This window comes from Streptomyces sp. NBC_00667, from assembly GCF_036226825.1.
GTDB lineage: Bacteria > Actinomycetota > Actinomycetes > Streptomycetales > Streptomycetaceae > Streptomyces.
Genome location: NZ_CP109022.1, coordinates 6,597,389 through 7,055,744, shown reverse-complemented (window position 1 = coordinate 7,055,744; position 458,356 = coordinate 6,597,389). Strand labels below are relative to the sequence as shown.

Sequence of the window (458,356 nt, the reverse complement as noted above, 5' to 3'; positions counted from 1 at the left end):
CCTACACCGCCGACACCCACGAAATCCTCGGGGGCCTGGACTCCAAGTACATCTCCGCTGCCGGGACCGGGTACTTCCACGACGGCGACAAGACCCACATGGCGGTAAGCCAGAAGGACCTCGTGCAGTTCATGCGAGGCCTCTCCGAGGACCCGGAAGCCTACGGAACCCTCCACAAGGCGGAGTCCCGCTACATCGACCTCTCCCTCGAACAGATACCCAAGGGGGCGCACGGCTCCGAGCTCACCAACCCGATCAACAAGGCCGGCACCGCTCTGGGCGTCATGAGCTCCATCCGGGAAGACGTGATCAACGACGGCCGGATGGCCGGCTACAGCGAGGCCGACTGGAAGTCGAAGCTGGCCTATCACGTCATCGGAGGCGCGGTGACCCCCATGTACTTCACCACGGCCGGCGGTGTCTCCATCGCCTTCGGCGACTCCATCCAGCGCGGCGTCGACACCTGGGCATGGGAGTGGGGCAACCGGATGAAGGGTGAGATCGACGCCAAGGTCAACCCTCAGATCGCGGATGAGTACCTTTCGGTGAACACCCAGGCGCCGATCCTGATCCGCGAATGGGCCAACGACCGGGCGGACATCTCGGAGAGCGACATCCAGGACTACACCCGCGACGTCCTCGAAGGCCGGGTCCGCGGTACGGAGACAGCACACAAATACCTGACCGACACGACCAACTGATCGGGCAGCGAGAGAGCGAAGTGGGGACGTCGATGACGGGGAGCACGGGACGCCGAGCCGTTCCAGTCAAAGCGTGGGCCGGGGCGGGAATATGCCTGGCCCTGCTCGGCGCATTCGGGGCCTGGTTCATCCTCGGGCGCGAGACGTCCCCACCCTGCAACGGGCCGCCCGAGGACGGGCGTGTGCAGAAGTCCGTTGGGGCAGCTGTGCATCCCGGGATGAGCTGTGCCGCGCTCGGTCAGGCCCTCGTGAAGGCCACGGCCGCCGAGCAGGGCAGGCATTCACAGGAACAGGCGCAGGCCGTGAAGGACGTGCTGTTCTCCCCGGGACTCGACTACACCAAGAATCTCCGGATCGATGCCGCGCTGCGGGTGCCACTGGCAACGGTGCTCGCGGACTTCGCCGCCGATACGCATGAGCTGCTCGCGGGTCTCGATTCCCAGTACGTCATGAAGGGGGACCCGGACGACGTTCCCTGGGAGGCCTCCGGCACGCATCACCTTGCTGTAGACCCTCTCGTCTTCCGCAACGTCGTGCGCGCCATCTCCCAGGATCCCCAGGCATACGCGATCCTGCGCCTGGCAGAGACCCGGTACGCGGCGCAGCAGCTGGCCACCGTCCCCGGCGACGCGACGGGCACCGCCTTCTCCCTCCCGCCGACGAAGAACGCCCGCGCGCTCGGCATTCTGGACGGCCTTTCCGACACGTACACCCGTGACCGAGCATGGCGGACCGCCATGCGCGACCGCTTGCTGCGCGAGCCGGCCGCCCAGGACACCTACCAGGAGGACCCCGCCGCCTACTTCACCGTGACATGGCTTCAAGGCCTCAGGAACACGCCGGAGGCGGAACTGGTCAACCGCCTCCGCGCCCAAGGAGTCGAAATCGCCCGCACATGGACCCAGGCACGAAATACTGACGAGTCCACTCGGCAGGCTCTGATCGCCGAAGTGGACCGGAGCGCGCAGAATGCCTACCGCGAGGCCAAGTCATAACAAGTGGCGCCAGCGACAGGCTGCCGGGCAAGGGGCGATGGTCCGCCGCGGAGTAACCGGACCGGGTGCGGGAGGTTAGCAGTGTGACATCGCTGTCCGAGGGCGCCCCGAACGGAGAAGGACCATTTCTGCTGATGCTTCACCTTTGACGAGCGAGTGCCGCGTTCGCTTGTCCCTCATTGATACCGGCCTGCCACTGTCGTTGGATCATGCCCAGCGTGCGGCGGTGCAGGACAGTCACAATCGCTGGTATGTCGAGCAGCTGGTCCAGCATGGTCTGAACGACAAGGCGGCCCTGGTGCAGGGCGCCAGCCTGGCGGATCTCGCCTGCCGAGTCCTGCCCCGCACCTCTGTGGAACGACTGATCGAGGTCGCCGCCGAACCGAATACGGCGGCCTTCACCGGCTGGGCGTCGTCCAGCCCATCGCCTCACGGGAACCGATCGAGCGCGAGGTCTGCTCCCGGCCGGTCCGGGAACCGCGATGACTCGATGGTCGAGGCTGCCGGTGATCATCACCGCCAGCAGGCCGAGATATTCGCACTGCAGATCCTTGGTGAAACTTTCCCCCTCCGGCGCCGCCACCAATGCTTCGTGCCCCTCCGCCAGGAGAGCGCATGTGGCCTGTGCCGCCCGGATCACCGCCTCGAACCGCGGCGGGGCAAGACGGGCCCGCGCCATCTCCAGGTATATGCCCAGGACGTCCATCCCGTCACCGCCGTCGGGCCGCCTAAAGGACTCTCGATCATGACTCCCAGCCTTCCCGCGCCTGACCGTCCACGCCCACCCTACGCAGCCCAGCCAATGCCCGAGAGGCGATCACCCCTCTCCGCCACGCGCCGTGGCGCCGATGGGATTCGCGGTCGGAGGCCAAACTCTGCGATGACCAGTGCACGACCCCGGCCCTCGGCCGGGGGCATTGCCACCGCGTACAGCCGGGACCTCCGCGATGACGCCCACATCCTCCGGCTGTGTGTCGTTTTCCGACAGGCTTGCCAGTCGGTTTGGCCGAGACATACGGGTGGGCTGCTGCCGGGCACGCCAGGGGCCCGGTCCCCGGGCGAGCGAACCGGCCTTCATGGTGAAAGGGCCGGTGTGGCGTCGGCTACTGGTTACCGCCGCCGCTAGCCTGGCCGCCCTTGCGGCCTGCTTCCGAGGCCCGCTCGGGACCGTTGGCGAAGTTACCGGAGTTGTTGGACGCAGTCATGCCTTACTACTCCTTCACTTTCGTAGTCGGTGGTTCCTTGCGACACTTCGCGCGCCCGACTCGGTGGGAGACATTCACGCCCTTGTCGCCGATTTTCTTAACGACTCGTCAGCGCTTGAGCGGGCGGCCTGGAGTAAGCGGTGCCCGCCATGACACGCGCAGGGCAGGGGCTCGCCCCGGTCGGGCGGCCAGCGGCCACGGTGAAGATCGCCCGCGGGGTCCGGCCGGTTTGGGCTTGCTGTGCCTGTCGCGCGGGCGTGATGGGCGGAGGGCATCGGCTCACTTCGCTACCGACTGCAGGTCCGCCGCGGCGGCGTGCTTTCTGAAAACCGTCTGCCGGGCGCACGCATCAGTGTGAGAGTCCGGCGATGGTTTCGGCATCCTTGCGGTGGTTGCCGGGGCCGAGCCACTGGGTCAGGAGCACGGTGGCGTCGTCGGAGAGCCGGCCGCGGTGGTGTTCCAGGATGCCGTGGACCAGACGGCGCAGTGTTTCCGGGAGGGACAGGCCGTCGGCGTGGTGGCGGATGAGGAAGTCGGTGAATCCGTCCAGGCCGAACTCATGGCCGGCTTCGTTGCGGGCCTCGGTGATCCCGTCGGTGTACAGGACGAGGTGATCGCCGGGCTCCAGCTGCTCCCTGCACACGGTGATCTCCAGTCCCAGGTCGGTGCCCATCGGATGGGACGGCGGGCACCGCAGCTGGGTGATCCAGCGGCCGTCCCGGATGACCAGCGGGGGCACATGCCCGCGGTTGACCCAGGACAGCACGCCGGTCGTGACATCCAAGTCGGCCAGAATGCCGGTGACATAGCGGCCCCGACCGAACTCCTCCGTGAGCCTGTGCTCGATGGCCACGCTCGCCTCGACGAGGCCCGTCCCGTGGCGTCGCTCATTGCGGCAAGCAGCCACCGCCAGGTTGGCCGATACCCCGGCCGAGGTGTCGTGGCCCATGGAATCGAACACCGCCAGATGCAGGACGTCCCCGGCGCGCGCGTAGTCGAAGGCGTCCCCTCCGACCTGGTAGGCCGGCTCCAGCGCCGCACCGATGACCACCGAAGCGTCCGCGTACGCCATGGGCGGTGTCAGATGCCACTGCATCTCCGCGGCCACATTCATCCTCTCGGTCCGCACCAGACGGGCATGGGCGTCACTGGAGTCGCGTTTGCCGACCACCAGCATCGCCACCACCGACGCCAGCAGCTCCAAGTCCTCCCGCAGAAGGTCGTCCGCACGTGCGGTGGACACCCGCAGCACACCCAGCCGCTCGGTGCCGTCCAGCACCGGAACCCACCACACCCCACCGTCCCCGGCCACACCATGCTGCAACGTCTGGGTGTACTGGAAGGCACGCCCGGCCACCGTGCCCTCGATGTTCAGCTCCGCCAGACCCTCCGGCGCGCCCTCGCGGGCATCCATGCCCCGGCCGGTGACCAGCCGCAGCACATACTGCTGCAGGTCAGCCAGATAGATCAGCACCTCATCCAACCCCGCCCCCGCGGCCTGACGGCCCACCTCATCGGGAATCTCCGCAAACGAGATCAGGTGGCTGCCGCTCAGCAGAGCAGTCAGCATCCGCCGCATACCGGCACCGTGATCAGCCATGTCCACGTCCCCTCCTGCCATCCGGGCCCCGGCCCCACGAAACCGAAGGGAAGGGAAAGCCGCTATCCGTACTCGCAGCTGCCCACCAATCAACAGCATCACTCGACAATTACCGCCTGCCGACGGGCCCGCGGATTATGCGCGGGCGCGCCGTAGCCGTCTGGAGCAAGACTGAAAGACCGCCATGCAGGTCACAGTCATGACCTGGGCCAGTTGTGGTGGGCTTGCCAGTATCAACCGCCGGCCTGCGCGGGCGTCCAAGAGAGCGTGGAGGAAGGAGGAGTCCGCGAACCTCACGTCGAATTCACCCATCGGAACGATCAGCTAGATCCAGTCCCCGTGCCGTCGGCCGGTTCAACGCTCGGTCGTTCAGGACCGGCAGGAGCCGCCAGCCCGTCACCGCGATCATCAGCGCGAATGCCGACGCCTTCACCCGACGCCCATCAGAGGCGCTATGCGGGGGCCACACCCGGTCCTGGGTGGGGCCAGGGCAGGCCGGACGGCGGATCGGGGACGGCCCTGGCGGACGGTCGGGCGGGGTGGTCGGTGGTCGGCCGGCCGTCCGTCCGTGGGGGGCGAGCTGGACTCTGCACGGGTGGCGTCGCCCGTTCGCCCCGGCGAGAAGGACCGGGAGTGGTGGGGAGGCGTGGTGTGCTGCGTACAAGGCCACGAAGCCCCGACAAGACCGGCCCGGATTCCCCGGCCGGTCTCCCGGACGACACGGAGGACGTATGTCTCGTTCCCAGCACAGCCGACGAACCGCAGCCACCCTCGTGACTCTTCTGGGAGCAGTGCTCCTGTGCCAGTCGATACTGTTCCGCGCCGATGCCGCCGTCGCGGCGAAACCTCGCGTCGACTGGGATGCGATCGCCCGGTGCGAGTCCGGTGGCAACTGGCGGGCCAACACCGGCAACGGACACTACGGAGGTCTGCAGTTCACCCGGTCGAGCTGGAAGGCCGCAGGCGGCCACAGATACGCGGCCAGAGCAGACCTCGCGACGAAGCCGCAGCAGATCACCGTTGCCAAGAAACTGGCCCGGATGCAGGGCATGGACGCGTGGACGTGCGCCCGCCGTTACTGACTGCGGCTCCTCATCGGATGGGGCGGCCTGCCCCCCTGCGAAACGCCAGCGCCGGCAGACAGTGCGACTGCAGGGAGCCCACCTGTTCGAGCAGCAGCCCAAGCCGCCGGAGTTTGCGCGGCCGCGAAGCCGTCCCGACGCAGCGCTCAACGACCCGGACCGGGAGGCAGACCTTCGTCGACCAGGCGGCGATCGGCCGCAAGGCCCGGCGCGCGCTCCATCGGCGCCGGGGCCTGCGCGGGCACTACGCCCTTGCAGGCCACCGGCGAGATCGGCTCCGGGGGGCTGCAACGTTCCACGAACTCCCTGCCGACGCGGACGGTCCGCTCGGCAGACGACTCACCAGAATCTTGCCGTCCCGGTTGATCGGCCGATGCGTGCTCAGGGCGCCCGCTCGTTCGTTTCGCAGGAAGATGGCCAGGGCGCCTCCAGATCGAGCCTCGTCGCAGGAGCGGTGACCCGCGACGCCACGGCTCGTTCGTACGCCGAGACCCAACGCTCCGCCAGGTGCTCCTGGAGGCTGCGGGCGGTCAGGAAGACACGGGTCGGGCGGGTGGTGGGGGTCATGGTCCGAAGGGGCGCAGGGGTGCGTGGGGCAGGTCTTCGGGGGTGTGGCCGTTCCGGTCAGGGGCAGCATGTGCCGGGTTGGGCAGTAGCCGGGTTGTTGGTGGTCGATCTCAGTCCGGGTCGGCCGGGGTCACGGCCGAACTCGCGGCGTACAAGGGCCGAAGGCATGTTCGGCACCAGTAGAAGGATCGTCCCATCACGCCTGCCTGCACGAAGCGGGAAGGGATCGAAAGGGGGCAAGCGTAGGGGTGGTGATCTTGAACGGCGGCACCAAGGGAATGTCTCCTTGACATCGGCGGAAACGATTCAGCGCGGGCGCTCCCCAGACCTGCACCTCCACGGGGAAAGGTGTAGGTGTGGGCGCCGGTGTGCCTCAGGCCTGGGGGACGGCCGTGGGGCGGGGGCCGGTGAGCCGGTGGGCTGCGATCAACTGCTCTGCGGCGGTCAACGCCTGGTGGAGGTGGCGCCGGCCGAGCAGGACACACAGAGTGTAGGCGGCGTCGTCGTAACAGGCGCGCAGGGCCGGATCGTCCGGAGCGCTGAACGTGTGCCGTCGCAGGTCTCGAAATCGGGCCAGATGTTCGCGCAGTACCCGCGGGTTCGGCAGCAGTGGCGAGGACGTCGTGCCGGCGACGGTCAGGGAGCGGTCGATCGCAACCCGTACCGCCGACTCGACGACGGCGGTCGGTGGCTGGGGTGGAGTGTCACCGCGCAGGAGGGCGGCCGCGGCGCCGGCGATCTCCTCCACAGTGACGTCCAGCGTTGTGGCCGCGTCGGTCAGGATCCGGCGGGCGGTACGGCTGTCACACGGAACCAACGCCATCAGGACACCCAGAGCCCGGCCCACCCCCGCAGACTCGACGGTGCGCGCGACCGCGGGCCGGTCCTGCCGGTCGTCGGACGACGGCGTCGGTCCTGATCGGCTGGAATCCGAGCTGCTCACCACACACCTTCCGACGAAAGGCCCCCGGGTGGGGGCCGATCCAGGGGTGGAGACTGTGTAGCAGCCGCGCCCGACCAAAAGCCCCTCGACACGCCGTCTTCACGTCGCTGTGCTCGGGAACCCATGAGCTCCCGCACAGCGGGCGTACAAGGGGCCCGGTCAGACGCTGCCGCGCCAGGAACCCGTCTCGGTGCCACGTTCCTCGATGAAGTGCTTGAACCGCTTCAGGTCACCCTTGACCTGCCGGTCGACGAAGCCCATCTTGTCGGCGATGGCCTCCGCCATCCCGTCCGGGTCGAAGTCCATCATCAAGGTCACCTCGGTGTGGGCCGGGTCGATCGGCCGGAAGGTGACCAGCCCCGACTGTTCCGTCTCCCCACCCACCGTCACCCACGCGACCTTCTGATCCGGAACCTGCTCCGTGATCTCCGCATCGAACTCCCGCTCCACGCCACCAATCTTCGTCACCCAGTGCGTGAGCGTGTCCGTGCGCTGCTCAATCCGCTCCACGCCATCCATGAACTGCGGGAACGACTCGAACTGCGTCCACTGGTTGTAAGCCGTCGTCACCGGCACACCAACCTCGATCGATTCCCTCACCTGAGACATCGAAGACCAACCTCCACGACTCGGATCCCCGCCGACGGCCGCCGGCCGGGCACAGACATCCCTCCCCCACCGACACACCTGCTCCTCCACACCACGGCGATATACCACCCACCCGAGGGCCCACCCCTTGCGTGTTCCCGGCAACCGGCCCGCCAGGGGCAACGCTCTATTGACACCGCACGCAATCTCAGGCGACCGGATCCACCTGCGAGCCGCCGGCGGACGGCCGCACTACGGACCGGGAGGGGCTCGCGCCCGCACGGCCAGCGGGCGGCGCAGGGTCGCCCTCGTCGCGGGCAGTAGGCGACGGCACCTCGCAGCTGGCGGCCGGACGCCTGGTCCAGGCACGGCAGGGTCCCCGTGACCACAGCGAGCCGGTCGTGAATCTCGCGGACCTCGGCGGTCAGGATGTCGCCCTCGTCGTGGTCCGGCTGTGCAAAGCTCTGGCAGCGTCGGGGGTGTGCACACTCACGGGCCAGCGACGAGGGTATCCGTACCGGTCGTGGTAAACAGGCTCTTCACTTGCGTTGTACGCACCTTGCACACGCCGAAACAGATGCCGCGCTGGCGGGCGTCGGCGCGAGCGCGCAGCAGAACGGTCAGACCGGCGCAGTCACAGAACGTCACATGGCTGAAGTCGACGTCGATGCAGGGCACGCCTGCGGCCAGGGCCTCGTCGAGGGCGTCTTGCAGCCAGCGGCCCGGTGGCGATGTCGATTTCTCCGGAGACGGTGACGACCGCCCGTTCGCCGATGGTGCGGGTGACGGCCCGGAACTCGTCGGGTCTCACGGCTCGCGTCCACGCTCGTCGGCCCTGGCCAGCCGGCCTCGAACCGTCTCGTGCGACAGGCCGGCCGCATCTGCGATGCGGCGCAGACCCCAGCCCTCGGCCCGGGCTGCGGCCATCGAGCCGTCCAGGGCCTGACCGGTCAGAGATTCCAGGGCTCTCGCAGCTCGGCTGCCGCGTGGAGCCGTCCCTCGGGCGGGAGACTGTCCAGCCCAGCGCACACATGTGCCACGTCCGTCTTCAGCGAATCGATCCGCGCAGCGACTTCTTCCATATAGCCAATGTGCCCTGCGCCCGGGGACGAATGTCAAGAAAGTTGACATCCGGCGGCCTCGACCGTCACGGTGTGTGTCCGTTGCTGGAGATGGTCTGCAGTCGCGGGGGATGCTCCGTCGCGTTCAAATGCGTGCCCGACCTCAAGCGCGAGTTCAGAGGCTGGTCAGTACCTGCGGGCACAAGTTTTTGATCATGGTGTTGGTCCAGCGCATCTGCCGCAACGTCTGCGGGTGGCAGGACGAGGCAAGGGTGAGAAGCCGTTCGTCCTTGGTGGCCTGGGCCGTTTGGGCCAGCATTTCCCAGTGCAGGGAGTTTTCCGTCGCGGCGAGGTGCAGTTCGCGCAGGTCGCGCAGGAGGAGAAGTCCCGGTTCCGGACGGCGGCCGAGGGCCTCGGCTGTCTTCTCCCGAAGCGTTGAGAGTAGACCTGAGTGGGCGGGATCCGGCGCCTGGCTCAGGTCCATGTCGTAGTGGCGGCCTGTATCGGCCAGGCCCTGGACGTGCTCGCTGGACCAGCGGGCCAGGTCGGTGGCCACGTGGTAGATCTCGTGCTCGGCCCGATGCCGTTCGGCGACCGCGAGGAGTTCCTCGGCAAGGTGTCTTTCTCCGTGGTGGAGTGCGCGTAGGGCGAGGGTGATGCCGTTCACTGGCTGCTTTCCTTTCGGTCGGCCCACGCGTCGTCCTCGGAGTGAGAGGCATGGGCGGCGGGGCCGCCCGTTGTGGGTGGCACGCTGTCCTGCTGGATGGGGGCGGACGCTGTGGTGGTCGGCGCCGGCGCGGGCTGTCCGTCCCCGCGGGCGACGAGGGTGAGCGCCGCCGCGGCGGTTTTGAACAGCGGCTGTTTGGAGGCGGGATCCCAGTCGGTGATGGTCGTTTCGTTGGCTGCCCGTCCCGGGGTGGTCGCGTCTGGGCCGTGTCCGGCGGGGGTGTCCCAGTAGCCGTAGTGGAACGGCACGAACAGCAGACCCCGGCGGATGTCGGTGACCCGTACCCGCCCCTGCAGGGCGCCGCGCGGCGAGGAGACCTTCACCAGGTCTCCCTCGTTCAGCTCACGGTCAGCCGCATCGGCCGCGGACACCTCCACCCATACGTCGGGGGCGGCTGCGTTCAGCTGGGGGGCGCGGCCGGTCTTGGTGCGTGTGTGGAAGTGGTAGATGGTGCGCCCGGTGGTGAGCTGGAAGGGGTAGTCCTCGCTCGGCTCCTCGTGGGGCGGCTGGTAGGCGGCGGCTTTGATCATCGCCTTGCCGTCGGGGTTGAGTGAGCGGTATTCGACGACGCTGTCGGCGGCGCCGGTCTCCAGGTCCTTGCCGTACGTCTCACAGGTGTCGGGGTGGGCCCAGGCGATGCCGTCGGTGTAGAGGCGCTCGGTGCCCTCCGGGGCTTCCTCGTTGCAGGGCCACTGGATACCGCTCGCGCCGCGCAGCTTGTCGTAGGTGAGGCCGGTGTAGTCGCAGGGGCGGCCGGCGCTGCACTGCTTCCACGCCTCGAACGCCGACTGCGGGTCGTGCCAGTGGATCAGGGGGCCGCCGTCTTTGTCGCGGAAGTCCATGCGGTTGGCGTAGTCGAGGAAGATGTCCAGGTCAGGCTTGGCCTCGCCGGGTGGGTCGACGGCCTTGTCCGACAGGTGGACGGTGCGGTCTGCGTTGGTGAAGGTGCCTGTCTTCTCGCCCCAGGTCGCGGCGGGCAGTACGACGTCGGCCAGCTGGGCGGTCTCCGTGAGGAACAGGTCCTGGACGACGGTGAACAGGCGCTCCTGGGAGAGGATCGAGCGGACGCGAGAGAGCTCCGGAAGCGAGACGGCCGGGTTGGTGCCGCTGATCCACAGCATGCGGATGGAGCCCTGTTCGGCGTAGCGGAACATCTGCATGGCGTGGGTCGGCGGTGCGTAGTGCGGAATCTGCTGCGGTTCGACGTTCCACACCCGGGCCAGGTCGGCGACGTGCTGGTCGTTCTGCCAGTTCCTAAAGCCCGGCAGGTCTCCGTTGGCCCCGCACTCGCGGGTGTTCTGCGCGGTGGGCTGGCCGTTCATCTGCAGGACGCCGGCTCCCGGCCGGCCGAGCATGCCGCGGATCAGGTGCAGATTGTTGATCTGGACTGCGGCGGCGGTTGCCTGGTGGGACTGGTAGACGCCTTGGAGGACGGTGGAGAGCAGCCGGTCGGCTGTCCCGAGGACTTCTGCCGCTTCGCCGATGCGGGAGGCCGGGACATCGCAGATCTGCGCGACCCACTTTGGTGTGCAGTCCTTGACCTGTGCTTGTAGCTCTTCGAAGCCGACGGTGTGCGCTGCGATGTAGGCCTGGTCGGTGCGGTCGGTGCGGATGATCTCGTGCAGGAGCGCGTTCAGCAGCGCCACGTTGGTACCGCCACGCGGGGCCAGGTGCACCGCGGCCTTGCGCGCGACCTGTGTGGGGCGCGGATCGACGCAGACCAGACGGGGCGGATCGCCGCCTTCGAGCCGGTCCAGGATCCGCATCCACTGCACCGGCTGCGTCTCTGCGATGTTGTGCCCGAACAAGGCGATCACGTCGGCGTGGTCGATGTCGTCGTAACTTCCCGGCTGGCCGTCGCAGCCGAACGACTCCTTGAGTGCCTCCGCCGCGGTCGAGGTGCACAATCGGGTGTTGCCGTCCAGGTGGTTTGTCCCGATCCCGGCCCGGGCAAGGACGGCGAGCGTGTAGTACTCCTCCAGGAACAGCTGTCCGGTGGTGTAGAAGCCGATCGAGCCCGGCCCTCGCTCGTGGAGAAGTTCTTGGGAGCGGGCAACGATCCGGCCCATCGCGGTCGCCCAGTCGGTTTCCACGAGGCGTCCGCCCTCGCGCATCAGCGGACGGGTCAGCCGGTCGCCTGAGGAGTTGGCCTGCCAGCCGAACAGGTCCTTCGGCCCGAGCCGGCCGTGATTGACCCGGTCGCCCGCCCGCCCCCGTACCCCGACCATCCGGCCGTCGAGCACGGCGATATCCATGGCATCGCCGTCGGAGTGCAGGATCGAGGCCGCCTGGACCCACTGCTGCACCTCGTCTTCCGCGACGCCGTCGGCCAGGTAGGTGTCCACACGGGCCGGCCACGCTTCGTGGCGCCGATAGGGCGTACGGGAACCCCAGGGTTGTGCGATCCGGTCCACCGAAGCCTCCACGCCGTTCTCCCGACTGCGGTGGCGCCTATGCGCCGACCGCATATTCAACCGCTGTGTTCTAAATGTGGCGGGTACCCTTCATCGCGCCGCGCAGACACACCAGGAGCCCTGTTCAAACCGTTTTTCATCGTCTACTGCCTCACCGCGGGGCTGCTCAACGCCCACCTCCTCGCCCCGCTGGTCGCGCTCCGCGAAGCGGACCCGGCCGCCAACGGGGCTGCGGGGCCAAGCCGCGCGGGAGTGGCCTCCCTGCCAACGGCGGTGTTGGGACTTGGCCGGAGCGGGACAACTCCCCCGTCCCGCTTCGGCGCCCACTCCCCGCGGCGGGCCGTTCTGACCAGCCGGGATGGCGGACTGCTCTGCGTCGGGTGACAGTGGCCGCAGCGCCGGCGGGGCCTGCCGACGCTCCGCACCGCGCCCGCGAGGAGCCATCCGCTGTCCGAACGCAAGACCGCCCTGCGCAGCATGCACGATGGGGTCTGGCCGCCTGGTTCGGCGGCTCCCTGATGGGAGCGGTCGGCCTCAACAGCGCCGGGAAGGACCAGGGCGCAAGCAGGCAGGGGGCTCGGATCGCGAGTTCCGGCTGGGCGAAGTGGACGCCGGTCAACGCCGCGGTGATCGGCGTGCATCTGGTCGGCGCGAGCGGCATCCTCGCCGCCAACAGCGCCGTGTCACCAGCCAGCAGGGTGTCGCCGCCTCCACCCTGGCAAGACCGTCCTCACCGGCGCCGCCCTCGCCGCGACCGCGTACGCCCGCATGCTCGGCAAGAAGATCGAGTTCGCCTCTTCCGGCGACCCCCACGACGCGGAGAAAGCCGAGCGGCACGCCTTCGACACCAAGAAGGCCGAATACCACCTCGCCCGCGTCCAGTGGATCGTGCCCGCCCTCGCCGGCGGCCTGCTCATCCTCAACGCCCTCCATGGCGAGCAGCAGCGGCCCGCCGAGCAGGCCCACGGCATGTGGCAGCGCTACCGCACCCTGTCTCCCTACATGCCCTCGCCGGGCGACTGACACCTGTGCGCTGACGCTGCTTGTGGTTGCCTCACGTTTGGTCTCCGGCCGTCCATATCTCGCGGCGGATGCCACCCGCCGCTCGTTTGGCAGGCGTGAAGGGGGTAGAGGCCGGGGGATGGACGCGGCCTCTACGCGTGCTGTCAAAGCCCGGACCCGTGCCCGTCTTGATCTGCTTGTCGATCAAGGTGAGGGTCTTGGTGTGGGCGGCTTCCTGGTCGGCGACACCGCCGTCACGAACGCCGCCCACAAGGCACGCCCCACCGGCCTCACCTTCACGACAACACGCCTACAAGCTCAGTGATGGGGAGATTTGGACTTCCCCACCACCTGCTTGGGGCGGCCCCAGACCTGCTCAGTGGATCTCCCCAAGCAAGGCGCCCGACTTCGGTCGGCGCCAGCAGGATGGGCCGCCCGATAACCAGCCAGGTCGGGCTGCCGACGAGAGTCGCCTGGCCTGGGAGTTATCCGCGCCAAACAGGCCCCTCCCGTACCGGGTCCGACCGTGCACGGACGAGCCTTGGCTGGCTAAGGCAGTTGAAGGGTCGCGCAGGTGGGGCCACTTGATGAAAGGACATCACAGTCCACCTCGCCGCCCGCGGTGACTGCGGTGATCTGGATGCCCCAGGCGTTCTGCGAGACCGTGATGGGCACGCTGACGCGCTGGTCGACCTCGCCCTTGTCATTGGGGCGAAGGGTGCTCTCATAAAGGCTTTCCTCCGCGACGACAGGGTCTCCGCTCTTGTTAACGCCAGCCACGAACACGTTGATGGTGGCCCACCTGTCGACACCGTCTGCGTGGACGTCGAAGTTCAGCTTCAGCTCGGGTCGGTGCCCTTCGATGATCAACCGAGTAACGGTGGGGCGACCGTTGCCGCCTGCCGCCTCGGCGGCGCCGACGACGGCCACGCTCAATGCCGACATGTAGAAGATCACTCCCAGCACCAGGACCAGGGTCTTCGAGCCGTTGCCCCGGCGTGTGGGGTGGAGGAGCAGGGCCACAACGCTGCAAGCAACAGCCAGAATGGCGCACAGGGAGGCGACGTAGATGGGCCAGGACTCGTTGTTGAGGGCGACGAAGACCACATCGCTAGTAAGGCCGAGGGCGGTCATGATGCCCGCGACGGCGACCAGTGCACCGGCCAGGATCTTGGCGACGTCGTCCAGGCGCTTGCCGACCCTGGCCTGGACATCATCCGGTCCCGCCCTCAACGGCTGGTGGTCGCGGCCCGCGCCCGTCCTGGGGACCCAGCTCATGGCACCACCTACGCTCGCGCCGGGAGGCAGGCCGTTCGGACTAGCCCAAAGGGGCAGACCGGACGAGGAGCCTCAGTCCCGAAGATGACCGTTCCAACGCGGTAATCCCGGCGTCTACTGCTGCATCCCCACAAGAGCAGGGCCCCGGCCTGGCGGCCGCCTGCGCTCGCTCACTTCCCCAGTCCGTTGGCAACCCGAACAAAGTGGGGCGAGGGGTAGTTTCTTGATTTTACACCTGTGCGGCGGGGTCGTGCGGTCGTCGGCTCCGCCTTCCTGGACGCCGCAGTGCCCGTTGTGCGGGGTGTTGGGACGTCATGACGTGGAGTGGACCGCGTGTTCTTGCGTCCTGATGGACGTCCAGATCGTAGGCGGGTGGGTTTCGGTGCTTGGGCTGGGCAGGCGGTGTGGGGGCGGATGTGCCGAAAGTCGCGACCGACTCGAGCCGGAGTGAGGCGGTCGGACGAGGTGGGTTTCTCCCAGGGAAGATGTCTGTCGACCGCCAGTGGCCGGGCCAGTCGCAGTTACGCGTAGGCCGCGGGGATCAGCCATGTCCAGCGGTCCGCCGCCTGGGGTGTGCGGACCTGCGGGCAGGTCCAGCCGACAGTCTGTTTGACCAGGCGGAAGTGTGCTCGATGTCGAAACGCCGCAGGTAGGCCTGCCACGGACGGTCGGTGTCCGCCTCAGTGGCGGCGGTGCCCGACCGCCACAACCAGACCGGCTTCATGGTGGATGTCCAGGCGGATCACCGTTCCCTCGACGGTCGGGAGCATGCCGTCGGCCGCGGCCCAGGAAGAGCGGTGGGCGAGTTCGACGAGGAGGCCCGCGAGCTGTTCCTGTCCGTCAACGCCCGCAGGGTCTTCACCCCGTAGACATTGTGGAATTAATGGCGACCCATAGTCCGGGGTTGGTACCGGCGGGGAAATCTCCCCGGATCCGTCCCCGCCGGTCACGCGACGCTGTTCCTCTCCAGCTTCGTCATCTGCCGGTCCCTCGTACCGCACCTGCCCCACTGGCTGATGACCGGTGCCACCTTCACCGTCGCAGGACTGTGGACAGCCTGGGAACCTCCTGCTGAGCCCGCGCCTTGACGTCGCCGACGCGTCCAGGCGGGCGGTAATCGCACCGTGCATCCCCTGCATCTTCATCATCACCAGCTCGGTCAACTCGCTTGCGTCTCCTTCGACGTATGGGCCCACCAGTCCCACGACATCACCGTCCTGCTGGCAAGAGACAACCCGCCCAGCGGCATCGGCGGCACCTATGCCTTCATCGATCTACCTTCGCTGCTCCTGGCCCCCTGATACTGCGCCTGGAATCACCGCCCAGCCTCCGCAGGCTGGCGCGGCCGAGGAGGCCAACGGCGTGGAGGCGGGGGCGGTGGTCAGCAGGGGCGGGACGTCACGTCTTTTTCGTCGTCTACTTGAGCAGGCTGCCGAGACCGGCGACATACGCGGGCGCTGGCGACAGCCCCGTGACGGCGCCGGTGAGCTGACGCTTTGCGTCCCGCACGGTCGGTGTGAGGAAGCGGAGCGAGAGCAGGTAGTCGAGGCTGAGGGGGCCAGCCTGGGTGCTGGGGGTCGGGCGCGCTGCGGTAGGGGCGGCGGCTTGGGCGGTCGAGGCGCAGGCGATCCCGATGGCGCTCAGGGCTGCCGCGGACACGATGCTGGAAAGAGCGAGGCGAGCCATGACCGCTCCAACGCCGTCCCCGCCGCCCGGTTATGGGCCGAATCCTGGTGGGGCGGTGCTTTCGCCTGACTGGAGCCGCCGGTTGGGCAATTCGGGTTACGGCCGAGGCCGTCATGAGGAAGACGGATTCGTCAGGTGCCCACGTTGGCGCAGAAGGCCTGCGTCGTGACGTCCACGGGCTCTGTGCTGCCGTTGAAGACCGCTGCGACCCACCGAGTGTTGTCCTCACCGGGTTGTGCTACCGATTTCACGAGCGTGATGAGCGCGGCGGAAGATCGAGTGAGGGCAATGCAAGCGGCGGCCCGTGACAGCGACGACGGCCCGCGGGCGGCGTGGCCAGTCCTGACGCCTGGACGCCGTACACCGCCGCTCACGGTGCAACCGCCGGCCTGTTGAGGGGCGGATCATGCCAGGTGTCAGAAACAGAGGCGCGCCCGGGCCGGGAGCTCGGTGTACCCGGGGCGGGGGCCTGCATCACAGCCTCTGCAACGAGTCGCAGGTGAACCGGTTCGGCACCCATCCGGCCGTGCGTCGGGCCGGCGGACGTGCCCGGTGGGAAGGAAAGCCGTTAAAGCGGTATGAACCAATCCGACGACCTCACCGACCAGGAATGGGACGCGGTCCGCGCCCTTCTGCCCCGCCGCGCCCGGCGGGTCCGACTACCGGGCCATCGTCAACGGCATCCTGTGGCAACAAAGAGGCGGCCGCCGCTGGCCCACCCGCTACGGACCGCAGCCGCCCGTTCACGTCGCTATGGTCCTTCAACATAGAAAGGCCCGTTGGTCAGGCGACCCCCTGGCGCTCGGGCGCCTTCCGCGTCTTCACTCCGGCGACGATGAGCGCCAGCCCCACGACGACGATGCCGAGGTAAGCGGTAGACGGAAGGTCGGCGACCTTGTGCATCCAGCCCCACTCGGTGCCGAAGAAGGCCTGCGAAACGAAGCTGACAAGCCCCTGGGCCCCTACAACGTAGCCGATGCTTTCCATGGTGTATCCGATGGTTGTTCGCATGGAACAACCCTCTCACGGTGGTGCCGCAGGATCGTCCTCCTCAGGGCCGAACACACAGTAGGTGAAAGGATGCAGTCGCTGCGGAAGCACCAGCACAGCACCCCACCCGCAGCTCTGGCTGCATAAACCCCGCTGTCACCCGATCATGCAGCAGTCCCCTTTCGATGCCCATCGCCTCGGCCGTCGCCATCTCCGGAGCCATAGCGCTACCGGCGTCAGCGGCGATCAATTCTCCGCCCCCGTCATCGGTCAACATCGTCGCCGACGACGACAACCCTTCGTCCAGCATGGCGGCGGCGTCTTCTCGTCCATCGCCGCTCGCCGCCGTCCTGCTATCCGGCCGTCGGCCCGGCGGAGTCGTCGCGGGGCGGGGAGACGGCCCTGTCCTGGTCGACCACGTCGCGCTGGCCCTCGTTCTCGACGCGCTCCAGTTCCGAGATCTCGAAGTGGTGCAGGTCGAAGGCCGGTGATCAGTCCCCGGTTGACCGTTGCTCCATTACGCCACTGGCCGCGCCCCGGTCGGCTCACCTCGCAGGTTCGCTCAGCCCGGTAGGTCAAGCCGGTCCGTCCGTCGATGAACAGCAACGGATCTCTACGAGAACCGCCGACCGCAGGGGCGCTCATCTGGGGCCGCGGAGGGGATTAACACCTGCCCGTCAGGTAGCCGTCCAGTGAAAGACCATCACAAGCGCCGGCCTCGCGACGGAACGCTCCTGTCCCGGACGCTACGAGCCACTCTGATCGGAGGTGGATTCATTACCTGACGCTGTGGCCGTACGGGCTTCTGATCGAGCGTGACAGCGCAGCGAACCTACACGGCAGATCTTAGAGGAGAACGGCATGGCTGTGCACAGTCATCACCCCATTTCACGCCAGGGAGGCCGACAGCAGAGCCTCCTCAAGGGCCCAGCCCGACCAGATCGTCGGGCTGCTGATGCTCGTGGCGGCCTTGGTCCTGTGTATGGTCCCGATGACTCAGCAGGACGGCGCCAAAGACGCCCAGATCAATGAAGTCATCGTCGGAACCATCGTGCTGATCGCCGATCGTCGGCCTGTGCAGGGCATGGCTGATCGCTTCCCCCTTCCTGCTGGGCTTGCAAAAGACGTCCTTCTTTGACAGCAACCGTGTCTACGACGTCGTTCTCGGCAGCGTCCTGCTGGTGCTTGCCCTCGCGGGAGGGCTGCTGCTGTGGGTGGCCGGGCGCCATGAACGCAGCAGAGGCGCCGTCGGGACGCGCAGCGCACGGGGAAAGCTCACGACCGCGGCCGGCTCAGAGAACTCCGATTTGCGTGAACGCTGATCAGATGCCCTCTTAGGGCCATAAGCGTCCGCGGCGCCCGCATCCCGGGTCGGATCGGCTGGTAGTTTCTCGCCATGCCAGGGGGCATGGCGAGGCCGGTCCGACCTTCTGGGCGGCAACGGGCGATCACCGGCAGCCCAAGCTGCCGGTGATCTCGGTCGGCAAGGGTGACCATGAGGGAGACAGGCTTGCCCCACTACAGGCCGGAGGATCTTCAGTGCCCGATTCCTATAGCAACATGCTCACGGGCCTGCTCCGGGCGAGCCATGTCACCACGTTCGAGCAGTTGCCCGCCGTCGTGGCGGAGCACGCCTCGCGGGCCGGCTTCAGCCCGATCCGCGTCTACGTATGCGACCTGCGGGAAGACATGCTGCGCCAGGTGACCGGTGAGGGACTCGACGCCGGGCGCGGCGGTGAGCAGCTACGGGTCGACGCCACCTTGGCCGGGCGTGCCTTTCAGAGCATGCGGGTGGTGTCCGCGGAGTTGGAGGGGCACCGGTTCCACTGGCTGCCGCTTTTGGATGGTACCGAGCGTCTAGGCGTCATGGTCATCGCCACGGAGGGAGAGCCGGATGCCGAGGCGCGGCAGGCCATGGGGGATCTGGCGTCGTTGGTCGGGATGATGTTGGTGGCGGCGCGGGCGCACAGTGACTCCTACGCGCGTCTGATCCGGTTGGAGCCGATGTCGGTGTCGGCGGAGATGCAGTGGACGCTGATGCCACCGCGGACCTTCGCCGGGCCGCGGGTGACGATCGCGGCCGCGATGGAGCCGGCCTACGCCACGGCCGGGGACGCCTTCGACTATGCCCTGGCAGCGGATGTGGCCCATCTGGCTGTCTTCGACGCCATGGGCCACGACACGGCCGCCGGTCTGACCGCGAACCTCGCCATGGCCACCTGCCGCAACCAGCGCCGCCAAGGGGCGAGCCTCAATGAGGCGCGTGATGGCATCGAAGCGATGCTGATCGAGCAATTCACCCTGGACCGGTACGCCACCGCGATCCTCGCCGACCTCGATCTGGACAGCGGACTGCTGTCGTGGATCAACTGCGGCCACCCGCCGCCCATCCTCATCCGCGACGGCCGCTGGATCACCACCCTCGAACGCACTCCCACCCACCCACTGGGAACCGACCTCGGTCTGCCCGCCCACGTGCACCGCGAGCAGCTGGAGCCGGGCGACCGCCTCGTGCTGTACACCGACGGCATCACCGAAGCCCGTGATCACACGGGCCGGGAATTCGGTCTGGCCCACTTCGTCGACTTCATCATCCGGGCTCAGGCCGACGCCCTGCCCGTCCCCGAAACCCTGCGCCGTCTGGTCCACGCCGTCCTCCAACACCACGATGGGCAGCTCGGTGACGACGCCACCGTCCTGCTCTGCGAATGGCACGGCCACCAGCCACCCACGCCCACCGGGATTGCTGGTCCGTGACCTGCGCAGGCCGACGAGGCAACAGGACGTCCGCGGCCGCGCCGACCGGGCGGCGTGCACCGCCGTCGCCGGCGAACTGCGGCGTCTGGGCGTGCGGCCCCATGCGTCCTCACTGCATGGAAGCCGTCCGGGCCGCGTTCAACATCGGATGCGCCGCCTCGGCAGGTGTACGGCGGCCACGACGGGAGCATCAGCGCTCCGAAGCTGACGAGCCTGGCCCGGACCCGCCCATCGCACTGCGCCTCTCGGCAGAGGACGCGCCGCCGCGCCGGGCGCACATCTAGCGCCCGCGCCCGCTGACCGGCCTCCCCAGCCTGCCGCGCTACCGCGCCTACCTGCCCCCCATGGCGGGGCGGTGACCCGGCGCGGCGCAGCCCCGTACACCGGTTTTCACGGATAGCGGCCCGCCACGGGGGTAGCCGCCCGGCATGATGGAACGTGCGCTGTGGCAAGGCGTGGTGGCGGGCACGGCAGGCGGCATCGTCATGACGCTCGGTGAAAAGGTCGAGCAGGCGATGACGGGCCGGCCCGACTCGCACGTGCCCGCCAGGGTCCTGAAGCGGCTCACCCCGATGGCCGAGCAGCCGGGCCGGCAGACGCTGCGCGTGAACGTGCGCGGGCCGTTGGCGTCGGGACGCATCGATGTCCCGCGACGACGTGAGCGAGGCCGAGTCCGCCCAGGCGTCTGAGCCGCAGCCGGCGAAGGCGGTGGATGACCAGTTGATCGACGAGCTGGTGGGCCGGGCTCAGGCCCAGGGCCTGCAGCTGACCGGCGAGGGCGGGCTGTTGCAGCAGTTGACGAAGCGGCTGCTGGAGTCCGCCCTCGAGGTGAGATCACTGACCACCTCGGCTATGACCAGCACGATCCGGCCGGGAAGAACGGCGGCAACAGCCGCAACGGCGCCCGCGCCAAGACGGTCCTGGAATCCGGCGAGGAGCCGTTGGGACGGATCCGGCGTCCCGGCGGAGGACGCAAACGGGTCGCCGATCTGGATCCGCGGCTGCGGCCGGCACTGCTGGCTCTGGTCGAGCCTGATGAGAGGGGTGATCCGATGTCACCGCTGCGGTGGACTGTGAAATCGACCCGTACGCTCGCGGCGGAGCTGGCCCGCGTCGGGCACCGGATCAGCGCCGATACCGTGGGCGACCTGCTGCGGGAGGAAGGCTTCAGCCTGAGCGATCAGCGTGGACACCAAGAAGAAAGAAATCGTCGGCGACTTCAAAAACAGCGGCCGCCAGTGGCGTCCCGCCGGTGAGCCTGTCCCTGTCAGCGTCCACGACTTCGCCGACCCGCAGTTGGGCAAAGCCGTCCCCTACGGGATCTACGACCTGGCGGCGAACACCGGCTGGGTCAACGTCGGCGCCGATCACGACACCGCCGCGTTCGCGGTGGAATCGATCCGCCACTGGTGGCTCGGCCGGGGCCGGGCTGCCTACCCGGGGGCGACACGGCTGCTGATCACCGCTGACGCCGGCGGATCCAACGGCTACCGCACCCGGGCCGGTGATCTGGCGGTTCCGGTCCAGTGCCCAGCGACGGTAGATGCCTGCCGAGTCCGGTCCCTAAACCACCGTTTACAGACGCTTTCGCGTCTGGCGGGACGCCGGTGTCTTGTCCGCCCTGCTGGAAGGCCTGATCGCCGAGGTCGCCGGCACGAGGAGAACAGACTTGTCGCTGATCAGCCCGGACTCCACCACGGTCCGCGCCCACCACGACGCCGCAGGGATGCGCGTCAGCGAGCGCCTCATGAAAGCCCTGAAAGAAGCCGCACAGGAGCAGGAAACAGCCCGACAAAAGGGGGCGAGCCGGGGAACAGAACTGTCGGGCCGAGCGTCGGCGCATCCGGCGCAGGCGCAAACTCCGCCTGAAACAAGCCCGCTCGGCAGGTCCCGGGGCGGACTGACGAGCAAGATTCATTTCGTCGCGGACCGCAGGTGTCGGCCACTTACCGCCGGGCAGGCCGGGGCATGGCTCTGGCGACCGCGCTGGGCGCATCACCGCAGCCCGGATCGCGCTGGCCCAGCTCCCGCCCAGGTATCGGCGCGGGCGCCGGACTCTGATCCGCACCGCGGCGGCGGCACTCACGAGTTCGTGAACTGGCTTGCCGCCCGCGGCCGCCGGCTGTCGTACTCGGTCGGCATGACCATCACCGAGGCGGTCCACCAGGCCGTACTCCTGGTTCCGGCCTCGCCCTGGACCCGGCCGTCGAGCCCCGCGGCGAAGTTCGCGATGGCGCCTGGGTCGCAGAGCTCGCCGGTGACGCCTCAAGGGCTGGCCGAAGGGCATGCGGCTGATCATGCGCAAGGAAGCGGCCGCATCCAGGCGCGCAGTTGCGGCTCACCGACGCCGACGGGATGCGCCTGACCTGCTTCGCCACCAACACGGCCAACCCCGCCGATCGCCAGCTGGAGCTGCGGCACCGCCAGCGGGCCCGGGCAGAGGCCCGCATCCGCGCCGCCCGCGACACCGACCTGCGCAACCTCCCCCTGCACCGCGCGGCGCAGAACCGGATCTGGCTGGAGATCGTGCAGATCGCCTTGGACCTGCTCGGGCAGGAAGAATCATGCAATGTCGCTGGCGCAGGGAGGCAGATCGTTGATTCCGATGATGCTCAAAGAGATCTCATGGCTGGTCTCCGGGGCGCTCGAAGGAGTGCCGACCAGAGATGTGATGGTGATCGCCGCCGCTTCTGACAACCCACACAGCGTTGCCCCGGGCGGCTTGTTCGTCGTCGCCCCCGACTACAACACTGGAAAGTGCCAGGACGTGGGCGAAGCGATGCGCCGCGGTGCTGTCCCGGTGAGTGCACCTCGTCTGGCACCCGCACCGACCATGGTTGTCGACGACGTCGCCCTGGCGTCGACGACGTCGCCTTGGCGTTACGGTGGCGTCCGGGCCGCCACGGAACTCGGCGAGCGGCTAAAAGAGGTGCATACGGTCGAGTCGAGTTCAGCCAGTGCTTGCGCGTCGGCGCCGACGGAGGACGGCGGCCCCGCCCGCCAAGGCGAGCGCCGCGCTGGAACCGCTGGCAAGTAGCAGGGTGGAGGACGAGGCGTCGTCGGCCTTGCGCTGGGAGCTGTAGCCGCTGGAGTAGCCATTGGCGTCGTATTCCGAGCCGGGCAGCTTGTCGGCGTAGCGGGCCTTGACCAGTTTCTGGTAGTCGCTGAGCGACACCGACGCCTGGCCGCCGAGACCTTGTCGGGCTTCCTCATTGAGCGGTTCGACGGCGGTGAGCTTGAGCCGGTACCAGCCGCGGATCTGCGGCTCGGTGAAAACGAGTGTGCCCAGGGTGGCCTTGCCGGCGAATGTGGCGTCGCTGTCGCCGTCGCGGATAGCCGCCAGATGCCAGCCGCCGCCCTGAGTGGGGGCGAGCATGACGGTTACGTTGCGGCTGTTGACGGTGGTGCTCAGCGAGGCGACCAGCTGCGTCAGCTTGATCGCCTCGTTGGGCAGTGGCTTGGCGGTGCCTGCGACGAATCCGGGGGTGATCTCGTTCCGTGCCACCGGATCCTTGATGGTGAAGACCGGGAGGCCCTGGCACGGCTCGGCCGTTTCGGGGATCGTCATCACCTGCCCGCCGGCGCCGCCGACGGGCACCGGAGTGCGCAGGAAGCGGCAGACGGCGTTGCGGACGTCGGTGGACGCCACTGCGTCGAGGGCGGCTTGATAGGCGGGAATATCGGCCGGGAGAGGGTCTTTCGTCCGGGCGGCATGGGCCGGACCGACAGCGGTCAGCAGTGCGGACGCGCTGAGTGCGATGACGATGGGAAGCCGGGAGAGGCGAGTGTCCGCCCGCTTGCCGGACATCTTGGTGTCGCGCATGTCGCCTGCCTTAGCGGGAGATACCGATGCGGGAATGGGTCCACTTGGATGAGCTGTTGCTCACGTAGTCGTTGTAGTTCCACCAGGTGTACGTGGTGGTGTCAGGCCACGGGTCGGCCACGGCGATCGTGTTGTTCGACGTGTCGAAGCCGTAGACCACGTTCATGTGGCCGCCACCGGACGTCCACCCGATGCGGGCACCGATCGGCCGGGCCGCCTTGACATCGGCGTACACCTGGCTGAACGTGGCCGCGCTGCTCAGGCCCGAGCCGGTGTGGGCCATGCCCAGGCTGCTCCAGCCCCTGGCCATGTCGTCGAGCGTGGCGGGCTGGTTGTTGCAGCCGTAAGAGGGCTGAGCCCGGTTGCAGAAGTCCGCCTGTGTGGAGCCGAAGCCCTGGAACTTGGCGATGGTCAGCCCGGAGGCAACCCAGCACCACTGCGTCTTCTCCTGCTTCAGCATGCTGATGGTGTCCTGACCCGCTTCCGCGTGAGCCGTGCCTCCCGCGGCCGCGAGCAATCCCAAGGCGGCCAGCACGATGGTGGAGGCCGTTGTTCCGTACTTGCATTTGCCCATGTTCTGCCTTCCCCTGCTGGGTAGAACGAGATGAGCGGGGCAATCTGGCAAGAATATGACAGCGCAGCATGTCGAAGTCATAGGGACTGTGCATTGATTCCACCCGCACTGATTACTTGTCGTGTAATCGGGTCGTAAAGTCTGTTGCGTATGGGGCGGGCGTTGTCCCATGATGCGGGTTTGTAAGTCATCCCTGCGAACCTGTCGCGCGGCAGGCCGAGCACCACCTCCACCCGCGTGGTGATCTCCTGCGCGATCGAAGGGCGCCTCAGCAACCCGACTGCCTCCAGCACCTCAGGTACATGCCGCGCAAGTGTTGTCGGGGAACGTCGCGCCTCTGCGCGGTCGACTCCCGCAGGTTGGCGGTACGACGGCGAGCGAGGCACCGGTCACGGGCTCCTGGACCGGCTCGGGAACCGTTCGCCCGGATCCTGCGTGCATTCTTGATGGTGTAGCCGGCTGGTGGAGGGGATCTGATGACGCGGACGATGGTGAGCGCGGCGGTGTCGGCCTCCGTGGTGCTGGTGGCGTGCGCGTGCGGTCCGGAGAAAGCGAAGGAGGACGCGGACGCGAAGCCTTCGCAGCAGTCCGCGGCCGCTGGCACCGAGAAGCCGTCGACCGCCCCTACCAGCAACCAGCCCGCACCCATGACGAAAGAGCGGGCGATCCGACGGTACGAGCAGTACCTCCACGGCCTTGGGCGTGAGGACATCGACACGGTCTGCGAAGTGGCCGGGCCGGGCGCGAAGAAGGCACAGAACCAGGGATTCGGTCCGTGCACGTCGACGTACGTCGTCGTGTTCCAGATGATCTCACCCGAGCAGAAGAAGGCCCTGCAAACCGCGACGGTCGATCCGCAGCGCGTCGCCGTGCGCACCCTCGACAAGATCGAGATGCCGCTCGAAGCGGTCAGGTCATCCGCCACCTTCACCGAGAGCGACCTCGGCAGCTACAGCATGGAGTACCTCAAGAACGACTACTACATCACCGACGGACAGTGACCCGCCGTACGCGAGCCGCCTGACGGTCTTGCCCACGTCGAAGCGGGTGGCATAGGCCGCAAGCTGGCTGCCAGCACGTCGGTGGCCATCGTGCCGCGCGCCGGGTGCCCACTCCGCCCAGAGCCGAAGCACCCGACACGAACGACAAGCACGAAGTGGGCCCGGGAGCCAAGGCTCCCCGGGCCACGCCCATCCGACCCGCGCCTCGGGATGCCAGAGCACACGCCGCCAGAATGCACATCCCCCACGCCCCGACACTCCGCACGACCGCAGGGTTTAAGCCGCCTCATCGGACCGGCGCGGACCTTCGCTCCCCTGGTCAACAGCCCTGTAGAGACGCCGTCAGGAACGACACGGTCCTGACTTCGGTCGTCAACGGGGTGGAGGTGACCTGAGTCAGAGATTCGATGGCAGTACGCGGCGACTTTGTCGAGGATCTCGTTGGCGGTCTTTCTCCAGACGAAGGGCCTGGGCTGCTCGTTCCAGTGGGCGAGCCAGGTCCGGATGTCGCGTTCGAGGGCCTGGTCGGAGCGGTGGCCGATCCAGGGCACCTCCAGTTTCCATGCGCGCCTCCCGAGGCTTATCTGGCACGACGCGAGACAGCCGCCGCCAGCAAGATCATGCCGTACTGCCGACTCAGAACCTGATCATTGGCATGGCGTGAGCAGGAACGGAAACAGCCCGCCAAGCCATGTGGACACGGCCTGTGGCCTGGGGCTCTCCTGGAGGTGCCCACTTCCCGAGGGGCGCGAACGGCCGGGCCCGCACCATCGCTGCGCCCGGCATCACCTCGACCCAGAAGCGGGGTCTCCGCTACCGCCAATCGCTAATAAGAGCTCGTAACACGATCATGAGTCGGGTCGGTTGAGGCGTCGCCAGCAGATGAGGCTGCAGGCGAGGGAGACGAAGGCGTCGTGGAGTTCGATGCGGCGTTCCCAGCGGACGGCGAGTCGTTTGAAGTGGTGGAGGAGGGCGAAGGTCTGCTCGACGACGTAGCGGAGCTTGCCCATGCCCTTGATGTTCGGGAATCCCTTGCGCGAGATGACGGGCAGGCCGCCGTTTACGCAGTTCATGGCGGTTGGGGTTGGAGTCGTAGCCCTGACCGGCTGTGTCTGCAAGGCATCCTGAGCGGTGAAGAACCATGGTGGACGGTCCGCGGGTGATGAGCCGGCCTGGTTCGAGAAGCTGGCCGTGGAGGCTTCCGAAGTCACCCGTCCGTCCCGTTCCACGTCTTCTGCCTCGCCCTGATAGCCGCCTTCTTCACGGCCCAGCCGCCGGCCTGCCACTGACCTGGCAGCTCTTCATCGGCGACCTCATGACCGCCGTCGTCCTGCTGCTCCTGGCCTGCTCAAGAACAGCGAACGCCGCGCGGAACACGCCATCAAACGCAAACTCGGCGCGATCGCCACAGCCCTCCTCCAACAACAAGGCGGCAACAAGAGCAAAGCACACAAACAGCTGCGCCCGGTGATCGGCATGGAGGAAGATACCTGACCGGCAAACGAGGTGTCGGGGCACCGGGGCTGTCGAGGATCCTGGCGCGCAGGGCGGGCAGTACTGGGCTCCTGCTGATGCGAGTGGCTCCGTCGGCCAAGTCGTCGTCGAAGGTTCAATGATCTCCGCGATGGCTCGTCCAAGCCCTCGATGCAGCTCTGCAGGATGCGGCTGTCTTCAAGTCGAGAATGCCGCCGTTGTCCAGCCACGTAAGAACGCAAGCCGCTGCATCTCATGGCTCAGGTCGTTGGAATCCCGGGGCCGGCCTCAAGGTGCGCGGTGGCGGGCTTCCGCCCGGTCATCGAGGACCGGGCGCTTCCTGTATGGGACCTCGCGACTTTCCGGGCCGGGTGGCTGCCGCGCGTCTAGCGGCGCGGTGGCATCGCGTAGGGAGCGGCGTAGCAGCCGGGCGGGTGCGCGGTTCCCGGCGGTCGGGTACAGGCCGTCGACAAGATCCAGGAGGCGGCGCGGCTGAGGCTGCCAGTTGTAGGCGAAGAAGGCGATGCCCCGTCCGTCAAAGCGACGGACGAAGGCAGTCAGGTCTCGCAGGCCGACGACGTCGAGGAACGTCAGGTGCTGCATGTCGCAGGCCACTACGGCGGCGCCGTCGAGGCCGACCTGCACCTCGTCGAGGACGGACCTGCCCTCGAGGTCGAGCTCTCCGGCAAGAGTGAGGTGCACCGTCGAGCCGTACCGCCTCATCATCACGCGGAAGTCGTGATCCATGTCGGCTCACCTCGCCGCGATCGGCCGGCGTGATGCACACCAGCCGGTTTCCTGACCCGAACCGATCGTCACGCCGTTCGTTGCCGTCCGCAAGCTCCCACGCCTCCCACAGCCTCCCGGACCTGATCGCCGGCCAGCTCGCTGTGTCCGGAGCGCGATCATGAGAAGAGGCAGTGAGCTGGGTCAGGGGCAAGCGTGATGGTCGTGGTGGCCCCGTACGGGCTGGGAACCTGCCGTTTAGGCTGATCAGCCTGCCGGTCAGCTGTACACGGCCACGGACAGTCAAACGGCCCCTTTCCACCAGCTCCAGCTTGGCATCTCCGACCGCCAAGCGGCGCGTGAACGAGCGCACCGGCAAGGAGGTAGAGCTCGACGACATCGTCAAGGGCTACGACACCGGCGGCGAGTACGTCCTCCAGAAGGAACTCGACGAGATCGCCGCCGGCCGCTCACACTTCCTAAAGATCGCCGGGTTCGTCGACCTGGGCCAGGTGGAGTCCGTCTTCTTCGACAGATCTACACGAGTGCCTTGGCGCACGAAGGGTAAGGACGGCCTCCTGACCTTTCACTTCGCTGGACTGATGAGATCAGGAACTGTGCTCCTCGTCGCCTCCGTGACGCTCCTGGTCTGGGATTCGCGGCCGTGATCGAGGCGAAGCGGGCGGCGAAACGGTGGAGAAGGCCGAGCCAGCCGCCGAGCCCACCGGCGCGTCGAGCTCATGGAAGCCCTGCGTGCCGGCATCGAGCGGGCCCACACTGCCAAATGAGCACAAGAGAAGGCCACCCTGGCTGCAGTACCTCCCAGCCGAACAGGCCGGAGGCCATCGCCAGAGCCGGCCGGCGCGGACAAGGGTGAACGATGGCCCCTCGCCTCCCGCTCGCAGCGGCTCTTCCGTGGCCAAGCCTGAGAGGGACCCCTACCGTGGAATCGCACGTCTGATTCCGGGAAGCAGCAGAGAGCGGAAAAGGTAGCGGAAGGCAAGAACACGTAGTGATCCAAGGAAGGAGACCACCATGGCCGAGGTCAGCCCCATCGACGTGCAGAAGGCCCTCAAGGGCGCTCAGTACCCCGCCAGCGCTGACGACCTCGCCTCGCTGGCCAAGAGCAACGGAGCCGACGACGCCGTTGTCGAGAAGCTCCAAAGCTCCGGATCCAAGAGGTACGACGGTCCCGACGACGTTCAGAAAGCGGTCTTCGGCAGCGGCTCTTGACGGCGCCTGCCTGTCTGCTCGCAGCGGCGCCCAAAGAAAGGGGGCGTCCGGATACGTACAACCGCAGCAACCGCAGTATGCCCGATCCCCGGCGCATCGGCCGTCCACTCCTCGTGCCTCGTTCGTGGCGATGGTGGGTGCCTTACGCGCCATCTGCCAGAGACAGCCCCGGTGCACGGTGAGACTCAGCCTCCGGGTCGGGGGTGAGCCGGACGGCGGTCTTCAGGCGCCCAGGCCGGAGACCGCCGCTTCCCAGCTCAACCAGGAGTCGTCGTTTCCTCAAGTGTGCGCGAAGGACGGCGCGGTCCCGCGAGTACGCGTCCCGTGAGGTGGCGATGCCCGGCCCGGCCCTGGCGGGGAAGACAGCTCGTCGCCTTCGACGTCGTCCTCGCTGACCATTCGGCTGGCTGAGGGCGCTGCGACGGATACAGAAGGTACTGGTGCCCTTGGCCCGCTCTCTGCTGGGTGCTCGCTCGGGTGGTCCGGCTGCTGGTGGACGTCCTGTGTACCACCCATGACGGTGTCCCCTCATAACGGGAATCTGACCGGTCCCACGCTGGCGCGGGCGGATTCCTTCCGCATCACCTGATCACACCGTGCCACGCGGGTGAAGAGGAACACCGCCCCCGTCGTGTCCGAAAGACCGCCCTGAATGACAGACCGAGGATGAGCCGCAACGCCCTCCCCGCACCAGGAGCCCTCCCTCATGCTGGAACGCAAGCAGCTCAAGGACCACACCCAGGTCACCTTCGTCCTGCCCGCCGAGACCCCTCCCGGCCCGGTCAGCGTCGTCGGCGACTTCAACGACTGGCAGCCCGGCACCCACACCCTTGAGCTCCGCAAGGACGGCATGCGCACCGTCACCGTCGCTCTACCGGGCAAGAGCGTCCATTCCTTCCGCTACCTCGCCACAGGCGACGTCTGGTTCGACGAAGACCACGCGGATGGCCACGACGGCGTCAACAGCCGCCTGCACACCTGACCCACCAGACCGGGATCGATCCCGCCCGCATGCGGAACGACCGCCAGGGAACGCGACCCGCACGCACCCCAACAACGAAGGAGCACCGCCTGATGACCACAGCCCGCGAAATCATGACGGAAGGCGCCGAGTGCATCGGCGCGCAGGAGACGGTCCTGGAGGCCGCGAAGAAAATGACCCAGTTCGGAGTCGGTGCGCTGCCGATCTGCGGCGAGGACGACAAGCTCAAGGGCATGCTGACTGACCGCGACATCGTGGTGAAGGTCCTCGGAGCGGGTAAGGACCCCGCCCAGTGCAAGGCCGGCGAGCTGGCTCAGGGCGAGGCTGTCACCATCGGCGCCGACGATGACGCCGCCGAGATCCTGCGCACCATGAGCGAGCACCAGGTACGGCGCCTGCCAGTCATCGACGGCCACCGCCTGGTCGGCATCGTCGCCCAGGCCGATGTCGCCCGCGCCCTGCCCGACCCGCAAGTCGGCGACCTCCTCGAAGCACTCTCCGTCAACTGACCCGCCCACGGGGCTACGGGGCCAACGCGCCGGAGCGGCCTTTCTGCGGACGGCGGCGTCAGGGCCCGGCAGGAGCGGTGCGGTGCGCCTACGCTGGCCGGGCCGCTCCGTCACCTCCCCGTTGGCGGGCCGTTCGGGCCAGCAGGGATGGCGGACTACTCCGTGTCCCCAAGGGGTCGATATCCCGTAGCAGTCGATACGGGGAAGATCCCAGCACGAGGTGACGGACGTCGCTCTGGTCCAGCAGATGAGGCTGTGCGAGACGGGACGGGAACGAACCAGGAGCCCGGCCCACCGTTCTCTTCCTATGGCGGGGCAGCTTCGCGGCAAAATCCAAGGGAAGACAAGGCTCGTCACACCGATCGTGACGGTCTTCTTGCTGCCCGATGAAACGCTCCGTGCCGTCGTGAACAGACCGGGGCTGGATCCATCCGGGCCCTGCCGGTGAGCCGTGTCCCCTTGGTGGTCTCGAAGATTGCTGCTGCCGTCGGCGTGTGGTTACTGACCTTGAAGTCGTCGTGTCGTAGGGGCTGACGGTTCGTGATCGTCGCGGTATGCCGTAGGTATGAGGTATCCGCAGGGTGGGGGTCTGACCGCGGAGAGGCAAGCGTTCCGTGAGCGGGTCCGGATGGAAGCGGTCGGGATGTTCGCCGCAGGGCGGGGCAGTACGGAGATCGCGAAGGAGTTACGGGTCAGCGTCCGGTCGGTTCAGCGGTGGCGTCAGGCCTGGCGGGAGGCGGGTCAGGACGCGGTCCGTTCCCGTGGTCCGGCGTCCCGTCCGAAGCTGAACGATGTGCTGTTCGCCGTGCTCGAGGAGGAGCTGGCCAAGGGGCCGGCCGCTCACGGGTGGCCTGATCAGCGATGGACGCTGGCCAGGATCAAAACGCTGATCGGGCGGCGGTTCCACAAGAGCATGACGCTGTCGGGTATCTCCCAGATGCTGCGGCGGCACGGCTGGAGCCACCAAGTGCCGGCCCGTCGTGCCGTCGAGCGTGACGAGGCGGCGGTCGCCGGCTGGGTGAAGGACGTGTGGCCACACGTGGAACCACCGCGGCGGCGCTCGGGGCCTGGACCGTCTTCGAAGACGAGGCCGGGTTCTCGATGACGCCGCCGACCTCCCGCACCTGGAGCCGACGCGGAACTACTCCTGTCATCCGGGTCCGCGGCCGTTCCCAGCGCCGCTTCTCCATCGCAGCTTTGTGCTGCTACAAACCCGGCGAACGCCCCCGCCTGATCTACCGGCCCAAACGGCATACCGACCACAAGAGCGGCGGGCGCAAGAGTTTCGCCTGGACCGAGTACCGCGACCTCCTCATCGCCGCCCACCAGCAGCTCGGCGGCCCGATCCTCCTCATATGGGACAACCTCAACGTCCACAAAGACCGCCGCATGCGGGCCTTCATCGACGCACACGAGTGGATCACCGCCTACCACCTGCCGCCCTACGCACCCGACCTCAACCCCGTCGAAGGCATCTGGTCGGTTCTCCGCCGGACCAGCCAGGCCAACACCGACTTCACCGACCCCGACCACCTCATCCGCGGGCTACGACACGGCCTCCGCCAGATCCAGTACCGCAACGACATCATCGACGGATGCCTCACCGCAACCGGCCTCACCTTCACGACAACACGCCTACAAGCTCCTTACGTTGTTGACGGGTTGATTCCGGTCACTCGTAGGATCGGGAGACCCAGGGGCATTGGGTGTGGCTGACAACCTCATGCTGCGTATGTGGCTTCTACTGATTGGCCGCCCGGTGCCCCGCGACGACTCGGCCACTGATTGGGATGCGCGCGAAGAGATCGCTTGGTAAGGACACGCTGGCGAGGTCGTCTGCTGGGACAACTACAGGAACGATCTCGGAGGTGACCGTGCCCGAGCTGTGGGCCGGAACAGATGCGGGCAAGGCCGAGCACCACTGCACGGTGATCGACACCGACGGCAGGCGCAAACTCTCACGGCGGGTGGCCAATGACGAGACCGCCCTGCTCGAATTGATCACCGATGTCCTTGCACTGAGCGAGGGCGAGCCCGTGACCTGGGCGATCGATCTCAATGCCGGCGGAGCCGCTTTGATGATCGCGCTGCTGACCGACAACGGCCAGCACGTTCTCTACATCCCCGGCCGCACTGTTCACCACGCCTCCGGCTCCTACCGGGGCGACGGGAAGACCGACGCGAAGGACGCCTTCGTCATTGCGGACCAGGCCCGCATGCGTCGTGACCTCCAGCCGATGCACCGCGGCGACGACATTGCCGTGGACCTACGGATCCTCACCTCGCGCCGCCTTGACCTGGCGGCCGACCGCACGAGGGCGATCAACCGGCTGCGGGCCCAGATGCTGGGGTACTTCCCCGCCCTGGAACGGGCCTTCGACTACAGCACCTCGAAGGCGGCCCTGGTGCTACTCACCGGCTACCAGACCCCGGCCGCCCTGCGAAGGATCGGCAAAAACCGTCTCGCGGTCTGGCTGAAGAACCGCAAGGTCCGCAACTCCAACGTCGTCGCGGCCACCGCCCTCGAGGCCGCCGAGGCCCAGCACACCGCCGTTCCCGGGTAGAAATTGGCCGCCACCATGACGGCTAGGCTCGCGAGGGAGGTGATGGCCCTCGATGAGGAGATCGCCGAGACCGACCTGCTGATCGAGGGCCGGTTTCGCGACCACCCGCACGCCGCGAGCATCCTGAGCATGCCCGGCATCGGCCCCGTCCTGGGCGCCGAGTTCATCGCTCACACCGGCGGTGACATGAGCGTCTACGGCAGCTCCGACCGCCTCGCCGGCGTCGCGGGCCTGGCGCCTGTCCCCAAGGACTCCGGACGGGTCAGCGGGAACATGCGCCGACCGCGCCGCTACTGCCGCCGCCTGCTGCGGGTTTTCTACATGTCCGCGCAGGTCGCTGCCCGATGCTGCCCCGTTTCCAAGTCGTTCTACGAACGCAAGAGAGCCGAAGGCAAGACCCACAAACAAGCCGTCATCGCCCTCGCACGCCGCCGCCTGAACGTTCTCTGGGCACTCATACGCGACGGCCGAACCTTTGAGATCACCGCGCCGACCCCCAGCCCCACCCCACCGGGCTGACGCGCTCACAACGAGTCACCAGCCCACCTTGACAACTTCATTGGGAATCAGTAGACGGGATCGCTCGTGACGGCCCCTTCATCATCCTGAGTCAGGTACTCCGCCGTGACGTCCAACCGCAGAGCGGGACCTCCTTCGTGCCGATGGCAGGGCTCTGATGAGGCGGTAGGCGTATCGCCGACTTGCGGGCTTTGCGCTTTCACGCGGTGTGAGTCGCGCGTTTCTCGGGGTAGACGCAGGTCCGGTCGGCAGGGATAGACGGGAGGCAATGGATGGATGACGGATTGGTGCTTTTGGCGAGTTGGGGCCAGCTGGCCCTGCTTTTGGCAGTTGCCGCGTACTTTGTCCTGCGGGGCCGTTGATGTCCGGCCCCTTTTCGTCGCGCCTGGCCGCCGGACTTCTGTCGGTCGCCCTGTTCCTGTCGGCCTCCGGCTGCGCCAGTTCCTCGCGTACGGAGGCTGATTACCGGCTCAAGGCAGCGAACACCGCCGAAGCCGCTGCCTCGGCAGTCGCTACCGCGCGCCTCGCCGTAGGGGCTGCGGGGCACGGTATGGCCACCGGCCCGTACCTTTCGGTGGTGCTCGGCGAGGCCGAGAAGGATCTGAGCGGCGTCGAACAGGCATTCACCTCCCGTCAGCCGCCCGGCGAGGCCGCGGACCGGGTACGCGATCAGGTGGAGGAGGTTTTGGCTGACGCCGGCGATGCCTTGGCGAAGGCCCGGATCGCCGCACGCCGAGGTCAGATCACCGAGCTCGGCACGCAGGCGGGAGAGCTGACGAAGGTGAGGGAGCGGCTGGACCGATTGGAGGAGCAGCTGTCGTGAAGCGCTTTCTGGCCGTGACCCTAGGCATCCTGACCGCCATCGGTGGCTTCGTCGATATCGGTGATCTCGTCGCATCTTCCCTGGTGGGTGCCCGCTTCGGGTTCGCCCTGGTGTGGATGCTGCTACTGGGTGTCGTCGGGATCTGCGTGTACGCCGAGATGGCCGGGCGTGTCGCCGCGGTGTCCGGGCGCCCGACCTTCGACATCGTCCGTGAGCGGCTCGGGCCGCGCGTCGCGTTCGCCAACCTCACCGGCTCGTTCCTGGTCACCGCGCTCACCTTGGCCGCCGAGCTCGCCGGCGTGGCGCTGGCCCTGGAGCTGCTGACATCGGTGTCCTACCTGTTGTGGATCCCGGCGGTGACCTTCGCGGTGTGGATGGTGATCTGGCGGACCAAGTTCGAGAGGATGGAGCGGGTCTTCGGCCTGGCCGGTCTGGCGCTGGTCGTCTTCATCGTCGCGGTGCTCCACCTGGACCCGCGGTGGGGACACGTGTGGCAGCAGGTCAGCCACCCTCAGGTGCCGGCCGGTGAGGGCCTTCCGACGTACCTGTACTACGGCATCGCCCTGTTCGCCAGCGCCATGACCCCCTACGAGGTGTTCTTCTTCTCCTCTGGTGGTATCGAAGAGCATTGGAGCCGCAAAGACCTGGTCGTCTCACGCGTGAACGTCTTCATCGGCTTCCCGCTGGGAGGTCTGCTCGCGCTGTCCATCATGACCGCCGCCGCGCTGGTCCTGCACCCCGCGGGCATCGCAGTTGACCATCTCTCCCAAGTCACGCTTCCTGTGGTGCTGTCCCTGGGCAAGGTGGGTTTCGCCTTCGTCCTGCTGGGCGTGTTCGCCGCAACGTTCGGTGCGGCACTGGAGACGGCCCTGTCGTGCGGCTACACGGTCGCCCAGTACTTCGGCTGGACGTGGGGCAAGACGAAGGCTCCGAGGACCGCTTCCCGCTTCCACACGGTGGTCATCGTCTCGATGATCGTGGGCGCGATGCTCGTACTGACCGGCATCGACCCGATCAAGGTCACCGAGTACTCCCTCGTCTTTGCGGCCGTCGCACTGCCGTTGACGTACTTGCCGATCCTGGTCGTGGCCAACGACCAGGAATACATGGGCGCAGCGGTCAACGGCGGCCTGGCCAACACCCTCGGCGTGATCTACCTGCTGATCGTCCTGGTCGCCTCCCTCGCCGCCCTTCCCCTGATGTTCGCGACGAAAGCAGGCCTGTGATGCCCCAGCACCCACCGCCGCGTGCCGAGGACGAACGCGGTCCGGGCCGCGCCTACAGCGCCCGCTTCCACCTCCTGGACCGCCAGATCCTCAGCGAGGAGGGGGCCCCGCTCGCCAAAGTCGACGACCTGGAAGTGTCCGAGGACGACCATGGATACCTTTACGTGAGCGCGATCCTCATCGGGCCCACTGCCCTCGCCCCCCGCCTGTCCGGCCGGCCGGCCCGCCTTCTCGACGCCATAGCACGCCGACTCACGACCGGCGACGCACACGGCCACGCCCGCATCGACATGTCCCGCATCATCCGCATCGGCGCCGCCCTGACGGCAACCATCTCGACTGACGAAGAAGCCGTACACCCGCTGGAGGACTGGATCCGTGACCACGTCATCGCCCCCCTTCCCGGCTCCGGCCATGCGCCTGGCTGACCTCATGGGCGCGCGCGTCCTGGACGCCACCGGCAGCAACCTCGGTCACGTCAGCGACGTCCGCCTCATCGAATCGCCCGGCCCCAGCCCCGGCAACGATTCGACGCGGCTACGAATCGAAGGCGTCGTCATCGCACCCCGGCGCCGCAGCCGCATCCTGGCCTACGACCACCGGCCCGTCGCCGCCCCGTGGCCACTCACGTTGCTCGCCCGCCGAGCCACCCGCCACGCCCTGTGGGTCCCGTGGGAGAGCGTCGCGTCGAGCGAACGCCCCTCCGCCCTGGGCCGGCCGGGCACGGTCACCCTCACCCGGAACGCCACCGACCTCCCTCTGCTCCGCGACATGCACACACACTGGAACAGCCACCAAACGGCCTGACACCCCTGCCACGCAGACGCACAGCAGTACCCCAGCACCTCCCTGACCTCACAGACAGGGTTCGGGGTGTCGGAATGCGTGCAAGGCACCGCTTCAGCGACACCGGCGGCGCGCCCTCCACAGCCCGGACGGTCGACATATTCAAGGCCAGAGCAATACGGCTGCGCTCCTGCGGATGTGCTATGAGCGATGCCTTCATCACAAATCGGCGTGGCCCGGCCGGCCGCAGAGACCGGCCCGGTGAAGCGATGCGTGAGGAGCGGGAAGTGGCAATCGCTCAACAGAACTGGACCGTGAGCGAGAATCCGCTACACCCACCGGCGCCGCCTTGCTGCCGTGACTGCGCGTCATCGTCTAGCCGCGGGACGCCGAAGGCGGACGCCGCGTCCGCGGCGACGGTGAGGTCCTCGGCCGCGCCCTCGGCCCCGCCGACGTCCTCGAATTCCTGCCGCGGGCCGGCTTGGGCTCCGACGACGTCCGTCTGTCCGCCTGGACGGATCCGCTGCTGATCGAATGGCCCGGCGGCGGGCCAGCCGTCCGGAGCCTGGAAACTGACGAAGCCTGGCACTGCTTGCTGCGTCAACTGCCCATATCAAGCGACAGAATCAGATGCGCGTCCCACCAGGGCGAAGCGATGTCGGCAGGCCACACGCGAGTACTGGTCAGCCACAGATGCTGACGTCCTTCTTCTCGGCGGCCCGGTGGTTCTCCGCCGCCCGCCTCGAGCGCCTGCCAGCGACGACGCCGGAGCTCCAGGGCAGCGTAAGGCCGGCGGTGAGGGCAGGGAGGTCCCGTTCCAGCGACGCTGGTAGGCCACCCGGGGCGCGCCCATGACCTTGCTGATTGTTCCGCACGGAATCTCCTGGCGGCAGGAGTGATCGTTGTTGTCGACTTCGTCGCCAGTGCGTTCGTTGACCTCTTTGTAGCGGACGCGTCGCCGGTGCCGCGCTGGAGCTGCTGACGGACTTCTGCAGCATCGCCATCAGGTCCACCGCCGCCACCGAGGCCGGGATCGATGTCTCGACCGGCTCGGGGCGGGTGCCTGCGGCCTTGGCCTCGTTCGGCTTCTCCAGCGCTTCCAGCCCTCTCCGCCGCCCGTAACAGCCGGTCAGGCCCCCCGGTGAGTTACGCTCTGCCGCCCCGCAGGCACTACCCCGAGCCAAGCACGACACCGCGCCGACGGTTCGTGGTGGGAGAGGGGGCCGGCCCGCTACCATCTACCCGGCGAAGTGGGCGCCCGGGACGACGAGGTCGGCACCCCCGAGGAGGACCTTGACCACGATGCTGCCGATGAAGTTCAACGTGGGCAACGGAGGCGGGACGGAGCCCGACAAGGGCGCAGCGGTTGAAGCAGCGAAGGCAGGCGCCGCCAGGGCAGTGGTCGCTACCGCGGCAACGCCGGCAGCACTCAGGAACCGAGTCATTTTCATGATCGGCCCAACGATCGACAGGCGGAAAAGTGGCGCTGAACCAGCCGATTCCCACTCCTGGCTGCGCCCCCGGACCCGGAGCACCACAGGGCCATTGCCACATTTGCCCGTCACGGCCCCGGCCCGCGGCCGGGGAGCCACTTTGTTCACGGAAGGTCAGTACGTCCCAGCCATGCTGGTTTCACCGGCACTCCGTCCTCGTCGCGCTCCACCGCCAGTTCGGGCGGCACGGGAGCGGTGTCAAAGGCGCCGTCGCCGGGGTCGTGGCCGAGGGTTCCTCAGCAGCGGCCGGCTCATCCTTGACCTGTTGCGCTGGTGCAGGGCGGTCGGTGTCGTCCACGAGTTCGACAGCGGAGAAGCGAGTGGCGTGGGACTGCCACACGCCGTCGAGTCACCATCGAATGTGAGACAGGGCCGAACGATTCACAGTCCCGGTTGGAGACCTCATCATGCCCTCGCAATGTTGCGTTCGGCCATGCGCGCGTACAGCAGGCGGTGGCGCTCGGCGTCGGCCTCAAGCCGGTCGACGTGTCGACCGATACGGTCGCGGGCTTCTTCCCCCAATGGGCCGGTGCGGGTCATGACGTTCAGTGCGCGTAGCAGCGGGAGCAGGCAGATCACGTCGGCGAGCGCGGCTACGGCAGTGTCCGGCGCCAGTCCCAAAGCCTGGGCGTACAGGTCGCGGTAGAAGCACGTGCAGGTTCTCGTCGGCGGCGATGCGTGTGGTGAGCAGTTGTCCCAGGCGATCGCCACATGCTCTGCCGGTGTTGCGGTGTGCTTGGCGGGTGGCCATCTCCTGCAGGGTGACGTAGGCCAGGCCGTGCAGGAGAGAGGGCTGGTTGTTGCTGTAGCCGCTGCCCACGTGCAGCATACGGTCGCGTTCAAGCATGACGGGGTCGACGGCGCGGGAGGCATGCATTATGCGCGCAGTGCGTCGCCGTGGCGGCCTTCCTCGGCGGTCCAACGGTGGAGCCAGGTTCCCCATGCGCCGTCACGACCGACGCGTGTGGCGAGTTCGAAGTGGTAACTGGGGAGATTGTCCTCGGTGAGGAGATTGACGATCAGCGCGTCCCCGACGGGTTCGGGCAGTGTGGACTGCTCGGCTCGCCATGGCAGGCCGTCCAGAGGCCCGTCGTAGTCACTGGCCGAGCTGCACGGGACGTACATGTGGGGCATCCACTCGCGGGAGGCGGCGAGGTGCCGGTCGAGCAGTCGGGCAACGGTCGGCTGTAGCTCCGTCAACGTGATCGCATCGGTGTCATCGGCAGTTGTGGTCATGGAACCTGTCGTCTGGGCCGAGGGTTTGGGTGGGTGGGACGCCCGAGCCTCGGAAACTGTGAGGTCGAGTCCCTCCTGTCAAGGGTTTGGAGGCCGGGAGCCGACAGATGGGTGTACGGGCAACTGTGCCCGGGCTGCCGTCCGGGTCCTGTGACGGCAGGTGGTCGGGCGGCTCAGGCGGCGCGGAAAACAAGGGCGGCGTTTTGGCCGCCGAAGCCGAAGGAAGTACTGAGGGCGGCCGTCATGGTGACCTCGCGAGGCACCTTGGCGACGATGTCCAGGTCGATGTCGATGTCGGTGTCCTCGTGGTTGGCGGTGGGCGGGATGAGGCCGTGCTGCAAGCTCATGACGGTGACGGCCGCTTCGATGGCGCCGGCGGCGCCGATGGCGTGACCGATGGTTCCCTTGAGTGAGGTGGCCGCCGGGGGCTGGGAGAACACCGCGCGGAGTGCCTTGGCCTCCATGAGGTCGTTCAGTCGGGTTCCGGTGCCGTGGGTGTTGACGTGGTCGATGTCGCCGGGAAGCAGGCCGGCGTCGGTGATGGCGGCGGTGATGGCGGCGGTGGCCCCGTTCCCGTTGGGGTCGGGGGCGGCGAAGTGGTAGGCGTCGCAGGAAGCCCCGTAGCCGGCCAGGTAGGCGCGGGGGCGAGCGCCACGGGCCTGGGCGTGCTCGGGCCGTTCCAGGACGAGGACGGCCGCTCCTTCGGCCAGGACGAAGCCGTCGCGGGCCGAATCGAAGGGGCGGCAAGCGCGTTCAGGGTCGCCGGTGCGTTGAGACAGTGCGCCCATGCGGTGGAAACAAGCTGCCGGGACGGGGTTGCACACGGACTCCGCGCCGCCAGCCAGAACAATGTCGCAACTGCCTGCGCGCAGGAGGTCACGTGCGACGCCCAGGGCGGTGGTGCCGGAGGCGCAGGCGGTGGAGACGGCGAAGTTGGGTCCCGTGGCGGCCAGGTCGAGGGCGATCTCGGCGGCGGCCATGTTGGGCACGCTGCGGGTGATGGCCAGGGCGGAAATCTCCAGCGGACGCTGATCGGCGAGCTTGGCGAACTCGCCGAAGTAACGTTCCATGCTGGCGGTGCCGGTGCCGATGACCACACCGACGCGGGTGCGGTCCCAGTCCGCAGGGTTGAGGCGGGCGTCGGTGACGGCTTCCCGGGCGGCGAGGACGGCCATGGCGGCGAACCGGTCCAGGCGCCACGCGTGTTTGCGTCCCACCATGCGGGTATCGAAGTCGGGAACCCGGCAGGAGATGTCCACCGGCAGTCCCGCGAGCTGCGGGTCGCGCGTGGCGGTGGAGCGCCCGGCGAGCATGCCTTTCCACGTGGCGGATGCGCCGATACCGGCCGGGCTGACAACGCTCAAGCCGGTGATCGCGATGTCAGTTGACGGCTGGTGCATCAGGCGCTGCGGTCGACCGAGGCCACCACAGCCCCGCCGGCGCGGGCGGCATCGATGCGATCGGCCAGCTCGCCGATCGTCGTTTCGGGGGTGAGGTCGTCCAAGGGGATACCGGTCTGCTCCTGCAGCATGAGAGCCATTTCGACGCTGGCCAGCGAGTCCAGCTCCAGGTCCTGAAGAGTGCGATCCGGTGCGATGCCCTCCACTTCGTGGCCGAAGGTCTCGGTGAGGGCATTAGTGATCAGTTCCATGCTGCTTGTCATGTGGTCACTCCTAAGTGTTCGTGTGCGGATGGTGCTGTTTGAGCGCACCACGAACCGGTCGGTCGGGCTGTGGGCCAGTCGACCGGACCGTGATCCTGTTTGGGCGGGACAGGGGTCCGGGTGCATAGCCCACGGGCACCTCTGATGCCTCTGCCCGGAGAGGGCGCGCTGCGGTGGGGGTGCGCAGTCGGCTTGGCGGCGCCAGGGAGTGGGACGGTCGCCCAGTTCTACGGTTGTGCGCCGCATGTGCGTACGCGAAAAGCTGCGGTCGACACTCGCTGCACCGGTGCCGGAGGGTCTGCTGCGTTCCACGCCCTCCACTGTGGCTGACCCGGTCCGTGCATGGCGGATGTGAAGACACCCCCATCCGTGTGGTTACCGCGTTGACTCCTCGTCATTCTGTTATGGGGAGCGATGGCGATCACGGGGCGTGTCTTGTGCCAGGGGTATACACGTGCTGGCGGGAGACGATCTGATGAGGAGACCGGAAAGGCGGGACTGTGGCCGCAACGCTCTCGGCAGGTTGCAAGTTCGTGGCACTGGCACCTCGTCCCGCGGCGGCTTTACGGCTGTGTTGTCTGCCGCCGGCGGGAGCAGGTCCGGTGTTCTACCAGTCGTGGACGCGCTACTTGCCGGACACCGTCGAGTTGTGCTCGGTGGAGCTGCCTGGGCGCGGTACGCGGGCGGGGCGCCCGTCGTGCACCGACATGGGTGTGGTGGTTTCCGGGATCGCGGAGGCGGTGAGTGATCAATCCGATAGCCGCTCGATGGTCCTGTTCGGCCACAGTGTCGGCGCGCTGTTGGCGTACGAGGTGACGCGTGCCCTGCGGAGGGAGGGGCAGCGGCTGCCGAAAATGTTGGCTCTGTCAGGCATGCCGGCCGCTCACCTCGGTGCCTATCCGGCAGCGGTGTATCACGTCTTGGCAGCCGGCCGGGAGGGCCTGTCCGACCTCTTCGGGCCGGTGCCGAAGAGACTGATCCGATCTCCGCGTCTGGGCGCCGCTGCCATGGCACCACTTTTGGCCGACTGTCTGCTGGAAGTGCAGTACCGCCACCGTGAGGAGTCGCCGTTGGATGTACCGCTGGCTCTGTACGGTGGCGCCGATGACACGTTTGCGCCTACCGAGGCCGTGCGCGCTTGGAACGCGCTGGTGACCAGCCCTGCCGACCTCCGTCTGTTCCCAGGTGGCCACGCGTATCTGCGGGAGCGGCCGGGCGACCTCGTCGACCAGCTGGTGCGAGACATCGACGCGCTCGTCAGCCCATCGGCGGTTGCGCTGCCGAAGACGACACAGCAGCCGCAACCGCCCTCGGTGTAGAGAGGATTGTCCGGGCCGGAGGCCGGCGACGTCAGGAGGCCTCGTCCGCACCCGACGGCAACCAGCGCCACACGGCCAGCAGAGCGGCCACGACGACCACTCCCGCCACCCACGCCGCGCGGGACAAGCCCGTGACGAACGCGTCTTCCGCGATACCGAGGAGCCGGGACCGGATCTCAGGCGGAAGATTTCTGCTCGCTTGAGCCGCAGCGATGACGTTGTCGACGGCCGGTCCTAACAGGTCGGGCGTTCCAAGCCGGTTCACCTCCTCGGTCATGCGATGGGTGTAGGCCGTAGCGAGCACCGAACCCTGGATCGCCACTCCGAGCGTCGCTCCGACCTGACGCGTCGCGTCGTTGATGGCCGAGCCCAAACCGGCATGCTCCTCCGTCATCAGAGCCATGACGAATCCTGTCCCCGCTGCTGCGGTCAGCCCTGCTCCGATGCCGGCGATGACCTGGACGGCCACGAGATGCCCGTAACCCGAGCTGGTGCCGGTGGATGCGAGGACAATGAACGAGAAGGCGACCAGGGCGAGCCCCAACAGCATCACCGACTTCTGGCTCCACCGGACAGCGACGGCCGCGGCCAGTCCGGCGCCCGCGATCAGCGCACCGGGCAACGGCAGAGTCCGTACTCCCGCCTGCCATGGGTCACAGCCCATGACGCCCTGCAAGTACAGGGAGATGACAAAAAGAGCGCCGAACATACCGAAGGACATCATGGCCAGGGCGCCCGCGGCCACGGCGACCGGGCGACGCAGCGCCGTCCGTGCGATCATCCGCGTCGGCGCACGGCGCAGCCAGACGACGAACGCTGCGAGGAGCAGTCCTGCGGTGGCGAAGCCGGCCAAGACGGCAAGGCTGCCCCAGCCGCGGGTGGGTGCCTCAATGACCGACCACACCAGGACAAGCAGTCCAAGTGCTGAGCACACGGTACCCGGAAGGTCGATCCTGGAGGTGGTCTTCGCACGGCAGGCCGGGATCACAAGGACGGCGAGGGTGGTCACTGCGGCGGCGAAGGGAACGTTGAGCCAGAAGACGGCACGCCAGGAGTACTCGCTCACCAACCAGCCACCCAGGACCGGGCCGCACGCGCCACCCAAGCCTCCCACGGCCGCCCACAGTGCGATCGCCCGGTTCCGCAGCGCTTCTTCGGGGAACAGTGCGCAGATCAGGGACAACGTGGCAGGCATCAGCAGTGACGCGCCCGCACCCATGCCCGCGCGAGCGGCGATCACCTGCTGTGGCGTCGCGGACAACGCGCCGGCCAGCGAAGCCAAGCCACACACAGCCAAGCCGAGCGTGAAGGCGCGGCGGCGACCGATCCGGTCGGTCAGGCTCCCCGACGTCAGCACCGTGCCGCCCAGCACCAGGGCGTACGCGTCAACGATCCACTGTGTCTGGCCCATGGAAGAGCTCAGCGCATTGCGGAGATCCGGTACGGCGACGTTGAGAATGGTCAGGTCCATGCCCAGAAGGAACAGTCCCGAGCAGACGGTGGCCGCACTCACCCAACGTCGAGTCGGAGAGGAAGAACCGGCACGAACGAAATTCGGGGGCGTATCCATAACTTCGGCCATTCCCTCGTCCTACCAGAATTTCCACCGAAGCGCAGGAACCCCGGCGTCCCACCGAATGGCACCGGCGCCCGCTACCATCACCCATTCCGGTTCTTTCACTCGCCACCGCGGAACTTCTACTCCTGTCGCATGTGAGTCCGATATGACGAATCCCGGCAACACCGTCAGCAGCACCGGGTCCCTTGCCGACCTGCTGGTAACAGACCTGCCGTTCGACGCGAGCAGTGAGGCGTGCCTGCGCGACCCTTACTACTTTTACGAAAAAATCCGCACGCAAAGCGGCCCGATCCACCGAACACCGTCAGGAAGCGTATTGGTCCTGGGATATCACGAGGCCGCCTCGGTACTACGCGACGAACGATTCGGCCATGGTGCTCAAAAAGCCGGGGCATCCACCAACTACGGTGTCCCCGCACGCTCGTTCCTGCTGACCGATCCTCCCGGCCACAGCGTTCAGCGCGAACGCGCGCGCCACCCCTTCACCGCCCGGCATGTCGAGCGGCTGCGCGCCCGAATCGCTGCCACGGTCGACTCCCTGGTCGCCGACGCTGCCCGCTCCGGCCACGCCGATGTCATCGCCGACATCGCCCGCCCCCTGGCCTCGGAAGTCATGGCCGAACTGATCGGGGTGCCGGAACGACTGCGTCCCCGCTTCGAGCACAGCGCACAACTCCTGGTCCGCGGCATGGACCCCCCCGGCCTCATCGACGCCCCCACCCGCCAAGCCATCGCCCGCGCACGCTTCGCACTCGCCCAGGACATCGCAGGCATACTGCGCCACCACACTGGCCACACGCCCGACCTCCTGACCGTGCTGACGGAAGCCGGACCGGACAAAACATCCCGCGCCGAAACCATCGCCACCTGCGCCCAACTCATCGCCGCAGGGTATGAAACCAGTGTCGGCCTCATCGGCAACGGCCTGCACGCGCTTCTGTCACATCCACGCGAGCTCGACCAGCTTGCCGCTACCGGTCCTTCGGAGCAGGCAGTGGAGAAGGCAGTGGAGGAGTTGCTGCGCATCGATCCCCCTATTCAGGTGGCCCCCCGCAGCGCACTCGTCTCCGCCGACATCGGAGGTGTCCCGATCGAGCCCGGCACGATCGTCCTGGTCATGCTTGGGGCAGCCAACCGGGACCCGATGGTTTTCCCCGATCCCCACCGGCTTGATCTCACACGCCGACCGCGGCATCTCGCCTTCGGTCTCGGCGCACACTTCTGTCTCGGCGCGGCTCTCGCCCGCCTGGAAGCCACTCTCGCCCTGACTGCGGTCATCCGTCACCGCCCGCAGGCCCTCGACAAGGAGGTGACTTACAGCGCCAGCCGCATCGCGCGCACTGTCGAAAGTCTTCGCGTCAGCCTGCAGACCCCCCCTCCTCTGCAAAACGACGCCCACCTGGGTGCAGCTGTGAAAGGAGCGCCGTGACGACGTCGGAGATTCCGTTCACCGAGGACTGCCTCATGCAGATGCTGGTCGAGGAGTTCGACATCAGCCCGGACCGCCTCCGACCCGACGACACACTGGCGGAGATGGGCCTGGATTCCCTGGACTTGTTGGGCATCCTCGTCGCACTCGATGCCAGGACGGGCAAGGAGGTGTCCGGTGAAGAGCTTCCCATCACGCTCCGCACCTCTCTGGCCGAGGCTGCCCGTATCGTCTGTCGAGCCGTGGCGAAGGCACGTTCCATCGGCTGGGCCGACGCGGTCGAATGAATGCAGCGGTCCCTCGTCTTACGCAGCTTTCTTGATCGATTTCTGGATTATGCGGCTGCGGCATAGGTGCCTGAACACCCTCCCAGGCACAGTGCCCAGACGTCGGAAATAGCAGCCCGGCGCGCGCCGCGAGCGCGAGATACACCACGCCACCGCCATCACCCCGGCCGGGAGGAGGACAATCGACGCGCGGCTGCTGCCCGACAGCGAACCCAAGCTCCGCGAGGCGTTCACCAATCTGCAGGCCAAGCACGGGACCGTGCCCGTGGTCGTCGACCAGCCCGCATCCATCGGCGCCCTACTGCCGGCGGTGGCCCGTGACATGGGCAGCCCGGTCCCCTACCTGCCCCGGGGCTGACGAGCGCCGGCCTCTGCCCGGTGAGGCCCACACCGATGCCCACGAAGCCTTCTTCATCGCCGACGCGGTCCGCGTCATGCCGCACACACTCCGCTCGGTCCGCCTCGGAGACGAGGCCATCGTCGAACTGGAGATGATCGTCGGATTCGACGACGACCTGGCCGGCAAGGCCACCCGCATCAGCAACCACCCGCGCGGCCTCACGACGCAGACCCACCCTGGAACGAATCCTCGGCCCGCGCATCCAGCGCCCGGCCTTCCCAAGGTCCTGACGTCCATGCCGGGGATCGGCATCAGGACCGGAGCCAGGAGCCTCATCGAAGTCGGCGACGGCAGTTCGTTCCCATCCGCGGTCCACCCGGTCGCCTTCGCCGGTCCGGCCCCAACGATCCCGAGCTCGGGGATCGTCAATCCGCGGCGAACCAAGGCCAGGATGCAATCCGGCCCAGCGCACCGGCCGAAGTGGGCGGGCAGTCGATTCCCTCGAACGGGCAAGGTCGCGGCCGTGAGGCCGGGTATTCGCCCTTGCGGGGCAGTATCGGCGCGTCCTGTGGAGAAGCCGGGCATCGAAATGGCCTGATTGCGAAGACTTTCGGCATTCACCACTCTGACCGCACGGTGGCGCCTCGGGCGTTGCCCGATCGACGAGGAGATCCTGATGCTTACCCAGTTGAACCCGACCGTCGTACCGCTCGCGTCACTGGCCGAAGGGGCGGCGGTGGCCTCCCTGATCTCCGAGGGCGAGACGCCCCTCAGCGACGCACCACTGTTCACCCCAGCCTCGGCGACTTCCTTCCTCATCCTCCTCGGCCCCAAGGAGCCGAAGGAAAAGTAGGGCCGCTGAGGCCAGTGGTCCGAATTTTGCCCGTCATAGGAGACTTCACCAGCGATGCCAGTCACCCTTGACTCACTGCGCGACGAGTACGCCGCCGCAGCCGAGCAGATGGCGGGTCGTGCCCTCGACGTCCTTGCGGGCGGCGGGGGCACGGTCGCGTTCCCCGACCCTCTCTCCAGGGCCGAGCTCGCCGCCGTACGGGTGCTGGGCCCGGACCTCTTCGCCCCCGCACTCTTCGCCGTGCCGCCCTTGGGCGACGCAGCGCTCGGGCCCGGGCCGGCGCTCGCGGTGGCGCAGTCGTGGCAGGCGTTCCCACCGGAGGGCGGCGGTGACGTGGTGGCCGGCTGGCACGACTGGGCCACCGGGCAGCTGGCGGCCCGAGCCGGGATCGCCCTCACCTTGCCGATTCCGGAGGGCCCGCCGACCCTCGAGGCATGGAAGCAGTGGTCGCCGGCCATGGCCAGGCTCGCCCCGCTCGCGCTCCCCAGTCTCGACGGCTCCCTCCACGAGATGGTCCGACGGGAACCATTGTCCCTGGCCCGCGCCGCCGTGCGCGCCATGCTGCGCCGGGACTACCGCACGGCCGCCAAGCTTGCCCGCTGGCTGGCCTGGCTGCACGGCGCCGGGGTGCCGGTTCCCGTCGAGACGGGTTCCCTCCTGGTGCGTCTGCGGCAGGTCGGTGGCCCAGGTGCTCGTACCACCCTCGACCTGACGCTCGCCGAACGCCTGCTGGCGAGGGGGGAGCGATGACCGACACGGAGCTCCTCGCCGCCGTCCAGCAGTGGTCGTCGCGAGCCCTGCACTGGCTGCGTACGGCTCACCGGCAGGGACACGGCCGCCTGCCCGCGGACGTCACCGTGGATCTGAGCGATCCGAACAACGGCTACAAGCCGATCGCAGAGGCCGCTCTCGCCGCCTCCCTCGTCCTGCGCGACGGTGTCGCCGGCTCCTGCGAGAGCGCGACAGCCCGGGAGATGCTCGACTTCTGCTGGGCTCAGCTGCAGGAGGGCAATCTGCTCTACGAGCGGCAGCTGCGGCACATGATGCTCACGGACCCCGTGGAGACGTACGCGCCTTTCGCGCGTGCGGGATACCGTCACGCCCGCCTCGACGAACTGCTCGACTCCTTCACCGGCCTGCGTGCTCCGCACGCCGCCGAACTGGTCCCGAACCGCCGACTGGCGGTGGCCAACGCGCGCCGCGTGGTGCGCGTTGGCCCGGAGCCCGACTGGAGCGTGCTGGCCGCGGACACATGGCTCGGAGCCCTTCCCGAGCCGTGGGCGATCGACTGGAGTACCGGATACGCCGTCACGCACACCGTCTTCCATCTGACGGACTGGGGCGAGCGCCCCGAAGGTCTTCCCGCGCCGATGCGCGCCTACCTGCGTGACTGGCTGCCGGTATGGGTCGACATCTGGCTTGAGGTCGGCCAGTGGGACCTGGTGGGCGAACTACTGATCGTTGACTCCTGCATCGGCGAGCCGGTCTGCAGCACCGCACCGTGGGAGCGGCTCATCGCCGCCCAGCACCCCGACGGGCTGACACCGCGGGATGGCGACCCGGTCGACGAAGACCCGGCGCAGGCTTTCAAGGATCATGAGCACACCGCCGCTGTCGCCGTCGTCGCGGGCACCGTCACCCTCGGCCGGTTGCTCGGCGCGGCCCTCGGGCCCGCATGACCCCGCCTTACTTCGCCGAGGTGGTGCAGGCGGCGCCGGGCGCCACGGCGGTGACCCTCGCCGTCCTCCACAACGGGCAGCGGGAGGTGTGGTGCCACGGCGTGGAGTCGCGCGGAGGGCCGCCCACCACGCCGGAGACCGCCTACGAGATCGGCTCGGCGACCAAGACCTTCACCGCTCTGCTCCTCGCCGAAATGACGGCCCGCGGCGAGGCAGCTCTGCTCGACCCGATCTACGCCCACCTCCCCGGCAGACACCGACTACGCGGCCGCAACGCGTCGGCCGTCACGCTGCTGCACCTCGCCACGCACACCTCCGGATTGCCACGGCTGCCTCCCGGCCTGCTCGCTCAAGCGCTGCCCAGGTGGTTCAGCAACCCGTACGCGGCCTACGACGACGACAAGCTGCTCCACGCACTGCCCCGCACACGCGTCCGCGATCGCCCCGGCAGCCGGCTGCTTTACTCCAACTACGGGCTGGCGCTGCTCGGCCGGCTCCTCGCCCAGACCGCCGGAGCCGACTACCCGCAGGTGCTGGCCGAACGGGTGTGCCGACCACTCGGGCTCACGGGAACCGGCTGCGGCCCGCAACCGGTGGCCCAGGCCGTCGGCCACCGCCACGGACGGCCCCTGCCGCCGTGGCACATGCCCGGACTACCCGCCGCCGGTGCGCTGCGCTCCACCGGCAACGACCTCCTGCGCTACCTCGGCGCCCACCTGCAACCGGCCGGTGAACCACTGGCGGCGGCCTTGCGCGAGGTGCAAAAGCCACGCCTGCGCATACCCCGCTCGACCGACGAACTCTGCCTGATCTCGAACAGGAGACACCTCGACGACGGCCCGCTCCTCTTCCACTCCGGCGCCACCCGCGGCTTCACCTGTTTCACTGGCTTCGCGCCGCACGCCGGTGTCGCCGTGGCAGCCATGGCCAACACCGGCCCTGAGCCGAAAGGCCGGTTCGTGCACACCGCGTACGCGGTGCTGCGCCGGCTTACAGGCGAAACCCGCTCATGGGAGGGCGCGTAGCCCGCGCTCGTCAGCTGGCAGTGGGCCAGGAGCGCAGCAGCGTGGCGATCTTCGCGGCGGTGCAGGTCGGGTCCAGAAGGAGATCCCTCAGGGCGACGGCGTCGTCGCGGGTGGGCTTGACCGCGATTCCGGTGGCTTCGAGGTACATGACGCCGGTCGCGGCGGCGACGGCGAGGTTGGAGCGCTCCAGCCAGCGGCACCGCCCCAGGGTGTGTACCAAGGCGGCCGCCTTGGCGTACGGGCCGCTGTAGACCGGCTGCTCGAAGAGCTCCGTCCTGTGACGGGCGACTGCCGAGACGGGGACGCCGTAATCGTCGGGAGCGGGATCGTTCGCGCCGGCGGCCTGGGCGACCTCCAGGATCCAGGGAACATCGATGTGCGGTTCCATCAGGCGGCGCGTTCTCCCCGCCGGGTTTCTTGTGCGTCCTCGGCCTCGTCGAAGACGTCCTGGTGCTCCGAAAGGAACCGGGAGGCGGCGTCCACAGCGCGCGCTCGCAGACCGCTCGCGTCGTCTTGAACAAGGCGGGCGAGGTAGTCGCCGATACTCAGCCCCAGGTCTGCGGCACGCTTCTTGGCAAGCTCCGCGACATCCTGATCGACCCGTGCACCCAGTTGCGTTTTGACCATACACGCATGGTAACAGCTGTTACCGGCTTTCGGGCGGTCCCGCGACGGCGACCTGCCAGGCCTCGGACCCTGTCGGCCGGGGCCGCCTTCACGCGGGACAAGCCCTCCTCTTCCAGCGGCAACCGGCGATGACTGCGAGGTCGGCGACGATGGCGTGCAGGGGGTGCTGGGGGACGAACTGGGGCGAGTCATCAGGCTTGACGATGCTGCGGCGGCTCAGCATCCAGCGCTGCCGTGTGGGTTCGTCGCCGTCGAACTGCCATACCGCTGGCAACCGGCGGCGGCCCGGTCGTAGAGCCGTGGGCCCCTGACACCGTCGCCTCAGGCCTGGCGCGTCCAAGCCTGGGGCGGAAGGGCGGCGTCTTCCGGGAGGCGGTGGAAGCGGGAGTTGCGGCCGCAGGCGGAATCCGCGGTGACCGACCCAGGTGAAGAAGAGAGGGCCGGCCTGGCCCACAGGACCATGGTCCGGGCGATGACCTTCTTGGTTGTGAAAACCCGGTGGTCGCAGGTGGGGGCCGTTTTGCAGCCTTCGGCATCGTCGGCCGCCAGGACCACGACCGGCTGTCCGTCGCATTGGTTCGGATGGGTGACGTCCCGCTGATGCTGGATACAAAAGTGCCTTCTCGGGCAGTTCCTCCCGGAAGAGGACCGTTCCCAGGCGGGGTGGCAGCTGGTGGAATCGACTGAATCGGTGGCAGGCGACTGCCTTCTGCGTTATTGGTCCGTGGAAGATGTACATGCGCTCGACTTTGACCCGTTCCTGAGAACGTCGCTGCGGGGCAGGCCGGTCTCCCCGATCCGGTTGCCGCACGGCGAAGGCGATTGCTGGCTGGTGACCCGGTACGACGACGTCAGGCTGGTCACCTCAGACCCACGGTTCAGCCGGGACATCACTGGCCGCCCCATCCCGAAGATGACCAAGCACTTCATCCCGATGGACTGAGCGGTCAGCTTTGTGGACCCGCCCGGTCATGTCCGGGTACGCGCGGTGGTGGCCCCGGCGTTCACCCAGCGCAGCATGGATCGGCTGCGTGCCCGCACGCAGGCCATCCTCGACCCGCTGGTGCACCGATTGGTGGCGGCCGGGCCGCCGGCCGACCTCGTGCGGGATGTCACCTCACCGTTCCCCCTGACAGTGGTCAGCGAGCTGATCGGCGTGCCGCCTGCAGACCGGTCCCAGATGCGTGACTGGGCACAATCCCTGCTGACAAAGGCGTCCGACGATGTAGCGGCCAAGCGGGCCCGGCAGGTCAAGGAGGCCGCCGACGTCTACTTCTGTGAACTGGCCGCACAACGTCGGGCCGCGCCTCAGGACGATCTGATGAGCGTGATGGTGGCCGCCCTCGACAAGGGCCTCATCAGCCAGGAGGAGCTCCTGGCTCTCACCACGCTCATGCAGTTCAACGGCTGGCACGCGGTCTGCAACAACACGTCGAATATGGTGTACGCCTTGCTCTCACAGGACCGGTTGATGCACCGGCTGCGGTTGCAGCCCGGTCTGGTACCGAAGGCTGTGGAGGAGTTGCTGCCCTGGATCCCGCACAAACACGGCGTCGGCCAGCCCAGGATCGCCACCGAGGATGTGGAGGTCGGCGGGGTCATGATCCGTGTAGGCGAGTTCGTCTACGTCTCGTACGTTGCCGCCAACTGGGACCCGCAGGTTTATCCCGACCCTGGCCGGATCGACTTCGAGCGCCAGGGGCCGCCGCATCTGGCGTTCGGACACGGCCCGCATTACTGCGTGGGGCCGCAGCTGGCACGCATGGAATCGGAGGTTCTCCTATCCACTTTGATCAGCCGGTTTGCCGGGGCTACGGCTGGCCGTTCCAGCGGAGCAAGTGCAGTGGCAGACCGACGTCCTGATCCGGGGACCCGTCGCTCTGCCTGTGACCTACGATACCGCCCTCCGCGCCTGAGAGCCTGATCATGGCCTTCCAGCTGGGCCTGCTGCATGTTGTGGACTTGCGATCGTTCGCACGGATGCGGTCACCGGACCAGATCCAGGACTCTACCCAGGCGTCCAAGAGGAAAGAGCGATCTACGACCAGTTGACCGGAAGACACTATGATCTTCCCGCCCAGCCGACGGCCGAAGCGATACTCGCCGCGCTTCCCAAACTCGCTCCCCCCGCGTGCGACGCAGTCGTACTCACTGAGCAGGTGAGCGACTTCCCATTCCGTGAGGAGCTGCCTGCGGAACTCCGTCCGCGGCTCCCGACTGCCGTGACCCGAGGAAAGCCGGGGAAGGCCATGCTGCTGTGCGTGTACACGATGGCGTGGGTTTTCGTGTCGTTGGTCGCCTGCCGCGCGCCACCGTGGACGGACAGGCAGGCAGACGCCGTCCGGTGTACTGCCGAGCAACGCCTACTGCCCGGTGTCGACCCGCAAAACCGACAGCTTCCCCTCGCCCGGTAACACGGAAACGAGGGCAGCCGCGGCACGGCAAGTTGGTGATCAGCCCTCAGTTGTAGACGTACGCGGGCTTCAGGCGACCGTCCCTCGGCGGTCATGCCCGCACGGCCGGCCCGTTCTTTCACCCCGGAGACGAGTGGGCAGGGGTGAACCCGAACGGGCTCGGGTCTCTATGATGTTGGCGCCCTGCGGCCTGGAAGCGGCACGCTTGCGGACCAGCGGCCCGGACTTCACCTATGGCTGGGCAATGGTCACGTCCTGGATGGTGACCTTCTTCTTGGGCGCTCCATCGCCTTCGCCGTTGGCGTTGTCCGACCCGGCCTTCGCGACTTGCTCCAGTAGATCCATGCCGCTGGTGACCTTGCCGAAGACGGTGTAGCTGGGGGGCAGCTCGCTGTCGCCGTAGACCATGAAGAACTGACTTCCGTTGGTCCCCGCACCGGCGTTGGCCATGGCGAGCGTGCCCTTGGCGTACTCGGCGGTTTGCTTGCCGACAGCTGCCTTGGGGAGGTTCTCGTCTTGGTACTTGTAGGCCGGCCCGCCGGAGCCGCTGGCGGTCGGGTCGCCGCATTGCAGGACCTTCAGGTTCCCGGTGGTGAGGCGGTGGCAGTTGGTCTTGTCGAAGAAGTTCTTCCCGGCCAGGTAGGTGAAGGAGTTGACTGTGCATGGCGCCTTCTTGCCGTCCAGGGACATGGCGATGTCCCCCAGATTCGTCTTGAGCGTGGCGCGCACGGTCCTGCCGTAGGCGGGCTTGGTTGGCGGCGTGCCCACGTTCTTGGCCCCCTGTTCGGTGTGGGGCAGATACAGGCACTCCCCGCGGCTTGCCGTGCGTACCGGCGTGGACGATCGCTTGGAAGATGAGGTGACGAGCCCGGTAGCGGGTGTCGGCGTGGCGCCCCATGTGATGAGTCCGGCGGCGATCACGGTGCCGGCCGCGGCGCGCAGAACGGTCGAGAGCATGTTGGTTCCTTACGTCGGATACAGAGTTCTTGATCGCGATATCGGCATCCGCCGCGGCAATCTGGATGAATACCGGCGAAGTCCTCCTCACGAGGGACGTCGTCACCTCCGTGCCCGCCATCTCCATGTGCCCGGACGCAGGCCGCCGGCCCCGAACAACCCCTCAGTGCCGACCGGTCAAATCGTCCCCGCGCCCTCGGCATGATGTTGCCGGCGGCGGCGGTGGTCGGCGGGCAGCCTCCGTCAGGTGGCGCCCTGCCGGCCCTCGGCGGGAGTGGGCTGCCCCTTCTCGACTGAATGCGGCGCGAATGCTCCGCTCCTCCCCCGGCGCCCGCAGGGCGCTCTGTGGCCGCCCCTGCACTTCGCCCGCATCGGCTGCTACGGGCGTCCCAGGACTTGGATGCCGGCCGTCGTGTCGGTGCGGGCGGTGAAGTAGTCAGTGAATGCCTGGACGAACTCGTCTTCGGCGATGCGGCCGTCTCCATCGCGCTCGAGCTGGCGAAAGCCCGGAGCATGTCGAAGCGCGTGGAGAAGGCGGCCATGCCGGCGGCGACCGCCGGATCCGCGGTTTGCAGCACCAGGAGCCGCCAAGCGATCAATCCGATCCCCCACTCCCCCAGCGTGCGGCTCAGGAGCGAATCAGGACCGGGAAGATCAGCGGCGGCCAAGGGGCCTCTCCTCAAGCACGTGGCACAGGAATGAGCAAGAGATGTCCGAAGAACGATCACGGCTATCCGTCCAGCCCAACTCCCTACCGCTCTATGGGAGCGGCCAGACCGCCGATTCACCCCTACGGGGCACGCGGGCCGCAGAATCGGGTGAGCCCAGGTAGGGATTCTTGACTTCGGCAGAGGGGAAGTCTGGGGCGCGGTGGCAAGACCCGCAGTCGTCCGGGAGTGGCCCAGCACCCGAGAGGCACACCCAGGACCGGCCGTCAGGCTGGCCGGCCGTCCGGGAAGGAGCCCGACGCGCAGCGCCCGCCCCGGGAAGTGTCCTGGACGGGCGCAGCAGTACCGTACCGATGCCTAGTGACAACCTGTCAGCCGCCGCGTCTGTCGCGTCGGCTGAGCCGCAGCTGGTGAAGGGCTGCAAGCAGGGTACTGGTCTCCGAGGGCCACGCCGGCTCTCGGAAGGCGGCCGGCCCGGGGTCAGCAGGCAGCGCACGGGCCCGGGCGGCACCGGTGCGCGCAGCCGCAACGTCCGTGGACGGCGTCGGGGTTCCGGCTGTAGGGGCGGGTGTCGGCAGGAGGCAGTGGTCCTGGCCGCCTGCCGACCGGCTGGGCCCCTGGCGAAGATCGCTTCACGCCGGTTGTCCTGCTCGCCGGCTTTCGCAGTGGCTGCAGGCGGGGGTCGTGCGCTGTGCTCCCTTCAACCGCAGCGCCGCGAGGCTGTCAGTAGCAGGGGAATTCGCCGAGTGTCACGGAGGAGACCTCGTTGTCCAGTGTGTACAGGCCGAGGTCGTAGACGGAGGTGTGTGGCCTGACTTCCAGACAGGTTCCCGAGTCGGCCCAGCTGGGGTAGTGCCGGTGGAGGTGGATCGGAACGTCGAGGTTGTTGACGACGGAGCCCGCGCGGTCGCCCGCGCCCTGCGTACCGAGGTCGTTGACGGAGGATTTGAAGATCCAGATCTGGGCGTCGGAGTGGCGGATGTTGAATCCGCGGTTGTCGTAGAGGCAGTAGAAGTTTTCGGGGCACTCGTCGATGCCTGCTCCGGTTGACGCGGCCCGGACGGAGGATGTGCTGGTAGTGGAGGCGACGGCGGTCGGCGCGATACCCGTCAGAGCGAAAGCCGAGACGAGGCCGACAGCGGCGGTGGCAAGGTGACGCACAGGTCATCCCTTCCTTGTGAGCCCGGCAGGTCACCCTCTTGACTACCCTGAGAACAGGATCAAATCTGTAGAGTGACGGGTGTGCGGGGGCGTTCCGCCGTTGCGTACATCGCACAATGAGTGCTACTGCACCAGTACGCCTTCCAACGCGCCCCGGGCACCTCTTTGCGACGCGCTGGCCCCTGCACCAAGAAGGTCGTGGACGACTACCTGCTGGGCGGCGTCCTGCCGGCCCGGGGAACCGTCTGCCACGACAGGGCACCGGGCATCACCAGCGCCAACGCCAAACCGACCCGTTGAGCAGGTAAGGATGGCGGCGGCCCTGGCTCCAGGTTCGCATCACGGCCTCGACAAGCGTGCGCATGCCGGCGTCGGGGCGGCGCAGGCCGGAGTACAGCTGCGTGCCCTTGCACGGGCGACCTGATGTCTCTCACCGCCCGGCGTCGGATGCGGACGCACGCACTGCCTAACGTCCATGCCGTCCCCATGGCGAACCACCGGGAGGCGACGGGGAGCCGGCTGCGTCGCCGCTCGCGGTAGCGGGGCGGGGGCCGCCCGGCCGGGGCCCGTGCTCAGAGCATCTCGAAATCCTCGAAGTCGAAGCCCGGAGCGACGACGCACGACATCAGGACAGGCTCGTCGCAGGCCGGCTCGGCGGTCTGCCAGACGCCGGCCGGCACAAGGACCTGCGGTCGCTCCCCGAGCCGGACATCGGGTCCGAGGACCGATGCGGTCGTTTCCGCCGACGCGTTCCCGCTCCCGCCGAGCCGGATCGTCAGCGGTCCGCCGCAGTGCCACAGCCACAACTCGTCGGCACGCACCCGGTGCCAGCGTGAAACCTCGCCGGGGTGCAGGAGGAAGTAGATGCCGGCCGCGAACGGGCGCATATCGCCGTACCCGTCCGGTCTTCGGCGCGGTCCGTCGACGCGTGTGACCGTCGGGGAATCCTCGCAGGGCAGGGGGAAGCCGGCGGTCGCTTCCTTGCCAGAGGGGGTGAGGCGTGGGCATGGAGGCGTATGCGCGGGTGATTGATCTGAGCCACGGGCTCACTCGGTCGATGCTGCGGCGGGACTACCCCTCGGCTGAGCGCACCGTGCGGCCACGAGAGAGAAGTGGCCGCGCCCGCGGGAGGGCATGCCGTGAGCGCCCGGCGCCCAGCTCAGAGTTGTGCCGCTTCCGCCTCAAGGCGGCGGGCGGCGGCTTCGACGGCCGCAGGGAGCGGGCGACGTTCCCGCAGGGCTGCCGGGAGCCGCTTGAACAGTTCGCGCAACGCGGTGCGGGCCTCGGGATTCCGCCGGGCCTCCACGGCAAGCTTGCGCGTATGGCGGAGCGCGACGGGCAGCGGACGGCGCAGCCAAGCCGTCAGGGCGGCATTGCGGCGCTGCACGGCGGGCCGCCCCGCCCGGACCCCACCGGTCGGGCAGTGGACGGCGATGACGTCGGGGCAGTGGCACACTCCCCATCCTCGCGAGGCCAAGTCGTAGGCCAGCAGCGTCTCCTCGCCACCCACAAAGAGGATCGGATGGTATCCGCCCGCTTCGAGATAGGCGTCCCGCCGTGCCACGGCGGCACAGGCCAAGAACCCGAGCACTTGTGGCCCCGGGAGGTCGGCGGCGAGTCCGAGGGGGGATGCGGCGAGCCTGCCGTTCAGCGGGTCCGGCTCGCCCTCCGGGCCGACAAGGACGCTGGCCGCGAGCAGTCCGAGCCGGTCGTGCCGGTCCAGGAGGTCCGCCGCCCGGCGCAGTGAGCCCGGCGCCCACCAGGAGTCGTCGTCGCTGAAGGCCACGTACCGGGTCCGGGCCCGGCGTACGCCCAGGTTGCGGCCAGCCGCGGCGAGGTTGCGGCCGGGCGTGAGGACAGTCGCCTGCGGATGGCGCTCGGCCACTGCCCGCAGGGTGCCGTCGGTCGAGGCGTTGTCGACGACGATCACCGGTGGTGCCTCGGGAAGCGCGGCCAGCCGGTCAAGTGAGTGCAGCAGTTGTTCCCGGCGGTTGTGGGTGATCAGGACGACAGTGGTGCGCGGATCAGCACTCGCAGCTTCCACATCGCGCACGGCGGCTCCTTCAGCGAACCTCGGCAGCCTGCCCGAGGCGAGGCCGGCGGTCGGCGGTGGCCACGGCTTGGTTCCGACCGGTAGGTACGAGGCACCATCGTGGACCAGCGCGAGCAGCCCGTATTCCGGCACGCGCGCAGCCGGCGTGCTGTTCACCCGTACGAGCGCCGGACAACCGGGCGGGTACGTGCCGCGCCGGTGGGAGGGGCTGTCGGCCTGTACCGGCTGGTGACCCCCGCGCTCGCGCCCGGCGTGCCGGCGCACAAACGTGGGCATGACCCCGCCAAGTGACGGTCCGGAGGAAGTGCCGGTGCCGAGGAGAGGGGAACCACGTGGCGTGGCCGCCCAGTGTCATTGTCATCCTGACCGATCAGCAGCGCTGGGACACCACAAGGGTCCACGGCAATCCGGCGGACGTGACGCCCGAGTTCGACGGGATCGCCCGTGCCGGGACCCATTTCTCATTGGCGTTCACGCCCCAACCGGTGTGCGCCCCGGCTCGGGCGGCTCTGCAAACCGGGTGTTGGCCCACCATGACGGGGGTGTTCCGCAACGGGATCGCCCTGCCGGCCGGTGTGTCCACGCTGGCATCGGTGTTCAAGGAAGCCGGATATGTCACGGGGTACATCGGCAAGTGGCACCTCGGTGGGGTGGATGCCGCCGAGGCAGGACCGGTACCACCCGGCCGGCGGGGTGGATACCGGCGGTGGTTGGCGAGCGATCTGCTCGAATTCACGTCGGATGCCTACCGGACGGTGCTGTGGGACGAGTCAGGGCAACCCGTGCGGCTGATCGGTTACCGGTCCGACGCGCTGATGGACGCTGCGGTCCGGTTCGTCGCCGATCACTGCGACCACCGATTCCTCTTGTTCGTGTCACTCCTGGAGCAACATCACCGGAATGGCACCGACGACCGGCCCCCGCCGGATACCGGGAACGGTATGAGGGACGATGGCTGCCACCCGACCTCGCGGCTCTGTCCCCCGCCGCTCCGAACGGTGGGGCACACCGGTACCAGGGGGCTACCTCGGGCAGATCAAACGCGTAGACGAGGGGGTGGGGCGCTTGCGGGACGCGCTTCGCGGCCTGGGTACCGAGGATCGCACGGTGTTGGCCTGGACTGCCGACCACGGCTCACATTTCCGGACCCCGCAACCAGGAGTACAAACGGTCGGCGCACGACGCGTCCGTGCGAGTGCCCCTGGCCATGATCGGGCCCGGTTTCACGGGCGGTGGGCGGGTGCACCGGCCGGTGAGCACCGTGGACCTGGCACCCACCCTGATCGAGGCGGCGGGTCTGAGTGTGCCCGCGTCCATGCAGGGCCGGTCGCTACTGCCCCTGGTCGGGGGCGGCTCCGAGGCGGACCGCCCGGGCGAGGTGTTCTTCCAGATCAGCGAATCGCACGAGTTGGAGCACCTGGCCGGACTGGCGTCACACCGGGAGGTCGCCGACCGTCTTCGGGTCGCCCTCGCGCCCTGGAGGGACCGGGCGGGCGAGGAGAAGACAGTGATCGAGGCGGCGGCTGAACGTGTCCTGGACGGACGTTCGCCGCACTCCCCCGTCGCCGCTCTGCCGTGGGAGACGCTACCGTTCGCGCACCGCCAACCGGCGTCGGACCAAGAAGATCAGCTCCTGCGCCTGGCTGATCACGCCCTGGGACTGGCCACCCGTCCGACTCCGCCGTGCCTCGTCAGGGGGTGCGCCGCACCGGCCCCACTCGCATGGTGTTCCTCGGGCTCCGGACCGCCTGATCGATCACCTTCTTGTCGATTCGCGCGGCGGCTGTACCGCGCCCACCTACGGTCGTTGTCCGGGCCACGGTCGCACTCACTCCTGTGCAACAGCCAGGGACGGACATCCGAGCCGCATAGGGGCGGGACGACATCATCGAGGTCGGACAGAAAACAGAAAGTCCTCACTCACGCAAACCTCGCGGAACCCGTCGAACGCGTGGAGCCTACGTCGCCTGTCCTGCGCCGACGGCCGGCAAACAGCGACTGACCGAGGCGGCGGTAACCACGCGGTTCGGTCCCGGCGCTCGGCGTGCGGAAGGCCACATCGCAGGTGTGGAGCGCGTGCCCGGCGCCGACCACCAACCAAGATCCCGCCCCGCAGCATGAGCGGGACGGGATCGGAGCGTTCGGGCATCAACATGAGCGCACCATGGCGTCGTCCAGCGGCGCCCTTAGGTGTACGCGTGACGTACTACGGGTGGTCGGGCTGCTGCTCAGGCGGTACGGCGCCACCCGCGCCGCCACCCTTGGCTCCCTTGTCCGTGCCATGCGGGCGGGCACCCTTGGTTCCCTTCTTCGGCACTTGCGATGCCTTGAGTGATCCAGCGTTCTCGGGCGTCGAACCGCCCTTGCCGCTGCGCCGCATCTCCGGTTGCTGTGGGTTCGCCATCGTTTCCTCCTCCTACCGGTTTCGACGTAGGTCCGTGCGCTGCGCCTACCCCCACGCCGGCGTTCTCATCCGCGGCCCGGCCCGGCCCCCCACCGTCGGCGCCGCCGCTGCTGTGCCCGCCGTGGCCGGACGCCCACACCGGCGACGGGCGCCATGGGGGCGCGCTTCACCTCCCCACACCGGCGCCCGCCTTCCTGACTGCGACATCGGGTCAGGCGTCTTCCGATTGGCCCGGTGCCTGCGCCTCCTCACCCTGCGTTCCCTTCATCCCCCCGCCCGTGTGTCCGGAACTCCGACCGTGCCCGCCTTATGGCGTCCGACCGCTGCGCTCCTCCTCCGGAGTGACGTCTTTCTCACCGGTCACACGCTCCAGTGGTGACTCGCTGTTTGCTGTCATCCCTATGTCCGGTATCCCGCATGCCTCCGAAGCTCACTCTCGTTCGCGCACAGCCCGACCGGGGGCCGACGGCCTAGTAGTGCTTTGTCAGCTGGTCTTGTCACGGTCGGTGTTCGGTAGTTCGCTGGTTGTATGAGGGCTGGGGAACTTACAGCGTGTCGGGTCCGGTTGGAGGAGTTCGTCTCGGAGGTGTTCGCGCCGTTGGTGCGGCGGGATCAGCGGGTCAAGGGCGGCCTGTATCTGCGGGGCTTGTTGCTGGACGGCCGGCGGAAGTCGATGCAGCCGATGGCCGAGCGCCTCGGGATCGACCATCAGCAGTTGCAGCAGTTCATGACGTCCTCGACCTGGCCCGTTCGGGAGGTGCGGGCCCGGCTGGCGTGGCGGGCCGTGCGGGCGGTGCGGCCGCAGCTGTGGGTGGTGGACGACACCGGCTTCCCCAAGGACGGCAAGGCGTCCGCGGGGGTGACCCGGCAGTATTCCGGGACTGGGGAAGGTCGGCAACTGCCAGATCGGTGTCAGCGTCCACGCCGCCTCCGACACCGCCTCATGCCCGCTGGCCTGGCGTTTGTTCCTGCCCGCCGCCTGGGACGGGTCCGACGCCGAGGCCCGCCGACGGGCCTGCCGATCCCCGAGACCGAACACCACCGGCCGAAGTGGCAGCTCGCCCTGGACATGCTCGACGAACTCGCCGCAACCGGTAATCCCGCCGCACTAACGGCGCGAACACCTCCGAGACGAACTCCTCCCAACCGGACCCGCACCGCAGCAAGTTCCCCAGCCCTCATACAACCAGCGAACTACCGATCACAAGCCGTCACAAGACCAGCTAACAAGGCACTACCAGTACTGCAACGGTCGGGACTGTAAATCGTTCCGTGTAACTGCTGACCAAGGAAGATGCATCGATGACCCGTGACAACGTGACCGAGGCCGAATCCGCCCAGGCGTCTGAGCCGCAGCCGGCGAAGGCGGTGGATGACCAGCTGATCGACGAGTTGGGTGGGCCGGGCTCAGAAGCCGTATTCATACCGGTCATCGAGTGTGGGGATCGAACAGGGATCCTGATCGGATGATCTCGGAGGGGTCCAAGCATGAGGACAGGGCCTCGTGGCGATTCGGAAGGTGTTGAAGTCTCACCGAGCGCCAGGAGGCCCTGCTTGTCGCAGTTGTACGCGGTTGAGGTCCCGGAGTTCAACTCGTTCGTCGTGTCGTGCGATTGCCTCGCGCACAAGTTCGGGAACGCGGCGGACCAGCCGGAGCGGGTGCGGCGCTATCCGTCGGACATGACGGACCCGGAGTGGGCGGTGGTGCGGCCCCTGCTGCCGGTGCCGGCCTGGCTGGAGGGCAGGGGCGGCCGCCCGGAGGGCTACTGCCACCGCCAGATACTCGACGCAGTGCGCTACGTCGTCGACAACGGCGTCAAGTGGCGCTCGGTGCCTGCCGACTTCCCACCCTGGGACCGCGTCTACGCCTTCTTCCGCCGCTGGCGCCGCCAGGGCCTGGACGCGGAGTTCCACGACCGGCTGCGGGGAAATGTCCGCGTCAGCGAGGGGCGGGCGGCCGAGCCGACCGCCGGCATCATCGACTCGCAGTCGGTTCGGGCCGCCAGCTCGGTGCCGGCCGCCACGCGCGGTTACGACGGCGGGAAGAAGGTTCCGGGCCGCAAGCGGCACGTGATCACGGACTGTCTCGGCCTGCTGCTGGTCGTCGCGGTCACGGCGGCGAACGTGGGCGACCGCGAGGCCGCCGTGCCCCTCCTGGAAGGGGTCAGGGGCGCACATCGCTCGCTCCGTATGGTCTGGGCGGACGGCGGTTACACCGGCATGCTCGTCGACTGGGCCAGGGAGAAACTCCACCTCACCCTGGAGATCGTCAAGCGCAGTGACGAACCGCGATTCGTGGTGCTGCCCAGGCGGTGGGTGGTGGAGAGGACGCTGAGCTGGCTGATGCGCTCACGCCGTCTGGTCCGTGACTACGAGACGCTGCCCGCCACCAGCCAGTCCATGATCCTGTGGTCGATGACCATGCTCATGAGCCGCCGCCTCGCCCGCCGCACCCGCACACCGGGCACGGCGATGTCCCTGGCAGCCTGAACCACGCCGTCACGCCGTCACGCCGTCACGCCGTCACGCCGTCAGGATGCCGAACTCCCCGGACTGGTGCCGGGTGATCCACCCGCGCTCGGCCAGGCGTTTCGCCTGCGAACGCACTCCTTCGATCTTCGCCGGCACCACGTCCAGGCCCAATGCCACCGCGAGATCCTTGGCCCGCACCTTGTTCCGGCCCGCAGCCGCCTCGCTCTCCAGCACCGAGATGATCCGCTGATAGTCCGGCGCGAGGACCGCCCTGGCCAGCCGCCCACTTTGGTGGGGAACCGGCGATCCCGCCACCGCCGCGGCCACAGCGGCGCCCTCCACCGCGACCACGGCACGGCCGGCCGGCTCGGCCAGCACCTCCACCACCGCTTCCCGGGCGATGACCAACCGCTCCAGCACCCGCTCGGCCTCCTCCAGCACGGCCGCGGCCCGGACCGTTTCCTCCCGCGCCCGCTCAACCGCCTCCCGCGCGGCCGACTCCTTCGCCTCCAACAAACCGAGCACCGACGCCACCAGCCACCCCTACCGATCAAGAAGCAACCCGACGCCACAACACTCCCTCACCGCGCCCGAATCCACTCCTGACCAGCGGAAACTCAAAAGTCATGACCGGAAAGACAACGGCTTCTCAGGCCCAGGACCTACAGCTGACCGGCGAGGGCGGGCTGCTGCAGCAGTTGAGGACCACGATCACCGACAAGGTCATGGACGGGATGGCCGAATGGCAGAACCGGCCCCTCGATCCGGTGGTCTTCATCGATGCGATCCACGTGAAGATCCGCGACGGCGCGGTGGCGAACCGGCCCATCTACGTGGCCTTGGCCGTCCCTACGGAGGGCCGCCGCGACATCCTCGGGCTCTGGGCCGGCGACGGCAGCGAGGGTGCCAAGCACTGGAAGCAGATCCTCACCGAGATCAAGAACCGCGGCGTGAACGACGCCCTCATGCTGGTTTGTGACGGCCTCAAGGGCCTGCCCGACGCGGTCGAGACCGTCTGGCCCAGGACGATCGTCCAGACCTGCGTGGTTCACCTGCGGCGGAACTCCTTTCGCTATGCCGCCCGCCAGGACTGGGACAAGATCGCGAAGATTCTTAGAGCTCGTAACAGGATCTTGATGAGATGGGCTGGTCGGCCGTGACCGGTGTGACGATTCGGCCGTTCGTGAGTGTGTGAGTACTCGGCCGTGGATCGTGGACGACGACTTGTGGGCATTGATCGAGCGGCTGCTGCCGTCCTGGCTGGAGAGGTCACCAGGGCCGCGGCCGGTAGCTGACCGTCTGTGTCTGCAAGGCATCCTGTACGTGCTCTGTAACGACATCGCCTGGCAACTCCTGCCTCCCGAGCTCGGATTCGGATCAGGGCAGACCTGTTGGCGCAGACTGGAGCGGTGGCAGCAAGCCGGGGTCTTCGACCAGCTGCACCGCATCCTGCTCGCCGAGCTGAACGCGGCCGGCCGCCTCGACTGGTCCAGGGCCTGCGTGGACGGCTCCCACATCCGCGCGAAAAAGGGGGCGCCGACACCGGTCCGTCGCCGGTCGACCGGCGGAAGACGGGCAGCAAACACCACCTGATCTGCGACGGCCGTGGTACCCCGCCGAAGGTCATCACGACCGCGGCGAACGTCAACGACGTCACCCAGACCCTCGCCCTGGTCGACGGCATCCCTCCCGTGGCGGGCCGGCCAGGCCGTCCCCGTAGACGTCCCGAGGCCCTGCTCGGCGACAAGGGATACGACTCCAACCCCAACCGCGATGAACTGCGCAAACGCCGGATCCTGCCCGTCATCTCCCGCAAGGGATCCCCGAACAACAAAGGCATGGGCAAGCTCCGCTATGTCGTCGAGCAGACCTTCGCCCTGCTCCACCACTTCAAACGACTTGCCGTCCGCTGGGAACGCCGCACGGAACTGCACGACGCCTTCGTCTCCCTCGCCTGCAGCCTCATCTGCTGGCGACGCCTCAACAAGCGCGACTCATGATCGTGTTACGAGCTCTTAAGCCCGTCTACACCGCGGCGATCGAAGAGGCCGCCTTCGGGCGATTTGCCGAGTTTGCCGACGCCTGGGGCAAGAAATATCCGGCGATCGTCCGGTTCTGGGAGAATCTGCCATCTGTCGTCACTCACTGGACTCCCCTCGCTACCCGTCATGAATGATTTCTACCTAACAGCGCGGTATGCGCCTTTCCCGCCTTCACGGTCTTCAGCACACCGAAGTTCGAGCCCGATCACGGGCGAGGATCGGTGCGCTGCCATCGGGGGCGCGAGTCCGCCCCACGGCGTCCGGCGACCACCGCGCAACGGCGGCACAGCCGTCGAACCTGGTCAGCCGAGCCTCCGGATTCGGGGATCGCATCCGTCCAGGAGACGTGAGAGAAGCGAGTCAGCTGGGAGCGGCTGAGGGAAAGGCCGCACACCGTCTCGTTGCGGCCCGGCTCCCATGCGTGGACCTCGCCGGCGGGAAGCCTGCGTCGGCCTTGCCCTTCGTCCTCGATCCACTGGCCCGTGGCGGCGACCGTGTACCTCTTGCGCGTTGTTGCCATGCCGTGCGGCTACCACGCCGACGGCCGAGCATGCGGACGAGCGGCAGCGCAGCGGAAGTGATGAGGTTCATCGCCTCGGCAACTCAACGGAGGTGCTTGGACGGACGGATGTGCACCGCGGCCGGTGGCCCGGTGGCAGAGGCGGCGCCTCGGCTCGACGCGCTCACGGTCGCCATCGACGCACGGCCCGGCGCAGCTCCCACCTGGCCGCCGAGGTGCACCGTCCCCCCGCTGACTTCGGCAGGGCGCAACGCATCGCACGGGGCGCGGGCGAGGTGATGTTCGGCCTGCTCGGTGTGAAAGGGTGTCGCGGCGACAACCCGTCCCGCCGATCGGGCAGGGCTACCGCGGTCACGTAGCCCCGCCGCCGGTTCCTGGTCCACCAGGACGGGCTGCCCGATGCGGTGTCGTCCACTTTCACGCGTCGTCCTCGTGCACGCTCGCGGCATCCGTCCAGGCGTCGGTCTGCCGGGTCAGCCGTCGCAGCAGGGCGCGTACGGCTGCCAGGTCGCACTCCGTCAGACCCTCGCCCACCGCCTGGTGTGCGGTGGCTGCCCGGGCGGTGATGGCGTTCAGCACCCGCTGCCCGGCGCCTGTCAGGGCGAGCAAAGGTGAGGTGCGGTGATCCGGGTTGTCCCGGAACTGCGCGAGACCATCGCGGACGAGCTCGTTGGCGATGCGCTGCACGCCCTGGCGGGCGACCCCGAGACGGCGCGCGGCTCGCGCCACCGGCAGGGGTTCCTCGCTGACCACGCTCATCAACTGCCAGCGGGCCTGTGTCTGACCCTCTGTTCCCGCCAGGGCCTCCCCCGCTCGGCGCAGTGCACCTGCGGCCTCATAGACGTCGGCCACGAGGAGTGCGAGTTCCTCCGCCATGCCTTGGTTCCACCTCCCATCCGACAACGTGTTGTCAATTCAGCATCATGATGTCATATTCAGTGGGTCACCTCCAAGGAGTACGCACTCCTCACCGAAACCATCAGGGAGACACCATGACCAGCGATGCGATCAGCCGCCTGCACGCCGCCATGGAACGCGGGGCGGCCGCCCGCCCCAAGGTCGGCGGCTTTCCCTATCTCGCCGAAAGCCTGCGCCAGGCCGGCGTGACCCATTGCCGCATGGCCGTCCCGTCCAACGCCTTCCTGTACCTGACCCGGCACGGCGACATCGTGGTCCAGGGCGAGCCGCTGGTCACCGGCTTCACGCTCGCACCGCAGTTCGATGAGGCGGCCGTAATCGCAGCGCTGCGTGCGGATCAAGCCGGTGAGACGACGTTCCACGAGTTCGTCCGCGGCTGCTGGAATGCGGGGATCGTCTGGTATGACGTCGACACTGCTACCCGCACCTGCACCTACTACGGCGCCAACGGCGACTCGTACACCGAGGACTACCCCTCCGTCACCCTCCCCTGAGGCGCAGAAAGGGGGCGGGGAGCTGGAGAGCAAGGCTGCGGTGATCCGGCCACGAACGCCCGCACTGCGGGAACAGACCGCGAACAGCGACCCCGCCACGGTCGCGCACCCCCCGGACCGGCCGGGCGGGGCGGCCCGCGCAGAAAGCGGGAACGATGGGCACGCGCGTCGAGCGCCTGGACTGGACGCGCAACGACGCACTGGTTGCGGTGGGAGCGGCGGCCAGTGACCTCACCGGCTTCTCCCTCAGCGCCCAGGCGGACGCTACCCCCTTCACGGTCGTCACCGCACTCCCGCTGGTCCTCGCCGCGCTGACCCTGCTCTTCCGCCGCCGCCACCCGGTCCTGGTGCTCACCGCCGTGCTCGCCCTTGGCCTGGTGGCGAACGTGATCACCCCGGCCTCGCCGCACTTCGGCCTCGCCCTGACCGTCGCCCTCTACACCGTGGCCCGCCGCTGTCGGCCCGCCGTGGTCGCCGTCGCGTCCCTGGCCACCGTGCCGCTGGTCGCCGTGGGCCTGGGCGGCGTCCTGCTCCCCACTACCCGGAACCTGGCCGCCAACGCGGTCGCATGCGCCCTGGTCGTCGGCGCCGCGATCGTCATCAACCGCTGACAGCGCGAGGTGGACGCCAACCGGCTGCCACTGGCCGACCGGGCGGTGGCCCAGGAGCGGCGCCGGATAGCCCGAGAGCTCCACGACATCGTCGCCCACCACATCACCACCATGCAGCTGATGGCCGGCGGCGCCCGCGCCAACTTGGCGCACGACCCCGACGCGGCCCGCGAGGCCCTGGTCATCCTGGAGGACTCCGGCCGGATGGCCCTCGGCGGAATGCGCCAGCTCCTCGACGTCCTGCGGGCCGGCGAGGAGACGGAAACGGGGCCGCCCGCCCCGCAGCCCGGGACCGCCGACCTCCACCGGATCGTCACCGAGTCCCGGCTGGCCGGCATGGACACCGAGTTCACCGTGCACGGCGCCGCCCGCCCGCTCCCGCCCACCGTCGCGCTGACGGTGTTCCGGGTGGTGCAGGAGTCCCTGACCAACGCCCGCAAGCACGCCGGGAACGCCGGCGCCCGGGTCCGGCTGACGTACCTTCCGCAGGAGGTCGCCGTCGAGGTGTGCGACGACGGCCCCGGCGACGGGCCGCCGCGTCGCTCGACCGCATGGCACCCGGGTCGCGGCGGGTACGGTCTGATCGGGATGCGCGAACACGTCGCCCTGCATGGCGGCACCCTGGAAGCCGCCCCACGCAAGGGCGGCGGCTTCCGCGTCGCGGCCCGCCTCCCGGCCGCCGCCGGAGCCCCGGACGGGACACGAGGAGAGGACCATCACCGATGATCCGCGTACTGATCGCCGACGACCAGCCCCTGGTGCGGCGCGGCCTGAGCCTGATCCTGGCGCCCCACCCGGACATCGAGGTCGTCGGCGAGGCCGGCGACGGAGCCGAGGCGGTGACGCTGGCCCAGGAGCTCCACCCCGACGTGGTGGCCATGGACATCCGCATGCCGGTCATGGACGGGGTCCGCGCCACCGGTGAACTGGCTCTCGTCCGGCCCGGCTGCCGCGTCCTGGCGTTGAGCACCTTCGACATGGACGAATACGTGGTCGCCGCCCTGCGCGCCGGCGCCTACGGCTTCCTGTCCAAGGACGTCTCGCCCGAGGAGCTGATCGCCGCCGTCCGCACCGTCCACACCGCACCGGGGAGGCCGCCGTCGCCCCGAGGCTCCTGACCCGGCTGATCTCCACCTACGTACGGACCGCGGCGCGCGAACCCCGGCCCGCCCCCGCCGCCCCGCCGGACTCACCCCGCGCGAGCTGGAGATCTGGCGGCTGCTCGCCTCCGGACTCGACAACACCGAGATCGCCGCGGAACTGGACATCAGCGTCTCCACCGTCAAGAACCACATCACTGGCGTCTTCGGCAAGCTGCGCGTCCGCGACCGGGCGCAGGCGGTCATCGCGGCGTACGAGTCGGGTCTGGTCAACGCCGAACGCAGGAGCTGACCTGCCGGCGATCGTCGAGCGGCCCAGGGCGATCAGCATGTCGCCCGCGCCCGCCGCCGCCAGGCACACCACACCAGCCAACCGTTCCCGGACCAGCCCGCCGCGGCGATGGCCAGAACCCACGCGGCCGCCCCGAATACCAGCAGCAGCCCGTGCCGGCGCACCGCGACACCCAGCCACTGGTCAGCCCCAGCGCCCATTCGGCACCGAGCTCGTCCACGAGGAAGGCGAACAACAGGGTCTCTCAGGCGCTGCGAGGCCCTTTGGCGGCAGTCCCGACACCCTCTACAACCACATCCGAGGACTCCGCGCCGGCCGCATCCCGGGACAGCTCACCGCTATCTGACCGCTCCCGCTACTGGTCGTTCCGATCCTCCCCGGAGGCCTGGTGGGCGCATCATCGTGTTCCGCCCGAAGCGGAGGGCTGCGTGCAGCCGACGCCGAGGCTTGGGAAGCGCTGACAGAGCCATTCCACCACTTCCGACGTGCCACAGCCTCGTGGGGAACGATGCCCGCCCCGGACCGAGACACCGACAGCCTTTGCGACGGCTGGTTCGAGAAGAGCAGCAACGAGGGGTTCAAGGCCGACCTCATCGCGTTCGACGTCCCCGAAGGAGGGGCCCCGGTCCGGATCGGGCGTACTCGGACCGGCACCGTGGCCTCGATCATCGTGCCAGGCCAAATGGCCACGACCCCTCTGGCCTGAGCTTGGCGTTCAGTAGCCGTTGCCGCATTGTGAGGTTCGCTTGGCGGTCGAACGAGGGTTCCCGGTCCCGGGCACCGGTCGAACGAGGCATGGCACGACTGAAATCCTGGCAGATCTTCCGTAGATCCCGCATCAGCCCCAACCGCATGACCTCATCGCCAAAGCCGTACTCACCCTGGAGCGGCATCGCTGAAAACGCTCAATAAGGCCTCGCACCATGACCGACCCCTCCACCGCCCCAGGAGGGCCGGCCGGCGCACACCCGATGCCCTGTCACTCGCCCCGGCGTGACTGCCTGCCTCCGGTTGGCCACCCTGCGCGTCACAGTTGGCCACAGGGCAGTTTCGTTCTCTCGGCGGTCGTTCTGGCCCTGGTGCCGTGGCCGGATGCGGTGCCAGCGGGGACGGACCGATGATGGAGGGGTAGGCCGCGACACAATCACCGTCCTGGGGGGACATGGAGATGTGACATGCCGGTGCACAAGGTCCGCCCGGACATCAGCGTCCTGAACGACAGCATTGAAGTGCCGGGGATCGGGTACCTCCCGGTGAACGCCTTCGTACTGCTCGCCTCGCAGCCGGTCGTCATCGACACCGGACTCGGGCTGCCGGACCGGAATTTCTTGGAGGTGGTCGGTTCCGTGCTGGATCCGGCCGATGTGCGATGGATCTGGCTGACGCACCCGGATCGTGATCACACGGGTGGGATCTTCGACCTGCTGGCCGCGGCGCCCGAGGCGCGTGTCGTGACCACGTTCCTGTCTGCCGGGTTTCTGTCCTGTGAGCGGCCGCTGCCGCTCGATCGTCTGTATCTGCTCAATCCGGGCCAGACACTGGATGTCGGCGACCGTACCCTCACGGGGTTCAGGCCGCCACTGTTCGACAACCCGGCCACAGTCGGCCTCTTCGACGACCGGTCAGGGGTCTGCTTCAGCTCTGACTGCTTCGGTGGGCCGATGTCCAGTGTCGAACTGGCATACGCCGATGACGTCGGTGCGGTCGGCGTGGAGGAGTTGCGGGCCGCGCAGTTGCTGTGGGCCACGGTCGACAGTCCGTGGGTGCACAACGTGGATGTCCACAAGTTCCTCGCCACCTTCCGGTCGCTGCGGGACAGGGACCCTGAGCTCGTCCTTTCCGCACATCTACCGCCGGCCCCGGGGATCACCAGGTCGATGATCGACACGCTGGGCTCTGCAGCCGGGGAATCGGCGTTCGTGGGGCCGGACCAGGCGGCACTGGAGCAAATACTGGCGGGGTTCGATCCGACCGATGTCGGGCACCAGCCTGCGCCCGGTAGCCCGGGATGACTCCGGCATCGCCTGGCCCTCCGCGTGGGGTCTTGGCGGCGGCATGCGGGTCTGTTGAGCCCCGGCGCTATGGCCAGCTGTGACGCTCAGAATGACCCTGAGGTGCTATCGAACCCGGTGTGACTGAGCGCGATGCTGGCGGCGCACGACAACTGCAATGCTTCCCGGGCGTCAGCGGGAACTGCTGTGCGGGCGATGGCACGTGTGGGCTGTTACGCGGCGGTGTAGCCGCCGTCGACGGGGAGGGCGATGCCGGTGATGTAGCTGGCGCCGTCGCTGCACAGCCACAGGACGGCTTGGGCGATCTCGTCGGCGGTGCCCAGCCGGTCGATGGCCTGGCCGGCTTCGGCCTGGCTGCGGTCGGGTTCTCCGCCATCGACCATCGGGGTGGTGCCGGGGCAGACGGCGTTGAATCGGACGCCGCGGGAGCCGTATTCGAGGGCGGCGCTCTTGGTCAGACCGATGACGCCGTGCTTGGTGGCGTGGTAGGCGGCGCGGCCAGAATTGCCGACGAGGCCGCCGAGGCTGGAACACCGGTGCGGTTCCAGAGCGGACCCTGCGGGTCCAAACAGGCCGCATTTGCGCTTCTCCCCACAAAAGCTCTCAATCCAGCCTCGCACCCCCAGCGGCCTCTCCACCGCCCCAGGAGGGCCGGCCGGGCGCACACCGACATCCAACGCCGCCCCCTGCAGCCGGCCGCCCGCGCACGGCTGTGACGGCGAAGGCAGTGGGGCGTTGTTGTGGCATGGACGAAGACTTCGTCGATGGCGCGGGCGAGACCCGGCTCAAGCTGCTCACCGAGGACGAGGCCAGAGCGGTCATGATGCTCCTGGGTGCCACGGCCGCGTCCAGACGCAGGCGCACGTACCGGATCGGATGCCGGTAGACGCCGCCCCGCTCAACGGATGTGTACAACATGATCTCCGCGACGAGATCTGGCTGAACGCGGGTGGTGTCGAGGCGCGGGTGCCCCACGCCGAGGTGAACCTCGTGCCGGTCCAGGCATGGCCGGGGCCGGCCGGGGTCAGGTGCTCGGCGAGCTGGAGGGCGGCACCGGGCCGCAGCGGGACCGTGCGGCCGACGGGGCGGAGGCGGCCGGTCAGGTCGTGACGGGCCGAGGATGAGGAGTTGGGGGGTGGGTGAGGGTGCCGGTGATCGAGCCTTCTCACTGGCCGTGTGAGTGGCAGGCGGGGCCGGGGAGCCCGGGGAATGCCCTGGGCTCCCCTGGGGGTTGCGTCAGCCGAGGCGGAAGTGCTGGTTGGCTCCTTCGACGCAGTCCCACTGGACGAGCGCGGCGTCGTTCTGTGTGCTCACGCCGGCCACGGACAGGCATTTGCCGCTGTGCCGGGCCTCGATGGAGAAGTAGCCGCTGTCCTTCTGGACCAGCCGCCACTCCTGATTCGTGGCGTTCACGCAGTCCCACTGAACCACCGTGGCGTTGTTCTGGACGCTCGCGCCGCTGACCGACAGGCACTTGCCGCTGTTCACGGCGGCCACCGTGTAGTAGCCGGCAGTGGTAGCCACCAGCTTCCACTGCTGATTCGGAGCGTCCAGGCAGTCCCACTGCACCGCGGCCGCGCCATTGGCGGTGCCGGCACCCGCTACCGATACGCACTTCTGGCTGTTGCGGGCCACCAGCTGGGCGGTGAACGTGGCGCCGAACGCGGTGGGAGCCTGCACGAAGGCGAGCAGACCCGCAGCCACGAAGGTGGTCGTGGTCGCTGTCAGGCGGGGGAACTTCACGGTGCCTCCAGGAAGCAGAACGAACTGACAGTCACCAGTGGTAGCGACTCCGGCTACATAACGTAAGAAGTCAAGTCCATACGACACCTGAACGTATGAAATGCGGACGGAACCGGATTAGTCAGCCCGATCCCCCAGCCGTGGGCGAAGGATCGATCCTCCAGGACGTAGGCAGCTTCGATCCGGGCCGACCAGTCTCCGGTGAAAACGCGCCACCTTTGGTGCGACGGGACACTCACCGCAGGTGTGGTCGGGTAACCGGATCACAGGGCGCGGTTCAGGCGGGGTCTTTAGATGACCTGCACCTCCTCCGCCTGCATGCCCTTCTGCCCGCGGGTAGCGATGAAGGAGACCTGCTGGCCCTCCTTCAGGGACTTGAATCCGTCCGACTGGATGGCCTTGAAGTGCACGAAGAGGTCATCGCCACTCTGCGGCGTGATGAAGCCGAAGCCCTTCTCGTCGTTGAACCACTTCACGGTTCCGGTCTGCCGCTCGCTCATGTCCACCCCAGGGGAATCTTGACGGCCTCGTGCCGTCAGACTGATCTTGGTGCGCAAGCGTGGAGTGCAAACGCAGTTGTCGCTAAGAGCGAACATCGGCAGATCCCGCAGGACGATCGCCATATGGGTGAGAAGCAATCGGGCCGAGCACTGGCGGCCCAACTGAACTGCTCACAGCCATCGAGTCGAAGTTGGTACGAAGGCCGTCGCGGGTCCGGGCGGGCGGCGGGGCGTTCCAGAAGTGAGGCGGAGGCGCACGTACCGAATCGGATGCCGGTAGACGCCGCCGCGGTCGATGGAGGTGTCGGCGCTGATTTCCGCGACGAGGTCGGGCCGGACGAGGGTGGTGGTCGAGGACATCGCGGGTGCCCCATGCCGAGGAGTGCTTCGCACCGGTCCGTGGATGGCCGGGGCCGGCCGGGGTGGGGTGCTCAGCTCGCGCGCGGCGCGGCGCGGGGCGCAGCGGGATGGTGTGGCCGACGGGGCGGAGCCGGCCGTATGACTTCACCAGGGATGGGAGTTCCGTCGGGCGCTGAGGTGACGTGAGAGGTCCCGGGTCGTTGTGCAGTCATGATCAAAAATATGCTCGGAGCGGCTGTCCTCGTAAGCGCGGCCGCGGTGAGCGGTACTCAGGCCGTTCAGGCTCAACCCGTGGACGTCCACAGCGTGCAGCACACCAAGCGGTGGGAGCAGCCCGGACAGTGGGACTGGGTGGTGCCGCAGGGAGTCCGTGAGATCACTGTGTATTCCTGGGGCGCCGGCGGGGGCGGCGGCGGTGGCGGTGGAACAGGAGGTGCGGGCGGTGGCGGCGGAGGCGGGAACGGGGGAAGCTCGAACGCCGTGGGGACGGCCGGCGGTGGTGGCGGGGGCGGCGGCGGCAGTGCGGGTGGCGGCGGAGGCGCCGGCGCGAGCAGCGGCTCCTTCGTCCAGTGCCGGCTGTCTGTGTCGCCGGGGGAGAAGCTGCGGATCTTCGTCGGGGGCGGCGGGGCAAGCGGTGCGGGCGGATCCGGCGGGGCGGAGGGTACGTACGGAAAGGGTGGGAACAGCACGTTCGGCGGTGGAACCGACGGCACTGGTGGCACGGCAGGCGGCCCGGGACAGGCAGGAGGCCGCGCCTCGGGCTCGGGCATCGACGTCCGTGACGCGAGCAACAAGTTCCTGGAGTCGGTCGCGGGCGCGCCCGGAGGGATCGGCGGTGAGGCGGGGCGGCCCGGCAGCCCCGGCTCGGGCGGTGGGGGCGGCTACAACGGCACCGTCGCCGGCGGGGCCGGTGGCAAGGGTGGAGCCGGCGGCAAGGAAGGCGGCGCCGGCGGAACCGGCGTCGGAGGCAACCCACCCTCGGTAGAGCCCTGCGGCAAGTACGGCAAGAAGATCACAGCAGTCGACGGCAAGCCCGGGCAGCCCGGCGCCGCCGGCCTGCCCGGCAGCAGCGGGACCGACGGTGCCCACAACGAGAAGGGAGGCGTCAGCCGGCCCGGAAAGCACGGACAGGGCGGTCACTTCGGCGCCCTCGGCCCAGGCGGCGCCCCGGCCGAGGCAGGGGGCATGTCCTACGGCGCCGGCGGGAACGGCGGCGCAGGCGCGTACGGACACGAGGGCGGTGACGGCGGCCAGGGAGGCGAATGGGATCCCAACGTCGGCAACGCCAAGGGCGAGAAGTGGATCGGCCTGGACGGAAGGACCGGACTCACGGGCACCAAGGGCGGCGCAGGCGCCAAGGGCGGTGACGGAGCAGTCGTCATCACCTGGTGACACCCCCCGCGCCCGGGCTGGTCCTCACCAGCCCGGGCCCGGCCACCGAACTCCCGCAGCCCGCCAGAGGCGAGCGCCCGCCAAGGCCTGCGCCACGGTGAGATCCGCTCCAGTGAGGCGGCCGGGACGTTCCTGGAAGATGGCGAGAGTGCCGATGACGCGGCCGCGCAGGCGCAGGGGAAACACGTCCATGGCCGTTCGCCCTCCAACACGGTCAGGGCCCCTGCCTGGACTGCTACAGGAGCGGACAGGCCCGTACCGGCATCGACCTCACCGACCCGGTGATCATCGGGCCCTGGGGGCGATTCGCCTCCCTGGCCGTCCGGACGGGCTTCACGGCCGCCCACACCCGGACACCGGTCACTGGTGGCGTCGGCCCCAGGACTCGGTGTCGACCGTGCGGCCGCGGTCATCGCGCAGCGTGGCGGTGTCGCCGTGGTTGTCCCAGATGTAGTCGCGGCGGTTTTGGAACAGGTCGGTGCGGGTGTCGTGGCCGGTGCCGGTGTGGATATGGATGGTGGCGCGGCCGTTGATGCGGACGTTGTCGAAGCGGTAGCGGTTGCCGTCCTCATCGCGCAGGGTCCAGCCGCGGAGGTTGACGGCGTCGCGGGTGGTGTTGGTGATCTCCACCCACTCCGCGTTGAGGGACCGGTTGGAGCGGTCGTCGCGTCCGGGGCTGTCGGCCTGGACCCGGCTGATCTCCACCCGCGAATGCCGGCCGTGATCACGGTCCTGAGCGGTCGCCGGCAGCGCGGCAGCCCCCACCAAGGCCCCGGCGGCCAGAACGGTCGCGGCGATACGACGGACGGAGGAAGAAGCAGAAGACATGGGTGACGCTCCCTCAACGACAGTGCCCCACCTACCGAAGCAGGCGGCAGACACCGGTGCGGACTCCCGGCCCGGAGTGAGCCGGGAGCCACACTCGCGACCCCGCACCCGCCCAGGCGCAGCACGCCGTGAAGGCGGTTACCGGACACAGACAATCCCGTCACCTACTCCTACATACCCCATACACACCTGTTCAGCGTGGCCCTGACATGCGCTGCCCCCACGCTCACCCGCCCCACAAACGGCACCCAGCGACAACGCGCTCCGGCGTACCACCAGGCGCATCCCTGACCCCTCTCACCCACCCGGAGTAGTTGATCGGGTAACAACCGTTCTGCGCAGTTCTTCGCACGCCACCCATAGCTCGCATGTCACTTCGACCGCTCCACGGAAAGTGAGCCAGAACGTGAGACCTGGAAACGCCTGCCGGTGCGGCGGCCTCTGCAGTTGGGCGACAGAGGTTGCGACAGCTGTGACGCTACGTGGACGTCGGTCCTCGGTGTCCGGCTGTCGTCGCTGGGGTGGCGGCGCTGTTCAGGCAGTGGTCGAGGAGCGCGTGCATGCGGGGGACGGGCAGCGATGGGTTGGCGGCAGCGCCCTCCGCGGTGCGGGGGTCGGCGAGGAGGGTCCCCAGGGTCTCCGGTGCCAGGCTCGGGTTGGCGGCGGCTGCCCGGCACACCGACTCATCAGGGTCTTCCAACGGGGGTTCGGACAGGCCGGGGTCGGCTGCGGCCAGGGCGCGTACCTCGGGTTCCGGGTGGTCGATGAGGTGGGTCAGGCCGGTGCGGGGGAACGCGGACAGGGTCAGCAGGTGCGGTCGGTGGGCCGGGCGGGTAACGAAGACGTCCAGAAGGAGGTGTGGCGGAGCCAGGGGGTGGCGGCAGGCCAGCCGGATCCGTACCTCCTCGTCTTGTCCCGCGCGAGAGTTTCGACAAGTTCCGCGGGCAGGCTGGGCCAGCTCGCCGCAACCTGGCGGAGTACCGGTTCCTCGGACGCCGCGCAGGCGGCGAACCAGTCGGGCGACGGCTCGTCGGCCGGCTCGGTGATCGGGCAGGTGCAGTCCGGGCCGTGCCCGATGACCGCGTGGATGGCCCAGTACTCGGCCCAGGTGCGGGGGAAGGGGTGGAGGCGCGCGCGCATCCGCACGTCCTCGTCCGGGTCCTCCCTCAGCTCCGCCACCAGGTCCGGTCCCAGGTCGGGCCGGGCGGCGACCAACGCGCGGACCTCCGCCTCGGGGTGGCGGGCGAGCCGGGCGACGGCATAGGCCGGGGTGTGGCGGTTCCAGGCCAGGGGGTACGCCTTGTCCTCGGCGAAGCACTCCTCGACGAGCGCGGGGGACAGGGCGCACGTGCCGAGCACGAACGGCTTGCCGTGCGAGCCGATGGACGGCAGCGTGGCCTCCACCGCCTCCGGGTCCAGCTCCCAACGGCTCCCCTGCGCCGCTTCCCGTACCGCGGGATCCGGGTCGTCGAGCAGGGCCTTCCGCTGCTCGGGGGTGAGCGACTGCCAGCTCCAGGTGGCGCGTACGCGGAGCTCGGGGTGCTCGTGCCCGGCCATGGAGCGGTGGAATGACAGCGGGATCTGCCGGGAGGAGCTGAGCTCCTGGATGATTTCGTTCTCGGTGAGCATGCCGTCCTCGCCCCCGTCCTGGGCGGTCAGGAGGGTGACGAGGATGCCGTCCGGCAGTGGTCGGACCCGTCGGGGCCGGGGGCGGGGGCCGAGCCGACGGCGAGCCGATAGCGGACGATCCCGGACGGATCCGTGGCCAAGGGGGCGAGTCGCGCGGGGTCGACGTGCCGGTTGAGGGCGAGCGCGCCGCGGATCTTGCCGGCTGGGTGGCGGAGCGCTGCGTCGACAACGGCGTCGGGCAGGTCGCGGCCCTCGCACATCAGCGGGCCCACCTCACCGGCGGCTCGATCCATCAGGCGTATCAGTACGTCGGAGGGCGCCGCCGGGTTGAAGGCGACGCCGCGCAGCCACGGTTCACGGAGAGAGTCGGACACCGCGTCATCCTGCCACCTCGCCGCGCCCGGATCGGGCCACGTGGTGAGAACGTCGTCGGCGCCCCTTGGCGGGTTCGTCTGTGGGCTTCGGTCCAGGCGGCGAAGTCAAGCGATCGGGTGTTGCTGAAACTCGGCTACATCGTCTTCCTCGTGCCCGGGGGCGTTCTCGCCCCCGGGCAACAAACGCTCTCGCTACCGACCAACAAAGCCACGCCCTAGATCGAGGGCACTTTGCCCCTCCGTTTTCGATCTGGTCGCGCGCCTGCTGTTCACCTTCGATGAGACGGACCAGCGATGGGACGGACCAGCACCTGTCCATCTTCGGTGAATTAGCCGGCCCCCTTCGCACGGGTGACGCTCGGGGCGGCCGGCCCGCCCGCGAGGGCGGCCGGGATCAGGGGCCGGGGTAGTAGACACGCACTGCGCGTTCCGCGACGGCAACACGGCCGTTGTCCAGGATCATCGTGCGGGTGGCGCCGTAGCGGTAGCGCAGATCGGTGATCGCGACCAGACGACCACTGGTCAGGACCCGGTCCGCCAACCGTAGTTCGGTGGGCGGCATGTCCACCGGCACCCGCCCGGCACGCGTCCGCTATTCGGGTCCGGCCGGCCGGGCGTCGAGCTGCTCGCAGTCGACGGTGCGGGCGATCCACTGGAACCCGGAGGCGTCCACCAGCCGCACCTCCAGCGCAGAGGGGGCCAGCTCGAGCCGCCCGGGCGGAGGTGCGCCGGAGTTCAGAGTCAGACCGCCACGGCCGCCCGGCGGGGTGGCGGTGTTCAGCGCCGGGCTGCCACGGCTGCCGCGGTCGCGGCCAGGATGCGGTGCAGGACGGGGACCGGGATCGCCGGATTGGTGATCGCCTCGCATGCCGTGTCGCGGTCGTGCAGCAGTCCGGCAAGGACGCGGGCTGGCAGCCGCGGATTGCGCATCGCGGTCCCGCGGACGTGGGCTGCTGGGTCGTTCAGCAGCCGCACCGCGTCGGCCGGTGACAGCCGGGTGTCCTCGGCCGCGCGGCGGCGCACCTCGGCTTCTGGGTCGCGGGCGAGGCGTGCGACGTCCGCAGGCATGGACTCTGGATCGTCCAGGGCCAGGCGGCGCATCCGCCCATCGGGGTCGCCGGCAAAGCGCAGCAGCCCCGTACGGGGGAAGTTGGGGTGGCTGCGGGGGCGGTCGGGGTGAGTGAAGCTGCCGTCCCACCAGCGCCAGACCTCTAGCAGCATCTCGGCCGGGGCGTCATCGCAGGATTCGGCGAGGAACAGGCGGACCGTCCGGTCCTCGTCCCGGGCCAGACGCTCCACGACGTCCGGTGGAAGATGCCGGGCGCGGGCCACGCTTCGGCGGATGAGCGGATGGGACGACACGGCGAGGCGGCGCATCGCGTCGGCGTCACCGTGCAGGCCCTCGATCCAGGGCAGAGTGCGCGACATCGACGTCGGGTCGAAGTCGTAGCGCACCGCGGCACGCTGCTCCTCGTTGAGGTCGGGCCGCAGTGCCACCGCCGAGCGGATGTCGTCGTGTGGGTCCTCTGCCAGGACGGCGACGCGGTGGGCACTGAGCGCCGGGTTGGCGGCCAGTGCTCGGCGTACCTTCGGGTCCCCGTCCCGGACCAGCTCCGCCTCCAGCTCGGGCGAGAGACGGCACTGTTCGAGGGCGCGCCGGGGCTCGGGCAGCGTGGCAAAGACTTTGCGAGGCATGGGGACGCTGGTGTGGTGGGCGAGCAGCGCCGCCGTACGCACCGTGTCGTCGGTATCGGCCAGCAGTCGCGCCCGCAGCGGCGCTGCGAGGTCTTCCCACCGGGCGCAGGCAGTCGCCCGCACCCGGGGATCGGCGTCGGCCGCGAGGCTGGGGAGGTGGTGTGCGGGGAGCCCCGGGAGTTCGGCGGCCTGAGCGCGGGACGGGCCGGCGAGGAGGTCGTCGTACAGGTCGCCGGGGAGTTCGACGCCCCAGGCGCAGGCGTGCTCGGCCCAGAGCACTCGTCGGCTCGGCGACGGTTCGGCGCGGACCAGGCGTACCCACTGATCGGACGTGAGCTTGGGCCGGAAGGTGTCCGCGGGCCTCGAGCGCACCTGCGGATCGGGATGCGCCACGGCGGCGTCGAGTACGGCGGTCCGGTCGCAGCCGTGCAGGAAGCCCGCCTCCACATCCAGCAGCCGGATCAGCAGCTCGTCCGGCGCGGCCGGATTGGACCCGATCCCCTCGGCCCAGTGCAAAGGCCATGTGGGCTGGCCGGGCACCGCCGACCACACCTCGGCGCGCTCGACCTCCGTCTCTAGCCCGGCAGCTGCGGCGGCCTCCTCCAGCCGCTCCGGCAGTCGGTCGAGGGCCGTCACCCGAGGCCCGTCCGCGCCGGGCACCTCCGCCAGCAGCACCTGCCCGTCGAGGGAGAGCGCCACGAACCCGGGGTCGCCTGTCAGCCCCGGCACACCGCCGCCGGCGTAGCGGACCCGGGTCCACCAGGAGTCGTTGCCGCCGATCCGATGTCCGAGGACGGCCACCAGGAACTCCCCGTCGGCACCTGCAAGGCGGCGCCACCACTCGGTGTCGAGCGCTTCCCGGACCGTGCCGTCCGGCGCTGCGATTCCCCGCGCGATCCGCCAGCCGGCCTCCGGCGGGAACAGACTGCCTGGGCGCACGTCCTCGACAACCGTGAGTCCGGCGCATGGGAGCAGTTCGTTGAGTTCCTCTCGGTGTTGCACTTGGTCATGATCCCCGCCGGCTCGTGGTGGGACAAGGCTGTAGCCCAGGCGCAACCGTCCCTCACCCGCGTGCACGTCATTGGCTGCGATGCCGTTCGGCCCCGCCCGGGCGGCTCGTGGCTTCGTAGGTGAGTACGGAGAGCGAATGTTGATGGGGCCTGGCATCGGTTCTTGATCGAGATGTCCAGAAATGTTGACGAGAAGTGGCAGCACCGCAGAAGGCTCGGCTCTGGCGTGTCGGCACCGATGGCCATACTTCTGCTGTGAACCTGAGACCGGAGTTGACGCCCCCGTCCGTGAGTCGGCAGCGGTGGACGAGCTGTGCGGCGAGGTGGAGCGGATCGCTGACCTGCTGGATGCCCGCCCGGAGGCGGCGGGCGAGGCGATCACGGCCTTCAACACGACGACCGGTCACGACTACGACGCTCTCGACTTCGCGGAGTACGACGGCAGCAGGAGTCTGGCGCCGCCACTATGACGTCTGGATCCAAGGACAAGGGAGCAATACAGATGCTGCTACGTGATGTTGAGTACGGTGACGTCGACGCCTACGTCCGGATGCGATGCGACCCGGTCATGATGGCCGAGCTGGGCGGCCCGCTGCCTCGCGAAGGCATGGAGGCGAAGGTCCAACGTGATGTTCAACGAGTGGCAGCGGACACCGACTGGACAAAGATGATCGTGCCCGATGAGGCCGAGCTGGACGTGGTCGCGGGAACCGTGACCTTGTGGCCCCACGACGCAGACGGCGAGCGCATCTCCGAGATCGGCTGGATGGTGCTGCCGGAGTACCAGGGACAGGGACTCGGAAAGCAGGGCGTCCGCAAGCTGCTTGAGCTGGCCCGCGACGACGGCCGGTGGGGGTTGATACACGCATTCCCCGCAACAACCAACGCCCCGTCCAACGGCATCTGCCGCACGCTCGGCTTCCAATTCCTGGGCAAGCAAGACGTGCCCTTCGCCGGTCGAGTCCTGCAAACCAACCACTGGGCTATCGACCCTCGCACCGACCTGACCTGATACAGGACCGCAGCACGCCGGCGACCCGAGCGAAACTGCGGGGGCGGGAAACTGCGGGGGCGGGAGGCATTCATAGAGTTCCAATACCCGAGCACACCATTAGCGGTCTTCGCCGAAGACATCGTCCAGCACTACCAGCAGTTCCTGAACCACCGACGAAGCCAGCGCCCAGAGGGCGAATACTTCGATGTCACGCCGAAGGAATGGGCGCAGTTCGAGGAGCACTTCGACAAGCACAAGGTCGAACTCGGGAACTGCGGCGGGCCATACGGATCGCCCTGCCAGCACGAACACGCCTGCATCCGATGCCCCATGCTGCAGGTCAACCCGAAGAAGCTGCCCAGGCTCGCGGAAAGTCGGTTGCATATCGGCGATGGTGGTGGATCAAATGGCCGGCGTGAGCACCCGGGACGCGCCCGACCCGGCGAGACGTGACGAACGCGAACCGCCGGCCCCGACCGGCGCGCGATCCGGGCGGACCGTGACCGCATCGTCCCCAGGGAGACGCCAGCCGATGAATACGCCACCATCGCCGTCCGGAGCGGAGCACACAGACGGGTCCTCCGTCGGCCTGGGCGCTCTCGTACCGCTGACGCGGCCCGGCTGGGTCGAGGCGGGCCGACACCTGCTCGCAGGACTCGAGCTGGCCGCTCGTGAGGTCAACGATGCTGGCGGGATCGACGGCAGACCACTGGAGTTGGTGGTCCGGGATACCGCGGCGGATCCGGAGCGGGCCGCGGCGGCCGTGGAGGAATTGGCCGGCCTGGGCGTGGCCGCTGTGGCGGGCGAGTACCACAGCGTCGTCGCCCGCGCAGCCGCCGCCCGCGCCGACGCCCTCGGCGTGCCGTTCCTCTGCTCGTCCGCGGTGCTCGACGCGCTCACCGAGGAGCCGACGGAGTGGGTCGCGCGCCTGGCCCCGGCCCAGTCCCACGGCTGGGAGATCTACGCGGACTTCCTCCTCGGCGCGGGCCGGCGTCGGATCGCCGTGGCGACCCAGCCGAGCGTTTACTGGGCCTCAGGGACCCGCGTCCTGCGGGACCACCTCGTTGCGCGCGGCGGCACCGTCGTCGAGCTCGACACGACCGCGCTCACCCCCGAGGCCCTGTGCGATGTACTCGTCGGCCACGGCGCGACGGCGCTCCTTCTGCTGGTGGGCCATCCGGAACCGGCGGTGCCGATCGTCAGGGCCGTCCGGGGCGACCGGCGGCTCGCGGAGATCCTGATCGGCGCTCCGGCCGGACAACCGGAGTTCGCCGAATGGGCCGTGTTGCTGGGCGAGGACGGCGCCGGGATCCCGTTCCTGCGCTACCTGCCCGAGCGCCTCGGTCCGCTCGGGCAACGCGTCGGGAACGAGCTCCGCGAGCGCCTGGGCGAAGCGCCCTCCTTCGTCGCCTTCGAGGGCTGGGACACCGTCGCCGTCCTCGCCGAGGTGTTGCGTTCCCACGGCACGGACCGGGCGGCCATCGCCGCGTCGTGGCCGCGCGTGGTGGTCGAGGGTACCCGCGGGCCGGTCCGGTTCTCCCGCACGCCGGGCATCAGCGTGTGGCAATGGGCTTGGACACCAATCCAAGTCGTTGACCGGGACCCGGCGGAACCCGATCGTTTTCGTATCCTCCACGTCGGCTGAGAAAACATGGAAGACCGACTGCCCAGATCTGTCCGAACTTGAGGCTGTCTACGTGCCCACGCAGGCTCTCAGCTTCGCGGCCGGAGCCACGAACGCATCCTCGGACTATCGCGCGGCAATCGTCGTGAGGGCGTGTTCCAACCGTGCTGGTCACAGCCATTGATGGCCGCGACCAGCACGGTCGCCTCGTAGCGGACGGCGATGTTGATGCCCCTATGGATGTCAACAGAGGGATCCCGCGGCTCCGGTCTGGCCCGCCGGAGGGATTGCCGGGACGATCAGTCGGTAGATCTCTCGTGCGGCGTAGCGCTTGAGACAACTGATGATCTCCCGGCGTGTCTTGCCCTCGGCCAGACGTCGTTGCAGGTAGGCGCGGGTGCGATCGTCCCAGCGCAGGCGGCTGAGGGTGATTCGGTAGAGGGTGACGTTTGCCTGACTCTCGCCCCGCGGTTCAGCCGGCGGCGCTGTGTCTTCCGGGAAGACGCTTCGACCGGGCTGGTGCCGCATAGGGCCGCGAAGGAGGCCTAGCTGGCGAGTCGCTCAGGGTTGTCGCCGGCCGCGACGAGCAGGGCAGCGGCGCTGTCCGGGCCGACGCCGCGAACTTCCAGCAGACCTGGCGTACTGCTGTCGGCCTGCACCCGGCTGATCTCCACCCGCGAATGCCGGCCGTGGTCACTATCCTGTGCGGTTTCTCCGACATGGTGTTCGGCCTGCTCTCGATGCTCGGCCATGACTTCTCGCCCCCCTGCTGACCCTGTCCGACATCCTGTGGCGCGTGCAGCATCTGGCCCTGCACCGCGCTGGCGGTGGGCCGACCACCGACCTTGCCGCGGGCGGGTGGCGGTCGCGGGTGCCGATCAAGGTTGTTCCGGCGACGACGTGCAGGCGATGAGCCCCTTCGCGCCCCGCTTCGGCCGAACGCGAAGGGGCTTGACCCCTCACCGGCTACCACTCCGCCCGCACCGCCAGGCCCTGAGGGTCTGGATCCGGCCCTGTGTTGCCCTTCTTGGCGTGCGGGCGAATGGTCGGGTGGGGAGGGGGCGGTGCCCGGTCGGGGTGGCCGGTGGCGGCCATCTCCGGCTTCACCCCGCCGTCCAGGTTCAGCAGGGTGTCCAGGATGAACAGCGAGTCGCGCGGGGCACCCGGCACGACCATCTGCCCGATGCCCGCGAGCTGGCTATTTGCGGCATTTATCCATGTAATGCCCTTTTTGAAGTGGTAGTACTTCGTCGACGGGTTGGCGCTGATGGCCGCTTGGGGACCACGAACCGCAGCCCGTCCACCGATCGCCGCCGACGCCTGGGGGGTGTACTTCCGCGACGGCGGCCGCCTCGCCCGCGGCCTGAAGGTGGAGTTCACCGACGTCCAGGAGATCCGGATCGACCTCTGGCCGGCGGGCCCTCCTAGGGCGCCACCCAACTGTGCCTGAGGGGGGCGCAAGGGCCGCCCTTGGCCGTACGAGCGGCTCCCGGCCATCAGCCGTTCCTGGTGCCGCGTGCGGGGACGGAGCGAGGGCTGGCACATGTCCGCCAAGCGGGTCGTCTACCCGCCGGACATGCAGGCACGGTTACTCGCAATCGGTTTTCGTGACGTTGGGAGGCTGGTCTAGGCTGCCGAGGTCGTCGTCCACCGAGGCCGGCGCGGCCAGGAGAGACAGACGATGCCGCAAGCGGAACACGCGACCAGCCCGGCGGGCAAGCCGGACCGGCAGACGCTCAGCGCCGTGGAAGAAGCGGCCCGGATGGACGCGGTGCGCCGGTACGACATCCTCGACACCCCTCCGGACGGCGCGTTCGACCGCGTCGCGGCGATGGCGGCCCGGCTGTTCAAAGTGCCGGTGGCGAGCGTGACGATCGTGGACGAGGACCGGATCTGGTTCAAGGCCGCCCACGGCTTGGAAGGCGTCAGCGAGATCAGCCGGGAGCCGGGCCTGTGCGGCTCGGCGATCCTCGCCGACGACACACTGGTGATCCCGGACACACTCACCGACCCCGTCGCCTTCGACAACGGCCTGGTCACCGGGCCGATGGGCGTCCGCTTCTACGCCGCCGCGCCGATCATCACCGGCGACGGACACCGGCTGGGCACCGTCAACATCCTCGACACCAAGCCCCGCCTTATCACCGAGGACGACACCGCCACCCTCGCGGACCTGGCCGCGATCGTGCTCGACGAGCTGGAGATGCGCCTGGCGGCGCTGAACGCCCTGCGCGCCGAGCAGGAGCGGCGCATCGAGCAGGAGGAGGCCCGGCAGCGCGCGGACCAGGACAAGAACGCCATCCAGGCGTTCGCCTCCACCCTCCAGCGCACCCTGCTGCCGCCGGCACTGCCGGTGGTACCGGGCCTGGAGCTGGCCTGCCACTACGCCACCGCCTCCCCGCAGAACGTGGGCGGCGACTTCTACGACGTCTTCCCCCTCGGCGGGAAGAGGTGGGCGTTCTTCCTCGGAGACGTGTGCGGCAAGGGCCCAGAAGCCGCCGCCCTGACCTCCCTGACCCGCTACACCCTGCGCGCCGCAGCCCTGATCGACCCCGACCCCGATGTCGTCCTCACCTCGCTGAACACGGCGCTGCTCCTCGACCCGGCTGTCGGCACCCGGTTTTGCACCGCCGTCTTCGGCGTCCTCGAACCGCACGAGAGGGAAGGGTTCACGGTCACGGTGGCCACCGGTGGGCACCCCCCGGCCTACCACCTGCGCGCCTCCGGAGCGGTAGAAGCGGTGCAGCCCAAGGGAGGCATGCTCATCGGCGCGCTCGCTGGCGCGCACTTCGCCTCCCTCACCGTTCACCTCGCCCCGGGCGAAGGACTGCTCCTCTACACCGACGGGCTGACCGAGGCCCGCACCCTGGGGGGAGACATGGTCGGAGAAGAGGGGCTGACCCGTTTCCTCGCCGCGCGCACCGGGCCTGTCAGTGCGGCGGCGGTCATAGGGGACACCGTCGACCTCATCGACGCCATGCCCCATGGTGCCGGTGACGACGTCGCCCTGCTGGCCCTGTCCGTCCCCCTCGCCGACGCCGCGGACGGCCTCACCGCGACCGCTACCGCCCACACCGTCGCCCCTGCCGGCGAGACGTCGGAGAGCCGACCGTGACCGATTTCACCCTCACCGCACAGCACACCGAAGGCGACCTCGCCCTGGCCCACGTCGCCGGGGAACTCGACATGGCCACTGCCCCCCGCCTGCGCGCCCAGGCACTGGCTCTGATCGAACAAGGCCACCAGCACCTGATCCTGGACCTCGAAGCCGTCACCTTCTGCGACTCCTCCGGCTTCAACGCGCTGGTCGGCATCTATCGCTGCGCCAAGGCAGCCGAGGGCACCCTGGTTCTTGCCGCCGTCCCCGACCGCCTTGAGCGGCTACTGGACCTCACCGGCCTGAGCGCCTTGCTGCCCGCCCACCCCACCGCGGCCCACGCCCTTGTCGCGCACACCCGCAGCCAGGACACGTCCCCCGCGTAACCTCCCGCGGGCACCGTCCCGAGTGTGTGCCGCGTCGGATCAACGGCAGCGACCTGTTCGTCGCCAGCACCTTGTGGGCCTCGCGTTCCAGCCGTACGGGGCCTGCGGCACCAGCCGATCCCAGGCTCGTCGCCGCAGCCCTCGGCATGGACCCCGAAGGCGTCATGATCTACCTCGCCGACCATGTCGATGTAGGACGCCTCCCCGAGGCGTAATCTCCGCGACGGGTGGCTCTTCCGTGATCTACCGTTCAACCGATGCGCACCCACGACTCCGACCTCGACACGCCGACCGTCGTGACCGTCCGCTGCCGGAACAACCACTCCGTCAGCGTGAGGCTCCGCGACCCTTCCCGGCCTGACGGGGACCGCGTGCAATACGCCGTCGAGGCGTCCGCGCCAGGGCTGACCGCTCGCGTTGACCCGGTGGTCGCCTGGAACTGGGGCACCGACCTGGCGCCCTTCCTGGAGGGGCTGGCGGCCGACTTCCGCGGTTGGGACGGGCAGCGGGACTGGCAGACCAACGACCACGATCTCACCATCAGCGCGGTCTTCCGCTCCGGCGGTCACGTCAGGCTGACCTGGACTCTTCGCCCATGGAGAAGTGCAGCCGGCGGCTGGGAGGCATCCGTCACGACGTGGCTCGACGCTGGCGAGCAGATGTCTGCACTCGCGGTCGATGTCCGACGCTTCCTCACACAGCAGGACGGCAGCCGTCGCTGACCTTCAACTCGTCTGGACTCTCAAGGGACACGGGTGGGCCGACTGCAGCATCGATGACGGGCAAACCGACACCGAAGTCACAGCCTCGTACATCACCAGCGCCCCCGAGGACCTCCTGACGGCGATCGCCCGGCTGATTGGTGGTGAGGCCCAGACGCGTGCCCAGTTTGAGGCAGAGCCCACCGCTTTCCGGTGGATCTTCTACCGTGCGGGCAACGACGTGTGGATCCGCCTCCTTCAGCTACCGGACGGCGCCAAACACGACAACGCCGGGACCGAGATCTGGTCGACCCAGCAAAGCGTCGACGCTGTGGCGGGAGCAGTGATCCGCTGCTTCGACGAACTCGCCAAGAAGTACGGTGAGAGCGGATACCACGGCAAGTGGGGCGAACACTTCCCCCGCACCGAACTCGAAGCCCTGAGATCGTTCTGGCGCACACACCGGTCCGACCCGGCAGTCTGAACCCCCGAACCCGCGACCTGCACGTTCACTCCGTGGCGCCGGTGTTTGTGGGAGTAGTTGGCCCGGCCGTCGCCGACCCGGTCGCACTCGGCGAGGGTGCGTCGAGCAGGATGAAGTCGGGATCGCGCTCGCGCAGCGTCTTGAGCAGGCCCGGTGCTCGTTCGGCGAGCAGGTCGACGACCGCGCGGGTGTAGGCGTGGGCGGTGGACTCGCTGATCCCGAACCCGGCGGCGATCTTCGCCAGAGTGGTGTGGCTTCGCAGGTACACCAGTGCCACCATCGCCCGCTGGGACGGACGGAGCTTGCAGCGCCGGTCGCCCTCACGAGTGACAACCAGCATGGAACTGACCCACTCCACGAGCGCATGAGGCAGGTCAAGTGCGGCAGGATGGATGACCAACGAGGCTCCCGAGCAACGTGATTGAGACGTCAGACATCTCGATCAACAGCTCGGGGGCCTCGTTCGTTGCGCTTCACGACCACCACCCGATCGGTGGCCAACTCGAAGAAGCTCATTGCTCGCCGTCTTGGCCCTCTGGACGCTGGCCGCCACCGCCCTGGGTCTTCTGCTCGCCCGCCACATCCACCGCACGCCCGTAACCACGGACTGCGCGGAGGCAGGACATCACGGTGACGTAGCCACAAGCGTCACAGGAAGCCGATGAACTTCAGGCAGTCTGCTGTGAGCCTCTCCCTTCCTCAAGCGCGGTGTCCGGGCCTTCCACCGGCCGCGCGGCCTTCAGGAGAAGAGAAGAGCAGTCGCCGGCTGATCCGCGCAATCACCGCCGCCAGCGCGAACATCACCGGCGCGCTCCCGACCCTCTCATCACCGTTCTGGACACCGGCGTGCTGCCCGCCGAGCTGACCGAGATGGCCCTGTACTGCCGGGCCAAGGCCCGCAAGGACCTCAGCGAGAGCGCCACCGCCCGCGCCGGGATGCAGCAGGTCGCCGACGCAAACGGCCGCATCGCGCCCAAGGGCCGCCGTACCTGGCCAACCTGGCCCGGGCCGGCAACTTCCCCACCGCCTTGGCCGCCGTCCCCACCCTGGGCTGGAAGAACCGCTACCACCGCGCCCTCGGCGACATCCGCTGGTCCCACGCCGACACCACGGCCGCCGTCGCCGCCTTCGAAGCCTGCCGCGCGGAAGCCGAGCAGCACGGCGCTGCCGGCGAACGCGCCATCATGCAGGTCCGCCTCGCCCTCGCCGTCTCCTTCGCCGACCCCGACCGCGCCGACGACGAGCTCGCCCTCGCCCACCAGCTCCTAGACGGCCTAGACCAGCGCTCCAACACACTCCTTGCCCAGGTCGTCGCCCTGATCAAGGACGCCGGAACCAGCGACGTCACCGACCGCGCCCAGAGCCTGAACGCCGAGAGCGAGGCCGCAGGGCTTCCCTTCCTCCACCGGTTCGTGGAACTCGCCCTCGCCTTCCACAACGCCGTCCGCGGCAAGGACCAGCACCTCGCAGCCACCATCGACCGGCTGCGCGCTGACCGCCACCGGCGACTTCGCCTACTTCACCGACATCGCTCACTTCGTGGGCGCCCTGCCCCTGCCGGAGACGTGGACCACCTGCTGGACCAGGAGCGATGACGACGTCCGCTCTGAGTGCCGCGGCCTCGACCAGTCCCGGCAGAAACACCTGCGCGCCGGCAACTGACCCTGGACGAACGATGGCCCCGACCAACTAGGACCGCGAGCTGGTCGACACCGCCGCGCCCGACAGAAGCCACCGGCTTCACGTAGGTGAAGGCGAGCCGTTCACCTGGCCGAGATGACTTGGCCGTCGAACCTCACAGGTGCGTCCGGTCAGGACCGTTCCCGCCCCGGGCGCCGCCCGTCAGGGCCTTTACGAGTTGGTCGTGGGTCATGGTGGAGCGGCCGGGGACGTGCGCGGCCGCGCCTTCTTGTAAAGCTCTGCCTTCGTCAGGGACTGGAGGGACTCGGCGTTTGAGGTGACCCGCTTCTTCGCCGGCTCGGCCGTCTCCTTCTGGCGGCGGCTCGTGGTGGCCTTCTCGCGGGTGTCATTGGGGCTGCGGGCCCGTTCGACGCCGGCGCGCAGGGCTTCCATGAGGTCAACGGCGCCTGTGCCTTCGCCGGGGGGCTCGGACTTCTCGACGTTCTCACCGGTCTTCTTCGCGTCGATGAGGGCGGCGACCTTCTCCTGGAAGGTGTCGCTGAAGGAGTCGGGGTCCCCAGTCGATGGCCAGGGCGTTGATCAGTTGCTCGGCCATCTTCATCTCCTTCTCGGAAACCTTCACTGCGCCGGGCAGGTCCGGGATCTCTTGGCGGGGGTCTCGGATCTCGTCCGCCCAGTGAAGGATGTGGAGGGTCAGGATGCCGAGCGCCTCGTCCGCCTGGAGCTGCGACGAGGTACTCGTGGCCGCGCATGACGAAGGTGGCGACGCCAGCCCGGTTGGCTTCGGCGATGGCTGTCAGCAGCAGCGCGTAGACGTTGCCGGACTCTCTGCGCCGGGGCCGAGGTAGTACGTCTTGTCGAAGAAGATCGGATCGACCGCGGCCAGGTCGACGAGCCGTCCCGCCACGGCAGGGAGCGGCGGCTCAGGTCGTGGCCGCTGGATACGACCAGCACGTCGAGGTCCGCCTGAGGCCCGATTTCGATGCCGCCCGAGCCCTCGATGATCACCCCGGCGCCGATCGGGACGGTGGCGTCGTCGCGGGGCGGGCGGCCGTCGCAGGCGTCGGCGACCGCGTCGACCAGGGTGTGCGTACGACCTCCCGGGGTGCTCGGCGGCGGTCTTGCGCAGGAGGGCGGGCAGGTCGACCGCTTCGGCCTCGCGTTCCTGCACGTGATCAGGGGCGGCTGCCTTGCCGGGCCCCCTCGGCCACGAGTTGTTCGGGGTATTCCGCTTGTTGTGGGGTGATCCGGGCAGGTGGGGAGGGAACCACCGTGCGAGTGTCGCCGCCGGCCGTCGCCCTCCGGGCGGGAACATCCTCAGTGTGCGCGGCGCCGTACCGCTCTGGAGGTCTCGTATGTCCGTCTCCGCTGAATCCAGCCCGCTCTCCGACCTGTCCGCGGCCGGTGTATCGGTCTGGCTCGACGATCTGTCCCGGGAACTTCTCGCGGGCGGAGAACTGGAGAAGCTCATCGCGGACAAGCATGTCGTGGGAGTCACCACGAATCCCACGATCTTCGCTTCGGCCCTGTCGAAGGGGGACCGCTACAACGAGCAGTTGCGGCGCCTGGGCGAGGGGGGAAGCAGCGTCGACGACGCGGTCTTCGCCCTGACCACCGATGATGTGCGCCAGGCCTGTGACGTCCTGCGTCCCGTGTACGAGCGGAGCGCGGGGATCGACGGTCGCGTGTCCATCGAGGTCGACCCGCGGCTGGCGCAGGACGCGGGCTCCACCGCCGCGATGGCCCGCAAGCTCTGGCAGACGGTCGACCGACCGAACCTGTTCATCAAGATCCCGGCCACCCGGGCGGGGCTGGAAGCGATCACCGCTGTCACCGCCGAAGGCATCAGTGTCAACGTCACGCTCATCTTCTCCCGGGACCGCTACCGCGATGTGATGCACGCCTACCTGCGGGGGCTGGAACAGGCTCAGGCCGCGGGACACGACCTGGCGGGCATCCACTCGGTGGCCTCCTTCTTCGTCTCCCGCGTCGACGTCGAGGTCGACCGCCGCCTCGACGCCATCGGCACCGCGGAGGCCCTGGCACTCAAGGGCACGACCGCGATCGCCAACGCCCGCCTCGCCTTCCAGGCCTACGAACAACTACTCGTCGACCCGCGGTGGCAGCGACTCGCCGCGGCGGGAGCCCGCACGCAGCGCCCGCTGTGGGCCTCCACGGGCGTCAAGGACCCGAACCTTCCCGACACGATGTACGTCAGGGAGCTCGTGATCGCCGGCACGGTCAACACCATGCCCGGCGGCACGCTGGCCGCGTTCGCTGACCACGGCACCCTCCCCGCGCACGCGCCCACCGTGGACGACTTCACGGCAGCCAAGGCCCACTTCGCCGCGCTGGAACGGGTCGGCATCGACTTCACCGACGTCACCGACACGCTGGAGCGCGAGGGGCTGAGGAAGTTCGAGGACAGCTGGAGCGAGCTCGGGGAGTCGGTCGCCCGCGAAATGCACGCGAAGCCCGCCACAGCGGACGGCGACTCCGAGAGCGCCGAGCTCCTGGCGATCTACCTGGGCGACCACTACGCCGCCGCCACCGGCGGCCTGGAACTGTTCAGGCGGGCCGCGGACGCCCGCAAGGGCGAACAGGACGGCCACACGCTCGCCGAGCTCGCGGACCAGATCGACGAGGACCGCACCGCGCTGGCCCGGATCATGACGGACCTGGGCGTGTCGACCAGCCAGTCCAAGACGGCCGCGGGCTGGCTGGCGGAAAAGGCGGGGCGCCTCAAGACCAACGGACACCTGTTCTCCCGCTCCCCGCTCAGCGACGTCCTGGAGGCAGAAGCGATGCTGACGGGAGTCCAGGGCAAGGCAGCCTGCTGGCGCACCCTACGCGCCCTGGCCCAGACCGACAGCCGCCTCCACGCCGACGACCTCGACGTACTGCTGGAACGCGCCGCGCAGCAGAGCACCACGCTGGAGGAGGTGCGCTCCGCCGCGGCAGCCCGAACGCTGGGATCCCCGCCGCCGGCCGTCCGATGACGGCACCAAGGGCACCGCAGATGCCGGACAGCACGGCCGCGACAGCGCATCCACCGGCAGGCGGCCCGCTGGGCGGGCCGGTCCGCTTGACGAAAGGACAGCATGATGAGCGAGCAGCCCGGTGCAGCAAGGGGCGACAGGTCCGTGACGAGTCCGGTGGCCGAGCGTTGCGGCTGGGACGGAGTGGACGTACGCGCGGTGGATACCGTGCGGCTGCTGGCGGCCGACGCGGTCCAGAAGGTCGGCAACGGGCATCCCGGGACGGCGATGAGCCTGGCCCCGCTGGCGTACCTGCTGTTCCAGAACGTCATGAAGCATGACCCCGCCGACGACCGCTGGCTGGGCAGGGACCGGTTCGTCCTGTCCTGCGGGCACTCCAGCCTCACCCTCTACATCCAGCTGTACCTGGCCGGCTACGGCCTGGAGCTGCCGGATCTGGAGGCGTACCGGACCTGGGGCTCGGCGACCCCGGGCCATCCCGAGCACCGTCACACCCGTGGGGTGGAGATCACCACCGGGCCGCTGGGGCAGGGTTTGGCCAGTGCGGTCGGCATGGCCATGGCCGCGCGCCGCGAACGCGGTCTGCTGGACCCGGACGCGGAGCCGGGCAGCAGCCCCTTCGACCGCCACGTCTACGTCATCGCCTCAGACGGCGACCTGATGGAAGGAGTCACCGCGGAGGCCGCCTCCCTGGCCGGACACCAGGAACTGGGCGATCTGACCGTGTTCTACGACTCGAACCACATCTCGATCGAGGACGATACCGACATCTCCTTCAGTGAGGACGTGCCCGCCCGCTTCGCCTCCTACGGCTGGCACGTGCAGAGCGTCGACTGGACCGCCACGGGCGAGTACGTCGAGGACGTCGATGCCCTGCTCACCGCGATCCGAGCCGCCCGGGCCGAGACCGGGCGCCCCTCGCTGATCATGCTGCGGACCCTGATCGGCTGGCCCGCCCCGACCAAGCAGAACACCGGTAAGGCCCACGGCTCGGCACTGGGCGAGGACGAGATCGCCGCCACCAAGCAACTCCTCGGCTTCGACCCCACGGCGCACTTCGTCGTCGAGGATGAGGTCTTGGCCCGCACCCGCAGGGCGGCGGAGCGCGGCCGCAGGGCACACTCCGCATGGGATGAGGCGTTCGCGGCCTGGCGCACCGCGCATCCCGATCGTGCTGCGCTGCTGGACCGGCTCCAGGCCCAGCGGCTGCCGGACGGCTGGACCGACGCCCTGCCCGCCTTCCCCGCCGATGCCAAGGGGATGGCGACGCGCGCCGCCTCCGGTGAGGTGCTCACCGCGCTGGCCCCGGTACTGCCGGAGCTGTGGGGCGGCTCGGCCGACCTCGCCGGGAGCAACAACACCACCATGGACGGCGAACCGTCATTCGTCCCGGCCGACCGGCAGACCAAGGACTGGAAGGGCGGACCCTACGGACGCACCCTGCACTTCGGGATCCGCGAGCACGCCATGGGCGCCGTCCTCAACGGCATCGCCCTGCAAAGCCTCACCCGCCCCTACGGCGGCACCTTCCTCACCTTCTCCGACTACATGCGCCCCGCCGTCCGCCTCGCCGCCCTCATGCAACTACCCGCCACCTACATCTGGACCCACGACTCCATCGGCCTCGGCGAGGACGGCCCCACCCACCAACCCGTCGAACACCTCGCCGCACTGCGCGCCATCCCCGGCCTGGACGTCGTACGCCCCGCCGACGCGAACGAAACCACCGCCTGCTGGCAGACCATCCTCGAACACACCGACCGGCCCGCCGGCCTGATCCTCTCCCGCCAGAACCTGCCCGTCCTCGACCGCGGCACCTACGCCCCGGCCCGGGGAGCGGCCCGCGGCGCCTACGTCCTCGCCGACGCACACGACGGCACGGCGCCCGAGGTGATCCTGGTCGCCACCGGCTCGGAAGTGCACATCGCCCTGGACGCACGCGACCTGCTGACCGCCCAAGGCCTTGCGGTGCGGGTGGTATCGATGCCGTGCCGCGAATGGTTCGCCGCCCAACCCCAGCACTACCAGGACGAGGTCCTGCCACCGGCCGTGCGCGCCCGAGTCAGCGTCGAGGCCGCGGTCGGCCAAGGCTGGCGCGACATCGTCGGCGACGACGGACGCATCGTCAGCCTGGAACACTACGGCGCCTCCGCCGACTACCAGCGCCTCTACACCGAGTTCGGCATCACTCCCGAAGCGGTCGCCGCAGCCGCCCGCGACAGCCTCCACGACACCACCCAGACCCCCCGCCCCGGCGGGCACCAGCGCACCTCAGCCCCGACGGAGGGCGGCACCGGCGACCACCCCTGATCGAAGCGCGCACCGAGCCCCACCAGCCCGCACCACGGTGGCACGGCCTGTTGCAGCGCCCACGACGGCTGGATCAGCCGCCGACCGCGACGCTCAGCAGCACACGGGCGTATCCGTGGAGCCGGCAGCCGGCCGACGGCTGACGCCGTCGGCCGGCTCGGGCTGGTTCCAGGGGTTGGTGCTGCAGGGTGATCTACTCGGTGTGCAGCGCCGGGGCGATGGTCATCCGGGCCGCCGAACGGGCCGGACCAGGGCGCCGAGGACTGCGATCGCCATGCCCGCCAGGAGCATCGCGGCCAGCTGCGGCGCGTGGTCTTCCCAATTCCGAACTGGCGCGGGAACTGACGCTCAGTGAGGCGACGGTGAAGACCCACGTGGCCCGGATCTTCGCCAAGCTGACCCTGCGCGACCGAGCCCAAGCCGTCGTCCTCGCCTACGAGACAGGACTCGTCTCACCGGGCGAGGCCGCCAACACCTGCGACCCCTGCCGATAGGGGCCTCGCTGTGGCGGACGAGGAGTTCGCCATCGAGGACCAGGCCGGCTCGGCGACGCTCCGACGTCCTGTGCGAGTACGAGAAGAGCATCGCCGAAGTACGTGACACTGCCCGCCCGTACGAGCGCGTTCAGCCCTTGTGGCCGTTGGGATGCAGGACGACCTTTGTCCAGCCGTCGTCACGGGCGTCGAAGTGCTCGTAGGCGTCGGGGGCCTCGTCCAGGCTGAGCTCGTGGGAGACGAGGAAGCTCGGCTTTGCCTTCCCGCCGGCGATGAGGTCGCGCAGCGCCCGGTTGTACCCCTTTACGGGCGCCTGCCCGGTGCCCATGCGCTGGCCCTTGAACCACATCATGCCGAAGTCGATCGGCACCTTGCCCTGCGCCTCCAGCTTCCCCTGGGCCTTGGCGCCGCCGGGATCCTGGGGGAGGAACACGCCCACCACGCCGATGTCGCCCGTGAACCTGACCGAGTCGATCAGGCCGTTGAGCGTGAGGCTGGCGTCCTCGTGTCCCTGGGGTCGTGAGCCTGGTAGCCGACGCATTCACAGCCGTTGTCGGCGCCCAGACCGAGGGTGGCCTCCTTGACGACCTCCGCCGGGTTCTGTTCGGCGGTGTTGATCGGTACGGCACCGATTTCCTCCGCCATGCGCAGCCGGTCGGGCTGGTGGTCGGCCGTCCAGACGCGGTCGGCGCCCTTGAGGAGGGCGGAGTAGGTCGCCATCAGCCCGACCGGACCGGCCCCGAAGACAATGGTCTGATCACCCGGTTTGACGTGGGCCATCTCGGTGGCGTGGTACCCGGTGGGGAAGATGTCGGCGAGCATCACGTAGTCGGTCTGCCGCTCGGCGGCGTCCTCGCCCAGACGCAGCGCGTTGAAGTCGCCGTAGGGCACGCGCAGCAGTTCTGCCTGGCCGCCCTGGTAGGGGCCCATGTCGGCGAATCCGTAGGCGGCTCCCGCGAGGGCGGGTTCCGGCTGCATGGTCAGGCAGTAGTTGGTCAAGCCCTGCTCGCACTGCTTGCAGAAGCCGCAGGCGATGTTGAAGGGCAGGACCACGTAGTCGCCGACCTGGACCTTGCTGACGGCCGAGCCGACCTCCACGACCTGGCCCAGGTTCTCGTGGCCCAGGGTGCGGCCGGACTCGAACGAGGTGCGGCCCTCGTACATGTGCAGGTCCGAGCCGCAGATGTTGGTGGTCGTTATCTTGACGATGATGTCGCAGGGGTGTTCGATCTTCGCGTCCGGTACGTCCTTCACCGTGACCGTTCGCGGTCCTTCGTATACCGCTGCCTTCATGAGAAGTTCCTTCGGTTCCGCAACAGCGGCATGACCGCAGCACGGCGGTGAGGGGGACGGCGCACAGAGCCTGGCTCCGGGAAGTACTGCAACGGGGTCACTGACTCGGCACGCCCCTGTGGCCCGTTCACCCGGTCGGGCGCAACGGTGGTGCCGCCGGCCCGCCAGGCGGAGCCCTGCGTTCCGGCCGCTCTCGTCCGCGTACCCGACGGCCGGGACGCGAAACGCCACGCACGATCGATCATCGGGGTCCGCGCCAGCCCAGCAGCAGAAGAGGGCCAGGAGGCGGGACCGCCGGGCTGTTCTCGTGCGCTGTGGCCACACCGCCGCCGGGCCGCGCATGCGCTCGCGCCCGAGCCCGGCCACCAGGAGTCCGGCCTCGACGCCCGACGGCCTGGCGGAGCCCGGCATTCACGAGTGGCTGTTTACGAGCGGCAGACGTGAGCAAGAGAGCGGTCACGACCGAGCCGGTACGACAACGAGGAGGTCCCCATGTCGGGCACCGAGAAGACCAAGGCCAATGCCGAGCAGGCCAAGGGCAAGGCGAAGGAAGCCCTCGGCCGCATGACAGGCAACGAGCGGATGACCGCCGAAGGCCGCGCCGACCAGGCCAAGGGCGATGCCCGCCAGGCCAAGGAGAAGACCAAGGACGCCTTCCGCCACTGAGCGCGGACGCACGTCCTTCGCACGGTGCAGCCCCCGACCCACTCCCCCGGGCCGGGGGCCGGGCGCGCCGGCCGACCTAGCAAAGGCACCACCGTGGCCCCTTCGCCCTGAGCTACGACCGCAGGGCGAGCCACCCCTTACTGCCTGCCGGCGAAGGGCGCGGTGGCGTCCGCCTGTATGGAGATGGCGATGGGGCGGCCGGAGGTCATCGGGGTGTTGGCGGTGATCGTGGCGGTCGCGGACTTGCCGTCGGCGGCGATCGAGACCGCGCAGTTGGCACCGGAGCAGTCGATCGGGACGGCGGGACCTGGATCTGGATGCGGATCGGTAGTTGCGGGCGATGTTGTCCCCCCGGTTAGACGACGGTCCGGGCGGGGCCGGGCTTGGGCTGCGGGCCCGGGCGCTACGGTGATTCCGACGGGCGTCGATATCGATCGGGCGGCTCAGGAGAGTTCGTGCCTGGTGCCGTCGGCGACGGCGTGGAGCTTGTCGGGGTTGGCCACGTTGTGGATGGACGAGATGCGGCCCTCCGGGTCGAAGTCGAACGTCAGCGTCGCGATCACGCGGTCCGGGCCGCGGAAGACCACCCCTGGGCCGCCGTTGATCCAGGTCAGCTCCGCCCGCATCTGACCGGGCTCGACGCCCTGGTAGGCCACCGTGCCGAGCGCGGCGAACCAACGGGCCACCGTCTCCAGGCCGACGACCGGCTTGAGTGCCTGGCGGACCTTGCCACCGCCGTCGGTCCACAGCGTCACATCCGGGGAGAGCACCTCCATGAGGGTGTTGATGTCACCGCCCGTCGCCGCCGCGAAGAAACGCTCGCTGGCCGCGCGTTGGCTGGCGCGGTCCGCCGGGAAGCGGGGCCGACGGGCCCGTACGTGCTCACGGGCGCGGTGCGCGGCCTGCCGGGCCCCCTCCGAGCCGGTCCAGGAGGCGCTGAGGACCGTGCCCCGGCACCGCTTCGCCCCGGAAGTGGACCTCGCCGTACCGGGTGACGACGGCCCGGTCGCCGCCGTCGTCACCCGGTACGGTGGGACAGGAGCGCCGATCAGCTCGGTGTCCGTGGCCTGGCTCCAGACCGACGTGACCGAACGCCTGAACCTGGAGCCCGGCGCGGGCGCGCCGAGGCCTGAAGCTCCGCTTCGAGCAACGGCACCGCCGCCGCGACGGCGGTCCCGGAGGAGGCACTGCGCGGGCCACGGCACGAGCTCCATACGCGGGGCGGAACACCGCACGCAGCGCCGAGGACGCCCGCAACGCGCCCCCCGGATGACCGGGCAACTGGGGGAAGGCTCTGCCAGACTCACAGGTCGAGATACCGGGCCGCCCGGTTTTCGACCGATCCCGGACGCAGCGATGAGTTTTCCCGTCCCGGCAAGTCACACCACTGCTGTCGACAACACAGGAGGAGCAAGTGGCTCAGCTGCTGAGAGTCCAGAACTTCAACGTCTCGAGTGACGGGATCGGTGCCGGTGAGGACCAGACCCTCGAGAGGCCGTTCGGTCATGTCGATCCCGGGAGGCTGTTCTCCTGGGCCGGCGCCACGGCGAGCTGGCCCATGCGCACCGACCCCGGCGGGAGCCGCGGCCTGGACGACTACTTCACGCGGGACTACGCCCGCAACATCGGCGCCGAGATCATGGGCCGCAACAAGTTCGGGCCCCAGCGCGGGCCCTGGCTCAACCACGAGTGGCAGGGCTGGTGGGGCGACGAGCCCCCGTTCCACACCCCGGTGTTCGTCCTGACCCATCACAAGCGTCCTTCGTTCACGCTGTCCGACACCACGTTCCACTTCGTCGACGGCAGCCCCGCCACCGTCCTGGAGCAGGCCCGGGAGGCGGCGCAGGGCAAGGACGTGCGGCTCGGCGGCGGGGTTTCCACCATCCGGGAGTTCCTCGACGCCGACCTGGTCGACACCATGCACGTGGTGGTCTCGCCGATGAAGCTCGGGTCGGGACTACGGCTCTGGGAGTCCCCCGACGAGCTGCTCGACCGGTTCCACATGGAGGCCGTCCCCAGCCCGAGCGGAGTGACGCACCACCTGTTCTGGCGGAAGTAGCCGCCCCGTAGTGCCGGCCCCGGGCTGCTCTTGCTTCCGGGGACCAGCGCCGAGGACGAGCTCGAAGACCGACCGGCTTCCGCTTGCGCCTTGCAGAGCAGCGGGGGTCACCTGGCGGGCGGTGCCGTGATCAGGTCCATGACGTTCTCCTCCTCAGGGCGGATGGCGACGGTCCGCAAATCAGTCTTCGGGCGCTGTCGGCGGATGTGCTCCCACCCGCATGATCCGGACATGGACAAAGCTCAAGACCTCGACACGCTCGCCCTGGCGACCGCGGAGCGGCTCGCCCGAGGGCACGTCGGCGTCGCCGTCGCCGTCGTAGCCGACGGACAGGTCGCACACGCGGCGGCGGGAACCACCGGAAGGGTCGACGGCGGGACACCGGGCGCCGACACGCTCTTCGAGATCGGCTCGGTGACGAAGACCTTCACCACGCTGTGCCTGGCACGGATGGCGGTCGCCGGCACGGTGGAGCTCGACGAGCCGCTGGCCCGGCTCCTGCCCGAGGGCACGGCCGTACCCTCGCGGGACGGTCAGGAGATCACCCTGCGGCACCTGGCCACCCACACCTCCGGTCTGCCCCGGCTGCCCAAGGGCATGATGTTGCGGGCCCTGCTGCGCCCCCGCACCCCCGATCCGTACGCAGGCTGCACCGCGGACGTGCTGCTGTCCGGACTGGCCCGCACCCGCCTCGGCACCGCCCCGGGCGGACGGGGGCGCTACTCCAACCTCGGTGCCGGTCTCCTCGGACTGGCCCTCGCCCGCCGCGCGGGCAGCACCTATGGGCAACTGGTCACCACCCAGGTGTGCGCGCCGCTCGGCATGTCCGCGACCGGGGTGGCGGCTGACGCCACCCGGCCCGGCCGACTCGCCCAGGGCCACGACAGCAGGCGCCGCCCCACCCCGCCGTGGAACCTGGCCGATCTGGCCGGGGCGGGAGGCCTGCGGTCGTCCGCGACCGAGCTCGTGTCCTACGTACGGGCCCAGTTGGACTGCGGCGGCCCCACCGAGCTGGCGGAGGCGGTCCGCCTCACCCGGCAGGTCGAGCACCGCGACAACCGCTTCTCCTGGATGCACCTCGGCTGGCGGGCCCACCGCCTGCACCCCCGCCAGGGCGCCCACGTGCAGATCTGGCACAACGGCGGAACCGGAGGCTTCGCGTCCTTCGTCGGCTTCGATCCCGAGACCGGCACGGCCGCGATCGTCCTGAGCAACACCCAGCGCCCCGTCGACGCCCCGGGCTTCGACCTGCTGCGCACCCTCCAGGACCGGGCCGCCTCCCGCGGCGCCCGCCCGGGGGGCCGGTGAGGGCGGCTACCTCGGCCCGGACGAGGCGGAGGGCGCAGGGGCGTTGCCGGGTGCGGGCGATGGCGGAAGACACCGATCCGGACCGCGTCCGTGGCACGCTGAGGCCCAGTGTGCATACGTCTCTCCGATCGCCTGGGCTGCACTCCGGGGTTCTCCGGGGGAATTCGTAGGCGGTCATGGTCCACGGCTGCTTACGCTCCCGCCATGCCCAACTCAGAACTGCAGCGGATCAACTCCTTCCTGTCGGCCTTCGCCCGACGCCAGGCCGCGCGCATCGTCGAACTCCCCGGCGGGTTCGCCGTATACGACGACGCCTTCGCGCATTCCCGTGCGAATAACCAGATCATCATCGACGGCATCGTTGACTCCGAGGCGGTGCCCGCCATCGCGGAGGAGACACTGGGGCATCTGCCGCACCGAATGATCTCCTTCCTTGACGACGAAGTCGGAATGGCGTGCGCAGAGCCGCTGATCCGGGATGGATACACCCACTCCACCTATCTGGTCATGCTGCATACGGGCCCGGTGCCGGCCAGCGGGTCCGCGGAGGAGGCGGACCTCGACGCGATACGTATCCCACTCACCAGGCGCTGGCGGAGCCTTCTCCCGGACGTCGACGACGAGGTCATACGCCATCTCGTCGACCGACGCGAGGCTCGCCGCCGCGGGGCCGACATCGTGCACTTCCTCGGTGCCCGCACGGAGGAGGGCGAGGTCGCCTCATGGGCCGACCTCTATCTGGACCCGGCAACCGGCACAGCCCAGGTCGAGGACCTGATCACCTCGGAGGCCCACCTCAGGCGCGGTTACGCCGACGCCGTCCTGACCACCGCCCTGCGCCTGGCCGCCGACAAGGACTGCGGTACCCGGTTCCTCACCGCTGATGCGACGGACTGGCCACGACACTGGTACGAGCGCCGCGGCTTCTCCGTCATCGGCCACTCGCACTGCTTCGAACGGGGCGCCGCCGGACCGCACCGGTCCTGAGGGCATGGGGCGGGGCCCGGGCGTGCGGCTCAGGACCACACTTGAGCGCTGCGCAGGAGTGCCGTGGACCCGGGAGAGGCGGTGGTCGGCCCGCACGCCGGACAGGTCGCCGCCCGCGTCGGCATCAGCACCCGCACCGCCCACCGCCGCACAATTGTCCAGGATCATGGTGCGGGTGGCGCCGTGGCGGTAGCGCAGGTTGGTGATGGTTGACAGCTGGCGGTCAGGACCTGGTCCCCCATCCGAAGTTCCGTGCGGGGGCGCGTCCACTGGGACGCGCCCCGCCGGGGCCGGGACGGCCGTCGATCGTTGGAGGTGAGCAGGTTCCCTGCTGCGTCACGGCGACCGCCCCGGCCGTCCCCTCGGATACCCCCGTCGTCCCCTTTCACCCAACATCGGGTTCTGCCCCCCGGAGCGTCGGACATGACAGTGGCCTGCACCCTGTGAAGGGTGCAGGCCACAGCCGTGCGGTGTCAGCTCCGGGCTGGTCTCGTGGGCGGCTACCAGCGGTACCAGCGGCCGCTGCCACCCTTGGGACGGGCGACGAAACCGATCAGCCACAGGACCAGCACCGCGATGGCGACCCACCAGAGGATCTTCACCGCGAAACCGGCACCGAACAGAATCAGAGCGAGCAGAAGAACGAGAAGCAGGGGAACCATAGTTATCAACCTCCGAACCGCCTACTGCCCGGACCCCCTCCACCCATGCGTGCGAATTTTATGTGTTTCTTATCCCGTACGGCGGGCAAAAGGACACGCCCCGCATCCAGGACACCGAAATCCGCGTACGCCTCCCGCCGCTTCGCCGTCCACGAGGGCCGCCGAGGCAGCCTCCGCCACTCCCCCGGACGGCCTACAGGTAGTCGATCCGGTCCGCCGCGAAGGTGCCGCGGTGGGGGCCGTACAGCGGCATGTCCGTCAGCCGGAACCGCTCCGCGCGACCGCCGGGCTGCGGGACGGTGACGACGGTGCCCGGCTGCTCGGAGCTGGCGAACCGCTTCGCCCGGGCCTCCGTGGTGAGCGGGGTGTACCAGCGGGTGATGCGCTTCATCTCGTCAGAGCCACTGCGGTCCCTCTCCACCCCTTACGGCGGTCTCGCAGCAGGAAGCACAGCAGCAGCGCGAAGACCCGCCCCGTGGCACGTATGACCGTCACTGATAGTTGGCCGGGCCCCTGTCGGTCGTACCTGGTCACAGTGTCAGCCCTAGTTGGCCACGCGAAGGCCCTCTGACCCGGCCGGGTGCCAGGTCACCCCCGGGCCGGCACCCGAGCCTCATCCTCATCGCGGCGGGCGTCCCCTCCCAGTCAGCGCCGGGACGTCGCCGGGGGCCAGCAGCCCCATATCGAGGCCCTCCGAGCCGGGGCCGACCCAGTCGACGGGCGTCAGCAGGTCAATTGCCACGGCCGACAGCTGTTGTGGCCACTGTCGCAGGTGCGGCTGTGTGGGCGACGGCTGTGCCCGTTGAGCCGGGACACGATAGGTGGGACCTGGCCACGCATGTTGGAACCAGGGTTCTTGGCTTCGGGGGAGCTGGATTGCACTGGCGTCGGGTTGGATGAGCCCGTGGCTGTCTATGACGTGGCCCGCCGGTTTCCCGCCTTGACCGGAGGGCGGCGGGACTTGGGCGGCGGGCCGTGCGGCGGCTGGGCTGGACCGCTCCCTCGGCGGCGTGCGGGATGCCCCCGGCGGGGTCATGATGAGACGGCCCGGCCGCCGCGGGAGCGCCGGGCGGGAAGGAGCAGGCGATGGAGCTGTTTCCGCCGGCGCCGCTGCGGGAGTGGCGTGACACGAAGGAGACGCTGCACCGCTTCGAGCAGATTGTCGGCAAGACCCGCTTGGCCGCGAGCGCTCGGCGCAACCACTGGTGGAACGTCCCGTTCCATGTCACTGGGCGCGGCATCACCACCCGTCCGATGGGTCAGGTCGACGGGAATCCGATCTTCACGGTCGACTTCGACTTCGTCGACCACCGGCTCGCCGTCATGACGCTGGACGGCGAAGAGCGGTCCTTTCCGCTTCCGGGCCAGTCCGTCGCGTCCTTCTACGATCAGAGCCTGGCTGCTCTGGCCGCGCTGGGCGTCCGGGTGAACATCGCTGTTCCCAGGCCCTTCGATCTACCCGACGCCGACCGGCCGTTCGCCGAGGACACCGAGCACGCGACCTACGACCCGGTAGCCGCAAACCGCTACTGGCGGGTGCTGAGCCAGGTGGCGTCCGTGCTGGAGGAGTTCGCGGCGGGCTTCTCGGGAAAGGCCAGCCCGGTGCACCACTTCTGGCACACCTTCGACATCGCCCACAGCCGGTTCTCCGGGCGCCGGGTCGACCAGCCCAGGCAGGCCGACCCCGTCACCCGGGAGGCGTACTCCTCGGAAGTGATCAGCTCCGGCTTCTGGTTCGGCGACGACACTTTTGCCGAGCCCGCGTTCTACTCGTACACCGCCCCCGAGCCCGCCGGTCTGACCGAAGCGCCACTCAGCCCGGCGTCCGCGCAGTGGGTCGCGCGCGGCGACAGCCACCTGGCCGTGCTGCGCTACGAAGCGGCCCGCGCCGAGGCCGATCCACGTGCCGCCGTGCTCGCCTTCTACGAAAGCGCCTACCAGGCCGGGGCCCAACGCGCCGGATGGGACATCGCGGCGCTTGCGTGCCCCGGCGGAATCACGGACCCGGTCCGTCGCATCTGACGAATTCGGTCAGCAGTGCAGCGCGGTGCAGTGGTCAGGCTTCGGTATCAGTGCGCGCCAGCATGCCCTTGAGCAGGCCCGTGGACTGGCCGACCTCGATGAGGTAGCCATCCGGGTCGCGCATGTAGCAGCGCAGCTCCGCGCGCCGGTCGATGGGCGGGGTGAGGAACTCGGCTCCCTTGGCGCGGGCCGCCGCGTAGAAGCCGCGGATGTCCGCCACCCGTACGTTCAGGAAGCTGGAGGCGGTGTGGCGGTCCTCCGGTGGGCGCAGTGTGACGTCGGGTTTGTCCTCCGTGGGACCGCCGCCGGGGTTCATGATGATCCAGCTGTTGGCGACCTTGATGATGCAGGGGTTCTCCTCCAGCACCACCTGCCCGCCCAGCACATCGGCATAGAACGCCCGCGAGCGAGGCACGTCACCGACCGTGAGAAAGTGCGTCAGCAGCAGACCCTCGGCCGGTGCGGGCAGGTCGTCGGCCGAGGCGCCGGAGGCAATGAAATCGGACATACGGCCAGCGTAGGGCGGGAGCCCCCACCCGGCATTCCCATCCGGCAGAGCCCGACGCGCACGGCCCGCCGGCCGCCGCGGGGACCGCCGCCGCCAGCAGCACGCACAGCTGAACAGAACGCGCACCAGGGGGGTGCCTCGCCGCTCAGCCCGGCCGGGACCGCGTGGGCGCTCTGGCGGGCGTCGATCAGGTTCAAAGCTTTCCGACCGGCTCCCGCACCCCGGACTCGCTTGCCGCCCCTCTCGCGCGCGTGTACGCCCTCCGGGGGTGCACCCCAGGCCCTTGGACCAGGCGAACGCGGGGGGGAGGGCTCCGCCCAGTCTGTCGGGTCAAAAGGTCGGCCCCCGGTGGACACCCCTCTCCCTGCAGATGGCTCGACCGCCCACAAAGCCCCGGAATGTCGGAAAGCTCAGACGCCCCCGCCAGGACAGCCATCCGTACTACCGCCAAATACCCTCGACGGGACAAAGCGTCCTTTTAGCTTCACTCTGACCGCGGTCATCGTGCTCGTCGTCATCATCGCCTGCACAATCGCTTTCTGACGACCCGCGAGACGGCGTCCGGCCGCCTCATGCGGCCGGACCCGCCGAGTGGGCGAGCAAAGAGACGAGTTCCGTCAAGCGTCCATCGCTCCGGCTCCCGCCCCGCGGGCGGCGTGACGCTGCACGGCTCCTGTCATTCAGCTCGGGTCCGAGTCAGTCGGCCTCGGGTTCCAAGAAGTACTCGTAGGTCGCGAAAATCCGGCTCGGCCATTAGAGCTGGCTCTCTTCTTTGGGAATCCAGTGCCCTGCTCCAGAGCACGGCGAGGCCGGTGAGGCTGGTGTCGGACCCCGGTTCTAGAGTTCGGCACATGTCCCGTCACACACCCGACCGCCCGGTCGACGTGGAGAGCCTCTTCCCCGAGCTGCTTCCCTTCCGTCGTGAGTCCGTCCGCCTGCACCCGCGCCCCGGTTCTCCGACGTGCCAGGACAGCTCTGTCGGCGGCCCGCTGCTGTGGCCCGCCGACGAGCAATGGCCGGTGTGCGAAGCCGAGCACTACGACCCGGACACCACGAGCCGCCTCGAACCTGCCGCACCGATGGCCCCCATCGTGCAGATCCACCGCTCCGACGTACCCAGCCTGCCCTTTCCAGAGGGAACGGACCTCCTCCAGGTCCTGTGGTGTCCTTACGCGCACGGCACCTACTGTCACCCGCTGCCCCAGGTGTATTGGCGAGACTCCCTTGCCATCGGAGATGTGGGGGCGGCACCTGCACCGTCGGCGGCCGGGCTTCCCGACGGCTGGTACCCGGCGCCCTGCGTCGTTCACCCCGAGCAGGTGGCCGAGTACCCGAGGAATGACCGTCCCTGGGATCTGCGCGACGCACTCGAAGTCCGTGTCGAGGCGCTGCTGGCAGAGACCGGCCTGTGGTACTCGTCGCATCTTGCCGACGCACCGGGAATCAAGCTGGGTGGCTATCCGGGCTGGAGCCAGGAGCCCCGCTGGCCGGACTGCGAAACGTGCGGTGGCCGGATGGAGCACCTGCTGACCGTGGCCGAGAGGGAATTCGACAGTGAGTCCTGGCGCACCTGGCTTCCCGAGGAAGACCGGACGGCCGAGAACACCGAGACCCGCCGGCTATGGGAATCCGAAGCGTTCAACCCCACTCTTCTGGACACCTGCGGCGTCAACGTCTACGTATTCGAGTGCCGCACCTGTCCCCACCGCCCCGTCGGGCACTGGTCGGACCGATGACCGGCAGACAAAGCCGCCTGGCGCACTCCTCTCCCCCGGCGCTCTCGATAACCGGTTCTGAGGAGTGGTAGCGGAGCGTTACTGGAGCAGGATCATCTTGCGTAGGAGTGCGAACCCGGCTCGCCCGAAGAGCTGCCTCTTGATCTTCTTGATGCGGTTCACGACGCCTTCGATGCTGCCGAAGCTCCGGTGCAGAGTGAGTCCCACTGTCAATCGAGCCGTTCTCGGGGTTGAGCGAGTCGCAGTTCCGCAAGCTGGTCGGGCTGGGTCCGAAAGTCGTGGCGGTAACGTCCAGCTCGGCCGGCCGTAGCGGCTGTGCCTGGAGGACCGGGTGCTGCTGGTTGCCACGGGCCTGCAGAGCAGGCCGTTCGGGGTGGAGCGAAGCGGAACCCCGAACCGTCCGCCGCGGCCGCGTCCATCGCGGCGTCGAGTACGAGACAGGCGACGCGGCAGTGCTTGTTTCAACACCACCTGCATACGTTCTCGTTTGGGGGGCAAAGGGGAAGCGGTTGGCTCGATCAGTCAGGCGGGAACGGTGGACAGGCTTGTGGTGAGCGAGAACGCGGGGCCGTCGACTGCAGGCCGCTCCATAAGCACGACGGTTGCCTTCTGCGGGTCACAGCCGCTGGCCGAGGCCCGGGCAGCCGCCCGCGACTACTTGTCCCAGGTGCAAGGCGTCCACGGCATCCCCGTATCGGAGCGGGTGATGGACATGGTGCAGTTGGTCGTCAGCGAGCTGGTGACCAACAGCCGCAAATACGCCCCGGGGCCCTGCCTGCTGGAAATGGCGACGAACGAAGGCGCCGTGGTCGTCAGCGTGTGGGACACCGACCCGACGATGCCGGCAGCCAGGGAGACAGACCCCGGCAGGATCGGACAACACGGCCTGGAAATCGTGATGAGCGTCTGCCACAGCTTCGAAGTACGACGCCAGCCGGTCGGCAAACTCATCCGGGCCACCATCACCCTGGCCGACGACCCGAACGGACACCCCGCGGGATACCTGCTCTGACCCCAAGAAGGAGCCCCGGCCCCGTCGGAGGAAGCTGCCTTCGGGCAGGGCCTTACCGCGTCCTCGACGCTGGGGCGCACGTCGAAAACGGTGTCGGTTCCGGTGATCGCGAGGAGCCGCAGGAAGGACTCTTGAGGGGGCCATCGCCGGGACGGGTGCCCGCGGGGGTCGCGGAGTCCCGTGAGGCGGAGTACGGCGTCGTCTCCGATGTGCAGCAGCACCTGCCCACCGACCGCCGCCGAACTCGCCACCCGCGACACCATCAGCACCCGCACCACGCACCGCCGCATCACCGCCGCCCGACAACAACCCGACACCAAGCAGCAGCGCGGCGAGAAACAGAGCGACACCACACACGGCCCGCCGGTAGGCGCCGCCTGCATGAGCCGGCCAAAGGAGAGCGGGGCGCCGGCGACATCGGCCGGTTCGTATGGCGGGCAACGTCCCGTGGTGACCTGGGCGACCACCTGCCTGCTCAGGCCCCGTTCGGTTCCTGACCCGGACAAACACCGTTCGGTTCCTGACCCGGGCAAACACCGTTCGGTTCCTGACCCGGGCAAACACCGCCGGGGCCGTCTGCCTCGGCGATCAGCGCAAGAACCTCTTGGAGACGACGGACGGCATCCTCCGCCTCCCTGTACTCCTCAGGAGTCGCAAGCACGGTGACAGCTCACTCTAATAAATCGGGCAGCCCGCACGTGTTCGATTCCCGACCCGGCCAAATGCGTGCCCCGGGTTCAGACACAGGCACTCAGCCGGCCCGTGATCCGGCTGCGTGGGGGGCAGTCGGTTCGGGGCCGGTAGACGCGCACCGTGCGGTGTGCGACGGCGACCCGGCCGTTGTCCGGGATCATGGTGTGGGTGGCGTTGTGGCGGTAGCGCAGGTCGGTGAGGGCGGACAGACGGCCGCCGGTCAGGACCTGGTCACCCACCCGCAGTTCTGTGGGCGGGACGTCCACCGGGACGCGTCCCGCCGGGATGCGGGCACTCGGCTGCGCACCCGAGTTCCTCGCACGCGGTGGTGCGGGCGATCCGCTGGACCCCCGACGCGTCCACCAGGCGCAGCAACAGCGGGGAGGGGTAGACGGCGACGATGACGCGGTGCTCGACCACCGCCCAGCCCATCCGTCCCTGCGGGCCGGGCGCGGCGATCACCGGCAGATCGGTACGGCCGGTCATCGACACCGCGAGCAAAGCGAGGTACTCCCGCTGTAGGTCAGGGCCGGAATCGGTGCCGTCCGGTCCGGCCAGGACCGCCGGATGGCAACGTAACCCGCGCCGGCCCCGCAGCTTCTGAGACCTCAGGCACTCCCGCAGCCTCAAGACGTCGATCCGAGTCAGTAGGCGCCGTACGGGCTCCAGCCGCGGAGGAACGGCTTCAGATCGTCGGCGCGGGGTTCGGGGATCCGTGGGAGCCGAAGCTGCTGAAACCTCGGATGGGCGCGGGCCACGTGTTCCGTGGCCCACTGCATCCACTCCTCAGCCGCCGTTCGTTCCGGTCCAGGTGGCAACGTCGCCACGTGCGCGCGGGCGGCTTCCAGATACTCGCCCAGGCGTGTCGCGCGGCGCCAAGCAGCCTCTGGCAAGTCCAGCTGTCGGACACGGTAGTCCTCGGCGTACTGGTCGCGGACCTCGGCCATCGCGGCTTCCCAACGCAAGTGCTTCTGGAGTGCCTGCTCAAGATCGGCCAAGCGCTTACGCTCGGCCGCCTCACCACGCAATCCGATCTCGTGGACGATCTCTGAGAGCTGCTCCTCCAGGAGACGCTCGGAGTTGTCCGCCCACTCGGACCCATGGCGGGCATGGCCGCCTCGAAGGTCGAACCGCAGCCGATTGGAGGGTGTGTAGTCGTAACGGGGGATCATGACCCAGGAGTACCTCTTGGCTTCTTCGAGTTCCTCGTCCGTCGGAACGTGCTCGCTGCGGTCCTTCTCCTGGACCACTCGGAACTCGACCGTCTCCCCCTGGGCTTTGATCGTGAAGTGTGGATCATGCGGAAGGCGGCGGTTATGCCGCGGTCCCGCGCCCACAGTGCCGGCAGCACAGGTGTGGCCGTTGCGTTCGACCGCGGTGAGGAGCGCGTGCACGATCCGCAGAGCGCGTTGCTGGACTGGCCGTGTCAGCCCGAGCGGTTGCTTTGCCTTCCGCATCGCCTGGACGACGGCATGCGGACGGGTCAGCCGTACCGGCACCACTACCGGTTCCAGAACCGTCAGGCGCCACGCGGGAATGTCCACGAGCTTGATCTCGACACCCTCAGGGCACTTCCAGTACTGCAGCTCTTTGGTCTCCTGGATCCGTCCGGATCGGCTCGCCGACGCGGCACGGCTCAACCAGGCGTCGGCGTCGGGGCCCGACCTCAGGATCCTGCCGCCGGCTGCCTGCAGCTCCTCCAAGAGCTGATCGGTGAACGTCTTACGGGGCTGCTGCGGAACACCGGGTGGCGAAGATGGCGTGGTGACCTTGGGCAGCCGGGGGATGGGAAGCGCTCGCGTCGGGGATTTCGGTGCGGGGTAGGTGCCATGGGCCAGGTAATGGCGCCCAGCGTCGGTCAGGGCCGCCGTCCACACCCCACTACGCCTGGATACCTTGACCAGTCCACGGTTCTGCAGGGCCTGGCAGCTCGTCTTGTACGTGGTGGCGGTCCCTTCGGAACATCCCTTTCCGACCCACTCCAGCACCGCCAGTTGAGTGTCTGCTTCATCCCGTGCCTTCTACCGGTCGACAAGTTCGGCCCGGGACCCCGCCGTTCGGTGAGACCGGCCGGCAGCCGGTGAACTCGACAAGCCGCTCCAGGAGATCTGACCTCACCCACCGCGGAAGGTGATGACGCGGCACCCGCGCCGGCGAGGTGCTCGACCTCAGCGTCGGCGCCACCACCGGCGCGGCTCCTGCGGCCCGGCGGCCGGGGTGGGGAGGGAGGGTGGTGCGATCCGGTCCGCCTCCACGCCGAGCTTGTGGGGGTGAACGCACGCCGGGATGCCGTCGGCGGTGTACCGGTAGCCGTCGGCCGGGTCGAAGGGGCACTCCCGGGAGGGCCGGTCGTAGACGACGAACGCGGCACGCGGTAGCCGTAGCGCGGGGCAGGTCGCGCACGCGGGGTGGTCCGGGTCCGTCACGAACGGCGTCTGCATGCCGGGACGGTAGCGGCACCGGCATCCGGCCGGAACACATACGGAACACATGCGGAGAGGTCCCACCCGATCCGGGTGGGGCCGCTCCGCATGTGTGAAGGTCCATGGCACCACGGTGCGCCACCACACGGGACGCGGGTCAGACCGCGCTCCCGGACACCCGCACGACCCTGCGCATGACCGCGGGGGCGAGGGCGTAGCCGACGCCGAGCCAGACCAGGGCGTACAGCCAGCCGCCGAGGACGTCGCTGGGCCAGTGCACGCCGAGGTAGATCCGGCTGAGTCCGACGACGACGGCCCAGCAGGCCATGAGTGCGCAGCCGGTCCTGGCGAGGATGGGGCGGGTGCGCTGGAACAGGGCCCAGGCCAGTAGCCCGGCCATGAGCGCGGAAGTGCTGGTGTGACCGGAGGGGAAGGAGTAGCCGGAGGCCTGGGTGAGCCAGTCCACGGTGTCGGGGCGGGCCCGGTGGAGCAGGTGGAGCACGCCGTATCGGGCCGCCTGGGCGATGCCGAGGAAGAGCAGCGCGGCAGCTGCGGCCAGCAGCCGCCCGCGTGTGTCGCGGCCGACGAGGAGTCCGGCGGCGACAGCGCACAGGTAGGGGAAGGGCCCGGTCGCGGTCGCGGTGACGGTGCGCGCGAGCGTGACGACGGCGTCCGGCCGGTGGCGTGCGGACCAAAGGTGCATGCTCCGGTCCACCGGGTAGGGAACGCCGTGCCGGCTCGCGACGAGCGCGGCCAGCAGGACGAAGAGAGCGCCACACAGCGCCGCCACGCCCAGCGCCGCCCCGGTGCCGCGGCGGCCGCGGTCCGCCGGCGCGGCGTCCTGGTTCATCTCGGGGCCACCAGTGGGCGCAGCCGAGTATTGCGCGCCCGCTCGACGAGTGGGGCGCCGCGCCGGGCGGTGCGGGTCAGGAGCCAGCCCAGAGCGGCCCCGACGACCAGGCCGAGGGCGACGTCGTGCGGGTAGTGGGCGCCGACCCAGACGCGGGAGAAGGCCATCAGGAGCGCCGCGGCGGCGGCGACGGCGCCGAGGCGGCGGTCGGTGAGCCAGATGGCGATCGCGGCGGCCGCGGCGATGGCGGCGTGGTTGCTCGGAAAGGACCAGTCGCCCAGAGGGGGGCACGCCTCCAGCGTGACGGTGTGCAGGGTCTGGCAGGGCCGCTGCTCTCGGATCACCGACTTGAGCAGGGTGTCGGCGGTGAAGGCCAGCACCACGGTGAGCGGCGCGGCCAACGCCATGGCGATCCGCCCCGCGTCTGTCGGCCGGGCTCGCCACCAGGCCGCCAGCATGAGCAGTGCGAAGAGCGCCAAGCCGTACGTCGACCACGCCGACATCAGAGAGTCCAGCCAGCCCGGCGCGCGGTGGGCGAGATCGGTGACGCGGGTGTAGAGGGGGCCGTCGACGGACGGGCCGTCCAGGGCGGTCAGGCTCACTGCGAGCCTCCGTTCGACGTCTTGCGGGTGCGCGCGCGGAGCATCTCCAGGGCCAGCGGGGTGAGGGAGACGAGCACCACGAGGGCCACGATGGGCAGTAGGTAGCGGTCCACATTCGGCACGGAGGAACCGAGCCCGTATCCGGCGAAGACGAGGAGGACGGTCCAGAGGAGGCCGCCGACGATCTGCCAGAGGGTGAAGAGGGGTGCGGGCACGTTCAGCGCGCCGGCCAGCGGGTTGAGCACGGTGCGCACGATGGGGACGAAGCGGGCCAGCACGATGGCCTTGGCGTGCCCGTAGCGCTCCAGCAGCTCCTCGGCGCGCTCGGCGCCCTCGTGGAGCTTGCGGCTGTGGCTGCGGGACAGCAGCGCCCGGCCGCCGCGCCGGCCGATCAGGTAGCCGGCCTGGGCGCCCAGCAGGGCTCCGGCGACCGCGGCGGCCAGCACTTGCGGGAGGGAGAGGTGCACGGGTCCGTGGTTGCCGGGCACGCACAGCAGTCCGGCGGTGAAGAGCAGCGAATCGCCCGGCAGGAAGAAGCCGACCAGCAGGCCCGTCTCGGCGAACATCACCGCCGCGATGCCGAGGGCGCCGAACGCCGAGAGCAGCGAGCCCGCGTCGAGGAGGTTCACGGCCTGCGGCGCTGCCGTCAGGGCTGATAGGGCCATGATGTGCTGCTCCCATAATGTGAGTGGGCCAGGCCGGACCGGAACTCCGGCGTCTACAGTGAAGTAGACGGTCTACATTACTGTAGACGTAATTGTGTGGAGGGTCTTTCCATGGGTGATACGAACGGGGAGCGGAGGCCGTCGGGCGAGCTGGAGGCGAGCGTGCTCGCCGCCCTGTGGGCCGCCGATGGTCCGCAGACCCCGGCTCAGGTGCAGCGGCTGCTGGGTTCCTCGCTCGCGCGGACGACCGTGACGACGATCCTGTCCCGCCTGTACGAGAAGGGGACGGTCACCCGTTCCCGTTCGGGCCGCGGGTTCGCGTACGTCCCGACCGAGGACGCGTCGGGCCTGACCGCCCGGCGGATGCACTCGGAACTGGAGAAGACCGAGGACCGGGGCGCCGTGCTGTCCCGGTTCGTCTCGCAGCTCAACGACGAGGACGAGCGGCTCCTGCGGGCCCTCCTTGAAGGAGGCGCGACATGATCTACATGGTGTGGCTGCCGCTGCTCGTCCCCTTCCTGGCCGGCCCGGCCGGCCGGCGGCTGGTCGCCTGCCTGCCCCCGGCCCAGGCGGCGTGGCTGTTGACGATCACCGCAGCGGGCCTTGCCCTCGGCAGCACCACCGCGCTTGCGCTGCTCGTCATCCCCGGCGCCACCCGCCTGCACGCGGTGGCGACGCTGGGCAGGCTGCTCACCCCGCTCGCCACGGGCTCCCCCGACTCCGTCGTGGCCGTCGCCCTCGCAGCTTCGGGCCTGCTGGCGTGGTGCGCCTTCGTGCTGGTACGCGGGCTGTACCGGCGCCTGGTGCAGCTGCGCGAGGCGAGGCGGCTGGCCGCCCGGGCCGGCAGCGAGCTCGTCGTGCTAGCCGACGACTTTCCAGACGCCTACGCGCTGCCCGGCCGCCCGGGCCGAATCGTGGCGACCTCCGGCATGCTCCGGGCCCTGTCGCCCGCCGAGCGCGAGGCTCTGCTCGCCCACGAGCGTGCCCACCTCACGGGCCGGCACCACCGCTTCACCGCCGTGGTGGAGCTGGCCGCGCTGTGCCACCCCGCACTGCGGGCCCTGCGGGAACCGCTCGTATACGCCCTGGAGCGCAGCGCCGACGAGCACGCCGCCCACGCCGTCGGCGACCGGCGCCTCACGGCGCAGGCCATCGGCAAGGCCGCCCTGGCCGTCCGCGCGGCCCGCGCCGCCTGTCCGGCCGCCGCGCGACGACGGCCCGGCATCGCGCTGGCCGCGACGGCGGGCCCCGTGCCCCGCCGGGTCGCGGCCCTGCTCGACCAGCACTCCGGGACCGCGCGCACTCGGCGCGACACCCGGATCGCCATCGCCGCCGCCCTGCTGGCTTGTCTGGCGCTGTCGGCGACATCGGCCGTGGAGGCCGCCGACGATCTGCACACAAGCATCGAAGTCGCGCAGGGCGAACTCCCTCGGTAGATCAGCGGACCGTCCGGGTGAACCGCCACGACCGCCTGGAGCGCGTGGCCTCGTTCCCGCACACCCCCGCCCCCTCTCCCCCGGCGAGCGGCGCCGTCCGGCTGGCCGTCGCTGCCATCACCTGCGCCTTGACAAGGGCGTTGCGAGACCGAGTCCGGCTTCCCTGCCGGGCGCCGAGCACGGAGCCGCGTGCTGTCGTCCGAGCCCCATCGCCTCCGGGACGGCGGTCTCCACCACCCGCGCCCGCAACTGGGTACCGGTGTTCACTGGCGGGCGGATGGGGTGGCGTCCCTCATGACGCCACCTCCCTGCGTGGGGCATGCCGTGCTCGGTCCGGGTGGCGGGCGAGAACTCCGCAGGAGTGGGTGTCGGTCCATTCGCCGCGGATCAGATCGTCTTAGATGTCGTGTCCTTCGAGCCGGAATACCGCGCGTTCCAGGACTCGCTTGGAGCCGGGGCCGGTCCGGAACTCAGGGCGGGCTCGGCGCTGTTTTCGAGGCGGTGATCGACCCCCGCACCGAGCGTGGCCAGTCCGCCCGTGATGCGACGTGACCACCCTCGGGGAGGCTCTCTCGGGGGCGACCCACACCATTGCCGACTGCGTGGACGGCGGGGTACCCGCTATCCGATGACCTGATCGCACAAGCGCGGACCGCACTGCGCCACCTCGATGTCGCCAGGGAATCACTTCGCGCGCCGCGGGTGCTGGGCAAGCCACCCCAACACGGCCTCCCGCAACAACCTCGCCGCCGCATACCGGTCGGCGGGGGATCCGGGCCGGGCCAGCCCCCTGTACGAGCAGACCCTCACGGAGCTTCTACTGCACTCAGCGCACGAAGTTCGTCACTGTGCCGTGGTTGTGGGTCAGGCCCCAGAGGAACAGCCCCACGATGATCGCCAGCAGGACCAGCCCCGGCACGTTCTCGGACCCCCAACTGACGGGCTGCCAAACCGGTGCGCCGGGTGTGGCGTCGTCGTGTGCAGCGTCGGAGTCGGCGCGCTGCCGGGGCGCGACATCGGCCTCACCCCGGGCGATCCGAACGGCGACTTGGCGCACGTCGGCCGCGTGGTAGGTCGGCTCGCGGGTAAGGTCCGGGGAGGGCGCAGCCGAGGTACGTACGCTGTTGGCCAGCGCCACGGCCGTGATACTGATCGGCCTGATCTGCGGCCAGGCCTTTTGGACTTCGGCCTTCGTCAGCCAGCCTTCCCCCTCCTCAAGGTCGGGCTCGTCCGCTGCCCCCATTCGAAGTCCGCCCCCTCGCTCGCCGGTCACCCTTGGCTTGATACCCAAACCGCCGAAAGATCACCCGCCAGGCAGTCACACTCGAACTCACGCCCACCGCGATCGGTAGAGAAACGACTCCTCAGAGGCGTTTTCGTCTGGACTGCCACATTTCCCGCTTCTCGGGGTGCGGGATGGTGGCGCACGTGAGGTTGTGGAGGCGGTCGATGCCCGTGGGGCACGGGGGGCTGCGGATGGGGTAGAAGACGGCGCTGCCACCTGCGTCATCAGCACCGGCGAAAACGTTAGTGCTGCTGCGGCAAGCGGGCCCGCCATGACCGCGACAATTCGATTCGCGGGCATAGCTTTCGTCTCCTTCGAGAGGGAGCGGTAGCTACACCGCGATGCGGCGGGCACCATGCAGGCCGGTAGATTCCGGCTTGCACCGCTGCCGACAGCCTCGCCGAGGCGGTGGAGGAGGCCTTCCGCCAGCACCCGGACGCAGAGGTGCTGCTGAGCTTCACCGGTCTTGGTGTCCAGCTCGCCGCCCGTGTTCTGTCCCAGGTTGGGGACGACCGCACGCACTTCGCTGACGCCCGCGGTCTCAAGGCCTACGCCGGCTCCTCACCCGTCACCCGCGCCTCGGGCAAGAAGTCCGCCATCACCAGACGGTGGGTGACGAACGACAGACGCAACCACGCCGGCTACCTATGGGCCTTCTCCGCGCTTCGCCACTCGCCAGGTGCCGGAGCCCACTACCGACGCCGACGCGAACAAGGCGACTGGCACACCACCGTCGCCCTGCACACCACCATCGGCCGGGTCCGTATGCCGATGGAGATGAGCGCCATCGACCGCCTGCCACCACCCCGCACACTCACAGGAGAGGGCACCCCACAAGTGCCAAAAAGGTGACAGGCCGGCAGCTCGGTAGGGCTGTCCGTCGTACGTGGACCACTGCACGTGCCGAGGGCGACGGCCACCGGCCGGTTCAGCGACTCCCACGGACACCTACCGTGAGCCACTTGGGTGTGCGCAGTTGATTGTGTCCGGCCTTCGAGGGATCAGCATGTTAGAGATATAGAGACATCGTCGGAAAACAGGAGGTATCTAGTGATGCGTGCTCATCTTCTCCGCATGGCGGCTGTCGTCGGTGCCGCCGCTGTCATGACCCTCGGCGGCGCCGCCGTGGCAAGCGCCGACGGGGGTGTCGGCAATGCGGGTATCGGTAACTCCGGCGTAGGCAATGCGGGTATCGGCAACTGGGGTGTGGGCAATGCCGGCGAGGTGAACGGGGGGCTGGGCAATGCCGGCATCGCCAACTCCGGGATCGGTAGTGCTGGAATCGGCAACGCCGGAGTCGGCAGCGCGGGTATCGGCAACTAAGGCGACTCCTTGGGCGCTGTTCCGCAGGTAGGCGCCGGTTGGAGGACTACCGCGTCCGCGAGGGTTTGCGGCAGGCCTGCGTGGTGTGTCCCCGGGCCGCCGTCTCAAAGCGCGGACCGGGGCGCCCGTGCTCGTCCCGATTCCACAGGGGGCGCCGACCGGTGCCCCTACTGCCCTCTCTTCGGGTGTACCCGTCTCCCCGGGTTTCCGGCACCTCTCGCCCCAGGCGCAGTCGGCTATCCCGGCTCGGCGTCCGATGATGTCACTGCGGCGACGCCACACCCTCAGCACCTCCGCCAACGTGGCCGTCCTCGGCATCGCTGAACGCAACCGCCGACCCATCGCCTTACAGCAGTGCACCAAACGGCCTCATCGTCACCACCGTGACCACGACTCTCGCGGCCCTCTGCTTTTGGGTACGCTGCTTCGCCCTGGCAATTGGCCCCGACCGGAGCGGGTGACAGACCACGCTATGACGGGCCTCCCCTTTCCACAGTCCACACCGTCAAGACATCTGCCGCCAGCCCACTTCACCCACAACCAGGGGGAGGCCACCGCCTCAGCTCCCGTCCAGAAGCCTCAGGACCGGCCCCTCGACGCCGTCCATCGGCCGACGCCAGGGGAAAGAAGCACCCGGCGATCCTGCGGCTCTGGGAAAACGCCTGGGAAACAGTTCCCGCACTTGCATCAAACGGTGCGGACCCGCCGGCCCCGCACCCGTCCGGCCCGGGTGGTCGGCGAGAAGGACTACAGCTCGCACAAGATCCGCGCCTACCTCCGCAGACGCGGCATCGCCTGGACCATCCCCGAATGCGTCGACCAGATCAGCGGGCGCCGCGGCGCGGCGAGAGTCTGTGCCGTCTCCGAGCTGGCCCCCGAAGCCGGGGGCACCTGGCGCCGATAGGTCTCTGGTAGCCACTGGCGGTCACGCCCAGGCTTGACGCCGCGGAGCGGTACCTGAAACTGCTGCTACTTCGTAGGAAGGGAACTCAACGGAATCTGTATCAGTGCCCAGCGCGTAAAGGTGGGCAGAGCCTCGCCGGCGATGTCCTCAAGCCGGTCGAAGCCCTCTGGCAGCACGTCAAGCAGGGAGTGGCCTAAGAAGCCGTATTCATACCGGTCATCGAGTGTGGGGATCGAACAGGGATCCTGATCGGATGATCTCGGAGGGGTCCAAGCATGAGGACAGGGCCTCGTGGCGATTCGGAAGGTGTTGAAGTCTCACCGAGCGCCAGGAGGCCCTGCTTGTCGCAGTTGTACGCGGTTGAGGTCCCGGAGTTCAACTCGTTCGTCGTGTCGTGCGATTGCCTCGCGCACAAGTTCGGGAACGCGGCGGACCAGCCGGAGCGGGTGCGGCGCTATCCGTCGGACATGACGGACCCGGAGTGGGCGGTGGTGCGGCCCCTGCTGCCGGTGCCGGCCTGGCTGGAGGGCAGGGGCGGCCGCCCGGAGGGCTACTGCCACCGCCAGATACTCGACGCAGTGCGCTACGTCGTCGACAACGGCGTCAAGTGGCGCTCGGTGCCTGCCGACTTCCCACCCTGGGACCGCGTCTACGCCTTCTTCCGCCGCTGGCGCCGCCAGGGCCTGGACGCGGAGTTCCACGACCGGCTGCGGGGAAATGTCCGCGTCAGCGAGGGGCGGGCGGCCGAGCCGACCGCCGGCATCATCGACTCGCAGTCGGTTCGGGCCGCCAGCTCGGTGCCGGCCGCCACGCGCGGTTACGACGGCGGGAAGAAGGTTCCGGGCCGCAAGCGGCACGTGATCACGGACTGTCTCGGCCTGCTGCTGGTCGTCGCGGTCACGGCGGCGAACGTGGGCGACCGCGAGGCCGCCGTGCCCCTCCTGGAAGGGGTCAGGGGCGCACATCGCTCGCTCCGTATGGTCTGGGCGGACGGCGGTTACACCGGCATGCTCGTCGACTGGGCCAGGGAGAAACTCCACCTCACCCTGGAGATCGTCAAGCGCAGTGACGAACCGCGATTCGTGGTGCTGCCCAGGCGGTGGGTGGTGGAGAGGACGCTGAGCTGGCTGATGCGCTCACGCCGTCTGGTCCGTGACTACGAGACGCTGCCCGCCACCAGCCAGTCCATGATCCTGTGGTCGATGACCATGCTCATGAGCCGCCGCCTCGCCCGCCGCACCCGCACACCGGGCACGGCGATGTCCCTGGCAGCCTGAACCACGCCGTCACGCCGTCACGCCGTCACGCCGTCACGCCGTCAGGATGCCGAACTCCCCGGACTGGTGCCGGGTGATCCACCCGCGCTCGGCCAGGCGTTTCGCCTGCGAACGCACTCCTTCGATCTTCGCCGGCACCACGTCCAGGCCCAATGCCACCGCGAGATCCTTGGCCCGCACCTTGTTCCGGCCCGCAGCCGCCTCGCTCTCCAGCACCGAGATGATCCGCTGATAGTCCGGCGCGAGGACCGCCCTGGCCAGCCGCCCACTTTGGTGGGGAACCGGCGATCCCGCCACCGCCGCGGCCACAGCGGCGCCCTCCACCGCGACCACGGCACGGCCGGCCGGCTCGGCCAGCACCTCCACCACCGCTTCCCGGGCGATGACCAACCGCTCCAGCACCCGCTCGGCCTCCTCCAGCACGGCCGCGGCCCGGACCGTTTCCTCCCGCGCCCGCTCAACCGCCTCCCGCGCGGCCGACTCCTTCGCCTCCAACAAACCGAGCACCGACGCCACCAGCCACCCCTACCGATCAAGAAGCAACCCGACGCCACAACACTCCCTCACCGCGCCCGAATCCACTCCTGACCAGCGGAAACTCAAAAGTCATGACCGGAAAGACAACGGCTTCTAACTCCCGGTCGGCTCGCCAACGCGGGAGCAGTAACAGGGCTTGGGGGATCTTCAAGAAGGATCTTCGCTCGCAGAGACCCCCCGTCGCATCGTAGGCCAAGTGCTGATCAAGCCATCCAGGGGTGTGACCGAGATGCGCGCCAAAGGCGGGACGGGATGGGTTTGAAGCCCTGAGCGCCGGGCCCGTTCCGTATTTCAGAGGGACACCTACGCTGTTCTGCCCGCGGCAGAACACCGGCCGGACCAGGCTCGACGATCACTACAGTCCAGTCTCATGACGACGATTACGACGCGTACGGTCGAGTACCCGGCCGACGGTTTGACGATGGTCGGGCACCTCGCGCTCCCGGCCGGTGTCGACCGCCGGCCCGCGGTGCTGCTCGGACCAGAGGGCATGGGGCTCAGCGACGTCGAGCGCCGCCGGGCCGACGCTCTCGCCGAGCTGGGATATGTAGCTCTGGCCTTCGACCTTCACGGCGGGCGCTACTTGGGTGACCCCGAGGAGATGCTGGCCCGTTGCCTGCCACTGCTCGCTGATCCCGACCGGATGCGGCGCATCGGCCACGCGGCACTCGACGAGTTGCGCACCGAGCCCCGGACCGACCCCGACCGGATCGCCGCCATCGGCTACGGCACCGGGGGCGCCATCGCGCTGGAACTCGGGCGCGACGGCGTCGACCTGCGCGCGATCGGGACAGTCAACGCAACCACCACGGGCCGACCGGGCGAGGCAGCGCGCATCCGCTGCCCGGTGTGGGCCGGGGTCGGATCGGAAGACCCGATCATGCCGCCCGCCCAACGAAACGCGTTCACCGCTGAGATGCAGGCCGCGGACGTCGACTGGCGCCTCACGGTCTATGGCGGCGCCCTGCACGCCTTCCACCACCCATCGGTCGACCACCCCGTGGTCCCCGGTGTCGGCTACCACCCCCCGCACGCCCAGCGAGCCTGGCGCGACGTCGTCGATCTACTCGCCGAGTGCCTGCCGGTGACGGAGGACCTGGGGGCATGACCCAGGCAAACGTGCTGGCACCAGGACTGATCAGCGTCGCGCACTGACAGCCTCCTCCCCTCAAGCCCTCACAGCAGAACCACATTCAGGCAGTTGTGCAGGCCATCACCACCGCGAACCCTTGCGAGGGCTAACCAGGTAAGAGATGTGAAGCCGTCGTCCACGATCGCGCCGACGTTCCAGGGCTTGAACGCGGTGCGGACATAGCCTTCGAGGGACTCCGGTGGGGCGGGGTCCGGTCGGTGCACGGTCGTGGACGGTCGAAGAAGGCGTCAGCTGACCCGAAGACCGACCGCCAGCGTCAGTTCAAGGACCCGGTGCGGCGACCTGAGATCCGGATACAGCTCCCGCAGCTGCGACATCCGGTACCGGACGGTCTGGGGATGGACGAACAACGCCGTCGCCATCTCGTTCCGCCGGCCATGGTGCAGAAGCCACGCCCGCAACGTCTCCTCCAGCCGCCGCGAGGTCGCGACAGGCAAGGTCTGCAACGGTGCGAGGGCTCGGGCACGCAGGTCTGCGAAGGCGTCCACGTCGGCGCTCAGCACCAGCTCGGGCAGGTGGTCCTCGGTGTCGCGAATATCAGAGGAGAGGGAGCGCGCGCGGACGGCTCGTGCGTACGAGGCGGACGCACGAGTCCACGGGCGGGGCGGGCCGACCACGGCGGTGCGGTCGGTCAGTTGCCTCAAGAGATGTGATCGGTCGGCATCGGGGACGAGCAACACGCCGGAGGCGTCCGGCAGATCGTCGAGGACGAGGGTGCTCGGGTCGAGCGCGCGGTAGGCAGGCCGGGCCTGGGCGGCGGGCAGCAGGACCGCGGTCAGTGAAACCGGAGTCTGCCACCCGGCCCGTTGAGCAGCGGCAAGGAGCACGTCCGGGTTCGCGCCGGCGAGGAGGTCACGGACCAGTTGTTCCAGGTGGCGCTCATGAGCCCGGCCCTGGGCGGCCAGTTCGTCGGCGTGGCCTGCGGCGCTCGCGGCGGAGAGCTCGTCGATGTAGGCGAAGGTCAGCTCGGCGAACTTCGCGACGTCGGCGGCGGGCAGACCTGCCGGTACGGCACCCGCGGCCAGGCATCGCCAGGCCACGCGGGCGCCGACGCGGTAGGCGCTGAGCAGGGCGTCCATCGAACGGCCGTCGCGCACCTCGCCGCGACCCAGCTCGTAGGCTGCGTCACCGGCGTCGCCGCCCGTGGCGTTTCCGCTCGCGAGGTTCAGGTAGTGCCCCAGGGCGGTGCGGACGGCTCGGCGGATGGTGGCGCCCATGCGGCCCGAGAGGGCGTTGGCGTAGGGAGGGACCTCGTCGATGATCGCCTGGACGACCTCGTCGGCGGTGGTCTTCAGCGTGGCCCGCAGTGCGGTGACCGTCGTCTCGTCCAGGGCCAGCTCGGTGGCCCTCCGGGTTGCATGGCTCATCTTTTGTTCCCTGCGAACAATCCAGCCGATCAGTTTCACGTCCTGCGGACAGGACTTTACGCCCTGAGGCGCACCAAGCTGGAGTCATGACGAGTGCAGCCCTCCGCAGTAGGGCGTGGAAACTGCTGGAGATGGTCACGACGCCGCTGCTGCCGTCGGACTACCTGGACCTGGTCAGCCCGCTGCGTGCGGGCGCCGACCTGCGGGGGCGCATCGAGGCCGTGCACCCCGAGACGGATGACGCCGCGACCGTCGTGATCAGGCCGGGACGGGGCTGGCGCGGTCACACAGCCGGTCAGTACGTGCGGATCGGGGTCGACGTCGACGGGGTGCGCCTGTGGCGTGCCTACTCGCTCACCTCGCCGACGAACCGCCGGGACGGCCGCGTCACGATTACGGTGAAGGCGATTCCGGACGGCAAGGTCAGCAATTACCTGGTCCGCAGGGCTAAACCGGGAACGTTGGTCCAGCTCGACCAGGCGAGCGGTGATTTCGTGGTGCCGCAGGCCAAGCCAGCCAAGGTGCTCTACCTGACGGCCGGCAGCGGCATCACGCCAGTGATGGGCATGCTGCGCGACATCGAGCTCGACGACGTCGTCATGGTCCACTCCGCGCCACGGCCGCAGGACGTGATCTTCCGCAACGATCTGCACGACCTGGTCGCGGACGAGAAGCTGCGTCTCACCGAGCTGCACACCGACACGGACGGTCCGCTCGACATCGCCCGTCTCGACGAACTCGTCCCCGACTGGGCCGAGCGCGAGACCTGGGCTTGCGGGCCCGCGGGCCTGCTGGACGCCGCCGAGGACCACTGGACCGAGCACGGCGTCCGGGAGCGCCTGCACACCGAACGCTTCCGCCCCGGCATCGTCGTCACCGGCGACGGTGGCGAGGTCACGTTCAGCACCACCGGCAAGACCGTCGACGCGGACGGCGCCACGCCGTTGCTGGACGTCGGCGAGGAGGCCGGCGTGCTCATGCCGTCCGGGTGCCGCATGGGCATCTGCTTCGGCTGCGTCACGCCGCTCAAAGCCGGCGCCGTCCGCGACCTGCGCACCGGTGAGATCACCGAAGCCGAGCCGGGCGTCCTCATCCAGACCTGCGTGTCCGCCGCCGCGGGCGCCTGCGACATCGAACGGTAGGAGCACCTTGACCGCCATTGACCCCACCGCCCACTTGACCGCGGAGCAGATCGAGGAGCTCGGCCGTGAGCTGGACGCAATCCGCGACGAGGTGATCGCCAGCCGCGGCGAGAAGGACGCGGCCTACATCCGCAAGGTCATCGCGGCGCAGCGCAAGCTGGAGCTGGTCAGCAGGGGCGTGCTGCTGTTCTCGATCTTCCCGCCCGCGTGGCTGATCGGCACCGCCGGTCTGTCCGTGGCGAAGATCATGGACAACATGGAGATCGGCCACAACATCCTGCACGGCCAGTGGGACTGGATGCGGGACCCGAAGATCCACTCCACCACCTGGGACTGGGACCACGTCTCGCCGGCCGATCAGTGGAAGCACTCGCACAACGAGCTGCACCACACGTACACCAACGTGATCGGCAAGGACAACGACCTCGGCTACGGCATCATGCGCGTCGACGAGGACCAGAAGTGGCACCCGCTCCACCTCGGCCAGCCGCTGTGGAACTTCATCAACGCCTGCTTCTTCGAGTACGGCATCGCAGCGTACGACCTGGAGCTCGGCAAGAACCTGAACAAGCGCCGCCGCAAGAACCCGGAGTTCCGCGCGCGGGCCAAGGCCGTGGGCCGCAAGATCCGCAAACAAGTGCTCAAGGACTACGTGATCCACCCGCTGCTGTCGGGCCCGTCGTTCCTCCCCACACTCGCCGCCACGTCCACCGCCAACCTGGTCCGCAACATCTGGACCCACTCGGTGATCATGTGCGGGCACTTCCCCGAGGGCGTGCAGGTCTTCGAGCGCCGGTCGATCAAGGGCGAGACGCGCGGCCAGTGGTACCTCCGGCAGATGATGGGCTCGGCGAACATCAGCGGCAGCAAGGCCATGCACTTCATGACCGGCAACCTGTCGCACCAGATCGAGCACCACCTGTTCCCGGACCTGCCGAGCAACCGGTACGCCGAGGTCGCGGTGAAGGTGCGCGCGCTGTTCGAGAAGTACCAGCTGGAGTACGTCACCGGGCCGCTGCCCAAGCAGGTGTTCTCCGCCTGGCACAAGGTCTTCCGGCTCTCGCTGCCGAACAGGAAGCCCAAGGTCAAGACGCCGGTCCGCGAGCAGGAGCTCGTCGCGGCCTGATTCGCGGTATTGGTTCAGATCTTTCAGCCGTACCGGCGGCACCGCCGGTTTCGGTGAGATCCAGCGGCTCCCCCGCGCATACGCGGGCTGCGCCCGCACGAGGGGGCGCGCCCAGGCCATCCGTGCTCGGCAATGCACGTGAGACCTGGGCGTAGCCGTGCCGTCGGGCGGCCGAGGCCGCTGCGGGCCCGCGGGGCTGCTGTGATCTTCTGCAGCAGTTGGGGCCTCACTGGTCATGTCCGGTACACGGTGAGCTCCCCCAAGGTGTGTGGGGCACTGCGTCGCAGCCGGAGGGCGACACCAAGGGCTACCCATCCACGTTCACATGGCCTCCGTGGCGCGGTAGCACCGGCCCGTCCGGCCCGTGCACCTGGGCGACGACCGAGGGCCCCACCGTACGGCTCCGTCTCGCTTGCGTAGCAGCCTGGCGGCACGGTCGCCGGTGACGGGCCCGGCTCATCGGCGTGCCACCACGCGTAGGAGGGAACCTCGGGTACTTCGGGCAGCCGGGTGAGCGGCACCTTCAGGGGACGCCGCATGTAGCGCACACGAACACCACCGCGTCGGCCCCTGCGGCCCCGTCTGTGAGGTCAGCAGACAGTGCCGCCTGGGTGTTCCGACGTGCGGACGCCTTGATCCTCATCTCGCTGATCACGCATGTGCTGACCCTCGGCACGCTGCGAGGCGCGGAGTCCACTCCGGGCAGACCGGCACACGACAGCTGTCCGAATCAAGCGATCAGGTACTGCAGAAACCCAGCTGCCTAATCCTCGACAAAGTCGCCGCCTACTGCCACCGAATCTCTGACTCAGGTCACTAGACGGTACGCGCAAGATCCACAGGCCGGGAAGGCGAGACCGCTCCTTCTGAGGAACATTGAGGTAGCTCAGCAGCCGGTGCGGCAGGCCGCGTCGCGAGCAGTTCAGGTGAGGTCGGTCCACGGGATCGGCACCGCCTCGAGCAGCCGCGTCGAGCGGGTGGGCGCTGCGGGTGCACATGTCAGCTAGCGACCCACGCCAAAAACGATCGCCACGAGCGGCCGCCGGCCTCTGGGGTGCTCCGCGGGCGCCGGCTACGAGGAATCCGTGGCCGGCCCCGACCACGCACGCGCCCACTTCACCGGCCCCTGGGAGTGGCCCCTGGCCGAGGACCAAACCCGCCCTGCCTGGTTCGAACTCGGCTTCGTCGGCGACCGGCTGGCTCCCTCACCATGAGCGTGATTCCCTGGTCGGTCCGACTTCTCCACGAGGTGCCGACGACCCCAGTGCCGCGACCAACAGATAGGCGTACGCCGAGAGCACCGCCGTCGCCGCTCGGGCCACGACACGACCCCTGAGCGCATCGAGCAGCTCTCCGCCATGGGATGCGGTGGGCATAGCGGGGTACGGACAGCGGCCTCGGGTACTCCTGGCGACCCGCTGGTCAAAGACCGGCACGGTCACCCGCTGACAACCAACCGCCACATGGCCACCATCACGCCTTCGTGACGACAACCGCCAGTGAGAGGTCTGCCTCCAGGGGTTCATAAGGCGTATCGGATCCGGAGCCAAGGGGCGTGGGCGGTCACGAGCGTGCGCATCCGTTCGACGGCCTCCGCCTTCACTGCGTTGCGGTAGCGGACGTTCCAGCTGCCGTTCTCGGAACGCTTGGGCTGCTGGAGGTCCGGCCGCCACAGGACGTCCTCCGCACGCGGGTGCCAGCCGAGGTTGAGGTCGTGCAGGTCCTCGTTGTGCGTCAGCATGATCACCTCTGCGGCCGCCTGGTCCTTCACCGGACGGGGCAGGACATCGTCCATGTGCCGCAGCAGGAGGCACCAGTCGCGTTCCCAGCCCGGGCGCAGAACGACGGGTGAGAGGTTGAAGTGGACCTCGTACCCCGCTTCCAGGAAGTCCCCAGCGGCGGCGATGCGGCTCTCCACCGGGCTGGTACGGATGTCCAGCAGCTTGGAGTCCTCCTGCGGCATGACGGAGAACCGCACTCGGGTACGACCACGCGGATCCAGCAGGAGGAGGTCCGGGTTGACGAACTTGGTGGCGAAAGAGGCCTTGGCGGAAGGCCACCGGGAGAAGGAACGGACAAGGTCGGCGACGTTGTCACTGATCAGGGCATCGACGGAGCAGTCGCTGTTCTCTCCGATGTCGTAGACCCACGCAGTGGGGTCGCACTGGTTCGGCTCTGCCTTGGGGCCGAGGCGCGCGAGTTGCCGCGAGAGGTGGGCGATGATGCGCTCGATGTTGGTGAAGACGGTGATCGGGTTGGCGTAGCCCTTGCGGCGCGGGACGTAGCAGTAGGCGCAGGCCATGGCACAGCCATTGGCGGGGCCAGGGGCGATCCAGTCCGCGGAGCGGCCGTTGGGGCGGGTGGTGAGCGTCTTCTTCTCCCCCAGGACCAGAACTTCCCTCTTGATCCGGACCCAGCGGTCGATGTTCCCCTCGTTGCCGTGGAGGGCGGGGATCTTCCAGTGCGAGTCCACGGTAATGATGTCGGCGTCGGGAAAGCGGGCGATGATCTGCCGGCCGCGCGGGGAGGCCGCGGCCGCGGGTTCCGCGTGGATCGCCCGTACGGACAGCAGTCGACGTGCGGTCGGGGAGTCGCGGAACAGTGGGCCGACGACGGCCGGGAAGTGGTGCTTTTGCCCGGTGTCGATGTCCTCCATACCGAACAGGGCGTCCGTGGGGTCGTCCGGTCGGCCTGGGTGCGGCTGGTCGCCCATGTGCGTCTCCTGTATACGTCTCCTGTGTACGTCTCCTGTGTACGTCTCCTGCGACATTGCCCCACGTGGAACTTCCACTGTAGGCGAGCCAGAGGACGAACCCGTGCGTCGTCCGTGTGGAGGCTGGGACGCGGCGTGCCGCCGGACGGCGGTACGGGCGCCAGGACGGTGGGGAAAGGACATGGACGGCACGCCGACCTCGCGCCGCGCCGTCGACGCCTCCGACCGGCAGCCGCAGGAGGAGGGAGAGACGGCGGGGCGCGTCCGCCGTGCACAAGCCCATGTGAGCAGGAGGGCCTGGCGGCGGGCGTCGGTCAGAGGGGCTTGGGGCCGGTGTCGCGGTCGGAGGGGGGCCAGATGTACGGCAGGTCATCCGGGACGTCGGGGAAGTGTCGGCGGTAGAAGTCAGCATCCTTGCGTACCAGCGCCGACTGGTGGCTGCGGTGGAAATCCGGGTCTCCCAACCACGGCGGCAGGTTCCCCTGGGCAGCGAGTTGTTCCTGCGTCCTCGGCTGTCCGCCCGGCAGCCATGGCCGGAAGTCCTGTAGCAGGGTGACGGCGCATGTGTCTTCGCGCCCTTCGGCCGTCCAGACCGCACAGACGTCCAGTCCGTAGCGCACGAGGGCCTCCTCGTAACCCGACCACATCCGCACAGCGGGATGTCTGCGCCAGCCGTAACCGGGAACGATCAGTCCTCGCAGCACCTGCAGGGCCTCGACCCGTTGCTTTCCGAGCCGCCGCCCGTCAAGCACGGTGGCGGAAGCCTGGAAACACGCGAACGGAAGGAACGTCTGCACTGCCTCTCCTCACCTTCTGCAGCATGAGTCGCTGCCGAGGTCATGTCCCGTGAAGTCCGGCATCCCGAAACACGTAACCCGGTGGGGAACGATTCCGGCCCGCCTGGGTGAGGAGGTCCTCGACCCCCCTGCTCGTCGTCGTCGGCAGCGAGGCCGGATCGCTGTGGTTGTCCACCGAACTCCACCGCCGCGCCCGCACCCCCAAGAAGTTCCGCATCGTCGAGGGCGGCACGCACATGGACTTCTACGACGTCCCCAAGTACGTCGACCAGGCCATCGCCGCGGCCGTCCCGTTCTACAACGAGCACCTCGCGGCCAAGCCGGCCGACGAGGGCTGACATCCGCCCGTTACATGACGGCGGCGGCCGGGCATCCATGTCGGGCCGCCGCCGCGCGACACCTGGCCAGCCCGATTCGGCGGGCGCCCAGCCCGCCACCTTGGTTGAGGAGATTCCGACCATGAGCAGCGTGCCCGAGTCGTTGAGACTGCGGCGGGAAGTGTCTCCGTTGGAGCTGTTCTACGACCTCGTCTTCGTCTTCGCGGTCTCCCAGCTCTCCCACCACCTCCTGGAGCACCTGACCAGGCGCGGCTCCGCGGAGACGGCCGTCCTGCTGGTGGCGGTGGAGGACTGCCCCACCACAACCGTCGCCTACGAGCCCGCCCCCTGACCGGCATCCTGGCTCCGTCTGCGGCTATCCCTGCGGGTCGCAGACGGACCGGGCTCGCTCCCTCATGGGACGGCTGGTCGGGTGACCTGGGCCGTGGGTACCAGCTGTGCAGCACCTCTGCAGCCCCAGCCTGCCAGCATGCACGATGCCACGATGCCTGCCGGCCTGGACTGCGGAATCAACGCCACAATCACCGAAAGCGTGAATTGTCTGACGGAAGTGACGCGCTACACGGGCTGGAGGTGTCGCGCCGACGCTTGGCGGGCGAGACTGTCATCGACTGCACGAACCCGGTCGGCTACACGACCGGACGCACGGAGGAATGTGGCAAAGGGTCGTGGCCGCTCGTGCGGTTGCGGCTCACGTGCTCGTGGGCCGAAAGAGCCCAGGGCTCAGAGAGCGCTGACGTGGGCGGGCGCAAGAACGCCGCGTACCGCCTTCGTTGACCGGGAGAGAAATATGACCATCAAGGACATCGGGCCGGAACCTCAAAGCTTCGACCTCGAGAAGGCGACGCTCGAGAACACGAACTATCGTGCGGTCGCCTGGTCCGGTAAGTACCTCCAGTTGACTCTCATGTCTATCCCGGTGGGTGAGGACATCGGCTTGGAGGCCCACCCGGAAACTGACCAATTCCTACGACTCGACGCGGGCCGGGGCCGCGTCCAGATGGGCCGCACTAAGGATCGACTCGACTTCGACCGGGAGGTCGAAGATGGCTGGGCGATCTTCGTACCCGCCGGCACGTGGCATAACGTCACCAACATTGGTGACGAGACCCTGCAGCTCTATGCCGTATACGCGCCGGTCCACCACGCGTCGGGCAAGATCCATGCGACATCCGTCGACGCGGAGCGCGACGAGGACTCGGGCAACGACGCGCCACCACCCTGGTCGGTCCAGCCTGCCCAGCAGCCATCGGACAAACACGCCTGACCAGCAAAGGCTTGTCGCGATCGGCGAGGCCCAGAGGGTTGCGAGGACAGCCGGGGCTCCGTCCCGGAAGCAGGTGCGAGGGTGCGTCGGCGATTTGTCCCGGTGTGCCGGCGTACTCGGGTGGCGAGAAGGGCTCTTGTAGCAGCACCGCCTGGACCCACTACCAGGCGGTCAAGGCCTTCGGCCTCTCCCCGCAGGATCCGCCCGCCGCCTGGTCCCCGTCGTGGCCAAGGGCGCACGGGTCTATGGCCGCCGCCCCTTCCGCTGTGGTGGAGGGGGCGGCGGCCGGACGGGGCAGGCGAGGTGGCGGGCCACCACGCGGGCGATGGTTGCGTCCCGGCGTAGTGGCCGCGAAGAGCAGCAGGGATCCGTCGAAGACCCCGGCATCGCGGCTTCCGCGCAGGTTGGACATTGTGCGCGTCCGCTCTCCCTGCTTGCAGCCTGCTGGCCGCAGCGGCCCTTTCCGCCGCCACGCCTCCCTTTCGCCGACCACGACAGCAACGTCGGTAACGGGGCAAACGCAGCGAGCTACTGGAACTTCACCGCCGCTGAGGTGTGTCTCCAGGAACTCGCCGTAGTGGCCGCCCTGAGCGATTGGACTGACGACCGCAAGAACAACTGCTCCAACCGCAACGTCATCGACCACTCAAGTGCCGCGCTGCCACCCGACCACTGACGAAGCACGCAGCGGAGCCCCGCCCGGGGCCTCGGCTACCGGTGCAACCAGCGAGTTCCGCAACCGGGGCCCTCCACAACCACGGGCGGGGCCGCATCACGGAAAGTGCCATAGCCCGAGATGGCTCTGGCACAGCTTTTGTGGTGGGCCGCTTTCACCAGGGATACTTGCTCGTGGGCTCCGCGGTGTCGTGGATCAGCTCGGCGAGCTGGAGCAAAAGCCCGTACGTAGCCATTCGGCCGTGGATACGGAGGAAGTAGGACCTGCTGGAGCACTTGAAGATCTCTCGTCGGTTCACCTTCCAGAGCTTGTGCTCGTAGGTGTTCGCCGCCTCCAGCAGGGCCGATTCGGCTTCCTCCGTACTGCCGTCGAATTCTGCGAGCGTTCGTGCGTTTCGATCCGTCTCGCTGACACCGTCGACGGGTATGGCAAGCACAGTCCATCTGGACAAGCTGAGATCCGTTCTCTCCCGCACCGCCGGTCGCGGGGCGCACCGTCCGAGTGTGGCAGGCGCACCCTCACACCCATCCGGCACCACAGAAGCTGTGCCAGAGCCTGAGAAGCGACAGCACGGCGTTCGCCGATGATCGGAGCGCCGAACCAGGCGTGGGGGCGCCGCCCGCTACTGGATGCTCCAGCGGTGCGGATGGTCGGGTCGAAGGGGCAGGCGAAGACGTTCAGCTCACCGAATCGGCCCACGACTACTTCGGTGGGGTGTAGCGCCGGGGCCCGGCGCTACGCCTCGTAAGGGAAATGGGCGAGCGGGGCCTCGCGGGCGAAGAACGCTTTGGCCCGTTCCGCCGCCCGCTCGTCGGCGAGCACGTGTCCCGGCCGGGTACCGTTCCCGAGCAGCACCCCGCCGAACCGCATGCCCATGTACGCCGCCGTGTGGTGAAGGGTGAGCCGCAGCGGCTCCGCGACCACCTCCTGCTGGTGCGCCATGGCCGTCACGCCCCAAAGCGTCCTACCGGCCATCTTCGCCTTGAAGCCGGGGTCCGGTGTGGCGAGCCACTTGGACCAGTAGTCCAGGTAGCGCTTGGCGTATGAGGACACCGAATACCAGTAGAGCGGCGAGACGATGACGATGTCCGAGGCGTCGAGGGTGGCCCGGTGCAGCGCCGCCTCGACCTCGTCCCCATCCGTGGCCCCGCCCGGCGCATGCCGCTCGTCCACGTAGTCGGTCAGGGAAAGCTGCGTCAGGTCCAGCCACGTCTGCTCCGTGCCCGCTCCCAACTGTTGCGCCGCGGCCCGCGCCAGCAGCTCGGAATTACCATCCGGGCGGGCGCTAGCGAGGAGGAAGAGGAAAGAACGGGACACGGGCGCTCCAAGGTCGGTCCAGTGACGATCAGCGCTGCCAACCACCGCCCCCTGCAGGCTATTCCGCACCGTCGGCCGGCCCGGGATCGTCGCCAGCACGTGTGTGGCGACGCGGAACAGCGCCGTGTCCTGCGAGAACCCGCCATCAGTGCGCCACACCGTCACCGTGAAGCAGCCACCGCTGTCCGTCGCGTCCCGAGCCGGATCCCCGGGAAGGCGCCGTACGGCCGAGGCCGGCCCCCCGGGGAAACGACGGACCGGGTCAGCCCAGCTTCGTGAGCTGGATGTCCATGAGGTCGCCGGGGAACTTCGCGGCGGTGCCGAACGTGTAGAAGGTGGCCAGCGCGTTGCCCTTGCGTACGGCCACCAAGTGGCCGGTCGACTTCTCGCCGTCGCCCAGATCCATGACCACGGTGTAGTGCACCGCCTCGTCACGGGCCTGGACGGGGCCCGGGGTGACGCTGTCGAGCTTGGTCTTGTCACCCTGGTAGGTCACCGTGTACCCGCCGGAACACGCAGCGCCTGCGGCCTTGACGGACGCGAAGGCGTCCTCGGCGCCCTTGCCGTCGTACGAGGCGACGGTAATCAGGGTCTGGTCCCCGCCGAGCGCCAGCAGGCCGGCCTTGAGCTTGTCCTCGGCGGAGGCTCCCGCGGGGAGTTCCTGCGGCTTGGCCTTGGCCGAGGTGCGGCCGAAGCCGGTGGGCGCACCGACCTTCTGCGCCGTCTGCACCTGGGCGAGCGGCTTGCAGGCGGCGTTGTCGACCTCGGCCGGGACCGCGGCGGCGCCGGCCGCTCCCTCGGCCGACACGATCTGGTCCTTGACATCGGCCTGGGTGACGAGCAGCGCTGCCGTCTCCGCGTCCGACTTGCCCTTGGCGGCCGGGGCGGCGGACGTCGCGGCAGCGCTCGCGGACGGCTTGTCCCCGGCCTTGTCGTCGCTGCCACCGGAGCCGCAGGCGGAGGTGAGCAGGGCCAGCGACACGGCGGAGGCGGTCAGGACGGTACGACGGACGAGCGTGCTGCGCACGGTGTTTCCCCCAGGAGAAAGGAGCGATGGAACAGCGGCACGCCACGCGCCCCATCGGGCGGGCGGTCGGCGGCTGCGGTGATCCACACCGTACGGGACCCAGGGCCCCTGACCTGCGCTGAGCCGGTCTGCCGCACGCATCGTGATCCTGTCGAAACCGCACATGCCCGTAATCGAGACAACTGCCCGTACAACCAGCAGGCCCGGCCGCGTATCCGCCGCTCCGGAGGTCCGGAACGGGCCGGCCCGGGCCGGGGGAACGGCCATCACCGGATCGGGCGCCCGCCGGCAAGGCGCACCCGGAGGAGCTGCGAGGGCGCGGTACGCGCGACGAGCCGTTTCCTCCGCGTGCCACGCTTCGCCTCCGGCGTCCTGCCGTACGGCGGCGAGAATGTGCGGGTAGTCCGACGGCAGAGCCTTCGGCGTCAGTGCGGCCGCAGCCCGCTCCCCGGCGAGCCGCTCACTCGCGTCTCACTGGGACAAGCGGTCCCAGAATGAGCATCCGTGTGCGGAATAGGCGTCGGCGGGGTGGATCCCGCCCGGTCCCGGAGCCAGCGACTGCACCGGTGCCGCGTGAGCGAGCGAGACACGGAGGGCTGGCCAGAACGCGGCGGCGGTGTTCGGGTTACCGGTGCGCGCGAAGTTCGTCCAGTAGCCGACCATTTGGTCTGACAGGGCGCGCTGGCCGTCGTTCAGCGGTCGTTCGGTGGGGAGCGAGGTGAACAGGTAGGGCATCTCGAAGCCGTGCGCCGCACCGTAGGGAAAGCCCGGGTCCGCCGGCAGGCCGGCGAGCACGGGAGCGTTCTGATCGTTGAACTCGTAGCCGTAGAGGGGGACACCAGGGGCGTGCGCCGCGATGGCCCGGCCGGCTGCCAGCGTGGTGCACGTGAAGGACCGATCGGACAGCACCGCCGCCCAGGCCAGCGCCGGAGAGGGATGGTGTGCTGCCGGATAGCGCGCTTCGACGGCAGGGGCCGCGGCCCCGAAGGCCTCCGCCAGGCGGGCTCGGTAGTCGCCCTCGGTGCGGATCGGGAAGGCGGCGAGCGACAGGCCGACGAACATGCGCATCTCATCGTGGTTGGTGCCCAGGATGACCGGCACGCGGTGGAAGCGTCCCGATGCCAACGCCTGAGCAGGTGCCATGGGCAGCAGTCCGTTGCCGAAGGCGGGCCGGTTGAAGGACTGCATCAGTTGCGCGGTGGCGAGACGATCCGTGCTCTGCCCGCGCAGACACGCCAGAACTTCGTCCCCGCCGCCCTCTGTACAGCCCAGTTGCCGGGCGGCTTCCGCACCGGCCGACTGGACCTCGGCCTGTGAGGCGAACGGTTCGTACGCCGGTGTTCCCGGGGCGAGCGCGCCGCGCGGGAAGGAGGTGAGGCAGGAACCGCTTTGCAGGACGGCCCGTTGGAAGAGTCCGGCGGCCGTCGGCGAGGTGAGGTGGGCACAGATGCTGAGGGCGCCTGCGGACTCACCGAACAGCGTGACACTGCCCGGATCTCCGCCGAAACGCGCGGCGTTCGCCCGAACCCAACGGAGAGCGGCTTGCTGGTCCGCCAGGCCGAACGGCGGGGCGGCGTCCAAGCCGGAGTGGCCGAAGTATCCGAAGATCCCCAACCGGTAGTTGACCGTGACGACGATGGCGTCACCCTGGACCGCCAGCCGTTCAGCACTGTAGTCACTGCCAGAACCGCCCAGGAACGCACCGCCGTGCATCCACACCAGGACGGGCCGCCTCTTCGCTGTCGGCTTCGCCGCCGGTACCGTGACGTTGAGGTAGAGGCAGTCCTCCGAGCCGATGACCGCGCCCGCACCTGGTGCGGGCATCTGCACACAGCGCTGACCGGGCCTCGTTGCGTCCCGAACACCCTGCCACGCGGGGGCAGGCGCGGGGACGCGCCAGCGCAGCGGTCCGACCGGCGGCGCGGCGTAGGCGATGCCGTCGAATGCGGTGTACGAGTCGTGGGCCATGCCGCGTACCAGGCCCTGCTCTGTCCGTACGACGGTGCGGCCCTTCTGCTCGGAGTCCGGGGACCCGGGGCCTGCGCCGGCCGCGGGCACGGCAGTGACCGACAGCAGTACCACGGTGCACAGCGAGGTGAGGAGCGCCGCGCGGAGTCCGGCTTTCCCGTGCGGACGCGGTGCTGTCATGGTCGTGGGCATACGTACCACCGTTCTTGAATCGGGACGGCACAGCACGGGACTCGATGGCTCGATGGCTCGCGGTAGTAAGCGGCCGCCACCAGTCCGGGCCGTGCTGAACGAGCTCTGAGGTGTGGGAACGGCGCGAAACCGACCCGTCAGCGGTCAATACGCTAGGACCTCCCGTGCACTGGAGGTTCAAGGGACTGTGACGCACGACACGTGGAGCATCGGTGAACTCGCGGCCGGAACGGGCTTGCCCGTCAAGACACTCCGCTACTACTCCGACAGCGGTCTGCTGCCGGTGGCCTCTCGTAGCACCGGTGGTCATCGGCGCTACGGCCCCGAGGCGTGGGAGCGGATCCAGCTCATCAGACGTCTGCGGGCGCTGGACACCCCGATCGCGACGATCACGCAGGTCGTCACGGGGGAGCGCACGCTCGGGGAACTGGTGACGACCGAGCTCGAAGCGGTGCAGGAACGACTGACCGAACTGCGGTGGCGCGAGGCCACGCTGAGGTCACTGGACGACTGCCCCGGCGAGGAACGGCTCCGGCGTCTGGAGATACTCTCCCGCGTGCAGCGCCTCCCCGAGGCCCACCGCACGCTCACTGATCATTGGTACCGCCAGCTGTCGGCGACCATGCCCAAGCACCGGCTCGACATCATGGTCGCCATGCTGGCTCCCGCCCCACCGCACGATCCCGTCCCCGCCACGGCCCTGGCCTACGCCGAGCTGCACCTGCTCACTTCCACGCCCGGTTTCACCCGCTGGACCCAGGACCACGACGAGGAGATGCGGGACGGCCCGGCCTTCTACGCGGAGATCGACGAAGCCGCCGCGCTGACGGCTGCCGCTCTGGCCCAAGGCCTGCCGCCCGGTGGCGACGCGGTGAACGCGTTCGTCTCCGCCCATGCGCGAGCCCGACGAGAGTCGGACACCCCCGCCTTCCGCGCACACCTGCACCGGGTGGTGTCGCGGTCATCCGGCTTCGATCCCCGACTGCAGCGGTATTGGGCCCTGGTCAGCACCGCAACGGCCGGGCGCGTCCTGAACATGACCGTGGCACATCGATGGCTCACCGACGGGCTGTCGCTGTCGATCGCCCCAACGAAGACCTGACGGGTCGGTCCGAAGTCTTCGTCAGTGATCGCAGGCACTCAGTGCGCGGGCGGGGACAGGGGCGTTGCGACGGCGGCAGCTGCGACAGCGCCGCTTCATGATCTGATCTTGTGTTCGGTAAAGTTCCGCGTGCGTCGGGCAGGTACCGCCGCGCGGGCCGAAAACGACTGTGGGGGAATCGAGTTGGACACCGTCTTTCATCCGCTGGAGGGCGACGACCCGCGGTCCGTGGCCGGATACCGCATCGTGGCCAGGCTCGGCGCAGGCGGCATGGGCAAGGTGTACCTCTCGTACACTCCGGGCGGACGGCCCGTCGCGATCAAGGTGATCCGGCCGGAGTTCGGCGAAGACGCCGAGTTCCGCCGCCGCTTCCAGCAGGAGGTGCGGGCCGCCGAGCGCGTGCAGGGGCTGTACACCGCGCCCGTGATCGACTCCGACACCGAGGGCCGCCACCCCTGGCTTGCCACGGCCTACGTCCCCGGGCCCTCCCTGGCCGACGCCGTGCAGCGGCACGGCGGACTGCCCGTGCCCACCGTGCTGCTCCTGGTCGCGGGCGTCGCCGAGGCCCTGCAGGTCATCCATGGGGCCGGCATCGTCCACCGCGACCTCAAGCCGTCCAACGTGCTGCTCGCGGGCGACGGGCCCCGCGTCATCGACTTCGGCATCGCACGGGCCGCCGACGCGACCGCCCTCACCGGCAGCGGCGTCACCATCGGCACCCCGGCCTTCATGGCACCCGAACAGGCTGCGGGCGATGCGGTCACCCCGGCCACCGACATCTTCGCGCTCGGCCAGGTCGCAGCGTACGCGGCGACCGGCCTGCCCGCGTTCGGCGAGGGCACCTCGCACGGGGTGCTCTACCGCATCGTGCACGAGCAGCCCGACCTCACCCGACTCCCGCCCCAGCTCCAGGAGTTGGTGGCCCACTGCCTCGCCAAGGAGCCGGCGGCCAGGCCCTCGGTCGACGAGGTTCTCGCGCTGTGCCGGGCCGCCAACGGTGACGCGCCACTGCGCCGCCCCGAGGCCTGGCTGCCCGGCGCGGTCGCCGCCGACATCACGCTGCGCACGGCGGCGCCCGCACCGCCCGAGGTGACCCGGGTTCCCGCGGCCCCGGCACCGGCGCCGCCCGGCCACGAGCCGACGGTGACCGCCGCGCCCGCCGCGCCGCCCGCCGTCCAGGGCGCGTACGGACCGCCGACGCCTCCCCCTCCGGGCCCCTATGCCCAGCCTTCGATGCCACCGGGCTACCCGCCCCAGCCGTCCGCGCCGGGCCGCCCGACCCGGCGGCCGGGCATGGCGGTGGCGTTCGGGCTCGCCCTGGCGCTGCTCGCCGGCGGCGGCGTGTACCTCGTGAGCCGCAACTCCGGCACGGAAGAACAGGCCGCCGGGAAGGGGAAGGGGGCCTCGTCCACCCCGAACGCCTCGCAGTCGCCGGCCGGCGCGACCAAGGCGCCGGAGCCGGTCACCCGCACGGGCATCAACCTGCCGGAAAACTACACCCTGAGGTTCGGCGACGGTGAGCTGCGGCCGCAGGAGTCGGGCGGCTCCGCCGGCGACCTGGAGTTCGGCGGGCACTCGCTCCCGTACCGCGTGCTCACCCAGGCGGGCAACCACCTCGTGCTGCTCGACCCGGAGCAGGCCGGATCCCTGGAGACCTGCCGCGACGAGACGCGCTTCGCCGACTACATCCCCCTGGACAAGTTGTCCCCGGGCGCCCAGTTCTGCGTCCTCACCAAGGCGGGTCACATCGGTCTGATCACCTTCCGGGGGCAGACGGCCAACACCGACCCCGCCTTCCACGTCACCCTCGACGCCACCGTCTGGCGCCGGGCCGTCGCGCCCTCCTAGCCCGACTGACCCGCCCGCCGTAGCCCAGACAGATCCCCGTCGGGGGTACGGATTTCCTCCGCGACCGGCGACTCCACCACCGCGCGAAGGGCCAGGGTCGGCCTCTGCGGGGGCGGTAGACGCGCACCGTGCGCTCCGCGACGGCCAGGCGCCTGTTGGCCAGGGTCATGGTGCGGGGTGCCGCCATGGGGGTAGCGCAGATCGGTGATGGCGACCAGGCCGCCGCCGGTCAGGACCTGGCCCCGACGCGCAGTTCGGAGGACGGCACATCCGCCGGCATCCGCCCCGCCGGGACCCGCACCCCGACCCGGGCCTCGTCGGCGGCCGATGCGGCCGGTGGCAGTGCGGCCGGCTCGCAGACGACGGTGTGGGCGATCCACCGGAATCCGGCCGTATCCGCCAGGCGCGCCACGAGCGGTGACTGGTAGAGGCCGACGATGTGGCCGCCAGCCTGGCGGCCGCGGTCGAACACCCACTGGCCGATCCGCCTCCGGTTCGACCGTGCTGCGGCGCCGGATGATCGCTCCGTCTGCGCGCCTGTACACGCATCTGCACTGGGCGGCCCCCGCCGGTTGGCGGGCCGGCGGGGCCGAGCTGCGCCCGCGCCGCCCGCAGCCACGCCCCGGCAGCGGTGGAACGGGAGACGGCATGAACGAGCCCGAGCAGACCGGTATTCCACTCATGTGCGAGCTCCAGGTTTGACTGCGTGCATACGAACGAATCTCAATCGTCGGGGACCGTCGACAGACAGCGAGCCGTTCGTGGAATCCACGGCGGTCGTCCGTCATGTCGGGGGCTTCCCAGGGACGCTGTGAGCTCGCGCGCAGCACAGCCGCGAGCGGCGGCGCCGTTGTAGCTTCTTGAAACGGGGTGAACAGGAGCGCCGGTAGCCGTGGTTCTCCGGCCCACACCGGTCGCACCACGACCACCACAGCCTTTCCCTCGTGTCGGACTCCCAGCTCACCGCCTCAGGCCGGTGTGACCGGGCACGGTAGGTGGCCCGAATGGACAACTTCGATGCTCAGGACCAGCCCCGCTTGATGAGGCTGCGGTGGGCTGCCACTACCGGCGTATCGGGATCGAGCCCAGACGGGTGGTCGGGCCTGTCAGAGGGGTCTTTTAGTCTCAGTTCATGATCAGCAGGTGGTGTGTCCGCTTTGGGGAGGGGCTGGAGTGAGCTGGTTGCGCAGAAAGACGGAGGACCGTCCGCGGTGGGTGTTGGATCCGTTGGTGGGGGTGGGTCCGCTGCGGTTCGGGATGGACTCCGACGAGGTGAAGGCCGCCTTGGGCGGACCGCTTGCCGGCAACGGGCAGATCGCAGCCGACGGAATCTTCTGGCAGGACTATCAAAGGACGGGACTGACCTGCATCTTCGACCGCGGGAAGATCCTCGTCGCCGTGGCGGTCCATGCCCTGGAAGGCCCTCTGGTCAGGGTTGGCGAGGTGGAGCTGATCGGCCGGGTCCCCTCCGAGCTCCGCGCTGATATCCATGACCTTGCCCGGTCTCAGGACGCCGTGGTGCGGGTGAACTGGAGCGGTGACCCGGAGATACCTGCGTGGGGGTTGTCCCTGGGAACGGGGCAGGAACTGGGGCTGTCGGCCGAGGGCTGGCTGGAGCAGAAGGACACGATGGTGACCTCTGCCCTGCTCGTCGGCCCCGGCTTGGCCCACGACCCCTACGCGACCGCCCCCGTCACTCATTGGCGTAACGTCCGTGAACGGGCAAGGAACCCGGGGGCCTGGCCGGTGGTACCCGGCCATGAGCGCCCGCTCTGGGAGTGGGTACCGCTGGAGAGGGTCGGCCCGCTCCAGTTCGGGATGAGCCCGGGCGAGGTGCCGGCCGCCCTGGACGGCGAGACGCCGGCAGCCCGGCTCGGCCACTTTCCTCACTGGTCGCTCGGCCGGCCCGGGCAGTGGCATCTCAGTGAGGACCGGTTCGAAAAGGCTGGGGTGAGCGCACACTACTGGCGGCATCCTGATGGCGTTCCCCGCCTGGGCGCTGTGACTTCCTACGGCCGCACTGGACCCCAGGTCCTCCACGCCGGTATCCCGCTCGTCGGCGTGAGCCCCTCCGCCCTCGATGCGGCCATCATCCAGCACATCGAGGACCACGACCTGGGGCTGCGCTTCTGCCCCAGCGCAGCGGCCGTCTGGGACGGGCTCCAGCTGGTCCTGAACACGACGAGAGCCGGGGACGCCGCCGTTACTGAGGTTGTAGGCGTGATGTCGTGAGTGTGAGGCCGGTTGCGGCGAGGCAGCCGTCGATGACGTCGCTTCGATACTGGATCTGGCGGAGACCGAGTCGTAGTCGGCGGATGAGGTCGTCGGGGTCGGCGAAGGCGGTGTTGGCCTGGCTGGTCCGGCGGAGCACTGACCAGATGCCCTCAACCGGGTTGAGATCAGGTGCGTAGGGCGGCAGGTGGTAGGCCACGACCCAGTCGTGGGTGTCGATGAACTCGCGCATCCGCCGGTCCTTGTGGACGTTCAAATTGTCCCAGACGAGGACGATCGGCCCTCCGAGCTGCTGGTGGGCTGCGATGAGGAGGTCGCGGTACTCGGCCCACGCAAAGCTCTTGCGGCCCCCGTTCTTGTGATCGGTGTGCCGTTTGGGCCGGTAGATCAGGCGGGAGCGTTCACCGGGTTTGTAGCAGCACAGGGCTGCGATGGAGAAACGGCGCTGGGAACGCCCCCGGACCCGGATGACCGGGGTGGTCCCGCGTTTGCCCCAGGTGCGTGAGGTCGGCGGCGTCATCGAGAATCCTGCCTCATCCTCGAAGACGAGCCAGGCCCCGAGCGCCGCCGCGGTGGTTCCAGGTGCGGCCACACGTCCTTCACCCAGCCGGCCACGGCTGCCTCATCGCGCTCGAGGGCACGACGGGCCGGAACCTGATGGCTCCAGCCATGGCGCCGCAGCATCTGCGAGATCCCCGATAACGTCATGCTCTTGTGGAACCGCCTGCCGATCAGCGTTTTGATCCTGGACAACGTCCACCGCTGATCAGGCCAGCCGTGCGCGATCGGGCCCTTGGCCAGCTCCTCCTCGAGCACGGCGAACAGCATCACGCTCAGCTTCGGCCGGGACGCCGGGCCGAGGGAACGGATTCCGTCCCGGCCGGCCTCCCGCCAGGCCCGGCGCCATCGCTGCACGGATCGGACGCTGACCCGTAACTCCTTCGCGATCTCCGTGCTGCCCCGCCCCTCGGCGAACATCCCGACCGCTTCCATCCGGACCCGCTCACGGAACGCTTGCCTCTCCGCGGTCAGACCCCCACCCTGCGGATACCTCATACATCCGGCATACCGCGACGATCATCAAACGTCAGCCCCTACGACAAGACGACTTCAAGGTCAGTAGTCAGCCCACGTTCTGCACGGAGGGATGGGAAATTTAGGGGGCGTGGGCCAGGCAGCCCGCCAGGCTCAGCACGCGCACCGTTGATGTTCAGAACCGAGACACTGGGTGTCGCGGAGCTCGCCGGGACGCGGGGCCCGGGCTCAGGGTGCTGAGATTGGTGGCTACGCTCTGCGGCGTGACGAGATCAACAACAGCCATCGCCCAGTGCAGGGCCTCACTCGGAGAGGCACCGCGTAGCTTCTCCTGGTTCGACAAGTTCAGATACCTGCGCATACCCAGGTCCGACTGGGTGGAGCGCGAGGACCCGCTGGCGGAGATCTTGAAGGCCCAGGACCTGCTACTGGCCGAGGGCCGCCTGGTCTGGGGCGCCCTCGTGCAAGCGAACAGTGATCTGTTCGTACGCGGCTGGCACGACCTACCGGCTGCCGTGATCTACAGCCCAGACACCTCGGTGTTTGACGACAGCCCGGACCTGCTCCTCGACATCGCACGGAAGCTGTACCAGTTGAAGGGACCCGGCAGCGAGATCCGGATCTTGACGCGTTCTCGCGCATGCTTGCCAGCGAGATGGACCGGGAGATGCGGTTGGAGGTCCCGCGGCGGCTCACCGGCAGTGCCGCCGTCTACTGCACCGACATCATCGTCGCCCGCAGGCACCTTCCCGGCCGGGCGTTGAGTGAGTCGCTCTTCCCCTTGCTCATCGCTCCGGAGCACACCGCGATGACGATGATGCTGCCGAGCCGCTTCTGGCCAGTGTCGGCCGCAGAACGTTAAAGCTGACCATCTGGGCCCCACCCACCCACCGTGCTCAGTTGCGCAGTGGAGCGTGTCCGGAGGGAAGAAACAGCGACGGCACGACACCGCTGTATCTGGCATCTGTCCAGGGTGAGACCGAAATTAACCGCCTGCTCATGGAAGCCGGCGCTTCCCCTGACGCGGAAAGCGCCGGTCCCGGCCCGGAGGGCACACCACTGTGTGCAGCCGCGTGCTGGGGGCACACCGAAACGGTCCAGCAACTGTTGGCACATGGCGCCGATCCCCACCTCAGCGAAGACCTCGGCACAGGCAGGACCCCACTGGAATGCGCGGGTGACGGACCCCACCCCACCGCCGAAGTCCTCCGAGCAGCAGGAGCACAACAACCGACGCCATGAGCCAGTACGGCCCCAGCACCCACTTTCACAACAGGCCCTAGCTGTGCCCGCGGGCTCCCGGGCCGGCTGAGCGGTCCGGGAGCCGGGGGCGTCGAGCCGTCACCTGCCGGCACTTCCCCACACCCCGCAAGACGGGCCCCACCACGTCCCGGAGCAAGAAGTCGACCACCCCGCGACCCCGTCGCGGCGGTCAAAGAGCACGCCAGGGGCTGCCGCAGCCCCTCGGCCTGAACCCCGCCCTACCCCTTGGGGGGTGCGCCCGGGCCCCGGTCCGTGCGCACCCGCCCGTGCATGGCCTGGCCCGTGTCGCCCGACTACGCCGAGGCCCCTGCGCTGGGGGCGAACCCGCTCCCCTGCTCGGCGAACACCTTGATCGCGGCGCCCATGAACTCCACCATCGCGGGGTGGTAAGAATCGTGGAACGCCCTCATGGCCCCGTCCTCGGCGTAGAAGAGCGACATGCCGACGTAAGCGTCCCTGGAGGGGGTGTAGAACCGGCAGACGATGTCGAAGTGCCTGCGGACGAGCTCCTGGATCTGCTGGTCTGCGGGCAGGGCGCCGCCGTCCAGGAAAGCCGTGATCTCCCGGTACAGGACGTCCCAGTCCTGGTGGACCCGCTCCCTGTCCACATGTTCCCAGCCGTTGGTCGCGGCAAGGCTCTTCGCCTGCTCCTCGGCCAACGACCGGCGACACTCGTCCTCGTAACTGTTCCCCACGGCACCGGTTCCCATCGTTTCGTCACCTCTCCGGTGAATCCCCAAGAGGCCGCCGACATGTCGACATTGACCGGCCGTCGATGATCAACTGCCGGTCCCCGCCGAACGGTGACACACAGCCACCGGGTCGGCAAACCAATTCTTGGGCCCTCCGGCGCTCCGTTCCGGTCAGCCGGCGGCGGAAAGCCGCAGCTCGAACGGCGAACGAACAGGCTTTATCCCACCCGACGCAGTACTTCGACACCACCCGCCCCAACGCGAACCCTCCGCTGTCGACCACCGCATGGTCGGCGACGGCAAGACACACGGTCTCAGCAACGGCGGACGGTGGGGGCTGGACCGCGCCGGCGGCTGCACGGCAACCGCCCCGGCGAGCGTACGCGTCAGCCAGTTCGGCACGGCGTTCAACTCGTCGCTGTGGAGATCGAAGCGAACGGGGACGGCACCGTGAAGGTGTCCGATAGGTGCGCCCAGCCCTTGACCCTCACGGCCCCGACCATTGCCTACGGCGCGGTGACCGCCAAGCCCTTCAATCCGGCCGACGCCTCTCAGAAGTGGACCCTCACCCGGAAGAACGGCACCTTCCGGTTCATCAACCCACAGACCGGACTGGTATTCACCACCACTGGCATCGACAAGGACTCCCCTGTCCTCGCCCAGCCGAGCCATGCGAACGCCCAGGGCTGGATCCGCCTGTCCTGACCGCCCTGCCGCGCAGGAGCCGGGAACGGAGCCCATGCGGAAACTGAGCGACTGCGACGGCGCCCAGCGCACATGACTCCGAGCACCCGCAGCCCGCCCCCGGGTCCGTGGCATATCCGAAGGTGGGAGGAGCCGATCGGCCGGATCGCCGACCGGCTCACGGCCGCCTGGCGCGGCAAGGCAGTGGCACCTCACCAGGAGCCGGCGAAGCTGATCACGGAGGCATCCAGCACGACGACGCCGCAGCCGTGGTCGGTGGCGCGCTGACACAAGCACCCGGGTGGCCGCGCGCTGCCCGCCGCCAGGCCTACGGTCGGTGTCCTGAAGGCGCGGTCCCGGCCGCCTGCCCGCTCATGTTCTACGCAACACGGCCCCACGCCGGCTCGGGTGCTACGGCTCTCCTGGTGGGAGCCGCAGCGGCAGCCGGTGGCCGGGGTCAGCTGTGGTCGTGGCCGTAGTACTGGTCGAGCCGGCCGCGGTAAGCCGCGTCGCCGCGGTGCTTCTCCTTGTCGTATTCGGGCGAATTCTTGATCTGGTCCTTGGTGAGGTTGATGTGGACCTTCTCGTCGTTCATGTCGACGCGGACGATGGTGCCGGCAGGGATCAGGACGTGCTTGCCGAAGATCCACGGTCCGGTGTCCACGACGATGTACGACGCGTCGACGTCCTCGGTGTGCTCGTCGACCTTGCCGATGTGGCCGTCACTGGATTCGACCTTGAAACCGATCAGGCGGGTGCCCGGCGTGTAGTTCGACTCGGGGTTGTGGCTCCACATGTCTGCACTCACGGAATGCTCCATTTCGCTGCTGGGACCGGACGGGAAGAGCGCATCATCCCTGCCCGCTCGGGCAGCCCTGTGACGGGTCCTACGTCGGGCGCCGCACGGCTGTCACCCCAACGGCCCTGCGAGTGCCTTGTCGTGGCCGGACGCAGCCGCGCGCCTGCCGAGACACCGCGTCAGTCCTCGGCCGTGCGCCGGCCGATGGTGATCGAAAGAGCCCGGCTCCGATCGCGAGGAAGCGCACGGGAGGAGGAGCACCGCACGTAGGCCGGCCGCTTCTCGTCGCGCCGGCGGAGCGACGTCGGTTTCGGGGGGCTACGGCCTTTCCCGCGCCTCGCTGTTCCGCCAGACTGTCCCGCTCGTTGGCGGGGGGGCAGGGGATGAGTGACGGGCGCGGCGGGGGTCAGGTTCCCGCGAAGTCGGGCCGTCGGGCAACCGGCGGGAAGAGGCGCGGCAAACGGCGCACCGCCGGGATGTCCTCCCGGAGGGTGACGCGCCTCAGCATGACGGCCGCGATCGCCACGCCGTGCGCCCTGATCAGCCTGGCGATTGTCGCGAACAATCCGGACTACGGCGCGCTCGGCATGATCACGGGGTTCGTGGTGCTCGTCGCCGGTCTCGGCGTGGTGGCCGGGCTGCGGCCCACTTGGTGGCTGATCGGTCCGGCCCTCGTACTGGAGATCGGGCTGCTGGTGGCATCCAGGCCGGTGGTTGGGACCGGGGTGCTGGTCCTGCGCGGAGTGCGTACCCCGGTGGTCGTGACCGACGCCCACAGCTCCAGGGACAAGTCCGGGCGCGTGAGTTGGAAATGCGACCTGCGCCGCACGGACGGCCTGCCCCTGCCGCACGCCACGCTCGAAGGACATGCGGGCTGCTTCGGCCCCTCCGACGTTGGCCGGACCCAGGACCTCCTGGTAGATCCGTCCGGCTGGGTACCTCCGCGAACGCCGGACGTGGACCATGCAGGCCTGGCCGAGGGGATCGCCCTGATCGGTTCGGCAGCGGTGCTTTTCGCAGGACTGGCCATCGCCGCCGGCCGGCTCAACCTGAGCGCCGCCGGCCGGCGAGTTTAGGCGGGTCAGAAGACCTGCAGCGGCCTCGCGAGCGGCCGGGTCGCGGCAGTGCCCGTGGTGCGCGGCCAGGGCGTGGGCGAGCCAGGGGTCGACGTCGGCCTGGACGTACCCACCCGCGCGGAGCTCGTCGCGTACGGCTTCGTCCCCTTTCGGCCGCGGCCTGGTCCAAGCCGCCGAGGTCTCGCGGCACCTGGACGTGGTTGGCGCGGGCCGCGATCCGGACGGCTTCGCGCAGCTCGACCTCCAGGCGGCGGCCGCGGCGTCGGCGGCGAGCCCTGCTGTACCGGGGCGAAGGTCAACGAGCTGCTGCGCGGGGCCGCCAACCGCAAGAAGAAGGGCTCCGAGGCGGCCGGCCCGTCAGCCACGACGCCGACCTCTACTCAGAGAGGAACACCGTCGAGCGCCTGATCAACAAGCTCAAGGCCTGGCGAGGCGTCGCCGCCACGGTCCGACAAGACCCCCGAAAGCTACCTCGCCGGCCTCCACCTGCGTGCGTCGATGATCTGGATCAAAGATTTCTCCCGAAGCGCCGATCGATCACGACTCGATGCGCTCCCCGATAGTGGTTCAGGCGAAAAGCACCGTCAGGACTTCAGGAAGGCGAGGATGTCGGGGTTTAGGACGTCCGGGTGGACCTGCAGCATCCCATGCGGGTAGCCCTCGTAGCTCTTGAGGGTTCCGTTCTTGAGGAGTTTCGCGGTAAGCGGTCCGGAGTCCTCGTAGGGGACGATCTGATCTCCTGTGCCATGGCAGACCAGAACGGGGATGTCGATCTTCTTGAGGTCCTCGGTGAAGTCCGTCTCGGAGAAGGCTTTGATGCACTCGTAATGGGCGTTGGCCGCGCCCATCATGCCCTGGCGCCACCAGTTGTCGATCAGGCCCTGCGAGACCTCCGCGCCCGGCCTGTTGAAGCCGTAGAACGGGCCCGTAGGGACATCGATGTAGAACTGCGCCCGATTGGCGGTGAGTGCTGCGCGGAACCCGTCGAAGACGTCGATCGGCGTGCCGCCAGGATTCTTGTCAGACTTGACCATGATCGGCGGCACCGCGCCGACCAGCACCGCCTTGGCCACTCGTCCGGCCTTGGCGCGCGCTGCGTACCGTGCCACCTCGCCGCCGCCGGTCGAGTGGCCGATATGGAAGGCGTTTCGGAGGTCGAGAGCATCGGTCAGCGTGACGACATCGGCCGCATAGGTGTCCATGTCGTGGCCGGTCGAGGTCTGGGTGGAACGGCCGTGACCCCGGCGATCGTGCGCGATCACACGGTAGCCGTGCGACAGGAAGAACAGCATCTGGTTGTCCCAGTCATCCGCACTCAGCGGCCATCCGTGGTGGAAAACCACCGGCTGGCCGTCACGCGGCCCCCAGTCCTTGTAGAAGATCTCTGTGCCGTCGGCGGTGGTAATCGTGGTCATTGCTGAACCTTCCGCTCGAAAGGGTGAGTTATGGAAGCAGGACGACGGATGGCAAGAGCAGAAATGAGGGCAGCCTCAAGACTGAATACCGGCCTCTGTGCGATCTCCGGACAGCTTACGCACGGCCCGGGGACTCCATGTCCCAGCGCCATCAAGGGCGAGCGGGTTCGCCTTCATGGCGGACGTTTCTAAATCTGCCCCCGTCCGGACCAATGCGGGTGACCTGTTGGAATCTGTATCTACTGCCTCAAGCGGCGGTGCGTACGCTCCGCCAGGCCGCATGCACGCCTGACGAGTCACCGGATGCTGCGGGCCGAACGGAACCGAGGGCCCCAACCGGGCCTGCCCCTGTGGAGCACGGTGCGCCACACTTGCCGCGGACTGCTTTGGGCCCTACGAACTGCACCTCGACCCGGTCCGCACCTACGCGGTCACGCCTGAGAGCGCGGAGGGCTGACGCCTCAGCGGATTCGCAGCCGCGCCGCGGGCTCGCCCCAGCGGCCACCTCCACCGAGGTCGGGGGCCCTTGTTCGCGGCCTGGTGGTCGCTCTGGCCGAAGACGTGGTCCGCAAGGTTGTTACCGACAGCGAATCACGCGTCGGATGCGCGCCGGCGCAGGTAGGCATGGGCGGCCCGGTTGCTGTACGTCTTGTCGGCGCCCACGCTGTCGGGTGTGTGGGGCGGACGCCCCGCCCCGGTCCGGGGCCCCTTGCCCGTGTCTGGGAACAGGCCCGCGACCCCGCCACCCTCGCAATCGACCCGCACACCACCTGCTGCACCTTCTGCCGAGACACCATCGAGGGCCGGCAGCCCTGGACCGCGCCACTCTCGCTCTGCGCGCCGAGGGTCGCCCGATTGCAGCCTCGCCGGTCGGATCAGCAATGCCGTGCGAGCAGAGACACGGCTGAGCGCCGTGCTGCTGCTCGACGACCCCGACCGGTATCCGGAACTGCGTGAGCATCTGGAAGTCCGGCCTGCCGTAAACCACCGGCCTCGAACGCTGGCGGACAGCTGCCGCCCGCCATGCCACCGGCATCGCCAGCGTCATCGAATCCCTCGCCATCGGCGTAGCACTGTCGGTCTGAGGAGGAGGCTTCTACGAGCAGTCGGCGGTCGTCGTAGAGCGAGGTCGGGGAGGTAGGGGCTCGTGGAGTGGGGAGCCGGGTCTGGCTCGCATCACGCTCCGCGTTCGTGGACGGTGGCGAGGTCGGCGAGACCGGAGATCGTCAGTACGGGAATCAGCAGCGGGGTGGCGATGATTTCGATTCGGCCGGCATGAGTGAACAGGACGCTCACGCCGGCGCTGTCGAGGTATTCGACTTCGGTGAGGTCAACGAGCAGTTTGCCTGGAAGGGAATCGAGAGCTGAGGTGAGCGTGTCGGTGTTACTCATGTCGATTTCCCCGACGGCCTTGAGGACTGTCGTGTCATCCGGTCGGCGCGCGGTGGTGAGGGCGAGAGGGGTGGTCATCAGGTGATCCTCGTGTGCATGTCGACGGTGGTACCGGCTTGGTCGGATGTGATGTGGACGGTCTGCATCAAGGCGCGCATGAGGGTGACGCCGCGGCCCCGGTGGGGGTTGGCCTCGGGTTGTGGTGTTTTCCAGCGGCCGGTGTCTGTGACGGTGAGGTGGAGTGCGTCGGTGAGGGTTTCTGCTCGTAGGCGGACGGTGTCGCCGGGGGTGTGGCGGTGGCCGTGTTCGATGGCATTGGCACATGCTTCCCCGGCGGCGACCAAGGCGTTCTGGACGGTGTGCGGGGGCAGGGCGCACCGGTCGAGCCACCCGCGTAGGGCTTGGCGGACCGGGGCCAGCTGGGCGGATTCGGCGGGGAAGCTGATGTCCAGGGGGGCGGGGTATCGGTATAGCAGGAGTGCGACGTCGTCGTCGTAGCCGTCGGCTGGCGCCAGGCTGGTCATGACGTCGCCGGCGAGGTCGTCGATGGGGGTGTCGCGTCCTTCCTGGAGTGCTCGACCGGCTTGGTGGATGCCGTCGGTCAGTGGGCGGCGGCGGCGTTCGACCAGTCCGTCGGTGTAGAGCAGCAGGGTGTCGCGGGCGGCCATGGTGCATGTGCCTTCGGGGCGTGCCGCGCCCGGGGTGATGGCCAGGGGGGTGGAGCGGCCGTCTTCGAGGAGGCAGGTCGCGCCGTCGGGGCGGGCGAGGATGCCGGGCGGGTGTCCGGCGCTGGAGTAGATGAGGTGGCCGCTTTCCGGGTCGAGGATGCCGCAGAAGACTGTGGTGCACAGGGCTCCGGGGATGCCGGCGGCGAAGTGGTCCAGCGCCGTGAGGACCTGGGCGGGGCGGGGGTTCTGCAGGAGGAGTGCACGGCAGGCGCTGCGCAGTTGGCCCATGACAGCGGCTGCTTTCAGGCCTCGGCCGACGCAGTCGCCGACGACGATGCCGATGCGTCCGTCGGGCAGGGTGACGGTGTCGTACCAGTCCCCACCCACTTCGAGGGGCGGGGTGGCGGGCTCGTAGCGTACGGCGAAGCCTGCGGGTAGCTCGGAGGGGCCGAGGATGGCCCGCTGGAGGGCAAGGGCTGTTTCGCGCTGCTGGTCGTTGTGGTGGGCGCGGGCCAGTCCCTGTGTGAGGTGACCTGCCAGGAGTGACAGCAGGAGTTCGTCTTCGCCGGTGAACGGGCGGCTGTCGCCGAGGTCGATCCACAGCGCAAGGGGGCCGTCGGGGTGTTCGAGGGTGACGCCGGCTCCGCTGCCGCGCGCTGCTGCGGTGAGGGTGGATTGCCGGCGCTGGTCCGTCAGCAGGTGGCGGTGTTCGGGGGACAGTTGCTGCCAGTGGGTCGGTCCTGCGGTGGACGTCACGATCGGTTCGTTATGGCGTGGGAAAACGGCCGCCAGGACGTGTTCAGCCCGCCACAGGGCTTTGAGTTCGCTGAGGGCGCCGGTGAGTGCTTCGGTCAGGCTGCCGGCTTTGGACAGTCGAGTGCTGAGGGCTGCGAGCGCGGTTTCGCGCTGGATGGCGTAGTGCTCGGCGGTGATGTCGCGGAAGGTGCCGACGATGATGTTGCGGCCGGTGGCGGGGTCTTTGGCTTGGGCGAAGGTCGCACGGACCCACACCCGGTGTCCGTCCCGGTGGGTGACGGGGATGGAGTAGGAGCCCCTCTGGTGCCCCAGCAATTGGGCGAAGGCCTTCTCCACCTGCCGATGTGCGTCGGGGTCGATGCTTGCGTCCGGCCACCATGGGTGGATGGGTGTGTAGGGCAGGCCCTCGGTGCCGTACCCGAGGATGTCGGTGAAGGTGGAGTTGATTTCGGTGATGGCGCCGGTCTCGTCACAGACGAAGAACGCCTCTTGTAGGGAGTCCACCAGAGCGGTACGCCAGCGGGCGTGGTGGTTGCGCAGCCGCGCGAGTTCGACGTTCGCGCGGATTCGGGCGAGGAGTTCGGCGGCTGCGAAGGGTTTGACCAGGTAGTCGTCGGCGCCGGCCTGAAGGCCTTCGATGGAGGCTTCCTGCCCGGCCCTGGCCGATAGCAGCAGGACGGGTACGGCCGCGGTACGAGGGTCGGTGCGCAGCGCTGCGACGAGGGCGAGGCCGTCGAGACGGGGCATCATCACGTCGCTGACGACGAGGTCGGGCATGTGCGTGCGGATGGCGTCGAGGGCTTCCATCCCGTCGGTGACGCCCTGGACTTCGTAGCCGGCGCCGGTCAGCAGACGGGCGAGGTACTCGCGCATGTCGGCGTTGTCGTCGGCGATGAGTACGCGCGTGGGCACCGCCCCGGTGTCAGCGGCCGAAACCTCGTCTGTTTCGGTGGTCTCCTTCTGCGCCGGCGCGGTGCGGTCGCTGGGCAACCAGCGCAGCGCCTCTGCCGTGTAGGCGCTGGAAGCACGGGGGCCGGCCGCGGCGGTCGCGCCCTCGCGCACGGCTGAGTCAGGGGGCAGGTGCGCGGTGCCGAAGGGCAAGCGGATGGTGAAGGAGGTGCCGACTCCCTCGGTGCTGTCGGCTGTGATGGTGCCGCCGTGCAGGCCCACCAGTTCTTGGACGAGGGCCAAACCGATGCCACTGCCTTCGTTGGAGCGGGAGCGGGCGCTTTCGATGCGGTGGAAGCGCTCGAAGAGGCGCGGCATCTCTTCGGCGGCCACACCGATACCGGTGTCCGAGACGGTGACGACGACCTCGGTTGCCTCCTTTCTCACGCTGACGCCGATCGACCCGTCGAAGGTGAACTTCAGTGCGTTGCTGAGGAGGTTGAGGACGACCTTTTCCCACATCTGGCGGTCGATGTACACCTCTTGCCCCAGGGGCGGGCAGTCGACGTCGTACCTCAGACCGGCCTTGTCGATGGCTGATCGGAACACGCCTGCCAACTCGGCCGTGAACGTGGCGAGGTCCACGGGCTCACAACTTGCCTGCATGCGGCCGGCCTCGATACGGGAGAAGTCGAGGAGGGCGTTGACGAGCTTGCCGAGCCGTAGTCCGTTGCGGTGGATGATCTCCACATCTTCATAGGACTGGGGGTCGTCGATCAGACGGCTGCGGAGCTCTTCCAGGGGGCCCATGATCAGTGTGAGAGGGGTGCGGAACTCGTGGCTGATGTTGGAGAAGAACGTCGTTTTGGCGCGGTCCAATTCGGCGAGTTCCTCGGCCCGCTTCTGCTGGGCCTGGTAGCTGCGGGCGCTCGCGATACCGGCGGCGAGATGACCGGCAACCAGTTCCACAAAGCCACGGTAGCCGTCGTCCAAGGGCCGGTACCGGTTCACGCCGGCCACGAGGAAGCCATACGGGGCACTGCCTTTCCCGAGCAGCGGCACGACAAGCGCGCGCGTGGGAGGCTCGGGCCACGGACCACTCGGGAGATCGGTCGATGCCGCGTCCTGCAGTGTCGTCACCGTCGTCTCCCCCAAGGCTGCCGCCCGGAGCGGCCACCGCGCGGACGCGTCGTCGGCCGAGAGCACCAGCGGCGCCGCCGCGTGCCCGGCATCGATGCCGGTGGTCGCCGCCAACCGCGCCGTGTCCGCGTCCTCGAACAGATAGGTCAGCGTGAAAGGCAGATCACGGGCGTTGTGCCGCATCTGCCGGCCTGCGAAGGCGAGCATCTCCTGCTCGGTGAGTACCGCGCTGGGATCGGAGCCGAGGTCCCGCAACGTGGCCATCCGCCGCTCACCGATCACCCGCTCCGTCTCCTCGCTGACCACGCACAGCATCCCGACGATCGTGCCGTCGTCGTCGCGCAGCGGGCTGTACGAGAAGGTGTGGTACGTCTCCTCGGTGAAGCCGGAGCGTTCCAGAAACAACAGCAGCGCCTGGTCCCACGTGGCCTCGCCCCTGCTGAGGACGTTGTCGATGCGAGGACCGATGTCGTTCCAGATCTCGGCCCAGACCTCGCTTGCCCGCCTTCCCAACGCCCAAGGGTATTTGCGACCCAAAGTGTCGCGCCGGTAGGCCGCGTTGCAGAAGAACGTAAGGTGCGGTCCCCAGGCCATCCACATGGGAAACCGCGAAGAAAGCAGGATGCTCACCGCGGTACGCAGACTCTGCGGCCAGCCCCCCGGCTCGCCCAACGGGGTAGCAGCCCAGTTCACCGCGGCGAGGTCCCGGCCCACTTCCGCATCGCAGGCGAACACTTCGTCCAGAGCCGCCGACGCCGGACCGCGCTCAGTGCCTTCGCACCCCACCACTGCCACCCTTTCACCCGGGCTGCATCCGCAGGCCGGCGCCAACCGCGGCACGCCGCAGCTCCCCATGTGCACGTAGCCGCTCGTCCCCGTTCCTGCCGTTTCGAAACGGCAGCATCCCCGTGGGCGCGCTGTGTAGGATATGCAGACCACGTCTGCCTCCCGGCGCGCGGGCAGACGGATGGGCGGTGGCACGGCGAGTACCGCCGAAGCTCACAGCCGCACTGGTTGCATGGCAGGGGAGCGACTCGGGGTGGGCGACGCCGGCGTGTGCCCGACCCCGCCCGTCACCACTGCACGACAACCTCTGCATAGGAGAAACCGGTGACCGAAGGAACCCTTGCCGTCACCCGAAACACCCACTCTTCCGGCGCCACCGTGCTGACGGTGACCGGGGACCTCGATCACCACACCGCACCCCAGCTTTCCGGTCCCCTGGGTGCTATACGGCTCGCACCGGATGACCACCTGGTGATGGACCTGACCGGTTTGGAATATTGCGACTCCACCGGAGTGACCGTACTCATTACGGCCTACCAGCATGCGCAAAGCGCGAATTGTCCGCTCACCCTCGTAGGCGTGAACGACAACCTGCGACGCATCTTCCGCATCATCGGACTGGAGAGCATTTTCACCTTCCAGCCCACCATCGAGAATGCCGTACAAACGACATCTGCGTGAGTCTCCGCTGCGACAACGCCGGGCCCCGGCCCTCCTGCAGCGGTCGACGCCGCCCAGACCGCGAGCCATCCCCTGCGGTGGTTTTGTCCACGAGATTCGAGAGCACCAGCAAGGGACGGCCGGGGTGGGCACCGAGTCCTGACGTACGTTCGAACCTGTGACGCGCACCCTGAGATCCCGGCTCGTGGCCCAGTGAGCGACTGGTGGGCCTACCTGGAGGAACGGGCCTGCCGAGAGGTCGATGCCGACGTGCTGCGCGACCGCCGACTGCTGGCGGTCAAGTCCGTCTGTGAGGCGCTGCGACCGCTGGGGGTTGGCCTGCACGAAGCCGAGCAGGTGGTCCACGCGCGATACGAGGCTCTGTGCGACCGTGTGCAGCGCACGCCGCCTGCTCCACTGGACCTCCCCTCGCCCCCAGCCCGCGCCGCAGCTCTCCTCCAGTTGCGCGCCCGCGGCCTTCAACTCGGCGGCCGCCCCCCTGCCCCCCTCCCGGAGCCCGTCGAGCACCCCGACGACCTCCTCACCGACACCGAGGCGGGCGCCGTCCTCGGCGTCACCGCGGGCACGGTCCGCGCGCACGCCGCGACGGGGTACCTCTCCCCCGGCGTCGAGCTCTACGGCCTCCGCTGGTGGCCCCGCCAAGAGAACACCAGCCGCCGCCACGCCGGCGACCACCGCGCCGCCGCAACGGCCACCTCCATCCAAGCCCTGACCGATCGCCACCGGCACCCGCGTGCCGACCACCACCGAGCTCGCCGCCCGCGACAACATCAGCCCCTACACCGCAAACCGACGCATCGCCGCCGCCCGACAACAACTCGACACCGAGCAGCAGCGCGGCGAGTAACGGAGCGACACCACAAGCGGGGCGGTGGTATCGCTCTCAGGACCTGGGGAAGTGCTCCGCCTGGACCGGGGCCTGTGTTCGCGCGAACGGGAGGCACCTCCGCCGGCCTCTGCGGCCAGGCCCCGGGCTCGGCCCCGGGTCCCGCTCGCCCGGCAACAGCCGCATCCGGTGCTCCCCGGTCCCTTTTGGCGCCGGGAGTCGAAGTCGGCGCGGCTGACGCCGAGGCGGCGGGCGGCCTGGTCCGGCCCCGGGGCACGTGCCGGTCCAAAAGCGCGGCCAGGTCCCGGCGACGGGCCAGGATGGCCACCTGGTCCGGGTGCACATCGGGGAACTCCACCGCCCCGCCCAGGTACCAGCAGGGCAGCCCCACCAGCCCCGAGCCGACCGCCCACCACCAAGTCGCCACCGGCACCCGCCAGCGCCCCGCCGCCTGATAGCACGGAACCGGCGAGCGTGCCACGGCCGGCCCACAGGCTCGGCGCCGGCCGACTCGACGCACGCGGCCGGCGACCTGCTGCTTGGCGTGCGACGCGTCACTCGCCGGCCTGGGCGAGGTGCCAGTGGTCGGTCGTAGCTCGGGTGCCGAGAGGTAGCTCTCATGGGGGAGGCGGATCCTCCCTGCGGATGACGTACGGTCATCGCGGTGCGAACCATGATCGAGTCATGTCACTCATGCCTTCCCCGGACGACGCGATGCGTCCCCTCCCCCACCGGACAATTCGACTCCACCTGAGCAATTGGCCTGGCTACGCCGCTGCGGCATGGGGGATCTTGTTCGCGGTACCCAGTTTCGTCTGGGCGACGGGCAATGCCTTCGGCGCGCAGTCGACGGTGGCGCCGTCCTTGGTGAAGCTCGCTCGCGACGGCGTGCCGTGGTTCGTGGCCGTCCTGGTGGTAACCGGCTTCCTGAAGCTCTTCGGCGCGCTGGTCGGCCTCGGCCTGACGCGACCGCGGGGCTTGCGGATCAGCCGGCTCATCGTGTTCTGCGGTGGTGGCGCGGCGACCCTGCTCATGTGGCATGGCGGCCTCTTCGTCGTCCACGGTGTGCTGGTCAAGGCCGGGGCAGTCTCGGTTGCGCCAGATCTGGCTCCGCTGACCGATTGGTACCTCTACCTGTGGGGGCCGTGGTTCATCATCGGCGGGCTGGCCTTCGCCGGGGCCACCGCGCTGCATGCCCGCCAACGCGATGATCGGTACAAGCTGCGACTCTACGGCGCTGCGGGTGCACTCGGAGCCCTACTGCTGTCGCTGGCCTCGACGGCTACCGGGATCGGTTGAGAGTCGTCACGTAACCGCAGGCCGAGCGTGAGACGATCTCGCATGGCTGGGGTGCTCATTCCACTGCTTCGGGTTCCCCCTGCTCGAATGCGACGCGGCAGCGTTCTACCTGATCGGCCACGTGCTCCATGTACCAGCGCATCACCTCGTAGGGGACGACGCGACCGTCAGGGCTCCAGAAGCGGACAGTCGGTTGCAGGTTCGGATCCTCGTCCGGGACGTGTGTCACCAAGAAGGCAGGGCCGGGCAAGTGGGCCACCGCGGCGTCGGGGGTCGCGGCCCCCTCGGCCGATGCCGGCTTGGCTTCGCTCAGTTCCACGGACCAGGCGTCGTCGGGCAAGGCGTAGTGGAACAGGACGGCGTAGTGGCGACCTGCGTGTTCCTTGAGTTCCCATGGCATGTCGGCAGGCTGCCACAGATGTCCTGTTGCAGGCTCGCGGGCATCCCGGGGCTCGCCTGGGTGCAACCCGCCCAGCGTTTGCGGGACAGCCCTCAGGCCGATGGGCTGGTGGTAACGATCAGCCTAGGACCGCGGCGAGGTCCCGGGCGTGGGCCAGGTAGTCCTGGTAATCGGCGTTCTGCGGCTGCTTGTGCAAGTACAGCAGGTCTTGTCGGTGACCGGCGCCTGGACCAGACCGGTCAGCCCCGAATCGCCGGCGGCCAGACCGCCCCTGAAGGCGTCGGCGCCGGCCACGGCGCGCCTTCGGTCGTCCCGGTCTGCCGGTCGGCAGGGTGGGTCCACCGCACGTTCGCCCCGGGGCCGGAAAGTCGCGCCCACGTCCGGTCGTGGCCCCGGATGAACGACGGCTGAACGACCTCTGCCCGGGCGGGTCCCGAAGCGCTCCCCGGTCACGCGGGGACCCGCGGATCGGCGGCCCCGTCCGGGAAGCCGTGTTCAGCGGTGGAGGGCATCGAGTGCCTCGTTCAGAGTGGTCGCCGCCATGATGAGCGACAGGTGGGTGAAAGCCTGGGGGAAGTTGCCGAGTTGCTCGCCGCTGGGGCCGATCTCCTCCGCGAAGAGACCGACGTGGTTGGCGTACGTGTGCATCTTCTCGAAGGTGTAGCGGGCCTGCGGCAGCCGTCCGGCGCGGGCGAGGGCGTCGACGTAGAGGAACGTGCAGAGGCTGAAGGTCCCTTCCGAGCCGCGCAGACCGTCGGGAGAGGCCTGGGGGTCGTACCGGTAGACCAGGCTGTCGGAGACCAGGACGCGGTCCATGGCGTCGAGCGTGGACAGCCAGCTCGCGCTCCTCGGCGCGAGGAACCCGACCCGGGGAACCAGCAACAGCGAGGCGTCGAGGACGTGGCTGCCGTAATGCTGGACCAGGGACCGTTCCTTGTCGCTCCAGCCGCGTTCCATGACCTGTTCGAGGATGTCGTCGCGGGCCTTGGTCCACAGGGCGGTGTCCGCCGGCCTGCTGAAGTCGGCGGCGATCTTGATTCCGCGGTCGAAGGCGGCCCAGCACATCACGCGGCTGTAGGTGAAGTCCTTGCGGCCGCCCCGGGTCTCCCAGATGCCCTCGTCGGGCCGGTCCCAGGAGTCGGCGAGCCAGTCCAGGGTCCGGGCGAGCGCCTTCCAGCCCTGGTAGTCGGCTTGTCCGGCGACCTCGCGGCCCTGTGACAGGGCGTACAGCGCCTCGCCGTAGATGTCGAGTTGCAACTGGTCCATGGCCGCGTTTCCGGCCCGGACGGGGTACGAGCCCTGGTAGCCCTCGAAGTGTTCGAGGATCTCCTCGGTCAGGTGAGGGTCACCGTCGACCCGGTACATGATCTGGAGCGGCTCCCCGTCGCGACCCTCATGGGCGCTCAGGCGGTCGCCGAGCCAGTGGGTGAAGCGGGTCGCCTCCTCCACGAAGCCGAGGTCGAGCAGGGCACGCACGGACAGGGACCCGTCCCGTACCCAGGTGAAGCGGTAGTCCCAGTTGCGCTCGCCGCCGACCTGCTCGGGAAGGCCCATGGTGGCGGCCGCGACCGGCGCGCCCGAGGGGGCGTAGGTGAGGAGCTTGAGCGTGATGGCCGAGCGGTACACCATCTCCGCCCAGCGGCCGTGATAGCGCGAAGTGCGCACCCACTTCTGCCAGTAGTCGATCTGTTCCCAGATCTCCTCGGTGATCCGGTCGCCGTCCGGGGGCTGCGGCGCCGCTCCGTCCTCGGCGTCGGTGGTGAACACCGCCGCCGCCACCTCACCCGCGTGGAGCGTGATCGACGCCCGGACGTCCCGGCCGTCGCGTTCGAGCGGGAAGGTGCTCTGCAGGAACGCGGTGACCCCGGGGGCCCGGAAGGTCGCCGTGTTCCCCGCCACGTCGAGTCGGTGGGTCGCCCGCGCGTAGTCGAACCGGGGGCGGCATTCGAGGGTGAAGTTCACGGTGCCGCGTACCGTGCGGATCGCACGCACCAGGGTGTGCCGGTCGGACGCGGTGAGACCCCGGTGGACCGGCATGTAGTCGATGGTCTCCCCGACCCCGTCGGGTGACATGAAGCGGGTCACCACGACCGCCGTGTCCGGGTAGTAGAGCTGTTTCCACGTGCCGTCGCCCTGTTCCGGTGCGAGCAGGAAGTAGCCGCCCCCGTCGTGGTCGAGCAGCGAGGCGAAGATGCTGGGGGAATCGAATCGTGGTGCCGCGAACCAGTCGACGACTCCCTTGGACGACACCAGGGCGGCGGTCTGCAGATCCCCCACGAGTCCGTGCTCGGCGATGGGCGGGTAACGGTCCATGTCTCTCCTCCTCCGGACGCCTCAGTCGTGCCCGGCCGTCGCGGCTCGGCGGCGCCCGGTCATCGCAGTCGCTCCGCGAGGTGGTCCCCCACGCGCAGGGCGTTGGCGATCGCCGTCAGCGAGGGGTTGACCGCGCCGATGCTCGGGAAGAAGCTCGTGTCAACGACGTAGAGGTTGTCGAGGTCGTGGGCCTTGCAGTCGACGTCCAGGGCGGAGCTCTGCGGGTCGTGGCCGAAGCGGACGGTGCCGGCCTGATGGGCCGTGGCGCCGATGGGCATGCCCTTGTGCAGGTAGATGCTGTGTGACAACAGATGGTGTTCGTGCATGCCCAGATGACCGAGCATGTGCTGCAGTTTGCCCCGCAGCCGGTCCAGGCCGGCGATGTTGTTCTTCTCGTCGAGGGCGAGGTGGATGCCGCCGTCCCCGTCGAGGGTGACCCGGTTGTCCGGCGTCGGCAGGTCCTCACCGCACAGCCAGAAGTCGACGGCGTGGTGTGCGAGCACTTCGAAGGGCATGTCCGGGGTGACGGCGCCGGCCCAGCGGGGTGCCTCGCCGTGGATCTGCTCGGAGTCGGATTTGCCGAGCATCTGGATGCCGCCGAGGGGGTAGTCCCAGTCGTCGGATCCCAGGTACCAGTCGTGCAGCGCCAGGGTCTTCTGGAACCTGGTGGGGTTCGGTTCCTTGGAGACCGCCATCAGGGCCAGGTTGTTGTGCCGCATGTAGTGCCGACCGACCACGTCCGAGCTGTTGGCCAGGCCGCGAGGGTGCCGGTCGTCTGCCGAACGCAGCAGCAGGGCGGCGGAGTTGACCGCCCCACAGGCCACGACCACGATGTCGGCGGCGAACCGGACGGTCGAACCGTCCCCCAGTTCCGCGACGACCGTGGTGACGCTGCGCCCGTTGGCGTCCGTTTCGAGCCGCCGCACATCGGCGCGGGTGAGCAGTTCGACGTTGGCGTGTTCCAGGGCCGGGTCCACACAGATGACCTGGGCGTCCGACTTCGCTCCCATCAGGCAGGGGAAGCCGTCCACACGGTCGCAGCGGATGCAGGCGCTGCCGTGCGCCGCCCGCCCTTGCTCGTCCTGCAGCAGATTCACCCCGATCGGGAGATGAAAGGGGTGCAGGCCCCGCTTCTCCAGGTCGTCGCTCAACTGCTGGATGCGCGGCTCGTGTCGCACGGGCGGGTACGCGTACGGGGCACTGGCCGGCCCTTCGGTGGGGTCCTCGCCGTGCCTGCCGTGGACGAGGTAGAGGTGCTCGGCCTGCGTGTAGTACGGCTCCAGGTCGCCGTAGTCCAGTGGCCAGGCGGGCGAGATGCCGTCATGGTGGCGGATCTCGCCGAAGTCCTCGGGGCGCAGGCGGAACAGCGCGGCGCCGTAGAACTTGGTGTTGCCGCCGACGTAGTAGTTCACCTCGGGCGGGAACCGCTTTCCGTGCCGGTCGTACCAGAACTCCGGTGCGCGGTACTTCGCCTTGACGAAGACCTGGGTGGAGTCCCAGTTGTCCCGTTCGCGCGGCAGGTAGTCGCCGCGTTCGAGGAGGAGGATCCGTTTTCCGGTGGGTGCCAGGCGGTGGGCGAGCGTGCCGCCGCCGGCACCCGTCCCGATGATGATGACGTCGTACTGCCGCGCCTCGGTCATGCCGCCACCGTCTCCGGAGCACGGTGTGCTCCTGTCAGGTGAGTTGGGTCCGCTCGCATCCACTGCGCTCGCATCTACAACGTAGCCCCGCACGTGTGGCCCGGCGAGTCGGCTCGGCCGGGGCTCCGCTCCCCCGGGCCGGTCACAGGACCGCCAGCGGATTGACGGGGGAACCGGTCGCCGCCGGCAGTCGTAGCGGCGCGATCACGCAGAGGAACGACCAGCGCCCCTCGTCCGCGCAGAGGCGCGCCAGTTCCTCGAACCGCAGGTAGTCGAGCAGGTGCAGTCCCATGGCGTGGATGGCCAGTACGTGCACCGGGTACGCGACGCCCCGCACGGCGCTGGGGGCCGTGTCGTTGTTGCCGTCGCTGCCGAGGACGGCGACCCGGCGGTCGGCCGCATGACGCAGAGCCGTCGGATGGAGCCCGGCCCGCGCGGCGGTCGCGTCCCAGGCACCGAGTTCCTCGCGCCTGCGGCGGTGCCCGATGCGTACGAGGAGGATGTCGCCCGCGCCGACCCGTACTCCCTGTCGCGCCTCGGCGGCGGCGAGGTCCCCGGCGGTGACGTGCGATCCCGGCTCGAGCCACTCGGTGCCGTGCAGACGCGGGATGTCCAGGAGCACGCCCCGGCCCACGATCCCGTCGCGGGCCAGGTCGATGGTCAGGGCCCCCGATCCGTCCGGGGACAGGACGTCGGCCGCGGGCACGCGGCCGTGCAGGGTGCCGTCGTAGATGACGTGGCAGAGCGCGTCGATGTGGCTGTCGGCGTCGCCGTGGATGTTCAGGGCGACGCGGTCCCGGGCGAACTGGAGGCCGTGCGGGTCCGGGACGCCGCCGGCGGGGGCGGTGAGCCGGTGCACGGCCGGTTCGGGGTTGTCGGGTCCCTCGCGGGTGTCCAGGGGCGCGGCGAGCGAGACCGTACGGCCGGAGCGGACCTCGCGGACGGCTGCCAGGGTCCGTTCGGGGGTGAGGGTGACCAGGGCTCCCCGGGGCGCCCGGCCGCCGGGCGCCTTGTCGCGCAGTTCGCGATAGAGCGACCGGAATGCGGCCTCGCTCATCTGGTGGGGCGCACCCATGCCCCCACCATCGTGCACACCGGCGGTTCGCGCGCGCCGAACGGCGAACCGGCCGAACCCGAATTGCCGAGCCCCGGGGGCGCCGGGTTAATGGACGAGCGGCCCGCGTCCGGGCCCCGCGCACCCGTGCGCCTGCCTCTCACATGCGGAGATCCGCTTGGACATGCTGCAGGTTCGTTCCCGTCGCCGCCGGACACCGCCGTGCTGATGCCGGTCGGAACGGGGGCACGCGCCTGTCGGTGGGCCGGGCCGTGAGCGCCGCCTCCGCCCTTTCGGACGACCAGGTGCTCCTGGGACTCGGCCTGATCGTCGTGCTGGCCGTGGGCTCCCAGCTGCTGGCGAGCCGGCTGCGCGTCCCCGCGCTGATCATCCTGCTGCCCGTCGGGTTCACCGCCGGCGCGCTGACCGATGACGTGAACCCCGAGGAGCTGCTGGGTGCCGGCTTCTCCCAGTGGGTCTCGCTGGCCGTCGCGGTGATCCTCTACGACGCCGGGCTGGGCCTGGACCTGAAGCGGTTCAGAGCGCACACCCGCACGGTGGTGGTGCGGCTGATCTGGTGCGGCGGGCTGCTCACCGCGGTGTCGGCGGCCCTGCTCGCCCGGGCCCTGCTGGGGATGTCCGTCGGTGCGTCCGTGATGCTCGGGACCATCCTGATCGTGTCCGGACCCACGGTCGTCGGACCGTTGCTCCACTTCGTCCGTCCCACGGACCGGCTCCAGCACGTCCTCATCTGGGAGGGGACGCTCATCGACCCCGTGGGGGCCGTCTTGGGCGCCCTGGTCTTCCACGGTGTGGTGGCGGGAAAGCGCAAGGGCCTGGGGAGCGAGCTGGCGGAGTTCGCCGTCAGTGCCGCGGTGGGCCTGGCCGGCGGCGTCGTGGGGACCGCGGTGCTGGTGACGCTCCTGCGCAGGCTGCGCCCCGGGGCGGTGCTGGGTACCACCGTCCAGTTGGCCGCGGTGATCGGTGTGACGGCGGTCTGCGGTGTGATCCGGGACGACACGGGCCTGATCGCCGCCGTCCTGATGGGGCTGGCGGTGGCGAACCTGCCCGGCTCCGTTGTCGCCGCCCGGGATCCCTTCTTCGAGACCCTGGTCCATCTGATCATCGGCCTGCTGTTCATCTCCATCTCGGCCACCGTCAGCCCGCAGTCGCTGCGGCACGTGGTGCTGCCGACCCTCGGCCTCGTCGCGGTCCTGGTCCTGGTGGTCCGGCCGCTCGTGGCGGCCGTCGCGTCCCTCGGCACGGATCTGACCCGCGGGGAGCGGCGGTTCCTCGGGTGGATGGCGCCGCGCGGCATCGTGGCCGCGGCCACCGCCTCGACGTTCTCCGCCACCCTGGCCGACAAGGGCGTGGGCGGCGCCTCGAAGATCCTTCCCGCCACGTTCCTGGTCATCGTGACGACCGTCACGCTGTACGGGCTGACCGCCGCGCCGGTGGCGAAACGATGGGGGGTCGTACGCCCGTCGCGCTCCAGGCCGCTGCTCGTGGGCGATGATCCGTGGGTGGTCGATCTGGGAGTGGCCCTGCGGTCGGCCGGGCTGGAGGTCGTCATGTGGGCGGGGCACGACGCGCAGCGGGAGCGGATCGCCGCCGCCGGGCTGGAACTCGCCCCCGGGGAGCTGTTCGCCGCGGCCACCGGCTCGGGCGCCGAATTGGAGGGCCTCACCGGCGTCCTGCTCCTGACCGACGAGCCCGACTTCAACGCCCTGGCTTCCGTCAGCCTCCAGGGCGGTGTCGAGGGAGCCGTGTACCGCCTCGGGCCCGCCGCCGACACCCAGGGGGTCGTCGCCCCGTACACCGGTGGCCAGGTGCTCTTCGACGCCCCGCTGACCGGAGCCGAGCTGGCCCGCCGCTACGACCTGGGCGCCCGCCTCGTCACGCGTCGCCTCGACGGTCCGGTCCCCGCCGGACACCACCTGCTGTTCCTGGTGCGCCCGGACGGCACACTGCTGCCCGTGACCCGCTCCGGAGCTCCGACGCCGCGCTCGGGCGACATCGCCGTACTCCTGGGCGGCTGACCCCGGCCGGGAAGAACCGGTTCCTCACCGCTGCGGCCCCCCACCGAGGCGGGCGACGGCGCCGCGCGCCCGGGCCACGGTGTCCTCCAGGGCCGCCGTGGCGTCGACGGTCGCGCCGGGCTCGTCCGGTTCCAGCGGGTCGAGCGCCTCGAATTGGGAGTCGACCAGCAGGGCGGGCATGAAATGGCCTGGACGCCGGGAGACCCGCGCCCGGGCGGTCTCGCGGTCCAGCGCCAGGTAGAGGAACCAGACGTTCGGGGCGGCTCCGCGGAGTTCGTCGCGATACGCGCGCTTGAGCGCCGAGCAGGAGACCACCAGCCCCCGGCCCGCCCGGGAGGACTGCCGAATCCGCTCCCTGAGCACGCCGAGCCAGGGGGCGCGGTCCGTGTCGTCCAGGGAGCGGCCGGCGGCCATCTTGGCGATGTTCGCGCCGGGATGTACGTCGTCACCCTCCAGGAACGGCACCCCGAGGGCCTCTGCCAGGGCTTTGCCGACGGTGCTCTTCCCGGCGCCGGAGGCGCCCAGCACCACCACGATCACCGGTTCGCGCCCGGGCCCCGTCACGCGTCACCCGCTCTGTCCGCATCGGCCCCGACGGCTGTCCGCCGAGGCCCGGTCACGACGGTGGGGTGCCGGACCCACCCCGGTCGGCGGCCGTGCGCCGCAGGTCGTTCTCGGCGAGGGGTTGCAGGGCGCCCCCGGTGTCCAGCCGGTAGAGCAGGACCAGGGGCGGTCCGACGAGCACCACCGCGATGGCCGTGACGAGGAGCAGCCAGCGCAGTGTCGTCGACGCTCCGGCCGCCTGGTCCACGGTCAGCGAGGTGGGGATGAGATACGGCCGTTGGGCCAGCCCCCAGGCGACCACGACGAGGGCGACACTGCCGACCGCCGTCAGCCTCGCCCAGCCGGTCGCGGTGCGGTACAGCAGTCCGGCGGTGGCCACCGCGCTGACCGCGGCCGCGACCACCAGGGCCAGGCCGATGCCGCCGGTGAGGCCGTCGTAGACGTAGCGCGCATCGTGCCGGGTGACGGCGAGGCCGACCACGGCGAGAACGGCGATGACCGCGAGGCTGCACCAGGCCCGCAGCCGGAAGTAGCGGACGAGGTCGGGGGCGTCGAAGCGGCGGGCGTCGGCGGTCAGGAACACCGCGCCCAGGAAGGCCGTCGCCGCGACGGTGAGCAGCCCGGCGAGCACGGAGGTCCCGTTGGACCACGCGTCGGCGGAGGCCTTCGTTCCCGGAGCGACCCGGCCCGTGGCCAGGCCGCCGACCACTGCTCCGAGGAAGAAGGGCGTGAGCAGTGAGGAGACGGCGAAGGCGGCGCCGTAGATCCTGCGCCGCGAGAGGCGTGTCATGGGCTTGCGCAGGGCGAAGCCCGCACCGCGCAGGACGAGCCCGACGGCCGCGAGCGCCAGGGGCAGCCACATCGCCGTGAAGACGGTCTGGAACAGGACCGGAAACCCCGTCCACATGATCACCAGGACGAAGATGAGCCAGACGTTGTTCGTCTCCCAGACCGGCTCCATGGCGTGGTCGATCAACCACCGGGGACGCTTGCCCCGTTCGGGGCCGCCCGCGAACAGGTCCCAGAAGCCCGCGCCGTAGTCGGTCCCGCCGGCGCAGGCGTAGGCGGCCACCGCCGCCAGCAGCACCCATGCGACGACGTCCTCGATCATGGCCCTCCTCCGTCATCGTGCGCGGTGCCGTGGTCTTGTGCCGCCGCGGCGGCCGACCGGCGCGGACCGTAGGGCGTGTCGCCCTCCGGGGAGCCGTCGGGGTGGGAGCCGACCAGTTGTTCGTCGGCGGCCCGCCACCGGGTGCGCATCGTGAGCAGGACGGCCAGGAAGGTGCCGAGGATCAGTGTGTAGACCACGACGACGATCGCGAGCATCGCCCACAACGACGCGGCCCGGGTGTCCGTGACGGCTTCGGACACCCGCATGTTCTGGTAGACGATCCAGGGCTGGCGGCCGACTTCGGTGGTGATCCAGCCGCATTCCACCGTCACCAGGCAGGCCGCTCCGGCCACCGCGGCACACCGGAAGAACCAGGGTGAGCGCGGCAGTTCACGGCGGCGCAACCAGCACCAGCCGTACCAGAGCGCGAGCAGGACGAGCAGGCTCCCGATCGTCACCATGATGTCGAACGCCCAGTGGGCGATCGTGGCCTGGGTCGCCGTCGGGCGGTCGCTCGCGGGCACCGCCGTCAGTCCCGTCACCCGGGTGTCCGGGCTGAAACCGGCGAGGATCGAGTCCAGTTGCGGGATCTTGATCCCGCCGGAGATCGACCCGTCCGAATGCAGGCGGCCGAACATGTACTCCGGTACGTGGGTACCGGTCTCCCAGACGATCTCGGTGGCCGCGAACTTCACCGGCTGCTTGTGGAAGACGGAGCGGGCGATGGAGTCCCCGAGCACGAACTGAACGGGGGTGAGGATCGCGGCGACGGTGAACGGCACGGTGAAGCCGAGCCGGTGGTAGCGGTCTCGCCAGCCGCGCAGCCAGCCGACCGCGTACACCCCCGCGACGACGTACCCGGCCGTGAGGACGACCCCCGCCACGAAGTGCCAGTACTCGGGCCCGAACATCGGCGTGAAGATAGCCCTACGCACGTCGACGTCCACGGGGTTGCCGGCCGCGTCCAGCGTGAAGCCCCGCGGCGTGTTCATCCAGGAGTTCGCGGCGATGATGCCGAACGCCCCCATCAGCGCGGTCAGCGGCAGGGGCAGACCCAGCCAGAAGTGCGTCCACGGCTTGAGCCTGCGCCAGCCGTAGAGGTAGATCGCGATGAGGACGGCTTCCAGGAAGAAGGCCCACGCCTCGACCCCGAATCCGAGGCCGAAGACATCACCCCAGCGGCCCATCAGTCCCGGCCACAGCAGGCCGAACTCGAAGGAGAGCACGGTACCGGTGACGATGCCGATGGCGAACTGCACGGCCATGACCGCCGACCAGCGGCGGGCGAGCAGCAGGGCGACCGCGTCGCTCTTGCGCAGCCCGCGGTAGTGCATCAGGAGGGTGATGGCCGGCAGGGCCACGCCGAAGGGCACGAGCAGGATGTGGGAGGCCAGGGTGAAGGCCATGAGCTCACGGGCGGGGAGCAGCTGCGGCGGGGTGTCCGCCATGATCGCGATCGCGCTGTTCATGTGGGCCTTGGCGGTTTCGTGTCGGACGGCGGGCGGACTGCGGGCTCAGCCGCCGGTGGCGAAGCCGGGGAACAGCGTCATTCCCCCGTCCACGAAGATCGTCGTCCCCACGACGTAGTCGAGCAGGTCGGAGGCGAGGAGGGTCACCGCGTTCGCGATGTCCTCGGGGTCGCCCACGCGGCGGTACGGGATGAGCCGCAGCAGGTCGGCCTCGGCTTCGGGGGTGTCCCAGGCGCTGCGGTTGATGGGGGTGCGGATCGCGCCCGGAGCGACGGCGTTCACCCGGATCCGCTGCGGGGCGAGTTCCTGCGCGAGCGTCTCCATGAGCATCTGCACGCCGCCCTTGGACGAGGCGTAGTTCACGTGCCCGGCCCAGGGGATGACCTGGTGCACCGAACTCATGCAAATGATCTTCCCGGCGGAGCGGGACACTTCCGGGACGACGCCGCGGCGCAGGAACTCCTTGGTCGCCTCGCGGGCGCACAGGAACTGACCGGTGAGGTTGACCTCCAGCACCTTGCGCCACTGGTCCATGGTCATGTCGGTGAACGCGGCGTCCCTCTGGAGACCGGCGTTGGCCACCATGACGTCGATGGTCCCGAACTCCTCCACCATCCGGGCGACCATGTCGACGACCTGGTCCTCCTGCGACACGTCGGCCTCGTGCGCGTAGGCGCGGACCCCGAAGCCCTCGATCTCCCGGACCACCTCCTCGGCGGCGTCCTTCCCGGCGACGTAGTTCACGACCACGTCGGCGCCCGCCCGCCCGAGGCCGATCGCGGTGGCCTTGCCGATGCCGGAGTTCGCTCCCGTCACCAGCGCCTTCTGCCCCTTGAGGATCTGGGGAACAAGGAGCGTTGGACCGTCACTGCCGCTGGCTTCCACTGAATCTCTCCCTGAGTGCCGACGGGGACATGCAATCCGCGACACCACCAGAGCATCGCAGCTCTGCCCCGGCCCGGTGGCACGACTGCGTCTGCCCCTATGGAGTGCTCCCCCCAGCCGAACGGCTCAACGGCGGCTCGGGAGCCCCGCCGGCGAACGCGCCCACGGCGGGGCCGCCCCGGCCGGGGTGCGCCGCGATCCGGCCGGTGCTGCAATGGAACCACCCGGTGTGCGGGCTCCACGTGCTGTTGCCCCGCATCCCGACCGCCACCGGCGAGGACGGCGAAGATGCATCGGACGGGTGCCCAGTTCAGGCTGACCTGTGGTCCACAGACCGTCGTGGTCGTGGAGTTGGGCGGCGCCCTGCGCCATTACGCGGTCGCCGAGCGCCCGATCGTCGACGGCTTCGACGCCGACGACCCGATCGAGGGCGGACGCGGTCAACTCCTCATGCCGTGGCCCAACCGGATCGGGGACGGCCGGTACCGCTGGCGCGGGCGGGAACTCCAATTGCCCTTGAACGAGGTCGAGCACGCCAACGCCATCCACGGCCTGCTGCGCTGGACGTCGTGGCAGCCTGTGGAACAGACGGACGGCCGCGTGGTGCTGACGACCACGCTCTGGCCCCAACCGGGGTACCCGTTCCACCTGGTGGCCCGGGCGGAGTACGCCCTCGACCGCCAGGGCCTGACGGTCGCGCTGACCGCGCGGAACGTCGGCGACGCCCCCGCGCCGTACGGAGTGGGCCAGCACCCGTATCTCGCCGTGGGACCCGGCACGGTCGACGACACCCTGCTGACCGTTCCCGCCCGGACCTGGCTGCGCACCGACGACCGCGGCCTGCCCGTCGCGACCGAGGCGGTCTCGCAGACCTCCAACGACTTCGGCGCGCCCCGGCCCATCGGCCCGCAGCAGCTGGACACGGCCTTCACCGACCTGCGACGGTCCGCCGACGGGCGCGCCGTCGTACGTCTGTCCGAGCCGTCCGGTGCGTACGGTACCGATCTGTGGCTCGGCCAAGGTGCCGACTTCGTACAGGTGTACACCGGGGACACGCTGGCCGAGCCCCACCGGCGCCGGAGCGTCGCCGTGGAGCCGATGAGCTGCGGACCCGACGCCTTCCGCCGCGACCCGGCCCAGGTGCGCCTCGAACCGGGGGCCCGGCACACCCTGCGGTGGGGGCTCGTACCCTGGCGAGGGTAGGGAGTCGGGGGCGCCCACATGGGGCGGGCGGGAAGTGTTCGCCTTCGAGCAGCGCCGCAACCAGGTCATATTCGACATCTACCGGCACAACCGCAACCCGTTCATCGACCACCCGGAGGGGGTCGACTCCATCTGGTAGCAGCCCGGGGGCGCTCGGCGTGCTACTTGACGTAGATCTCGTCGAGGGTGTCGATGACCCCCGCCGCGTTCAGGTGGTAATGGAAGCGGGGCCCCTTGTCCGGGTGGGTGTCCAGCCACCCGGTCAGCTCGCTGGTGGAGATCGGCTTGCCCGTCACCGTGGAGGGCCCGAGGATCGGCGCCGTCGCGGTGATCTTTGCCGTCTCCGCGATCGGGAGGTACGTCCACGGGCCCGACGGTTCGAAGCGCCCGGGGCAGCCGTACGTGCCGTGCTGGACGATGAGACTGGTCATACCGCCCTCGGGCGTGTAGCGGTGCACGGCGATCGTGTCGGGCGAGACCGGCATCCTGTGGTCGGCGCCGCAGGTCGGCGCGGGGGGCGGGGCCGGGGCGGGTGGATTCTTCCCCGCCGGGGTGGCGGTCGCCGAGGGCTCGGGCGCCGCGCCGGTCATCGAGGGGGCCGGCACGGCGATTGCGGAGTGCGGACCTCCGCCCCGGCCCCGCGGACGCCCGTGACCGCCCACCGGTCGGGGGCAGGGGGCCAGGCGGCCGGCGAGGGCCTGGAACTGCGGCCAGGCGGCCTGCGGCGGGCAGGGGTCCCAGAGCTTCTGGGAGAGCGCGGCCAGCGGCACCCTGCGCTTATCGCACCCCGATGTCATACCCCAGGGATCAAGGTCCCCAGGACCTACGACAAGGCGAGTTCAACCCGAATAAGCGGACAGGGTCCATGGGGCCGCCGGCACCGGGACGCCGAGTTCCGCTGCCATCCCGGGAATTGCTCCGACGGGCCGACGAACCGTTGCCCGACACCGTCTCGGTGCACTATTCCTGGTCGGATGGACGAGACCGCGTTACAGCCCTCCGGCATACACAGCGTCGACGCCTTCATCGCAGCCCTGCGGGCGCTCAAAGCCCGTTCCGGCTTGACCCTGCGACAGTTGGAGAGCCGGGCCAAGGCCCAGGGGGACGTGCTGCCCCGCAGCACCGTCGCCGACCTGCTGCGCAGGAGTACCCTGCCCCGCCGTGAGACGGTCTCCGCCTTCGTCCGCGCATGCGGGGAAGAGGCCGGATCGGCGGAGTGGTTGCAGGCCTGGGAGCGCCTGGCGAGAGCGGACCCCGCCGCGGACGCCGGCGGCGACGGGGGCGGCGCCGAGGAGCAGACGCGGCCTGCGGGAGCCGGGATCCGGGGGAGAGCCGTGCTGGTGGTGGCCGCCGTGGGGCTGGCGGGAGCCGTCGCGGCGGGCGTTCTACTGAACCGGGATCAGGCCGCCCCTGGGCCGCCCGCGACGGGTGCCACTGGAAGCCGCCTTCCCGGGCTCCTCTCCGTACCCTCTGCCGGGAGCTGGGGCCGCATCCGCCCCGCGCGGACTCCGGAGCTGTGCCTCTCGGCGGGCAAGGAGCGCTCCGGGCGGTACGGATCCGAGATCGCGGTCCAGCGCCCCTGTGCGGAGCCCGGCCCGCGCACGTTCCTGCAGCCTGTCGGAGACGACCTGGCCTTCATCAAGTGGGAACATCCCACGAGCAAGGTGATGGGCTGCCTGACCATCCTCGACAGCGGTCCGGCCAAAGGGTTGGTGGAGCCGCAGGACGACTGCGGTGACGGCAGGGACGCGCAGCTCTTCCGGATCGAACGCTTCGGCGCAACGGCGGAGGGCTACCGGCTGAGGAGCGCCCGCACCGCACTGTGCCTGGGCGTCCTCGACAGTGAGACGGTCGCCGGAGCCGAGGTCGTCCCCCAGGCGTGCGGCGATCTGCCCGCCCAGCGCTTCCTGGTGGACCTCCTGTCCCTGACGTCGTGACAGCACCCGTTTGCTGTTGGAGCGTCAGGCCGGTGGCCCGCTGCCCTGGTAGGGCAGCGGGCCACCGGCGTGGGGTCAGCGGGCCACCGGGGTGACGTAACCGCTGATCTTCTGGGTGCCGTTGACCACGGTGCCCACCTTGTAGGACGGCCAGTGGTGGGCGCTCACACTGCCCGGCTTGCCCTGGTTGCCGCCCACCACGGTGATCTTCTGGCCGGAGATGGCCACCACGATGGCCACGTGGTCGTTCTCGAACCTGCCGTCGCCCAGGTTGTAGAGGATCGCGTCGCCGACCTTCGGGGTCCCGTGCAGGGAGCCGTAGTCGGTGAAGCTGGCGGCGCCGTCGGTGAGCTCGTTCATCCTGCCGCCGACGCCGTTCTTCCACCACACCCAGCCAACGAAGTCGGCGCACCAGGCGTGCGCTTCGGTGTGGTGGGGGCCGCAGCTGCCCGTCTGCTTGGTGCCCCGGCCCCAGTAGCTGCCCTTGTTGTTGAGGCCGCAGGGGCCGGCGCCTATCTGTCCCTTGGCGGTGGCGGCGATGTTCGCCCCCAGTGAGGCGGCCTGGGCGTTGCCGACGCCCTTGACCGATAACGCGGTTCCGGCGAGCAGGGTGACTACGGCGCCGTTGGCCGCGAGGGAGGTGAGCTTGCGCATGGCTGACTCCATGGTCGAGAGCCGTGGTTCGCACGGCAGTTCGCTGGGATGGCAGAACTCTCGACGGGGCAGCCGGCGCAGCCAAGAGAACCCGCTGTCCGGGACTGTCCGGCCCTGTCCGCGCCGCTGTCCGTGCAGGTCAGCTGGTGTGTACCGGACGTTCGTCAGCGGTGCGCCGGACGGCCGCCCGGTTGTGCGGTCGCTCTGCCGGCGGATTCCTCTCGTCCGATAGCCCGAGGAGGAACCGCTGATCGGCCGGCCCGTACAGGGGTGCCCTCAGCTGGGGCCGGGATACGCGTCGAAGGGGCACCTCACAGGCCCGGCCCCACGTCGAACACCTCCCGGACGGAACCGCCCACCGCACCGGGGTGTGGATCGTCAACCAGAAGCAGCGGCGCGAGCGGCGCGGCCAGGACCAACTCGCCGCCCGGGCCGCCCTCGGGGTGGAGTGGGCGGAGTCCAGCTAGATGTACTGGGGGGCTGCGACGCGACCCTGACCGGCGATGCCCCAGAGTTCAGCCGGGGGCTGACAGGGCAGCGGGCGGTGGGAGGATTGCCGTGTGACGGCAACAACCAGTGATATCGAGAAGGCGGCCGGCGTGCTGCGCGCCGGGGGCCTGGTGGCGCTGCCCACCGAGACCGTTTACGGTCTGGGCGCCAACGCCGAGGATCCCTCCGCCATCGCGCAGATCTTCCAGGTCAAAGGGCGTCCGCCCACGCATCCGCTGATCGTTCACATCGGCGGCGCGCAGCAGCTGGACGACTGGGTGGATGAGGTGCCCGCGACGGCGCGCCTGCTGGCCGAGCATTTCTGGCCCGGGCCGCTGACGCTGGTGCTGCGGCGTGGTCGCCGGGTGCCGCTGGAGGCGACGGGCGGGCTTGAAACGGTGGCGGTGCGCGTGCCCGACCATCCCGTGGCGCTCGCGCTGCTGGCGGCGTTCGGCGGCGGCGTCACGGCTCCGTCCGCCAACCGCTTCGGCTCCGTCAGCCCCACCACCGCCGGGCACGTCCGTGCCGAGCTCGGAGACGCGGTCGACTTCATCTTGGACGGCGGGTCCTGCGAAGTCGGCGTCGAGTCGACCATCATCGACGTCACGGCGGAGATTCCTGCGATCCTGCGGCCCGGCGGGGTCACCCGCGAGGACCTCCAGGCGGTACTGGGTATCCCGGTCCAGGTTCCCGCCTCCAGCGGCGTCCGGGTGCCGGGCCAGCACCCCTCCCACTACGCGCCGCACGCTCGGGTGGTCCTCGTCGAGCCGGAGCAGGTCGTCGCCGAAGCCGAGCTCGCCCAGGAGCAGGGGCACCGGGTCGGCGTCTTCCTACCGCCGTCTTCGTCCGGCAACAAGGTGAAGGCGCACGCCGTGGTGCCCCTGCCGGGCGCGGTGGACGTCTACGCCCAGGGGCTGTACGGGTACCTGCGCGAGCTCGACCAGCGGGGCTGCGACCTCATCGTCGCGTCCCTACCCGCAGAGGAAGGGCTTGGGCTCGCCATCGCCAACCGGCTCCGCCGCGCCGCCGGCCCACGCCCCGCCGTCGAATCGCCCCCCGGGGCCGTGTGAAGCGGCCCGGGCGCCGTGTGAGCCGGCCGTGGTGCCGGGACGCCGCCGGGGCGGTCAGGACGCGGCGAGGGCCTCGGCGTCCAGGCCGCGGGTGGTGACGAGCTGAGCGCTGCCGTCGGCCAGGCGGTAGGACATCCCCACGACGCCGAGGCGGCCGGCGGCGACGGCCTCGGCCAGGATCCGGGAACGTTCCAGCAGCAGGTCCACGGTGTGCTCGATGTGCTCGGCCAGGATCTCCTCGGCGCTCTCGCGTCCGGCGGCGCGGGCGGCCAGCACGCTCGGGGTCACCCGTTCGACCACGTCTCGGACGAAGCCGCCCGGCGTCTGGCCGTCCTGGAGGGCGGAGCAGGCCGCGGCGACCGCGCCGCACGAGTCGTGGCCCAGGACGACGACCAGTGGCGCGTTCAGAACACTCACGCCGAACTCGATGGACCCCAGGACCTCGGTACCGGCGACATGTCCGGCGGTGCGTACCACGAACAGGTCGCCCAGACCGCGGTCGAAGATGATCTCGGCGGCCAGGCGGGAGTCGGAGCAGCCGAACATCACAGCGAACGGCCGCTGGGACGGCGCGGTCTCCGTACGGCGCACGGCGTCCTGGTTCGGGTGCTGAGGTGTGCCCGCCACGAACCGTTGATTACCGGATATCAACAGGCCGAAGGCTTCACGGGGCGTCGGAGTCTTGATCTCGTTCATGGACGGCAGCCTACGAGCCGGCACCATCTCCCGCACCACCTGGTCCCACCCCCGCCCTGCGGGAAAACCACCCAGCGGCTCGGGCGGCACCCCAAGACGCCGGGACAGGTGCGAAGCAGTCGTGGTCAGGACTCCCTGCCGGCCAGCACCCGGTCGGCGAGATAGTGCGGACACGTCCTGTCGTGCCAGGTGACCGTCAGGCGCCCTCCCCAGACCGCGAGCGAACGGACCATGTCATCGGCAGGACCCGCCTCGCAGAAGGAACACACCACCGCCTGAGGCCGAAGACCATCCACCCGATCCGCTCCCTTCCGCACCTCTCGCGCACCCGATCGAGACCACCTCTACCAGAAGCTCCGGGGCCACGGACCCATACCCGCAAGTAGGGCGCTCACCTCAGAGGGCGGCCCGGCTCGCTGCCCGGCAGATGCACTGCTCCCCGGGCCGTCCTCAGCGGCAGCGCTGCACTGCACGGCTCCTGTCACCTATCGCATGGTCCGCGCCCAGATCGCCACTGGCTTTGTTCATGGGTTGTGAAGCCGTGCCTTCGGGAGGCACCCGCCAAGGCTGGATGTCGATGTTCACGAGAACGGGAGGCAGTGCTCCACACGGGGCCCGCGAGACGGCGGCGGAGCTGCACCACCGATCACCTGACTCCGTAGCCAGCGCCTTTGTCCCTGGCATCCCGGCTTCCGCGGCCGCATCCGTCGTCATCGGGCACAAAGTCCAGGGGGCTGTCAGGGCGTGGTCGGTAAGCAGGGCCTCCAGGCGGCGCTCCGCATACGGCAGGTGGAGCAGTTTCCTCGCCCTCCTGCTGCAAGTTCTGCCAGGAGGATTGGGAAGACCACGGCTGATCTGAAAGAGGCATCCCGCCTGGGACTTCGACGACGGTGACCAACGCACCCGGCGACTGCCCTGACAGGTTGCTCTGTACGATCACCGCATACTGGGCGCTGGTCAGCCTGTCCTGTGCGGAGATCAGCAAGTGGTGCCCTGTCCGGACAGTTGAAGGAGGCGGCGGGTGTCCGCTTTGGACTTCTACGCTCACGTCGCCGTTCGCGGTGAGGTTCTGGGAGTTGGCGTTGGCGCCGACCCGGAAGCCTGGGAAGCCGCTCTGGGGGCGACATGCCTCGATGTGCCCGGTGGTGGCCTACTGCGGCGGGACTACGGGCTCGTGGAAATCAACTTCTCGCCGGACCAGCCAGGGCGGCAAGGGCAGATGTCGTGCTTCGGCTTCGGCGTGAAGGTCCAACGACTGCTCTACGACCAGTCCCCGAGCACCGTGCCGTCCCCGCTCTCGCGGGAATACGGGGAATTCGCACCCAGAGTCCCCTTCGAGGAATTGCAGACCGCCATCCTGGCCCTGGGCCACACGATCGAACTCGACAAGCACCACACGTCGCGTGACGTGGACTGCTTCCGCGTATCCGCGTCCGCCGCCCGTATTCACGTCGTCGCTGACCCTGCCCCGTACGGGTCAGGCGACCCAGATCCAGACGGACATCAAAGGGGCGACGTCTGGTCCGTCGACGTGTGGTGACCAGCCGGCGGCCTCCCAGCAGCGTCCGCGATACTCCGCACGCTCCTGAGTGGCGTGGATCAGGGCTTGTTCAGGCCTAGATTCTGTGTGGTGGTGTTGGCAGCGCCGGGACTCTTGATGTTGTTGTTGGTGCTGATGTTGTTGAACGCCGTGAGGATGCCGCTGAGGTTGATGGGCAGGATTGACCCGGTGCCTCCGCCGTTGCCTCCCCCGTTGTTCCCGCCGGTCTGTTCGTAGGTGATGGTCACAGAGGCCGGTCCGGTGGCGGTTCCGGAGGTACCTCCCGCCGGGACGCGGTTGGACCCGCCACCGCCGCCACCGGGCCCATACGTCCCAGCGGAGATGGAGTCGCAGCCGCCGCCTCCGCCTCCGCCGAACCAGCCGGCACCGCCGCCTCCGCCGGAGAAAGGACCGCCGCCCTTGCCGCCGGTACCGCCGCTACCGGGGCTGCCCGGCGTGGCGGGTACGGGGCCGCCGGTGGCAGGGCATGCGGCCCCACCGGCGCCGGGGGTCGTCTGAGTTCCCCCTCCGCCTCCGCCGCCGCTGTTGGGCCTGCTGCCGCCGGTCTGACCGGTGACTCCGGCGTCTCCTCCGATGGCCTCGGGGTTCGGGTACGGGTCGAAGCCGGCTCCTCCGCCTCCGCCGCCGCCCGCGACGATCAGCCGGGGGTCGGTGGCGGTGTTGCCGGTGAGGAAGCAGCTGGCGCTGGTGGAGTCGCAGGTGCGCACATCGCTGGCCCCGCCGCCGGCGCCGCCCTCTTCGAACGAGCCGCCTGCGGCGCCTCCGCCTGTGTCGACGTTGACGTAGAGGGTGGTGGTGCCCGACGGCACGTTGACGGTGCCGGTGACGGTGGAGCCGTCACCGCCCACTCCTCCGTCGGTCCCGTTCTGCCCTGCGGCGCCGGTGGCGGTGATGGTCAGTTGGGTGATGCCAGACGGGACGGTGAAGGGCTGGTTGGCGCCGGGGGTGAAGGTGACACTCACGGGCGCCGCCGCGGCGGGTGTGGCCAGGGGCACCCCCAACGCCGCCGGCAGCGCCACCATGGCGAGCAGGAGGGCGCTGCGCCGGACCGGAGGCCGCAGCCGTTCGGCGCCACGTCGTGGGGATACTGCATTGTGCATGGTCAGTCTCACGCTCGGGACTCCTCGACCAGGGATGCCGATTGGGTTGGATGTTCCGGTGCTGCCTGGGACCGCCCGACGATCAAGCCACAACAGGCCGGTGCCGGAGATGCGGACACACCGTCACATCACGCCGCATGAATAGTCCTCGAGTCGGAGAAACCCGCTGCGTGGCTGGAGAATACGAGGGCATTGCGGGCACACCCTTGACAACGCAGCCGGCCTGGCCGGCGACGGGGGGCGCCCGGCCGGTCCGCGTCACCGTTTGCGGCGAGGCCGCGCCGGAGGCCGCCCGCCCGGCTTTGACGTCGAGGCATACAAGAGGCGCGACACATCGGCGACCCCGTCCACTGACACCCACCACCCACACGAGCACGCCGCCGGAGCCAAGCCCCGGCGGCGTACGCACATCCACCCCTCAACAACTCACCGGCACAACACCTGATCCACCAACCCCTCCAACTGCTGCGTCACCGCGTAATCCGCCGGATCCGTCGTCACCGCGATACTCACCGCACGACCCTCCGACGTCACCCCACCCCGCGTCTCGAACCCCGTGATGTCACCGCCGTGCCCCCAATACACCCCACCGCACGACAACGGCCGCCTCATCAGCCCCAACCCGTACCCCGCCCCCGAATCACCGATCGGCACGGTCGTCAACATTGCCTCCTGCTGCGCCGCCCGCAGCAGCCGCCCCTCCAGCAAGGCGGTGAAGAACCGGTTCATGTCCGAGTTCGTCGACACCATCTGACCCGCAGCCCATGCCGCCGACGGATCGATCTCCGTCACATCCCGCAGCCGGCCACCGGCCCCCTCCTGGTGATAAGCGCGCGGATGCGCCTCACGGATGGTGCGGTCACGCGGCGCCGGAAAATACGTGTGCCGCAACCCGAGCCGCTGCACCACCCGCCGGCCGATCTCCTCCGCCAACGGCCGCCGCGCCACCTTCTCGACGATCAGCCCGGCCAGCACGTAATTCGTATTGCTGTAGTGGAACGTCTTCCCGTCCCGGGACGTGGCCCCATGCTTGAACGCGATCTCCAGCAACTCCCGCGGCTCCATGTACCGCCCCTGCGTGATCGCCTCCTCCACCTCCGCCTCGTAGTCCGGAATCCCACTCGTGTGCTGGAGCAGCTGCCGCACCGTGACGGTCCGCCCGTCGAACCCGTCCCCCCGCACCACACCCGGCAGATACTCCTCCACCGTGTCATCCAGCCCCAGCCGCCCCTCACCCACCAACTGCAACACCACCACAGCGGTGAACACCTTCGTATTGCTCCCGATCCGCACCTGCCCATCCCGAGGCACCGCCGCCCCCGAAGCCAGATCACCGACCCCAGCGGTATACGTCCGCGTACGCCCCTCCCCATCCGACACGGACGCCAACGCCCCCGGCACCCCACCCTCCCGCACCAGCCCGTCCAGCCCCCGCTGCACCCCGTCGGGCCGACCAGCAGCAATCGCCACCGGCTGCCCGACCACCCCCAACGCCACCACCCCGACCGCCACCGCGGCCACCATCCGCCTCGCCACCACACCCATGGGCCAACCCCCAGCAATCGCAGGAACACCGTGCTCCACGCACCATCCCCCGCCCACGCCCACCCACGGCATCCCGCTACCCACCCACCCCAGGTGGGGCAAACCCCCCTAACTGGCCTGAGCGCCCTGTTGCTCGCCCACCCCATCGCGGCCCACGCCCTTGTCGCGCACACCCGCAGCCAGGACACGGCCCCGCGTAACCTCCCGCGGTGGCCGCCAGGCAAAGGTGGCCACCGCAGCTGCAAGGATGGCGCCGTCCCGAGTGTGTGCCGCGCCGGATCAACCGGCAGTGGCCTGTTCGTTGCCAGGGCCGACCCGTAAGGCGCATGGCGCCCGCTCAGGCGTCCACGCCGAACGGCTTCGTTTGGGCCGGTCTAGCGTTGGCGGCAGGCCGTCGATCAACGGCCCTTGCTCCAGCACACTGGCGCGCGTGCAGCCGCTTGGCAAGTAATCCGTTGCGCCATGGGACTTTGACAACGAATTTAGTGGCATGTCTGGTCATCTAGTTACCATTTCGCTAGTCTCTGGTCCGACCCTTCTCCAACGACTTGCTCAGGTACGGCTGTTGCCCGGCGTATGTCCCGCACCTGTTCCGTGCCCTCCTGCGCGGAGACCGGACCGCTCCGGGCCTGCCGGACGGGCCGCCGACCCCTGCGAAACGCCGCACGCGGCACTCCTGGCACTCGCGGCACAGCGATGAGCGGCCCTGACAGTCTCGACGGAAAGACCGATATGACCGAGCAGACGCCGAGCTCTGACCTGCAAGAGACGGAACGCACCCGCCATCGCCGCTTGCGAGAGCAGGGCAGTGTGAGCCGGGCCGATCTCGACGCCATCCTGAAGGCCGGCTTCCTGTGCCACCTCGGTGTGGTCGTCGACGGCACCCCCATGGTGGTTCCGACCGTGTACGGCGCTGACGAGAACACTCTGTACTTCCACGGCTCGGTCGCCAGCCGAAGCCTGATCGCATCGCCGCGGGCCACGATCTGCCTGACGGTGACCCACGTCGACGGCCTGGTCCTGTCCCGGTCGGTATTCGAACACGGAGTCAACTACCGCAGCGCCATGGTGTATGGAGTGCCCCGGACGGTCACCGATCCCGAGGAGAAACTCGAGGGCCTGCGGCTGCTCACCGAGCACACCGCGCCTGGTCAGTGGGACTATGCGCGCCGACCCAACCGCAAGGAGCTCGCCGCGACCGCGTTGCTCGCGCTGTCCCTGGACGAGGCATCGGTGAAGGTGCGTACCGGTCCGCCGGAGGACGGCGACGGGCCTGACGCCGAACTGGGAATCTGGGCAGGCGTCATCCCCCTGCACACCGTGTGGGGCGCCTTGGACCCCGACCCCTTGCTTGACGAGGGCATCACGGCACCGGCGCACCTCGTCGCGCGGGCCCACCAGCACCTCGGGTAACCCTCGCGTGAGCCTCCCGGTGGGTCCCTCGACCCGCTTGGCCCTCATGGGCCGCAATCGCATGGGCGCATCCTGCCGTCAGTGCGGCTCCAGGGCGCAAGGGAAGTGGCGGCCGGGACACGCTCCCGCGGCCGGAGACGCCGTGCCGCAACCCTCCGCCTCGCGCTCAGCGCCACTTTGACTGCTCGGCCCGACTCCCGTGGGCTGCCGAGCCGGTCCATAAGCGGCGCGTCGGGCGTGTCACCCCGCACGCCGTCCACCGCGTGCGGATCACCCGCCGCGATCTCCCACGCCAGACGCTCGGCCTGGAGCGCTACGCGGGCGATGGTTTTCAACGGGGCGCAGGTGGGCGGCCGGATCGTCGTAAGGGGGCAGGGACCGCTCCTCCACGAACAGGATGACGACCGGCCGCAAAATCCTCGGCCGTCGCGGAGGCCTTGCCGGTATGGCGTTCGGTCACCGCCGCGGCGGCGCCGGCCGGCCGGAAGATCCGTGAGCTGGAGGGACGGGTGATCGGCGGAGCCGCCAAAGACAGCAGAGCGCACCGCTGTGCCGGGACCACGGCTGAGCAGAGTCATCCCCACCGGCGCGGCGGCAAATCGCCGCACGGTGTCGAGGACGTCGTCGGTGAGCATGCGCTGCTCGTCGGTGAGGACGCTGACCAGCCCGATCCGGTGGCCCCAGCGCCGTCATTCGTCGTCGACTTCTGCCGAGCTCTGGGCATCATGCATCGAAGATCCCAGCCCGAGATGGGCAGCTCGGCTGTGATCCCGGACCTGCTGTCGCACTCATCGAGGCGGCCAGTGTCGTGGCCCTGCTGTTATTGGTCGAGCGACGCGGCTGCGATCGGCGTCAGCTCCGGCCCTTGGAGTTCGACCTGCCGGGCCACCCAGCCTTCGGCGTCAACCTCGAAGTAGAACCAGATGTCTTCCTCGTCCCAGTAGCAGCGCATCCATGTGGTCACTGGTCCAGCTGATCGCCCCCGCCCCGCTCGAGGAACTTCTGTTCCAGGGACCGCTGCTGGTGCTGTGGCTCCCAGCCGGTGCCCGGCCCGGTCAGGGCGGCGGGCTGGTCGAGCAGCGGGAGGGCCTGGCCGTAGGAGAGCCGTGACAGGTCCGTATCCGGACAGACATCCCGGGCAGTGAGCACCTTGCCGGGGGCCGGGCCTCGCCCGTGCCAGCCCCGCACTGTCGACGGTCGCGTAAATCCCCCGGGCAAACGTCATGCAATTCCCCAGGAGTCCGGGGGCAGTGGCCGATGGGCGCCGGGCCGTCCGGCGTGCTCGGAGCGGCACGACTCATTTCGCACGTCCCGACGTCCGACACCTCTAAGCGGATAGTTCATCCGATTGTGTGCTACCGTCCCGGCAAGCGGATGAACTATCCGAATATCTGGGTGGAGGGCACATGACGAAGACAGCTGTGGTCACAGGAGGGACGGCCGGCATCGGACTGGAGACGGCCATGGGACTGGCCGACGCCGGGTTCTCGGTCACCGTGGTGGGACGCAATGCCGACCGCGGTGCCCGGGCGGTCGACCGGATCAACGCAACGAACCCGGCGCATCCCGGACGTTTCCTGGCCGCCGACCTCGGCTCGCTCGGCCAGGTGCGCGCGCTCGCCGACCGGATCGCCGCTGAGCACACCGCCTCCGGCGACCCGCTGACCGTGCTGGTCAACAACGTCGGGGCGATGTTCCGGCAGCGACAGACCCTGGACGGCATCGAAGCGTCGTTCGTCGTCAACCACCTCTCGCCGTACCTGCTGACGGAACTGCTGCTGCCCACGCTGACAAGCGGGGCGCCGAGCAGGATCGTGAACGTGACCTCGGGCGCGGTCGGGCTCGCGAAGAGAACCTTCGACGCCGTCGAGCCGCCCGGCGGCTACTACGGCTTCCACTGGTACGGCCGCGCCAAGCTCGCCAACCTCGCCTATACGCTCGACCTGGCGAACCGGCTGAAGGGCACGGCCGCCTCCGTCTTCGCCGCCGACCCGGGAGGCGCCGCGACCGACATGACCAACGGCACCATGTCCGACCCGAGGATCGTCGCACCGGCCCTGCGACTGCTGTGGCCGTGGTGCACCGCAAGTTCGAACGCTCCACCTCGGGTCCGGCGTCCGTGGCCGCCCGGCCCTCGATCGTCGCCGCCACTGACGAAGCCCTCGCGGGCCGGACCGGCATCGTCATCGGGACCCAGGCACACCCGGTGACGCCACTGCGCGCAGCGACCGACCCCCGCATCGCCCAGGACGTGCGCCGGCTCAGTGAACGGTACGCACCACTCACCCTCACCTGACCCGCCAGGCGGTGCGGAGCTGTCGGCGGCGTCATCCGGATGGAGAATCCGGTTAGCATGTCCCCCATGACGATGCCCCTGCGCAAGGATGCGGCCCGCAACTGGGACCGGATCGTCGCGGTCGCCCGCGCGCTGGTCGACCAGGGCACACCCCTGCAGCTGAACGACGTCGCCAGCCGCGCCGGACTCGGAGTCGGCACCGTCTACCGGCACTTCGCCACCCCCGAAGCGCTACTGGAGACCGTCGCCACTCCCTGCCTGGAAGCCCTGGCCGGCCACGGCCAGCAGGCTCTGACCGGCACCGACCCCTGGCGCGCGCTCGAAGGCTTCCTGTTCCGCACCGTCGAAGCGCAGGTCACCGACGCGTCCCTCGCCCCGGTCACCGCGGCAGCCACCGACACCCTGCCGCGCACCACGGAACTCAAAGAGACGCTTCGAGCGGTCGGCACCGCACTCCTCGGCCGGGCTCGCGATGCCGGAGCGGTCCGACGGGACCTAGCCGCCGCCGACCTCCTCCCGCTCATGTGCGGCATCGCCCACGCCGTCAACGTCCACGGCGGCACACCCGCCGAACGGATCGACACCGCACATCGCTATCTGGCCACACTCCTCGAAGGACTGCACACCACGCCACAGCACCCGTGAGAACACCGCCCGCGTACCAACCGGGGCGATCCATACCTACCGCCACGACCTGTATGGCACACCGGTCTGCGATCACTGCCCCAGGGAATCGTGACCACGAGGGTGGGCAATTCCGTGACGCGGTAACGGTCGAAGATGGGGAATTCCGTGACCGCCGACACGCCCCATCAAACCTGCGCAGCGCAGGAGGGCATCGCCGCGCGCCACCTGCCGCGTGCGGGTCCCCAGCGCTAGTTCGGAAAACGACCAGGCCAAAACTGATCACACCTGGCCGAATGAGACGCATATGCGCTTCTCCTTGCAAAGGCTCTCAATCAGGCACCGCACCATCCGCGGCCCCTTCACCGCCGCACGAGCGACGGCCGGGCGCACACCGGTGCCCGGCCAGCGGCCCCGGCCGTGCCGAAGCGCGATAGTTGGCGCAGCGGCAGGATTGTTGTCATCCGGACTGCTGACAGGATCTACGGTGATGGGATGAGCGACGATCCCGTGAGATTACGTCCCGTGGTCGAGGACGACCTTTCGGTGCTCGAGCGGTTCCTGACAGATCCGGAGGCGACTGGGCCGTTCCAATGGCTGGGCTGGTCAGATCCGGGGCGCTGGCGACGCCGCTGGGCGCAGGATGGGCTGCTGGGCGATGACGACGGCCAGCTGATGGTGGTGACCGGCAACGACCGGCTCGGTTTCGTGGCATGGCGGAAGGTCGTGACCTCGCGCAGCTCGTACTGCTGGAATATCGGGGCCCAGTTGCTGCCGGACGGCCGCGGACGTGGTGTCGGCACGCAGGCGCAGCGGTTGCTGGTGCGTTATCTGTTCGCGCACACTCCTGTGGTCAGACTCGAGGCGGACACCGAGACGGAGAACATCGCCGAGCAGCGCGCACTGGAGAAATCCGGCTTCGCCCGTGAGGGCGTGCTGCGCAGCGTCGTGTTCCGGGACGGGCAGTGGCGGGACGTCGTGCGTTATAGCGTGCTCCGCGACGAGATCGCCTCGGATAAACCCCGCGGGCAACTGGCCTGAGGCGGCCGCGGGAGTCGATGCCCCCACGGTGACGGCCAGGCCCACAAGTGCGGTGATGGCCAAGTCTCCGACACGAGTTAGCAGCATCGATGTCCCACCGCGGTGTCTTCGCAGGTTGGAATACAACAGTTGTTGTCACGTCCATCGGGTCGTGATGCCGTCGAGAAGCGCCGCCCCGGCGGGTTCGCGGGCCCTGGTCTGACCTCTCAGCATCCCGGCAATGTCTGCCCTGTCCATCTTCGACTGTTTCACTGTCCGCTCAGTCCGACACAGGAGCCCTTGGACGCTCCCGGTCCCGCCCGGCAGTCACGGCCAGGCCTGCGGCCGGGACAGCGCATCGGCTCCTACTGCGGATACAACAAGTCCCCCACCTACAGCGACATCGGCGACCAAGGCCTCCGTGTCCAGGAGATCCGGCTTCGACATCGGTTCCTCCGGAATCGACGGGGATTTCGGCCTCCAGCCGCCGACCCCCATGCCAGCCCTGGAAGGGACGGAACACGTAGGCGTCAGGATCCCGGGCCCCCACCCTGGAAGCTCGGGGTGTCCAGGGCAATGTGTCCCAGCCGCTGCAACGAGCCGCAGCAGAACCGGAACCGCACCACCTGTCCACCGGCAGTCGCGTTGATCCAGCCAGGAACGTGCCCAGGAGACAGAAAAACCGTTAAAGCGGCATGAACGACGAATCTGACGACCTCAACGACCAGGAATGGGACGCCATCCGCAGCCTCCTGCCCCGCCGCATGCCTGGCAGCGCCGACTACCGGGCCATCGTCAACGGCATCCTGTGGCAGCAGACCGGAGGCCGCCGCTGGCACGACCTGCCCACCCGCTACGGACCCTGGCACCGCTGCGCCGAACGCCTGCGCCTGTGGACCACCGACGGCACCTGGCAGCAAGTCCTCACCCTCCTGGCCACCCACCGTCAGCTCGGTGACAGCCGCCCTCTCCCCCGTGACACCGGACACCCCCAGAACGCGGAAAACCGTAGCGCCGACGACTGGAACACCCCCTGGCTTCCCTGAACCCGTACGGCACCGGACCAGGCCGGCAACCCGGGCCCACGAACAGCGAACGGGACTCCGCTCACCTCGAAGAGGTGGCGCACGTCGCGCAGGACCCCATCCGCGTCCCAGCCGCTCCGGTTCATCAGCCGGTAAATCCGGTCCGGACACATCGGCACACAGGCACTTCCCTCGGATGGGCAGGCCGACTGGCCGGCGAATAATGGCGGACCGGCTTGGCTTCCAGGAACCCCTCGGGGGCATTGCAGCACCCGGTCGTCTTGATCAAGTTGGAAACGGGGGCACTGGCGCGCGAGTGTCGGCGCGAAGCCGGCCCGCCGCGTCGTAGCGGCCCAGCACGAGCAGTCCGGGACGGGTCAGGGTGCCGGTGACGGCGCCGGTGATCGCCTCGGTGGTGTCCCGTCTCCGGATCTGGGTCCTTCTCTGCATCAAGTCACACTGCCCAGGCCCCTGAGCAAGCGAGGTGACCAGCCGTTGCCCCTGACGAGGGGAATATGCGCCTATGCACCTGCGGAGGCTCCGCGGTCCCTAGAGTCTGTGATCTTGCCTCTTTTGACCAGAGGCAGGTTCGACCACCCGATGACGAGCGATTGGAAAGCCTTCCGTGGAGCACGAACTTCGAGCGGAATACGTCGACGGCACCGCGCCCCGAGATGCGGATGCCGAGGTCAAGACTTGGCACTTCGTGCGCGAGGACGACATGACAGGCATGTGCGGTCGGGAGCTGTTGCCGGAAGCGGCGACACGATCCGCTGACGACTTCGGAGCCGGCGGGGTGCCGGTCTGTCACAGCTGCGGAGCCCTGTTCCTGCGGGAAGCGTCTTGACCGACGGACAAACACGCAGCGGATGAAATCTGCCTGCCGCATCGCGGAAGCCCCGGCAGTTGCCGGGGCTCCCCAACGCCGAAGCGCGAAGACACCTACCGCTGCGACTCAGTGACGATCACCCGCGGTGTCGCAACGCCAACTGCCCATCTGCTGAACGCCCAGCGCAGCACCTCCCGATCAGGGCGGTCTCGGCCTGTCCGTTCAGTGGCCAGCTGCGCGAACTGCACGAGCAGCGCGAGGAGGCGTTGCGCGCGCCCTGGCCGGGACGGCCGGACCCGAGCACGCACCGGGGCGGACCGGGCACCCCGCATCGCCCCGCGCGCCGCAGCGGCACTGAGTTCGGCGGCGAACCGGCTGATGTTCCGGCGGATCCAGGACCCGACCCTGGCCGGGCGGCCGGACGACGAGATCGAGGCCCTGCCGAAGCCGTAGGCCGATCACGTGTACGGCCTGCTCACAGCGGCAGTCGGCGGCTTCCCGGGCGGCGTCCGCGCCCGGTAGCCCCGTACGACCGAAGCCGGACGCGCGCCCCCGACCGCCGGCCGCCGGCCGCCGGCCGCACGAACCCTACGGAACCAGCACGATCTTGCCCCGGACCCGCCCGGTCTCACTGAGCTCGTGCGCCTTCGCCGCCTCGGTGAGCGGGAGGGTCTCGGAGATGGTGGGCCGGATGCCGTGGCCGTCGATCAGCGCGGCGAAGTCGGTCAGTACGGCAGGGGTCGGCTCGAGGAAGAACTCCACGAATCGCACGTCCAGTTCGGCGGCGCGGGCGGTGACCTCGGTGCGGTCGACGCCGACCCCGACCACGTCCACCAGGATGCCGCCCGGCTTGAGCGTGCCGAGGGAGCGCGGCCCGTAGTCGTGGCTGATGGTGTCCAGTACGGCGTCGATGTCGCGGAGCGCGCCGAAGTCCGCCACCGTGTAGTCGATCAGCTCGTCGACGCCGAGGTCCCGCAGGTACGCGTGCTTGGCGGCGCTCGCCGTGCCGATGACGTACGCACCCCGGGCCTTGGCGATCTGGACGGCGAGGTGGCCGACGCCGCCGGCCGCACCGTGGATCAGCACCCGGTGGCCGGGCCCCACGTCCGCGAGGGTGATCAGGGCCTGGTAGGCGGTGAAGCCCGAGATGGGCAGGGCCGCGGCGCCGACGTGGTCGAGGGTGCGGGGCTTGGGGGCGATCCGGTCCTGGGGTACGACGACGTGGTCGGCGTGGCTGCCGTGCGGCGGCACGGTCCAGCCGTACACCTCCTCGCCCTCCGCGAAGCGGTCCACGCCCTCGCCGAGCCGTTCCACGGTGCCGCTGAACTCGTGGCCGAGGACGTAGGGCGGCGGCCCGAAGAAGTCCACCTTGCCGACCCGGACCTTCCAGTCGGCCGGGTTCATGCCGGTGGCCCGCACCCGGACCAACACCTCGCCCGGGCCGGGCACAGGGAGGGGTGTCTCGGCGAGTTCCAGCACGTCGGAGCCGCCGATGCCCCGCTGGGTGATCACACGCGTCGTCGTCATGAAGATCATCTTTGCATCGGGATGTTTAGTTGAACAGTAAATTTGACGACGGGATGCGGAAGCCCGAGTTCCGCCCCGGCCCCACCACCGCGGTGGACGGCACACCCGCCGGCAGGGTGCCGCCCTGTCCGAGCACCGCCCTGTCCGAGCACCAGCGCGACCTCGTCGGCTACGGCGCTCAGCCGCCGCCACTCCGCCCGGCACAGCGGCGCCTGGGTCACCGTGAGCCTCGTCGTCAACATGAGGAGGGCGGCGAACTGAACGTCCCGGAGGGCCACTCGGCCTCCGAGGGCTACCTCCACGAGATCGTCGGCGCCCCGCCGGTACCGCCCACGGCGAGGGCGCGTCACGAGGTGGTCGGTCAGGGCGGGAAGTCGACGTGCATCCGCAACCGCCATGTGGGTCTGCTGCACCTGGAGCACACCGACCTGTGGCTGGGACCCGCCGCGGGCCCGCGCCTGGTGACCTGCGTCCCGCTGGACGCGGAGACTCGCGAACGCCTCGAACGCCCCGAGTCCCTTTCGCTCGCCCGGTCTGACCGGTCCTCACCGCCCGCGGACGCCGAATGAGGGAGCGGACTCAGCGCCCCGCGAGCCCGGCCTTCGCCTGGACGTGGGCGACGTAGCGGGCGGTGAAGATCATCGGGATGGCGAACCCGGCGACCTGGATGACGGTGGCGGCGGTCGAGTGGGCGTTCCCGGCGTGGGCCACGAAGGCCAGGACCGAGGCGGTCAGCGCGAAGGCGGCGGTCCATACGGCGGTGATGACGACGTTCGTGCGGACGAAGGGCCGCAGGCCCCACACCTCGCGCGGAGTGGTGCGCTTGGCGATGCCCAGGGTGAAGGGCTTGCGGATGGCCAGCGAGACGCCGGCGATGACCGCGAGGGTGGCGGAGGAAAGTGCGGCCGAGTAGTCGTGGACACCGGAGCGGGGATCGGCGAAGGCGATCGCGGCCAGCACGGCGAAGAAGACGGCCGAGCCCAGTTCCATGATCAGCGCGTCGAATCCGGCGCCGGCCCGCACCTGCTGGGCGATGACCGTCACCGCGACCGCCAGGGCGGCCAGTGCCGCCCACTGCCAGCTCCCCGACGGCAGGACGGCGAAGACGATCCACGGCAGGAAGGTGCGCAGGTAGGTCATGATTCCCCGTTTTCGTGATGACGCTTGGTCCGTTCTGCTCTGACATGTCAAAAGTAGAAGGTCGGATGTGACCTGTCAACTGTGGAAGGTAGACTGGGTCCATGAGCCTCAAGCACGCCCTTCTGGGCCTTTTGTCGGAGCGTCCCGCCAGCGGCTACGACCTGCTGAAGCGGTTCGAGACCTCCTTGGCCGACGTCTGGCCGGCCACGCAGAGCCAGATCTACACGGAGCTGACCAAGCTGGCGGGCGTCGGCTGGATCGCGGTGGCGGCCGAGGGGCCCCGCGGTCGCAAGGAGTACACCCTCACCGACGAGGGGCTCGCCGAACTGCGGCACTGGCTGACCGGGACCAAGCCCCAGCGCAACACCCGCAGCGATGTCCTGCTGAGGGTGTTCTTCCTCGGGGTGCTGGAGCCGGCCGAGGCGCAGGCGTACCTGGCGGACCTGATCGAGATGTCGGAACAGGGCGGCGAGGAACTGCGCCGGCTGGCCGACAGCATCGAATGGGGCGATGACGACCTTTCGCTCTACGGCCGGATCGCCCTGGAGTACGGCCTGCGCTTCAACGCCATGCGCCGCGACTGGGCGCGGTGGGCGGCCGACCGGATCGAGGCGACCGCGAAACGCTGAGAGCGGCGGCGCCGCCCGGGCGGGGCGGCGAGACGCCGAAGGGGGCGGCGCCGCCGGCGCCGTACGGGCGTACCCCGGTCGCCGTCGTCAGCCCGCGGCCCAGCTGTTCGTGAGGGTCGCGATCGCTGCCGCCGTCCGGTCGAGTCCCTCGTCGTCCCCGCGGACCGTCCTGTTCAGCTCCAGGTGCAGGAACCGTACGTTCTCCCCGGCAGCGACCTGGCCCTGTTCGTTCTCCGTCCCCGAGAGCCGGCACCGGCCGGAGTACGCCGTACATACCTGGCGGCCGTCGCCCCGCAGGGCCGCGGTCAACCGGGCGGCGTCCGCCACGGCCTTGTCGCCGGCGCCCGTGGAGACCACCGCGTCGCGGCCGGGGAAGGACTCGTTGGCGAAGCCGTGCAACTGGATGCCCGGGAGTTCGCGGCGCATCAGCTCGTCGATCACACCGTGGAAGACGGAGTCCGTGCGGTGGGCCATGTCGGCCGACCCGTCCTTGGCCGCGTTGCGGTGGGCCCCGGCGATCACCATCACCCCGCCGGGCGCCCCGCGCAGCACGCGGGCGCCGAGGAGCTCGGTGCGGGCGTCGGCGATGGGGTGGGGGACCTGTACCGACCAGCGCGGTGGGTGGTCGAGGTCCACGTACACCCGGCCCCAGCCGCGGCTGCCGCGGCCCGATTCCCCCGCCCCGTCCGCGACCTCCGCGTACCGTCGGCCACTGACGCCGTCCGTCAGGGTGTGCAGGGTGAAGCCGACGGTCTCGAGCCGTGCCCGCGCGGCCTGCGGGTCACCGTCGAGCAGGAGGGCGACGCCCCGAGTGAGCGTCGATCGTTCCTCGCTCGTGGGGACGCGGTAACCCCCGCGCTCGCCGAAGCCCGCGGTGAAGAGGGCGATCCGCCGCACGAGGTCGTTGTCGGGGGAGGGCTGTGGCGCCGACGCGGCCTGCCGAGGGGGCGGCGTCGCGTCCGGCCGCACCAGGAAAAGCGTCAAACCGGTACATAGCAGAGCAAACGCTGCGCACAGTGCCGCAATTGTTACTCGCCTGGTCGACTGTGCGCTCATAGTCATATAAAAATAGCGGAGTGGCGTACTCCGTTTACCCGGCGGCACGACAACCCGAGCTTCTCCGGACCGCCCCGTAACCAGACCATGCAATCCCTCGGCCACACCGGCTCCAGGACAGAACGAAGAGGAGCCTCTGTTGGCCGCGTCGCGATCGAGGCGGCGGCGCCGGACCCGCCGTAGGGCGGACATGTCCCTGCTGGGTGGCATCCGCCCGCCCATCGCAGCCCTGTCCGCCTTGTTGCTGACCCTCGCCGCCCTCACCGCGTTCCAACTCGGCCACGTGGGCAAGGGCACAGTACCGCCTGCCGTCCTCACTTCCCAGCAGCATTTCGCCGAGGACGGCGCCATCGCCCTGCGCGCCTCGCTCGACGAGAGCGTCACCGACATCGGCCGGACCGCTTCGCTGTTCAGCGCGGGCGAGCCCGTCTCACCGGACTCGGTGCTCGACAAGCTCGGCAACGTCTACCAGAAGTGGCGCGGCACGGCCGTGATCGAGATCAAGTCGGGACGGCTCGAAGCGCAGCGCGGCGAGAACCTGCCCCTGACCGCCCTCGACCTGACGACCCTCAACGCCCCGAACGGCCTCGCCCCCCGCATGGTGCGGCTCGAAAACGGCGAGACCCGCCTCCTGACCCTGGCCCTGCTCTCCTGGCAGGGTCGCCCGCAACAGCTCCTGGTCGCCTCCAACAGCCTGCGGGTGCCGGGCGTCAGCCTGGGCAAGGGCCGCGCCATCGCCGTCCTCGACGCCTCCGGACAAGTCCTGGACAGCAGCGGCGTCGCCGACGCGGGACGCGAGCGCAAGCAGCTCGACGCGTTCGCGAAGACGACGGCGCAGAAGGCGAAGCAGCACCCGCTCCAGTCCAAGGAGCCGGGCTCCGGCGGCTTCCCCGGCGTCAGCGGCAGTCTGCTGGGAGACGCCGCGTCAGGTCACCGCTCCGTGGCCGGCTACGCCAAGCTCGCCGGACCGGCGCCCGGCGAGGGCACCGATGCCACCGCCCTCGGGCTCACCGTCGTCTCGTTCGTCGGCGTCACCGAACAGGGCTCCGCCGTCGGCGACTCCTTCTTCTGGCTCGCCGCCGCCGGCGCCCTGCTGGTCCTCGGCGCGATCGCCGTGGCCCTGCTCGTCGTCACCGTGCAGCGCCCGCTGCTCCAACTGTTCCTCGAAAGCCGCCGGATCGGCCGCGGTGACCTGAACCGGCCGGTCACCCTCCCCAAGTACGGCGAGGCGGCCCGTATCGGCGCCGCCCTCGACCGACTGCGCCGCCAGGCGCTCGGCGAGCCGGGCGCCTCCGCCGACGGCCCTCGCCCGGGCCGCCGCGGCCGGATCGGAACGCGCGCCCTGATCGCGGTGTGCGCCCTCCTCCTGCTGGCATGGTCCGCGCCGCTCCTGCTGACGCTCAACCGCGCGGGAACCTCCGTCAAGGTGCCCCAGACGATCGTCGACGACCAGCGCGAGCGCACCGACACCCTCGCCGACCGGGTGCGCCGCGCCCTCAACGAAGGCCACGCCGACCTTACCTCCGTGGCCTCCGTCCTCGGCGCCAAGACCACCCCCGCCGAGGTGACGGACCTACTGGAACGCACCCGCACCCAACACGCGCGCTATGCGTCGCTCTACGTGCTGAGGTCCGACGGCACCGTCATGGCCCGGGCCGGCGCCGCGCCCCACCACCTCGGCGGCAAGGGACCCTCCCGCGAACCGGTGACCGTGATCGACAGCGGCCACGAGCCGGTGATCACCGAGTACGCCGAGGCGCCCGCCCTGGGCGGCGCGGCGGTGGTCGGCGAGCTGCGCATCGACTTCATCAACGCACTGCTCAAGCGTCCGGGCCTGGGCGAGGTCCGCGTGGTCGACGGCAAGCACCGCGTGGTCGGCGGGAACAGCGGTTACCTCGCCTTCGCGCGACTGCCGAACGACCGGCTCGACGCGCTGGTGACGAGCGCGAACCAGAAGACGGGCAAGGGTCCCGGCGCCCGCGCCGGCGTCATCCGCGACGGAGGGACCTCCATCGCCGCCGCCGCACCGCTGACGGGCGGGGGCGTGGCCCAGCCGCTCGGATGGACGGTCGTCAGCCTGCAACAGGCCAAGGGCCTGGAGATCGCCCCCTACACCGCGCAGAACCGCACCGTGCTGGCCGGACTGCTCGGCCTCACCGGCGCGGCGGCCTGCCTCGGCTGGCTGCACATCATCGTGGTGCGACCGCTGCGCTCCCTCGCCGAGCGGGCGGAGGCCCTCGCCGACGGCGACCGCCGCACCGTCCTCTACCCCACACACCACGACGAGGTCGGAGCCGTCACCCGCAGCCTCGAAGTCATCCGTCAGCAGCTGCAGGAGCAGCGCAAGCGGGACGCCGGCGGCGGCGCCGGCCGGACCGGCGCCGCCCCGGCCGGAAGGAACTGATCCGCCGTGCTCTTCCTCTACTGCGTGCTGCTCGTCAGCTGCCTGGTCATGCTGGTCGCGGGCATCATCGAGCAGCGGCGGCACTACGCCAACCTCGACCGGATACCCCACCGGGTCCTCGTCAACGGCATCCGCGGCAAGAGTTCCATCACCCGGCTCTGCGCCGGGGCGCTGCGCGGCGGCGGGCTGCGCACGGTCGCCAAGACCACCGGCACCGCGGCCCGCTTCATCCACCCGGACGCCACCGAGGAGCCCGTCTACCGCAAGTTCGGCATCGCCAACGTCGTCGAACAGATCGGCATCGTCCGGCGCGCCGCCGCCTACCGGCCGGACGCGCTGGTCATGGAATGCATGGCGGTCATGCCGGCACTCCAGGAGATCAACCAGTCCAAGCTGATCCAGTCGACCATCGGCGTGCTGTGCAACGTCCGCGAGGACCACGTCGCCGAGATGGGCCCCACGCTCGACGACATCGGGCGCTCCCTGTCGCGGTCGATGCCGCACGGCGGGATCTGCGTCACCGCGGAGAAGGAGCGCTTCCACGTCCTCCAGGAGGAGGCGGACGCGCGTGACTGCAAGCTCGTCTACGCCGACCCCGACACCGTCAGCGACGAGGAGTTGCGCGGGTTCAGCTGGTTCACCTTCAAGGAGAACGTCGCCATCGCGCTGACCGTCGCCGAACTGCTCGGCGTCGACCGGGAGACCGCCCTCCAGGGGATGTACGACGCCCCGCCGGACCCGGGCGTGCTGTCCGTGGAACGGTACGTCGCGCCCGGCGGCAAGCGGGTGCGCTTCGCCAACGTCTTCGCCGCGAACGACCCCGAGTCCACGCTGATGAACATCAACCAGCTCCTCGACCTCGGGGCCGTCGACCGCCCGTTGAACGTGGTGATCAACTGCCGGCCGGACCGGGTCGAGCGCAACGGTCAGATGGGGCAGATCGTGCCCGACCTGATGCCCGAGAAGGTCTTCGTGATCGGGCACCCCGCCAAGAGCGCCATCGACGCGATCCCCGCCGAGTGGCGTTCGCGCGCCGTCGACCTCGGGGGCGACCAGCGCGACGGCGAGGAGTTCATGCACGAGCTGCTCGGCCACCTGGGCGAGCAGTCCTCGCTGGTCGCCATCGGCAACATCCACGGTCAGGGGGAGATCCTCCTGGAGCACCTCGCGGAACTCCCCGGCTTCGAGGACGAGCCCGCCCCCGAGCCGGTCCGACAGGCCCGAGCGCAACAGCCCCAGTACGCCCCGCACCTGGACCCGTACGCGGACCTCACCGCCGCTCAGGAGGCGCGGTACGCGCAACCGCCCGTGCCGAGGCAGTACGTCCGGCAGCAGCCCGACGGGGGCGCGGCGCAGTACCCGCAGCCGGCCCACCACCAGCCGCAGTACCCGCAGGCCGAGTACCACCAGACGCCGTACCCCGGGCCCGCCCGGCAGCAGCCGCCGCTCGAACAGCCGTGGCCCGGTCACCCGCAGCCGCACGACCCGCAGCCGTACCCACCACATTCACACGACCCGCAGTCGCAAGACCCGCAGTGGTACGACCCGCAGCAGCACTATCCAGGAGAGCCCCGTTGATCCCCGCAGTCCTCACCCCCGAGATCGCCGCGATCGGCATCGCACTGGGCCTGCTCTTCTCCCTGCTGTGCTACCTGACCACGAACCTCTCCCCCGGCGGCATGATCACCCCGGGATGGCTCGCCCTCACCCTCATCGAGGACCTGCAGCGGGCGGCCCTCGTCGTGGGCATCACCGTACTGACGTACGTGCTGACTCTCGTCACGCAGAAGTTCGTGATCCTCTACGGCAAGCGGCTGTTCGCCGCCGTCGTCCTCATCGGCGTGCTCCTGCAGGCCACGGTGGTCATCGTGCTGCAGATGAAGTTCCCCCTGCTGTACGCCAACCAGACCCTCGGTTTCATCGTCCCGGGACTCATCGCCTACCAGCTGGTCCGCCAGCCCAAGGGCGCCACGCTCCTCGCGACCGGGTCCGCGACCCTCATGACGTACGTGGTCCTGACGTCGGGCATCCTGCTGGGCTTCCTGCCGCACGCCTGACCGACGCCGCGCCCGACCACCCGCAACGCCGTCCGCCGTACCGCCCGGAGCAACGATGACCGTCAAACCCGCCCGTCGCGCCCGTCCCGTCCTGCACGCCTTCGTGGTGACGAGCCTGCTGGCCGCCAGCGCCTACCTCACCTACGAGTTGCGCAAGGAGGAGCAGGCCCAGGCGCCCGCCGCCGTGCGCGTGACCGACCAGGCGGCGAAGGGCGGCGCCAAGGGCGGACAGGACGGCACCCAGAAGTGGGAGCGGCTGCAGAACCCGCAGCGCTCGGTGCTGCGCAGCGGCGACGGTGCGGTCCTCGCGACGTTCACGGACGGAGCCCGGACCGCGACGCTGACCGGCAAGAGCCGCACCTTCACCGAGCCGGCCACCACACAGACCCGGGTCGTCACCGACACCTGGGTCCGCCTCCTGCCCGAACCCTGGCGGGCCGGCGCGGAACGCGAACAGTGGTTCCAGGACTGGTTCAAGAAGTACTACGGCAGCGAGGAGGACGACATCTTCGCGATCGCCTTCCAGTACGGCGACAAAGCCCCGGTGAAGAAGGACGCGGCGGGCGTCCAGTACGCGGGCGACGCGGCGTTCGGGCCGATCAACCCGAGCGGCTCCGAGGGAAACGACCTGCGCCTGGAGCAGTCCGACTTCTACGACTACCTCGGCATCCCGTACACCTTCCGCGACGGCACGACGGAGCAGCCCGAGAAGGCCAAGTTCCGGGACATGGACTGTTCCGGCTTCATGCGCACCGTCTTCGGCTACCGCAGCCGCTTCCCGCTGATGGCCACCGACTCGGGCGGCACCGGGCTGCCCCGTAGCGCCAACGGCATGGCCCGCTCGAAGATCGGCGTGGACGTGCTTCCGCTCAAGGGCGTCGCCGCGAAGGACCGGCCCGCCTCCATCGACGTCCTCCAGCCGGGCGACCTGGTGTTCTTCAAACTCGACGCGCGCACCGGCGAGCGGCTGGACCACACCGGCATGTACCTGGGCAACGACACCGACGGCCACAAGATCTTCATATCGAGCCGCGAGGAGGCCAACGGCCCCACCATCGGCGACAAGGGCGGCGCGTCGCGCCTCGACGGCAACGGCTACTACGCCGCCACCCTGCGCAGCGCCAAGCGCCTCTGACCCGGGCAACCGGGGAGGGGTCGGCCGACGGTCCTCCCCCGCGGGGGTGATGGTCGTGCGGAGGAACGCCGGGTGCGGCGGAGCTGGTGCTTCGCGGGCTCCTCGGCGCCGACGGGCGTGCCGGCGCTGGTTAACGTGACGACGCTGGTGGGCGGGGTGGTCCTGCTCCTCGGCGGCTGCGCCGCCTACTTCGTGCTGGTCGCAGGCACCGGGGTGCTGCTGCTGTCCCTGAGAATGCTGCTGGCCGTGGCCGCCGCCTGTCAGGCTGGCGGTGCCGGCCTGCGAACGGAACCGTTCAATCACCTGCGCCTCCCCCAGCACCGCCAATGGCAGCTTTCCCGGCGGCGCCGGCCGGCCCACCGACGCCCCGGACTCCCTGCGCGTCTGATCCCAGCCTTCCGGCACCGGCTGCCCCTGAAACAGGGTCCATTCCGAAGCTCTTCACGGCTGTCAGCGGCATCCTTCCGGCCAGATCTACCGGAGTGAACTTGACCCCTAGCGCTACGCCTCACCCGAACAGGGCAGCGAGATCAGGCGCCCCTCCGTCCTCCGTGCCAGGCTCGACGAGTCCCTCCCCCCACACGAGCGGAGCACCCTCATGGGCATCAAAGACGAGATGCAGGCGAAGGCTCAGCAGGCCAAGAAGAAGCTGCAAGGCGAGCAGGACGAAGCGAAGCAGAAGGGCCAGTCGGAGCAGGAGCGCCTGAGGCAGCGCACCGACCAGGCCCGGCAGCAGGGCCAGCGGAGTTTTGACGACGTTCAGGACGAAATGGACGACCGCACCTGACACCTCAACCGACAGGTCCGGGCCCACGCCCCCAGAGGCCGTGGGCCCGGACCTGTACAGGCGAGACGGGCGCCCAGTGCGGCCTGCGGCGGGGAATGCGGACGTGGCGGAGCTGTGCCGCGCGGCGCGGGGCGTGACAGTCGCGCCGTCACCGCGCTCTACCCCTGTCCTGCCGGTCACCGAACGTTGACCGATGTCAGGAGCTCTGAGTGGTCACGGTCGCGGCAGAACCGGCCCGGCTGCCAACCCGGAGCGGATCAGCAGCTGATCGGCACTTCCTGACCGAAGGCGTTGTCGGAGCCACTCGGCGGCTGGTATCACCCTTCGGCCGCGCCTTCGCCGCCTCGCACTCACCTGCCTCGCTCCCACCCATCGGGCAGACCATCAGCCTCAGCCCGAACGCCTTCGGCGCCACGCCGGCCGTGAACCTCCCACCACCGCTGCCCACACTGGACTTCATCGGCTCCATGCGCGTGAAGGTTCTGACCGGCGGTGCGGACTTCGTACGACCGCAGACACCCCATCTCACGAGGGAGGCGGCCCACCCGTGGTTCGGGAAGGTCACCCTGCGCCAGCCGCACATTGATGTCGGACCTTTCAGCATCCTCAGGATCGGCCCCGGTGGGATCATCGCGAGCTGGAACCAATCGATGGAGGCCACCTTCGAAGGGTCAGGGGACACCAAGAGCCCGTTCGCCTACGAGACCCTGGACCCGGCGAAGTGGGTCGCGCACCTCTCCCTATTGAAAGTGCCTGGTGAGGATGACGGAGAGCCCATTTGTGATCAAGAATGATTGGATGGTCATGCTTGAGACTCCCCGTTTGATCCTGCGTCGCTGGCGCGAGGAAGACGTTGCGCCCATGGCTGCCGTCAATGCCGACCCCGAGGTCATGCGGTGGATACGTGACGGCGGCGTCCTTGACGAACAGCAGACTCGCGGCCGGGTCCAGGCGTGGGAGAGCGAGTGGGAGTCGCAGGGCTTCGGCCTGTTCGCCGTGGAGATCCGGTCCACTGGCGAGCTGGCCGGGTTCACCGGCCTTTCGGTGCCCCATTACTTGCCGGAGGTACTGCCGGCGGTTGAGGTCGGCTGGCGGCTGGGACGTTCCCACTGGGGGCAGGGCTTGGCCACCGAGGCCGCTGCGGCCGCTGTACGGTTCGGGTTCGAAGAGCGAGAGCTGGAGCGGATCGTCAGCATCGCTCAAGTGGGCAACGACGCCTCCGAACGGATCATGACCAAACTGGGGATGCATCCGGTCCGTGAGACCGTTAATCCCGCCGGTGGTCGGCGAGTACGGGTGTTCGAGTTGTCGTGGGACCAGTACGTCACAACCACTCGTTGATGGCCGCTACGAGGACGGTCGCCTCGTAGCGGACCGCGAGTTTGTCGAAGCGGGTGGCCACAGCTCGGTGCCTTTTGAGTCGGTTGATTCCACACTCGACCGCATGCCGAGCCTCGTAGTCCTCGTAGTCCTCGTAGTCCTCGTAGTCCTCGTAGTCGAATCTGGGCGGCCGGCCACCGAGAGCGCCCAGCTTCTTGCGGTTACGTGCCTGGTCGGCCTTGTCTGGGATGGTGCAACGGAAGCCGCGTCGGCGCAGGTAGGCGCGGTTCCTGCGGGAGGCGTACGCCTTGTCAGCCCTCACGCGATTGGGGAGGACAGGTGGCCGGCCGGGTCCGATGCGGGGCACGCGGACCTTCTCCAGCACACGTTCGACTGCGGCGAGTCACCGCGCTGCCCAGCCGTGATCACGATCGACATGGGCCTCCGGCCTGTTCGACGGCCACGTGCAACTAAGTTGTGCACCCGCCGCGGGAGCGTCCCAGCCCATGATCTCCGGGCTCGGTGAAGACACCTCCCGGTGGTTCCTCTACAGGTCACCCCACTTGCGGGCAGCGGCCGCATGCTGGTGAGCGCGGCACACCGTGGAGTCGACGCTCAGGTCCCAAGTGATCGCACCCTTCGCGTCGGCCAGGGACCGGAGCCGGGTAAGGACCCGGTGCCAGCTGCCATCCCGCTGCCATCGGCGGAAGAGGTCGTAGATCCGGCCCCACGGCCCGTACTCGACTGGCACGTCCCGCCACGGCACGCCGGTACGGACCCGAAACCTTATGCCGCCGATCAGCTGCCGCCGGGGCCAGACGGGCGGCCGCCCCGCCTTCATCCCCTTCGGCGACAACGGCGCCAACGGCGCCAACAGCGCCAACTGTTCATCCGTGAGATCTCCCCGACGCATGAACCGTGATCATCCACAACCCAAGATCCACTTTCGATACACGGCCGAGGGGCCTGTCTCTTTGGTCGGCACTGAGGCGATCCGAACTACGGGCGAGACGGGGTCAATTGGTAGCGATGGCGAACCCTCCGGTGCGCTCGGCCAGGCCGCGAAGTGCTGAGGCGGAGATCCAGCGTTCGACAGTGTCCACCTGCACGACGGGGGTGTAGCGTCGCGATCATGAAACCGTTAAGCGGCAGCACCACTGACCAGGCGCCGGCTGATCCCGCCGCCACAGACGACATGTTGGCCAGCCAGCCCATCGGCTATTGGGCCGGCCTCGTCAACGAGGCTGTGACGCGGCGTTTGCGTGATGCCATGGCCAGGATCGATGTAACCCAGCCGCAGTACTGGGTACTCAACCGAGTAGTCGGCGGCCCCACGGCACCCAGCCGTGAAGAGGTGGTCGCCCAGCTGACCCCCCTTGCGGGCGGGCAGCACGAGATCCCTCGGGTCATCGACCAGCTGCTGCACCGTGGTTGGCTGAGCATCGACGCCGGACAGGACCTGCACCTCACCGATTCCGGTGAGGCTGCCAGGGTTCGGCTGCGTGAGCTGGCCACGGAGCTGCGTGCCGAGGTCCATAAGGGCATCAGTGACGAGGAGTACGTGTCCGCGCTCAAGGTGCTGCGCACGATGATTGCCAACGTCGAGGGAGATGGGAGCTCCTAGCTACTTCGTTGCCGTTGGTCAGCTGCGGTCCGGATGAGGATGGCGGCGAGGTGGAGTGCGGCCTGGAAGGCAATGGCAAGCTTGTCAGTTCGCATGGCCAGGCCGCGTCGCTGCTTGAAGCGGTTGATGCACCGCTCGACGGTGTTCCGCTGCTTGTAGGTCTCCGCGTCGAAGGCCGGCGGTCGGCCACCGCGCTGCCCGCGCCGCACGCGGTGACCGATCTGGTCAGCATGCTGCGGGATGACTGCCCGGATGCCGCGAAGGCGGAGATACCCGCGGATCGCGCGGGAGTAGCAGGCCCGGTCCGCGAGGACTGCCGTGGGTCGCGTTCTGGGCCTTCCGCGACAGACCGAGGGACCCGGATTCGGGCCAATGGCGGCTTCGAAGGCGGGTGCATCCCCGGCCTGGCCTGCTGTCACGAAGAGGGCGAGGGGCCGGGCTCGGTCGCCGCTGGCCAGGTGGACTTTCGTGCTCAGGCCGCCACGGGAGCGTCCGAGCGCGTCGTCTGCGGACTCGGCCCGGCCGGCCGCCCCTTTTTCCCCGCACCTCCTGCGTGCTGGTGAGCCAGGCACACAGTGGAGTCCACCGATACGGTCCAGCCGGTGTCGTCGCCGGCATCCGCCGCAGAGAGGACCGCTCTGAAGATCCGTTGCCACGTGCCGTCGACTGCCCACCGGAGCAGGCCTTTGTGGGCTGTCTGGAACGAACCCAGTTCTTCAGGGGAGGTCGCAAGAGGCAAACAGGTGCGGTACTTCCATGCGATGACCTCAAGAGTGCGGCGGTGGTCGGCCCACCGGCGTCCACGGGCCGGATCTGCCGGCATTAACGGCTCGGTCCGAGCCCACATCACACCGGTGATTGCTAACCGGACAGACACATCCGACTAACTGACGAATGGATCAAAGAGAGACGGCCTAAGCGTGGAGTCCTCGGGCTGGGCAGAACCAGCCTGAGATGTTTCCGAAGAATGCGCAGCCCCACCACACCAGGACAGCCGGACCGATGTAGTAAGACGGCCACAGCAACCAGGCCACACCGTAGCCGGAGCCCACGGTGACGAGCAGCGGTACGCCCACGTACCAGCCGAGGCGCGCGCGGCGCAGAAGCCGTACCGTGCCCCAGCCGGCGAAGAACGCGGAGAGCGCGAACAAGGTCAACACGACGAGGCCCATCAGCGATTCCATGCCCGCGACGCTACTCGCCGGTAGAGACGACGTAGGCGGGAGGGTTCCCACACCGGAAGGCCCCTATAGTGGCCAGTCCGACAACGGGGGGGCCATGGGTGGAGTGTGGGAGCGGCGGCCGGCTGCGCGGAAGCTGGTACTCGCGGGGTTCTGGCTGACGCTGCTCGCCCTGACAGGCTGGTTCATGAGCGACATGGTCTCTGCTCACTGGCCGCAACGGCCCGTGTGGGACCTCGGCAGCGCGGCCCCCTGGGTCGCCTTCTGCGCACGAGGGATCGGCATAGGGTCCTCGATGGCAGCCAGCAGCTGTATGTTCATCGCCGCCGTCACGTTGGCCTGGGATCTCCTGTGCCAGACCAGGCGCGCGGTACGCAGAGCCGCTCAGCAGCGATGACCGCTTCAAACCCGGCTCGTCCACACGGGTCCGGCCAGATGCGGTCCTGGCGGACCGCGCGTATTCATCCAGCGCGGTCCGGATGCATCTCCGCCGACGCGGGATCCGGGCTGTCGTACCCCGGCAATCCGGCCAGGTCGTTCACCGGCCGGGCGAGGCCGCGCCGGAGGCTGCCGACCGGCCTTTAACGCCGAGGCGTACAAACAGTGCAACACGGTCGAACGATGCATTAATAAGTCCAAACAGTGGCGCGGTTCTGGCCATGCGAACGAACAAGCTCAGTCCACCGCGGCTCGCTCGTCACGGAAACCCTTTGCTGGCGCAAGAACTTCCACCCGGCGCAGAAAGTGAAACCCGTCGTCCCGCACGGCCTCGAAGGAATTGAATTCCCGAACGAAATCACTGCAGCCATGGTCTACGACCGCCTACCGGTGATGGACCACTTCAAGAGGGTGACGACGAAACACTCATGGGAATCATGGGCGAGGCAATGACATCGTTCTCGACCGGCGACGCCACCTCTACTTCTCCGTGAAGCGGCGGTAGCGCGGCGATGATCACTGCTGATCCCTAGATGCTCGATCCAAGGGGCCGCCTGATGTGGCGAGGCGGGTCCATGTGCCTCGGGCATCGGCCGGTTACCCCGTGATGGGCCAGCCGATGACCTGGTCAAGCTGAAGGTCGCGGAGCACGGCGTTGTCCAGTTTGATGCCGGTCGCATTGGTCAGCCCCTGAGGCGGGTTGCCGGTGAGGACCTGACCCAATCGCGCGCCGGTCAGGTCGGCCGCCCGGAGATCAGCGCCGGTCAGATCACACCCCGCCCAGGAGACTCCTCGCAGGGAGGCGCCGCTCAGGTTAATCCGGCGAAGATCGCACAGCTTGAAGCGGCAGCCGTCCAGGGTGGCTTGCCGCAGATCAGCCCCGCGAAACGAGCACCGCGTGAACCACAACTGCTGCAAGTTCACCGATACGAGATCATCGCCGTCGAAGGACTCCCGATGGAGAGCCGCATACCGACGGCGGGATGCGAGGTCTTGCTTTGCCGTCACCGCTCTGGCCATGGCGGACATCGTGCCAGCCCTGGGAGACCGCCGTCGTCTGGTGCGCGCCGGCGGCGCCGGCCGGCCCAGAAGGCTGTACGGGAGCAGAACGCACGGCGCTCCAGTCCTCAGCTGTCCCCACTCCCCCGGTCGGGCGTAGGCCATGGCGTGGCGGACCACCCCGCCCGCCGGCCCTGACGCGGGGGCGCGCCCCGCAGACCGGCAGGCCGGGCCGGCGTCGCCCCCAGCCCGCCCGACACCGACCGGAACCGCTCGATCACCCGCACCTGGCCGAGCACCACCAACGGCGCCGTCCCCGGCGCGCTCAGCCGGCCCGCCGACTCCCCGGACTCCCCCTCCGTCAGGGCGACCAGCTCGTCGGCGTCCGCCTCGTTGGACCAACCGGACAACCGGTCCTCCAGCGAGTCGCTGTCGCCTTGCCTCGGGTGGTGACGGGTCAGCGGCGATTCTCTTTCGCGGCCGTGCATGCCTTCTGCGCAACGGCCTCGGAGAAGCCGTTGCCCTGCATCTCTTGCACGCACTCCTCCTGAGTGAAGCTCCCCTCTCCTGTGGCACCACAGATGATCAAGCCCTCACTCGCATCGCCGCTCTCACCGCTTGCCTCCAGCACCCGCAGGCAAGCAAGCTCATTGGCGTGGGCGGCAGGGGCGGTCAGAGCAACGCCACCCATGGCCAGAGCGACTGACGCGACAGCAGACAGAACACGAACACGGATGATCACGACTTGCTCCTTCGACCATCAGACAACGTTTGTCGACGTCGATCCTTCCCGGGCGCAGCGCACCAGCCAGTCGGCAGACCCCCTGATTCACCAAGACGGCCGGTAGGCGCTTCGCGCCCCGCCCGCTCCCGCCTCCGGCAATGCCAGCGCTTGTCGTTGATGCCGATCCCGAATCTTCCTCAGAGCTACTCTTCGCCCGTTCACGGAGTGAACCAACTGGGTAACGCGGGGAGCGAGAGAGGCCGGCGGCGTGGTTGCTCTTCGACGGGTGTCAGAGCCGTGGGGGATGATCGGGCCATGCTGCGAGCGAGAGACGAGCACGGTCATCAGGTGAGGAATCCGGGGCCCACGGCCTTGAGCCGGATGGTGGCGAACCTCAGGCGGGGCAACGCCTTCATGATGGTCGAGCGACTCGATGCTGAGGTGTCCGGCGATTGGTATGTGCAGGTGTGCCTGAGGGATGACAACACCTATCAGCTGGAGTTCCGTGAGGGGACGGCGGCAGAGCACTACCAGACGCGGACGATCTCCCAGGAAAAGGTGATCGTTGCCCTGAACGGCTGGGCCAAGGGGCGCCCGGACTGGAAGGACACCTTCATGTGGAACAACATCGGGGCCTCGCTCGAGAACGCTGACTGACCCTGTCCTCGCCTGCGGGCGCCAAGGCCAGTGACGTGTGGTCGCTCAGCTGCGACACATGGGGATGACGTCGGGACTTGCTGCGGGGATGGCGGGCCGCGCGGCCTCGGGGGTGGCGAGAAGCGCCACGATGGTGACGGTTTTGTCGCAGTGCAGGCAGTCGCGGGGAGCTGCGCACGGCGACGACCGGCGGTACCGGCCAACGGCCCAGCACCCGGAGCCAGCGCAGGCTGCCCTGGCTTGCCCGAGCTCACCGGCATTCGTCTGCGGATCGACGGTTCCACGGTGATGCGGAGGGGGCTGTGTGACGTGCGGCAGGCGTGCGGGGAGGCCGGCGCGCGCTCCGGCCTACGGGGAGCCGTCCCGTGGACGGGCTGCGGGCGGGAACGCCTGCCCCTCAACGACAGCCGGCAGGCGGTTGGTCAAGGACCAGCGCAACCTTTTCGACCTCGGCGGCGACCTCCGCCAGGGACCCGAACGGCACCTTCCGCCCGGACATGGACAAGCGCCTCGACCTGGGGCCGGCCGCCGCCGTGCCCCGCCCCCGCACCCCGGCGGACACTGTTGCGAAGGCAGCCGCAGCCGCGCGAGGGCGCTGAGCCCCTGCCCGAAGTGCTCCGCTATGGGGCGTCCCAGCCGTGCTCGAGGAGAGTGAACGCGGTGTCCACGGCGTACTCGGCGTTGTCGGTGCGATGGGCGAACGCCGAGGTTTCCAGGGCGAAGTGGGCGAGGGCGGCGCACCGGAAGTCGTTGGGGCTGCTGCCGGCGGCCTCGGCGATGGCGCGGGCGAGTGCGTCTTGGTGGCGCATCCACATGCGGTGCGCGTACTGACTCAGGGCGGGCGTGTCGGCCACGAGGCGGACGAAGGCGGCGAACCGTGTGTCGGGGTCGCCGGTACCGATGCGGACCTGCTTGATGTGCGCGCACAGCGCCTGGGGGATGCTGCGCCCTTCCGGCCGGTCGCGGACGGCGGCGACGAGGGCGGCCTCCTGCTCGGTGTCCTCGTCGAAGACCAGGGCTTCTTTGGTGGGGAAGTACTTGAGCAGCGTGGTGGTCGACACGTCCACGGCGTCCGCGATGTCGCGGATGGTGACGTCGTCGTAGCCGTGCTCGAGAAACAGGGTCAGGGCGGTGTCGGCCAGCGCCTGGCGGGTTGCGGCCTTCTTCCGTTCACGGCGTCCAACGGGTGCACTCATACCCGCATCATACAGAACCAGATACAACCAAGAAAGTTATGTCGTTGCACTTTTTGCATGAGTGTGTTTTTTTTAGTTCTGCAGACCGACGAGGCAACGCCCGGCCCTGACCCAAGGAGAACGACCATGAACGCTCCCGCCCCCCGCATCGCCATCATCGGAGCCGGCCCCGGCGGACTGACCTGCGCCCGCATCCTCCAGCAGCACGGCATCCCGGCCACCGTCCACGAACTCGACGCCTCCCGCACCGCACGCAACCAGGGCGGCACCCTCGACATGCACTCCGACACCGGCCAGCACGCCCTGCACAGGGCCGGACTGTGGGACGCCTTCACCGCGCTCTCGCGCCCAGAAGGCGAGCAGATGCGTCTGGTCAGCCGCAACGGTCAGACCGTCTTCGACGCCGCACCGCCCCAGGACGGCCAAGGCAATCCCGAGATCGACCGCGGACAGCTCCGCGACCTCCTCCTGGACTCCCTCACCCCCGGCACCGTGCGCTGGGGCCGCAAGCTCACCCATGCCGAGCCGCTCAGCGACGGCACCCACCGCCTGCACTTCGCCGACGGCTCCACCGTCGACACCGATCTCGTCGTGGGCGCAGACGGCGCCTGGTCCAGAACCCGCCGCCTGCTGTCCGACGCGACGCCCCACTACACCGGCGTCACCTTCGTCGAGACCGGCTTCGACGACGCCGACCGCCGCCACCCGGAGCTCGCCGCCCTCACCGGCAACGGCACCATGATGGCCCTCGACAACAACCAGGGCTTCGTCGCCCAGCGCAACAGCAGCGGCCACATCCGTACCTACGTCGGCCTGCGTACCGACGAGGACTGGCACCAGCGGCGCGGCCTCGACCTGGACGACGGCCATGCCGTCCGCGAAGCGTTGCTAAAGGAATTCGCCGGCTGGAGCGACGATCTGCTCGGCTTCATCACCGACACCGACACCGGCTACATCAACCGGCCCCTGTACGCCCTGCCCGTCCCGCACACCTGGACCCCCACCCCGGGCATAACCCTCGTCGGCGACGCCGCCCATCTGATGTCCCCGTTCTCCGGCATGGGCGCCAACCTCGCCATGCGCGACGGCGCCGACCTCGCCTCTGCCCTCATCGAGCACCCCACCATCGACGACGCGATCACCGCCTACGAGGACATCCTCCTGCCCCGGTCCATCGAAGCCGCCCAAGGAGCGGCCGAAGGCATCGACAGCGCCTTCGCCCCCGACAGCGCCAACCAGACCCTCGCCCACATGACCCAGAGCCGCTGACCAACACCGCCCAGAGCCGGAGCACCACCACGCGACGCCCCCTCTACCCGACCGAGGGTGTTTCATTGGTGGTCGCTCGTTCGACCATCTGGCAGTCCCTCGACGCACCACTCGACTCACTCGGCGTGGCCCGGGTCACCCGAGTCTTCTCGGAGAAGATCTCCACCCGCGCCACGAAGCGCCCCGGACTGGAGGCCGCCGTGAAGCGCGCCGACGAGATCCGCTCTTCCGGCGTCGCCGTCACCCTACGGACGCCGTCCTGGACCAAGATCCACCTATGGGTGCGACCTCTCCTCCTCCCCTGGTGCAGCACCTCGGACTGGAGCCGCACGCCGAGGGCGGCTGGTTCCGGCGGACCTGGCAGACCTGGCAGACCTGGCAGACCTGACCGTAAGCCAACCCGGGCAAGCGCGGCGGGCCACGCCCCTACGCGCCCGGCATCTCCTACCTCCTCCACCCCGGCATGTCCGTCGCCGACAGCGGGAGGTTGCGGCGGTCCCCTGCGCTGCCGCAGCCTCCCGCCTGTCAAGCGAACGTGGGTGTGGTCGTCAACGACGACTGCCATGCCCTCTGGAACATGAAGAATCCGCGCTGAACACCGCGCCCAGGAACCAACGAGTGCCGCGTCAGGAGTCTGCAGCCTCCTGACGAAGCTCGCACATCAGCTCAGGCGGGTGTCGGCGTAGGCGACCATCGCGTCGCGCTGGTAGGCGGCCAGGCCCTCGGCGATCTTGTCGAAGTTCTGGCGGAACTGCGGGTCGTCGACGTACGTCTGAGCCAGTCCCTTGTAAGCCGTCGCGTTCGGAGTCCAGAACCGGCACACGCCCTGGTAGTGGGCGTCGATCTCCGCCTGCACCGCGGGATCGGCCACCGGTGTTCCGGCCGCCATGAACTCCGCGATGCGGACCATCTGCGCCGTCACCTCACGCTGCCACTGCTCCATGTCCTCGGCGGTCAGCGTCTCGATGACCTGCCGGGACTGCTCCCACGCCTGCGGCCACCGCTCGCGCGCCTCGTCCGACTGGCGTGTGCCGTCGAAGCCTTCGAACAGGTTCTCCGGCCTGTTGATCTTCGTCATGCCGCTTTTGCTCCTTGTTTCCTCAAGCTCGGCGATGGTGCGGCCGACGGTGCGGACCAGTGTGTCCAAGCGGTCCCGTTCGACGATGAGCCGCAGGTGGTGCGCCCGCAGCGCCTCCACCCGGTCGACCTGCTCGGCCAGCACCGCCCCGATCTCCACCAGCCCCAGGCCCAGCTCCCGCATCACGAGGATCTGCTGCAACCGCAGCAACTCGCCTTCCTCGTAGTAGCGGTAGCCGTTGCTCCCCACCCATGCCGGAGGCAACAGGCCCACCTCGTCGTAATGGCGCAGCGTCCGCGACGTCACACCCGACATCCGGGCCACTTCCGCGATCGACCAGGCCATCACCGACTCCCATCCCGACCGGACCCTCCGGCCACACATGACCGTAGAAGTTGACGCAACGGCAAAGTCAACCTGCCCAACCGAGCAGGGGACATTGCCTCGACTTCTCCCACCGCAGGACGAAAGCTGCCTCGTCCAGGCACTTCACACTGTTCGCGGTGGAACGGCTCGAGAGGTGGCAGCGGGCCACGAGTCGTGGGCGTATGCGTTGGGGAGCCGTTCGTTCTCCTCGTTCAGCTTCCGGTTGGCGTCCCGCAGCCGGGTCACCACCAGGTCACACGAGGCGGCGGTGCGAGCCCGTTGTCACTGGGCGACGGTGAACGCCCCTTCGGTGAGGACGGGAACTGCGGTGCAGGCGTCCAGTTCGGTGGCGACAACGACGTCCTCGGCAAATCCCCCGCCGATGAGCTCCCGCCCGGATGAACTGGCGGCCACTGCGGCACTGATGTCCAGTGTCGCCCGGAAGCCGGCCGCTGCCAGCGCGGCTTCCGGTGAGAGCATGCCGCTGAGCTGTTCATCCAGTGTCGCGATGATGGCGCCCGCGCCGAGCAGGTCCTCCATGGCGGGCCGCAGAGTCCCGTCGGGCCACCGCTCGCCAGAGGCGATCACCGCGACGGGTCGGTCGGCGGTCCCGTAGCCCTGGCGGACGAGCCAGTGGCCCACAGCCGTCGCGTTGCGAAGAGCCCCGGCGACCACACGTGCCTCGCCGGCCGAGGCAGCGATGGCGGAGCCGTTGGGTGAGGGAAGGACCAAGCGGGGGGTGAAGGGGGCACGTCGTAGTGCCGCAGGAGACAGCGACCAGGGTGATGACGTGGTGGCCATCCGGCGTCCGACTGCCAGGGCCGCGTCTTTTTGGTCGGCGAACGCGGAAGCAGTCGCATCACGCCAGCGATAGGGGAATACGCGTGTCCCGGACTCCGCCGCTACCGTCACAGAGGTGGTGAATGACAGCACATCGACGACTACGATGCAGGCGGCATCTGCTGCCAGCCGGTCCGCGCCTGTGGGACCCCACTCAAATCGAACCCCATAGCCTGTCTGCAGATCCCAGTCGTCCATGACCGACGATCATGCCAGAGGCCCGGGTGCCGGGCTTCGGCATCACCTGCCTGCTTGATGCGGCAGACCGTCGTGTGCCGGTCTGCCGGGCGTGGACTCCGCGCCTGGCAGTGTGCCGCGTACGGTCAGCGAATGCGTGATCAGCGAAACCAAGATCAAGATGTCGGCACGCCAGAGCACCGGCAGGCCACGCTGCCCGCTGAGATCACCGACGCGGCCGCAGGGGCTGAAGCGGTGGTGTTCGTGTGCGCCACATGCAGCGTCCCCCTGACGGGGCCCCTCACACGGCTGCCCGAAGTGCCCGAGGCTCCCTACTACGCGTGGTGGGACGCCGATGAGCCGGGTCCGTCGCCGGCGACCGTGCCGTCAGGCTGCTACGCGGTCGAGACGGAGCCGTACGGTGGGCCCTTGGTGGTCGCTCAGGCGCCCGGGCCGGTGATGCCACGCCACGGAGGCCACTGGAACGTGGAGGGGAAACCCTTGGTGTCGCAGGGCCCACGAGGCAACATCGTCATCAACCCGGACGACGCCCGCGGCCTGGAGCTGCAGCATGCATCTCCCGCCTGCTGCGGAGCGACCCCAGACGGCGGAATGAACCAGCTGTGCGCCTGCGGAACCCTCGTCGCGACCCTCTGCTCCGACTGCTGCCTGCCGTACGAACTCCATCTCTCAGCCGAGCACGTCCGCGCGGTTCGCCCCTGAGTTTGGGCCCGGGCGGGTGCCGCGAGAGAGGCGAGGATGTCGTAGGCGAGTGCGAGGGCGAAGTCAGCCGCCCGAGGTGGGATGCACCGTGATGCGCCCGTCGTGCGGGGCGTGGGAGCCGGGTCTACGCGGACACGAACCACGTCGTGATGGGGGTCCGGACCACGGCGACCGGTGGCAGGATCGGACAGTGCCACTGGAAGGAAGCGGTGGGTGGTCGTGACCCGGCCCGCATGTGGGAGCCGCCCTGCTGACCTTGGGCGACCGGATGCCCGAGCTGCCGGCACTGCTGGCCTGGGTGGTCAAGCGGGCCGAACCGGCAGGCTGGGTACGGTCACCCCGCCCGAGCCGGCAGACCCAAGCGGTAGGCCCTCGACCTGTCCCCGTCAGAGGGCCAGGCTGACAACCCAGTAGTCGTACTCCTCGGCGGTGACGCCGCAGATGTGGCCGCCGGGCAAGGAGCGGGCGATGAATTCGATTCGCCCCTGGTCATCGAGGAGGCGGGATACGTCGGCCGTGCCGGTCAAGCGCACACGGACCCAGCCGACCGCGGCACTGCCGGTCACTACCGCCGTGAGGAGGAACGTCCCGTCTTCGCCGATGACACCGCCTGGACGGGCGTGGTCGAGCCACAACTGGTGGGCCCCTCCGAGCTCCCCATTCAAGGGAAGGGTTGCACTGGGCTCCACGCCGAAGCCTGCCATCGCGCGCCATGCGGTGTCGACCGATGGACCGGGATTGTTGCCCTGGACGGCGTCCACCTCGAGGCCACTGCTCCGAATGAGCTTGATGAGATTGTCCTCGTTTGCGGGCACTCATTTCTCCTCGTAAATGAAGTGGCGGTTCGGCTGACAGGTGGCGGGCGGTCTCGGGGGCGCAGTTCCGGAAGCAGTTGTAGGGCAGACCACCGCTACGAGCGCATGGCCGAACACGCCCTCGCCTTTGTCGGTAGAGCCGCAACGCTCGTCGACTACCGCCGATTGGCGACCCAACTCAAGGCCTGAGCCGATCCTGCTGCACGTCGAAGCACACCAGCCCCATGGAGTCAGCCACAGCCGCCGCGTAGGCCGACGCTTTCTCGGCCATGCTCCACCGCATGGGGAAGTAGATCAACGGACCTCTGGCTTCGCCGATCAGCGGGCCGGTCGACCAGGGCGACGTGTCCTCATCGTCCTCCGTGATGTCACACCACCGCTCAAGCAGCGCGGCGACGTAGGCAGCAATGCGTTCGGACGGGGGCTCGTCCAACTCAGCGTCGATGTAGAGGTCGTACAGCTCGTTGAAGATCCGGCCGGCGGTCATGTCATCCGCCGGTCTCTCACCTTCCCAGACAGCCAGGTCGTAACTCATGCCCGGAGACTTGCACACCCCGCTGACAACCCCTGCTGGGCGTGAGCCAAATGAAACGGTCTAAATCGGCTTGCCAGCTCCGCCATAGCACCACACCCCCACCGACCACCGCCTACGGCCAAGCCTCCGGGGAACTGACCAGCACCAACACATCCCACTGACAACCCGTCACCACCCACACCCGCTGACATCGAACCAGCGCATCGCGCCCGATAGAGACAGCTTGCACGCTCCACTGCGGGTGGCACGGCGACGGCCTGGCCCGCGTCCTCGTGCGCAGCACGGGGACGCGGCAAGCCGGGGCCGCGACCAGCGATCGTGGAGAAGGGCGGCGGCTTCGGCGAAATCGGCATGCGCGAGTTCGAAGGATCGTGCCGCGACGAGGAACATCGACCGGTCGATCAGGGCGCGGGCGAGGCGTGCGGGGTTGTCGGGCAGGCGGCGGGCGAGCGTCACACCGCCGTCGAAGTAAGGCGTGAACTTCTCTTCGAACAGGTAGGGGGTGGTCGCCTTCTCGGACTGCCGCGCGTATGGCGATCCGGCGTTGGACGTCGGCCAGCTCGGGCAGTAGGTCGGCCTCGCGCAGCCTCGCCGCCTCCGCTTCGAGGCCCGGCAGCATGCCGAGGAAACCGTCCCACACGCCGCGCGACCATCCGAGCTGCGTGCCGAACGGCGGCATCGGGGACTCGGGGCTCGCGGCGGGTTCGGCTGCCCGCCCGGACAGGACGAAGAGCGTCCTCCACCACTCGAGGATGCCACTCCAATTCATCGGCTCACCGTGGTCGCGAGCTCCTCCAGCACGCTCTGCGCCTCTCGCCGGGCGGCCGCAGCACCCGCCCGATCCCCGACGCTCTCCCGCATCCGGGAGAAGTGCACCAACTCCCAGGTGAGTATCGCCAGAGCAGTGCTCTGTTCGGCTACCTCCCGCCGGGTCTCCTCAAGGAGCTCACGGAAGACGGCCGATGCGGCGTCGTGCAGCCCGGCGCCCTCCAGGTTCGCCGCCCACCGCACTGCGGTCCAGAAGGAGCGCCCTGGGATCCCGTCCCGGGCGGCCTCCTCGTCGAGCTTCGCGGCCTCCCAGAAGCTTCCCTCCTCCGCCAGAACTCTCACCAGAGGCTCACGTTGACCGGCCTCGGCGAGCTCCTCACAGATCGCGCGTCCTTCCGCCCGGCGCCCGAGGACGAACAAGGAAGCCTGGTAGGCGTCCAAGGCCCGGCGCAACCGCTCCTCCCGCTTCGGGGTCCCGACCTCTACCCTGCGAGCGGCGCGGGAGGCCTCCGCGGTCAGCGCGACGTTCACTTTCGGATCCCGGCTCTCATAGCGCAGCGCGAGCAGGGCATCGACCAACTTCGGCAGGTAAGCCTTCGGACTCACTTCGGCCAGAACCCGGTACGCGCCGACCAGTTCGGCCCGACTCGGCCGGCCGGACCCCAGCAGCAGCACCCGGGCCCGAAGCACCGCGTCGTGATCGATCGTCACCATTCCCCCTGTCTCCGGACAACGCACGAAGGAGATTCTGAGAGACAGGTAACGGACCGGACAAGCCTCGCGAACTGTGCGTTCCGTCCTACGAAAAACGGCCCTGACCTGTCATGATGGACATGCATTCACCCTGGACCCCACGAGCGGCGAGCCGCACCGAACGCCTCCCTCACCCACGGCCACGACCACGGCCACCGCAAGATCCACCTGAGCCGTAACGGGACGAGGCTGGTGGGGACGGGGCAGCGGTACGGCGGAGCCGTCAGGCCGCTCGAACTGCCAGCACTCGGGCGCGGCGGTCGCGCTTGACCACCGGACAGCGCAGGATGCGTACACAAAGGGGTCCGCCGACGTGGGTCCGAAACCGGGCCAGATGTCGACGACGTCCTACTCCTCCACGGCCCGAACTTCACACCACGGTCGGGGCACCGCCGAGGTGATCGCGACCCCCTGCCGGCCGTCGGACGCCATCACCGTCGACGCGTACGCCGTTCGGCACATGGGCCGGGGGCCATGCGCTGCGCTGCACCGCACACGCCGTGAATCACTATCCGCTCCTCCCCATGCGCACCGAGAGGACGTGTGGGTCTGGTTCAGCTCGGCCGAACCATCACCCTTGCCGATCCAGCCCCAGCCGACGCCTCTTGCGACTGATCGATTCGCCGCGTGCCCGGGGAGGTGCCGGCTCACCTGCCCGGGCCCGCGGCGGCTCGTCAGGCGTGGACGTGGAAGTCGATGCTGAGGGGAAGCAGGAAATCTGCCTGCTCGTGGTCGGGGTAGCGGCGGATCATTTCGGCCGTGGCCTCTTCCCGGCCAGTGGCGGCTTCGGTGACATTGAGGAAGTCGCGCAGGTAGCGGCGGATCTCCTCGTAGCGGGCCGTGCCGCCTTGCGGGCCGTGGCCCGGGTGGACGATCACGTGGGTGCCGTAGCGCTCCAGTAGGGTGTCCAGCGCCGCCAGCCAGGACTGGATCTTGTCCCTGGTGACCTGGGGTCCCTCCCATGCGTGAACGCCCGAGTAGACCAGGTCGCTCGTGAATACCGCGTTGGCACTGGGGACGTGCACCACGGTGGTGTGGTCGGCTTCCGCAGCGGGCCAGTCGGTATCCAGACGTACGACCGCTCCCTGGGCGAGTGTCAGTTCCGTGCGGTCCGCGACCTGAATGATGCCGTAGTCGAAGCCGTCGGGATTGGCGGTGCTGCGCGCCTTCATGGTGGGTTCGGCGTCCAGCCAGCCGACGGACTCCATCCAGGCGGTGAAGCCGGTGATGTCGTCGGCGATCTCCCGGGACGCAACGAGTAGAGGCGTGTCCGGGAAGCGTTCGGCGAAGGTGCGGAGTCCGATGTAGTGGTCGGGGTGGCCGTGGGTGACGACCACCGCGAGGAGCTGCTTACCGGAGGCGGCCACCTCGTCGGCCAGCTCGGCGGCTTCCGCGCTGCTGCGCAGGACGTCGATGACGATGAGGCTGGTGTCATCGGCCACCAGCCAGCTGTTCACACTCGCTGTCGGCGCGGCGAACCTGGTCACGGACACGGACACGGGTTTCTCCTATAGGAGTAAAACGGGGCGAAAACGGCACAACGCATTGTGTCGTATCCGGGTGCGCGGCTTGGGGAGCCCTGGCGGCGCGGCAGGTCCGCCAGGTGAGCCGTAGTGGCTGTGCTCAAGACCCCCGTTGCCCCGGCGGCCAGCAGGTGACGGACACGCGGGCGCCTACCGTTGACTTCCCCGTAACCCGAAACGAGTGGCCCTGCCCCGCGCAGGACGGCGCCCTATCCCCTATCCGAAGACGCCCGAGGTGATGGGCCAGAATTACCCACCGTCGCCGGGAACCCGGACGCCTGGACCGCCTGCCTCCAGAGCGCCCGACTGACCGCCCTCACCCTTGAGCGGGCAAGGCGATCCTGCCGCGCTCCACCTCGATCGCCCGCGTGGTCACCGGACCGGAGAGCTGGACGACGAGGGACGCGGGGGCGGGCTGGGTTTCACATGGTGCGCGAGGGCGGCGCCGGACTCCCGCAGGAGGGGCCCGGTGGGTTCCAAACCCAGCTGGCCAGCGAGATCGCGGGCGCAGAGGCGAACGGTGGCCTCCAGCAGTGTGGCGTACGTGTCGGCTGCTACACGGGTACGGTGCCAGCCCGCAATGGCCAGAACGGCCGAGATGGCAGTGGCGGGCCACCACCACACGGCAAGGAGCAGGTACAGCAGGGACCATGCGGACAAGGTGCTCGCGCGGCTCAGTGCCTGACGGGCGTCTGAGATCTCCGTTCGGACCGTCTCGGGTGCGGTCAGCCACAAATGCGGCCACAGCGTTGCCAGATCAAGGTGGTAGTCACGCTGCACACGGACAGCAACGGCATGGACGCGGTCTCCGCTCCAGGTCGGACGGCGAGGGGGTTCCGGGGAGATACGGGTCATCGCCACCCGCGCGGCATGCCGGGCGGCGGGATCGACGCGGCCGGCGACGGCCTCATCCATGTGTCGGTGCCAGGCCTCGGCGAGTGGGATCCAGCGCTGATGTCGATGTTCGGTGATCCGCTGCACGAGGCGACGGATCGGGCGGGGCCAGGTGTGCCAGTCGGAGGCAAGGTGAAGGGTTTCGACCACTGAGCCGATCGCTTGCGCGACCAGTCCGACGGTTGCGGCGCCCGTCAGCACAGCGGCCAGGAGTACTACTTGGCCACCGGCGGTCCGGGCAGTCGGTGCGTCAGCCCATTCGGTGATTTGGCTGGTCAACCGGCTCAGGCCGAAAGGGTGCCTGTGACCGAGAGTGGTGGCGACCGTGGCAAGAGCCATGTACAGGGCCCCGGGGAGCACGAGCAGCGAGACCCAGCGTTCGGCCAGTTTCTTGCCGAGCTCCTCCAGCAAGCCACCCATCGGTTACCTCAGCTCCCGGCGCAAGGTTGCATCGCTGACGGCACAGTGGGGCACGGGAGCAGGCCCCTGGGGCCACCAATACCGTGTACACCGTGCGGTCGGACACAGATAGATCGGCTCGGGCGAGCACTCACGGTCGATGCCCACCGCACGGACGCCTCGATCTGCTGTACGCCCGTTGTCACCGTAGGCATAAAGGCCCTGGACGTCCCCGAGAGCCTGCAAGACTGCATGGAGCACGTCGACTGCGTCCGAGACGTCGTCGCCGCGGCGTGCCGCGGTCAGCAGATCCTGGACGACCGTGTCACTTCCGGCGCGGCTGTTGCGCAGCCGGGCACTGATGCCTTCGGCATTCGCACACACGATCGCCAGCCTGTGTGCAGCTTCGTCATGCTGAGTCATGAGCCCCCCCGGTCCGACAAGTCCCCGCACTCTTGCCCGTCCGAATACGAGGTTATACAACACGACCCCCTCACGTACGGGAATGTGTTAATAACTCAGTGTCACTCAGCATCGGGGGGTAAGGTGCGCGATGAACAGCTGGCTGCGCTGCGGGCGCGGCTGCGCCGGATCAACGGCCGACGTGATCTGGCCGTGGTGCTGGACCCCGAAGCGGTCCGCCAGGCGCGCAGCCTGGAGCCCTACGGCGAGCGGGGCGATCTGGAAGTCCTCCGCCTTCTCGGCTGGTTCCACCTGTACCGCGCACAGGCGCTACCGGACAGCGTCCACGGCATCTTCGCGATGAAGTCTGCACTCGACGCGTTCGGTGCGTGCTTTAGGGCTGCCGTCTCCGGTCTGCCCGAAGTATTGCTTCCCCTTCTCGCCGATGAGGCCGACCGCACCGCGACCGCCATGTTGGAGCACGCACTGGCCCACCCGGACTCCGGCAGGCTTGCGACCACGGTGGATCTGTGGCAGCGCATCCTGGGAGCTACTCCGGCCGAGCACCCCGAGCGGGCCAGTCGGTTGGCCCGACTGGGGACGGCGAAGGCTGTCCTGTTCGACCTGACCGGCAGTTTGGAAGACCTGAATGACGCCGTCACCGTGCTGCAGGAAGCGGTGGCCACCGCCCAACCGCACGACCCTCAGTACGCGGGGATACTGTCGCATCTCGGCCTGGGGCTGTTCCTGCGGTCCGAGCGAACCGGTGACCCGGACGACCTGAATTCTGCCATCGGCCACTTTCGGAAGGCGTTACGTGCCTTCCCCGCCGACTTCTCGGACCGCTCGGGAACCTTGTCCAATCTGGCGGGCGCGCTGGTGAGGAGATACGAACGGACCAGTGCGCCAAAAGATCTGAACGAAGCTATCGCCTTGGGCCATGAGGCGGTTGCCGCCAGCCAGCCCCGCCATGCCGACCGGGCAGGGCGGCTGTCGAACCTCGGGACAGCGTTGATGATCCGGTTCGCACGGACGGGCGCGCTGGAGGACCTGAACACTGCCATCGATCACTTCCACGAGGCGTACAGCATTCCGGTCGACGCTCCTTTCGATCACGCCGGCATGGTGCTTAACCTCGGTTGCGCACTCCTGCAGCGGTTTCACCGCAAGGGTGGGCCGGAGGACCTCAATACCGCCATCGATCACATCAAGGAAGCGGTGGAGACCGTACCTCCGGGCTATCGCCACCGGGCAGGATGGTTGTCCATCCTCGGCGGCGCTCTGGGTGACCGGTTCGAACTGACCGGTGCGCTCGAGGACCTGGACGACGCCATCGCATTTGGACGTCAGGCAGTGGCCGCGACCCCGGCCGACCACCCAGACCGTGCCTCGTGGTCGTCCAACCTGGCCGCGGCGCTGCGGCACCGGTTCGACCGGACCGGAGCCGAGGCCGACCTGGAGGCCGCCATCGACGCAGGTCAGCAGGCGGTGGACGGGCTACCCCTCCATAACGCGGCTCGGGGGAGGGCGCTGGCCAACCTCGGGGGTGCGCTGTTGAGGAGGTACGAGCGAAACGGATCTCTGAGGGACTTGGACCTCGTGATCGACCACTTCAGCAGAGCCGTGGACGAGACCCTGCACGACCATGACGACTACGCGAGGTGGCTGTCCAACCTGGGGACCGCACTACGAAGCCGATCCGAGCGGACTGGTGCCGAGGCGGACTTGGAAGCGGCCGTCGCGGTCGGCCGGAAGGCGGTGGCGACAGCACCACTCGATCACCCAGAACGCGGAAGGACGCTGTCCAACCTCGCACTCGCCCTGTTCAGTCGGTTCCGGCGAACCAAAGACCGGGCGGACCTGGATGCCGCCATTCTGGGCTTCCGCCAGGCGGTATCAGCCGTTCCCGACAGTCGGCCCGAGCGCGCGAGCTTTCTATGCAATCTCGCAGTCGCGCTCGGCGAGAGATTCATACGCGGGAGCGCTGCCGCGGATCTGGACGAGGCAGTGCGGTGCCAACTGGAGGCGGCGGCCGCAGAATCGGCAGCTCCTTCGGTCCGCGTCCGAGCAGCGTGGACGGCGGCTGCGCTGCTGTTTGAGTCCGGTGATGTGACGCGGGCTGCGGAGGCAGCGGAAGAAGCCGTGCTGTTGCTCTCGCAAGTGACCCCTCGTCGCCTCGAGCGCAGTGACCAGCAGTACGCGATCGGCGCCTTCGCCGGACTGGCGACCACGGCCGCCGCGTTGGCGCTTACCGCCCCGGGTGGAACCGCTTCCGGGCGGGCTGGGCGGGCTCTACGGTTGCTTGAGGCGGGCAGGGCGGTACTGATCGGCCAAGCGCTGGACACCAGGAGTGATCTCACCGATCTGCGCCAGCACCACCCGGAGCTGGCACGCCGGTTCACGCTGTTGCGCGAGCGGCTTGATGCTCCCACGGATTCCATGACTTTCGTCGAGGGGGGCGGTGGCCCTGCGGTCCAGCACGACCCTGAGGCACGGCACCGTCGTCGGCTCGTGGACGAGTTCGCCTCTCTCCTGGCTGAAATACGCAGTCTGAAGGGCTTCTCTTCCTTCGCGTCACCACCCACCATCGAAGAGCTCCTTTCCGAGGCCTCCCATGGTCCGGTGGTGATTTTCAACGTCAGTGCCTTCCGCAGTGACGCCCTGCTGCTCACCAGTGCGGGCATCACCAGTGTGGAACTACCGCTCCTCACTGAGGACAAGCTCTTCGATCAGATCACCGGCTTGCAGCGAACCCGGCAGGCAGCGTCGGCCGGGTCGGACCAGACGGAACGAGAGCAGGCTCAGGCACACCTCGTCGACATGCTCCAGTGGCTGTGGGATGTGGCCGCCGGGCCGGTGTTGGAAGCCTTGGGATATGCCGACTCCCCTTCAACAAGTCGTCGGCGGGAGGGCCAGGACGAGGAGTGGCCGCGGGTGTGGTGGATCCCCGGCGGCCTGTTGGGACAGCTGCCCCTCCACGCCGCCGGCTATCACACCGACCCTGCCGAGGGCGCACCAATGCGTACCGTCATGGACCGGGTCGTCTCCTCTTACACGCCGAGCGTGCGCACTCTGCGATACGCCCGTGAACGTGCGCACGCCCGTGCCGCCCAATCGGCACAGGCCACACGCAGCTTGATCGTGGCGATGCCGACCACGCCAGGTCTTCCGGACGAAGGGCGCCTTGATTTCGTCGCGAAGGAAGTGACCAAAGTCTGGCCTCACTTACCGCATCCTCTACTCCTGAAGGAGCCTGGGACCACCGAGGGAACCGCCGAGCCAACGCCGCTCATCCCCACCAGCGTCAACGTGCTTACGTGCCTTCCGGACTGTACGTTCGCTCATTTCGCATGCCATGGTGACAGCGACTCGGTCGACCCGTCGAAGAGCCTGCTCCTGCTCCACGACCACCGGGAAGCCCCGCTCACCGTGGCCACTCTGGCCGCAACCGTGCTCGATCGGGCCGGACTGGCCTACTTGTCCGCCTGCCGCACCGCGGCCGTCGACCACCTCCAGCTCCTCGATGAGGCCATCCATCTCACCTCCGCGTTCCAGCTCGCCGGCTTTCCCCATGTCATCGGAACGCTTTGGGAAATCGACGACCAGGTGGCTGTCACCATCGCTGATGACTTCTATACCAGCCTGCGGGTCGGTTCCGGACGCATGGACCCCGAACGCGCAGCGCGCGCCCTTCACGAGGCCGTACGCCGGGTACGCGACGGTCACGACCTGCCGCCGCCCTTCGACCGGAGAGGAGCGCCCCTGCTCTGGGCCGCCTATCTTCATGCGGGCGCGTGAACCCCGAGCCGCTCGCCGCTGTATCGGGCGACGCACCGCTTCCGGACAGGACGGCCAGGCCTCGGTCGGCCAGGGGGGAACCAGTGTCGCCCGCTCCGGGTTATCGCCGCGAACGCCTCGCCCACATCGCGGTTGCAGCCATGCGCTCTTTCGCGACTCGGTTCTGTCTTCTTGGTCAGCGCCGCGTCTGAGGATGCCCGCGAGGTGGAGTGCGGCCTAGTAAGCGGTCGCGAGCTTGTCGGTTCGTGTGGCCAGGCCGCGCCACTGTTTGAGGCGGTTGATGCGCGATCGACGGCGTTCCGCTGCTTGTAGGCCTCCGCGTCGAAGGCGGGGGCGGACGGCCGCCGAGCCGGCCTCGCCGCAGGCGGTGGCCGCCTTGGCCGGAGGGCTGCGGGATGACCGCACGGATGCCCCGACGGCGCAGGTGGTTGCGGATGGCGCGGGAAGAATACGCGCGGTCGGCCAGGACAGAGAGGGTCCGTGGCCTGCCCGGCCCGCTTCGAGGCACGCGAATGCGGGACATCACCGTCTCGAAGGCGGGTACATGACCTGCTTGGCCTGTGGTGACAGTGAAGGCCAGAGGACGTGCGCGGCCGTCTGCGCCAAGTTGGCCTTGGTGCTCAGCCCGCCGCCGGAGCATCCGAGCCCGCGATCGGCGGGCTCGCGGAAATGGACCGCCAGCTGCCCGGATGACCGCGGAGTCCACCGAGACCGTCCAGTCGATGTCGTCGTCGACGTCCGCCGCCAGGGCGAGCTGGTGCGGTACTTCCACGCGACGGCCTCAAGAGTGCGGCGGTGCTCGGCCCATCGCGCAGTCGGGCCCTGGTCAGATCGTGACCGGACCGTGGGCGGTGGCGAACTCGACCGAGACCAGGCCCGGCTCCTCATCCTCGACCCAGGTGACGTCGATCTGGTCGAGGGGGTGGTCGGCCGGTTCGCCGAGGAATTCGGCGATGGAGGCGGCGTCGCCGGCGATGGAGACCCCGTGGATGGTGGTGGAGGTGCGCGGGTCAGCGCTCGGGCGTTCCTCGACGGGGACCAACCATTGAAGGAAATAGGGCAGTTGCGGGTCCTCCAGCAGTTCCAGCAGGCCGATCTGCTTCCACCGCAGGTCGAAGCCGTCGGGGCGGACACGGTGTCCCTCGGCCGAGGTGCGGCCAAGGCGGGCCTCGACTGGGGCGATGTCGTCGACGGAGACCACCCAACCGAGCCAGCCGCCGCCCTCGGCGGCGCGGCGCGCGACCGCCCGGCCGAAGGGTGCGCGGTCGGCGGCGGGGTGGTCGAGTGTGGTGACGACCTCGACGTAGGTGCCGCCGCTCAGCGGGAGAATGAAATTGCGGGTGCCGAATCGCGGATGCACGCCCCCGTCGACGAACCCGGCGCCGAGGGCCGATCCGATCCACTGGACGGTCGAGACGAAGCTGTCGCGGGCCACCGCATAGGACACGTGATCAAGTCGCACTGCGGCATCATCACCCCACAACCCGCACAGATCCCGACGCCACGCCCGCCGCCCGGGCCACGTCCCCCGTGGATTCAGCCGTGGAGCGGATCGATCATCGTCATCCCGGCAGGGGGAGGCCCGGTTGAAGCCAGGCAGCAGCGCTGCTGCCGTACGATTCGATCCGCATGCAGCACCGTGCGCAGAGCACTTCCAAGAGCCAGGCTCTGGTTGCAAAAGCGGCTCGCGTGCCCCACCCTGCGGCCCTCTCCAGCGTCCCCGGACACCGAAGTCCCGCTCACGCGTAGGGCTCTCACACGTCACAGACCGGTCACAGTCACCTCACAGCCGCACACGCCCCGCGAGCATGACCGGATGCGCACACACCACGCCATCGCCCTGCTCACCGCGGCCGCAGCCCTCACCCTCACCGCATGCCAAGGCGACCTTCCCAGCATTGCCCCCACCTCGGCGGCGCCCACAGCGACCACGCCGGCTGCGTCAGCCCCGGCGGCCGCGCCCCCGGCGAAGGGCAAGACCGCCACCCTCCCCAACCTCGTCGGTAAGGGCCTCCAGACCGCACAAGACGAGGCGCAGGCCAGCGGGTTCTACGCCCTCAAATCCCACGACAGCCTCGGCCGGGACCGAATGCAGGTCCTCGACCGCGACTGGAAGGTGTGCAGCCAATCCCCGGCCGGTGGCGTGGCCATGGAGACCAGCACCACCATCGATCTGGGCGCCGTGAAGCTCGAAGAGACCTGTCCTGCCGGCGACGTCGCTGCGCCCAAGCCGGCCGGCAGCACGATGCCGAACTTCGTCGGGCAGGGCATGAAGGCCGTACGCGGGGCGCTCCCGTCGAACGCCTCCATCACCGTCAAGGACGCCTTGCAGGGCCGCATGGTGCTCCAGGAGTCGAACTGGAAGGTGTGCACACAGGCTCCGTCCGCCGGGACCGCGCTGTCCGGGCAGCCCGTCAGCTTCACCGTGGCCAAGACCGAAGAGACTTGTCCCTGACCCATGTACGAGGCGGTGAGCGGGAGGGGAGGAAACCAGCGCTCCCGCCCGTTCACAGCCGAGGACCGCGACACCCTTCGTGCACTGCACGCCGACGTGCCTCGGTAGCGGCGATCTCTTCCTCTGTCGCACCCATGGCACCGGGCAACCGCTCGCGCAGGGTCCGCTCCAACAGCTCCAGGTCCGCCGAGAGGTCCGGCGCCGTCCCGGGTGCCGGTCCGGGCAGGGGGCGCCGGGGCTCGGGTTCCACGCATCCGATCGTCCATGCGCAGACCGCATGCGGAGCAGGACCCGTCGGGCGGCTCAGCATCGGATCGCTCCGGAGTCCCGACGGCTCAGCGGTCCGGGTCGATGCCCGACGACACGGACTTCACGCGGGCGACCTGGACCACCGCTGCGTGCTCCACGTTGCTGCGCGCGATGTCGTCCGCGTGGATATGGACGAGGACGTCGGCGACGACGGTGCCGATGCGCATGACGACGTGGTTGACGTCGCCGTCCCGGAACGCTTCGGTCGCGTCGGCGCCGGAGTCCACCGTCAGCGGCTTCGCCGGTACGCCGTCCTCCGCGCTCGACTTCCGCCGCTGCTCCGCGAGGCCCTTCATCGCCGTACCCGCCTGCGCCTCCGTCTCGAAGGTGAAGAGGGTGAACTCATATCGCGTTTTGTCCGCGTTGCCCCGGGCCTCCATCTCCTTCTTACCGGCGGCCTGGACCCCGGCACACTGCGTCTTCGTCTCCTCGGAGCAGGCGCTGCGCGCTGCCCCGTCCTGGACCAGGACGGGATCACCGTCGACGAAGACGTCGCCGATGTTCCTCTCGGTCGGGAGCGCGTAGTACAGCCCCGTCGCATCCACCCAGACCGGGGGCATCCTCGGTGTGATGGGCTGCTGGGTCGCGGCGGGGGCGGAGGACCGCTCACCGCCCTCGGCGGGCGAGTCCGACGCCTTCTTCCCCGTGGTCGGGGCACCCGCGGTCGCGCTGCCCTTCGCCGCACCGCCAGACGCGGAACCGCCCGTAACGGCGCCGCTCGTTGCCGCCTTCCCCGTCTGGGCGCTCCCGCCCTCGCACGCCGTCAGCGACAGCGTCAGCGCCACCGCGACTGCGGTCCCCCGTGCAACAGCCTTCACAAGAACTCCTCCGCCGGTCGTCGCGACCGGGTCACAACCCAGAAATTTTCATGATCACCCAACATCATCAGCCGTTGATCACCAAACCCGTAGCCAGGGCCGTCCCCCGGAACGCCGGGCAACCGAGCACACGTTGCCCCCGTACGGGCAGCGGGGCGACAGCGGGGACGTCGGCGTGGGGTCAGGGCAGGAGGTGCCGGCAGGCGTGGTTCGACGGGCTCGACCAGCTGGAGCGGGGCCATCTCGCTGAGACCGGCCGGGCCGGCCTCGTAGGCCAGTGCCTCGCATCGACGGCCCTCAAGACCAACCCGGTCATCGACTCGGTCTCCGCGAACGGCGATGCCTTACGCCCAGACGCCGTGCGGACGCCGCTCGACGGGCCGAGGACGACCAGCTCCCACTGGTCACGACAACGCGCGACCTGCGCATCTCTCACCAGATGACAGTGGGCAGATGACGAGGCGGTGACGGGCGCAGACAGGCCGGATTGTTCACGAGTTTCCGGTTCCGGCACGGATCTTGGGGTGCGATTGCGGAGAGTCACGCGCCACCGCCACGTCCATGCCGCGCAAGGCGGGCAACGAGTCCATGTGCAGTCCAGGAGGAAGGCGAAGTGCTGGGATGGAAGCTGCCGCCAGGGCGGTTGAGGCGAGTTCAGCCCCGGCCGCCGAGGCTGGTCGGCATCCCGAAGGTGCGCCGGTACGGCCGCCGTTCGCTCGCCATGCCGGCACGGTACTGCGGGCTCACAGCCCGTACGGCGTGTCCGGCGTCACCGGGACGTACGCGCCCCCGGCCGTCCGGATAAAACGGATGGGCGCGGGCGATCCTGACGCGGCAGGATGCTCCACATGACCTTGCCCACCCCCGAGCTGCACACCGCCCGCCTGCGACTGCGGCCGTTCACCGACGCCGACGCGGCGCCGCTCTACGCGCTGCACAGCAGCGCCAACGTGCTGCGCTACTGGGACTCCCCACCGTGGACCGAACCGGCCCGCGCCCAGCGCTTCATCACGACCTGCCGGACGATCGAGGAGGAAGGCACGGGAGCGCGGGTGGCCGTCGACCGCGTCCGCGACGGCGCCTTTATCGGTTGGTGCGGCCTGACCAGCTGGAACCCGGACTTCCGCAGCGCGTCCCTGGGCTACGTCTTCGATGCCGCCGCCTGGGGCCACGGCTATGCCACGGAGACCGCGCACGCCGTCCTGCGGTGGGCGTTCGATACCCTCGACCTGAATCGCGTCCAAGCCGAGACCGACACCCGCAACCTGGCGTCCGCCCGGGTCCTGGAGAAGCTCGGCTTCGTCCACGAAGGCACCCTCCGCGAGGACTGCGTCGTCAACGGCGACGTCTCCGACTCCTGGGTCTTCGGCCTCCTCCGCCGCGAGTGGCACCCGACGGCCACGCCGATGGCCGGCCGCTGGGACCGCGTTGAGCGGTAAGGCGTGAACACCCCGTCCCGTCTTCCCGGGCGGCCCGCGCGTGACGGCCCTGAACTCGCCCGGACGCAGGGCCGTCTCCGCTTCCCCACCACCCGCACGCCGTGGCAGACGGCTTCAGAGCCTCGGTTCTCAGCCGGCCACAACGCCGGCTGCTTCGCCGACGCCGGCGCGGGGACGGCTTCGTCCGCGCCATGTCGCGCCCTGCATGGACGGCCATGGGGAGCCGCGTGAAAGCGGGCAGCCGGCGAACGGATGCGAGCGGATCGGTGACGAGTCGCAGCAAGCCGACCCGGTGGCGTGCGAAGCGGATGTGCGCCGCGAGTCCGGAGAGAGGGACGCCGGCATCCATCCGCGGTAGCGGTGGGCCAGTGAGAAAGCTGGGAGCGCTCGCGCCCGGAGGCCGCCGCCCGGGGGTCTGTGCCCGGACGGTGGGGCTCCCGCCGATACGGCCCGGTCCGAGCTCAGGCTCGGTGTGAGACTGCCGCCAGGGCCTCCTTGACCTCCCGCACCACGCGGGCCGCGTCCTCGGGGTTGTTCACCACGTCCGTGTGGTTCATGTCCACGACGAGGACGTCGCTGGCCGAGTAGTGCTTGTGCACCCAGTCGTCGTAGCCCGACCACAGCGTCCGGTAGTACTCGACGAGGCTCTCGTCCTGTTCGAAACCGCGGCCGCGCAGCCCGATGCGGTGCAGCACCGTCTCGAAATCCGCCTTGAGGTAGACCATGAGGTCGGGCGCCTTGCGGTACGGCAGACCGTCGATCTCGCGCATCATCTCGCCCAGCAGCCCCTCGTACACCTGCATCTCAAGGGAGCTGATCCGGCCCAGGTCGTGATTGACCTTGGCGAAGTACCAGTCCTCGTAGATGGACCGGTCCAGGACGTTGTCGCCCTGCTTGTACGCCTCCTTGATCGCGGCGAACCGCGTCTGCAGGAAGTAGAGCTGCAGCAGGAAGGGGTAGCGCTTGGCCTGGATCTCCTCCGGGCTCGCCGTGTAGAACAGCGGAAGGATCGGATTGTCGTCCACGCTCTCGTAGAAGACTTCGCTGCCCAGCTCCTTGGCGAGCAGCTCGGCCACACTCGTCTTGCCGATCCCGATCATGCCTCCGACGCAGATCACTGGCATACCTCACTTCTCCCTGGGGATCATCTGTTCCTGCATGGGTGGGCTGGGCACCCCACACCACTGAGTGGCCCGCCGGCGGTCACGCGATTCCCCGGGTTTCTTCATGATCAGCGTTATGTGGTCCTCACCCGGACCAAGGCCCCGACCCCGTCCGATCTCATCGATCGGCCGGCCTGAGCCGTGGCCCCGCGGCCGCCTTGAATCTTAAATGACCATTTGCGTCGTGCTGGCCAGAGCGCTGGTTGTCCCTCTCGCCTGCCCCCCGGCACCGTCATGGTGAGTCCTGTTCATCACATCCGGAGCGTGGGCCCCTGCCGGGAGTTCGGCAGGGGCCCACGGTTCAGACCGTTACGGAGGGCCGGGACCCTCCTCGGTGAGCGGCGAGCCGCCGAGATCAGTACCGCCTACTGCGGGCCTGACGGCCCGACCTCACCTCAGGTGCCGGGTGAAGAACCGGGCCGCGGCGTCCCCCGCGAACTGCGGGACGCCGGTGTGCCCGCCCATGTTGGCGTGCAGCGTCTTCTCCTTGGAACCGAAGGCGTCGAACAGGTCCAGGGCCGCCTGACGGTCGTTCCCTTCGTCGTCCCACTGCAGCAGGACGTGCAGCGGAATGGTGACCTGCCGGGCCTCCTCGAACATGACGCGCGGTACGAGACTCCCCGCGAACAGAACGGCGGCCTCGATGCGCGGCTCGACCACCGCGAGCCGGATGCCGATGGAGATCACGCCCCCCGAATACCCGACCGGACCGCCGATCTCCGGCAGCGAGAGGAAGGCGTCCAGCGCGTCCTGCCACTCCGGGACCGCCTTGTCGACCAGGGGCAGGACGAGGGCGTCGACCACCCCGTCGCTGACCGGCTCGCCGGCCCGCATCGCCCGGCGCAGATCGGCGCGGGCCTGATCGAGGGCGGGCCAAGCGGGCCGGTCGCCGCTTCCGGGGAGCTCGATGGTGGCCGCCGCGAAGCCATCCGCAGCTGCGTCTTGGGCCCGGGCGACCAGCCGGGGGTACATCTTGCGCAGCCCGAGCGGAGGGTGGCCGAGCAGGATCAGTGGCACTGGTGCGGAAGCGGATGCGGCTTCGGGCGTCCACAGGATGCCGGGGATCTCACCGAGGGTGAATTCGCGTTCGAGGACGCCGTCGTCGAGGCGTTGCTCGGAAGTGAAATGCATGGTCGTGCCTTTCGGGAGTGCACTGGAACGGCGCTCCCGGACGACCTGTCTATCGCCCGACCGTGACCCCGGAGGGGAGCACCCATGTCGATACTGCGTTCACGGGTACCACCTCCTCGTTCTCTCGCACGGCCTCCGGAAATGTAGCAGTGGCCGACCTTCGTCCGCCAAACGGTTTTTCCCTGACTCGGCCGGGCCGGCGACCGGGGTGTCCAGGCGAAGCCGCGTCTCCTGGAACCGCTGGTGGTAGCGGTGCGTCTCCGGCCGGTCTGCAACCAAGCAGTTCCCCGTGGGAGCCCGTCACCCCCTCCCGTACCGAGGGCAGGGCCGACCGCGGGGCTTCCGCCCCCACCGCCTCACCGTTACCTGGACGCCTTTCCTCCGGTTGTCGCTGCCGGCAGGCCATTCCATCCCCTACGAAGGCGACTGCATGACGACGAACAAGGTCACCGCACCCACGCTCACCCACGCACTGCTGACGGCAGCGCTGGCTGCGGTGTTCACCACCGGGGTCCAGCCGGCGATCGCGGCCGGGCCCGGTGACGGGGGCTGGAAGGGGGAGGGCGGGCTCACCCTGGACGCGGCCGACAACACCAAGGTCGACGCCTACCTCGACCGGGCGCGGGAAGCCGAGCGGACGATCAGTACGGATGTGCACACCGCCGCCCTGGCCACGGGAGCGGAACTCATCGGGTTCGACCACCGCCTGAAATCCCCCGACTCCCTCAAGCGCAAGGTCGCCACCTCCCTCAAGGAACAGCCCCAGCAAGACGTCGACGACGTCCTCGCCCGCTTGAGCGACGCCGTCCGCTACACCCTGCAATGGCCCGACGGCACCTACACCCAAGGGGTCACCACGGCCTCGACCCTCCTGTCCGCCTGGGGCAACAACTCCACCAAGTGGTCCAACACCTGGGGCCGCACCGCCGGCTACAAGGGCCTCAACACAGGTTGGCGCGCACCCGGCTCCGGCCAGCTCTTCGAGGTCCAGTTCCACACCCCCGCGAGCAAGCACGCCCAGGAAGTGACCCACCTGCTGTACGAGGAACAGCGCCTTCCCTCGACGAGCCCTGACCGCAAGAAGGAGCTCCAAGCGCAGCAGGACGCCGTCTTCGCCGCCGTCCCGGCCCCTTCCGGCGCGGACCGCCTGACCGCGCCCGTCAGCCCCGCCGCCCCGCTGCCCATCCCGGCAGTCCGCTGAGGTCCACGATGTCAGCCCTGCCGTCGGTCCGAGGCACGATCGTGTCGAGCGCGCGCCCCGGACCGACACTCGTGCGTGGCTGGGGACTTGGGCAGGTTTGCCGCACGACGGCTACGGCACGTTCTGCCGTAGCCACACGTACGGGTACCTGTGCGTGCAGACAGACCTTGACCCCCGATTCCCTCAAGGGCCCGTGCGGCCGGCGGGCGCACGATCTGGGCCCGGCGGTCACCGAGCCTTCACCTGTCGGGCCCGCTCCAGTCGAAGGTGATGTGCTTGCTGGACTGGCCTTCCCTGCTCCACTGGAATCCGTACGCGTCCGCGCGGTCCGCTGTCGAACGGCCCCAGGTCGCGACCTGGCCCGGTCCGGTCTCCGCGCCGGGCAGGTTGGTGGACTGGACGCGGGCGCCCTCCGGCGTGTTCGGTCCGGTGAGTGCTGCCGCGCTTGCCTCGACCCGGCCGGGGACGACGGCCCGCCAGCTCCCGAGGTCGTCGGCGACCTCGAACTCGATGGGGGCGAATTCCATGCCGCGCACTTCTGCGCCCATCATGTTCATCATCTCGGCGGGCCAACTGCCCGCCTGGCCACCGAAAATCATCTGGAGTGCTTCGCGCTGCGCGTCGTCGGCGCGCTCGTCCACGAAGACCGCCGCGAAGGCGTCGGAGTGCTCGGCCCAGAGGTTGCCGACGAACGAGCCCAGCATCAGCACATTGAGGCCGTCCAGCCGTGTGTCCCCGTATTGACCCTCGCGGATGTGCCACGCCAGGATGCCTTCGCAATCGCCGTCGGTGGGCAGCTGCGCGAAGGAGCAGGGGCAGGGCACGTTGCACTTGCAGGTGTCGAACCAGTCGCCTGCCGCGTGCCACTTCGGAACGGTCGCCGTGGTCTCGGACATCTCCCTGCCTCCTCGTGACCGCGTACCGGACGTCGGTCTCGGGCGGATGGCAGAACCCCCGGGATCCGTCGCCGGCCCACGCCCGGGTCGTACAGGGTCTCCCTCCAGAGTATCCTCCTCTGGCCGCCGAGAGGCCCCGGATCCGCACGGGCACGTACAGGTCCACTGTGATGTGCTGGAAGTGTGCGCTTCGACCGGAAGGCCATGGCACCACCCCTGCGTCCGGCAAACCTGCTGTCTGCCCGGCAGCTGGCACTCGCCTGGTCCCTGATGACCCTGATCGCCCTGCTCGCCTGGGTGCTGGTCGTCAGCCAGGCCCGTGACATGGGGGTCGAACCGGGGACCATGGGCATGGGCATCCCGCTGTTCCTGCTGTTCTGGCTGACGATGATGATCGCCATGATGTTCCCGTCCGTGGCCCCCGTCGCCATCACCTGGACCAGGGCCATCGGCCGGCAGTCCGCCGGAGCCGTCCGGGTGGCCCGTACCACCCAGTTCGTGGGCGGCTACCTCCTGGCCTGGACGGTCTTCGGCCTGATCGCATACGGGCTCCTCGCGGCGACCGGGGCCTTGGTGGACGAGCACCCCGCCGTGGGGCGCTGGATCGGCGCGGGCGCCTTCCTACTCGCCGGGCTGTACCAGTTCACCCCGCTCAAGAGCCTTTGCCTGCGCCACTGCCGCAGTCCCATGGGACAGCTCGTGCGCTACGCCGGCTTCCGGCCCGGGGCCCGCGACCTTCGGGTCGGGGCCCACCACGGGACGTACTGCGTCGGCTGCTGCTGGGGACTGATGATCGTTCTCGTCCCGCTGGGCGTGATGAACGTCCTGGCGATGGCGGCGGTGGCCGTGGTGATCTTCATCGAGAAGCTGTGGCGCCTGGGCCCGGCCTTCTCCGCCGCTGTCGGGTTGGCTTTCGTCGTCCTTGCCGTCGTGGCCCCCTTCCAGCCCTGGCTACTGCCGGGTCTGACGCCGCCGCAGTCACCGATGACGACGATGCTCCCGTCCTGAAAGGTGCGGCAGAAGGGTGGGTGCGGGCAGCGTCGCATGCTGGCTGACCTGCGGTTTCACCCGTCCGTGGCGAGGTCGTGCAGGGTGGCGACTGCGCGGACGGCGCGGTGGGCTGCCCACCCGGCGCGCCGTGATCGCCCTCGTCCGGGACGCGGCGCCGGCAAGGAGCCGACCGGGCAGTGGTGGCAGGCCGCCTCCGCCAGACAGGCGAAAGCGCCATTCGGTTGGGTGCCACCGGCCCCGAACCGGTTGCGGCCGTCCGCGTTTGGCTGGTTGCTGAGAGTGTCGTCAAGAACGGCGCGACTCCTGGGAGGCACCATGAGCTACCAGCAGGATCTGATAATTTGCCGCGAATTGGGCGAACGCCATGGCGAGAGCCGGGCGCTGAACAGCCTCGGCGTCGCCCTGCAGCAGGTGCAGCGGTTCGACGAGGCCATCGAGGCCCATCAGCAGGACCTCGTCACATGCCGCGAGCTGGGCGAACGCCATGCCGAAGGGCAGGCCCTGAACAATCTCGGCACGGCTCTGCAGCAGGTGCAGCGGTTCGACGAGGCCATCGACGCACACCAGCAGGCCGCCGCCCGGTTCACCGAGCTGGGCGACCACCACCGTGAGGGACAGGCCCTGAACAACCTGGGTACGGCTTCGCAGCAGGTACGGCGGTTCGAGGAAGCCATCGAGGCACACCAGCAGGCCGCCGCCCGGTTCACCGCACTCGGCGACCACCACCGCGAGGGGCAGGCCCTGAACAACCTGGGTACGGCCTCGCAGCAGGTACGGCGGTTCGACGAGGCCATCGACGCACACCAGCAGGCCGCCGCCCGGTTCGCCGAGCTGGGCGACCACGACGGTGAGGGCCGGGCCCTGAACAACCTGGGTACGGCTCTGCAGCAGGTGCGCCGGTTCGAGGAAGCCATCGACGCACACCAGCAGGCCGCCGCCCGGTTCGCCGAGCTGGGCGACCACGACGGTGAGGGCCGGGCCCTGAACAACCTGGGTACGGCTCTGCAGCAGGTGCGCCGGTTCGAGGAAGCCATCGACGCACACCAACAGGCCGCCGCCCGGTTCATGGAACTCGGCGACCACGAGGGCGAGGGCCGGGCCCTGAACAACCTGGGCATGGCTCTGCAGCAGGTGCGCCGGTTCGACGAGGCCATCGACGCACACCAGCAGGCCGCCGCCCGGTTCGCCGAGATGAGCGACGACGAGGGCAGGGTCCTGAACAACCTCGGCACCGCCCTCCAGTCCCGCGGGCTGTGGCGGGTACGCAAGGGCAAGAGCCAGAGCGAGGCCAAGGGCCAGAGCGACGGCAAGGGCGATGCCAGTAGCGACGTCAAGATTCGCGGCGAACGTCTGGTACCGCTCATCGTGGACATCCCCTCGGGATCCTCGGCCGTATCGGCGTCAACGACCACCGCTGCCTCCTCTTCCCCGGAGCCGGCCGCGAAGATGGAGGTCATCCCGCTCACTCCCTTGGACGAGTCGTCATCGGCGCAGGCCGACCTCCAGATGGGCAACAAGCGCTGGGGACGCCGCCGCAAGGCGCAAGACCCGGTGCTCTCCGACGACCGGTAGTAAGACGGGGGCGTGCGCGGTCAGCAGCCGCGGACGCCGAATCCACACACCGTCTCCGAGCGGTACACCGTGCCCGGCCGCAGTTCCTTACGGGGAACCGCGGCCGGTTGGGGTTCCGGCAAGTGCTCCTCGAAGAACGCCAGCGGGTACGCCTGCCCCGATGACGGCCGTGGCGGGATCTTCGAGAGGTGTCAGGTCGAACCACTCCCCCGCGCACCCGGTGCGTCAGCCGCCGCCCGACGATTCGGCCGCAGCTCCGGCGGGAGCTGAGGGAGCCGGACGACGCCGTTGCAGACGTCTCGCGCCTGCGTTCGACCGCCGCACTGGCGTCCCGGTCCCGCGCTCGGCCGACGCGTGGGCTCGCCGGAGCGGGCCGGTGACGGAGCGCGGGCGGTGTGTGGGGCGACCATGGACAGGTGCGAAACGTTCCAGGGCGTGACCAGGGGGCCGAGCAGCCCGAGCCCGCCGACCCCGCCGAGGGCGTCGAGGGGGCCGATCAGCGGGCGCTCGGCGCGGCCCTGCTCGAAGTCTGCGCGGCCACAGGGGCGTCCATCGGCATGCTCTACTTGCCCGATCCCACCCGGCGCGTCCTGCATCTGGCGATGACCCTCGGCCTGGCCCGAGAACTCGCGCTGCCCTGGTCCCGGGTCCCCATCGACGATGCCATCCCGGTGGCCGACGCAGTTCGCGACGGGCGGTTCGTCTGGCTGGGCGGCCGGGAGGAGACGGCCCGGCGCTACCCGCGCCTCGGCCTCGTCCTGCCGTACGACTTCGCCCTCGCCGCCGCCCCGCTCGTCCCCGACCCGGTGTCCGGGGCGGAGCCCACCGGGGCCGGTCTCGTACTCCTGTGGCCCGGCTCCCACGCGCCCTACCTGACCGACAAGGAACGCGTCGCCGTGGACTCGGCCTGCGGCCGTCTCGCGAACCACCTGCGCCGGGCCGCCGAAGCCGGACACCCCGTCCGTCCCCCGGCGCAGCCGGTCATGCTGCGACCGCCTCCCCCTCCCACGCCCGGACCGGCCGAGGCGGCCGCCGCCATGGCCTTCATCCGCCGGCTGCCCGGAGGCAACTGCGCACTCGATCTGAACGGCACGATCACCTTCATCACCGCCGAGGCGGCCGAGCTGCTGGGCGCACCCGTCTCCCGGCTCCGCGGAGCCCTACCGTGGGAAGCCTTGCCCTGGATGGACACCCCCGTCATCGAGGACCACTACCGGGCCGCAGTGATCAGCCGAGTGCCGCGCAGCTTCACCGCCGCTCCCCCGATCGGCCGCTATCTGCGCTTCGACCTCTACCCGGACAACACCGGGATCAGCGTCCGCATCACCCCGGTCACCGCCGACGAGCCCGTCCCGCCGCCCGCCGCGCCGACGGCCACTCCCGCGGAGCCCTCGCCCAGCCGGGCCACCGCCCTCTACCAGCTCATGCACCTGGCGGCCGCCCTCACGGAGGCCGTCCACGCCCGCGACGTCGTCGACCAGGCCGCCGACCTGCTCGTCCCCGCCCTCGGCGCCCAGGCCCTGGCCCTCTTGGTGGCCGAGGAGCAGCGTCTGCGCATCGTCGGCTTCCGTGGTTACACAGCCGAGCTCATGGCTCGCTACGACGGCATCCCTCTCGGCATCCATACAGCCAGCACCCATGGCCTGCGTACGGGCAAACCGCTGTTCTTCGCGAGCGCCGACGAGCTCGCGGCCGCCTTCCCGGCCGTCGTGATCGGAGACGGCATGGCGGCGTGGACCTTCCTGCCCCTGATCGCGTCCGGCCGGCCCATCGGCACCCTCATCCTGGCCTACGCGCGTCCCCATACGTTCGCGCCCGGTGAACGGGCGGTCCTGACCTCCCTCGCCGGACTCATCGCGCAGGCCCTCGACCGCGCCCGCCTCTATGACGCCACCCACCAGCTGGCCCACAGTCTGCAGACCGGCCTGCTGCCGCGCGCCCTGCCCCACGTCCCGCACCTCGAAGTGGCCGCCAGCTACCTGCCGGCGGCGCACGGGCTCGACATCGGTGGCGACTTCTACGACCTCATCCGGATCGACGACACCACCGCCGCGGCCGCCATCGGCGACGTCCAGGGCCACAACGTGAACGCCGCCGCCCTCATGGGCCAGGTCCGCACAGCCGTCCACGCGGGCGCCGGCGCACCCCCCGAAGAGGTCCTCGCCCGCACCAACCGGCTCCTGACCGACCTCGAACCCGGGCTGTTCACCAGCTGCGTGTACGCCCATATCGACCTCGCCGGCCACACCGTCCGCCTGGCCTCCGCCGGCCATCCGCCCCCGCTGCTGCGCCATGCCGGCGGCCCGGCGAAGATGCTGAACCTGCCGCCCGGGCTGCTCCTCGGCATCGACCCGGACGCCTCGTACACCGCCGTCGAGATCCCGTTCGAGCCGGGCACTCTGCTCACCCTGTACACCGACGGGCTGGTCGAGGTTCCCGGCGAGGACCTGGAGGACGGCATCGCGGCCGTCGCCGCCCGCATCACCGCGACCCACGAAGGCCACCCGGTGCGCACGCTGGCGGACGACCTCATCGGCCAAGCCCGCGGCGGCACTGCCCGTACCGACGACATCGCCCTGCTCCTGCTGCGCTTCGCCAGGGAGGGGCGGCACACCTGACGGGCCCGGAAGTCGTTGCCGTCGGCGTCGCGCACCACCACCGCGCACCCCTTCACTCTCGCCTCCAGGCTCAATTGCGCCTGTCCGGTCCACGCGGTCCCTGCTCCGCCTTCGGACCGCTTCAGGAGGAGGACCCGCTTCGCGGGCGGGGGCCTCGCGCGCCTGGTCGCCGCCGACGCTCCGCTCGGGCCCGAGCAGGCCGCCGCCCCGCTCCGGGTGCCCCGGGCCGACTCCGGTAGCACGCGCCTTGGTGGCCGCAGATACAGCCGGCACTCCGCCTCGGCAGCAGCCACCTCGTGGTCGGCGCGCGCCTACTCCCGCACCGTCCTGCTCCATGCCTCCAGCAGTTCCCGCTCGCGCTCGCCACTGAGACCGGCCCGGCGGGGCCGGTCCAGACCTTGCTCCCGCTCCCAGCGCAAGGTGTCCGCCAGCAGCTCCGCTCGGGGCCGGTGCCGAAGGCCCGCCGCGCCGGCCGCGGAACCGTTGCGGGCGCTGAAGCCGACCCAGTCCGGGTCGGCCATCCACATCGCGAGCGATTCCGGGCCCATGAACTGCCCCACCTCCTGCTCGAGCAGCCAGTCGGCACCGGCCTTCACCACCGGCCCGGTGTGCCCGCCGACCTCCCGGGACAGTGCGACCCACTCGCTGAACGGCACGATCGGCCCGACCGCGTCGTACGTTCCGGTCGTCCCCTTCTCCGCACAGTCGAGCAACCACGCCGCGAGGTCTCGCGCGTCCACCGCCTGCGTCGCGACGTCGGGCGATGCGGGTACCAGCAGTGGTGCCAGCGGCTCGCGCGCCGCGCGGCCCACCCAGTACCCGGTGCGGCCGCTGTGGTCACCGGGGCCGCCGATCAGTCCGGCCCGCGCGATGAGGAGCCGATCGCCCACCGCAGCCGTCGAAGCCTCCTCACACGCCGCCTTGGCCTCCCCGTACTCCTCACGGTCGGCCTCATCCCCCTTGGCCGCCGGGAGCAGGAACGCCGACTCGTCCGCGTCCACCTGCGCGTGCGAGGCGTACGCGCTGACCGACGACACGTACGCCCAGTGGGCCGCCCTCGCCCCGAGCGCCGCCAGCGCTCCGCGGACGAAACCCGGCTGCCAGGAGACCTCGACCACGGCGTCCCAGTCCCGGTCCGCCAGGCCTTCGTACGCCGACGGGTCACGCCTGTCCGCGGCGACCAGCACCGCACCCTCGGCCACGGCGCCACTCTCCCCGCGGGCCAGGCAAGTCACCTGATGCCCACGGTCCAGTGCCTGCCGCGAGACCTCGCGGCCAACCCATGCCGTTCCACCCAACACCAAGATGTTCATCGGCCCACTCAAACACGGCCCGTGAGCCTGCGCCCCCTGCTTCGCCCAGGGCATAGTGATCCGCCGGAGACACCGGACCGGCCCTGCCCGGCCGGCGGCTCCCGCGACGCTCAGGTCAGGCGGAGCGCCGCGGCGGCCAGGCGCGCCGGCCGTTGCAGAACCAGCCTGGCCGGATCCGGCCGAGGGAGAGGCCGGATCCCTCCGTCATCCCGTACGGACGCCGTTGTTGCGGAGCAGGGACTCCCGTTACCCGGTTTCGGGCCCTCCGCAGCCCCTCACTGGACCAGGTCGGTGTGCGGGTGGCCTCCGCTCGCCGGGCAGGCGTACAGCTGGAGGTGATTGGCGTCCAGCACCGTGATCCCGGGCGGATTGGACCAACTGTCGTGGGATGCGCCGGGGACCCGGTCCTCGTGAGGGATCCAACTCGTGCTGTTGGGTGCCATTCGGATGAGGCGATGGTCAGCAGCGGCGTCATCGCGGTACCGCAGGCCACACAGAACCGCGGCACGGGGTCGGTGAGTCCCCAGGAGGCCCAGCCGCCGATCTTCCAGCCGGGGGCGTGGGACAGCGCGTTGTCATAGAGCTCCCGCGAGTCGGCATCGTCGACCACGATGCCCGCCGCCCGCCAGGCCGCGGGGTCCGTGATCTGCTGCTTCAACTCCTCGGGGAGTTCCAGGGAATCGGGGTACTCGGTGACCTGCTCCGGCGCGAGCACGCACGGCTCGGGCACGTAGAGGTACTCGTCCGCGTCGAACGGTTCGGGCGGCGCGGCCAACACGTCGGTGACATCCGCGGCGGTCCGCCAGGACAACGCGATCGGAATGCTCGAGTCCGGTGCGTGCTCCGAAGGACACCACAGGACCTGCAGCAGGTCGCTCCGCCCGGGCGGCCGCAGCAGGGGTATGTCCCGCGCGTACAACTGGGCCACGGGCACCAGGGGATGGAGGCCTTCATGCTCGATGCGGCAGTACAGCCAGGGTTCCTGTGCGGGCCACAGCAGGGGCCCCCCGATCGAGCTGTCGTGCACCGTGGGAGAGCCGGGACGCGGGTGCAACCGGACTGCTTGGCGCGCCAGCGGAGCCAGCGCGGGGAAGACCGCGGCGACGTCGACCGGCCGCGGCGGGGTGGTACGTGTGCCATTCATGGCGACGATCTTGCCAACCCGCTCTGACAGCGGGCCGACCAACAGGACGAGCCGCTTCCTTCCTGCGTGCGACCCACACCCTGCCGGCTCCGATCGAAGTGCTGCGGGCGGTCGGAAGGATCGTGCAGCTGACTCGCGGTCCGAAAACCGGCCTACCTCACGGGGGCCTCGAAAGAAGTGGCCTCGGGGAGCAGCCAGAAAGTAGCTTGTCCCGGCCCTGCACATCGCCCACAAGGAGCTCTCATGTCCGCAAACGTCCAGGGCCTCGCACCGGAACGTTCTGCCCGGCTCGCCTCCCTGGTCGAGCAGTGCAAGCCGTTGCTGGAGCAGAACCAGGACATGGAACAAGTCCAGCGGCTGCTTCGAGACCTCGGAACCGGAGCCATGGACTCGATCCTTGTCACGCGGGAACTGCTCGGAGCCGGACCCGGGGCCTTCGGGGAAGCCAAGAGTGCCGTGCTGTCGAGCGCCGCGCGGATCACTGGGCTGCAGACACCTCAGCAACGCGTGGACATGATCGAAAGAGCGAAGGACGTAGCCGACGGCTTCCTTCGCTTGGCCCACGCCCCGGGGAGCACCAGGATCGTCGCCATCGACGGCCCCGGAGGGTCGGGCAAGACAACGTTGGCCGCCGCGGTGTCCGGACAACTCGACGATTCAGTCACCGTCCACGTCGACGACTTCTACCGCCCCCTACCCGACCAGGAGCGAGAGCGGCTCGACGCAGAACAGGGCTACCACCGCTACTTCGACTGGGAACGTCTCCGGGACCAGGTCCTGGTCCCGCTGCGGGCCAACCAGGCCGCCCGATACCAGATCTACGACTGGGCCACCGGACGACTCGGAGGCTGGCACGAGATCGCCCCCGGCACCGTGGTGATCGTCGAAGGGGTCTACTCCACCCGCCCGGAGCTTGCGCCCTATTACCACTTCACTGCCTACGTGGACGCTCCGCGAGACCTCTGCCTGCAACGAGTGCGAGCACGCGGCGAACATCCGGACGAATGGATCACGCGTTGGCGCGCCGCCGAGGACTACTACCTGCACACCACCTGGCCCCAGACCAGAGTCAAACTCCTCGTCCGCGGCTACTGAGGCAGGGAGAGCACCCGATCACCGAGGCAATCCGAACTGCATCGGCCTGACACCCCGTCACCCACGCGTATGGTCTCCGTCATTCCATATGGCTCAGCGATACAACACAGCCCCTCGTGATCGCGGCGAACGCCGGCAGGTAGACGTATCTCTGCGTGGGTGACCCAGCATCGAAGGACCCCAGTCGACGCTGGACTTCCGCGGCCACATTCCCATAAGCCCAGTGGCATGCAGTTCGGCTACCGGACTCGGGCACCGGCTGGAGAACCGGCACTCGGGAAAGGCGACGGACGACGACAACCTTTGCGCGACGCCAGCGACCTGACGGCCGAATCGGCGGCGGAGTGCACACCGGAGACGACGGTTTGCTCCCGCCTCGGCGCAAAGACCGGTAGCAGGGCCGACGGCCGGCACTGCCGACCGGAGTCGGTGAGCGGTGCGGGCCGCTGCGGCGCCCTCATCCAAGCGCGGACCGGCGCGTCAATCATGGCTATCGTGAAGCGTCCCGACGTTCTGCAGGTCGGACCCCGGTAAACGAAGCCCGGCTGCGGAGACTGGTACTTCGTGGAGGGCCAGGTAACCGTGCCGGGCCGCCTCGACTCCACTCGCCACGAGCACTTGCGATCACGTGGAGGCGGGCGTAGAGAGGAAATAGGGCACATTCCACTCGGTCCTTGAGTATTGGGGATGGTCCCCGTGCCTGACACAGGATGGGCTCTGCTGGGGTTGTTGATATTCCTCGGTGTGCTCGGCGCGGTGGGGGCGTGCTTCGCGTGGCGGATGGCTTCCAAAGAGACGGAGCGCGAACCGAAGATCGAAGTGCTCGTCGGCATCGGGGGCGCACTCATTACCGGCATTGCCGTGGGCGTGTCGGTCCTTTATCTGCAGCAGGCACTTGAGGAGAGCCAGAAGTACGCGGCGTGGCGCGCCAATGTCGAAATCGCCGCCTCCATCCCGGGGTTCAGTCCTGCAGGCCGCGACATCAAGGCGATCAATTTCAGCGGCAAGGCCCTGCACAATGCCGACCTCAAGGGAGCCGACCTGCGAAACGCCCAGCTCCGGGACACGGACCTGACAGGGGCCGACCTGACAGGAGCCAAGCTGCAAGGCGCGAACCTGATCGGGGCCAACCTCTACGAGACCAACCTGACGGGTGCTCACCTCGACGACGCCCTCCTCCAAAGCGCCAACCTGACCCACGCGGTGATCGACAGCGAGGGCACCACCTTCCACGGGGCGACCGTTGACGCGCGTACGTGCTGGCCGGAGAACGTGGTCCAGGAGAAGGTCGATTCGGTCAACGTCAACAACGAGGGCCACGACGGCTTCCGAGGCGGGGAGAAGGCTCCTGATTGCTCCCTGTGGAAGGCAGGGCACCGCGCCGGTTGAGCGCCGGGCCGGCCCGCTCCAGCCGTTGAAGGACGGCCATCTCTTCGCCCGCCGGACCCTGGACGAGGCCCCTACGAGACCCCGGTGGCCGAGCGCGGCCTTCCGGCTCTGTGCGCCGCGATCGCCGCGCACGCGCCGCAGCTGCTGGCCGACTTCGAGGCCAACTGGCGGGCGAGGATCGCCGACACCTGCGACATCGCTGGCCGCCGACTGCGCCCGATCAGACAAGGTCAAGGACCTCCTGGAAGAGGCCTCCCGGATCCACCAGCGAACGTCTTCGCTCGGACCTGGAGAGTGAGCGCAGAGTTCACCGGCCCCGCCCTGGGCCACGGACGGGACCAAGCTGGCCGCCGAATACCACGACGTTTTGACTACCCGCGTGCGAGAGCTGACCATCGGGCGCCGTCACGAACCCGAAGCCCGAACTCAACTATCCCGGCCACCCCTTGACCGTTGACGGGATCTTCGGCCCCGGGCTCGGGGCGTCTGAGGGCACGGACGGCATACCGCAGGGCACGTGAATGGCCTGGCCCTACCGAGGTTCGGGAGGGCCAGGCCCTGATTGCCCCTAGCGGAATGCCCCGCCTGTCACCAGGGGCTGCGGACCCTGATGCCCAGCGCCCGGACTCGGTCCTGGTCCTTCGGCGCAAGCCTCGCCAACTGGTTTTCGCCGACGACCCCAACGTGGCGCCAGATGGTGCAGAGGCTCTCCATTGCCGCTTCGGCGACCTCCGGCTCCTCGTCCGCCGCGGCGAGCACCAGGGCTTCCACGACCGGACTGGTCCGGAGTCCTGCGACCGCCCGTGCCGTCCGGGCCCGCAGCTCCGCAGGGACGGCCGGGTCGACGAGCGAGCCCAGGACGTTCGCCGTGTCACGTGCGTCCTCGCAGGGCAGTACCCAGACCACGTAGGCCAGCTGCGCGCCCAGCATGATCAGGTACTGGAGTGGGATGAGCATTCCCACCGGCAGCAACAGCAACAACGGCAGGATGACCATCCAACCGCCCCGGATCCGCTGGGCGCCACCGGTCGGCGGTTCGAACCGACGGCCGGCCAACAGGACGAGTACGAACATGGTCGCGACCGTCAGGAGGGGGACGCCCACGAGGCCGACCCGCACCTCGAGCGCGAACTCCTCGATGAAGGGCTCGTCACCGAGAGCGGGCAGCACCGAGGCCGCGGCCACCCAGGCAAGCACGATGGTCAGGACGTAGCGCCGCAGGGAGGTCCACAGCCACTTACCCGTACTCATGACAGCTTCCCCACTTGAGCAGCTCTTCGTGCAGCTTGGGCCATGGTGTCACGGGCGATCTACTGCGCTTCTGCCCCTTCTGGTACCGTTCCCGGCCGACGCCACGCTCGACCAGAGGTGAAGGGCCGGGCGAGCGCGGTCGGACGCAGCCGGCCAGGTGGTCCGGTTCGCGTCCGAACAGCGGGCCGCTCCGCTACTCGGACCTGCTGAGGCCACGCACCCTAGCGACCGATGCAATCCGCGCGGTCACCCCGCGTCCTCGGGTTCGGGTTCACGGACGAACCAGAGGTCGAGGTCATCCCGCGGGCATAGTGGTGGCAGGGCGGTGAACCTCCAGGATGACTGGGGTACCGGCCACGGATCGGTCCTCGTGCATGGTGATCAGCTGGCCGGGCTGGACGTGCTTCCACTGCGAGGGGGTGAAGGGCACCAGGCGAACCGTGGCTCGTCCGCCGGGCTCCAGAGAAGGCATGTCCTCTACCCAGAGCCGGGCAATGCTGACCGCTCGTTCACCGGCGGGTGAGAGATGTCCGATGTCCCACATGGGCCGCAGAACACCGTGAGCAGCGATTGGCATTGTGCGTCGCGCCTCGGCGGCAGGCCGGAGCGTCAGGTCAGCTCGGATCACGCCGTTGCGGATCTCGGAACACCGCCAATGGCACCAGGCCGAGCTCCGCTCAAGGCGGAGCTGTTCCGCCGCGTCGGCGAGCTCAACCCAGAATGCGAGAGGAGGGGGATGGCCGTTTCCCAGCTCCTCCAGCAGGCCCAGGGCGATCTCCCACTCGTCGTTGACGAGGTAGTCCCAGATGTCTCGCACCGTAATGTCGTTCTCGGTAGCGGCCACGCGCCTGTCGGGTGGTGGCGGGTGTGGGCGTGTACTGGAAACCTCGGCGGTTCCGAGGGCCTTCGAGTCGCCGTCTAGGGGGTGTGGTCGGGCCAGGGGACGTCAGTGGCGACTGGCACTGTGTAGTCGATGCCAGGCACGGAGAACCCGTAGAGGCGTCGGACCTCAGCGCGAAACCAGTCGAGATCGGCCAGGTCGGCGATGGTCGCCGTGGTGGCAGCCTCCCAGCGTTCCGCGACAGCCGCCTGGACAGCGTCGGTCAGTTCGAAGGTGTCCAGGCGGATACGCCCCTCGGCGTCCAGGGCGAGCGGGGCAGCGCCGGTGAGTTGGTCCCACAAGGCGGCGAGTTGGAGGATCGGTGGGACGAGGTCCTCGCCGAGGACGCCGCGCAACAGGCCGGTGTACAGGGCGATACCAGGAATCGCGGTGGAGGACTGGGTGACGGCGGCGCCGTTGACGGAGGTGACGGCCCGCCCGCCGACTGTCTTGTCGAGCCGCTCGTTCAGCGTGCGTGCCGTGGCCTCCAAATGGGCCTTGGCCGCGCCGATGGTGCCCTGCCGGTAGATCGCCGCCGTCAGCGGCGAGCCGATGTAGGACAACGCGGCGGTGGCGAACCTGTCGGCAAGCAGTCCGCGTGCGGCAAGGTGGTCGATCCAGCGTTCCCAGTCCGTTCCGCCCATCACGGCCACGGTGTGCTCCACGTCGTCGCCCTCGGCCGGTCCGGTCTCCACCTCGCGGACCTCCGGAACACCCTCGTCATCGAAAGCGAGGGTCTTGGTGCGGTTCGCCTGGCCGATCGGCTTGAGGACCGAGGCGTAGGCGGTACCGGTGTCGGGGTCGGTCCGCCGGGGCGCGGCCACCGAGTAGATCAGGTAGTCCAGCCGACCGCCGAAACGCTGCTCGACGAGGTCGGCGACCTGATTCTTCATCGAGTCGGAGAAGGCATCGCCGTTGAGGAAGACCACGTCCCGACCGGCGCTGCGGGCGATGTCGGCGGTGGCCGCGGTGCGATACCAGCCGGCCGTCGCCGTACGCCGCTCGGTGGGGGCTTTCTCGAAGGACACCGCGATGCCGCGGATACCAGCGCGCTTGAGTCCGGCAAGTGTGGCCGCGAGACCGTATCCGGCGGAGGAGCCGATGACCAGCGCGACCGGCCCGTTGCCTTCCGGCACGCCGACGGGGGCGGGGCACGCCTGCCACATGTCGGCCACCAGTTGCCGGCAGCCCGCCGGGTGGGAGTCGAGGAAGAGGAAGCCCCGGTTGCGGGGGGTGAGAACACGCTCGCTCACGATGACAGTCCTTGGGTCGGCCGGGACACGGACGCGGTGACCAGCCAGGCCGGCCACGCCCTGCAAGTCTGCGATAGCTTCCCCAGACGTGGTGGCCCCACCGGGAACAACGATCATGAGCCGGTCTTGGAGTGTTCCACCACTTCCAGCCGAGCAAGAGGCACCTACCTGCGCAGCTAGCTTGAGGGCGTAGAGGGGGCACTGTTCGCTGTCGAGGAAGCCGCCGCGCGCCGCCGTCCGCCGGCGGAGCCGTTCGCGTGGCCGGTCGAGGGTCAGATAGGCGCCGTCCGGCCTCCGGGCCGCGTCCACGTCGCGACGTGCCGCGACACCGGCAAACGCTGCGCCCCCGCCACCGCCGACCAGATCCGCAAACTGCTCGCCCAGGCGTGGCCGCCTGCGCTCCAGTGCCGCCCCGACACCGCACTCGTGTCGGCGTACGCATGAACGTGGTCGGACGCGTACCGATGTGCCGCCCCGTCGCGCTGGTGGCCAGGCACTCCTTGACCTGAAGCGAGATTGAGGTTTTAGCGTGTCGCCTACTTGATCATCTGATGACGGGAAGACACACCCATGATCCTCGTGACCGGAGCCACCGGAAACTCAGGCAGTGCCCTGCTGAAGGAGCTGCACGCGCGTGGTGTCGGCCCGCTGAGGGGGCTGACCCGTGATGCCTCACGGGCAGTCTTCCCCGATGGAGTCGGGGCCGTGGAGGGCGACTTCGTAGAGCCTGCGTCGTTGAAGCCCGCGCTTCGTGGGGTGCGTTCACTGTTTCTCGTATCGCGCCTGGGACCGGACGCCGACATAATCGAAGCCGCCCGGCACGCGGGCGTGGAGCATGTCGTGCTGGTGTCGTCCATCACCGTCCAGACCCACCCGCACCTCGGCCCCGCCGACGAGAACCTGGCGGTGGAGCGTCTACTCAAGGCAAGCGGCATGGCCTGGACGATCTTGCGGCCGACGCAGTTCGCCTCGAACGCCTTGATGTGGGCGGCTTCCATCCGTGGCCACGAGACCGTCCGCGCGCCGTACGTCGACACCGCGCTGCCGACCATCCATCCCGCGGACGTCGCGGCGGTGGCACGGGTGGCACTGACCGAGCCCGGCCACCACGGGCACACGTACGCCTTGACCGGTCCAGCGCCGGTGACCGCCCGACAACAGGTCGAAGCCCTTCGCGGCAGCACTGGGGCGGGAGGTTCCCTTCGCGGAGATCAGCCGCCGGCAGGCCCACGCACAGATGGCTGCGGTCTTCGGGGCGGAGGCCGCGGACGCGGTGCTCGACGTCACGGGCGGCGACGTGAACGATGAACTGCTGATGGTGCGCGACACGGTTGCAAGGATCACTGGAAGGCCCGCCCGCCCGTTCCAGCAGTGGGCTTCGGAGAACGTCAACGCCTTCCGTTGAACCGCGAGCACACATCCCGCCGCCGGGGTGTCGCGGTCACGGCCGTGGCCGTGGTGAGTCGAAGGGCGGTACGGAGCTCTGGTGCGGGCCACTGGCCCTCGAGCCCCGTGACCAGACGGGGGCGGCGTACAGGACCGGACGTCGCCACTCCCCCGTCCTGTCCTGGTACAGGAGGCCGGTTCTTTGCGCAGGCCAGGCACGTGTGGATGTGCCGGCAGTTGCCTTGGCCTGTCACATGCCGAGCACCCGTCTGGTCTCGACGGCGATCTGCTGCGTCTCGCCGGTTGCGACCACGAGGACCGGGACACCTCTCCCCGCCCGATCGATGCGCCGGAGGCCCTCCCGCATCAAGTCCCCCAGTTCGGGGACGAGCAGCCCGCCTCGTACACCGAGAACGGTCAGGGCCGAGCAGATCTCCTCGCGTACCTCCGGTTGGTCTTCGCCGATCTCCCCGGTGAAGACCAGCGCGTCCAGCCGGTCCAGCGAGGCGGCCATCGAGGCGATGCCCCTGCGGCAGCTGAGCGTGAACGTCGCCAGAGCCAGCGCGGCCGCGGCATCTCCCTCCGCGCGGGCGCGCACCAGGTCCCGGGTGTCTCCCGAAGTACCGGAGAGGCCGAGCAGACCGGAATGCCGGTGGAGCGTGTCATCCAATTCGTCCGTGCTCCGACCGTGCCGCCGCTGCAGCCACAGCAGCGCGCCGGGGTCGAGGCTGCCGCTGCGCCGGCTCATCACCAGGCCTTCCAGCGGAGTGAGGCCCATGGTGGTGTCCACGCTGCGTCCGTTGCGGACGGCGCAGGCCGAGCAGCCGCCGCCCAGGTGCACGAGCACGACCTGGAGGTCGTCGACGGGTCGGCCCAGGGCCTGCGCCGTCCTCTGCAGTGCCCACGAGTAGGAGAGCCCGTGGAAGCCGTACCGGCGCAGCCCGTAGTCGGCGCGCCATCGCTCCGGCACTGCGTACGTGCGCGCCTGTGCCGGCAGGTCCTTGTGAAAGACAGTGTCGAAGCAGGCGACGTGGGGAACGTCGGGCAGGAGTTCTCGTGCCGCATCGACCACAGGCAGGGCAGGGGTCACGTGCATCGGCGCGAGATCGGCGACGTCCGCCAGCAGAGCCCGTACGCGTGCGTCGATCAGCGTATGACCAGTCAGGTGCGGACCGCTGTGGACGATGCGGTGACCGACCGCCGCGGGAGCGGGTACCTCGCTGAGGAAGTTCCGCAGTTCCGCCGCCGCAGCGGGTCCCGGGGGCTCCGAGGCGTTCCGCTCTGCCACGCGTTCACCGTCCGCCGCGAACAGAGCGATGTGAAGGCTCGATGAGCCGGCATCGAGGACCAGTACGTGACCACCAAGGCTCTCGTCGGAGCGGTCGGCACTCATCACACACCTCCAGTGCTCTTGCGTCCCCGGCACGGTGCGCCCACCAGGCAGCAACGGGCCCCGTACATGTGGGTGGCGGCGCTCGACGCGGCAGGGAGACCACTTCCCGCTCCGGGAGGCGTTGCGTTCCCTGCGGCCGGCGCGCCGTCACCCATCCCGGTGCGCCGGCCCTGATCCGTCACCTTCCGCAGCCGCGGCCGCCCGCACCCGCTGCTCCTCGCGGGCGGAGCCGACGTCCCGTTCCAGGGGTGTGCGGCTCACGGCCGTCGCGAAATCCTCCAAGGCCCGCTTCTGTAGTTCCGCCTCGCGCCGCACCACCGGGTTCCGGTCCCCGGCGGCAGTGCCCTCCCATGCGTGGAGCGCCTCCTCCACGCGCCCCCACTCCGGATTCCTGTGCCCGCGCACGTCGACTGCCGCCTGCGCGGTATCCGCCTCCAGGGCCTCGGCGAGCCGCTCCGCCTCGGGGGCGAAACGGCTGTCGGCCCACGGGACATGGCTCTCCATGAGCATCGCCGCCCGGTCGAACCGCTTCAGCGCCTCCTGCGCCTCTTCCGCCTCGCGCGATGTCAGACCTCTGGGGCGGACCGGTTCCTGACGTGCCTGGTCGTAGGCATCCTGCCAGGCGGTACGTGCCTCCCTGCTCGCCAGCAGGGCCCTGCGCGTGTCGGCGCGGTGTTCCCGGGTCGGTTCGGCGTAGCTGCGGAGCACCGCGGCCGCGTAGCGGCCGTCGGCGGCGAGCCAGTCCGCAAGCCGGCCCGGCAGCCGGGGGGTCTCCCATGCGGGGAACACCACGTACGCCAGCATTGCCAGGGCCCCGCCGAGCAGGGTGAGCACCACCCGCTCCGGGACCGTCTGCTCCCACGCCTGGCCGCCCATGCCGAGCAGGAAGACGACGTACGCGGCAGTGAAGCACTGGGAGTAGGCGTAGCCGGTGCGGATCAGCGTGTACGACAGGGCCGCCGAGACCACCGTCAGCGCGCCGAACACGTGGGCGTCCGGGCCCAGCGCCCGCACCATCCCGGTGGCGAGCGCGACCCCCGCCAGGGTCCCGGCGAGACGGCCCACCGCACGCGCGTACGTCCGGTGGAAGTCGGGCCGCATCACCATCACCGAGGCGATGGGCGCCCAATAGCCGTGGCCCACGGGTAGCCGGGAGGCGATGAGATAGCCGAGCGTGGCCACCGCCGCCAGGCGGACGGCGTGCCGGAACACGGGCGAGTCCCGGCGGAGCTCACGGCGGACCGCCCGGACGACGACCGGGAGCAGCCGGAACATCGTCGGGCGCACCAGGAACTGGGCGCTCGCGGGGCCGGACGGCGTGGGTGCCTTGTCGCGCGCGCCGCCGCTCCCTGCGATCTCCAACGCTTCGGCGAGGAGTTCCACGAGCCGCTCGGCGGCCTGCCGGGCGGGCCCCTCCAGCACCTCGTGTTCTTCGTCGACCCGCAGGACGTCCGCGCTCCCGGGCGGCACCTCGGCGGGAGTGCCGCGGCGGATCGAACGGGCCGCCGCGTCCAGGACGTCGGCGGCCGCGTTGAGCAGCTCCCGTGCGCGGTCCCGCCCGGGTCCCTCCGCCGGGGCGCCGACGTCCGGGTCGGCGAGCGCGGCGGCGACCGGCAGAATGCGCTCGGCGAGGCCCCGGGGGCCGTGGAGGACGGGGGGACGGGTGCGGGCCTGCGACGGCGTCACGGCGGCCGCGTCCCGGGCCGTCATCAAAGGCACGGGGTCGAACGGGGCGGTCGGGTCGTGCCGCAGCCGGCGGGCGTAGTCCGCCACGGCGGCCAGGGCGTCGGCGAGCGCGTCGCGGTGCGCCCCCCAACGGCGGATCGGGAACAGCAAGATCAGCAGGGCCTGCGCCACGCCTCCGAGCGCGATGGCCCCGGCGTGTTCCAGGGCCCGCCCGACGCTGGTCGGCAGGGTGACGGTCACCAGCAGGGTGCCGACCGTCGTCGCTGCGACGATCCCGGCGGTCGACCCGAGGGCCCATGCCATTCCCGCGGCGAACGCCCATACGGCCAGCAGCGGGAGGAACGTCACGAGTCGCCCCGCCGCCAGGTAGCCCACGAAGGTGCTGAGCGCCAGCCCCGCGCCCGCGCCGAGCGCGATCACCTTGCGCGGACGCCAGGTGCGCTGGAAGGTGGCCCCACCCGCGGAGTAGGCACCGAGGGCGGCGGACGCGGCGTACTCAGGGGAAACCAGCCACAGCGCCGGCCCGATGACGATCGCCACCCCGGCAGCCGTGCGGAGCGCGAGCAAGGGCTCCAGCCGCGTCTCCTCGATCGTGAGCCCGGAGCGCACGACCTCCCCGAGGGCCCGTAGCCACCTCATGGGTGCGAGCCCAGCCGGAACGCTCTGCCTGCCGGGGCGCGTCGGCCGCCCCGCCGCCCTCCTGACGGCGCCGCGCTCGGACGGGCGCCCCGGACCGAGGTTCACCGGGCATCACCCGTCCCGTCATCGCCGCGGTCGCGGTCGTGGTCGTGGTCGTGGTCGTTCCGGAGCGTGAGACGTCGTTCCTGTTCGCGCTTGGAGTAGGCGGCTGCCCGGATCGCATCGTCGCTTTCCAAGCCCGACCCCAGCGCCCCGCCCACGGTGGCGACCGAAGCGACGAACCAGGACAGCGTCAGGTACTCCTGGGCGTGCAGTGGGGTGCGTGTCACGGAAGCGAACGCCTGGCCGTTGAGGATGAACAGCGCCCACACCCAGTTGACGACCATCAAACCCACGTAGCAGACGAGCACCCCGATACCCACGGTCACTACCGTCGAGGCGTTGTAGAGCCGCGTCCTCTGCCTCGCCTCCGGCGAGCTCGCTGCTGACCGGTGCCACAGCTCCGCGTCCACGATCAGCCAGCCGATCATGAGCGCGACAGATCCGACCGTGGCGATGACGAGGCGTGGCACGCTCAGGCTGACGGCCAGGTTCCAGACGGTGGAGTTCACGGTGGCGACTGCTCCCGTGGCGAGTGCGGCCGCCAGGGCCTTCGACAGGCCCGGCACCAACCGCCACGGCCGGTTGGCGCGGACCATTCCGACGAGTACCCGCAGGTAACCGCGCGGCCCGCTGACGACGTACCGGAGGTCGACGGTCTCTTGTTCACCGATCGGGCCAGGATGGATGGGCGCGAGACGACTGACGAAGGGCCCCATAGCGGGCTGACTTCGCGGAGCCCCTTCGGCCCCGGTGATCTGCGAACCCGCCAGGCCGAGTACGACTTCTTCCACCACGCGTTGGGTCCTCGTCTGCAGACGCAAGCCCCCCAGCGCGGGAAGGGACAGCAGCGCCAAGCCGTGTTCGTGGCTCAGATCCACAACGATCTTGCGTCCGTGTGAGTGCAGCGGAAGGTCGGTGAGGGCCACGACGACGTCCCAGTTCTCCGCTCTCCCGCGGTCCGTGATCCGGCGCATCAAAGTCGGCACGTCCTCCGTTTCCGCGGTGAAGGGTTCACTGACCACCTCGATCTCGAACCGTCGCCCCGGCCCTGACTTGTCTGCGAGCCGCGTGGGGAGCATCCAGGCCATGCGCTGTGCGATTTCCGTGGGCGCGTCCGGATCCGCCAGGAGAGCCACGACCGTAGTGTCCTGGGGCGACATCCGCATGACCGGGCCCGTCAGCTCCGGGACACGGGCCGGCCCGCCACCGGCCGAGGCCCCTCGGGTCCCGCGGTGCGGACGAGGTTGCCCGCCTTTTCCCGGTGCTCGTGTACGAGGCGGATCGCCATGGCACCCTCACCGGCCGCCGAGGCCACCCGTTTGACCGAGCCGCTCCTGACGTCGCCGGCGGCGAAGACTCCGGGAAGGGTGGTCTCCAGGAGCAACGGACCACGGCCGAGCGAGTCCCACCGGGTCGCGTCAGCCGCAGCCTGGGCGTCGGCGCCAGTGAGGACGAAGCCCTTCTCGTCCAGGGCCACCACGCCCTCGAGCCAATCGGTGCGCGGCCGGGCTCCGATGAACACGAACAGGGCCGCCGCCCGCAGCTCCCGGCGCTCACTGCTCGCGTTGTCCTCCACGATCAGCGACTCCAGCCTCTGCTCCCCGCTGACGCCCCTGACTTCGGTGCGGAGCAGCACCTCGATCTTCGGATGCCGTTCCACCTGGTCCACCAGGTAGCGCGACATGTCGGCGTTGAGGTCACCACCCCGCACCAGGAGGTGGACCCTGGACGCGTGGTTCGCGAGGAACAGCGCCGCCTGCCCGGCAGAGTTCCCGCCGCCGACCACGGCGACCGGATCCGCCTGGCAGAGACTGGCCTCGTGGACGGTCGCCGCGTAGTAGACGCTGATGCCCTCCAGACGGTCGATGCCGGGCACCTCCAGCCGGCGGTACCACACGCCCGAGGCGAGCACCACGGCGCCCGCCCGGGTCGTGGACCCGTCCGCGAAGGTGACGACGTACTCGTCGTCCTGCGGGGTGAGCCCGCTGACCTGGGCCGGCACCATGAGTCGGGCACCGAACTTGTGGGCCTGGAGCACCGCGCGTTCGATGAGTTCGCCCCCGGAGATGCCCGAGGGGAAGCCGAGGTAGTTCTCGATGCGGGACGAAGTACCGGCCTGGCCTCCGGTGGCCACGGCCTCGACGGTGATCGCGGTGAGGCCGTCGGAGGCACCGTACACGGCGGCGGCGAGCCCCGCGGGGCCCGCGCCCACCACCAGCACGTCGCATCGGCCGGCCTCCGGCGAGGGGGCGGGCAGCCCGATGAGCCGGGCGAGTTCGGCGTTGCTCGGATTGCGCAGCACCCGCTCGCCCTTCCAGATGACCACCGGAGTCTCCTCGGGACGGATGGCGAACCGACGCAGGAGCGCTTCCGCCTCCTTGTCCTGCTCCAGGTCCACCCAGCGGTGGGGCAGCCGGTTGCGGGCGGCGAACTCACGCAGCCGCAGGGTGTCCGGCGAGTAGCACGAGCCCAGGATCCGGAAGCCGGCGCCGAGACCGATGAGCAGGTACCTGCGCCCCAGGTAGGCGCGGAGGATCAGGTCGCCGAGGACGGGGTCGCGGCCGACCAGGGCGCGCTGCCGTTCCACCGGTACGGCGAGGATCTCGCCCGCCTCGCGCACCACGGCGGTGTCGAACGCCGCCTCGCCCTCCAGCAGCGCGAGCTCACCCAGGAACCTGCCGGGTCCGTGTACCGCTACCGTGCGCTCCTCGGGCCCGCCGTGGTCCTGGAGGATCTCGACGGTCCCGCTGAGGATCGCGAGGAACTCCCGGAACGGCTCGCCCTCGCGGTACAGCACCTCGCCCGGGGTGGTCTCGCGGCGCTCACCGTGCGCGGCCAGGTCCTGGAGCTGCGCCGGTGTCAGGCGGGGGAACGCCCCGTGCAGGTCCGGGGTCTCGTGGACCGCTCCCTGCACGTGCTCGGCGGCGCTCATCAGACCGGGGCCTCGTCGACGTAGCACCAGCGCCAGTCCTCTCCGGGCTGGAAGGACTGCACGATCGGGTGACCGACGCTGCCGGCGTGCCGCCTCGCGTGCTTGAGCGGCGAGGAGTCGCAGCAGCCGACGTGCCCACAGGTGAGGCAGAGCCGCAGGTGCACCCACGGGGAACCCACCCTCAGGCACTCCTCACAGCCCTGGGGGGTTCGCGGCGTCACCGGGCGGACCAGCGCCAGGTGCGGGTCAGGAATCGTTGCCATGAGAACTCTCCTTGCGTGCCGGGGACTGTTCGGCCGCAGCCCGCGCCGGTCCCCTCATCCGGCGGCGCAGCTGCGTCGGGGCCGGTTTCGTGGGTGAGCGGTGGTGGCCGGCCCATCGTGTTCAGCCTCCCGCAGCGGTTTGCCGGCCCGCCATCGCCTGCTCGACCCAGGAGCGCAGGACGTGCGCGGGCGCCGCGCCGGCCTGCCGGGCGACCGTCTCGCCGCGGTCCAGGACGAGCAGGGTCGGCACCGCCTGCACCTGGAACCGCCCGCTGAGCCGCGGGTTCTTGTCGACGTCGACCTTGACGAGTTTGATCCGTCCGGCCAGGTCGCGGGCGACTTGTTCGAGAGCGGGGCTGACCATGCGGCAGGGGCCGCACCAGGTGGCCCAGAGGTCGACGACGACGGGCTGGGTGGCGCGTTCGGCGATCTCGGCGAAGTCGTCGTCGCCCGCGTCGACGATCCAGGGCAGGGCCTGCTTGCAGTGGCCGCATCGGGGGCGTCCCTCGGCGGCCACAGGAATCCGGTTGCCGCGCCCGCAGTTCGGGCAGGTCACCGTCGTGGTCCGGGTGGTGTTCACGCCGCCCTCGCTTCCCGGGCGTCCTCCTGCTGGTCGTAGGCGACGACCAGCTCTCCGTGTTGGGCGTCGACGCGGACCGTCGCGCCGTCTTGGACGTCACCGCGCAGCAGGGCGCGCCCGACCATCGTCTCGACCTCGTGGGAGATGTAACGCCGCAGCGGCCGCGCCCCGTACACCGGGTCGTAGCCCTGATGCGCGATCAACTCCAAGGCCGAGGGCGTGAGCTCGACGCTGATGCGGCGTTCGGCGAGCCGCTGCCGCAGCTCGTCGAACTGCAGCTCCACGATGCGCTCGATCTGCCGCTCACCGAGCGGCTTGAACAGCACGATGTCGTCGACGCGGTTGAGGAACTCCGGCCGGAAGTGCCCGCGCAACTCGCCCATCACCAGCGCCCGGGCATCCGGCTTGATCTCCCCCTCGGCGGTGGCTCCGTCGAGGAGGTGCTCGGACCCGATGTTGGACGTCATGATGATCACGGTGTTGCGGAAGTCGACCGTGCGGCCCTGGGCATCGGTGATGCGGCCGTCGTCGAGGACCTGCAGCAGGGTGTTGAAGACATCCGTGTGCGCCTTCTCGACCTCGTCGAACAGCACGACCGAGTACGGCTTGCGGCGCACGGCCTCGGTGAGCTGGCCGCCCTCCTCATAGCCGACGTATCCGGGCGGTGCGCCCATGAGCCGGCTGACGGTGTGCCGCTCCTGGTACTCGCTCATGTCGAGGCGGACCATGTTCTCCTCGGAGTCGAACAGAGCCCGGGCAAGGGTCTTGGCCAGCTCGGTCTTCCCGACGCCGGTGGGGCCGAGGAAGATGAACGAGCCGATCGGGCGGCGAGGGTCGCGGATGCCGGAGCGGGCGCGGATGATGGCGTCGGCCACCAGCTTGACCGCCTCGTCCTGGCCGATGACGCGCTCGCGCAGGATGTCGTCGAGGCGCAGCAGCTTCTCGCGTTCGCCCTCCTGGAGGCGGGAGACGGGGATGCCGGTCCAGGCGGCGACGATCTCGGCGATCTCCTCCTCGGTGACGACTTCGCGCAGCAGCCGGTTCTGCCCTTGCTTGGAGGCCAGTTGCTCCTCCTCTGCGGCGAGCCGGCGCTCCAGGTCCCGGAGGCGGCCGTAGCGGAGTTCGGCGGCGCGGTTGAGGTCGTAGGCGCGTTCGGCCTCCTCCGCCTCGTGGCGGACCTGCTCCAGTTCCTGGCGCAGTTCCTGGACGCGGCGGATCGCCTGCCGTTCGGCCTCCCACTGGGCGTGTTTGGCGTCGGCCTCGCCGCGCAGGTCGGCCAGTTCCTTGCGCAGTTCCTCCAGGCGGGCTTTGCTGGCGGGGTCGGTCTCCTTGGACAGGGCGGCTTCCTCGATCTCCAGGCGGGTCACCCGGCGGGTGATCTCGTCGAGTTCGGCGGGCATCGAGTCGATCTCGGTTCGCAGCCGGGCGCAGGCTTCGTCGACGAGGTCGATGGCCTTGTCGGGCAGGAACCGGTCGGTGATGTAGCGGTGGCTGAGGGTGGCCGCGGAGACCAGCGAGGTGTCCTGGATCTTCACGCCGTGGAAGACCTCCAGGCGTTCGCGCAGTCCGCGCAGGATCGAGATGGTGTCCTCCACGCTCGGCTCGTCGACCAGGACCTGCTGGAAGCGGCGTTCGAGGGCGGCGTCCTTCTCGATGTGCTTGCGGTATTCGTCCAGGGTGGTGGCGCCGATCATGTGGAGTTCGCCGCGTGCCAGCATGGGCTTGAGCATGTTGCCCGCGTCCATGGCACCCTCGGCGGCGCCCGCCCCTACGACGGTGTGCAGCTCGTCGACGAAGAGCAGGATCCGCCCCTGGGCGGCCTTGACCTCGCTGAGCACGGCCTTGAGCCGTTCCTCGAACTCGCCGCGGTACTTCGCGCCGGCGACCAGGGAACCCATGTCGAGGGCGAACACGATCCTGTCACGCAGTCCTTCGGGCACGTCGCCGCGGACGATGCGCTGGGCGAGACCCTCGATGATGGCGGTCTTGCCGACGCCCGGGTCGCCGATCAGGACGGGGTTGTTCTTGGACTTGCGGCTGAGGATCTGGGTGACGCGGCGGATCTCGGCGTCCCGGCCGATGACGGGGTCGAGCCGACCGGCCTTGGCCTCGGCGACCAGGTCACGGCCGTACTTCTCCAGGGCCTCGTAGGCCACCTCGGGGTTGGCGGAGGTCACGCGCTGGTTGCCGCGGATGTGGGTGAGCGCGCCGAGGAAGGAGTCCCGGGTCACGCCGTGCTCCTTCAGCAGGCGCCCGGCGGCGGTCGCCGAGCCCTCCTCGGCCAGCGCCAGCAGCAGGTGTTCCACGGACACGTACTCGTCCTTGAGGCGTTTGGCCTCCCGCTCCGCCTCGTCCAGCAGCCTGGCCAGGCGCTGGGTGACGAAGACCTGGCCCGGCGCCGCGCCCGGGCCGGTCACCTTGGGCCGGCGGGAGATCTCCTTGCGTACGGCCGCGCGCAACTCCTCCGGGTCGGTGCCCGCCTGCTGCAGCAGCCGCGGGATCAGGCCCTCCTCCTGGTCGAGGAGGGCGAGCAGCAGATGTTCGCCGTCGACCTCGGTGTGGCCCAGGCGGCCGGCGGCGCTCTGGGCCTCCTGCAGGGCTTCCTGTGACTTCTGGGTCAGGCGGTTCATGTCCATGGTGGTAGATCACTCCTCATGCCTGCACGCCGCAGCGCGGCTTCGAGCAAGCTGATGCGGTCGAGCAGGTCGAGCACCAGCGCGAGGGAGGCGTAGTTCAGGCACAGCCCGGTGCGCAGCCGCTGAACGCGGGCGAGGGCGGCCGGGGCCGTGGGGGCGAACACCAGCCGTCCGGAGGCGTCACGGCCGGCGTCCACCAGTCCGAGGGCGACGAACCGACGGACCAGGTCGGGATGGAGGCCTGCGCGCCGGGCCACGGTCTCCAGGGAGAGCCCGGGCACGTGCACGATCGCGTACTGCACGCCCACCTCGGTCGTCCGTGCGTGGGACGGGCGGGCCTCGGGCGGTCGGTCGGTCATCAGGTCCTCCTGGGGTCGAAGGAGGAGACGGCGGCGAGTTCCTCCAGCAGCTCGCGCTCCCGGTCGTTCAGCCGGGGCGGCACCATGATCCGCAGCTCCGCATACAGGTCTCCGTTCGCGCCGCGCGGGCTCGGCATGCCCTCGCCGCGCAGCCGTAGGCGCCGTCCGCTGGAGGACCCGGCGGGCACGGTCACCTTCGCGGTGGCACCGCTCGGCGTGCGCACCGGCACGGTGGCGCCCAGCGCCGCCTCCCACGGTGTGACCGGAAGAATCACGTGGACGTTCCGGCCCTCGAGGCGGAACTCGGGGTGCGGCTCGATCCGCACCCTCAGGTACAGGTCCCCGGCGGGAGCACCGTCGCCGCTCCCGCGCCCGCCCTCGCCGGCCAGCCGGATGCGCTGCCCGTCGGTGGTGCCGGGCGGCACGTCGACCTGGTATCGCCGCTCCCCGGCCGGCCCGGCGAGGGTGACCGTACGGCGGCCGCCCCGGTATGCCTCCTCGACGGTGAGCGGCAGTTCGGCCTCCTGGTCGGCGCCGGGCACGCGTGTCCGCCCGCCGCCGCCGAACAGCGAGCCGAACAGATCCTCGACGTCGACCCCCTCACCCCCGAAGCCCGCCGTGGAGTACCGCACCCGGGGACCGCCGCCGGTGGTCCACCGGGGGCCACTGCCGGCGCCGGCGGCGACCCGCTCCTCCCAGTCCTCCGGGACCTTCCGGAAGTCCTCGCCGAAGCGGTCGTACCGGGCTCGCTGCTCCGGATCGGACAGCACGCTGAAGGCCTCGTTGATCTCCTTGAACCGTTCCTCCGCCTGTGGGTCCTTGTTGACGTCGGGGTGGTGCCTGCGGGCCAGGGTGCGGTAGGCCCGCTGGATCTCGTCCCGGTCGGCGGTGCGCGGAACGCCGAGCACCTCGTAGAAGTCGCGTGCCATGGACGGTCACTCCCGCTTGGCGACGGTCACGGCGGCAGGCCGCAGCTGCCGCTCGGCCTCCCCGTAACCGGGTCGCAGCACCTGGACCACGGTGTTCGGATCGGCGTCGGGATCCTGGACCACTGCGACCACCTCGTGCCGGGCCGGGTCGAACGCCACGCCCGTCTCCGCGTGGCGCGGGTAGCCCAGCCGCTCCAGGACGTTCACGGCCCGGTCACGCACGGCCCGGACACCTTCGACGATCGCACCGGGGTCGGCGGCCCCCGCGTGGCTCAGGGCAAGTTCCAGGTTGTCGATGACGGGCAGGAAGGCCGCTGCCGTACGGGCGCGTTCGGCCCCGGCCACCCGCTCCACCTCCCTGGCATGGCGTTTGCGCTGGTTGTCGAGGTCGGCCAGGGCGCGCCGCCAGCGGTCCTTCGCCTCTCGCAGCGCGGCCGCGTCTTCGTCATTGGGTGCGGCGGTGCCGGTTGAGGCGTCGGGCCCGGGCTCCGCCTCCTCGGTCGGCGGTCCAGGCTGCATGAGGTCCCCGCGCGACGGCTCTACGGCGCCTTCCGGCGGCGGGTCGGGCTCTGGGCCCCGGGGTGGGATGGGCATGGCGGGCACCTCAGCCCTTGTCGAACTCGGCGTCGATCACATCGTCGTCGCCCCCGGCGCCGCCCGGCGCGGCCCCGCCGGGACCGGATCCGTCCGGTGAGCCGGTGCCCGCCGGACCGCCTGCGGCGGCTCCCGCCTGGTGGGCCGCGAGCCCCGCGAAGACCTGCTGGAGTTCGGACGTCAGCGGCCGGACCTCGTCCACCCCGGCCTCGTTCTTGACGGCCTCGCGGGCCTGCGCCACCAGCATCTCGGCGCGGGCCTTCTCGTGTGCGGGCGCGGCGTCGCCGAGCTCGCCGAGGCGCTTTTCGACCTGGTAGGCGATGGCGTCCAGTTCGTTGCGCGCGTCGACCGCCTCGCGCAGGGCCTGGTCCTGGCCGCGGTTGCGTTCGGCCTCCTGGAGCATCCGCTCGACTTCGCTGCTGTCGAGGTTGGAGCTCTCGCTGATGGTGATGCCCTGTTCCTTTCCGGTGTCCTTGTCCCGCGCGGTGACGCTGAGGATGCCGTTGGCGTCGACGTCGAAGATGACTTCGATCTGCGGCTCGCCGCGCGGCGCGGGGCGGATGTCGGTGAGCTGGAAGCGGCCCAGGACCCGGTTGTCGGCAGCCAGCTCACGCTCGCCCTGCAGGACGACGACGTCGACGGCGGGCTGGTCGTCCACGGCGGTGGTGAAGGTCTCGGTGCGGCGCACCGGAATGGTGGTGTTCCGCTCGATGATCTTCGTCATCACGCCGCCGCGTGTCTCCACGCCCAGCGACAACGGGGTGACGTCGAGCAGCAGGACGTCCTTGACCTCGCCCTTGAGGACCCCGGCCTGGATCGCGGCGCCCTTCGCCACGACCTCGTCGGGGTTGACGCTCATGTTGGGGTCCTTGCCGCCGGTCAGCCTGCGCACCAGGGCCTGGACGGCGGGGATGCGGGTGGAGCCGCCGACGAGGATGACCTCGTCGATGTCGTTGTCACTGACCTTGGCGTCGTCCATCGCCTGCCGGACCGGGTCGAGGCAGCGCTCCACCAGGTCGCCGGTGATCTGTTCGAACGTGGATCGCATGATCGTCGTGGTCAGATGCTTGGGCCCGGAGGCGTCGGCCGTGATGAACGGCAGGCTGACCTGCGTCTGGGTCACCGAGCTGAGCTCGGTCTTGGCCTTTTCGGCAGCCTCGAACAGGCGTTGCAGCGCCTGGGGGTCCTGCCGCAGGTCGATCCCGTTCTCCTTCTGGAACCCGTCGGCGAGCTGGTCGACCAGCCGGCGGTCGAAGTCGTCGCCGCCCAGATGGCTGTCGCCCGCCGTGGACCGTACCTCCACCACGCCGTCGCCGACGTCGAGGATGCTGACGTCGAAGGTGCCGCCGCCCAGGTCGAAGACGAGCACCGTCTCGTGCTGCTTCTTGTCCATGCCGTAGGCGAGGGCGGCCGCGGTCGGCTCGTTGATGATCCGCAGTACTTCCAGGCCGGCGATCCGTCCGGCGTCCTTGGTGGCGGTGCGCTGGGCGTCGTTGAAGTAGGCCGGCACCGTGATGACCGCCTCCGTGACCCGCTCGCCGAGCTGCTTGGAGGCATCGTCGGCGAGCTTGCGCAGCACCTGCGCGCTGATCTCCTCGGGAGCGTAGAGCTTGTCGCGCACCTTGATGCGGGCGGCGCCGCCCTCTCCCTCGACCACGTCGTACGCGACGGCCTTGGCCTCTTCGGAGATCTCGTCGAAATGCCGGCCGATGAACCGCTTGGCCGAGTAGATGGTGCCCTTGGGGTTGAGGATCGCCTGGCGGCGGGCCAGCTGGCCCACCAGGCGCTCGCCGGTGTCGGTGAAGGCCACCACGGACGGCGTCGTGCGGTTGCCCTCGCTATTGGGTACGACCGCCGGCTCGCCGCCCTCCCAGACGGCGATCACCGAGTTGGTGGTGCCCAGGTCGATGCCTACTGCCTTGGCCATGAGGAACTCCTTCCGCGACGGGCGGCCCCGTTCGCCTCGGAGTCGCGCCCGGTCTTCCGCACTCGCTCAGGTGGCGGTGGGACCGCTCCGTGGGACGCTGCTCTTCGAAGCTCCGCTGCTCGTGCTGGTGCCGGTCCCGCTGGACAGCGCGGCCAGCAGCCGCACCGCCTCGTCGGCGACCGCTTCGTCGGCGACGACTTCGTACCGGCTGGGCTGCATGGAGCTCACCGAGGCGAAATCCCGGCGACCACGCTGGGCCGCGTGCACCAGCAGACCGAGCAGCGCACCGACGAGTGCTCCGAAAATCAGCCCGTACAAGGCGAGGAGCAGTCCCGACACGACCGGGTTCAGCCAGTTCAGCACCCCGAAGATCCACCCGATCAGTGCGCCGGGCAGGGCGCCGCTCGCCGCGCCGTGCAGCGCGGCCCCGCCATTGCCCATGCGGCCGGTCACCTGCTCGACCAGGCGCAGGTCCTGCCCGATGATGGCCACCCTTTCTACGGGAAAGCCCTGATCGGAAAGGTGATCGACGGCGCGTTCCGCCTCTTGGTAGGTCGCGTACGAGGCGATGGTCCTGCGGGCCTGCTCGTTCATCAGCCACTCCTTCCACGGCCACCGGTGCGCCCGGCGACCCTGACGCGCCCAGAGTGGCAAGAGAGCAGCGCGCTCCGCCTGCGCCCGGCAGGTCAGAAATCGCGGGAGTCGGTCGGCCTGAGAGAGCAAGACGCGCATTCGGACAAGCGGGACGGTTCGACCTAGGCTGGGTGCACACGGTTCGCCCAGACGTGGAGCCCGAGAATCGCCCGATCGCCCCCGCTGACCGGAGGAGAAACGGAGTGATCTATGGCCGGCCGTCCGTCACGGAGGCTGTCCCCCCACGTCTCCGACCAGGAGGTGACCCGCCGTCCGAGTGACACTGCGGGCACCGAACGGCCCGGCCCCCGTCCGCTCGCGGCGCTGGACCCGTACGGGCTGCTGGTGCTGTCCCACACCCTTTTCACCTGTGTGCAGCAGGGTGAGATCGTGCGGTTGGCCATGCAGCACGTCAGTGCCCTCGGCCCCTACCACGCCGAGGCCGGATACCTCGCGACGGTGGACGGCTTGTCCCGCGTCCCCGGCCACGACGCGGGAGCGCCAACGGTCGACGACGCGCTGATGAACGATTTCGGCGGGGCAGACGGCTCCGTATCCCTTCCGGAGCGGTCGTGGACCTGGGCGTTCGGCATGCGCGGGGCCGGTGGTCTGCTCGGCTACATCCTGGTCTCCTCCCATTCCGAGCCCGACGAGCAGGGGCACTTCCTCCTGTCGACCCTCGTGGGGCTCACATCGGCGGCCCTGTCACTGACGGCGACACGCACCGCGCAGCACGACAACGCCGGCGAACTGAGCCGCCTGCGCACCGAACGCGACGACGCACTGCAGCAGCTGGACACCGCGCGCTCCGAGCTGCACCTCCAGAAGACCGTGCACGAGACCCTCGCCCGTGTCACTGCCCGGGGCGGCGGTGAGGACGCCCTCACCCAAGCGCTGTACGAGCTCACCGGGCTGTCGGCGCTCATCGAGGACCGGTTCGGAAACCTGAGGTCCTGGGCCGGTCCCGACCGGCCCGACCCCTATCCGGTGCGGTCCTCGACCGACCAGGAAGAGATGTTGCGGCAGGTCGGGCGCGAGGCGGGTCCGGTCAAAGTCAAGGGCCGGCTGATCGCCCTGGCCCGGCCCCGCGGCGACCTCCTCGGCGTGCTCACCCTCGAGGACCCCGAAGCGACGGCCGACGAGTACACAGTGTTCGCGTTGGACCACGCTCAGCGGTCGCTCGCCCAGGAACTGATGCACATGCGCGAACTCAGCGAGGTCGAACTGCGGCTGCACCGTCAGCTGATGGACGATCTGCTGGAGGGCACGGACGAGACGAACGCCTACGCCCGAGCCGAGGCCATCGGCCATGATCTGCAAAGTACCCATTACGTAGTCGTGGTGCACTGGCCGGGCAACGCCGCGAACGGTTCCTTCACCCGTGCCGTCGAGCAGGCGACGGCCACCTCGGCGATCCGTCCGCTGATCACCCGTCGCGGCGACCGGGTGGTCCTGCTGACCGAAGCGAGGCCCGACGACGATGCCGTGTACGCGGCGCTGGCCCATGAGCTGGGAACGCCCGACGGAGCGATCGGGGTGAGCACCCGCTGCGACTCCCCGGAGGGCATTCCCCGCTGTTATCAGGAGGCACTGCGGGCCCTGGAGGTGCGGCAGAACTCCCGCCAGCGCAGCGGGACGACGTTCTTCGACGACCTCGGGCTGTACCGGATCCTGGGGCCCGGAAACGATCTCCGGGAGCTCGAGGACTTCGTGCGAGAGTGGCTCGGCCGGCTGATCGACTACGACGCACGGCACGACACGGAGTTGGTCGAGACGCTCTCGCACTACTTCGACTGCGGAGGCAACTACGACGATGCGGCCGCCGCACTGACAGTCCACCGCAGCACCCTGCGCTACCGGCTGCAGCGCATCCGTGAGATCAGCGACCGCGACCTGGCGGATGTGGACACCCGGCTCAATCTCCAGGTGGCAACGCGCGTCTGGAAGATCATCCTGGGCGGCCGGCGCTGACCGTGGACGCCCGGTGGGCCGACCTGCCGGGTCAACCCGGCACTCGACCGGGTCGCCTGCGAGTCAAAGTCGACGTTGCGGCCTGATCGTCTGCCCCCCACCCTTCCAACCTGCGGAAACCGTCCGTACATGAGGTGCGCCGGCGCCCCCCCACGGGACGCATCAGCACGGACGTGGGTGGTGAGGCCCGGCGTGCAGTCGCACGTCGGGCCTCACCGTTTTTCGCGAAGATATTCGAACATGTGTTGCAATAGAAGGGTGAGGCCACCGTTCCGTTTCCCCGATGACCTGCTCGCCCTCCAGGAGGCCTGGCTGCGTACTTACACCGATCTCGCCGAGGCCCCGCCCGCCTCCGGTTCGACCGTGCTGCGGCGCCGGCTGATCGCCCTGTCCGGGCTCCTGCACACCCACCCCTACTGGACGACCCCCGCCGGGTGGCCGGCAGGTGGCGTCGAGCTGCGCCGCGCAGCCCGCGGCCACACCCCCGCACCGGTGGAACGGGAGACGACGACATGAACGAGCCCGCTGTGGATGCTGCGGCGGGCGCAGTACGGAGGGTGAGCGGTGTCCGTCCCGCCGCCTGATCTGCCACGTCTGCGGACGTTCGTCACCTACCTGCGCGGAGAGCTGGGGCGCAGTGCGGGCACCGAACGCGGCCGCGGAAGCCGAGGAGGCCGACGCGCGCCGCCGTCCGCCGGCGCAGCTGCCCGGGTGGCTGGTCGAGGATGGTGTCCCGCCGGGTGGTGGAGGCCGTGAGGATCTGCGCAGTGGATCTGGCATGGATGAGCACCGTGCGGTTCGACATAACTGATCGACACTGTGGTCTTGATCGGGTTGGCTGTGTGGCATGCCAGAGCTGCGAACCGATCGTCTTCTGCTCCGCCGGTGGCGGGAGTCCGACCTCGAACCGTGGGCGGCTATGAACGCCGATCCTGATGTCCGGGAACACCTGGGGGAACTGCTGACGCGGGAGCAAAGCGATGCCGCGGTGGCGGTCATGCAGGCCGAGTTTGACGAGCGAGGTTTTGGGTGGTGGGCGCTCGAATCACGGGAGACTGGCGAGTTCATCGGCCGTGCAGGCTTGGACGAGGTGGGCGGGGATATGCCGTTCGCGGGAGTGGATATCGGTTGGCGCTTGATGCGTTCGGCATGGGGTCGCGGTTACGCCACCGAGGCCGCCCTGGCCGCCCTGGCTTTCGGCTTCGAGGCCCTCGGGCTGCCGGAAGTGGTGGCGTCGACGACCGTCCACAACCTTCGTTCCCAGGCAGTGATGCGCCGCATCGGCATGACCCGGGATCTGGCCGACGACTTCGAGGATCCGAGCGTGCCCGAGGGGCCGCTTCGCCAGTGTGTGCTGTACCGGATCCGATCGTGCCCCCGCGAAGTGGGGTAGTCACTGGCCGAGCTGCTTCGGTTTTGGCGGGGGAAGACCTGCACGACGTCTGCCCTGCGTTTGATCTCCCGGTTCAGCCGCTCCAGCGGATTGGTCGACCAGATCTTCTTCCAGTGGACGCCTGCGGCCTGCACCATGGCGGCGGCGACCTCCGCCCCTTCGGCGTCCGACCGCGACCGTGGGCGCCTCTCCCGCCTCATCGCGGCCGTCCCGCATCCACCCGCGCCACCGCCTCTGCCCCGACGGTGGCGGCCGCTTCCGCAAGGCCGGGTCCGAGGCGGTGGGCGAGCGGAGCGCGGGGACGGTATCCCGCAGGGAATCTCTACAGTTCGACGGCGGCGGTGGGCGTCTTGCCGTCCAGCGCCTGCTGCGCCCGGGTGGCCACAGTCCGGGTGAAAGCATTGAGCGCATCGAGGTCGACCGTGCTGCCATCGTCGTCGGAGACGATGACCCGCACCACGAGGCTCCCGCAGCGGGCTACCGCAAGTCCCTCCGATAGGTGCGAGCCGCTGCCCGGCACGGTGCCCATCATGGTGACAGCCGACGACTCGTCACCGTAGGACGGCAGCGCGACTTGCGTCACCTGCTTCGCCTCGTTGCTGTCAGCGTTTTCCGCCTCCACTCCCACGTAGCCCTCGGCTGCCGCGGCCACCGACGGGTACGCGAGAACCTCGACGTACACCTTGTTGTAGCTGACCTCGGGCCCCGGGACATATCCCGACTGCAGGTCGAGAACCGGTCCCGTCTTGCAGACGTAGTGGGACTCCCTGTCCTTCGAGATGCCGACTCGGCCACGGCGACACTGTTCCGTCGTCGGCGAACCGCTTGCGACGGCCCAGCCCTGTGGCAGGCTCGCTGCGTCCGGGAGGATCTGCGCGGCCCTCGCCTCGTCACGCACCACCGGACCAGGAGCGTCCGACGCAGCGGGGGCAGACTTGGATGGCGTAGCCGTGGGGGCCTTCGGGCCGGACGACTCGCCGGCCGCCCGGCCGGAGGAACCGTCGCCGATGATCAGCTGCACTCCCCGATAGAGGCCCAGGGCCAGTAATGCGACCAGCAGTGCCGCGATCCCGGCGAGGGAAGCGCGGCCGGCCCGGGTGTTGTTGATGGTCAGCGGCCCCAGCGAGATCTGGCTGCTCCGTACCTTGCTGCCGCTTCCGATGATGATGCTGCCGGTGTACTGGGGACTGACGGTCTGTGCGGGCGGCGCGGCCGGCGGCGGCCCGGCAAGCGCCACAGCCATACGGGCGCGGAAATCGGGATCGGCAGCCAGCGCCTCCCTGATCGCCTCCTGCAAATCCTGGACCGCCGACGGATCCGCCGGGTCGGCGCTGACCCCGTCCAGAGCGGCGCGACCGTCCTCGGTAGTACCCAGCCGCGCCCGCACCAGCTCACCCACCGCCCGCCCGGCCTCGCTCCCCACCGCCGTAGCCACCCCTGTCGCCAGGCCGGTCAGTATCTGCACGGCGGATAACGCCATGCTCCCTGCCACATCCATGTGCCCCCCTAGCCGATCGGACCCTGAGACAACCACAGGCCCGGCCGCAACGCCAGAACGCCCACGACTCCCCCCGCAGCCCTGGTGGGGACCCGAATCGCCTCAGGACGCGCCGAGTTCGAGGTGTGAGCTGATCAACCCACCACCAGCTGAGGTCCACGATCGCCGAGCCTCGCCGACCTGAGGGTCGACTAGACCCCGCGCGTGCTCGTGAGGCGAAGAGCGACAGCGGCCGTTTCCCATGCTGGGACCGTGCTTTCCGTTCTGGCTACGGCAACTGACGGAGCGTGTGGCGTCGGACGAGCCCTCGCACGTGCTACTTTGTGAGCGATCGTTCAACTACGAGGAGCGCCGGTGGGTCGTAAACAGGTCTGGGACCAGGAAGAGGTACTGGCCTCCGCCATGGGGCTGTTCCGTCGTCGCGGATACCTCGGCGCATCGCTGCGCGACCTCGAGGAAGCAACCGGAATGCACCCGGGCAGCCTGTACCGGGCGTTCCACAGCAAGGAGCGCCTGTTCAGCGCGGCACTGGACGCCTATAACGAGCTGGTGGTCGACAGCAGGGTCCGCGTCCACCTACGCGAGACGCAGGACCCGGTGGCCGGCATCCGTGCGTTCTTCACCTCGGCGTTCGACGCGAACCCCGGCCCGGAACCCGATCCCGGGTGCCTGCTCACCAACACCGCGGTGGAGTCGTTCACCGTTCCGCAGGCCACAGCCGGCGTTCGCCGGGGGCTGGAGACGATCGAGTCGGGCTTCGCCGACGCACTGACACGCGCCCGCGCCCAGCAGCTGTTGCCCTCGGACATCGACGTCGAGATGTCGGCCACACAGCTCCTGACCCTCTACCAAGGCCTCCTGGTCCTCGTCCGATCCGGTACGGCCGCCACGAAACTGCACGCCATCACCGACGGAGCCATGGCCTCGATCGGGGCCAGGCAAGCCGAAACCTTCAAGCAAGCCAAGAATGAGGAACAGCGATGAGTGACCAACAGCAGCTCTGGAACGACTATGCCGCGTGCTGGTCGGCCGACCCCGCCATACGACTCGCCGCACTCGGCTCGGTCGCGGTGGACGACGTTTCCTACCGGGACCCGGGAACCGAGGTGGCCGGTCTGGCTGCACTGGACGCATACATGGACGGGTTCGCCGGAGCGTTCCCCGGGCACCGCTTCCGTATCGAGGAGGTCTACGACCACCACGGCCGGTCGCTGGCCCGATGGACCCAGGTCGGCCCGGACGGCAAGGCCTTCATGACGGGTGTGAGCAGCGCGGTGCACCGCGACGGCCTCCTCGCCGACGTGACCGGCTTCTTCCTCACCGCCTGAGCGCTTCAGACGGCCTAGCCGAGCACGCCCGTCAGGTCACGCAGGCCAGACGGGCGTGCTCCTCGCCCCGACGTGGCCGGCGCGCAACTCTCGTTCGCTGCCGCGTGTCGTGGCCGCCCTCGTCTCGTCACCGCTCATGAGCATCGGCAAGAACGTCGCCGTGGTTCTTAGGACAACAGTTCTGGCCGCCACTGGCGTTGTCAGCTTCCGCGGCAATCGCTGCAGCAAGCAGCAACGGTACGGTCCCACCGGCCAGACGCTCACGGAGCGCCGGGGCGAACGGCTGCCGCAGCGGCTCCGCAAGCGCGTCCTGCACTACTGATAGGGCATTGCCTTCCGAGCACACCGGGGGCGGACCGGACTCACGCCGTCATGAAGCGGCCCAATTCGCGCGACTTGTCCTGGAGGGCGGTTGTCCACGCCTTCTCAGCGGCAATCGGGGCCGTCGGCACCTGAACATCCTTGTGGCCGCCGCCCTCGCCGGAACCCGTCGGCAGCCAGTTCACCTCGACGCCTGCCCTCTCCGCCAAGACCAACACCGTGGCGACGAAGCCCTCGGACAGGGCAGTCATGACGGCGTGACTCGTTCGCCGGTGCCACGTGATCAGGGCATCGACGAACGTCTTGAACACGATGGGGTCGATCTGACACTCGTCAGCCTGCATGGGACCGATGCCGGACGGCAGACCCAGCTCGGCTTGGTAGACACTCACCTGGCTCATGAACAGCCGCGAGGCTCCGTTGGACGGGTTCCACAGGGTCTGGTCGCCCATGTCGTAGTACTGGCTCAACGCAGCCCCTTCCTGCTGGCCGTACCAGCCAGCGTCGCAAGCACATGACATCACAGCCAGTGCGCCCTCCACGGAATGTGAGCCAGAGCTAATAGAGCAGGCCCTCACGGGCGTCACGCCCCTTGCCTGCGAAACGACGTGCTCCTGCACCATACGGACGACACGTCCTCCCCTGTCAGGGTCGGCTCGGCTCCCCGCAACTCGGTGCACACCGTTGTCGTGGGCCCCGTCTGAAAGGCGTGGGGCGATCTGCGCCCACCCCGGGATCGCGGGGACTCCAGCCATGGCCTATTGGATCAGGTCGGTATGCGTGTAGCACGTCAGGCAGACGTAGAGCTGCAGATGATTCGCGTCGGAGACTTGGAGACCGGGCGGGTTCGACACGTTGTCGTTGTCGAGCACGGCGATGGCTTGGTCCTCGTACGGGACCCAACCCCTTCTGTAGTCGCGGCATTCTTCCGAGGCTATGGTCAGCAACGGATGCATCCCGACGCCACAGTTGATGCAGAATCGGGCGATGGGATCGGTGAGTCCCCACGGCGGCCAGCCACCGACCTTCCATCCGGGGGCGACGGACAGCTCGTCGGAATAGAACTCCTCCGGAGCCGCCTCATAGGAATCATCCATCGCGACGCCGGCCGCCTGCCACGCGCTCCGGTCTCTCAGCTGCTGCTGCAACTCCTCGTCCAGCTCCAAGAAGTCGGGGTACTCGGTGACTTGCTCCGGTGCGAGCACGCACGGCTCCGGCGTGTAGCCGTACTGCGCCTCGGTCGGTTCGGGCGGCGAGTCGAGGACGTGGGTGACGTCGGCGGCGGTTCGCCAGAACAGCTCGGTCGTCGGCTTGTGCTCCGGTGGGTGCTCCGAGGGACACCACAGCACCTGGAGCAGATCAGTCCGTCCGGGTGTCCGCAGCAGGGGCACGTCGCGCGCGTACAGCTGGGCCACTGGCAGAAGGGGGGAGACCGGACCCTCGTGCCACTTGTCGCAGTACAGCCATGGCTGGCCGGCGGGCCACAGCAGCGGCCCGCCGATCGAGCTGTCGTACGGCGACGGGGAACCGGGCCGGGGATGCAGCCGGGTTGTCGTGCGTGCCAGCGGGGCCAGTTGTGGGAAGACCGCCGCCACGTCGAGGGGCCGTGGTGGAGTGGTACGGATGACGTTCACGACGGCGATACTGCCAGCAGCCTCTGACAAGCTGCATACGGCGAGATCGGTTACGGCCCCGCCCTCCCCCGCGAAGACTACCGCCGCGTCAGCATCGGAACACCGCAGCCGGCCCCCGGGCACTACCAACGCATGCTCCACACCTGGTCCACGCGCTATTCCCCGTGCAGCCTTGATGGCGATCGCCGGCGCCGCGGGTCAGGGCTTGATCCGGAAGAGACGGCCTATGGCCGCAGCCGCCGTGCTCGGGCTTCTCGCTGAGTCCAGCACCTCTCCGTTCTCCCCGCCGGCCGCGGCGCCACCAGATGCCGAACCGCAGGACGTAGGGCTGGCCCGTGCTGCTGGCACGCGTCACTGGGCGCTCGTGGACGAGGCGCTGCAGAACCTGCACGGCACCACGCGCTCAACCCTCACCGCCGCCTGGCGAGGCGGAACAACGCCACGGCACCGCTGTGCAGTTGGCCTAGCTGGTCCCCGCCTACCCCCCGGAGCACGGCGGAGTGCGCAGGGTGCGTGAAGCGGTGGCCGCGCAGCTCGACGCGTTCGCCGAACAAGTGGCCTCACGTCTCGGGCCGGGCCGACGCGCTGGGTGAGGGTTGGGGTCGGGAGGACCTGCTGATGCCGGCCCGGCTGTACGTCGACCGGACGGTGATGGCGGCGTCCGGCGAACTTTTTTCGTGTTCCTGTCACATCTTTGGGACCACACGCGTCAGTGCGATGACGGCAGTTGCCGTCGACGAACCGTGACGCGACGGCAGAAACCCAGGGCACTCAGGTGCGCCGAGGGCTGCCCGAAAACAGAGAGCCGACATGAAGACGTCTGGAATTTCACGTACGACGAACACCGCCGCGGTGCTGACCACCGCATTGGCCTTGGGACTGGTCGGCCTGACGGCCCCCCTCGCGAACGCCGACTCCCCCTCCCCCGGCGCGGCCGGCGCCGCTTCGGCCGCGGACGACTACCCCAGTCCGGGTCAGGGCCCCACCACTTCCGGGTCCGGAGACGGGAGCCTGGCGGCGTCCATCGCCGCAGCTCAGCCCATCACCCGCAGCGAGGTCCTCAAGCGGGCCGCCACCTGGGTCGGCCTGGGTCTGCCGTACAACATGGGGGGCTCCTACCAAGGATGGCGCACCGACTGCTCCGGCTACGTCTCGATGGCCTGGGGGCTGCCCGGCCCCGGGAGAGCCACCCCCGAATTCCTCCCGTCCGGCGTCGCCCACGCGATCACCAAGGACGAATTGAAGCCGGGCGACGCGCTCAACAACGACCATCCCGATAAGTACGGCCACATCGTGCTCTTCGAGAAGTGGACCGACGCCTCCAAGTCCGCTTACTGGGGATATGAATTCAGCGGGACCGGTGTCCACCATCGCGTGATCCCCTACGCCTACTTCTCCCGCTCCTCGGAGTACCAGCCGATCCGGCTCGACAACATCGTGGACGACGAACAGACCCCGGCGGCCGAGGACGGTTCCAGGGTGAAGGGCGATTTCGACGGTGACGGCCGCGATGACGTCGCGGTGCTCTACGACTACGGCCGCGAGGGCGGGCGGAGCCACTCCGGACTGTGGACGTTCAGCAGCAACGGCAGCGGCTTCAACAGCCCGAAGAAGGCCTGGGACAGCGGCTCCGACAGCTGGAACTGGGCGTCGAGCAAGCTGACCGTCGGCGACTTCAACGGCGATGGCAGGGCGGACATCGCCGCCCTGTACGACATGGGCCGCTCCGAGGACGGCCGCAACCGCACCAAGCTCTTCACCTTCACCAACAACGGCAACGGGTTCAGCGCCCCCGAGAAGGTGTGGGACAGCCAGGAGGACGCAGCGGTCAAGAGCTGGAACTGGTCGGCCAGCAAGCTCGGCGTGGGCGACTTCAACGGTGACGGCAAGGCCGACGTAGGCGTCCTCTACGACTACGGCTCCACCGAAGGCGGCAACCGCACCGGGCTGTGGACGTTCACGAGCACCGGCAGCGGCTTCGTCGGCCCCAAGAAGCTGTGGGACAGCAACGACGACCCGGTCAAGAGCTGGAACTGGTCGGCCAGCAAGCTCAGCGTGGGCGACTTCAACGGTGACGGCAAGGCCGACGTCGGCGTCCTCTACGACTACGACCAGACCGACAAGGGGAACCGCACGGGGCTGTGGACGTTCACCAGCACGGGCGTCGGCTTCAACAGCCCCAAGAAGGTGTGGGACAGCGAGGGTGACCCGGTCAAGAGCTGGAACTGGGACGTGAGCAAGCCGGTCACCGGCGACTTCAACGGTGACGGCAAGGCCGACATCGGCGTCCTCTACGACTACGGACCCGCCGAAACCGGCAACCACACCGGGCTGTGGACGTTCACCAGCACCGGCAGCGGCTTCAACAGCCCCAAGAAGCTGTGGGACAGCAACGACGACCCGGTCAAGAGCTGGAACTGGGACGCGAGCAAGCCGGTCACCGGCGACTTCAACGGCGACGGCAAGGCCGACATCGGCGTCCTCTACGACTACGGCAGGACGCACGACGTCAACCGCAGCGGGCTGTGGACGTTCACCAGCACCGGCAGCGGGTTCAGCAGCCCCCGCCTCGGCTGGGACAGCCAGTCGGACGCCGTGAAGAGCTGGAGCTGGGCCGCCAGCAAGACCGCCTGACCCACCCCATCCGACCACCCGAGAGAGGCAGAACGTGAGGTTTTCCCCGAGCAGGAACAGAAGGCACGCCGGCGCCGTGGCCGCGGCCGTGTCAGGGCTGGCCCTGGCCCTCGTCTCCCCCACCCAGGCGCATGCAGCCTCCGTGACCACCTGGGAGAAGCTGGCCCAGTGCGAGAGCAGCGGGAACTGGGCGTACCAGGGCCGCTACCACGGCGGTCTGCAGTTCGATCCGAACACCTGGGTGGAGTACGGGGGTACCGAGTACGCGCCGTACGCGTACCAGGCCACCAAGGAACAGCAGATCAGGATCGGCGAGAAGGTGCTGGCCGGCCAGGGCCTGAACGCCTGGCCGAACTGCTGGTGGAAGGCGGGCCTGGCCGACGACCACCAGCCGCCCTTCCCCGACGTCTCCGCGGGCCAGGAGGATTCCGCCGACCGGACCGAGGGGGACTTCGACGGCGACGGCCGGGACGATGTCGCGGTCCTGTACGACTACGGCCGCGAGGGGGGTGTGAGCCGCACCGGGCTTTGGATCTTCAGCGGTTCCCGCACGGGCCTGACCAGCCCCAAGAAGGTCTGGGACAGCGGCTCCGACAGCTGGAACTGGGCGTCCAGCAAGCTGACCGTCGGTGACTTCAACGGCGACGGCAAGGCCGACATCGGCGTGCTCTACGACATGGGCACCGCCGAGGGAGGCCGCAACCGCACCAAGCTCTTCACCTTCACGAGCAACGGCCACGGCTTCAACGCCCCCGTCAAGGTGTGGGACAGCCAGGACGACCCCGTCCGGAGCTGGAACTGGTCCGCGAGCAAGCCGGTCACCGGCGACTTCAATCACGACGGCAAGGCCGACCTCGCGGTCCTCTACGACTACGGCCGGACCGGCGAGGTGAACCGGACCGGGCTGTGGACCTTCAGCAGCAACGGCAGCGGCTTCAACAGCCCCCGCCTCGTGTGGGACAGCGCGACGGACGCCGTGAAGAGCTGGTCCTGGACCGGCAGCAAGCTGACGGTCGGGGACTTCAACCTCGACGCACAGCCCGACATCGGCGTCCTGTACGACAACGGCAGGACCGACGGCGTGAGCCACACGGCGCTGTGGGCCTTCACCGGCAACGGCAGCGGCTTCGACAGCCCGAAGCAGCTCTGGACGAGCGGTCGTGAGAGCTGGAGCTGGAGTGCGAGCAAGCCCGTCTCCGACGACTTCGACAACGACGGCACGACCGACATCGCCGTGATGTACGACATGGGCCGCACCGAGGACGGCCGCAACCGCACCAAGCTGTTCCTCTTCCTGGGCAACGGCCGTGGCTACGAAGCCCCGTTCAAGGCCTGGGACAGCCAGGACGATCCCCTCCGCAGCTGGAACTGGTCCGCGAGCAAGCCGGTGGTCGGGGACTTCACCGGCATCGGACTGCCCGAGGTGGGCGTGCTGTACGACTACGGCGTCACCGACGGCGCCAACCGTACGGGGCTGTGGACGTTCCCCAGCGCAGGACGCGGTCTGGCGGGCCCGAAGCAGCTCTGGGACAGCAAGGACGACGCCGTCAAGAGCTGGCGGTGGGGCGCGTCCAAGGCTGGCTGAGCCGGCCCTGGCTCACGGCGATCGTGAACCCTCACGGAAGGAGACCGTGGTTACCGTGAAAACGAAAGAAAGCGGACGAGGAAGAGGAACGCTGAAGGGTCGGGGGGCGGCCCTGGCCGCCTCGGCTCTGTGCGCCCTGTACGCCGGAACGCTCACCACTGCGACGCCCGCGACGGCGACGCTGACGGCGGCCGTCCCGCAGGACGCGCAGTCCGCCCGGTCACCACAGGCACCGGCCCCCGGCACGGCCGCGGCCGCGCCGGCACTGCTGGCCGAGCCGGCACTGCGCGTGGTGTCCTGGAACATCTGCGGTGAGGCCGGCGGCGTCCGCGGCGAGGACGGGTTCTGCGCCTACCGCAACGAACCGCAGCAGAAAGTCGACCAGATCGCCCGGGTCGCAGCGGAACACGACGCCAACGTGATCATGCTCCAGGAGGTCTGCGGCGAAGCACCCGGCAGCCACATGGAGCGGCTGCGCGCGGCCCTGGGCACCGGATGGTCCATCGAGCACGCGAAAGGAGCCCGGCCGGACGGGACGACGTACTGCCGGGGCGGGCTCGGCGGAGAGCTGGGCGTGGGCATCGCGGTGAAGGGGCGGGTGAGCGAGGTCACCGCGGTCAACACCGTGCCCTCGGGCGGAGACCTGCAGACGCTGCCGATCCTGTGCGTACGCGTCGAAGGGTGGTCGCCCCGTGCCTGCACGACCCACATCCTCGCCGATGGTGCCGACCCGCGCCGGTCGGGACAGATCCAGAACGTGAAGAGCGCGATCTGGCCGGACCGCAACCAGATCGTCCTCGGTGGCGACTTCAACATGTTCCCCGGCAGCCCCGACCTCCAGCCGATCTCCGAGGCCTTCGACGAGTGCGACCGCAGGGCCTACGGCGACGGGGACGAGGTGAACGAGGTGACCCACCACTCCTGGAGCGCGCAGGGCGGCCACCAACTGCGCAAGCGCGACCACATCTTCGCCTCCCGGAGCGAGTCGGGCAGCCCCTTCACGGCCTGCGACGTCGACCGCTCCCTGATGGACACCACCGAGAACCGGAGCAACAGCGGTCCTCCCAACGGCTATTCCGACCACGCCCCGGTCATCGGCCACCTCCGGCCCGTGAAGCACACCGAAGTCGCCGGCGACTTCAACGGCGACGGGCGGGCCGACCTCGCCGTGCTGAGCGGCCAGGGCAAGTCGGCGGACGGGCGCAACCAGACGAGTCTGTGGATGTTCTCCGGAACCGCCACGGGGTTCGCAGCGCCGCGCCGGGTCTGGGACAGCGGTACCGACAGCTGGAACTGGGCGGCCAGCACCCTGACCGCCGGCGACTTCGACGGCGACGGCAAGGCCGACCTCGGCGTCCTCTACGACTACGGCCGGAGCGGCGACCGCAACCGCACCGGACTGTGGACGTTCAAGGGCACGGCACAGGGGGTGGAGGCCCCGCGCAAGGCCTGGGACAGCCAGGACGACCCCGCGAACCCCGACTGGAACTGGAACGCCTCCAAGCCGGTGGCCGCGGACTTCGACGGCGACGGCAAGGCCGACGTAGGCGTCCTGTACGACTACGGCTCCTCCGGCGGCAGCAACCGTACGGGGCTGCGGGTCTTCACCGGCACCGGCACCGGGTTCAAGAACCCGCGGCAGCTCTGGGACAGCCGGACCGATCCCGTCAAGAGCTGGAACTGGGCGGCGAGCAAGCCGGTCGCCGGGGACTTCGACGGGGACGGCAGAGCCGACCTCGGCGTCCTCTACGACTACGGCCGGACCGGCGACCGCAACCGCACCGGACTGTGGACGTTCACCGCCACCGGGAACGGCTTCGCCGGTCCCCGGCAGGTCTGGGACAGCAGCACGGACAGTTGGAACTGGGCGGCGAGCAAGCCGGTCGCCGGGGACTTCGACGGCGACGGCAGGGCCGACCTCGGCGTCCTCTACGACTACGGCCGGACCGGCGACCGCAACCGCACCGGACTGTGGACCTTCTCCGCCACGGGGAACGGCTTCGGAGGTCCGCGCAAGGTGTGGGACAGCGCCGACGGCGGTGACAGCTGGAGTTGGGCGGCGAGCAGCCCGGCGGCCGGCGACTTCAACGGCGACGGCCGGGTCGACCTCGGTGTCCTGTACGACAGCGGCAACGCGTCCAACGGCCGGAACCAGACGCGCCTGTGGGCGTTCACCAGCCGGGGTGCAGAGTTCGGCGCACCCCGGCGGTACTGGGACAGCAGCCTGAACGGCTGACCTGCCCGCGGCGGGGGCCGGCGTATCCCTCGGGGGAGACGCCGGCCCCCGCAGACGTTCAGCCCGTTCCGACAGCGTCGTACGGGCCCGCTCCAAACTGGCATGTGCAAGGCAAGGCGAAGACGGGGTGGGCTGCTGTGCGTGGTCAGCGCATGCTGACGGTGATCTCGGGGAGCGGTATGTCGGACAGGTTGAGCTGGAGCCCGGTCATGGTCAGGTAGGTCTGGGAGTCACTGAGGGTGTTGGACGGTGCCTGGGTCTTCCCGCGGGTGCTCACCAGTAGGTGCCAGCCCCCGTGCTTGTAGCTGCGTGAGGCTTCGGCGCTGTCGCCGTTCGGGTTCAGCACCCAGCCCTGGCGCTCCAGGTCGGCGCAGATCGCGTGCATCTCCGACTTTGCGGCGGTCTTCTCGCGGACGGCCATCCAGCCCGTCCTGTTCGAGTCGGCGCCGGCCGGGACGGTCGGACGGCCCTGCGCCGGGTCGAGGCCCGCCGCGCTGACCGCGGTCCGGATCACCTCGTCCACGGCCTCCCGTGTGAGGGGCGGTGACGTGGACTCCGGTGTGGGCGGCGCCGTGTACGGGGACGGCGTGGACGCGGGCGCGCCCAGGTGAATGCGCCCGTCGTCGTTTATCTGGATGTGGTCCGGCAGGGCCACGGCGGCCAGGCTCACGATCAAGGTCGCGGCCAGCCCGATCCACACCCTCTTCAACAGCGCGTTCAACGCGGAACTCCCCCCGAGTGATCATTCGGAGGAAGTTTCACACATGCCGCTCGGCGCCCGGCAGCACTTGCAGGTGCACTTCGGCTTCGCGGTGACCGGGGTGCACGCCTCCCCTCGGCGCCTTGCCCCTGGCCATCGCCGGGGATGCCGGCGGCTCCTAGGACGCAGCCCACAGCACGCATGAGAAAGGCAAGGAGGTCGTTGCCCACTCCTTGCCACTATCAAGATATAGCGCACAGGGGGCCTTGCGGCAAGGCCCCGATGATGTTGCAGAATCTCCGACCGACCCGGAAATTGCCGCACATCGGGGACTGACGACGTACGCACGCGCTCGATGGCCTACAAGGCGGTCGGCGGGCACACAGCAGCCGGGCGTTGGCAACACGCTCGATGGGGGCTTCTCATGACGCACACAGACATGGCCGTGAACGCAGACGTGGACACAGACCTGGACGCAGACGTGATCGTGGCCGGTGGAGGCCCGACCGGCCTGATGCTGGCCTGCGAGCTACGCCTTCACGGCGTACGGGTGCTCGTACTGGAGAAGGAGACGGAGCCGACCCGGCAGTCCCGTGCCCAGGGGCTGCACGCCCGCAGCATCGAGGTCATGGCACAGCGCGGTCTTCTGGACCGGTTCCTCGCGCTCGGCAAGCAGTACATGGTCGGCGGTTTCTTCGCCGGGCTCGCCAAGTCCTGGCCGGAGCACATGGACACGGCGCACCCCTACGTCCTGCACATCCCGCAGACCACCACCGAGCGGCTGCTGACCGAGCACGCCGTCGAGGCCGGCGCCGAGATCCGGCGCGGCTGCGAGGTGACCGGGCTGGACCAGGACGACCAGGGTGTGAGCGTCGAGCTGGCCGACGGTACGTGGCTGCGCTCGCGCTACGTCGTCGGCTGCGACGGTGGCCGCAGCACGGTGCGCAAGCTGCTCGGTGTCGCCTTCCCCGGCGAACCGTCCCGGGTCGAGACGCTGCTGGGCGTCATGAAGCTCGATGTGGAGCCGCAGACCCTGGCCGCAGTGACGGCCGAAGTGCGCAAGACCCAGGTGCGGTTCGGTGCCATGCCCATGGAGGACGGGGAATACCGGGTCATCGTGCCCGCGGAGGGGGTGGCAGAGGACCGTGCCGCCGCGCCGACCCTGGAGGAGTTCAAGCAGCAGCTGCGGGCGTACGGCGGCACCGACTTCGGCGCCCACTCGCCGCGCTGGCTCTCCCGCTTCGGCGACGCGACCCGGCAGGCCGAGCAGTACCGGGTCGGCCGGGTGCTGCTGGCCGGCGACGCGGCGCACATCCACCCGCCGACCGGCGGCCAGGGCCTCAACCTCGGTATCCAGGACGCGTTCAACCTGGGTTGGAAGCTGGCCGCGGAGGTTTCCGGCTGGGCACCGGAAGGCCTGCTCGACAGCTACCACGCCGAACGGCACCCGGTGGCGGCCGACGTACTGGACAACACGCGCGCGCAGATCCAGCTGATGTCGTCCGAGCCGGGTGCGCAGGCGGTGCGCCGGCTGATGGCGGAACTGGTGGAGTTCGAGGAGGTGAACCGGTACCTCATCGAGAAGATCACCGCGATCGCGATCCGCTACGACTTCGGCCCGGGCCACGACCTCCTCGGCCGCCGGCTGCGGGACGTGCGGCTGGAGCGGGGCCGCCTGTACGACCTGACGCACGAGGGACGCGGCCTGCTCCTCGACCAGACCGGCCGCCTCTCGGTGGCGGGCTGGGCGGACCGCGTCGACCACGTCGTCGACGTCAGCAAGGAACTCGACGCGCCCGCGGTACTGCTGCGACCGGACGGCCACGTCGCCTGGGTCGGCGAGGACCAGCAGGATCTCCTCGCCCACCTCCCCGCATGGTTCGGCGCCGCCACGACCTGACCGCACCGCCGCACGCCTCCCCGCACCCGCAGCCCTTCCGTCAGGACTCGTTCGACCTGGATGCCGTAGGCGGCGAGCCAGGTGGCGGCGACCAATGGTGCCCGGCCGGTCACGCCGCGCAGTCGAAGCTGTTGCCGCGCCGGCCGGCCGGACTCCGGGAGTGCCGGAATCCGTGTGCCCCCGCCACCTGTCCGCGGTTACCCTGCTTCGTCGGACCAGGCCGCGGAGGAACCCCATCATGACCAGCACGAACCCGTCGTTTCCGGAGCGGATCGAGCTCAAGGGAGAAGGCCTCGTCCTACGGGACTGGACGGAGGCGGACCTGGCCGCGATGCCGGGACTCTTCGATCACCCCGACATCGCCTACTGGACACCGATCGTCTCCCCCTTCGACGCCGCGGCCGCCCGCGCGCGCCTGGACCGGGACCGCAAGCTGCGGGCGGAAGGCACGACCATCCTCCTCGCCATCACCGTCGACGGCGGAGCACCGCTCGGCGAGGTGATGCTGCGGTGCGCTCCGGAGGGAACCGAGATCGGTTACGCGGTCGGCCCGGCGCACCGCGGCCGAGGCCTGGCGGCCCGAGCCGTCCGGATCATGTCCGCCTACGCCTTCGAGCAACTGGGCGCGGAGCAGGTGATCGTGGAACTGGAGGCGGAGAACGCCGCCAGCGTCGCCGTGGCCACCAAGGCGGGCTTTCGCCTGCTCGACGTGCCGCTGATCACCGGTGAGGAGAAGGGACGGCCCTACAGCCTGCAGACATGGGGACGCACCCGCTCCTGAGGCCTCCCCCGCCGCGAGGGACGCCGTACCGCCCGCCCGCGACCGTCACCGCCCCGCCGTCCGGCTCCCGCGCCGTTGTCCTACCCGTTCCGTACGCTGGCAGCATGCGCACGCGCCCCACTCTGAGCTGGACGCCCACCGAGGACCCGCCCCCCGGCACCACGGAGCCGGCGCCGGTCGTCGACGCGCTGAGGAGCGGTGGTGTGCTGGTGCTCAGCGGGGCGGGCATCTCCACGGAGTCGGGCATCCCCGACTATCGGGGAGAGGGCGGGAGCCTGAGTCGGCACACCCCGATGACCTACCAGGAATTCACCGCCAGTGCCCGTGCCCGGCGCCGGTACTGGGCACGCAGCCACCTCGGCTGGCGCACGTTCGGTCGCGCCCTGCCCAACGCCGGGCACCGGGCGGTGGCGGCGTTCGGGCGGCAGGGCCTGCTCTCGGGTGTGATCACCCAGAACGTCGACGGGCTGCACCAGGCCGCCGGGAGCGAGGGCGTGGTGGAACTCCACGGCAGCCTGGAGCGCGTGATCTGCCTTTCCTGCGGCGCCCTCACCTCGCGCCGTGAGCTCGCCCACCGGCTGGAGGAGGCCAACGCGGGCTTCGCGCCGGTGGCGGCGGCACTCAACCCGGACGGCGACGCCGACCTCACCGACGAGCAGGTCGGGGACTTCTGCGTGGCGCCCTGCCACGAGTGCGGGGGCGTCCTCAAGCCGGACGTGGTGTTCTTCGGCGAGAGCGTTCCGCCGCCTCGGGTCGAGCACTGCCGCGGCCTGGTCGAGGCGGCCACGTCGCTGCTGGTCCTGGGCTCCTCGCTGACGGTGATGTCAGGGCTGCGGTTCGTCCGCCAGGCGGCCCGGGCCGGGAAGCCCGTCCTGATCGTCAACCGGGATCCGACCCGGGGCGACCGGCACGCCGTCACCCGGGTCGCGCTGCCCTTGGGGGCCACGCTCACCACGGTGGCCGAGCGACTGGACGTCCCGCTGGACGCCCGATCGGAGGGGCCGGCACGGCGGCCTTGAGGGGAACTCAAGGCCGCCGGCGCCGGGCCGGCGCGACGCGGGGCCGCCCCGCGTCGCGCCGGGCCCCGTCTCGTCTCGTCTCGTCAGGGCGCCATCTCGTACGCCCCGGCCAGTGCCTCCACGCGCGCCCAGACGCGCGCCGCGCGGTCGGCGTCGACGACCGGGCGCCGAACCGCCCCGAGCGCCCAGCTCTGCTGGTCCGCCGTCGCGGAGTCCTTGCCGTACAGCTCCACCGCGTGGGCGGAGAAGTCCCGCACGAGGACGGCGAACAGTTCGTCGAGCACGTCCTCGTCCAGGCCCGACAGGCGTGCCTGCTCCAGGATCAGCTGGCCGTGGACGACCAGGGCGAAGAGCTGGCCCACGGCCAGGAGGAGGTCGAGGTCACGGCTCTGCTCCTCGTCGGGGGCGGCGGTCTTGACGAACTCGCACAGGGCGTCGGCCTGCTCGCGGAAACGGCCGACGTTGGGCAGGGAGGCGTACGCGTCGAAGGCCGGCCGCCAGTCGTGGAAACGTACGGAGCCCAGGCCGCGCGCGGGCCCCTGGCGGAAGAGGAACGCGTCGTCGGCCGCGTCGAGGCGGGTCGGCACGGGCGCGTAGTCGGCGGACTCCAGCAGGTGGTTGCGCATGAACTTGAGGATCAGCGCGAGGTTGACGTGGACCGTGCCCTCCAGCTTCGGCAGGCTGCGGATCTCCACGGCCGCCTGGGCGAAGTAGGCGTCCTTCTCGAAGCCCTTGGCTGCGATGACGTCCCACATGAGGTCGATGACCTTCTCGCCCTCCGTGGTCACCTTCATCTTGGTCATCGGGTTGAAGAGCAGGTAACGGCGGTCGTCGGGACCGGCGGAGCGGAAGTAGTCGACGGCACGGTCGCTGAACAGCTTCATGCCGACGAGTCGGACATAGGCATCGGCCAGCTCGCGGCGCACGTGCGGGAAGGCGGTGACGGGGCGGCCGTAGAGGATCCGGTTGTGCGCATGGGTGACGGCCTCGTACATCGCGTGCTCGCAGATGCCGATGGAGGCGGTGCAGAGGTTGAACTTGCCGACGTTGACGGTGTTGAGCGCGGCGTCGAAGGCGGCGCGGCCGGTGTGCAGGACGTCCTCGGCCCGGACGGGGTAGTCGTCGAGGCGGAACTCGCTGACGTACTTGGACGAGTCGACGACGTTCTTCACCAGGTGGTAGGCCGGGTGACGGCTGTCGGCGGCGAAGAAGACGTACCCCTCGGGCCCCTCGACGTCGGTGCGGCGTCCGAAGACGGACACGAGGCCGGCGGCGTTGCCGTTGCCGATGTAGTACTTGGACCCGCGGGCGCGGAAGCCGCCTTCGCCGTCGGGCTCCAGGAGCATGTCGGTGGAGTAGATGTCGGCGCCGTGCGTCTTCTCGGACAAGCCGAACGCGAACACTTCGCCCTCGCCGAGGAGTTGCGCGGCGCGGGAGCGGGCGGCGGCGTTGTCGCTCTGCCAGACCGGGCCGAGACCGAGGATCGTGACCTGCCAGGCGTACCAGTAGTCGAGGCCGTAGAAGCCGAAGATCTCGTTGAGGGCGGCGATCCGCGCGGTGTCCCAGCGCTTGTCCGGCTCGTCGTCGCCGGCCTCGGGCGCCGGGGTCAGGAAGGTCGCGAAGAGGCCCTCCTTCGCGGAGAACGCGAGGAAGTCCGCCAGCCAGGCCCGCGAGCGGTAGTCCTCGATCAGCTTGCGCTTGCCGCGGGCCTCGAACCAGTCGACGGTGGCGCGGAGCAGCCTGCGGGTCTCGGGGTCGAAGTGGGCGGGGTCATAGGTGTGCGGGTTGAACAGCAGCGTGTCGGTCATGAGGGTTCGCCTTTCGGGCCCGGGTGCGGTCCGGGCTCTGTCGGGGGCTGGGGACACGGGGATGGGGAAGCGTCGGGGGGACGGGGAAGCGTCGGGGGGGGCTCGTCGGGCGGTTGCGGCGTGGCGGGGACGGACGGTGGCGAGGTGGTGCACGCCCGACGACGGGCTGCCGGAGCGGCCGGGTGGGCCGGACCGTTCGCGCGCCCGGCCGGCGGTCTAGGCGATCCGGCGGAGCGTGGCAAGGACGTCCTCGAGCCAGGCGAGCATCATCCGCTCGTAGGCGATACCACCGCGCAACACCACGTGTTGCAGCTCCTCACCGGTGTCCGGCGCGGCGGGAGCCTCCGGGCCGGTGAAGTCCCGCAGCTCCCCCGCGAGGTAGTGGGTCAGCCGGTCGGCGTGCGCCTGGTGGTGCCGCTCGACCTCGCTGATCAGCGCGGCCGGGTCGTCGAAGGCCGCGCCACGGATCTTGACGGCGATCTCGTGACGGACGCTGTCGGGTTGGACGGGGTCGCGGAGCCAGGCCGAGAGGGCGGCGCGGCCGGCCGGGGTGACGGAGTGTTCCTTCTTGTCCGGCCTGGCCTGCTGCTGAACAGCGCGGACCTCGATCCAGCCGTCGTTCTCCATGCGCTTGAGCACACGGTAGATCTGCTGATGGGTCGCGGTCCAAAAGTAGCCGATGGACCGGTCGAACCGCCGGGCCAGCTCATAGCCGGAGCCCGGCTGCTCCAGCAGGGAGACGAGGATCGCGTGCTCTAGCGCCATACCCCGATCTTTATATGCAACTCGTTGCATGGACAAGCACCACCGGACCGATGAGACACGCCTCACCCCCGGGGCCGCCCGCGCCCGACGTCCCTACTGGCTCAGCCCCACGACTCCCCAGCCCCGCCGCGCCGCCTCGGACAGGACGCGGTCCCAGTCCTCCAGCAGGTCGGCGAACTCGTCGAAGTCGCAGACCCATGCCCCCGGGGTGGCGGCGTACCGGTCGAAGGCCGGACGCAGGTCGCCCAGCCGGGGGCGCAGCCGCTCCGATGTCGCGGCCAATTCGCGCACGCTGTCCGGCGAACGCGCCAGCAACACGCCGTAGTTGACGGCGGGGTCGGGGCAGAAGAAGCCCGGATCGACGTGCTCGGCCTCGCCGTCCATCCCTCCCCAGATCAGCCCGCGCAGCAAGGCGTCCAACTCGGCACGCATCGGCCGGTCGGTGTGATCGCGTGCGGACTCCCACCGCTCCCCGGCCCAGAAGTGCGCCTTGAACGAACCGAGGGTGTTCCGGAACTCGTAGACGGAGAACGCGGCGCGGTGCGGACCTCGGGGCCAGTGCCAGTCACCCTCCACCACCGGCGCGTCGTCGTCCCACAGCCCGGTCTCCTCGGCGTACCAGGCGTTCCTCAGTTTCGACAGCCTGCCGTTTTCAGGGGCTTCGCCGAGCCAGGACCAGTCCGCGATCAGCACGTTGATGTCCAGCCCCATGTCCCGGAGCATACCGGTCACCGATCTCCGGACCCCGCGGCCTTCCGCCGGATGCCTACGTTGAGCGAGACGCTGCCGGCGCCCCCGACCGGGTCGGTGCCTGGATGCGACTTTGGTCGCAGAGGGCGTGCCTCGGACTGCGACTTCGGTTGCACCTGACGGCGACCCGGGAGCGATGTGGTGGGGCTGCCCCGCACCAAGGATGGGCGGGTGACCGAGATCATCACGGGACTGCACATGTCCCCCCTGGAAATCCTTGCCTTGCTGGGTGCCGTTGCGCTGGTGGTGGCGCGCTGGCTGCCTCCCGCCGCCCGCCCACGCGTGACGATCGCGGCGGGATCGGGTTTCGTACTGTCCGTGCTCGTGCTGAGCGTGGTGGGGCTCCGCTGGCAGATGCTGCCGGTACTGGCAGGCGGCGCCCTCACGTTGCCGTTCGCCGTACCTCCTCTGCTGCGTCGCCGTCCCGGCCGGCCGGTGGGGCGGGCCCGGTGGTGGCTGGCGTTGCCGGGGGCGGTGGTCTGCGTCGGCCTGATCGCCGCAGGGCCTGTAGCCGCCTGGGCCTGTCCCGTACCCGTGTTCCCCGAACCGACGGGCAACTTCGCGGTCGGCACCCGCGTGGTGCAGTGGACCGACCCGAACCGCCCCGAGACGGCCACCGCCACGCCCGACGACCGGCGCACGGTCGTCGTCCAGCTCTGGTACCCCGCACGGAAGAGCCCCGCAGGTACGCAGCCGGCCCAGTACCTGGGCCGCACACAGCAGGAGGCACGCACCGTCTCCGACGCCCTGGCGCGCTACGCCGGCCTCCCGGGCTTCCTGGTCGACGGTGTTCCGCGCGCCCACACCCATGCGGTCTTCGACGCCCCGGTGGCCGACGGCGCGGGACGGTTCCCCGTCGTGTTGTTCTCCCCCGGGCTGGGCGGAGTGCGCACACAGAACACCGCCTGGGCGGAGGAACTGGCCGGCAACGGCTACGTGGTCGCCGCCCTCGACCACCCCTACGACTCCGCCGCCGTCGTCCTGACCGACGGCCGGACGATCAACACCGAGATCGCCTCCACCGGCGACGACGACGAAGACGACAAACGAGCCGCCGAAACCACGCGCATACGGGCCGCAGACCTCAGCTTCGTCCTCACCCAGCTGGAGCGGCTGGACCGAGGTGAGATCGCCGGCCCGCTGACCGGACACCTGGACACCGGCCGGGCCGCGGCGACCGGCCACTCCCTCGGTGGCGGCGCAGCCCTCCAAGCAGCCCGCCAGGACAGCCGGTTCGCCGCCGTCATCAATATGGACGGCTACCCCCGCGACCCCGATCCGCGTCCCTTCCACCAGCCGGCGCTCGCGCTCACCCAAGCCATCGGCCCGCAAACCGACCCGCGCTACATACCCCGCCTCACCGAGGTCCTCCAGCGCAGCACCGCGACGAGCTACCGGCTCACCCTCCCCGGCGCCGCGCACCTCACTTTCACGGACGCCCCCCTGTACCTGCCGCCGGTGCCCTCGATCGTCGGCTCACTGGGCCGCACCGAGAGCCCGCGCGTCGTCGCCGCAACCACCCTCGCCTTCCTGAACACCACCTTGCGGCACGACCCCGGTGACCTGTCCGGCGCCCTGTCGGCCTACGGCGACCTCAGCGTCTACCGCCCGGGCAGCAACCGCTGATCGGCCGTGCCGCCGCAGCCGGGGGCACGACCGATCCCGCGCGTCGCCGGCTGTTCGGCACGGTGCGGAAGCCACGTCACCGATTTGGACGACGCCTGCGAGGTTCAGCGGCGACGGCGACGGGTGGTCGCGGTCCAAGCGCTGCCTACGCCTGCCACGTGGAGGGCGAGCAGCATCAGGCCCAGGACCATGAAATTGCCGGACGAGAACACGTGGTTCGTCGAGATCTCCGCCGCGTTGATCAGGAAGCTGATGAAGAACAAGACCGCGGCTGCGATACCAAGCATCACTGCTCCTTCCAGAAGGTGGGGCGCGTCTGCCCGCACATTGCGGCCCCATGCGGGCGACGCGGCAGCCCCGCAGCGATCAGGTCCGTACGGGCGCGCCAGAGGGGGGCGAACACGACGGAGCCCGGTGGACGGCCTCACGGGCAGCGGCCCCACTTCCGAGGCGATTTCAGAGGCGATGCCCCTGGGCGGCGAGCCAACGGTGGACGGCCGACTTGTCGGAGACGCTGATGCGGGTGGGTCCCGTCTGAGTCGGCCCCTCCTCCTCATTGAACGCCGTATCGGTGACACGAGCCGTCACCCAGTCGGCCAACTCGCGCGCGGCCTCGCCCGACAGACGCCGGTGCTCCCAGTCCTTCCCGGCTTCGTCGGCCGTGGGGGAACCATGCACCGCCGCCTCACGCAGCCAGACCGGCACGAGCCGTTCGACGACTTGTTCGTCCGACTGCGCGGAGGATGCCTCACCCGATTCGCTCATCCTCCCAGGCTGACAGCTCCGCCCCCGAGCACCGCTCTCACACTCCACCCGATCCCCCTGATGCCACACCCTGCGGGGCGGGAGGACCTCCCTGCCTGGCGACGCCCTCGGCATTCACCCTCCGGGGCGGTGCGGCGGGCCCGTAAGCCCGCCGCCCGACTCCCACGCTCAGGCTCGTCCCAGCAGCGCCGTGCCGGCGACGGCCTCGCTCCGCGCGGTGAAGAACTGGGCGAACGCGGCGACGAACTCCTCCTCGTCGATCCGCCCGTCTCCATCGGCGTCCAGTTCCCGGAAGCCGTCGTTGAGTTCGGCCGGGTGCACTCGGGTGCCGCCGAACAGCACCCGGTACTCGTCCGGGCCCAGGTACCCGCTCCCGTCGCTGTCGGCAGCCCGGAACAGTGCCCGCACCGCGGGTACCAACCCCTTCTCCAGGTACTCAGGGTCCTCGTCCACCCCGGCCAGCATCGCGCCGACGAACTCCGCGCACGTCACAGCGCCGTCCCCGTCGGCGTCAGAGCTCTGGCGCAACTGCTGCCACCAGCCCTCGAACGCGGCGTACACGGTGTCCTCCCGCTCCACGGGCAGTTCGAGCCGCCAGCACATGGTGTGGACCATGGCCTGGAGGTCGGCGGAGTCGACGCGGCCGTTTCCGGTCTGGTCCAGCACCTGACGGAAGAAGGTCTCCAGCCGGGCCGGACGGGAGTCGACGCCCCTCGGCCGCGGCACGCGCGCGGGCGGTGCGCCGCCGGCCTCGGACCGGTGGCGGTAGCGCACGCGGTCCGGCGCGAGGTTCATGGCGTGCCGCAGTCCGCGGTGCAGGCTCCACGACAGTGCGGCGCCCACACGCCCGCGGGACGTCCCGAACCGCTCGTGCCAGGCCGGCGGCAGATCGCTGACGGTCAGGGTGGTCAGAGTCCATGCGATCACCGCCCGCACCACCGGCCACGCGGGCCCCAGCCCGGCCAGCCGCCGCGGTACGGGGGCCTCGCGCAGCATCTCGTAGAGCATGTGGCGGACCTCGTCGCCGTACTCCAGCACCTCCCGCACATGCCGGTCGACGTACGCGGCCACCTCCGCGGCGCTCGCCGGGACCGCCTCACCGGGAATCCCCAGCGCCCCGCACACCTCCAGGAACTCGCCGTACAGGACGTCGAGCTCACGCGCCGACAGCGGATCGCCACCCAGCTCGCGCATGGTGGTCATCGCCTCGTACAGCGTCACCATCACCCAGCCGCGCACCTCGGGATCCTCGGCGGAGTACGCCCGTCCGGCCGCGTCCGTCCCCTGGATCCGGCGGTGCGTCCGGGCCAGCCGCGCCACTTCCAGCAGCCGCTCCTCGGGCCCGGCGAAGAACAGCCGACTCCCGCTCTCCATGGTGTGCTCGATCCGCCGCCACGGGTGCGCGCGGTAGGTGGAGTACCGGGCCATTCCGGCCGCGACGACAGGATGCGCGATCTGCAACACGAGCAACCGCCAGGCCACCAGCCCGATCCGCCGCTCTCCGAGCGTCCGCCTTAACAGGGTCTCGACTTCAGTTGACACCGCAGAGGGCACAGGAGACTCCCCGTCTCACTAGAGAAACCACATCACCCCTACAACGCCGCCACTCGCCATCCCGCCCCACCCACCACCCTGACGTGCGTCTCCCCGAACACCCACACGCCTCTCAGCACCCGCATCAGCCCCGAATCCCGGCGGTGAACCCTCCGTGAGGCGCCGGCGCCGAGCCGGCGCCCACCGGTATCGCCGGACTGCGTAGCCCGCCGTCCGTGGGGTAAGCGCGGCGTAATGCCGGCGAGTAGAGGAGGTCCCGCATGTCGGCGCGCCCGAGTTCGGCCCACGCAGTGCAGACCCCGCTCGGCTCCCTGCTCGGAGGCCGCTACCGGCTTCGAGCCCTCATCGGTTCCGGCGGGACGGCGGACGTGTTCCGCGGTGTCGACCAGGTCCTGGAACGAGAGGTGGCGGTCAAACTCTTCCGCCCCGGAGCCGACACCGTCACCGCCGACCACTTCTGTGACGAGGCGCAGACCCTGGCCCGGCTCTCCCACCGCGCCCTGGTCACCGTGTACGACATCGGCCGCCACGGACAAGGGGCCTACATGGTGACGGAGTTGATACCCGGCATCACCCTGCGCACCCGTATAGATGCCGGTCCCCTGAGCCCCGTACACGTCATCCGGCTCGGTACCGAGATCGCGTCGGCCCTTGACCACGTCCATGCGCACGGCATCATCCACCACGACATCAAGCCGTCCAACGTCCTGCTCAGCGACGACGGCTCCCCCTTCCTGGCCGACTTCGGGCTCGCCCGTGCCGTCGACGACCACTCCCGCAGCGAACCGGAAACGCTCGTCGGAACGCTCGCCTACATGGCTCCCGAGCAGCTGCGCGGCCAGGGGGCGGGCATGGCGAGCGACGTCTACGCCTTGGGCTTGACACTGCTGGAAGCGCTCACCGGCGTCCGCGAGTACGTGGGCACGCCCGCCGAGATCGGTGTCGCCCCGCTGTTGCGTCCTCCTGAGGTGCCCGAGCGGATACCCGGCGGCCTGGGCAGGTTGCTGAGGGCGATGACGGATCCGGACCCGCAGGCACGCCCCGACGCCGCCCGCGTACACCTGACCCTGCAAAGCCTCGGGGCGGTGCGAAAGCCACCCCGGGGCATGCCGGTGCGTCCGGTTCCCACCGCCGTTCCGGCGGAGCCGGTATCGGACACGCACCGCGCACCCAGCCCGCTCGGCCACCTCCCGCATGTTTCCGGTCCGCAGAAGCGCCCGCGCCGCCCGTCCCGCCGTACCGCGGGAGTCGTCACGCTGGCCGCGAGCGTGGTCGGCGCGTCCGTGCTCCTGGTAGGGGCGACCGACTCCTCCCACGCGCCCTCCGGCAGCCGGCCGACGACGCCCCAGGCGGTCGCGCGTCCGTCGCTCACACCCACGACGCCCGCGGCGCCCGCTCCCTCCGCGCCCGGGGCCACGAGCTCGGACGCCACCACCCCGGGCACCGCGACCCAGGTTGCCGGGGCCCAGGCTGCCGGGGCCCGTAACCGGACATCCACTGCCGGTACTGCTGCCTCGACCTCCGTCGACCCCCGTGTCGACCCCCGTCAAACGGGCCACGGGCCGGCGCCCAAGGAGAAGGAGCAGCAGGCCGGAAACAAGGGAAGCAACGGGAAGAAGGAAAAGGAAAAGGGCAGGGAGAAGGAGAAGGCGCCGTCGGAATGAGACGGTGAAGGCCTGCTTGGGGCACTGAGCCGCCACCACCCCGCTTACGGAACGGGCGAGCCCTTCTCCAGCCCACACCTGGTCGCTGTCGAGTTCAGGAGGCTTCGACCGGCCCGGCCCGATCCCATCCGGGCGCCCGCACGTCGATCGTGAGACCTCCCGACCCGACCTCCTCACCGCAGGTACGGCACGTCGACGTCAGATCGAGGTCGTGCTCGGCGTCGTGCTCGGAGCCGGGCCCGCCCCGATGCCGGAACGCGACCGGCGGGGTGTCCACCGCCCAGCGATCACCCCAGGCCAGCAGCGCGCGCATCACCGGCGCGAGATCCCGGCCGGCCTCCGTGAGGTGGTACTCGAAGCGCAACGGGCGCTCGCTGTAGGCGCGGCGCTCGACCACGCCCGCCTCCTCCAGTGCGCGCAGCCTGGCGGCGAGACGGTCGCGGGGGGCGCCGGTGTTGCGGACGATCTGGTCGAAGCGCCGATTGCCGTAGAAGATCTCGCGGATCGCCAGGAGGGCCCAGCGTTCGCCGACGAGTTGCAGCGCGGCGGCCACGGAGCACGGCCGGCCGGGCACTTCGGGGTGCGGAACCGAGTTCTCGCCCTGCTTCACGTTCGAGGTCACCTCCCCATCATCCCCCGAGTCCGTTGCGTTCTCAAACTCACACCGCTAGCCTCCGGTCCATGACAGTTGGATTTTCAAACTCACGCGCGGCGTCCCGAGCCGTGCTCGCGACGGTCACGGCCGCGGTCTTCATGTCGAACCTCGACCTCTTCATCGTCAACGTGGCCCTCCCGGCGATCGGCCACTCGTTCGGCGGCAGCGGCCTCGGCTCCCTCTCCTGGGTCCTCAACGGCTACGCGATCGTCTTCGCGGCACTCCTCGTGGTCGCCGGCCGCGTCGCCGACCGCTCCGGCCACAAGCCGGTCTTCCTGACCGGATTGGCGGTGTTCACCCTCGCCTCGGCCGGCTGCGCCCTCGCTCCCCACGTCGGGACGCTGGTCGCGGCACGGCTCGTGCAGGCCGCGGGCGCTGCGCTGCTGATGCCGACGTCGCTCGCGCTGCTGCTCGATACGACGGCGCCCGAGAAGCGCGCCGGGGCGGTGCGGGCCTGGGCGTCGATCGGCGGGATCGCCGCCGGACTCGGGCCGGTGGTCGGAGGGCTGCTGGTCGAGGCCGGATGGCGCTGGGTGTTCCTCGTCAACGTGCCGGTGGGGGTCGCGGCGTTCGCGCTCGGCGTCAAGGTGCTGCCGTCGCCCGGACGCGCCGGGGCGGAGAAGAGTCCGCTGCCCGACCTGTTCGGCGCCGCCCTGCTCACCGGATCCATCGCAACGCTCGCGCTCGGCCTGGTCAAGGCGCCCGACTGGGGCTGGATGAGCGCCGGCACCCTCGGCGGCCTGGCTGCCGCGGTGCTGCTCGGCGTCTGGTTCGTCGTGCGCTCGGCCCGCCACCCCGCGCCCATCGTCGAGCTGCCGCTGCTCCGGGTTCCGTCGTTCGCCTCCGCGGCGGCCGCCCTGACGCTCTTCACCGTCGCCTTCGCCGGAATGCTGCTCGGCACGGTGCTGTGGTGCCAGGGCGTCTGGGGCTACTCGGCTCTGCGCACCGGCTTCGCCATCGCGCCGGGGCCATTGCTGGTGCCGCCGGTCGCCTTGCTGATCGGGCCCGCCGTCGCCAGATTCGGTGCGGGCCGCATCGCGCTGGCGGGAACCGTCCTGTTCGCGACCGGCATTCTGTGGTGGGCCGCGACGCTCGACACCGGCTCCGCCTACGCGACCTCGCTCCTGCCCGGCATGGTACTGACCGGCCTCGGCGTCGGCATGACGCTCCCGGTCCTGACCGGGGCATCGGCGGCCGCCCTGCCGCCGGGCCGCTTCGCCACCGGCTCGGCCATCACCTCGATGGGCCGCCAGCTCGGCGCGGTCCTCGGCGTCGCGATCCTGGTCGGCATCCTCGGCACCCCGGCCCCCGGACACGCTGTCGCCGCGTTCCGGCACGGCTGGTACGCGGTCGCCGCGGCGTCCCTGCTCGCCGCGTGCGCGTCGGTACCGCTGGTCCGCACACCGCGACCGGCCGCCGCCAAGACGACCGACGTAGCGGAGTCCGCGAAGGTCGGCGCCGCCTGAGAAGCGGGTCCCGCCCGTCGACGGACGGGACGGGGTGTTTCCGGCCGCGGGTCCAGCCGCCGGCGCCCGTAGGCCACCAGGTTCGGCTCCATGGGTGGTTCAGGACGGTGGGCCGGTGTTCTTGGACAGTGGGATGCGGTCCGTCGGAGCCGTGCCAGCCAGCGGATGGCCGGTCAATTCTGCTGGCCGTACCGGTTGTTGGCCTGCTCTCCGTCCGAAGCAGGCCGACTACCGCCATGACTTGGACGGACGGATGTCGGGGGCGCGAAATCGATGACCGGCGGCAGCGCCAGCCCGTGACGGAGACCCATACGCCCCATGTCCCAGCGAAGCTCGCACCCCGGCACGGTGTCGACGCGGGCGATCCGGCACGCGCCGCTGCGGCAGATGGTGAGCGCGGGCCGGCGGCCGAAGTGCAGGTGGTCGACACGACCAGCACCATGGCGTCGGCGATGGTGAGGCCGCCCGCCCAGTGGGCGCACTCGTCCTGCGGGCGGCGGAAGCGCGCGCCCGTGACCACGCCCAGGTCAACGCGCTTCTGCCACCCGTCTCCAGGACCCGGGCGGCGAGGCGCACCAGCCGCCTGCCGCCCTGCCGGCCGCCCTTCCCGTGCCTTGGGGACGAGGCCATCCGACGCCCCGGCAAGCGTGCCGCCCGCCCGACCCGAAGGGGACCGCCTGTCAGTCTGCGGCCGCGCACGGCCCGCATTGCCCACGGGCGGACGGCCACACGACGTGTGCGGCCGACGAGCTGGTGCTCCTGGTCGGCATCGGCACCGGCTGCCAGGGTGGCGCCGACGGCCCTGCCCGGTCGTGTGCGAGGCCGCCCGCTTCCCCACCCACCTCCCGGCCGAGACCCGGACGGCACGCAAGCGACCTGCACAACACACCACCGTCGCGGCCGCCCGCGAGCTGGGCGCCGACCAGGACTTCGCGGCGAACACCCCTCTTCGGGGCACAACCCCAGATTTCCGATGTACACCGGCCCGGAGCAACCCCAGGGCAACGTGGGAAGCACCCGGCGAGGTGCCTCGTCTGCGTGATGAGGTCATCACCGCACTCGGAAGCCGACGGGCGATGCCGGCTGCACGCGTGCGGCCCATTCGGATCGGTCGGCCGCTGCTCCGGCTCCGGCTCCGCGAGGTCAAGCGGGGCCGGACCGCACCCACCCCTGACGCCTCCCTCCCCCGGCCGATCGCGTCAAGCGCGTGAACCGTGACGCCGGACGCCCGCGGGAGGTCCCGCTGGCTTTCGGGCCGCATCTGTCGGACGGTCGGGCAGGATCACGCGCGCGTGGCGGTGCGCGGCCTCAGATGCCCGGGACGGGAGGGGTGTTGCCGTAATAGGCGTCCGGACCGTGCTTACGGGTGAAGTGCCTCTCCAGCAGATGCCTCGGCGGTGCGGAGGCGTCCCCCAGGTGGGACCCCAGCGCCAGCGTGTGCAGCGCCATCTCCGCCACGGCCTCGCAGACGATGGCGTTCTCCAGCGCAGCCTTCGCGGTGGCGCCCCAGGTGAAGGGGCCGTGCCGTGAGACGAGCGCTCCGGGGACCTCTTCGGCCCGCCGGGGGTCGCCGTCGAGCCGGGCGACGATCACTTGTCCGGTGTTGTACTCGTAGTCCTGCGCGCACTGCTCGGCAGTGAGATCCGCCGTCACGGGAACGGGCCCGTTGAAGGTGTCGGCATGTGTCGTGCCGAGCACGGGGATCGGGCGGCGCGCCTGGGCGAAGGCGACGGCGTGCGTCGAGTGCGTGTGGGTGACGCCGCCGATGGAGGGGAAGGCCCGGTAGAGGCACCGATGGGTCTCGGTGTCGGTGGACGGCCTGAGGTGCCCGTCGACGACCCGCCCGTCCTCCAGCGCCACCGCCACCAGGTCGTCCTCGGTGAGGTCGGCGTAGGAGACCCCGGACGGCTTGATGACGAAGACGCCGGCGTCTCGATCCACTCCGCTGACGTTTCCCCAGGTGAGGGTGGCCAGACCGGCCTCCGGGATGCGCAGGTTGGCTGCGAGGACCTCGCGACGGAGGTCCTTGAGATGGTTCTCGCTCACTACGCTCTCACCGTCTGTCTGACATGCGCGGCGGTTTCCCCGGAACCGGCTGCCGGCGGGCCCCGCAGTCGCGCATGAGTGGGCTGGACTGATCGGGGGCCGCACCAGGCACGGCGGCGCGCTACCGCAGCCGTCCCGCCTTCCCCAGCTACCCCGATCGAATTGTGAGCGCTAACAAGCAGCAATCTCAAGAGCTACGAGCAGATTCCTGCCCACGCCATGGGGCCAACGCTGCATAATGTGAACGCGAACATCGCTGCCTGGCCGCCGATCTCCCGGTCGGCCCGAGATGTGTGCGGGCCGCGGCTGGTTCGGTACCGTGAGGGAAGGCCGCTCGATGAGGAAAGGAAGAGAGTTGACCCAGCTCCCAGACGTCTCGCGAGCGCCCACCATGACGGACGTCGCGCGCGTCGCCGGCGTGTCCCACCAGACCGTTTCACGCGTGCTCAGCGACCACCCGAACGTCAGCGCCAAGACCCGGGCCGCCGTGACGCAGGTCATCGAGCAGCTGGGGTACCGCCGCAACTCGGCAGCACGGGCCCTGGCCACTCGCCGGACCCACACGCTGGGCGTCATCGCGGTGAACACCACTTTGCACGGGCCCGCCAGCACCGTGGCGGGAGTTCAGGAGGCGGCTCGCGACCGCGGCTATCTGACGTCCGCCGTCACACTGCGGACCGCCACGCAGACGGCCCTCGCCGAAGCCATGCAGCACCTCGCCGGGTGGGGCGTCGAGGGGATCGTCGCCGTCACTCCCCAACGCGCCGCGGTGAGGGCCCTGGCTGCATTGGAGGCCCCGTGCCCGGTGGTCACCGTGGAAGGCGGTCACACCCTCGACCTGCCAGGGGTGTCGCTGGACCAGAGCCTCGGGGCTCGCATGATCACCGAACATCTCCTCGCGTCGGGCCACGCCACCGTCTGGCACGTCGCAGGCCCCGCCGACTGGCTCGAAAGCGAGGCCCGCACGCAGGGGTGGGAGGACGCGCTACGAGATGCCGGCGCCGAGGTGCCGCCCGTGCTGCGCGGCGACTGGAGTCCGCTGTCGGGATACCAGGCCGGCCAGCAGCTCGCGGGCCGGGTCCGGGCGTCACGGGGACAGGGAGCGGGCCTCACCGCGGTGTTCGTCGCCAACGACCAGATGGCCCTCGGTGTCCTACGGGCCTTGCGGGAAGCGGGCCTGCGCACGCCGGAGGACGTGGCGGTCGCCGGCTTCGACGACATCCCCGAGGCGGAGTTCTTCCCACCCCCGCTGACGACCATCCGTCAGGACTTCGCCTCGCTCGGCCGCGACAGCATCGGCCTGCTCCTGGACCACATCGAAGGCCGGACCGACGAGTCGACACACCTGGTGGTGGCGCCCGAGCTCATCGTGCGCGCCAGTACGGCCCGCAGGATCGGTCCCCCCAGCTCATGACCCCCATCGCCCAGGGATTGCCCCTTCCCCGGGGGTAGGTGGCCCGGGCACCGACGTGTTGTCGGTGCGGACAGGGCCGGCGCCGCCCCTCTCAGGCGATGACGGTTGTGAAACTGTGGATCGTGCTGGACCGGTACGGCTCGCCCGGGCGCAGGAGGACCGTCGGGTAGTCGGGGCGGTTCGGCGAGTTGGGGAAGTGCTGGGTTTCCAGCGCGACCCCCGCGTAGGCCTGGTAGGGCTTGCCCCCTTGCCCGTGATGTCACCGGTCAGGCCTTGGGCGGTGTGGACCTGGAGGCCCGGTTCCGTGGTGCGCACGTCCATGCGGCGGCCGGATGCGGGGGCGTACAACACGGCGGCCTTCCGAGGACGGAGTCGCCGGGCGCCGCCGAGGACCCAGTTGTGGTCGAAGCCGCCACCGGCGAGGGCCAGTTGCTCATCGGCATGGGTCAGGACGTCGGAGAGCCGCCGGGGCCGGCGAAGGTCGAACGGGGTGCCCCTGACCGAGCGGTGCGGGCCGTCGGGGATCAGCTCGGCGTCGACGGGGGTGTACAGGGGGGCCTCGACCTGGAGGTGATGGGCCAGGACGTCGCCGCACCCCTCCCCTTCGAGGTTCCAGTAGGCGTGGTTGGTGAGGTTGACGATCGTCGGCGCGTCGGCGACCGCCTGGTACGACAGGGTCAGGTTGTCGCCCCGGTCCAGCGTGTAGGTGACGCGGACGTCGAGGGCGCCGGGGAATCCCTGGTCTCCGTCGGGGCTGTGCAGGAACAGGCGGAGACCGGTGCGGTGCGCGGAGTGGAAGGGTTCGCACCGCCACACGCGCTGGTCGAAGCCGTCGGGACCCCCGTGCAGCGTGTGCCCGGTCTCCTGGGTGGCGAGCCGGTGCGTGACGCCGTCGACGACGAGCCGGCCGCGCGCGATCCGGTTGGCGCAACGGCCCACCGTCGCACCGAAGTAGCGTGCGGAGCCCGCGCGGGCACCGGGGTCGCGGGCGGCGAGCACCACGTCGGCGATGTGGCCCCAGCGGTCCGGCAGGGTCAGGGAATGGAGGCGGGCGCCGCGTGTGTGGACCTCCGCGCAGGCCCGTCCGGGGAAGCCGAGCCGCCACCTCTCCCCCGGTCCTTCATCGTCCAGGCGCAGGGGGTGGACCGTCGGCGGACAGCCGACGGTCGGCCTGGGCTCGGCGCCCTCGGCGTCCTGGCGGACGGATTCGTATGCGTGGTCCATGGCGGCTCTTTCCTGGAAGTCGGTCCACCGGAGGGCGCGCCGGGAAACGAGCCGTGGTCGCGGCGCGAACGCGGTGGCACGGGCTGATGGAGTCAGTCGGTGGCGGTGCCGCGGCCGCTCATCAGACGCTGCAGCACGATGAACACGAGCAGCAGGGCGCCGATGACGATCCGGGTCCACCAGGAGCTGAGCGTGCCCTGGAAGTTGACGACCGTCTGGATCAGGCCGAGGACGAGCACGCCGAGGGCGGTGCCCAGGACGAAGCCGGAACCTCCGGTCAGCAGCGTGCCGCCGATCACGGTGGCGGCGATCGCGTCGAGCTCCATGCCCATGGCGTGGAGGGCGTAGCCGGAAAGCATGTAGAAGGTCAGCAGCAGGCCGCCGAGTGCGGAACACAAGCCGCTGACGGCGTACACGGCGATCTCGGTGGAGCCCACCGGAAGGCCCATCAGGCGGGCGGAGGACTCGTTGCCGCCCAGCGCGTACACGTTGCGGCCGAAGCGCGTGTGGTGCAGTACGACGAAGGCGATCACCAGCACGGCCAGGGCGATGAGCACCGGGATCGAGACGAACAGTCCCCCCGGACCGTACAGCCGGGTCTGCGCTATTTTCGCCGTGGCGGGGTCGTTGACCGTGATGGATTCGGTGCTGATCGTGTAGCAGAGCCCGCGGGCGAGGAACATGCCCGCCAGGGTGACGATGAACGGCTGGATCTCGAAGGTGTGGATGAGCCAGCCCATGAGCGTCCCGCTCGCGGCGCCGACCAGCAGGACGAGGGGGATGACGGCGGCCAGGGGCCAGCCGTGCGACTCGACCAGCCAGGCGGTGAGCATGGTCGACAGGGCCACCACGGAGCCGACGGACAGATCGATGCCGCCGGTGAGGATGACGAAGGTCGCCCCGACCGCGACGACCAGCAGGAATCCGTTGTCGATCAGCAGGTTCAGCACGACTTGCGCGGAGAGGAAGCCCTCGTAGCGCACCGACCCGACACCGAACAGGACGACCAGCAGGACGGCCGTGACGATCAGCGGGATACGGGTACGCGTGCGCGGCGGCACGGTCGCGAAGGGACGGGTGAGTCGCGCCGCGGCGCTCGCGATGCCGGTACTCATGCGCCTGCCTCCTGCTGCCGCGGGGCGGCGCCCGCTGTGGCGTGGGATCGGGGAGCGGTCCTCCTGCGGCGGCGCAGGACCTTGGCCCGGAAGGCCGGGGACTGCACGAGGCAGACGACGATGACGACGAAGGCCTTGAAGACGAGGGTGGTCTCGGGTGGGACGCCGAGGGTGTAGACGGTGGTGGACAGGGTCTGGATGGTCAGGGCGCCCAGGACGGTGCCGCCGAGGGAGAAGCGTCCTCCGGTCAGGGCGGTGCCTCCGATGACGACGGCGAGGATCGCGTCGAGTTCGATCCACAGGCCGGCGTTGTTCCCGTCGGCGCTGGAGACGTTGGAGCTGATCATCAGCCCGGCGACGGCCGCGCACAGCGCGCTGGAGACGTAGACCAGGGCGAGCAGACCGCCGGCCCGGATGCCGACCAGGCGGCTGGCGGCGGGGTTGCCGCCGACCGACTCGATCAGCATGCCGAGTGCGCTGCGACGGGTGACGAAGGCGGTGAGCGCGACGAGGGCGGCTGCCAGGAGGACGGCGAACGGGAAGGTCAGCCAGTAGCCTCCTCCGATCATCTTGTAGGGGGCACTGGTCACCGTGATGATCTGACCGCCGGTGATCAGCTGGGCGACGCCGCGGCCCGCGACCATGAGGATCAAGGTGGCCACGATGGGCTGCACCCCCAGCCCGGACACCAGGAAGCCGTTGGCCAGGCCCAGCACGAGGGCGAAGCCGAGCGCGAGGGCGACGGCCGTGAGCGTGGTGGCGACACTTCCCGGATCTGCGGCGGTGGAGAGGTGCCCACAGGCGAGGGCGCCGGCGATGGCGACGGTGGAACCCACCGAGAGGTCGATCCCGCGGGTGGCGATGACCAGGGTCATGCCGAGCGCCACCAGGATGAGGGGCGCACCGAACTGGAGGACGTCGATGAGGCTGCCGTAGAGGTGGCCCTCGCGCATGCGGACGGAGAAGAAGTCGTGGTGGAACGCGAGGTTGCCGAGGAGCAGGGCGAGCAGGACGAGCGCGGGCCACAGCAGGCGGTGGCCGGCCAGTCGTCTTCCGATTCCGCCGGCCGCCTCGGACGTGGCGGGCTGGGTGGTCATGAGTCCGTTCCGGTGGCGATGGTCGTGAGGAGGCGTTCGGGCGTGACGGTGTCGTCGTTCGCGAGGGTGGCCACCATGCGGTGGTCGCGGAGCACGGCGATGCGGTGGCTCAGGCGCAGGACCTCTTCGAGTTCCGCCGAGATGAACAGCACGGAGGTGCCTTCGCCCGCCAGGCGGGCCACGAGTTTCTGGATCTCCGCCTTGGCCCCGATGTCGATGCCCCGGGTGGGTTCGTCGAGGATCAGGAGCCGGGGGGCGGTCAGCAGCCAGCGCGCGAGCAGCACCTTTTGCTGGTTGCCTCCGCTGAGGTGGCGTACCTGCGCTTCGGGATCGGCGGGGCGGATGTCCAGGGCTTCGATCCATTGCCGAGCCAGTTCGTCCTGTTGCGCACGGGCCACCGGCCTGGTCCAGCCGCGAGCGGCCTGCAACGCGAGGATGATGTTCTCGCGGACCGTGAGCTCGCCCACGAGTCCCTCCGACTTGCGGTTCTCGGAGCAGAACGCGATGCCCCGGGCGATGGCGTGCCGGGGGGTGCGCAGGACCACCTTCTCGCCCTCGATCCTCACCTCTCCGGCGTCCGCGCTGTCGGCGCCGAACAGCAGGCGCGCCACCTCGGTGCGGCCCGAACCCAGGAGGCCGGCGAGTCCGACGACCTCGCCGGCGTGGACGTCGAGGTCGTACGGTTCGATCGAGCCCGCGCGGGTCAGTCGTCGCGCACGGAGGAACGGCTCTCCGGTGGTCGCCCGTTCGGCCGCTTCCTCGTGGGCACGGCCCGACAACTGGTCGAGGGTGGCCAGTTCTCCGCCGATCATGCGCTGGACCAGCGTCACCGCAGTGAGTTCGCCGATCGGGTACTCGCCCTCCAGCCTGCCGTTGCGCAGGATGGTGACGCGGTCGCAGAGGTCGAATACCTGGTCGAGGAAGTGCGTGACGAACAGGATGGCCACACCGCGGTCCCGCAGGCGCCGCACCAGGGTGAAGAGCTGGGCGACCTCTTCGCGGTCCAGGCTGGAGGTGGGTTCGTCCAGCACGAGCACCTTCGCCGAGACGTCCACGGCCCTCACGATGGCGACCAGTTGCTGGACCGCCAGGGAATGCGAACCGAGCAGACTGGTGACGTCCAGGTCGAGGTCCAGTTCCGTCAGCAGCTCGGCCGCCCGCTGCCGCATCGCGGACCAGTGGAGGAGACCGAACCGGCGCGGTGCGCGCCCGATGAGGATGTTCTCGGCGACCGAGATGTTCGGGCAGAGGTTGACCTCCTGGTAGACGGTGCTGATGCCGGCCTGCTGCGCCTGGAGGGGGTCCGCGAACGCGTGGGCCCGGCCGTCGACGACGATGGTGCCGCCGTCGGCGGGGTGGACACCGGTGAGCACCTTGATCAAGGTGGACTTCCCGGCGCCGTTCTCGCCCATCAGGGCGTGCACCTCACCGGGGAACAGCCGCAGGGCGACTCCGTCGAGGGCGAGCACGCCCGGGAACTGCTTGCGGATGCCGTGCGCTTCAACGACCGGCCGCGGGCCGCCGCCGCCCGTGGACGGCGGGGTGGTCGGAAATGCCATCCGCCCTCCTCTCATGTGTGGGGTGGTGGAGTGGGCTCCGGATGGCGAAGTGGACACCGGGGCCGGGCCCCGCGCGACACCGGAACCTGCTGTTTCAGTAGTTCCGGGACGGCAGCGCGGCCGCGGCCTTGTCCTGCGGGAAGACCCCCTCCTGGGTCTCGACCCGGGTCGGCACGCTCTCCCCTGCGACGACCTTCTTGGCCAGCTCCATCAACTGGTCGCCGAGCAGCGGGTTGCACTCCACCACGACGTTGATCTTGCCCTCGGTCATGGCGACGAAGGCGTCCTTGATCCCGTCCACCGAGATCACCTTGATGTCCGTACCGGGCTTCTTGCCGGACTCCTCGATGGCCTGGATGGCGCCGAGGGCCATGTCGTCGTTGTGGGCGTAGAGGACGTCGATGTCCTTCTGCGACTTCAGGAACGCTTGCATGACTTCCTTGCCCTTGGCGCGGGTGAAGTCGCCCGACTGCGAGGCAACGATCTTGAACTTGCCGTCGGCGCGGATGACGTCGGCGAAGCCGGCCCTGCGGTCGTTGGCGGGTGCGGAGCCCGTGGTGCCCTGGAGCTCGACGATGTTGACCGTGCCCTGTTCGTTCGCGTACGCGCTGGTCAGCCACTCGCCCGCGGACTTGCCTTCCTTGACGAAGTCCGAGCCCAGGAAGGCCTTGTAGAGGGAGGTGTCCTTGGTGTCCACGGCGCGGTCGGTGAGGATGACCGGGATACCCGCGTCCTTGGCCTCCTTCAGCACCGTGTCCCAACCGGACTCCACGACCGGCGAGAAGGCGATCACATCGACCTTCTGCTGGATGAAGGTACGGATCGCCTTGATCTGGTTCTCCTGCTTCTGCTGCGCGTCGGAGAACTTGAGGTCGATCCCGGCCTTCTTCGCCGCCTCCTGGACGGACTTGGTGTTGGCGGTTCGCCAGCCGCTCTCGGCGCCGACCTGGGCGAAGCCCATGGTGATGGCGCCGCCGGAGTGCGCCTTGGCTCCGGAGGCCGGCCCGGAAGCGGGGCCCGAGGTCGAGCAGGCGGTCAACGCCGAGGAGGCCAGAAGGATGGCGGTGAGGACGAGAGCTGCTCTGCGAGGCATGACGGGTGTCCTTTCGGGGTGTGCGGAAGGGGCTCTGCACGACCGGGGCCGGGCTGTGCGCGGGGGCAGGGGCGGGGCGGGGTGGGGCCGGGGTCGGAGCCGGAATCGACAGGAGGGGATGCCCTTGAGAAGGCGGCGCCGTCGCATTGTGAGCGCTAACAAGCGTGGTTCTCAACCCCCTTGCGTGCGTTACCTGTCCGTTACCAACGCATGAGGCGCGAAGGAAACCCCCGTCCCTTCGCGCGATCCTCGACGCCGCCAACCGGATCAGGAGGCCTCAACCCGCCCCGCCTCACCAGCAGATCGAGTCGAGCCCCTGACATTGGGAGGCTGCTGCACCGCAGCAGCCCCTCGCATGATCCGCGCAACCCTCTTGCCTAGCGACATTGTTAGCGCTCACACTGCATGACATCGGACCTCCGCCGACCGCCAGGATGGTCGGGACGGCATCTCCGGCTGCCGGGCCGCACCGCTCGCCGCCCCAGGCTCCTTCGAAAGGCACTCTGTTGACGTCACCGCACCCCCTCACGCCCACCCCGCCTTCCGAGGCATCGGAGCAGTACACGGTCGGCGTCGACTTCGGCACGCTGTCGGGCCGCGCCGTGGTGGTGCGGGTTCGCGACGGCCAGGAGCTGGCCACGGCGGTCCACGCCTACCGGCACGGCGTCATCGACCGCCACCTGCCGCACGACGGTGCGCAACTGCCTCCGGACTGGGCCCTGCAACACCCCCAGGACTGGCGGGACGTACTGCGTCACGCCGTCCCGGAGGCCGTGACGGCGGCCGGGATCGATCCCACCGCAGTGATCGGTATCGCCACCGACTTCACCGCCTGCACCGTCCTGCCCACGCTGGCCGACGGGACCCCCCTCTGCGAGACCGAGCTCGCCGCCCGGCCGCACGCGTGGCCCAAGCTGTGGAAACACCACGCGGCCCAGTCGCATGCCGACCGCATCAACGCACTCGCCCACGCCCGGGGGGAGAAATGGATCGCCCGCTACGGCGGCCGGATCTCCGCCGAATGGCAGTTCGCGAAGGCCCTCCAGGTCCTGGAGGAGGATCCCCTCGTCTACGAAACCTGCGCGCGGTGGATCGAGGCCGCCGACTGGATCGTGTGGCAACTCGCCGGAGCCGAGTCCCGCAACGCCTGCACCGCCGGGTACAAGGGCATCCACCAGGACGGCGCGTACCCCAGCGAGGAGTACCTGGCCGCGCTGAACCCCCGGTTCGCCGACTTCGCACGTACCCGCCTCGCGTTCCCCCTCTCCGCGCTGGGCTCACGCGTGGGCTCGCTGAGTGCGGAGGCGGCGGCGTGGACGGGGCTGCGCCCCGGCATCGCCGTGGCCGCGGGCAACGTCGACGCCCATGTCACCGCAGCGGCGGCCCGGGCCGTCGAGGACGGCTCGCTGCTCGCCATCATGGGCACCTCCACCTGCCACGTCGTGAACGCCCCCGTCCTCGCCGACGTACCCGGCATCTGCGGTGTCGTGGCCGGTGGGATCGTCGAGGGGACCTACGGCTACGAGGCCGGGCAGAGCGCGGTCGGCGACATCTTCGCCTGGGTACTGGACCAAGGCGTCCCGTCGGACTACCTCGCCGAGGCCGCCGACCGCGGCGAGGACCTGCACGCCCTGCTGACCAGGAAAGCCGCCCGACAGCCGGTCGGCGGACACGGACTGATCGCTCTCGACTGGCTGAACGGCAACCGTTCGGTCCTCGTCGACCACCACCTCTCCGGAGTCATCGTGGGTCTCACCCTCGCGACCCGCCCCGAGGACGTCTACCGCGCGCTGCTCGAAGCCACCGCGTTCGGCACCCGCGTCATCGTGGAGGCCCTGGAAGCAGGCGGCGTGCCGGTGCACGAGTTCATCGTCGCCGGCGGACTGGCCAAGAACGCACTGCTGATGCAGATCTACTCCGACGTGCTGCGCCGCCCCGTCTCCCTCGCCGCCTCAGACCAGGCCCCCGCCCTCGGGTCTGCCATCCATGCCGCCGTGGCGGCCGGCGCGCACGCCGACGTGCGAGCGGCCACCGCCGTCATGGGCCGCCGCCTGCCCGCCGTCTACACGCCCGACGCCTCCCGGGCCGACGCCTACGACGCCCTTTTCGCCGAATACCGCCTCCTGCACGACCACTTCGGCACCGGCGGCCTGCTGCACCGCCTGAGGAAGATCCGCGACACCACCCACACCGCGGACTGATCCCGCCCCACCGTTCGTCACCACTCCCCCACCCGCCCGCCGCCCTCACCACTGGTGCGGGACGTCACCCCCAGGAGTCCATGTGCCCAGCCGAACATCCCCCGCCCAGGACATCTGGTTCCTCACGGGCAGCCAAGGCTTGTACGGGGAGGAGACGCTGAAGCAGGTCGCCGAACAGTCGCGGCGGATCGCCACCGCCCTGGCGGACGTCTCCGGCATTCCCGTACGTGTCCTGTGGAAGCCGGTACTGACCGGCGCCGACCCCGTCCGCCGGGTGTGCCTCGACGCGAACGCCGACGACCGGTGCATCGGGCTCATCGCCTGGATGCACACTTTCTCGCCGGCCAAGATGTGGATCGCCGGACTGGACGCGCTGCGCAAGCCGTTGCTGCACCTCCACACCCAGTCGAACGTGGCCCTGCCCTGGGACACCATCGACATGGACTTCATGAACCTCAACCAAGCCGCCCACGGCGACCGCGAATTCGGGCACATCCAGACCCGTCTCGGCGTACCCCGCAAGACGGTGGCCGGCCACGTCACCGATCCGGTGACGACCACACGCATCGCGATCTGGGCGCGGGCGGCAGCCGCACGGTCCGAACTGGCCACCCTCAAGGTCGCCCGCTTCGGCGACAACATGCGCGACGTGGCCGTCACCGAAGGCGACAAGGTCGAGGCCCAGCTGCGCCTCGGCGTGTCCGTCAACACCTACGGCGTCAACGACCTGGTGGAGGTCGTCGACAGCGCGGACGAGACCGAGGTGGCTTCCCTCGTCGAGGAATACGCCGACCTGTACGACCTGGCGCCGGAGCTGCGACCGGGCGGCGAACGGTACGACTCCCTGCGTTACGCGGCCCGCATCGAAGCAGGCCTGCGCACCTTCCTCGAAACGGGCGGCTTCGGGGCCTTCACCACCAACTTCGAGGACCTGGGCGGACTGCGCCAGCTGCCCGGCCTCGCGGTCCAACGACTCATGGCCCAGGGGTACGGCTTCGGAGGAGAGGGCGACTGGAAGACCGCCGTCCTGCTGCGCGCCCTCAAGGTGGCTGCCGCCGGCCTCCCCGGCGGCACCTCCTTCATGGAGGACTACACCTACGACCTGACACCCGGCAACGAGCTCATCCTCGGCGCACACATGCTGGAAGTCTGCCCCACCATCACGGCCGCCAGACCCGGCTGTGAGATCCATCCCCTCGGCATCGGCGGGCGGGAGGACCCGGTGCGCCTGGTGTTCGACGCCGCCCCCGGCCCGGCCGTGGTGGTCGGGCTCGCCGACCTCGGCGACCGCTTCCGCCTGGTCGCCAACGACATCGACGTGGTGGCACCCCCCCACCCGCTGCCCGCGCTGCCCGTTGCCCGCGCGCTCTGGCGGCCCCACCCCGACCTGCGGACCTCCACCGAATCCTGGCTGACGGCCGGAGGACCGCACCACACCGTCCTGAGTACCGCTCTCACCTCCGACCACCTCGACGACCTCGCGGAGATGCTCCGCCTGGAACTCGCCCTCATCGACAAGACCACCACCACGAGGCAGTTCCGGCGCGATCTGCGCTGGAACCAGGCGTATTACCGGCTGGCACTGGGACTGTGAACCGCTCGAAGCCCGGGGCGACGCCACGTCATCGATACCGACGCGGCCCGGGCGTCCGGGAGAGCTGCGACGGGTGGACGCGTAGGAGCCGGGCAGGCCCTCGCGGGCTGCCGGCCTCGTCGTACGCGGGGCTGTCGGGCCGGCCAGGGCGATGTCCGCCCGGGACCGGATCCGGTGGTGGCGTGAAGGGCGGGCCACATGTGAGCGGCCACAATTTTTCCGCACGGCAGCCCGGGGCGGGGCGAAGCAGGCGGACCCAGGATGTCGCCGAAGCCTACGAGCTTCGGAGAGGCGGTAGTTCGCCTGCGCCGTTGTTGGCCCGACAGTGATCCGAACAGACCCTTGACGGCACTCTTGTGAGCGTTAACACTCAGGTATCGCCAGGCCGGAGCCGCTGCACACCCGGACTTCGCGCAGCGCGAGGAATTGACTCCTGGCCTGCCCCGCTCGACCGCTTCCGGTTCTCCCAGCCGGGTCGCACCGTGCCGGTCGCGGAACATCACTGGAGGAACTGTGCGGAAGCTTTCAGCGGGCCTTGTCACCCTGGGCCTGACGCTGTCGCTGGCGGCCTGCGGCCAGAGCGCCAACGGAGCAGGCGACGGCGGGGGCGGCGGGGACGCAAAAGGCGGCCTCGTCGGCATCGCGATGCCGACCAAGTCGTCGGAGCGCTGGATCAACGACGGCAACAACATGGTCAAGGAGTTCCAGGCCAAGGGTTACAAGACCGACCTCCAGTACGGCGACAACGTCGTGGAGAACCAGGTCTCCCAGGTGGAGAACATGATCACCAAGGGGGCCAAGCTGCTGGTGATCGCCGCCATCGACGGTTCCTCGCTCACCAACGTGCTGCAGAAGGCCGCCGACGCCCACGTCCGCGTCATCTCCTACGACAGGCTGATCCGCGGCACCGGGAACGTCGACTACTACGCGACCTTCGACAATTACAAGGTCGGCGTCCTCCAGGGCAGTTACATCGTCGACAAGCTCGGCGTCAAGAACGGCAAGGGCCCCTTCAACATCGAGCTGTTCGCCGGCTCGCCGGACGACAACAACGCCGCGTTCTTCTACAACGGCGCGATGAGCGTCCTCAAGCCGTACATCGACGACAAGAAGCTGGTCGTGCAGAGCGGCCAGACCTCTCTCAACCAGATCGCCACGCTGCGCTGGGACGGCGGTCTCGCCCAGTCCCGGATGGACAACCTGCTGAGCAAGTCGTACACCGGCGCCCGCGTCGACGCCGTGCTCTCGCCGTACGACGGCATCTCGATCGGCATCATCTCCTCGCTCAAGGGCGTCGGCTACGGCGTCGGCCGGCCACTGCCCGTCGTCACGGGCCAGGACGGCGAACTGGCCTCGGTGAAGTCGATCATCGCGGGCGAGCAGACCCAGACCGTCTACAAGGACACCCGCCAATTGGCCAAGGCCGCCGTCCAGATGGGCGACGCTCTGCTGACCGGCGGCAAGCCCGAGGTCAACGACACCAGCCAGTACGACAACGGCGTCAAGACCGTACCCGCGCAGCTGCTCCAGCCGGTCAGCGTCGACAAGGAGAACTACCAGAAGGTCCTGGTGGACGGCGGCCAGTACACCGCGGACCAGCTCAAGTAGCACACGGAACCGGACCGGCGGGTCCGGCGACGACGAAAACGGCGGTGCGACGCCCGGGAGACCGCCCGGCACCGCACCGCCCCGACGATACGGATGCACAACCATGGCCCGACACGTTCTCGAGATGCGGTCGATCAGCAAGACCTTTCCCGGCGTCAAGGCCCTCTCCGAGGTCACCCTGACCGTCGCCCCAGGTGAGGTGCACGCCGTCTGCGGCGAGAACGGCGCGGGCAAGTCCACCCTGATGAAGGTGCTCAGCGGGGTCCACCCCCACGGCGACTACCAGGGCGAGATCTACTTCGAGGGCGAGCCCTGCCGGTTCCGGGACATCCGGGCCAGCGAGCAGCGGGGCATCGTGATCATCCATCAGGAACTCGCGCTGGTGCCCTACCTGTCCATCGCCGAGAACATCTTCCTCGGCAACGAGCACGCCACCCGGGGCGTCATCAGCTGGCACCGGACGCTGACCCACGCCGCGGCGCTGATCCGGCGGGTCGGACTCGACGAGAGCCCGCACACCAGGGTCGCCGATCTCGGCGTGGGCAAGCAGCAGTTGGTCGAGATCGCCAAGGCGCTCGCCAAGGAGGTCAAGCTGCTCATCCTGGACGAGCCGACGGCCGCCCTGAACGACGAGGACAGCCGCAAGCTGCTCGACCTGATCATCGAACTCAAGGCCCAGGGCATCTCCTGCATCCTCATCTCACACAAGCTGAACGAGATCGCCCGGGTCGCCGACGCCGTCACCATCCTGCGCGACGGGCGGACCATCGAGACCCTCGCGATCGGTCCCGAGGGCATCTCCGAGGAGCGGATCATCCGCGGCATGGTCGGCCGCGACCTGGAACACCGCTACCCCGAGCGCACCCCGGAGATCGGCGAGGTCGCCTTCGAGATCGAGGACTGGAGCGTCCAACACCCGATCGACCACCGTCGCAAGGTGGTCGACGGCGTCTCGCTCAACGTCCGTCGCGGCGAGATCGTCGGCATCGCCGGCCTCATGGGTGCCGGCCGCACCGAACTGGCCATGAGCGTCTTCGGCCGCTCGTACGGACGGTGGACCGGCGGCCGGGTGCGGCTGGACGGACGGGAGATCCGAACCCGGACGGTCCCGGAGGCGATCGGGCACGGCATCGCCTACGTCACCGAGGACCGCAAGCAGCTCGGCCTCAACCTGGGCGACGACATCAGCCGGAACATCTCGCTGAGCGCCCTCGGCAAGGTCGCCCGGCGGGGCTGGGTCGACCGGCACGAGGAGGCGCGGATCGCCGAATCGTTCCGGCAGACCATGAACATCAAGGCCCCCTCGGTGTTCGCGCAGACCGGCAAGCTCAGCGGCGGCAACCAGCAGAAGGTCGTCCTCAGCAAGTGGGTCTTCGCCGAGCCGGAGGTGCTGATCCTCGACGAACCCACCCGGGGCATCGACGTCGGCGCCAAGGCGGAGATCTACGCCGTCATCGCCGCACTCGCCGCCCAGGGCAAGACCGTACTCGTCATCTCCTCCGAACTCCCCGAACTCCTGGGCCTGTGCGACCGGATCTACACCATGGCCGAAGGCCGGATCACCGGTGAGGTCGACCGCGCGGAAGCCACCCAGGAATCCCTCATGCGGCTCATGACCATGAGCGCGGCATACCCCGACAAGCAGGTGTGAGGCATGGCCCAGACCAAGACCACCCCCGACACCACGCCCCGCACACCGCAGACCGGTCGACGCGCGTCGGCCGGTGCCGTACTGGCCCGAGCGCTGCGCGGCAACCTGCGCCAGTACGGGATGCTGCTCGCGCTGGCACTGATCGTGCTGCTGTTCCAGTTCTGGACGGACGGCATCCTGCTCCAGCCGCTCAACGTCACCAATCTGATCCAGCAGAACGGCTACATCCTCATCCTGGCCATCGGCATGATGATCGTCATCATCGCCGGGCACATCGACCTGTCGGTCGGGTCGCTCGCCGCCTTCGTCGGGGCGGCCGCGGCGGTGATGATGGTCGAACACCACGCGCCGTGGCCCGTGGCGCTGGTGGCCGCACTGCTGATCGGGGCTCTCGCCGGAGCCTGGCAGGGGTTCTGGATCGCCTACCTCGGGATCCCCTCGTTCATCGTCACGCTGGCTGGCATGCTGCTCTTCCGCGGGGGCACCCAGATCCTCCTGCAGGGCCAATCGGTGGCGCCGTTCCCCAAGGGCTTCCAGAGCATCAGCAGCGGCTTCCTCCCCGAGGTAGGCCCCCACACCAACTACCACAACCTCACCCTGCTACTGGGCCTCTCGGTGCTGGCCGTCACGGTCCTGCAGGAGGTGCGCGGGCGGCGGCGGACCGCCTCGTACGGCATGGAACCGCTCCCGGCCGGGCTGTTCCTGGTGAAGCTCGGCGCGATCACCGCGGCCGTGGTGGCCTTCACCCTGCTGCTGGCCAGCTACCACGGGGTGCCGATCGTCCTGCTGATCCTCGGCGTCCTGCTGGTCGGCTTCGGATACCTGATGCGCAACTCGATCCTCGGCCGGCACACCTACGCCATCGGCGGCAACGAGGCGGCGGCGCGGCTGTCCGGGGTGAAGAGCAAGCGGGTCGTCTTCCTGGCCTTCGTGAACATGGGCGTCCTCGCGGCCCTGGCCGGCATGGTCTTCGCCGCGCGACTCAACGCCGGTACGCCCCAGGCCGGCGTCAACTTCGAGTTGGAGGCGATCGCCGCCGCCTTCATCGGCGGCGCCTCCGCGAGCGGCGGTGTGGGAACCGTCCTCGGTGCGCTCACCGGCGGTCTGGTGCTGGGCGTGCTGAACAACGGCATGTCGCTGGTCGGCGTGGGTACCGACTACCAGCAGGTGATCAAGGGCCTGGTACTGCTGGCGGCCGTCGGCTTCGACGTCTACAACAAGCGCAAGGCCGGATCCTGACCTCGCCCCTGCCCCCACCCTGCCCCCCTCCTCGGCCCGGCGCCGCCGCCGCTCGCCCGAGGAGGGGGCGCCCTTTTGTCGGGGCCCCGACTCCCGCTGCTCCGGCCGGACTTCGACGATCTGCGCGAAGACGAACTCCGAACTCGGCGGCCGAGCGCCCAGTTGCAGCAAGCACTGGCGGCCTGGCCGAAGGCCCGGCACGGGCTGCCCGCCCCGCTGCGGGTCGCCCGCATCGCCCCGCGAGGGCGCGGAACACACAGGTCGCTCATCCGGCGGTCACGGCCGCCGTGGCGTACGGGACAACGCCGCCCGGTCGCCCCGAGGACCCGCCCGCTCCCCATATCGCCGGCAACCTTTTCGCGTCCTGCGGCGACCAGGCAGTGCACCTTGACCCGGATCTTCGAACGGACGGACATGCAGACTGCACGGCAGGCCGCGCGGCAGCGCAGGCGTAGACACAGGCTGATGCTGGCGACGGCAGTGATACTGACCGCCGCCGGCGTCCTCTCCTGCCTGGTACCGGCCATGCTCCCCGGCGCCAAAGCCGGGGCCGGCGCCCCGGCCGACGTGGCCGCCCCCGCCGCCACCCTGACGGGAGCCACGCCCCCGGCCCCGACGAGTCCGTCGCCGGCGGACAGCTCCCCCGCCGCGCCAACCCCGGGTGCGGCCGGTGCGACGGCCACCGCGCAGACGCCACGGCCTTCGGCGAAGGAAACCCCACCGTTGGCGGCCACCCCGGCTCCGGCCGCAGGGCGCATCCAGCCCTGGACCACCTACAAGGGCTTGGCCACCGCCTACGCCGCCGGCGACGGCAACGGCGCCTGCCTGTTCGGCCCGAGCGACGACCTCATGATCGCGGCGATGAACACCACCGACTACGAGTCGTCCAGGGCCTGCGGCGCGTACGTGCGCGTACGCGCCGGGAACGGCGCTTCGATCACGGTCCGGATCACCAACGAATGCCCGCTGCCCTGCGCCCCCGGACAACTGGACCTCAGCCAACAGGCCTTCGCGAAACTGGCCGACCCCGAGCTCGGCCGCATCCCGATCACCTGGAGCCTGCTGAGCCCCCACACATCCGGCGCGATCTCCCTCCGTTACAAGACCGGGTCCAGCCCCTACTGGTGCGGCATCCAGGTGATCGACCACCGCAATCCGGTCGCGCGGCTGGAGGTACGCACCGCCGCGGGCTGGCGGAGACTGCCCCGTACCGACTACAACTACTTCCTCTCCGCCGACGGCGGCGGGTGCGGCGGCGCGGTGAGGATCACCGACGTCTACGGAGAGCAGCTGACGGTCGAGGGCACCGCGCTGCTCCCGGACGTCGCACAACCGACCCGGGTCCAGTTCGCCCCGCACTGAATCCACACGGCGGCCGGGGGGCCGCTCCGGTCCGGCGGATCGGAGCGTCCTGGGCCGCGCCGGGCGCTGATACGCTGCCACCCGATTGTTAGCGCAAACATTGGCGGAAGGGACGACGCCCGGACATGGTCCTCGATGACGCGTCCGCGGAGTTCCACGACTTCTTCGAACGCCACTACGCCGAACTCGCCCGTCTCGCCCATCTCCTGACGGGCGAGACGGACGGCGCCGACGATCTGGCCGCGGACGCCTTGATCGCACTGTGGCAGCGCTGGGACCGGCTGCGCCAGGCCGAGTACCCGCTCGCCTACGCCCGTGGCGTGGTCGCCAACCTGGCGCGGTCACGGATCCGCAGCGCGGTGCGCGAGCGCCGCCGGACCGCCCTGTTCTGGTCCCGCGGTGCGGAGCCGTCGCGCGGTCCGGACGTGGCCGCCGTGGTGGACGTGCGGACCGCTCTGGCCCGGTTGCCGTTCCGGAAGCGGACGTGCGTGGTCCTGCGTTACGCCTTCGACCTGTCGGAGAAGGACACCGCGCTGGCGCTCGGCATCTCGGTCGGTACGGTGAAGAGCCAGACCTCGAAGGGGATGGCCGAACTGGAACGGATGCTGGACGCCACGGGATCGGCCGGGGAACTGCCGGCGGGGAGGTGGAGTCGTTGAACGAGGAGCTCACCGAGCGGCTGCGCGCAGCCGCCGGGGCCCACCAGCCCGACCACGCCCGGATGCTGGCCCGCCTGGAACGCGGCATGTCCGGCGCCACCGCGAGCCACCGCGAGCCGTCCGGCGCGAGGCCCTGGCCCAGGGTCGCGCTCGCCTCCCTCGCGGTCGGCGCTCTGGCGGTCGGTGGCTTCGCCGGCGCCGCCCTCGTCCAGTCACCGCCGGCCCGGCCGCACGTCTCGACCACCCCCGCCGCGCCGTCCTCCGCGTCCGCGCCGACTGCGGCGTCCGCCTCGTCCGCACCGTCCGCACCGTCCGCATCCGGGACTCCCCGCCCGACGCCGTCGGTGGCCGCCACCGGCGACCCGGCCACACCGGACCGTTCGTCCTCGACGGGCCCCGGCCCGACTGCGTCAGGCGGCGCCGGTTCGGCCCGGCCCGGCGGCGCGCACGTTCAGGACGGCCCCCTGTCGTCGGCCGGCTCCGTGGACCCGGGGAGCAACACCTTCTGGGCGCAGAGCGACATCACCGTCAAGACCACCCAGCCGCTCACCGCACTCACCGTGGAACTGCGCATCGCGCAGAGCGGCGGAGTGCGGAGCACCGGCAGCTGGCGGACGCTGCCCGCGGACGACTTCACCCTCACCATTCGTGACGAGGGCGCGGCCGTGGTCTACCGCTGGACCCTCAAGCCGGGCCGTACGGTCCCGACCGGGCAGCACGTCTTCGCCGGCCAGTACGACCATGCCGCCGGCGAGCGCGAGGCCGGGCACGACGGCTACCGCATCGACGCCAACGGTCCCCGCGGCGCCCTCTCGGTTGGGGGCGGCTTCACCCCGGCACGATGAGGCCGTGCCCGTAGCCGGGTCGAAGCCGCCCGTGCACCTGTGCGCCGCCTGCCCCACCCTCGCCGAACGCCGTGCGGTCCCGCTCCCCGGCCCGTGGGTGGAACGGCGCTGACCGCCGCACGCCCACGGGCCGAGGCGATCAGGACGGGTCCCCGTACACCACGCCGCGGCCGTAGCCACCCAGGTAGACCCGCCCGTAGGCGTCGGGGTCGCCAGTGATGACGTTGATCGCGCTGCCACCGAACTGGTGCTGGTCGTCGTTGATCCGGACCCAGGTCGAGCCGCCGTCAGTGGAACGGAACAGCCCGGCGACGCCCTTCACCTGCCCGCTGAGGTAGAGCGCCTGGTACCCGGCACCCGGGGCCGGCTTGCCGAATCCGACGGCGGTCGCCCGCTCCACGTCGCCGGGCTTGCCGAAGCTCTTCCCCCCGTTGGTGGAGTGCAGGAGTCCGTTGCCCCCGCCGGCGATCCACAGGTCACCGGCGACGCCCGGAACCGCCTTGAGCTGCCCGTCGGGCAGGCCGGTGGCCCGGGCGCCGAAGTGCTTCCCGCCGTCGGTGCTGGCGTACAGGGTGCCGCCGCTGAGGGCGTAGAAGGTGTTCGCCGCCGACCGGTCGGCCACCACGGCCGTGTCCTTGGGCAGACCCGAGGCCGCCGCCCAGGCCGAGCCGCGGTCGGTCGAGTAGAACGGGACCTGGCCCGCGGGGGTCCACACCACGGTGGCGCCGTCCGCCGAGACTGCCGCGGAACCGCCGCCCGCGTCGCGCACCGGCGCCGCGGCGAAGGGCGCCCAGGCGACTCCGCCGTCGGTCGAATAGGCGCCGTGCTGCGCGCCGCCGAGACCGACCCGCACGATGAACTGCGGCTTCGACTGTGCGAAGTCGATACCCGTGGTGTTGGTGAACAAGGGTCCGGAGAGCGCCTTGGAGGGCACCTTGGTCAGGTCCTCGTGCCGGAACCCGCTGACATCGCCGAGCGCACTGATCAGCGGAAGACCGGGGGGCTTGATCAGTCCGAGAGTCGCGGTCTCCTCCAGGCCCTTGGCCGGGATCGTCCAGTGCGTCGCCCGCCCGCTGTCCGCCGCCGTCACGTCGCGGCTGCCCCACATCCCCGATCCCGTGCCGTACAGCACGTGCCCGGAATCGAAGGGGTCGATGGCCAGAGCGCCCATCCAGTGCCCGATGCCGGTGCCCACGTAGGGGGCTGCGGAGGCGTCCCGCACCGAAGTCGCGCCGAGTGCCTTCCAGGAGGCGCCGCCGTCGGCCGACCGGTAGATCTCGTCCGAGGGCCACCAGCGGTCCAGCGTGGTGACCATGACCGTGGACGGGTGCTGCGGATCGACCGCCAGGCCGGCGAAGCCGAACCCGCTGCTGGACGGCGAGATGTCCTTCCAGCCCCCGGTGGTCGGCGTGTACTTCCACACCGAACCGGCCGTCACTCCGTTCGGGCCCGGCGCGTTGGTGTACGTCAGGTAGAGCGAGCCGTCGCCGGACAGCACACCGTGCTGTGGCAGCTGCCCCTTCGGCTGGCCGGGCACGGCCTGCCAGGTGCTGCCGCCGCCGGTGGAGCGGTACAGCGAGGTGGTCTTGTCCGCCACCCCGGCATAGATCGTCCGGCTGCCGGACGGGCCGAAGGTCACGAAGGAAAGGCCGACCCCGCTGCTCGCACCGTCCTTCACGGGGAAGCTGGTGACCTGGTTCCAGGTCACGCCGTAGTCGGTGCTGCGCCAGAGCCCGTTCTTGCGGGTACCCAGGTAGAGCGTGCCGTGGTCGGACGGGTCCACCACCAGCCGCTCGCCCATGGACCGGCCGTCCTCGTTGCCGCCCAGTTTGAACGGCAGGTCGGTGCGCTGGAACGTCCTGCCCTGGTCGGTGGAGCGGAGGATCGCGCCGTTGCCCGCCCAGTCGTTGGTGTAGGTGCCGCTCGCGAGGTACAGGCGGTTCGGGTCGACCGGGTCGGTCGCCAGGCTCTCGATCCCCAGCAGGTTCCAGTCGGCTCCGCCGATCCAGTCGGTCAAGGAGGTCCACCGGGCTGCGGTCGCGTCCCACCGGTAGGCGCCGCCGATGTCGGTCCGTGCGTACAGCAGGTCCTTGCGGGTGGGGTTGAAGACCAGCCCGGTGACGAACCCACCACCGACGATCTGCGCGTTGTGCCAGGTGTACGCCCCCGAGCCGGCCACCTTCACCAGCTTCCACTGCTGGTTGGTGCTGCCCCTGTCGGCGTACTGGATGAGCGGCACCCCTTCGGCGGTCGAGCCGCCCCACACGTCCAGCACCATGCCGCTGCTCCGGCTGACGATCTTCACCGCCGTGCCGCCGACGTCCTCGATCTTCCACTGCTGGGCGGCGGCACCGTGGTCGGACTGCTGCTCGATGGCGGCCGCCGGCTGCCTGGAAGCATCCCGCACTCCGAGGACCTTCTTGCTGCCGCGGTTCTCCAGCGCGTAGTAGCCGTCCCCCGTCGGTCTCAGCCGCCACTGCTGGCTCGCGGCACCGGCCACGCGGCTCTGCTGCCGTGTCCAGGCACCGTCCGACGTGTCCGCCCCGGGCACGTCCAGCACCTTGTCGCTGCGCACGGACACCAACTCGTAGTAGGCGTCGGCATCCGGCGTCGCGGCCTCCGAGTCGGCCTGCACGAACAGCAGGTACGGGCCGAGCACACCGGGCACGCCCAGCGCCAGGACCCACCCCGTCCAACGCCGGCGATGGCGTCCACGCGTACGCCGCTCGCCACCGGCCGCGCGCGTGCGCCGACCGCGTCCGTGCGCAGTGGGATCCGTCTCGTTCATGTGGGGCTCCTTGCTCCGGCCCTGCCTGCGGGCACCCGCCCGGTCAGCGGTGCGCAGCGGCACGCCGCGGTGTGGTCGACGATCCGTGGGTGTGATCGTCTTCGTGTCACCCGTCAGTCGCCACCGACCGCCAAAAGGTTGCCGCCTGTCGAAGTTCTTCTTCGAGCACTGACGGCCCGGCCCGGCGCGCGCACATCGCGGCGACGCGCGTGCCGCGAGCGGTACAACACCATGGTGGCAGTGCGGCTGCGTACAAGACGCAAGACATGAATGCCGGCTGCTCCCGGCGGCAGCAGAGGCCGCCGGGTTCACCCTGTACGCTCGCTCACCGCGAAGGTGCACCTGTTCTTGCGGCGGATCCGAGCTGGACACTCGAATCCGCGCAGCTCAGAGGTACCTGCTCCTGACTTGGTGTCAGACTGTCAGGCCCAGTTGCGTATCCGGGGTGAAGGTGCGGCGCCGTACTCGGCGGACCGCTCCCCCGAGGGAGGTGGGAATGGGGCTCATGGATGCGGACCACGTGAGGTTGGTCGTCGCCGCGCAGGCCGGTGACGATCGGGCGCGCGAGAAACTGATCGCCGCGTACCTGCCGTTGCTCTACAACATCGTCGGGCGAGCGCTGAGCGGGCATGCCGACGTCGACGACGTCGTCCAGGAAACCCTGCTGCGCGTGGTGCGCGACCTGCCCGCCCTGCGCGCACCGGAAAGCTTCCGGTCCTGGCTGGTGTCGATCACGCTCCGCCAGGTCAATTCCTACTGGCACCGGCAACGCGCCTTCGCCGGCCGGACCACGGTCATCGACGAGGTACTCCAGGTACCGGACGCCGGCGCCGCACCTGAGGACGTGACGATCCTGCGGCTGCACGTGTCGGACGAGCGCCGTCAGCTCGTCGAGGCCGGCCGGTGGCTCGATCCGGACCATCGGGTGCTGCTGTCGTTGTGGTGGCAGGAACGCGCCGGCTCGCTGAGCCGTGATGACATCGCCGCCGCGACGGAGCTCAGTGTCGCCCACGTCGGAGTACGCCTCCAACGCATGCGCGAGCAGCTGGAACTGAGCCGGACGATCGTCGCCGCGCTGCAGACCGACCCGCGCTGTCCGCAGTTGGACGAGACCGTCGCCGGCTGGGACGGTCTCCCCGCATCGGTGTGGCGCAAGCGGATCGCGCGGCACACCCGCGGCTGCCCGGTCTGCGGGGGGACGACGACCCCACGGGTTCCGGCCGAACTTCTGCTCATGGACCTCGCGCCGCTGGCGGTCCCGGCCGGGCTCATCACCGCACTGGCGGCAAAGGGCCTGCTGTCGGGTACGGCCGCGAGCGCCGCCGCACTGGCCACGGCACCCGTCGCCTTCGGCACGGCCACGGGTGGAAGCAGTCTGCACAGCTCGCTGATCGGCAAACTCCACGCCGCGGCGACCGCTCATCCGCTGGTGGGCCTCGCCGCCGGCGCGGTACTCATCGCCGGGACCGCCACCTACGCGACCTGGCCCGAACCGGCGCACCGGGAGCCGGGCGCCAACGCCGCTCCCACGGTCGGCAACCCCACGCCGATTCCGTCGAGCACCACCACGTCGGCCGGACCGTCACCGGTGAGTCCGTCCGCCGTCGCAGGCACTGTCCCGCTGGGCGCACAGTCGATGGAGTCCGTGGACGACCCCGCCCTGTACCTCGGGTATGCCGAGCACTTCGCGACGCTCGCCCGCGTCTCGGCGTCCAGCAGCGCGCAGACACGGCAGCGGGTCACGTTCACGGTCGTCCGGGGGCTGGCCGACACGCGGTGCGTCACCCTCCGCGCAGTCGACGGCCGCTATCTGCGCCATCAGGACCTGCGGCTGCGGCTGAGCACCGACGACGGCAGCGAACTGTTCCGTGAAGACGCCACCTTCTGTCCGCGCCCGGGGGCGGTCGCCGGATCGGTGACCCTGCACGCGCACAACTATCCCGGATCGGTCCTCCGCCACCGCGACGGTGGCATCTGGCTCGACGGCTCCGACGGCACTCGGGCTTTCGCCGGTCAGTCCTCCTTCATCGTGCGCAGGCCCTGGGTCCACGCTCGTTGAGCATGTGGGACCCCCTTTCCACGGGACGACCAGCCCGCAGGGCTTGTCGTAACGTTTTTTGCCTGCGAGATGCATCACCGGGCAATCGCCCGGACTGCGCGCAGTTTTTGTTACGAGACCGCGGGTTCGCAAGCCTCCACTTCATGGGGTGCCCTTCCCGCCGCTCATATGACGCACCGGCGCGGCAGGGGTTCCCCGGCTTCCCCCCGTTGACGTTTCTCCTGACGAAAGCCTTCCGATGACACGACACACCCACGAACCCCGGGCGACCGGCATGCGGGAACGGCCCCACGTCCCGCACCGCGCCCATCCCGTGGCGGATCAGGACGTGCCGGCCGATCCGCGCACGAGCACGGCGCCCAGGGCGACCCACGGCCCCCGAGGAGAATCATGAAGGGCATGCACCGACTCGGCCGGAGTCGCCGGACAGTGACGATCGGGCTGTCAGCCGCGGCATTGGTGGCCGGCGTCGTGACGCTCCTCCCCAGCTCCGCCGGAGCCGCGAACTTGGGTACGCAGGCAGCCCCATCCGGCAGGTACTTCGGCACCGCTGTGGCCGCCGGGAGGCTCGGCGACTCGACGTACGCCACGATCTCGGACCGGGAGTTCAACATGATCACCCCGGAGAACGAGATGAAGTGGGACGCCATCGAACCGTCACGCGGCCATTTCAACTTCGGCCCCGCCGACCAGGTCGTCAACCATGCCACGGCACACGGCCAGCGCGTGCGCGGCCACACCACGGTGTGGCACTCGCAGCTCCCGTCGTGGGTCGGCTCCATCGGCGACGCGAACACGCTGCGCAACGTGATGAACAATCACATCACCACCGAGATGACCCACTTCAAGGGCAGGATCTACGCCTGGGACGTGGTCAACGAGGCGTTCGCCGACGGCTCCACCCAACACCGCAGCTCGGTCTTCCAGAACGTGCTGGGCAACGGTTTCATCGAGGAAGCCTTCCGCACCGCCCGGGCGGCCGACCCCTCGGCCAAGCTCTGCTACAACGACTACAACATCGAGAACTGGTCGGACGCGAAGACCCAGGGCGTCTACAACATGGTCAGGGACTTCAAGTCCCGCGGCGTGCCCGTCGACTGCGTCGGCTTCCAGAGCCACTTCGGCACCGGCGGCCCCCCGTCCAGTTTCCAGACCACCTTGTCCAACTTCGCCGCCCTGGGCGTTGACGTCCAGATCACCGAGCTGGACATCGCCGGGGCCTCCCCCACCCACTACGCCAACACGGTCAAGGCCTGCCTGTCCGTGGCCCGGTGCAGCGGCATCACGGTATGGGGCATCCGCGACAGCGACTCCTGGCGCCGGGGCGAGAACCCCTTGCTGTTCGACAACAACGGCAACCCCAAGGCCGCCTACACCGCCGTCGTGAACGCCCTCAAGGCCTCCCCCGGTACCACCGGTGGGTCCGGTACCGGTGCCATCAAGGGCGTCCCCTCCGGTCGCTGCATCGACATCAACGGTTCCGCCACCGCCAACGGCACCCAGGCGCAGCTGTGGGACTGCAACGGCCAGGCCAACCAGCGCTGGACCTACACCTCCGACAAGCAGCTGATGATCTACGGCAACAAGTGCCTGGGCGCCCTGGCCAAGGGCACCACCAACGGCACCGCGGTGGTCATCGGGGACTGCGACGGCAGCGCCGGCCAGCAGTGGAACCTCAACAGCAACGGCACGATCTCCGGCGTCCAGTCCGGGCTGTGCCTCGACGCCGTAGGCGCGGCCACCGCCAAGGCCACCAGGATCCAGCTGTACTCCTGCTGGTCCGGTACCAACCAGAAGTGGACCGGCCCGTCCGGGACCTCGACCCCGACGACGCCGACGCCGACCGGCAACGCGTGTGCTCTTCCCTCCACGTACCGGTGGACGTCCACGGGTGCGCTGGCGCAGCCGGCGAACGGGTGGGGCTCGCTGAAGGACTTCACGGACGTGGTGTACAACGGCAAGCACCTGGTCTACGCCTCGAACACCTCGGGATCCTCGTACGGCTCGATGATGTTCAGTCCCTTCACGAGCTGGCCGGACATGGCGTCGGCCGGTCAGACCGGGATGAGCCAGACCGCGGTGGCGCCCACACTGTTCTACTTCGCGCCCAAGAAGATCTGGGTGCTGGCGTACCAGTGGGGTCCGTGGCCGTTCATCTACCGCACGTCGAGCGACCCCACCAACCCCAACGGCTGGTCCGCGCCCCAGCCGCTGTTCACCGGCAGCATCCCGGGCGCCGCCCCGATAGACCAGACCCTGATCGCCGACGACCAGAACATGTACCTGTTCTTCGCCGGTGACAACGGCAAGATCTACCGGGCGAGCGTGCCGATCGGGAACTTCCCGGGCAGCTTCGGCTCCTCGTACACGACGGTCATGAGCGACACGGTGAAGAACCTGTTCGAGGCCCCGCAGGTGTACAAGGTCAAGGACCAGAACCAGTACCTCATGATCGTCGAGGCCCGGGGTGCCAACGAGCAGCGCTACTTCCGCTCGTTCACGGCCTCCAGCCTGAACGGTTCGTGGACCCCGCAGGCCGCCAGTGAGAGCAACCCCTTCGCGGGCAAGGCCAACAGCGGTGCCACATGGACCAATGACATCAGCCACGGTGACCTCGTCCGCAACAACCCCGACCAGACCATGACCATCGATCCCTGCAACCTGCAGTTCCTCTACCAGGGCAAGTCCCCCACCGCGAGCGGCCCCTACGACCAACTGCCGTACCGGCCGGGTGTCCTCACCCTGCAGCGCTGACCTGCCGGGTATTCGGGTGATGCCGGTGCGGAGGACCTGCCGGCGCGGAGACGGGCGGTCCACCGCACGGGCAACTCCACCTCCCGACTGATACCGCCCGGAGGAACCCCCAGCCATGCGCCGACTGGGGGTTCCTCTCCTTCGTACGGCGCCGGTGGTGGACCCGCGCAGGTCAGCGCGCGGCGTCTCTCCGTCGGCGGCGCGCGTACACCACCGCACCGCCGGCCGCCGCCAGGGCCGCGGCCCCGGTTGCGGCAGCCGACTGCCAGGACGCGCCGGCCGCCGGTCGCGTGAACGCGGCTACGGACTCGGCCGGTTGGTCCTCCCCCAGACCGTCGTACCCGCCGGCGAGGCCCTTCCGGTCGTACTCCGAGCCGGGCAGCTTGTCACCGTATCGGGCGGTGACCAGCTTCTGGTAGGCAGCGAGGGTGAGGGAGCGCTTTCCACCGAGGCCGGCGGTCGCCTCCTCGTTGAGGGGTTCGACCAGGCCTTCGGCGGTGAGCCGGTACCAGGCGTGGATCTGCGGCTCGGTGAAGGTGCGGGCCTGCGGGGTGCCGCGTTCGGCAAGGCTGAGCTCGGTGTCCCCGTCCCGGATGCCGGCCAGCTGCCAGCCCTCGGCGCCGACGGCCTGCCCGCCGCTTGCCGGTGCAGCCGGGTTTCCCTGGGGCGAGAGCAGGACGGCAGCCCGGTGGCCGTCGGAGGCGGTCACCCGTGAGGCCAGATAGGAGAGCCGCAGCGCGTTCTGGGGGGTCGCCTGTGTCTTGCCGGCCACCAACTCGGGGCTGACCTCGAACATCGGCACCGGGTCCTTGAGCTCGAACCTGGGCGGCGCGGCGACTGCCGAGGGGGCGTTCCGGGGAGTGCCGACGGCGCCGCCGTCCGCGGCGGCGGCACTGCCGGGCGTCCGGGCCGAGACCAGGAAGCGGGAGACGGTGCCGCGGAGCTGGTCGCTGCGGAGGGTCTGCTGGGCAGACTGGTAGCCCGCGATGCCGTCGCCGTCCGCACCCTGCGCGGAAACGTTTCCGCACAGGGTGGCGGCGAGAGCGGTCGTGGCGAGGACGGCGGCCCGGACTGCCGCGCGCCTGGTGCGTCGCATGCTCTGCATGGTCGGTCTTCTCCTCAGCCCTGGATGCCGACGCGGGAGTGCGTCCACTGGAACGAGTTGTTGTTCGCGTAGGTGGAGTAGTTCCACCAGGTATAGGTCTGCGTGGTCTGCCACGGGTCGCCCACCGCGATCATGTTGCTGGCGCTGTCGTAGCCGTAGATGACGTTCATGTGGCCGCCGCCGCTGCGCCAGCCGATCCGTACGGCGAACGGCCGGCCCGCGGCGATCTCGCTGGTCGACTCGCTGAACGAGGCGTTGCGGTACAGGCTGCGGCCACTGTTGCCGAGTCCCACCCTGGCCAGGCCGTTGGCCATGTCTTCCAGCGTCGCGGGCTGGTTGTTGCAGTCCACCCAGCTCCCCTGGGCGGCGAGTTGGCAGAACCGCTCCTGACTGACGGTGCGGCCCCAGTATTTGGCGATGGTCACGCCGGAGGCGTCCCAGCACCACTGGGTCCTGACCTGCTTCTGCATGTCGATCTGGAGCGTCCTCGCGGTCGTGGGAGTCGGCTTCGGGTTCGAGCCGCAGACCGGCAGGACGGTGGTGTTCTCCCGGATGAACGCGTCCGCGATGTAGTACGAGCCGGTGTAGATCCACCGCGGGTTGTTCTCCACCGTGTCGCCGGTGGTACGGCAGGACATCTGGATCCTGTCACCGACCCTGGAGGAGCCGTTGACCTGGGCCGAGAGGGACGGCTTGGCGCGGTGGTTGACGGTGCTGTAGTTGCCCTGCCCGCCGATGACCGTGCCGCTGACCGCATCGGCCTGGGCGAGGGCACCGAAGCCGAACAACAGACCGCCGGAGAGTACGGCGGTGAAGGCGGCTATCAGCGCCTTCTTCCGGCGGGACGTGCGACGTTTGTGCATCATGCTCCTTGATTCGGAAAATTCCGGACTCGCTCGCTCGGCACCCTGACCCGGCCTTCCGGGCTGGGGGCGCGGCGCGTCCGGGCCGTGGGTGCCGTAGCCGTGGCCTGCACTCGGGAGGCCGGCGCGGCACTCCCCCGGATCCGCCCGCCGCCCGGCGGAGAGCATGCCGGCGGGCAGAACCAGGTATCGGGGCCGCCGCTAGGGGCAGCCCGCCCCGCTTGGGCTCGGACGCCGATGCGGCGTCGCCCGCAGAGACGTGAGCCGACGCAGCGCCTCGTTCGTCGGTGAAGGCGGTTGCACCCGACGGCACACGGGTGTTGTGCCGCGGCTTGACACGCTTCTACGGGCAGGCATAACCGCACCGCTTCCTCGATTGGATTGGGTGCGGGAATCCTGCCAGACGGATAAGGAGAGATTTAAACGCCGTTGCTCTACGCGCAAAGATGTCGCCAGTTCAACTACTGGACACGACTATGACGGTTCGTCAATTTGTTTACTGCGCCGTCTACTTGATTGCCGCGCTACCATTGGTCCAGGCCATCCCGGTGGGTCGCTGACGCGTGGACTTTGCTCAAACTTGACGGTCGATCACCTTCATTAGACGCACCGTCAAATAGCGGAAATAGCCCAGCGTATAAGGCATGTGACTGTGAATCATTCCGGGAGAAGGGAATCTCTACTCGCGCATGCGTGCAAGAGACTGAAAGCGAAGACGGCCGCGGTGGACACCGCCCGCTCTCGCCGGCGGAGGTGGGGGTGGATCACGCCGGGCTGCGTCACTGTCTCTTACGACATCGGAAGACGGACGACTCTGCGACGCAGCGACCCGGTCGCGGCCGTCGATCGCGGCCGGTCGAACGCGGACTCGCCGCCCAGGCACACCGGCCGATCGTGGCTCTGCTCCAGTACAGGCGGGAAACGTACGGCGACTCTCATCCGTACGGCGCCCCTGTCGAAGCCCCCGCAAGGGGGGCCGGCATGCCGACCCCCGGGTCGCGGCGGGTCATCCTCCCCGGGCGATCCGAGACAGCCAGCTATCAAGCGACTCCGGACCGAGAACGGCCGGCTGCGGCAACAAGGCCCGCGTTCACCTCGGGCAGCAGGTCGAACAGCTCGGCAGCCACGGCCTCGTCTACCGCGTCAACGAGCTCAGGACGACCTCAGCGCCGCCCGCACCAGCCTCCGCCGGATGATCCGCAAACGAGAACCGCTAGATCTTGATCCAATAACGCCGCGCGGGACCGAACTCGGTGTCCCGGATGCCCTCGAAGACGCCGCCGCAGCGCTCGATGGTCTTCACCGAAGCGACATTGTCGACCGCGCAGACGGCCAACACCCGATCCAGGCCGAGCGCCCGCGCCTCGTCGAGCAGCTGCTCCACCGCCCAACTGGCCAAACCGCGCCGCCGCGCGGACGGCCTGATCCCATACCCGATGTTTCCAGCCCACGACACGTAGTCGTCGCCGCCATATCGCAGTGCGATTCCGCCGAGCACCCGATCACCTTCTACGACCCATCGATGGATGCACCGCATGGCATCGGCCGCTTTCGCAGCGTCCGACTGCTCCGTCAGCCGGCGCACCCAGGCCGCAAATCCTGCGGCCGAGTCCACATCGTCGGACGGACCCAGCCCGAAGCCGTCCTCGTGTTGACCAGGACCCCACTCAGCGCGGGCCTCAAGCCAGGGGACGTGCAGGCGGACAGTGGACGCGATCAACTCTGGCATCCGGTAACACTAACGTCGGAACGCGTCCCTGACCCCGGTCATTGCCTGATATCCCTCACTCCGCACGGGACCGCGCACCGCACGCCCCCCGGCGCCCTCGACGTGCGTCTCAACAGCCGGGATCCGGTCGAGGAACGCCTCGCACCACGTGCGGCCAAGTGGAACCTCCGAACCACGACAGCTGACCCAGGCGGTACGCGGCCGCACATGCTGTCACGCCAGGCAGCGAGCACAACGTCATGGCTTGCTTCGCGCAGACCCGCCGAAGCGGCGGGCGCGCCCGGGCTCACGCCGCAGCCGTGGGATTCGCCGATTCGGCAGCGCGGCGGTATTCGGCGTTGATGCGCTGGGCTTCTTCGAGCTGGTCTTCGAGGATGATGATGCGGCAGGCGGCCTCGATGGGGGTGCCTTGATCGACGAGTTCGCGGGCACGGGCGGCGATCCGCAGCTGATAGCGGGAGTAGCGGCGGTGTCCGCCGGCGGAGCGCAGCGGGGTGATGAGGCGGGCTTCGCCGATGGCGCGCAGGAAGCCCTGGGTAGTGCCGAGCATCTCGGCGGCCCGGCCCATCGTGAAGGCGGGGTAATCGTCGTCGTCGAGACGGCCGAACGAGTCGTCTGCTGTCATGTCACCTCTCTGTGGAACGCGTCGAGGGGCCCTGGTGCCGTACGGCACCAGGGCCCCGAAGGAACTTGTTACACCATCTGCCGGCCCTGGTCGTGCGCCGGCCTTCTGTTTCCGCCCACCCGGTCTGAGCTTCGCCGGGTTTGCGGGGATCGCGGATGCGTGACCGGAGACCACCTCACTATCGATGTCCTGCGGTACCCGGGCTGCGCACTGCTCGCCCGGGCGATCCTGATGGCGCTCGGCTCCTCCGTTCTTCCCTCTGGATCAATCACTTACCAAACGGGTACTGCGTACTGCTGGTGTGTTGCGTACTGCTGGTGGCCTCTCACAGCGCCACTTCGGCAGCCAGCCCCGTCGCCCATCCTGCGTCTGCTCTGGCTTAGAACCCCACTGCCGAACCTCCCGGTGCGCGCGCCCGCAGCCGACGCCTTCACCGAGGTACTGCTCACTGACTTCACTGCTGGGTACTGCCAACTGCACCTACTACGGGTACTGCCACTGCGGTACTGCTCACGGCGGCCCCTGATCACTGCGGGCCACCCGGTCCGGTCACCAGTCCCGTCGCCGTCCTGCAACCAACCTGGCTTCGGAACTCCGTCACCGCACCGTCCTTCGCACTGCAACTGCGGGTGCTGCGGTCTTGCTGCCCGGCAGTTCGTCTCTGCCGGGCTCTTCGATCTCTTCGGGCTACGAGAGAAACCATAGCCACACCCCAGCCCGATGTCTACTCCGGCCACCATAGATTTCCGAGTGTTCGAAGAGGAGGTAGTCGACCTCGAACAGCGTCGCCAAGAGGTACGAGGTGTCCCACCCGGGTTGCTCGCCACTGGCGCGGGTACAAGCGCGGGCGGACAGGAGCGGGCAGGGGCGAACCAGAGACCAAGGTGAATCTGATGGACACAGTGAGCGTCGATGTCGCAGCCGCCCGCTCCAGCGCCTCCATCGCCGACGCCCGCGAACGCGCCCGGGCCTTCCTCGATGGCCTCGTATGCCCTGTCAGGGCCGAGGCTGCCGAAACGGTGGTCCTGGTCGTCTCGGAACTCGTCACCAACGCTCTGCGCCACGCCGGCGGCACCTGCACCCTGGGCCTGACCGCCCGCCCCGCCAGCATCGAGGTGGCCGTCCACGACCCCAGCCCGCAGCCGCCGCGCATGCGCACCCCCGACCTGCTCGCCGGCACCGGAGGCTTCGGCTGGCCCATGGTCAACCGTCTCGCCCACGCCACCCGCGTCACCGCCACCCCGAACGGCGGCAAAACCGTACGCGCCTTCCTGCCCCGACATCCCCCGCCGCAGCACGTCCCTCACCGGGCGGCGTTGCCACGATGAACCGACGTCGTTGAAGCGGACGGACCTGGTCAGCCGCTCCAGCCACTCAAGGGAGACGACCAGATCGTTCGAGTGCGCCATACCCAGCACCCCTCACTGGCGGCGACGACGTACGGTCACCGACTTCGACGGTCCGTAGTAGACGGTCGGCCTCCACTGCCCATACTCACCGGCTATGCCCGACGGTGACGCCCCGCCGGCCCCGGACCCCCGGAACTCTTCCGTCGTCGGAGCCGAAGCAGGTGGCCAGGGCGGCGGCCTCTTCGGGCGTCACAGGGCGGGAGATCGCCGTCAGCCGGCGTTCACGCCGATCGATCTCTTCCCCGTTCGCATCCCAGCCCGGAAGCGGTCCGTCGGCGACGAACGCCCTTACTGCGTGGAATGCCCGGCACCGCATGGATGCCGGGTCAGCGCCCATACGTGCCGGTACAGAGCTGTGTGACGGTGGGGGTGGTGATCCCGTGTGAGGCTGCGCAGAGCTGAGCCATCTCGCGCCGGCCGGCTGCGGGTGCGGCGGGGTGGTTGCGGGGAGCGGGTGCCGGGCGGAACCGGCGGGGTGCGGGAGCTGGCAGGCGGCGGGGCCTGGAGTGCGGAGCCGACGGGTGGTCGGCGGCGCTGCCCTCGGTGCGGCGGCTGTGATTCCCCAGTGGCGCCGGGCTCGCCTCGGCCTCCGCCGGCTCGGGGACTGGCCCGGGCGCAGGGTCGGCGGGGACGGGGTCTTCGGGGAGCCGGGTGAGCGGCGCGCCGTACTGGATCCCCCGGCTCACCGCATGGGCGCCGGTGCGGGCCGCGGGTTCGCTGGGAGCAGCGGGCGCGGCGGGCTGGGGGGCGGTGCCGTTCACAGTGACGCATCCGGATGCGGTGAGGAGGGCAGCGAGCGTGAGCGTGAGGACGGTTCGGCGCATCCGCCCACTGTGGCGAGTAGGCGCCGACGGGCGGGCCGGGGCGCGCGCCCATGCCCTCCATCGAGTGACCTCGGGCAGACGGGTCGGCAACCGCCCGAGGAAACCAGCACGGCGGGTTCGTGGACATCGACAGCGACCTCTACAAGCCCTGCCACCCGGCCTACAGCGCGCTGATGACGCAGGACGACACCCTGATGGCTGCCTTCACCCGGGCCCACGGACGCGCGTGGATGGCACTGGCCGAGGAGTACGTCCGCTCCCACAAGCTGCACGCGATCATCCAGGAGACCTCGCAGAACGCACGGGCCGTGGAAGGCAAGATGCTGGCCCACCGCCGCACGGGGACCCGCATCGAGGCGCTCTTCATGGGCGTCCCACAGGCGATGAGCAACCAAGGCATCGTCAACCGGTACTTCGAGCAGCTCGCCGATCGCGGCCAGGGACGGCCAGACCGCCTGCCACGGTGCTCTTGAGGTTCTCCCCGATACCGCAGGGCTGCTCGACTCTCCCAAGGGCCGCGAGTTGCTCGCGCTCTGTGAGGACTTCGGCGAAGAGCTCGTCACAACGATGCAGTGGCTCCGCATGACGGGTCACTACTGACTTCAGCTCGTTGGGGTGAATCTTGTGCGAAGTCGCTGATGGGTGTGGATGGGTGGCTGTATCCGTGATGTGTGAGATATGCGGATGGGGGCGGGCTGACTCCTACGGGACGTCGGCGCCGGGAGACGGTACGGATGCAGGCGGCTGCGCTGTTCGAGCAGGAGATCAAGCCGTCTGAAGTCGCACGGCGACTGCGGGTGAGCGTGAAGTCGGCTTATCAATGGCACCAGTTGTGGCGGGACGGCGGTGTCGATGCTCTCGCTTCCCGCGGTCCGAGTGGGTCACGGTGCCGGCTGTCCCCGCGGTGTCTGGAGAAGCTGGCCGCATATCTGGAGCAGGGCCCGGCCGCTCACGGCTGGGTCGAGGACCAGGTGTGGACCGCATCGAGGGTGGCCACGCTCATCGGCCGGAAGTTCCACGTCTCCTACAGCGTCTCCGGCGCCACCCGGTTGATGCACCGGCTCGGCTTCAGCCCGCAGGTCCCCGCCCGGCGGGTCGCCGAACGCGACGAGCAGTCCGTCACTGCGTGGCGGGAGGTGACCTGGGCGGAGGTAAAAGGGCCCGGGCGGCCTGCGGAGGCTACGTCTGCTTCGAGGACGAAGCCGGGTTCACCCGTAGGCCGCCCCGGGGACGGACCTGGGGCCGGCGCGGAGTGACTCCGGTCGTCACCATCAGCGGCCGGCGTTCCGGACGGCTGTCGGTGGCCGGGCTGATCGCGATGCGTCCGGGTTCCCGGACCCGGCTGTGTCACCGCCTGCGAACCCACACCGCGAACAAAGGCGCACGTCGCAGCATGGGCGAGCGGGACTTCATCGCGCTGGTAGATGGTGTCCACCAGCTCGTCAGGGCACCGATCGTGCTGGTCTGGGACCGCCTGAACACCCACGTCTCCCGCAGGATGCGGGAATTCGTGGCCGACCGTGAATGGCTGACCGTGTTCCTGCTGCCCGCCTACTCACCCGACCTGAATCCCGTCGAGTGGGTATGGGCACACGTCAAACGCAGCCTCGCCAACCTCGCAGTCATGGCCCTCGACCAACTCGAAACCCTCGTCCGCAACCGCCTCAAACGCCTTCAATACCGGCCCCACACTCTCGACGGCTTCATAGCCGGCACCGGCCTGACCTTCGACACACCAACCGCACCCTGAGAAGCCGAAGTCAGTAATGTCGTGAGCCGGATGGCGAGTGCGGCAGCCGTGACAGACGGGTGACCTGGAACGGAGAGCTGCTACGGGCGGCGGTGGATGAACAGGCCCGGTTCGGCCTCGGCGAGGACGCTCAGGCGCGGGGCGCGCGGCGCCTGCTGCGCGTTGCCCAGTCAGACCGGTCGTGTGCCCACTCCGGAGGTGCCGGGTTCGCAGCGCCGGAGCGGGCAGTCCCGTGGACCCGGCGGGCGGGACGCCACCATCCCACGAAGCCCGGGGCGAGGCGGTCAGGCGCGGGCCTGACGAGACCCACCCCGACTCGTGGGGAGGCCGCCCGGGCGCGGGGGCGGCGGTGTCGGAGGGTCAGTCGGGTGCGCGGAGGCCCCAGCGGCGCCGAGGCTTCTCCTTGGTTGCCCTGAACAGTCGGCCGCTCAGCAGCTTCGCGGCCGTCGCGTCGCCCGCCGCTGCGGCCCGCCTGTACCACTGTTCGGCCTCCGCCTTGTGCCCGCTGTGGAAGAGCAGGTACCCCATGTTGACCATGGAGGTGACATCACCGGCGTCACCCGCGCGCCGCAGCCACGGCTCGGCCTCGCGCCACCTGGCGAGCTCGCAGAGCAGGCCCCCGAGCGGTCCCATGGCCCCGACCTCCCCGCCCTCGGCGGCCCGCCGCAGCCACTGTTCGGCCTCCGGGACCCGGCCGGTGCGCCCGAGCAGGAGCCCGAGGTTGACCATCGAGCCCGGGTCTCCCGCGTCGCTCGCGCGCCGCAGCCATGGTTCGGCCTCGCGCAGCCTCCCGGCCTCGCACAACTTGCTGGCCAGGGCGGAAACGGCAAGCAGGTGTCCGGATTCGGCGGCCCGGCGGTACCACTGCTCGGCCTCTGCGGGCCGCCCGGTGTTCTCCATGAGTACGCCGAGGTCGTACTGGGCGCGGTCGAATCCGGCGTCCACCGCGCGCCGGTAGGCGTCCTCCGCCTCCCGCGTCCGGCCCGCGGTGTAGAGGAGCGTTCCGAGGTTGCTCATCGCGCTCGCGCTACCGGCGTCGGCCGCCTGCCGCAGGAACGGTTCTGCTTCCTGTGCCCGGCCGCTGTCGTATAGGAGGACGCCGAGGGTGCCGGCGGCCCGTGGGTGGCCCGCCCGTACGGCCTGGCGTAGCCGGAGTTCGGCTTCCTCCGCCCGCCCGGTGTTCTCCAGGAGGACCCCGAATTCGTAGAGGGCGGTGCTGTCGCCCGCCTCGGCGGCCTTGCGCAGCCACGGCTCCGCCTGGGATCCGCGGCCCGTCCTGATCAGCTGCTCGCCGAGCAGGCTCATGGCGGTGACGTCGCCGGTGCGGGCGGACCGCTCCAGCCAGGGTTCGGCCTCGTCGGCCCGCCCCCGGCTGAGCAGGGCGCCGGCCAGGAGCACGATGGCCGTGGGCTGGCCGGTCTCGGCGGCGCGCCGCAGCCATGGTTCGGCCTCATCCATCCGGTCCGCCTGCTCCAGCAGACGCCCGAGGTGGATCATCGCGGGTACGTGGCCCGCCTCGGCTTCCGCCCGGTAGGCACGTTCGAGGTGGTCCTTCGCGTCGGGTCCGCCGGGTCCGCCGGGTCCGCCGGGATCAAATCCTTCGCGTCCGGCACGTCCGTCGGTGGCCGTCTCCGCGCGCCGCCGGGCGGCCATGATGCGCACGTCTGCGGCCTCATCGCCCCGGCCGAGGCGTTCCAGCAGGTCGGCGAGGAGTGCGTATCCGCCCAGGAGGTCGGCGGTGTACTCCTGCGGGTTCCCTTTCGCCAGATCACGAAAAACGAGGACGGCCCCGGCCGCCGCGACGAGTCCGTCACGGAGATCGGTGTCCAGGACGGACCTGACGAACGCGTACGCCCACTGGGCGCGCGCCAGCTCCGGGAGGTGGGATCCGGGTTCGGCTGCGTTCGACTGGCCGCCCGATTCCTTCCCGCTCGGCCCCCCGCCCGATTCCCCGCTCAGCTCCTCTGCCAGCTCCAGGGCCCAGCGCGAGTAGTCCAGGGCGTCCTCGCGCCGGTCGGCCTGCGCGAGGAACCCGGCGTGGTTGCGCAACGCCGAGACCAGGCCCGCCCGGTACCCGCCGGGGTTCTGGTCGGCCAGTTTGTCCCAGGCCGCGATCGCCTGCCGGGACCGCTCCAGGGCTTCTTCGCGGAGCCCGAACGTCCACAGGTGTCCGGTGTGCGTGGCCAGGGCACTGGCTAGGTCCGGCAGATGGCTTCCCGGATTGGTCTCAGCCAGTTCCGTCAAGTGCTCGACCGCCACCGCGGAACGGGCCACCGCCTCCACCAAGTCGCCCGCTGCGGCATCCAGGAGCGACTGGTTCAGCGACAGACGTGCCTCCATGGGGCGGGTGACGGCGTGGTCGACCTCGCCCAGGCCACGGAACTGCTCCGTGGCACGGCGGTAGTAGTTGCGCGCCTCCTCGTACCGCCCCTCCTCGGACAGCAGGGTGGCGTGGTTGGCCAACGTCATGCCCGTGGAGAGCGACTGGACGCGGGGGAACGGAATGGATTCGGGCAGCGACGATCCGATCAACTCGACGGAGCGGGCGGAACACTCCAGGGCCTCGCGCCGCCGTCCGGCCTTCGCCAGCCGGTTGGCGTGGTTGCCCAGTGCCTCCGCGAGCAGCACCGTGTGGGCGTCGGGGTCGGCCCGCACCAGGGTCTCGTAGAGGTCCACGGCCTGCCGGGACCTCTCCATGGCCTCCTCGTGCTTCCCGGCGTGCGCCAGGGCGACCGCCAGCGCGGACAACGCCCCGGCCCGGTCCCGTGCCGGGGCGGCAGGGTGACTGTGGAGGTCCACGGTCCGCCGCGCGTACGTGAGGGCCTCCGACCACCGCCCCGCGCGGCCCAGGCGCAGTACGAGGTGCCGGTACAGCCCGGCCCGTCCGGCATCGGAGGCGCCGGGTTCGACGAGGGCGGCCAAGCGTACGGCGACGGCGGCCAGGCCGGTGTCGAGGTCCACGTGCGGCATGCCGCCCAGCCTCCGGAACGCGGCCCGTTCGACGGCTTCGAGGACTTCCCTGTCGGTCCCGTCGATGGCGCTGATGGCCACCAGGGCGGCGCTGCCCGCGTCGAGCGCGACGTCGGGGTGGTCCCGCAGCAGGGGGTGCAGGACCTGTTCGGCGAGGTGCGGCCACCGATCGGCCGCCGACGCCAGGAGGGTCACGGCGCGCGGGGCGACGGCGGCGGCGCCGGGCGCCGTCAGCAGTGCCTTCGGGACCCCCGTCGCCCACGCGTCGGCGCGGTAGCCGGTGACCGTGTGCCCGGGCACGGTCAGTGCCAGGAAGTCCTCGGCCAGCCGGTCGGGGTAGAGCGGTTCGAGTACGGTGCGCGGGTCCAGCGGCGGGTAGACGCGGGCGTGGTCGCGCAGGAGGGTCCGCAGGGTCCCGGGTACGTCGGCCACGCCCGCTCGTTCCAGCGCCGTCGCGGCCGCCTCCCAGGTGGAGGCTCCGGTCAGGGTGGCGACGAACGCGACGCTCGCCATGTCGTCCGGTGAGGTCCGGAAGTCCAGGCCCGCCGCGCCGTTCTCGTACAGCCTCCGCCAGTTCTCGTGCTCCCGCTCCAACAGGTAGGCCGACATCCCGGCCGGGTCGCGAGGGGCCGTTCGCCCGTGGACGTGAGCGTCCACGGTGACGAGGGCTGCCATGTGCACGGTGAGCGTGAGTCCGAATGCGGGGTCCGCCAGCGACACCGTGGAGGGGGCCGATGCCGCGTCTGGTCGCCCGTACAGTTCCGCGAACTCGGTGCGCGCGGTCGCGAACATGCGCTCCCGGTCTCCCGGTTCCACCGCCAGTGGCGCCAGCTCGTACTCGGAGGCATCCGCCCGTCCACCGATCATGGACTTCACCGCCGGCCACGCGTGCGGCGTACGGGCCATCAGCAGGACCCGTACCGGAACCCGCTCCCCTTGGTCGCCGCCGCGCGGGCCACCGTCGAACATGCTGTTGGCGAACAGCCAGGCCAGGTCCCGCAGGGGCCACCGGTCGGCGTAGTCCACCAGGACGAGCAGCCCGCGGAGGTGGCCGGCGCGGGCGTCGTGGCTGCCCGCGGACTCGGGCAGGACCGTACCGCCGTGCCGGACGACGATCGTCTTCCAACCCTGGCGGACGGACCGCGCGGCGAAGTGATCGGCCAGCCGGGTCTTGCCCCGGCCGCCCGGGCCGTGCAGCCAACGGACGGCCAGGGCGCGGCCGCCGTGCCCGGTGCTACGGGCTCCGGTAGCGCTGTGGCTGCCCGCGCCCGGGCCGCGCCACCGGATCAACTCGTCCACTTCGCCCCCGCGTCCGGTGAACGGCACGACCGCGTTGCCCGCGTTGAGCAGTCGGCTGGGCTGCTCGATCCAGGCCGGGTCGGGATCGCCGTCCGGCGGCTCGTGCTCGGCGAGTACGTACACGGGCCGGCCGTCACCGTGGATGTGGACGTCCGCGTTGATCGCCCCGTACGCGAAGCCGTCGAAGGCGTAGACGTTCTGGACGATCCTGGCGCCCTCGGCGCCGCCGCCCCGGAATGCCTCTGCGGGCTCCTCTCCACCGGGCGACCGGGGCACCGTCATGCCCCGGTCTCCGACGACGGGAGCGCGCCGAGACCGGGCGGGGCGGCAGGAGCGTGGTTGTGGATGCTGCCTCCGATCACGCCCTGCGCCGTCGAGTTCGGGGCGCTCGCCGTGATGTGCTGGGTGGTGGTCGTCGTCGCCTGCGGGTGTTCGCGCCGCATATCGGCCAGGAGCTGCTCCAGTTCGCCGCGGGCCGCCGGATCGGTCAGCAGCAGGTCGCGCAACCGGGTCTCCCACACCACCGCCACGCGCGCCCCGGCATCGGGGGTCTCGGGCGGCGAGTCGGCGAGCTCCCGGGCCGAACGCTCCAACTCCGCCGCCATCCGTTCCTCGGCGCCCTCACGGCGCCAAAGCTGCGGGAGCCTGCGCGCGGCGCCCACCAGCCCGGTGGCCAACGCGGTGACGAGCACGGTGCCACCCTCGTGTGCCAGGCTCTCGATCACTTCCGACATGGTCGGCTCCCCTCTTGCGCTCCTTCGACGGCGGCTCGAACAACCGCTCCACACCCAGACGCTACGAGCCGACGGCCGACGACGCAGGAAGATCACCGAACAGGCAGGTCACACGAGGGCGGAGCGACCGGACGGCGTGGGCTGTGAGGCTCCGTCCACGGCCGGAGCGGTCCGCTTCCTCGCCGCGTGGACGGACTGTCCTGGCGCTCGGTGTGTCAGCCCGGGCGGCGCCCTTCCCCGTGTGGTGCCATGAGGTGTCTCCCCCTCGGGCTCCGCGCCCCGCTAGGCCGCGGACCCGGGCGCCACCTCTTGGAGGAAAGCATGCCGCAGCGCAATCCCTTGGCGGGCCGCACAGCCGTTGTCACGGGCGCTGCGCGCGGGCTGGGAGAGGGGCTGTGCAGGCAATTGGCGAAGCGGGGCATGCGGATCGCCTTGCTCGGGCGTGAGGCCGAAACGCTCGAACGGGTGGCGCGCTCGCTGCCGGTGGAGTCCCGCTGCTACGAGGCGGACGTCACGGATGACGAGGTGATGGGCCGCACCGCCCTGCGTGTCTCCCGCGACATGGGAGACCCGGCGGTCGTCATCGCGAACGCGGGAGTCGCGGAAGGCGGACCGTTCGCGACGTCGGATCCGAAGACGTGGCGTCGTGTCATCGAGGTCAATCTCGTCGGCAGCGCCGTGACGGCACGGGTATTCCTTCCCGCGCTCCTGAGGTCGCGAGGCTATTTCCTCCAGGTGGCCTCGACAGCCGCCTTCGGGGCGGCTCCCATGATGAGCGCCTACTGCGCCTCGAAAGCGGGAGTGGAGTCCTTCGCCCAGTCGCTGCGTGCCGAACTCGGGTACCAGGGAGTGGGCGTGGGCATCGCCTATCTGCACTGGACGGACACCGACATGGTTCGCGACGTCGACGCCCACGATGTCCTGCGCGAACTGCGTTCGCACATGCCCGCTCCGGCACGGAAGGTGTATTCGGTCGAGCAGGTGGCCGGGTGGCTGGTCAAGGCGGTGCACCACCGGGCGGCGACCGTGTACGCGCCGCCCTGGCTCCGGCTCGCGCAGCCCGTCCGCCCGGTGCTGCCCCTTCTTGTGGCGATGGCCTCGGCGAGAACACTGCCCCGCGTCACACGCCACGGCTCCCTGCCCCCGACCGGGTTGCTCGGCGCCGGCGGCCTGGCCGACACCCAGGCCCACGGCCGGAGGAACGACCCCTGACCGGAACCGGGCCGGTGGATCAGGCCGGACGCAGAGCGATCCAGGGCACGGTGTCAGCGGGAGCGTCGGGCGCCTCGGGGAAGGTGGTCTGGATGACAACCCGTACGGACTGGCAGGCATTTCGTGGTCCATCGGCCGGTCTCCCGTGTCGGGGGAAGTGGCAGATCTCGTCAGCACCACCTCACTGTCTCAATTCGCGTCGAACGACCAGAAGACGCCGACCTCGTCCGAGGACACCGCGATCAGACCCACGTCCATGACGTGCTCGGTGAAGGACCGACCACCTTCCAGACGGCCCACCAGGAAGTCGGGAGACGTTGACGTCCGGGCCAGGTCGGAGGAAGACCAGTAGCCCGCGCCGGGGCCGAACCGGGCGAGTACGGTGCGGGCGTCGGTCAACACGTCGTCGCGGTCGGCCCGGGACCGGAGAGGGTATGCCTCGAAGGACCACTCCTGGGTCAGCGAGGCGAGCAGCTCGACGGCCGCTCCTTCCGTGATCGGGTGGACACCCGCACGGATGTCCTGCGCCACGAGTGTCCCGAAGGGGTACGAGGGATGCCCTGCCACGCGAACCGCCCGGTCGCATTGCCATTCCATCACGCGCCAACCCCGCGGGTCGGTGACGCGACGCTCCAGGACGGCGAGGACGTCCTGAGTCCAGTCCTCGTGCAGGCGGGGCCCTGCCATCGCGAAGGTGTAGACGTCGTCGAGGAGCCGCACCAGTGCGGCTTCCCCGACGTTGCCGTCGAGAGGCTTCATCGAGTTTCCGGAGTTGTCGGTCACGGCACCGGCACGAGCGTGTAGTTGATGCAGGACGGGATGAGACCGGAATCGTACTTGGGGACGTCGGCGACACAACACCGCTAGAGGCGTTCCTCGTCGTAATGGAAGCGCGGGCCCGAGTTCGGCTCTTCATAGTTCTCTTGGTGGGCCGGGGTCAGCATGTCGGTGCAGGGCCCCAGCAGGAACGGCTTGCCGTGGTCGGTCAGGGTGAAATCGGCACGTTCGCCGCTCGGCATGGTGACGGTCACTTCCACCGTCATGCCGTAGGTGGCTTCCTGGGGCACGATGACGCGGCCGATGCCGTATGCACCTCGGCCGTCCGGGCGGGTCCGGCCGTCCAGGCCGGTCCGGCTGAAGGAGAACGTCTCGTCCGTGGCGAGCGGCATCGAGAGGCCGACACCCAGTCCGGGATGTCCACGCATGAGGGTGTGGGGAAGCAGATCCGGTGTGGTGCTGAGGCTATTGGCGTGGGCATGCGGGTTCACGCCGGAGCGCGCGCACGCGTAGCGGTAGCGCTGCTCGGCGTCGAGACGGACCGTTTCGAGCCGTACTCGTGCGTTCAGCACGGCCCCCTCCACGCCGGCGGGGCCCGTGATCACGAGTTGGAGTTCGTGATCACCGGCCGGAACGCCCCCGGCTCGGACCACGGAGTCGTACATGCGGTGACAGCCCATCCCACCGAGGCGTGCTTCGCCTCCGACGGCGGCCGCGGGGTCCAGCGGTCGGTCGGACTCCGCCTGCCAGCTCTCGGACGTCGGGAGCAGCGCGGCTACCGCGGAGACCCCGGCCTGAGGCGGTTGCGGGTCGCCGGCGCCACGGGACAGCGGCCGTTGCACTACCGACTCTTGGTCGGCGGAGGTGGCGAGGGGGGGCACCGGCGGTGCGAGGGTGAACGGCCGGCCGTCGTCGTCCACCCGTACGGTGACCTGCTCGCCGTTCTCCTCCACGTCCAGTTCGAGCCACCAGGCGCAGGAGCAGGCCGCCGTCGTGACGGTGACCAGCCCCGTGGCCGTGCCGCCCGCCCGAACCGCGAGCGGGGCCTCCTGACGGGATCCGGCATCGTCCAGGGAGAGGCGGACGGGACGTACCGGCTTGCCGCGGGCCACGCTCACGGCGGCCAGCCGTTCGTCCTTCACCTGTCCCGCGCAGGCGACGTCGTCACCGCGGGGCACGGGGACGTCCGGCCCTCTGACCACGCGGATCCCCCGGACCAGGGCCGCGCGGGACGGGGACGCCCCGACGGAGTACGCGAGGGTCACCTGCCCGCGGGGCACGGCACGGGCTTCGGTGGCCCACTGGAAGAGGGGGACGCAGCCCAGCGCGTTGCGCATCAGCTCGGCCGGAGGCTGCCGGCCGGGCTCCGGGAGGGTGGCGGCCCAGGTGTCCTCGTTCCCCAGCAGCGGGGCACCGGTCGCGTACATCCCCGCGTCCGGCCGATCGGCGCCGTCCGGGGCGCGGGACGGTGAACGCAGCAGCGTAACGGTCAGGGCGGAGCACAGGGTGAGGACGAGTGCGGCGGTGGCCGTGGCGAGGACGGAACGGCGTCGGGCTCCCGACTTGTCCGGCGTCATGCCGCGATCCACTTGTAGCCGACGCAGTGGAACCCCTGAGTCCAGTTGTCGGTCCCCTGGGCGAGGACGAACGGGCGCCCGGCCCTGTCCACGAGCAGGTGCTGCTGCTTGTCCCCTTGCGTGTAGGTGACGTCGAGCACGAACTCGTAGGCGACGGAGGACGCGCCCGTCGCGTTGCCCGTTCTGACCTCGATGTCGAAGTAGGCCGGGTCCCCCTGTGCCGCTACCTGGACCTTGGTACTCGGGTACTGCGCCGTCAGGCGGCGTTCGGCGTCCTGCTCCATGGCCGGCCGCCAAGGGGTGGACAGGTCGAGGAGCACCCGGCTGACCTCGGAACTTCCCTGGGATCCGCCGCAGTAGAAGAGCGGGCCGGTGGGCGCGGGGCGCGTGCGCTCGATGCGGGCCCGGACGGAGGTGATGGTGGCGGGTGTCCGGGTGAAGTTCGTGACGATCAGACGGACCCGCATCATGCCCGCGTCGGTCCCGCCCTCGGTGACCATGCGGACGAGGGTCTCCTGGGCGTCGCCCAGGGGCACCGGCTCCCTGTCGTACGCCGAGCCGGGCGCGGACCGCACCAGGTGCCGGTCTTGCATCAGATCCCACCAGACCTCGGAGCCGGCCGTGATCCGCGGTGCGCCGGGCGGCGGTTCCCGTACCGACCAGATGTCGAGGTACGCCGAGACGACCGCGGCGACGACGGCGCTGAGCACCACCCCCGCGGCCGCGAGCCCCACTGTCCGCAACCGCCTGGGCAGCCACCTTCCGGCCGGGCCGCCTTCCGGCTCCGGCGCTGGCTCCGGCTCCGACTCCGACTGCGACTCCGGCCCCGGCTCCGGCTCTTCGTGCGGGGCGGCGGCCTCGGCTCCGGGCTCTTCCCCGGCCTCCGCGTCGCGCCCGGCGTCCGGCGTGGCCTCGGCTTCCGGCCCGGGATCCGGTTCCGAGTCGGCGTCGAGCTCCTCGCCCTGCTCGCTTCCGGGCTCCGGCACCGGTTCCTGCTCACTGTGCGTCTGTGTCACGGCTCCCCCAAGCCCTTCGCCCCGGTCACCCCGGGAATCGCCATGGTGCGGCACCCAAGGCCCAGAGTGGAGGCGAAATGCGGCCGATCCGGGAAAGGCCGGGGCTTCCCCGTAAGGGACCGCCGGCGCTACAGCCTGCGCACCCTGCGGGGGACTTCCGCCCTGGTGGGTGCAATTCAGCCGTCGCACCATCCCGGACCGGTCGCCTCTGCTCGGTGCGCTCGCCGGCGAGCGCGGAGGGGTCAGCCAAGCAACACCCCGAAGCGTGCAGGCACTTAGCCCCTCACCGACGCGACAGCGGTGACGCAGGAGGCCGGCCAACTCTCCAGAATATTTTCTGCAAAAATACTTTTGGAAACCCCTTCGGGCACCCTAGTCTCCCGTCATGATCAGTGATGAGCAGAAGCGCGTACTCGATCCGGAGCAGGACGCAGCAGCCCTGAAGGCCCTCACCCACCCTCTGCGTATCCGGCTGCTCGGGATGCTGCGACAGGACGGCCCGGCCACCGCGAGTGAGCTCGCGGTGAGGACCGGGGAGTCATCCGCCTCCACTAGTTACCACCTGCGCGTCTTGGCGAAGTACGCCTTCGTCGCCGAGGCCGAGCACCGCGACGGGCGGGAGCGCCGCTGGCAGGCGGTGCACGCCGTGACCTCCTGGAGCAGCAAGGCGATGGAAGCCACGACCGGCAGCCGCGCCTACGTCAGCTTGTCGCGCAGGGCCCAGATCCAGCACCTGGAGGCTTCTCTCGTCCGGCACGAGGCAGACATCGCCGACGGCCGACTGGGCCCGGAGTGGGTGGAGCCCTCCGGCATCAGCGACCTACTGCCCCGCCTGACCCCCGAGTCGCTCACCGAACTCTGGGAGGTCTTCCACCACAAACTGACGGAACTGACCACCCGCGATGCGGAGGATCCGCGCTCCGCGCAGGTCGTGCTCCTCACCGCCGGACTTCCCCTGGCTCCACGTGACCCCGGGGCGGAACCGGCCGCTTCTTCCCCGGCGGGTGCACAGACCGAGGACGCCTCATGACCGGGCTGCTGGACGTTCGCACGGCACGCCGCCGGTACGTCACGGTCTGCGTTCTGTTCTGGCTGCCGCTGGGACTGACCATCGCTCCCCTGATCCTGCTGTTCACCGAGCGCGGCATGGCCATGGAAGCCATCGCAGGCTACTTCGCCGCACACTCCCTTGCCGCCGCCGCGCTGGAACTGCCCACCGGAGGACTCTCCGACGTCCTGGGACGCCGCGCGGTCCTGGCGACCGCCGGCCTGCTGAACCTGACCGCCCTCACCCTTCTGGGCCTGGGCACCGCCGGCTGGCTGCTCGGACTCGGCATGGCCCTGATGGGCGCGGGTCGCGCGCTGTCCAGCGGACCGGCCGAAGCCTGGTACGTCGACACCCTCCACACGCACTCCGGGCCCGGCGCCGAATTACACACCGGACTGGCCCGCGGCTCCGCCGCAACATCCGCCGCACTCGCCACCGGCACCCTGCTCGGCGGTGTCCTTCCCTGGCTGCTGGCACTCGGCCCCGATCTCGGCGCCCGACTGAGCGGGGCAACCTCCGGACTCGTAGTACCCCTTTCCACTCCGCTGCTCCTGGGCGCAGCGGTCGAGGTCGCCTTCGTTATGTACGTCCTGACCGCCCTGCGGGAACCGCCCAGGCCGAGGGTCACCCTGCATGACGTGCTCCGAGGCATCCCGGCGACCGTAGGGGATGGACTGCGCCTGGGCGGCCGCGACGCACTGGTCCGTCGGATCCTCCTCAGCGCAGGGGCAGCCGGCAGCGCTCTGGCCGCGATCGAATTGCTCACACCGGGCCGGTCCGCAGCCCTCACCGGTGCATCGGAGTCGGGCGCGGTGATCTTCGCGGCACTCGCCTGTGCCGGATTCATCTGCTCCGGCATCGGAAGCCACTTCGCACCGCTGGCCGCCCGACTCGCGGGCAGCGGCGAGCGCGCAGTCATGGCGAGTCTGGGTACGAGCGCCGGCGGCCTGCTTCTGCTCGGCGCCACCGCAGGTTCCACGGGAGCGGGCTCCATGGTCCTCGCGGCCACCGGCTACGGCCTGGTCTACCTCGGGCTCGGCTCGGCAGGACCGACCGAGAACGACATCCTGCACCGCCGTGTCACCCGTTCGGTCCGGGCCACCGCACTGTCCGTCCAGTCCTTGGCCCTGCAACTGACGGGAGCCCTCAGCGGCTTGATCATCGGCGTACTTCGGCCAGGCCCGCTGCCCTGGCTGCTGGGAGGTACTGTGCTGCTCGCCGGAGCCCTCCTGTGGATTCACCACGGTGGAGTCACACCCCGGCCCACCGAGTCAACTCCTCGGCCACTCGCCAAGTCGTCCTCCCCGAGCTCTGCCGCCTCCGCCCCCGACCCGCATCATAAACATGTCGATCAGTAGCGCTCGGACGAACTCCAGACCCGCACAAGCGCGCAGGCGACCGCGGCCTCACCCCCGTCCTCGGCCGTCATGAGGGTGACGAGGATGTCGTCCGGCATTGGTCGGACCCATCGGGGACGGGGAGAGGGACCGGCGGCGAGCCGTCCGCGGACGATCCCCGACGGGTCGGTTGCCAAGGGGGCGAGTCGTGCGGGGTCGATGTGCCTGTTGCCCGCGAGCGCGCGGCGGATCGCTCTGGCCGGGTGGTGGAGGGCTGCGTCGATGACGGCGTCGGGTAGGTCACGACCCTCGCACACCAGCAGACCCGCCTTACCGGGCTGCTTGATCCACGAGGCGTATCAGTACGTCGGAGGGCGCCGCCGGATTGAAGGCGATGCCGCGCAACCACGATTCATGCGGAGAGTCGGACACCGCTCATCCTGCCACCTCACCTCCTGAACCGGGCCGCCGGACCGCCAGACAGCTACCGGCATGGGGAAGGTCCTTAAGCGAGGTCACCACTTGGCCTTCCGCCAGGCCGCAGCAGCTTGGCCAACCGTGTTCGACGGCAGCGCCGTTGCGGGAGCTACCTTGCGGATCTTGATCGCGTATCGCTGAGTTGCCGGCGTACGAATCGGAGACCATCGGACGGGCCGGGAGAAGCCCTGGTTGACCTTCACCCTGGGGGAGCCCACAGCATCAGGGGAGCCAGGCGACGTGCCTGGCTTGAGGAGGAACGAGCATGGAGTTGCTGACCATCGGGACGTTCGCGAAGGCGTCCCGGCTGTCACCGAAGGCGCTGCGTCTTTACGACGAGCTCGGCCTGCTGACTCCTGCGCGCGTCGATCCGGTGACCGGCTACCGCCTCTACGCACCGGAGCAACTGGATCAAGCCCGGCTGGTCGCCTGGCTCCGACGGCTGGGAATGCCTCTCGCCCGCATTCAGCAGGTCTGCACGATGGAGGCAGGGCCGGCAGCCGAAGAGATCCGCGTGTTCTGGTCCCAGGTCGAAGCCGATACCGCCGCACGGCGGAACCTGGCCACCTTCCTCATCGACCACCTCTCCTGGAAGGACCCTGACATGCCCCCGACCGCCAAGCCCTTGAGTATCCGCTACGCCGCTCTTTCCGACACCGGCCTGGTTCGCGAGAGAAACCAGGACACCGCCTACGCGGGGTCCCGTCTCCTCGCCGTCGCCGACGGCTTCGGCGGCCAAGGAGCCCCCGCCAGCGCGGCCGCCATCGACGCGCTCAAGCACCTCGAAACCCACAGCATCCCGGCTGGCAGTCTCCTCAATGTCCTCGACGACGCGATAGGACGGGCCAAACTGGCGGTGCACGGTGTCTCGGGGGCCGGCTTTTCCGCCGATGAGGCCGGGACCACGCTCACCGCGATGCTCTGGACCGGCTCGCAGTTGGCCCTTGTGCACATCGGCGATTCCCGCGTCTACCTGCTGCGTGACGGAGAGCTGTTCCAGATCACGCACGACCACACCATGGTGCAGTCGATGGTCGACGAGGGACGCCTCAGCCTGGAAGAAGCCGCCTCCCACCCCCAGCGGTCACTGCTGGTACGTGCTCTCGGCCATGGAGCCGACAGCACCCCCGATGTGCGCCTGCACGACGCTCAGAAGGGAGACCGCTACCTGCTCTGCTCCGACGGTCTGTCGACCGTCGTACCGATCGACGAGATCCATCGCGTGATCTCCCAGACCAGTGAGCCGGAGCAGGCTGTCCACGAACTCATCGCCATTGCCAATGACTCTGGCGGCCCTGACAACGTCAGCTGCGTGGTCGCCGACGTCATGGAGATCCAGCAGTAGGAGCGAGCGGCATGCACTTCGAGTTGCACCATATCCGCTCTTATCAACTCATCCGCGAGGCGGACGAATACCGTCTCGCTCAGCAAGTCAGGAGAGCCGAGTCTGCTCCACCACCCATGAGGGTCAGTACTTGCTACCGGCTCCACGACGCCTGCTGGATTGGCTCCGCGGGTGAACCAAAGCACTGTCTCCGGTTGAGCGGGACACCGACCGCCACCTGTTCCACTCAACCGGAGACGCCCTACGTCAGGCCCTCGCCTCGCCCTGCTCACAGTCGCAGCAGGCACAGCTCCGGCGCGCCCGAGACGAACGCCCGCTCCAGCAGCCCCTCTCCCCAGAAGTGTGGCAGCAGCGGCCGGTTGACCCGGCCCGGCCATGAGGGACCAGGTGCTGTTCACGCTTGGGGCCCAGACGATATAGGTATCAGTTCGGTGTCCGTGGGTTCGGTTGAAGTGTGGGGGCGGCCAGCGAGGCGGCGGGCCTCATTCATGACCTTGGCATTGACCTGAGCTACTGCTCTGTCGTCGTCTTCGAGGATGGCGTATTCGGCGTCCAGCTCGGCAAGCCGTTTGGTCAGGGGCAGTTCATGTCCGTGGAGCTGGTGAATTCGGAAAGTCAGCTCCCAAGGTGCCAGCTCACCGGCCAGCATACGGCGGGCCAGCACTCGTGCGGCGGCTTCGTGGAGCGCCTCGCTGGCAACCGTATGGACGATGAGGTCGAGTTCATCGAGCGCCACGGGGAGCAAGTCGTACACGTCGTAGTCCGCTTCGGCGCGTGTCCGACTGCCAACACCCGAAGTCCCGGGCTATCAATTCCCGCAACGAGAGCGTCACAGGCCGCGCTGACGACATCTCTTGCGATGGCGCTGCTGCTCGGCGTCTCGTGTAGTCCGAACACCTCGGCCAGATGAAGCGGAGGTCGGAGACCGGGAGGATCGGTGGTACGCCAGTGGCGGTCATCGAGGACGACGTGGTGCCCGTTCGGGGTGGTGGGCGGCCCTGCTTTGAAATGCGCGGTCGGCGGCTGTCTTCGTCCGGCCGTGCTCACTCCTCGGACGCGCGCATCGCCCCGCGCTCGGGAAATGGGCCGCGGACTGTGCGGACGTCGCGGTGCCGTTGCCGTGTCAGCGGGCGCGGCGGATACGGATCGGACCGCGGGTCTTCGTCGGCTCCACCGGGCGGCCGCCCTGGGTGATCTCCACCTCACCCGACTCCACGAGCCGCCGGGCGGCACGTCGGACCGGTTCCATGAGGGCGCGCCAGCCGTCGTCGTCCCCGTCGTACACCGCCCGCGCGGCGTCGGAGGGACAGATCGTCGCGGTCGGACCGCGACGATCCAGCAGCTGCAGGATGACCCGTTCCAGGCGTCGGTCGGTCTGCCGGTCGCTGTCCGTCACTCCGCCAGTGTCGCACCGCTGATGTCCGGTACGCCGACAGCGGGCCGGCGCGACCGCCTCGGGCCGATATGCCGAAACCCTGAGGGGCGCGGCGCCTGAGGGGCGCGCCTACCTCACCAACGCCATGCCCGGGCTCACGCACGGCACCGGGCACGGCGGGGATGGGGGCAGGTTGGTCAGACTCCGCCGCGCCAGGCGCCGGTCTCGGTGCCCCGGTCCTCGATGAAGTGCTTGAAGCGCTTCAGGTCGCCCTTGACCTGCCGGTCGACGAAGCCCAGCTTGTCGCCGATGCTCTCCGCCATGCCGTCGGGGTCGAAGTCCATCATCAGGGTCACCTCGGTATGGGCCGGGTCGATCGGGCGGAAGGTGACCAGCCCCGACTGCTCGGTCTCGCCGCCCACGGTCACCCAGGCGACCTTCTGGTCCGGAACCTGCTCCGTGATCTCCGCATCGAACTCGCGTTTCACTCCCGCGACCTTCGTCACCCAGTGCGTGAGCGTCTGCGTGCGCTGCTCGATCCGCTCCACGCCGTCCATGAACTGCGGGAACGACTCGAACTGCGTCCACTGGTTGTAGGCCGTCGTCACCGGCACGCCAACCTCGATCGTTTCCTTCACCTGCGACATCGGAGAAGTCCTTCCACGACTGGGGGCACCGCCGACGGTGGCCGGCGGGCGCGAGCCATCCCTCCCCCGCCCGGCGTGCCCGCCCCTCCACCCTTCGGCGACACCACCCGCCCGAGGTCGATACGCCTGGCGTGTCCCCGGCAACCGGCCCACCCCGGCCCACCCCGGCCCGGATCGGCCGGATCGGCCGGATCGGCCGGATCGGCCGGATCGGCCGGATCGGCCGGATCGGCCGGATCGGCCGATCCGGGCCGGGGTGGGCCGGGGTGGGCCGGATCGGCCGATCCGGGCCGGGGTGGGCCGGGGTGGGCCGGATCGGCCGGATCGGGCCGGATCGGGCGCCCTGCCGTACGCGCGATGGGGCGCGGGGTGGTCTCCGGGCACGGACCGTCATCCGCGCCCCGCGCGGACAGGTCGTTCACCGCGCGGGGCGCGGATGACGGTCCGTGCCCCGCGCGGACAGGTCGTTCACCGCGCGGGCCGCCCCCTCGACGGTCTGCCCGACCCCGCCGGTCTCACCGTCGTACGGACGGTACGAGGCGCAACAGGGTGTGGAGGACGGCGTCGACGCTGTCGTGGGCCGGTTCGTCGGTGACGTGGGTGAGGAGGCGGGCCAGGTAGCGCAACAGCGGGGGCGAGGCCATGACGCGGGGGTGCAGGAGCGGCCGGTAGCCGTACCGGGCGAAGAGGAGATCACCGGCGAGGTTGCCCAGCCGGTAGTACCGCCCCCAGCGGCGGTGGATCTCGGCGGGGTATTGCCCCAGCGCGTGTTCACGACGCGGCCCCTCCGGTCTGGCCAGCGCCAAGGCGATGGTTTCGGCGGCAACCTCCGCGGCCTCCATCGCCTGGGCGATCCCCTCGCCACTCCACGGGCTGATCATGCCCGCGCTGTCTCCGACCAGGAGCAGTCCCCGACGGTATTGGGGGCGCCGGTTCAACCCCATCGGCAGGGGGGCGCTGCGCAGGGGCGATTCCGCGTTCTCCTCCCGCACCCCCCACTCGGCGGGCAGGCGCGGTAGCCAGTTGTCCAGGGCCGCCCTCAGTTCCACCGGACGGCGCCGTCGCTGCGGCAATGCGCCGAGGCCGACGTTGACGCGCCCGTCGCCGAGCGGGAACACCCAGCCGTATCCGGGCAGGTCCAGCCCGGTGCGCGGACAACGCAGGTCGGCCCACAGCTCCAGATACGGATCGTTGGTCCGGGCCGGGCTGCGGTAGTAGCGGCGGGCCGCTGCGGCGACCGGCCGGCTCGTGTCACGTTCGAGCCCGAGGGCCAGCGCGGTCCTCGCCGACGCGCCGTCGGCCGCCACGACGATCGGCGCCCGGTAACGGACCGGCTCGCGGTCCGGCCCGCGGGTCGCGGTCACTCCCGTGACGTTTCCCGCCCGGTCGGTCAGCGGTGCCGTGACCTTCACCCGGGTGCGCAGGCGCGCTCCGGCGGTACGGGCGTGCGCGGCGAGCAGGTCGTCGAAGTCGTGTCGGCTACGGGTGAGCCCGAAGTCGGGGAGGCTACCGAGCCGCGGCCAGTCCAGGTCGGCCTGGTGTCCTTCGCAGACCCACCGCATTCCGCGGTTGCGCATCCAGCCCGGTGCGTCGATGTCGACACCCATCCTCACCAGCTGGGCCACTCCGCGCGGCGTCAGTCCGTCGCCGCACACCTTCTCCCGAGGAAAAGCCCCCTTCTCCAGCAGGAGTACGTCTACGCCGGCGCGGGCCAAGTGGAGGGCGGCGGCGGAACCGGCCGGTCCGGCACCCACCACGATGACCTGCGCCTCCTCGTCACCTACGCCGTCATCCTGCGGTGCAAGGCTGTTGCCCTCGGAGGGGCGGTCGTCGCGCGCGTCATCACGTTCGGCGGTCACCCCATCACTATGCCGTCTCCCGTGCGGGCCGGTCCGTGAGACAGGCCCGAGGGGGCCGACGAGTTGTCCCCGGGTGTGGCGCGCGTACCGCCCGGCCGTCGTCGCCCCCGCCGGGGGCGACGGGGCGGTACGAGACGGGGCGGGGCGAGTCCCGGCGGGGCGAGGCCTGGTGGGGCGCGCGCTGGTGGGACGTGCGGTGGTGGGACGTGCGGTAATGGGACGTGGTGTGGCTCGTCGCGGCCGGAGGTCAGTGCGTGAGGTGCCAGTTGGCTGCGGCGGGCACGTGCGGCGCGAGGGTGCGCGCGCGCTGCCACATGCCGTGGAGCTGCTCGGTGGGACGCTGCTGCTCGCCGTGCAGGGCGTTGAGGATGACCAGGCCGCCCGTCAGGGCGGGTACGACCCACTGCAGGCACGCCAGGTGCCGCTGCGCCCTGTCGGTGTCGATGGGGTGCTTGGCCGCCTTTTCGGCGTCCTGCGAATTGGTGGACCCGGCCAGTTCGATCTTCTTGCCCAGGATGCGGCTGTGGGCGGTTGCCACGAGGGCGGCGCCCGTCAGGACGGTCTTGGCGAGCGTCGACGCGGCGACCCCCTGCTGGGTCGCGACTCGCGGCGCGTTCGCGGCGAGCAGGCCGCCCGAGCCGAACAGGTGCGCGGCGATCGCGGCGGCGTTTACGGGCGTCCACTTCGCCCAACCGGCGCTTGCGATCCTCGCCGAAGTGGCCCAGGTGCCGCCCTCTTCGCGCGCGGCGCCGTTCAGGCCCACCGCACCCATCAGCGATCCCCCGAACCAGACGGCGAGACCCACGTCGTGGAGGCTGCGCAGCATCGTGTGACGATCGGACATGAACGGCTCCCTTGCCCATGCGGAAGAAACACCGGCGAAGCGGCCGGCGCCCTGGCCACCGTCATTCACCGGGCGGGTCATCGCCACCGGGCTGGTGCGAACGGAGCAGACACCGGCAACCTTTCCGGCCTCCGCCTGCGACCGTCAACCGCGGAGGGAAGCGGAAGAGCGGTCCATCGAGCTCCTGGCGCTCAGGGCCCTGTCCGTGTCGCGCAGGCGGGGTGCCGACGACAGCCGGATTGCCCCAGCCGTCATCGCTCCCTGGGCACGGACTGACGGGGTGCGGTCTAGGCAGGACCACCGCAGAGGTACGGCGGACGTGCCGACGCCGGTCAGCCGGGTGACCTGCCCGGAGTCGGTCCGGCCAGCGGGGAGCGTTGGCCCTTGCCGAGAGCGCGTACGGCCGGCCAGTCCACCTCCGGGTGTTCGGCCGGAATACGGTCGACGTCCGCGCCACGGTAGAGCCGAACCCGTACGGTGCCGCCTCGGGCCGCGCCGAACTTCACCTTCACCTCCTGTGCGCAGGTGATCCAGCCGAGCCGTACCAGGTGGTCGAAGTCCGTTCGGCGCACCCGGAGGCGGGCGGCGCACTGGTCCGGGCCCAGTGGGGTGGATTCGGAGATCAGGCGGTCCAGGTCGGGGCGCCGGGCCAGGTCCCTCACCTGATCGGGGTGCAACAGCGGCCGGTTCGGATCGTCGGACAGATCGGCTAGGTACCCGGCCGCCGCCATCTCCCGCACGGTCGCCACGCTCACCCTGGCCGGCCCCTCAGGCGGGTTCGGCGTACCCAAGGCCTGGGCGAGCCGGTCGGCGGCTTCCGCCCCGGACAACGCGTACGGCAGCCGACCGCGGATCGCTTCGCCGTCCATCGACTCCACCGAGGCCCGCGACCACACCACGGGCCCTGCATCGGCCGGAGGCACCGCCCCGATGTGGACCGCCCACCGGAACGCCGCCCTCGACACCCGCAGCCGCGCGGCGACCCGACCTTCGTCGAATACGGCCTCTTGCCCCACCGCCGGCCTCCTCTCGCTCGACCGCCTCACCCGGTGCCCGCGAGGCCCCGTTGCATGCGGAGAGCTACCGGTATGGCCGAGCAGGAGTGGAAACGAGGAGCGGCTGCGTGCCCGGTCTCCGGCCGGTGGCAGGCCTGCGGCGATTCGCGCTGCTGCGGTTCCTTCTCTGCCCGACCCGGCCCCCGAGCCGTGGACTGCGACGTGGTTCCCGATACCGACCGGACCACGACGGGCACCCGGTACCACCCCCGGAGCGGCCTTCGCCCGGCGCCGGGCAGGGCGGCGCCGGGCGCGGCGGGCACACCTTGACCTCAAGTTCGCTTGAGGTAGGAGACTTCCGGCATGGATACCAACGAAATGCAGCGGCAACTGCGGGCCCTGACCGACCGCGCGGAGATCACCGATCTGATGGACCGCTACCTGCGTTCGCTGGACGACAGGGTCTTCGACGAAGCGTGGGCGCGCGCCTTCCACACCGAGGACGTCACCGCGGATATGTTCATCGGCACCGTCCATGGTCGCGCTGCCCTGCTGACCCATATCCGGCGGGGAATGGCACTGTTCGACCGGACCGTTCACATGGGCAGCAACAACGTCGTCGAGGTGGACGGTGACCGGGCGACCGTCCGCGGCGCCCAGTTGAGCACCCACGTCCTGGCCGATGACCCCGGCGGTGTCTTCGTCTCCGCCGGTCATACCGAGACGGAACTGGCCAGGACCGCCGACGGCTGGCGGATCTCCGCCTCGGCACTGCGAGTGGTGTGGACCCAGGGCACCCCGCCCCGGCTTCCGGAGGACTTGACCGCGGCCTCCGCGGAGTAGGCGTACCGACCCGGGTCGTGGGGTGTCTGCGGGTCAGTAACGGGTGCGTCCCGGAGAAGACGGCGCCTACGGTGAGCTGCGGGGCGGCGGATAGCGTGGGGGCATGACGATGACCGGGATCCTGCTGTGGGTGCCGTTCGGGATCGGGTCGCCTGGCACCCGAAGAAGGACCAGCGCGTCGAGCTGACGGCGCGTGAACTGCGGGTGCGGCGCAAGCGGCTGCCGATGAAAGAGGTGAACCTGCTGCACGTGGCGCGGCTGTGGCTGGAGGGGCGGTCGACCGCGGACGACCAGCCGGTGTCGGAGTGGATGCGGCTCGACCGGGTGGTGTGGGTGCCGCTGCAGGACGGCCGGGCGTTCGGCGTGGAGTTCCGTGACCCGGCCGCGTTCGCCAAGGTCTTCGGCGCCTTCGCGGTCGCGGCGTGCGGCGGGCCCGACATCGTCCGCGCGAGGTCCGCAGCGGAGACCTACCCCGACCCGCGCCCGATGCGGGCCCGCCCCGCTGACGACGCAGGCTCCTGGCTGGACGCCCTCGACGCCTTCAACTGACAGCCGAAAACGGCGAAACGCCGCTCAGAAGGGAAGTCGGCCGACCCTGTTCGGTTCGGTTCCCTGCCACTGGGCCCACCGTCCCGGGACGGCGGTGCAGGCAGCCGAGAGGTGGGCCGGCGTCTTCCCTCGGACGTGCAGCCAGCTCTCGGCCGTCAGCCCGTCCTGCCGCAAGAGAAGTCCTGGCGCGGAGAACCAGCGGACCGGGGACTCGTCACTGCCCGTCCACATGGGGTAGTCCGGGAGAGCGATCCGCTGGAGAGCTGTGAGGGATGCAGCATCGGATCCTGAGGCCCGGACAATCCATAATATCGACTCATCTACCCATCAAATGCGAGGGGTTGTGGCTCAATACTCACTGCATAAGGCTTGAAACGATCGAAAGCATCACGCGATCGCGGGATCTCTTGGAGCTTGCATGGCTTTCACAGCGCTGCACCCCGAGGCGGGGCGCCTTGACGCCTCACAGCCCGACCTCGGTGGCGGCCTGGCCTGGTCCGACATCTACCGCGCCCGACCGCGCCCCGGCTTGACCTGTCCCGAGTGTGGGTGGGGCGTCCACGCCAAACACACCCCGCGCCCCCGACGCTTGCGCATCTTCGCCCACGACGCGGGCCGGCCGCCGGAATGCACGATGGCCGAGGAGTCGTGGGAACACCACATGCTGAAATTGGAGATGGCCGCAGCGATCCGCGCCGCCGGCTGGCACGCCGAACTCGAAGTGCCGGCGCAAGACAGGACGTGGCGCGCGGACGTGATGGCGACTTCCCCGGACGGCGCACGACGCATGGCGTGGGAAGCTCAGCTTTCCCCGATCACCGTAGACGACATCCGGGCGCGAACGGATCGCTACCGCGCCCACGGCATCGACGTCTGCTGGGTCTCGCCTCACGCGCGCACGCCCGTGTGGATGGGCGAGGTCCCGTCCATACGCGTTCGCCCGCCGCTCGGTCCGGACCCCTGGACCGTGGACGACGGGCTCGCCGGATTCAATGCGGCCGCCGGCCGGTGGGAGTTCCGAGAGGAGCCGCTCCCCCACTTCGTGGCGTGGGTGCTCCGGGGCTCCGTCATCACGCGCCGAACCCTGCCCGCCTACCGCAGGGTGTCACGGACCGTGGAGGACGAGTACCAGACCTACGTCCGAGACCTGTGGTGGACCTCCCGGAAGTCGGCGCAGGCGCAGGTGGAACACGAGCAGATGCGGCTCCAGCGCGAGGCAGAGGCACAGGCCCGCGAAGCGGAGCGGCAGAAGCGGGCAGCGGAAGCGGCGCGCAAGCGGGAGGAGCGCGCGGCTGACAACCGGCGCCGCCGGGCTGAGGTGGTCGAACGAGGGCGGCGGGCTCGCGAGGGCCAGGCAGAGTGTGCCAGGGTGCTGCGGCAGGAGGCTGCGCGGCTGCGCCGCGCGGCGGAGGAACAGCGGCGCGCCCGCGACGAGGCCGAGCAGGCTCGCCGGGCTGAGTTGGGACGGAACGCGGAGGGGATCGCGGCTGCCTGGTGGGTCCGCCTCTCACCCGCTCAGGTCGAGGAGTTGTTCGCCGCGGTCATCGAGGAGGCCGAGGAGGACGGCGTGCCGCTGAGTAACCCCCGTGCCCGTGCCGGGGTGCCGGCCTTCGCGTACGGCGTGCCCATGCACGGCGGCGGGCTGTACGGCATCGTTCGTCCGTGCCCGGCTCTCGCCGTTCTCTCGCCGCAGCTCGCGTTCCAACGGATCTTCGTCCGTAACGCCGAAGAGGCCCAGGCTCTGATCGGTGCCGGACTCCCGCCGTGGAGGATCAGGGACCTGGAGCTCCCGAACCCCCGGTAGCCGGGCCCGGCCCGGGACTCCGCGCGGCGAACGGCACCGGACGACGCGGGCACAGTCGGCTGCACGGATGCGGTGCAGTGCAGTGCAGTGCAGGTGGCACGGGGTTCTGCCATCCGTGCTGCCCGTGCTTCGCCTTGATCCTTGTGCGCCCTCTTCGCGCCTGGCACCCCCGGTACCAGGCGGGTTGATTCGATGTGGCAGCCCTCTGGTTGGCGGGCATCAAGGTCCCCGCCGCCGGGGCAGGTGTGCGTCGTCGTGTCGCACAGCGTGCTGCTCCACACAGAGAGCCTGGTGAAGAATGCAGAAACAGCCCCCGGACGCCTCCGCCGCCGAGTCAACAGTCGCGGTCCCGCACGGAGCCGGTGAGCCGGCCGTCCAGGCGGATCGCCCGGTGGCCCGCGGTGAAACCGAACCCGTACCGTTGCCCGAACCCGTACCGTTGTTCGCGGTTCCCGCCATCCGGGCGCCGATCGAGCCCAGGCCCAACCCTCACGCCGATGCGTCCATCGCCGCGGCCCACGCCCTGTGCGCCGCCCATGGCACCTTCCTCACTGCCGAGGAGGAGCAGCGCACCACGGTGGACGATCTGTTGCGCGCTTCGGCCTGGGTTTACCCCCGCGCGTCCCTGCCGCGTCTGGTCAACCTCGCGGCCCTCTTCGCATGGATGTTCCTGGCTGACGACCGCGATGACCATGCCGCCCGTGTCGAGGCCACCGCCCCCATTCCCGCACCCGACTTCCTCGAACGCATCACTGCCGACATGTCCCCCGCCTGGGGCGAACGCTTTATCCGCAATCTGAAGGACTGGACCGCCTCCAACCACGATGTAGCCCGCCACCGCCAAGCGGGCGCCGTTCCCACCGAAGCCGAGTACGTGCCGTTGCGGCGTCTCACCTCCGCCTTGGTGTGGTTCTACGACCTCATCGAGTACGCCAACGAGGAGGAACTCCCTCCGTCCTTCATCGGCACCCCGGTATACCGGTCGCTGATGGAGTCGATCACCGACGCCACCACTTTCACCAATGACCTTTACTCGGCCCACAAGGAACACGCTCGCGGCGAGCTGCACAACCTGCCCACGGTCCTGCGCCACCACTACGGCATGACCTGGCAAGAAGCCGCCGACGTCACCGCCGTGCGCGTCCACCAACACCTGCAAGCCTTCACGGACGCCTGCCGGGCACTGCCGGCACAAGCCGCCCTGGAACGTCGCTGGGCACGCGGCCTTGCCGAGTGCATGGCCGGGAACCTCGCCTACTTCCGTACCTCACACCGCTACGCCACCCAACCCAGCCCTCACCCCACGCCCGCGAAGTAGGGCGCGTATCGCTCGGCTACGGTACGAGCATGGTGAATTTCGTGCTGGTTGCAGGTGCACGGCTCGGGGCGTGGGCGTGGGACGAGGTGGCGCCGTATCTGCGTGCGGCTGGCCACGGCGTTTACCCGTTGACACTGTCCGGCCTTGCTGACAAGCAGGATGTCCCGGCGGGGCAAGCGACTCACGTCCAGGACATCGTTGCCGAGGTGGAACGCCAGGGCCTGCGTGACGTAGTCCTGGTGGGTCACAGCTACTCGGGCATTCCGGTCGGTCAGGCCGCGGAGCGGATCGGGGACCGGCTGGCCCGCGCGGTATTCGTGGACTCCAATGTTCCAACTGACGGCGAGTCGTTCGTCTCCGCCTGGCCGGACGGCGGAGCGGCGGTAAAGGCGTCGATCGCCGAAAACGGAGGGTTCTGGCCGCTCGCGCCAGCTTCTCACTACGATGGCGAGGGTCTCACTGATGAGCAGATCGCACGCCTCGTCCGCGGCTCGACGCCTCACCCAGGCGCCACGCTGACCGAGCCCGCCGTGCTGGCGAGGCCGCTCAGTGAACTTCCGGCGACTTACATCCTGTGCGTGCTCCCGGGGGCCGAGCCCGAGGATGCCGAGCCCGACAAAGACGTAGCCGAGCTATTGGACAGCGAGCACTGGCGGCTGATCAAGATGGACACCGGGCATTGGCCGATGTTCTCCCAGCCGCGCGAGCTGGCACAGATTCTCCTCGATGACGCCGTGGAGTGACAGATCTCCACGCTCCGGGTTCCTTCTGGACGCGCCCCATGTGCGCTGGTCACAGCCCGTCGATAGCCGCTATGGGGACGGTCTCCTCATAGCGGACCGCTGGTTTGTGGTGTCGCGTGGCGACGGCACGGTGCCTCTTGAGGCGGTTGACCCCGCACTCGACCGCGTGGCGCTCGCGGTAGTCGACCAGGTCGAACTTCGACGGCCGACCACCGCGAGAGCCACGCTGCTTGCGGTGACACGCTTGGTCGGTTTTGTCCGGGATGGTGCAGCGGATCCCCCGGCGACGGTGCCACTCACGACGTGCTGGCCTGCTGGTTCGGCGTCGACCGCCCCAGGAAGGAACTTCGCCACCGTCGCGACGCTGAATAGGGACGGCGGGCCGCAGACCTCGGTGGTCTGGATCGCGCGGGACGGAGACACGGTGCTGTTCTCCACTACGGCGGGGCGCCAAAAGGCGCGCAACCGAAATCGGGCCTAGGCTCGCTCGCTACCCGCCGAGGCGAGCCTTGGCCACCGGAGGCACGTCCGCGTTGTCCCCCGCGCCCAGTCCTGCGAGCAGCCGCAGGCCGTCCTCAGCGGGGCTGCCGGCCGCCGCGGAGAGCACTATCAGCTCCATTCCCGACTCGTCCGGCAGCGCGAAGTTCTCCTGGTGCAGTTCCAGCAGGCCCACCAGCGGGTGCCGGTAGGCCTTGCACCCGTGCGTACGGGCCCGCACGTCCGCACGCGCCCACAGGCGACGGAACCGTTCGCAGCCCATCGCCAGCTCACCGATGAGCGAGGCCAGGCGGGGATCGTCGGGGTACTTCCCGGCGGCCAGGCGCAGGTGCCCGACCACGTCGAGGGTGCATTTCTCCCACTCCGCGTAGAGGCCTCGCTCGGCCTCTTCGAGGAAGATGTGGCGGGCGGTGTTCAGGCCGGGCAGCGGCCGGCCGTAGAGGAGCTGGGCGAGGCGGTTCCCGGCGACCACGTCCAGGCGGTGGTCCACGATCAGCGCGGGTGCGTCGACGACCAGTTCGAGCACGCGCAGCAGTTCCGGCCGGACCCGCCCGCCCGGCGCCTTCGCGCGTCGGCGCCGCTGCCGGGCGAGCCGCGTCAGGTGCCCGCGCTCGGTCTCGTCGAGGCCGAGGACGCGGGCGAGCGCGTCGAGGACCTGCTCGGAGGGCTGGGTCGCGCGGCCCTGCTCCAGGCGCACGTAGTAGTCCACGCTGACTCCGGAGAGGTGCGCGACCTCCTCGCGGCGCAGCCCCGCCACCCGTCGTCGGCTGTCGGTGGGGATGCCGACGTCCGCCGGTTCGACCCGGGAACGCCGGGTCCGCAGGAAGCCCGCAAGATCGTCCATGCCCCCAGTATGGCCTCGGCGCCGCCCGGGAAGGTGGTACTGCCGTTACCAGGAAGTCCGGTCCGACGGATACGGCGCCCCTGAACACCGCACGCCGCGCTCCCCAGAATCGAAGCCATCCGACGCGAAGCCATCCAGCGCGAAGCCGTCCGGTGAAGGCACCCGATTCGAAGGAGTTCCCATGAAGACGCTGATCGTCTACGCCCACCCCGAGCCGCAGTCGCTCAACAATTCGCTGAAGGACCTCGCGGTCTCCACACTGGAGAACGCCGGGCACGAGGTGCGGGTGAGTGACCTGTACGCGATGAACTGGAAGGCGGTCGTGGACGCCTCGGACTACGGTCCCCACGCCTCGAATCCGCTTCGCGTCGCACGGGATTCGGGCCACGCCTTCGACGCCGGGACGCTCACCCCGGACGTCCGTGCCGAACAGGAGAAGCTGCTCTGGGCCGACACGATCATCTTCCAGTTCCCGCTGTGGTGGTACACGATGCCCGCGATCCTCAAGGGCTGGGTGGACCGGGTGTTCACGTTCCATTTCGCGTACGGCGTCGGCGAGCACAGCGACACCAAGTACGGCGAGCGCTTCGGCGAGGGAACCCTCGCCGGCCGTAGGGCCCTGCTGTCGGTGACGGCCGGCGGCCCGCAGTCCCACTACTCCGCCCGCGGGATCAACGGGCCCATTGACGACCTGCTGTTCCCGATCCACCACGGCATCCTCTACTACCCCGGCATCGAGGTCCTGCCCCCGTTCGTCCTGTACGGCACCGACCGGATCACCGACGAGCAGTACCCGGACATCGCCAAGGCCTGGAAGCAGCGTTTGCTCAGCCTGGAGTCGACCGAACCGATCGCGTTCCGCCCGCAGAACTTCGGTGACTACGAAATCCCCTCCCTCCACCTGAAGGAGGGCCTCGAGCCCGCCGGCCGCACGGGCTTCGGGCTGCACGTCCGGTCAACGAACCGGTCAACGAACCGGTCAACGAACCGGTGAGCGGCCGGGTCGGCGTCGAGCGTGCGCGCGCCTGGGCTCCCTCGTGTCCTGCTCTCCGGGGAGCCCCGGTCCGTGTCGCTGCGGCGGCGCCTACAGCGCTATCCATTCGGTGGAAGTGGTGACTTCTTCGAGGACGTGGGGCAAGGGTTCGACGCCGAGGCCGGGGCCGGTGGGTACGTCGAGGTGCCCGTCGGCGAGGACGAACGGCTCGGTGACGTCCGTCGCGAAGTAGCGGTGGGAGCCGGACGTGTCGCCCGGCAGGGTGAAGCCGGGCAGGGAGGCGAGCGCGACGTTGGCGGCGCGGCCGATACCCGTCTCGAGCATGCCGCCGCACCAGACGGGGACGCCGTGGGCGCGAGCGATGTCGTGGATGCGGCGCGCTTCGAGATAGCCGCCGACCCGGGCCGGCTTGATGTTGATGACCGAGCAGGCGCCCAGCGAGATGGCCGCGGCGGCGTCGGCGGCGGACTCGATGGACTCGTCCAGGCAGATTGGGTGGGACGAGGGTACGTCAGCCTCTTCGTCCCCGGGCACGAACGACTTGGGCGGGTTGCCACAGACGGGCAACGGCGGCTTCGGCGAGGGCGTCGGTCGAGTCGACCAGCGGGAGCACACGAGCGGCCGCCCCGCTGATCAGAGGAATCTCCGTACACGCGGCGATCGCGGCCTGCGCGCCCTGCTCCTTGAGGCTCTCGGCGGCCGTGGCGATCCAGCGCTCGGGCGCGGCGGGGTCCGCGCCGCCCTTGACCGCGCGGATCGCCGCGTCCACGTACCTCTCCTGCACGCCGTCGGTCACCTGCACCACGTCGAGCCCCAGCCGAACGCCGGCCCGCTCGTACAGCCCGGTCAGCCGCGTACCCCGCGTCGCCAGGACGCCCACCCGCTCCAGCCCCGGCGTTCGGCGCGCCGCCACCTCGAGCGCGGCCCCGATCATGTCGAGGACCTCGGTACCGGTCGCCTTCGACAGCTGCTCGACGTAGGCGTGCGCGGTGTTGCAGGGAACGGCTATGCAGCTCACTCCCGCACGCTGGAGCCAGCGGGCGCCTTCCACGAGGGCCGGGAGGGGGGACGGCCCCTGTCCTCCGAGCAGCGCCTCGGTCCGGTCGGGGACGGCGGTATCGGCCCACATGACGACGGGCAGATGCGCCTGGTCGGAGCCGGCCGGCGTGCGCTCCACGAACCGGCGGTAGAAGTCAGCGGTCGCCGAAGGCCCCATGCCGCCCAGGATGCCGAGCGAGGGGCGCGGCCGGGGCCGTCTCATCGCCGGGCTCCCTCGCATGGCAGGACGAGACCGTACGACCGGGCGCCCTCGGCGCCCGTCGGTCGATGTCCGAGGGCTTGCATGGGCCACGACCTTTCGGGGTTCGGTTCGGGGTTCGCCGCCGATCCTTGTCCGCAGGTCTCGCCAAGAGGTCGTGCCGGGCTCCAAAAAACACAGCCGGCATTGGGGCGGACGGCCAACGGGTTGCGTTGCCCCTGTTTTCGGGCGGGGAACTTTTCCTGCTTCGGAGAGGTAGAGTGGATAGTTGTCGCATGACAACCTTTTAGGCATCTGAGTACCGGCTTGCCGCAAGCGGGCTTCGGGGCGGCTCGGCGTCACTCCGAACGCCGGGCCCTTCGATGCGGCGCTGCACCCGAGGCGTCACTGCGGCCCCGTTCGATCGGTCCGTTTTGCATTGAAGGATGTCCTGTCATGACGAATCTGCCGGCTGTGGAGCGCGCGCTGCGCACCGCGGCACCCCATGACCTCTTGCACAGACTCCGTGCGGCGCTGGTGGAGCACTTCGGCGCGCGGGGAGTCGAGCTGCTGATGGCCGACTACGGCCTGACGGTCCTGCAGCCGGTGACGTCCCTCCCGCACACCGCGACGCCGCTGTCCGTCCGCACGACCCCGGAGGGGCGGGCCTTCGGCAGCCAGGAACCGTACGGGCAGTACGCCGTGCAGGACGGCGCCGTGGATCTGCACCTGCCCGTCACGGTGAGGGGCGACCGCCTCGGGATCTTGACCGTGCGCCTTCCCGAGGCCGCCTGCACCCCGGAAACCGTGGCACAGCTGCGGGACGTCGCGGAGCTGCTCGGCCACGAGATCGTCGTCGCCGAGCGCGATACGGACGTCTACCTGCAGGCCCGGCGCGCAAACCGCCTGACCTTGGCGGCGGAGATGCAGTGGCAACTGCTGCCCGCCCGCTCCTGCGCCCGCCCCGAGTTCGCGATCGGCGCGCAGCTGGAACCCGCCTACGACATCCACGGCGACAACTTCGACTGGTCCTCCACGGCGGAGACCCTCACGCTTACCGTCACCAATGGGATGGGCGAGGGTATCGATGCCGCACTGCTGACCAATCTGGCGGTCAACGCCCTGCGCAACGCGCGCCGTGCGGGGATCGACATCGCCGACCAGGCGGCGCTCGCGGATCAGGCGATCTACAGCCGCTACCAGGGGAGGGAGTACGTCTCCACCCTCCTGATCTCGCTCGATGTGGCCACCGGACGGGGGCACGTGGTCGATGCGGGCTCGCCCCAGTTGTGGCGCTACCGGGACCGAACGGTCGAGCGCGTCGAGTTCGAGTCGCAGTTCCCGCTCGGCATGTTCGAGGAGACGCCCTACGTCGCCCAGGATTTCCATGCGCTCCCCGGCGACCGACTGGTCTTCGTCAGCGACGGCGTGTACGCGACCGCCTCCGCGGCCGGCGAGGCATACAGCGAGCGGGCGCTCGCGCGGGCCATCCAGGCCACCGGTCTGCTGCCGGCCGCCGCGGTCCCCAGCGGCATCCTGCAGGAGCTGGCGGCGTACCGCGACGCGGACGCGGACGACGACGCGCTGGTGATGTGCATGGACTGGTTCGGCCGGTCCGCGCTCGCCTGACGACCACGACGACGGGTGGCGCCGGCATGACCGGTTAGCCCATCTGCCTGGTCCGTCCGGCTGGATCACCGTGGCGACGGAGCGAAGACGTCCGTCCGGGCGGGGATATTCTCGTCAGAGAGGGCAGACGCGGAACATCCCGCGCAGAGGAGCCGCGCTTGGCGGCACCTTTGGGGGCCATTGCACCTGCTCATGGAGAGTGACCGCCACGATGGACCGCGCGGGATCGTCCGACGATCCTCTGCACGAGGCATCCCGTGAGGTCGCCGACGCCGCCGAGGCGTTGGTGGACTGCTGGACCCGCGCAGGTCAGAACACTCCTCCCCGCCTTTCGGCCTTGCAGGTACGCGCCCTGCTGGCCGTACGGCGCTGCCCGGGGGTGAACCTCTCCCGGCTCGCGGACATGGTCGGTGTCTCGGTCCCGGCCGGGAGCAGGTTGTGTGACCGGCTCGAAGCCGCGGGTTTTCTCCGCCGGGAGCGTGCCGCCACCGACCGCAGGGAGATCGGCCTGTTCCTCACCCGCGACGGTGGGGACTCCTTGCACCTGCTGTCCGAACTGCGGGCAGCGGATCTGCGTGCTGTTCTGCAGCGCATGTCGAACGAGGAACGGGAAGCGCTTCTCGCCGGCCTGCGCGCCTACACCCGCGCCGCCCACCCTCCGGACGGCGACACGGCCGACCGCTGACCGGACACCCTGCCCCCGGGTGAGCAGGCCCAGCGCCGTCACGGCAGGGTACGCGTGCGGCCCCGCCAGTCCAGACACACCACGGCCGCGTCCTGCGACAGCTCGGCACCGTGGCGGTGCTGAACGAGGCCGTCGACGACGGCCCGCGCCGTCTCGTGCGGGGAGGCCGTACGGGTGGCGGCGATGGTCTCGCGCAGGGCGTGCTCACCGAAGGCGTGACTCCCCGCCCCTTGTGCGGACGAACCGTGTACCCCGCTGCTGACGACGACCAGCCTGTCACCGGGCAGTACCTGGAACGGCTGCTGGTGGTAATCGGTCTCCTCGAACATGCCCAGCGGGGCCTCGGGCTGGAACTCCACCCGTTCCACGATGTCGTCGCGCAACCGGAAGAGCTGGGGCGAGCCGGCATCGATGCCGTGCGCCCGGCCGGTTTCCAGATCGAAGTGCAGCAGCAGGGACGGCGCGTAACGCTTGCCGCCGTATTCCGCGTAGACCGCCTGGTCGGCCAGGCACGCCTGGTCTTCCAGCGAGATCTCGGCGCGTCGTGCGTTGCGCAGCGCGTTGATCGTGAGGTTGGTCAGCAGGGCCGCGTCGATCCCGTGACCCTGTCCGTCCGTGACCGTGATGTTTAGGGTGTCGTCGGTGGCGCTCCAGTCGAAGTTGTCACCACCGATCGCGTAGGCGGGCTCCAAGTGGCCGCCCAGCGTGTATTCGGCCACCTCGAAACCCCTCCCGGGCAGCAGCTGCCACTGCATTTCCGCTGCCAGGGTCAGCCGTCTGCGGCGTCGCCCCTGCAGGTAGAGGTCGGTGTTGCGGTCGGCCACGACCAGTTCGTGTCCGAGGGCTGTGGCGAAGTCGGCCATCTCCAACACCGCCGACGCCCCCTGCCCCGGCTCGGGCAGCCGTACCGACAGCACCCCGATACGGTCACCGCGTACGGTGACCGGGAGGTGGACCACGACCAGGCCCGGCTCGTCGACGACCTCGACGACGGGCGCGCCGGCGGCGAAGGCCCGGGCCGCCGGCAGTCCGTCGCGCACCAGGACCGCTTCTCCGGTATGAGGGAGTCGGGTGACGGGCTGCAACGCGGTGAGGCTGTAGTCGGCCAGCAGCAACGTGACGGCCCTCGCACCCATGTACCGGATGAGCAGTTCCTCCGCCGCAGCCGGCAGAGCGGTAGGGGGCGCCGCCCGCAACGCCCTCTCCGCGGCCCCCAGCCAAACTCCGGAATGGTCGCTCATGGCCTCTTCTCCCCTCACCCGCACGATCAGTGCACGGGCGGCACAGCAAGCGGCGGCGGTCTCTCTTCGAGTCTTCCACCCGTCGGCACCGACATGCGTGATCCGTCGGTGTCGGAGCCGGGTGTCGCGGTGTGCAGGGGAGGGGGCCGGCCGCGGAGCCGCGGGCTCACGCCTCGGGAGGGGCCTCGCTCCCCCGGCGCTGCCGTTGGCGGTAGTTGCGCATGGATACCTGGGAGCCGCAGCCGGTACTGCAGTAAAGCCCTGAGCCGTTGCGCGTGCGGTCGAAGAACCCGAAATGGCACGGAGGGTTGCGGCACGCCTTCACGCGTCCCCACTCGCCGGTCTGCGCGAAGGTCGTCACTGCGGCCAGTACGGTCCCGAGCACACGCGGCACCCCTGTCTGCGGCGACGCCAGCTCGACACCACTGGCTGTGACCACCGTCGCCAGCGGGTAGAGCGCACCTGCGCGCCGCAGGTGTTGCTCGGCGTGCCGGAGCGGCTCGCCCAGGCTCTCCTCATCGCCCGAGTGCGCGAGCAGCAGGGTCACCAGGGCGTCACGCAGCTCCCGTGCGGCTGCGGCATCGGCATCGGTCGCCATGGCATCGCCGCCGAATTCGTCGTGCTCCGCGAGCCACGCCGCGAAGGAGGGCCCGTCCGCGAACAGCTCCCGCTGGCCGCCACCGTTCGCGCGCGTGTTCACGAACGCGAGGACGGTCTCCACCACCGGCATGACGGCGCGCGGGCTGGGTTTCGCAGATCCGGCTGCAGCACTGCTCATCCGCCCATCGTACCTGAGCGAGAAGAGGCGCTAAGTCGCCTCACACACAACATGCAGCATCGACCCGCTTGACGCGTTATGAGCTAACAGTTTACGGTCGCAACATGAACGGATCACCGAACCAGCAGACCAGCCCCCGCACATGGCTCATCACCGGCGCGACGTCCGGCATCGGCCGCGAACTGACCCTCCAGGCACTGGAGAACGGCGACGTCGTCTCCGCCCTCGCCCGCGACACCGCTTCACTGGACGAACTGACCGAAGCGCACGGCGACAGCCTGCTCCTCATCCGGGCAGACGTACGTGACGAGCAAGCCGTGCAGGAAGCGGTGGAACGTACGCTCTCGCGGTTCGGCCGCATCGACGTGGTGGCCAACAACGCCGGCTACGGACTCTTCGGAGCCGTCGAGGAGGCCTCCGACACGCAAGTCCGCGCCGTGTTCGACACCAACGTCTTCGGCGTGCTCAACGTGCTGCGCGCGACGCTGCCGGTACTCCGCTCCCAGCGGTCCGGACACATCCTCCAGGGCTCGTCGGTCTACGGGCAGTCCGCCCACCCCGGCGTGGGACTGCTGGCCGCGACCAAGTACGCGGTCGAGGGACTGTCGGACGCCCTGGTGGCCGAGGTCGCACCGCTCGGCATCAAAGTCACGATCATCCAGCCCGGAATGACCGCCACCCCCTTCCTGTCCAACCTCGACGTCGCAGCCGGCCTCGACGACTACGACCTGACCGTCCGCGAGGTCCAGAAGGGCATCGGAGAGATGCCCGCCTCGGCGTTCTCCTGCGCGGCCCGGATCGCCGAAGGCATCCGCACTGCGGTCGACAGCCCCAACCCCCCGCTGCGCCTGGCCCTCGGCACCTCCAGCGCCACCGGCATGCGCACCGCCCTGGAGGCCCGCACCGCAGACTTGGACGACTGGAATCGCGTGACCGACGCCGTCGACAGGTGAGCACGATTCCCACACGGGCCTCGGCATTTACGGCCGAGGCCCCCTCGGCGACGGGATCCGCCCGCGCGGTGCAGGGGCGCGCCGCTCGGCTTGGACAAGCGCCTGGCTGACAGAGGAATTTCTCCGCGGACCCTTGCCCACGCCCAGGCCGAACACCCCGAGAACCGGTCACACCAGCCCTTTGACCGGCAAGGTCATGTTGACGGAGGCTCACTGGCTACCCCGACGCCCCGGCCCGAACAGGGCGGTCACGAACAATCGCACGAGAGGTGCCGCAAGCACTTAGGAACCGGCTGCCCGAGCTGCAAGTCGTTCAGCACTTCCCCACCGGGGCTATGGCCGAAGGCGGAGTTGTGCGAGATGGCGTCGAGCGTCGTTGTCCCACGCTGGGCACATCGCGATGAAGCCCGACAAGACGTCGATCCTGCGCGATCCCTCTGCCCGCTGCCAGATCTCGTACGGTCCCGCCATCCACCGTCCCTCTCCGCCGAGCGTGTCTCCGCGTCGCGAACCCTACGACGCGCCCCCATCAGCGGGGTCCAACGGGTTTCCCGGCTCGGCGGACGAGCCTCGTCTTCACTCTCGGGCGTGGAAGGCGTTGCGGTAGACGGCCGGGGTCATGCCGATCTGGCGGCTCAGGTGCTGGCGGAGCGACTCGCCGGAGCCGAGGCCACTGCGGCCGGCCACCTGGTCGACGGTGAGATCGGTGGTCTCCAGCAGTTCGCGGGCCCGCAGGAGCCTCTGCTGGAGCAGCCATTGGAACGGGGTCACACCCGTCTCGGCGGTGAAGCGGCGGGTCAGGGTCCGCATACTGACCTTGGCTTGAGCGGCCAGGTCGCGCAGGGGGATCGGCTGGTCCAGGTGCTGTAGTGCCCAGATGCGGGCCGCGTCCAAGGAGGAGTCGGTCTGGGCCGGGAGCGGGGTCTGTACGAACTGTGCCTGCCCGCCGTGACGCACGGGGGTGACGACGGCGGCGCGGGCCGCCGCGTTGGCCACGGCCGCGCCGTAGTCGGACCGGATCAGGTGCAGGCACAGGTCGATTCCGGCGGCCGAGCCCGCACCGGTGATGACCGCTCCGTCCTCGGCGAACAGCCGGTCGGCGTCCAGGCGCACGGACGGGAAGGTGCGCTGCATTTCCTCGGCCAGGACCCAGTGGGTGGTGGCGACACGGCCGTGGAGGAGTCCGGCTTGGGCGAGGACGAAGGCGCCGCTGCAGATCGAGGCAACGCGCTTGCCCGCGGCGGCCGCCTCCCGCAAGGCGTCCAGTGCGGCCGGCTCGGCGTCGTGCCGGCTGGCGGTCGAGGGGACGATCACCGTGTCCGCTGCCGCGACCGCCCCGAGGCCGTGCCGTACCACCACCTCGATGCCGCCGGAGGCGGCGATCACGCCGGGCGTGGCGGTGCACACCGTCACCTCGTAGCCGGGGCGTCCGTCGACTTCGACGGAGCCGAGCAGCGTGGACGGCATGGACAGGTCGAAGGGTTTGACCGCCGGAACGGCCAGGACGGCGACACGATGCATGGCTGGATCCTTGGGGGTCGTGGCTTTCGGGCCAGTAACCTACCCCGCGTCCGCGCGGCAGAGTGGGGCGTGCGGACGGGCCCTCCGTTAACCGCGTTTCCCCTTCGGGGAAGCGTTCCACTTTTGAAGGTGAACGGAGACGAGACCATGGGTGGATCAGTCGTGGGTGGATCAGTCGTCATCGGGGCTGGCGCGACCGGGGTCGCGACCGCCAGGCAGCTGGCAGAAAGCGGTGAGCGGGTCCGCCTCATCACCCGCAGCGGCAGCGGTCCTGACCACCCCGCCATCGAACGGGTCGCCCTGGACGCGGGGCGCACTGATGAGCTGGCCGAGGCTCTGGCCGGAGCGGCCACGGTCTTCAACGCCGCCATGACCGCGTATCAGAGCTGGCCGGAGACCATGCCACCGTTGTTCGCCTCGATTCTCGACGCGACCGAGCGGGCCGGGGCCGACTACGTGATGCTCGGCAATCACTACGGCTACCAGCAGACCAACGGGCCGGTCACCGAGCGCACCCCGATGGCCCCGCACACCCGAAAGGGCCGGGTGAGGGCCGAACTGTGGCAGCGGGCCAAGACGGCGAACGACGAAGGGCGGCTGAGGGTCGCCGAAGTGCGAGCCGGCCAGTACCTGGGCTCAGGCGCAGTCTCCGCGTTCACCCTGCTGGTCGCTCCCCGGGTCCGCGAGGGTGAACTGGCTCTCGTCCACGGCAACCCCGATGCGGCGCATTCGTTTTCCTACACCGAGGACGTCGCAGCGGCGCTGGTGGCGGTCAGCCGGGATGAGCGGGCATGGGGACGCGCCTGGCACGCCCCGGTCATCACCACGACCGTGCGTCATGCCGCAACTGACCTCGCCGCACTCCACGGAGCGCCCGAACCGCGGTTGGAGCCACTCACCGAACGGGACTTGGCACTGCTGTCCTTCGCCGATCCACTGTGGCGTGAGTTCGCCGAGATGAGCTACATGTCCGAGCGTCCGTTCATCGTGGACGACAGCGATATCCGCGACACCTTCGGCCTCAAACCTTCAACGCTCCGTCAGGCGCTGGCGGCCTGACGGGGCGGTGGGCGGCCCGGGGCTCCCGGGCCGCCCCCACACCACCCGGACATGGGCGGAGGGTGCCGCGGAGGGGCGGCGGAGGCCGGTCAGAGGCGGAAGAGCACTCCGCTCCAGGTCCAGCCCGCGTCGAGGACGGTCTGACGGAGCGGGTCCTTGATCTGGCTGGTCGCGAAGCGGACGGTCCGGACTCTGTGTTCCCGTCCGTCGGGGCTCTTCTGTTTCTCGTAGACCCAGTACACCGCGTGGGCAGGGCCGCTGGAGCGCTGACCGCGGGTGTGCTCGGCGAACGAGCCCTCCCTTTGCTCGTCGAGGGCCCTCACCTCCCTCTTCACCGGGTCCAGGCGCATCCGGGTCCACAGTCGTACGCGCAGCCCGGGCACCCGGCACTCCGCGACCAGATCACCCTCCTTCACAGTGCCGTGGCGCACGACGAAGGGAACGTCAGGTCCGTTGAGCGCGAGGAGCGCCGCGCGCAGCTCTTGGGCGGGCCTCGGTGTGACGTTTTCGTCGGGGTACCGAGTGCCGAGGTACTTGTCCGTAAATCGGCCCACGGCTATGCCACGTCCCCGGTGTGCTCGATGGGTGCGTGCAGTGTCATGCGTGTCGAAGGGCGTGGCGGTCAGCGGTCAGCGCCGCCAGCTCCGCGTTGGCACGCTCGGTGACGTGGGCGAGGACCCGGGCGGCGGCGGCCAGGTCCTCGGCGGGTATCGCGCCCCAGATGCGGGCGGAGATGGGGGCGGTCTCCGCCCCGACGGCGGCCATGAGCTCGCTGCCCGCGTCCGTGGGGCAAAGGTGCGCGCCCTTCGCGACGAGCAGCTGCTTGGCCAGCAGTTCGTCGAGGGTGGCGCGGATGTCGGCCGGGTCGGTCTTGAGGGAGCCCTGGACCTGGGTGACGAGATCGTCCGGTGTCTGCGGGGCGTCGGCGATGAGGGCGGCGCGGAGGGCGACCTGCTGCTGGAACGTGATGCCGTGCCGGGCCAGCACGTGCTCCAGGACGCCGCGGGCGGCGTAGTGGGCCAGGGCGAGGTCCCGTGCGCCGGCGACGGGTGCGGTGGTGGTGGATGCACTGGTGGTCATGGTGTTGTCCCCTGAGGTCTCTCGTCGATCGGCACGGATGGGGTGAGAGGTGCGTCGAGCAGGGTCGTCAGCTCGTCGGTGAACGCGCGCGTCCGCGGGGCGTCGGGGCCGCCGAGAGGCTCCAGCAACTGCTGAAGCAGTTCCTGGACCGCCGCGATGGCCTGCCGCGTGACGGCCTGACCCTGCCCGGTGAGGGCGAGTTGCACGGCGCGCGGGTCGCGGGGGTCTCGTGTGCGCTCGATGAGACCGGCCGACTCCAGGGCGCGCGCCAGCTTCGAGACGTACAGCGCCTCCAGGCCGGTGTGGTCGGCGAGTCGGCGCTGGCTGGGCCGCTCGCCGGTGCGCTGCATGCCGTGCAGCGACGCGACCAGTACGTACTGCGCGTGGGTGAGGCCCAGCGGAGCCAGCGCGCGATCGACCGCGACGCGCCATTTGCCGGCGAGCCGCCATACCAGGAAGCCGGGCGTGGGGCCCGGTGAAGCCTTGCTCATGGCAAATAGAGTACATGACTACTATGTCCATGGCTATTATTTAGGAGGCGGGTCGGCGCCGGCGGTCTGTTCGGGATGCACGGCAGCGGTCTGGGACGGGACGCCCAGACCGCTGCACCACGACCGTCAGGTCCGGTGCCCCTCGTCTGAGGTTCGATGGGCTACCCGAGCCAGGGACGGTTCCAGTACTCCGCCGTGTTCTGGTTCCTGGCGGCTTCCGTCACCGTCGCCCCGGACTCCGCCGCTTCGTCGGTTGCAGTGCTTTCGCCGACGTACCCGCTCTCGGCGAGGGTGGTGAGGATGTTCTGCCAGGTCCCGTCGATACTCCACAGGCGCAGGCGCTCCGCGCAGCGGTGCCAGGGTCCGTAGCGCGGCGGCAGGTCGTGCCAGCGGCGACCGCCGTCCTGCTGCCACAGGATGCCGTTGACAATGCTCCGGTAGTCCGGGCCGCCCGGTCCGCACCGCGGGAGCAAGCCGCAGACAGCCGCCCACTGCCGATCATCGAGGTCATGGAATGCGTTCACACCGGGTGAACGATCCGCCCGCGACCCAGGGCACGAGTCGCTTCGACCGTCGCCGATTCTCCGTAGGGGCCGGACTCGGGCCTCCGGTCGCGGCCGCGGGCAGTCGGTTTCGTATTCTCGTGACGCCGGAGAGGAATCCGGCGGCCGCAAGGGGAAGCTGATGGCATTCGGAAAGAACAGGCAGGACGCGCCCTTCGAGGCGGTGCACTGGGACGAGATCACCCAGTTCACGGTGGGCAGGATGATGCGGCGCACGGTCCGCAAGTCGAAGCGGGGCGAGGGCCCGCACGCGGTCCGGTTCATGAGGGCGCGCGGGGGCGACGAGTACATGGTCCCCGGCGTCTACATAGTCCCCGCGGAACCGTCCGGACCGCTCGCGAAGGGTGGCTTCCGGCTCTTCGAGGACGAGGGCGGACGGCAGTTGCTCTGTACGGTGCTCCCGGACCGCTCCGACCGCTTCCGGGTGACGGACGCCACCGGCCGGGAGCTCGGCTCGGTCCATCGCACTCCGACCGCGAAGCGACTCACCCAGCAGAGCCTGTGGATGGAACAGCCCGGTCATCCCGCCATCGTGGCGCCCCGCAACTGGGCGAGGGGCGGCCCGGGGGCGGCCCTCGGGCGCGGGGTGGGCCGTGTCCTCGGCGGGGTCGTCGACTCCTTGCTGTCCTTCGGGTCCGACGAAGCGGGCTCCGGTGCCGACCTCAAGCCGGTGGTCTGGGTGGCGGGCGCGGAAGGCACCGAGGGGGAAGGGGCGGCCGGGGAGTACGGGCAAGCCGTGCTGACCTTCCCGCGCAGCACCGAGGGCAAGCGCTGGTACTTCGTCGAGCGGGACGGCTGGCTGGACAAACGCCTCGCCTTCGCGCTGGCGGTGCTGCGCGAGAGCGAAACCCTCGGCGCCGACCACCGCTGAACGGCGCGCCCGGCCCGGGCGGGACCGACGCGGCGCCGTTCTGCCGGCGGGCTCTCGCCGGCCTGGTGTTCTGGTCGTGGAGAGAGCGTCGGGTCCGGAAGCACAAGAGGGACAGGTCCTACCAATTCGTTTTGCGTGTGGGGTATCCCTGGAGGACGGCCCTGCTCAGGGGTCGTTTCCCCCGCCCAAGGAGGCCTGCCGTGAACGGCTGGTACGTGGACGACCGTTGCTTCAACTGCGATGTCGCGCGGCAGCTCGCGCCCGGGCTGATCGGCGAGGTTGACGGAAGGTCCGAGATCCTGCGGCCGCCGCGCGATGAAGCGGAGACGCGGCGCTTACACGCAGCCGCCTTCGCCTGCCCCACCCGCTCCATCCGCCCCACCTCCGGACAACCGGACCGGCGGCTCGATCCCTTTCCCATGGCCCTGGACAGCGCCGTACTGTTGTGCGGGCACAACTCACAGCGCACTGCCGGAGCCAATTCCTACTTGCTCCTGCGGCCCTCCCTCACGGTCATGATGATCGACACTCCCCGCTGGAGCAGTGAACTCGCCGCGCGGTACTCAGCCTTGGGCCCGGTCACCGATGTGCTGCTCACCCACCGGGACCACGCTGCACACGGCCGCCGCTACGCGGACCACTTCGGTGCCCGGCTGTGGATCCACGAGGGCGACCTCGATGCGGCGCCGGACGCGGACCAGGTGATCCGGGGCCTTGAGCCTGTTGAAATCGGTGAGGGGGTCACCGCGCACCCGCTGCCCGGCCACACTCCGGGCAGCGTGCTCTACCTCGCCGACGACCGGTACTGCTTCAGCGGGGACAGCTTCTACTGGTCACGCACCACCGGCGATCTGGAAGTCGCGGAAAGCGTGATCTGGTACTCCGTCGAGGAGTTGGCTGCCTCACTGGCCAGAACGGCCGGACGCCTCCGGTTCGAATGGGTCCTGCCAGGCCACGGTGACCGCCGCCGGCTGCCCGCCGACGAGATGTCCCGGCGGCTGACCACGCTGTCCGTGCGCACGCGGCAGCTGCAGCCCCGGCCGGTCGACCTCAGCGCCGTTCGCTGGTGAAGGAGCGGAGCCGATCACGGCGGGGCGGTTGGCGGAAGAACACTGCCGCCGCCAGAGCGATCCGGCTGCCGGGGCGCACCAGTTCGACGTTGTCGGGCCAGACCGACGGATCCGGAAGCTCCAGGCAGCGGGCAAGGCGCGCAGCGAAGCGGGGGACGACGGGCGCCGCGACGGCGGTCAGCAGGCGGGCCGCGGCCAGCTCCAGCGCGACGGCCGTACGGGTCTCGTCCGCCCAGGCCGGGTCGTCGGCGTGCAGCCGCTGCGCGGCGGAGAAGCGCACGGTGTCCTCGACCAGCCCGGTGAGTTCGGCCGCGGCGTCCCGCAGGGAGAAGCCCTCGGGGCCGAGCGCTCCGGTGGCGGCGGTGAGGCGGGTGCCGAGCCGGGCGAGGAAGGCGGAGTGTTCGGGGGTCCAGTTCCCGGCGTCGGGTGCGCGGCCGCCGTGGTGCATGGCGACGCGGGCGCCGAGGTCGTTCAGCCAGGACTGCCAGGTCCCGATGAGGGTGTCGGCCAGCGTGGTGTCGTACGCGGATCGCCGGAAGTCGGTGCGGACGCCCTCGGGGCGGGTGGAGGCGAGGAAGTAACGGACCGAGTCGACGGTGTCGGGACTCAGGATGTCCTTGCCCCAGACGGCGTGGCGGCGGCTGGTGGAGAACTTGCTGCCCTCCAACAAGTAGAACTCGTTGACGTGGTAGTCGATATCGGGTTCCCAGTCCGGGTGGGCCAGCTCGTAGAGGATGGGGTAGAGCAGTGAGTGGTAGAAGCTGTTGTCGTAGCCGAAGAAGTGGACGATCTTCCATTCCCGCCGGGGTTCCGCGGCCCGCCAGTCACGGCCGAGGCGGGTGCCGAGCGACTCGATGCCGTGCAGGAAGCCGTAGCTCATCTCCGGCCACACCCAGATGACCTGGCCGGGTACCTCTCCGCCGGCCGGGGTGACGCCCCAGGCGGAGGGGTGGGTGAGGGGCAGGTCGAATCGTGGGCGGTCGAAGACGCGCCGGGCGAGGTCGGCGAGACGGGCCGGGACCCGGCCGAGCCGGTGGTGCTCGCGGACGGTGTCGCGGAAGGCGTGCACGGGCAGGGAGTAGCGGCTGATCCGCTCCCGGCGGGGCGCGGCGGAGGACCGCGCGGACATGGCGGCGGTGAGGTCGTGCACCAGGTTCGGCTCGCCGCACTCCTCGCAGATGTTGCCGCCGGTGGCCGCGGGGCAGTGCGGGCAGCCGCCGCTCACGTCGGCCTCGTACAGGTAATGGCCGTTCTCCGCGTCGACGAGGGCGTCGGATTCGGTCACGCGGACGGCGCCGGAGGCGGTGACGTGGGCGAAGAAGTCCCGCAGCCCGTCCGCGTACTCGGGATCGGTGCTGGTCACCGTGTACTGGTCGACGGTGATGTCCATCAGGCGCAGGGTCTGGGCGATCTCTGCGCTGAAGTGTGCGGCGGTCTCGGCGGGAGTGCGTCCGTCCCTCAGGCCGGCGGCGGGAACGTAGCTCTGGTAGTCGTCGCTGCCGGTGAGGTGGTAGGCCTCGGCGCCGGTCATCCGCTGGAAGCGGACGTACGCGTCGGCGCCCAGGTAGGGGCCGCAGAGGTGGCCCAGGTGCAGGTCACCGTTGGGGGTGGGTGGGGTGGAGAAGACGAAGACCGGGCGGTCGCCGAAGGAGGCGCGCCGGATGTCGGCGGCCGATGCGAGGGCCCGGCCGGGGTCGCGCCAGTACTGGGTGACGAAGACCAGGTCGTTGTCCCCCGTGTTCTCCAGGACGTGCGACTCGAAGGGTTCGAAGAGGACGACGGTGCCGGGCTCCACGGGGTGACGCGCCCCGTCGACGTCGAACTCGCCGCGGCCCGCGACGATCACGAAGCACTCGGTCTCGTCGTGGTGGTGGCCGGTGGAGCGGACGCCGGGGGCCACCCGGCCCCAGCCCGCACCGACTCCGAGGCCGTCCATCGCGCTCATGTCGATGCCGAACGCCTCGCTGAGCGCATGCGGGTCGTACCTGTTGATGATCATTTGATGTCCCTCGTCTCGTCTGCTGCGGAGTCCCGCAGGTGCAGGAGGCCGGCGGCATCCGCCGCGAGTGCGGGGGCGAGCCGGTAGCCGGAGCCGCCGGCCGCACCGGCGAAGACCAGGCGGCCCGCGGCGTCGAGTGCCGTGACGACGGGGCCGGAGCCGCGGGGGTGGTAGGCGTCGCAGAAGACCCGTCCCGAGGCGCAGCGTGCGGCGAACTCCGGCGCGTACCCGGCCAGGAGCTCCCGTGCCTCGTGCAGGTTCTGCGGCGACACGCCGCCGCTCAGGCCGTCCGGGGTGACGTCCCACTCCCGGCAGGTGTAGCTGAACAGCCAGTGACCGCGCTCGTGCAGGGGCAGGAGGAAGGCGTCCTCGTCGTGGAAGACGACCGCGCCGTCCCCCGTGGAGGTCGGGATGTCCACGTGCAGGGCCACGATCTTCTTCACGCGCAGCCCGAGCGGTGCGAGTGCCTTCGCCCACGCCGGGTCGTCGAGCCAGGGCCCGGGGCCAGGACCACCCGGCCGGCGGTGACCTCGTCGCCCGTGCCGAGGCGGAGCGGTGACGTCGTCAGGGCCGGGTCGCGCGGCGGTCACCCGTACGCCCTCCCGGAAGGCGGCGTACGGGCGCATGGCGCGGGCCAACCCGGCGGTGAGGGCGGCCACGTCGGCGTACTGGCAGCCGTCGGCCGTCCACGCCGCCTTGCCGTCGGGCACGGTGACCCGGCGTGCGGCGACCGGGCTCGGGGCGGGGCGCAGCCGGGCGGCGGGAAGGTAGGCGGTGTGGAGTGCGGCCTGCGCGTCCGCGTCGGCGATCACCGTCATCCCGAGTGGGTGGACGGGTACGTCGGGCTGGGCCGCGCGCAGCTTCTCGTACCAGTCCTGGCTGTACGCGGTCATCCGTCGGACGTGCTCGGTGGCGCCGCGGGGGAAGTGCAGTCCGGCTGAGCGGCGGGTGGCGCCGGAGCCGACGGTGTCGCGGTCGAGGACCATGACGCTGGTGCCGGGGCTGCGGTGCAGGACCTCCCGGGCGGTCATGCAGCCGACGACCCCGGCGCCGACGACTGCCACGTCGACGTAGGTGCTCGTCCCGTGGGCCGGCCCGGCGGCTCCAGGCGCGGCGAGGCCGGAGGGTGCGGAGCCCGCGCGGGCGTTCACCGGTCGTTCCACGTCTGTTTGGAGTCCGGTTTCGAGGACCAGTCGATGAAGGAGGCCAGCTGATCGTCGCCGCGTACCCCGCGCAGCCGGTCCGCTATCCGGCGGCTGCGCCATGCGTTCAGGCTCAGGTTCACGTCGGCGAGCCCGCGCTGGGCGCGGACCGCGTTCTGCAGGAAGACGGCGTGCTGCGGCGGGCCGTCCCAGCGGACCGCGAAGTCCTCGTCCACGCGGAATTCGTCGCCCTCGCGCTCCAGGCGCCCCGCGATGGGGGCCAGGAACGGGGTGGGCGCGGGCCGGAAGCCGGTGGCCCAGACGATGAGGTCGGCTTCGTGCTGTTCGGCGGCGTCCGGTTCGTCGTTGTGCCGGGCGGCGACCTCCCAGTTGCCCCGGACGCCCCGGGTGACGGTGGTGACCTCACGGTTCGGGTAGAGCCCGACCAGGTCGGGCAGCCCCTCGACGAACCGGTGGACGTACAGCTGCTGGTAGATGGCGCGCAGCGTGTCCTCGGAGATCCCGTCGCTGCTGAGCAGGGTGTCCTGGTTGACCGCGCGCCGGGCGTCGGCGGGCAGACGGTAGAAGTGGTCCGAGAAGGACGGCGTGTAGAAGTCATTGGTGAACGGCGAATCGTCGATCGGAAGGTAGGTCCGGCGCCGGGAGAGCCATGAGATCCGCCGTGGCCGGTCCGCCGCGGGTCGGGTAATGAGGTCGAGGAACGCCTCTGCGCCCGACTGGCCGCCGCCGACGACCATGACCCGCTTGCCGGCCAGGTGCACGGCCTTCGTGATGAACTCGCTGACGTGGAACTGGGTGGGACCGAGCAGTTCGCGGGCCTGCGGCGGGACGTACGGGCTGCTGCCGACACCGACCACGATGTGGTCGGCGGTGATCGTGCGCCGGCTCGTGCGGACCCGGAAGACCCGGTCGAAAGTGACCTCGTGGACCTCCTCGCCGAAGACCACGTACGGATTGCGTTCGGCGGCCCAGGCCAGGTAGTTGCGGAACTCCTGGCGTGGGACGGCGGAGAACTGGGCGTTCAGGAAGTGGTAGACGCGGCCTTGCTCATGGAGGTACGAGAGGAAGGAGAATCGATTCGTCGGATCGGCGAGGCTCACGAGGTCCTTGAAGAGGGAGACCTGGAGGGTACTTCCGGGCATCTGCTGGCCGTCGTGCCAGGCGAACTCCTCTTTCCGGTCGAGGAAGAGGTTGGGCACGTCGGCGTGGTCGTGGAGCAGTGACGCGAGGCTGAGGTTCGCCGGTCCCACGCCGACACCGACGCACCGGTAGTGCACGGGTGGGTGGCCGCGGCTCTCGTTCCCCATATCGGTGTCCTTCCTTGGCAGGTGAGTGGGTCAGAAGATCGCGCGTGCTGCGCGGCCCTCACACGGACAGCTCCCGCAAGCGCGCTGCCACGCCGTGCTCCCGCAGGAAGCTCAGCCGGCGGGCCGCTTCCGGGCCCTGCGCCGCGCGCTGCAGGCCGGCCGGCAGCGCGCCGTCCAGCACCCGGGTCACGCCGAGGGCGAGCGGCAACGGGACGCAGAGCGCCATCGCGCTCTCCCGGGCGGTGCCCGTGAGAGCGAGCAGGCATTCGCCCCGCCGGCCGGGCCCGCCCCGCTCGGTACCGAGGGTCACGGAGACGGCGAGGACGACCCGGTCGCGGTCCTCCCCCGTGGCCGGGTAGCGCTGGGCAAGGTCCTGGGCGAGGGCGCGGCTCCGGTCGGGGTCCCCGGTCTCCACCGTGCGGAAGACCGGCTGCCAGGCCGCCTTCCGGCCGCTGCTGCGCAGCGTGCCGCGGATGAAGGGGCGCAGCCGCCGGCCGTCCGGGATCCGGTACTGCGCGCTGAAGGGCACGCTGTTGTCGCGGTTCGGGTACGCGAACGCGTTCGGTGCGGCCGGCAGCCCGCCGCAGTACGAGGTCAGGTCGACGGGCCCGGCACTGTCCCCGACGGCCTTTCGGGCGACGTACACCAGTTCGTGCGCGAGGAGGTGGTCGATGCCGGGGTCGAGTCCCGCTTCGGTCTGGCCGACGAGCCCGCAGCGGCCCGCTTCGGCTCGGCCGGTCAGCCCGAGCCGGTCGAGCAGCGCCACGGCCTTGGACCGCGTACGGCCCCGTACGAAGACCCGTCCGGCCTGCTCGCACAGCAGGCCGAGTCCGCTGCGGCCGACGGACAGGCCGGTACCGATCCAGTGCACGGTGCGCCCGGGGCCGGCCGGGAGAGGGCGGGCGGCATCGCGCAGTGCAGCCGGCAGTGCATCGGGCATCGAAGGCCTCCTCGACGTGCTCGGCGGGGGCGGATCCGCTTGCTGCGCCCTCAGGACCGCCCCGTCCGGGGCGAGGGGCGCGGGCCGCTCGGGGTACCGCGCGGGGCAGGTCAGCGAGCGGCCGGGAAGGGGGTGCCGCCGTCCGGCGCTCCGGCGCCCTGCGCACGCCACCAGGCGCGGCCCTCTTCGGGCAGGGTGTACAGCGGGTCGTAGTACTCGTGGAGCCGGTCGAGGTCGTCCTCGTTCCCGCTGTCCACGGCGGTGCGGTAGCTCTTCGACCAGTACGAGATTCCGCGTACCCCGTCGTAGTGCGTCGGCTGGTGCACCCATCGTTTGCCGACGAACGGTACGTCGCACACGATCCGCGGGGTGGCGAAGCCGGGCAGATAGCCCATGATCGCGTGCTGGAGGCGCTGGGCCTCGGCGACCGAGGTCCGCCAGTGTTCACTGAACGGGATCATGTCGCACATGTAGAAGTAGTAGGGCATGATCCCGGCCCGGTCGAGCAGCGCGAAGCACAGGTCCAGCAGGGCCCTCGGAGTGTCGTTGACGGTGCGCAGGAGCACGGCCTGGTTGCGGATGTCGCGCAGTCCCGCGTCGAGCAGCAGCCGCGCGGCCTCCGCGACGCCGCTGGTAATCTGCTGGGCGGCGTTGGCGTGGGTGTGCAGCGCGATCTGCACCCCGCGGGCCCGCGCGGTCGCGGTGAGCCGCGAGATGCCGGCGAGCACGGGTTCGGCCGTCCAGTGCTGTGGCAGTCCGATGAGAGCCTTGCTGGCGAGCCGCACGTCCCGGACCGACTCGATGTCGAGCAGGGACTCGACGAAGGATTCCACGCGCGGCCAGGGGACGTTCGCGACGTCGCCGCCGGAGACGACCACGTCACGGACGGCCGGGGTCTTGCGCAGGTAGTCGATCATCGCTTGGAGCCGGGCGCCGGGTTTGAGGGCGAAACTCGCCTTGGTGATCTGGGCGGTGGAGTTGCCGACGAGGTCCATGCGGGTGCAGTGGCCACAGTACTGCGGGCAGGTGGCGACCAGTTCGGCGAGGACCTTGGTGGGGTAGCGGTGCGTCAGCCCCTCCGTGGCCCACATGTCGCGCTCGTGCAGGGAGTCCCGCTCGGCCTTGGGGTGGGAGGGGTAGTCGGTCCGGCGGTCGGAGAACACCGGGAGCATGTAGCGGCGTACCGGATCGGCGTAGTAGGCGTCGGTGAGGCTGTCGGGGCCGGTAGCCGCGACGTGCGGGGCAATGGTGTTGATCATGTACGGGGTGACGAGCATGGACATCGTGGCCCGCTCGCACTGGTCGCGGTCCAGGTCGGCCAGGAAGCGGTCGCCGAGCGCCGGTCCGGTCACCTCGCGGAGCTGGCGGAGGTTCTTGACGCAGTGGGCCCGTTGCCACTGGGCGGAGCCCCACTCCTCCTGCGTGACATCACGCCAGCCGGGTAATCGACGGTGGTCCGGCTCCAGGGCCGGGCTGTAGGCATAGGCGTACGGCTGCGGCAGTCCGTCGAGCATGGCGGGGTCCTCTCCATCGGTCCCGCGCGGTGCGGGAGGCAGGACGCGCTGTGCTGTGGGGGCACGGTGGCGGCGATCAGCCGCCACCGCCGTGGGGTGCGGGGCGCGGTCAGGCCTTGCCGCCGCCGGGGCCGATGAGGGCGAAGTCCGGAGCGCAGACGGTGGATCCGGTCGAAGCCTGCGCCAGGGTGTGCGCGCCGCCCAGGGCCCGCCGGTAGGGCTCGCTCAGCTCCGTCAGCACGTCGTCCAGCGGCTGTCGCACCCTCGGTAGCCGAGCGAGCGCCGCCTCCACCTGGGTGCGCCACCGCTCGCGGATCGCTGCGTCGGCGCCCTGGGCGGTGGTCACGGTCCCCCGGCAGCCGGGGGACGCGCACCGGCACTCCATGCTCCAGCCGGTGTCCTCCGTGAAGGTGGCGTAGTCGCAGGTCACCTCCTCCCCCGGCGCGATGTCCCGTACTGCCACGCCGAAGTCCAGTCCGAGATCGAGGACGTTGGCCTCGCAGGAGTGGTTCATCAGGTACGCGTCGAGGCAGGGCAGCAGCAGACTCCCGTCGGCGAGCAGGTGGCCGTAGGTGTCGAGCCGTTCGAAGCGGTCCGGGGGCAGGGCGGCGACCTGTTCCCTGGTCCAGCGGGAGCACGTGGTGCAGGGGCACCACACCGCCGTGCCGGCCGGGATCGGCCGGGTGGCGAACAGCCCCACGTTGTGGGTGCGGCTGGCGCGGATGTCGATTCCACTGGTCAGCACGTGATCACGCCAGTTTCAGGGTGTCGGCGAGCCGGGCCTCCAACTCCTCGGTGCGCTCCCGCGTCCGGCCGAGGACCAGGTAGCGCCACTTGCCGTCGAAGGCCAGCGTGTCGGCGGTGAGGACGACGCCCTCGTCGGCTCCGGGGGTGAAGTCCAGTCCGGCGGCCCGCACCCGGGCCAGCCCGGCCGCGAACTCGGCTTCGACCCCGCCGGGCCGCGAGTCGGCGATCCATACCGAGGCGGCTGCGCGCTCCTCGCCGAGCAGTCGGCGTACGAGCAGGTCCAGGTAGGTGCACCCGGTCTTGCGGACGTTGCTCTCCGTGGCATGGAGGGTGTCGTCGGCGGTGATGCCGCCGTCGATGTCGAACGGGCCGCGGTATCCCGCCTCGTGGAGACGGCGGCCGAGGGCGAGGCCGCCCCTCACCAGTTCGTCGGTCGCGCCGGAACTCGCCACGAGAGGGGTGACCTGGCCGCTGAAGCTGCCGTTCGGTGTGCGCATCTCGCCGACGTGCAGGACCTGCGGACCGGCGGCGTACACCTCCATCTCGACGGTGACCACTCGGGCGAAGTCGAGTCGCTCCTCGACGACCCAGCCGGGCGGCTGTTCGGCGACCGAGTCGAGGTAGACGGCGAGCTCGGCATCGAGACGGGGCAGGTCGGCGGCTTCCCAGAAGCGGACCCCGTAGCCGTTGGAGCCGCGGACCGGCTTGACGACGGCGGCGCCCTTGGCGTCGAGCACCTTGCGCAGGGCGGCCGCGAGGTCCTGGGGCCCGGCACAGGTGTGGCCTTCGGCGACGCGGATACCGAGCTCGGTGGCTGTCCGCCGGAAACCGCTCTTGGTGTTGATCGCGTACACGGCCTCGACAGCGCCGTCCGGGACGCCGGAATCCCCGTAGCCCTCGACGGGGACGCCCAGTTCGGCCGCCAGGTCGAGGGCCGGGCGGTCCTGGGCGAATGCCTGGAAGCGGATGCCGGGCCGGTTCCGGGCCTCCTCGCGCAACCGGCCCACGAGTCCGTTCGCGCGGACGGCGGCGGTGAGGGTGGCGAGACCCTCGGTGGGCGCGTCGAGCAGGGTCACGTCCGAGGGGGCGAAGCCGAGCAGTTCGCAGGCGTAGTCGCACAGGGGCTTCGACATCGCGCGCGGGGTGACGAGTACGTCGCCGGGGCGGGTGAGCCAGATCTTGCGCGGGGACACGGCGACGAGGGCATCGGCGTGCCGGTGCACGGGGACGGTGACCATCAGCTCGTTGACGAAGTTGCCGAACACGAGCAGGGGGTAGTCGCGCCGCGAGGCGGTGCTCGGCACGGCGGTACCCGCGCTGCCGGTGGTAGGTGTGGTGTCCATGTCCCTCACTCCCCCGCCTTGACGCCGCCGTAGACGGCGTGGCCGGCCTTCATCCAGTACACGTCGACTTCCCGGAAGCCCGCCGCGCTCAGCCACTGGAGCTGCTGGGAAAGCGGGGACGGCTTGTCGAGTTCGTCCGGGTACTCGAAGCAGCTCCACTCGAGGGCGTGGAACTTCTCGTAGGGGGCGGTGCCGCCCGTTGCGGCGAGCGCCTGGTCGCGTACGGACTCGTTCCACATGCGGCGGGCCAGTGCCAGGCCCCGGTCGCCGGTGGGCTGGACGAGGTCGGCGATGACCAGGGCCCCGCCGGGCCGCAGGAGGGCGTGCACGTCGCGGAAGAGCTCCTGTTTGCCGGGACCGTCGAGGTGGTGGACGGCCAGCGAGGAGACGACGGCGGCCGGCGCCACGGCGCGTCGTCGCCATGACCGGTCCGGGAGATCGAACTGCTCGGTGCGGAACCGGGGGCCGTGTCCGGCGAGTTCCTTGGCGGCCGCGTCCAGCATCGTGGAGCTGAGGTCCATCCCGACGACGGTGGCCAGCGGGAACGCCCGGAGCAGCGTGTCGCTCAGCCGGCCCTGGCCGCAGCACAGGTCGAGGATCTCGGCCGGTTCGCCGATCGGTGGGATCAGCGAGGCCACGACGTCCATCTGGACGCCGCGCTCCGGAACGAAGTATTCACCCAGCTCGATGAACTCACGCGAATCGGTCTCTTCCCAGTCCTCTTGCACGCTCATGTGGTTCCTTTCCCGTTCATCTCGCGACAGCGAAGCCGGCAGAATGGCGCGCGAAAGCGCACGCACCGTGAATGGAAAATGAAAAATCGTCACATCGTCGGAGCCCGACGACTGTGCAGGTACCACCGTGGCGGAAGAAATCCCCACACGCCGGTATGACTATATCCGACTCTTAGGATCCGTAGAGGAATTGCCGTACGGATCTCAGAACGTGTTCCGTTGCGTCCGCATGGCACATGTGGCCGGCCCCCGCGATGACTTCGCCGGTGCCGAGCACGACCGATTCGGTCAGCAGGGCGACGTGCTCCGGACCTGCCCATCCGTCCAGGTCCCCGGCGAGAGCCAGGGTCGGGCACCTGACGGCGGGAAGGTGCTCCATCTCCCGGTGGAGGACGGGAAAGACGATTTCGTTGAAGTAACGCAGGGCGTCCACGTTGGCGGACCACCCGGCCAGTCTCGCCTGCCAGGCGGCGAGGCGGTCCGTCATCGGCCCGACCCACAAGGGGATCACCTCGGCGATGAGCCGGCCGAGGCCCGCGTCGTCCGCGGGATAGGCGTCGCCCTGCGCCTCCAGCGCGGCGAGGGCCCGCGCGACGGCGGCTTCCGAATGCCGGGCCCGGTGAAACGCGTCCGCTTGCGCCTCCGCCCGGTCCCCTCCGTACGCCGGAGTGCCCAGCAGCACGAGTCTGCGCACGAGGTCCGGGTACCGGGCGGCGGTCAGCGAGGCCACCGCGCCGCCATGGGAGTGGCCGAGCAGGTCCACCGGGCCGCCGCCCGCCTCGCGCCGGATCCAGGCCGCGAGGTCGGCGGCGTAGGACTCCAGCGCGTAGTCCCCGTCCGCGGGGCGCGGGCTGGACCCGGCTCCCCTCGGGTGGACGATCGCCACCGTGCGGCTGTCCGCGAGGCCGTCCAGCGGTTCGAGGTACCGGGGATCCATGCCGGGCCCTCCCGGGTGGCACACGACCAGCGGGCCGCTGCCGCGCCAGGTCGTGGCGAGCGGTACGACGGCGGGCGGCGCGGGGGCCATCAGCCCTCCTTCGGGACGAGCAGCCGGGCGCAGACCGCAGCCGCCAGCGCCAGCGCCGCCGCGATGGCCAGGGCACGGGCCGGGGAGCCGTTGTCGACCACGACGCCGCCGAGGGAGGTGCCCACGGGGAAGCCGATCAGGTTCACACTGATCGACACCGTCATCACCCGGCCCAGGCGCTCCGGTTCGGTGCGCCGCAGCCGCAGCGACATCAGACTGACGTTGACCGTGCCCTCCATCACCCCGAACAGGGCGAGGCCCGTACCCAGCGCCACGAGCGAGCCGAGGGCGCTGACGGGATAGACGGCGAGGGCGGACAGGACGAGGGCGCCGACCATGAAGCGGCGCTCCAGCCCGGCGCGCACGTACTTGCCCGCCAGCAGCGCGCCCGTACCGCCCGCCAGGCCCAGTACGGCCCAGATCACGCCGACGTAGCGGCTGGAGGACGCCTCGTCGGCCACGTGGCCGCCCACCGCGACCGGGACGATGATCACGAGCATCCCGTACGCCACCTGGAAGACGGCGTACGAGGCCGCGAGGCCGCGCAGCGTCGGATTGCGCAGCAGGTAGGTGATGCCTTCCCAGGCCGAGCGCAGCAGGTGCTGCTCGGGCTCCTCCGGATCCCGTGCCACGCCCCGGTCAGCGCCGGCCTTGGCCGTGCCGCCGCGCAACAGCGAGAGGCTCAGCGCCGCGAGAGCGTACATGGCGGCGACCGTGAGCAGCGCCGGATTGGCCCCGGACAGCGCGAAGAGGGCGCCCGCCACGAGCGGCCCGCCGACTTCGATCACCGAATACGTGCTCAGGTCCAGCGCGTTGGCCCGGTCGTAGGCCGCATCGGGGACGAACTGGGGGAAGAGGGTGCGGATACCGCCGTCGGTGAGCGGACTGGTGATCGAGAAAAGGCCCAGCATGACATAGAGGACGGCCGGGGTGAGCCGGTCGAGGACGGAGAAGACGGCTATCCCGCCGACGAGCACGGCGCTGGCCGTGGTGTCCATCGCCACGGCCCGCAAGGCCCCGAAGCGGTCGAGCACGGCGCCGGCGATCGGGCTCACGAGGAACCCGGGAAGCGTCAGGAACGCGCTGCTGAGACCGGCGACCTCGGCCGAGCCGAACTCGGCGATCGCGTAGAGCACGACGACGAAGAGCAGCATGCCGTGCGCGAGCCGGGACAGGCAGGCGGCCAGCAGCAATTGGGGAACGTTACGGCTCGTCAGCACCTCGCGGTACGTGACCGATGGAATGCCCGCTTCCTGTAACTCGCTGGGGCGTGGGGTCATGGTGTCGCGATCACCTGCTGCTCATCTCCTGAGGGCGAAGGTGAAATGAAAAGGTCCCGGACAGCCTGACATGTTGCCACGCGCGGACGCCCTGTGGAAGTCTCCCGGAGATCACCGATATCCGTGAACAAGTCCGAAGTGGCCGGAAATCACGCATGGATGGAATGGGAATCCGACCCGGTGGCGATCTTTTTGTCGTCGACTTGTGGCCGACCTGGTTCCGGCCGTCTTTACACCCCTGGAACGCACGAGGAGAAGACCCCTGTGACCACACCCGGACCAGTACCGCCGGATCGCCGTGATCTCGACGTCCTCTATCTCGGATGGCAGCGCGAGGCCGTCGAAGCGCTTCGGGATCTCGGGGCCGATGTGACCTGCGTGGTCTCTTTCCCTGACCGCTTCAAGCCATCCGAGGAAGGATTCACGGGTGTGGTCGCGGTCGCCCGCGACCACACGTCGGTGGAGGAGGTGCTCGGCGCCCTGGCCGATCTGCGTCTTGCGCCGTCCGCCTTCCTGACCGTGTGCACCGAGGACGAGTTCGCGATCGTGACAGCCTCCGTTCTCGCGGAGCTCGGCTGCCCGCAAGCCTTCCTCACCCCCGCCGTCGCGCTGGCCCTGCGCGACAAGGGCCTGCAGAAGCAGCGGGTACGGGACGCCGGGCTGCCGGTGGCGGACAGCATGCGCTTTTGCGGCCTGGACGCACTGGCCGGGGCCGTGGAGAGCGGTTCGGTCGCACTCCCCCTCGTGGTGAAGCCGCCGGCCGGTGCCGGCTCGGTCCACACCCGGGTCGTCCACGACCCGGCGGGACTCGCCGCCTTCGCCCGGGACGTGGGGGACGCCCCCGGGCCCTGGCTGGTCGAGTCGTTCGTCCCCGGCGAGGAACTGCACGTCGACGGAGCCGTCCGCGACGGCCGGACGGTGGTCGTGTCGGTGAGCCGGTACCTGCACAACGTGGTCGAGGTGCACCGGGGCCGGCTCGTCGCCTCCGCCACCCTGGACGCCTGCTCCGACCATGCCTTGTCGGATGCGGTGGCCGCTTTGACCGAACGTGCGCTGCGCGCGATCGGACACGCCGACGGGGTGTTCCACCTGGAGGCGTTCCATGACGACGGCGCCCTCGTCTTCGGCGAGTGCGCCGGGCGCATCGGCGGCGGCATGATCCTGGAGGCGGTACGAGGGAAGTACGGAGTGGACCTCTACCGGGAATGGGCCGCGGCGGCCCTCGGCCTGCCCTCCCCGGCGGCGGGCGGCGGCGCGCCCGGTACCGGTCCGGAGCCGGAGAAGGACTCCTTCGGATGGGTCAATCTGGCCGCGCCACCGGGCCGGATCCGGCTCCTGCCTTCGCAGACGTCCATGGAGAACCGGCCGGGGGTGGTCCAGGCGCAGCTCTGGGCCAAGGAGGGCGACCGGATCGGGGACATGCGCGAGGGCTCCCACCTACTGGTGGCGAAGGCCTTGGTACGAGCGCCCGCCGAAGCGGTGGTACGGGAACGGCTGGCCGAGGTCGGGCAGTGGTTCTCGGCGGCCCTGGAGATGGAGCCCGCGCCCGTCGCCGACGCAGAGGGCGGTTCGGATGTCTGACGCCCGCGAGCCCGAGGTCCGCACGCTCTCGCTCGTCCAGGCCGGGAAACTCGCCCCCTGGGCCGCCCTGTGCGGCTCCGCGGACCTGTTCTGCACCCCGCGGTGGCTGGCCGTGGAGCAGGCGGCCGTCGGTCCCTGGGTGCCGACGGCGGCCCGGTGCCTGACCGTTCCGGCACCCGCGTCCGGGGCTGCCCCCGTGGCCGCCGTGGACGGCGAGCGGCTGCTGGCGGGGATCACGGTGCAGCGCTTCGACCGGTCCGTCGACGACGACACGGTCCGGCTCGACAAGATGCTGGCCCCCGGGGCGGGCACGAGCGCGCGGGAACTGGCCGGCGTGCTGCAGCCGTCCCTGATGTGCGGCGGATGGTTCAACTCCCGGGTGCTGACCGCCCCCGGCATGCCGGAGCGGCAGCGCCGGCCGGCACGCCGCTCCCTGATCCGCGCCGCGATCAGCACCGCGAGGTCCTGGGACTGCCCGGCCGTCTTCCTCCCCTACGTGGACGCGGCCGACCGAGGGCTGCGCTGCGATCTGCGTGCGGCGGGGTTCACGGAGTTCCCGGCTCCGGCCCGGCACGTCTTCGACTGCGGCTTTCCCGGGCACGCCGCCTACGTGGAGACCCTGCCCTCGCGGCGCAAGGTCCGGCTGCGCAAGGAGCTGCGGCGGTTCGCCGAGGCCGGGGTGGTCACTGCGCACTCACCGCTCGACGGGTCCAACGTGGAGCGGATCGCGGCCCTGGCGCACGGCCTGGAGCAGAAGTACGAACAGGTCTCCTCACAGGAGCAGTTGACGCAGTGGTTCGCCGCGATCGCGGTGAACACCGACGCGACCGTGTTCACCGCAGCGCTGGGGGGCCGGCCGTTCGCCATGTCGATGTGGCTGCGCCACGAGGAGCGGCTCTACGGCTTCCACGCGGGTTTCGACTACGAGGTCGGCGTGGGCCTGCCCGGGTACGCGGTGGTCGGGTACCACCTTCCCATCGCGTACGCCTGCGACGAACCGGGCCTGACGACGATGGAGTACGGGATCAGCGCGGACGAGGCGAAGCTGCTGCGCGGCACCGAGGCGATGCCGCAGGTGCTGGCCGTCAAACCGCTGACCGGGCCGGCCGAGCGGGCGCTCGCCGCTTGCGCACCTGCGGAGCCCGACGGGGACCGGCTTCCCTAGCCCGGCGGGCACGGGCGGCACCGGCCCCACCGGGACCGCGTCACCGCGGCCGGTGGTGTGCTCGGGCCTCGGCGGCGGCCTTCAGGTCGTTGAGCCAACCTTCGAGTCCCCGGCGCAGGATGGCGGTCGCGGTGGGGACGTCGGCGTCGACCTGGGGGCCGGTGTGGGTCTCCTCCGTGCTCACCCTGACACCTCCCCGGGTCTCGGTGAAGTTCCACACGTGGACGCCGTCGATGTGCAGTCCCTCGCCGATCGCCGGGCCCGTCCAGCGGATGCAGGAGTGGTGCCCGAGCTGTGCGACGGTCGAGGTGATCTCCAGACTTGTGGCCGGAGTCGGATTGGGGGGCACCGGAGTTGTCCACCGGAAGGCCGAATCCCGGCGGAGGGGGCCGTGGTCGAGGCGTTCCGCGGTCGTCACGGGAGCCTGCCAGGACGGCCAGCGCTCGATGTCGGTCTGCAGTTCCCAGACCGTGCGCAGCGGGGCGTCGATGAGGATCTCGGCCCGGTGCCGGACGCCGGCGGCCGGGTCGACACCGGCCCCGCGGCAGGTGAGGGACGGGGCGGGGTGGGGGCCGTGGGGGACGGCTGCGCCGGCGGGTACCGCGGTGGTGCCGAGGAGGCCGACGACGAGCGGGATGGTGAACAGGGCGGTGCGGATGCCGGTGCGGCGGATGCCGGTCATGGAACACTCCTTCGGCGTTCGCCGGGGCACGGACGTGCGGCGTGCGGCGCGGGGCAGAGGCTCAAGCGATGATGAGAAGGTATAACGCGACTTCGTGAGAGGCAATAGACTGCGTGATACCTTCTCACCAAACGAGCGCGCCACCACGCCGCGATCAGGACAACGGCCGCGCCCTTCAGGAGAGTTCGTGCCGCGTGCCGCCCGCGACGGCGTGCAGCTTGTCGGGGTTTGCCACGTTGTGGATGGCCGAGATGCGGCCCTCCGCGTCGAAGTCGAAGGTCAGCGTCGCGATCACGCGGTCCGGGCCGCGGAAGACCACCCCCGGGCCGCCGTTGATCCAGGTCAGCTCCGCCCGCATCTGACCGGGCTCGACGCCCTGGTAGGCCACCGTGCCGAGCGCGGCGAACCAACGGGCCACCGTCTCCAGGCCGACGACCGGCTTGAGTGCCTGGCGGACCTTGCCACCGCCGTCGGTCCACAGCGTCACGTCCGGGGAGAGCACCTCCATGAGGGTGTTGATGTCACCGCCCGTCGCCGCCGCGAAGAAACGCTCGCTGGCCGCGCGTTGGCTGGCGCGGTCCGCCGGGAAGCGGGGCCGACGGGCCTGCACGTGCTCGCGGGCGCGGTGCGCGGCCTGCCGGACCGCCGGCTCGGAGCGTTCCACCGCCTCCGCGATCTCCGCATAACTGAAGGCGAAAGCCTCCTTCAGGACGAACACCGCCCGCTCCAGCGGGCTCAGCGTCTCCAGGACGACCAGCAGGGCCATGGAGACGGAGTCCGCCGCGGCGACGCCGTCGGCGGTGTCCGGACCGGTGAGGATCGGCTCGGGCAGCCACGGTCCCACGTAGGTCTCGCGCTGGTGGCGGGTCGAACGCAGCCGCTCCATCGCCAGGTTGGAGATGATCCGGGTCAGGTAGGCCTTGGGGTCGGCGACCTGGGAGCGGTCGGCCGCCGACCACTTGAGCCAGGCGTCCTGGACGACGTCCTCGGCGTCGGCCGCCGTACCGAGGATGCGGTAGCCGACGGAGAAGAGCAGGGTGCGGTACTGCTGGAAGGCGAGCTCGTCGGGGCCGGTCTGCTGCGGCTGGGTCACTTGGCGCTCCTGATCCGGGTGTAGCGGCCGCCATGCGGCCAGAGGGCGCCCGAGGCGGGCATCTTCTTCATGCGGGCGAAGGTCGCCCACGGCGCGGCGGTGACCGTCTCCTTGTACTTCGCGGCCCGCTTGCCGGTCAGCACGATCCGGCGCGGGCTGTCGTCGGGGCGGGTGAACTGTACGACGGCGTCGTTCCTGCCCAGGCTGACAGGTGTGTGGTAGTAGCCGAAGCGGAAGGGCTTGGGCTCCTTGCCGGCCAGCACCCGCAGGATCGACAGGGCCGCGTGCACGCCGGTGGGCATGCCGCCCTGGCAGGTCCCGTGCATCACGCCGTAGCCCTGACGGATCGCCGCCGCGTCGCCCACGGCGTAGACGTCCGGGTGGGAGACCGAGCGCAGTGCGCTGTCGGTGACCACGCGGCCGCGCTCGTCCACGGTCAGGCCGGCGGCGCCGGCCAGCGGTGAGATGCGGGTGCCGCTGGTCCACAGCACCGCGGCCGCCGGGATGCCGGTGCCGTCCGCGAGCTCGACGCCGTCCGGCAGCACCTTGGCCACCTCGACGCCGCTGCGGACCCGCACGCCGAGCCGGGCGAGCGCCGCGTCCAGGTGGGCCTTGGCCTTCGGGTGCATGCTCGCGCCCGGCTCCCCCCGGCCCAGCAGTACCACCTGGAGCTCCGGGTGCTGCTCGGCGATCTCCGCGGCGGCCTCGACGCCGGTGAGGCCGCTGCCGCCGACGACGACGGTCCCCCCGTCGAGCCGGGTCAGCCTGTCGGCGAGGAGCGCGGCGTCCTCCGGGCTGTTGAGGGTGTAGGCGTGGTCGTCCACCCCGGGGACGGTGACGGTGTCCGCGACGCTGCCCAGCCCGTAGACCAGGGTGTCGTAGTGCAGGAGCCGGTCGTCGTCGATCCGGACGGTTTTGGCCGCCGTGTCCACAGCGGTGACCCAGCCGCGGACGAACTCGGCGCCGGTGCCGGCCAGCAACTCCGGGATGGTCATCTCGGCCGTCTCCTGGCCGGTGGCGGTCATGTGCAGTCGGAGCCGCTCGGTGAACGTGTCGTAGGGGTTGACCAGCGTCACTCGCAGGTTCCCGCGCTTGCGGGTGCGGGCCGCGAGCTGGATCGCGGCGGAGAGCCCGGCGTAACCGGCGCCCAGGACCAGGACCTCGTGCTGCTGCGCTGTCGTCGTGTCCATCGCTCTGCTGTCTCTTCTCGTGTCGGTGGTTCCCGCCGTGCGGACGACCACCAGACGCAAGCTGCCCTTCCGTTCGTGACATGGGGTCGGCGTGAGCTGGGCCACATCATGAAGAGGCGCGGCCGCGCGGCGGCGCGCCGCCGGACCGGTGGACCTGGTGTGCGGGACCTTCCCGGTCCTCCCGGCCCGGGCCTGCCGGCTCAGTCCTGCCAGTAGAACAGCAGGGTGTCGACGTCGAGGGGCTCGCGTGCGCCGAAGTGGTACACGCACAGACCGGTGACCCGGATGCCGCCGGTCGTCCCGTCGATCCAGCGGAAACCGGCCTCCTCCAGGGCTTGTCGGGCGGGATGCCGGTCGTCGTGGCCCGTCACGAAACGTCCGAGGGTGCTGACGTGGATCTCCTCGTCGCCGCACGGGATCACGTGATAGGTGCCGTCGCCCTGCCGGTGGTGGTCGCCGGCGGAGACCGCCGGTCCAGGGGCGAGCCCGGCCGCAGTCATCGCGGCGGTCGCACGCGCGAGTTGAGTGGGCGGGTCCGGGTGGGCGGGCGGGTCGGTGCACAGGGCTTCCAGGCGCCATCGGGGGTCGCTCTGCCGCTCGCACCAGGGTGCGTACTCGTGGACGATCGCCCGGCGCAGTTCCTCGTCCAGGCGGTCGACCTCGGTCCGCGGGCTGCCCAGCCGCTCGTCGATCCGACGGGTCTGCGCAGCGTCCTCGGTGAGCTGGTGGAGGGCGCACGCGGCCCGCACGGCGGCCTCGGGGGCGGGCGCCCCGTCCAGGAAGGAGCGCAGCCGGTCCGGGTCCGCGACGAGCGACTGGGCGAGATGCGCGACGCCGCGGTCCGGGTCGGCCAGGTACGGCGTCACGTCCCGCCCCGCGCGGTGCCGCGTCCGGAGCGCGAAGCGGCGGTCCTCAGGCCGGTCCTCTCCGAGCTCGGCGAGGACTTCGTCGACGCCGTGACACTCCACCAGACCGTCGAGACCGGCCTCCCCGATCTCCCGCCACCGCTGCCAGGGCGAAGCCGCGAGCGTGGACAGGGCAGCGGCGGCGGTTCGGTCGCCGAGCAGACCACGCGCCTTCAGTACGGCCTCGGCGACGCCGTACGAACCGTCGCCCCGCTGTTCCTCGCCGCGCAGCCAGGGCAGGAGCTCGGTGCGGCCCGCGAGGAGGTCGAGGAGCGCGATGCGCACCTCGGCCGTCTCGTCCTCGTCCCGGATCCGGTCGATGAGGCCCGCGACCCGGGTCTCCGGGACCCGGCCGGCGAGCGCACCCGCGCACGTCCGGCGGCGCCACCAGACGTTGCCGGTGTCCAGGACGTAGCGGGCGAGGGCATCGGGGTCGTGGGCGTGCAGGGCGGCGCTGTCGGGCCGCCCCCGCTCCGGTATCAGCGTGTTGATCTTCCGCATCGGGCGATGCTACGTCCAGGGGCGGCCGAAGGGCCCCCCATTTCCTGCCGGGTTCCACCGGCTGCCGCAGCGCCCGGGGCAGAGGGAACCGACTTGGGGCCGACCCGCGCGCCCCGCCCTGACGACGCGCGACAACCAGGGGCCGCCTACTGGTCCGGGGGCCGCACCCAGGGGGCGAAGCGCTGACCGGGGGCGGCATCCTCGCGCCAGTAGCGCAGGACCGTTTCCCGGACGATGTCGAGTCGCTCCGCGGCGATCAGGCACGAGACCGGCTCCTGCCCACCGGCGTCCGCCTCGAAGGCGACCACGACGGGCGTCGTCCCTCCGAGCTGACGGGCGACCCGCAGGGGCTCGTCGGGCGTCGGGGCGCGGAAGGCGGGATCGTGGAACGCGGACGGGCAACTGACCATCACCGGGTCACCGAAGACCAGTTCCAAGCCGTGGTGGTGGGCCAGGTCGTGGCCGGCGGCGCGAGGACACTGCGGTGCCACGCTCACCGCATCCGCGAACCGGTCAGGGGCCTGTTAGGAGGGTGCAACTGCCGGGGTGTCAGTGGAACTCGCTGTCGCGCAGTTGCTCGGCGGCGTCCTGGTAGGCGTCGGCGGCGCGGGCGAAGTAGTCGAACAGCACGGCGAGTTGCTCGGGGGTGTAGCCGGAGAGGAGTTCACCGATCCGCTGCCGGGCGGGGGCCATCGCCTCGTCGAGCCCGGCGGGTTTGCCGACCGGTTCGACGATCACCTTGCGCCGGTCGTCGGGGGACGGCGCGCGGCGCACGTACCCGGCGGACTCCAGCCGGTCGATCAGCCGGGTGGTGGGGCCGGTGGTCAGACCAGTGCGCGTCCCGAGCTCGCCGGGGGTCATGGGACCCGTGAGCCCCAGGATGTTCAGCGCGTACAGGTCGGTGGCGCCGAGCTCGCACGCCTTGGCGCTGGCGTGGCCGTGCAGCATGACGGCGCTCAGGTACCGGCGGTAGGTCTCACTCGCCCCGGGCGGCATGGCGTGCGTTGACACGGGCGTCCCCACTCCCTAATCCCTTCCTCAGAGAAGAGAAATCCCCTGAGAAGAAGATGCTTAACTGAATCATCTTCTTCTGGGAAGCTACCACGGAGGGGAGAGCGTGCGCACCAACACCTCCATACCGGACGCGCCCACACCTCCGCCGTCGGCACCCGCTACTCGCACTCACCCTTCGGAGGAAACCGGCATGACGATCCAGCAGCCCGCCCGCCCCGAGGAGACTCACGCGGTCCACGCCCTGCTGCGCCGCAGCGCCGCAGCCTGGGCAGCCGGTGATGGAGCCGCGTACGGGGACTGCTTCACCGAGGACGCCACCGACGTCACCTACGTGGGCACCCTGTACCGCGGCGGCGCCGAGATCGGCCGCGCGCACCAGGCGCTGTTCGACAGCTTCCTCAAGGGCACCCGGCTCGACCTCGACGTCGTCGACCTGCGGTTCCACGGCCCGCACACCGCCGTGGCGGTGACGCGCGGCGCGGTGCGCAAGCAGGCGGCGAAGCCGGGCCGGCTCGGCAAGGTCGCCACGTACGTCATCGTCCGCGGGGCGGCCGGGCGGTGGCGGGTCGCGGCCGTGCAGAAGACCGCCCGCCGACCACTGATGGAGGCCTTCTCCTTCCGCGCCCAGCCCGCGACCCGTCCCGCTGCGGGCTGACCCCGTGCCGGACACCACCGCCGCCCACCCGCACCCCGACCCGCACCCGCCCGTCAGTGCCCGGCCGACGGCGCTGGTCACCGGGGCGAGCGCCGGCATAGGACGGGCGTTCGCCCACCGGCTGGCCGCGGACGGCTACCGCGTGATCGCCGTCGCCCGCGACGCCGACCGGCTGCGCGCGCTCACGACACGACTCGGCCCCGGGCACGAGTGGCTCGCCGCCGACCTCGCCGCCGACGACGGACTGCGCCGCACCGCCGAACTGATCGCCGACAGCCGCCCCCGCCTGCTGGTCAACAACGCCGGGACGGCAACGGCCGGCCCGTTCGCCGCCACGCCGCTGGAGCGGGCGGAGGAGATGCTGCGCCTGAACTGCCGTGCCGTGACCGTCCTGACGCACGCCTTCCTGGCCCGGGCCCGTCCCGGGGACGCGCTGCTGAACGTGTCCTCCACCCTCGGCCGGACGCCGAAGCAGGACCTCGCCGTCTACAGCGCCACCAAGGCGTTCACCACCAGCCTCACCGAGGCGCTCTGGGCGGCACACCGCCACAGCGGGGTCCGCGTGCTGGCGCTCTGCCCCGGGATGACGGTGACCGAGTCCCAGCGGCACGAAGACGTGCCCACCGCGTTCGTCCGGACACCCGACCAGGTCGTCGCGGCCGCACTGCACGCCTTGCGGGCGGGCACCGGACCAACGGTCGTCCCGGGCGCGGCCAACCGCCTCTTCGCCCTGGCCGCCCGGCTCCTGCCCCGCCGCCTGGCGCTCGCCCTGCTCGCCCGGGAGAAGACCGGCCGGCGGACACGCCGGTGACGTCCGACGGGCGCCGCACCGGATGGGCCCGGCTCGCCGCGGCCCGGCGCCCGGTTCTCCGGCGCAGCGCCTTCACCGAACCAGCCGGCGCTGCGCCGGCTGGTTCGGTGTAAGCGGTGGCATCACCGGTCGGCAGCGCGCGAGAACAGTTGCCCGTACCCGTCGATGGCGGCGGCTGAGGTTCCGGCTGCGCGGAGCGCGGCCCACAGCAGTACCTGGTTGGCCGTCAGCACAGGTCGTCCCAGCGTCCGTTCCAGGCTCTCCACCGCTCCGACGGCGCGGAATCCGTTGCCGCCGATGACCACGGCCTCGGCTTCGGCCGGTACGTGGGCCACGACCCAGTCGTGCAGGTCGGCGGGCCGGATCAGTTGCTGCCCGCTGGGGAGCGAGCAGGGAGCGGCGTACGCCACACCGAAGCCCGCGGCTTCGTAGTAGGCCCGGCCGAGACGGTTCAGTTCTCCGCTGAACCACGGCGGGTCGACCAGGGCGATGCGGTCCGCCCCCACGGCCCGCAGCGCCAGGGTCGTCGCGGAGCAGGTACCGACGACCGGCAGGCCGTGCGCCCGAGCGGACAGCCGGTCCAGCATCGCCGCGTCGGCTGCGGCCCCGATCACGTACGCCGAGCTGGTGAAGGCGAACGCGAGCACGTCGACGGGCGCTGCCGCCAGCAGCTCCGCCGCGGCGTCGACATGCGGAGGTTCGGCGAAGGCCCGTACGGGAGCGAGCGCGATCGTGGGATCCATGGCGCCGCCTGATCGCATCGCGCCGAAGGGGACCCTGGCCGCGTGGATGCCGATGTCGCCGGGTGTCATGGCCCGCAGTTCCGACTCCGGCCCTACATCGGCATGCGGGGTCAGCACTCCGATCCGCACCCGCGTGTCCCAGCCGTCGGGTCGGTACACCCTATTCGCCCTCCGCATCCGCAGCAGCACGCGTCCTGAGGCCCCATCATGTCCCCGCCACCCGCCGGCAACGCGGAATCGCCACGCCGACGGGCCCACCGGCCGCCCGGCCGCAAGGGCACCCGCCTCGCCGGGCCACCGCGTCACCACCCGGCCCGCACGGCCGGCCTTGTCGACCAACGGCGTCCGTGCCCGAGGAGCTCACGGCTCGGCGTCGGCGGGTCGTACCGTCCGGGTGCGCAGCCACGAGAGCAGGAGGGAGATCCGTACGTCATCCTCGGGCGGCCGGCGGCCGAGGAGGTACGCACGGGGCCGACCGGACCGCCCCCAGGGCCGTCGGCGCTCACGAAGGCGCAGTGACTTTGCACATGCGTAGAGCAATGACGCCGACGAGCGGACACGCACGCGGCCTCCCCCCATGATCGGCTCCTGCCTGGCTGCGCGAGGTCGATCAGGAGCACGATGGGAGGGAGGCCCTCGTCTGCAGGTTTGCCCGGAGGTGGCGTGATGAACCGCGCGGAGGTTGTGGTACGGCGCGTCGATCAGTTCCAACAGCGCCACGCCGTGCTGGGGCTGCCGTTCGCGGTCATGCAGAAGTTCGGCAATGACCAGGCCGGCGGCAAGGCCACGCTCATCGCCTGGTACGGGATGTTCGCGATCTTTCCTCTGCTGCTGCTGTTCTCGACGATCCTCGGCTTCGTGCTCGGTGGGCACCCTGCTCTCGAGCATCGGCTGGTGACCTCGGCGCTGGCCAACTTTCCCGTCCTCGGCAGCCAGTTGCGCAGCTCCGCACACCCCCTGCGCGGCAGCGGCCTGGCGCTGGTACTGGGTCTGCTCGGCGCGGTGTACGGCACCCAGGGGCTCGGTCAGGCGTCCCTGAACGCGATGAACACCATATGGAACGTTCCGTTCAAGCTTTGGCCGGGGTACGTCGGCCGGCAGCTGCGGGGCTTCACGGTCCTGGTGCTGCTGGGACTGGCGATCTTGATGTCCACCACACTGGCCGGCCTCGGTTCCGGGCTCGGAGCGCTCGCCGGGCCGTGGACGTGGGCGGTGGCGGCACTGGTCAACTTCGGGGTCTTCCTCGTCGCCTTCACCGTTCTGACCGCGGCCACGGTGCGCGTACGCGACGTCCTGGTGGGCGCGGCGCTCGCCACCGCCTTCTGGCAGGTGCTACAGGCAGCGGGCACGTTCTACGTCCGCCATGCCATATCCCACGCCAGCGACATCTACGGTTTCTTCGCGATCCTGATCGGGTTGCTGTCCTGGCTGTACATCGGTGCCCGGCTGACGCTGCTCGCAGCGGAGATCAACGTGGTCCTGCGCTACCGCTTGTGGCCGCGCTCGATGACCCAGCCCCCCTTCACCGCGCAGGACAAAGCCGCGTTCGTCCTGTTGGCGAAGATGGAGGAACGCCGACCGGAGCAGACGGTGGCGGTGAGGTTCAGCGCCGAGGCGGACCGGCAGCCGCTGACCGATCCGCCACCGTCGGACGCGGCGTCCGCTCCCAACCCGGTATCCGGCTCCGGCGAGACCGACGGGCCGCAGGAAGACCGGTCCGCCCTCGACCCGACGCTGGCCCGCGAACGGCTGCGGTCCACGATGCGACACCTGGCCGCCGAAGCCTGCATGCTGGTCACGGCTCCCGAGGTGGCGCGTGAGCACGGGCTGGCGGGCCGGATCGCCGACCTGCAGCGGGCCGCGCGAGCAGCCCACCGCGCCGGTGTCCCCGCTGAGCTGATCACTGCGGAGACCGGATTGGACGCCGCGTGCGTGCGGCAGTGGACCACCGCCGACCCACGGGACGAGGCCGCCCGCACGGTACCGGAGAGCGGCGGGCCGAGTCGTCCGTGACGGGGCGCTCCGTGCTACGGCGGTCCGCCGGCGACGTGATCCGGAAGAAGCGGCAGACCCGACGCAGGAGGGGCTGTGACGCCCCCGGTGCGGCACCGAGGTGCGACACGCCACGCCTGGGGGACGTGCGTGTCCGCCGACCGGACCCGGCCGCGCGCGGCGCGTGTCCGGCACGCACGCACGGCTGCTAAGCACGCGGTACCGCAAGGCCCGCACCACCCGCCGGCCGACACCGCTCCACACCGGGAGACACCCGTGCCCACCCGCGTTCGCCGCTTCCGCACCGGCCTGTCCGCCGCCGCCCTCACCGCCGCCGCGCTCGGCGCGCTCCTCCCGCCCGCGCAGGCGGCGAGCGCGGGTCCGGGCGCCGCAGGAGGACGCCCGGACCACGACGAGCGCCTCCAGCAGCGACTCGAACGGCTCGTCGCCCAGGACGACGGCCCGCCCGGGGCGATCGCCGTACTCACCAGGAGCGGCCGGACGCAGGTGTACACCGCCGGTGTCGGGGACGTCGCCACGGGACGGCGGCCGGACCTCGACGACCACATGCGCATCGCCAGCATCGCGAAGGCGCTCAGCGGGGCCGTGGCCCTCCGGCTCGTCGACGAGAACGTCCTCTCCCTCGACGACACCATCGGGGAGCGGCTGCCCGCTCTGCCCGCCGACTGGCACGCGGTGACCCTGCGCCAGCTCCTCCAGCACACCAGCGGCCTGCCCGACTACACGACCGACCCCGAGTTCCTGAGCATCCTCCAGGCCGACCCCCGCCACCTGTTCGACCCGCGCACCCTCCTCGACTTCGTCGCGGACGAGCCGCTGCAGTTCCGACCGGGCACCCTGTACGAGTACTCCAACTCCGACAACATCGCCGTGGCGCTCATGGCCGAGGCGGCCACCGGCCGTCGCTACGAGGACCTGCTCAAGGACCTCGTGTACCGCCCCCTCGGCCTGCGGCAGACCAGCCTGCCCCTGGGCTACCGGCTCCCCCGGCCGTACCTGCACGGCTACGACGTCACCCCGGGCGCCGCACCCGAGGACGTCAGCGAGGCCCTCAGCGCCTCCGGGGTATGGGCCTCCGGCGGCATCGTCTCCACCCCGAGGGAACTGGGCGTCTTCATCCGCGCGTACGGGGGCCCCGCCCTGCTGTCGGAGAAGACCCGCAAGGAGCAGCTCACCTTCCGCCCGGGCGACTCCTCGGAACCGGCGGGTCCCGGCACCAACGCCGCAGGGCTCGCGATCTACCAGTACACCACCCGCTGCGGCGTCCTCTACGGTCACACCGGCAACTTCCCCGGCTACACCCAGCTCGCGGCCACCACCCCGGACGGCACCCGCTCCCTCACGTTCTCCATCAACACCCAGACCAGCAAGAGCAACAAGCCCGCACTGCTCGCCCGACTCCGCACGGTCCAGGAGGACTTCGCCTGCGCACTCCTCAAGGACCACTGAACCGGCCCGGCCCCGATCCGAACGGCCCGCCCCGGCAGTGCCGTGGATCACCGCGGCGACGGGAACGGCCGACGGCCGTCGTTCTCCCCCGCCGCTGCCCCGGAACGTCCAGTGGCCGCTGAAACGGCTCGCTCGGACGGCCCTTGCCCTTCCGCTGCCCGCGCCCCTCCCCCCGAAGCGCACCGATGGCCGGCGCTCACCCGACTGGCTTCACATTGCTTAATGACATAAACTATCCATATCATTAAGCATTGACGCCCGCCGGGGCAGCACCACCAGAGGAAGGCGCACATGAACCCCGCCCAGCACGCAGCGGCCGTCGCGGCCGAGACCGCCGAGTTCGTCGCCACGGTCACCGCGGCCGACCTCTCCACCCCTGTGCCGACCTGCCCCGGCTGGACCGTCGGGGACCTCACGCAACACGTCGGCAGCGTGCACCGCTGGTTCACCGAGCTGCTCCGCCGCCGCGTCCAGCAGCCGCCGACCAGCCGCGAAGTGGACCTCCGCCTGCCGGAGCAACCGGACGGCCTCCCCGGCTGGCTGGCCGCGAGTGCGCGCGAGGCCGCCGAGGTGTTCGCCGCCACCGACCTTGACGCACCGATGTGGGCCTGGGGAGTCGACCAGCACGCCCGGTTCTGGGTGCGGCGCATGCTGTTCGAGACCCTGGTCCACCGAGCCGACGCCCAGCTCGCACTCGGACTCTCCCCGCACATCGACCGTGCGCTGGCGGTCGACGGCATCGACGAGTTCCTCACCAACCTGCCGTTCGCGTCTCCTTTCGCGCCGCTGACCGCCCAACTCCGCGCCCCTCACCGGGCGGTTCGCTTCACCTGCACGGACGGCGACGGCGACTGGCTGGTCGGCCTGCGCCCCGACGGCTTCGCCCTGGTGGCCGAAGGCGACGGGCCCGGCACTGCGGACGCCGCGGTCCAGGGAACGGCCGCCGACCTGCTGCTGCTCCTCTACGGCCGCCTGGACCGCCAGGACGACGCCTTCCACCTGCTCGGCGACCCGGACCTGCTCGCCCACTGGTTCACCCACTCCGCCTTCTAGGCCCGGACCACCTGAAGAGCACCATCGGCAGGCACGTGTCGGCGCGCCCGGACCGCGAGGGACGGATGACGTGCGGACGGTACGGCGTCCCGGGGATGGTCCGGCTCGTCCCTGAGGTGGGCCTGCGGGCTTCCTTAAGGGAGTCTGAAGAACGCCTCCACGGCGCGGTCTGCGCTGGTCACGGGCCTAGGCTCGGGTGAACTCCCCTGCTTTCCCAGCCTTGTGAGGTGTGACCGGCATGAGCCGTAGCCGAACTCCCGTCGTCCCGTCCCGCGTCGAGTCACGGCGGAGGAAGACCGTGCGTACGCGCATCGTGCTGTCGGTCACCGCCGCGGCCGCTGCGGTGGCGGTCGGGGTCGCGGTGGCCGACTCCGACGGTGCTGGCCACCCGGACGCGCGGGCCGACGGAGCCGCGGGCGCGGTGTCGAAGACGGCGGGAGCGGGCACCGGCGCCCCCGCGGCCACGCAGACTCCTGCCCCGGCCTCCCCCAGCCCCTCGACCTCGGCCACGGGATCCCCCACTCCCGCGACGCCGTCGGCCGCGCAGAGCAGCGCCCCCGCCGAGTCGCAGACCCCCGAGCCCGAGAAGGCCACGCCCACACCCAAGCCCAAGCCTGCCCGGACCACGGGCAGCGGGTCCGGCGGAACTGGTGGATCGGGCGGATCGGGCGGATCGGGCGGGTCCGGGGGCTCCGGCACCGCCGACAAGGGCACCGAATCCGCGGTCCTGGCCCTCGTCAACAAGGAGCGGGCCGCCGCCGGATGCGGCCCGCTCGCCACGGACTCCGCCCTGACCGCCGCCGCGCGGGCGTACAGCGACACGATGGCCCGCAGCGGCGTCATGTCCCACACCGGTCCCGACGGGTCGACCATGACCAGCCGGGTGGAGGCCGCCGGGTACGGCTGGTCCCGGCTCGGCGAGAACATAGCCCGCGGCCAAGCCGACGCCGACGCGGTCATGAACGCCTGGATGAACAGCCCCGGGCACCGGGCCAACATCCTCAACTGCGCCTTCACCGAGATCGGTATAGGCGTCCACAAGGGCGACGGCGGTCCGTGGTGGACGCAGGACTTCGGCACCCCGAGGTAGGCGGCCCTCGGCCCCCCGATCCCGGTACGGCCCTGTCCTGCGGCCCGTCCGCGGGTCGGGGACGTCGGCGTTCACCGGCCCTCGATGACGGCGCGGCCCGCGCGTCGTTCACTATGGGGCCGTGCCCCGGATTCCGCGTTACCTGCTCATATGGCTGTCGTGCACGGCCGCCAGCGTGGCCGCCGTGCTCGGCACGGTCCGGTTCGTGGTCGGCACGACCCGCCACACACCCCCGGTGGCCCGGTCCGCCCCGGTGGTCATCGAGACGCCGCCCGCGTGGCAGGCCGGCACGAGCCCCGCACCGAGCGAGCCGTCGCCGTCCCCGTCCGCCGTGGCCCCGCCCACGGTGTCGGCGCAGCCGTCCTCCCCGGCGGCTCCTACCCCGGCCAAGAGCTCCTCGGCGTTGCCCCGGACCGCGGCATCCAAGACCTCCGTGGACTGCGAGGACGGCGGAGCGGGCCTGCACACCGTCCCCTCGCAGGGCGGCAAGGCCACGGTCCGGTACGGCAGTCGGGGCGTGTGCCTGATCTCCGCGATCCCGAGCCGCGGTTTCCGTGCCACCACCTCGCAGACATCGGACGACACCCTCACGGTCACGTTCACCAGCGACGACCACCGCTCGGTCATCACCGCGACCATCGAGCCTGCGGCGAAGGCCGGCGTCCGCGAAACGTCGTTCTGAGACCCATAGGTCGCGATGACCGAGGTGCCGAGGGCGCGAACCCCGAGATCTCCACGGGTCGAGGTCTCGAAGTCCGCAAGAGCCGCCCGACGTCGGCCGGTTCGTGCCGCTCTCTCACCCATCAGCCCCTTCCGCCGGGTTCACCGCCCTCTGTCCCCCCGTGGACCGGGTTCCGGCGAAGCGGAAGGTGAGCTGTTCCTTAGGGCAACCTCAAGATCACGCCGAGGCCGTTCCCTCGGCCCCGCGCCGCCCTATGCTCGCGTCACCGAGCGGCCACGGCGCCGGGGTGCGACATCCCCGGCGAACCGCCCCGCCGCCGGTTCCCACCGTGCCGGGCGACGTCTTCGCCGCTCCACAGACCGAACCATGCCTTGGGGTGTCTTCGCCATGAGTTCTCGCATGCTCCGACCCGTCCGCACCGAACGCCGTACGGCAGCGTCCCGCTCCGCCGCGCCCGCCGGAACGCGGCTGCCGCTGGTCGCCGCGGCGGTGGTCGCGGCCGGGCTGACCGCCGCCTGCGGACCCGCCACGCCGCCCGTCGGAGCCGGCGCCCCGTCCACCGCCGCATCGTCCGTGCAGTCCCCGCCCTCCGCGACGGCCTCCGCCACCGCGTCCCCCGAGGCGTCGCCGACCGCGTCGGCGTCCCCCTCGGCCTCCGCCACCGTCCGGGCCGCTTCACCGACGGCCAGGGCCGGGTCCGCCGCCGCCGCCGGCGGCGCGGCGTCCGCCAAGCCGTCCCGCGACGCCACTGCGGCCGCCCCGGCGGCTCCGGCCGCCCCCGTACCCGGTCCGGGCTACGACAGTTCGGCCGACGCGCAGAAGCAGATCGACGCGGCGCTGCGCGCGGCCAAGGCCGACGGCCGGACGGTGCTGCTCGACTTCGGCGCGAACTGGTGCGGCAACTGCAAGGCCGCCGACAAGGTGTTCGGCCAGTCGCAGACCGCCGCGATCCTCGGGGCCTCGTACCACCTGGTCAAGGTCGACATCGGCGGCAACAGCTCGGCCAACTCCGCGCTGCTGCGCAAGTACAGCCCCTCGGGCGGCACGTACACCATGCCCGTGCTGGTCGTCGTCTCCCCCTCCGGCACGGTGCGCACCGACACCCACGTCACGGGCAATCCGTCCCTCACCTCCGACGGCATCAACTCCTTCCTGCGCAAGTGGGCGCCGTGAGACCACCGGCGCCGGGGCGGCCTGCCGCTACGTGGGCGTACGCCGTCGCCCTGGCCGGCGCCGGGGCGGTGGCCGTGGCCGGCTGCCTCATCGCCGCCGGTGGGGGCCCCGCGTGAGGATCCCGGCACCGGTTCTGCGCAAGGCGGCACCGCCGTCGTCCGGACCGCGGCCGGGGCCGGGGCCGAGGCCCTGGACCCCGGCATCCGCCCCGACGCACCCGAGCTGGCCGGTGACGACCTGGACGGGCAGCCGGTGAGCCTGGCCGGGCTGCGGGGTCAGGTCGTCGTGCTCAACGTCTGGGGCTCCTGGTGCGGTCCCTGCCGCGCGGAGGCCGACGAGCTGGCGCGGCTCGGCGTCGAGACCCGTTCCGCGGGAGTGCGGTTCCTCGGCATCGACGTCCGGGACCGGGACAGGGCGGCCGCCCGGTCCTTCGTCCGTGAACACGCGCTGGACTTCCCGAGCATCCACGACCCCGACGGGCAGTTGCTGCTGCGCTTCCCTCCGGCGCTGCTCGACCCGCAGTCCGTTCCCTCGACGCTCGTGATCGACCGGCGCGGACGTGTCGCCGTCGCCATCGGGGGCGCCGTCACCGATGACCAGCTGCGGCCGCTGCTCGCGCGCCTGGCCCGGGAGGCGGCATGACGACGGCCGCGCAGTGGGCGAGCGCCGCCGTACTGGCGCGGGCCCGCGGCGGGCACCGGGGCCGGACGGCGGCCGGCGCGCTGCTGCGGGCCGGTGGTGGGCTGCTCGTACTCGCCGGTGTGCTCCTGGCCGCCGGTGTGTGGCGGGACCTGGGGTACCGGCTGCAGTCGCATGCGCCGAACCCTTCCGCGGACCCGAGGCGCGCCCGGACGGTTCGAACCGTCGCGGCGCTCGTGTGCCTGGCCGCCCTCGCGGCATGCGGACCCCAGCCCGCGGGAACCTCCGGTGCCCCCGCCCCCACGGCGCGGTTCACCGAGAACGGGGTCACCGTCACCCTCACGGTGTCCGAGTGGCACGCCTCGTCGGGCACCCTCACCGCGGTGTTCGCCCCCGAAGGCAAGGGCTTCCACCTCTACAGCACCGACCTGCCGCCCACCGGCGTGGAGGGGGTGGGCAGACCGACCTCGGTGGCCGTCTCCGGGGCCCTGGTGGCGACGGGCAGGCTGACGGCCGCCGCGCAGGTACGGTCGATCGCCGTGGCCGGGGTCGACGCCGCGGTGCCGGTCTACCCGGACGGCCCCGTCACGACCGCGCTGCCCGTGCGCGCCGCTGGAGACGGCTCCGCGACGGTACTGCTCGGCTACGCCAGCTGCAGCACGCAGGAGGGCTGCACCATCCCCGTCTCCGACCGTCCCGTACGCCTGCACGTCACCGGCGACGGTGCGGTCTTCGACGCCTCCTAGCCTGCGGGCGTGACGGCGCACCGGCTTCCGGGTCCGCCGCCCGCGGGGCCTTCCGACCGAGCCCCTAAGGTGTCCCCATGCCGAGCGTCCTGGTCGTGGAAGACGACCCCAGCATCCGCCAGTCACTCATCGAGGTCCTGGCGGAGCACGGGTACGCCGTCCGCAGCACGGCCGACGGGTTCGGCGCCCTGCGGGAGGTCACCCAGTCGCGCGTCGACGCCGTGGTGCTCGACCTGGGCCTGCCCGATCTGGACGGGGCGGACGCGCTGCGCATGATCCGGGGCATATCCTCCGTCCCCGTGCTGGTGGCCACCGCCCGGGACGACGAGACCGAGATCATCGCCCTCCTCAACGCGGGCGCCGACGACTACCTCGTCAAGCCCTTCTCCGGGGGGCAGCTCATCGCACGCCTGTCCGCCGTGCTGCGGCGGACCGGGCAGCTTCCCGCCGCCGCCGGTGCGGCGGGCGCCCCCGTGGCCCCCGCGGCCGGTCCGCTGGGCCCCGTCCTCGTGGGCGAGCTGGCGGTGGACCCGGGCGCCCGCACCGCGCACCTGGCCGGCCGGGAGCTGCGCCTCACCCGCCGGGAGTTCGACCTGCTGGCGTTCCTCGCCCACCACCGCGGTCAGGTCGTCTCCAAACGCCGGCTGCTGAACGAGGTCTGGCGCGAGCCGTACGTGGACGACCAGACGGTCGACGTGCACCTGTCGTCCTTGCGGCGCAAGCTGGGCGAGCGCGCGGTGGCTCCGCGCTACCTGCTGACCGTCCGCGGTGTCGGCATCAAACTGGTGGCACCGCGGTGAGACGCTCACTGGCCGGAGTGGCGCTCGCGGTGACCTCCATGGTCGCCCTCTCCTTCCTCATACCGCTTGCCGCCCTGGTGCTGTCACTGGTCAAGGAACAGGCCGTCACCGCGGCCGAACAGCGCGCCGCCGCCCTGGCGCCGGTCCTGACCCTGACCTCGGACCCGACCGCGCTGCGGGAGTCCACCGCAAGCCTGGACGCCGCGGACCGCCTCGTCGTCCATCTGCCGGGTTCCGGTCCCCTCGGCAGCTCGAGGGCCCCCAGGGCCCTGCTCGAACGGGCCCAGCGCGGGCGGGAGTCCATCTCCCAGGAGATCCCGGGCGGCTGGATATGCCTGCAGCCCGTGGTGCTGCCCGGCGACCAGGTCGCCGTGGTCGAGAACTTCGTACCCGAGGCGGAACTGACCCACGGGGTCAAGGAGTCCTGGGCGGTCATGCTGTTCCTGGCCGTGGGACTGATCGGCGGTTCCGTGCTGGTCGCCGACCGCCTCGGCGCGAAGGTCGTCACCTCGTCGAAGCGGCTCGCGCAGGCGTCGCGCGCACTCGGCCAGGGCGACCTGGACAGCCGGGTGGAGCCGATGGGCCCCGCGGAGCTGCGCGACGCAGGCGTCGCCTTCAACGCGATGGCCCACCGCATGACCGAACTGCTCGCTGTGGAACGCGAACTCGTCGCCGACCTGTCCCACCGGCTGCGCACCCCGCTGACCGCCCTGCACCTGGCGTCGGAACGCATGGTCGGCTCGCCGGAGTCGGCGAGGGTCGAGGCGGCGGTCGGCGAGCTGGAGACCGAACTCCAGGCCATCATCGCCGCTGCGCGCACCCCGCTCGCCGTGGGACCGATGGGCCAGGGCATGCTCGCGGGGGATCCGCCCTCCGCCTCCCCCGCGGCCGCCGGCGTGTCCGGTCCCCGCTGCGAGGCGGCCGAAGTGGTGCGCCGGCGCACTGCCTTCTGGTCCGTCCTGGCAGAGCAGCAGAACCGGTCCTGCTCCCTGGACGTGACCCAGGAACCCACGGCCGTCAGCCTGTCCGACGACGACCTCGCCGCCGTCGTGGACGCGCTCATCGGGAACGTCTTCCGCCACACGGCCCCGGGCACGCCGTTCGCCGTCCACGTCGTACGCACGGTCCATGCCGTGCGCCTGGTCGTGGAGGACGGCGGACCGGGCATACCGGAACCGGACCGCGCCCTGGCCCGCGGGAGCAGCAGCGGTTCCAGCGGACTGGGACTCGACATCGCGCAGCGGGCCGCAACCGTCACGGGCGGCTCGATGCACATCTCCCGCGGTGGGCTGGGAGGCGCGCACATCGCCGTGACGTTCGCGCTGGCCCCCTCGGCCCCGGCCGGACGTCCCTCCCGCGCGTCCCGGCGGCGGCCGCGCTGGCCGCGCGCCCGCCGGGGCTTGCGCCGGAGCTGATCTGCGGGCGGTCAGACCGCCGGGAGTGCCGGGTCGAGGACGGGCGGCCTGCGGGTGGCCCCGGCTCGGGCCGGCCGGGACGTCCGCCGTCAGCAAGGGCTCTGCGGAGGCGCAGCGGCATCCCGGCGAATGGCAAGCTACGCCCATGACTTCGACGACCGGGCCCGAGCCGAGGCGTGCAGCGACGACCGTGGCCGGGCGTCGCCTGTCCTTCCTCGATTTCGGCGGCCCGGGACAGCCCCTGCTCGCCTTGCACGGGCACTTCGCAGAGGGCCGCACCTTCACGCGGCTGGCCCACGAACTGGGCGACCACTGGCGCATCATCGCTCTCGACCAGCGAGGGCACGGATACTCCGACCACCCCGCCGACTACTCCCGCAACGGCTACGTCCAGGACGCGGCGAGCACCCTGGAGAACCTGGGCATCAGCAATGCCGTCGTGCTCGGACACTCGCTCGGAGGCGTCAATGCCTACCAGCTCGCCGCCCGGCATCCCCGACTCGTCCGCGCCCTGGTCATCGAAGACATCGGCGCCGAGGTCGAGGGCGACCTGTCCTTCTGCCTGCCCTGGCCGGACCGGGCGCCGACCCGGACCGCGCTGTTGGAAGCACTCGGCCCCTCGGCCGGCTACCTCACCGACTCCGTCCGCGAGTACCCCGACGGGTGGGGCCTCGCCTTCGACCCGCAGGGCATGAACGCCTCCCAGCGGCAGCTCAACGGTGACCACTGGCACGACTGGCTCGCCGGCAGCTGCCCCGCGCTGCTCGTCCGCGGCAGCCGCAGCCGGGTCCTCAGCGCCGGGCACGCACGGAGCATGGCGGCGCGACGCCCCGGCACTCACCGGGCTGACCTTCCCACAGGACACACCGTGCACGAAACCGACCCGGCCGGCTTCGCCTCGGCGGTCCGAGGATTCCTCGGCTCGTTGTGACCACGGCGGCCTGCCGGCGGCCGCGTGGGCAGGGGCCGGCGTGTCGGCGGCGCGTCCTCGCTACCGGGTGGTGAGGCCGTCCACCAGGGCCCGGAGCCCTTCCACGTAGGTGTCCTGGGCGGTCAACGCCTCCCACCGGTCTGCGACTTGAGCCAACCGGGGAACCTCGTCCGGGACGAGGTCCGCGAAGACCGCCGACCTGTAGGTGGGGCGGTCGTCCTCCGCGCGTCGCCGGGCGGACGCCGCGCGGACCATGATCTCTCCGGCTGTGTAGTGCCAGATCGCACGGTACCCGTGCACGGCCTGGTCGAGGGTCAGTCCGCACTCGACCAGGCCGTCGACGATCTGATCGACGAACCACAGAGCGCTCTTGGAGAAGAGGTCGTCGGCGGTCAGGACCGTCACGATCCAAGGGCAGGCGGCCAGGACCCCGTGGATCGCGTCCGCGGCGACGATGACCCGATCGCGGGGCCGGGCGGGCAATTCGGGGCGGTGCAGCGTCCGCGTCGCGTAGTCGTCCAGCAGCAGGACGAGCAGTTCGTCCTTGTCGCGGACGTGATGGTAGAGCGCCATCGGTGTACTGCCGATCTCCGTGGCCAACCGCCGCATCGTCAGCCGGTCCACGCCTTGCTCGTCCAGGATCCGCAAGGCCGTCCGGATGATCTCCTCGCGGGAGATGCGGGGAGGTCGGCCGGGGGTCTTGCGCGGTGCGGTCGGTTGCGGCATGCCCCCATCATCCCCCGGGGGTCGACAGCGAGGCACCTCTCCCCTATTTTTCTTACATGTATAGAAACTTAGGCAGGCACTCATCAGGGGTTGTGCTGGCGGCGGTTGCCGTCGCGCAGTGCGTCATGGCCCTGGACATGTCGGTGGTCAACGTGGCGCTGCCCGCGATCCGAGTGGCGCTGGGGTTCGCCCCGCTCGACCTGTCCTGGGTCGTGCACGTGTACGCGCTGACGTTCGGCGGACTCCTGCTGCTGGGCGGCCGCGCCTGCGACCTGTTCGGCCGGCGTCGGCTCTTCGTACTGGGACTGGCGGTCTTCGGGCTGTGTTCCCTGGCGGGCGGGCTGGCCCAGGCGCCCTGGCAACTGATAGCCGCCCGCGCCGGCCAGGGCCTGGGTGCCGCCACGGCCGCTCCGGCCGCCCTGGCCATGCTGACCACGACCTTCCCCGAGGGCCCCCAGCGCACCCGCGCACTCGGGGTGTGGAGCGCGGTCAACGCTGCGGGCGGTGCACTGGGCGTGCTCGTGGGAGGACTCTTGACGCAGTACGCAGGCTGGCGGTGGATCATGCTCATCAACCTGCCCGTCGTCGCGGCCGCCCTCGCCCTGGTCCCCCCGGGCGCTGCCGCCGAAACGCCTCCGGCCAGGCGGGAGGGGCCAGATGTGCTGGGCGCGGTCCTGGCCACCGGCGGAACCGGCCTGTTGGTGTTCGCCGTCGTGCGCAGCGAGGCACGGGGATGGGCCTCCCCGGCCACCTTGGTGACCCTCGCCGCCGCGGTCGTTGTGCTGACCGCCTTCCTCATCACCGAATCCAGGACCTCCGCGCCGCTCCTGCGCCTCGGGCTCCTGCGCAGTCACCGGATCGCCGGTGCCAACGTGCTGGTGTTCCTCGCGGCGGCCGGGCAGTTCGCCGCCTTCTACTTCGTGTCCCTGTACATGCAGCAGGTCCTGGGCCTGGGCGCCGCCGCGACCGGCGCCGCATTCCTGCCCTTCTCCGCAGGCCTGATCGCAGGCACCGTCGTCGCTACTCGGATCGCCTCCTCCCGCTCCCCGCGCGCATCCCTGGTGCCCGGCGCTCTGCTGGCCGCCGCGGGACTCTTCTGGTTCGCCTCCATCAGACCGGACGGCAGCTTCCTCGCCGACGTGCTCGGACCCTCCCTCCTCACCAGCGTCGGGACCGGACTGGTCCTGGCCCCGGTCGCCGCCGCCGCGACCACCGGCGTCACCCGCCGCGAGGCCGGTACGGCCTCCGGTGTCTTCAACAGCTCCCGCCAACTCGGCGGCTGCATCGGCCTGGCTGCCCTCGCGACCCTCGCGGCACACCACACCGGCGCTGCCACCAGCCCCGCCGCGCTGAGCGACGGCTACGCCCTGGGCCTGGCGGTCGCCGCCGCGCTCTTCCTGCTCGCCGCAGCCGTCGCCCTCGCCGTACTCCCCCGCCGCCGGACGGCGACGACCGCTCCGCGATCCGCCCTCACCACAGAGACCCAGCCGGAAGGGACACCGTCACGATGACCGCACCCGTCAACCTGTTCGACTCGGCACTCCACTTCTCCCCTGACGGCCACGTCCGGGCAACCGGACGGCAGATGACGGCCAGCGACGCCGGCGCCTGGCACGTCGCAGCGTTCCGTGCGGAGACCGACGCCGACGTACACGCCGACCACTGGGAAATGCACCCGGAGGCAGAGGAAGCAGTCTGCTGCCTCACCGGGGGCGTGCGCCTCTACCTCCGTGCCGCCGGACCCGATGAACCCCCGGAGGCGGTACAACTGCCCGCGGGTACGGCCGTGATCGTTCCCCGCGGCCGCTGGCACCGCCTGGAACTGGACGCACCGAGCGACCTCATGTCGATCACCCTTCGCCACGGCACCCGCCTCGAAGAGCGCACCGACACCCGCTGACCGGCATCCGGCACGGAGAAAGGGCGAACCCGGGGCCGGCACGACCGCCGCCCGCGCGACCGCTCGCTCCGGAGCCGCTCAACGGCGGTACACGGCGGTCGCGATCTCGATGAACGAGTGGAGCAACGGATTGGCGTCACCGTCGTTGCACACCGCGACCACGCGGCTCGGAGCCATGTCGGTCAACGGAACCACGGCGAGGTTTTCGGGCAGGCCGTGCCCGAGCGGGGCCAGGCCGACCGTGCTGTTCCACAGCACGGCTTGCAGACACTCCTGGACGACGCGCACCACCGGGCCCTCGCGCGGCTCGCCGCCGTTCCAGTACGACTGCCAAGCCGGGTCGGTCCCCTGCGGGAACCGGAACCAACGGCGGCCGGCCAGGTCGGCCAGGCTCAGGTGGTCGCGACCGGCCAGCGGATCGTCGGCGCGCAGTACCGCGCCGACCGGGTCGGTGCGCAGCTGACGCACGGTCAGTGCGGTGTCGTCGAACGGGGCACGGGTCAGGGCGACATCGACCAGTCCGGCGCGCAGCCCGCAGGTCGGGTCGGTCAGGTCCGCGTCGCGGATGCGGATGTCGACGCCGGGGTGCCGTTGCCGGAAGACGGCCGCCAGCCTGGTGAGGGCGGGGTCGGCGCTGTCGCCCAGGATGCCGAGGGCGAGGGTCGCGGCGCCGGCCGCCGCGGTCACGCGGGCGCGGACACGGTCGGCCTGGGCGAGCAGGGCTCGCGCTTCGTCGCGCAGCACTGTCCCAACGGGCGTGAGCGTGACGCCGGCCGGGGAGCGGACGAGCAGCAGGGCGCCGGTCTCGGCCTCCAACTGCTTGATCGCCCGGCTCAGCGGCGGCTGGCTCATGTGCAGCCTGGCGGCGGCCCGGCCGAAGTGGAGTTCCTCGGCGACCGCCAGGAAGTAGCGCAGGGTACGTAGCTCCACGCTGCGACGATACCGTCAAGGCATCCGCTCGGCGGAACAGGTCTTGGACACCCGCAGGGCTGCGGCGCTGCACTGGGAGCATGACCGACGAAGCGAAGACCAGTGAGCCGCAGGCCGCCCCCGCCGTATCGGTGGTCGGCCCCGACGACGGCGAGATGATCGTCCTGGGCACCACGCGCATCCGCGTCCTCGAAGACGGCAGCCACACCGGTCACCGTCTGGGAATGACGGAGTCCGTGCTCGCACCGCACACCGCCGGACCCCCGCAGCACCGCCATGCCCTCCACGACGAGGGTTTCTACGTCGTCTCCGGCAGGGTGCGGTTCACCGTCGGGGGTGAGGACCACGACGCGACCGCGGGCACGCTGGTGATGGTCCCGCCCGGCGCCCCGCACACCTTCACGAACATGACCGACCAGCCCGCGGTCATGCTCAGCACGTTCACCCCGGCCCTGTACGTGCAGTACTTCCGTGACCTCCAGAGCCTGACCGCCGACGGCACGCCGCTGACGCCCCGGGCCGGCATGGAGGTCATGAGCCGCTATGCCACCGGGCCCGCCACCGACTTCGCCTGACCGGCGAGGACCGCCGGGTCGTGCTCAACGTCGCCCTCATCGCCACCGCGGTCGTGACCCTGTGGCTGGCCACCGGCCGGCCGTGATGGCGAAACGGACCGGGGCCGGCCGGGCACGGCATGCACCCGGAGGCGGTCACGCGGTGAGCACTCCGGTGCCCAGGAGTGCGAACAGCAGGACACCGACGACGATCCGGTACAGCACGAACGCGTTGAAGGAGTGCCTGGCGACGAACTTCAGCAGCCAGGCGATCGAGGCATACGCGACGACGAAGGAGACGGCGGTGCCCACGACGAGCGGCAGGGGATCGACTCCGGCGCCGACGGCGTCCTTGAGTTCGTACAGACCCGCGCCGGTCAGGGCCGGGATGCCGAGGAAGAAGGAGAGGCGGGTGGCCGCCACGCGGTCCAGGTCGAGGATGAGGGCGGTGGACATGGTGGCGCCGGAACGGGAGAAGCCCGGGAAGAGCAGGGCGAGGATCTGGGAGCAGCCGACCAGCATGGCGTCCTTGAGACCGGTGTCGTCCTCGCCGCGCTTGTGGCGGCCCATCTGGTCGGCCGCCCACATCAGGCCGGATCCGAGGAGGAGCGACCCGGCAACGACCCACAGGGAGGCGAGGGGGCCCTCGATCAGCGGCTTGGCCGCCAGGCCGACGACGACGATCGGGATGGTGGCGTAGATGACCCACCAGGCGAACTTGTAGTCGTGGTGGTAGCGCTCCTCGCGGTCGACCAGGCCGCGACCCCAGGCGGAGACGATCCGCACGATGTCCTTGAAGAAGTAGACGAGGACCGCGGCGATCGCGCCGACCTGGATCACCGCGGTGAAGCCGACCACGGAGGCCTCACCGACGGGAATGCCCATCAGCCCCTCGGTGATCTTGAGGTGGCCGGTCGAGGAGACGGGCAGGAACTCGGTCACTCCCTCCACGACGCCGAGGACGGCTGCCTGTCCGACGCTGATAGCACTCATAGGGGTCCATCGCTTTCGTGGTGGTAGCGGCAAGCAGTTCCTCGGCCGGACCCGCAGAAGTTCTACAGGACTGTAGAAGATGAGCGGGGGAACGCAAAACCCGGGTGTGCGGACGTCCCGGACCCGCACCCGGCCCTGCACGGTGGCTGCCGGGCATGACAGACTCCGGGATGAGCTTCTACGGCAACGTAGAACATCTACGTGAACGCAGAAGACGGCGCAGGAGGAGAGACCGTGTCCGTGCACGAACCCACCCCGCCCAAGCGCGGCCGGGGCAAAGGCGAGCTGGAGGCCGAAGTCCTCGACACGCTTCACCGCGCCGCGCCCGAGGCCCTGAGCCCGGGCGAGGTCAAGGACGCGCTCGGCGGCGAACTCTCGTACAGCACCGTCGTCACCGCCCTGTCCCGGCTCTACGCCAAGGGACTGCTGAGGCGCAGCCCTCGGGGGCGCGCCTTCGCGTACGCCCCCATCGCCGACGCATCCGGCCTCGCCGCCCACGAGATGCGCAAGGTGCTGGAGGGCCGCCCGGACCGCGAGGCCGTACTGGCCCGGTTCGTCGACGACCTCTCCGACGACGACGAGCAGCTGCTGCGCAAGCTCCTGGACCTCGGTGACTGAGGCTCCCTGATGCGTCTCGCCGTGTACCTGCTCCTGCTCTTCCCGGTGTCGGCCGCCCTGGCCGCTCGGCCACTGGGTGAGCGACTGCCGCCCCGACTGGCCACCTGGCTGCTGACGCTCGGCGCGGTGGTGCTGGCCGCGGCGAGCAGCCTCGCCCTCGGCGTGCTCGCGATCACCGCGCTGATCCGATTCCCCCTGCTCGCACGGCTGGCCGACGGGCGCTGGTCGGCGCAAGTGGCCCAGCGCCACGATCCGGCTTCGCTGTCCGTCGGTCTCCTCGCCTGCGCCGTGCTGGCCGCCACTGCCACGGCCGCGGCCGTGATGCTCTGGCGCCGGGTACGCACGCTGGCCGCCTCCGCGGCGGAAGCCGCCTGCATGCCGGGCCACGACCAGCTGGTGGTAGTCGAAGACCCGGCGGCCGAGGCGTACGCCCTCCCCGGGATGCCTGGCCGCATCGTGGTCTCCACCGGCATGCTGGACGCCCTCGACACCGCCGAGCACGAGGTGCTCCTCGCCCACGAGCGGGCTCACCTCACCCACCACCACTACGTGTTCGTCGCGTTCACCCAGCTCGCGGCGGCCGCCAACCCCTTCCTGCGGCCACTCGTCCCCACCGTGTCCTACACGGTCGAACGCTGGGCCGACGAGAGCGCCGCCACCACTGTCGGCGACCGCCGGCAGGTGGCCCGCACCGTGGGCAAGGCGGCCCTGGCCGCCAAGCGCACCCGCGCCCGCGGCTGGATCCCCGCCGCCGCGCTCGGCGTCCTGGGCCGGTTCACCCCCGCTGAACCCGGCCCGGTACCGCGTCGGGTCGCCGCCCTGCTGACGCCGCCCCTGCGCGGCCGCACCGTGCTGATCGCCGCGATCGTCGCACTGCTCCTGGCGACGGCCCTGTGCGCCTTCGAGGCGACGCGCGACCTGGACACCCTCCTGGACCTGGCCCGGCACGGCGCCGCGCGCCACCCCGCGGGGACCTCTCCCCCACACCGTCCGCCGGCCGGCGGCGCCGCCGGTGCGGTGGTGCGGCCTGCGGGCTCGTGACGCAGCCACGCGTCCGGTACGGCGGGCACCCGGGGACGCGGGGACGCCCTACTGGAGGCGGGCCAGCAAGTGGGCGTCGAGGAAGCCCCGTTCGGAGGCCGGGTCGTGGAGCAGCCGCGCGGAAGTCGCGAGCCCGGCCCCGGCGAGCAACTCGGCGAACCGGTCCACCGGCCAGCTGTAGGCGGGAGCCACCCTGTGGTCGAAGCGGACCGGCTCCGGTCCTTCCGTCGCGAAGAACGAGACCAGCAGCAGTCCTCCGGGTGCCAGGACGCGCGCCTGCTCGGCGAGCAGCGCCGGCAGTTCCCCGGGCGGGGTGTGGATCATCGAGTAGTGGGCCAGCACACCGCCGAGCGTGCGGTCCTCGACCGGCAACGCCTCCATCCGCGCCTCGTCGAACCGTAGCCCCGGATGGGTCCGCCGGGCGTGGCCGACCATGCCCGGGGAGAGGTCGAGTCCGAAGGCGTCCAGCCCCAAGTCGTGGAGCATCGCCGTCAGATGTCCCGGACCGCACCCGACGTCGGCTGTCCGCAGGTTCCCCGAGCCGCGGACCAGTTCGGCGAAGGTGCCCACCATGGCCCGGGCGAACGGCCGCGTCTCCAGCCGGTCGGCGAACAGCGACGCGTAGAGGTCGACGACCCCGTCGTAGGCCGCCCTGGTCACGTCCCGGTGTTCCGCCACGGGGACGAAGCTAACATCCGCGCCGTTCATGCCGTCACGTGATCACGGGACGGGCGGCGGAAGGTGTGCGGCCCGCCGCCCCTGATGCTGCCGCACCGCCTCCTCACGGAGGGCTTGGATGAGGGTCGTGACGTGGGGCCGGTCGCCACGGCCGATCGCGGCGACACCGATGTGCCGGACCGGCCCCGGCGGCTTGACCGGAACGGTGCGCAGGCCCGGGATCTCCGGGTCGAGTGCGATGGAGGGGATCAGCGAGATCCCCAAGCCGGCGGCGACCAGCGTGCGGGCGAAGAAGTAGTCGGTGGTCGTGCCGCGCACCTCGGGGTCGAAGCCGGCTCGCTCGGCGTAACGGCGCAGGTACGCCTCGGTTTTCAGACAGCCGAGCACCCAGGGCTCCGCTGCCAGCTCGGCGAGGTCGAGCACCTCGCTGCCGGCGAGTCGGTGCTCCTGCGGCAGGACGACGTGCAACGGGTCTTCCACGATGTGGGTCCACTCCAGGCCGGAGCTGGGACCCGGCCCGACGGGCAACGGGCCGTCGAAGTGATAGGCGAGGGCGAGGTCCACGGCGCCCTGCCGGACGAGCGGCAGGGTGGTCTCGGGCTCACCTTCCCTTATGTGGAGCACGGCGCCGGGATGGGCTGCGGTGAGCCGGGCGAGAGCGCCGGGGAGCAGGAGCCTGCCGCCGCTGGTGAAAGTGGCGACGGTGAGCCGGGTGCGGCCGGTGGTGAGCTGGTCGACCCGCTGTTGTGCGTGTTCCAGCTCTGCGGCGACCGATTCGGCGGCGCCGACCATGATCTGGCCGGCTGGGGTGAGGGTGACCCCGCGGGTGCTCCGGGCGACGACCCGGGCGCCGAGGCTGCGCTCCAGGGCGGCAACGTGCTGGGAGACGGCCGAGGGGGTGAGACGGAGGGCGGTGGCCGCCCGGTTGAAGCTACCGTGCTGGGCCACCGCCCGCAGGACGCGCAGCCGCTGCACATCGATCAACAGTTTTCCTTCATGCGTCCTCAGTAGATCGGCACTTCTGCTGATGACGGTAGACGTTCAGGATGGCGGCATGCAAAAGATCTGCGTCATCGGCGGAAGCCGGTACTTCGGCAAGCTCCTGATACAACGTCTGCAGGCCGCGGGCCACCGGGTCACCGTGATCAACCGGGGTTCCAGCCGGCCGCCCGCCGGTGTCGAGCACCTCGTCGTCGACCGCAACGACGAGGTCGCGCTCACCGCCGCGCTGGGCTCCCGCACCTTCGACGTGGTCGTCGACCAGGTCTGCTACACCCCCGTGCAGGCCGAGATCGCCGTCCGCGCCTTCGCCGGCCGCGCCCGGCGCTACGTCATGACCTCCACGATCGAGGTCTACGACCCGGGGACCGCCGAACTGCCGGCGGTCCCGGCGGGCACGCCGGTGGCGGAGGAGACCGTGGACCCGGCCACCTGGCCCGTGGCCGTGGACCTGCCCTGGCAGGACGACGCATACCTCGAGGCGCACTACGCCGAGGGCAAGCGCCAGGCGGAGGCCGTCTTCACCCGTGACGGCAGCTTCGCGTTCGCCAGTGTGCGCAGCGCCCACGTCCTCGGCGGCGGTGGGCGGGAGTTCACCGGCCGGCTGGCTCATTACGTCGAACGCATCACCCGGGGCGAAGAGGTCACCGTGCATGCGCACGCGCTGCCCACGGTCTTCATCCACTACCAGGAGCTGGCGGATCTGCTGCTGTGGGCGACCGCGGCCGACTTCACCGGTGCGGTGAACGCCTGCTCGGACGGGCCGCTCGACGCACGAGGCCTCGCCGAGGTCGTCGCTGCGCAGGCCGGCCGGGGACCGGTCTTCCGGAGCGTGCCGGCGGGCGAGGAGGCGTCGCCGTTCTCCGTCGACCGCCACTACGCCATGAGCAACGCCAGGGCCAAGGCACTGGGTTTCTCCTTCTCCCACACCTGTGACTGGCTTCCAGGCGCCGTCGCGGAAGCCCTCACCACCGAACCGTCCCCCACCACCTGAGGAACACAACCGCCATGCAGTACCGCACCCTCGCAGGCACCACCGTCAGCGCCGTCGGACTGGGCGCCATGCCGTTGTCCATCGAGGACCGCCCGGACGAGACGCGGGCCGTCGCCACCGTCCACGCCGCGCTCGACGCGGGCGTCACGCTCATCGACACCGCCGACAGCTACCACTGGCACGCCGGGGAGGTGGGCCACAACGAACTGCTCGTCGCCCGCGCCCTGGCCCGCTACGGCGGCGACACCTCCGGCGTCCTGGTCGCCACCAAGGGCGGCCGTGGCCGCCCCGGGGACGGCAGCTGGACCGTCACCGCGGACCCCGCCCATCTCAAGCGCGCCGCCGAAGCCTCCGCCAAGCGCCTGGGCGTCGAGGCCATCGGCCTGTACCAGTTGCACAAGCCGGATCCGTCCGTGCCCTGGGCGGAGTCCGTCGGCGCCCTGCGGGAGTTGCTGGACGCCGGCACGATCCGCGCCGCCGGCATATCCAACGTCACCACCGTCCAGATCCGCGAAGCGCACGGGATCCTCGGCGACGGACTCGTCTCCGTGCAGAACCAGTACTCGCCCGCCGTGCGCGACAGCGAGGCGGAGCTGCGACTGAGCACCCGGCTGGGCCTGGCCTTCCTGCCGTGGAGCCCGCTGGGTGGCATCTCGCGCAGCTCCCTCGACGGCCCCTCCGGCAGCACCTCCGCCGGCACTGCCTTCCACCGCGTCGCGGCCGAGCACGGCGTCAGCCCGCAGCAGATCGCCTTGGCGTGGCTGCTCGCGCGTTCCCCGGTGGTGATCCCGGTACCGGGGGCCAGCCGCCCGGCCTCCATCACCGACTCGGCCCGGGCCGCGGACCTCGAGCTGAGCGCGGAAGAGCTGACGCAACTGGAGGACGCGTTCTCCAGCGGTTCGTCCGTCTCTCGCGGCAGCAGCTCGCCGGGTGCATGAGCCGCCTTACAGACGGGGCCCGTACGGGGCGAGGCCGATGATGAGGATGCGGCGCTCGCCCGGGCCGGTGCCGTCGCCCAGGCTCACCGGTCCGACGTAGTGGCTCACCCTGTGGTCGTGGACGGCGTACCCGTCGAGGGGTTCGTTGAGGGTGAAGCGTGCGTGCACCGCGGTCTCAGGGAGGTCATCGGGCTGGCGGCCGGCGGACTCGGGCGTGGCGATGACGTTCTCGCCGCCGCGGATGTTGGTGGAGCCGATGAAGTGGGCGAAGGTGAACGTGGCCGGTGAGCCGCCGTCCTGGTGGAGGCTGTTGGGTGAGGAGACGGCGGTGTCGGCGCTGGCGTGGACGGCCAGTTTGAGCAGGTGGACGCCGACGTAGACGGGGGTGCGCTGGAGGTCCTCCAGCCACAGGGCGTGGTGGAGGTCGGTGTGGATGAGGCGCTGCAGGAGCGCGTTGCCGTGCAGCGTGGTGGGGAGGTCGGGCAGACGGCGCCGTACGTCCGGGAATTCCGGGTTGTGGTCGTCCTGCCAGTATTCGGTCACCATGCCGTACGTGGGGTCGGGGGCGCCGGGTGTGAAGGACAGCTGCCCGGTCCACGGCAGGTACACGGCGTGGGAGTAGCGGCGGAACCGGTTGGTGTGCGGGGCGTAGGGGTCGGGCGGAAGAGTGGCGAAGACGCTCTCGATCTCGGCCAGGTCCCTACGGCGCGCGTCCGTGTCCGGTTCCAGGTCCGCGGCGCGGTAGCGGGCGTAGCCGTCCCGGCGCAGGGCGTCGGTGACAGCGTCGTTGGCGTGCGGGCGGTCGTGCAGGGTCGGGGCTTGCTTCACGGGGCCCTCCTGAGCCACGGGGCACAGCTCGGCCCCGGCCGGTCGTGCGGACACCAGTGGCGGCGTGTCGTGGGGATCCCAGGCTGACACGGGCGGGGGCCCGGCGCCGTCGCACACCCGCCGGTCAGGTGACGTACGGTTTCGCGGCCCGGTCGGTGTCGTTTCCGGCGGCGGTTGCGGGGGCGCGGCGGTCAGGTCGTCCACCACCGCGGCCAGACCGCCCGGCAGACGGGACGCGGCGCGCTGGCGGTGCGCCCCCGACCCGCGGCTCTCCAGCCGGCGCAAGAGGGCCGTGACCGGCTCGGTGTCGCCGTGTTCCTCCAGCGCGGGGCGGACGTGCTCCAGCAGCCGGGCGCCGCGCACCGGTGCCGGCAGGACCTGCCCGGTCAGGGCATCGGGGCCGTGGCCGCTCCAGCCGTCACGCGTGGCATTCCAGTAGGCGCAGCGCAGCCATTCGGCCGACGGGTGCGGGGCTCCCTCGCCGCGGCTCGCCGCGTCGGCGGCGGTGACCACCAGGGCCCGCGTGATCGCGGCCAGCGCCGCGGAGTCCGCGGGATCTGCCGGGACGTCCATGCAGCGCACTTCCACGGTCGGCAGCTGCGGGTGGGGGCGGACGTCCCAGAACGGCAGGTCCGCGAACGACATGCCGCCGGCCTCCGCCATGGCCTCGGCGTGCCGGCCGTACTCCTCGAAAGATCGCGCGTAGGGCGGCGGCCCGAGGGCGGGGAACCGCAGCCTGATGACCGAGCGCCAACTCGCGTAGCCGGTATCACGGCCCTCGCAGAAGGGCGAGTTCGCACTCATTTCCACCAGGAGCGGCAGCCAGGGCCGCAGATGGTTGGAGACCTGCACGGCCAGGTCCCGGTCGGGCAGGTGGACGTGGACGTGGAGGGCGTTGATGACGTAGTCGTCCATCATGGACCTGAACAGGTCGGCGCCGGCCCGGTAGCGCGGATGGGTGCCGATCGGCGCCGGCCCGGGCGGGCGCAGCACCGGTGTGCCCGAAGGGCACACCTTGAGCCCTTCTGCCGCGGCCGCTCGGGCAATGCCGGCACGCAGGCGCAGCAGTTCCCGGTGCAGCTGCGATACCGACGTGCAGGGCGGTGTCCTGGTCTCGATCTGGAAATCGGTGAACTCACCGGAGACGTCGTCGCCCAGTGTTGCGGCGGCGCGCGCCACTACGCGTGCCGCGGCCGGCTGCACGATCCGGGAGCCGGCCCCGACGAGGAAGAACTCCTCTTCCACCCCCACCGTCGGCGCCAAGGGGTCGCTCTGCCCGTGACGCAGGTCCTTGGCTTCGCTGGCGTCCATCCGTCCAGCATCGTCCGCTCCGCCTGCCGTGTCGCCTCCGACACGGGTCTCTCCTCCGACGGGGCCCCCGCGGACCGGTCACCCGCGGGCGCCCTCCTCACCCGGAACCTCTGCAGCGGCAGCCTGCCGGATGACGCAGAACACCGTCTCGCGCGCAGGGACGGCGGGCTTCAGAGGAGGTTCTTCTCCATCGCGTTCAGGTACTGCTTGACGGGGTGGTCGCGCAGGGCGTCGCTGGTGGGTGCGAGCAGGTCGGCGGTCGCGCCCTTGACCCGGTCACCGAGAGCGCTCAGCAGGGGCATCGAGCTGCGGATGCGTCCCGTGGAGTCGATGTAGTGGAGGGTGTCGACGTGGGTGTAGGCCGGTTCTGGCGGCAGCTGGGGGACGATGTCGTTGTTGTTGACGTAGCGGTGCAGGCGGTCCTTGAAGCCCTTGTTGCAGGAGGCGGCCAAGATCCGTTCGCAGGTGCGGGGCTGGCCGTAGGTGTAGATGCCGTCGGCCTGCAGGCGCGGCGCCTCCAGGTACATGCGGCAGCCGGCCAGCATCGCCAGGGCGCCGCCCAGGCTGTGGCCGGTGAACCAGACGCTCTGGCCGTTGTCGCGGAACTCGGCCAGCGATTGCCGGACGGTGGGGAAGACGCAGTCTAGGGCCTCGCCGAAGCCGTAGTGCACGAATCCGGTGCCCGCCGGGCCCGGCACGGGCGGGGTCGTGGCGTCCGAGAGCCAGTCGCGGATCTGGGCCGGCTCGGTCCCCCGGAACCCGGTGATGATCATCTTGTCGCTGGCGACCGTGTACGCCTGCGTGTCCTGCAGCGGGAACGGCGGCGTGAACCGGGTGTGGTGGTGGCGCACCCGGTCGAACCCCCATTCCCGGGCCGTGGCCTCCACGGTCGCCTCGTCCTTGTAGGCCAGCGCCGCGGCCTTGACCATCCAGTAGGCCAGCTGGGGGCAGTGCTTGGTCACGCTGTGGTCGATCGTCGTCGGAACGGACACCAGGTGCCTCCTTGGTACGCGAGTCCCCTTTGACCCGCCGCCCACCGCGGCCCGCCGGCCGCCGCCACGCCGAAGAACCGGCCGGCCGACAACTGCCGCGTCCCGCAGGGGCGGTGGTGGGCAGCAACGCCCGGCGCCGCGGAGGACGGGGGTCACTTCACCGGCGACCGTAGAAGGACGGGGGACCCCGGCGGCGGGGACATCGCGAGCGGCGGAGGCAGGAACGATCCCCCCTCACCCGAGCGGCTGAGCAGACGCTGCTCCGCCGGCCGGCCGGATTCTGTCCGGCGGGTCGGCTACGAGGCAGGGCTCCCGGTCACAGTTCTCGTCGCAGGGAGCGGCTTCCTGGGCAGGCCTTGTCTCATCTATCGATTTTCGATAGATTTTCATCGTTACTCGATGGAAGGATGGTCATGGGCAAGCTGACAGTGGCTGCGCTGCGCGCCGTACTCGTGGTGGTGCTCGTCGGCACCGTGTTCGTACAGGCCTTGATGGTGTGGGCGTTGGCCACCGACCCGGAGGACGGGTCGCTCCCGCTGACCCCGCTGCGCTTGGTCACGATCCTGGGCATGGTGTCGGCCCAGGTGGCCCTGGTGTGCGTGTGGCGGCTGGTGACGATGGTGCGACGCGGAACCGTGTTCTCCCACGCCGCCTTCCGGTACGTGGACGGCGTGATCGGCGCGATCGTGGCGGCCGCCCTCGTGTGGTTCACGGTCACGGCCCTCAATGCGCCGGGTCAGCGGGACGACCCGGGCGTCACCGTCATCATGGGCGGGGTCGGCCTGGCCATCCTGGGGGTCTCGCTCATCGTGCTCGTGCTGCGGATGCTGCTCGCCCAGGCCGTCGCGCGCGACGTCGAAGCGGCGCAGATGCAGGCCGAGTTGGACGAGGTGATCTGATGCCGATCGTCGTCGACATCGACGTGATGCTCGCCAGGCGGAAGATGTCCGTGGGCGACCTCGCGGACCGCGTGGGGATCACGCCCGCGAACCTGGCGGTACTCAAGAACGGCCGCGCCAAGGCGGTGCGTTTCGCGACGCTCGCCGCGCTCTGCGAGGTACTCGAGTGCCAGCCGGGCGACCTGCTGCGCTGGGAGGCCGAGGCCGCAGGAGGCGGATGACGTGCTCCGGAGCGGGGCGGGCAAGGCCCGGCACAGGTAACGCCGACGGGGCGTCAGTCGCCCCGGCGGGCGCCCCGGTCGGGTGCGCTCATGTCCCCCGTGGCCGGGGTGCCGTCGGCCAGCCCGTAGCGCAGGTACACGGTGCCCTTCGGGCCGGCTGCCGGGGGTGCGAGGAGCGAGACGTTGGTGGGCACCGCGCCCTCGTCGAACACCTTCTTCCCGACGCCGAGCACGATGGGGTGCAGCCAGAGGTCGAGGCGGTCGAAGAGCTTCTCGCGCAGGAGGGTCTGCACGAGGTTCAGGCTCCCGACGACCTTCACGTGCTCGTGGCGGTCACGGAGCTCGCGCACCGCGCCGGCGAGGTCCGGCCCGAGGTGTGTGGATCCGGCCCACGAGAGGTCGGGCCGGCCGCGGGACGCCACGTACTTCGGGACGCTGTTGAAGAGCGTGGCGATCTCGTTGTCCTGACCGCCCTCCTGGCGGGGCCAGTAGGCGGCGAAGAGGTCGTACGTCCGGCGGCCGAGCAGGAGGGCGTCCGTACCTTCGTACGCGGCACCGATCTGCGCCCCGGCAACCTCGTCCAGCAGGGGCGCCTGCCAGCCGCCGAACGGGAACCCCACCGGGTCCTCGTCGGGGCCGCCGGGCGCCTGCCCGACGAGGTCGAGGGTCGCGAACATCGCGATGTGGACGAGGCCCATGGCTCACTCCCGATGAGGTCGGCTGTCTCCGTCAAGAGATAGACCTCCGGCTGCCCGCGGACTCATCGCCGCGCCGGAACACGGTTTCACCTCACCTCACGACGAGTCCCGTGCCCGCCGGCCAGACCGGCGGTGGCGAGGGCCGATCCCGTCAGGGGCTGTCTTCGACAGCCATCTCGCCCAGCAAGGACCAGTCGTCCTGCGGCAGCTTCATGTTCACGATGCGGGGCGTCGCGGCCAAGTGGCGCGGCAGGGTCCGCTGCGCCTCCTTGAAGTGGTCGGACTGGACGTGGGCCGCTCCGGCATCGTCGTCGCGGAACGCTTCGACCAGGACGTACTCGGTCGGATCGTCGACGCTCCGCGACCACTCGAAGGTCAGGCAGCCGGGTTCGGCGCGGGTCGCGGCGGTGAAGTCCGCTGCGATCTGGGGCCAGCGGTCCGCGAACTCGGGCCGGACCGGGAACTTTGCGGTGATGAAGATCATGACGCCTCCTTGGGTTCTGTTCCGATTCTCCGTCGTCGGCGCCACCGGACGGCGAGGCACGACGATCAGCCTCCCCTTCTGTCCTCTTGTACGGGCTCGGGTCGGGCGTCGCGGAATCCGGGCAGGCAATTCGATCGCCGATCCGTTCCCGTTCGAGGAGTTCTCCTTCGCCCCGTGAAAACGTCGTCGCGCCAGGCTCCACTGGGGAACGAAAGGACGAAGGAAATGACCAAGTCAGGGCGCAGGTTCGGCATCGCCGCCGTGGTGGCCGCGTTCGTGGCCGTGATGATCGCCGTTGCTGGACCGCAGGGAGCCAGCGCGCAGGACCAGGCGCGCCGCGGCTGGGACCACTTCGGGTTCGGGGTGCCGTGGGAGGAGTCCTACGGGTACTCGCAGGCCGTCAGAGCCGGGGACACGGTCTACATCTCGGGGCAGCTGTCGCACGACGCGGCCGGGAACCTCGTGGGCGTCGGCGACTTCGAGACGCAGGTGCGCACGTCGTTCGCCAACCTGGACAAGGTGCTCGCGCACTACCGGATCCCGCGCAGCCAGATCGTCAGCATGAAGATCTACACCAAGGACCTGCGCAAGAACTTCGACACGGCCGCCCGGCTGCACAAGGAGTACGTCGGCAACCACCGCACCACCGACACCATCCTGGGTGTCACCGACCTCGCGTTCCCCGATCAGTTGGTGGAGATCGAGGCCGTCGCGCTGGTGTCGCCGCGCTCCTGAACCGAGTCGGCCGCGCGGCTACCGCCGCGCGGCCGCTCGGCGCACCGCGGCGGTGACCGCTCGTGGTGCTTCACAGCGGTCCACCGGCGCGGCCCGCTCAGGCTCTCGGCCAGGTGACCGCGCTCGGGGACCGTGTGGCCCATGGGGGTTTCCCCCGCCTACTACCGTCCGGGCTGCCCGGCACTCATGGGGATCCCTCGCGCCCTCTCGTGCACGGCGCGGTGCTTCACTTGGCGCCCATTGCGAACCGGTACGACAGCTGGATGATCTTCCAGACCGTCTCCAGCTCCTCCGCGGTCCTGGGCCCGTAGACGAGCGTCACGTCCTGGACCGGGTGGTGCACTCCCCAACCCGCGGCGATGACGTCCTCCTCGGCCTCCGGCGGGAGCGTGAGGTGGAGCGAGCCGTCGTGGTGGGGGTGGATGTGGGCCCATTCCCTGCCGCGCTGGAAGGCCTCGGCGGGGCCCGAGCCGACGCCCTCGGGCAGGAAGAGGGCACGGGCGTGCGGCACGGAGACGAGCGTGGGGGACATGTACACGTAGGGCAGTGCGCGCATCCGCTCCCACAGCTCTTCCTGCAGCATGATCGGGGCGATCTGCGAGCCCTGGCCGTGCGGGGCCGGGCCGAAGACCCTCGGGGCCGGGCCGTTGCGGGGAGTCAGAGTGATCAAGGCGGTGTTCCTCTCCGGCCGGTGAGCCGGCCGTGCGTGAATGGTCAACGACGTTGCAGCATGTGCGCAGCAGGCTCTTGCCCCGGTGGAGAACCGGTCGAGGACGTGACCGAGCCCGGTGACGACCCGTGGGTCAGGCATCCGGGGAGGAGGTCACGTCAGCGCCGCGGCCACCAGTGCGGCCGTAGCGGCGAGCAGGGGCTCGTCGGCCGGCGCCGTCGGGTCGTGCTTGGTGGAGAGGACCGCGACCGCGACCGGTCCTCGGCCGGGCGGCCGGGCGATGCCCACGTCGTTGGTGGTGCCGTAGCTGCCCGTGCCGGTCTTCTCGGCGACCGTCCAGTCCTTCGGCAGTCCGGCGCGCAGGCGGTTGCCGCCGGTGGTGTTGCCCTGCAGCCACCCGGTCAGCCGTTCCCGGTCGGGCCTGCCGAGCGCGTCCCCGACGGTGAGCCGGGCATAGGTGCTGCCGAGGGCGCGCGGGCTGGAGGTGTCGCTCGCCCTTCCCGGTTCCGCGGAGTTCAGCGCGGGCTCCCACCTGTCGAGCCGGGTCACTCGGTCGCCGATGGACCGGCAGAAGCGGGTGACGGCGTCCGGACCGCCGAGTTCACGCAGCAGGAGGTTGCCGGCGGTGTTGTCGCTGTGGTCGATGGCTGCCGCGCACAGGTCCGCGACGGTCATGCCGTGTGCGAGGTTCTCGGGCAAGCCCGTGACCGGTGCGTAGCCGGACTCCGTGACGTCCTTCTTCGTGTACCGGATGCGATGGGCGAGGAACGTGCCGTCGCGGTCGAGGTCCCTGAGCACCGCGGCCACGGCGAGCGTCTTGAAGGTCGAGCACATGGGGAACAGCTCGTCCGCGCGGTACAGCACCGCCTTGCCGGTGACGGTGTCTCGCCCGAAGACCCCCAGTCGTGCCGAATGCGCCCGCTCCAGCGCACGCAGCCGGCCGGTGATCCCCTCTCCCTCCGCGCCCTTCGCGAAGGCGCGTCCCCCCGCGGGGAGGACGACAGCCATAGCGGTGGCGGCAACCGCACCGAGAACCCGACGCCGACTGGAGCGCAGAACCATGAGCACTTCCCCTGCTGTCCGTGTGACCGCCCGAAAACCGATCTGCCGTCTCGTTCCGGGCAGTTCATCCCATTGATCACCCATCAGGACGCGGCTCCGCACGGAATCGTTCCGACCCGTACGTGATGCGCGACACTCCAAGGAAAAGGTGACGTGTTCTGTCAGTTTTGGCCTGAACGATGGATGACATGAGCAACGAGGACATGAGCAACGAGAACACCCGTCAGGATGACTCCCGGCGCCCGCTCGCCGGGCGGATCGCGCTCGTGGCCGGTGCCACCCGCGGGGCCGGACGCGCTCAGGCGGTCGAGCTGGGCCGGGCCGGTGCGACCGTGTACGTCACCGGCCGCACCACCCGGACCCGGGCCAGCGAGGTCGGCCGGAGCACCGAGACCATCGAGGAGACCGCCGAGCTGGTCGACGCGGCCGGCGGAACCGGGATCGCGGTCCCCACCGACCACCTCGACGAAGCCCAGGTACGCGCCCTCGCCGAACTGATCGACCGGGAGCAGGGCCGTCTCGACATCCTCGTCAACGACCTGTGGGGCGGCGAGCACCTCCTCGCCACCTCCGTGTTCGGGAAGAAGAGCTGGGAGACGCCACTGGCCGACGGCCTGCGCATCCTGGAACTCGGCGCCCGCTCGCACGTGATCACGGCTGCGCTGCTGCTGCCGCTGCTGATCCGTTCGGACGCGCCGCTGCACGTGGAGGTCACCGACGGCACCGCGCACTCCAACCGGCGGTACCGCGAGAACATGTACTACGACCTGGCGAAGAACGCTCCGATCCGTCTTGCGTTCGGGCTGGGCCAAGAACTGGCGGAGTACGGGGGTACGGCGGTCGCGGTTTCGCCGGGCTTCCTGCGCTCGGAGCAGATGCTCACCTTCTTCGGCGTCAGCGAGGAGAACTGGCGCGACGCGATCGCCCAGGAGCCGTCATTCGCGATCGCCGAGTCCCCGCAGTACCTGGCCCGGACGGTGGCGGCGCTGGCCGCCGACCCGGACCGCGCCGAGCGGTGGAACGGCAAGTCCACCTCCAGCGGGGAGCTCGCCAAGGTGTACGGGGTGACCGACGTGGACGGCAGCCGGCCGGACGCCTGGGCGTACTTCGAGGACGTCGTCTACGGCGGGAAGGAAGGCTCCCCCGAGGACTACCGCTGACCCTCGGCTTCCCCGGGTTCCGCCACCGGCGGGTCGGCCTGGTAGAGGGCCGCCAGGGCCGCCGCACGCGCGCGGAAGCGGGTGCGCAGGGAGTGCGGGGCCAGTACCTCGGCGTCCGCGCCGAGCCGGGCCAGCTGGTCGAAGGCGACGTCCTCGGACTCGACGGGCAGGCCGAGCGTGACCCGCCCGTCGGAGTCCGGGGCGCTCGCGGCGGCCAGTGCCTCCTCGACGGCGGCCCCGTCCACGACCGCGGGCAGGCGGCGCAGCCCCCGCCCGGTCAGCCGGACCGTGACGGTGGTGCGCAGCAGCGCGCGGGCGAAGGCGGCCGAGCGGGCCTCCCAGTGCGCGGCCAGGTCGAAGGCCGCGTCGCGCACGAACGGTTCCTGCGCGCCGGGAGCGGGCGCGAGGGCCGTGAGGCGGTCGACGCGGTAGGTACGCCAGGTCGCGTCCTCGCCTGGCCGCCCGCCCGGGACGCGGACCCGGGCCACGACGTACCACGTGCCGGCCTTCAGTACGAGCCCGTACGGCTCCACCACCCGGGTCGCCGTGGAGGGCGGTGAGCCGTCCCGGCCAGGCCGCGCATAGGCCAGCTCGACAGCCCGGTCGGCCCACACGGCGCGGGCCAGGTCCGGCAGCAGCTCGGGCGCGGACGGCTCCCGGAACCAGGCCGGGGCGTCGAGGTGGAAACGGCGCGCCGCCGACTCGGCTGCCTCGCGCACCGACGGGAGCAGGGTCGCGGTCAGCTTCAGCCGGGCAGTGTGCGCCGCACCGGACAGCCCCAGGTCCTGCAAGGCCGTCGGCAGTCCCGACAGGAACAGGGTCTCCGCCTCGCTCGGGTGGAGCGTGGTGAGCCGGGTCCGGTGACCCGGGGCCAGGAAGTAGCCACCGACGCGGCCCCGCTCCGACCGGACGGGGACCCCGGCCTCCTGCAACGCCTGGGCATCGCGGATCACGGTCCGCTCGGATATCTCCAGTTCGCGGGCGAGTGCGGCGGCGGTCAGGCCGGGGTTCGACTGGATCAGGAGGGCCATTCGGATCAGGCGGGCGGCACGCATGCTCCCAGGATCGCCGTTCCGGCGGACGAACGGGGCGTCGGCCTAGCGGCGCAGGTACGCGAGGACGGCCAGGACCCGGCGGTTGTCCTCGGTGGACGGGGCGATGCCGAGTTTGGCGAAGATGCTCGCGGTGTGCTTGGCGACCGCGCTCTCGCTGAAGTGGAGGGCCGCGGCGACGGCGGTGTTCGAGCGGCCCTCCGCCATCAGTTCCAGGACGTCGCGTTCCCGTGGGGTGAGGGCGGAGATGGTGCCCCGGGCGTCGCCGCGCGACAGGAGCCGGCCGATCACCTTCGGGTCCAGGACGGTGCCGCCCGCGGCGACGCGCCGCACGGCGTCGACGAACTGGCCCGTGTCGGTGACCCGGTCCTTGAGGAGGTAGCCCACGCCCCCGTCGTCGCTCGCCAGGAGCTCGTTCGCGTAGAGCTGCTCGACGTACTGGGACAGGACGAGGACGGGCAGCCCGCGATGGTGGCGGCGGGCTTCGAGGGCGGCCTGGAGGCCCTCGTCGGTGAAGGACGGCGGCAGGCGCACGTCGACGACCGCGACGTCCGGCTTCTCCTCCAGCAGGGCGCGCAGCAGCGAGGGGCCGTTGTCGACGGCGGCGACGACGTCGAAGCCGTGCTCCCGGAGCGTGCGGACCAGGCCGTCCCTCAGGAGGAAGAGGTCTTCGGCAAGGACGACGCGCACGGGATCTCCAGGGTCACTGTGGTCGGTCCGCCCTGCGGGCTGTGCAGGGCGAGGCTCCCGTCGAAGGTAGCCAATCGGGCCCGGACACCGAGCAGTCCGGTCCCCCGGGCGGGATCCGCCCCGCCGCGCCCGTCGTCGGTGACGGTGACGCGCAGCCGCCCCTCGCCGTGGGCGAGGACGATGTCGACGCGGTCGCCGCCGGAGTGTTTCGCCGCGTTGGCCAGCAGCTCGTTGACCGCGAAGTAGGCGGCTGATTCGACCGCGGCCGGCAGCCGTCCCGCCAGGCGGACCTCGACGTGCACGTCGAGGAAGCTGTCGAGGGCCAGGGAGCGCACGGCATCGCCCAGGCCCCGGTCGGTGAGGACCGGCGGCTGGATGCCCCGGACCAGGTCGCGCAGGTCCTCCAGGGCCCGTGCGGACAGTTCGCGCGCCTCCAGCAGCGCCGCGCGGGCGGCCGGCGGATCGTGCAGCAGGCGCGTCGCGCCGTCGAGGCGCATCCCGAGCGCGACGAGCCGGGCCTGGGCCCCGTCGTGCAGGTCCCGTTCGATGCGCCGGAGCTCGTCCGCCCGGCCGTCCAGCGCGACGGCCCGGGAGTCCGTCAACTGCTCGATGCGGCGGACGAGTTCGGTCGTACGGGGCGCGGCGAGGAGCAGCCGGCTCCAGCGCGCGTGCAGGCGCAGCACGGCGGGGGCCAGGAGGAGAGCGGCAGCCGTGAGGGCGACGCCCAGGAGCAGCGCCGCGAGCATGCCGGCGGTGCTGCGCACGGGGACGAACGCGTACCAGTTGCCGTCGCCCAGCAGCCGCCACACGAACGGCTGGACGAACGCCCCGAACGCCCCGTACACGAGGAGCGACGGCGGCACGGCGAGCAGCGGGCCGCCGGCCAGGGGCTCCAGCCAGGCCCAGCCCAGGTCGCGCCAGAACCCGGCGTCGGCCAGCACCGCGCGGGCCCCCGCCGTCCGCGGGAGCGGGGCGGGCGGGCTGACCGGCACCCCCGACCAGCGCGCGGCCCGCTCCCGGGCCCGGTCGGCGCACCGGCGCAGCAGGGCCGCAGCGGGTGGCAGCAGCCGGTGGCCGATGCCGACGGGCAGCAACAGCAGCGCTCCGACGACGGCCGGTCCCGCGCAGGCCGCCACCACCAGGCCGAGCAGTCCGGCCAGGTGGCAGCGGCCGACGGCGGTCAGGGCGTGGAGGGTCCCCGCGCGGGAGCGGGCGGCGATCGAACTCATGTCCCGTGCAGGGTAGTCGGCGCGGGCGCGGTCTCCGACGCGGGCGCCGGGGCCACCGCCGACGCGCGCCGCCGCCCCCGCACCCATGCCAGGGCCACCACGAGGCAGGAGAGCCCGAAGCAGAGCATCGGCGTGACCGCCCCCGACTCCTCGTCCAGGAAGAGGAGCAGTCCGAGGTTGACGAGCGTGTGGAAGCCGCCCGCGAGCAGCAGCCGGTACGGACCGCCCGTACGGTCGAGGGCCACGCCCAGGACGACCGACATGGCCACGGTGGCGACGAGGAAGCCCGCGGCGTAGGCCGGGGCCTGGGCGAAGACCGGTACGTGCCAGGCACCCCACACCACGCCCACCGTCACCGACGAGGCGAGGGTCCCGAACCGGGTCCGCAGCAGCGGCTGGAGGAAGCAGCGCCAGCCGATCTCCTCTCCGCACGCCCCCGCCAGTTGCGCCATCGCGATCAGGGCGAAGGGGTGGTGCAGGGCCCCCGGCGGAGTGGAGCCGACGCCCCCGCGGAGCGTCCCGTACGCACCCACGGTGAGCGCGACGATCAAGGCGGCCGACCCGAGGAGTGCCACCGCCCGCCCGCCGCCCCCGCGCCGGCCCCCGCCCCGCAGCAGTTCGCGGGTCCGCCTCCACCGGTACAGGGCGATCGCGCCCACCCCCGCGGCCGGCCCGAACTGGGTCAGCTGCACCACCTCGGTGGGCACGCCGGTGGCCGGCTGTACCGCCCCCAGCACCCCGGCCGCCAGGAAGGCCACCGCGGTGAACACCCCCGCCGCACCCCACGTCCCGCCGCGCCCCACCCGTTCCACGCCGTGCGCCCTCGCCATGACCGTCCCGCCCGTCCGTCCGTCCGTTTTCCCGACGGGTACGACGATGCCGGGCACGGCGGCCCCGGACACTGCACCCGGCACCCGGGCGGGGGTGCACCCAGGTCCAACCCGGACCGGGTCCGTTCGGCGGCGCCGCCGACACCATCACCCACCTGCGGGAGAGCCTTGGAGTGCCCAACATCGTGCGGGTGCACGGCCGGGGCGCCCCGTCTTCCGTGACGACCCGCGCTTGAGGGCACTGTTCGCCCTAGCGGCGGGTGTCCACCACCGCCAGGAGTTTGCCGCTGGTCGGGCTGCGGTCCAGCGAGGCGCCGTCGACCGTCTCGACCACCAGGTCCAGCAGTCGTTCGGTCACCGCTGCGCGCAGTTCCGGGTAGCCGGTCAGGAGGACCTCCCGGAGCCGCTCCGGGTCCGTCGTCCCGCCGCGCTCCACCCGCACGGTGAGCCGCTCGCGCGCGTCCGCCGCCTCCAGCCGTATCTGCAACTCGCCCCGGTGGCCTCCCCGTTCCTCGGCCAGGGTCAGGATGCGGCGGTGGTTGAGGAAGTACGTCGCCACCCGCATCACGTCGCCGGTGCGCCCCATCAACTCGAAGCGCGGTGCGTGCCGCCCGCAGGCGCACCGGCCCGGGACCTCCCGACCGAGGTCGCCTATCAGGTACCGGCCCAGTTGCTGGCCGCGCCGGGCGTGCGTGGTGAAGACCAGCCGGCCCGTTTCGCCCGGGGCCACCGGCCGGTCCTCGGTCAGGTCGACGATCTCCATCGTGTGCAGGTCGGCATGCAGGTGGTGGACGCCACCGGAGCTCTCGGTGCACTGGTACCCGAGCGGGCCGAGGTCGGTGCTGCCGTAGGTGATCGAGTGGACGACCTCGATGCCGAACCTCTCCTCAAGGGCACTGCGCTGCTCGCGCGTGAAGTGCTCGCCACCGTAGAAGATCTTGCGCAGTCCGCCGTACGCGCGCAGCGCGTCCTCCTCCGCGTGCAGGAGCTGCCAGAGGTAGGAGGGCATTCCGAACAGCGTGTCGGCGCCGTGGTCGATGACGGCCTGCGCGGTGGCCCTGTGGTCGGGCCCGGCCGAGAGCGGCAGTTGGACTCCGCCCAGGCGTTCCAGTACGGAGAAGAAGCTGATGAAGCTGCCGTACATGGCGCCGCAGTAGAAGAGGTTGGCGGTGCGGTCCCCGACCGGGTCGTAGCCCGCGGCGAGCAGGCCGCGGGCGGCGGCGTGCATCTGGGTGTCGTAGTCGTCGTAGCTGAAGACCGACAACGCCGGGGCGCCGGTGCTGCCGCCGCTGCGGAAGAACAGCTCGGCGTCGGCCCGCGCCAGCTGCCGGCCCTGCTCCTGTACGTCCTCCTTGCCCCGGAGCGGGCCCGTGGGCCGCGGCAGGACGACGGGGCGGGCCAGGTCGTCGAGACAGGCGGTGGTCGCGAAGCGGGCCGGGTCGGCCTGGACCGCGACGCGGCGGCTGTAGCGCTGCAGGGCGTACACGCCGTCGTGGGGTTCGCCCGCGTAGCTGTCCAGCATGGAGCCGACCGGCGTCACCCGGGTGACGCCGGCGGCCAGGGCAGTACGGGCGAGCTCGGCGATGTCGGTGGGGCTGCCCGCGAGGCCGGCCGTCTGCAGGTAGCGGCGCATCGGGCGCAGGGTGGCGATCATCCGCTTGCGGGGCAGCGGTTTGACCCACACGCTGCGGTGCAGGGGTGAGGCGGCCAGCGGCGAGCGGGTGTCGGCCATCACCCGCCACGAGCCGTCCGGCGCGGCGAACACCCGCGTCAGCCCCAGGTGCTCCTCCAGCCGGGCCACCAGTTCGGTGGTGGTCAGCTCGGCCTCCTCGGCGGGGTCCGGGCCGTCCGCCCCGGCGGCGGCCGCGGCCGGCGGCCGGGACGCGAGGACCGGGGCGAAGCGCTCGGCGAAGGCGAACACCTCGGCCTCGTCCTCGGTGTCGAGGTAGACGACCTGGGGGCTGGAGCACGCCTGCTGCTCGTGCAGGCACACATCGGCCGCGAGGGCGTCGAGCATGTCGGCGTCGGACCAGGCGTCGGCCGTGAGGTAGGCGAAGGAGATGCGGTGTCCCCACTCCACCAGCCGGCAGCCGGGCGGGACATGGGCCGCCACCCCTTCGACGGCGCCTTCGCCGCCCCAAACGGCCACGGCGTCCGCGGGCGCGCACATCAGGCGCAGCCACTCCTGCCTGGAGGACGCGAAGCGCAGGACGACGATCCGCGCGGCCAGTGCGCCGCTGGGGTCCAGGGCGGCGAGTTCGGCCATCAGGTGCTGGGTCAGCAGGGTGTCGGCGCTGCTGGTCTTGAGGATGTTGACGTTTCCGGCGAGCAGGCCTTCGACGATGCTGAGCGGTGCGACCGTCGCGCTGTTGCCCGGCGCGATGTGGGCGACCAGGCCGACGGGGGCCCAGGCCTCGTAGACCGTTTCGCGCGGATCGGCCCGGTCCAGCCGGCCGGGAGTCGCGCTGCCGAGCTCCCGGCGGAGCTTGCGGGTGAGCTCGCGACGGCCGAGGGCGCCACCGAGCTCCGCCAGGACGGCCGGGTCCTCCCCGTCGGGCAGGTGGGGGGCGAGCCGGGCGTGTACGGGGTGGGCCGGGTCGCACAGGGCGGTGGCGAGGGCGTCGCAGGCGGCCAGGACCGTCTCGGTCTCCAGCACAGAGGCGAGCGCCGCCTCCACGGCGGCCGGCAGGTCGACCAGGCGGCGCCCGGCCTCCTCGTCGCCGATGAAGGCGCCCTGCCAGTAGTGGTGCGCGACGGCGGAGTCGCGCTGCTCATCCTGGGACGCGGCCACGCTCCGGCGGCCGGTCGCGGTGTCTGTCGCGTTGTCGGTCGCGGTGTCGGTCACCGTCGGGGTCTCGCTCACGCCATGCCCTTCATCAGTTCTGCTGCGGCCACCGCGCAGCTGCGGTTGCGGCTCACCCCGGCGCGGCCGTGGACGGTGAACCAGGGGGTCTCCAGCTCGCACCCGCAGGCGTCCCCCGGCCGGAGGGAGGCGAGGTCGCCCATGACCACGCTCTGGGCCGGCACGGAGGTGATGTACGGCGACACGAGGTGCAGGTAACCCGGCTCCCCGTAGGGGACGGGTTCGAGCGTGTGGGTGGAAAGGATCGTCACCCGGGACCAGACGGGCGCGTGCAGCCGGTGGTGGTCGCACTCGATGTACGGGATGCAGTGCTCCACCGACCCGAAGGTGTCGCGGATGCGCTCACCGGGGATGCCGAGCTGCTCGGTGACGCGCGCGTACAACTCCTCCTTGCCGATGCGCCGGTCGGCGTGTCCCTTCCAGCCGCCGCCGAGGACGACGAGGGAACCCTCGGGCAGGCGCAGCGGGGGCAGTCCCATGGCCCGCATCCGCTCCAGGGTGAAGAAGAGGAAGGCGGGGAAGCCCAGGATGCGGACCGGGGCGTCCTCCCGCTCGAAGCGGCGCAGCGCGGCGATGCAGCCGAAGGGGTCGAACTCGTGGTCGCCGCCGGTGTTGCGCAGGGCGTACTCGACGCTGCGTGCCGGGGCGAAGTCACACAGGTAGTTGTCGGTGAAGGCCGTCCCGAGGTTCAGGGAAGGGGCCGGTTCGTAGCTGTACAGGAGGTAGTTGACCTCCTGGTCCGGGGTGATCCACCCGTTGCGCTCGAAGATCCGGGCGACCATGCGCTGCGCGGAGCGGATGGTCCAGTGGTCGAAGAACATCTGCGACTTCTGGCCGGTGGTCCCGGAGGAGGTCAGGTGCAGCTCGACCTCCTCGCGCGGGATGGAGAGCACCTCGTGCCGCTTGAAGAAGTTCGCGTGGACGAGCGGCGCCCGGTACGGGTGCGCCTCGGGGATGGCCTCGTACAGGGAGCGGAAGAACGGGGAGCGTTCGGTGTGCCAGGCGTTGGTCTCCGCCATGGCGGCGGCGAACAGTTCGTCCTGCTCGGGGCCGTGGGCATAGGGGTCGGTCAGGTCGCACAGCTGTTGCACGTGCGGCAGGAGGGCCGGGTCGGGTACGGCGACCGGCGCGAGATGGGGGTTCATGGGGCAACCTCGGATGGTGTGGGCAGGTGCGTCGACGCCCAGGCCGACACGTAGCAGTCCAGGTACGGCTGGAGGGGCGGCTCGACGGCGACTCCGCGGAAGTCGATCCGTTCGCTGGAGCGGGAGAGGACGGCGTAGTCGTGGAAGCCGTCGCCGTCCGCGCGCATCGCCGGGTAGAGGGCTCCGGCGACGAAGCCCTGGGCCAGGAAGGCGCTGAGGGCTTCGGTGTGTGCGAGGGGGACCAGGGCCTCCACGTAGCCGGCTCCGGCCCTGGCCAGGGCCCGGGTGACGGGTGCGAGGTGGGCGGCGGCCGCCGCGGGGTCGGGGTGGGCGGTCAGCAGCGAGCAGTACCCGCCGGCGCGGTTGAGATAGGCGTACACCTCGAAGCGGCCGTCTTCGGGGGTGAGCAGTACGTTCGGCGTGTGCAGGGGGTAGAACCAGCCCTCGGCCCCGGGGAACCGCTCGCGGAAGCGGCGTCGTACGAAGGCCGGTGCCTCGATCATCTCCAGCCGTTCCGCGGCCCCTTGGGGAGCGGGTTCCCCGAGCGGGCCGGAAACGGCCCTGACCCCGGGGTAGGTGATGCCCAGCGCGTCCTCGCTGGTGCGCAGCAACGGCATGACCGGGGCGGGGACTTCGGCTACCGGGATCCGGCGGTCGAGCACCCCGGCGGAATGACGCGCGTAGAGTGCGAGGCTTTCGCGGCTGCTGAGGTCCACCGCGTTGGGCAGGATGCCGAGCGGGCGGAAGCCGTTGCGGGCGACGACGCGCTGCGGCCCGGCGCTGACGGTGCGCACGGTCGCGTAGACCGAGTCCAGCCGCCCGGTGTCCAGCATCTCGCCGCACAGGGCTCCGGTCAGTGCGCCGGCCACGCCCCCCGAGCGGTGCCCGGGGTGGACGGCGATGCCTTCCAGGCGGCCGATGCGGCTGCCCGCGTCGCCGCGGATGACGGCGGACGCCGTCAGGGCCCCGGTGCCGGGGCAACGGCCGACGAGCCAGAGGGAGTGCGGGTCGGCGATGAGGCGGGCCATCTCGGCCGGGTCGGTGCCGAGGGCCACGGGGTAGTGCGGCCCGTAGACGGCGTAGTAGAGCTGGCGCAGTTCGGCGATGTCCTCGCGGGTGGCCGGGGTGATGACGGGGTTCACCGCTCACCCCCCACGGGTTCCGCGTCCCGGTCCGCGGCCGCCCCGGGCGGCGGCGCGGGGGTGTGGGGGCCCAGGAGGGCCAGCGCGAGGGCGGCGGGGAGCAGGCCGGCGCCCTGCACGAGGCACAGGGTGCGGGGTGAGAGGAAGTCACCCGCGGCGCCGAAGAGCAGGGACGCCACCGGTAGTGAGGAGCCCAGGACCGCCTGCATCACGGCGAAGAAGCCGGGCTTGTCCGCCGTCGGCACCAGACGCTGGAAGAGGGCGACGAAGCGGACGCTGACGGCCCCCGCGCACCAGCCGGACACGGCCAGGCAGCCCGCGATGACCATCCGGTGGGCGACCAGCCCGGGCAGCGCCAGGGCGAGGGCCATGAGACCCAGGCAGTACGCGCCCGCGACAGTGGGGCGTCCCGGTACCCGGGCGCCGGTGAAGGCGCCGATGAGCGCGCCGGTGCCGAGGGAGGCCTCCAGCAGGGCCACGGTGGCGCCGCCCCCGGAGAGGACCGAGCGGGTGTAGAGGGGGATGACGACGAAGACGGCGGTCGTGAAGAGGTTCGCGGCGGTGAAGCAGACCAGGATCCGCCGCACGTACGGCAGTTCGCGCAGGATGTGGAGCAGCCCGCGGCGCCGGGGTGCGCCTGACGGGTCGGCCGGGCCTTCCGCGGCGGGCGACGGCTCGGGTGCCGTGGTGCGGAAACGGGCGCTCGCGACGAACAGGGCGGCGCCGAGGTAGGCAGCCGCACAGCCCACGGCCAGCCCGGCCACTCCTGCCCGGTCGACGGTCAGGGCGCCGAGCAGCGCTCCCCCGAGGCCGGCCAGGGACTGGGTCGACAGCTCGAAGCCGGTGGCCGCCTCGATGTCGGCGTCGTCGACGAGTTCGGGCACCGAGGTGGTCAGGCAGGGGTCGAAGAACGCCTGGCAGGTGGCCAGGGCGACGGCGGCGGCGTAAACGGCCGTGAGGGGCAGGACGCCGTCGTACGCCCACAGTGCGAGGGCGCCCGAGGCGGCTCCGGCGAGGACGGCGGCGGTCCGCAGCACCGAGCGGTGGGCGAAGCGAGCGATGACCCCGGCCACGACGGGCGCCAGCGCTACGGCGGGCAGTGTGCAGGCCGCCATGAACAGCCCCGAGGCAAGGCCCCGGGCGTCGTTGACGGCGTAGGCGACGATCCACCAGGACACACCGACCTGGAACATGCGCACGGCGGCCTGGGTGAGGACCTGCCCGAGCCACACGGCGGCGAAGGCGCGGTTGCGCAGGACCAGCGGGGCGCGGCGGCCGGTGGTCCGGGCACCCCCCTCGGTACCGGTCTCCTCGACACCGGTCTCGTCGGTACCGGCGGTCGCGGGCGGGCGCGCGGGCGCGGCGGTCATGCGGTCGGCCTCTCGTCGAGGACCCGTACGAGCTTGCCCGTGCGGGGGTTCACGGCGAGGTCGCGGTGGCGTGCCCATTCCACGGTCGGCGGGTGCACGAACCCGGCGCGCACGCTGTCGGGGTAGAGCGGTCGTGCGGTTTCCAGCTCGGCGAGGACGGCTTGCGCCAGGGTCCGCAGGCCGTCTGCGGGCTCACCGCACGCCCCGCTCGAAGCGCCGCTCGAAGCGCCGTCGTCGCCCGGTGCCGTCGCCAGCCGCAGGACGAGCCCGTCACGGCCGTCCCAGCGCCGCACCACGAGTTGCAGGCCGACCACGCGCCCGGCGGTGTCCGCGGCGGCGACGGCGTTCTGGACGTCCTGGGTGTAGAGGGAGACCGGCCCGACGCGTACGCCCTCCTCCGCACGACCGAGGATCCGGAAGTGTCCGGGGCCGGTGCCCGTCCATTCGGCCCGGTCTCCGGCGGGGAACCGGATGATCGGCATCAGGCGGCGGAAGAGGCTGGTGACGACGACCCGGCCGGGCCGGCCCGGCTCGGTGACGGGCTCGCCGGTGGCGTCGTCCAGGATCTCCACGACGGTGTACGGCGAGAAGGGCCGGTGCACCCGGGTGTCGGAGCCGGGTACCGGACGGCCGAGCAGCCCGGCATCAACGCTCGCGTATCCGATGGAACGTGCCTCGGCACGGGGGAACGCGGCGGCCAGCAGGCGCCGCTGGTCCTCGAACAGGGCTTCGCCGCCGAAGAGGAGCAGTTCCACCGAGTCGAGCCGGACACCTCCGGAGACGACCTGCTCGGCGAGCCGGCACAGGGTGGTGGGCGTGCCGGCCAGGACCTGTGCGGAGAGTTCGCGCAGTGTGGGGATCGTCGATTCCAGAGGCGCTCCGCCGCCGATGGGCAGGCGGACGTTGTCCACCGGCGCGTGGGCGAGCGAGTCGAGGACGAAGAGGAAGCTGGCGTACAGCTCCCCGGCGTAGAAGAGGTCGGCCACGCGGTGCCCCGGGCGCAGACCCGCGTCCACGAGCCCCTGTCCGAATGAGGTGACGAAGGTGCGCCACTCGTCCCGCGTGTAGACGGAGAACTTGGGGGACCCCGTGGTGCCGCCGGTCTTGTAGACGGTGGCCTCGCTGAGCGGGCCGGTCAGGACGCGGTTGTCGCGCAGGGTGTTGGCCGCCCAGAAGTCCTGCTGGTCGATCACCGGCAGGTCGGTGAGGCGGTCGGCGTGCGGCGGCAGGGACGCGTACAGATCACGGTAATAGGGCGAGTTGTGACGGGCGAAACGTATGAGGTCCGGGAGTTGCTGGGCGGACATGGGCCTTTGCCTAGGTGACGGGAGCGGGAGCGGAAGGAGGAACGGGGCTTGGGCGCCCCCGCCTTCTCGCATGCACGCCCGAAGCTGACGTGCGGTCATGATGATGAAACATCAATGCGGTTGTCACCAAATCGACCAAGTTTTCCGGCCAATTGGGCCAGATTCAACAAAATTTTCTGCCCTGCGGGCCCAAGGGCCCCCGTCTCCGGTAAGTCGGCGGTCGCTCGTCGAAGCCGCCCCAACCGGCCCAAGTGAGGTCAATAGGATGACCGATGCGCCATACAGACGGCTCCCCACCAGGAAGGCACCATGTCGATCCCCCCGCAGCACCCGCAGCACCCCCAGCCCTCCCCCGCCGGACCGCACCGGTCCGCCCCCCTGCCGCAGTTCCAGCCGTCCCACGGCCAGGCGTACGGGTATCCGGCGCCCGGCTCGGTGCCCGCGGGCCCCGCCTACGGAGTGCCGGCCGGCCTGGCACACATCGGTGCCCGGTTCGGTGCCCGGGTGCTCGACGTGATCTTCTGGTACATCGGGTACTTCGCCCTGGCCATCCCCGTGATGATGTGGATCGACGCGGACGGCGGCGCCCCCGCCGTGGCCCTGCTCATAGCCTGGCTCGCCATCTCCTTCGTCCTGTACTTCGCCCTGCCGGTGTGGAAGTTCGGGTCCACGCTGGGCAAGCGCATCTGCGGGATCCGCGTCGTGCGCCGGGAGACCGCGGCCCCGGTGGGGTTCTGGCGCGCCGCCGGGCGTGAGGCGTTCTGGCTGGTGGCCGTCTTCGTACCCGTGCTCGGATTCCTCAACCCGCTGTGGTGCTGCTGGGACAGGCCCTACCAGCAGTGCCTGCACGACAAGGTCGCCGACACCATGGCCGTCGTACGCTGAGCGGCGCCCGGACTGACGGCGCAGGCCGCCCCCCGGGGGTGGCGCTCTGTTCCGGCCCCCCTTCGCGGGGTGAGCCGCCCGCCCGACGGCGTTGCGCAGCCGGTGTGCTTCGCCGACGATGCTCCAAGGCCCGACGGTCCGGATTCCACCGGGCCGGATCAGGGTCGGCGAACAGGGGAAACTGTGACAAAGAACAGCAATCGGCACAAGCATCCCGTAGCGGCGGCACTCATACCGCTCTTCGTAGTGGCAGGGCTGCTGCTGGGCCCCGCGGCAGTGGCCACGGCGGCCGTGCCGACCGCCCGGCAGGCTCCGGCCGCGGCGGCACTCGCGCAGCGCGGCCTCCCCGCGGGCGCCAACGTGGCGACCGCTCTCCACGCGGCGCCGACGTCCACCCAGGCCAAGGCCGTCACGGGGAACAAGAAGAGCAAGAAGAGCAAGAAGAAGAAGGGCGGGCTCTTCAAGAAGCTCCTGATCGTCGTGGTCATCGTCGTCGTGCTGCTCGTCGTCCTGTACGGGGTCCGCCGGGCCCTGCGCCGCAGGTCGGCCTAGGGCGCCTGTCCGGGCGATCCATCGCCCGGACATCGCCCGGGAGCGTTCGTCAGCGCCCGGCCGCGCCCTCGTGCCGGTCTCCGCCGGCCGTTCAGCTTCCCGACAAGGTGTGCTGGAGCCAGTCGAAGACGACTTCGCAGTGCAGTTGCGGAGCCATCGGGGAGCAGTGGAGCTGTGCGCCCTCGGCCGCCGTCAGCTTCACGTAGTCCTTGGGCCCGGTGAGCATGTCGTACAGCCGGCGCGGCTGGCCGGGGTAGAACTGCTCGTCGTCGTAGTCCAGTACGAGGGTGGGTGCCTTGATGCGGCCGACGACATCGGTGATCGCCAGGGCACGGATGCGGGTGGCCGGGGTGTAGAAGTCCGTGAACAGCTTGCCCTGACGGGCTTCCAGCATGGCCGGCACGGAGAAGGGTTCGAAGCGCTTCTTCATGACCGCGGCCGCGGCCGGAGGCAGTTCGGGCACGACCTCCTTGTTCCAGATGTCGTTCGTCTGCTCCTTGCCCGGAGTGAGGATCTTGCGGATCTCGGCAGGGAAGCCGAGCCAGGGCTCGATGCAGCCCGGCATGGCCACCAGCGCCGCGATCCGCTCCTCGAAGGCCGCCGCGCGAGGGGCCAGATCACCCGCCATGCTCAGACCGGTCAGGGCGATCTTGCGGGGGTCCACGTCCGGGCGGGCCGACAACCAGTCGACGAGGGGGCTGACGACCTTCTCCCAGGTGGGGGTGAACACCACGCGGTCGACGAAGAGCAACTGCCCCTGGCCCGGACCGTCGTAGACGAGCGCGTTCCAGCCGCGTGCGAGCGCCGCCGGCACGCCGTAGGTCCACATGTCCACGTTCTGGCCGTCGCTGCCGTTCGTCAGGATGACGGTGGGACGGGGGGTCTTCGCCTCGTCGGGCCGGAAGAACCACACCGGCAGCGGCGTGCTGCCGTAGGGGACGGTCGCCTTGACCGCGGCCGGCTCACACAGGTCGCAGAAGGTGTCCCAGGCGTCGCGCCCGGACTTGTAGAGCTGTTCCTCGCTGCCCGGGGCGTCGGAGCCGAGGACGAAGAACAGCGCCTGGCCGTAGTACTGGGCGGCACGCAGTGCCCTGAACCGTTTGGTCTGACCGTCGGCCGGTGCTCCCGGGGGCGCCTTGAGGAGCTGGTCGCCGAGCTTGCGGAAGGTGTCGACGTACGTCTGCGCGGACAGGCCGGCCCCGTTGATCGCGTTCACGGCGGTGAGCACCTCGCCCACCTCGCTGCTGCCGGCGCCGGCACCACCGAGGGCCAAGAGGCCGTTGAAGTTGTACGCCGGGTCCTGGAAGAGCGTCATCACGCCGGGGGTGGGGCCGCCGGTTGGCCGGCCGGGTGACGCCGGGCCGCTGGGGCTGGGGCCCGGCGCGGCGGGTGCGCCGGCGGGGGCGCATCCCGCGGCCAGCACCGCCCCGGTTCCGACGGTGAGCAGGGCGCGCCGCGTGGGCCCGGGGTCGTTCGGTACGCGCTTCATACCGTCCGAACCTAGCGACGATCCGCAGCGCCGACCTCCCGCCTGGTCCGAACGGCGGATGCGCCGCCCGCGGTGGGGGTGCGCGCCGGCGGCCGGGGGGTGCCGCCGGGACGCGCATGTCCGTCCCCCGTCGGGGCACCCGCTCGACAGGCTCTTCGACGCTGGAGGTGCTGGACATGACGAGCGCTAGGGTGGTCGACCATTTCCCCGCAGGCGGGCCGCGGGGCAGCTGGCCCGCCGAGGAGGCCGCTGCCGAGCGGTGCGCGCGGGGTGAGCCGGCGCGGGTGGTGATGGACCTGGAACGGGACGCGTTCCTCGTCGTCATCGGCGAGCAGCCCGGAGCCTCCTCCGGGCTCTGATACGACACCACGCGAGCCGGACCGGCCGGAACGCGGCCCCGTCAGGGCTCTACGGGGTCTGCGTCGGAGCGAACCGCATGAGGACGAGCAGGGTGTCGACGAGGTCCTCGGCCGGGGCGCCGGTGGCCAGGCGGCGCAGCTGCTGCCCGAAGACCAGGGCGACGGCCACGCCGGCCAGGCGCTGGGGGTCCGGCACGCCGAGTTGGGTCAGGATCCGGGCGGCCAGCAGGTCGTAGGCGGCGAAGCACTCGGCCGCGGCGGCACGGAGCCGTTCGTCGCGGCCGGCCTGGACGTACAGCTCGAAGGGCGCGATGTGGCGGCTGTCGAAGGCGTTCCCGCCCGCGACTTGGGCGACCACCCCGGCCGCCTGCCCGATGTCGAAGCGCTCGTCGGTGCACTCGTCGGCGAGGGTCGTGAAGTGCCGGGTCTCCTCGGCCACGAAGTGCAGCAGGCTCTCGCGCAACAGCTCGTGCTGGGTGGCGAAGTGATAGGTGACGGAACCGAGGGAGACTCCGGCTTCCTTCGCGATCCGACGGTTGGTGACGGCGGCGATGCCGTCCTGCCCGATGATCCGTAGTACGGCGTCGATGATGCGCTGGCGTGTGTCGGAGGCATGGGGCATGACGGCATTCTGCCCCATCGGCTGAAACCGGCGCCCGGGCGGAGCGGGGAAGTCGGGGCCGTCCGGGGTGTGGACAGCGGACGGGGCAGTCCCTACTGTTCGTTCGAACGAACAGTAGAGGCCGCCGCACAGGAGTGATCGTGGACATATCCGGGTCGAACGTTCTGCTCACGGGGGCCACCGGAGGTATCGGTTCCGCCCTGGCCGCGCGCCTGACGGCGCAGGGCGCCCGACTCACCGTCAGCGGGCGTCGCCGGGAGGCCCTCAAGACCGCCGCGGATGCCTGGGGGGCCGGCACCGCGGTCGCCGACCTGGCCGTCCGGTCCGACGTGGTCCGCCTCGCCGAGACCTGCGCCGGGACGGACGTCCTCGTCGCGAACGCCGCCCTGCCCGCCAGCGGCGACCTCGCGGACTACACCGAGGAACAGCTCGACCGCGCACTCGACGTCAACCTGCGCGCACCCGTCCTGCTGTCCCGGCTGCTCTCGGCGCACATGGTGGCACGCGGCCGCGGCCACATCGTGCTGGTCGGTTCCATGTCCGGCAAGGCGGCGACCAAATCGACCTCCCTGTACAACGCGACGAAATTCGGGCTGCGCGGATTCGCCCTCGCCCTGCGCCAGGAACTCCGGGGCACCGGTGTGGGCGTGTCGCTGGTACAGCCCGGATTCGTCCGCGACGCCGGGATGTCCGCGGCCACCGGCGCCGCTCCGCCCAAGGGCCTCAGGACCGTCACGCCGGGCCAGGTCGCCGACGGCGTCGTACAGGCCGTCCACCGCGACCGGTGCGAGGTCAACGTGGCCCCGCTGGAGCTGCGGCTGCTGAGCGCCATCGCCGGGCAGTTCCCCGGTTTCGCCGAACGGGTCCAGGCCCGGGTGGACTTCGACGGCTCCGTGCGACAGATCGTCGAAGCCCAGCGCTCACACCGTTGAAGGCCGGCGGTCACGGCCCCGCACGGCGGGACCGCCGGCTCGTCCCCCCTCCCCCACCCCTGCCCGGCTCCGGCCGGGCCCGCACCCGTACACCCGCACGCCTTCCCTTTCCGCCTCGTGTGAACGGAGAGCACCGCCGTGTCGAGTGAACACCTCCCCCCTGCCGGCACCGGCCCCGGCCCGGTCATCGAGCGCCGGTCCCTGCTGCGATTGGGGGCGCTGCTGGCCGCGGGCGGGGCCGCCGCGCTGGTCCCCGCACAGATCGCGCACGCCTCGACCAGGGGCGGGGGGACCGACACCGTGACCACGACCTACCAGGGCCGTTCCCCCAAGGGCAACGACCAGTGGGCGTACGTCGCCTTCGACGTCCCCGCGGGGGTGCAGCGGATCTCCGTCGACACCTCCCACGACGCCGCCGCCGGCATCCTGGACCTCGGCATCTTCGGCCCGTCCCGCTTCCGCGGCTGGTCCGGAGGGGAGCGGGCCGGCTTCACCCTCTCCGCGGCGGACGCCACCCCCGGCTACCTGCCCGGACCGGTCGAGCCCGGCAGCTGGTCGGTCATCCTGGGGCCGATGGTCGGCGCCGACGGCGGCATGACCTGGCAGGTCGACGTCACCCTGCATTTCGGGGACCCGCTGCCCCAGGCCCCGTACGACATCCTGCCCGCCTCGCTGGCAGGGCGCGGGCCGGGCTGGTACCGGGGCGACCTGCACCTGCACAGCGTGCACTCCGACGGGAAGCGCACGGTGGACGAGATAGTCGTGGCCGCCCGCCGGGAGGGGCTGCACTTCATCGCCACCTCCGACCACAACACCAGTTCCACCGGCATGAGTTGGCACGGCAACGTCCCGACGGACCTGCTGGTCGTCAACGCCGAGGAGGTCACCACCCGCCACGGGCACTGGCTGGCCGTCGGCCTGCCCCAGGGAGAATGGGTCGACTGGCGCTACGGCCCGGCGGACCAAGGGGCGTTCGAGAGCCACGCCCGGCGCGTGCACAGCCTCGGCGGACTCACGATCGCCGCCCACCCGCTCACTCCGGCAGCAGGCTCCTTCTGGGAATTCGGGCTCGACCGCGTGGACGCGCTGGAGGTGTGGAACGGGCCGTGGACGCTGGACGACGCGGCCAACATCGCGGCCTGGCACGTCATGCTCTGCCTCGGCAAACGCGTCGCGGCCGTGGGCAACAGCGACGCCCACAGCCCCGCGGACGCCGTCGGCCGGCCGCACAACGTGGTGTACGCGAGCAGCCTTTCCACGCCCGCCGTGCTGGACGCGCTGCGGCAGGGCAGGTCGTACGCCGTCGAATCCGCCGCCGTCACCGTGGACTTCACCGCCCGCACCGGCTCGGCGGTGGCGGGACCCGGCGAGGAACTGCCCCTGTCGTTCTTCGACACCGTCGACGTGACCCTGGACGTGACGGGCGCCCCGGACAGCATCGCCACCCTGTACACCGAGTGGGGCATCATGGCCGCCACCTGTATCGACTCCAGTGGCACGGGTCGGTTGCGCTGGCGCGGCTGGGGCAAGGCCTCCCTGTTCGCCCGGGCCGAGGTGCGCCGGCCCAAGCCCGCCTCCACCACGCTGGACCAACTGGTGGCCCTCACCAACCCCGTCTGGTTCTACTCGGCGCAGCTGCCCCCGTACGACGTCGAACAGCGCGCGCTGTTCCACACCGAGCGCCGCCCCGACGGATCGTGGAGCGGCATGCGCCCGCTGCCGGGGGCCGGCGCCGGCGCCGCGTCCTTCGCGGCGGTGCAGAGCGCCGTGGCCGGCATGGCGGACGGCTCCGTCGTGGTGCTCGGCATCGCGCCCGACAACGGCCTGTGGCTGACCGTCGTACGGGGTTCGGCCACGCTCCGGTCCTGGCAGCGCGTCGCGGGGCCGGACGGCGCGAGCGGTTTCACCGTCCGGGAGGCGGACATCGCCGCGTTCCCCGACGGGACCTGCCAGATCGTGGCGACGGCCCTGGACGGCACCACCTTCCACCAGCAGCGGCGCGCCGACGGCGCCCTGACCGGCTTCCGGGCCGTGCCCGGGTTCACCGCGGGGAGCCGGTGGGGGGCGACGAGGGTGTCGATCACCGCCATGCCCGACGGGTCCGCGCAGTTGCTCAGCTACGGCACCGACGGAGCCATGTACCACTGCGTCCGCGGGCGGGACGGCACGTGGACGGCCTGGGGCCGTCTGGCCGGCTACAACGGGGCCGCGACGTTCTCGGGTCCCGCCCTGGCGATCGCGGGGATGCCCGACGGGTCCTCCCAGGTCCTCGCGATCGGGCTCGACGGGATCGTGTACCACCAGCAGCGGCGGCCCGACGGCTCCTGGACCGGATTCCGGCCGCCGCGGGGCGTCACCACGCCCACCATGGGAGCCAGCGCCCTCGCGATCGCGGGGACCCCGGACGGCTGCGCCCAGGTCGTTGCGGTGGGGCTCGACGGGCGGATCTGGCACGACGTGAGGAGGCCGGACGGCTCCTGGACGCCGTTCGCGCAGGTCCCCGGTCCGAACGGCCGTGACTCCTTCCCCGCGGGGCAGGTCCGCATCGCTTCGCTCCGCGACGGTACGACCCACGTGACGGCGGTCAGCGCCGGTTGAGGGCTGTCCCGGAGCCGCGGCGGGTCAGCCGGGGAGCGCGGGACTGCCCTCGAGCCCGGTAAATGGTTTGCCGCCGGCCCGTCCGGCCCGATAGGAAGCCCGCATGTTGAGAGGCGGCAAGGTCGGGCTCAGGGCCCGGCACGAGGAAGACCTGCCGGTCCTGCGGACCGAGCTCTACAACGACGTGGTCAACTCCTCCCGGTCCGAGCACGGGCCGTGGCGGCCGATCACGCCGGGCTCGAAGGATCCGCGGCTCGTCGTGGACGACGAGGAGCAGGGGCACGTCCGGTTCTCCGTAGTGGAGCGGGAAACCGGGACGCTGGTCGGGTCCGCGGTGCTGTGGGGCATCGACAACCACAACCGGTCCGCGCACATCGGGCTGGGGCTGCTGCCGTCCTGCCGCGGCAAGGGCTACGGCACCGACGTGGTGGCGGTGCTGTGCCACTACGGATTCGTGGTGCGCGGCCTGCAGCGGCTGCAGATCGAGACGCTGGCGGACAACACCGCGATGCTGCGCTCCGCCGAGCGCAACGGTTTCGTCCGGGAGGGCGTGCTGCGCTCATCGGCCTGGGTGATGGGCGAGTTCCTGGACGAGGTGCTGCTCGGGCTCCTCGCCCACGACTGGAATCCGGGCGCGAAGCCGGGGGCCGCGGCCTGAGACCGTTGCCGGCCGCGCGGGGCAGTGGGGCGGCCGGCAACGAGAGCCGCCCCCGGCCGGGGATCCGGCCGGGGGCGGCTCTCGTGGTCAGGCGGCCGGCTCACAGGCCTCCCACCGTGTACGTGTCGTAGATGTCCAGCAGGTCCTCCTCGGCACCGAGCCAGACCTCCGGCGGCATCCGGCACACCAGCGCCGTCAGCCGTAGCAGGGCGTCCAGGCCCGGCAGCCGGTCCTGGTCCGCGACCGGCTCGGCCCCGGGCCACTCGTCGGCGAACGCCCGCAGGCAGTCCCGCCGGGCGCGGCCCGGGCCGGTGCCGGGCCGGTCGTCCGTGACGTGCCACAGGCGGGCGGCCGGTACCGGCCGGCACGCGGCGACCACGCTCCGGCGCAGCCCCGGTTCCGCGTCCTGCCACGAGGCGGGGAGGTGCAGGCCGGCCAGGGCCGTCCCCGCCGCCTCCTCCGCCTCGTGCAGGCGGTCCGCGGGCACGCCCAGCACGGTCAGCCCGTAGGGGGGCTCACCGTGCCAGTGCAGCAGGCACACGGTCCGCGGGAGGTCCGTCACACGCACATCTCGCTCTTGCCCTGCAGGTAGTGCTTGTCGTAGTTGTAGACGGTGCCGTAGATCCGGTGCCCCGAGCCGTGCGGGCCGCTCGCGATCATGAAATCGCCCACTCCCTTGTAGTAGTAGCAGTGTCCGTGCGGCGCCCAGTTGGCCACCGCGCGGGCCTTGTACTTGTTGCTGCCGGACTCGTAGCCGGTGTCCATCTTCTCCCAGCCGTACCAGCGGGACCGGTAGAGCGTGATGTGGATGGAGAAGCTGGGCACCTTCTTCTTGCACTTGAGGTCGGCGTGCACGTTGATGCGGCCGTGGACGGTGTGCGAGGGGTGCGGGTAGTCCACGAAGGCGCCGCAGCCCCACCTGTTGGCCCCGTACTGACCGGTCAGGTCGGTGCAGTTGACACCGTCACCCGAGCAGTACTCGTACGGGTTGGCGTTGCCGCCGTACACCGGGTCCACCGACAGGAAACGGCCGGTGGAGGGGTCGTACTGGCGTACGCCCATCAGGACGACCCCCGCCGGGGTGCCCGAGTCCCGCTGCTGCGCCGCGAGCCAGTTGTAGCGCGCCGACGCGCTTCCCTCGCGGACGTTGCCGTACTCGTCCGTGTCGGCCACCGACAGCGGCTTCTGCGGGTCGAGCGGCAGCGCGACGCCCGCGTCGCCGTGCAGGTCGGTGAACTGGAGCACGGTGTCGCCCGCGGTTCCGGTGACGGCGGCCAGCTCTCCGGAGAGGCTGGTGACGTTGCGGCTGCGCAGGTTCGCGGTGACGTCCTCCACGGTCCAGGTCGGGTTGTCCGACGCGTCCCGGTAGTGGTTGACGGAGTTCACCGACGCCGTGACGGCGCCCTGGGCGTCGAGGGTCTCGGCGGTCCAGGAGCCCAGGCGGCCCTGTGCGTCGAGGTTCCACGTCTGGCGGTGACCGCCCGACGTCTGCTGGCGGACCAGGTCGTTGGCGTAGTACGCGAAGACCGTGCCCGGCTTGGTGAGGGTGCGCCCGAAGGCGTCGTACGAGATGCCCGTGCCGGTCAGCCGGTCCGAGGCGTCGTACGTGTAGTCGGTCGTCGTGGACACCGGCGCGCCGTCCTGGTCCCGGGTCGAGACCAGACGCGTGCGGTTGGAGTCGGCGTCGAAGCCGTACGTCCGGTGCTGCTGCCCGTACGCGCCGGACTCGTCGACGTCGGTGAGCCGGCCGCTGCGGTCGTAGCGGAAGCTCTGGCCGGTGCTGGCGCCCGCGCTGCGGGCACCGGAGCCGGTCTGGCCGTGGACCGTCGGTACGGCCACGTCGGTGAGCAGCGCCGCACCGTCCGTGTCGCGGGTGTAGGCGCGGGACGTGGTGAATCCGGTCTCGTCGGTGACCGTGCTCAGGGTGTAGCCGCCGGGCAGGGTCTCGTTCGCGACCTCACCGGAGGCGTCGTAGGTGGCGCCGAAGGTGCCGGCCACCGAGTCGGTGAGGGAGGTGGGCAGTCCGCGCGGCTCCTTGGCCGTGTCGTAGGCGTACGTGACCGTCGAGGGCGCGGAGTCGGCGACCTTCACCATCCGTCCCAGCGGGTCGTACTCGGTGGTCGTGACGTTGCCGGCGCCGTCGTCGTAGGAGACCTGGCGGCCGAGGGCGTCGTAGCCGTACACGGCCGTCTTGCCGCCCGCGGTGACGCTGGTCAGCTTGCCGTTCACCGGGTCGTACGCACGGACCGTCTCGGGCACGGCGGTGCCGGGGCCGCCGGCGACGGCGGTCCGGGTGACGCGTCCGGCGTCGTCGCGGGTGACCTGCGTGGTACGGACCTCCGAGCCGGCCTTCTCGGTCGTCTTGGAGATCTCGCCGTGGGCGTCGTACTCGTACACCGAGGTGGTGCCGACGGCCGGGTCGGCCGGGCCCTCGGAGCAGACCTTGTCCGCCCACTCGGGGCGGCCCCCGCAACTGCCGGTACCGGCGGCCGTGTAGTACGAGGTCACCCGGGTGGCCGCGGCGCCGCCCTTGGGCAGCGTCGTGGAGACCACACGGCCCTGGGCGTCGTACGCGGTGGTGGTGACGAGGTTCAGACCCGCCGGGTCCTCGGCCGCCTTGAGGGGCAGGCCCTTGGCCCAGTCGTACGTCGTGGTACTGGTGCGGGTGTCGAGGTCACCGCCCGCGCGGCCGGGCACGAAGGCACCGGTCGTCACGGTCGTGGGCTGGCCGCTGACGGGGGCGTCGGCGGGCCGGCCCTCGTCGTAGGCGGTGGCGGTGTGCAGGCGGGCCGGGACCTCGCTGCCTGCGGGCAGGTCGGCGGCGCCCTGTTCGAGTTCCACCTGGTGCAGCGGACCGTAGGAGTGCAGCAGTCGGAGCCCGTCCGCGCTGTACTCCTTGGTCTCGGCGAGCAGCGCGGCACGCTCGGCGGTGCCGGCGGCGGCGATGCCGAGGTCCGCGAGCCGGTCGAGGGCCGGGCCGGAGGTGGCGAGGGCCAGTTCCCGGTTGGCGGACGACAGCGTGTACACGACGGCGCCGTCGGCGTTGTAGCCGGTGGTGGAGATGTGGCCGCCGGGCTGGGCCGTGTTGACCTCGCGTCCGGAGGCGTTGACGTAGGTGACCGCGGCACGCTTGTAGGCGGCGGCCGTCAGTGCCGAGCCGTCGTTCCCGGCGGGCACGGCGTCGGGCGGGAACACCGCGGTGGCGTCGGTGGGGGCGTCGGTCTGCCCCCAGGCGGCGACGTCGGCGGCGCCCAGCTTGTAGGGAGCGTTCGCACCCGTCAGCGGCACGTTGTAGACGACGGAGTTGGTGAGGGAACCGCCGTCGGTCACCGTCTTCGAGCCCTGCGCCAGCGACGGGCGGGACGCCTTGAGGAGCATGCCGTCACCTGCGGCCGCCGAGGTACCGGCCTTTCCGTAGGTGAAGGTCCACGGGAGCTCGGTGCCCGGCATCATCCAGTAGACCCGGTTGCCCGTGTCGTAGGAGTACTGCACCTGCGTGGCCTGCGACAGGCGCGGGTCCCACTGCTGGCGCAGCCGGCCGTCCTTGTCGTAGCGGTACGTCGAGACGGCCTGGCTGGTGGCCGCGGTGGCACCGGGGGCCGTGGACCACCGGCGGATCTCCTTGACCTGGCCGGTGAAGTCGCCGAAGTCGGCGGCGGTGGTGTAGCCGGTCGCCGTGGTGGCCGTGGCGTACACGAACTCCAGGCTCTCGCAGCCCGCGGTGGCGGGCGCCGCCGCGCAGGCGTCCGAGGTCGCGGCGGTGCTGGGAGCGATGAGGTACTTGGGCCGGGCGAGCACCTTGATGCCCGCCGGGACCTTTTCGGAGACCACGCGGGTGGTGGTGTTGTCGGTGGGCAGCTTCGTGGAGTCGACCTGCCAGGTGTCGGCGGCCGGGTCCACCTTCTTGAAGACCGTGGTGGCGCCGTCGTCGTCCGTCAGGGTGAAGGTCCCGGTCAGCTGTCCGGTCAGGGTGAGCTGTTCGGCGCCCTCCTCGGGCTTCCAGCCGCCGCCGGAGGTGGCGGTGAAGCCGATCGCACCCTCCTCCATCAGGACTTCGACGGAGGTTCCGGAGGTCTTGCGCAGGCCGGTGTAGGAGGAGTCGGTGATCTCGGCGTAGACGCCGGACACCCACTCGGGTCCGAAGATCTGCACCTGGCCGTCGTCCTCGGCGTGGCCGTCGCGCGAGTAGGCGGTTCGCGTCACCGCCGTGCCCGCGCCGTCCGCGTCCGTGGCCTGGAGGGTGAAGTCACCGGTCAGGCTGTTGACGTAGCCGGGGCCCACGGGGAGCGAGGGCGCGGCGCCGGCCGCGCGGTCGACGGTGACGGACACCTGCGGGGAGGCCTCGGTGGTGGTGGCACCGCTGAACACGGCGCGTACGTCCACCGGCCCGTCCTCGGGCAGGGTGGTGGTGATCTCCCAGGTCAGCGGGGCGGGCTTGCCGCCGCTGACCACGACCGGCCAGGCGGAGAGCGCGGCGCCGGTGGAGTTGACCCGCACGTGGGCGGGGGGCACGTCCAGCCACTGGTCGGTCTCACCGCGGCGGAACTGGTAGCGGACCCCCGTGTAGGACGTGTCGCCCTGGGCCATCAGGCCGGTGCGGCGGGCCGGGCGCTCGCCGTCGCCGGGGGTGGTCAGGGCCGCGCCCTTGCCGGCGTTGAAGGCGTAGGCCGTGTCCGCGGAGACGTTGCCGGCCGCGTCACGCGTGTGGGCGGTCACGGTGTGCGCCCCGGCCTTGAAGGTGAGGGACTTGGTGACGGCCGTGCCGGTGGTGGCGGCCGTGGTCCAGGCGCCCGAGTCGAGCTTGTACTGCACGTCCTTCACGTCGCCGGTGGGCGGTGTGAAGGTGAACGAGCCGGTGAAGTCGCCGCCCGCGTCCGGGGTGCCCGACCACTGGCCGGCCGGGAAGGCCGTGGAGGACACGGTGGTGCCGGCGGGCTTGGTGGTGTCGACCGTGAAGGACTGCCAGGCGGACCACGTGCCGTTGGCGGTGGTGCCGTCGGACACGGTGGCGCGCCACTTGTAGCTGCCCGGAGCCAGCGCGGTGGCCGGCGTCCAGGGCGCGTTGGTACCGGAGGCGGTGAAGGCCGACTTGCCGCTCTGCAGGGCGGTGGTGCCGGTGGACGTCCAGATCTCGTACGAGAGCTGGACGGTGTTGCCGTCGGCGTCGGTGGCCTTGGCGGTCAGCGTGGGGGTGGTGTCGTTGGTCGACGTACCCGACAGCGGTGCGACCGGCACGGCCGCGCCCGGCTTGGTGTTGTAGTTGACCGTGAGCGAGGGCTCGTAGGCGGCGTTGTGCGCGCCGTCGGTCTGGTTGGCCGAGTAGTAGCGGCGCCAGGTCAGCGCGTCGCTCTCGTCCACGGCGGCGATCCGCACACCGTAGTTGGGCTGGCCGTCGGCCCAGGCCTGGACGATCGCGTCGACGTCCCAGGAGACCAGGCCGGCGGGGCAGGAGGAGTTGTAGCCCTTGGCCGCGGTGGAGGTAACGGCTCCGGTGGCCGTGGTGGCCGGCTGGTTCGCCCAGGTGATGGCCGAGGGGTCCCAGTCGGCGGTGATCCGTCGGACCTGGTTGCCGGAGTTCGCCGTCGAGCAGGTCGAGGAGTAGGTGGAGTAGAGCCGCAGGTCCGTGTCCAGGATCTGCTTGCCCTTGTACTTGTCGACGTTGAACTTCAAGAACGAGCGGGCCTTCTCGGCGCCGTTGTACGTGCCCGACTTCAGCTCGGTCGAACCGCGCTGGGAGGTGAGGTAGTCGTCGTACTGGATCCAGGTGTCGGTGACCGGTCCCATGAGGGAGTCGGTGGGGTCGATCGTCACCGGGTAGGTGAGCTTGGGGTCGTTGAGGAACGCCTGGCTCGGCTTGAGGACCATGACCTGGCCCCTGCCGTCCTTGGCCTGTTCGACGTCCACCTCGACGGGAGCGATGTGCTCCGCGTCGCCCGAGGCCCGGTCGTAGGAGGAGTCCCACATCACCGGCGCGGGGGCGGTGGCCTTCGCCTGGCTCTTGTCGTCCTCCCAGCGCAGGCGCTTGTCGTCGGTCTCCGTGAGCCGCAGGCCGCTCGCCTGGACGGGTATGCGGTACTCGACGGGGCCCTTGGGGCGCTCGTGAAGGACGACCGAGTGGGAGAAACCTTCCTTCAATGCGGTGACCACCAGGTCGCCGCCACCCGCGACCGCGTTCTTGTACGTCGCGGTGGAACCCTTGAGCTCCGGCTTGGGCAAAGTGCCCGTCCAGCCGATGCCGAGCGAGTGCTGTCCCCGCCCGACTTCGACGAGCGGCTCGCCGGAGCCGCCGTCGGACAGGGCGACGTCCGCCGCGGCGGCCTTGGGCTTGATGACGCCGCCCGACTGGACGAGGTGCGTGTCGATCGACTGCCAGGCGCCCTTGGCGTCCTTCACGCGCACCGGGCCCGAGAAGCTCTCCACCGAGGTGGTGCCGTTCGGCTGGGCGTACGTGGTGGTCGAGTCGGTCCGCTCACCGGTGATCTCGATGCGGCGGTGCTGGAGCCGGGCCATCAGGAACGCGGAGGGCGCGTCGGGGGCTTCCGCGGCGGCGGGGCCGCTGCGGGGCGCGGGGGCGGGGGCGGCGGTGCGGGCGGCCGGTACGGCGACGGCCGGGCCGTCCAGCACCGCCACTGTGCTGAGGATGGAGACCACGATCGCGGCCCGGCGTATCCATGGCGACGAGGCCCTGGAGCGTCGGCCTGCGGTGGCAGGGGGGCGTGCACTCATCTGGCTGGTAGCTCCTCTGGTCAAGGGTGGAACCAGGGGAAACTAATGCCTTCACGCGCCGCGCGATCGCGATCAATCGGACAGAGGGGACAGCGGCCCCACGCTGTGATCAAACTGTGTTGGAACCAGAGCGAATTTCTGGATTCCTGTTCTTAGTTCCCCCTTCCCCCACGCTGGCGACGGAGCACCGGGAGCCGGACGCCGTGCGGGCGTTCAGGACAGGATCTCCACGTACCCGTCCCCTCCGTGCACGCGGATCCGCTGGCCGTCCCGGATCAGCCGGGTGGCGCCTTCCACACCCACGACGGCCGGCAAGCCGTACTCCCGGGCGATCACGGCGCCGTGCGTCATCAGGCCGCCGACCTCCGTCACCAGTCCCGCGATCCCGACGAAGACCGGCGTCCAACTGGGGTCCGTGAACGTGGTGACCAGGATGTCGCCCGCTTCGAGATCGGCTCGTGCCATGTCGAGGACGACGCGGGCCCGGCCTTCGACGGTCCCGGCCGAGACCGGCAGGCCGGCCAGGGCGCCGGTCGGCACGTCGTCGCGCCGGTAGGCCCCGTTGAAGGTCTCGCCGTCCGATGTGAGCACCCGCGGCGGTGTGAGCGCGTGGTAGGAGCGGAACGCTTCTCTGCGCTGCCGGATGAGCCGGCCATCGACCCGGTGTGAGCGTACGACCTCGTGGAACTCCTGGAACGTGAGGTAGAAGACGTCTTCCTCCTGCGCGAGCACGCCGGCCCGCGCGAGGCGCCCGGCCTCTTCCATCAGCGCCTGCTTGTAGACGAAGTAGCGGCTGACGATGCCGTACTTCGGGTACTCCCGGTACCCGATGAAAGTCCGGACCCGGTCGATCATCCGCTTCGCCTCACGGGCTTTGCGGTCCCCGTCCGGCAGGGCCCGCAACCGCGACAGCACCTCTTCCGCCTTCTTCTGCGCCTTCTCCCGTCCCTCCTCGAAGCGCCGCTCGGCGGCGCCCGGCGTGAAGTTCCTGACGTTGTCGAGGATCGCCGGCACGAGGGTGGTCGGGCGCTCGCGCCAGCGGGGCCTCGTGATGTCGATCTCGCCTGCACAGCGCATGCCGTACCGGACGAGGTAGGCCTCGATCGCCTCGCACGCTTGCGGCCCGCCCGGGAGCTTCGCCAACTCGTCGAGGAAGCCCTCGTCCTCGACGCCCTGCAGGAACGCCACCACTTCCGGGTACGGGCGGATCACGTCCGCCACATCGAGCAGCGCGAGTCCCATCTCCGACGTGACGTTGTCAGGGGCGGACAGCGTGAGGGTGTCGGCCGCGTTCTGCTCGCCGAGCCACTCGTACAGCTTGTCGTTGAGCCACCAGGTGGCTTCCATCCCCGCCATGATCACCTGGAGGCTCGGCGGATCACTGAGGATCCGCTTGTGCTCTTCGAATGCCTCCAGCAGGAAGTCGAACAGCGCCGGTCCGGTCTTCGTCCGGATGTCACTGCGCAGGGCGGCGAGGGACGTCTCGCTGCGCTCGATCAGTTCGGTGACGATCGCCCGGTCGGTCTCGATCGGCGCGGCCGCACTGCCGGCCGGCGGGCCGCCGGGACCCGCGTCGGGGAGCGAGGGGACGAAGTCGTCACGGTCGAGGACGGTCTCCAGCGCGTCCCTGACCAGAGGGTCGCCCCTCCCCACGAGGTCGAGCAGGCCGGTGCGGCTCGTCGGCGAGCCCAGGCGCCGGGTGACGTCGACGAACAGCCTTCCGCCGGCCTCGTGCATGGGCACCATGGCCGTCAGTTGCCAAAGGGACAGGCCCAGCGGCTTCATCGGGTCGGTCATCATCTGCTGGTGACCGACGGAGACGTAGACGCGGTTCTCCTCGTCGCCGGTTTCGGGGACGGGGAACAGCGTCGTGATGGGCCGGCTCTGAACGATGCGGAAGCCGTCGTCCACCAGGCACCATTCGATGTCCTGCGGGCGGCCGAAGTGCGCTTCGATCCGCCGCCCGAGCCGCACCAGTTCCACGACCTGCGCATCCGTCAGCGCCGGCTGCTCCTGCCGCTGCGGGTCGATCGCCACCTCGTGCGTGCCGCCGGCCGACAGGGCGTGCACCGCCCGCTGCTTGGCGGCGATCGTCCTGGCGACGACCTCGCCGTCCCGCACCGAGAAGACGTCCGGGTTCACCAGGCCGGAGACCAGGGCCTCGCCGAGGCCGAAGCCGGCGTCCACCGTGGCGACCTTGCGGTTGCCGGTGACGGGGTCGGCCGTGAACAGGATGCCGGCGGCATGCGGGAAGACCATCTGCTGCACGACCACGGCCATGTGGACCGTACGGTGGTCGATCCCTTGCCGTTGCCGGTAGGTCACGGCCCGCTCGGTGAACAGCGAGGCCCAGCACCGGCGGACGTGCTCGAGGACCGCCGTCGGCCCGACGACGTTCAGGTACGTGTCCTGCTGCCCGGCGAAGGAGGCTGTCGGCAGGTCCTCCGCCGTCGCGCTGGAACGGACGGCGTACGCGCCCTGCTCGCCGAGCCGGGTGAGTGCCCGGCTGACCGCGGCCGCGAGTTCGGCCGGGATGGTGATCGCCTCGATGGTCCGGCGGATCCGCGCGCTGAGCGTGCGGATGGCCTGCCTGTCGTCCGGGTCGACGCGCGACAGCTGATCCAGCTGCTCCTCGATCGACGGAGTCAGCGCCATCATGCGCCGGAAGGCGTCCGTCGTCACGCAGAAGCCACCGGGCACGCGGATGCCTTCGATCCGCAGCAGCGCGCCCAGGTTCGCGCCCTTGCCGCCGGCGACCCCGGCCTGCGACTCGTCGACCTCTTCCAGATCCCGCACATACTGCTCGTTCACTGCTGTCGTGCCCCCATTTTCCGCAGGTTGTGGCTCAGGCCGATGATTCTGCGCCGTGACGGGGGCCTTGCCGCAAGCCCCCCAGTGCGCTATACCTTGGGTATGGCGAGGAGAGCGATCTCCGCGCCTTTTCTTTTTGCCGGTCGCGTTCTTCTCGCCCGGCCGCGTTCTTCTCGCCCGGCCGCGTTCTTCTTGCCCGGCCGCGCCGCCGTCCACTGCGGGGACCGACGGGCGGGCCGGGGGGGATCGGGCAGTTTTCGAGAAGCGTCCGCCGCTGCCCCGCACCTAGCGTGAGGGACATGGCGAACATCGAACGCATCACCCTCGACGTGGCCGACCCCGCGGCCGCCCACGACTTCTACCGCACCGCCTTCGGGCTGGACGCGCAGCTGCACGTGCGGGCCTCGCAGGCGCCCACGACCGGCTTCCGCGGATTCACGCTGTCGCTCACCGTCGCCCAGCCGGCCGACGTCAAGGCCCTCGTCGGTGCCGCGCTCGACGCCGGCGCCACCGCGCTCAAGCCCGTGACGAAGTCCCTCTGGGGCTACGGCGGGGTCGTACGGGCCCCGGACGGCACGATCTGGAAGGTGGCGACCTCGGCGAAGAAGGACAGCGGCCCGGCCACCCGCCGCTTCGACGACATGGTGCTCCTGCTGGGCGTCGCGGACGTGGCGGCGAGCAAGAGGTTCTACCGCGACCAGGGTTTCGCCGTGGCGAAGAGCTTCGGCGGCACGTACGTGGAGTTCGAGTCCGGTCCCGGCCCGGTGAAGCTCGCCCTGTACCGGCGCCGGGCCCTCGCCAAGGACGCCGGCGTCTCTCCCGACGGCACCGGCTCGCACCGGATCGCGATCGGCGCCGACCTCGGCCCCTTCACGGACCCGGACGGGTTCGCCTGGGAAGCGGCCTCACCGGCGCTCGCGCCCTGACGCGGCCATCGCGCGGGCCGCGGCGAGCAGCGACTCGGCGGCCGAGGTCCGGGCGTACAGCACGCAACGGCCCGCCCGGTGGGCGCTGACCAGCCCGGCGTCGCGCAGGGCGGTCAGGTACTGGGACACCCCCGCTGCCGAGAGCCCCGAGCGGCGGGCGAGCTCGGTCGTGGAAGCGGGCTGGTCCAGTTCGGTCAGCAGCAGGGTGCGGGACCGGCCGAGTACGGCGGCCAGGGCTCCCGTCCCGGCAGCCGGGCGGGGCTCCCACAGGGAGCCGGTACCGCGGGCCGGGTAGGCCAGCTGCGGGGGTTCCGGCGGCGTCAGCCGGGTGAAGGGGACCGGTCCCGTGAAGACCGAGGGGATCAGCAGCAGCCCGGCGCCCGCCTCCGTACGGGACAGGGGGCGGCCGCGCCGGTCCAGGCGGAGCGCACGGTCATCCCAACTGACGGCAGGGTGCAGATCGTTGAGGAGCCGGCCCGCGCCGTGCTCGGCGGCCTGCCGGGCCCGGTGGCGGACGTCGGCGTCGAGCACGGCCCGAAGTCGTGCCCAGTACGGTGCCAGGGCCAGCTCCCAATAGGCCTCGATCTCGTCCGTGACCCGGCCGATCAGGCCTTCCGGGTCCGCGTACAGGGCCTCTGCCCGGGGGCCCGGCCGGACCTGCTCGCGGCGCAGCCGGTCGAGGTCCCGGCGTATGCGCGCGGCCGGAACGGACCGGATCCCGGCGAGCTCCTGCGCGAGGGTGGGGGCGGCGGAGGGGGGCGCCGGGTTGAGGAAGTCGGGGACGTAGCCGGCGGGGGGTACCAGTTCGGCGAGCCAGCCCCGGTCGAGCCGGGCGGCGACCAGCCGGGGCCCCACCTCCTCGGCCCACCGCCGGTGCACGGCGTGGGCGCGGGCCCGGCCGGAGCACAGCAGCCGCAGGCTGGGCCCCACTTCCCACATCGGGGAGACGGCGAAGCGCACCCGGGCCAGATCGCCCACCGAGAAGGCCAGTTCCGCCGACACGACCGCCGCTCCGTGGATTCCCGCATGCCCGGACGTATGCCCGGACCAATGTCCGGACAGCCTATCCGGCGGTTCCGTCGCGGTCGTGACCGCTCGGCCCGCGGCGCTTGCCGCCGTCACTCAGAGTCACGACCTGGAGCGCCGTCGTCACACGACGGCGGAAAAAGATGGGGACGGTGGTGTCGAGAACCCGTGGCCGGCTCCGTCCCCGCTGTGAACGCGACCACAATGGGTCGCACCAGCGAGGAGGAACACGATGGCCAAGTACCTGCTGCTCAAGCACTACCGCGGCGCCCCGGCCCCGGCCAACGACGTGCCGATGGAGAAGTGGACGCCGGAGGAGATCTCGGCCCACGTGCAGTACATGAACGACTTCGCGGCCCGCCTCGAACAGACCGGCGAATTCGTCGACGGCCAGGCGCTCTCCCCTGAGGGAACGTTCGTCCGGTACGACGGCGAGGGACGCCCGCCGGTCACCGACGGCCCGTTCGCCGAGACCAAGGACCTGATCGCCGGCTGGATGGTGATCGACGTCGACAGCTACGAGCGCGCCGTCGAGCTGGCCGGGGAGCTGTCGGCCGCCCCGGGGGCGGGCGGCGAACCGATCCACGAGTGGCTGGAGCTGCGCCCGTTCCTGGGCTCGCACTGCACCATCACGGAGTGACTCATCGATGCACGAGGCACTGATCCGGAGCCTCACGCCGGGCGTGCTCGCCGTCCTCGTCCGCCGCGGAGCCGACTTCGCTGCGGCCGAGGACGCCGTACAGGAGGCGCTGCTCGAAGCGGTCCGCGTCTGGCCGGCCGACCCTCCGCGGGATGCGAAGGGCTGGCTGGTCACCGTGGCCTGGCGCAAGTTCCTCGACGCCACCCGCTCGGATGCCGCCCGCCGCCGGCGTGAGGACCTCGTCGGCGAGGAGCCGGCCCCCGGGCCCGCGCCGGCAGTGGACGACACGCTCCGGCTGTACTTCCTGTGCGCCCACCCCTCGCTGACGCCGTCGTCCGCCGTCGCGCTCACCCTGCGCGCCGTCGGCGGCCTCACCACCCGCCAGATCGCCCGGGCCTACCTGGTGCCCGAGGCGACCATGGCGCAACGCATCAGCCGCGCCAAGCGCACCGTCTCCGGCGTGCGGTTCGACCAGCCGGGCGACGTGGCCACCGTCCTGCGCGTCCTCTACCTGGTCTTCAACGAGGGCTACTCCGGCGACGTGGACCTCGCCGCCGAGGCCATCCGGCTCACCCGGCAGCTGACGGCCTCGATCGACCACCCGGAGGGAGCCGGACTGCTCGCCCTCATGCTGCTCCACCACGCCCGGCGTGCCGCCCGGACCGCGCCGGACGGCAGCCTGGTGCCGCTCGCCGAGCAGGATCGCGGCCGGTGGGACACCGCACTGATCGCCGAGGGCGTCGGGATCCTCCAGGCGGCCCTGGCCCGCGACCGGCTGGGCGAGTTCCAGGCCCAGGCCGCCATCGCCGCACTCCACGCCGACGCGCCCACGGCCGGGGAGACGGACTGGGTACAGATCGTCGAGTGGTACGACGAGCTCACGCGCCTGACCGACAGCCCGGTCGTCCGGCTCAACCGCGCGGTCGCCGTCGGGGAGGCCGACGGACCGCGCGCCGGCCTGGCGGCGCTCGCGGAGCTGGACGCCTCCCTGCCCCGCCACACCGCGGTGGCGGCGTACCTCCACGAGCGCGACGGCGACCTGGCGACAGCGGCGCGGCTGTACGCCGAGGCGGCCCACAAGGCACCCGACCTCGCCGAGCGCGACCACCTGACGCGCCAGGCCGCCCGGCTCAACGCCCGCCGCTCCCCCTGACGGGGCACGCCCGCCCTTTCCCCGGACCGGGGGCCCTCACGATCGGACCGTACGTGCCCGGCCGGTGGATTCCACTACCGTGGTCAGGAAGCGGCGCACCGTCTCCAACTCGTCCGTGCCGAAGCCCTCCGCGGCCGCCACCACCTCGCCGATCACCGGGCCGAAGAAGGCCCACCCGAGCTCCGTGGCCTTCTCCTCCACCTCCAGGAGAACCCGCCGCCGGTCGGCCGTGTCCCTGCTGCGCCGCACCAGGCCGAGCCGCTCCAGCCGGTCCACCAGTGCGGTGGTTCCGGCGGAGTTCAGGGAGAGTTGCCCGCCGAGCCATCCCGGTGTGGCGCGAGTACCGGCCCGTGCCGCGTCCAGCAGGTGGATCAGCGCGCGCACATCGGTGGGGTGCAGCCCGTGGCGCACGGCGAAGTCGGCGCCGAGCAGGTCGAACTCCACGGTGACCGCGCGCAGCAGGTGAACCAACCGCATCGCCGGGCTCTGATCGTCCATGCACGCTCCCTCGAACCCTTGCATAATATCTCGCTGATCGAGATTATTGCTCAGCGAGAGGAATGGCCGTGTCCCCGTCCGCTTTCGACCTCGCCTACGACGAGCTCCGCGCCCGCTGGCCCGAGTCCACCGAGGAGCGTGACGTCGCCACACCGTACGGGCGCACCCGCGTCCACGTGTACGGCCCTGCGGACGCGAGCCCGTTGGTGCTGCTGCCCGGCGGCTCCGCCACCGGCCTGGTCTGGTTCGCCAACGCACCGGCGCTCGGGGAGCGGTACCGCGTCCATGCGGTTGACCTCCTCGGCGACGCCGGCCGCACCGAACGCCGGGGCACACCGCTGAGGAGCGCCGACGACCTCGTGGCCTGGCTGGATGCGCTGCTGGACGGGCTCGGGCTCGCCCGCGTCCACCTGTGCGGCCACTCGTACGGTGCCTGGCTGGCCGTCAGGTACGCACTCCGCGCACCGCAGCGGGTGGAGCGCCTCGCCCTGGTCGACCCCACCCAGGTCTTCGCGGGGTTCCGCCCCGGCTACCTGCTGCGCGCGCTGCCCTCCCTGCTCCGCCCGAGCCGGACGCGCGCCCGCGCCTTCCTGGCCTGGGAGACGGGGGGCAGCTGCCCGGACGAGGCCTGGCAGCGCCTGTACGCGCTCGCGACCACCGTCCCCGGTCGCAAGCTCGTCGTCGGCGGCCGCGCCCGGCCCACGGACCTCCGCATGCCGGTCCTGGTGCTGCTCGCGGAGCACAGCCGGGCCCACCACGCCGAACGGATCGCCGGCAGGGCCCGCCGGGCGCTCGCGCGGGGCGAGGTGGCAGTGCTCCCCGGGGCCACCCACCACTCCCTGCCACTCACCGCGCCCGAGCAGCTGAACGGTCAGCTGCTGGACTTCCTGCGCTGACGGTGCGAAGCCCTACGGCTGCTTTCGTCGCCGGGGGGCCACGCGGTAGGCGGGCCAGGGGCGGCCGGCCGGCCGGGCGACGCGGAGCCCGTGCGGCGGAAGGCGGCCCGGTAGGCGCTGGGGCGATGGCCCGTGTGGCGGGCGAAGAGGGCGGCGAAGGTGCCGGGGTCCTGGTAGCCGACGGCCGCGGCGACGGCGGCGACGGTGCGGTCGGTGGTTTCCAGGAGGTGGCGGGCGCGGCGGACGCGGGATGCCTGCAAGTGACCCAGCGGGCTGCGTCCGGTCTCTTGGGCGAAGCGGCGCAGCAGCGTACGCGTGCTGACCCGGAAGGCGTCCGCGAGCGCGGCGAGGTCGTACCGTTCGGCGAGGTTCTGGTCGAGCCGGCGCATGACCCGCTGGGAGAACTCCCGGCCGGGCTGCGGGAGGAGCCGCGGGTCGACGTACGGCATCTGGGAGGTCCGCGCGTCGTCGACGAGCGCGATCCGGGCGGTGGTCCGGGCCACCCGGGCGCCGTGGTGCCGGCGGATCAGCTCCAGCGCGAAGTCGTACATGGCGCTGAAGGCGGCCGTGGTCGTCACCCCCGTATCGGTGACGACCAGTTGCTCGGGCCGCACGTCGGCGTCCGGGCAGCGCCTGGCCAGTTCGCCGGCGTACAGCCACGACGTGGTGGCCCGGCGCCGGTCGAGGAGCCCTGCCTCGGCGAGCAGGAACGCGCCGACACAGAGGGAGACGACGGCGGTTCCGGCGGCGGCCTGCGCGCGGATCGCCGCGATTTCGGGGGCGAGCCGGGCGAGCCGGGCATCGAGGTCCGTGTCCGGGTGCAGTTCGAAACCGGGGACCACGAGGACGTCGACCTCGCGCACCGGACGTACGTCCAGGCTCGCGCCGCCCGAGGCGGTGACCCGGCGGCGGGGCGAGACGACGTACACCTGGCAGCCGGGTGCTTCCGGTCCGGCGACGTGCCCGGCCATCGTCAACAAGTCGGGCACGCCGAACACTTCGGAGGCGAAGCAGCCCGGGTACGCCAGGACCCCGACCCGCAGCGCGCCCGGACCGGCGCCCGTACCCACGTCGTCCCGCGCCTGCCGCGCCACCCGCGCCACCGCTCCCGTACCCCCTGGTGTCCCCGGCCCCGAACTCCCCGACCGAATGCCGCTCGCCGCACCGCGCGTGGCGAGATTACCCCTGTGCTCGGCGATCCCGCCCCTCACCCGCGGCTGGTGACGGGACCAGGCTGGTACCCATGAGCGACGATGATCCGATCACCGACTTCACCCGCCGGACCGTGGCCGTGGAGGGGGTGGAGAAGACGGTGTACGTGGCCGGGGCCGGTCCCGCGGTCGTGGTGCTGCCCGAGATGCCGGGAATCAGTCCCGACGTCCTGCGGCTCGCGCACTGGGTGCGCGACTGCGGCTTCACCGTCCATGTGCCCTCGCTGTTCGGGACGGACGGCGCCTTCCCCACGGTCGACGGCGGTAGGGAGGTCGTCCGCCGCGCCTGTGTCAGCGCCGAGTTCCGCGCCTTCGCCGGGGGCGGCACCAGCCCGGTGACGCTCTGGCTGCGCGGCCTGGCGCGCCGGGCCCACGCCGAGTGCGGTGGGCCCGGAGTGGGCGCGATCGGGCTGTGCTTCACCGGCAACTTCGCCCTCACCATGGCCCTGGAACCGGCTGTGATCGCCCCGGTGGTCAACCACCCGTCCCTGCCGCTCGACGACCCGGGCGCAGTCGGACTCGGTGCGGCGGACGCGCGTGCGGTACGCGACCGGCTCGACCGCGACGGACTCACCGTCCTCGCCTACCGCTTCGAGGGCGACCGCTGGTGCACGGGGCAGCGCTTCGCCGCCTACCGCGCGCTGCTCGGCGACGCCTTCGACGGGAGGGTCCTGCCCGACAGCGCCGCCCACCCGGCCCCGCCGCCCTTCTTCGCCGAGCTGGTCGGCACGCCGCACAGCGTCGTCACGGCCCACCTCGTCGACGAGGCAGGTCACCCCACGATCCGGGCCCGCGACGAGATCCTCGCGTTCCTCACCGACCGCCTGCACCCGCACGGGAGCGGAGCGCCGGCCTGATCGTCCGGGCGCGCAGCGGTGCGGGCCGCCGTCCGGTGAGGTGGCGGCCCGCACGGGTGGCGTCGTGGTCAGCGCCGCGGTCGCAGGACGAGCCCCGGACCGGTTCGGGGGGCGGCGCCCTGGAGGTCCACGGGGTAGAGCCCGCCGGCGGAATGGGTGTCCGTCTGGTCCTCGTAGTGGGGGGAAAGGGGGTGTCCGGAACTGCCGTGCCGGAGGACGTCCCTCAGGTGGGGGCCGGGTCCGGCCAGTTCGGCCACGAAGCGCCAAGGGGCGCCCTCCACGACGGCGCCTTCCCGGTCGGGGGTCATCAGACAGACCGAATGCCCGCTTCCGCCCACGGGCGTGGTCCTGCCGCCGAAGAGGCCGGCCAGTGCCGGTACCGCCTTCGCCAGAGGATGCCGGTCCGCCAGCACGTGGACGTGCTCGTACCGCCAGAGCGCGGGCCGTGTGCCGTGCGCCCGTGAGATCCGGCCGGCTGCCTCGGTCAGCGCGCGGGACACGACGGCCGCAAGGGGTTCCAGGTCTCCGAGCCGCTCCCTGGCCTCACCGTCCAGCAGGATGTGGTCGACCTGGAGGGAGATGTCCGGCATCTTGCCGGCCAGATCGGCGCCGAGCCTGCTGGTCACCCAGTGTTCCGCCAGGACCTGCATCAGGCGGAAGAACACCAGGGGTGCCGCCTGGTCGGCCGCGTCACGGCCGTCCCAGTCCTTGAGCAGTTCGTGGCAGGCCCTGGCGAGCCGGTCCTCGGGAGGCTGCTGGTCCAGCGCTTCCAGCAGGGCCGGCAGGACACGGCGCGCGCGACCGTTGGCGGTGTCGCCCTGCCATCGAGCGCAGTCGTCGGCGGTCACCGGCCCCGCACCCAGTATCAGTTCCTCGATGCGCTCCGCCCGGTAGGGAGCCACCCAGTCGATACCTACCTGGACGGGAGCGTCGTCGGGGACGAGCTTGTGGTTGGCCGAGACGATGTACCCCTCCTCCGGGTTGACCGTTTCCGGCAGTTCATCGAATTCCAGGAACCGCTCCCAGGACCGGGCGACTTCGCTGTATGCGCCCGGTGCGAGGCCGCTGGCCGGCCTGCGTGCGGGGACCAGTCCCGCGGTCTTGAGAGCGATGTCGCCGTCGCGGCAGGCCACCATGACGTTGAGCACCGGGACTCCGAAGCCGCGCAGCGCATCGCGGAACTCCTCGTAACCGCGCGCGCGCCACATCAGCTGGCAGCCTTCTATCTCCGTGGACGGGGTGAGGCCGCTCCAGAAGAGCCCGTACCTGCCCGCGTCGTCATCCGCGGCCGGCGGGTCCATCTCCACGTGCCGGACACCGCCCGCCGCCCTCACGACCACGTCGTCTCCCCCGCGTACGGAGATGGTGCTCTCGATCTCCCAGGTGCGTTCGGCGCCGCTCAGGGAGTCGAGGGTGCACAGGTCCTGGGTGTCCACCGTGGAATTGGTGATGCCCCAGGCGAGGTGCCGGTTGGCGCCCGCGATCAGGCCCGGGAGGCCCGGGACGGTCACGCCGTATCCGTCTGCGGCGTCTTCCCCGTCGGCGGTGACCTTCAGCCCCATCTGGTACCACAGGCTGGGCTGGGTGAACAGGATGTGCGGGTCGTTGGCCAGGAGCGGATGACCGGTGGCGGAGCGTTCCCCCGACACCGCCCAGGCGTTGGACCCGATGGGGTGTTCTCCGCGCAGGAGCCCCTGGAGCCAGTCACGGGACCCGAGGGGGAGGGCGTCGACGTGTTCCGAGCGCAGGACCGCCTCGTCGGTGCTCCCCGCACGGTCCGCCGAGCCCGGCCCGGCGGGTTTCCTGATGGTCACGGCCCCGCCGTCCGGGTACTTCGGGTGCAGGAAGGACGCGGCGCACGAGGGATGTTCGCGGGTCAGCCGGGCTCTGAACGTCTCGTTCTTGATGTTCACCCCGAGGTCGAAGCCCAGGTGTTTGACGATCACGAGGGAATCGACCGGTGTCCAGGGCTCGGGACGGTAACGCAGCAGCATGAACTCCGGCGGAAGGCCTGCGCGCCGGCGCATCCGTCGTAGGGCGGTGTTCACGCCGCGGCTGAAGGCTTCGAGGGCGGCCCTGCGTTCCGGGCCCAGAAGTTCCTCCGAAGCCCGCGCCACCCGTTCGAGCGCCAGCTTCCTGGCCCGTACGTCATCGGGCAGTGCCACGGCGCCGAAGATCTCGGACAGCGTCCCCTTGGCCCTCCTGCGCAGTACGTCCATCTGCCACAGGCGGTCGGTGGCCTGCGCGAAGCCCGCGGCGAAATAGAGGTCCCCGTCGTTGTCCGCCTCGACCCAGGGGATGCCCCGGTGGTCCCGGCGGATGGTCGCGCCCGACACGATGCCCTCGTACCGCTGAGTGCCGGGGCGGGGCCGGGCCCATCGGCTCGGTGCCGCGAGGATGCCGAGTGCCCGGTCGCGCAGGGAGCCGCGGAGGGAGTCGCGGAAGGATTCACGCCTGCTCATGGGAGACCGTCTCCTTCCTTGCGGTGTGCTCTTCCCGACGGGTCAGGCCGGGGATGCGCCGGCCCACCACCAGGTAGATGAGCACGCTGAACAGGGCGAAGCTGCCGAGGACGAAGAACATGGCCGTCCCGCCGTACCAGGCGAGGATGAGGCCCCCGGCGAACGGGCCGACGAAGCCGCCGAGCTGGGCGATGGTCTGGGCACCGAAGTAGCTGCCGCGCCGGTCCTCGGGAGCGATACGGTCGATGATCGCGAACTCGGCGGGAATGATGAAGGTCTCTCCGATGGAGAAGACGACCATCGCCACGATGAACTGCCATGCCTGGCCCGACAGCCCGAACCCCGCCATGCCGCCGAACATCAGCAGGCCGCCCAGCACGATGGAGCGCACCGGTTCGAGCCTCTGGGAGATGCGCGAGGCCAGCAGCTGGAAGAGCACGACCGTCACGGCGTTCGTGGTCAGCAGGTAGCTGAGGATCTTGACCCCGTCCTCGAACCCGAGCGAGAGGTGCTGGGCCAGGACCCCGGAGATCTTGCTGTGCACCGCCTCCAGCAGCAGGCCGGCGATGATGAGGCAGAGCAGCGTCCGGTCCGTCGCGAGGGCCCGGAAACTTCCCCTCAGCCCTTCGAGGACCTGTCCGAAGAGCTTGCTCTCCTCGGTCGTCCGGCGGGTGGGGCCGGCCGCTCCGGAGGGCCTCAACAGGATCGCGGAGCCCAGCAGGACGAAGTAGCCCACGTACACGGCGGCCGCGATGAGGAACGTCTCGCGGCCACCGGACAGGCCCGTGAAGGCGCCGATCATCGGGCCGGCCGAGAAGCCGATGTTGACGGCCAGGTACTGGTACGAGAACCACTTCACGCGCCGTTCCTGCGGCAGCAGATCGCTCAGCAACGCCTTGGCCACGGGCCCGAACGAACTGCTGCTCAAGGAGAGCGTCGCGTTGAAGACGAACACGCTCACGAGGCTGTGGCTGAGGTAGAAGCCGATGAAGGACACGACGACACCGAGCAGCGACAACAGGAGCAGCGGGGTGCGCCCGAGGACGTCGGAGACGGAGCCCCCGACGAGCCCCGCGAAGATCGCGAAGAACACCGACGAGCCGACGATGAAGCCGATGGTGCCCGGCTCCAGGCCGAGTTCCCGGCTCAGGAACACCGCGAGGAAGGGAATGCTGATCGAGTTGGCGAGCATCATGATGCCGGAACCGGCGACCAGGAGCCTGGCCAATGGGGGTGCAGCGGTGGTGGTGCGCGTCGTCATCGTGCGGTCCCCTGCCCGGCTTCGCTGAGGCGGGCGTCGTGCCGGTGGAAGAACCGCTGCATGAGCAGGGCGGTGTCGCGGGCGCCCGGATGGCGCAGCATGCTCTCGTGGCCCGCATCGACGCTCGCGCAGGACAGTCCGCCGGCCGTGATCCGCTCCCAGCCCTCGCGCGGGCTCTCGGCGGTGCGGCCACTGTCCTGGGCAGCCTCGATCAGGAGGACGGGCGGTACGTCGGACGGTACCGCCGGCCACGTGAGGCAGGACATGCGGACGAACATCTCCAGGGCTTCGTGGAGCCCCCCGCCCAGCAGTTCGAGGGCGTCCGGGCCGAGGAGCTCCTCCACCTTGTCCAGCAGGGCGTCCTCCGGCATGGTCCACAGCGCGGCCGGATCGGCCTGCGAGGCGGACGCGCTCAGGCTGGGGAACAGGTCGGCCAGTGTGCCGAGGAACGCCTGGAGGCGTTCGGTGCGTGAGGTGGCGAGTTGACGCTGGACCGCCGCCGGGGTGAGGGCGTCCAGCACCACCAGGCTCTCCACTCGGACGCCGCGGGAGCGCAGGGCGTCGGCGACGTAGGGGCTCAGGGCGCCGCCGTAGGAGTGGCCGACGAGGTGGATCCTGCGTCCGGCCGCCGCTTCGTCGATGATGCGGGCGCATTCGCCCGCCAGGGAGTCGATGGACAGGGCGGCGCCCTGGGCCTGCGCGATGGCCCTCGTCGACAGTGCGTAGAAGGACCGGTCGCCGAAGTGCGCGGACAGCTGGACGTAGGACGCCCCGAGTCCGAGTACGCCGGGCAGCGCGAACACCGCCGTCTCGCCCTCGGGGTTCTGCCTCAGGGGGAAGAGGCCGTGTACCGTGCCCGTGCCCGTGCCCGTGCCCGTGTCGCCGGCCGCGCCGCGCGGTGCGGCGGTCAGGGTGGAGACCGGGGCGTCCGGGTCGTCCAGGACGGTTCGCAGCAGCCGGCCGAAGTCCCCGGCCATCTCCCGGACGGTGCCGCTGTGGAAGAGGTCCGTGTTGTAGCGCCAGCGCAGGGTGAGGCCGCCTCCGGCTTCGAGCACGTCGAGGACCAGGTCGGTCTGTACGTCCTGCTCCGGTGAGTGGACCAGGGTGACCTCCAGTCCTTCCAGGTCCAGCCGGGCGGCTTCGTTGTTCTGGTAGGCGAACATGATCTGGAAGAGGGGCGAGTGCGCGGCGCTGTGCTCGGGCTTGAGCCGCTTGACCAGGTGGTCGAAGGGCACGTGCTGGTGCTCCAAGTCGTGCAGGGTCCGTTCCCTGACCTGCCCGAGCAGCTCGCGGAAGGTGAGATCACCGTCCACGTGGGTGCGCAGCACGACCGAATTCACGAACATGCCGATCACCCCCTCCAGCTCGGCGTGCCGCCGGTTCGCCACGGGGCTCCCCACCACGATGTCGCGGTCGCCCGAGCGGCGGGCCAGGAGCACGGCGAACAGGGCCTGCAGCAGCGTGAAAGGAGTGGCGTTCTCGCCGTGGCCCAGCGCCCGCAGTTCCTCGGTGAGCGGCGTCGCCAGTGACTCCTCGTGGATGCCGCCCGCGTGGGTCATGTTGCGGGGGCGCGGCTTGTCGAGCGGCAGCCCGTGCACGACGGGCAGTCCTTCGAGCCGCTTCTGCCAGTAGTCGATGTCCTGCTCGGCGGCGCCGCTGTCGGCCCAGCGGTCCATGCTGTAGGCGTAGTCGCCGTATTCGACGCTCAGCGGGGCGAGCGGGAGGTCCGTCGCGGCCGCGTCCTGCTTGAAGTGCGCGTAGAAGTCCACCAGTTCACGGCTGAGCACGGAGTTGGACCAACCGTCCGAGGCCACGTGGTGGGCGGTGATCAGGAGGGCGTGCAGTCCCTCGGAGATCCGGACCAGGCGGACCCTGAGCGGGTCGTCCTGCTCCAGGTCGAAGGGGCGCGCGAGTTCCTGCGCCGACAGCCGCCGTACCGCGCTCATCGGGTCCTCGCCGGGGTCCGTCCCGAGGGCTTCCGTCCGCAGGGTGAACCGGCCGGGCGTCCGTACGACCTGAACCAGCTGTGTGCCTTCCAGCCGCAGGACCGTGCGCAGCGGTGCGTGGCGGTCCACGATGGCCCCGAAGGCCCTGCCCAGCGCTGCGGCATCCAGGTCCCCGCGCATCAGGACGGTCTGGTGCAGGTTGTAGGCGGCGCTCTCGGGTTCGAGCGCCGCGAGGAAGTAGAGCCGCCTCTGGGGATCGGTGGCCGGCGGGTGGACGCCCGCCGGCGCCTTCACCAGCGCCACTCCGCCTTCACCGTGCTGTCCCTCGGAGGACGCGTTGCGAACGGCCTCGGCCAGAGCGGCGGCGGTCGGTTCCCGGAGGAAGTCGCGCAACGGCACGTCGACGCCGAACTCGCGCCGGACCCGCGCCAGCAGCGTGATCGCGACGAGCGAGTGACCTCCGAGCTGGAAGAAACCGGTCGTCGGGTTGGCCCGCTCCAGGTTCAGGAGCTCGGCGATCATCCCGGCGATCCGCACCGCCGTGGTGTCGGAGGCGGACTCCTGCGGCTCCGCCTCCTGCGCCTCGCCCAGGACGGTGGCCCGGTCGGGGTCCGGGAGGGCGCGGCGGTCGAGCTTGCCGTTCTGGGTCA

At 70.2% G+C, this 458,356-nt stretch carries 404 protein-coding genes and 37 pseudogenes (2 of these 441 cut by a window edge); 217 read left to right on the top strand and 224 right to left on the bottom strand.

What is annotated here, in order from left to right; translation table 11 throughout:
* Positions 1-701, top strand: the 3' portion of a protein-coding gene (locus tag OHA81_RS32130; RefSeq protein WP_329201789.1) for a hypothetical protein. Its footprint begins 1,255 nt before the window's first position; the window shows 701 of its 1,956 coding nt (coding positions 1,256-1,956); its start codon lies beyond the left edge, outside the window; the stop codon is at positions 699-701.
* 182 nt (positions 702-883) lie between these two features.
* Positions 884-1,696 (top strand): hypothetical protein, encoded by an 813-nt coding sequence (locus tag OHA81_RS32125; protein WP_329201787.1) that lies wholly within the window; start codon positions 884-886, stop codon positions 1,694-1,696.
* A 139-nt stretch (positions 1,697-1,835) separates the two neighbouring features.
* Here the strand turns inward: OHA81_RS32125 and OHA81_RS32120 are convergent, their stop codons facing one another.
* The 3 genes from OHA81_RS32120 to OHA81_RS32115 form a co-directional block, all read right to left on the bottom strand.
* The gene (locus tag OHA81_RS32120; protein WP_329201785.1) at positions 1,836-2,402 is read right to left on the bottom strand and encodes a hypothetical protein; all 567 of its coding nucleotides are present in this window, start codon (positions 2,400-2,402) and stop codon (positions 1,836-1,838) included.
* A gap of 397 nt (positions 2,403-2,799) precedes the next feature.
* Complete coding sequence (locus tag OHA81_RS34720; RefSeq protein WP_443056733.1) at positions 2,800-2,901, bottom strand: general stress protein; 102 nt, start codon at positions 2,899-2,901, stop codon at positions 2,800-2,802.
* Positions 2,902-3,250: 349 nt separating this feature from the next.
* Entirely contained in the window at positions 3,251-4,501 is a 1,251-nt protein-coding gene (locus tag OHA81_RS32115; protein WP_329202646.1) for a PP2C family protein-serine/threonine phosphatase, read from the bottom strand.
* Between the two features lie 731 nt (positions 4,502-5,232).
* Between OHA81_RS32115 and OHA81_RS32110 the strand changes: the two genes are divergently transcribed.
* The gene (locus OHA81_RS32110; protein ID WP_329201784.1) at positions 5,233-5,583 is read left to right on the top strand and encodes a transglycosylase family protein; all 351 of its coding nucleotides are present in this window, start codon (positions 5,233-5,235) and stop codon (positions 5,581-5,583) included.
* Positions 5,584-5,964: 381 nt separating this feature from the next.
* Here OHA81_RS32110 and OHA81_RS32105 read toward each other — a convergent pair whose 3' ends face one another.
* From OHA81_RS32105 to OHA81_RS32080, 6 genes are all read right to left on the bottom strand, one after another.
* Entirely contained in the window at positions 5,965-6,150 is a 186-nt protein-coding gene (locus tag OHA81_RS32105) for a hypothetical protein (RefSeq protein ID WP_329201782.1), read from the bottom strand.
* A 373-nt stretch (positions 6,151-6,523) separates the two neighbouring features.
* Positions 6,524-7,093: a DUF5133 domain-containing protein gene (locus OHA81_RS32100; protein ID WP_329201780.1), complete on the bottom strand. Its 570-nt coding sequence runs from the start codon at positions 7,091-7,093 to the stop codon at positions 6,524-6,526.
* Positions 7,094-7,252: 159 nt separating this feature from the next.
* Positions 7,253-7,702 (bottom strand): SRPBCC family protein, encoded by a 450-nt coding sequence (locus OHA81_RS32095; protein WP_329201779.1) that lies wholly within the window; start codon positions 7,700-7,702, stop codon positions 7,253-7,255.
* 468 nt (positions 7,703-8,170) lie between these two features.
* A complete protein-coding gene (locus OHA81_RS32090; protein WP_329202644.1) occupies positions 8,171-8,395 on the bottom strand; it encodes an STAS domain-containing protein in 225 nt (74 codons plus the stop codon).
* 522 nt (positions 8,396-8,917) lie between these two features.
* Entirely contained in the window at positions 8,918-9,409 is a 492-nt protein-coding gene (locus OHA81_RS32085) for a hypothetical protein (protein ID WP_329201777.1), read from the bottom strand.
* On the bottom strand, positions 9,406-11,895 hold the full coding sequence (locus OHA81_RS32080) for a molybdopterin oxidoreductase family protein (protein WP_329201775.1): 2,490 nt from the start codon (positions 11,893-11,895) through the stop codon (positions 9,406-9,408). The genes OHA81_RS32085 and OHA81_RS32080 overlap by 4 nt, the downstream gene beginning before the upstream one ends.
* Before the next feature lie 435 nt (positions 11,896-12,330).
* Here OHA81_RS32080 and OHA81_RS32075 point away from each other — a divergent pair.
* Positions 12,331-12,906, top strand: a pseudogene (locus tag OHA81_RS32075) (hypothetical protein).
* 528 nt (positions 12,907-13,434) lie between these two features.
* On the opposite strand, the gene OHA81_RS32070 reads toward OHA81_RS32075, so the two are convergent.
* Both OHA81_RS32070 and OHA81_RS32065 read right to left on the bottom strand, forming a co-directional pair.
* Positions 13,435-14,163, bottom strand: a complete 729-nt coding sequence (locus tag OHA81_RS32070; RefSeq protein WP_329201773.1) for a hypothetical protein — start codon at positions 14,161-14,163, stop codon at positions 13,435-13,437.
* 233 nt (positions 14,164-14,396) lie between these two features.
* A pseudogene (locus tag OHA81_RS32065) lies at positions 14,397-14,972 on the bottom strand (NF041680 family putative transposase); the annotation flags it as partial.
* Between the two features lie 315 nt (positions 14,973-15,287).
* Here OHA81_RS32065 and OHA81_RS32060 point away from each other — a divergent pair.
* Positions 15,288-15,464, top strand: coding sequence for a hypothetical protein (locus OHA81_RS32060; RefSeq protein ID WP_329202675.1), 177 nt, complete (start codon positions 15,288-15,290; stop codon positions 15,462-15,464).
* Positions 15,465-15,579: 115 nt separating this feature from the next.
* Here OHA81_RS32060 and OHA81_RS32055 read toward each other — a convergent pair whose 3' ends face one another.
* Together OHA81_RS32055 and OHA81_RS32050 are read right to left on the bottom strand one after the other, a co-directional pair.
* Positions 15,580-15,849 (bottom strand): hypothetical protein, encoded by a 270-nt coding sequence (locus tag OHA81_RS32055; protein WP_329201771.1) that lies wholly within the window; start codon positions 15,847-15,849, stop codon positions 15,580-15,582.
* A 783-nt stretch (positions 15,850-16,632) separates the two neighbouring features.
* Positions 16,633-16,860, bottom strand: coding sequence for a hypothetical protein (locus OHA81_RS32050; RefSeq protein WP_329201769.1), 228 nt, complete (start codon positions 16,858-16,860; stop codon positions 16,633-16,635).
* A gap of 164 nt (positions 16,861-17,024) precedes the next feature.
* Between OHA81_RS32050 and OHA81_RS32045 the strand changes: the two genes are divergently transcribed.
* From OHA81_RS32045 to OHA81_RS32015, 8 genes and pseudogenes are all read left to right on the top strand, one after another.
* The gene (locus tag OHA81_RS32045) at positions 17,025-17,330 is read left to right on the top strand and encodes a hypothetical protein (protein ID WP_329201767.1); all 306 of its coding nucleotides are present in this window, start codon (positions 17,025-17,027) and stop codon (positions 17,328-17,330) included.
* 500 nt (positions 17,331-17,830) lie between these two features.
* Positions 17,831-17,977, top strand: a complete 147-nt coding sequence (locus tag OHA81_RS32040; protein WP_329201765.1) for a hypothetical protein — start codon at positions 17,831-17,833, stop codon at positions 17,975-17,977.
* 422 nt (positions 17,978-18,399) lie between these two features.
* Positions 18,400-19,596 carry a PP2C family protein-serine/threonine phosphatase gene (locus OHA81_RS32035; protein ID WP_443056806.1) on the top strand — a complete coding sequence of 399 codons (1,197 nt, stop codon included), beginning with the start codon at positions 18,400-18,402 and terminating at the stop codon, positions 19,594-19,596.
* Positions 19,597-20,024: 428 nt separating this feature from the next.
* Positions 20,025-20,285 carry a hypothetical protein gene (locus OHA81_RS32030; RefSeq protein WP_329201761.1) on the top strand — a complete coding sequence of 87 codons (261 nt, stop codon included), beginning with the start codon at positions 20,025-20,027 and terminating at the stop codon, positions 20,283-20,285.
* Positions 20,239-20,519: pseudogene (locus OHA81_RS34715) on the top strand (transposase); the annotation flags it as partial. The gene OHA81_RS32030 and the pseudogene OHA81_RS34715, both read left to right, overlap by 47 nt.
* Before the next feature lie 129 nt (positions 20,520-20,648).
* A pseudogene (locus OHA81_RS34710) lies at positions 20,649-21,039 on the top strand (ISAzo13-like element transposase-related protein); the annotation flags it as partial.
* Positions 21,040-21,100: 61 nt separating this feature from the next.
* Positions 21,101-21,562: pseudogene (locus OHA81_RS32020) on the top strand (hypothetical protein); the annotation flags it as partial.
* Positions 21,525-22,185: pseudogene (locus tag OHA81_RS32015) on the top strand (transposase); the annotation flags it as partial. The pseudogenes OHA81_RS32020 and OHA81_RS32015, both read left to right, overlap by 38 nt.
* Before the next feature lie 361 nt (positions 22,186-22,546).
* On the opposite strand, the gene OHA81_RS32010 reads toward OHA81_RS32015, so the two are convergent.
* Both OHA81_RS32010 and OHA81_RS32005 read right to left on the bottom strand, forming a co-directional pair.
* Positions 22,547-23,419, bottom strand: coding sequence for a hypothetical protein (locus OHA81_RS32010; RefSeq protein ID WP_329201759.1), 873 nt, complete (start codon positions 23,417-23,419; stop codon positions 22,547-22,549).
* Positions 23,420-23,429: 10 nt separating this feature from the next.
* On the bottom strand, positions 23,430-23,993 hold the full coding sequence (locus OHA81_RS32005) for a papain-like cysteine protease family protein (RefSeq protein WP_329201757.1): 564 nt from the start codon (positions 23,991-23,993) through the stop codon (positions 23,430-23,432).
* A gap of 476 nt (positions 23,994-24,469) precedes the next feature.
* Between OHA81_RS32005 and OHA81_RS32000 the strand changes: the two genes are divergently transcribed.
* A complete protein-coding gene (locus OHA81_RS32000) occupies positions 24,470-24,994 on the top strand; it encodes a hypothetical protein (protein WP_329201755.1) in 525 nt (174 codons plus the stop codon).
* 848 nt (positions 24,995-25,842) lie between these two features.
* Here OHA81_RS32000 and OHA81_RS31990 read toward each other — a convergent pair.
* Both OHA81_RS31990 and OHA81_RS31985 read right to left on the bottom strand, forming a co-directional pair.
* Positions 25,843-26,067 carry a hypothetical protein gene (locus tag OHA81_RS31990; protein ID WP_329201752.1) on the bottom strand — a complete coding sequence of 75 codons (225 nt, stop codon included), beginning with the start codon at positions 26,065-26,067 and terminating at the stop codon, positions 25,843-25,845.
* 688 nt (positions 26,068-26,755) lie between these two features.
* Positions 26,756-27,214, bottom strand: coding sequence for an STAS domain-containing protein (locus OHA81_RS31985; RefSeq protein WP_329201750.1), 459 nt, complete (start codon positions 27,212-27,214; stop codon positions 26,756-26,758).
* 173 nt (positions 27,215-27,387) lie between these two features.
* On the opposite strand from OHA81_RS31985, the gene OHA81_RS31980 reads away from it, so the two are divergent.
* From OHA81_RS31980 to OHA81_RS31930, 10 genes and pseudogenes are all read left to right on the top strand, one after another.
* Complete coding sequence (locus OHA81_RS31980) at positions 27,388-27,861, top strand: Ku protein (RefSeq protein ID WP_329201748.1); 474 nt, start codon at positions 27,388-27,390, stop codon at positions 27,859-27,861.
* A gap of 367 nt (positions 27,862-28,228) precedes the next feature.
* The gene (locus tag OHA81_RS31975) at positions 28,229-28,426 is read left to right on the top strand and encodes a DUF2795 domain-containing protein (protein ID WP_329201746.1); all 198 of its coding nucleotides are present in this window, start codon (positions 28,229-28,231) and stop codon (positions 28,424-28,426) included.
* 706 nt (positions 28,427-29,132) lie between these two features.
* Entirely contained in the window at positions 29,133-29,408 is a 276-nt protein-coding gene (locus OHA81_RS31970) for an isoamylase early set domain-containing protein (RefSeq protein WP_329201744.1), read from the top strand.
* A 92-nt stretch (positions 29,409-29,500) separates the two neighbouring features.
* On the top strand, positions 29,501-29,917 hold the full coding sequence (locus OHA81_RS31965) for a CBS domain-containing protein (protein WP_329201742.1): 417 nt from the start codon (positions 29,501-29,503) through the stop codon (positions 29,915-29,917).
* A 565-nt stretch (positions 29,918-30,482) separates the two neighbouring features.
* Positions 30,483-31,537: pseudogene (locus OHA81_RS34705) on the top strand (IS630 family transposase); the annotation flags it as partial.
* Positions 31,538-31,791: 254 nt separating this feature from the next.
* A pseudogene (locus tag OHA81_RS31950) lies at positions 31,792-33,000 on the top strand (IS110 family transposase).
* Positions 33,001-33,361: 361 nt separating this feature from the next.
* The gene (locus OHA81_RS31945; RefSeq protein WP_329201739.1) at positions 33,362-33,823 is read left to right on the top strand and encodes a hypothetical protein; all 462 of its coding nucleotides are present in this window, start codon (positions 33,362-33,364) and stop codon (positions 33,821-33,823) included.
* Positions 33,820-35,049, top strand: a complete 1,230-nt coding sequence (locus tag OHA81_RS31940; RefSeq protein ID WP_329201737.1) for an NRAMP family divalent metal transporter — start codon at positions 33,820-33,822, stop codon at positions 35,047-35,049. The genes OHA81_RS31945 and OHA81_RS31940 overlap by 4 nt, the downstream gene beginning before the upstream one ends.
* Complete coding sequence (locus tag OHA81_RS31935; RefSeq protein ID WP_329201735.1) at positions 35,049-35,477, top strand: hypothetical protein; 429 nt, start codon at positions 35,049-35,051, stop codon at positions 35,475-35,477. Before OHA81_RS31940 ends, OHA81_RS31935 begins: the two co-directional genes overlap by 1 nt.
* On the top strand, positions 35,464-35,856 hold the full coding sequence (locus tag OHA81_RS31930; protein ID WP_329201733.1) for a hypothetical protein: 393 nt from the start codon (positions 35,464-35,466) through the stop codon (positions 35,854-35,856). The genes OHA81_RS31935 and OHA81_RS31930 overlap by 14 nt, the downstream gene beginning before the upstream one ends.
* Positions 35,857-36,133: 277 nt before the next feature.
* Here OHA81_RS31930 and OHA81_RS31925 read toward each other — a convergent pair whose 3' ends face one another.
* The 6 genes and pseudogenes from OHA81_RS31925 to OHA81_RS31900 all read right to left on the bottom strand — a co-directional run bounded on the left by OHA81_RS31925 (position 36,134) and on the right by OHA81_RS31900 (position 40,227).
* Positions 36,134-36,439 (bottom strand): hypothetical protein, encoded by a 306-nt coding sequence (locus OHA81_RS31925; RefSeq protein WP_329201731.1) that lies wholly within the window; start codon positions 36,437-36,439, stop codon positions 36,134-36,136.
* 1,294 nt (positions 36,440-37,733) lie between these two features.
* A complete protein-coding gene (locus OHA81_RS31920) occupies positions 37,734-38,039 on the bottom strand; it encodes a hypothetical protein (RefSeq protein ID WP_329202674.1) in 306 nt (101 codons plus the stop codon).
* Positions 38,038-38,157: pseudogene (locus OHA81_RS31915) on the bottom strand (acyl-ACP desaturase); the annotation flags it as partial. The pseudogene OHA81_RS31915 and the gene OHA81_RS31920, both read right to left, overlap by 2 nt.
* A 47-nt stretch (positions 38,158-38,204) precedes the next feature.
* Entirely contained in the window at positions 38,205-38,564 is a 360-nt protein-coding gene (locus OHA81_RS31910; RefSeq protein WP_329201729.1) for an acyl-ACP desaturase, read from the bottom strand.
* Between the two features lie 173 nt (positions 38,565-38,737).
* On the bottom strand, positions 38,738-39,964 hold the full coding sequence (locus OHA81_RS31905; protein ID WP_329201727.1) for a beta-ketoacyl-[acyl-carrier-protein] synthase family protein: 1,227 nt from the start codon (positions 39,962-39,964) through the stop codon (positions 38,738-38,740).
* Positions 39,964-40,227 (bottom strand): acyl carrier protein, encoded by a 264-nt coding sequence (locus tag OHA81_RS31900; protein ID WP_329201725.1) that lies wholly within the window; start codon positions 40,225-40,227, stop codon positions 39,964-39,966. Before OHA81_RS31900 ends, OHA81_RS31905 begins: the two co-directional genes overlap by 1 nt.
* 500 nt (positions 40,228-40,727) lie before the next feature.
* Here OHA81_RS31900 and OHA81_RS31895 point away from each other — a divergent pair, with 500 nt between their 5' ends.
* Positions 40,728-41,546, top strand: coding sequence for a thioesterase II family protein (locus tag OHA81_RS31895; protein WP_329201723.1), 819 nt, complete (start codon positions 40,728-40,730; stop codon positions 41,544-41,546).
* A 31-nt stretch (positions 41,547-41,577) separates the two neighbouring features.
* On the opposite strand, the gene OHA81_RS31890 is transcribed toward OHA81_RS31895, so the two are convergent.
* Entirely contained in the window at positions 41,578-43,116 is a 1,539-nt protein-coding gene (locus OHA81_RS31890; protein ID WP_329201721.1) for an MFS transporter, read from the bottom strand.
* Between the two features lie 154 nt (positions 43,117-43,270).
* Here OHA81_RS31890 and OHA81_RS31885 point away from each other — a divergent pair, with 154 nt between their 5' ends.
* The 7 genes and pseudogenes from OHA81_RS31885 (at position 43,271) to OHA81_RS31855 (ending at position 48,738) form a co-directional block, all read left to right on the top strand.
* Positions 43,271-44,554, top strand: coding sequence for a cytochrome P450 (locus OHA81_RS31885; RefSeq protein ID WP_329201719.1), 1,284 nt, complete (start codon positions 43,271-43,273; stop codon positions 44,552-44,554).
* Positions 44,551-44,841 (top strand): acyl carrier protein, encoded by a 291-nt coding sequence (locus OHA81_RS31880; protein WP_329201717.1) that lies wholly within the window; start codon positions 44,551-44,553, stop codon positions 44,839-44,841. The genes OHA81_RS31885 and OHA81_RS31880 overlap by 4 nt, the downstream gene beginning before the upstream one ends.
* A 139-nt stretch (positions 44,842-44,980) precedes the next feature.
* Positions 44,981-45,621 (top strand): annotated as a pseudogene (locus tag OHA81_RS31875) (IS110 family transposase); the annotation flags it as partial.
* Positions 45,622-45,857: 236 nt separating this feature from the next.
* Positions 45,858-46,034, top strand: coding sequence for a hypothetical protein (locus OHA81_RS31870; protein WP_329201715.1), 177 nt, complete (start codon positions 45,858-45,860; stop codon positions 46,032-46,034).
* A gap of 54 nt (positions 46,035-46,088) precedes the next feature.
* The gene (locus tag OHA81_RS31865; protein ID WP_329201713.1) at positions 46,089-46,784 is read left to right on the top strand and encodes a hypothetical protein; all 696 of its coding nucleotides are present in this window, start codon (positions 46,089-46,091) and stop codon (positions 46,782-46,784) included.
* The gene (locus OHA81_RS31860) at positions 46,781-47,713 is read left to right on the top strand and encodes a DUF6895 family protein (protein ID WP_329201711.1); all 933 of its coding nucleotides are present in this window, start codon (positions 46,781-46,783) and stop codon (positions 47,711-47,713) included. Before OHA81_RS31865 ends, OHA81_RS31860 begins: the two co-directional genes overlap by 4 nt.
* Positions 47,710-48,738, top strand: a complete 1,029-nt coding sequence (locus OHA81_RS31855; protein WP_329201709.1) for a serine hydrolase domain-containing protein — start codon at positions 47,710-47,712, stop codon at positions 48,736-48,738. The genes OHA81_RS31860 and OHA81_RS31855 overlap by 4 nt, the downstream gene beginning before the upstream one ends.
* 10 nt (positions 48,739-48,748) lie before the next feature.
* Here the strand turns inward: OHA81_RS31855 and OHA81_RS31850 are convergent, their stop codons facing one another.
* Positions 48,749-49,126, bottom strand: coding sequence for a fic family toxin-antitoxin system, toxin component (locus OHA81_RS31850; RefSeq protein ID WP_329201708.1), 378 nt, complete (start codon positions 49,124-49,126; stop codon positions 48,749-48,751).
* On the bottom strand, positions 49,126-49,365 hold the full coding sequence (locus OHA81_RS31845; protein WP_329201706.1) for a hypothetical protein: 240 nt from the start codon (positions 49,363-49,365) through the stop codon (positions 49,126-49,128). The genes OHA81_RS31850 and OHA81_RS31845 overlap by 1 nt, the downstream gene beginning before the upstream one ends.
* A gap of 673 nt (positions 49,366-50,038) precedes the next feature.
* Between OHA81_RS31845 and OHA81_RS31840 the strand changes: the two genes are divergently transcribed.
* Both OHA81_RS31840 and OHA81_RS31835 read left to right on the top strand, forming a co-directional pair.
* Positions 50,039-50,308, top strand: coding sequence for a hypothetical protein (locus OHA81_RS31840; protein WP_329201705.1), 270 nt, complete (start codon positions 50,039-50,041; stop codon positions 50,306-50,308).
* Between the two features lie 12 nt (positions 50,309-50,320).
* Positions 50,321-51,289, top strand: a complete 969-nt coding sequence (locus OHA81_RS31835; protein ID WP_329201703.1) for a cytochrome P450 — start codon at positions 50,321-50,323, stop codon at positions 51,287-51,289.
* Between the two features lie 721 nt (positions 51,290-52,010).
* On the opposite strand, the gene OHA81_RS31830 is transcribed toward OHA81_RS31835, so the two are convergent.
* From OHA81_RS31830 to OHA81_RS31815, 4 genes are all read right to left on the bottom strand, one after another.
* Positions 52,011-52,736: a peptidylprolyl isomerase gene (locus tag OHA81_RS31830; protein ID WP_329201702.1), complete on the bottom strand. Its 726-nt coding sequence runs from the start codon at positions 52,734-52,736 to the stop codon at positions 52,011-52,013.
* Between the two features lie 1,391 nt (positions 52,737-54,127).
* Positions 54,128-54,565, bottom strand: a complete 438-nt coding sequence (locus tag OHA81_RS31825) for a hypothetical protein (RefSeq protein ID WP_329201700.1) — start codon at positions 54,563-54,565, stop codon at positions 54,128-54,130.
* Positions 54,566-55,137: 572 nt separating this feature from the next.
* Entirely contained in the window at positions 55,138-55,452 is a 315-nt protein-coding gene (locus tag OHA81_RS31820; protein WP_329201698.1) for a cupin domain-containing protein, read from the bottom strand.
* Between the two features lie 272 nt (positions 55,453-55,724).
* Positions 55,725-56,609, bottom strand: a complete 885-nt coding sequence (locus OHA81_RS31815; protein WP_330261944.1) for a glycosyltransferase family 2 protein — start codon at positions 56,607-56,609, stop codon at positions 55,725-55,727.
* Between the two features lie 296 nt (positions 56,610-56,905).
* Between OHA81_RS31815 and OHA81_RS31810 the strand changes: the two are divergent.
* The 3 genes and pseudogenes from OHA81_RS31810 to OHA81_RS31800 form a co-directional block, all read left to right on the top strand.
* A pseudogene (locus OHA81_RS31810) lies at positions 56,906-57,493 on the top strand (sulfatase-like hydrolase/transferase); the annotation flags it as partial.
* A gap of 76 nt (positions 57,494-57,569) precedes the next feature.
* Positions 57,570-57,752, top strand: a pseudogene (locus OHA81_RS31805) (sulfatase-like hydrolase/transferase); the annotation flags it as partial.
* A 73-nt stretch (positions 57,753-57,825) separates the two neighbouring features.
* Entirely contained in the window at positions 57,826-58,620 is a 795-nt protein-coding gene (locus OHA81_RS31800) for a sulfatase/phosphatase domain-containing protein (protein ID WP_329201692.1), read from the top strand.
* A gap of 204 nt (positions 58,621-58,824) precedes the next feature.
* On the opposite strand, the gene OHA81_RS31795 is transcribed toward OHA81_RS31800, so the two are convergent.
* Positions 58,825-59,022, bottom strand: a complete 198-nt coding sequence (locus tag OHA81_RS31795) for a hypothetical protein (protein ID WP_329201690.1) — start codon at positions 59,020-59,022, stop codon at positions 58,825-58,827.
* Positions 59,023-59,551: 529 nt separating this feature from the next.
* Here OHA81_RS31795 and OHA81_RS31790 point away from each other — a divergent pair.
* The 3 genes and pseudogenes from OHA81_RS31790 to OHA81_RS31780 form a co-directional block, all read left to right on the top strand.
* A pseudogene (locus OHA81_RS31790) lies at positions 59,552-60,139 on the top strand (IS701 family transposase); the annotation flags it as partial.
* A gap of 185 nt (positions 60,140-60,324) precedes the next feature.
* Complete coding sequence (locus OHA81_RS31785; protein WP_329201688.1) at positions 60,325-60,492, top strand: hypothetical protein; 168 nt, start codon at positions 60,325-60,327, stop codon at positions 60,490-60,492.
* Between the two features lie 210 nt (positions 60,493-60,702).
* Positions 60,703-61,512 (top strand): IS5 family transposase, encoded by an 810-nt coding sequence (locus tag OHA81_RS31780; RefSeq protein WP_329202638.1) that lies wholly within the window; start codon positions 60,703-60,705, stop codon positions 61,510-61,512.
* Positions 61,513-61,545: 33 nt separating this feature from the next.
* On the opposite strand, the gene OHA81_RS31775 is transcribed toward OHA81_RS31780, so the two are convergent.
* Complete coding sequence (locus OHA81_RS31775) at positions 61,546-62,028, bottom strand: hypothetical protein (RefSeq protein WP_329201592.1); 483 nt, start codon at positions 62,026-62,028, stop codon at positions 61,546-61,548.
* 92 nt (positions 62,029-62,120) lie between these two features.
* Here OHA81_RS31775 and OHA81_RS31770 point away from each other — a divergent pair.
* The 3 genes and pseudogenes from OHA81_RS31770 to OHA81_RS31760 all read left to right on the top strand — a co-directional run.
* A pseudogene (locus OHA81_RS31770) lies at positions 62,121-62,603 on the top strand (IS256 family transposase); the annotation flags it as partial.
* Between the two features lie 82 nt (positions 62,604-62,685).
* A protein-coding gene (locus tag OHA81_RS31765; RefSeq protein ID WP_329201686.1) for an IS5 family transposase occupies positions 62,686-63,494 on the top strand; the annotation gives its coding sequence in 2 pieces (ribosomal slippage) (positions 62,686-63,003 and positions 63,006-63,494; 807 coding nt in all).
* Between the two features lie 2 nt (positions 63,495-63,496).
* Positions 63,497-63,619, top strand: a pseudogene (locus tag OHA81_RS31760) (IS256 family transposase); the annotation flags it as partial.
* A 122-nt stretch (positions 63,620-63,741) separates the two neighbouring features.
* Here OHA81_RS31760 and OHA81_RS31755 read toward each other — a convergent pair.
* Both OHA81_RS31755 and OHA81_RS31750 read right to left on the bottom strand, forming a co-directional pair.
* Positions 63,742-64,056 carry a hypothetical protein gene (locus OHA81_RS31755; RefSeq protein WP_329201682.1) on the bottom strand — a complete coding sequence of 105 codons (315 nt, stop codon included), beginning with the start codon at positions 64,054-64,056 and terminating at the stop codon, positions 63,742-63,744.
* 417 nt (positions 64,057-64,473) lie between these two features.
* A complete protein-coding gene (locus OHA81_RS31750) occupies positions 64,474-64,932 on the bottom strand; it encodes a MarR family winged helix-turn-helix transcriptional regulator (protein ID WP_329201680.1) in 459 nt (152 codons plus the stop codon).
* Between the two features lie 116 nt (positions 64,933-65,048).
* Between OHA81_RS31750 and OHA81_RS31745 the strand changes: the two genes are divergently transcribed.
* The 4 genes and pseudogenes from OHA81_RS31745 to OHA81_RS31730 all read left to right on the top strand — a co-directional run bounded on the left by OHA81_RS31745 (position 65,049) and on the right by OHA81_RS31730 (position 67,471).
* Entirely contained in the window at positions 65,049-65,468 is a 420-nt protein-coding gene (locus OHA81_RS31745) for a DUF1398 family protein (protein WP_329201679.1), read from the top strand.
* Positions 65,469-65,623: 155 nt separating this feature from the next.
* Positions 65,624-66,079 (top strand): DUF7134 domain-containing protein, encoded by a 456-nt coding sequence (locus OHA81_RS31740; RefSeq protein ID WP_329201677.1) that lies wholly within the window; start codon positions 65,624-65,626, stop codon positions 66,077-66,079.
* 9 nt (positions 66,080-66,088) lie between these two features.
* Complete coding sequence (locus OHA81_RS31735) at positions 66,089-66,805, top strand: sensor histidine kinase (RefSeq protein ID WP_329201675.1); 717 nt, start codon at positions 66,089-66,091, stop codon at positions 66,803-66,805.
* Positions 66,802-67,471: pseudogene (locus OHA81_RS31730) on the top strand (response regulator). Before OHA81_RS31735 ends, OHA81_RS31730 begins: the two are co-directional and overlap by 4 nt.
* Here the strand turns inward: OHA81_RS31730 and OHA81_RS31725 are convergent.
* Positions 67,463-67,706 (bottom strand): annotated as a pseudogene (locus tag OHA81_RS31725) (MFS transporter); the annotation flags it as partial. The pseudogenes OHA81_RS31730 and OHA81_RS31725 overlap by 9 nt on opposite strands.
* Before the next feature lie 273 nt (positions 67,707-67,979).
* Here OHA81_RS31725 and OHA81_RS31720 point away from each other — a divergent pair.
* From OHA81_RS31720 to OHA81_RS31710, 3 genes and pseudogenes are all read left to right on the top strand, one after another.
* A complete protein-coding gene (locus OHA81_RS31720; protein ID WP_329201674.1) occupies positions 67,980-68,177 on the top strand; it encodes a hypothetical protein in 198 nt (65 codons plus the stop codon).
* A gap of 65 nt (positions 68,178-68,242) precedes the next feature.
* Positions 68,243-68,370: pseudogene (locus OHA81_RS31715) on the top strand (IS5/IS1182 family transposase); the annotation flags it as partial.
* Positions 68,371-68,646: 276 nt separating this feature from the next.
* Positions 68,647-69,483, top strand: a complete 837-nt coding sequence (locus OHA81_RS31710; protein WP_329201672.1) for an MBL fold metallo-hydrolase — start codon at positions 68,647-68,649, stop codon at positions 69,481-69,483.
* Between the two features lie 212 nt (positions 69,484-69,695).
* On the opposite strand, the pseudogene OHA81_RS31705 reads toward OHA81_RS31710, so the two are convergent.
* A pseudogene (locus OHA81_RS31705) lies at positions 69,696-70,016 on the bottom strand (SDR family oxidoreductase); the annotation flags it as partial.
* 212 nt (positions 70,017-70,228) lie between these two features.
* Between OHA81_RS31705 and OHA81_RS31700 the strand changes: the two are divergent.
* Positions 70,229-70,369 (top strand): hypothetical protein, encoded by a 141-nt coding sequence (locus OHA81_RS31700; protein WP_329201670.1) that lies wholly within the window; start codon positions 70,229-70,231, stop codon positions 70,367-70,369.
* A 350-nt stretch (positions 70,370-70,719) separates the two neighbouring features.
* Here OHA81_RS31700 and OHA81_RS31695 read toward each other — a convergent pair whose 3' ends face one another.
* Positions 70,720-71,226, bottom strand: a complete 507-nt coding sequence (locus OHA81_RS31695) for an RICIN domain-containing protein (protein ID WP_329201668.1) — start codon at positions 71,224-71,226, stop codon at positions 70,720-70,722.
* A 290-nt stretch (positions 71,227-71,516) separates the two neighbouring features.
* Positions 71,517-71,726, bottom strand: a complete 210-nt coding sequence (locus tag OHA81_RS31690; RefSeq protein WP_329201665.1) for a cold-shock protein — start codon at positions 71,724-71,726, stop codon at positions 71,517-71,519.
* 651 nt (positions 71,727-72,377) lie between these two features.
* Between OHA81_RS31690 and OHA81_RS31685 the strand changes: the two genes are divergently transcribed.
* The gene (locus OHA81_RS31685) at positions 72,378-73,478 is read left to right on the top strand and encodes a hypothetical protein (RefSeq protein ID WP_329201663.1); all 1,101 of its coding nucleotides are present in this window, start codon (positions 72,378-72,380) and stop codon (positions 73,476-73,478) included.
* Between the two features lie 360 nt (positions 73,479-73,838).
* On the opposite strand, the gene OHA81_RS31680 is transcribed toward OHA81_RS31685, so the two are convergent.
* The 5 genes from OHA81_RS31680 to OHA81_RS31660 all read right to left on the bottom strand — a co-directional run bounded on the left by OHA81_RS31680 (position 73,839) and on the right by OHA81_RS31660 (position 79,006).
* A complete protein-coding gene (locus tag OHA81_RS31680) occupies positions 73,839-74,306 on the bottom strand; it encodes a lamin tail domain-containing protein (protein ID WP_329201661.1) in 468 nt (155 codons plus the stop codon).
* Between the two features lie 804 nt (positions 74,307-75,110).
* Entirely contained in the window at positions 75,111-75,935 is an 825-nt protein-coding gene (locus tag OHA81_RS31675; protein WP_329201659.1) for a hypothetical protein, read from the bottom strand.
* Positions 75,936-75,961: 26 nt separating this feature from the next.
* A complete protein-coding gene (locus OHA81_RS31670; RefSeq protein WP_329201657.1) occupies positions 75,962-76,309 on the bottom strand; it encodes a hypothetical protein in 348 nt (115 codons plus the stop codon).
* 394 nt (positions 76,310-76,703) lie between these two features.
* Positions 76,704-76,871 carry a hypothetical protein gene (locus OHA81_RS31665; protein ID WP_329201656.1) on the bottom strand — a complete coding sequence of 56 codons (168 nt, stop codon included), beginning with the start codon at positions 76,869-76,871 and terminating at the stop codon, positions 76,704-76,706.
* Positions 76,872-77,086: 215 nt separating this feature from the next.
* Positions 77,087-79,006, bottom strand: coding sequence for a hypothetical protein (locus OHA81_RS31660; protein ID WP_329201654.1), 1,920 nt, complete (start codon positions 79,004-79,006; stop codon positions 77,087-77,089).
* 310 nt (positions 79,007-79,316) lie between these two features.
* Here OHA81_RS31660 and OHA81_RS31655 point away from each other — a divergent pair, with 310 nt between their 5' ends.
* Together OHA81_RS31655 and OHA81_RS31650 are read left to right on the top strand one after the other, a co-directional pair.
* A complete protein-coding gene (locus OHA81_RS31655) occupies positions 79,317-79,484 on the top strand; it encodes a hypothetical protein (protein ID WP_329201652.1) in 168 nt (55 codons plus the stop codon).
* 32 nt (positions 79,485-79,516) lie between these two features.
* Positions 79,517-80,026, top strand: coding sequence for a GNAT family N-acetyltransferase (locus tag OHA81_RS31650; RefSeq protein WP_329201650.1), 510 nt, complete (start codon positions 79,517-79,519; stop codon positions 80,024-80,026).
* Between the two features lie 99 nt (positions 80,027-80,125).
* Here OHA81_RS31650 and OHA81_RS31645 read toward each other — a convergent pair whose 3' ends face one another.
* A complete protein-coding gene (locus OHA81_RS31645) occupies positions 80,126-80,392 on the bottom strand; it encodes a hypothetical protein (protein WP_329201648.1) in 267 nt (88 codons plus the stop codon).
* Positions 80,393-80,540: 148 nt separating this feature from the next.
* On the opposite strand from OHA81_RS31645, the gene OHA81_RS31640 reads away from it, so the two are divergent.
* Positions 80,541-81,653 carry an ABC transporter substrate-binding protein gene (locus OHA81_RS31640; RefSeq protein WP_329201647.1) on the top strand — a complete coding sequence of 371 codons (1,113 nt, stop codon included), beginning with the start codon at positions 80,541-80,543 and terminating at the stop codon, positions 81,651-81,653.
* A gap of 222 nt (positions 81,654-81,875) precedes the next feature.
* Here OHA81_RS31640 and OHA81_RS31635 read toward each other — a convergent pair.
* A pseudogene (locus tag OHA81_RS31635) lies at positions 81,876-82,279 on the bottom strand (IS110 family transposase); the annotation flags it as partial.
* A 436-nt stretch (positions 82,280-82,715) separates the two neighbouring features.
* Positions 82,716-82,939, bottom strand: a pseudogene (locus OHA81_RS31630) (Tn3 family transposase); the annotation flags it as partial.
* Positions 82,940-83,313: 374 nt separating this feature from the next.
* Between OHA81_RS31630 and OHA81_RS31625 the strand changes: the two are divergent.
* Genes OHA81_RS31625 through OHA81_RS31605 form a run of 5 tightly spaced genes read left to right on the top strand, consistent with a single transcriptional unit; the run spans position 83,314 to position 86,300 of the window.
* Positions 83,314-84,747: a PP2C family protein-serine/threonine phosphatase gene (locus OHA81_RS31625; protein WP_329201645.1), complete on the top strand. Its 1,434-nt coding sequence runs from the start codon at positions 83,314-83,316 to the stop codon at positions 84,745-84,747.
* On the top strand, positions 84,744-85,115 hold the full coding sequence (locus OHA81_RS31620; protein WP_329201643.1) for an STAS domain-containing protein: 372 nt from the start codon (positions 84,744-84,746) through the stop codon (positions 85,113-85,115). Before OHA81_RS31625 ends, OHA81_RS31620 begins: the two co-directional genes overlap by 4 nt.
* Before the next feature lie 26 nt (positions 85,116-85,141).
* Positions 85,142-85,330, top strand: a complete 189-nt coding sequence (locus OHA81_RS31615) for a hypothetical protein (protein WP_329201640.1) — start codon at positions 85,142-85,144, stop codon at positions 85,328-85,330.
* A 42-nt stretch (positions 85,331-85,372) separates the two neighbouring features.
* On the top strand, positions 85,373-85,837 hold the full coding sequence (locus OHA81_RS31610) for a DUF6228 family protein (RefSeq protein WP_329201638.1): 465 nt from the start codon (positions 85,373-85,375) through the stop codon (positions 85,835-85,837).
* Positions 85,794-86,300, top strand: coding sequence for a hypothetical protein (locus tag OHA81_RS31605; RefSeq protein ID WP_329201636.1), 507 nt, complete (start codon positions 85,794-85,796; stop codon positions 86,298-86,300). The genes OHA81_RS31610 and OHA81_RS31605 overlap by 44 nt, the downstream gene beginning before the upstream one ends.
* Positions 86,301-86,314: 14 nt before the next feature.
* On the opposite strand, the pseudogene OHA81_RS31600 reads toward OHA81_RS31605, so the two are convergent.
* A pseudogene (locus tag OHA81_RS31600) lies at positions 86,315-86,700 on the bottom strand (helix-turn-helix domain-containing protein); the annotation flags it as partial.
* Between the two features lie 628 nt (positions 86,701-87,328).
* Here OHA81_RS31600 and OHA81_RS31595 point away from each other — a divergent pair.
* On the top strand, positions 87,329-87,895 hold the full coding sequence (locus OHA81_RS31595; RefSeq protein ID WP_329201634.1) for a hypothetical protein: 567 nt from the start codon (positions 87,329-87,331) through the stop codon (positions 87,893-87,895).
* 274 nt (positions 87,896-88,169) lie between these two features.
* Here OHA81_RS31595 and OHA81_RS31590 read toward each other — a convergent pair whose 3' ends face one another.
* Positions 88,170-88,373, bottom strand: a complete 204-nt coding sequence (locus OHA81_RS31590; RefSeq protein ID WP_329201633.1) for a hypothetical protein — start codon at positions 88,371-88,373, stop codon at positions 88,170-88,172.
* A gap of 923 nt (positions 88,374-89,296) precedes the next feature.
* On the opposite strand from OHA81_RS31590, the pseudogene tal reads away from it, so the two are divergent.
* The 3 genes and pseudogenes from tal to OHA81_RS31575 form a co-directional block, all read left to right on the top strand.
* Positions 89,297-90,415, top strand: a pseudogene (gene tal, locus OHA81_RS31585) (transaldolase); the annotation flags it as partial.
* Positions 90,416-91,042: 627 nt separating this feature from the next.
* On the top strand, positions 91,043-93,250 hold the full coding sequence (gene tkt, locus OHA81_RS31580; protein WP_443056730.1) for a transketolase: 2,208 nt from the start codon (positions 91,043-91,045) through the stop codon (positions 93,248-93,250).
* Between the two features lie 305 nt (positions 93,251-93,555).
* A pseudogene (locus tag OHA81_RS31575) lies at positions 93,556-93,744 on the top strand (response regulator transcription factor); the annotation flags it as partial.
* Between the two features lie 130 nt (positions 93,745-93,874).
* On the opposite strand, the pseudogene OHA81_RS31570 reads toward OHA81_RS31575, so the two are convergent.
* Positions 93,875-95,037: pseudogene (locus OHA81_RS31570) on the bottom strand (glutathione-independent formaldehyde dehydrogenase).
* A gap of 492 nt (positions 95,038-95,529) precedes the next feature.
* Between OHA81_RS31570 and OHA81_RS31565 the strand changes: the two are divergent.
* Entirely contained in the window at positions 95,530-95,703 is a 174-nt protein-coding gene (locus tag OHA81_RS31565) for a CsbD family protein (RefSeq protein WP_329201629.1), read from the top strand.
* A 443-nt stretch (positions 95,704-96,146) separates the two neighbouring features.
* Here the strand turns inward: OHA81_RS31565 and OHA81_RS31560 are convergent.
* Positions 96,147-96,623, bottom strand: a pseudogene (locus OHA81_RS31560) (nuclear transport factor 2 family protein); the annotation flags it as partial.
* A gap of 494 nt (positions 96,624-97,117) precedes the next feature.
* Between OHA81_RS31560 and OHA81_RS31555 the strand changes: the two are divergent.
* From OHA81_RS31555 to OHA81_RS31545, 3 genes are all read left to right on the top strand, one after another.
* Positions 97,118-97,762 carry a dihydrofolate reductase family protein gene (locus OHA81_RS31555; protein WP_329201627.1) on the top strand — a complete coding sequence of 215 codons (645 nt, stop codon included), beginning with the start codon at positions 97,118-97,120 and terminating at the stop codon, positions 97,760-97,762.
* A gap of 231 nt (positions 97,763-97,993) precedes the next feature.
* On the top strand, positions 97,994-99,070 hold the full coding sequence (locus OHA81_RS31550; RefSeq protein WP_329201625.1) for a serine hydrolase domain-containing protein: 1,077 nt from the start codon (positions 97,994-97,996) through the stop codon (positions 99,068-99,070).
* A 204-nt stretch (positions 99,071-99,274) separates the two neighbouring features.
* Complete coding sequence (locus OHA81_RS31545) at positions 99,275-100,057, top strand: GNAT family N-acetyltransferase (RefSeq protein ID WP_329201623.1); 783 nt, start codon at positions 99,275-99,277, stop codon at positions 100,055-100,057.
* Positions 100,058-100,557: 500 nt separating this feature from the next.
* On the opposite strand, the gene OHA81_RS31540 is transcribed toward OHA81_RS31545, so the two are convergent.
* Positions 100,558-100,719 (bottom strand): hypothetical protein, encoded by a 162-nt coding sequence (locus OHA81_RS31540; protein WP_037792689.1) that lies wholly within the window; start codon positions 100,717-100,719, stop codon positions 100,558-100,560.
* A 193-nt stretch (positions 100,720-100,912) separates the two neighbouring features.
* Positions 100,913-101,110 carry a hypothetical protein gene (locus tag OHA81_RS31535; protein WP_329201622.1) on the bottom strand — a complete coding sequence of 66 codons (198 nt, stop codon included), beginning with the start codon at positions 101,108-101,110 and terminating at the stop codon, positions 100,913-100,915.
* Positions 101,111-101,805: 695 nt separating this feature from the next.
* Between OHA81_RS31535 and OHA81_RS31530 the strand changes: the two genes are divergently transcribed.
* Positions 101,806-102,741, top strand: a complete 936-nt coding sequence (locus OHA81_RS31530; RefSeq protein WP_329201620.1) for a DUF5996 family protein — start codon at positions 101,806-101,808, stop codon at positions 102,739-102,741.
* Between the two features lie 34 nt (positions 102,742-102,775).
* Here the strand turns inward: OHA81_RS31530 and OHA81_RS31525 are convergent, their stop codons facing one another.
* Complete coding sequence (locus OHA81_RS31525) at positions 102,776-103,249, bottom strand: VOC family protein (RefSeq protein WP_329201618.1); 474 nt, start codon at positions 103,247-103,249, stop codon at positions 102,776-102,778.
* A gap of 884 nt (positions 103,250-104,133) precedes the next feature.
* Between OHA81_RS31525 and OHA81_RS31520 the strand changes: the two genes are divergently transcribed.
* Positions 104,134-104,985, top strand: coding sequence for a DUF1963 domain-containing protein (locus OHA81_RS31520; RefSeq protein ID WP_329201616.1), 852 nt, complete (start codon positions 104,134-104,136; stop codon positions 104,983-104,985).
* Between the two features lie 78 nt (positions 104,986-105,063).
* On the opposite strand, the gene OHA81_RS31515 is transcribed toward OHA81_RS31520, so the two are convergent.
* The gene (locus OHA81_RS31515) at positions 105,064-105,198 is read right to left on the bottom strand and encodes a hypothetical protein (RefSeq protein WP_329202672.1); all 135 of its coding nucleotides are present in this window, start codon (positions 105,196-105,198) and stop codon (positions 105,064-105,066) included.
* Positions 105,199-105,535: 337 nt separating this feature from the next.
* Between OHA81_RS31515 and OHA81_RS31510 the strand changes: the two genes are divergently transcribed.
* Positions 105,536-105,997, top strand: a complete 462-nt coding sequence (locus OHA81_RS31510; protein WP_443056728.1) for an ATP-binding protein — start codon at positions 105,536-105,538, stop codon at positions 105,995-105,997.
* Positions 105,998-106,734: 737 nt separating this feature from the next.
* Here the strand turns inward: OHA81_RS31510 and OHA81_RS31505 are convergent.
* The 7 genes from OHA81_RS31505 to OHA81_RS31475 form a co-directional block, all read right to left on the bottom strand.
* Positions 106,735-106,929, bottom strand: coding sequence for a hypothetical protein (locus tag OHA81_RS31505; RefSeq protein WP_329201614.1), 195 nt, complete (start codon positions 106,927-106,929; stop codon positions 106,735-106,737).
* Positions 106,922-107,176 (bottom strand): hypothetical protein, encoded by a 255-nt coding sequence (locus tag OHA81_RS31500; protein WP_329201613.1) that lies wholly within the window; start codon positions 107,174-107,176, stop codon positions 106,922-106,924. The genes OHA81_RS31505 and OHA81_RS31500 overlap by 8 nt, the downstream gene beginning before the upstream one ends.
* A gap of 158 nt (positions 107,177-107,334) precedes the next feature.
* The gene (locus OHA81_RS31495) at positions 107,335-108,393 is read right to left on the bottom strand and encodes a hypothetical protein (protein ID WP_329201610.1); all 1,059 of its coding nucleotides are present in this window, start codon (positions 108,391-108,393) and stop codon (positions 107,335-107,337) included.
* Between the two features lie 465 nt (positions 108,394-108,858).
* A complete protein-coding gene (locus OHA81_RS31490) occupies positions 108,859-109,131 on the bottom strand; it encodes a hypothetical protein (RefSeq protein ID WP_329201608.1) in 273 nt (90 codons plus the stop codon).
* A 139-nt stretch (positions 109,132-109,270) separates the two neighbouring features.
* Positions 109,271-109,963 (bottom strand): phosphatase PAP2 family protein, encoded by a 693-nt coding sequence (locus tag OHA81_RS31485; RefSeq protein WP_329201606.1) that lies wholly within the window; start codon positions 109,961-109,963, stop codon positions 109,271-109,273.
* Positions 109,960-110,565 carry a phosphatase PAP2 family protein gene (locus tag OHA81_RS31480; protein WP_329201604.1) on the bottom strand — a complete coding sequence of 202 codons (606 nt, stop codon included), beginning with the start codon at positions 110,563-110,565 and terminating at the stop codon, positions 109,960-109,962. The genes OHA81_RS31485 and OHA81_RS31480 overlap by 4 nt, the downstream gene beginning before the upstream one ends.
* Positions 110,562-111,230 (bottom strand): DedA family protein, encoded by a 669-nt coding sequence (locus tag OHA81_RS31475; protein WP_329201602.1) that lies wholly within the window; start codon positions 111,228-111,230, stop codon positions 110,562-110,564. Before OHA81_RS31475 ends, OHA81_RS31480 begins: the two co-directional genes overlap by 4 nt.
* 111 nt (positions 111,231-111,341) lie before the next feature.
* On the opposite strand from OHA81_RS31475, the gene OHA81_RS31470 reads away from it, so the two are divergent.
* Positions 111,342-111,713 carry a BlaI/MecI/CopY family transcriptional regulator gene (locus OHA81_RS31470; RefSeq protein WP_329201600.1) on the top strand — a complete coding sequence of 124 codons (372 nt, stop codon included), beginning with the start codon at positions 111,342-111,344 and terminating at the stop codon, positions 111,711-111,713.
* Positions 111,710-112,666 carry a M56 family metallopeptidase gene (locus tag OHA81_RS31465; RefSeq protein ID WP_329201598.1) on the top strand — a complete coding sequence of 319 codons (957 nt, stop codon included), beginning with the start codon at positions 111,710-111,712 and terminating at the stop codon, positions 112,664-112,666. The genes OHA81_RS31470 and OHA81_RS31465 overlap by 4 nt, the downstream gene beginning before the upstream one ends.
* An 826-nt stretch (positions 112,667-113,492) precedes the next feature.
* Here the strand turns inward: OHA81_RS31465 and OHA81_RS31460 are convergent.
* Positions 113,493-113,909: a hypothetical protein gene (locus tag OHA81_RS31460; protein WP_329201596.1), complete on the bottom strand. Its 417-nt coding sequence runs from the start codon at positions 113,907-113,909 to the stop codon at positions 113,493-113,495.
* A gap of 420 nt (positions 113,910-114,329) precedes the next feature.
* Here OHA81_RS31460 and OHA81_RS31455 point away from each other — a divergent pair.
* The 4 genes and pseudogenes from OHA81_RS31455 to OHA81_RS31440 form a co-directional block, all read left to right on the top strand.
* Positions 114,330-114,695 (top strand): annotated as a pseudogene (locus tag OHA81_RS31455) (transposase); the annotation flags it as partial.
* A 330-nt stretch (positions 114,696-115,025) separates the two neighbouring features.
* Positions 115,026-115,274 carry a hypothetical protein gene (locus OHA81_RS31450; protein WP_329201594.1) on the top strand — a complete coding sequence of 83 codons (249 nt, stop codon included), beginning with the start codon at positions 115,026-115,028 and terminating at the stop codon, positions 115,272-115,274.
* A 674-nt stretch (positions 115,275-115,948) separates the two neighbouring features.
* Positions 115,949-116,159, top strand: a pseudogene (locus OHA81_RS31445) (hypothetical protein); the annotation flags it as partial.
* A gap of 486 nt (positions 116,160-116,645) precedes the next feature.
* A complete protein-coding gene (locus tag OHA81_RS31440) occupies positions 116,646-117,455 on the top strand; it encodes an IS5 family transposase (protein ID WP_329202638.1) in 810 nt (269 codons plus the stop codon).
* A 33-nt stretch (positions 117,456-117,488) separates the two neighbouring features.
* Here OHA81_RS31440 and OHA81_RS31435 read toward each other — a convergent pair whose 3' ends face one another.
* Positions 117,489-117,971: a hypothetical protein gene (locus OHA81_RS31435; protein WP_329201592.1), complete on the bottom strand. Its 483-nt coding sequence runs from the start codon at positions 117,969-117,971 to the stop codon at positions 117,489-117,491.
* Between the two features lie 391 nt (positions 117,972-118,362).
* Here OHA81_RS31435 and OHA81_RS31430 point away from each other — a divergent pair, with 391 nt between their 5' ends.
* On the top strand, positions 118,363-119,100 hold the full coding sequence (locus OHA81_RS31430) for a dienelactone hydrolase family protein (protein WP_329201590.1): 738 nt from the start codon (positions 118,363-118,365) through the stop codon (positions 119,098-119,100).
* Positions 119,101-119,372: 272 nt separating this feature from the next.
* On the opposite strand, the gene OHA81_RS31425 is transcribed toward OHA81_RS31430, so the two are convergent.
* Positions 119,373-120,512 (bottom strand): PucR family transcriptional regulator, encoded by a 1,140-nt coding sequence (locus tag OHA81_RS31425; protein ID WP_329201588.1) that lies wholly within the window; start codon positions 120,510-120,512, stop codon positions 119,373-119,375.
* 86 nt (positions 120,513-120,598) lie between these two features.
* On the opposite strand from OHA81_RS31425, the gene OHA81_RS31420 reads away from it, so the two are divergent.
* From OHA81_RS31420 to OHA81_RS31410, 3 genes are all read left to right on the top strand, one after another.
* Positions 120,599-121,654, top strand: coding sequence for a ferredoxin reductase (locus OHA81_RS31420; protein WP_329201586.1), 1,056 nt, complete (start codon positions 120,599-120,601; stop codon positions 121,652-121,654).
* A gap of 7 nt (positions 121,655-121,661) precedes the next feature.
* Positions 121,662-122,780, top strand: a complete 1,119-nt coding sequence (locus OHA81_RS31415; protein ID WP_329201582.1) for a fatty acid desaturase family protein — start codon at positions 121,662-121,664, stop codon at positions 122,778-122,780.
* A 1,085-nt stretch (positions 122,781-123,865) separates the two neighbouring features.
* On the top strand, positions 123,866-123,994 hold the full coding sequence (locus tag OHA81_RS31410) for a hypothetical protein (RefSeq protein ID WP_329201580.1): 129 nt from the start codon (positions 123,866-123,868) through the stop codon (positions 123,992-123,994).
* Between the two features lie 308 nt (positions 123,995-124,302).
* On the opposite strand, the gene OHA81_RS31405 is transcribed toward OHA81_RS31410, so the two are convergent.
* Positions 124,303-125,493 carry a spore photoproduct lyase family protein gene (locus OHA81_RS31405; RefSeq protein WP_329201578.1) on the bottom strand — a complete coding sequence of 397 codons (1,191 nt, stop codon included), beginning with the start codon at positions 125,491-125,493 and terminating at the stop codon, positions 124,303-124,305.
* Positions 125,494-125,807: 314 nt separating this feature from the next.
* Positions 125,808-126,290 carry an MSMEG_6728 family protein gene (locus OHA81_RS31400; RefSeq protein WP_329201576.1) on the bottom strand — a complete coding sequence of 161 codons (483 nt, stop codon included), beginning with the start codon at positions 126,288-126,290 and terminating at the stop codon, positions 125,808-125,810.
* A gap of 107 nt (positions 126,291-126,397) precedes the next feature.
* On the opposite strand from OHA81_RS31400, the gene OHA81_RS31395 reads away from it, so the two are divergent.
* The 3 genes from OHA81_RS31395 (at position 126,398) to OHA81_RS31385 (ending at position 127,895) form a co-directional block, all read left to right on the top strand.
* On the top strand, positions 126,398-126,628 hold the full coding sequence (locus OHA81_RS31395; RefSeq protein WP_329201574.1) for an alpha/beta hydrolase: 231 nt from the start codon (positions 126,398-126,400) through the stop codon (positions 126,626-126,628).
* A gap of 121 nt (positions 126,629-126,749) precedes the next feature.
* The gene (locus tag OHA81_RS31390; protein ID WP_329201572.1) at positions 126,750-126,959 is read left to right on the top strand and encodes a low temperature requirement protein A; all 210 of its coding nucleotides are present in this window, start codon (positions 126,750-126,752) and stop codon (positions 126,957-126,959) included.
* A gap of 459 nt (positions 126,960-127,418) precedes the next feature.
* A complete protein-coding gene (locus OHA81_RS31385; RefSeq protein WP_329201570.1) occupies positions 127,419-127,895 on the top strand; it encodes a cupin domain-containing protein in 477 nt (158 codons plus the stop codon).
* 830 nt (positions 127,896-128,725) lie between these two features.
* Here OHA81_RS31385 and OHA81_RS31380 read toward each other — a convergent pair.
* The 4 genes from OHA81_RS31380 to OHA81_RS31365 form a co-directional block, all read right to left on the bottom strand.
* Positions 128,726-129,007: a hypothetical protein gene (locus OHA81_RS31380; RefSeq protein ID WP_329201568.1), complete on the bottom strand. Its 282-nt coding sequence runs from the start codon at positions 129,005-129,007 to the stop codon at positions 128,726-128,728.
* Positions 129,008-129,306: 299 nt separating this feature from the next.
* Entirely contained in the window at positions 129,307-129,888 is a 582-nt protein-coding gene (locus OHA81_RS31375) for a flavodoxin family protein (RefSeq protein ID WP_329201567.1), read from the bottom strand.
* Positions 129,889-130,150: 262 nt separating this feature from the next.
* The gene (locus OHA81_RS31370; RefSeq protein ID WP_329201565.1) at positions 130,151-130,915 is read right to left on the bottom strand and encodes a hypothetical protein; all 765 of its coding nucleotides are present in this window, start codon (positions 130,913-130,915) and stop codon (positions 130,151-130,153) included.
* 471 nt (positions 130,916-131,386) lie between these two features.
* Positions 131,387-133,063 (bottom strand): carboxylesterase/lipase family protein, encoded by a 1,677-nt coding sequence (locus OHA81_RS31365; RefSeq protein WP_329202637.1) that lies wholly within the window; start codon positions 133,061-133,063, stop codon positions 131,387-131,389.
* Between the two features lie 199 nt (positions 133,064-133,262).
* Here OHA81_RS31365 and OHA81_RS31360 point away from each other — a divergent pair, with 199 nt between their 5' ends.
* Positions 133,263-134,177: a helix-turn-helix domain-containing protein gene (locus OHA81_RS31360; protein WP_329201563.1), complete on the top strand. Its 915-nt coding sequence runs from the start codon at positions 133,263-133,265 to the stop codon at positions 134,175-134,177.
* Positions 134,178-134,360: 183 nt separating this feature from the next.
* Positions 134,361-136,025 (top strand): serine/threonine-protein kinase, encoded by a 1,665-nt coding sequence (locus OHA81_RS31355; RefSeq protein WP_329201561.1) that lies wholly within the window; start codon positions 134,361-134,363, stop codon positions 136,023-136,025.
* A 229-nt stretch (positions 136,026-136,254) separates the two neighbouring features.
* On the opposite strand, the gene OHA81_RS31350 is transcribed toward OHA81_RS31355, so the two are convergent.
* A complete protein-coding gene (locus OHA81_RS31350; RefSeq protein WP_329201559.1) occupies positions 136,255-136,497 on the bottom strand; it encodes a hypothetical protein in 243 nt (80 codons plus the stop codon).
* A gap of 701 nt (positions 136,498-137,198) precedes the next feature.
* Here OHA81_RS31350 and OHA81_RS31345 point away from each other — a divergent pair.
* Positions 137,199-138,257, top strand: a complete 1,059-nt coding sequence (locus tag OHA81_RS31345) for a hypothetical protein (RefSeq protein ID WP_329201557.1) — start codon at positions 137,199-137,201, stop codon at positions 138,255-138,257.
* On the opposite strand, the gene OHA81_RS34700 is transcribed toward OHA81_RS31345, so the two are convergent.
* Positions 138,229-139,313 (bottom strand): IS630 family transposase gene (locus tag OHA81_RS34700; protein WP_443056727.1). Its coding sequence is split into 2 segments (ribosomal slippage): positions 138,229-138,867 and positions 138,870-139,313, totalling 1,083 coding nucleotides; the frame shifts between segments, so codons are not numbered across the junction. The genes OHA81_RS31345 and OHA81_RS34700 overlap by 29 nt on opposite strands.
* Positions 139,314-139,932: 619 nt before the next feature.
* Between OHA81_RS34700 and OHA81_RS31330 the strand changes: the two genes are divergently transcribed.
* Positions 139,933-140,154, top strand: coding sequence for a hypothetical protein (locus OHA81_RS31330; RefSeq protein ID WP_329201551.1), 222 nt, complete (start codon positions 139,933-139,935; stop codon positions 140,152-140,154).
* A gap of 2 nt (positions 140,155-140,156) precedes the next feature.
* The gene (locus OHA81_RS31325; RefSeq protein WP_329202635.1) at positions 140,157-140,534 is read left to right on the top strand and encodes an ankyrin repeat domain-containing protein; all 378 of its coding nucleotides are present in this window, start codon (positions 140,157-140,159) and stop codon (positions 140,532-140,534) included.
* Between the two features lie 314 nt (positions 140,535-140,848).
* On the opposite strand, the gene OHA81_RS31320 is transcribed toward OHA81_RS31325, so the two are convergent.
* On the bottom strand, positions 140,849-141,265 hold the full coding sequence (locus tag OHA81_RS31320; protein WP_329201549.1) for a TipAS antibiotic-recognition domain-containing protein: 417 nt from the start codon (positions 141,263-141,265) through the stop codon (positions 140,849-140,851).
* A 402-nt stretch (positions 141,266-141,667) separates the two neighbouring features.
* Here OHA81_RS31320 and OHA81_RS31315 point away from each other — a divergent pair, with 402 nt between their 5' ends.
* A complete protein-coding gene (locus OHA81_RS31315) occupies positions 141,668-141,952 on the top strand; it encodes a hypothetical protein (RefSeq protein WP_329201547.1) in 285 nt (94 codons plus the stop codon).
* Between the two features lie 436 nt (positions 141,953-142,388).
* On the opposite strand, the gene OHA81_RS31310 is transcribed toward OHA81_RS31315, so the two are convergent.
* Positions 142,389-142,739, bottom strand: coding sequence for a PRC-barrel domain-containing protein (locus tag OHA81_RS31310; protein ID WP_329201545.1), 351 nt, complete (start codon positions 142,737-142,739; stop codon positions 142,389-142,391).
* Positions 142,740-143,236: 497 nt separating this feature from the next.
* Between OHA81_RS31310 and OHA81_RS31305 the strand changes: the two genes are divergently transcribed.
* Entirely contained in the window at positions 143,237-143,806 is a 570-nt protein-coding gene (locus OHA81_RS31305) for a hypothetical protein (RefSeq protein WP_329201543.1), read from the top strand.
* 315 nt (positions 143,807-144,121) lie between these two features.
* Positions 144,122-144,340: pseudogene (locus tag OHA81_RS34695) on the top strand (hypothetical protein); the annotation flags it as partial.
* Positions 144,341-144,390: 50 nt separating this feature from the next.
* On the opposite strand, the gene OHA81_RS31295 reads toward OHA81_RS34695, so the two are convergent.
* The 3 genes from OHA81_RS31295 to OHA81_RS31280 all read right to left on the bottom strand — a co-directional run bounded on the left by OHA81_RS31295 (position 144,391) and on the right by OHA81_RS31280 (position 150,665).
* Complete coding sequence (locus OHA81_RS31295; protein ID WP_329201542.1) at positions 144,391-145,221, bottom strand: alpha/beta fold hydrolase; 831 nt, start codon at positions 145,219-145,221, stop codon at positions 144,391-144,393.
* Positions 145,222-146,397: 1,176 nt separating this feature from the next.
* The gene (locus OHA81_RS31285; protein WP_329201540.1) at positions 146,398-146,691 is read right to left on the bottom strand and encodes an STAS domain-containing protein; all 294 of its coding nucleotides are present in this window, start codon (positions 146,689-146,691) and stop codon (positions 146,398-146,400) included.
* Positions 146,691-150,665, bottom strand: coding sequence for a SpoIIE family protein phosphatase (locus tag OHA81_RS31280; RefSeq protein ID WP_329202634.1), 3,975 nt, complete (start codon positions 150,663-150,665; stop codon positions 146,691-146,693). The genes OHA81_RS31285 and OHA81_RS31280 overlap by 1 nt, the downstream gene beginning before the upstream one ends.
* 510 nt (positions 150,666-151,175) lie before the next feature.
* On the opposite strand from OHA81_RS31280, the gene OHA81_RS31275 reads away from it, so the two are divergent.
* Both OHA81_RS31275 and OHA81_RS31270 read left to right on the top strand, forming a co-directional pair.
* Entirely contained in the window at positions 151,176-151,532 is a 357-nt protein-coding gene (locus OHA81_RS31275) for an STAS domain-containing protein (RefSeq protein ID WP_329201538.1), read from the top strand.
* Between the two features lie 1,510 nt (positions 151,533-153,042).
* Positions 153,043-153,657 (top strand): DUF3995 domain-containing protein, encoded by a 615-nt coding sequence (locus OHA81_RS31270; protein ID WP_329201537.1) that lies wholly within the window; start codon positions 153,043-153,045, stop codon positions 153,655-153,657.
* Positions 153,658-153,712: 55 nt separating this feature from the next.
* Here the strand turns inward: OHA81_RS31270 and OHA81_RS31265 are convergent, their stop codons facing one another.
* The 4 genes from OHA81_RS31265 to OHA81_RS31250 all read right to left on the bottom strand — a co-directional run bounded on the left by OHA81_RS31265 (position 153,713) and on the right by OHA81_RS31250 (position 159,085).
* On the bottom strand, positions 153,713-154,057 hold the full coding sequence (locus tag OHA81_RS31265; protein WP_329201535.1) for a hypothetical protein: 345 nt from the start codon (positions 154,055-154,057) through the stop codon (positions 153,713-153,715).
* A gap of 495 nt (positions 154,058-154,552) precedes the next feature.
* Positions 154,553-156,370: a glycoside hydrolase family 15 protein gene (locus tag OHA81_RS31260; RefSeq protein ID WP_329201533.1), complete on the bottom strand. Its 1,818-nt coding sequence runs from the start codon at positions 156,368-156,370 to the stop codon at positions 154,553-154,555.
* Between the two features lie 59 nt (positions 156,371-156,429).
* A complete protein-coding gene (locus OHA81_RS31255) occupies positions 156,430-158,010 on the bottom strand; it encodes a GMC family oxidoreductase (RefSeq protein WP_329201531.1) in 1,581 nt (526 codons plus the stop codon).
* Positions 158,011-158,152: 142 nt separating this feature from the next.
* Positions 158,153-159,085, bottom strand: coding sequence for a cyclase family protein (locus OHA81_RS31250; RefSeq protein WP_329201529.1), 933 nt, complete (start codon positions 159,083-159,085; stop codon positions 158,153-158,155).
* Positions 159,086-159,336: 251 nt separating this feature from the next.
* Here OHA81_RS31250 and OHA81_RS31245 point away from each other — a divergent pair, with 251 nt between their 5' ends.
* Entirely contained in the window at positions 159,337-161,103 is a 1,767-nt protein-coding gene (locus OHA81_RS31245) for a cation:proton antiporter (protein WP_329201527.1), read from the top strand.
* A gap of 24 nt (positions 161,104-161,127) precedes the next feature.
* Here OHA81_RS31245 and OHA81_RS31240 read toward each other — a convergent pair whose 3' ends face one another.
* The 4 genes from OHA81_RS31240 to OHA81_RS31225 are packed head-to-tail and all read right to left on the bottom strand — an operon-like array spanning position 161,128 to position 165,132.
* Entirely contained in the window at positions 161,128-161,667 is a 540-nt protein-coding gene (locus OHA81_RS31240; RefSeq protein ID WP_329201525.1) for a gluconokinase, read from the bottom strand.
* A 52-nt stretch (positions 161,668-161,719) separates the two neighbouring features.
* Positions 161,720-162,778, bottom strand: a complete 1,059-nt coding sequence (locus tag OHA81_RS31235; protein ID WP_329201523.1) for a cytochrome d ubiquinol oxidase subunit II — start codon at positions 162,776-162,778, stop codon at positions 161,720-161,722.
* Positions 162,775-164,247, bottom strand: coding sequence for a cytochrome ubiquinol oxidase subunit I (locus tag OHA81_RS31230; protein WP_329201521.1), 1,473 nt, complete (start codon positions 164,245-164,247; stop codon positions 162,775-162,777). The genes OHA81_RS31235 and OHA81_RS31230 overlap by 4 nt, the downstream gene beginning before the upstream one ends.
* A gap of 45 nt (positions 164,248-164,292) precedes the next feature.
* Entirely contained in the window at positions 164,293-165,132 is an 840-nt protein-coding gene (locus OHA81_RS31225) for an SDR family oxidoreductase (protein ID WP_329201519.1), read from the bottom strand.
* A 288-nt stretch (positions 165,133-165,420) separates the two neighbouring features.
* On the opposite strand from OHA81_RS31225, the gene OHA81_RS31220 reads away from it, so the two are divergent.
* Positions 165,421-166,335 (top strand): aldose 1-epimerase family protein, encoded by a 915-nt coding sequence (locus OHA81_RS31220; protein ID WP_329201517.1) that lies wholly within the window; start codon positions 165,421-165,423, stop codon positions 166,333-166,335.
* 161 nt (positions 166,336-166,496) lie between these two features.
* Here OHA81_RS31220 and OHA81_RS31210 read toward each other — a convergent pair whose 3' ends face one another.
* Positions 166,497-167,105, bottom strand: a complete 609-nt coding sequence (locus tag OHA81_RS31210; protein ID WP_329201515.1) for a hypothetical protein — start codon at positions 167,103-167,105, stop codon at positions 166,497-166,499.
* 204 nt (positions 167,106-167,309) lie between these two features.
* Here OHA81_RS31210 and OHA81_RS31205 point away from each other — a divergent pair, with 204 nt between their 5' ends.
* Positions 167,310-168,272 (top strand): RICIN domain-containing protein, encoded by a 963-nt coding sequence (locus OHA81_RS31205; protein ID WP_329201513.1) that lies wholly within the window; start codon positions 167,310-167,312, stop codon positions 168,270-168,272.
* Positions 168,273-168,347: 75 nt separating this feature from the next.
* Here OHA81_RS31205 and OHA81_RS31200 read toward each other — a convergent pair whose 3' ends face one another.
* A complete protein-coding gene (locus OHA81_RS31200; RefSeq protein WP_329201511.1) occupies positions 168,348-168,926 on the bottom strand; it encodes a CHAP domain-containing protein in 579 nt (192 codons plus the stop codon).
* Positions 168,927-169,486: 560 nt separating this feature from the next.
* Here OHA81_RS31200 and OHA81_RS31195 point away from each other — a divergent pair.
* Positions 169,487-170,485, top strand: a complete 999-nt coding sequence (locus OHA81_RS31195; RefSeq protein ID WP_329201509.1) for an L-threonylcarbamoyladenylate synthase — start codon at positions 169,487-169,489, stop codon at positions 170,483-170,485.
* Between the two features lie 54 nt (positions 170,486-170,539).
* Here the strand turns inward: OHA81_RS31195 and OHA81_RS31190 are convergent, their stop codons facing one another.
* Positions 170,540-171,181, bottom strand: a complete 642-nt coding sequence (locus OHA81_RS31190) for a carbonic anhydrase (RefSeq protein ID WP_329201507.1) — start codon at positions 171,179-171,181, stop codon at positions 170,540-170,542.
* 1,021 nt (positions 171,182-172,202) lie between these two features.
* Here OHA81_RS31190 and OHA81_RS31185 point away from each other — a divergent pair.
* On the top strand, positions 172,203-172,721 hold the full coding sequence (locus tag OHA81_RS31185) for a hypothetical protein (protein WP_329201506.1): 519 nt from the start codon (positions 172,203-172,205) through the stop codon (positions 172,719-172,721).
* A 59-nt stretch (positions 172,722-172,780) separates the two neighbouring features.
* Here the strand turns inward: OHA81_RS31185 and OHA81_RS31180 are convergent, their stop codons facing one another.
* Positions 172,781-173,842 carry a hypothetical protein gene (locus OHA81_RS31180; RefSeq protein WP_329201505.1) on the bottom strand — a complete coding sequence of 354 codons (1,062 nt, stop codon included), beginning with the start codon at positions 173,840-173,842 and terminating at the stop codon, positions 172,781-172,783.
* Between the two features lie 426 nt (positions 173,843-174,268).
* Positions 174,269-175,387, bottom strand: coding sequence for a serine hydrolase domain-containing protein (locus OHA81_RS31175; RefSeq protein WP_329201504.1), 1,119 nt, complete (start codon positions 175,385-175,387; stop codon positions 174,269-174,271).
* A 732-nt stretch (positions 175,388-176,119) separates the two neighbouring features.
* Here OHA81_RS31175 and OHA81_RS31170 point away from each other — a divergent pair.
* Positions 176,120-176,800 (top strand): pyridoxamine 5'-phosphate oxidase family protein, encoded by a 681-nt coding sequence (locus OHA81_RS31170; RefSeq protein WP_329201502.1) that lies wholly within the window; start codon positions 176,120-176,122, stop codon positions 176,798-176,800.
* Positions 176,801-177,536: 736 nt separating this feature from the next.
* Here the strand turns inward: OHA81_RS31170 and OHA81_RS31165 are convergent.
* Positions 177,537-177,752: pseudogene (locus OHA81_RS31165) on the bottom strand (hypothetical protein); the annotation flags it as partial.
* 2 nt (positions 177,753-177,754) lie between these two features.
* Between OHA81_RS31165 and OHA81_RS31160 the strand changes: the two are divergent.
* From OHA81_RS31160 to OHA81_RS31135, 6 genes and pseudogenes are all read left to right on the top strand, one after another.
* Positions 177,755-177,910, top strand: coding sequence for a hypothetical protein (locus OHA81_RS31160; RefSeq protein ID WP_329202670.1), 156 nt, complete (start codon positions 177,755-177,757; stop codon positions 177,908-177,910).
* Between the two features lie 296 nt (positions 177,911-178,206).
* A pseudogene (locus OHA81_RS31155) lies at positions 178,207-179,096 on the top strand (SDR family NAD(P)-dependent oxidoreductase).
* 66 nt (positions 179,097-179,162) lie between these two features.
* Positions 179,163-179,741: a TetR/AcrR family transcriptional regulator gene (locus OHA81_RS31150; RefSeq protein ID WP_329201500.1), complete on the top strand. Its 579-nt coding sequence runs from the start codon at positions 179,163-179,165 to the stop codon at positions 179,739-179,741.
* Between the two features lie 474 nt (positions 179,742-180,215).
* Positions 180,216-180,761, top strand: coding sequence for a GNAT family N-acetyltransferase (locus OHA81_RS31145; protein WP_329201498.1), 546 nt, complete (start codon positions 180,216-180,218; stop codon positions 180,759-180,761).
* 674 nt (positions 180,762-181,435) lie between these two features.
* Complete coding sequence (locus OHA81_RS31140; RefSeq protein ID WP_329201497.1) at positions 181,436-181,786, top strand: transposase; 351 nt, start codon at positions 181,436-181,438, stop codon at positions 181,784-181,786.
* A 604-nt stretch (positions 181,787-182,390) separates the two neighbouring features.
* Positions 182,391-182,612 (top strand): hypothetical protein, encoded by a 222-nt coding sequence (locus OHA81_RS31135; RefSeq protein ID WP_329201495.1) that lies wholly within the window; start codon positions 182,391-182,393, stop codon positions 182,610-182,612.
* A 570-nt stretch (positions 182,613-183,182) separates the two neighbouring features.
* Here the strand turns inward: OHA81_RS31135 and OHA81_RS31130 are convergent.
* Positions 183,183-184,121, bottom strand: coding sequence for an NADP-dependent oxidoreductase (locus OHA81_RS31130; RefSeq protein WP_329201493.1), 939 nt, complete (start codon positions 184,119-184,121; stop codon positions 183,183-183,185).
* 53 nt (positions 184,122-184,174) lie between these two features.
* Here OHA81_RS31130 and OHA81_RS34690 point away from each other — a divergent pair, with 53 nt between their 5' ends.
* Positions 184,175-184,690 (top strand): hypothetical protein, encoded by a 516-nt coding sequence (locus OHA81_RS34690; RefSeq protein ID WP_443056726.1) that lies wholly within the window; start codon positions 184,175-184,177, stop codon positions 184,688-184,690.
* Between the two features lie 10 nt (positions 184,691-184,700).
* Here OHA81_RS34690 and OHA81_RS31120 read toward each other — a convergent pair whose 3' ends face one another.
* Positions 184,701-185,261, bottom strand: coding sequence for a hypothetical protein (locus tag OHA81_RS31120; RefSeq protein WP_329201490.1), 561 nt, complete (start codon positions 185,259-185,261; stop codon positions 184,701-184,703).
* 101 nt (positions 185,262-185,362) lie between these two features.
* Between OHA81_RS31120 and OHA81_RS31115 the strand changes: the two genes are divergently transcribed.
* Positions 185,363-185,890, top strand: a complete 528-nt coding sequence (locus tag OHA81_RS31115; protein WP_329201488.1) for a PadR family transcriptional regulator — start codon at positions 185,363-185,365, stop codon at positions 185,888-185,890.
* A gap of 87 nt (positions 185,891-185,977) precedes the next feature.
* Here the strand turns inward: OHA81_RS31115 and OHA81_RS31110 are convergent, their stop codons facing one another.
* Positions 185,978-186,859 (bottom strand): hypothetical protein, encoded by an 882-nt coding sequence (locus OHA81_RS31110; RefSeq protein WP_329201485.1) that lies wholly within the window; start codon positions 186,857-186,859, stop codon positions 185,978-185,980.
* A gap of 277 nt (positions 186,860-187,136) precedes the next feature.
* On the opposite strand from OHA81_RS31110, the gene OHA81_RS31105 reads away from it, so the two are divergent.
* The 8 genes from OHA81_RS31105 to OHA81_RS31070 all read left to right on the top strand — a co-directional run bounded on the left by OHA81_RS31105 (position 187,137) and on the right by OHA81_RS31070 (position 194,670).
* Entirely contained in the window at positions 187,137-189,350 is a 2,214-nt protein-coding gene (locus OHA81_RS31105; protein ID WP_329201483.1) for a HAMP domain-containing protein, read from the top strand.
* A 6-nt stretch (positions 189,351-189,356) separates the two neighbouring features.
* Positions 189,357-190,928 carry a poly-gamma-glutamate synthase PgsB gene (gene pgsB / locus OHA81_RS31100; protein WP_329201481.1) on the top strand — a complete coding sequence of 524 codons (1,572 nt, stop codon included), beginning with the start codon at positions 189,357-189,359 and terminating at the stop codon, positions 190,926-190,928.
* On the top strand, positions 190,925-191,407 hold the full coding sequence (locus OHA81_RS31095; protein WP_136213015.1) for a poly-gamma-glutamate biosynthesis protein PgsC/CapC: 483 nt from the start codon (positions 190,925-190,927) through the stop codon (positions 191,405-191,407). The genes pgsB and OHA81_RS31095 overlap by 4 nt, the downstream gene beginning before the upstream one ends.
* Before the next feature lie 55 nt (positions 191,408-191,462).
* A complete protein-coding gene (locus OHA81_RS31090; RefSeq protein ID WP_329201479.1) occupies positions 191,463-192,542 on the top strand; it encodes a C40 family peptidase in 1,080 nt (359 codons plus the stop codon).
* Positions 192,543-192,677: 135 nt separating this feature from the next.
* Entirely contained in the window at positions 192,678-193,028 is a 351-nt protein-coding gene (locus tag OHA81_RS31085) for a hypothetical protein (RefSeq protein ID WP_329201477.1), read from the top strand.
* Positions 193,029-193,140: 112 nt separating this feature from the next.
* Entirely contained in the window at positions 193,141-193,329 is a 189-nt protein-coding gene (locus OHA81_RS31080) for a hypothetical protein (RefSeq protein WP_329201475.1), read from the top strand.
* A gap of 209 nt (positions 193,330-193,538) precedes the next feature.
* Complete coding sequence (locus OHA81_RS31075; RefSeq protein ID WP_329201473.1) at positions 193,539-194,123, top strand: hypothetical protein; 585 nt, start codon at positions 193,539-193,541, stop codon at positions 194,121-194,123.
* Positions 194,124-194,133: 10 nt separating this feature from the next.
* The gene (locus OHA81_RS31070; protein ID WP_329202632.1) at positions 194,134-194,670 is read left to right on the top strand and encodes a GNAT family N-acetyltransferase; all 537 of its coding nucleotides are present in this window, start codon (positions 194,134-194,136) and stop codon (positions 194,668-194,670) included.
* Here OHA81_RS31070 and OHA81_RS31065 read toward each other — a convergent pair.
* Positions 194,654-195,562 (bottom strand): annotated as a pseudogene (locus OHA81_RS31065) (IS5 family transposase). The gene OHA81_RS31070 and the pseudogene OHA81_RS31065 overlap by 17 nt on opposite strands.
* Before the next feature lie 219 nt (positions 195,563-195,781).
* Here OHA81_RS31065 and OHA81_RS31060 point away from each other — a divergent pair.
* Positions 195,782-196,273 (top strand): MarR family winged helix-turn-helix transcriptional regulator, encoded by a 492-nt coding sequence (locus OHA81_RS31060; protein WP_329201471.1) that lies wholly within the window; start codon positions 195,782-195,784, stop codon positions 196,271-196,273.
* Here the strand turns inward: OHA81_RS31060 and OHA81_RS31055 are convergent.
* A protein-coding gene (locus OHA81_RS31055; protein ID WP_329201470.1) for an IS5 family transposase occupies positions 196,270-197,150 on the bottom strand; the annotation gives its coding sequence in 2 pieces (ribosomal slippage) (positions 196,270-196,814 and positions 196,814-197,150; 882 coding nt in all). The two genes, OHA81_RS31060 and OHA81_RS31055, sit on opposite strands and share 4 nt — an antisense overlap.
* Positions 197,151-197,187: 37 nt before the next feature.
* Positions 197,188-197,457, bottom strand: coding sequence for a hypothetical protein (locus OHA81_RS31050; protein WP_329201468.1), 270 nt, complete (start codon positions 197,455-197,457; stop codon positions 197,188-197,190).
* A gap of 419 nt (positions 197,458-197,876) precedes the next feature.
* On the opposite strand from OHA81_RS31050, the pseudogene OHA81_RS34685 reads away from it, so the two are divergent.
* Positions 197,877-197,973, top strand: a pseudogene (locus OHA81_RS34685) (IS5/IS1182 family transposase); the annotation flags it as partial.
* A gap of 288 nt (positions 197,974-198,261) precedes the next feature.
* Complete coding sequence (locus OHA81_RS34680) at positions 198,262-198,345, top strand: DUF4334 domain-containing protein (RefSeq protein WP_329375225.1); 84 nt, start codon at positions 198,262-198,264, stop codon at positions 198,343-198,345.
* A gap of 144 nt (positions 198,346-198,489) precedes the next feature.
* Here the strand turns inward: OHA81_RS34680 and OHA81_RS31040 are convergent, their stop codons facing one another.
* The 3 genes from OHA81_RS31040 to OHA81_RS31030 all read right to left on the bottom strand — a co-directional run bounded on the left by OHA81_RS31040 (position 198,490) and on the right by OHA81_RS31030 (position 199,633).
* Positions 198,490-198,912 (bottom strand): pentapeptide repeat-containing protein, encoded by a 423-nt coding sequence (locus OHA81_RS31040; RefSeq protein ID WP_329201466.1) that lies wholly within the window; start codon positions 198,910-198,912, stop codon positions 198,490-198,492.
* A 107-nt stretch (positions 198,913-199,019) separates the two neighbouring features.
* Entirely contained in the window at positions 199,020-199,379 is a 360-nt protein-coding gene (locus OHA81_RS31035) for a hypothetical protein (RefSeq protein WP_329201464.1), read from the bottom strand.
* The gene (locus tag OHA81_RS31030) at positions 199,349-199,633 is read right to left on the bottom strand and encodes a hypothetical protein (protein ID WP_329201462.1); all 285 of its coding nucleotides are present in this window, start codon (positions 199,631-199,633) and stop codon (positions 199,349-199,351) included. The genes OHA81_RS31035 and OHA81_RS31030 overlap by 31 nt, the downstream gene beginning before the upstream one ends.
* A 297-nt stretch (positions 199,634-199,930) precedes the next feature.
* Here OHA81_RS31030 and OHA81_RS31025 point away from each other — a divergent pair, with 297 nt between their 5' ends.
* A complete protein-coding gene (locus tag OHA81_RS31025; RefSeq protein ID WP_329201461.1) occupies positions 199,931-200,272 on the top strand; it encodes a hypothetical protein in 342 nt (113 codons plus the stop codon).
* A 620-nt stretch (positions 200,273-200,892) separates the two neighbouring features.
* Here the strand turns inward: OHA81_RS31025 and OHA81_RS31020 are convergent.
* On the bottom strand, positions 200,893-201,468 hold the full coding sequence (locus OHA81_RS31020; RefSeq protein ID WP_329201460.1) for a TetR/AcrR family transcriptional regulator: 576 nt from the start codon (positions 201,466-201,468) through the stop codon (positions 200,893-200,895).
* Positions 201,469-201,594: 126 nt separating this feature from the next.
* Between OHA81_RS31020 and OHA81_RS31015 the strand changes: the two genes are divergently transcribed.
* Both OHA81_RS31015 and OHA81_RS31010 read left to right on the top strand, forming a co-directional pair.
* Positions 201,595-202,737: an FAD-dependent oxidoreductase gene (locus OHA81_RS31015; protein ID WP_329201458.1), complete on the top strand. Its 1,143-nt coding sequence runs from the start codon at positions 201,595-201,597 to the stop codon at positions 202,735-202,737.
* Positions 202,738-203,014: 277 nt separating this feature from the next.
* Positions 203,015-203,125, top strand: coding sequence for a cupin domain-containing protein (locus tag OHA81_RS31010; RefSeq protein WP_329201456.1), 111 nt, complete (start codon positions 203,015-203,017; stop codon positions 203,123-203,125).
* Positions 203,126-203,398: 273 nt separating this feature from the next.
* Here the strand turns inward: OHA81_RS31010 and OHA81_RS31005 are convergent, their stop codons facing one another.
* A complete protein-coding gene (locus tag OHA81_RS31005; RefSeq protein WP_329201454.1) occupies positions 203,399-204,160 on the bottom strand; it encodes a MerR family transcriptional regulator in 762 nt (253 codons plus the stop codon).
* A 303-nt stretch (positions 204,161-204,463) separates the two neighbouring features.
* The gene (locus tag OHA81_RS31000) at positions 204,464-205,219 is read right to left on the bottom strand and encodes a 2-phosphosulfolactate phosphatase (protein WP_329201452.1); all 756 of its coding nucleotides are present in this window, start codon (positions 205,217-205,219) and stop codon (positions 204,464-204,466) included.
* Positions 205,220-205,351: 132 nt separating this feature from the next.
* Here OHA81_RS31000 and OHA81_RS30995 point away from each other — a divergent pair, with 132 nt between their 5' ends.
* Positions 205,352-205,921: a hypothetical protein gene (locus OHA81_RS30995; RefSeq protein WP_329201451.1), complete on the top strand. Its 570-nt coding sequence runs from the start codon at positions 205,352-205,354 to the stop codon at positions 205,919-205,921.
* A 386-nt stretch (positions 205,922-206,307) separates the two neighbouring features.
* Here OHA81_RS30995 and OHA81_RS30990 read toward each other — a convergent pair whose 3' ends face one another.
* From OHA81_RS30990 to OHA81_RS30970, 5 genes are all read right to left on the bottom strand, one after another.
* Positions 206,308-206,736 carry a hypothetical protein gene (locus OHA81_RS30990; protein WP_329201449.1) on the bottom strand — a complete coding sequence of 143 codons (429 nt, stop codon included), beginning with the start codon at positions 206,734-206,736 and terminating at the stop codon, positions 206,308-206,310.
* A gap of 178 nt (positions 206,737-206,914) precedes the next feature.
* The gene (locus OHA81_RS30985) at positions 206,915-207,271 is read right to left on the bottom strand and encodes a hypothetical protein (protein WP_329201447.1); all 357 of its coding nucleotides are present in this window, start codon (positions 207,269-207,271) and stop codon (positions 206,915-206,917) included.
* 765 nt (positions 207,272-208,036) lie between these two features.
* On the bottom strand, positions 208,037-208,753 hold the full coding sequence (locus OHA81_RS30980; protein ID WP_329201446.1) for a hypothetical protein: 717 nt from the start codon (positions 208,751-208,753) through the stop codon (positions 208,037-208,039).
* A 713-nt stretch (positions 208,754-209,466) separates the two neighbouring features.
* Positions 209,467-210,291, bottom strand: a complete 825-nt coding sequence (locus tag OHA81_RS30975; protein WP_329201443.1) for an MBL fold metallo-hydrolase — start codon at positions 210,289-210,291, stop codon at positions 209,467-209,469.
* A gap of 396 nt (positions 210,292-210,687) precedes the next feature.
* Positions 210,688-211,629: a hypothetical protein gene (locus OHA81_RS30970; RefSeq protein ID WP_329201441.1), complete on the bottom strand. Its 942-nt coding sequence runs from the start codon at positions 211,627-211,629 to the stop codon at positions 210,688-210,690.
* 525 nt (positions 211,630-212,154) lie between these two features.
* Between OHA81_RS30970 and OHA81_RS30965 the strand changes: the two genes are divergently transcribed.
* The gene (locus OHA81_RS30965; protein WP_329201439.1) at positions 212,155-215,808 is read left to right on the top strand and encodes a CHAT domain-containing protein; all 3,654 of its coding nucleotides are present in this window, start codon (positions 212,155-212,157) and stop codon (positions 215,806-215,808) included.
* Positions 215,809-215,983: 175 nt separating this feature from the next.
* Here the strand turns inward: OHA81_RS30965 and OHA81_RS34675 are convergent, their stop codons facing one another.
* A complete protein-coding gene (locus tag OHA81_RS34675; protein ID WP_443056805.1) occupies positions 215,984-216,514 on the bottom strand; it encodes a transposase in 531 nt (176 codons plus the stop codon).
* A 120-nt stretch (positions 216,515-216,634) separates the two neighbouring features.
* Positions 216,635-217,270 (bottom strand): VOC family protein, encoded by a 636-nt coding sequence (locus OHA81_RS30955; RefSeq protein WP_329201437.1) that lies wholly within the window; start codon positions 217,268-217,270, stop codon positions 216,635-216,637.
* 354 nt (positions 217,271-217,624) lie between these two features.
* On the opposite strand from OHA81_RS30955, the gene OHA81_RS30950 reads away from it, so the two are divergent.
* Positions 217,625-218,263, top strand: coding sequence for a hypothetical protein (locus OHA81_RS30950; RefSeq protein WP_329201436.1), 639 nt, complete (start codon positions 217,625-217,627; stop codon positions 218,261-218,263).
* 335 nt (positions 218,264-218,598) lie between these two features.
* On the opposite strand, the gene OHA81_RS30940 is transcribed toward OHA81_RS30950, so the two are convergent.
* Entirely contained in the window at positions 218,599-219,390 is a 792-nt protein-coding gene (locus tag OHA81_RS30940; protein ID WP_329201434.1) for a hypothetical protein, read from the bottom strand.
* Between the two features lie 848 nt (positions 219,391-220,238).
* On the opposite strand from OHA81_RS30940, the gene OHA81_RS30935 reads away from it, so the two are divergent.
* The gene (locus OHA81_RS30935; RefSeq protein ID WP_329201432.1) at positions 220,239-220,829 is read left to right on the top strand and encodes a GNAT family N-acetyltransferase; all 591 of its coding nucleotides are present in this window, start codon (positions 220,239-220,241) and stop codon (positions 220,827-220,829) included.
* A gap of 461 nt (positions 220,830-221,290) precedes the next feature.
* Here OHA81_RS30935 and OHA81_RS30930 read toward each other — a convergent pair whose 3' ends face one another.
* The gene (locus tag OHA81_RS30930) at positions 221,291-221,953 is read right to left on the bottom strand and encodes a deoxynucleoside kinase (RefSeq protein WP_329201430.1); all 663 of its coding nucleotides are present in this window, start codon (positions 221,951-221,953) and stop codon (positions 221,291-221,293) included.
* A 429-nt stretch (positions 221,954-222,382) separates the two neighbouring features.
* Positions 222,383-223,123: an alpha/beta hydrolase gene (locus OHA81_RS30925; protein WP_329201429.1), complete on the bottom strand. Its 741-nt coding sequence runs from the start codon at positions 223,121-223,123 to the stop codon at positions 222,383-222,385.
* 430 nt (positions 223,124-223,553) lie between these two features.
* On the opposite strand from OHA81_RS30925, the gene OHA81_RS30920 reads away from it, so the two are divergent.
* Complete coding sequence (locus OHA81_RS30920) at positions 223,554-224,324, top strand: ATP nucleotide 3'-pyrophosphokinase (protein WP_329201428.1); 771 nt, start codon at positions 223,554-223,556, stop codon at positions 224,322-224,324.
* Positions 224,325-224,563: 239 nt separating this feature from the next.
* On the opposite strand, the gene OHA81_RS30915 is transcribed toward OHA81_RS30920, so the two are convergent.
* A complete protein-coding gene (locus tag OHA81_RS30915) occupies positions 224,564-225,220 on the bottom strand; it encodes a DUF1326 domain-containing protein (RefSeq protein WP_329201427.1) in 657 nt (218 codons plus the stop codon).
* 204 nt (positions 225,221-225,424) lie between these two features.
* On the opposite strand from OHA81_RS30915, the gene OHA81_RS30910 reads away from it, so the two are divergent.
* From OHA81_RS30910 to OHA81_RS30900, 3 genes are all read left to right on the top strand, one after another.
* On the top strand, positions 225,425-226,228 hold the full coding sequence (locus OHA81_RS30910; protein WP_329201425.1) for a DUF2182 domain-containing protein: 804 nt from the start codon (positions 225,425-225,427) through the stop codon (positions 226,226-226,228).
* 318 nt (positions 226,229-226,546) lie between these two features.
* Complete coding sequence (locus OHA81_RS30905) at positions 226,547-227,803, top strand: tetratricopeptide repeat protein (RefSeq protein ID WP_329201424.1); 1,257 nt, start codon at positions 226,547-226,549, stop codon at positions 227,801-227,803.
* A gap of 416 nt (positions 227,804-228,219) precedes the next feature.
* On the top strand, positions 228,220-230,421 hold the full coding sequence (locus tag OHA81_RS30900) for a SpoIIE family protein phosphatase (protein WP_329201423.1): 2,202 nt from the start codon (positions 228,220-228,222) through the stop codon (positions 230,419-230,421).
* A 311-nt stretch (positions 230,422-230,732) separates the two neighbouring features.
* Here OHA81_RS30900 and OHA81_RS30895 read toward each other — a convergent pair whose 3' ends face one another.
* Both OHA81_RS30895 and OHA81_RS30890 read right to left on the bottom strand, forming a co-directional pair.
* The gene (locus OHA81_RS30895; RefSeq protein ID WP_329201422.1) at positions 230,733-231,734 is read right to left on the bottom strand and encodes an NAD-dependent epimerase/dehydratase family protein; all 1,002 of its coding nucleotides are present in this window, start codon (positions 231,732-231,734) and stop codon (positions 230,733-230,735) included.
* 115 nt (positions 231,735-231,849) lie between these two features.
* Positions 231,850-232,878: a hypothetical protein gene (locus tag OHA81_RS30890; RefSeq protein ID WP_329201420.1), complete on the bottom strand. Its 1,029-nt coding sequence runs from the start codon at positions 232,876-232,878 to the stop codon at positions 231,850-231,852.
* Positions 232,879-233,121: 243 nt separating this feature from the next.
* On the opposite strand from OHA81_RS30890, the gene OHA81_RS30885 reads away from it, so the two are divergent.
* Positions 233,122-233,973 (top strand): uridine kinase family protein, encoded by an 852-nt coding sequence (locus OHA81_RS30885; protein WP_329201418.1) that lies wholly within the window; start codon positions 233,122-233,124, stop codon positions 233,971-233,973.
* Between the two features lie 696 nt (positions 233,974-234,669).
* Positions 234,670-235,362: a pentapeptide repeat-containing protein gene (locus OHA81_RS30880; protein ID WP_329201416.1), complete on the top strand. Its 693-nt coding sequence runs from the start codon at positions 234,670-234,672 to the stop codon at positions 235,360-235,362.
* A gap of 588 nt (positions 235,363-235,950) precedes the next feature.
* Here OHA81_RS30880 and OHA81_RS30875 read toward each other — a convergent pair.
* From OHA81_RS30875 to fabV, 3 genes are all read right to left on the bottom strand, one after another.
* Complete coding sequence (locus tag OHA81_RS30875; RefSeq protein ID WP_329201414.1) at positions 235,951-236,613, bottom strand: hypothetical protein; 663 nt, start codon at positions 236,611-236,613, stop codon at positions 235,951-235,953.
* 295 nt (positions 236,614-236,908) lie between these two features.
* Complete coding sequence (locus OHA81_RS30870) at positions 236,909-237,457, bottom strand: hypothetical protein (RefSeq protein WP_329201412.1); 549 nt, start codon at positions 237,455-237,457, stop codon at positions 236,909-236,911.
* A gap of 74 nt (positions 237,458-237,531) precedes the next feature.
* The gene (gene fabV / locus OHA81_RS30865) at positions 237,532-238,746 is read right to left on the bottom strand and encodes an enoyl-[acyl-carrier-protein] reductase FabV (protein WP_329201410.1); all 1,215 of its coding nucleotides are present in this window, start codon (positions 238,744-238,746) and stop codon (positions 237,532-237,534) included.
* A gap of 201 nt (positions 238,747-238,947) precedes the next feature.
* On the opposite strand from fabV, the gene OHA81_RS30860 reads away from it, so the two are divergent.
* Together OHA81_RS30860 and OHA81_RS30855 are read left to right on the top strand one after the other, a co-directional pair.
* Positions 238,948-239,190, top strand: coding sequence for a DUF6233 domain-containing protein (locus tag OHA81_RS30860; protein ID WP_329202629.1), 243 nt, complete (start codon positions 238,948-238,950; stop codon positions 239,188-239,190).
* Between the two features lie 126 nt (positions 239,191-239,316).
* Positions 239,317-240,151 (top strand): annotated as a pseudogene (locus tag OHA81_RS30855) (NAD(P)H-binding protein).
* A 231-nt stretch (positions 240,152-240,382) separates the two neighbouring features.
* Here OHA81_RS30855 and OHA81_RS30850 read toward each other — a convergent pair.
* From OHA81_RS30850 to OHA81_RS30795, 12 genes are all read right to left on the bottom strand, one after another.
* A complete protein-coding gene (locus OHA81_RS30850) occupies positions 240,383-241,525 on the bottom strand; it encodes an acetate/propionate family kinase (protein WP_329201408.1) in 1,143 nt (380 codons plus the stop codon).
* 147 nt (positions 241,526-241,672) lie between these two features.
* Positions 241,673-243,850, bottom strand: coding sequence for an FUSC family protein (locus OHA81_RS30845; protein WP_329201406.1), 2,178 nt, complete (start codon positions 243,848-243,850; stop codon positions 241,673-241,675).
* 101 nt (positions 243,851-243,951) lie between these two features.
* Positions 243,952-245,088, bottom strand: a complete 1,137-nt coding sequence (locus tag OHA81_RS30840) for a hypothetical protein (protein WP_329201404.1) — start codon at positions 245,086-245,088, stop codon at positions 243,952-243,954.
* A 41-nt stretch (positions 245,089-245,129) separates the two neighbouring features.
* Positions 245,130-246,884, bottom strand: a complete 1,755-nt coding sequence (locus OHA81_RS30835) for an FAD-dependent oxidoreductase (RefSeq protein WP_329201402.1) — start codon at positions 246,882-246,884, stop codon at positions 245,130-245,132.
* Positions 246,884-247,147 carry a UBP-type zinc finger domain-containing protein gene (locus tag OHA81_RS30830; RefSeq protein WP_329201400.1) on the bottom strand — a complete coding sequence of 88 codons (264 nt, stop codon included), beginning with the start codon at positions 247,145-247,147 and terminating at the stop codon, positions 246,884-246,886. Before OHA81_RS30830 ends, OHA81_RS30835 begins: the two co-directional genes overlap by 1 nt.
* 121 nt (positions 247,148-247,268) lie before the next feature.
* Positions 247,269-247,727: a thioredoxin gene (gene trxA / locus OHA81_RS30825; RefSeq protein WP_329201398.1), complete on the bottom strand. Its 459-nt coding sequence runs from the start codon at positions 247,725-247,727 to the stop codon at positions 247,269-247,271.
* Positions 247,724-250,363, bottom strand: coding sequence for an ATP-dependent chaperone ClpB (clpB, locus tag OHA81_RS30820; RefSeq protein WP_329201396.1), 2,640 nt, complete (start codon positions 250,361-250,363; stop codon positions 247,724-247,726). The genes trxA and clpB overlap by 4 nt, the downstream gene beginning before the upstream one ends.
* Positions 250,354-250,722: a chaperone modulator CbpM gene (locus OHA81_RS30815; RefSeq protein ID WP_329201394.1), complete on the bottom strand. Its 369-nt coding sequence runs from the start codon at positions 250,720-250,722 to the stop codon at positions 250,354-250,356. Before OHA81_RS30815 ends, clpB begins: the two co-directional genes overlap by 10 nt.
* Positions 250,722-251,651, bottom strand: coding sequence for a J domain-containing protein (locus tag OHA81_RS30810; protein ID WP_329201392.1), 930 nt, complete (start codon positions 251,649-251,651; stop codon positions 250,722-250,724). Before OHA81_RS30810 ends, OHA81_RS30815 begins: the two co-directional genes overlap by 1 nt.
* Before the next feature lie 6 nt (positions 251,652-251,657).
* Positions 251,658-252,245, bottom strand: a complete 588-nt coding sequence (locus tag OHA81_RS30805) for a nucleotide exchange factor GrpE (RefSeq protein WP_329201390.1) — start codon at positions 252,243-252,245, stop codon at positions 251,658-251,660.
* A 10-nt stretch (positions 252,246-252,255) separates the two neighbouring features.
* A complete protein-coding gene (gene dnaK / locus OHA81_RS30800) occupies positions 252,256-254,172 on the bottom strand; it encodes a molecular chaperone DnaK (RefSeq protein WP_329201388.1) in 1,917 nt (638 codons plus the stop codon).
* 66 nt (positions 254,173-254,238) lie between these two features.
* Positions 254,239-254,766, bottom strand: a complete 528-nt coding sequence (locus tag OHA81_RS30795) for a general stress protein (RefSeq protein ID WP_329201386.1) — start codon at positions 254,764-254,766, stop codon at positions 254,239-254,241.
* Positions 254,767-255,066: 300 nt separating this feature from the next.
* On the opposite strand from OHA81_RS30795, the gene OHA81_RS30790 reads away from it, so the two are divergent.
* The 3 genes from OHA81_RS30790 to OHA81_RS30780 all read left to right on the top strand — a co-directional run bounded on the left by OHA81_RS30790 (position 255,067) and on the right by OHA81_RS30780 (position 258,169).
* On the top strand, positions 255,067-256,776 hold the full coding sequence (locus tag OHA81_RS30790; RefSeq protein ID WP_329201384.1) for a PucR family transcriptional regulator: 1,710 nt from the start codon (positions 255,067-255,069) through the stop codon (positions 256,774-256,776).
* A 258-nt stretch (positions 256,777-257,034) separates the two neighbouring features.
* Entirely contained in the window at positions 257,035-257,292 is a 258-nt protein-coding gene (locus OHA81_RS30785) for a hypothetical protein (RefSeq protein ID WP_329201382.1), read from the top strand.
* A 331-nt stretch (positions 257,293-257,623) separates the two neighbouring features.
* On the top strand, positions 257,624-258,169 hold the full coding sequence (locus OHA81_RS30780) for a GNAT family N-acetyltransferase (protein WP_329201380.1): 546 nt from the start codon (positions 257,624-257,626) through the stop codon (positions 258,167-258,169).
* Between the two features lie 29 nt (positions 258,170-258,198).
* On the opposite strand, the pseudogene OHA81_RS30775 reads toward OHA81_RS30780, so the two are convergent.
* Together OHA81_RS30775 and OHA81_RS30770 are read right to left on the bottom strand one after the other, a co-directional pair.
* A pseudogene (locus tag OHA81_RS30775) lies at positions 258,199-258,330 on the bottom strand (transposase); the annotation flags it as partial.
* Positions 258,331-258,491: 161 nt separating this feature from the next.
* Positions 258,492-259,649, bottom strand: coding sequence for a hypothetical protein (locus OHA81_RS30770; protein ID WP_329201378.1), 1,158 nt, complete (start codon positions 259,647-259,649; stop codon positions 258,492-258,494).
* Between the two features lie 372 nt (positions 259,650-260,021).
* Here OHA81_RS30770 and OHA81_RS30765 point away from each other — a divergent pair, with 372 nt between their 5' ends.
* From OHA81_RS30765 to OHA81_RS30755, 3 genes are all read left to right on the top strand, one after another.
* A complete protein-coding gene (locus OHA81_RS30765) occupies positions 260,022-260,651 on the top strand; it encodes a TetR/AcrR family transcriptional regulator (protein ID WP_329201376.1) in 630 nt (209 codons plus the stop codon).
* Positions 260,648-260,995: a nuclear transport factor 2 family protein gene (locus OHA81_RS30760; protein WP_329201373.1), complete on the top strand. Its 348-nt coding sequence runs from the start codon at positions 260,648-260,650 to the stop codon at positions 260,993-260,995. Before OHA81_RS30765 ends, OHA81_RS30760 begins: the two co-directional genes overlap by 4 nt.
* Before the next feature lie 136 nt (positions 260,996-261,131).
* Positions 261,132-261,317, top strand: a complete 186-nt coding sequence (locus tag OHA81_RS30755; protein ID WP_329201372.1) for a hypothetical protein — start codon at positions 261,132-261,134, stop codon at positions 261,315-261,317.
* A gap of 40 nt (positions 261,318-261,357) precedes the next feature.
* Here the strand turns inward: OHA81_RS30755 and OHA81_RS30750 are convergent, their stop codons facing one another.
* Both OHA81_RS30750 and OHA81_RS30745 read right to left on the bottom strand, forming a co-directional pair.
* Positions 261,358-261,786: a DUF6086 family protein gene (locus tag OHA81_RS30750; protein WP_329201370.1), complete on the bottom strand. Its 429-nt coding sequence runs from the start codon at positions 261,784-261,786 to the stop codon at positions 261,358-261,360.
* A 288-nt stretch (positions 261,787-262,074) separates the two neighbouring features.
* Positions 262,075-262,950 carry a hypothetical protein gene (locus OHA81_RS30745; protein WP_329201368.1) on the bottom strand — a complete coding sequence of 292 codons (876 nt, stop codon included), beginning with the start codon at positions 262,948-262,950 and terminating at the stop codon, positions 262,075-262,077.
* Between the two features lie 810 nt (positions 262,951-263,760).
* Between OHA81_RS30745 and OHA81_RS30740 the strand changes: the two genes are divergently transcribed.
* The 3 genes from OHA81_RS30740 (at position 263,761) to OHA81_RS30730 (ending at position 269,405) form a co-directional block, all read left to right on the top strand.
* Positions 263,761-265,584: a C40 family peptidase gene (locus OHA81_RS30740; RefSeq protein ID WP_329201366.1), complete on the top strand. Its 1,824-nt coding sequence runs from the start codon at positions 263,761-263,763 to the stop codon at positions 265,582-265,584.
* A 76-nt stretch (positions 265,585-265,660) separates the two neighbouring features.
* The gene (locus OHA81_RS30735) at positions 265,661-267,169 is read left to right on the top strand and encodes a transglycosylase family protein (protein ID WP_329201364.1); all 1,509 of its coding nucleotides are present in this window, start codon (positions 265,661-265,663) and stop codon (positions 267,167-267,169) included.
* 55 nt (positions 267,170-267,224) lie between these two features.
* Positions 267,225-269,405 (top strand): FG-GAP-like repeat-containing protein, encoded by a 2,181-nt coding sequence (locus tag OHA81_RS30730; RefSeq protein WP_329201362.1) that lies wholly within the window; start codon positions 267,225-267,227, stop codon positions 269,403-269,405.
* A gap of 145 nt (positions 269,406-269,550) precedes the next feature.
* On the opposite strand, the gene OHA81_RS30725 is transcribed toward OHA81_RS30730, so the two are convergent.
* Positions 269,551-270,126: a hypothetical protein gene (locus OHA81_RS30725; RefSeq protein WP_329201360.1), complete on the bottom strand. Its 576-nt coding sequence runs from the start codon at positions 270,124-270,126 to the stop codon at positions 269,551-269,553.
* A gap of 403 nt (positions 270,127-270,529) precedes the next feature.
* On the opposite strand from OHA81_RS30725, the gene rox reads away from it, so the two are divergent.
* The 3 genes from rox (at position 270,530) to OHA81_RS30710 (ending at position 273,805) form a co-directional block, all read left to right on the top strand.
* Positions 270,530-272,005 carry a rifampin monooxygenase gene (gene rox / locus OHA81_RS30720; RefSeq protein WP_329201358.1) on the top strand — a complete coding sequence of 492 codons (1,476 nt, stop codon included), beginning with the start codon at positions 270,530-270,532 and terminating at the stop codon, positions 272,003-272,005.
* Positions 272,006-272,243: 238 nt separating this feature from the next.
* On the top strand, positions 272,244-272,786 hold the full coding sequence (locus OHA81_RS30715; RefSeq protein ID WP_443056725.1) for a GNAT family N-acetyltransferase: 543 nt from the start codon (positions 272,244-272,246) through the stop codon (positions 272,784-272,786).
* A 104-nt stretch (positions 272,787-272,890) separates the two neighbouring features.
* Entirely contained in the window at positions 272,891-273,805 is a 915-nt protein-coding gene (locus OHA81_RS30710; RefSeq protein WP_329201357.1) for an NAD-dependent protein deacetylase, read from the top strand.
* 83 nt (positions 273,806-273,888) lie between these two features.
* Here the strand turns inward: OHA81_RS30710 and OHA81_RS30705 are convergent, their stop codons facing one another.
* The 3 genes from OHA81_RS30705 to OHA81_RS30695 all read right to left on the bottom strand — a co-directional run bounded on the left by OHA81_RS30705 (position 273,889) and on the right by OHA81_RS30695 (position 277,089).
* Positions 273,889-275,613 (bottom strand): acyl-CoA dehydrogenase family protein, encoded by a 1,725-nt coding sequence (locus tag OHA81_RS30705; RefSeq protein WP_329201355.1) that lies wholly within the window; start codon positions 275,611-275,613, stop codon positions 273,889-273,891.
* A gap of 216 nt (positions 275,614-275,829) precedes the next feature.
* Positions 275,830-276,378: a PadR family transcriptional regulator gene (locus tag OHA81_RS30700; RefSeq protein ID WP_329201353.1), complete on the bottom strand. Its 549-nt coding sequence runs from the start codon at positions 276,376-276,378 to the stop codon at positions 275,830-275,832.
* 93 nt (positions 276,379-276,471) lie between these two features.
* Positions 276,472-277,089, bottom strand: a complete 618-nt coding sequence (locus tag OHA81_RS30695) for a hypothetical protein (protein ID WP_329201351.1) — start codon at positions 277,087-277,089, stop codon at positions 276,472-276,474.
* Between the two features lie 210 nt (positions 277,090-277,299).
* Here OHA81_RS30695 and OHA81_RS30690 point away from each other — a divergent pair, with 210 nt between their 5' ends.
* Positions 277,300-278,754, top strand: a complete 1,455-nt coding sequence (locus OHA81_RS30690) for an alpha/beta hydrolase family protein (protein ID WP_443056724.1) — start codon at positions 277,300-277,302, stop codon at positions 278,752-278,754.
* A 104-nt stretch (positions 278,755-278,858) separates the two neighbouring features.
* Here the strand turns inward: OHA81_RS30690 and OHA81_RS30685 are convergent, their stop codons facing one another.
* From OHA81_RS30685 to OHA81_RS30675, 3 genes are all read right to left on the bottom strand, one after another.
* Positions 278,859-279,041, bottom strand: a complete 183-nt coding sequence (locus tag OHA81_RS30685; RefSeq protein ID WP_329201349.1) for a hypothetical protein — start codon at positions 279,039-279,041, stop codon at positions 278,859-278,861.
* Between the two features lie 169 nt (positions 279,042-279,210).
* Positions 279,211-279,519, bottom strand: coding sequence for a hypothetical protein (locus OHA81_RS30680; RefSeq protein WP_329201347.1), 309 nt, complete (start codon positions 279,517-279,519; stop codon positions 279,211-279,213).
* Between the two features lie 168 nt (positions 279,520-279,687).
* Complete coding sequence (locus OHA81_RS30675) at positions 279,688-281,061, bottom strand: oxygenase MpaB family protein (RefSeq protein ID WP_329201345.1); 1,374 nt, start codon at positions 281,059-281,061, stop codon at positions 279,688-279,690.
* Positions 281,062-281,333: 272 nt separating this feature from the next.
* On the opposite strand from OHA81_RS30675, the gene OHA81_RS30670 reads away from it, so the two are divergent.
* Entirely contained in the window at positions 281,334-282,737 is a 1,404-nt protein-coding gene (locus tag OHA81_RS30670) for a serine/threonine-protein kinase (protein ID WP_329201343.1), read from the top strand.
* A gap of 94 nt (positions 282,738-282,831) precedes the next feature.
* Here the strand turns inward: OHA81_RS30670 and OHA81_RS30665 are convergent, their stop codons facing one another.
* Positions 282,832-283,359, bottom strand: coding sequence for a winged helix-turn-helix transcriptional regulator (locus OHA81_RS30665; RefSeq protein WP_329201341.1), 528 nt, complete (start codon positions 283,357-283,359; stop codon positions 282,832-282,834).
* A 59-nt stretch (positions 283,360-283,418) separates the two neighbouring features.
* On the opposite strand from OHA81_RS30665, the gene OHA81_RS30660 reads away from it, so the two are divergent.
* Positions 283,419-284,858, top strand: a complete 1,440-nt coding sequence (locus OHA81_RS30660; protein ID WP_329201340.1) for an MFS transporter — start codon at positions 283,419-283,421, stop codon at positions 284,856-284,858.
* 1,308 nt (positions 284,859-286,166) lie between these two features.
* Here the strand turns inward: OHA81_RS30660 and araD are convergent.
* Complete coding sequence (araD, locus tag OHA81_RS30655; RefSeq protein WP_329201338.1) at positions 286,167-286,904, bottom strand: L-ribulose-5-phosphate 4-epimerase AraD; 738 nt, start codon at positions 286,902-286,904, stop codon at positions 286,167-286,169.
* Positions 286,905-287,241: 337 nt separating this feature from the next.
* Between araD and OHA81_RS30650 the strand changes: the two genes are divergently transcribed.
* Positions 287,242-288,318 carry a LacI family DNA-binding transcriptional regulator gene (locus OHA81_RS30650; protein WP_443056723.1) on the top strand — a complete coding sequence of 359 codons (1,077 nt, stop codon included), beginning with the start codon at positions 287,242-287,244 and terminating at the stop codon, positions 288,316-288,318.
* Here the strand turns inward: OHA81_RS30650 and OHA81_RS30640 are convergent.
* The 5 genes from OHA81_RS30640 to OHA81_RS30620 all read right to left on the bottom strand — a co-directional run bounded on the left by OHA81_RS30640 (position 288,313) and on the right by OHA81_RS30620 (position 294,406).
* Positions 288,313-289,542, bottom strand: a complete 1,230-nt coding sequence (locus OHA81_RS30640) for an aldose epimerase family protein (RefSeq protein WP_443056722.1) — start codon at positions 289,540-289,542, stop codon at positions 288,313-288,315. The genes OHA81_RS30650 and OHA81_RS30640 overlap by 6 nt on opposite strands.
* Before the next feature lie 92 nt (positions 289,543-289,634).
* Positions 289,635-290,657: a galactofuranose ABC transporter, permease protein YjfF gene (gene yjfF, locus OHA81_RS30635; protein WP_329201335.1), complete on the bottom strand. Its 1,023-nt coding sequence runs from the start codon at positions 290,655-290,657 to the stop codon at positions 289,635-289,637.
* Entirely contained in the window at positions 290,654-291,754 is a 1,101-nt protein-coding gene (locus OHA81_RS30630) for an ABC transporter permease (protein ID WP_329201333.1), read from the bottom strand. Before OHA81_RS30630 ends, yjfF begins: the two co-directional genes overlap by 4 nt.
* Positions 291,751-293,313, bottom strand: coding sequence for a sugar ABC transporter ATP-binding protein (locus tag OHA81_RS30625; RefSeq protein WP_329201331.1), 1,563 nt, complete (start codon positions 293,311-293,313; stop codon positions 291,751-291,753). Before OHA81_RS30625 ends, OHA81_RS30630 begins: the two co-directional genes overlap by 4 nt.
* Before the next feature lie 94 nt (positions 293,314-293,407).
* The gene (locus OHA81_RS30620; RefSeq protein ID WP_329201329.1) at positions 293,408-294,406 is read right to left on the bottom strand and encodes an ABC transporter substrate-binding protein; all 999 of its coding nucleotides are present in this window, start codon (positions 294,404-294,406) and stop codon (positions 293,408-293,410) included.
* Between the two features lie 506 nt (positions 294,407-294,912).
* Here OHA81_RS30620 and araB point away from each other — a divergent pair.
* The 8 genes from araB (at position 294,913) to OHA81_RS30580 (ending at position 305,565) form a co-directional block, all read left to right on the top strand.
* Positions 294,913-296,607 carry a ribulokinase gene (araB, locus tag OHA81_RS30615; protein WP_329201327.1) on the top strand — a complete coding sequence of 565 codons (1,695 nt, stop codon included), beginning with the start codon at positions 294,913-294,915 and terminating at the stop codon, positions 296,605-296,607.
* 82 nt (positions 296,608-296,689) lie between these two features.
* The gene (gene araA, locus OHA81_RS30610; RefSeq protein WP_329201325.1) at positions 296,690-298,201 is read left to right on the top strand and encodes an L-arabinose isomerase; all 1,512 of its coding nucleotides are present in this window, start codon (positions 296,690-296,692) and stop codon (positions 298,199-298,201) included.
* Positions 298,202-298,714: 513 nt separating this feature from the next.
* Positions 298,715-299,809 carry a multiple monosaccharide ABC transporter substrate-binding protein gene (gene chvE, locus OHA81_RS30605; protein WP_329201321.1) on the top strand — a complete coding sequence of 365 codons (1,095 nt, stop codon included), beginning with the start codon at positions 298,715-298,717 and terminating at the stop codon, positions 299,807-299,809.
* A gap of 103 nt (positions 299,810-299,912) precedes the next feature.
* A complete protein-coding gene (gene mmsA / locus OHA81_RS30600; protein ID WP_329201320.1) occupies positions 299,913-301,460 on the top strand; it encodes a multiple monosaccharide ABC transporter ATP-binding protein in 1,548 nt (515 codons plus the stop codon).
* 3 nt (positions 301,461-301,463) lie between these two features.
* Positions 301,464-302,699 (top strand): multiple monosaccharide ABC transporter permease, encoded by a 1,236-nt coding sequence (mmsB, locus tag OHA81_RS30595; RefSeq protein WP_329201318.1) that lies wholly within the window; start codon positions 301,464-301,466, stop codon positions 302,697-302,699.
* Positions 302,700-303,164: 465 nt separating this feature from the next.
* Positions 303,165-304,061, top strand: a complete 897-nt coding sequence (locus OHA81_RS30590; protein ID WP_329201316.1) for an expansin EXLX1 family cellulose-binding protein — start codon at positions 303,165-303,167, stop codon at positions 304,059-304,061.
* Between the two features lie 125 nt (positions 304,062-304,186).
* Positions 304,187-304,720, top strand: a complete 534-nt coding sequence (locus tag OHA81_RS30585) for a SigE family RNA polymerase sigma factor (protein ID WP_329201315.1) — start codon at positions 304,187-304,189, stop codon at positions 304,718-304,720.
* Positions 304,717-305,565 carry a hypothetical protein gene (locus OHA81_RS30580; RefSeq protein WP_329201313.1) on the top strand — a complete coding sequence of 283 codons (849 nt, stop codon included), beginning with the start codon at positions 304,717-304,719 and terminating at the stop codon, positions 305,563-305,565. The genes OHA81_RS30585 and OHA81_RS30580 overlap by 4 nt, the downstream gene beginning before the upstream one ends.
* 139 nt (positions 305,566-305,704) lie before the next feature.
* Here OHA81_RS30580 and OHA81_RS30575 read toward each other — a convergent pair whose 3' ends face one another.
* A complete protein-coding gene (locus tag OHA81_RS30575; protein WP_329201312.1) occupies positions 305,705-308,353 on the bottom strand; it encodes an RICIN domain-containing protein in 2,649 nt (882 codons plus the stop codon).
* 496 nt (positions 308,354-308,849) lie between these two features.
* On the opposite strand from OHA81_RS30575, the gene OHA81_RS30570 reads away from it, so the two are divergent.
* Together OHA81_RS30570 and OHA81_RS30565 are read left to right on the top strand one after the other, a co-directional pair.
* A complete protein-coding gene (locus OHA81_RS30570; RefSeq protein WP_329201310.1) occupies positions 308,850-310,412 on the top strand; it encodes a sigma-70 family RNA polymerase sigma factor in 1,563 nt (520 codons plus the stop codon).
* A gap of 390 nt (positions 310,413-310,802) precedes the next feature.
* On the top strand, positions 310,803-313,166 hold the full coding sequence (locus OHA81_RS30565) for a non-reducing end alpha-L-arabinofuranosidase family hydrolase (RefSeq protein WP_329201309.1): 2,364 nt from the start codon (positions 310,803-310,805) through the stop codon (positions 313,164-313,166).
* Positions 313,167-313,338: 172 nt separating this feature from the next.
* On the opposite strand, the gene OHA81_RS30560 is transcribed toward OHA81_RS30565, so the two are convergent.
* From OHA81_RS30560 to OHA81_RS30545, 4 genes are all read right to left on the bottom strand, one after another.
* Complete coding sequence (locus tag OHA81_RS30560) at positions 313,339-314,262, bottom strand: hypothetical protein (RefSeq protein WP_329201307.1); 924 nt, start codon at positions 314,260-314,262, stop codon at positions 313,339-313,341.
* A 23-nt stretch (positions 314,263-314,285) separates the two neighbouring features.
* Complete coding sequence (locus OHA81_RS30555) at positions 314,286-315,137, bottom strand: papain-like cysteine protease family protein (protein WP_329201306.1); 852 nt, start codon at positions 315,135-315,137, stop codon at positions 314,286-314,288.
* 1,210 nt (positions 315,138-316,347) lie between these two features.
* The gene (locus tag OHA81_RS30550; RefSeq protein ID WP_329201304.1) at positions 316,348-316,863 is read right to left on the bottom strand and encodes a GNAT family N-acetyltransferase; all 516 of its coding nucleotides are present in this window, start codon (positions 316,861-316,863) and stop codon (positions 316,348-316,350) included.
* A 286-nt stretch (positions 316,864-317,149) separates the two neighbouring features.
* Positions 317,150-317,488 carry a helix-turn-helix domain-containing protein gene (locus OHA81_RS30545; RefSeq protein ID WP_329201302.1) on the bottom strand — a complete coding sequence of 113 codons (339 nt, stop codon included), beginning with the start codon at positions 317,486-317,488 and terminating at the stop codon, positions 317,150-317,152.
* 893 nt (positions 317,489-318,381) lie between these two features.
* On the opposite strand from OHA81_RS30545, the gene OHA81_RS30540 reads away from it, so the two are divergent.
* The 3 genes and pseudogenes from OHA81_RS30540 to OHA81_RS34670 all read left to right on the top strand — a co-directional run bounded on the left by OHA81_RS30540 (position 318,382) and on the right by OHA81_RS34670 (position 321,471).
* Positions 318,382-318,816: an ATP-binding protein gene (locus OHA81_RS30540; protein ID WP_329201300.1), complete on the top strand. Its 435-nt coding sequence runs from the start codon at positions 318,382-318,384 to the stop codon at positions 318,814-318,816.
* Between the two features lie 1,018 nt (positions 318,817-319,834).
* Positions 319,835-320,194 (top strand): annotated as a pseudogene (locus OHA81_RS30535) (zeta toxin family protein); the annotation flags it as partial.
* 198 nt (positions 320,195-320,392) lie between these two features.
* Positions 320,393-321,471 (top strand): IS630 family transposase gene (locus tag OHA81_RS34670; protein WP_443056720.1). Its coding sequence is split into 2 segments (ribosomal slippage): positions 320,393-320,894 and positions 320,894-321,471, totalling 1,080 coding nucleotides; the frame shifts between segments, so codons are not numbered across the junction.
* 360 nt (positions 321,472-321,831) lie between these two features.
* Here OHA81_RS34670 and OHA81_RS30520 read toward each other — a convergent pair.
* Together OHA81_RS30520 and OHA81_RS30515 are read right to left on the bottom strand one after the other, a co-directional pair.
* Entirely contained in the window at positions 321,832-326,022 is a 4,191-nt protein-coding gene (locus OHA81_RS30520) for a tetratricopeptide/SEL1-like repeat protein (protein ID WP_329201296.1), read from the bottom strand.
* Positions 326,019-326,474, bottom strand: a complete 456-nt coding sequence (locus OHA81_RS30515; protein ID WP_329201295.1) for a hypothetical protein — start codon at positions 326,472-326,474, stop codon at positions 326,019-326,021. Before OHA81_RS30515 ends, OHA81_RS30520 begins: the two co-directional genes overlap by 4 nt.
* 321 nt (positions 326,475-326,795) lie before the next feature.
* Between OHA81_RS30515 and OHA81_RS30510 the strand changes: the two genes are divergently transcribed.
* Positions 326,796-327,686 (top strand): SDR family oxidoreductase, encoded by an 891-nt coding sequence (locus tag OHA81_RS30510; protein ID WP_329201294.1) that lies wholly within the window; start codon positions 326,796-326,798, stop codon positions 327,684-327,686.
* Between the two features lie 189 nt (positions 327,687-327,875).
* On the opposite strand, the gene OHA81_RS30505 is transcribed toward OHA81_RS30510, so the two are convergent.
* The 3 genes from OHA81_RS30505 to OHA81_RS30495 all read right to left on the bottom strand — a co-directional run bounded on the left by OHA81_RS30505 (position 327,876) and on the right by OHA81_RS30495 (position 331,056).
* Positions 327,876-328,469 carry a hypothetical protein gene (locus OHA81_RS30505; protein WP_329201292.1) on the bottom strand — a complete coding sequence of 198 codons (594 nt, stop codon included), beginning with the start codon at positions 328,467-328,469 and terminating at the stop codon, positions 327,876-327,878.
* Positions 328,470-328,549: 80 nt separating this feature from the next.
* Complete coding sequence (locus OHA81_RS30500; protein WP_329201290.1) at positions 328,550-330,040, bottom strand: hypothetical protein; 1,491 nt, start codon at positions 330,038-330,040, stop codon at positions 328,550-328,552.
* Positions 330,037-331,056 carry a hypothetical protein gene (locus tag OHA81_RS30495; RefSeq protein WP_329201288.1) on the bottom strand — a complete coding sequence of 340 codons (1,020 nt, stop codon included), beginning with the start codon at positions 331,054-331,056 and terminating at the stop codon, positions 330,037-330,039. The genes OHA81_RS30500 and OHA81_RS30495 overlap by 4 nt, the downstream gene beginning before the upstream one ends.
* Before the next feature lie 385 nt (positions 331,057-331,441).
* Here OHA81_RS30495 and OHA81_RS30490 point away from each other — a divergent pair, with 385 nt between their 5' ends.
* Entirely contained in the window at positions 331,442-332,086 is a 645-nt protein-coding gene (locus tag OHA81_RS30490; RefSeq protein ID WP_329201286.1) for an ArsR/SmtB family transcription factor, read from the top strand.
* Entirely contained in the window at positions 332,083-333,462 is a 1,380-nt protein-coding gene (locus OHA81_RS30485) for an MFS transporter (RefSeq protein ID WP_329201284.1), read from the top strand. Before OHA81_RS30490 ends, OHA81_RS30485 begins: the two co-directional genes overlap by 4 nt.
* Here the strand turns inward: OHA81_RS30485 and OHA81_RS30480 are convergent.
* Complete coding sequence (locus tag OHA81_RS30480) at positions 333,456-333,758, bottom strand: hypothetical protein (protein ID WP_329201282.1); 303 nt, start codon at positions 333,756-333,758, stop codon at positions 333,456-333,458. The genes OHA81_RS30485 and OHA81_RS30480 overlap by 7 nt on opposite strands.
* Positions 333,759-334,183: 425 nt before the next feature.
* Between OHA81_RS30480 and OHA81_RS30475 the strand changes: the two genes are divergently transcribed.
* On the top strand, positions 334,184-335,263 hold the full coding sequence (locus tag OHA81_RS30475; RefSeq protein WP_329201280.1) for a MerR family transcriptional regulator: 1,080 nt from the start codon (positions 334,184-334,186) through the stop codon (positions 335,261-335,263).
* A gap of 394 nt (positions 335,264-335,657) precedes the next feature.
* Here OHA81_RS30475 and OHA81_RS30470 read toward each other — a convergent pair whose 3' ends face one another.
* The 6 genes from OHA81_RS30470 to OHA81_RS30445 all read right to left on the bottom strand — a co-directional run bounded on the left by OHA81_RS30470 (position 335,658) and on the right by OHA81_RS30445 (position 341,004).
* Positions 335,658-336,017 (bottom strand): hypothetical protein, encoded by a 360-nt coding sequence (locus tag OHA81_RS30470; protein WP_329201277.1) that lies wholly within the window; start codon positions 336,015-336,017, stop codon positions 335,658-335,660.
* Positions 336,018-336,386: 369 nt separating this feature from the next.
* Positions 336,387-336,659 (bottom strand): DUF3253 domain-containing protein, encoded by a 273-nt coding sequence (locus OHA81_RS30465; protein ID WP_329201276.1) that lies wholly within the window; start codon positions 336,657-336,659, stop codon positions 336,387-336,389.
* 176 nt (positions 336,660-336,835) lie between these two features.
* Positions 336,836-337,285: an SRPBCC family protein gene (locus tag OHA81_RS30460; protein ID WP_329201273.1), complete on the bottom strand. Its 450-nt coding sequence runs from the start codon at positions 337,283-337,285 to the stop codon at positions 336,836-336,838.
* A 515-nt stretch (positions 337,286-337,800) separates the two neighbouring features.
* The gene (locus OHA81_RS30455; protein WP_329202617.1) at positions 337,801-339,045 is read right to left on the bottom strand and encodes a geranylgeranyl reductase family protein; all 1,245 of its coding nucleotides are present in this window, start codon (positions 339,043-339,045) and stop codon (positions 337,801-337,803) included.
* 346 nt (positions 339,046-339,391) lie between these two features.
* Positions 339,392-339,988: a hypothetical protein gene (locus OHA81_RS30450; protein WP_329201271.1), complete on the bottom strand. Its 597-nt coding sequence runs from the start codon at positions 339,986-339,988 to the stop codon at positions 339,392-339,394.
* Between the two features lie 332 nt (positions 339,989-340,320).
* Positions 340,321-341,004 (bottom strand): hypothetical protein, encoded by a 684-nt coding sequence (locus tag OHA81_RS30445; protein ID WP_329201269.1) that lies wholly within the window; start codon positions 341,002-341,004, stop codon positions 340,321-340,323.
* A 342-nt stretch (positions 341,005-341,346) separates the two neighbouring features.
* Between OHA81_RS30445 and OHA81_RS30440 the strand changes: the two genes are divergently transcribed.
* The 6 genes from OHA81_RS30440 to OHA81_RS34665 all read left to right on the top strand — a co-directional run bounded on the left by OHA81_RS30440 (position 341,347) and on the right by OHA81_RS34665 (position 346,721).
* Positions 341,347-341,826 carry a nuclear transport factor 2 family protein gene (locus OHA81_RS30440; RefSeq protein WP_329201267.1) on the top strand — a complete coding sequence of 160 codons (480 nt, stop codon included), beginning with the start codon at positions 341,347-341,349 and terminating at the stop codon, positions 341,824-341,826.
* 126 nt (positions 341,827-341,952) lie between these two features.
* Positions 341,953-342,375 carry a hypothetical protein gene (locus tag OHA81_RS30435; RefSeq protein WP_329201265.1) on the top strand — a complete coding sequence of 141 codons (423 nt, stop codon included), beginning with the start codon at positions 341,953-341,955 and terminating at the stop codon, positions 342,373-342,375.
* A 418-nt stretch (positions 342,376-342,793) separates the two neighbouring features.
* Entirely contained in the window at positions 342,794-344,179 is a 1,386-nt protein-coding gene (locus OHA81_RS30430) for a competence protein CoiA family protein (RefSeq protein ID WP_329201263.1), read from the top strand.
* A 421-nt stretch (positions 344,180-344,600) separates the two neighbouring features.
* Positions 344,601-345,497, top strand: a complete 897-nt coding sequence (locus tag OHA81_RS30425) for a terpene synthase family protein (protein WP_329201261.1) — start codon at positions 344,601-344,603, stop codon at positions 345,495-345,497.
* Positions 345,498-345,526: 29 nt separating this feature from the next.
* On the top strand, positions 345,527-346,240 hold the full coding sequence (locus OHA81_RS30420) for an alpha/beta fold hydrolase (protein ID WP_329201260.1): 714 nt from the start codon (positions 345,527-345,529) through the stop codon (positions 346,238-346,240).
* A complete protein-coding gene (locus OHA81_RS34665; protein WP_443056719.1) occupies positions 346,224-346,721 on the top strand; it encodes a pyridoxamine 5'-phosphate oxidase family protein in 498 nt (165 codons plus the stop codon). The genes OHA81_RS30420 and OHA81_RS34665 overlap by 17 nt, the downstream gene beginning before the upstream one ends.
* A 9-nt stretch (positions 346,722-346,730) precedes the next feature.
* Here OHA81_RS34665 and OHA81_RS30410 read toward each other — a convergent pair whose 3' ends face one another.
* Complete coding sequence (locus OHA81_RS30410) at positions 346,731-347,582, bottom strand: helix-turn-helix transcriptional regulator (protein WP_329201258.1); 852 nt, start codon at positions 347,580-347,582, stop codon at positions 346,731-346,733.
* 181 nt (positions 347,583-347,763) lie between these two features.
* Between OHA81_RS30410 and OHA81_RS30405 the strand changes: the two genes are divergently transcribed.
* Positions 347,764-348,576, top strand: coding sequence for an NAD(P)H-dependent oxidoreductase (locus OHA81_RS30405; RefSeq protein ID WP_329201256.1), 813 nt, complete (start codon positions 347,764-347,766; stop codon positions 348,574-348,576).
* 90 nt (positions 348,577-348,666) lie between these two features.
* Here OHA81_RS30405 and OHA81_RS30400 read toward each other — a convergent pair.
* Positions 348,667-349,071, bottom strand: a pseudogene (locus tag OHA81_RS30400) (enolase C-terminal domain-like protein); the annotation flags it as partial.
* A gap of 16 nt (positions 349,072-349,087) precedes the next feature.
* Positions 349,088-349,837, bottom strand: a complete 750-nt coding sequence (locus OHA81_RS30395) for an aspartate/glutamate racemase family protein (protein WP_329201254.1) — start codon at positions 349,835-349,837, stop codon at positions 349,088-349,090.
* A gap of 432 nt (positions 349,838-350,269) precedes the next feature.
* On the opposite strand from OHA81_RS30395, the gene OHA81_RS30390 reads away from it, so the two are divergent.
* A complete protein-coding gene (locus OHA81_RS30390) occupies positions 350,270-351,442 on the top strand; it encodes a PP2C family protein-serine/threonine phosphatase (RefSeq protein WP_329201253.1) in 1,173 nt (390 codons plus the stop codon).
* Positions 351,443-351,641: 199 nt separating this feature from the next.
* Positions 351,642-352,127 (top strand): MarR family winged helix-turn-helix transcriptional regulator, encoded by a 486-nt coding sequence (locus OHA81_RS30385; protein WP_329201251.1) that lies wholly within the window; start codon positions 351,642-351,644, stop codon positions 352,125-352,127.
* Between the two features lie 38 nt (positions 352,128-352,165).
* Here OHA81_RS30385 and OHA81_RS30380 read toward each other — a convergent pair whose 3' ends face one another.
* Positions 352,166-353,368 carry a PP2C family protein-serine/threonine phosphatase gene (locus tag OHA81_RS30380; RefSeq protein ID WP_329201249.1) on the bottom strand — a complete coding sequence of 401 codons (1,203 nt, stop codon included), beginning with the start codon at positions 353,366-353,368 and terminating at the stop codon, positions 352,166-352,168.
* Positions 353,369-353,534: 166 nt separating this feature from the next.
* On the bottom strand, positions 353,535-354,146 hold the full coding sequence (locus OHA81_RS30375) for a CGNR zinc finger domain-containing protein (protein ID WP_329201247.1): 612 nt from the start codon (positions 354,144-354,146) through the stop codon (positions 353,535-353,537).
* A gap of 104 nt (positions 354,147-354,250) precedes the next feature.
* On the opposite strand from OHA81_RS30375, the gene OHA81_RS30370 reads away from it, so the two are divergent.
* On the top strand, positions 354,251-355,099 hold the full coding sequence (locus tag OHA81_RS30370) for an SDR family NAD(P)-dependent oxidoreductase (protein ID WP_329201245.1): 849 nt from the start codon (positions 354,251-354,253) through the stop codon (positions 355,097-355,099).
* Positions 355,100-355,675: 576 nt separating this feature from the next.
* Here the strand turns inward: OHA81_RS30370 and OHA81_RS30365 are convergent.
* A complete protein-coding gene (locus OHA81_RS30365; protein ID WP_329201243.1) occupies positions 355,676-356,620 on the bottom strand; it encodes a GlxA family transcriptional regulator in 945 nt (314 codons plus the stop codon).
* A 129-nt stretch (positions 356,621-356,749) separates the two neighbouring features.
* On the opposite strand from OHA81_RS30365, the gene OHA81_RS30360 reads away from it, so the two are divergent.
* Positions 356,750-357,679, top strand: a complete 930-nt coding sequence (locus OHA81_RS30360) for an NAD-dependent epimerase/dehydratase family protein (RefSeq protein ID WP_329201241.1) — start codon at positions 356,750-356,752, stop codon at positions 357,677-357,679.
* 89 nt (positions 357,680-357,768) lie between these two features.
* Here the strand turns inward: OHA81_RS30360 and OHA81_RS30355 are convergent, their stop codons facing one another.
* The 4 genes from OHA81_RS30355 to OHA81_RS30340 form a co-directional block, all read right to left on the bottom strand.
* On the bottom strand, positions 357,769-358,233 hold the full coding sequence (locus OHA81_RS30355; RefSeq protein WP_329201239.1) for a hypothetical protein: 465 nt from the start codon (positions 358,231-358,233) through the stop codon (positions 357,769-357,771).
* 43 nt (positions 358,234-358,276) lie between these two features.
* Positions 358,277-358,759, bottom strand: coding sequence for a MarR family transcriptional regulator (locus OHA81_RS30350; protein WP_329201237.1), 483 nt, complete (start codon positions 358,757-358,759; stop codon positions 358,277-358,279).
* Positions 358,756-359,250 (bottom strand): MarR family winged helix-turn-helix transcriptional regulator, encoded by a 495-nt coding sequence (locus OHA81_RS30345; protein ID WP_329201235.1) that lies wholly within the window; start codon positions 359,248-359,250, stop codon positions 358,756-358,758. Before OHA81_RS30345 ends, OHA81_RS30350 begins: the two co-directional genes overlap by 4 nt.
* Positions 359,251-359,411: 161 nt before the next feature.
* A complete protein-coding gene (locus tag OHA81_RS30340; protein ID WP_329201233.1) occupies positions 359,412-359,774 on the bottom strand; it encodes a transposase in 363 nt (120 codons plus the stop codon).
* A gap of 160 nt (positions 359,775-359,934) precedes the next feature.
* On the opposite strand from OHA81_RS30340, the gene OHA81_RS30335 reads away from it, so the two are divergent.
* A complete protein-coding gene (locus OHA81_RS30335; protein ID WP_329201231.1) occupies positions 359,935-360,684 on the top strand; it encodes a hypothetical protein in 750 nt (249 codons plus the stop codon).
* 200 nt (positions 360,685-360,884) lie between these two features.
* Positions 360,885-361,754, top strand: coding sequence for an MBL fold metallo-hydrolase (locus OHA81_RS30330; protein WP_329201229.1), 870 nt, complete (start codon positions 360,885-360,887; stop codon positions 361,752-361,754).
* On the opposite strand, the gene OHA81_RS30325 is transcribed toward OHA81_RS30330, so the two are convergent.
* The 10 genes from OHA81_RS30325 to OHA81_RS30280 all read right to left on the bottom strand — a co-directional run bounded on the left by OHA81_RS30325 (position 361,735) and on the right by OHA81_RS30280 (position 373,808).
* Positions 361,735-363,753, bottom strand: a complete 2,019-nt coding sequence (locus OHA81_RS30325; protein WP_329201227.1) for a class I tRNA ligase family protein — start codon at positions 363,751-363,753, stop codon at positions 361,735-361,737. The two genes, OHA81_RS30330 and OHA81_RS30325, sit on opposite strands and share 20 nt — an antisense overlap.
* Entirely contained in the window at positions 363,750-364,904 is a 1,155-nt protein-coding gene (locus tag OHA81_RS30320; RefSeq protein ID WP_329201225.1) for an FAD-dependent oxidoreductase, read from the bottom strand. Before OHA81_RS30320 ends, OHA81_RS30325 begins: the two co-directional genes overlap by 4 nt.
* The gene (locus tag OHA81_RS30315; RefSeq protein WP_329201223.1) at positions 364,901-366,223 is read right to left on the bottom strand and encodes a lysine N(6)-hydroxylase/L-ornithine N(5)-oxygenase family protein; all 1,323 of its coding nucleotides are present in this window, start codon (positions 366,221-366,223) and stop codon (positions 364,901-364,903) included. Before OHA81_RS30315 ends, OHA81_RS30320 begins: the two co-directional genes overlap by 4 nt.
* A 58-nt stretch (positions 366,224-366,281) precedes the next feature.
* Positions 366,282-367,163: a hypothetical protein gene (locus tag OHA81_RS30310; protein WP_329201221.1), complete on the bottom strand. Its 882-nt coding sequence runs from the start codon at positions 367,161-367,163 to the stop codon at positions 366,282-366,284.
* Between the two features lie 110 nt (positions 367,164-367,273).
* Entirely contained in the window at positions 367,274-368,677 is a 1,404-nt protein-coding gene (locus tag OHA81_RS30305) for a KamA family radical SAM protein (protein WP_329201220.1), read from the bottom strand.
* A 109-nt stretch (positions 368,678-368,786) separates the two neighbouring features.
* Positions 368,787-369,422: an SET domain-containing protein gene (locus tag OHA81_RS30300; protein WP_329201218.1), complete on the bottom strand. Its 636-nt coding sequence runs from the start codon at positions 369,420-369,422 to the stop codon at positions 368,787-368,789.
* A 4-nt stretch (positions 369,423-369,426) separates the two neighbouring features.
* Positions 369,427-370,767 carry a peptide ligase PGM1-related protein gene (locus tag OHA81_RS30295; RefSeq protein WP_329201217.1) on the bottom strand — a complete coding sequence of 447 codons (1,341 nt, stop codon included), beginning with the start codon at positions 370,765-370,767 and terminating at the stop codon, positions 369,427-369,429.
* 5 nt (positions 370,768-370,772) lie between these two features.
* Positions 370,773-371,501: a class I SAM-dependent methyltransferase gene (locus tag OHA81_RS30290; protein WP_329201216.1), complete on the bottom strand. Its 729-nt coding sequence runs from the start codon at positions 371,499-371,501 to the stop codon at positions 370,773-370,775.
* A 172-nt stretch (positions 371,502-371,673) separates the two neighbouring features.
* Positions 371,674-372,528, bottom strand: coding sequence for an alpha/beta fold hydrolase (locus tag OHA81_RS30285; RefSeq protein ID WP_329201214.1), 855 nt, complete (start codon positions 372,526-372,528; stop codon positions 371,674-371,676).
* On the bottom strand, positions 372,528-373,808 hold the full coding sequence (locus OHA81_RS30280) for an MFS transporter (RefSeq protein WP_329201212.1): 1,281 nt from the start codon (positions 373,806-373,808) through the stop codon (positions 372,528-372,530). Before OHA81_RS30280 ends, OHA81_RS30285 begins: the two co-directional genes overlap by 1 nt.
* 429 nt (positions 373,809-374,237) lie before the next feature.
* Here OHA81_RS30280 and OHA81_RS30275 point away from each other — a divergent pair, with 429 nt between their 5' ends.
* Both OHA81_RS30275 and OHA81_RS30270 read left to right on the top strand, forming a co-directional pair.
* Positions 374,238-375,389, top strand: a complete 1,152-nt coding sequence (locus OHA81_RS30275; protein ID WP_329201210.1) for an ATP-grasp domain-containing protein — start codon at positions 374,238-374,240, stop codon at positions 375,387-375,389.
* A complete protein-coding gene (locus OHA81_RS30270) occupies positions 375,382-376,554 on the top strand; it encodes a GNAT family N-acetyltransferase (RefSeq protein ID WP_329201208.1) in 1,173 nt (390 codons plus the stop codon). The genes OHA81_RS30275 and OHA81_RS30270 overlap by 8 nt, the downstream gene beginning before the upstream one ends.
* A 40-nt stretch (positions 376,555-376,594) precedes the next feature.
* Here OHA81_RS30270 and OHA81_RS30265 read toward each other — a convergent pair whose 3' ends face one another.
* From OHA81_RS30265 to OHA81_RS30240, 6 genes are all read right to left on the bottom strand, one after another.
* A complete protein-coding gene (locus tag OHA81_RS30265) occupies positions 376,595-377,236 on the bottom strand; it encodes an SRPBCC family protein (protein ID WP_329201206.1) in 642 nt (213 codons plus the stop codon).
* Positions 377,237-377,411: 175 nt separating this feature from the next.
* Positions 377,412-378,329 (bottom strand): RNA polymerase sigma-70 factor, encoded by a 918-nt coding sequence (locus OHA81_RS30260; protein ID WP_329201204.1) that lies wholly within the window; start codon positions 378,327-378,329, stop codon positions 377,412-377,414.
* Complete coding sequence (locus tag OHA81_RS30255; protein WP_329201202.1) at positions 378,326-379,519, bottom strand: NAD(P)/FAD-dependent oxidoreductase; 1,194 nt, start codon at positions 379,517-379,519, stop codon at positions 378,326-378,328. Before OHA81_RS30255 ends, OHA81_RS30260 begins: the two co-directional genes overlap by 4 nt.
* A 200-nt stretch (positions 379,520-379,719) precedes the next feature.
* Entirely contained in the window at positions 379,720-380,925 is a 1,206-nt protein-coding gene (locus OHA81_RS30250) for a hypothetical protein (protein WP_329201200.1), read from the bottom strand.
* 146 nt (positions 380,926-381,071) lie between these two features.
* A complete protein-coding gene (locus OHA81_RS30245; protein ID WP_329201198.1) occupies positions 381,072-381,416 on the bottom strand; it encodes a hypothetical protein in 345 nt (114 codons plus the stop codon).
* 58 nt (positions 381,417-381,474) lie between these two features.
* Positions 381,475-381,936, bottom strand: a complete 462-nt coding sequence (locus OHA81_RS30240; RefSeq protein WP_443056717.1) for a MarR family winged helix-turn-helix transcriptional regulator — start codon at positions 381,934-381,936, stop codon at positions 381,475-381,477.
* Positions 381,937-382,129: 193 nt separating this feature from the next.
* Between OHA81_RS30240 and OHA81_RS30235 the strand changes: the two genes are divergently transcribed.
* Together OHA81_RS30235 and OHA81_RS30230 are read left to right on the top strand one after the other, a co-directional pair.
* A complete protein-coding gene (locus OHA81_RS30235; protein WP_329201196.1) occupies positions 382,130-382,594 on the top strand; it encodes an SgcJ/EcaC family oxidoreductase in 465 nt (154 codons plus the stop codon).
* Positions 382,595-382,598: 4 nt separating this feature from the next.
* Positions 382,599-383,405, top strand: coding sequence for an SDR family NAD(P)-dependent oxidoreductase (locus tag OHA81_RS30230; protein WP_329201194.1), 807 nt, complete (start codon positions 382,599-382,601; stop codon positions 383,403-383,405).
* Between the two features lie 122 nt (positions 383,406-383,527).
* Here the strand turns inward: OHA81_RS30230 and OHA81_RS30225 are convergent, their stop codons facing one another.
* Positions 383,528-384,307 carry a maleate cis-trans isomerase family protein gene (locus OHA81_RS30225; protein ID WP_329201191.1) on the bottom strand — a complete coding sequence of 260 codons (780 nt, stop codon included), beginning with the start codon at positions 384,305-384,307 and terminating at the stop codon, positions 383,528-383,530.
* 507 nt (positions 384,308-384,814) lie between these two features.
* On the opposite strand from OHA81_RS30225, the gene OHA81_RS30220 reads away from it, so the two are divergent.
* The 11 genes from OHA81_RS30220 (at position 384,815) to OHA81_RS30170 (ending at position 396,139) form a co-directional block, all read left to right on the top strand.
* Positions 384,815-386,161, top strand: a complete 1,347-nt coding sequence (locus tag OHA81_RS30220; RefSeq protein ID WP_329201189.1) for a YihY/virulence factor BrkB family protein — start codon at positions 384,815-384,817, stop codon at positions 386,159-386,161.
* Positions 386,162-386,416: 255 nt separating this feature from the next.
* Positions 386,417-387,610, top strand: coding sequence for a serine hydrolase domain-containing protein (locus OHA81_RS30215; protein WP_329201187.1), 1,194 nt, complete (start codon positions 386,417-386,419; stop codon positions 387,608-387,610).
* A 291-nt stretch (positions 387,611-387,901) separates the two neighbouring features.
* Entirely contained in the window at positions 387,902-388,663 is a 762-nt protein-coding gene (locus OHA81_RS30210; protein ID WP_329201185.1) for a maleylpyruvate isomerase family mycothiol-dependent enzyme, read from the top strand.
* Between the two features lie 298 nt (positions 388,664-388,961).
* A complete protein-coding gene (locus OHA81_RS30205) occupies positions 388,962-389,753 on the top strand; it encodes a CAP domain-containing protein (RefSeq protein WP_329201183.1) in 792 nt (263 codons plus the stop codon).
* A 121-nt stretch (positions 389,754-389,874) separates the two neighbouring features.
* Positions 389,875-390,435: a hypothetical protein gene (locus tag OHA81_RS30200; RefSeq protein WP_329201181.1), complete on the top strand. Its 561-nt coding sequence runs from the start codon at positions 389,875-389,877 to the stop codon at positions 390,433-390,435.
* A 399-nt stretch (positions 390,436-390,834) separates the two neighbouring features.
* The gene (locus OHA81_RS30195; protein ID WP_329201180.1) at positions 390,835-391,608 is read left to right on the top strand and encodes a thioredoxin family protein; all 774 of its coding nucleotides are present in this window, start codon (positions 390,835-390,837) and stop codon (positions 391,606-391,608) included.
* 99 nt (positions 391,609-391,707) lie between these two features.
* Complete coding sequence (locus OHA81_RS30190; RefSeq protein ID WP_329201177.1) at positions 391,708-392,250, top strand: TlpA family protein disulfide reductase; 543 nt, start codon at positions 391,708-391,710, stop codon at positions 392,248-392,250.
* Positions 392,247-392,993: a hypothetical protein gene (locus OHA81_RS30185; RefSeq protein WP_329201175.1), complete on the top strand. Its 747-nt coding sequence runs from the start codon at positions 392,247-392,249 to the stop codon at positions 392,991-392,993. Before OHA81_RS30190 ends, OHA81_RS30185 begins: the two co-directional genes overlap by 4 nt.
* Before the next feature lie 77 nt (positions 392,994-393,070).
* Entirely contained in the window at positions 393,071-393,793 is a 723-nt protein-coding gene (locus OHA81_RS30180) for a response regulator transcription factor (RefSeq protein ID WP_329201174.1), read from the top strand.
* A complete protein-coding gene (locus tag OHA81_RS30175; protein WP_329201172.1) occupies positions 393,790-395,208 on the top strand; it encodes a HAMP domain-containing sensor histidine kinase in 1,419 nt (472 codons plus the stop codon). Before OHA81_RS30180 ends, OHA81_RS30175 begins: the two co-directional genes overlap by 4 nt.
* A gap of 145 nt (positions 395,209-395,353) precedes the next feature.
* On the top strand, positions 395,354-396,139 hold the full coding sequence (locus OHA81_RS30170) for an alpha/beta fold hydrolase (protein ID WP_329201170.1): 786 nt from the start codon (positions 395,354-395,356) through the stop codon (positions 396,137-396,139).
* 60 nt (positions 396,140-396,199) lie between these two features.
* Here OHA81_RS30170 and OHA81_RS30165 read toward each other — a convergent pair whose 3' ends face one another.
* Complete coding sequence (locus OHA81_RS30165; protein ID WP_329201168.1) at positions 396,200-396,865, bottom strand: TetR/AcrR family transcriptional regulator; 666 nt, start codon at positions 396,863-396,865, stop codon at positions 396,200-396,202.
* Between the two features lie 56 nt (positions 396,866-396,921).
* Here OHA81_RS30165 and OHA81_RS30160 point away from each other — a divergent pair, with 56 nt between their 5' ends.
* Together OHA81_RS30160 and OHA81_RS30155 are read left to right on the top strand one after the other, a co-directional pair.
* On the top strand, positions 396,922-398,376 hold the full coding sequence (locus OHA81_RS30160; protein ID WP_329201166.1) for an MFS transporter: 1,455 nt from the start codon (positions 396,922-396,924) through the stop codon (positions 398,374-398,376).
* On the top strand, positions 398,373-398,765 hold the full coding sequence (locus OHA81_RS30155) for a cupin domain-containing protein (RefSeq protein WP_329201164.1): 393 nt from the start codon (positions 398,373-398,375) through the stop codon (positions 398,763-398,765). Before OHA81_RS30160 ends, OHA81_RS30155 begins: the two co-directional genes overlap by 4 nt.
* A 78-nt stretch (positions 398,766-398,843) precedes the next feature.
* Here OHA81_RS30155 and OHA81_RS30150 read toward each other — a convergent pair whose 3' ends face one another.
* Positions 398,844-399,695: a LysR substrate-binding domain-containing protein gene (locus OHA81_RS30150; RefSeq protein ID WP_329201162.1), complete on the bottom strand. Its 852-nt coding sequence runs from the start codon at positions 399,693-399,695 to the stop codon at positions 398,844-398,846.
* 80 nt (positions 399,696-399,775) lie between these two features.
* On the opposite strand from OHA81_RS30150, the gene OHA81_RS30145 reads away from it, so the two are divergent.
* The gene (locus OHA81_RS30145) at positions 399,776-400,270 is read left to right on the top strand and encodes a cupin domain-containing protein (protein WP_329201160.1); all 495 of its coding nucleotides are present in this window, start codon (positions 399,776-399,778) and stop codon (positions 400,268-400,270) included.
* A gap of 135 nt (positions 400,271-400,405) precedes the next feature.
* Here the strand turns inward: OHA81_RS30145 and OHA81_RS30140 are convergent, their stop codons facing one another.
* On the bottom strand, positions 400,406-401,242 hold the full coding sequence (locus tag OHA81_RS30140; RefSeq protein WP_329201158.1) for an undecaprenyl-diphosphate phosphatase: 837 nt from the start codon (positions 401,240-401,242) through the stop codon (positions 400,406-400,408).
* Between the two features lie 234 nt (positions 401,243-401,476).
* Between OHA81_RS30140 and OHA81_RS30135 the strand changes: the two genes are divergently transcribed.
* Both OHA81_RS30135 and OHA81_RS30130 read left to right on the top strand, forming a co-directional pair.
* On the top strand, positions 401,477-401,860 hold the full coding sequence (locus OHA81_RS30135) for a BlaI/MecI/CopY family transcriptional regulator (protein ID WP_329201156.1): 384 nt from the start codon (positions 401,477-401,479) through the stop codon (positions 401,858-401,860).
* A 9-nt stretch (positions 401,861-401,869) separates the two neighbouring features.
* Positions 401,870-402,901 carry a M56 family metallopeptidase gene (locus OHA81_RS30130; protein WP_329201155.1) on the top strand — a complete coding sequence of 344 codons (1,032 nt, stop codon included), beginning with the start codon at positions 401,870-401,872 and terminating at the stop codon, positions 402,899-402,901.
* 48 nt (positions 402,902-402,949) lie between these two features.
* Here the strand turns inward: OHA81_RS30130 and OHA81_RS30125 are convergent, their stop codons facing one another.
* Positions 402,950-403,579, bottom strand: a complete 630-nt coding sequence (locus tag OHA81_RS30125) for a class I SAM-dependent methyltransferase (protein WP_329201153.1) — start codon at positions 403,577-403,579, stop codon at positions 402,950-402,952.
* Between the two features lie 42 nt (positions 403,580-403,621).
* Complete coding sequence (locus tag OHA81_RS30120; RefSeq protein ID WP_329201151.1) at positions 403,622-404,563, bottom strand: LysR family transcriptional regulator; 942 nt, start codon at positions 404,561-404,563, stop codon at positions 403,622-403,624.
* A gap of 70 nt (positions 404,564-404,633) precedes the next feature.
* On the opposite strand from OHA81_RS30120, the gene OHA81_RS30115 reads away from it, so the two are divergent.
* Together OHA81_RS30115 and OHA81_RS30110 are read left to right on the top strand one after the other, a co-directional pair.
* Entirely contained in the window at positions 404,634-405,572 is a 939-nt protein-coding gene (locus OHA81_RS30115) for an NAD-dependent epimerase/dehydratase family protein (protein WP_329201149.1), read from the top strand.
* 14 nt (positions 405,573-405,586) lie between these two features.
* Positions 405,587-406,510, top strand: coding sequence for an aldo/keto reductase (locus tag OHA81_RS30110; RefSeq protein WP_329201147.1), 924 nt, complete (start codon positions 405,587-405,589; stop codon positions 406,508-406,510).
* Positions 406,511-406,516: 6 nt separating this feature from the next.
* Here OHA81_RS30110 and OHA81_RS30105 read toward each other — a convergent pair whose 3' ends face one another.
* Complete coding sequence (locus OHA81_RS30105; RefSeq protein ID WP_329201145.1) at positions 406,517-408,649, bottom strand: YbdK family carboxylate-amine ligase; 2,133 nt, start codon at positions 408,647-408,649, stop codon at positions 406,517-406,519.
* 170 nt (positions 408,650-408,819) lie between these two features.
* Positions 408,820-409,641, bottom strand: a complete 822-nt coding sequence (locus tag OHA81_RS30100; protein ID WP_329201143.1) for a lipase family protein — start codon at positions 409,639-409,641, stop codon at positions 408,820-408,822.
* Positions 409,642-410,054: 413 nt separating this feature from the next.
* On the opposite strand from OHA81_RS30100, the gene OHA81_RS30095 reads away from it, so the two are divergent.
* Together OHA81_RS30095 and OHA81_RS30090 are read left to right on the top strand one after the other, a co-directional pair.
* Entirely contained in the window at positions 410,055-410,540 is a 486-nt protein-coding gene (locus tag OHA81_RS30095) for a DUF2975 domain-containing protein (RefSeq protein WP_329201141.1), read from the top strand.
* Positions 410,540-410,761 (top strand): helix-turn-helix domain-containing protein, encoded by a 222-nt coding sequence (locus OHA81_RS30090; RefSeq protein WP_329201139.1) that lies wholly within the window; start codon positions 410,540-410,542, stop codon positions 410,759-410,761. The genes OHA81_RS30095 and OHA81_RS30090 overlap by 1 nt, the downstream gene beginning before the upstream one ends.
* A gap of 53 nt (positions 410,762-410,814) precedes the next feature.
* Here OHA81_RS30090 and OHA81_RS30085 read toward each other — a convergent pair whose 3' ends face one another.
* Both OHA81_RS30085 and OHA81_RS30080 read right to left on the bottom strand, forming a co-directional pair.
* Positions 410,815-411,459, bottom strand: a complete 645-nt coding sequence (locus tag OHA81_RS30085; protein ID WP_329201137.1) for a dihydrofolate reductase family protein — start codon at positions 411,457-411,459, stop codon at positions 410,815-410,817.
* A gap of 151 nt (positions 411,460-411,610) precedes the next feature.
* Positions 411,611-411,943, bottom strand: a complete 333-nt coding sequence (locus OHA81_RS30080; protein ID WP_329201135.1) for a putative quinol monooxygenase — start codon at positions 411,941-411,943, stop codon at positions 411,611-411,613.
* Positions 411,944-412,168: 225 nt separating this feature from the next.
* Between OHA81_RS30080 and OHA81_RS30075 the strand changes: the two genes are divergently transcribed.
* Entirely contained in the window at positions 412,169-412,678 is a 510-nt protein-coding gene (locus OHA81_RS30075; protein ID WP_329201133.1) for a RidA family protein, read from the top strand.
* Positions 412,679-412,904: 226 nt separating this feature from the next.
* Here the strand turns inward: OHA81_RS30075 and OHA81_RS30070 are convergent, their stop codons facing one another.
* Together OHA81_RS30070 and bla are read right to left on the bottom strand one after the other, a co-directional pair.
* Positions 412,905-413,348 (bottom strand): luciferase domain-containing protein, encoded by a 444-nt coding sequence (locus OHA81_RS30070; RefSeq protein WP_329201131.1) that lies wholly within the window; start codon positions 413,346-413,348, stop codon positions 412,905-412,907.
* A gap of 153 nt (positions 413,349-413,501) precedes the next feature.
* Positions 413,502-414,356 (bottom strand): class A beta-lactamase, encoded by an 855-nt coding sequence (gene bla, locus OHA81_RS30065; RefSeq protein WP_329201128.1) that lies wholly within the window; start codon positions 414,354-414,356, stop codon positions 413,502-413,504.
* A 242-nt stretch (positions 414,357-414,598) separates the two neighbouring features.
* On the opposite strand from bla, the gene OHA81_RS30060 reads away from it, so the two are divergent.
* A complete protein-coding gene (locus tag OHA81_RS30060; protein ID WP_329201126.1) occupies positions 414,599-415,570 on the top strand; it encodes an SDR family oxidoreductase in 972 nt (323 codons plus the stop codon).
* Here OHA81_RS30060 and OHA81_RS30055 read toward each other — a convergent pair.
* From OHA81_RS30055 to OHA81_RS30015, 9 genes are all read right to left on the bottom strand, one after another.
* The gene (locus OHA81_RS30055) at positions 415,561-416,625 is read right to left on the bottom strand and encodes a helix-turn-helix transcriptional regulator (RefSeq protein WP_329201124.1); all 1,065 of its coding nucleotides are present in this window, start codon (positions 416,623-416,625) and stop codon (positions 415,561-415,563) included. The genes OHA81_RS30060 and OHA81_RS30055 overlap by 10 nt on opposite strands.
* A 42-nt stretch (positions 416,626-416,667) precedes the next feature.
* A complete protein-coding gene (locus tag OHA81_RS30050) occupies positions 416,668-417,312 on the bottom strand; it encodes a response regulator transcription factor (RefSeq protein ID WP_329201122.1) in 645 nt (214 codons plus the stop codon).
* Positions 417,276-418,541, bottom strand: a complete 1,266-nt coding sequence (locus OHA81_RS30045; protein ID WP_329201120.1) for a sensor histidine kinase — start codon at positions 418,539-418,541, stop codon at positions 417,276-417,278. Before OHA81_RS30045 ends, OHA81_RS30050 begins: the two co-directional genes overlap by 37 nt.
* The gene (locus OHA81_RS30040) at positions 418,538-419,371 is read right to left on the bottom strand and encodes a CPBP family intramembrane glutamic endopeptidase (protein WP_329201118.1); all 834 of its coding nucleotides are present in this window, start codon (positions 419,369-419,371) and stop codon (positions 418,538-418,540) included. Before OHA81_RS30040 ends, OHA81_RS30045 begins: the two co-directional genes overlap by 4 nt.
* Positions 419,372-419,621: 250 nt before the next feature.
* Positions 419,622-422,234, bottom strand: coding sequence for an acyl-CoA reductase (locus tag OHA81_RS30035; RefSeq protein WP_329201116.1), 2,613 nt, complete (start codon positions 422,232-422,234; stop codon positions 419,622-419,624).
* The gene (locus tag OHA81_RS30030) at positions 422,231-423,379 is read right to left on the bottom strand and encodes a LuxE/PaaK family acyltransferase (RefSeq protein ID WP_329201114.1); all 1,149 of its coding nucleotides are present in this window, start codon (positions 423,377-423,379) and stop codon (positions 422,231-422,233) included. The genes OHA81_RS30035 and OHA81_RS30030 overlap by 4 nt, the downstream gene beginning before the upstream one ends.
* Positions 423,376-424,521, bottom strand: a complete 1,146-nt coding sequence (locus OHA81_RS30025) for a GNAT family N-acetyltransferase (RefSeq protein WP_329201112.1) — start codon at positions 424,519-424,521, stop codon at positions 423,376-423,378. Before OHA81_RS30025 ends, OHA81_RS30030 begins: the two co-directional genes overlap by 4 nt.
* Positions 424,518-425,891: an MFS transporter gene (locus OHA81_RS30020; protein WP_329201110.1), complete on the bottom strand. Its 1,374-nt coding sequence runs from the start codon at positions 425,889-425,891 to the stop codon at positions 424,518-424,520. Before OHA81_RS30020 ends, OHA81_RS30025 begins: the two co-directional genes overlap by 4 nt.
* Positions 425,888-427,198, bottom strand: a complete 1,311-nt coding sequence (locus tag OHA81_RS30015) for a phenylacetate--CoA ligase family protein (protein ID WP_329201108.1) — start codon at positions 427,196-427,198, stop codon at positions 425,888-425,890. Before OHA81_RS30015 ends, OHA81_RS30020 begins: the two co-directional genes overlap by 4 nt.
* 309 nt (positions 427,199-427,507) lie before the next feature.
* On the opposite strand from OHA81_RS30015, the gene OHA81_RS30010 reads away from it, so the two are divergent.
* Positions 427,508-428,083, top strand: coding sequence for an RDD family protein (locus tag OHA81_RS30010; RefSeq protein ID WP_329201106.1), 576 nt, complete (start codon positions 427,508-427,510; stop codon positions 428,081-428,083).
* Positions 428,084-428,266: 183 nt separating this feature from the next.
* A complete protein-coding gene (locus OHA81_RS30005; RefSeq protein ID WP_329201104.1) occupies positions 428,267-428,635 on the top strand; it encodes a hypothetical protein in 369 nt (122 codons plus the stop codon).
* Between the two features lie 91 nt (positions 428,636-428,726).
* On the opposite strand, the gene OHA81_RS30000 is transcribed toward OHA81_RS30005, so the two are convergent.
* Positions 428,727-430,124 (bottom strand): alpha/beta hydrolase family protein, encoded by a 1,398-nt coding sequence (locus tag OHA81_RS30000; protein ID WP_329201103.1) that lies wholly within the window; start codon positions 430,122-430,124, stop codon positions 428,727-428,729.
* Positions 430,125-430,300: 176 nt separating this feature from the next.
* On the opposite strand from OHA81_RS30000, the gene OHA81_RS29995 reads away from it, so the two are divergent.
* Positions 430,301-430,483, top strand: a complete 183-nt coding sequence (locus OHA81_RS29995; protein ID WP_329201102.1) for a hypothetical protein — start codon at positions 430,301-430,303, stop codon at positions 430,481-430,483.
* Between the two features lie 49 nt (positions 430,484-430,532).
* Here the strand turns inward: OHA81_RS29995 and OHA81_RS29990 are convergent, their stop codons facing one another.
* Positions 430,533-431,105: a TetR/AcrR family transcriptional regulator gene (locus tag OHA81_RS29990; RefSeq protein ID WP_329201100.1), complete on the bottom strand. Its 573-nt coding sequence runs from the start codon at positions 431,103-431,105 to the stop codon at positions 430,533-430,535.
* Positions 431,106-431,245: 140 nt separating this feature from the next.
* Here OHA81_RS29990 and OHA81_RS29985 point away from each other — a divergent pair, with 140 nt between their 5' ends.
* From OHA81_RS29985 to OHA81_RS29975, 3 genes are all read left to right on the top strand, one after another.
* Positions 431,246-432,037: an SDR family NAD(P)-dependent oxidoreductase gene (locus OHA81_RS29985; RefSeq protein ID WP_329201099.1), complete on the top strand. Its 792-nt coding sequence runs from the start codon at positions 431,246-431,248 to the stop codon at positions 432,035-432,037.
* A 138-nt stretch (positions 432,038-432,175) separates the two neighbouring features.
* Positions 432,176-434,635, top strand: coding sequence for a CehA/McbA family metallohydrolase (locus tag OHA81_RS29980; protein WP_329201097.1), 2,460 nt, complete (start codon positions 432,176-432,178; stop codon positions 434,633-434,635).
* A gap of 103 nt (positions 434,636-434,738) precedes the next feature.
* Complete coding sequence (locus tag OHA81_RS29975) at positions 434,739-435,293, top strand: GNAT family N-acetyltransferase (RefSeq protein ID WP_329201095.1); 555 nt, start codon at positions 434,739-434,741, stop codon at positions 435,291-435,293.
* A 100-nt stretch (positions 435,294-435,393) separates the two neighbouring features.
* Here the strand turns inward: OHA81_RS29975 and OHA81_RS29970 are convergent, their stop codons facing one another.
* From OHA81_RS29970 to rph, 3 genes are all read right to left on the bottom strand, one after another.
* A complete protein-coding gene (locus OHA81_RS29970) occupies positions 435,394-435,855 on the bottom strand; it encodes a hypothetical protein (protein ID WP_329201093.1) in 462 nt (153 codons plus the stop codon).
* On the bottom strand, positions 435,852-442,019 hold the full coding sequence (locus tag OHA81_RS29965; RefSeq protein WP_329201092.1) for a DNRLRE domain-containing protein: 6,168 nt from the start codon (positions 442,017-442,019) through the stop codon (positions 435,852-435,854). The genes OHA81_RS29970 and OHA81_RS29965 overlap by 4 nt, the downstream gene beginning before the upstream one ends.
* A 213-nt stretch (positions 442,020-442,232) precedes the next feature.
* Positions 442,233-444,830, bottom strand: a complete 2,598-nt coding sequence (gene rph, locus OHA81_RS29960; protein WP_329201090.1) for a rifamycin-inactivating phosphotransferase — start codon at positions 444,828-444,830, stop codon at positions 442,233-442,235.
* Positions 444,831-445,129: 299 nt separating this feature from the next.
* Here rph and OHA81_RS29955 point away from each other — a divergent pair, with 299 nt between their 5' ends.
* Positions 445,130-445,756 (top strand): glyoxalase, encoded by a 627-nt coding sequence (locus tag OHA81_RS29955; protein WP_329201088.1) that lies wholly within the window; start codon positions 445,130-445,132, stop codon positions 445,754-445,756.
* On the opposite strand, the gene OHA81_RS29950 is transcribed toward OHA81_RS29955, so the two are convergent.
* A complete protein-coding gene (locus OHA81_RS29950) occupies positions 445,736-446,758 on the bottom strand; it encodes an ArsR/SmtB family transcription factor (protein ID WP_329201086.1) in 1,023 nt (340 codons plus the stop codon). The two genes, OHA81_RS29955 and OHA81_RS29950, sit on opposite strands and share 21 nt — an antisense overlap.
* A gap of 256 nt (positions 446,759-447,014) precedes the next feature.
* On the opposite strand from OHA81_RS29950, the gene OHA81_RS29945 reads away from it, so the two are divergent.
* Positions 447,015-447,422 (top strand): YciI family protein, encoded by a 408-nt coding sequence (locus tag OHA81_RS29945; RefSeq protein ID WP_329201084.1) that lies wholly within the window; start codon positions 447,015-447,017, stop codon positions 447,420-447,422.
* Positions 447,423-447,429: 7 nt separating this feature from the next.
* Positions 447,430-448,575, top strand: a complete 1,146-nt coding sequence (locus OHA81_RS29940; protein ID WP_329201082.1) for an RNA polymerase sigma factor — start codon at positions 447,430-447,432, stop codon at positions 448,573-448,575.
* Positions 448,576-448,611: 36 nt separating this feature from the next.
* Here the strand turns inward: OHA81_RS29940 and OHA81_RS29935 are convergent, their stop codons facing one another.
* Positions 448,612-449,073, bottom strand: coding sequence for a MarR family winged helix-turn-helix transcriptional regulator (locus OHA81_RS29935; protein WP_329201080.1), 462 nt, complete (start codon positions 449,071-449,073; stop codon positions 448,612-448,614).
* A 62-nt stretch (positions 449,074-449,135) separates the two neighbouring features.
* Between OHA81_RS29935 and OHA81_RS29930 the strand changes: the two genes are divergently transcribed.
* Positions 449,136-449,969, top strand: a complete 834-nt coding sequence (locus OHA81_RS29930) for an alpha/beta fold hydrolase (RefSeq protein ID WP_329201078.1) — start codon at positions 449,136-449,138, stop codon at positions 449,967-449,969.
* Here OHA81_RS29930 and OHA81_RS29925 read toward each other — a convergent pair.
* A complete protein-coding gene (locus OHA81_RS29925) occupies positions 449,945-451,063 on the bottom strand; it encodes a GlxA family transcriptional regulator (RefSeq protein WP_329201077.1) in 1,119 nt (372 codons plus the stop codon). The genes OHA81_RS29930 and OHA81_RS29925 overlap by 25 nt on opposite strands.
* A 149-nt stretch (positions 451,064-451,212) precedes the next feature.
* Here OHA81_RS29925 and OHA81_RS29920 point away from each other — a divergent pair, with 149 nt between their 5' ends.
* Positions 451,213-452,037 carry a dienelactone hydrolase family protein gene (locus OHA81_RS29920; RefSeq protein WP_329201076.1) on the top strand — a complete coding sequence of 275 codons (825 nt, stop codon included), beginning with the start codon at positions 451,213-451,215 and terminating at the stop codon, positions 452,035-452,037.
* 68 nt (positions 452,038-452,105) lie between these two features.
* Here the strand turns inward: OHA81_RS29920 and OHA81_RS29915 are convergent, their stop codons facing one another.
* The 3 genes in view from OHA81_RS29915 to OHA81_RS29905 are tightly spaced (each overlapping or abutting the next) and all read right to left on the bottom strand, a layout consistent with a single transcriptional unit that may run on beyond the window.
* Positions 452,106-454,499 (bottom strand): penicillin acylase family protein, encoded by a 2,394-nt coding sequence (locus tag OHA81_RS29915; protein ID WP_329201074.1) that lies wholly within the window; start codon positions 454,497-454,499, stop codon positions 452,106-452,108.
* Complete coding sequence (locus tag OHA81_RS29910) at positions 454,486-455,760, bottom strand: MFS transporter (protein ID WP_329201072.1); 1,275 nt, start codon at positions 455,758-455,760, stop codon at positions 454,486-454,488. The genes OHA81_RS29915 and OHA81_RS29910 overlap by 14 nt, the downstream gene beginning before the upstream one ends.
* Positions 455,757-458,356, bottom strand: the 3' portion of a protein-coding gene (locus OHA81_RS29905; RefSeq protein ID WP_329201071.1) for an amino acid adenylation domain-containing protein. 1,540 nt of this gene lie beyond the right edge of the window; 2,600 of the gene's 4,140 nt are visible here — the last part of the coding sequence; its start codon lies off the right edge, out of view; the stop codon is at positions 455,757-455,759. The genes OHA81_RS29910 and OHA81_RS29905 overlap by 4 nt, the downstream gene beginning before the upstream one ends.

Coding starts and splice junctions, on each gene's coding strand:
- OHA81_RS32120 (WP_329201785.1), bottom strand. CDS start 2,402: ATGGACGTCCTGGGCATATACCTGGAGATGGCGCGGGCCCGTCTTGCC.
- OHA81_RS34720 (WP_443056733.1), bottom strand. CDS start 2,901: ATGACTGCGTCCAACAACTCCGGTAACTTCGCCAACGGTCCCGAGCGG.
- OHA81_RS32115 (WP_329202646.1), bottom strand. CDS start 4,501: ATGGCTGATCACGGTGCCGGTATGCGGCGGATGCTGACTGCTCTGCTG.
- OHA81_RS32110 (WP_329201784.1), top strand. CDS start 5,233: ATGTCTCGTTCCCAGCACAGCCGACGAACCGCAGCCACCCTCGTGACT.
- OHA81_RS32105 (WP_329201782.1), bottom strand. CDS start 6,150: ATGACCCCCACCACCCGCCCGACCCGTGTCTTCCTGACCGCCCGCAGC.
- OHA81_RS32095 (WP_329201779.1), bottom strand. CDS start 7,702: ATGTCTCAGGTGAGGGAATCGATCGAGGTTGGTGTGCCGGTGACGACG.
- OHA81_RS32070 (WP_329201773.1), bottom strand. CDS start 14,163: ATGAGCTGGGTCCCCAGGACGGGCGCGGGCCGCGACCACCAGCCGTTG.
- OHA81_RS32055 (WP_329201771.1), bottom strand. CDS start 15,849: ATGGCTCGCCTCGCTCTTTCCAGCATCGTGTCCGCGGCAGCCCTGAGC.
- OHA81_RS32050 (WP_329201769.1), bottom strand. CDS start 16,860: ATGCGAACAACCATCGGATACACCATGGAAAGCATCGGCTACGTTGTA.
- OHA81_RS32045 (WP_329201767.1), top strand. CDS start 17,025: ATGCCCATCGCCTCGGCCGTCGCCATCTCCGGAGCCATAGCGCTACCG.
- OHA81_RS32040 (WP_329201765.1), top strand. CDS start 17,831: ATGACTCAGCAGGACGGCGCCAAAGACGCCCAGATCAATGAAGTCATC.
- OHA81_RS32035 (WP_443056806.1), top strand. CDS start 18,400: ATGCTCACGGGCCTGCTCCGGGCGAGCCATGTCACCACGTTCGAGCAG.
- OHA81_RS32030 (WP_329201761.1), top strand. CDS start 20,025: ATGATGGAACGTGCGCTGTGGCAAGGCGTGGTGGCGGGCACGGCAGGC.
- OHA81_RS32010 (WP_329201759.1), bottom strand. CDS start 23,419: ATGCGCGACACCAAGATGTCCGGCAAGCGGGCGGACACTCGCCTCTCC.
- OHA81_RS32005 (WP_329201757.1), bottom strand. CDS start 23,993: ATGGGCAAATGCAAGTACGGAACAACGGCCTCCACCATCGTGCTGGCC.
- OHA81_RS32000 (WP_329201755.1), top strand. CDS start 24,470: ATGACGCGGACGATGGTGAGCGCGGCGGTGTCGGCCTCCGTGGTGCTG.
- OHA81_RS31990 (WP_329201752.1), bottom strand. CDS start 26,067: ATGAACTGCGTAAACGGCGGCCTGCCCGTCATCTCGCGCAAGGGATTC.
- OHA81_RS31985 (WP_329201750.1), bottom strand. CDS start 27,214: ATGGATCACGACTTCCGCGTGATGATGAGGCGGTACGGCTCGACGGTG.
- OHA81_RS31975 (WP_329201746.1), top strand. CDS start 28,229: ATGGCCGAGGTCAGCCCCATCGACGTGCAGAAGGCCCTCAAGGGCGCT.
- OHA81_RS31970 (WP_329201744.1), top strand. CDS start 29,133: ATGCTGGAACGCAAGCAGCTCAAGGACCACACCCAGGTCACCTTCGTC.
- OHA81_RS31965 (WP_329201742.1), top strand. CDS start 29,501: ATGACCACAGCCCGCGAAATCATGACGGAAGGCGCCGAGTGCATCGGC.
- OHA81_RS31945 (WP_329201739.1), top strand. CDS start 33,362: ATGTCCGGCCCCTTTTCGTCGCGCCTGGCCGCCGGACTTCTGTCGGTC.
- OHA81_RS31935 (WP_329201735.1), top strand. CDS start 35,049: ATGCCCCAGCACCCACCGCCGCGTGCCGAGGACGAACGCGGTCCGGGC.
- OHA81_RS31930 (WP_329201733.1), top strand. CDS start 35,464: ATGCGCCTGGCTGACCTCATGGGCGCGCGCGTCCTGGACGCCACCGGC.
- OHA81_RS31910 (WP_329201729.1), bottom strand. CDS start 38,564: ATGACCACAACTGCCGATGACACCGATGCGATCACGTTGACGGAGCTA.
- OHA81_RS31905 (WP_329201727.1), bottom strand. CDS start 39,964: ATGCACCAGCCGTCAACTGACATCGCGATCACCGGCTTGAGCGTTGTC.
- OHA81_RS31900 (WP_329201725.1), bottom strand. CDS start 40,227: ATGACAAGCAGCATGGAACTGATCACTAATGCCCTCACCGAGACCTTC.
- OHA81_RS31890 (WP_329201721.1), bottom strand. CDS start 43,116: ATGGATACGCCCCCGAATTTCGTTCGTGCCGGTTCTTCCTCTCCGACT.
- OHA81_RS31885 (WP_329201719.1), top strand. CDS start 43,271: ATGACGAATCCCGGCAACACCGTCAGCAGCACCGGGTCCCTTGCCGAC.
- OHA81_RS31870 (WP_329201715.1), top strand. CDS start 45,858: ATGCTTACCCAGTTGAACCCGACCGTCGTACCGCTCGCGTCACTGGCC.
- OHA81_RS31865 (WP_329201713.1), top strand. CDS start 46,089: ATGCCAGTCACCCTTGACTCACTGCGCGACGAGTACGCCGCCGCAGCC.
- OHA81_RS31860 (WP_329201711.1), top strand. CDS start 46,781: ATGACCGACACGGAGCTCCTCGCCGCCGTCCAGCAGTGGTCGTCGCGA.
- OHA81_RS31855 (WP_329201709.1), top strand. CDS start 47,710: ATGACCCCGCCTTACTTCGCCGAGGTGGTGCAGGCGGCGCCGGGCGCC.
- OHA81_RS31850 (WP_329201708.1), bottom strand. CDS start 49,126: ATGGAACCGCACATCGATGTTCCCTGGATCCTGGAGGTCGCCCAGGCC.
- OHA81_RS31845 (WP_329201706.1), bottom strand. CDS start 49,365: ATGGTCAAAACGCAACTGGGTGCACGGGTCGATCAGGATGTCGCGGAG.
- OHA81_RS31830 (WP_329201702.1), bottom strand. CDS start 52,736: ATGCTCTCGACCGTTCTGCGCGCCGCGGCCGGCACCGTGATCGCCGCC.
- OHA81_RS31820 (WP_329201698.1), bottom strand. CDS start 55,452: ATGCGCCCGTTCGCGGCCGGCATCTACTTCCTCCTGCACCCCGGCGAG.
- OHA81_RS31800 (WP_329201692.1), top strand. CDS start 57,826: ATGATCGGGCCCGGTTTCACGGGCGGTGGGCGGGTGCACCGGCCGGTG.
- OHA81_RS31795 (WP_329201690.1), bottom strand. CDS start 59,022: ATGGCGAACCCACAGCAACCGGAGATGCGGCGCAGCGGCAAGGGCGGT.
- OHA81_RS31785 (WP_329201688.1), top strand. CDS start 60,325: ATGACCCGTGACAACGTGACCGAGGCCGAATCCGCCCAGGCGTCTGAG.
- OHA81_RS31780 (WP_329202638.1), top strand. CDS start 60,703: ATGACGGACCCGGAGTGGGCGGTGGTGCGGCCCCTGCTGCCGGTGCCG.
- OHA81_RS31755 (WP_329201682.1), bottom strand. CDS start 64,056: ATGGCAACAACGCGCAAGAGGTACACGGTCGCCGCCACGGGCCAGTGG.
- OHA81_RS31750 (WP_329201680.1), bottom strand. CDS start 64,932: ATGGCGGAGGAACTCGCACTCCTCGTGGCCGACGTCTATGAGGCCGCA.
- OHA81_RS31745 (WP_329201679.1), top strand. CDS start 65,049: ATGACCAGCGATGCGATCAGCCGCCTGCACGCCGCCATGGAACGCGGG.
- OHA81_RS31740 (WP_329201677.1), top strand. CDS start 65,624: ATGGGCACGCGCGTCGAGCGCCTGGACTGGACGCGCAACGACGCACTG.
- OHA81_RS31720 (WP_329201674.1), top strand. CDS start 67,980: ATGCCCGCCCCGGACCGAGACACCGACAGCCTTTGCGACGGCTGGTTC.
- OHA81_RS31710 (WP_329201672.1), top strand. CDS start 68,647: ATGCCGGTGCACAAGGTCCGCCCGGACATCAGCGTCCTGAACGACAGC.
- OHA81_RS31700 (WP_329201670.1), top strand. CDS start 70,229: ATGGACGAAGACTTCGTCGATGGCGCGGGCGAGACCCGGCTCAAGCTG.
- OHA81_RS31690 (WP_329201665.1), bottom strand. CDS start 71,726: ATGAGCGAGCGGCAGACCGGAACCGTGAAGTGGTTCAACGACGAGAAG.
- OHA81_RS31680 (WP_329201661.1), bottom strand. CDS start 74,306: ATGTCTTCTGCTTCTTCCTCCGTCCGTCGTATCGCCGCGACCGTTCTG.
- OHA81_RS31675 (WP_329201659.1), bottom strand. CDS start 75,935: ATGCTCACCGAGAACGAAATCATCCAGGAGCTCAGCTCCTCCCGGCAG.
- OHA81_RS31665 (WP_329201656.1), bottom strand. CDS start 76,871: ATGCCGCCCACCGAACTACGGTTGGCGGACCGGGTCCTGACCAGTGGT.
- OHA81_RS31650 (WP_329201650.1), top strand. CDS start 79,517: ATGCTGCTACGTGATGTTGAGTACGGTGACGTCGACGCCTACGTCCGG.
- OHA81_RS31645 (WP_329201648.1), bottom strand. CDS start 80,392: ATGCAACCGACTTTCCGCGAGCCTGGGCAGCTTCTTCGGGTTGACCTG.
- OHA81_RS31640 (WP_329201647.1), top strand. CDS start 80,541: ATGAATACGCCACCATCGCCGTCCGGAGCGGAGCACACAGACGGGTCC.
- OHA81_RS31625 (WP_329201645.1), top strand. CDS start 83,314: ATGCCGCAAGCGGAACACGCGACCAGCCCGGCGGGCAAGCCGGACCGG.
- OHA81_RS31610 (WP_329201638.1), top strand. CDS start 85,373: ATGCGCACCCACGACTCCGACCTCGACACGCCGACCGTCGTGACCGTC.
- OHA81_RS31605 (WP_329201636.1), top strand. CDS start 85,794: ATGTCCGACGCTTCCTCACACAGCAGGACGGCAGCCGTCGCTGACCTT.
- OHA81_RS31590 (WP_329201633.1), bottom strand. CDS start 88,373: ATGGAAGCCCTGCGCGCCGGCGTCGAACGGGCCCGCAGCCCCAATGAC.
- tkt (WP_443056730.1), top strand. CDS start 91,043: ATGATGAGCGAGCAGCCCGGTGCAGCAAGGGGCGACAGGTCCGTGACG.
- OHA81_RS31565 (WP_329201629.1), top strand. CDS start 95,530: ATGTCGGGCACCGAGAAGACCAAGGCCAATGCCGAGCAGGCCAAGGGC.
- OHA81_RS31550 (WP_329201625.1), top strand. CDS start 97,994: ATGGACAAAGCTCAAGACCTCGACACGCTCGCCCTGGCGACCGCGGAG.
- OHA81_RS31545 (WP_329201623.1), top strand. CDS start 99,275: ATGCCCAACTCAGAACTGCAGCGGATCAACTCCTTCCTGTCGGCCTTC.
- OHA81_RS31540 (WP_037792689.1), bottom strand. CDS start 100,719: ATGGTTCCCCTGCTTCTCGTTCTTCTGCTCGCTCTGATTCTGTTCGGT.
- OHA81_RS31535 (WP_329201622.1), bottom strand. CDS start 101,110: ATGAAGCGCATCACCCGCTGGTACACCCCGCTCACCACGGAGGCCCGG.
- OHA81_RS31530 (WP_329201620.1), top strand. CDS start 101,806: ATGGAGCTGTTTCCGCCGGCGCCGCTGCGGGAGTGGCGTGACACGAAG.
- OHA81_RS31525 (WP_329201618.1), bottom strand. CDS start 103,249: ATGTCCGATTTCATTGCCTCCGGCGCCTCGGCCGACGACCTGCCCGCA.
- OHA81_RS31500 (WP_329201613.1), bottom strand. CDS start 107,176: ATGACCGGCCGTACCGATCTGCCGGTGATCGCCGCGCCCGGCCCGCAG.
- OHA81_RS31490 (WP_329201608.1), bottom strand. CDS start 109,131: ATGCAGACGCCGTTCGTGACGGACCCGGACCACCCCGCGTGCGCGACC.
- OHA81_RS31485 (WP_329201606.1), bottom strand. CDS start 109,963: ATGAACCAGGACGCCGCGCCGGCGGACCGCGGCCGCCGCGGCACCGGG.
- OHA81_RS31475 (WP_329201602.1), bottom strand. CDS start 111,230: ATGGCCCTATCAGCCCTGACGGCAGCGCCGCAGGCCGTGAACCTCCTC.
- OHA81_RS31470 (WP_329201600.1), top strand. CDS start 111,342: ATGGGTGATACGAACGGGGAGCGGAGGCCGTCGGGCGAGCTGGAGGCG.
- OHA81_RS31465 (WP_329201598.1), top strand. CDS start 111,710: ATGATCTACATGGTGTGGCTGCCGCTGCTCGTCCCCTTCCTGGCCGGC.
- OHA81_RS31460 (WP_329201596.1), bottom strand. CDS start 113,909: ATGGGGGCAGCGGACGAGCCCGACCTTGAGGAGGGGGAAGGCTGGCTG.
- OHA81_RS31450 (WP_329201594.1), top strand. CDS start 115,026: ATGGCGGCTGTCGTCGGTGCCGCCGCTGTCATGACCCTCGGCGGCGCC.
- OHA81_RS31440 (WP_329202638.1), top strand. CDS start 116,646: ATGACGGACCCGGAGTGGGCGGTGGTGCGGCCCCTGCTGCCGGTGCCG.
- OHA81_RS31430 (WP_329201590.1), top strand. CDS start 118,363: ATGACGACGATTACGACGCGTACGGTCGAGTACCCGGCCGACGGTTTG.
- OHA81_RS31425 (WP_329201588.1), bottom strand. CDS start 120,512: ATGAGCCATGCAACCCGGAGGGCCACCGAGCTGGCCCTGGACGAGACG.
- OHA81_RS31420 (WP_329201586.1), top strand. CDS start 120,599: ATGACGAGTGCAGCCCTCCGCAGTAGGGCGTGGAAACTGCTGGAGATG.
- OHA81_RS31405 (WP_329201578.1), bottom strand. CDS start 125,493: ATGGGCGACCAGCCGCACCCAGGCCGACCGGACGACCCCACGGACGCC.
- OHA81_RS31390 (WP_329201572.1), top strand. CDS start 126,750: ATGAGCAGCGTGCCCGAGTCGTTGAGACTGCGGCGGGAAGTGTCTCCG.
- OHA81_RS31385 (WP_329201570.1), top strand. CDS start 127,419: ATGACCATCAAGGACATCGGGCCGGAACCTCAAAGCTTCGACCTCGAG.
- OHA81_RS31365 (WP_329202637.1), bottom strand. CDS start 133,063: ATGACAGCACCGCGTCCGCACGGGAAAGCCGGACTCCGCGCGGCGCTC.
- OHA81_RS31330 (WP_329201551.1), top strand. CDS start 139,933: ATGCTTGCCAGCGAGATGGACCGGGAGATGCGGTTGGAGGTCCCGCGG.
- OHA81_RS31320 (WP_329201549.1), bottom strand. CDS start 141,265: ATGGGAACCGGTGCCGTGGGGAACAGTTACGAGGACGAGTGTCGCCGG.
- OHA81_RS31305 (WP_329201543.1), top strand. CDS start 143,237: ATGACGGCCGCGATCGCCACGCCGTGCGCCCTGATCAGCCTGGCGATT.
- OHA81_RS31295 (WP_329201542.1), bottom strand. CDS start 145,221: ATGACCACGATTACCACCGCCGACGGCACAGAGATCTTCTACAAGGAC.
- OHA81_RS31285 (WP_329201540.1), bottom strand. CDS start 146,691: ATGACCACCCCTCTCGCCCTCACCACCGCGCGCCGACCGGATGACACG.
- OHA81_RS31280 (WP_329202634.1), bottom strand. CDS start 150,665: ATGTGGATGGCCTGGGGACCGCACCTTACGTTCTTCTGCAACGCGGCC.
- OHA81_RS31270 (WP_329201537.1), top strand. CDS start 153,043: ATGTCACTCATGCCTTCCCCGGACGACGCGATGCGTCCCCTCCCCCAC.
- OHA81_RS31265 (WP_329201535.1), bottom strand. CDS start 154,057: ATGCCATGGGAACTCAAGGAACACGCAGGTCGCCACTACGCCGTCCTG.
- OHA81_RS31260 (WP_329201533.1), bottom strand. CDS start 156,370: ATGGACCGTTACCCGCCCATCGCCGAGCACGGACTCGTGGGGGATCTG.
- OHA81_RS31255 (WP_329201531.1), bottom strand. CDS start 158,010: ATGACCGAGGCGCGGCAGTACGACGTCATCATCATCGGGACGGGTGCC.
- OHA81_RS31250 (WP_329201529.1), bottom strand. CDS start 159,085: ATGGGTGCGCCCCACCAGATGAGCGAGGCCGCATTCCGGTCGCTCTAT.
- OHA81_RS31235 (WP_329201523.1), bottom strand. CDS start 162,778: ATGATCGAGGACGTCGTCGCATGGGTGCTGCTGGCGGCGGTGGCCGCC.
- OHA81_RS31230 (WP_329201521.1), bottom strand. CDS start 164,247: ATGAACAGCGCGATCGCGATCATGGCGGACACCCCGCCGCAGCTGCTC.
- OHA81_RS31220 (WP_329201517.1), top strand. CDS start 165,421: ATGCATCGGACGGGTGCCCAGTTCAGGCTGACCTGTGGTCCACAGACC.
- OHA81_RS31205 (WP_329201513.1), top strand. CDS start 167,310: ATGGACGAGACCGCGTTACAGCCCTCCGGCATACACAGCGTCGACGCC.
- OHA81_RS31200 (WP_329201511.1), bottom strand. CDS start 168,926: ATGCGCAAGCTCACCTCCCTCGCGGCCAACGGCGCCGTAGTCACCCTG.
- OHA81_RS31190 (WP_329201507.1), bottom strand. CDS start 171,181: ATGAACGAGATCAAGACTCCGACGCCCCGTGAAGCCTTCGGCCTGTTG.
- OHA81_RS31180 (WP_329201505.1), bottom strand. CDS start 173,842: ATGCACAATGCAGTATCCCCACGACGTGGCGCCGAACGGCTGCGGCCT.
- OHA81_RS31175 (WP_329201504.1), bottom strand. CDS start 175,387: ATGGGTGTGGTGGCGAGGCGGATGGTGGCCGCGGTGGCGGTCGGGGTG.
- OHA81_RS31170 (WP_329201502.1), top strand. CDS start 176,120: ATGACCGAGCAGACGCCGAGCTCTGACCTGCAAGAGACGGAACGCACC.
- OHA81_RS31160 (WP_329202670.1), top strand. CDS start 177,755: ATGTGGTCACTGGTCCAGCTGATCGCCCCCGCCCCGCTCGAGGAACTT.
- OHA81_RS31150 (WP_329201500.1), top strand. CDS start 179,163: ATGACGATGCCCCTGCGCAAGGATGCGGCCCGCAACTGGGACCGGATC.
- OHA81_RS31145 (WP_329201498.1), top strand. CDS start 180,216: ATGAGCGACGATCCCGTGAGATTACGTCCCGTGGTCGAGGACGACCTT.
- OHA81_RS31140 (WP_329201497.1), top strand. CDS start 181,436: ATGAACGACGAATCTGACGACCTCAACGACCAGGAATGGGACGCCATC.
- OHA81_RS31130 (WP_329201493.1), bottom strand. CDS start 184,121: ATGACGACGACGCGTGTGATCACCCAGCGGGGCATCGGCGGCTCCGAC.
- OHA81_RS34690 (WP_443056726.1), top strand. CDS start 184,175: ATGCGGAAGCCCGAGTTCCGCCCCGGCCCCACCACCGCGGTGGACGGC.
- OHA81_RS31120 (WP_329201490.1), bottom strand. CDS start 185,261: ATGACCTACCTGCGCACCTTCCTGCCGTGGATCGTCTTCGCCGTCCTG.
- OHA81_RS31115 (WP_329201488.1), top strand. CDS start 185,363: ATGAGCCTCAAGCACGCCCTTCTGGGCCTTTTGTCGGAGCGTCCCGCC.
- OHA81_RS31105 (WP_329201483.1), top strand. CDS start 187,137: ATGTCCCTGCTGGGTGGCATCCGCCCGCCCATCGCAGCCCTGTCCGCC.
- OHA81_RS31090 (WP_329201479.1), top strand. CDS start 191,463: ATGACCGTCAAACCCGCCCGTCGCGCCCGTCCCGTCCTGCACGCCTTC.
- OHA81_RS31080 (WP_329201475.1), top strand. CDS start 193,141: ATGGGCATCAAAGACGAGATGCAGGCGAAGGCTCAGCAGGCCAAGAAG.
- OHA81_RS31070 (WP_329202632.1), top strand. CDS start 194,134: ATGCTTGAGACTCCCCGTTTGATCCTGCGTCGCTGGCGCGAGGAAGAC.
- OHA81_RS31060 (WP_329201471.1), top strand. CDS start 195,782: ATGAAACCGTTAAGCGGCAGCACCACTGACCAGGCGCCGGCTGATCCC.
- OHA81_RS31050 (WP_329201468.1), bottom strand. CDS start 197,457: ATGGAATCGCTGATGGGCCTCGTCGTGTTGACCTTGTTCGCGCTCTCC.
- OHA81_RS34680 (WP_329375225.1), top strand. CDS start 198,262: ATGGTCTACGACCGCCTACCGGTGATGGACCACTTCAAGAGGGTGACG.
- OHA81_RS31040 (WP_329201466.1), bottom strand. CDS start 198,912: ATGGCCAGAGCGGTGACGGCAAAGCAAGACCTCGCATCCCGCCGTCGG.
- OHA81_RS31035 (WP_329201464.1), bottom strand. CDS start 199,379: ATGCACGGCCGCGAAAGAGAATCGCCGCTGACCCGTCACCACCCGAGG.
- OHA81_RS31025 (WP_329201461.1), top strand. CDS start 199,931: ATGCTGCGAGCGAGAGACGAGCACGGTCATCAGGTGAGGAATCCGGGG.
- OHA81_RS31020 (WP_329201460.1), bottom strand. CDS start 201,468: ATGAGTGCACCCGTTGGACGCCGTGAACGGAAGAAGGCCGCAACCCGC.
- OHA81_RS31015 (WP_329201458.1), top strand. CDS start 201,595: ATGAACGCTCCCGCCCCCCGCATCGCCATCATCGGAGCCGGCCCCGGC.
- OHA81_RS31010 (WP_329201456.1), top strand. CDS start 203,015: ATGGGTGCGACCTCTCCTCCTCCCCTGGTGCAGCACCTCGGACTGGAG.
- OHA81_RS31005 (WP_329201454.1), bottom strand. CDS start 204,160: ATGGCCTGGTCGATCGCGGAAGTGGCCCGGATGTCGGGTGTGACGTCG.
- OHA81_RS31000 (WP_329201452.1), bottom strand. CDS start 205,219: ATGGACGACTGGGATCTGCAGACAGGCTATGGGGTTCGATTTGAGTGG.
- OHA81_RS30995 (WP_329201451.1), top strand. CDS start 205,352: ATGCGTGATCAGCGAAACCAAGATCAAGATGTCGGCACGCCAGAGCAC.
- OHA81_RS30985 (WP_329201447.1), bottom strand. CDS start 207,271: ATGAGTTACGACCTGGCTGTCTGGGAAGGTGAGAGACCGGCGGATGAC.
- OHA81_RS30980 (WP_329201446.1), bottom strand. CDS start 208,753: ATGGTGACGATCGATCACGACGCGGTGCTTCGGGCCCGGGTGCTGCTG.
- OHA81_RS30970 (WP_329201441.1), bottom strand. CDS start 211,629: ATGGGTGGCTTGCTGGAGGAGCTCGGCAAGAAACTGGCCGAACGCTGG.
- OHA81_RS30950 (WP_329201436.1), top strand. CDS start 217,625: ATGCGCACACACCACGCCATCGCCCTGCTCACCGCGGCCGCAGCCCTC.
- OHA81_RS30935 (WP_329201432.1), top strand. CDS start 220,239: ATGACCTTGCCCACCCCCGAGCTGCACACCGCCCGCCTGCGACTGCGG.
- OHA81_RS30930 (WP_329201430.1), bottom strand. CDS start 221,953: ATGCCAGTGATCTGCGTCGGAGGCATGATCGGGATCGGCAAGACGAGT.
- OHA81_RS30925 (WP_329201429.1), bottom strand. CDS start 223,123: ATGCATTTCACTTCCGAGCAACGCCTCGACGACGGCGTCCTCGAACGC.
- OHA81_RS30920 (WP_329201428.1), top strand. CDS start 223,554: ATGACGACGAACAAGGTCACCGCACCCACGCTCACCCACGCACTGCTG.
- OHA81_RS30915 (WP_329201427.1), bottom strand. CDS start 225,220: ATGTCCGAGACCACGGCGACCGTTCCGAAGTGGCACGCGGCAGGCGAC.
- OHA81_RS30910 (WP_329201425.1), top strand. CDS start 225,425: ATGGCACCACCCCTGCGTCCGGCAAACCTGCTGTCTGCCCGGCAGCTG.
- OHA81_RS30905 (WP_329201424.1), top strand. CDS start 226,547: ATGAGCTACCAGCAGGATCTGATAATTTGCCGCGAATTGGGCGAACGC.
- OHA81_RS30895 (WP_329201422.1), bottom strand. CDS start 231,734: ATGAACATCTTGGTGTTGGGTGGAACGGCATGGGTTGGCCGCGAGGTC.
- OHA81_RS30890 (WP_329201420.1), bottom strand. CDS start 232,878: ATGAATGGCACACGTACCACCCCGCCGCGGCCGGTCGACGTCGCCGCG.
- OHA81_RS30885 (WP_329201418.1), top strand. CDS start 233,122: ATGTCCGCAAACGTCCAGGGCCTCGCACCGGAACGTTCTGCCCGGCTC.
- OHA81_RS30875 (WP_329201414.1), bottom strand. CDS start 236,613: ATGAGTACGGGTAAGTGGCTGTGGACCTCCCTGCGGCGCTACGTCCTG.
- OHA81_RS30850 (WP_329201408.1), bottom strand. CDS start 241,525: ATGAGTGCCGACCGCTCCGACGAGAGCCTTGGTGGTCACGTACTGGTC.
- OHA81_RS30845 (WP_329201406.1), bottom strand. CDS start 243,850: ATGAGGTGGCTACGGGCCCTCGGGGAGGTCGTGCGCTCCGGGCTCACG.
- OHA81_RS30835 (WP_329201402.1), bottom strand. CDS start 246,884: ATGAGCGCCGCCGAGCACGTGCAGGGAGCGGTCCACGAGACCCCGGAC.
- OHA81_RS30830 (WP_329201400.1), bottom strand. CDS start 247,147: ATGGCAACGATTCCTGACCCGCACCTGGCGCTGGTCCGCCCGGTGACG.
- clpB (WP_329201396.1), bottom strand. CDS start 250,363: ATGGACATGAACCGCCTGACCCAGAAGTCACAGGAAGCCCTGCAGGAG.
- OHA81_RS30815 (WP_329201394.1), bottom strand. CDS start 250,722: ATGACCGACCGACCGCCCGAGGCCCGCCCGTCCCACGCACGGACGACC.
- OHA81_RS30810 (WP_329201392.1), bottom strand. CDS start 251,651: ATGGCACGCGACTTCTACGAGGTGCTCGGCGTTCCGCGCACCGCCGAC.
- OHA81_RS30805 (WP_329201390.1), bottom strand. CDS start 252,245: ATGCCCATCCCACCCCGGGGCCCAGAGCCCGACCCGCCGCCGGAAGGC.
- dnaK (WP_329201388.1), bottom strand. CDS start 254,172: ATGGCCAAGGCAGTAGGCATCGACCTGGGCACCACCAACTCGGTGATC.
- OHA81_RS30795 (WP_329201386.1), bottom strand. CDS start 254,766: ATGAACGAGCAGGCCCGCAGGACCATCGCCTCGTACGCGACCTACCAA.
- OHA81_RS30780 (WP_329201380.1), top strand. CDS start 257,624: ATGCCAGAGCTGCGAACCGATCGTCTTCTGCTCCGCCGGTGGCGGGAG.
- OHA81_RS30770 (WP_329201378.1), bottom strand. CDS start 259,649: ATGGCGTTATCCGCCGTGCAGATACTGACCGGCCTGGCGACAGGGGTG.
- OHA81_RS30760 (WP_329201373.1), top strand. CDS start 260,648: ATGAGTGACCAACAGCAGCTCTGGAACGACTATGCCGCGTGCTGGTCG.
- OHA81_RS30755 (WP_329201372.1), top strand. CDS start 261,132: ATGAGCATCGGCAAGAACGTCGCCGTGGTTCTTAGGACAACAGTTCTG.
- OHA81_RS30740 (WP_329201366.1), top strand. CDS start 263,761: ATGAAGACGTCTGGAATTTCACGTACGACGAACACCGCCGCGGTGCTG.
- rox (WP_329201358.1), top strand. CDS start 270,530: ATGACGCACACAGACATGGCCGTGAACGCAGACGTGGACACAGACCTG.
- OHA81_RS30715 (WP_443056725.1), top strand. CDS start 272,244: ATGACCAGCACGAACCCGTCGTTTCCGGAGCGGATCGAGCTCAAGGGA.
- OHA81_RS30710 (WP_329201357.1), top strand. CDS start 272,891: ATGCGCACGCGCCCCACTCTGAGCTGGACGCCCACCGAGGACCCGCCC.
- OHA81_RS30705 (WP_329201355.1), bottom strand. CDS start 275,613: ATGACCGACACGCTGCTGTTCAACCCGCACACCTATGACCCCGCCCAC.
- OHA81_RS30700 (WP_329201353.1), bottom strand. CDS start 276,378: ATGGCGCTAGAGCACGCGATCCTCGTCTCCCTGCTGGAGCAGCCGGGC.
- OHA81_RS30695 (WP_329201351.1), bottom strand. CDS start 277,089: ATGGGGCTGGACATCAACGTGCTGATCGCGGACTGGTCCTGGCTCGGC.
- OHA81_RS30685 (WP_329201349.1), bottom strand. CDS start 279,041: ATGCTTGGTATCGCAGCCGCGGTCTTGTTCTTCATCAGCTTCCTGATC.
- OHA81_RS30680 (WP_329201347.1), bottom strand. CDS start 279,519: ATGAGCGAATCGGGTGAGGCATCCTCCGCGCAGTCGGACGAACAAGTC.
- OHA81_RS30670 (WP_329201343.1), top strand. CDS start 281,334: ATGTCGGCGCGCCCGAGTTCGGCCCACGCAGTGCAGACCCCGCTCGGC.
- OHA81_RS30660 (WP_329201340.1), top strand. CDS start 283,419: ATGACAGTTGGATTTTCAAACTCACGCGCGGCGTCCCGAGCCGTGCTC.
- OHA81_RS30650 (WP_443056723.1), top strand. CDS start 287,242: ATGAGGAAAGGAAGAGAGTTGACCCAGCTCCCAGACGTCTCGCGAGCG.
- OHA81_RS30640 (WP_443056722.1), bottom strand. CDS start 289,542: ATGGACCACGCATACGAATCCGTCCGCCAGGACGCCGAGGGCGCCGAG.
- yjfF (WP_329201335.1), bottom strand. CDS start 290,657: ATGAGTACCGGCATCGCGAGCGCCGCGGCGCGACTCACCCGTCCCTTC.
- OHA81_RS30630 (WP_329201333.1), bottom strand. CDS start 291,754: ATGACCACCCAGCCCGCCACGTCCGAGGCGGCCGGCGGAATCGGAAGA.
- OHA81_RS30625 (WP_329201331.1), bottom strand. CDS start 293,313: ATGGCATTTCCGACCACCCCGCCGTCCACGGGCGGCGGCGGCCCGCGG.
- OHA81_RS30620 (WP_329201329.1), bottom strand. CDS start 294,406: ATGCCTCGCAGAGCAGCTCTCGTCCTCACCGCCATCCTTCTGGCCTCC.
- mmsA (WP_329201320.1), top strand. CDS start 299,913: ATGGCCCGACACGTTCTCGAGATGCGGTCGATCAGCAAGACCTTTCCC.
- mmsB (WP_329201318.1), top strand. CDS start 301,464: ATGGCCCAGACCAAGACCACCCCCGACACCACGCCCCGCACACCGCAG.
- OHA81_RS30590 (WP_329201316.1), top strand. CDS start 303,165: ATGCTGGCGACGGCAGTGATACTGACCGCCGCCGGCGTCCTCTCCTGC.
- OHA81_RS30585 (WP_329201315.1), top strand. CDS start 304,187: ATGGTCCTCGATGACGCGTCCGCGGAGTTCCACGACTTCTTCGAACGC.
- OHA81_RS30575 (WP_329201312.1), bottom strand. CDS start 308,353: ATGAACGAGACGGATCCCACTGCGCACGGACGCGGTCGGCGCACGCGC.
- OHA81_RS30570 (WP_329201310.1), top strand. CDS start 308,850: ATGGGGCTCATGGATGCGGACCACGTGAGGTTGGTCGTCGCCGCGCAG.
- OHA81_RS30565 (WP_329201309.1), top strand. CDS start 310,803: ATGAAGGGCATGCACCGACTCGGCCGGAGTCGCCGGACAGTGACGATC.
- OHA81_RS30560 (WP_329201307.1), bottom strand. CDS start 314,262: ATGCGACGCACCAGGCGCGCGGCAGTCCGGGCCGCCGTCCTCGCCACG.
- OHA81_RS30555 (WP_329201306.1), bottom strand. CDS start 315,137: ATGATGCACAAACGTCGCACGTCCCGCCGGAAGAAGGCGCTGATAGCC.
- OHA81_RS30550 (WP_329201304.1), bottom strand. CDS start 316,863: ATGCCAGAGTTGATCGCGTCCACTGTCCGCCTGCACGTCCCCTGGCTT.
- OHA81_RS30545 (WP_329201302.1), bottom strand. CDS start 317,488: ATGACAGCAGACGACTCGTTCGGCCGTCTCGACGACGACGATTACCCC.
- OHA81_RS30540 (WP_329201300.1), top strand. CDS start 318,382: ATGGACACAGTGAGCGTCGATGTCGCAGCCGCCCGCTCCAGCGCCTCC.
- OHA81_RS30520 (WP_329201296.1), bottom strand. CDS start 326,022: ATGACGGTGCCCCGGTCGCCCGGTGGAGAGGAGCCCGCAGAGGCATTC.
- OHA81_RS30515 (WP_329201295.1), bottom strand. CDS start 326,474: ATGTCGGAAGTGATCGAGAGCCTGGCACACGAGGGTGGCACCGTGCTC.
- OHA81_RS30510 (WP_329201294.1), top strand. CDS start 326,796: ATGCCGCAGCGCAATCCCTTGGCGGGCCGCACAGCCGTTGTCACGGGC.
- OHA81_RS30500 (WP_329201290.1), bottom strand. CDS start 330,040: ATGACGCCGGACAAGTCGGGAGCCCGACGCCGTTCCGTCCTCGCCACG.
- OHA81_RS30490 (WP_329201286.1), top strand. CDS start 331,442: ATGATCAGTGATGAGCAGAAGCGCGTACTCGATCCGGAGCAGGACGCA.
- OHA81_RS30485 (WP_329201284.1), top strand. CDS start 332,083: ATGACCGGGCTGCTGGACGTTCGCACGGCACGCCGCCGGTACGTCACG.
- OHA81_RS30475 (WP_329201280.1), top strand. CDS start 334,184: ATGGAGTTGCTGACCATCGGGACGTTCGCGAAGGCGTCCCGGCTGTCA.
- OHA81_RS30460 (WP_329201273.1), bottom strand. CDS start 337,285: ATGTCGCAGGTGAAGGAAACGATCGAGGTTGGCGTGCCGGTGACGACG.
- OHA81_RS30450 (WP_329201271.1), bottom strand. CDS start 339,988: ATGTCCGATCGTCACACGATGCTGCGCAGCCTCCACGACGTGGGTCTC.
- OHA81_RS30440 (WP_329201267.1), top strand. CDS start 341,347: ATGGATACCAACGAAATGCAGCGGCAACTGCGGGCCCTGACCGACCGC.
- OHA81_RS30430 (WP_329201263.1), top strand. CDS start 342,794: ATGGCTTTCACAGCGCTGCACCCCGAGGCGGGGCGCCTTGACGCCTCA.
- OHA81_RS30420 (WP_329201260.1), top strand. CDS start 345,527: ATGGTGAATTTCGTGCTGGTTGCAGGTGCACGGCTCGGGGCGTGGGCG.
- OHA81_RS34665 (WP_443056719.1), top strand. CDS start 346,224: ATGACGCCGTGGAGTGACAGATCTCCACGCTCCGGGTTCCTTCTGGAC.
- OHA81_RS30410 (WP_329201258.1), bottom strand. CDS start 347,582: ATGGACGATCTTGCGGGCTTCCTGCGGACCCGGCGTTCCCGGGTCGAA.
- OHA81_RS30405 (WP_329201256.1), top strand. CDS start 347,764: ATGAAGACGCTGATCGTCTACGCCCACCCCGAGCCGCAGTCGCTCAAC.
- OHA81_RS30395 (WP_329201254.1), bottom strand. CDS start 349,837: ATGAGACGGCCCCGGCCGCGCCCCTCGCTCGGCATCCTGGGCGGCATG.
- OHA81_RS30390 (WP_329201253.1), top strand. CDS start 350,270: ATGACGAATCTGCCGGCTGTGGAGCGCGCGCTGCGCACCGCGGCACCC.
- OHA81_RS30380 (WP_329201249.1), bottom strand. CDS start 353,368: ATGAGCGACCATTCCGGAGTTTGGCTGGGGGCCGCGGAGAGGGCGTTG.
- OHA81_RS30375 (WP_329201247.1), bottom strand. CDS start 354,146: ATGAGCAGTGCTGCAGCCGGATCTGCGAAACCCAGCCCGCGCGCCGTC.
- OHA81_RS30370 (WP_329201245.1), top strand. CDS start 354,251: ATGAACGGATCACCGAACCAGCAGACCAGCCCCCGCACATGGCTCATC.
- OHA81_RS30365 (WP_329201243.1), bottom strand. CDS start 356,620: ATGCATCGTGTCGCCGTCCTGGCCGTTCCGGCGGTCAAACCCTTCGAC.
- OHA81_RS30350 (WP_329201237.1), bottom strand. CDS start 358,759: ATGACCACCAGTGCATCCACCACCACCGCACCCGTCGCCGGCGCACGG.
- OHA81_RS30345 (WP_329201235.1), bottom strand. CDS start 359,250: ATGAGCAAGGCTTCACCGGGCCCCACGCCCGGCTTCCTGGTATGGCGG.
- OHA81_RS30335 (WP_329201231.1), top strand. CDS start 359,935: ATGGCATTCGGAAAGAACAGGCAGGACGCGCCCTTCGAGGCGGTGCAC.
- OHA81_RS30325 (WP_329201227.1), bottom strand. CDS start 363,753: ATGATCATCAACAGGTACGACCCGCATGCGCTCAGCGAGGCGTTCGGC.
- OHA81_RS30315 (WP_329201223.1), bottom strand. CDS start 366,223: ATGGGGAACGAGAGCCGCGGCCACCCACCCGTGCACTACCGGTGCGTC.
- OHA81_RS30310 (WP_329201221.1), bottom strand. CDS start 367,163: ATGCCCGATGCACTGCCGGCTGCACTGCGCGATGCCGCCCGCCCTCTC.
- OHA81_RS30305 (WP_329201220.1), bottom strand. CDS start 368,677: ATGCTCGACGGACTGCCGCAGCCGTACGCCTATGCCTACAGCCCGGCC.
- OHA81_RS30295 (WP_329201217.1), bottom strand. CDS start 370,767: ATGGACACCACACCTACCACCGGCAGCGCGGGTACCGCCGTGCCGAGC.
- OHA81_RS30290 (WP_329201216.1), bottom strand. CDS start 371,501: ATGAGCGTGCAAGAGGACTGGGAAGAGACCGATTCGCGTGAGTTCATC.
- OHA81_RS30285 (WP_329201214.1), bottom strand. CDS start 372,528: ATGGCCCCCGCGCCGCCCGCCGTCGTACCGCTCGCCACGACCTGGCGC.
- OHA81_RS30280 (WP_329201212.1), bottom strand. CDS start 373,808: ATGACCCCACGCCCCAGCGAGTTACAGGAAGCGGGCATTCCATCGGTC.
- OHA81_RS30270 (WP_329201208.1), top strand. CDS start 375,382: ATGTCTGACGCCCGCGAGCCCGAGGTCCGCACGCTCTCGCTCGTCCAG.
- OHA81_RS30265 (WP_329201206.1), bottom strand. CDS start 377,236: ATGACCGGCATCCGCCGCACCGGCATCCGCACCGCCCTGTTCACCATC.
- OHA81_RS30255 (WP_329201202.1), bottom strand. CDS start 379,519: ATGGACACGACGACAGCGCAGCAGCACGAGGTCCTGGTCCTGGGCGCC.
- OHA81_RS30250 (WP_329201200.1), bottom strand. CDS start 380,925: ATGCGGAAGATCAACACGCTGATACCGGAGCGGGGGCGGCCCGACAGC.
- OHA81_RS30235 (WP_329201196.1), top strand. CDS start 382,130: ATGACGATCCAGCAGCCCGCCCGCCCCGAGGAGACTCACGCGGTCCAC.
- OHA81_RS30220 (WP_329201189.1), top strand. CDS start 384,815: ATGAACCGCGCGGAGGTTGTGGTACGGCGCGTCGATCAGTTCCAACAG.
- OHA81_RS30210 (WP_329201185.1), top strand. CDS start 387,902: ATGAACCCCGCCCAGCACGCAGCGGCCGTCGCGGCCGAGACCGCCGAG.
- OHA81_RS30195 (WP_329201180.1), top strand. CDS start 390,835: ATGCTCCGACCCGTCCGCACCGAACGCCGTACGGCAGCGTCCCGCTCC.
- OHA81_RS30185 (WP_329201175.1), top strand. CDS start 392,247: ATGACGACGGCCGCGCAGTGGGCGAGCGCCGCCGTACTGGCGCGGGCC.
- OHA81_RS30180 (WP_329201174.1), top strand. CDS start 393,071: ATGCCGAGCGTCCTGGTCGTGGAAGACGACCCCAGCATCCGCCAGTCA.
- OHA81_RS30170 (WP_329201170.1), top strand. CDS start 395,354: ATGACTTCGACGACCGGGCCCGAGCCGAGGCGTGCAGCGACGACCGTG.
- OHA81_RS30165 (WP_329201168.1), bottom strand. CDS start 396,865: ATGCCGCAACCGACCGCACCGCGCAAGACCCCCGGCCGACCTCCCCGC.
- OHA81_RS30160 (WP_329201166.1), top strand. CDS start 396,922: ATGTATAGAAACTTAGGCAGGCACTCATCAGGGGTTGTGCTGGCGGCG.
- OHA81_RS30155 (WP_329201164.1), top strand. CDS start 398,373: ATGACCGCACCCGTCAACCTGTTCGACTCGGCACTCCACTTCTCCCCT.
- OHA81_RS30145 (WP_329201160.1), top strand. CDS start 399,776: ATGACCGACGAAGCGAAGACCAGTGAGCCGCAGGCCGCCCCCGCCGTA.
- OHA81_RS30140 (WP_329201158.1), bottom strand. CDS start 401,242: ATGAGTGCTATCAGCGTCGGACAGGCAGCCGTCCTCGGCGTCGTGGAG.
- OHA81_RS30130 (WP_329201155.1), top strand. CDS start 401,870: ATGCGTCTCGCCGTGTACCTGCTCCTGCTCTTCCCGGTGTCGGCCGCC.
- OHA81_RS30115 (WP_329201149.1), top strand. CDS start 404,634: ATGCAAAAGATCTGCGTCATCGGCGGAAGCCGGTACTTCGGCAAGCTC.
- OHA81_RS30110 (WP_329201147.1), top strand. CDS start 405,587: ATGCAGTACCGCACCCTCGCAGGCACCACCGTCAGCGCCGTCGGACTG.
- OHA81_RS30105 (WP_329201145.1), bottom strand. CDS start 408,649: ATGGACGCCAGCGAAGCCAAGGACCTGCGTCACGGGCAGAGCGACCCC.
- OHA81_RS30095 (WP_329201141.1), top strand. CDS start 410,055: ATGGGCAAGCTGACAGTGGCTGCGCTGCGCGCCGTACTCGTGGTGGTG.
- OHA81_RS30090 (WP_329201139.1), top strand. CDS start 410,540: ATGCCGATCGTCGTCGACATCGACGTGATGCTCGCCAGGCGGAAGATG.
- OHA81_RS30085 (WP_329201137.1), bottom strand. CDS start 411,459: ATGGGCCTCGTCCACATCGCGATGTTCGCGACCCTCGACCTCGTCGGG.
- OHA81_RS30080 (WP_329201135.1), bottom strand. CDS start 411,943: ATGATCTTCATCACCGCAAAGTTCCCGGTCCGGCCCGAGTTCGCGGAC.
- OHA81_RS30075 (WP_329201133.1), top strand. CDS start 412,169: ATGACCAAGTCAGGGCGCAGGTTCGGCATCGCCGCCGTGGTGGCCGCG.
- bla (WP_329201128.1), bottom strand. CDS start 414,356: ATGGCTGTCGTCCTCCCCGCGGGGGGACGCGCCTTCGCGAAGGGCGCG.
- OHA81_RS30060 (WP_329201126.1), top strand. CDS start 414,599: ATGAGCAACGAGGACATGAGCAACGAGAACACCCGTCAGGATGACTCC.
- OHA81_RS30055 (WP_329201124.1), bottom strand. CDS start 416,625: ATGCGTGCCGCCCGCCTGATCCGAATGGCCCTCCTGATCCAGTCGAAC.
- OHA81_RS30045 (WP_329201120.1), bottom strand. CDS start 418,541: ATGAGTTCGATCGCCGCCCGCTCCCGCGCGGGGACCCTCCACGCCCTG.
- OHA81_RS30040 (WP_329201118.1), bottom strand. CDS start 419,371: ATGGCGAGGGCGCACGGCGTGGAACGGGTGGGGCGCGGCGGGACGTGG.
- OHA81_RS30030 (WP_329201114.1), bottom strand. CDS start 423,379: ATGAACCCCCATCTCGCGCCGGTCGCCGTACCCGACCCGGCCCTCCTG.
- OHA81_RS30020 (WP_329201110.1), bottom strand. CDS start 425,891: ATGACCGCCGCGCCCGCGCGCCCGCCCGCGACCGCCGGTACCGACGAG.
- OHA81_RS30015 (WP_329201108.1), bottom strand. CDS start 427,198: ATGTCCGCCCAGCAACTCCCGGACCTCATACGTTTCGCCCGTCACAAC.
- OHA81_RS30010 (WP_329201106.1), top strand. CDS start 427,508: ATGTCGATCCCCCCGCAGCACCCGCAGCACCCCCAGCCCTCCCCCGCC.
- OHA81_RS30000 (WP_329201103.1), bottom strand. CDS start 430,124: ATGAAGCGCGTACCGAACGACCCCGGGCCCACGCGGCGCGCCCTGCTC.
- OHA81_RS29995 (WP_329201102.1), top strand. CDS start 430,301: ATGACGAGCGCTAGGGTGGTCGACCATTTCCCCGCAGGCGGGCCGCGG.
- OHA81_RS29990 (WP_329201100.1), bottom strand. CDS start 431,105: ATGCCCCATGCCTCCGACACACGCCAGCGCATCATCGACGCCGTACTA.
- OHA81_RS29975 (WP_329201095.1), top strand. CDS start 434,739: ATGTTGAGAGGCGGCAAGGTCGGGCTCAGGGCCCGGCACGAGGAAGAC.
- OHA81_RS29965 (WP_329201092.1), bottom strand. CDS start 442,019: ATGAGTGCACGCCCCCCTGCCACCGCAGGCCGACGCTCCAGGGCCTCG.
- OHA81_RS29955 (WP_329201088.1), top strand. CDS start 445,130: ATGGCGAACATCGAACGCATCACCCTCGACGTGGCCGACCCCGCGGCC.
- OHA81_RS29945 (WP_329201084.1), top strand. CDS start 447,015: ATGGCCAAGTACCTGCTGCTCAAGCACTACCGCGGCGCCCCGGCCCCG.
- OHA81_RS29940 (WP_329201082.1), top strand. CDS start 447,430: ATGCACGAGGCACTGATCCGGAGCCTCACGCCGGGCGTGCTCGCCGTC.
- OHA81_RS29935 (WP_329201080.1), bottom strand. CDS start 449,073: ATGGACGATCAGAGCCCGGCGATGCGGTTGGTTCACCTGCTGCGCGCG.
- OHA81_RS29930 (WP_329201078.1), top strand. CDS start 449,136: ATGGCCGTGTCCCCGTCCGCTTTCGACCTCGCCTACGACGAGCTCCGC.
- OHA81_RS29920 (WP_329201076.1), top strand. CDS start 451,213: ATGAGCGACGATGATCCGATCACCGACTTCACCCGCCGGACCGTGGCC.
- OHA81_RS29915 (WP_329201074.1), bottom strand. CDS start 454,499: ATGAGCAGGCGTGAATCCTTCCGCGACTCCCTCCGCGGCTCCCTGCGC.
- OHA81_RS29910 (WP_329201072.1), bottom strand. CDS start 455,760: ATGACGACGCGCACCACCACCGCTGCACCCCCATTGGCCAGGCTCCTG.